Here is a 452,627-nt window from a genome sequence, read left to right on the forward strand (position 1 = left end):
GTGGAGGAGGTGCCGCGCCGGGTCTCCGGCTACAACCTCGACGAACTCCTGCCCGAGCGCGGCTTCAACGTGGCCCGCGCCCTCGTCGGCACCGAGAGCACCAGCGCCACCGCCCTCCAGGCCGTCCTCATGCTCACCCCGGCCCTGCTGCAGCGCACGACGGTCGTCGTCGAGTACGACGACCTCGCCGAGGCCTCCACCCACTGCACCGAGATCATCGAACGGTTCCGGCCGATCGGCCTGGAGGGCCTGGACGACCAGCTCATCCGCGACCAGCAGCTGCAGAACTTGAACGCCGAGGACATCCAGGAACTCCCGCACCCCGAGGGCGGCGCCTGGCTCGTGGTCCAGTTCGGCGCCGACACCACCGAGGAGTCCGTCGCCCAGGCCGACCGCTTCCGCGCCTGGCTGACCAGCGAACGGGGCTACGACCCCGACCGCATCCGCCTCGCCAAGAGCACGCAGGAGGGCGGCACCAGCGAACACCTGTGGGCCATCCGCGAGAGCGGCCTCGGCTCCACCGCGTTCCCGCCCGGCGGCAAGGACCACTGGCCCGGCTGGGAGGACTCCGCCGTACCGCCCGACCGGATCGGCGAGTACGTCCGGGAACTGCGCAAGGTGATGGAGCGGCACGGCATCGACGGCGCCATGTACGGGCACTTCGGGCAGGGCTGCGTCCACTGCCGGCTCAGCTTCGACTGCGCACCGCCGACGGGCTCGCCACCTACCGGGCGTTCATGGAGGAGGCCGGCGACCTCGTCACCTCCATGGGCGGCTCGGTCTCCGGCGAGCACGGCGACGGACAGCAGCGCGCCGAACTGCTGGAGAAGCAGTACGGCCCCGAACTCCTCCAGGCCATGCGCGAGTTCAAGGCCGTCTGGGACCCGCAGTGGAAGATGAACCCCGGCAAGGTCGTCGACCCGTACCGCATGGACGAGAACCTGAAGCTGGGTACCGACTACAACCCGCCCCGGGAACCGCTGAAGTTCGCCTACCCCGACGACGGCGGCGACTTCGCGCACGCCACGCTGCGCTGCGTCGGCATCGGCAAGTGCCGCGTCCCGCAGGCCGAGAACACCATGTGCCCCAGCTTCCAGGTGACCCGCGAGGAGAAGCACACCACGCGCGGCCGGGCCCGGCTGCTGTACGAGATGCTGTAGGGCGACGTCATCACCGACGGCTGGCAGTCCGAGGAGGTCAAGGACGCCCTCGACCTGTGCCTCGCCTGCAAGGGCTGCACCAGCGACTGCCCGGTCAACGTCGACATGCCGACGTACAAGGCCGAGTTCCTGTACCACCACTTCCAGTCGCCGAGCCGCACGCGCCCCCGGCACGCCTACGCGTCCGGCTTCATCGACCAGGACGCCCGGCTCGCCTCGCGCGTGCCCGCGCTGGCCAACCTCGCCACCCACACACCCGGCCTGGCGCGCCTGGCCAAGCTGGCCGCCGGCATCGACCGCCGCCGCCCGCTGCCCCGCTTCGCGCCCATGACCCTCCAGGAGTGGTTCGCCCGGCGCGGCGGCACCACGAACCCCACCGGCCGGCCGGTCGTCCTCTTCCCCGACACCTTCGACAACTACTTCCACACCCAGGTCGGCGTGGCCTGCGTCGAGGCGATCGAGGCGGCCGGCTGGCGGGTGATCATGCCCGAGCAGCACGTCTGCTGCGGCCGGCCGCTGTACGACTACGGCTTCCTGGACCAGGCCGAGCAGTACCTGCACCGGGTGATCGACACCCTGCGCCCCCACCTGCGGGCCGGCACCCCGGTCGTCGGGATGGAACCGAGCTGCCTCGCCGTCTTCAAGGACGAGCTGACCAAGCTGCTGCCGCACGACGACGACGCCCTGCGGCTGAGCGGGAACTCCTACCACTTCGCCGAGTTCTTCCAGACCTTCGGCATCGAGCCGCCCGCCCTGCGGGGCAAGGCCCTGCTGTGGGGCCACTGCCACCAGCGGGCCACCGGCGGCATGGACGCCGACCAGGACCTGCTGGAGAAGATGGGCCTGGAGGTGGACAACCTCAAGGGCGGCTGCTGCGGACTCGCCGGCTCCTGGGGCTTCGAGTCCGGCAAGTACGACATCTCCCTGGACTGCGGCGAACAGGCGCTGCTGCCCGCCGTCCGGGACGCCGGCCAGGACTGTGTGGTCGTCGCCGACGGGTTCTCCTGCAAGACCCAGACCGAGGACGCGGGCACCGGACGCCGGGCCCTGCACCTCGCCGAGGTGATGAAGCTGGCCCGCGAGGAGGGACGCGAGGCCGTCTCCCGTCGCCCGGAACGCGCGACGGCGGCCCGCCCGAAGCCGCTCCTGGGCCGGCGGGTCCTGCGTACCTCGGCCGCCGTCGCCGTCGCCGTCGGCACGGCCGTCGCGGCGTCCGCCGTACGCGCGGCGCGCCGCTGATCACACGGGCCGGTCCGGCCGCCACGCGCACCTGCTTCGGGCGGGCCTTTCCTGGGAACTCGGTCGCCGGGACAAGCGAAGGGCCGGCGACCGGCCGGAGGAGGTGCCGTTTCCGTGGATCACATGCACAACTGGGAGCCCCCCGAAGACGTACGACTCTCCGCGCGCGAGCGGCTCGCCCTGCTGGAGATCGAGGCGGACCTCAAGCGGGACCGGCGGCTCGCGCACCGGATGGGCGAGGAGAGCAGGGGCGCCTCGCTGCCGCTGGCCGTCCTGCTGCTCGCGGCCGCGTCGGTCTTCGTGGCCGTGGCGGGCGTCCGCACCTCGGACGCCGCCCTGCTCTGGTGCTTCGTCCTGCTGTGGCCGCTGACCCTGCTCCAGGCCTTCCGGCTGCTCTGCCGTACCGTCCGGCACCACCGGGGCGGCGACCGCGCGGCCCGGCCGTGGCACGGAGGATGACCGGGATGACGACTGACTGGTTGAGGGCCTCCCGGCGGCACCTGCCGCCGGGAGGCCCTCAACCAGTCAGCGCCGGCTCAGCGCCGTCCGCCGCTCAGGCGCCCTTGCCCCGTCCCGAGAACATGTCGCGCATCCGGTCGACGAGCCCGGCCCCGGGGGCCAGCAGCTTGTTGGCCGGCGGCTCGTCCGGCGCCGACGGGTGCGGCCGGGTCGGCGCCGTCTTCTTCGCCCGGCGCACCTTGTCGCCCAGGTCCATCAGCGCGTCCGGGGGACAGGTCGCCGCCAGCTTCGGGAAGAGGTTCTGCTCCTCGTCGTCCACATGCATACGGATCTCGCGCATCAGCTGACCCATGAGCGTGTCGAACTGGGGATCGTCCGCCTCCAGACTCTCCAGGTCCTTCATCATCTGCTCGGCCTTGGCGTGGTCCTCGATCTCCTTGTCGGCCAGCGCGTCGCCGCCCGTCAGGTGCTCGCGCACCGCCGGGTACAGGTAGGACTCCTCCGCCACCGAGTGGCGGATCAGCTCCATCGTGGCCTGGTCGGCCAGGATCTTGCGCTCCTTGGCGCCGGGCGGCAGCGCCTCGATGCGGCCGAACAGCTCCTCGACCTCGCGGTGGTCGGTCGTCAGCTCCTGGATGACGTTTCCGCCGTGACCCATGTCGTTACCTCCTGGCAGAACGCGGTGGCCGTGGGCAGGCCCACCGTCGTCGACCACGAGTGCCCTCCCGGCCGCGCGCTACACGGCCCGCCGCGTGCCGTGAGCGCATCGGGTGGCGGGCCGCCGCCGTCCGGGCCCGTTCGGAAGGCGCCCGCCTGGCCGGGGGCGGAGAATGCCCTGCTCCCGGCCCCTCCGCCGGCCCCCGCGAGGCTCTCGGGGCGACTGTCCGTGATGACCTGAGTCGCGCGAGTACCCGGGACTTCGGAGAATGAGAATCAACGTGTGAATCCAACTGGCCCGGGAACTTAGGGGCCAGTGCCGTCCAGCCAGAGGCGGCCGACACGGGGCGGTCCTCCGGATCAGCGGGACCCCGGCCCCGTCGCCTTCTGCCTTCAGCGGGCCGACACCTCGGCCCGGCGGCACGGCACGCGCCGGACGCCCCCAGGACAGCGACGTCCCGGGCGGACCCGCACGACGCGGACGACGTGGTGTACGCGGACGAAGGAAATCCCCCATGACTGGTGACACCCTGCCCTGTCCCTGGCAGCGGGCCGTCGTGACCGGCGGCGCCGGCTTCCTCGGCTCCCACCTGTGCGAACGGCTGCTGGATTCAGGCGTCGAAGTCGATTGCGCGGACAACCTGGTCTGCGGGCGGCGCGAGAACGTCGCCCACCTCGACGGCAGGCCGGGCTTCCGCTACCTGCCCTGCGACGTGTCCGCGCCCGCCTGCCCCGAACAGCTGACGGGACCGTACGACCTGGTCCTGCACTTCGCCTGCCCCGCGTCCCCCGCCGACTATCTGCGCCTGCCCCTGCAGACCCTGGACGCCGGCAGCCTCGGCACCCGCAACGCCCTGCGGATCGCCGAACGGGACGGCGCCCGGTTCCTGCTGGCCTCCACCTCCGAGGTGTACGGCGACCCGCTCGTGCATCCGCGGCACGAGGGCTACCGGGGCAACGTCAACCCGGTCGGCCCGCGCAGCGTCTACGACGAGTCGAAGCGGTTCGCCGAGGCCCTGGTCACCGCGCACGCCGGCACCCGGGGCACCGACGCCGGGATCGTCCGGCTGTTCAACACCTACGGGCCCCGGATGCGCGCCCACGACGGCCGGGCCGTGCCCACCTTCATCAGCCAGGCCCTCGCCGGGGAGCCGCTCACCGTGACCGGCGACGGCCGGCAGACGCGCTCCCTGTGCTACGTCGACGACACCGTCGACGGCGTGCTCCGGGTCGCCGCGAGCCGGTCCGTGCGGCCCGTCAACATCGGCGGCAGCGACGAGATCACCATGGCCGACCTGGCCCGCCGCGTCGTCGACCTGACCGGCTCCATCTCCCCGATCGCGTTCATCGACCGGCCCGTCGACGACCCCGGCCGGCGCCGCCCCGACACCACCCTCGCCCACGAACTGCTCGGCTGGTCGCCCCAGGTGCCGTGGGAGGAGGGCCTGAAGCAGACCATCGCCTACTTCGCCGCCCTCCCGACGGACGGCGGGCCGGACCCGCAGCCGACCGATGGAGGACCGGGCCTGCCGCCGGCGGACGGAGGACCGGACCCGCAGAGCTGACCACCCGCCCGTCCGCCCCCGCCGCCCCTGGAGACACGCGCATGCACGTCCTTGGAATCAACGCACTCTTCCACGACCCCGCCGCCGCCCTCCTCACCGACGGCACGGTCGTGGCGGCGGCCGAGGAGGAGCGGTTCTCCCGCCGCAAGCACGGCAAGCGGCCCCTGCCGTTCTCCGCCTGGGAACTGCCCGAGCGGTCGGCCCGCTGGTGCCTGGAACAGGCCGGCCTCACCCCGGCCGACCTGGACGCCGTCGCCTACTCCTACGACCCCGCGCTCGCCTGCCCCGCCGACCGGATGGGCCTGAACGACCCCTGGGACCACCTGCGCCAGGAGTACGCCCGCCGGGCCCCCGAGTTCCTCGCCGAGGCCCTGCCCGGCCTGGACCCCGCGAAGGTGCGGTTCGTCCCCCACCACGTGGCGCACGCCGCCTCCGCCGGACCCGTCTCCCCCTACCCGGACTGCGCCGTCCTCGTCCTCGACGGCCGCGGCGAGTGCGGCTCCCACCTGGCCGGCCACTGCACCGGCCGCGAGCTGACCGTCCTCGCCACCCAGGAACTGCCCGACTCCCTCGGCCTGTTCTACGAGGACCTCACCCAGCACCTCGGATTCCTGCGCAGCAGCGACGAGTTCAAGGTCATGGCCCTCGCCTCCTACGGCACCCCGCGCTTCGCCGACCGGCTGCGCGAGTACGTCCACGCCGGCGACGAGGGCGGCTTCCGTGCCCGCCCGGTCCCGTGGCCCGAACTGGTGCCGGCCCGGCCGCCCGGCGGATCCTGGCACCAGGACCACGCCGACCTCGCCGCCAGTGCCCAACTGGTGCTGGAGGAGGCCATGCTCGGCCTCGCCCGCTGGCTGCGCGAACGCACCGGCGAGGACGCCCTCACCCTGGCCGGCGGCGTCGCCCTCAACTGCGTCGCCAACACCCGGCTGTGGCGGGAGAGCGGCTTTGAGCACGTGTGGGTGCAGCCCGCCGCCGGAGACGCCGGCACCGCGCTCGGCGCCGCCGCGCACGTCGCCGGCCGGAAGGACACCCTGGAGCCGATGCCCACCGCCGCGCTCGGCCGCGGCTGGAGCGACGGTGAACCGCGCGCCTGGCTGGAGCGGGCGGCCGTGCCCTACGAGGAGCCCGCCGACATCGCCGAGACGGCCGCCGAGACCCTGGCCGGTGACGGCATCGTCGCCTGGTTCCAGGGGCGCAGCGAATACGGGCCGCGCGCCCTCGGTCACCGCTCCCTGCTGGCGCACCCCGGCCGCCCGGAGAACCTGGAACGGCTCAACGCGGTCAAGGGACGCGAGGAGTTCCGGCCCGTCGCGCCCATGGTCCTGGCCGAGCGGGCCGCCGAACTCTTCGACGGGCCGCTGCCCAGCCCGCACATGCTGTTCGTGCACGACGTCGCCGCCGGCTGGCGCGACCGCATTCCGGCCGTCGTCCACGTCGACGGCACCGCCCGCATCCAGACCGTGGACCGCGCCGACGAACCCCTCGTGGCCCGCATGATCGACGGTTTCGAACGGCGCACCGGGCTGCCCGTGGTCGTCAACACCAGCCTCAACACCGCCGGCCGGCCCATGGTCGACGACCCCCGCGACGCCCTGGAGTGCTTCGGCTCGGCCCCCGTCGACCTGCTCGCCCTCGGCCCGTTCGCGATCCGCCGCGCGAAGGCGTTCGCATGAGCCCCGCGCCCGCCTACAGCGTCGTCGTCCCGACGATCGGCCGCCCCTGCCTCGCCGAGTGCCTGCGCGCGCTCGCCGCGGCCGAGGGGCACCCGCCGCACGAGGTGATCGTCGTCGACGACCGGCCCGCCCCCGACGGCGACCTGCCGCTGGAGCCCGCCGGGCTCCTCCTCGACCGGGTCCGCACCCTGCGCACCGGTGGCCGGGGCCCGGCCGCCGCCCGCAACGCCGGCTGGCGGACCGTGCGCACCCCCTGGACCGTCTTCCTCGACGACGACGTCCAGGTGCTGTCCCACTGGTCCCGGCTGCTCGCCGAGGACCTGCGGGCGGCCGGGGAGGACGTCGGCGGCATCCAGGGGCGGTTGCGTGTCCCCCTGCCCCTGGACCGCCGGCCCACCGACTGGGAACGCAACACCGCCGGCCTGGAGAACGCCGCCTGGGCCACGGCCGACATGGCCTACCGGACGGCCGCCCTCACCCGCGTCGACGGCTTCGACGAGCGGTTCCCGCGCGCCTTCCGGGAGGACGCCGACCTCGCGCTGCGCGTCCAGCGGGCCGGCTGGACCCTGTGCCGGGGCAGCCGGATCACCTGCCACCCGGTCCGCCCGGCCCACTGGTGGGCCTCGCTGCCCGTGCAGCGCGGCAACGCCGACGACGTGCTGATGAACCGGCTGCACGGGCGCGACTGGTGGACCCGCGCCCAGGCATCCCGGGGACGACTGCCCCGGCACCTGGCCGTGACCGGTGCCGCGCTCGCCGCCGCCTCCTGCGCCCTGGCCGGCCGCCGCCGGACCGCCGTCGCGCTCGCCGCCCTGTGGACCCTGGGCACGGCCGAGTTCGCGCTCACCCGCATCCTGCCCGGCCCGCGCATCGCCCGCGAGATCGCCGGGATGCTCGGCACCAGCGTCCTCATCCCGCCGCTCGCCACCCGGCACTGGCTGCGCGGAGTGGTCCGCCACCGGCACGCCGTACCCCTCGGAGGCGACCGGTGAGCACCGGGCACTTCCGTGAACTTCCGCTCGCAGCTGTCCTGTTCGACCGGGACGGCACCCTCGTCCACGACGTGCCGTACAACGGCGACCCGGACCGGGTACGGCTGCTGCCCGGCGCCGCGGAGGCCGTCGCCCTGGCCCGCTCGGCGGGCCTGGCCACCGGCGTGGTCAGCAACCAGTCCGGCGTCGGCCGCGGCCTGCTCACCGAGGACGAGGTCCGCCGCGTCGACGAGCGCGTGGACGCCCTCCTCGGCGGCCTGGACACCTGGCTCCACTGCCCCCACCTCCCGGACGCCGGCTGCCCCTGCCGCAAGCCCAGGCCCGGACTGATCCTCGCGGCGGCGGCCCGCCTCGGCGTCTCCCCGCACGCCTGCCTGGTCATCGGGGACATCGCCGCCGACGTGGAAGCCGCCCACGCGGCGGGCGCCCGCGCCGCACTCGTCCCCAACGCGGCCACCGCCCCGGCGGAAACGGAACGCTACGCCGCCGAGCACGCCCCCGACGCCCTCACGGCCCTCCGCCGGGCCCTGGCCCAAACCCCGGCACCAGCGGGGACCCAGGCCCCCCGCACGCCACCGAAACGCCCCGAAGCCGGAGCAGCCGTGCACGCGTCGGACGCGCCGGCCACCGTGCACGGGTCCGGGGCAGTCGTCAACGGGGCCACGTCTGCCATGCCCGCGACCGGGCGCACCCCGGTTGCGCCGGCCACCGTGCGCACGCTGGAGGCGCGTGCCACCGGGGCCACGTCTGACGCGCGCGTGACCGGGCGCACCCCGGTTGCGCCGGCCACCGTGCGCACGCTGGAGGCGCGTGCCACCGGGGCCACGTCTGACGCGCGCGCGACCGGGCGCACCCCGGAGGAGCCGGCCACCGTGCACACGCCGGACGCGCGAGCGGCGGGGGACACGTCCGGCGCGCCCGCCCTCGGGCACCCGGGGGTCCCGTCAAGCCCCCGTGCACAGGACGGGACACGGCCCCGCTCCGTGCCCCGGCCGAACGGTGAGACGCGCCGAGCGGTGGGGCGGTGGTCGCCGTGAAGGCGCTCGTCGTCCGGCTCGACAGTTTCGGTGACGTCCTGCTCGCCGGGCCCGCCGTGCGGGCCGTCGCCGCCGGCTGCTCCCACGTGAGCATGCTGTGCGGGCCGCGCGGCGCCGACGCCGCCCGGATGCTGCCCGGGGTCGACGAGGTCCTGGTGTGGGAGGCCCCCTGGGAGGGCTTCGACCCGCCCCCGGTGATCCCGGCGGACGTCGACGCACTGCTGACCCGGCTGCGCGCGGCCGCCCTCGACACCGCCCTGATCCTGACCTCCTTCCATCAGAGCCCGCTGCCCACCGCGCTGCTGCTGCGGCTCGCCGGGGTCGGCCGGATCGGCGCCGACAGCGTCGGCCACCCCGGTCGGCTGCTGGACGTACGGCGCCGGCGGCTGCCGGAGCGCCACGAGGCCGAGGCCGCCCTCGACACCGCCACCGCCCTGGGCTTCCCGCGGCCGGCCGGTGACGACGGCCGGCTGCGCGTCGTACCGCCCCCGGACACCAGCGCCCTGACCGGGCACGGCCCGTACGTCGTCCTGCACCCCGGCGCCAGCGCCCCCGCCCGCGCCTGGAGCCCCGACCGGTGCGTGGAGGCCGTCGCCCTGCTCGCCGACGCCGGGCACCGCGTGGTCGTCACCGGCGGCCCCGGCGAGCGGCCCCTGACCCGCCGGGTGGCCGGCGACCTCGCCGTGGACCTCGGCGGCCGCACCACCGCGCGCACCCTCGCCGGTGTGCTGCGCATGGCCGACGCCGTCGTCAGCGCCAACACCGGCCCCGCCCACCTGGCCGCGGCCGTCGGCACCCCCGTGGTGTCGCTGTTCGCGCCGGTGGTCCCGGCCGGCCGCTGGGCGCCGTACGGCGTCCCCGTGATCCTTCTCGGCGACCCGTCGGCGCCGTGCGCGGACACCAGGGCCCTGGTCTGCCCGGTGCCCGGACACCCCTGCCTGGACGAGGTCACCGGGCAGGACGTGGTGCGCGCGGTCCACAAGCTCATGCAGGAGGGCCCCTCATGAACATCCTCGTCTGGCACGTGCACGGTTCATGGCTCACGGCCTTCGTGCAGGGCCCGTACACCTACCTCGTCCCGGTCACCGAGGACCGCGGGCCCGACGGCCTGGGCCGGGCGGTCACCTGGGACTGGCCCGCCACCGTGCAGGAGCGCACGCCGAAGGAACTCTGGGACAGCGACATCGACCTGATGGTGCTCCAGCGCCCCCACGAACTCGACCTGGCCCTGCGCTGGACCGGCCGGCGCCCCGGCGTGGACGTCCCCGCCGTGTACGTCGAGCACAACTGCCCCGGCGAGTCCGCCGAGCGGACCCAGCACCCGCTGGCCGCGCAGAGCCGGATACCCGTCGTCCACGTCACCCACTTCAACCGGCTGATGTGGGACAACGGCACGGCACCCACCGAGGTCGTCGAGCACGGCGTCATCGACCCCGGCCCGCTGTGGACCGGCGCCGAGCAGCGGGCGGCGGTCGTCGTCAACGAGCCGGTGCGCAGGGGCCGTACGACCGGGACGGACCTGCTGCCCCGCTTCGCCTGCTCGGCCCCGCTCGACGTCTTCGGCATGGGCACCGACGGGCTCGCCGAGCGCCTCGGCCTGCCGCCCGAGCGGTGCCGCAGCCGGGACCTGCCGCAGGCCGCCCTGCACGCGGCGATGGCCCGCTGCCGGCTGTACCTGCACCCGGTGCGCTGGACCTCCCTCGGACTGTCCCTGCTGGAGGCCATGTTCCTCGGCATGCCCGTCGTCGCCCTCGACACCACCGAGGTCAGGGAGGCGATACCCGAGGGCGCCGGGGTGGTCTCCAACCGCCTCGACGTCCTCGACGAGGCCATCAGGACGTTCCTCGCCGACCCGGAGTACGCGCGCCTGACCGGGGACGCCGCCAGGACCGCGGCGCAGGCCCGCTACGGAGAGCGGCGCTTCCTGGACGACTGGGAGCGCCTGATCAAGGAGGTCACCCGATGAGCCGCAGTCTGCCCTCGGCCGGGCGCGTCGCCATGGTCTCCGAGCACGCCAGCCCCCTGGCCGCCCTCGGCGGACCGGACGCGGGCGGCCAGAACGTCTACGTGGCGCAGGTCGCCCGGCAGCTCGCCCGCAGGGGGTACCGGGTCACCGTCTACACCCGCCGGGACTCCACCGGGCTGCCGGACCGGGTGACCCTCATCGACGGCGTGCAGGTCGTGCACGTGCCCGCCGGGCCGCCGGCCCCCGTCCCCAAGGACGAACTCCTGCCGCACATGGCCGAGTTCGGCGCCTTCCTGGCCCGGCAGTGGTCGGCGGCCCCGCCCGACGTGGCGCACTCCCACTTCTGGATGTCCGGCCTCGCCGCCCTCGCCGGCGCCCGCGGGCTCGGCATCCCCGTCGTGCAGACCTACCACGCGCTCGGCACCGTCAAGCGGCGCTACCAGGGCGCCGACGACACCAGCCCGGCCGAACGCCTCGCGATCGAGGAGGCCATCGGGCACGACTGCGCCCGCATCATCGCCACCTGCAGCGACGAGGTCGCCGAACTCAAGGCCATGGGCCTGCCCGAGGACCGGATCAGCGTCGTGCCCTGCGGCGTCGACCCCGACCAGTTCGCCCCCGTCGGCCCGCCCCGTGCCGCGCTCGGCTGGCGCAGGCGGCTCCTCGCCGTCGGCCGGCTCGTCCCGCGCAAGGGCTACGACCGCGCGATCCGCGCCCTCGCCGGTGTCCCGGACGCCGAACTCCTCGTCGCCGGCGGTCCCGAGGCCGACATGCTCGGCGCCGACCCGGAGGCCGAGCGGCTGAACAACATCGCCGACGACCACGGCGTCACCGACCGCGTCACCCTGCTCGGCGGGGTCAGCCGCACCCGCATGCCCCGGCTGATGTCCAGCGCCGACCTCGTGCTGTCGCTGCCCCGCTACGAGCCCTTCGGCATCGTCCCGCTGGAGGCGATGGCGTGCGCCACCCCGGTCGTCGCCACCGCGGTCGGCGGCCAGCTCGACACGGTCGTCGACGGCACCACCGGCGTCCTCGTCCCGGCCGACGACGGGCACGACCTCGGCGCAGTCGTCCGTGACCTCCTCGCCGACCCCGACCTGCTCGCCCGCTACGGCGCCGCCGGCCGCCGCCGGGTCCTGGCCCACTACACCTGGGACCGGGTGGCCGCCGGTGTGGCCGGGGTGTACGGCGCCGTGTCCTCGATCCCCTCGCTCTCGGGAGTCGTCCGATGAAGACCGTGACCGACACCGCGCACTGCGACGACCTGATGAAGGCGCTGGAGACGTTCCGCGAGTGCGGGCCACTGGTCGAGCGCATGGGCACCGAACTCGCCCGCAGGCTCGGCGCCGGCGCCCGGCTGCTCGTCGCCGGCAACGGGGGGCAGCGCGGCGCAGGCGCAGCACCTGACCGCCGAACTCGTGGGCCGCTACCGCGCCGACCGTTCGCCGTTCTCCGCGCTCGCCCTGCACGCCGACACCTCCTCCACCACCGCCATCGCCAACGACTACGGCGTCCAGGAGGTGTTCGCCCGCCAGACCGCCGCCCACGGCCGCCCCGGGGACATCCTGCTGCTGTCCACGAGCGGTGCCAGCGCCAACCTGCTCACCGCGGCCGAGCGGGCCCACGGCCTCGGCATGACGGTATGGGCCCTGACCGGCCGCGCCCCCAACCCGCTGCACCTCGCGAGCGACGAGGCGCTGTGCGTGGACGCCCCCGTCTCCGCCACCGTGCAGGAACTCCACCTGGTCGCCGTCCACATGCTCTGCGAGTCCTTCGACGAGGCAGTCGAACACGGCGAGGCCGACGGCATCCCGCCGACCGGTTCCGCGAACAGTCCCGCGAACGGTTCCACGACGGGTCCCGCTACCGGCTCCGCCGTCGGTCCCGAGAACGGCAGGCCCGGCATGGTAGGCGGCCTCATCGGCCGCGCCCGCTCCGTGGGCCGCACCCCGGAGCCCCCGCCGGACGGTACTCGCCCACGGACCGCCGCAGGACCGGCGAACCGCCCGTCGGGCTCTCCGCCGGGGCCGGCCCGACCAGCTGTTCGCTCGGGTGAGAGCCGGCCGGACGCCGTCGGCAGCGGGCAGGTCTCCTCGCGGGGCGGTGCGGCTGTGGTGGACGGTTCTGCGGGGCCGGTGAACGGCCCTTCGGGTTCTCCGCCGGGGGCGGTCCGACCGGACGCGGGCGCCGGTGCCGCGCAGCCGTCGTGGGACGGTTCGGGGGCTGGGGGCGGTGCCCCAGGCGTGTACCCGGGTGAGGGCTGGCGGCCGGACGCCGTTGGTGGCACCCCGGTTTCCTCGCGGGAGGGTACGGGCGCGGTGGACGGTGGTGCGGGACCGCCCCCCGGCCGGGCCCGGTCCGGCGCCCGCGGTGGCGTTTCGGTGCCGCGCGACGGTTCCCGGGCGCCCGGCCAGGAGTCCCGCCGGGCCGCAGGTGACGGAGACCGCGCGTCGGGCCCCCCGTCGGGGCAAAGCGGCGGTGCCGGGGCTGCTGCTCCGGGTGTCGCCAGGGAAGGGGACGTATGAACGCCTCCCGGGCCCCCTTGTGGTCGTCGGTGACGCGCTGCTCGATCACGATCTGTGCGGGCGTGCCGAGCGGCTCGCGCCCGACGCGCCGGTGCCGGTGGTGCACGGTACGCGGCGCAGCTCGCGTCCGGGTGGGGCGGCGCTCGCCGCGTGTCTTGCCGCCGCCGACGGGCGGCCCGTCACCCTGGTCACCGCCCTGGGTGACGACGCCGCCAGCCACATCCTGCGGGGCCTGCTGGCCGGGCGCGTCGACCTGGTCGAGGTGCCGCTGGACGGCGCGCTGAGCAGCAAGACCCGTGTCCTCGCCGGGGACCGGCCGCTGTTGCGCCTCGACGACGGCGAGGGCCGCGCCCGTGCGGCCACCGAGGCCGCGGTCGGCGCGGTCACCGGGGCCGGCGCGGTGCTGGTCGCCGACTACGGCCGGGGCACCGCCGGTGTCCTGCGGGACGCGCTGGCCGGTGCCGCCAGCCGCCTACCGGTCGTCTGGGACCCGCATCTGCGCGGCGCCACCCCGGTGCCGGGCGTGCGCCTGGCCACGCCCTCCGCGCAGGAGGCCCGCGCCCTCGCCCGCCGGCTCGGCGCGGACACCGAACCCGGTGACGAGGCCGGCCTGCGCACGGCGGCCCGGGACGCCCGTACCCTGATCGGCGCCTGGCAGGCCCGGGCCGTGGCGATCACCCTCGGCGAGCGCGGCGCACTGCTCTCCCACGGCGAGACCCCGCTGCTGGTACCGACCCCGGCCGCCGCGGCCGGCGACCCCTGCGGCGCCGGGGACCGGTTCGCCGCGGCCGCCGCCGGACTGCTCTTCGACGGGGCCCTCACCGAGGCCGCCGTCCAGGGAGCCGTCCACGCCGCCACCCGCTACGTCGCCGAGGGCGGCGCCCACGCGCTCGCCACCGAGGACGCCCCGCCGACGGAGCCGCCACCCGACGGGGAGGCGACGGCCGACGCCGTGCGCACGGCGGCCCGGGTGCGGTCCGCCGGAGGCACGGTCGTCGCCGGCGGCTGCTTCGACCTGCTGCACGCCGGACACGTCGCCCTGCTCCAGGCCGCGCGCCGCGCCGGCGACTGCCTGATCGTCTGCGTCAACTCCGACGACTCGGTGCGCCGCCGCAAGGGCGCGAGCCGCCCCCTGGTGCCGGCTGCCGACCGGGTCCGGGTGCTGCGCGCCCTGGAGTGCGTCGACGCGGTCGCCGTCTTCGACGAGGACACCCCCGAACGCATCCTCGGCGAACTGCGCCCGCACATCTGGGCCAAGGGCGGCGACTACGCCCGCACCCGGCTGCCCAAACAGGCGCTCGTGGAGAGCTGGGGCGGACAGGTCCTGCTGCTCCCGTACCTGGAAGGCCGCTCCACCACCACGCTCGCCGACCGCGCCGCCCTGGCTCCCGCACCCACCGGAGGTCCCCCTCGGTGACCAAGCCCCCGCGCCCCCCGCGCGTCCTGGTGCTGCGCGCTCTCGGCCTCGGCGACCTGCTGGCCGGCGTGCCCGCCCTGCGAGGCATCCGCCGGGCCTTCCCCGGTCACCACGTCGTCCTCGCCCTGCCGCCCGGCCTCACCGAACCCGCGCTCGCATCCGGCGCGATCGACACCGTCCTCCCGGCCGAGGCGCCCGGCCGAGGGGTCCCGTCTCTCACCCACTGGCCCGGCCCGCCCCCGGACGTCGCCGTCGACCTGCACGGCAACGGCCCCGAGAGCCGCGACGCCCTGCACCCCGGCCGGCTCCTCGCGCACGCCCTGCCGGACGGCCCGCCCTGGCCCACCCGGCCCAACGAACGCGACCGCTGGTGCGCGTTCCTGCGCGCCTACGGCATCCCGGCCGACCCCCGCGACCTGCGCCTGCCCCCGTCCGGCGGCACGCCCTCCCCGGCCCCCGGGGCGGTCGTGGTCCACCCCGGCGCCGCGTCCGGCGCGCGCCGCTGGCCCGTCGAGCGGTACGCCGCCGTCGTACGGTGCCTGCGCGCCGCCGGACACCATGTGGTGCTCACCGGCGGGCCCGGCGAGGACGCCCTGGTACGGTCGGTCGCCGAGCGCGGCGGCCACCCCGCGAGCGGCATGCTGACCGGCGGACTGCCCTTCGGCGAGCTGTCCGCGCTGGTGGCGCACGCCTCCCTCGTGCTCAGCGGGGACACCGGCCTCGCCCATCTCGCCGTCGCCCACGGCACCCGCTCGGTCACCCTGTTCGGGCCGGTCTCCCCACGCCTGTGGGGGCCACCGCCCGGCACCCGGCACCTCGCCCTGTGGAAGCCCGGCCCACCCGGCGACCCGCACGGCCGCACCCCCGACACCCCGCTGCTGCGCATCACCGCCCGCGAGGTCACCGCCGCAGCCCTGACCCTGCTCGGCCACGACGCCCGCCCCCGACCCGCGCCGGAAGCGGCGGCGGCCCACGCCCACTGAACCCGCACTCGATGCCGCGCGCGGCCGGCACCCCAGCAGGCTTCACCTGGTTGCGCCGCCCGGCCGCGGCCGGCCGTGATGCGCACGGGGCACCTGATGCGTACCGTGCCCCGCGCCCCGGAGCCCGCCGCGCACCGTCGGCCGCGCGCTCGCCGTGCTGACGTGGGCGCGCTGCGGGCGCGACCCCTTCCCGCGCGCGCCGGAGGGCCGGCTCGCCGCACTGGAGCCGGCCCGTGGAAGGCCACCCGCACGGCGGTATGTCGGACGAGGAAATCCGGCCCCGACACGCCCGGGGAGAGTCATTGCGTCGGGCAACCGGCGGAGGCAGAGTGAACCCCCCGGTCAAGACGCGGCTGGCTGACTACCTCCCCACAGGAAGTTCGGTCCCCATGGAAAACGGTCAGCTGTCCCACCCCCGCACCGCCGCCCTGTGCCTGAAGGCCGTACGGGAACGGCGCCCCGAGGTGGGCCTGATCAGCGTGCTCAAGGCGCGCGGCACGGTCGACGCCTCCAACGCCCCGGAGTTCTCCGCCGCCCTGGCCGAGCACGTCGAGCGTGCCGACATCGCCGGGGAACACGCCGTCCTGGACATGACCGAGGTGTACCTCGCCAGCGCCGTCGCCGTGCGGTCCCTGGACCGGGCCACGGGGAACCTCGCCTTCTCCGGCCGGTCCCTGCCCGTCGTGCAACCGCGGCCGCACGTACGCGAGATGCTGCGGCTCGCCGGCCTGCAGGGCGTACGCGTCCACGCCACCATGGCCTCCGCGCTGCACGCCCTGGAAGACCGAAGACCGGTACGGCCCGAGCCCGGCGTCCGACGCTGACGGGCCGTGCGCCGGGCGCACGCCCGGCGCGGTTGTCGGCCGGCCGTCAGCCGTGCAAGGTGGTGTGGAAGGTCAGGAAGGGGCCGTGCAAGTTCCGTGTGACGTCCTGTCTGGGTGATGCCATGAAATCCGCTTCCGACCGGCCCGGCGCCCCGGCTCCCCTGGTCATCGAGTCGTCCGTCGTCGAGGGCCTGCCGGCCGAGGGCGCGCTGCTGCTGCGCATGTCCGGCAGCCTCGACGCCGACGGCGCGCACGCCTGGTCGGAGGAACTGCGCGGACACCTCGACCAGGCGGACCGCGCCGGACTGCGCCCCGTCCTCGACATGGCCCACGTACTCCTCGGCGGCGCCGCCGTGCTGCGGACGCTGAGCGAGGCCACCCTGGCCCGCACCGGACGCCCCGACCTGATCATCGTCCGCGCGCGCCCCGGCGTACGGGAAGCGGTGCACCTCGCCTGCTTGGCCGGCGTACGGCTCTACACCACCCTCGAAGAGGCCCTGCGGGAGATGGCCCGGACGGTGACCCGGGTGGAGGACCTGCCGGCCTGGCGCTCCCAGATGGCCGATCCGCTGCGCCCGTCCTACGAGGACCTGCACAAGGAGGTCCGGGCCCTGCGCGCCCGCGTGCGCACCGCCCCGGTCATCGGCATGGCCCAGGGGACGCTGATGGTCCGCTACGGCCTGGCCGACTCCGGGAGCGCGTTCCGGGTGCTGCGCGAGGCCTCGCAGCGGTTCAACGTCCCGCTGCGCGTCCTGGTGTCCGCCGTGGTGGTGGCCCGGCCCCCGGACGGCGAGGTGTGGTTCCCCGGCCGCCGCCCGCTGCCCCTGCCGGCGCTGCGGATCCTCGCCCGGAGCGGCCGCGACCCGCGCTACCGGCGGCAGATGATCGACGCGGTGCTGCACGAGGCGCTGGCCATCGGCCGGGCACCCGCCGGATACGTTCAGTTCGTCGACCCGGCCGTGAACGCCCTGATGCTGGAGACCCACCACGGCTGCGACGAGACCTTCCTCGACGTGCTCGTGCGCGGCCGGGACGAGGGCACCGCCGACGCGGCCGCCCGCACCCGCGGACAGGCCGTGAGCGTCCCGGACGTGGTGACGGACCCCCTGCTCTCCGACGACAGTCGGCGCGCCCTCCTGACCAACGGCACCCGCGCGCTGCGCAGCACCCCGGTCGTCTCCGGAGCCGGCTCCTGCGTCGGCGTGATCAGCCTGCACTGGGAGGAGGCCGGCCGTCGGCCCACCGCCGGCCAGAGCGAGGCGCTGGACGTGCTGGCGGCCGACACGGCGGCCTGGCTGAGCTGGTACCACCGCTCGGTCCTGCTGGACGCACTCGAACACGTGCACAAAGCCCTGAGCCGGCGCACCCCCTGAGCCGGCCGGCGGGCGGTCCGGTCGCGGGGGCGGGTGTGCGTCACCCGCGTCCCCCTGGGAACCCGGACCCCGCACGCAGCACAGCACGCACCATCCGGAGGGAGCGCGGCGCATGTCCAATCCGCAGCAGCCCGAACAGCGGCGCAGTGTCAAGGGAGGCGCCACCCCGCAGGACATCGGCGAACTCAAGGCCCGACAGAAGGCCGGCCGCACGGGACCCCGCCCGCACGGCTCGGACAAGGGCGAGAAGGGCGGGGGCCAGGGCGGCGGAGTACCCCCGGCGCAGCGCCCCGACCATCCCTGACCCGCTGTCCACCGCACCGACGGCCCCGACGACGTCACCGGACGTCCTCGGGGCCGTCGCCCGTCCGCTTCGCCGTGGCTCGTGCCCCCGGCCACCGAGCTCGGACCGCGACCCCGGCCGCTAGGCTCGGAGCATGCGGATCTCCGTCTCCTCCGACATGGACGAACCCGTCGCCCGCCTCCTCGTCGAGGAACTGCGGGACCGGGGACACGCGGTACGGGCGTACGGCGCGCTGCGCGCCGGGGACGACGCCCGGTGGGCGGTCTGCTCCGCGGCCGCCGCGCGTGACGTCGGCGAAGGGGCGGCGGACCAGGCCGTCGTCTGCTGCTGGACCGGCACCGGCGCCTCGATCGCCGCCAACAAGGTGCCCGGCGTCCGGGCGGCCCTGTGCACGGACGCCGGGACGGCGCGGGGGGCGCGGCAGTGGAACGACGCCAACGTCCTGGCGCTCGGCCTGCGGCTGACGTCGGCGCCCGTGCTGAAGGAGATCCTGGACGCGTGGTTCGCGGCCGAGGCGAGCCAGGACGCCGAGGACCGGCAGAACCTGGCCCACCTCGACCGCATCGACTCCGGGCCGAACCGCGGCTGAGCGGAGATCAGTGGGCGCCGAGCCCGCCCCCGCCGAACGAGCCGCTCGACCCCTTGCTCCAGCGGGGGCGGCCCTGGCTCTGCCCGCTGTCGCTCGGCCTGGACTTCATGTTGCTCAGTTCGTACGGAGTGAGGGGGCGGCCGCCCTTCTCCATGTGCGGGACCTCCTGCGACTCCATGCTCTGCCGGACCTCGTGCACCGCGCCCTCGGGGGGCAGGTGCGGCTGCTCGTCCGGACGCGGCCGCGGGGGTTCGCGGTACTTGATCCGCGAGTTCATCCAGAAGCCGCCCGCGAGCAGGGCCAGAACGACCACCGCGGCGCCGAAGAGTGCCAGACTCATCAGGCCGCTGGCCGCGGCCATCTGCATCGTTGCGGTATTCATAGATGAGGAATACCCCGCCCAGAACAGGACGAACCAGGGCACTTCCCGTGAGGTTTGCCCGCCCTCGGCCCGGCTACCCGGCCGGAGTGACACCGCCTACTTCCCAGCAGCAGCTCTACCGGTTCCTGGAGGACCGCTTCACGTGCGCCCAGGCGTGCACCGAGTGCGCCAGGGCCTGTGCGGTGCGCGCGAGCCTCCTCGACCCGGACGGCACCGAGCGGCAGGAGCGCGTCCGCCGCCTCGGCATCATGTGCGCGGAGGTGTGCGACGCGACCTGCCGCATGCTGTCCGAGCAGAACCGCCAGGACGAGGCCGGCATCCGGGTCCAGCTGGAATGGTGCCGCTCGGTCTGCCTCGACTCCGCGCACGCCCTCGACGAGCAGCCCGGCGCCGAGGGGACCGCGGAGTCCTGCCGGGACTGCGCCCGCGCCTGCACGGACTTCATGGCGACCCTGAACTGAGGTTCCCAATTTCTGGAACACGTTCTACGGTGTGCGCCGTCAGGACCGCCCTTGGGGAGCCTGGAGGCGCCGTGCATCTCGACCACACGCCCGAACAGCAGCGGCTGCGCAGCGAACTGCGCGCCTACTTCGCGCGACTGGTACCCGACCACGCCTACGAGCGCTACGCCGAACCGGCCGCGCAGAAGCGGTTCTACCGCGAGACCATCCGCCGCCTCGGCGCCGACGGCTGGCTCGGTGTGGGCTGGCCCACCGAGTACGGCGGGCGCGGCATGACCGCGACGGACCAGTTCATCTTCTTCGACGAGGCCGCGCAGGCCGGCGTACCGCTGCCCCTCATGGCCCTCAACACGGTCGGCCCGACCCTCATGCGGTACGGCACCGACGAGCAGAAGGCGTACTTCCTGCCGCGCATCCTCTCCGGCGAGATCGACTTCGCGATCGGCTACAGCGAGCCTGAGGCCGGCACCGACCTGGCCGCGCTGAAGACCCGGGCCGTACGGGACGGCGACACCTACGTCGTCAACGGGCAGAAGATCTGGACCACCAACGGAGACACCGCGGACTGGGTGTGGCTGGCCACGCGCACCGACCCCGCGGCCCCGCCGCACAAGGGCATCACCATGCTCCTGGTGCCGACCTCCGACCCCGGCTACTCCTGCACCGTCATCCGGACGCTCGCCTCCCACGACACCACGGCCAGCTACTACGAGGACATCCGCGTCCCCGTCTCCCGCCGGGTCGGCGAGGAGAACCAGGGCTGGCGGCTGATCACGAACCAGCTCAACCACGAGCGCGTCACTCTCGCCGCGCACGGCACCATGGCGATCCGAGCCCTGCACGACGTGCAGCACTGGGCGATGGAGACCAAGCTGGCCGACGGACGCCGGGTCGTCGACCTGCCCTGGGTCCGCCGGCGCCTCGCCCAGACGCACACCAGACTGGACGCGCTCAGGCTGATGAACTGGCGGATGGTGACCGCCGTCGAGGACGGCACGCTCACCCCCCAGGACGCCTCCGCCGTCAAGGTCTACGGCTCAGAGGCCCGCCGGGACGCCTACGCCTGGCTCATGGAGATCGCCGGCGCCGCCGGACTGCTGAAGGAGACCTCGGCGGGCGCCGTCCTGCACGGCGAACTCGAACGCGGCTACCGCTCGGCGGTCATCTTCACCTTCGGCGGCGGCAACAACGAGATCCAGCGCGAGATCATCTCCTGGATCGGCCTGGGCATGCCCCGCGTACGACGCTGACCCGCGAGCCGGTTAGGGTGAGCCCTCGCGCGACCCGAAGCACTCAGCCAGAGCACTCACCGAAGCACTCGTCGAGGACCGCAGCCACCAGGGAGCCCGCGGCATGACCGGCACCACGGAGGCCCTCGGCGGGTCGGCTGCGGTCGAGCAAGCCGTACGGAGCGTCACGCGCCCGTTCTACGGGTACGCCGTGCTCGCCAACTCGCTGTTCCAGCGCGGGGTGTTCGTCCTCTTCCTCCAGCAGCGGGGCTTCTCCGCCGCGCAGATTGCCCTCCTGCAGACACTGCTCTACCTGGTCAGCGGGGTCGCCGAGTTGCCGACGGGAGTCATCGCCGACCGGATCGGCAGGCGTGCGAGCATCGTGATCGGCCAAGTGCTGATCGCCGTATGCCTGCTCGGCCAGGTGACGTCCTCCACCTACTGGGTGTTCCTGACGCTGTTCGTCGGCCAGGGCGTGGGCATGGCCTGTGTGTCCGGCTCGGACACCGCCCTGCTGTACGACCTGCTGGTGCGCCGCGGAGCGACGGCCGGCTACGTGAAGATCAGGTCCCGGTTCACCATGCTCGGGACGGTCACCTCGGGAGTCGCCATCGTCCTCGGCGGCCAACTGCAGCGGATCTCCTGGGGAGTCGTCTACGCCGGCTCGGCCGCATCCCTCGCCCTGGCCGTGGTGGTGCTGCTGTCCCGGGTGCCCGAGATCCGCGGCGCGGACGCGGTGGACGAGCCGGACGGAGCCGGGAAGGAGCACACCGACGCCACGGCGTGGCGGGCGATGCTGCGCGTCGCCACGCCGGCGCTCGTGACCCTCGTCGTGGTGTCCGGACTGATGCACGCGACGTTGACGCCGTACATCATCTTCACGCAGAAGACCCTCTCCGATCAGGGCGCCGGTACCGCCTTGGTCAGTGTGGTCATAGCGGCGGGATTCCTCGTCGGCGGGCTCGTTCCGCTGCTGTCGGACCGCGCGAACCGGCGCATCGGGTACCGGGTCGTCGTCCCGGTGTCTCTGCTGACGCTCGCCGCGGCGCTCGGCCTGAGCGGCCTCGGCCGGGTCTGGGTCACCATCGCCGCGTTCCTGGCCCTGGTCGGGGCTCCCGAGATCACCGCCGTACTCGTGGACAACGTGTTCAACGAGGCCGTGCCGTCGCGTCATCGGGCGAGCCTACTGTCGATGATCGCGTTCGTGGAGTCGGCGCTCATCGGCGCCGGCTACCTCGTCCTCGGCGCCCTCATGGACGGGCTGGGCTCCGGTGCGGGCATGGCCGCCTACGCCGCCGTACCCCTGCTGGCATGTCTCCTGTGGCTTCCGGTGCTCTTCCGAAGGGCACGGGTGACCACCGGGAGCGAGGAGCAGGTAGACCGGACGTAAGCTGGGTCGCTGAATCCCGTCGGCTTCACCGCGCTCCGGGGAGGGATCACGTGCCAGTTCCAGTGCCTGGTGACACCGCCGGCCGGGGCGATCCAGGGCTGTTCACGCCGGGCTCCGTGACCTGGCAGATGCACGGCGACCCCATGATGTGGGTCGCCGGTGTCCGCGCACTCTACCTCCAGGCCCTGCACCCGCGCGCGGTCCGCGGCGTCATGCAGAACTCCGACTTCCGCGGCGACGCCTGGGGCCGGCTCATGCGCACCGCGAACTTCGTCGGCACGATCACGTACGGCACCACCGAGGCCGCCGAGCGCGCCGGCGCCCGGGTCCGCAGGATCCACCGCCTGCTGACGGCGACGGACCCCGCCACCGGCGAGCGGTACGGCATCGACGACCCCGCGCTGCTGCTGTGGGTGCACTGCGCCGAGATCGACTCCTACCTGCACGTCCTGCGCCGCTCCGGCTACCCGCTCACCGACGCCGCCGCCGACCGGTACGTCCGTGAACAACGGGCCGGCGCCCGCCTGGTGGGTCTCGACCCCGGCGCCGTACCGGCGAACCGGGCCGCACTGGCCGCCTACTTCGAGAAGGTGCGGCCGGAACTCGCCGCCGGGCCGGAAGCGCGCGAGGTCGACGACTTCCTGCGCCGCCCGCCGGTCCACCCGCTCCTCGTACCGGCCCGCGAGGTGCTGTGGCGGCACGTGGCGCACCTGGCGTACGCCTCGCTGCCGCCGTACGCCCACGCGCTGTACGGCAGACCGGCCCCGGCACCCGCCGCCGTGACCCGTGACCTGCGGACCACCGGGGCCGGGCTGCGCCTGGTCCCCGCCCACCTGCGGTGGCAGCTCCCGCCCAAGCACATCCTGCGGGCCATGGCGAGGCTCGGCCCGGCCGCGCGGCCGGCACCCCACAAGATCCCCGGAACCCAGAAATCTGACTGAGCGTCAGAAAAGCTCTTCCCTCGTCCCGGCTCCTGCGGCATCCTGCGCCCATGCAGACGGAGCTGAGCGAGCAACTGGGGATCGAGCACGCCGTCTTCGGCTTCACGCCGTTCCCGGCCGTCGCCGCGGCCATCAGCCGGGCCGGCGGCTTCGGCGTCCTCGGCGCGGTCCGCTACACCGCCCCCGACGACCTGAAACGCGACCTCGACTGGATGGACGCGCACACCGGGGGCCGGCCCTACGGCCTGGACGTGGTCATGCCCGCCAAGAAGGTCGACGGCGTCACCGAGGCCGACGTGGAGGCGATGATCCCCGAGGGGCACCGCCGGTTCGTGCGCGACACCCTCGCCCGGTACGGGGTGCCCGAACTGCCCGAGGGCGAGGTGTCCGGGTGGCGGATCACCGGCTGGATGGAACAGGTCGCCCGCAGCCAGCTCGACGTCGCCTTCGACCACCCGATCAAGCTGCTGGCCAACGCCCTCGGCTCGCCGCCCGCCGACGTCGTCGCCCGCGCCCACGACCAGGGCGTCCTGGTCGCCGCGCTCGCGGGCAGCGCCCGGCACGCCCGCAAGCACCAGCAGGCGGGCATCGACATCGTCGTCGCCCAGGGCTACGAGGCCGGCGGCCACACCGGGGAGATCGCCACCATGGTGCTCACTCCCGAGGTCGTCGACGCCGTCGACCCGCTGCCCGTCCTGGCGGCCGGCGGGATCGGCAGCGGACGGCAGGTCGCCGCCGCGCTCGCCCTCGGTGCCCAGGGCGTCTGGCTGGGCTCCCTGTGGCTCACCGTCACGGAGGCCGACCTGCACTCGCCCGCCGTCACCCGCAAGCTCCTCGCGGCCGGCTCCGGCGACACCGTCCGCTCCCGCGCCCTGACCGGCAAGCCCGCCCGGCAGCTGCGCACCGAGTGGACGGACGCCTGGGACGACCCGGACGGCCCCGGCACCCTGCCCATGCCACTGCAGGGCCTGCTGGTCGCCGAGGCGCTCTCCCGTATCCAGAAGTACGAGGTCGACCCGCTGCTCGGGACGCCGGTGGGCCAGATCGTCGGCCGGATGACGAGCGAACGCTCCGTCCAGGCCGTCTTCGACGACCTCACGCGCGGCTTCGAGCGAGCAGTCGACCGCGTCCACCGCATCGCCGGAAGGAGCGGCCAGCCGTGAGCACCCCCGCGCACACACCCCCCGCAGGATTCTGGGCGCAGGCCACCGCCGACCCGGGCCGCCCGGTCCTCGTCGCCCCCGACGGCGAGGAGTGGGCCGCCGGACGGCTGCACACCGCCGCCAACCAACTCGTCCACGGCCTGCGGTCCGCCGGGCTGGAGCGCGGCGACGCCTTCGCCGTCGTCCTGCCCAACGGCGTCGAGTTCCTCACCGCCTATCTCGCCGCCAGCCAGGCCGGGTTCTACCTCGTCCCGGTCAACCACCACCTCGTCGGCCCCGAGATCGCCTGGATCGTCGCCGACTCCGGCGCCAAGGCGCTCATCGCCCACGAACGGTTCGCGGACGCCGCCCGGCACGCCGCCGACGAGGCAGGACTGCCCGCCACGCGCCGGTACGCGGTCGGCACCGCCGAGGGCTTCCGGCCGTACGGCGCACTCCTCGACGGCCGGTCCGGCTCGGCACCGGCCGACCGCACGCTCGGCTGGGTCATGAACTACACCTCCGGTACGACGGGCCGCCCCCGCGGCATCCGCCGCCCGCTGCCCGGCAAGGCCCCCGAGGAGGCCTACCTGGGCGGATTCCTCGGCATCTTCGGCATCCGCCCCTTCGACGGCAACGTCCACCTGGTCTGCTCGCCGCTCTACCACACGGCCGTCCTGCAGTTCGCGGGCGCGTCCCTGCACATCGGGCACCGCCTGGTGCTCATGGACAAGTGGACGCCCGAGGACATGCTCCGCCGCATCGACGCCCACCGGTGCACGCACACGCACATGGTCCCCACCCAGTTCCACCGCCTCCTCGCCCTCCCCGACGACGTGAAGCGCCGCTACGACGTCACGTCCATGCGGCACGCCATCCACGGCGCCGCACCCTGCCCCGACCACGTCAAGCGGGCCATGATCGACTGGTGGGGGACGTGCGTCGAGGAGTACTACGCGGCCAGCGAGGGCGGGGGCGCCTTCGCCACCGCCGAGGACTGGCTGAAGAAACCCGGCACGGTCGGCAAGGCCTGGCCCATCAGCGAACTCGCCGTCTTCGACGACGACGGCAACGCGCTGCCACCGGGCCGACTCGGCACGGTCTACATGAAGATGAGCACCGGCGGCTTCTCGTACCACAAGGACGAGGCCAAGACCCGCAAGAACCGCATCGGCGACTACTTCACCGTCGGCGACCTCGGCTACCTCGACGAGGACGGCTACCTCTTCCTCCGCGACCGCAAGATCGACATGATCATCTCCGGCGGGGTCAACATCTACCCGGCCGAGATAGAGTCCGCGCTGCTCGCCCACCCCGCCGTCGCCGACGCCGCGGCCTTCGGCATCCCGCACGACGACTGGGGCGAGGAGGTCAAGGCCGTCGTCGAACCCGCCCCCGGACACGAGCCGGGACCCGACCTCGCCGCCGCCCTCCTCGGTCACTGCGCCGAGCGCCTCGCCGGCTACAAGCGGCCCAGGAGCGTCGACTTCGTGGCCGAGATGCCCCGCGATCCCAACGGCAAGCTCTACAAACGGCGGCTCAGGGATCCGTACTGGGAGGGACGCGTCCGGCAGGTGTGAGCCGGTTCTTGACCTGATCGTCCGGCGGGCCGAGGATCGGCTGTCATGACGCTGACGCAGGGACACGGCAGCACGGTCGACGGGGTGCTGCGGCGCAGCGCCCGCCGCACCCCGGCACGGGTCGCGCTGGAGTACCGCGAGCGCACCTGGACGTACGAGGAACTCGACGACGCCGTCTCCCGCGCGGCCGGGCTGCTCCGCGCCGAGAGCCTCGCGCCAGGCGACCGGGTCGGCGCCTACGGCCACAACTCCGACGCCTATCTCATCGCCTTCCTCGCCTGCGCCCGCGCGGGCCTGGTCCACGTGCCGGTCAACCAGAACCTGACCGGCGAGGACCTGGCGTACATCGTGGGCCAGTCCGGCAGCGCGCTGGTGCTCGCCGACCCGGACATCGCCGGCCGACTGCCGGACGGCGTACGGGTGATGCCGCTGCGGGACGCCGAGGACTCGCTGCTGGCCCGGCTGGCCGACACGGCGCCGTACGACGGGCCCGAGCCGCGCGCCGAGGACCTGGTGCAGCTGCTCTACACCTCCGGGACCACCGCCCTGCCCAAGGGCGCGATGATGACCCACCGGGCCCTCGTGCACGAGTACCTGAGCGCCATCACCGCCCTCGACCTGAGCGCGGGGGACCGGCCGGTGCACGCGCTGCCGCTCTACCATTCGGCGCAGACCCATGTGTTCCTGCTGCCGTACCTCGCCGTCGGCGCGACCAACATCATCCTGGACGCACCCGACGGGGACCGGCTGTTCGAGCTGATCGAGGCGGGCCGGTCGGACAGCCTGTTCGCGCCGCCCACCGTGTGGATCGCCCTGGCCGGCCGGCCCGACTTCGCCACCCGGAACCTGGACGGCCTGCGCAAGGCCTACTACGGCGCGTCGATCATGCCCGTGCCGGTACTGCGCCGGCTGCGCGAGCGACTGCCGAAGCTCGCCTTCTACAACTGCTTCGGCCAGAGCGAGATCGGCCCGCTGGCCACCGTCCTCGGACCCGACGAGCACGAGGGCCGCCTGGACTCCTGCGGCCGCACCGTGCTGTTCGTGGACGCCCGCGTGGTCGACGAGAACGGGGCGGAGGTGCCGGCCGGCACACCCGGTGAGATCGTCTACCGCTCACCGCAGCTCTGCGAGGGCTACTGGGACAAGCCCGAGGAGACCGAGGAGGCCTTCCGCGACGGCTGGTTCCACTCCGGCGACCTCGCGGTACGGGACGCCGACGGCTACTTCACCGTCGTCGACCGCGTCAAGGACGTCATCAACTCCGGCGGCGTGCTGGTCGCCTCCCGGCAGGTCGAGGACGCCCTCTACACACACGAGGCCGTCGCCGAGGCCGCCGTGATCGGCCTGCCCGACGAACGGTGGATCGAGGCGGTCACGGCGATCGTCGTCCCCCGCGGTGAGGTGACGGAGGAGCAGCTCATCGCCCATGTCCGGGACAAGCTGGCCGCGTTCAAGGCCCCCAAGAGGGTCCTGCTCGTCGACGAGCTGCCCCGCAATGCCAGCGGCAAGATCCTGAAGCGAGAGCTTCGAGACCGGTTCCGTGGCGGAACCGCCCTCTGAGCCGGGAGTGTCGTCTGCGGGCCGGTGGGGGCCGGTCGCGCCCACGCGGCGGAGCCGCACGGTGTCGAGGCCCCGCGCCCCTTTGGACGCGACCAGGCACCGGACCCCAAAAGTGCGCTTAGCCGCGGCGCAGGTCCACGATGCGCCGAATCTTCCCCACCGACCGCTCCAGCGTCTCCGGCTCGACGATCTCCACCGTCACGGACACTCCGACCCCGTCCTTCACGCCGGAGGCGATGGCCCGCGCGGCGGCCTCCCGGTCCTCGGGGCTCGCGCCGGGGCGGGCCTCCGCGCGGACGGTGAGCGCGTCGAGGCGGCCCTCCCGGGTGAGGCGGAGCTGGAAGTGCGGCGCGACGGCGGGCGTGCGCAGCACGATCTCCTCGATCTGGGTCGGGAACAGGTTGACCCCGCGCAGGATCACCATGTCGTCGCTGCGGCCGGTGACCTTCTCCATCCGCCGGAACATCCGCGCCGTGCCGGGCAGCAGCCGGGTCAGGTCCCGGGTGCGGTACCGGATCACCGGCATGGCCTCCTTGGTGAGCGAGGTGAACACCAGCTCGCCCTGCTCGCCCTCCGGCAGCACCTCGCCGGTGATCGGGTCGACGATCTCCGGAAAGAAGTGGTCCTCCCACACGTGAAGGCCGTCCTTGGTCTCCACGCACTCCTGGGCGACGCCCGGGCCCATCACCTCGGACAGGCCGTAGATGTCGACGGCGTCGATGCCGAACCGCTCCTCGATCTCCCGGCGCATCTGCTCGGTCCACGGCTCGGCCCCGAAGACGCCCACCTTCAGCGAGGTGCTGCGCGGGTCCACGCCCTGCCGTTCGAACTCGTCGAGGAGGGTCAGCATGTAGGAGGGCGTGACCATGATGACCTGCGGGCCGAGGTCCTGGATCAGCTGGACCTGCCGTGCGGTCATGCCGCCGGACGCGGGGACGACCGTACAGCCGAGGCGTTCGGCGCCGTAGTGGGCGCCCAGGCCGCCGGTGAAGAGTCCGTAGCCGTACGCCACGTGCACCGTGTCGCCGGGGCGCGCGCCGGCCGCCCGCAGGGACCGCGCCACCATGTCGGACCACACGGACAGGTCGTTGTCGGTGTAGCCGACCACCGTGGGACGGCCCGTGGTGCCGCTGGAGGCGTGGAGGCGGCGGATCCGGTCGCGGGGGACGGCGAACATGCCGTACGGGTAGTTCTCCCGCAGATCGGCCTTGGTGGTGAAGGGGAACAGGCTCAGGTCGGTCAGGGAACGGCAGTCCTCGGGGCGCACGCCCGCCTTGTCGAAGGCCTCCCGGTAGAACGGCACGTTCGTGTACGCGTGCCGCAGCGAGCCCCGCAGCCGCTCCAGCTGCAGCGCCCGCAGCTCCTCCGCACCGAGCCGCTCACCCGCATCGAGCAGATCCGCCGCATCCGCCATGGGGACGTCTCCCTCACCAATCGCGCATTCCGGACGACCGATCATTCGGTCGTGCCTCTCGGGGCCAGTAATTCAGGCCGGACGGTGTTCAGGCAAGAGGCAGGCCGGATTTTCCCCGGCCGGCCCGCACGGTCAGGAGCGGCAAACGCGTTGCGGCCGGTCCGTGCCGGCCTGCAGGATCGGCGGCATGACCAGCTTCCTCGCGCCTGACGGCACCCGGCTCACCTGTCACCTGAGAGGGATGGGGGAGCCACTGCTCGTGCTGCCCGGCGGACCCATGCGGGCCTCGGAGTACCTCGGTGACCTGGGCGGGACGACCGTGCACCGACGGCTGGCCCTGCTCGATCTGCGCGGTACCGGTGATTCCGAGGTGCCCTCGGACCCGGGCACGTACCGGTGCGACCGGATGGTCGAGGACGTCGAGGCGTGGCGGGTCCACCTGGGGCTGGAACGGATCGATCTGCTGGCCCACTCGGCGGGCGCGTGCCTGGCGACGCTGTACGCGGCGCGGTATCCGGAGCGGATCCGGCGGCTGGTCCTGGTCACCCCCAATGCCTCGGCCCTGGGCATCCGCACGACGCCCGAGGACCGGCTCGCCGCCGCCCGGCTGCGCAAGGGCGAGCCGTGGTTCGCGGACGCGTTTCCCGCCTTCGAGGCCTGGCTGCGCGGCGCGGGTGACTTCGACGACGTGTTCCTGCCGTTCTTCTACGGCCGCTGGGACGAGACCGCCCGCGCGCACACGGACGCCGAGGTCGCGCAGACCAACGAGGAGGCCGGCGGCCGGTACTCGGGTGAGGGCGCGTTCACCCCGGACGCGACCCGGGCCGCCCTGGCCGCCCTGACCGCGCCGGTCCTCGTGTACGCCGGTGAACTGGACGGGGGCCCCACGCCGGACCTCGCCCGCCGCGCCGCCGAGGCGTTCCCGGACGCCGCGTGTGTCGTGCAGTCGGGCGCCGGACACTATCCCTGGCTGGACGACCCGCAGTGGTTCGTCAGCACAGTCGTCGGTTTCCTCGACCGGGGTTCCGGAGAGCCCCGGTGATCTCAGCCCTGGGCCCGCACCGCCACCTCGCGGGCCCAGCGGTAGTCCGCCTTGCCGCTCGGGGAACGCTGGATGGCGTCCGTGATGACCAGCTGGCGCGGGATCTTGTAGCCGGCGAGCCGGGTGCGGCAGTGGTCCTGGATGTCGGTCAGCGAGGGCAGTCCCGCGCCGGTGCGGAGCTGCACGACCGCCGCCACATGGTTGCCCCACTTCGTGTCCGGCACCCCGGCGACCAGCGCGTCGTACACGTCCGGGTGGGCCTTGAGGGCCTGCTCGACCTCCTCCGGGTACACTTTCTCGCCGCCGGTGTTGATGCACTGCGAGCCGCGCCCGAGGACCGTGACCACGCCGTCCTCGTCCACCGTCGCCATGTCACCCAGCAGCACCCAGCGCTGCCCGCCCCGCTCGAAGAACGTCTCGGCGGTCTTCCGCGGGTCGTTGTAGTAGCCGAGCGGGACGTGCCCGCACTGGGCGACCCGGCCGATCTCGCCCACGGCGACCGGCGCGTGCGTCGCCGGATCGACCACCTGGGTCCGGGAGTTGACCCGGATGCGGAAGCCCCGCTCGGGCCCGGAGTCGTCGGTCGCCGTGCCGTTGAACCCGGATTCGGAGGAGCCGAAGTTGTTCAGCAGCATGGCGTTCGGGACCAGTTCCCGGAACTGCCGGCGCACCGTCTCCGACATGATCGCGCCTGAGGAGGACACGCTGAACAGCGCGGAGCAGTCCGTGCCCTTCAGGGGGCCGGCCAGCGCGTCGATCAGCGGGCGGAGCATCGCGTCGCCGACCAGGGACATGCTGGTCACCCGTTCCCGCTCGACGGTCCGCAGCACCTCCTCGGGCACGAACTTGCGGTGCAGCACGACCCGTTGCCCGAAGTTGAAGCCGATGAACGCGGTGAGCGTCGATGTGCCGTGCATCAGCGGGGGCACGGGGAAGAAGGTGATCCCGGACCCGCCCGCCGCGACCCGCTCGGCCAGCTCCCCGGGTGTCTTCACCGGCTCGCCCGTCGGCGCCCCGCCGCCCAGGCCCGCGAAGAACAGGTCCTCCTGCCGCCACATCACGCCCTTCGGCATGCCCGTCGTGCCGCCGGTGTAGATGATGAACTGGTCGTTGCCCGACCGGGGAGCGAAGCCCCGCCCCGCCGAACCGGACGCCTCCGCCTCGGTGAACGCGACCGCGCCGGGCACCTCCACGGGCTCCGCGCCGTGCCCCGCCACCGGCCGCCCCGCCCCCACCCGCACCAGGTGCCGCAGCTTCGGCGCCCGGGGCAGCGCCGCGGCCACGCGGTCGGAGAACTCCGCGTCGAAGACCAGCGCGACCAGATCGGCGTCCCGGTAGAGGTACACCAACTCCTCTTCGACATACCGGTAGTTTACGTTCACCGGCACGACCCGCGCCTTCAGGCAGGCCAGCACCGTCTGCAGGTACTCGACGCCGTTGTACAGGTGCAGTCCCAGATGCTCACCCGGCCGGATGCCGCTGTCGATCAGGTGGTGCGCGATCCGGTCGGCGGCCGCGTCCAGCTCCGCGTAGGTCAGCCGGCGTTCCGCGCCGGTGCCGGGATGGTCGAGGTACACGAGCGCCTCGCGGTCCGGCACCACGTCGGCCACCGACTCGAACAGGTCGGCAAGGTTGTACTCCACCGTTCCTCCTGGACCCCGGGCGTACGTACCGGACAGCTGTCGTCTCACCGTCGTCAGAGCGTCATCAGAGCAAAGTGCACGGCAACTGTGAAGGGTCCGCGCCAAGAAATCTGACTGACTGTCAGAAAACCCTTGAAGTGCCCACCCGCCTACTGCAACCTGTTCTCGTTCTCGTTCTTGTCGTCGAGGGGAGATGGCCCATGGGCGGGACGGAACACCTCGCCGTGCGGCGCGAGGGCGCCACCCTGGTGCTGACGCTCAACCGGCCCGAGGCCAGGAACGCGCTGTCGCTGCCGATGCTCGTCGGCCTCCACGACGGCTGGATCGAGGCCGACGCCGACGACACGGTCCGCTCGATCGTCCTCACCGGCGCCGGCGGTGCCTTCTGCGCCGGAATGGACCTCAAGGCCCTGGCCGGCGGCTCCATGGCCAGACAGCGGTACCGGGACCGGCTCAAGGCCGATCCCGACCTGCACTGGAAGGCCATGCTCCGCCACCACCGCCCCCGCAAACCGGTCATCGCCGCCGTCGAGGGCCACTGCGTCGCCGGCGGCACCGAGATCCTCCAGGGCACCGACATCCGCGTCGCGGGCGAGTCGGCGACCTTCGGCCTGTACGAGGTCAGGCGCGGCCTCTTCCCGATCGGCGGCTCCACCGTCCGGCTGCCACGCCAGATCCCGCGCACCCACGCCCTGGAGATGCTGCTCACCGGCCGCCCCTACACCGCCCGCGAGGCCGCCGCCATCGGGCTGATCGGGCACGTGGTCCCCGACGGCACCGCCCTCGACGGGGCCCTGGAGATCGCCGAACGGATCAACACCTGCGGGCCGCTCGCCGTCGAGGCCGTCAAGGCGTCCGTGTACGAGACCGCCGAGCTGACCGAGACCGAGGGCCTCGCCGCCGAACTCGCCCGCGGCTGGCCCGTCTTCGACACCGCCGACGCCAAGGAAGGCGCCCGCGCCTTCGCCGAGAAGCGGCCCCCCGTCTACAAGCGCGCCTGACCCCGAGGAGCAACCGTGCCCGAAGTCCTCAAAGCGCCGCTCGTCCTGGAATTCCCCTTCACCCGCTCCCTCGGCCCCGTCCAGAGCGCCTTCCTCACCGGCCTGCGCGAACGCGTCGTCCTCGGGGTGCGCGCCACCGACGGCCGCGTCCTCGTCCCGCCCGTCGAGTACGACCCGGTCACCGCCGACGAGATCCGCGACCTCGTCGAGGTCGCCCCCACCGGCACCGTCACCACCTGGGCCTGGAATCCCGCCCCGCGCGGCGGCCAGCCCCTCACCGCCCCGTTCGCCTGGGTCCTGGTCCGGCTCGACGGCGCCGACACCGCCCTGCTGCACGCCCTCGCCGCCCCCGGCCCCGACGCCGTGCACACCGGCATGCGGGTCCGCGTCCGCTGGGCGGGGGAGCGCACCGGCGCCATCACGGACATCGCCTGCTTCGAACCGTACGACGGCGAACCCGCCCGAGCCGGCGATCACAGCGGTGCGTTCGACGACCTGGTCACCGGGATCGTCGCCCCCGCCCGGCTCGACTACACCTACTCGCCCGGCCGCGCCCAGTCCGCCTACCTCCACTCCCTCGCCGAACGCCGCACCGTCGGCGAGCGCTGCCCGGTCTGCCGCAAGGTGTACGTGCCGCCCCGCGGCGCCTGTCCCACCTGCGGGGTCGCCACCGCCGAACAGGTCGAGGTCGGCCCCCGGGGCACCGTCACCACCTTCTGCATCGTCAACATCAAGGCGAAGAACCTCGACATCGAGGTTCCTTACGTCTACGCGCACATCGCCCTCGACGGCGCCGGCCTCGCCCTGCACGGACGCATCGGCGGGATCCCCTACGACCAGGTCCGCATGGGCCTGCGCGTCGAACCCGTGTGGACCGACGGCGCCCGATACCCCGACCACTACCGGCCCACCGGAGAACCCGACGCGGACTACGACACCTACAAGGAGCTGCTGTGACCCGGGACATCGCCGTCGTGGCCTTCGCCCGGACCGATCACCGCGCCACCTGCGAGGACACCTCCGAGGTGGAGATGCTCATGCCGGTGCTGCACGAGGTCCTGGCCCGCACCGGCCTGCGCACCGCCGACATCGGCTTCACCTGCTCCGGGTCCAGCGACTACCTGGCCGGCCGCGCCTTCTCCTTCACCATGGCCCTCGACGGCGTCGGCGCCTGGCCGCCCATCTCCGAGTCCCACGTCGAGATGGACGGCGCCTGGGCGCTGTACGAGGCGTGGACCAAGCTGCTCTCCGGGGATGCCGACACCGCCCTCGTCTACTCCTACGGCAAGTCCACGCCCGGCTCCGTGCGGGACGTGCTGACCCGGCAGCTCGACCCGTACTACGTCGCCCCCCTGTGGCCCGACTCCGTCGCCCTGGCCGCGCTCCAGGCGCAGGCCCTCATCGACGCCGGGGACACCGACGAGGCCGCGCTCGCCGCCGTCGGCGCCCGCAGCCGCGCCGACGCCGACTCGCGTGTGCCGCAGGGGAGTTCGCCGGGTGACTACGTCGTACGGCCGCTGCGCACGGGCGACTGCCCGCCCGTCGGCGACGGCGCCGCCGCCGTGATCCTCGCGGCCGGGGACCGCGCCCGCGCCCTGTGCGAGCGGCCCGCCTGGATCCGGGGCATCGACCACCGCATCGAGGCCCACGCGCTCGGCGTCCGCGACCTCACCGACTCGCCGTCCACCCGCCTGGCCGCCGAGAAGGCCGGCGCCTTCGAACGGCCCGTCGACACCGCCGAGCTGCACGCCCCCTTCAGCGCGCAGGAGGTCGTGCTCCGCAAGGCGCTCCGGCTCGGCGACGGCGTGCGGGTGAACCCCTCCGGCGGCGCGCTCGCCGCCAACCCCGTCATGGCCGCCGGCCTCGCCCGGATCGGCGAGGCCGCCGCCCGCATCCACCGCGGCGAGTCCGGCCGGGCGCTCGCCCACGCGACCTCCGGCCCCTGCCTCCAGCAGAACCTGGTCGCCGTACTCGAAGGGGATCCGCGATGAGCAAGGAGCCCGTGGCCGTCACTGGGATCGGCCAGACCAAGCACGTCGCCGCCCGCCGCGACGTCTCCATCGCCGGACTCGTCCGCGAGGCAGCCCTGCGCGCCCTGGACGACGCCGAGTTGACGTGGGCCGACATCGACGCCGTCGTCATCGGCAAGGCCCCCGACTTCTTCGAGGGCGTCATGATGCCCGAGCTGTACCTCGCCGACGCGCTCGGCGCCGTCGGCAAGCCGATGCTCCGCGTGCACACCGCCGGCTCGGTCGGCGGCTCCACCTCCCTCGTCGCCGCCAACCTGATCGCCGCCCGCGTCCACCGCACCGTGCTCACCCTCGCCTTCGAGAAACAGTCCGAGTCCAACGCCATGTGGGGACTGTCCCTGCCCATCCCCTTCCAGCAGCCCCTGCTGGCCGGGGCGGGCGGCTTCTTCGCCCCGCACGTGCGCGCCTACATGCGGCGCAGCGGCGCCCCCGACACCGTCGGCTCCCTCGTCGCCTACAAGGACCGGCGCAACGCCCTGAAGAACCCCTACGCCCACCTCCACGAGCACGACCTCACCCTGGAACAGGTCCAGGCATCGCCCATGCTGTGGGATCCCATCCGCTACTCCGAGACCTGCCCGTCCTCCGACGGCGCCTGCGCCATGGTCCTCACCGACCGAGCCGGGGCCGCCCGCGCGCCCCGGCCGCCCGCCTGGATGCTCGGCGGCGCCATGCGCAGCGAACCCACCCTGTTCGCGGGGAAGGACTTCGTCTCCCCGCAGGCCGGCAAGGACTGCGCCGCCGACGTCTACCGGCAGGCCGGCGTCGCCGACCCGCGCCGGGACATCGACGCCGTCGAGATGTACGTGCCGTTCTCCTGGTACGAGCCCATGTGGCTGGAGAACCTGGGCTTCGCCGAGGAGGGCGAGGGCTGGAAGCTCACCGAGTCCGGCGTCACCGCACTCGACGGCGACCTCCCCGTCAACATGTCCGGCGGCGTGCTGTCCACCAACCCCATCGGCGCCTCCGGCATGATCCGCTTCGCCGAGGCCGCCCTCCAGGTGCGCGGGCTGGCCGGGGAACACCAGGTCGACGGCGCCCGGAGGGTGCTCGGACACGCCTACGGCGGCGGATCGCAGTTCTTCTCCATGTGGCTGGTGGGGTCCGAACCCCCCGACTCCTGACGGCCCGGCAGAGTGTGCCTCCCAGGTGGCCTGTCGGCGGTCGTGACCGGTCGCTAGGCTGACCGCGGACGACGAACCGGGAGGAGCACGGACGTGGCCGAGAGCATCACCCAGCGGCAGCCGCTCGCGGGCTGGGACAAGCCGGAGCTGGACCTCAGCGGGGCCGAGTGGCAGTCCAGCAGCCGAGGTCTGGGCGATGTCCAGATCGCCTTCGTCGAGGGATTCATCGCGATGCGCAACAGCGGCAGCCCGGACAGCCCCTCCATCGTCTTCACGCCCGCCGAGTGGGGCGCCTTCGTCTCCGGCGCGCGGGAGGGCGAGTTCGATCTGACCTGACCTGACCTGACCTGACCTGACCTGACTCGCCGCGGCCCGCCCCCGCCCGCACCGGAAACGGAACGGGAGCCGAACCGGGGGTGTTCCGCGCCGATTTCCGGACACGCGACCAGCACAGCCCCGCCGGGGCCGACGCCTGAGCCAGGCTGGCCCCGCAGGGGGTAGGTCGTATCCCGGAGGTGAGGAACATGAACGCCGCACCGGTCGTCGCCGCGGTCGACGGTTCGGACGACAGTCTGCGCGCCCTGGAGTGGGCCCTGGACGCGGCGGGCCGGCGCGCGGCACCGCTGCGCGTGGTGCACGTACGGCAGTACGCCGCCTGGGGGCAGACCGACGTCCTGGTCGCCGGGCCTCCCGACGCGGGCGGGGACGACGTGCTCGACGAGGTGCGCGACCTGCTGCGCGACCGTGCGGACCCGGCCGCCGTGGAGTACGTCGCCCAGGAAGGCGTGCCCGGCGCGGTGCTGCCCGAACTCGGGGCGGAGGCGCAGCTGCTGGTCCTCGGCTCACGCGGGCGCGGCGGCTTCGCCAGCCTGCTCCTCGGCTCCAACTCGCTGGCCGCCGCACGGGACGCCGAGTGCCCGGTGGTCGTCGTGCCCCGGCCCGGCCGCGAGGTCCACGGGACCGGACCCGACGAGCCCGGGCCCCGGGTGGTCGTCGGCCTGCACGCCGACAGCCCCGACGAGGCGATGCTCGCCTTCGCGTTCGCCGAGGCGGCCCTGCGCGGCGCCCGGGTCCAGGTGATCGCCGCCTACCCGTGGCCGGTGCAGACCTGGAGCGCGCCCGGCCAGCTGGTGGCGCCCCTCGCCGACCAGGAGACCATCGAGCACGAGACCCTGGCCCTCGCCGCCGGCTTCCTCACCCCGCACCGCGAACGGCACCCGGACCTCCGCGCCGACGTCCAGGCCCTGCCCGGCGACGCCGCCGGCCACCTCGTCGCCGCCTCCCGCGACGCCGACCTGGTCGTCGTCGGCCGCCACCGCCGCCGGATGCTCGCCCCGGCCCGCATGATGGGCTCCGTCACCCAGGCGGTCCTGCTGCACGCCGCGAGCCCGGTCGCGGTCGTACCACCGGCGCCGCCGGAGGAGTGAGCGCGCGGGAACGGAGCCCGCGCGGGGCGGCCGGCCGGGGCCGCCGGGCCGCGGCGGGCCAGGACGCCGGGCGGTGCCCGTGGGCCGCCTCGCGCGGGCGGGACACGTACCATGGCCGCATGTCGTTCCTCCGCCGCCGTAGCGCCACCCCCGCCGGACCCGAGTTCGATGTGCTGGCCATGGACCCGGGCGACTGGCCGGGCAACCTCGGCGCGGGCCTGCTGCCCGCCCCCGACGGCTCCTGCCAGGGCGTCTTCCTGCGCTACGACCTCTTCGGCGGCCGCGGCCCCGCCATGATCATCGGCAATCTCCCCGAGGGCTCCCCGGCCCGCGACACCGACGAGGGAGAGATCCCCTTCGAGGTCGGCCAGCTGCTGCTGGCCCTGGAGAACGACGAGGAGGTCACCGTCGTCGGCGTCGAGGACACCCCCGTGCTGCAGGGCGACAACCTTTTGATCGTCCGCCGCCTGAAGCTCTCCGAGAGCCGCGTCTCCTGCGTGCAGTTCGACCGCAGCGACGGCGTCCTCGTGACCATCGCCGCCTGGGACCGCCCCATCACCGACGACCTGTACGCCCTGCTGAAGCCGCTCCCGGCGGAGCTGTTCCAGCAGGGCTGAGGCCCCTTGGCCACTAGTGACCCGACGTCTCCAGCCGGACGTCGGCGGCGCGGACGAACTCCACCCGGTGGCCGTACTGGATCTCGTAGTACAGGTCCTTGCCGATCACGACCCGGTGCGAGTCGGTGGTGAAGGTGACCGCGTAGTAGTACTCGCCGGGCACCTCGTCACCGACCGCGTACCGCTGACCGGCCGGGATCGTGTACGGCAGCGGGACCACCGACTGCGCGGGCACCCCGGCCGGGTAGGCCTCCTTCTCCGGGTACGCACGCCCGTACACCGGCACACTGGCCAGCCCGTCCCTCGGGGTGACGATGAGACCGGACGCCGGCACGGCGGTCCGCTGCCCGCGCGGGTTCTCGAACCAGGCCTTCTGTCCCAGGTACCAGATCGCCGTCCAGTCGCCCCAGCGGTCGGCCACCGCGTACTGCTGGCCGGTGGAGACCCGCGAGGACAGGTCGTTGACCCCGTCGGTCGGCGCCGTGCCCAGACCGATGTCCTTGATCAGCGGCGCGTTCACGTCGTGGTCGGAGTACAGCCGGACCTCGCTCGACCCGTGCGCCGGGCAGGTGTCGCCCTTGGTCTTGCAGCTCGTGTAGACCGGCTGGTTGCTCGCGTAGTCCGGCAGGATCGTCACCATGCCGGAGCGCGGACCGGCCGTGGGGTGGAAGGGCCGGCCCAGCAGCCGGAAGTAGTGCGCCCAGTCCCAGTACGGCCCCGGGTCCGTGTGCATGCCCGGGATGGTCGAGGTGGTCGGGCCGGGCACGTTGTCGTGGCCCAGGATGTGCTGCCGGTCCAGCGGGATGTCGTACCGGTGGGCCAGGTAGCGCACCAGCCGCGCCGACGAGCGGTACATCGCCTCCGTGTACCAGGCGTCCGGGTCGACGAGGAAGCCCTCGTGTTCGATGCCGACGGAGCGGGCGTTGATGTCCCAGTTGCCCGCGTGCCAGGCCACGTCCTTCGCCTTGACGTGCTGGGCGATCAGCCCGTCGGTGGAGCGGATCGTGTAGTTCCACGACACGTACGTCGGGTCCTGGACCAGGTTCAGCACCCCGTCCCAGGTGCCCTCCGTGTCATGGATGACGATGTACTTGATCGCCTGTGATCCCGGCCGGTCGCCGAGGTCGTGGTTGCCGTAGTCGTCGTTGCCGAACTGCGAGTACGGCGCCGGGATCCACTCGCAGGACACCGACCGCGGGCACTCGGTGTCCCCGGCCGGCGGGGTGCGCAGCCCGGTCCGCTTCAGCAGCGAGGTGTCCGCCTTCAGACCGGGCTGCGCGGCGAGCGCGACCAGCTGGCCGTCGTCCGTGGTGCGTTCCTCACCCGTGTGGAGCACGTCGTACACGTCGTTCGCGTACGCCGCCGCGGTCGCCGTGTCGTCGGCGCCGGAGAAGCGGGCCACCGCCCCGTACCAGTCCGCCGGGTCGGCGCTGAGTGGCTCCCCGAGCTGCTGCTGGGCGGCGGCGAGCAGCGCGGCGCCGCCGGCCACGTTCTTCGCGGGGTCGGTGCGCAGCTCCTCGGCGGGGATGCCGGTCAGCTCCGCGGCCTTGGTGAGCGTCTTCAGTCGGGCCGGGAGCGCGGATTCCTTCGGTGCCGTGGCCCGCGGGTGCAGGGCCGGGCGGGAGCTGTCGCCGCGGGCGTCCTCGCTGCCCGTGGACAGGTGCTCGGTCGCGGCGAGCGCGGCACGGGCGTCGGTGAGGTGCATCGGGCCGTAGCCGCCGATGACACTGGGCGCGCCGTGGTGCGAGTTCCAGCGGGACTGCAGGTAGGAGACGGCCAGCAGGACGCTCTGCGGCACGTGGTACTCGGCGGCGGCACCGGCGAACGCGTGCTGGAGCCGGCCGGTGGAGGAGTCCGTGGCGGACTCGGGGGCGCCCTGGGACGGTGCCGCGCCCAGCAGCGGGAACAGCAGCGCGGCCGACGCGACGGCCACCGCCGTCCTGCGGGTGCGTCTGCTGCCGGGGGCGGGCCTGGGGTCGGTGGCGGATCCTCGCAATGCGGCCTCCTGAGGCGGGTGGGCGTGGCGGTGCGTACGGAGCCGAGCGTGGGTCAGTGGTACCGGCTTGCCGACGTTCCGTCAATCATGCCTTCGGGCAGGCGATTTCCCTTGTCACACACCCGGCGCGGGAGTTTCGCGGCGGCGCTGTCCGGGCCTGCGAGGCGGCAGTGGCGTAGACCAATAAGCAGGGTGGGACGTCGTACGTACAGAGATCCGCGGTGCGCCCGAAAGAGCGCACCGCGGATCTCTGTACGGGCCGAGCCGGCCGGCCGTCAGCGTGTGCCGACCGCCGCGCGGACCGCCCGGCGGGCCAGCTGGCAGTCGTCGTGCAGCCGCCGCAGCAGCAGCCGCTGCTCCTCACCGGAGGACAGGGCGTTCGGCTGGGCCGGGGCCGGTGCCGGATCCTGCATGGAGCGCTGCACCGCCGTCTCGTACGTGCGGATCTCGCGGGTCAGCAGCAGCATCAGGTTCACCAGGAAGGCGTCCCGCGAGGCCGGGCCCGCCGACTGGGCGATCTGGCTGATCTGGCGCCGGGCCATCGGCGCGTCCCCGAGGACCAGCCACAGCGTCGCGAGGTCGTACCCCGGCAGATACCAGCCCGCGTGCTCCCAGTCCACCAGCACTGGACCGGCCGGTGAGAGCAGGATGTTCGAGAGCAGGGCGTCGCCGTGGCAGAACTGGCCCATCCCCTGGCGGCCCGCCGCGTGCGCGATCCCGTGCAGCAGCTTCTGCAGATCGCCCAGGTCGCGGTCGGTCAGCAGACCCAGTTCGTGATACCGGGAGATCCTGGCCGCGTAGTCCAGCGGGGCGTCGAACGTGCCGGCCGGGGGCCGCCAGGCGTTGAGCCGGCAGATCGCGCCGAGCGCGGCCCGGATGTCCGCCCGCGGCGGCGCCTCCATCGGGTGCCGCTGCGCCGCCGCCACCCGGCCCGGCATCCGCTCGATGACCAGCGTGCCGTTGTCCGGGTCCGCCGCGATCAGCCGCGGCGCCCGCACCGGCGGGCGATGCCGGACGAACGAGCGGTATGCGGCTATTTCGTGCCTGATCCGGTCCGCCCACGCCGGCGACTGGTCCAGGAGACACTTGGCCACGGCTGTGGTCCGGCCGGTGGTCCCGACGAGGAGCACGGACCGCCCGCTGCGGCGCAGCACCTGCACCGGAGCGAACTCCGGGCAGATGCGGTGCACCGACGCGATGGCGGTGCGCAGCTGCGCCCCCTGGGGGCCGGACAAGTCGAGTCTCCCGCTGAGCGGTTGACTGCCGAGCTGCCCCGGAACGCGCCGCGGCCGGCCCGCGCCCAGCAGGGGCGCTCCCGGCCGCGCCGCCGGGTCCAGATACGGCCCGCTGCCCGCCGGGCGGGGACGCAGGGGCCGGGGCGGTGCGGACACGGAGGATGATGCTGCGTACATGGGAGATACAGATCCCTTCGTGTGCCTGCGGTGCCTGCCTGTAAGTCCTCGCGCCCCCCGGCCCGGCCGCCCGGGCACATCCTGGGGAATGTGCCCGGCGACTCCGGGGAATCGGCCGGACGGGCCCGCCCGAAGGATCCGTCGGGCGGATCCTTCGGTGGAGCGGCGACCGGGTCGGGGTGGCGCGTTCCTACTCGACACCCGATGCCCAGTGGCACACCATCTGGCGCACCCTGGCGAACCCTGGCGAATAGTCGCCCGGCAACCTCCACGGGGCTACTGTCAACTCAGCCGAGAACCTGGGGGCTTGACGTGAGCGGACAACCCAACACCCGCCTGGCGGACCTGTTCGGCCTGGCCGGCTGGTCCAAGGGCGAACTCGCGAGGCTGGTCAACCGGCAGGCGGCGGCCATGGGCCACCCCCAGCTGTCGACCGACACCTCCCGGGTGCGGCGCTGGATCGACATGGGAGAGATCCCGCGCGATCCCGTACCGCGGGTGCTGGCGGCCCTGTTCACCGAGCGTCTCGGCCGTGTCGTGACCATCGAGGACCTCGGTCTGGTACGGCACGGGCGTGCGGGGAAACGGCAGGACGACGGGAATGCGGAACATCCCGACGGAGTGCCGTGGGCGCCCGAGCGGACCGCCGCGGTCCTCACCGAATTCACGGGAATGGACCTCATGCTCAACCGACGCGGCTTGGTGGGCGCGGGTGCCGCGCTCGCCGCGGGATCCGCACTCAGCGGCGCCATGCACGACTGGCTGCACACCGACCCGACCCTGAAGGCCGACGCCCCTGTTCTCCACGACCCCCTGCACGCCGACCCCGCTGGGCTCGACCGTTACGAGGCCGCACCCATCGGGTCGCAGGAGATCGAGGAGCTGGAGTGCTCGGTGGAGGTGTTCCGCGCCTGGGACGCGGCCCGCGGCGGCGGGCTGCAGCGCAAGGCGGTCGTGGGACAGCTCAACGAGGTGGGCGGCATGCTCGCCTACCACCATCCACCCCATCTCCAGCGGCGCCTGTGGGGCGTCGCCGCCAACCTCGCCGTCCTCGCAGGCTGGATGTCGCACGACGTCGGCCTGGAGCCCACGGCCCAGAAGTACTTCGTCATCGCGGCCCATGCCGCCCGGGAGGGCGGGGACCGGCCGCGCGCGGGCGAGGCGCTGTCCCGCGCGGCCCGGCAGATGGTGCACCTCGGCCGGCCCGACGACGCGCTGGACCTGATGAAGCTCGCGCAGTCCGGCTCGGGCGAGGACCTGCAGCCGCGCACCAAGGCGATGTTCCACACCATCGAGGCCTGGGCGCAGGCGTCGATGGGCAAGGGCCAGGCGATGCGCCGCACCCTCGGCCTCGCGGAGGACCTGTTCGTCTCCGACCGGGCCGACGTCGCACCGCCGGACTGGATGCAGACCTTCAAGGACGAGGATCTGTACGGCATGCAGGCCCTGGCCTACCGCACGCTGGCCGAGTACGACTCGGGCGCGGCCGCGCACGCCCAGCACTACGCGGAGAAGGCCCTGGCGCTGCGGGTCGACGGGCGGGAGCGTTCGAAGATCTTCGACCATCTCTCCATGGCGTCGGCCTGCTTCATCGCCGACGACCCCGAACAGGCCGACCGGTACGCGCGGCTGGCCCTGATGTCGATGGGCTCCAACTCCTCGCGGCGCACCTGGGACCGGCTGCGCCAGATGTACCGGCTCACCGCGGAGTACGCCGAGTACCCGAAGATCAACGAGCTGCGGGAGGAGATCAGGGTCGCCCTGCCGAAGCCGCGGGGCAAGGGCACGAGCGCCCAGGCGTAGCAGGCAAGTGCGCCCGTGGGCGCTCCGCTCAGTCCGTCACCCTGGCGACCAGCACGCAGGCGTCGTCCGCGCGTTCGGCTCCGCCGAACTCCTCGACGACCGCGCGTACGCAGTCCTGCGCGGTGCGCGCCCCCGCGAAACGCGGGGCGAGGCCGAGCAGCCGTTCGCCGGCGTCCGTGCCGGTCCGGTCCGGGACGAGCCCGTCGGTGTGCAGCAGCAGGAGGTCGCCGGGCTCCAGGGTCACCTCGGCCTGCCCGTAGACGGCGCCCGAGGTGGCGCCGAGCAGGACGCCGTCCGGTGCGTTCAGCGCGCGCCCCGTCCCGCAGCGGTAGAGCAGCGGGGCGGGGTGTCCTGCCTGCGCCCACACCAGGGTGCGGGTCGCGGGCCGGTAGCGGCAGCAGACGGCGCTGCCGAGGGCGGGGTGCACGGTCGAGTCGAGTAACTGGTTGAGCAGGGCGAGCAGGGGGCCCGGCTCGGTGCCGGCCATGGCCATGCCGCGCACGGCGCCGAGCAGGGTCGCCATGCCCGAGGTGACGGTCACGCCGTGCCCGGTGAGGTCGCCGACGCTGAGCAGCGTCTCACCGTCGGAGAGCGCCAGGGCGTCGTACCAGTCGCCGCCGATCAGCGCGCTCGTCGCGGAGGGGAGGTAGTGGGCGGCGAGTTCGAGGGTGCCGGGTCCCTGGTGCGGCAGCCGCAGCGGGCCGCGCCACGGGGGCAGTACGGCCTCCTGGAGTTCGAGCGCGATCCGGTGCTCGGTCCGCGCCCGCCGGCGGTGCCGGTGCAGCGAGTCGCCGGTCTCCCGCACGGTGCGCCGGCGGCGCCGCAGCTCGCTCACGTCCCGCACCACCGCCCACATGGAGGCGGTGCTGCCGTCGGCGTCGAGCACGGGTTCGCCCATCATGTGCACGGTCCGCACGGAGGCGTCGGGCCGTACGACGCGGAACTCGCCGTCGATCGGCCTGGCGTCGACCAGGCAGTCCGTCACCATCCCGGTCAGCAGGGGCCGGTCCTCGTCGACGACCAGCGTGGGCAGTTCGTCCAGGGTGAGCGCGGGGGAGGCGGGGTCGAGGCCCAGGATGCGGTACAGCTCCCCGGACCAGCTCGCCTCGTCGCTGAGCAGGTTCCACTCCGCGCTGCCGACCCGGCTGAGCAGCGATCCGCACGCCGTCGGCGCCGGACGAGGGGCGGGGGCGTCGGCCGGCTCGGACGGCTCGGGCGGCACCGGCTCCGGACCGTCCCGCAGCTGCGCCAAATGGGCGTCCACATCGTCGAGTTGACGCACGGCGAGGTCGTAGAGCGCCCGCTGCCAGCGGTCCTCCGGGTCCATGCCGTCGTCCGGCGTGTCCCGTCGTACGGCGTCCACCTCGACCTTGAGCCGCCGCGTCTGCGAGATCAGTGCCTCGACCGAGCCGCGCCCGGGTGGCTGGGCTGCTGGGCGGTCCGCGGAGACCGGTGACGGCATGACGCACTCCGATGGGGGGACGGTACGGCCAAGGAGAACAGGCGGGGAACGGGAGGCAATCGGGTGGGGCGCGGGTGGGGACCGCTACGACTCTCGCACAGCTCACGACGCGCTGTAAGGGATTCGGCGACACACGATACGGTGGTGCAGCTGGCATATGCCAGAGTCTTCCCGGAGTGACTCTCGGGTGCCGGTGGTGTAGGCGGGCACGGGGTCAAGTCGTAGGGAAACTAAGGGATTTGCAGGACATCGAGCGGCTCGGTCGTCGCGCTCGTTCGCAGGTTCGACGATCCTGTGTTCCATCGTGGCGCCATTCGTTCGGTGCCGCCCCAACTCTGACCGGAATTAGCGTCATGGAAAGGGGGCCGGACGACTCCTTATAAGCATGGACGCCATCATCGAACAGCCCATCCACGCCCGCCTCGTCACCGCCGACGACGAGGAGGTGCCCGTCCGCGCCACGCTGCGCTACACGGCGGACGATCCACTGGCCGTCTTCCTGGACTTCCCGCCCGAGGCCACCCTCGTCGGCGAAGACGTCACCTGGGTCTTCGCGCGCGCCCTGCTGGACCAGGGGTTACGCGCCCCCGCCGGCCACGGTGACGTGCGGATCCGGCCCTACGGCCCGGCGCGCACCCTGCTGGAGTTCCACTCCCCGCACGGCCTCGCCCTCCTGACCTTCCCCGCCGCCGCACTGCGCCGCTTCCTGCGCGGAACGTACGGCGTGGTGGCGGCCGGGGCGGAGGACGTGGGCGCGGTGGTCGAGAGGGGGCTGAGCGCCTTGTTCGACGGGGTCTGACCGCGGGTCCGGCGCGACCGGGCCTGGGTGAGGCAGGGAGGCCGGGCCGGTGAGGCTCCGTCAGGCGTCCGCTTCGGCGTACAGGGCCGGGCGCTCGGCCAGGGCGACGGTGGTGCGGGCGCCGGTCCGCAGGGACCGGACCCCCGCCTCGGCCACCACCGAGGCCGCGTAGCCGTCCCACACGCTCGGCCCGGTGACCCGGCCCCGCCGGGTGGCGTCGACCCAGGCCTGCACCTCGCGGTCGTAGGCGTCGGCGAAGCGCACCAGGTAGTCCTGCGGCACCTCCTCGGCGGCGCTGCCCCGGGTGGTGACCAGCATGGAGTGCCCGTCGCCGATCCGGGCGCTGCCCGCCTCGCACACGGCCTCGCAGCGCACCTGGTAACCGAAGCCGCAGTTGACGAAGACCTCGACGTCGACCAGGACGCCCCGCTCGGTCTCGAACAGCACGAACTGCGGATCGGCCAGCCCCTCGGGCGCGCCCGCCGAGGAGGCCGGACGCAGCACGGTCACCGCCGTCAGCTCCTGCCCGAGCAGCCAGCGCGCGGCGTCGATCTCGTGCGAGACGGAACTGTTGATCAGCATCTCGCTGGTGAAGTGGGCGGGGGAGGACACGTTCCGGTGGGTGCAGTGCAGCATCAGCGGCCGGCCCAGACCGCCCCCGTCCAGCAGGGACTTCAGCCGCCGGTACTCGGCGTCGTAGCGGCGCATGAAGCCGATCTGCGCCAGCCGCCTGCCGAGCCGTGCCTCGGCCTCGACCACCCGGAGCGCCCCCTGGGAGTCCGGCACCATCGGCTTCTCGCACAGCACGGGCAGGCCACGCTCGAAGGCCGCGAGCAGCGCCTCCTCGTGGGCGGGGCCGGGGGAGGCGACCAGGACGGCCTCGACCCCGGGCGCGTCCAGAGCGGCCACCGCGTCGGCGTGCACGGTGACCCCGTCCAGACCGCCCGCCGCCCGCCCGGCACGGCCGGTGTCCGGGTCGGCGACCGCGGCCACCCGGGCCCCGCTGACGACCCGGTCCAGCCGCCGTACGTGGTCCGCGCCCATGTGCCCGGCACCGAGTACGGCCACCCCCAGCAGGTCACCCATGCGCGCGCTCCCTCTCGCCGACGATCACGCCGTCAGCGTACGCCGGGCTCAGGGGGCGTCCCGCGGATGGGAGCGGGGCCGGTCACTACCGCAGTACGGCGGTGTCAGTACCGCAGTACGGCCGCCATGCCGTCCGCGTCGTCGAGGGTGCCGTCGGGGACGAAGCGGACGTCGGCGCCGGTCTCCAGGCACTGCTCGACGATCTCGTCCACGATGTCCTCGCGGCCGTCCAGGTCACCGGGCTCGGCCGGGACCAGGTGGTCGCCCTGGTCGCGGACGGTCGCCTTGTAGTTCTCCTCGACCGCGAGCAGCCGGACGCGGCCCTCCTGGGCGCTCTGCCACAGCTCGTCCAGCCCGGCCGCGAAGGTCCGCCGCCCCCGTGCGGAGGTCAGGTCCGACATCACGGACGTGGTGTCCTTGCGGGCCTCCGCCTCCAGCACCGGCCGCAGCGCCTGCCACACGGCCTCGGGACCGGCGTGCGCCAGCCCGCCGTGCCGCACGAGGACCGCCGAACCGGCGACGGTGCCCGCCTCGCCCAGCAGGGACAGCGCCGCGTCCTCACCGGTGACGTACAGCGGGCGCGGCTCCTCGCGCAGCACCGCGCTCATCGCCGTGTCGGCCTCCCGCAGGAACTGCCGCGTGCCCTCGTCGCGGAAGGTGCTCGGCAGATCCCCGATGCGCTGCTGGCGCTCCGCGTCGAAGTTCGGCTGCGAGCGGGTGAGCGGGAAGCCCCCCGAGCGCTGCTCCACGACCCGGTCGACGCCGCCGCTCCACAGCGTCACGCGGTCCGCGGAGACCGACAGCACCCAGAAGGGCTTCTCGGCGGCCTGCGCGGAGACCAGGTTGCGGGTGAGGAACGTGTCGGAGAGGACGACGCGCGCGGGCACCGTACGGGCCAGGGACCACACCTGGTGCTCGCCCGGTGCGGCGAAGATCACAAGACCGTCCTCGGCGTGGACCAGATCCACCTCCGCCAGCGCCCGGTCGAGCTGCTCGGCCACCTCGGTACGACGCTCCCGGGTGACCGCGGGATCGGATTCCAGCCGCTTCTTGGCCTCGGCCACCATGTTGCGCAGCCGGACCGGATCCTGGCCGCTGTCCGGCTCGCGGCGGTGGGTCGGGGTCAGCACGGACACCGCCGGGTAGGGACGCGGGCGCCGCAGCTCGGCGAGGGTCGCGGGACTCAGTGCGTGCTCCATGACAGCACGATAGAGCGGATCGGCGGGTCCGGCATTCGGGGCGAAAGCCCCCGCTCCGGTGGCTTCCGTTCACCGCGATGTCACACACCGTCAGCTTCGTCAAGTCCGTTGGACACGAAGCGTTTACACCCGTTCGGCATGTCGATCAAACAGACTTGCTATGGTGCTACGCGTCGGTAGCAAACCGCAGCGGGGGGATCACGGGGAGTTGTCCGAGCGACGGCTCCCGGGGGCAGGGGACCGAGTCCGACAGCCTGGCAACGGGGCCGGGTGGGGCTGTCTCCACGCGTCCTGCGACGCGTTCTCGCACCACGTCCTCCTCGTCCTCCTCGCCCACCTACGCAGACAGGTGAGAGTCTTCACATGGCACGTTCCCTGGTCGATTTACTGACCGCGCACGCCTCGAACCATCCTGACCGGACCGCCTACCGCCACCTCGTCACCGGCGACTGCGACGGAGAGATCCGGGAACTCACCTACGGCCGGCTGGCCACCCGTTCCCGGGCCGTCGCCGCCTGGCTGCAGGAACGAGGACTGGCCGGCGCGCGCGCCATGCTGCTCTACCCACCCGGCCTCGACTTCATCTGCGGCTACCTCGGCTGCCTCTCGGCCGGCGTCGTCGCCGTACCGGGCGTGCCCCCGCAGGGCCGCGCCCAGAACCACCGCGCGCTGACCCGGATGCGGCGCCTCCTGGCCGACTCGGACGCCAAGGTCGTCCTCGGCGGCCGCGAGGTGATCGCCGCGCTGGACGGCATGGCCGAGCACCTGCCCGAACTCGACGGGATCGCCCGCGTCGCCACCGAGGACATACCCGACGCGGCGGCCACCGGCTGGCGCGAACCGGAACTCGCCCCCGACGCCCCCGCGTTCCTCCAGTACACCTCCGGGTCCACCGCGGCCCCGCGCGGTGTCGTGGTCACCCACCAGAACCTCCTGGACAACGAGCGCGTCATCACCGAGCGCATGGGCCACACACCCGAGGCGATCGCCGCGCACGGCAACGAGATGTTCGTCAGCTGGCTCCCCGTCTACCACGACATGGGGCTCATCGGACCGGTCCTGAACACCGTCCACCTGGGCGTCACCGCGACCCTCTTCTCCCCGCTGCACTTCCTCCAGCAGCCCGCCCGCTGGCTGAAGGCCGTCAGCCGCTACCGCCCGCACACCAGCGGCGGACCCAACTTCGCCTACGAACTGTGCCTCAGGCACGCCACCCCGGACCTCCTCGACGGCCTCGACCTCGGCTCGTGGAAGGTCGCCTTCAACGGCGCCGAGCCGGTCCGCGCCGCCACCCTGCGCCGCTTCGCCGACACCTTCGCCCCGGCCGGCTTCCGGCGCGAGGCCCTCTACCCCTGCTACGGCCTGGCCGAGGCCACCCTCATGGTCACCGGCGGGTCCGTCGACAGCCCGCCGACGCTGCTCGCCGCCGCCGACGGAGCACCGAACGCCGGCGAGGCGGACGCCGCCGCCGTCGGCTGCGGCCGGCCCGGCCCCGGCGTGACCGTGGCGATCGCGCACCCCGAACGGCAGGAGGAACTGCCCGAGGGCGAGGTCGGCGAGATCTGGGTCGGCGGAGCGAGCGTCGCCAAGGGCTACTGGCGCAACGCCCTCGCCACCCGCGAGACGTTCCGCGCCCGACTCCCTGGATACGAGGGGAGGTTCCTGCGCACCGGAGACCTCGGATTCCTGCGCGACGGCGAGCTGTACGTCACCGGCCGGCTGAAGGACCTCATCGTCATCGACGGCCGCAACCACTACCCGCAGGACCTCGAACTGACCGCGGAACTCTCCCACCCGGCGCTGCGCCCCGGCTGCACCGCAGCCTTCTCCGTGGACGCCGGAGCCGACGGCGAACAACCGGTCGTCGTCGCCGAGATCGCCCCGGACACGGCCGGTGAGGCGGAGAAGATCACCGACATGATCCGCGGCACCGTCGGCGAGTCCCACGGCCTGTCCGTCCGCGACGTCGTCCTGGTCCAGCCGGGCACGATCCCCAAGACGTCCAGCGGCAAGATCCAGCGCGGGGCCACCCGCACGGCGTACCTGGACGGCAGCCTGGCCAGGGTGAGCGAGCCCGCCGTGGGGTGACGGCGTCGGCGTTGGGCGGTGCCGGCGCCGGGGGGGGGGGGGCGGCCGGGCGGCCACGGCACAGGAGGCCGTGCCGCCCCGCCGACCGGCCCGGGCCCTGTCACGTACCGGGTGCGTCGTCCGTTGGCGCCGAAGGCCGGACCAGGCCGCCCGCCCGCCCGACCGCCCCGCGCCCGCGTCCCGTCGTACGGCCGTCAACTCCGCCGTACACCCTTCTCCTCCCCGTACGGCGCCGCTGCCGCCGCCGCTACGGCCGCCCGTCCGAGCCCGAGTTCACGAGGACACCTGACCCATGCCCGAGAACGAGTCCCCGAAGCATGTCTCCGAGCCGTCCCTGACGACCTCCGAGGGCGTCCGGGACTGGCTGGCGTCGGCCGTCGCCGAGGCGGCCGGAATCGCCCCGGACACCGTCGACCCCGACCGCCCGCTCGCCGAATTCGGGCTGGGCTCCCGGCATCTGGTCACCCTGGCCGCCGAACTCGCCGCCCGGACCGGCCTGCCGCTGGAACCGTCGCTCGTCTTCAACCACCCGACGATCGCCGAGGTGGCCGGGGCCGTCTTCGCGCGGTCCGCGGCCCCGGTGCCGTCCGGCGCGGGCCGGCCGGCACCCGCCCGGCCCGACGACGACGTGGCGGTCATCTCCATGGCCTGCCGCTTCCCCGGCGGCGCCGACGAGCCCGAGGCGCTGTGGCGCCTGCTGACGGCCGGCCGGGACGCCATCACCGAGGTACCCCCCGGCCGCTGGAACACCAGCGGACTCCTCGATCCCGATCCCGAGGCCGCCGGCAAGGCGTACACCCTGCGCGGTGGCTTCCTCGACGGCGGCATCGACCGCTTCGACGCGGCCTTCTTCGGGATATCCCCGCGCGAGGCCGCCGCCATGGACCCCCAGCAGCGACTCCTGCTGGAGACAGGCTGGGAGACGATCGAACGCGCCGGGATCGTCCCGGAGTCCCTGAACGGCAGTTCCACCGGCGTCTACGTCGGCCTGTACGACAGCGGATACCTCGCGTCCGCTCCGCTGGAGCAGCTCGACGGGCACGTCGGCACCGGCTCGGCGGCCGCGGTGGCCTCCGGACGCCTCTCCTACGCCCTCGGCCTGCGGGGCCCCGCGGTGACCGTCGACACCGCCTGCTCGTCCTCCCTGGTCGCCCTGCACCTCGCGGCGCGCGCACTGGCGGGCGGGGAGTGCGACCTGGCGCTGGCCGGCGGCGCCACCCTCATGGTCACCCCGCGCGGGCACGTCGAGTTCAGCAGGCTGCGCGGGCTGTCCCCGTCGGGCCGGTGCAGCCCCTTCTCGGCGGACGCGGACGGCGTCGTCTGGGCCGAGGGCTGCGGCCTGGTCCTGCTCAAGCGGCTCGCCGACGCCCGCCGGGACGGCGACCGGATCCTGGCCGTCGTCAAGGGCTCCGCGATCAACCAGGACGGCCGCAGCCAGGGTCTTTCCGCCCCCAACGGGCCCGCCCAGGAACGGGTGCTGCGCGCGGCCCTGGACACCGCCGGCCTCTCGCCGCACGACCTGGACCACGTCGAGGCACACGGCACGGGTACCCGGCTCGGTGACCCCATCGAACTCCGCGCCCTCGCGGACGTGTTCGGGCCCGGCCGGGCCGCCGACAGTCCCCTCGGCATCGCCTCCCTCAAGTCCGCCATCGGCCACGCCCAGGCGGCGGCGGGCATCGCCGGTGTCATCAAGACCGTCCTCGCCCTCGGCCACGAACACCTGCCGCCCTCCCTGCACGCCGAACGCCTCACCGACCACATCGACTGGACCGGCAGCGGCCTGCACGTCCTCACCACCGGCCGCCCCTGGCCCCGCGACCCCGGCCGCGTACGCCGGGCCGGCGTCAGCGCCTTCGGCATCAGCGGCACGAACGCCCACGTGATCCTGGAGGAGGCCCCACCGGAAGACACTCCGGGCCCCCGGGCGGGCGACTCCTCGGAGGCCCCGGCCGGCGATGCCCCGCACGCCGGGGGAGAAGACGCTCTGGACGCCCGGGCCGAGGGCGCCCTGGAGGCCCTGGCCGAAGACTCCTCGCACACCTCCGCCGGTGATGCTCCGCACGCGTCCGCCGGCGACGCTGCGCACGCCAGTGCCGAACACACCCCGGTCGCCCCGGCCGAAGACTCCCCGCGCGCCCGCGCTGGCGACACCGCGCACGCAAGCGCCTCCGCCGCCGCCCCCGCCCCCACCCTCTTCCCCCTCTCCGCCCGCAGCCTCTCCTCCCTCCGTGCCCAGGCGGCACGGCTGGCCGGTGCCCTCGAAGGGCGGCCCGAGTTGCCGCCGGCCGCCGTCTCGGCGACCCTCGCCCACCACCGCACCCACTTCGACCACCGGGCCGTCGTCCAAGCGGCCGACCGGGACGGGCTCCTCGGTGCTCTGCGTGCCCTCGCCGACGGCCGGCCGGAGCCGGAGACGACGGTCGGGCCCGAGCGGGCCGCGCCCGGCGGCAAGCTGGCGTTCGTCTTCCCCGGGCAGGGCGCCCAGTGGAGCGGCATGGCCCGTGACCTGCTCGACCGGGACCCCGTCTTCGCCGACGAACTCGACCGTTGCGACGCCGCCCTGCGCCCCTTCACCGAATGGTCGGTGGCGGCGGTGCTGCGGGGCGACGCCGGCGCGCCCTCCCTGGACCGGGTGGACGTCGTCCAGCCCGTGCTGTTCGCCGTGATGGTGTCGCTGGCCGCGGTCTGGCGCGCCCGCGGCGTCCGCCCGGAAGCGGTGCTCGGGCACAGTCAGGGCGAGGTCGCCGCGGCCTGCGTCGCGGGCGCGCTCAGCCTCAACGACGCCGCCGCCGTGGTCGCCCTGCGCAGCCAGGCACTGACCGGCCTGTCCGGGAGCGGGACCATGGCCCTGATCGCGCTCCCCGAGACCGAGCTGCGGGCAGCGCTCGCCGAGCACGGCGACACGATCTCCGTCGCGGCCGTCAACAGCGGCCGCGCCACGGTCGTCGCCGGCGCCGTACAACCGCTCCAGGCTCTGCTGGACGGCCTCGAAGCGCGCGGGGTCTTCGTCCGCCGCCTCGACGTCGACTACGCCTCCCACAGCGCCCAGGTGGAACCGGTCCGGGCCGGCCTCCTCGACGACCTCGACGGCGTCCTCACCTGCCCCACCGACATCACCTGGTACTCCACGGTCACCACCGAACCCGTCACCGGCGAACTGGCTGCCGACTACTGGTACACCAACCTCCGCGAAACCGTCCGCTTCGCGCCCACCGTCGAACGCATGCTCGCCGACGGCTACCGCCACTTCGTCGAACTGAGCCCGCACCCCTCGCTGCTGACCGCCCTGGGCACGGTCGGCGAGGACACTGGGCACGACCTGACCGCCGTAGGCTCACTGCGCCGTGCCGAGGACGGTCCCGCCTGCCTGGACCGGGGCGCTGCCGAACTCCACGTCCACGGACGCCGGATCGACTGGCGCCGCACGGTCCCCGCCGGCGAGCGGGCCGACCTGCCCACCTACGCGTGGGACCCCGAGCGGCACTGGACCGAACCCGAGACCACCGGCGGCGGCACCGCCCTGTTCGACCGCGCCGGCCACCCGCTCCTCGGCATCCAGCTCCAGTCCGCCGACGAGACCCGCTGGACCTTCCGCGGCGAGTGGTCCCCGGCCACCGCGGACTGGCTGCCCGACCACACCGTCTTCGGCCGCACCGTCGTCTCCGGCACCACACTGCTGGAGCTGTGCCGCGCCGCCCTCGACGTGGCCCGCCCCGACCACCCGGCCGACGTCACCGGCCTGCTCCTGCTCAGCCCCCTCGTGCTGCCCGCCTCCGGCACGGTCGAGGTGTCCGTCGAGGTCGTCACGGCCGGCGCCGCGCCCGAGATCACCGTGCACAGCCGCCCGCGCGGCCACGACACCACCGGCTGGACCCTGCACGCCACCGCCTCCGCCGCCGACTCCCTGCCGCTCCCCGCCGACCCGCCCCCTGCCTGGCCCGAGACCGCCGAAGAGGCCTGGGCGGCCCGGACGTACGACCGCCTCGCCGACCTCGGACTCGGCTACGGCCCCGCCTTCCAGGGCGTCCGGTCGGCGGTCAGGACCGGCGACGGCGAACTCCTCGCCCGCCTCGCCCTGCCGGCCGCCGCACGGGACTCCGCCGACCCCTACCCGCTGCACCCGGCCCTCCTGGACGCCGCCCTCCATGTGACCGCCGCCCTCGGAGAGGGCGACGGGCGCGTGCTGCTGCCCGTCGCCGTGGGCCGCTGCGCCCTCCCGCCCGGCGCCACCGGCGAGCTGACCGCCCGGGTGCGCCGCACCGGCGGCACCGCCACCGACGTGACGCTCGACGTGACCCTGTGGGACACCGACGGCCTCCCCGCCGGACACCTCGCGGACGTACGCCTGCGCGCCGCCGACCCGGCCGACCTGGACACCGGCACGGAGAACGCCCGGCACCTGTACGAGATCGCCTGGACCGCCGTGACCGGGACGCCCCCGCCCGCGAGCCGGGTGCGGTGGACCGTCACGGGCGACCCGGGGACGGAGGCCGCACTGCGCGGCCCGCACGAGGAACCGGGCGACAGCGCCTCCGGCGCCGACATCGCCGTACGCTTCTGGCCGCGGCCCGAGCCGGACGCGGCGCCGGCGGCCGCGGCCCACGCGCTGGCCGCCACCGCCCTGGCCGAACTGCAGGATCTGATCGCCCTCCCCGCCGAGCAGGCTCCCGACCGGACGGTCTGGGTGACGCGCGGCGCGGTCGCCGCGGCCGACGGGGACCCCGTGGCCGGGTACGCCCAGTCGGTGCTGTGGGGACTGGCCCGCAGCGCCCGCGCCGAACACCCCGGCCTCGGCCTGACGCTGCTCGACCTCGACGACAGTGACCCGGCACCCGCCCTCACCGCCGCCCTCGGGCTCCCCGACGAACCCGAACTCGCCGTACGCGAAGCCGGCTTGCTCGCGCCCCGGCTCGTCCGCGCCCGCCCCGCCGGCAGCAGCCCCGACCCCGTTCCGGCCGAGGGGACCGTACTGATCACGGGCGGCCTGGGGGCCGTCGGCCGGCACATCGCGCGTCTCCTCGCCCAACACGGCGTGCCGAGGCTTCTGTTGACCGCGCGCCGGGGACCGGAGGACCCCCGCGCCGGGGACACCCTCGCCCAACTGGCCGTGCTCGGCGCGGCGGCCGAGGTCGTCGCCTGTGACGTCACCGACGCCCACGCCGTCGCAGGCGTGCTGGCCCGGGCCGGCGACAGCCTGCGCGGTGTGGTGCACTGCGCCGGAATCCTGGACGACGGGGTCGTCGCCGAGCTGACCCCCGAGCGGCTGGCCCGGGTCCTGGCGCCCAAGGTCGACGGCGCCGCCCACCTCCACCGGCTCACCGCCGGCACCCCGCTGGACCTGTTCCTGCTGGTGTCCTCGGCCGCCGGGGTCGTCGGCAACGCCGGCCAGGGCAACTACGCGGCCGCCAACGTCTTCCTCGACCAACTCGCCCAGCACCGGCGAGCCCTGGGCCTGCCCGGCAGCTCCGTCTCCTACGGCGCCTGGGCCGGTGAGGGCCTCGCCGCGGCCCACGCCGACCTCGACCGGATGGCCCGCCTCGGCCACCGCGCCCTCACGCCCGAGCAGGGCCGCGACCTCACCCTGCTGAGCCTGCGCCGCGACGCCCCGCACCTCGTCGCCTGGTCCCTCGACCTGCCCCGGCTGCGCCGAACCGACGCCGCCGGAACCGCCCTGTGGCGCTCCCTGCTGCCCCCGCCCCGCACCGGCCGGAACGCCGGGGACGCCCTCGCGGACCGCCTCGCCCGGCTGCCCGAGCCGGAACGCGCCGCCCGCGTCCTCGCCCTCGTCCGCGACGAGGTCGCCCGCGCCCTCGGCCTGCGCTCCGCCGAGTCGGTGCGCCCCGACCAGCCGCTGCGCGACCTCGGCATGGACTCCGTCACCGCCGTCGAACTCCGCAACCGCATCGGCACCCGCCTGGGCACCCGGCTCCCCGCCACCCTCCTCTTCGACCACCCCACCGCCGACCGGCTGGCCACTCACCTCCTCACCCACGTGTTCGACACACCCGCACCCCGGCAGGAGCCCCGAACGGCCACCCCGGCGCCCGGCGCCGACGAGCCCGTCGCCGTCGTCGGCATGGCCTGCCGGCTGCCCGGCGGCGTCACCGACCCCGACGGCCTGTGGCGGCTCCTCGACGAGGGCCGCGACGCCGTCGGCCCCTTCCCCGCCGCCCGCTGGGACGTGGCCGCGCTCTACGACCCCGACCCCGACGCCCCCGGCAAGTCCTACGCCCGCGAAGGCGGCTTCCTGGACGACATCGACTCCTTCGACGCGGGCTTCTTCGGCATCACCCCGAAGGAGGCCGCCGCGATGGACCCGCAGCAGCGGCTGCTGCTGGAGACGGCCTGGGAGGCGCTGGAACGCGCCGGAACCGTCCCCGCCGACCTCGCGGGCAGCACCACCGGCGTCTACGTCGGCATGTTCGGCAGCGACTACCTGGCCGGCTCCCGCCTGGACCAGCTCGACGGCTACGTCGGCACCGGCTCCGCGCTCAGCGTCGCCTCGGGCCGCCTGGCGTACACCCTCGGACTGCACGGACCGGCCATGACCGTCGACACGGCCTGCTCCTCCTCACTCGTCGCCACCCACCTGGCCGCCCAGGCGCTGCGCACCGGCGAGTGCGACCTCGCCCTGGCCGGCGGGGTGACGCTGATGGTGACCCCGCAGACCTTCGTCGAGTTCAGCCGGCTGCGCGGCCTGTCACCGACGGGCCGCTGCCGCTCCTTCTCCGACGACGCCGACGGCGCGATCTGGGCCGAGGGCGCGGGCATGCTCGTGCTCAAGCGGCTCGCCGACGCCGAGCGCGACGGCGACGAGGTGCTGGCCGTGCTGCGCGGCACCGCCGTCAACCAGGACGGCCGCAGCCAGGGTCTGTCCGCCCCCAACGGTCCCGCCCAGGAACAGGTGATACGGCGCGCGCTGGAGCGGTCCGGGCTGGCACCCGCCGACCTCGACCACGTCGAGGCGCACGGCACCGGCACCACCCTCGGCGACCCCATCGAGGCGGGCGCGCTGACCCGCGTCTTCGCCCCCGGCCGGCCCCCGGAGCGGCCCCTGCACCTCGGCTCGCTGAAGTCCAACGTCGGCCACACGCAGGCCGCTTCGGGCGTGGCCGGCCTCATCAAGGTCGTCCAGTCGCTGCGCCACGAACGGCTGCCGCGCACCCTGTACGCCGGCACACCCAGCCGGCACGTCGACTGGGCGGACAGCGGGCTACGGCTGCTGCACGAACCGGTCGCCTGGCCGGCCATCCCGGGACGGCCCCGCCGGGCCGGAGTCAGCGCGTTCGGCATCAGCGGGACCAACGCCCACGTCATCGTGGAGGAGGCCCCGGCCCGTCCGGCGGCACAGGTGGGCAGCCCCGGCGAGGTGCCGCCCAAGAACCCCGAAGTACCCCACGGCAAGCGGCTGTTCGTACTGTCCGCGCGCGCCGAGAACGCGCTGCGCGACCAGGCAGCCCGGCTCGCCCGGCACCTCGCCGACGACACCCCGCTCACGGACGTGGCCCACACCCTGGCCCGGCACCGCAGCCACTTCGCCTGGCGTACGGCGGTCGTCGCGGGCGACCGGGACGAACTGCTGTCCTCCCTCAAGGCGGTGGCCGCCGGACGCCGGCCCGTGCCCCCGCCCCGCGTCGAACAGAGCGGCAAGGTCGCCTTCGTGTTCTCCGGGCACGGCGGCCAGTGGACCGGCATGGGCCTGGAACTGCTCGGCCGGTCCGAGGCCTTCCGCGCCGAACTGACCCGGATCGACGAGGCCGTACAGCGGCACGTCGGCTGGTCGGTGCTCAACGTGCTGCGCGCGCCCGAGGAGTTCTCCCCGCTGGAGCGCACCGAGTACCTCCAGCCGGTCCTCTTCGCCGTCAACGCGGCCCTGGCCGCCGTCTGGCGGGAACTCGGCGTCACCCCGGACGGGGTCGTCGGCCACAGCCTCGGCGAGATCGCCGCCGCCTACACCGCCGGCGCCCTCACCCTGGACGAGGCGGTGACCGCCGTCACCGGACGCGCCGAAGCGGTCGTCCCGCTCGTCGGGCACGGCGGAATGCTCGCCGTGGAACTCCCGGCCGCCGAGGTCGAGGACCTGCTCGCCCCGTACGCGGACCGGCTGTTCGTCGGCGCCGTCAACGGCCCCCGCGCCACGGCGGTGTCGGGCGACAGCGACGCGCTCGCCGAACTGCGCCGCCTGCTGGACGAACGCGAGGTGCCCGCCCGCGTCCTGTCGACGCCGTTCGCCTCGCACACCCCGCTCATGGACCCCCTGCGCGACCGGCTCCTCGACCGGTTCTCCGGCATCCGCGGCACCCGCGCACCGACCCCGCTGTACTCGTCCGTCCTGGCCGAACCGGTCGCCGGGGACAGCCTGGACGCCGCGTACTGGTTCGCCAACCTCAGCCGCCCGGTCCGCTTCGCGGACACCGTCCGCCGCATGCTGGACGACGGCTACCGGTACTTCGTGGAACTCAGCCCGCACCCCTCGCTCCTGCCGTCGATCGAGGCGGTCGCGGCGGAGGCCGGCATCGACGCGGCCGGCGTGGGCTCGCTGCGCCGCGGCCGCGACGGCCACGACGTACTCCTCGGCCGGCTCGGCGAGCTGTACGCAGCCGGACACACCCCCGACTGGACGGCGCGGTTCCCGCACGGCCGCCGCGCCGACCTGCCCACCTACGCGTTCGCCCGCGAACGCCACTGGCTCGCTCCGTCCGCCTCCGGCAGCACCGGCGGCTCCCCGCTGCTCGGCACCCACGTCCAGGCCAGCGACGAGCCCGGCCGCGACCTCTTCCAGACCGAGATCGACCTCGACGACAGCCGCTTCGCCTACCTGACCGACCACCGGGTCACCGGCGAGGTGTGGCTGCCCGGCGCCGCCTTCCTCGACCTGGCCCTGGAAGCCGCCGCCCAGGTGCACGGCGACGCGGCCACCGAACTGGCCGATGTGCGCTTCGTCCAGCCCCTGCGCCTGGACGCCGGCCGGCCCGTACGGCTCCAGCTCGTGCTGCGGCCGGCGGCGGACGGCTCCCGCGACTTCACGATCTCCTCCACGCCGGCCGGCACCCCGCGGTGGCAACTACACGTCACCGGACGGCTCGTCACCTCCCCCGGACAGCGGCCGGACGACGGCCCGGCGCTCGCCGCGCTGCGCGAACGGTGCGCCGAGCCGGTGGACCTGCCCGCCGTCTACGCCGGGCTCGCCGCCCTCGGCATCGACTACGGCCCCGCCTTCCGGGGGCTGGAGGAGGGCCACCGCGACGGCACCTCGGCGGTCGCCCGGCTCGCCGCCCGCCCGGCCGCCGGCCACCTCCTGCACCCCGCCACCCTCGACGCCTCCTTCCACTCCGCCGCGCTGCCCGCCGACGCTCCCCGGGGCCGGGCGTTCGTGCCCGCGGGCGCCGGACGGCTCCGGTACACCGGCCGGCGTACCGCACCCGCCTGGGTCAGCTGCGACCTGCGCTCGGCGGCCGGCGACGCCGCCACCCTGGACCTGCGCCTGTGGGACGAGGACGGCCAACTCCTCCTCGCTGCGGACGAGTTCCGGCTGGCCGCGCTCTCCCCGCTGGACGGCGCCCTCTTCGAGACCCGCTGGCAGCCACGCCCCGAGGCCCAGGAGCCGCCCGCCGAGGGCGGCTGGCTGCTCCTCGCCGACGACACCGGAGTCGCCGACGGACTGGCCGACGAACTGGCCGGCCGCATGGCCGGCCCGGCACCGGTGGTCGTCGCGCGCAGGGGAGCGGCGTACGGCGTCGAGGGCCCCGGCCGGTACGTCCTCGACCCGGCCGACCCCGCCCAGCTCACCCGGCTCCTCGACGAGGCGTTCGCCGACGCCCCGCCCGCACGCGTCGTCCAGCTCTCCGCGCTCGACGCACCGGCCATCCACGACGACCGCAGCGCGGACGCGGCGGCCCGGCTGTGCTGCCTGACCACCCTGCACCTGGTCCGGGCCCTCACCGACCGGCCGCACGGGCACGGCAAGGCACCGCGTCTCTTCGTCGTCGTCCGCGGCAGCCAGGCCGCCGGGGACGGCACCGGCGGCGCCGACGCGGACAGCACCAGCGGCGAGAACACCACCGGGGACAGCACCACCGCGGACAGCGCCGCCGTCGCGCATCCCGAGCAGGCCCTGGCCTGGGGTTTCGCGCTCGCCGTGGCCCAGGAGCACCCGGAACTGGCGACCACCCTCGTCGACCTGCCCGCCGAGGGCGGCACCGACGCGCTGTGGACGCAGCTGTGGCACGCCGACGACGAGCGCCTCGTCGCCCTGCGCGACACCGGACGGCTCGTGCCACGCCTCGCCCGCTTCCGCCCCGACGACGCCGGACACCCCGACCGGACCGACGGCGTGCACCTGATCACCGGTGGCCTCGGCGGCCTCGGCCGGGTCGTCGCCGAACGGCTCGCCCGCCGTGGCGTGCGACGGCTCGCGCTGCTGAGCCGCGGCACCCCCGACGCCGACACGCGCGCGTGGATCGGGGACCTGGAACAGCGCGGGGTCACCGTGCACCTGGCCCGCGCCGACGTCGCCGACCGGACCGCGCTCACCGCCGCCCTGGACGCCCTACGCCGTGAAGCGGGCCCCATCACCGCCGTCGTACACGCCGCCGGTGTCCTCGACGACGCCACCCTCGCGGGACTCACCGAGGACCGCGTCCGGCGCGTCCTCGCTCCCAAGGTGCTCGGCACCGCCCTGCTCACCGAACTCGTCCCCGAGGCCGACAACCTGGTGCTGTTCGCGTCGGCCGCCGGCCTGCTGGGCTCGGCCGGACAGAGCCCGTACTCGGCGGCCAACGCCTTCCTCGACGCCTGGGCCCACCACCTGTCCCGCAGCGGACGGCGGGCGCTCAGCCTGGACTGGGGCGCCTGGGCCGGCGTCGGCATGGTCGCCGAGTCCGGCACCCGCGCCGCCGAGACGAGCCGCTCCGGCCTGATCGCCTTCTCCGCCGAGGACGGCGGCGAACTGTTCGAGCGCGTGCTGAGCACCGGCCGCCGCCAGCTCGCCCCGATCTTCCTCGATGGGGACCTCCTCGCCCTCGACCCGGACGCCGCGCGCGACCGGCCGATCCTGGCCGATCTGGTGACCGCGCCGGCCGGCGGCGGGGACACCGACGACCTGGTGCGGAAGGTGTTCGCGGCCGCCCCCGGGCCGGACCGCGCCGAGTGGCTCGAAAGCTACGTACGGGCCCGCGTCGGCGAGGTGTCCGGCGGCGCCGTCGACGTGTACGCCACCACGGCGCTGAAGGAACTCGGCCTGGACTCGCTGATGCTGGTCCGGCTGCGCAACGCCTTCGCCCGCGAACTGGGCGTGGACCTGCCGGCCGCCGAGGTGTTCTCCGCCGCCGACATCCGCGGCCTCGCCCGCACCCTGGCGGCGGCCCTGCCCGAACACGCCACGCCGGCCGCCGCCGACGAGCGTCCGCACGAAGACGTGCCGGAGACCGACCTGCGGCCCGCGACCCGGGACGTCGTACGGCTCCTGCGCAGCGCCCGGCCGGACATGCCCGACGCGGCCCACGGCGTCGGCCTCGCCGTACGACTCACCACACCCACCGACCGCGCGATCCTCACGGGCATCCTCGACCGGCTCGCCGCCCGGCACGCCGCCCTGCGCACCGCCGTCGTCACCGGCCCGGACGGCGGACGCCTGCTCCGGGTGGACCGCGAGCCGCCGGCCCCGCTGCTGCGCTGGACGGAGGACCGGAGCGAACCGGACCCGGCCGAGCGGCTCCGGCTGCTGCTGGAACCCGCGTTCGACCTGGCCCGCGCGCCGCTCTGGCGGTTCGAACTCGTCGACGGCGACCCGCGCGGCCAACTCCTTCTCTACGGCGCCCACCACGCGGTCAGCGACCTCCAGTCGCTCCTGCTCGTCGCCGCCGAGATCGACGCCGAACTCTCCGGCACCCCGCTGGACGGCACCGTCACCAACCGGGACATCGACCTCCTCGTCGAGGCCCAGCAGGGCGGCGGCGACCGGCCCGGCGACGACTGGCGCGCCGCCTTCGAAGGCAGCGAACGGCTCGACCTCACGCTCGCCCGGCCCCGCCCGGACATCCGGTCCTACCGGTCCGGCAGCGTCACCGTGGCCGTCCCCGACGGACTCGTGGAACAGGTCGCGGCCGCCGCGAGCCGCCTCGGCGTCACCCCCGCGGCGTTCTGCCTCGGCACCCTCACCGTGCTGCTCGCCAGGAAGCGGGAGCGGGAACGGTTCGTGCTCGCGGTGCCCGTGGACACCCGCATCCACGCGGACGCGTTCGGCGCGGTCGGCTTCTTCGGCGTCCCCGTGCCGTTCCCCGCCGAGGCGGCGGCGCGGGAGCGGGTCGCCGACGTGCTGCGCCGCACCGACGGCCGGCTGGAGCGGATCCTCGCCAAGGGCGCGATGTTCTCCGACGTCCTCGCCACGCTCGCCCGGCAGGGCCTGCACCGGCCCGACGCACCGCTCGTCGAGGTGTACTTCAACTACGTCCGGTTCTCGGGCCGGCTGACCCACCTGGACGTCCTCCCGGCGGGCCCCGGCCACACCGACCTCGACCTGATGATCACCATGACCCCGGACGCGGGCACCGTCCGGCTCGACCACAACCTCGACATCCTCGACGCCGGCACCGCGACCGCGCTCGGCGAGGAGTTCCTGCGGCTGCTCGCCCGGACGGCCGAGGACGCGGACGACGTCGTACGCCCGACCGCCCCGGCCGCGCGGCCCGTCGTCGCCCTCGCCGCCACCTTCGCCCTCGGGAACCTGCCCCTGATGTGCGAGGCGGCGCTGGAGGAGGACGCCGGACGGGCGGCGGAGGCGCCGTACCACCAGGTGCTCGCCGCCCTCCAGGACCCGGCCGGCGTCCTCGCCGACCCGGCGGCCTCACTGTCCGCCGTCCTGCTGCGCGCCGCCGACCTGGAGCGCTTCGGCCCCGTGGACGACACGCTGCTCGCCGAACTGCGCACCGCCTACCCGGCCGCGCTGAAGGCCCTGGCCGAGCGCACGCGCAAGCCCCTGGTCGTCGGGGTGCTGCCCACCGCGCGTCCGGAGGACCGCTTCCGCGACTGGGAGGACGGCGTCCTCGCCGACCTGGCGGACGTGCCCGGCGTCGCCGTGCTCGGCCCGGACGACTGGACCCGGGACCACGGCGTCGAGGACCCCTTCGACGCGCGCACCGAGCGGCTGGCCCACCTGCCCTTCACCCCGGCCTTCCAGGCGGCCGTGGCCCTGCGGCTGGCCGAGGTGGCCCGCGCGGTACGGCGGCCCGCACCCAAGGTCATCGCCGTCGACGGTGACGAGACCCTGTGGGGCGGTGTGGCCGGGGAGACCGGCCCCGAGGCGGTGGACCTCACCGGCCCCCGCGCCCGGCTGGCCCGCAGGCTGCTGCAATGGCGCGACGCCGGCGCGCTGCTGGCGCTCGTCAGCAACAACGACGAGGCCACCGTCCGCGCCGTGCTCGACCGGCCCGACAGCCTCCTCAAGGCCGAGCACTTCAGCGTGCTCTCCGCCGCCTGGGGACCCAAACCGGACCGCCTCGCCGACGCCGCACGCACCCTCGGGCTCGGCCTGGACAGCTTCCTGTTCCTGGACGACAACCCCGCCGAGATCGCCAAGATGCGCGCGGCCCTCCCGCAGGTTCTCTCCGTGACCTGCCCGGCCGCCGGTGAACTCGACGCGTTCCTCGGCCGGTTGTGGCCCGTCGTCCCGGCCGCGGCCACCGCGGAGGACGCCCTCCGGGCCCGGTTCTACGCACAGGAACAGGAACGGGACGCCGCGCGGGAGGGAGCCGGATTCGCCGAGTTCCTCGCCCAGCTGGACCTTGAGGTCGACATCCGCGAGCTGACCGAGGCGGACACGGAACGCGGCGAACAACTCGTGCGCCGCACCAACCAGTTCACCCTGCGCGCCCGCTCCGCCGACGGCGGCGATCTCACCCGCTGGCGCGAGCAGGGCGAGGTGTGGACGGCCGCCGCCCGGGACAGGTTCGGCGACTACGGCCAGATCGCGCTGCTCGCGCTGCGCGCCGACGGCGACCGACTCGACGTCCTCGCCTGGCTCATGAGCTGCCGCGCGCTCGGCCGGGGCGTCGAGGAACGGCTGCTCACCCGGATCGCCGACCGGGCCGAGGAACTGGGCTGCGCCAAGGTGCGGCTGACGGCCGAGCGCACCCCGCGCAACACCCCCGCCCGCCGGCTGCTGGCCGCGCTCGGCGGCGGCGACCCCGAGGACGAGCGGCTGGAGGTCGTGGCCACCCCCGGCCATCTGCGGGCCTTCCGCTCCTGGGAGCAGCAGCAGTGAAGAACAGGACCGCGCACAACGTGAAGGGCTCTCATGCGTGACGTGAACGAGGATCCGGCGCACGCCGCTCAGCGCTCGATCGCCGAGTCGATCGAACGGGGCGGCGGCCCCGGCATCACCGACCTCCTGGCCAAGGTACGCACGGCGAGCGCGCCCGAGCCGCCGGCCCCACCGGCCGCACCGGCGCGCGGCGAGACACCGGCCCGTGCCGAGACACCGGCCCGTGCCGAGACACCGGCCCGTGCCGAGACACCGGCCCGTGCCGAGCGGACCGCTGTCGCCGGGTCGCCCGGCGCACGCGTCCCGGTCGCCGCGCCGGACGCCGACGGCCTGGTGGCCGTCATCGTCGCTGCCGCCGGGCGGCATCTGCCCTCCGGGCGGATCGCGGCCGACGCCGACTTCTTCGACGCGGGCGGGACCTCCGTCGACGCCGTGGAACTGGTCGCCGAACTGGAGGCCGAGCTGGGCATCGAGGTCGACCTGGACGAGGTGTTCGCGGACGCGCGCCCGATGAGTCTGGCGCGCCGCTGGCTGCCCCTCCTCGGCGGACCGATACCCGTGGCGGCGCCCCGGCCCGCCGCCGTCACGGAAGGCACCGTTGCCGTACCCGGCCCGGCCGCTACAGCCGGCCCCTCCGCGTCCGCGTCCGCACCGGGCACGGCCGGTACGGCCGGCCCGGCGGCCGGCGTGGCCTCCGGAAGCTTCCCGGCGACCGCTTCGGCGACCTCCAGCCCGGCCGAGGTCAGGCATGCTCCCCACACCCGGGCCCGGCAGGAAGACCTCGACCGCGTCCTCGCCGACCTGGCGCTCGCCGACCGGCTGCCGTTCACCGACGTGCCCGAGCCGCTGCCGCCCCGCCGCGTTCTGCTGACCGGGGCGACCGGGTTCCTCGGCAGCCACATGCTGCTCGACCTGCTGCGGCACAGCGACGCCCACGTGTACTGCCTGGTCCGCGCGGACGACGAGGCGGCGGCGACCACCCGGCTCGGCGAGCAGCTGCGCAGCTACCGGCTGCCCTGGTCCGGCGAGGTGCGTCGCCGGATCACCGTGCTGCCCGGCGACATCCGCCGGCCCCGCCTCGGCCTGGACGAGGAGCGGTGGCTCACCCTCGCGCACGAACTCGACAGCGTCGTCGGCGTGGCGGCGGCCGTGGACTTCCTGCGCGGCTACCACTCGCTGCGCGGCAGCAACGTCCTCGGCGCCCTCACCCTCGCCGAACTCGCCGCGACCGGACGGCCCAAGCCGCTGCACCACATCTCGTCGATCGCCGTCTTCAACGAGGTCGGCATCACGGCGATGGGCGAGGACGACCCCCTCGCCCATGTCGACCGGCTCGTCTCGGGCTACGACCAGTCCAAGTGGGCCGCCGAGGTCGCGCTGCGCCGGGCCCGCGACCACGGGCTCGTCGTCACCGCGCTGCGCCCCGGCGGCATCGGCGGCCACACCCGCACCGGCGCCTACAACCCGCAGGACCTCAGCAGCGGCCTGATCTCGGCGTTCGGCCGCTTCCGCACCGTACCGGCGTTCCGCAGCCTGAACGCCGCCCCGGTGGACTGGGTGAGCCGGGTCGCGGTCGCGGCGGTCCTCGAACCTGACGCGTGGGGCTTCGACTACAACCTCACCGGCGTGCCCAACACCCTCGACGACGTGGTCCGGGACATGGCGTTCGGCGGCATGCACGTACGTGTCCAGGACTGGGACGAGTGGCGTACCGACACCCTCGCCCGGCTGGAAGCCGATCCCGTCCCCCAACTCGCCTTCCTGTCCCGGGTGTTGCAGAGCCCCACCGCGCTCAAGCTGTGCGAGGCCACCCTCACCGGCCCCGCCGCCGGAACCGAACGCACCGACGCCCTGGTCGCGGCCCTCGGCCTCGAACCCGCCGCCCGCTACGACGCCCGCGCCCAGCTGAAGACCTTCGAGAAGCTCGCCGACGACGGGCTGGCCCGGCTGCCGCACAAGGACGACCAGCCCTACCTGTGGTTCGCCGAGACCACCGAGGGAACGGTCGGCGCGGTCGGCGCGAGCGCCGACGTGCCCTGCTCGATGGCGCTGACCCTGTCCATCGCGAGCATGTACCAGCTGGTCACGGACCGCCGGGTCGACGTCACCGGCACGGTGACCTGCTCCGCCGTCCATCCCGAGCCGCTCACCGTGGAGCGCGGCGACGTGTGGGTCCGGCCCGAGGAGGGCATCCCCCAGAAGCACGGCATGCGCCACCAACTCCTGTGCTACCGCCTCGCCTTGCGCGATGCCGACGGCGGCCGGTGGTGGCTGGAGGGCCGCAAGTACGCCCGGGCCCGCCGCGACCTGTGGCGGCAGACCCGCGCGCTCACCGTGGAGATCGGCCGCGAGGGCGAGGCCGCGGGTCTGCTCGGCGAGGTCGTCGTACCCGCCGAATCCTACGTCCGCGACCAGATCGACGGCATCCAGGTGGACCCGCGCCTGACCGCCCGGGAGAAGCGTGCCGCCAAACTGACCTGGCTCGCCTGGTTCGGCCTGGAGATGGGCCGCGGACTCGCCGCCCCGTTCGCCCGGGCCGCCGCGGACCTGCTCGACCTGCGCCGCACCCCGACCCTCACGGAGCACCAGCGATGATCTTCAAGGCCACCCCCGCCCGGACGGCCCGCCCCGCGCTCCGCAAGGTCCGCACCGGCGCCGCCCTCCGTCCTCTGCGCCACCGCCTCGACCCGGCCCGCGTCGAGGACGTCCCGTTCCGCGCGAGCGACGGCGTCCGGCTCGGCCTGACCCGCGTCGACGGCGGCACGCCGGACCGGCCCGCCGTCCTGCTGCTGCACGGGCACACCGCCTCCGCCGACATGTTCACGCTGCCCGAGACCCGCAACCTCGTCGACGTCCTCCTCGACGACGGCTACGAGCCCTGGCTGCTGGACTGGCGGGGCAGTTGCCGGCTGCCGTACAACGAGTCGGGCGGCCGCTACACCTACGACGACGTCGCCCTGTACGACATCCCCGAGGCCGTCGCCCGCGTCCGGGAGCGCATCGGGGACCGGCCGCTGTTCGTGGTCGCCCACTGCATCGGCGCGCTGTCCCTCTCGCTGAGCATGACGGCCGGGCTGGTGCCGGGTCTCGCCGGTGTCGTCACGCAGGGCGTGTTCCTGACGCCCAAGCTGGCGGGCCGGACCTCGCTCCGGATGTCCGTGGCGGGGGAGCTGCTCAAGACGCGGATCGACCACATCCCGGTCGACTTCCGCAAGGTCGGCCTGTGGTCGAAGTACACCGCGCTGTTCGCGCTCGCCTCGCGCGGGGCGGGCTGCCCGGACCCCACCTGCCAGATCCTGCACAACTCGGCCTGGGGGAGCGGCGCCTCGCTGTTCCGGCACGAGAACCTCGCCGAGGCCACCCACGACCGGCTCGCCGAACTCCTCGGCCCCGCCCCGCTGTGGATCCTGCCCCACCTGCGCCGCATCGAGCTGGCCCGCAGCGTGGTCCGCTGGCACGACACCGACCACCGCTACCGGGCCCTGCCGCCCAACGCGCTCGACGCCGCCGGCCGCATCGACACCCCGGTGCTGCTGCTCTCGGGCAGCGACAACGGGCTGTGGCTGGACTCGCAGAAGCTCTGCCACGACGTGCTGGCCCGCCGGCAGCCCCAACTGGACGTCTCGTACACGGAGATCCCCGGCTACGGCCACTTGGACACCTTCCTGGGCCGGGGCGCCGCCCTCGACGTGTTCGGGCACATCCTCGAATTCCTCGGCGCACACCGGTGACGGCCACCGCACCGGCCGTCTAGCCTACCCGTCAGTAACCCATGTGAACCCAGGAGGCGCCCCATGCCGCAGCTCGACGTCGACGGCGCGAGACTCACCTACGACGACGAAGGGCCCCGCGACGGCGTCGGCGCGCCCCTGGTGTTCGTGCACGGCTGGACCGCCGACCGGCACCGCTGGGACCACCAGACCGAGCACTTCTCCACCGGGCGCCGGGTGATCCGCCTCGACCTGCGCGGGCACGGCGAGAGCGGCGGCGCCGGCTCGCCCACCGTCGAGGCCCTGGCGGCCGACGTACGGGCCCTGCTGGACCACCTCGGCGTGGACCGCTGTGTCCTGATCGGGCACTCCATGGGCGGGATGATCGCCCAGACCATCGCCCTGTCCCACCCCGAGCGGGTCGAGCGCCTGGTGCTGGTCAACTCCATCAGCCGCATGACCTACAGCCGGGGCCGGGGCCTGCTGATGGCGGTCTCCACGCTGGTGCCGTTCAAGCTGTTCGTCGCCGCCAACATCCAGCGCGCCTTCGCCCCCGGCCACCCCCGCGAGGAGATCCGGGCCTGCGTCGAGGCGTCCGCCGCCACCCCGCGCGAGGTCGTCATGACCTGCTACGGGGCGATGCGCGCCTTCGACGTCCTCGACCGCGTCGGCGAGATCCGCGTCCCCACCCTCCTGGTGCACGGCTACCACGACATCCAGCTGCCGGTCGCGCAGATGCTGCGCATGGCGAAGGCCTACCCCGACGCGCTCGTCCGTATCGTCGACGCCGGCCACGAACTGCCCCTGGAGAAGCCTGCCGAGCTGACCGCCGTCCTGGACGCGTTCCTCGCCCCGAAGGAGTGACGATCCGGGCCTTGGCGAAGTTTTTGCCCGTGGCCGGTTCCGGACGGGACCGGCCCGGTACGACCGCCGACGCTCGCCCTCGCGCGGGCAAAACGCGGCCGAAACCGGGTGGGAGCCGCAGCCGGCCGTGCCATGACCGCGTTGACCGCCACGGGCGCCTGACGGAGGCTCGCCACATAGGTGCTTGATACAACTGGTTTGGCGGCCCTCCCCGTCCCCCCTGCGCGTCATGGAGAGGGCCGCCCGCCCGAGGCAGGAGGAAGCGCGTATGTGCGGCATCACCGGCTGGGTCTCCTTCGACCGCGACCTGACCACCGAGGCCACGACCCTGCAGGCGATGACCGAGACGATGGCCTGCCGCGGCCCGGACGACCGCGGCACCTGGGCCGAGGGACCCGCCGCCCTCGGCCACCGCCGGCTCGCCATCATCGACCTCCCCGGCGGCCGCCAGCCCATGACGGCGCGGACGCCCGAGGGAACCGTCGCCCTCGTCTACTCCGGCGAGACCTACAACTACACCGAACTGCGCCGTCAACTCACCGACCGCGGACACCGGTTCACCACCGACTCCGACACCGAGGTCGTGCTGCGCGGCTACCTCGAATGGGGCGACGCCGTCGCCGAACGGCTCAACGGCATGTACGCGTTCGCCATCTGGGACGGCCGCCACGACAAGCTCGTGATGATCCGCGACCGCATGGGCATCAAGCCGTTCTACTGCCACCCCACCCCCGACGGCGTCCTGTTCGGCTCCGAACCCAAGGCGATCCTCGCCAACCCGCTGGCCCGCCCGCGCGTTGGCCTCGACGGGCTGCGCGAGCTGTTCGTCCTCGTGAAGACACCCGGCCACGCCGTCTGGGACGGCATGCGCGAGGTCGAACCCGGCACCGTCGTCACCGTCGACCGCTCCGGCCTGACCACCCGGGTCTACTGGAGCCTGGAGACCCGCCCGCACACCGACGACCGCGACACCACCATCGCCGCCGTCCGCGAGCTCCTCGACGACATCGTCCGCCGTCAGCTCGTCGCCGACGTCCCGCGCTGCACCCTGCTCTCCGGCGGCCTCGACTCCTCCGCCATGACCGCGCTCGCCGCCGGACAGCTCGGCGAACACGGCGAGCGGGTCCGCAGCTTCGCCGTCGACTTCGTCGGCCAGGCCGACAACTTCATCGCCGACGAACTGCGCGGCACCCCCGACACACCCTTCGTGCACGACGTGGCCCGCCTCGCCCGCACCGACCACCAGGACATCGTCCTCGACGCCGACTCCCTCGCCGACCCCGCCGTACGCGCGCAGGTGATCCGGGCCCGCGACCTGCCGGCCGGCTTCGGCGACATGGACGCCTCCCTGCTGCTCCTCTTCCGGGCCATCCGCGACCAGTCCACGGTCGCCCTGTCCGGCGAGTCCGCCGACGAGGTCTTCGGCGGCTACCTGCAGTTCTTCGACGAGGAGGCCCGCCGCGTTGACACCTTCCCCTGGCTGGCCAGCTTCGGCCGCCACTTCGGCGAGGACGCCGGCATCCTGCGCGGCGACGTCACCAAGGCCCTGGACCTGCCGGCGTACGTCGCCGACGGGTACCGCACCGCCGTCGCCGGCATCCAGCGCCTCGACGGCGAGAGCGACTTCGAGTACCGCATGCGGCAGATCTGCCACCTGCACCTGACCCGGTTCGTCCGCGCCCTGCTCGACCGCAAGGACCGCATGAGCATGGCCGTCGGCCTGGAGGTCCGCGTCCCCTTCTGCGACCACCGGCTCGTCGAGTACGTCTACAACACGCCCTGGTCCCTGAAGTCCTTCGACGGCCGCGAGAAGAGCCTGCTCCGGGAGGCCACCGCCGACGTCCTGCCACGCTCGGTCTACGACCGCGTCAAGAGCCCCTACCCGTCCACCCAGGACCCGCGCTACGCCCGCGCCCTCCAGGACCAGGCCAAGGACCTGCTCTCCCGGCCCTCCCACCGCGTCTTCGACCTCGTCGACCGGGAGAAGGTCCAGCGGGCCGCCGACCGCGACACCCCCGTCAGCGCCCAGGCGGACCGGCGCGGCCTGGAACGCACCCTCGACCTCGCGGGCTGGCTGGAGCAGTACTCCCCGGAACTGGCCCTGAGCTGAGTGCTCGCGCGGCGCCCCGGATCAGTCGCCGGTGTCCGGCACGGTGCTCCAGGGCGTCGCGTCGGCCGGGCAGGAGCTGCCCGACGGCGGCAGAGTGCCGTACAGCAGGAAGTCGTCGATCTTGCGGTGCACGCACTTCGACGAGGCGTAACCGGTGTGTCCCTCGCTGCGGTTGTCCAGGACCACCGCGGACGAGCCGAGCCGCCGGGCCGTCTCCACGGTCCAGCGGTACGGCGTCGCCGGGTCCCCGCGGGTGCCGACGAGCAGCATGCGCGGCGTGTGGACGTTCTTCACCCGGTCGCGGATGAAGTCCGTGCCCTTGGGCCGGCCGTAGCACATCAGCAACTGGGTCAGCCGGTACTCGCCGAACACCGGCGACGCCTGCTCGTAGGCGGCGCGCAAGTCCTTGAGGTCCTTGGTGATCCGGGCCGCCGTCGGCCGGTCCGGATCGTCCGCGCAGTTGATCGCCATCAGCGCGGCCGGCAGATTGTCCGCGGGCACGTTTTGCGGGGCCACCAGGCCGCCGTCCTTGCGGCGCGGCAGCGCGAAGGCACCGGAGGAGAAGCTCTCGATACGGCGGGTGTCGCCGTCCTCGACCAGCGAGCCGAGCGCCCGCTCCAGCGCCGGCCACAGCTCCTTGCTGTACAGGGCCTGCCCGATCGCGCCCACCAGGTCCTGACCGGAGAACGAACCCCCGAAGTCCCCGGGCACCGGGTTCTCGTCGAGGGAGCGGACGAGCCGTTCGACCTCCTCGCCGGCCGCGCGCCGGTCCTGGCCGAACGGGCAGGCGACGTCCGTCACGCACCAGTCGAGGAAGTCGTCCAGCGCCGTCTGCTGTCCCTCGGCACCCGCGATGCCCTGCTCGGACAGCGGCTCGGTCAGCGTGTCCACGCCGTCCAGCGCCACCCTGCCGACCTTGCCCGGGAACTCGGCCGCGTACACCGCGCCGAGCCGGGTGCCGTACGAGAACCCGAGGTAGTTCAGCTTCTTGTCGCCGAGGGCCTGGCGGATGACGTCCAGGTCCCGGGCGGCGTCCACGGTGCCGATGTGCCGCAGCACCGGGCCGGAGTGCCGCACGCACTGCGCGGCCATCTTCCGCAGCTGCTTCAGCAGGGCCTGCGGGTGATCGAGGTCGGTGCTCGGCCGGCCGGTGTCGGAGGACTCGTCGTCCTCGCTCTCGCCGCAGCTGACGGGGGAGGAGCGGCCGACACCGCGCGGATCGAAGGTGACCACGTCGTAGCCGTCGGTCAGGTCCATGAACTGCTTGCCCGCGGCGGCGAGTTCACTGACGCCGGGACCGCCCGGACCGCCGAAGTTCAGCACCACCGAACCCCGCGACGCCCCCGTGGCCCGGTACCGGGCCAGCGCCAGGTCGAGCGTGCCCGCGCCGGGCCGGGTGTAGTCCAGGGGGACCGTCACCTTCCCGCACCGCAGGTCCTTGGGCATCTCCGGGCCCTTGCAGACAGCCCATACGATCTTCTGCCGGTAGAACCGGGACAGGTCCGGCCCGGGATGCCCGGCCGCGCCCACGGGCGGACCGGCCGCGAGCAGCAGGGCCAGCGCGACGACCGAGGAACCCGCGCAGCGCCGCACGGCGGACCGTGGGGACAGCTTGGCCAGCATCGATCGCCTCCCGGGGCGCCCGCAGCGGACCTGGGACGGCGCCCTCGGCTCACCATAAGCGGGCCCCGGAGGACCCGCCTCCGGGCGAGCGGGGCTGTCCGTGATGCCGTAGTGTGCGCGGTTTTCCGTAGACGCCGTCCCGTTCTCCGTCCCGTCTCCGCACCGACGATCATTCGAGTGCTTTACGCGCGGTTCGAAGAACCGTGTCCTCCGATGGAGTGAACGGCGGACAAGCCATAACCCGGATGGTGCAGTCACGGTTTTAGGGGGTGCGGGTGACAACCCGTGACCATCACTGGAAGGCAGGGAACCTATGAATCGGGCCACCCGAAACGGTGTGATCGCAGCCGTGGCGGCCTCCGGCGCGATGGCTGTGGCGCTGCCGGTGTCCTCCGCGTTCGCGGCCGACGGCGCCTTGGCCGACGGCTCCGCGATCGGCTCGCCCGGGGTGATCTCCGGCAACACGATCCAGCTTCCGTTGCACGTGCCGGTGAACGTGTGCGGCAACACCGTGAACGTGGCGGGGCTGCTCAACCCGGCCGCTGGCAACACCTGCGCGAACACCGGTTCCGCCGTGAGTGACAAGGCCGGTCATCACCGGGCGGCCGGCGCGCACGGCGTGACGACCCGGAACGGCGGATCGGCCGGCCACGGCGGTGCGACCGCCGAGGGCGTCACGGAGGGGTCGCCGGGTGTGCTCTCCGGCAACGGCGTGCAGCTCCCCGTCCACCTCCCGGTGAACGTCAGCGGCAACTCGGTGAACGTGGTCGGCATCGGCAACCCGGCCGACGGCAACGTGTCGGTGAACACCTCGCAGCCGCCCACGCGCGAGACCCCGGCCCCCGTCAAGTTCCACCACCCGGCCCCCCGTGCGCTGCACCCGGCGGAGTCCGGCCCCATGCTGGCGCACACCGGCGCGGACGCGACGGCCCCCGCGCTCGCGGGCGGCGCCGCCCTCTTCCTCACGGGCGTGGCCCTGTACCGCCGCTTCCGCCCCTCCCGGAACGGCTGACCCGCCCCGGAAAAGACCCCATCGGCACGGCCGGTGGGGTCTTCCGCTGCGCGCACACCCGAGGGCCAACCGACCAACCCTGCCTCAGGGCCCGCCGGTTGAGGGCACCAGGGCCTGCCGGCCGAGACACGGAACCGTCCGGACCCGGCATGGCGCGGACACCCGGTGATCGGGAAGGATGCGGTGCGGGAGCGGTCGTACGGCCGCCCCCGACCCGACGCCCGAGCACCACGCGACACCTCGCGACCACCACGCCACACTTCGCGATCAGCACGTGCCCCTCTCGCGACCGCCACGGAAACGGAGCGCAACCGATGACCTCCCCCGCCCCCCAGGACCCAGTGCCCCGGCAGGCGACGTTCGCCCCGTCGCGACGCCCGGCACGCCCTCTCGCCGCACCGGCCGAAAGCCCGAGTACACCCAGTACGAGGACTTCCGGCCGGCACACCGAGAGCACGCACCGGACGCCGCTCCTTCACGGGCAAACGTCGCGTGCCGGGGCACTCGTCGTCACGCAGGCCACCCTCGCCGACTGGCCGGTGATCAGCGGATGGGCGGCGGAGGAGGGGTGGAACCCCGGAGTGTCCGACGGGCCCGCCTTCTTCGCCCAGGACCCCGACGGCTTCTTCCTCGGCCGGATCGACGGGGAGCCGGTCTCGGCGATCTCCGTCGTCACCTACGGCACCGACTACGCCTTCCTCGGCTGCTACCTGGTCCGCCCCGACCTGCGCGGCCACGGCCACGGCCTCACCACCTGGAAGACGGCCCTCGCCCACGCCGGCAACCGCACCGTCGGCCTGGACGGCGTCGTCGCCCAGCAGGACAACTACCGTCAGTCCGGCTTCGAACTCGCCTACCGCACCGTCCGCTTCACCGGCACCGCCGCCGAGACCGCCGTCCCGGCCGGTGTCCGCCCCGCCGGCCCCGCCGACCTGGCCGCCCTCACCGCCTACGACAGCGCCTGCCACCCCGCCGACCGCCCCCGCTTCCTCGCCGAGTGGCTGACCGGGCCCGGCCACCGTGCCGTCCTCCGGCACGACGGCGACCGCCTCACCGGCTACGGCGTGATCCGCCCCGGCCACGACACCCTCCGCATCGGCCCGCTCCTCGCGGACACCGCCGACGACGCCCGCGCCCTGTTCGCCGCCCTCACCGCCGACGCGGCCGGCCGCGAGGTCGCCATCGACGTCCCCGAGCCCAACTCCGCGGGAGCCGCCCTGGCCGAGGAGTCGGGCCTCACCGCCTCGTTCGAGACGGCCCGCATGTACACCGGCCCGGTCCGCGCGCACGCGCAGGAGCGCGTCTTCGGCGTCACCACCCTCGAACTCGGCTGACGCCCCGGCCCCGAAATCGTGTTGCCCCCCGCCGTCGTGCCTGGTGGAGTGGCCCACGATGAACCCCACCGAGACACTCGCGCGCTACGACCGTGAGATGCGCCGGGGCGCCCGGCCCGACGGCCCCGGCGCCCGCGTCGAGCGCGCCGGAGCGGTCGTACGCCAGATCGCCGACCCACAGGGCTGGAACGGGGTCCTCTGGTCCGGCCTGGACGAGACGACCGCGGACCGGGCGATCCGCGAACAGATCGCCCGGTTCACCGCGCTGGGCCGGACGGACTTCGAATGGAAGGTCTACGGCCACGACCGGCCCGCCGACCTCGGCCGGCGCCTCACCGCCGCCGGCTTCCGCGCCGAGCCCGAGGAGACGCTGCTGGTCGGCGAGATCGCGGAGGTGGCCCTGGACACCGAGCCGCCGGCCGGCATCCGTCTGGCCGAGGCCACCGACGCGGCCGGCGTCGACCGGGTCGTCGAGGTGCACGAGAAGGCCTTCGGCACGGACGGCACGCGGCTGCGCCACCGGCTGCTCGCCGGGCTCGCCGCCGACCCCGGCACGGTCGTCGCGGTCGTCGCCCTCGCCGGGGACGAACCCGTCAGCGCCGCCCGCATGGAACTGGTGCCCGGCACCCACTTCGCCGGACTGTGGGGCGGCGGCACCATCGAGGCGTGGCGGGGCCGGGGCCTGTACCGCGCCCTCGTCACCCACCGCGCCCGCGTCGCCGCCGCCCGCGGCTACGAGTACCTCCAGGTCGACGCCTCACCTATGAGCCGCCCCATCCTGGAACGCCTCGGCTTCCACGCGCTGACCACCACCACGCCGTACGTCCACGGCCCCTGAGCACCGGTCAGCGCCATACGTCTACGGCCGCCGCCCCTGCCCCACCGGTCAGCGCCGCGCCCCCCGGGACCGGTCCAGCGCGGCCACGCCCACCGCCGCCAGGGCGATCTGGATGAGCCACTCGATCCAGTCGGGCCCCTTGGTGTCGGCGACCCCGAGCGCGGCGGCGATCGCCGAGCCGATGAAGGCCGCCACGATGCCGACCACGATCGTCCACAGAATGCCGATGTGCTGCCGTCCGGGAACGACCAGGCGGCCCAGCACACCGATGATGATGCCGATGACGACGGCACTGATGATGCCTGATATCTCCATGTCCACCCCTCTGCGCGGTCTGCTCCGTCCCTGAGCCATGTGCCCGCTGAGTCCGCGGGCACGCCGCCGCGCATATTGCCGGGACTTTCTGTTCACCCCCCAGTCATGCCATGTACCTTTCAATCAATCGACGCGTGTAGAACCCTCGAACGAGTTCTACGCGCGCAGATACGGGCGTCCCCACCGCCCCTCCCCACCCCCTCATGGAGGTTCGCCGGATGCTTGGATCCAGGAGATCCCCCCGCACACTCACCACCGCCCTGGCCGGTCTCGGACTGTTCCTCACGTCCGCGGCCCTCCAGTTCGGCGCCGGTACCACCGAGGCCCACGCGGCCACCACCCACCGGATCCTGTTCGACAACGCCCACGCCGAGACGGCCGGCAACGCGGACTGGATCATCTCCACCAGCCAGCCCGACCCGCTCGGCCAGGACTCCTCCCCGTCGGCCGAGACGGACTGGACCGGCGCCCTGTCGTCCTGGGGCGTCGCCCTGCAGAAGACGGGCGACTACAGCCTGAAGACCCTCCCGTCCGGATCGAGCCTCTCCTACGGCGGCTCCTCCTCGACCGACCTGTCGAACTTCGACACCCTCGTCCTCCCGGAGCCGAACACCCTGTTCACCGGCGCCGAGAAGACCGCGATCATGAACTTCGTCAAGAACGGCGGCGGACTGTTCATGATCTCCGACCACACCGGAGCCGACCGCAACAACGACGGCGAGGACGCCGTCGAGGTGCTCAACGACCTGATGACGAACAACAGCGTCGACTCCACCGACCCGTTCGGCTTCTCGATCGACTCGCTCGACATCAACTCCGGTTACCCGGCCGCGATCAACGACAGCTCCGACCCGGTCCTGCACGGCTCCTTCGGCACCGTCACCAAGAGCCTCATCGCGGACGGCACCACCGCCACCCTCAAGCCGTCCGACGACTCCGGGGTGAAGGGCCTGGTGTACGGCTCGGGCTACTCCGGCAACACCGGAGCCTTCTTCCTCACCAGCACCTACGGCAGCGGCCGCGTCGCCTTCTGGGGCGACAGCTCACCGATCGACGACGGCACCGGCCAGTCCGGCAACACGCTGTACGACGGCTGGAACGACTCCGGCGCCACCAACGCGGCCCTCGCCCTCAACGCCACGGCGTGGCTGGCCGGTTCGGGCACCACCGGCGGCGGAGGCGGGGGCGGCGGCACGGGCAGCTGCACCGCCGGCCAGCTCCTCGGCAACAGCGGCTTCGAGTCGGGCAACACCACCTGGAGCGCCTCCAGCGGCGTCATCACCAGCTCCGGCGGAGAATCGCCCCGTTCCGGCTCGTACTACGCCTGGCTCGACGGCTACGGCACCGCCACCACCGACACGCTCTCCCAGCCGGTGACGATCCCGTCCGGCTGCTCGACGGCCTCGTTCGGCTTCTACCTCCACATCGACACCGCCGAGACCTCCACGAGCACGGCCTACGACACCCTGAAGGTCCAGGTGCTGAACAGCTCCGGCACGGTCCTGAAGACCCTGGCGACCTACTCCAACCTGAACGCCGCCTCGGGGTACACCCGGCACGCCTTCGACCTGAGCGGCTACGCCGGGCAGAACGTCACCCTGAAGTTCACCGGCACCGAGGGCTCCAAGCTCCAGACGTCGTTCGTGCTCGACGACACCGCGCTCGACGTCGGCTGAGCGAGGAGGAGGGTGGGCCGCCCCCGGCCCACCCTCCCTGCTCCCGGTGGGCGAGGGGTCAGCCCGCCGGGAGGGTGTGCTCCGGCGTGTTCCAGCCGGAGATCCTGACGCGCGGCACCGATCCGTGCAGATCGGCCGTGCGGTAGGTGGCGGTCAGCGTCACCGCGTCGCCCGGCCACAGGCTGATCTCGTTGTCCGACCAGCGCACCGGCAGCACGGGCCTGCCCTGCCCGTCGACGAGGTGGACGTCCATCAGCAGTGACGGCGTCTTCCCGTCGGCGGGGCCGTGCAGGGTCACCGTCGTGGTGGACGTGCCCCCCTTCGACTCGGTGGCGGCCGTCGCCGACACCGGGGCCCCGGCCATCGAGGACAGTCCCGACAGGTCGGCGTAGTGCGTCGTCGGCGTGTGGTACCAGTCGGTGTCGTCCCAGTCGAGGGTGTCGGGCTCGGTGGAGAGCCAGTACACGTTCCGGCTCACCTCCGTGCCGTCGGCGTCCGTCAGCACCAGGCGCAGCAGATACGTCGGCGACAGGCCACCCACCGACGCGGGCAGGGTGAGCGCGGTGGTGTGCGCTCCGTCCCCGTCCACCGCGACACCGGCGACGGTCTTGTCGTACTTCTGGGTGCCGTCGCTGTCGAACAGCGTGGCCCGCGCGGTGAGTTCGCCGGCGCGGGCGTGGCGCTGGTTCACCACGGCGACGGTGCGGTCGTCGTAGGAGTACTGGATGTGCAGCGGCTCGTTCGCCTTCTTGGCGCCGAAGTAGGCGCCGCCCTGGTCCAGGTAGCGGTCCAGCAGCTGCCAGTGCAGCGAGGTCCAGCCGCTGTCGAACATCCAGTAGACGACCCCGGTCGCCGGCTTCGAGGCGTCCGTGGCGTTGCGGTCGTAGGCCTCGAACTGGGCGCGGACGTTCTCGTACTGGGCGAGCTGGGCCTTGCGCACGTAGTCGGAGAGGCCGGTCGGGGCGCCGTAGCGGCCGGTGAGGGCGTCGTCGTAGATCTTCAGGGTGTCGAAGACGGGCGAGGGCGAGCGGTGGTACTGCCGGGCGTCCGGCTGCTGCCAGAGGCTGTCGAGTTCGGCGGGGGACAGCATCCGGCGCAGGGTGTCGAGCGTGGGGATGTCGGGGCCCGCGCTCGTCTCCGAGTTGAAGCCGGTGGCGCCGCCCTCGCGTTTGGCGTACCAGTAGCCGGGCGGCACCCAGTCGTAGGGCCCGGTCATCTTCATGCCCGAACTGCCCAGCTGCGGAGAGGAGTTGTCGGAGGCTGCGGCGACGACCGGGACCGGCCAGTCGGCGGCCCTCAGTGCGTCCAGGTACGTCTTCTCGATCTTCTCGTCGGGGGCGAAGTCGCTGCCGACGAGGAAGGAGATCACGCTGGGGTGGTCGCGCAGCCGGGCGGCCTCGGCGGCCATGGAGGCGGCGGCCACGGGATAGTCGGCGGCGGTCCACTTCTCTCCGTTCTCGCCGCCGTTGACCTCGCCCTCCCATTTGTCGCAGCACTCCCAGCCGGGCAGGGTGAGGATGCCGTACCGGTCGGCCAGGTCGAAGAACTCGTCGGGTTCGATGTGGCCTTCCAGCCGGATGGTGTTCAGGCCCAGGTCGAGCGCGTACTTCAGGCGGTTCTCGACGTAGGCGCGGTCCCAGCGCAGGAACTCGTCCGGCGACCAGCCGCCGCCCTTGATCAGCAGCGGGCGGCCGTTGATCCGGTACTGGCGGTCGCCCGCCGCGTTCAGGGGCGCCCGGACGTCCCGGATGCCGAAGGTCTCGTGCGCGGTGTCCGACGGTGTGCCGGAGACGGACGCGGTCAGGTCGAGGTCGTACAGCGGCTGTCCGCCCATTCCGGCCGGCCACCACACCCTCGGCGAGGTCAGACGCAGGGCGGGCACGTCGGCGGGGGAGAAGGTGACGGTCCGCGTCTCGTGGGCGGCGAGCCGTACCGTCCGGGAGAAGCGGATCGCGCCGATGCCGCCGGTGACCTCGGCCGTGACCGTCGCCGCGGAGTCGTTGCGGGCCCGCGCCTTCACGGTCAGATCGGCGGTGGCCAGGGACGGCACCGCCAGCTCGGTCACGACGTGCGCGTCCCGCAGCGCGACCGGGCCGCCGCGGCGGACCAGGACGTCACGGACGATGCCCATGTTCTGGTCGGGCGGCGGCTGCAGCCAGTCGATCCAGCCCATGGTGAGGTCCGTGTCCGGGTCGTTGGGCCGGATCCGGAAGGCGACCGTGTTCGTGCCGGACCGCACCAGCGAGGTGATGTCCAGCTCGTGGTGGGTGTACGCGCCGGTCACGTCCTCGGCGGTGGCCACCCGCCGGCCGTCGACGTACACGTCGGCCGCCGAGACGACCCCGCTGAAGTCCAGGTAGGTACGGCGGCCGGTGTCCTCGACGGTGAAGTCGGAGCGGTACCACCAGGGCACCTGGAACCGGGACTTGGGGATCTTCTGCAGGTTCGTCGAGTAGAACGGGTCGGCGTACACCCCGTCGGTGAGCAGGGCGGCCAGCACCGTCGAGCGGGGACCCGCCGGGTACCAGCCCTTCGCCGGGTAGCCGGGGGAGGACACCGCCGACGCCGGGTCGGCCACCTCGGCCGTCGACTGGATGGCGTACCCGGTGAGGGGGGTGCTGGACCCGGCGGCCGAGGGGACCGCGGTGGCGGCCGGCACGGCCGGGGTCTCCGGTCCGGCCCAGGCGCCGGGGGCGAGCGCGCCGAGCAGGGCCAGGACCACGGCGACGGTGGCGAACCGGCGTCCGGGAGGGGGCATGGCAGGAGCCTCCACTTGTAAAGTTAGGAAACTTTACTAACCGCGCCTCAAGCTAGAGCCGAAGTCACGCCGTGTCAATCACCTGATCGGTGGGGCGGGTTGGGGGCGGCGCGGTCGTGGCTGTGGCCGGCGGGCGTTGGCCCACCGCCGTTGGTCTGCGGCGGTTGGTCTACGGCGGTTGGCCTGCCGGTGTTGGCCCCCTGCTCGCGATCGCCGGCGTTGGCCCACGGCCGTTGGCCTACGGGTGTTGACTCCGTACCAGCGACCGCCAGCTGTTGGCCCACAGCCGTTGGCGAACCGTCGTGGGCACCTGCCCCTGATCGCCGCCTGTTGGCCCACGGCTGTGGGCCTACGGGCGTGGCCCCTCGCCGCTGACCCACGGCTGTTGACCCACGGCTGTTGGGCCACAGCCGTTGGCCTACATCTGTTGGCGGCCGATCGTTTTGCCCACGGCTGTTTGCCCACGGCTGTTTGCCTACGGCTGTAGGTCCCCGGCCGCAGGCCCGCAACCCCCCGCCTTCCGGTCGAACACCAGATCGCGGGCGGCACCCAGCGCCGTCGCCACCGCTCCCAGCAGTACGGCGTCCTCGCCCAGCCGGCTCGGCGCGATCCGCGGCCGCAGTGGCGTGAGTGCGCGCAGGCGTTCGCGGACCGGCTCCAGCAGCAGGTCCACGCTGTGGCCGACGCCGCCGCCGAGCACCACGAGGTCGGGGTCGAGCACGGCCGCGGCCGCCGCCACGGTGTGCGCGATCCGCTCTGACTCCAGCTCCACGGCCCGCACCGCGGCCCGGTTGCCCTGCCGGGCCGCGTCGAAGACGGCCTTCGCGGTGAGCTGCCCGCTCATCCCGAACTCACGGGCGGCCTCCACCACGGCCACCCCCGACACCGCGTCCTCCAGCCGCTCCGGTTTGCGCCGGCCCGGCCATGGCAGGAACCCGATCTCCCCGGCCAGCCCGCGTGCCCCGGTGAACAGCCGCCCCTCACGGACGATCCCCATCCCGAGCCCGGTGCCGATCAGGATGTAGGCGAAGAGCCGGCTACCGGCGCCGACGCCGTACGTGTACTCGCCCAGCGCGGCCAGGTTGGCGTCGTTGTGCACCTCCAGGGGGACGCCCAGCTCCTCGCGGATGTGGTCGATCAGTCCCGTGCGGCCCCAGCCGGGCAGATGCATCGCGTAGCGGACTCGCCGCTGCTTCTCGTCGTACACGCCGGGCGTGCCCACCACGCCGTGGACCACCTCGGCCGGGTCGACGCCCGCGTTGGCGACGACCTGGCGCGCGCTGTCCACGACCAGTTCGGCCAGGGCGGTGGAGGCGCGGGCCCGGTTGCGGACGTCGGCCCGGGCGACCACCGTGCCGTCCAGGTCGGCGACGGCCGCCCGCACCCAGCCGCGCCCGATGTCCACGCCCAGCACGTGCCCGGCGGCCGGATCGGGGGAGTACAGCACGGCGGTGCGGCCGCGTTCGGGCGCGTGTGTGCCCACCTCGTGGACCAGTCCGGCCGTCTCCAGTGAGGCCAGCGCGCTGGAGACGGTCGGCTTCGACAGGCCCGTCTCCCGTGCCAGCTGGGCGCGCGAGGCGGCACCGAGCGCGCGCAGCCGGTCCAGCAGCAGCCGCTCGTTCGTCCTGCGCAGAAGCCGGCGGTTCCACGGCTGGTCCGGCTGGTCTGCGGCGTCACTGGCGGGCATCGCACCATTCTCATGCATTCCCGGCGCCTACTTGACGCATATAGTAAGTCTCCTTAACTTTATCCGCCAGTCAGCCCGGCCGGGTCGTCGCCGCGAGTCACCGAGCATCGCCGCGAGCCGGACGGCTGTGCGCCGCCCGTCCTGTGCGCCGCCCGTCCCGTCAGGAGTGCCCATGTCCGGTAGCCCGCCACCCCCGGGTGGCTTCGTCCGACGAGTCGGCCTGTTCCAGGCCACGGCCATCAACATGAGCCAGATGTGCGGCATCGGCCCGTTCGTGACGATCCCGCTGATGGTCGCCGCGTTCGGCGGCCCGCAGGCGGTCATCGGCTTCGTCGCGGGCGCGGTGCTGGCGCTCTGCGACGGACTGGTCTGGGCCGAACTGGGCGCCGCCATGCCCGGATCCGGCGGCAGCTACGTCTATCTGCGCCAGGCCTTCCAGTACCGCACCGGCCGACTGATGCCGTTCCTGTTCGTATGGACGGCGATGCTGTTCATCCCGCTGATCATGTCCACGGGCGTCGTCGGCTTCGTCCAGTACCTGGGCTATCTCGCCCCGGGCCTGGGGCAGACCGCAGGGGACCTGACCGGCCTCGGCGTCATCGCCCTGGTGGTGCTCCTGCTCTGGCGCGGCATCGAGCACATCGCCCGGATCACCGCCGTGATGTGGACGGTGATGATCGCCTCAGTCCTGCTGGTGATCGTCGCCGCCGCCACCGACTTCAGCCCGCATCTGGCCTTCACCTACCCGGCCCACGCGTTCGACCTGATCGGCGGCCACTTCTGGCTCGGCTTCGCCGCGGGCCTGACCATCGGCATCTACGACTACCTCGGCTACAACACCACTGCCTACATGGGCGCCGAGATCAAGGACCCGGGCCGCACCCTGCCGCGCTCGATCATCTTCTCGATCCTCGGCATCATGACGATCTACCTGCTGCTCCAGATCGGCACCCTCGGCGTCGTCGACTGGCACCGGATGACCGACCCGCACGACATCGCCTCCACCTCCGTGGCCTCCGCCGTGCTGGAGAAGACGTGGGGCAAGGGCGCCGCCGACACGGTCACCGTGCTCATCCTGGTCACGGCGTTCGCCTCGGTCTTCGCGGGCCTGCTGGGCGGCTCCCGGGTGCCGTACGACGCCGCCCGCGACCGGGTGTTCTTCCGCCCGTACGGCAAGCTGCACCCGCGGCACCGCTTCCCCGTGCTGGGTCTGGCCACCATGGGCGTGATCACCGCGGTCGGCTTCCTGATCGGCCGCCACACCGACCTGGCGACCCTGATCCAGCTGCTCACCACGGTGATGGTGATCGTGCAGGCGCTGGCGCAGATCGTCGCACTGTCGGTCCTGCGGCGCCGGCAGCCGGGGCTGCGCCGCCCCTACCGCATGTGGCTCTACCCGGTGCCGAGCATCCTCGCCTTCGTCGGCTGGTGCGTGATCTACGGCTACGCCGACCGCAACTCGCCAGGCCGCCGTCCCATCGAGTGGTCCCTGGGCTGGCTCGCCCTCGGCTGTGTGGCGTTCCTGATCTGGGCGCGGACGGAGAAGGTGTGGCCGTTCGGCGAGCGGGAGATCAGCGAGGAGTACCTCGCGGGGCACGATCCCGACACGCAGCCCCAAAGGACCTGAGCGGCACAACCGCCCCCCGAGGGGGTAGAGTTACGGCAGTCGTCGTCAGCCTCCCCGGTCTGGACCAGTGTCCGCCGGGGAGGCTTTCGTTCATGACCGAAACCCATCATCCTGACGTCCGTGTCCGCCCCGCGACCGCCGCGGACCGGCCCACCGTGGAGCGGCTGTGGCCGCTGTTCCGCCACGACCTGTCCGAGTTCCGCGGCGTGCTCCCCGCCGCCGACGGCACCTTCCGCAGCGACCGCGTCGGGCACGCCTTCACCGGGCCGGGATGGGCGCCGTACCTGTTCACCTGCGGCGACAGCCCCGCCGGATTCGCCTTCGTGCGTGCGCTGGACGCCCCGGTCCGCGTGCTGAACAGCTTCTTCGTCGTCCGTGGAGCCCGCCGGTCGGGCCTCGGACTGCGGGCCGCCCGCGCGGTGCTGACCCGGCACCCGGGTCCCTGGACGATCGCCTTCCAGCACGACAACCCGGCCGCCGTCCGGTTCTGGCCCCGGGTCGCCCAGGACCTGGCCGGGGACGCCTGGACCCGCGAGGCCCGCCCGGTACCGGACCGCCCGGAGCTGCCCCCGGACCTGTGGATCTCGTTCACGGTGCGGGCGCCGCGTCCCGCACCGGCCGGCGGCGACGGCGGTGCGGTGGGGGCGAGGCGCACGCATCGTGGAACTGTCCCGCGTTCCATCGTGCGAACACCGGACGACCTGGAGTGAGCGAGCCGAGGCGGGCCATGACCGACGAACCGAGCTTTGTGTACGTCACCTACATCGCGAGCGGCGCCGAGCGGGTCTGGGCCGCGCTCACCGACGCCGATCTGACCGCCGCCTACTGGGGGCACCGCAACGTCTCCGACTGGCGGCCGGGCTCGCGCTGGGAACACGTCCGGGCGGACGGCTCGCGCGTCGCCGACGTGGTCGGCAGCGTCGCCGAGAGCTCACCGCCGGTCCGGCTGGTGACCACGTGGGCGGCGCCCGGCCGGGCGGAGGGCGAGGACCGGCATGCGCGGGTGACCTTCGAGATCCGGCCGTACGAGGACATCGTCCGGCTGACCGTCACCCACGCGGAGCTGAGCGGTGAGGACGAGTACGAGGGCGCCGCGTCCGGGTGGCCCGCCGTCCTGTCCAACCTCAAGACGCTGCTGGAGACCGGCCGCACCCTCCCGCAGGCGCCCTGGCGGATGCCCCGGAACTGAGTGCGCGGGCGGTGGCGGGGACCGGCCCAGGCCGGCGGGCCCCGGGGACGCGCCGGAGGCCGGCCCGCACAGGCGGGCCGGCCTCTCGTTTCCTCGTGCCCTTTCCTTCCTCGTGCCGCCGTTCCTGCAGCTCTCCTCGTGCCGCCGTCCCTACGGCCGCGCGGCGCTCCTCGCGGACGCACCGGCGCACAGCGCCCCGAGGACGATGGCCAGCGCGCCGATGACGATGTTGTTGACGATCACGCCGGTGTCCGGGCTGCTGCCCACGATCCAGGGTGCGATGATCATCCAGACGCCCAGGGCGCACATCGCCCAGCTGAGGCCGTACATCCGGGCGGGTGCCGTGGTGAACCCCAGCGCCAGCAGCCCGATCGCGATGCCCATGATCAGGTTGTGGACCACGAGGGGCGGCTGGCTCGCCGTGTAGTGCACGATCCACGGTGAGGCCGCGCAGTACAGGCCGAGCAGGAACACCGGCCCGTCCACGAGTGCCACATCACGGCCGCCGAGCATGCGGGCGTAGCGCTCCCGCATCTCGGAGACATCGGGGTGGCTGCTGATATCGCCCCTGTGCGAGACGTTGGCCATGACTCGTCTCCTTTGACTGGCAGGCCTGACCGCGTGTTTGGTGCGGTATGCGGTAAGCGCCGCTTACCATCCATTCTGCTCTTATTTCTTCTTTATGTGTAGAGCTCACGGGCGAACCCGACGGGCACCCGTGGCAGCCCTCCCGAAGATTTCCCGGGCGCGGTGTCGATCCGGCGTCGCGCCGTTCGTGTAGGAGGTGAACCCCAGCCCCGGAGCACACAGCCCCGGCGCACACGGCCCGGAGCACACCGCCCCGGCACACTGAAAGCATCAGGAGGACGTCATGAAGCACTACCTGCTCAGCGTGGTCCAGCCGGCCGGCGCGCAGCCCCCCGCCCCCGACGAGCTGGAAGCGATCATGCGCGACGTCAGGGCCTTCAACGACGAACTGCGCGACGCCGGGGCCTGGGTTTTCGCCGGCGGCCTGCACGGGCCGGACACCGCCACCCTGCTGCGGACCAAGGACGGCGACGTGCTCATCACCGACGGACCGTACGCCGAGGGCAAGGAGTACCTGGGCGGGCTCTGCCTGATCCGGGCCGCCGACCTCGACGAGGCGCTGGCGTGGGCCCGCAAGGCCGCCCTCGCCACGACCCTCCCGATCGAGGTGCGGGCCTTCGTGGACGAACACTGATGGACCCGGCCCCCGGCGTCGAGGCCGTCTTCCGCGCCGAGTACGGGCGCGCGGTCTCCGTCCTCGTCCGCTTCCTCGGCGACATCGACCTCGCCGAGGAAGCGGTCCAGGACGCCTTCACCACCGCCGTGCGCACCTGGCCGGACACCGGCGTGCCGCCGAGCCCGGCCGGCTGGATCATCACCACCGCCCGCAACCGGGCCATCGACCGGCTGCGCCGCGAGGCCACCCGCGATGCCCGGCACGCCGAGGCGGCCCTGCTGTACACCCCCGGCGCCCCGTCCGAGGAGGGCCCCGTGCGTGACGACCGGCTCCGCCTGATCTTCACCTGCTGCCACCCCGCGCTCGCCCCGCAGGCCCGGGTGGCCCTCACCCTGCGCCTGCTCGGCGGGCTGAGCACCGAACGGATCGCCCGCGCCTTCCTGGTCCCCGAACCCACCCTCGCGCAGCGCCTGGTCCGCGCCAAAGCCAAGATCCGCGACGCGGGCATCCCCTACCGGGTGCCGCGCGACGCCGACCTGCCCGACCGGCTCGCCGGCGTCCTGACCGTCGTCTACCTCGTCTTCAACGAGGGCTACGCCGGCGATCCCGCCCTGTGCGAGGAGGCCCTGCGTCTCGGCCGGCTGCTCGCGGAACTGATGCCGGACGAACCGGAGGTCACCGGCCTGCTCGCGCTGATGCTGCTGACCGAGGCCCGGCGGCCGGCCCGGCACGGCGCCGACGGAGTCCTCGTGCCGCTGCCCGAGCAGGACCGCGGCCGGTGGGACCGCGAGCGGATCGCCGAGGGCCAGGAACTGGTCCGCCGCTGCCTGCGCCGCGACCGGCCGGGGCCGTACCAGATCCAGGCCGCGATCAACGCCGTGCACAGCGACGCGCCGACCGCCGCAGCCACCGACTGGGGGCAGATCCTGCGGCTGTACGACCAGTTGACGGCCGTCGCCCCGTCCCCGGTCGTCGCGCTGAACCGGGCGGTCGCCGTCGCCGAGGTGGCGGGACCCGGCCCTGCGCTGGACCTCGTCGACGCCCTCGACCTCGACGGCTACCACGTGCTGCACGCCGTCCGCGCCGACCTGCTGCGGCGCCTGGAGCGGCGCACGGAGTCGGCGAAGGAGTACGCGCGGGCCGTCGAACTCGCCGACAGCGACGCCGAACGCGGCTACCTCGAACGACGCCTCGGGGAACTCAGCCCCCCGTGGATACGTGACCCTCGCCACGCCCGGAATTACTTGGGAACCTGAAAGGTTGGCATTTACATCCGTCATCGCCGGCCCTTCGAGATCCGCCGCCCTTCGAGAACCCTGCGCCCGGGCCGACCCGGCCCGGCAACCCCAGCGAGGCACCCGTGAACCAGCAGCACACCCCCGAGCAGCCCGCCGAAATCGTGGCCCGGCTGCGCGCCACCTTCCGCACCGGGCGCACCAAGCCCGTCGAGTGGCGCACCGGCCGGCTGCGACGCCTGCGCGCGATGCTCACCGAGAACGGCGCCGACCTCGCCGCCGCCCTCCACGAGGACCTGGCAGCTACCACGGCCGCTATCGGGATTCATTCGCAGTGTCCCGGCGTTCACGCCGGGGGTGAAGCGAATCTGATGGTGGCGACGCGGAGCGTCGCCGCATCTGCTCCGGCGGAGCCGGAGATGGCACAGGCGTCACTCATGGCGCGAAGCGTCATGACGGCCCGCCCAGGCGGAGCCGGGGAACGCTGATACCGGCCGGTTCTGCTGTTCGATGTACTGCCTGACCGCGGGAGCGGGGCGCCGCCGACGGTGCCGGCGAAGTAGGACCCGGACCAGAGCTTGTTGGCCCGCCAGTAGTGGCGTGCCAGGCCGGGGAACTCCTGGCGCAGGCGGCGCGAGGAGACACCCTTGAGGGAGTTGACCAGTTTGGTCACGGCGACCTTGGGCGGGAAGTTCACCAGGAGGTGGACGTGGTCGTCCTCGCCGTTGAACTCCACCAGCTCGCACTCGAAGTCCGTGCACACGGATCGCATGATCTCCTCCATGCCCCTCAAGTGGGCATCGGCGAACACTTTGTGCCGGAACTTGGTCACGAAGACCAAGTGCACATGCATCACGAATGTACAGTGCCTACCAGTTCTGATCTTCCGTGTCTCACCCATGATCCAGGTATGCAGCGTGGCCGTCATGCAGCTCCGGTACAGCTTTCGCCTGTACCCGGATTCCAGCCAGCAGAGGGCGTTGGCGAAGGCGTTCGGGTGCGCCCGGGTCGTGTTCAACGACGCGGTGCGTGCCCGCGAGGACGCCCGCAAGACCGGGCAGCCGTTCCCGAAGATCGGCGAGCTGTCCGCCCGCCTGATCACCCAGGCGAAGCGGACAGCCGCACGCTGCTGGCTGGGCGAGGTCTCCGCGGTCGTCCTGCAGCAGTCCCTGCGGGACGCCGAGACCGCGTACCGCAACTTTTTCGCCTCTCTCAAGGGCACCCGCAAGGGAGCGCGGCTGGGCGCGCCCCACTTCAGGTCACGTAAGGACAAGCGGCAGTCGATCCGGTTCACCGCCAACGCCCGCTGGTCCGTCACCGAAGCCGGCCGGCTGAGCCTGCCGAAGATCGGTGCGGTGAAGGTGAAGTGGTCCCGCACCCTGCCCGCCACCCCCACCTCCGTCACCGTGATCAAGGACGCGGCCGGCAGGTACTTCGCCTCCTTCGTCGTCGACACCGACCCCGCCGCCGACCGGGCACGCATGCCCGCAACCGACCGCACCACCGGCATCGACCTCGGCCTCACCCACTTCGCGGTCCTGTCCGACGGCACGAAAATCGACTCACCGCGTTTCCTGCGGCGCGCGGAGAAGAAGCTGAAGAAGGCCCAGCGCGAGCTGTCCCGCAAACAGAAGGGAAGCAAGAACCGTGACAAGGCCCGCCTGAACGTCGCCCGCGCCCACACCAAGGTCGCCGACGCACGCCGCGAGTTCCACCACCAGCTCTCCACCAGGCTGATCTCCGAGAACCAAGGGATCGCCGTGGAGGATCTGTCGGTGGCTGGACTGGCCCGCACGCGGCTCGCCAAGTCCGTGCACGACGCCGGATGGTCCTCGTTCATCGGCATGCTGACATACAAGGCAAAACGGTACGGCCGCACCCTGGTCACGATCGGCCGGTTCGAACCGACCTCCCAGACCTGCTCCACCTGCGGCACCGTGGACGGACCCAAGCCCCTCGATGTCCGGGAGTGGACGTGTGCCGCCTGCGGCGCGGTCCACGACCGGGACCACAACGCCGCGATCAACGTCAAACAGGCCGCCGGACTGGCGGTATCAGCCTGCGGAGCGCCGGTAAGACCAGGAGCGATCCCGGCACAGCGCGAAGAAACAGGAAGCCACGGATTCCCGACCGGAAACTGTGCCGCGTAGCGGCACAGCAACAGGTCGAGAAGGCCAGAATCCCCGGGCTTCAGCCCGAGGAGCAAGTCAATCCCTCGACACCTTCAGCCGCCGCCACCGCAAGGCGGTCCTGGCCAAGCCGCTCAACTGACCGTCCACGGCGAAGGCTTGTGCGATACTCCGCCGATGCCCACTGAAACGATCACCGCGGAAGCCTCCGGGACCGTCACGCTCGGCGATCTCCCCGTCCACCGCCTCGGCCTCGGCGCGATGCGGCTGACGGGCAGCGCCGCGTTCCACCTGGGCACCCCGAGCGACCGCGAGCGCTCCCTCGCCGTGCTGCGCCGGGCCGTGGAAGTCGGCGTGAACCACATCGACACCGCCGCCTTCTACTTCTCCGCCCTGCGCTCCGCCAACGAACTGATCAACACCGCCCTCGCCCCGTACGCCGACGACCTGGTCATCGCCACCAAGGTCGGCCCCTTCCGTGACTGGTCCGGTGAGTGGGCCACCGCCGCCCGGCCGGATCAGCTCCGCGGCCACGTCGAGGAGAACCTGCGCCAACTCGGCCGCGACCACCTCGACCTCGTCTATCTGCGCCGCATGAACCAGGTGTCCATCGCCGAACACTTCGGCGCACTCGCCGAGTTGCGCGAGGCCGGGCTGATCCGCCACCTGGGGATCTCCGCGGTGCACCCGCAGCACCTCACCGAGGCTCTGCGGATCGCCCCGGTGGTGTCCGTGCAGAACCGCTACGGACTGGACGCCCCCTACCCCGAGGGCCAGGAACTGCTGCGGATGTGCGGCGAGCGAGGCATCGCCTTCGTGCCTTACTACACCGTGGCCGGCGAGGGCGGGGAGCGCGGCGCGGCCGAGGCCCGCCAGGACGAGGAGGTGCTGTCCGTCGCCCGCGCCCACGGAGTGAGCCCAGCCCAGGTCCGCATCGCGTGGATCCTGCACCAGGGCCCCACGTCCTCGCCATCCCCGGCACCGGCGACCCGGGCCACCTCGCGGAGAACGTCGCCGCGGGCGCCCTGCGTCTCGCGGCGGACGACCTGAACCGCCTGAACGCACTCCGCGCCGGCAACGCCTGACCCCGCGCCGCTGCGCGCCGGGCCGGCCCGGCGCGCAGCGGCGCGGGGAGGGGGCCCCATCGCACCCGATCTTTCGGCCCCGACGGCAGCCCCTCCCATAATGGGCAGGCGGGCGCACAGCCGTGCGACCGTGGGCTGACTACCATCGCGTAGACGGTCTTCCGGACCGCGGACGAACACGGGGTGAGGAACCTTCCCATGACCGACGCCAAGGACGAACGCCGGCCGGCCGGTGAACTCGAAGCGAGCGTCATGGCCGCGCTCTGGGCCGCCGGTGCGCCCCAGACGCCCGGCCAGGTCCAGCTGACCCTCGGCGCCGGCCTCGCCCGTACGACGGTGACGACCATCCTGACCCGGCTGCACGACAAGGGCGTCGTCCGCCGGCAGCGCCAGGGCCGCGGCTACGCCTACGTCCCCGTCCAGGACGCGCACGGCCTCACCGCCCGCCGCATGCACAGCGAACTGGACCGCGACACCGACCGCGAGACCGTCCTCGCCCGCTTCGTCGCCCAGCTCAGCCCCGACGACGAGCGCATCCTGCGCGACCTCCTCGAAGCCGACGAGTGATGACCGCCCTGCTCCTGCTGCCGCTCCTGCTGCCCTGTGCGCTGCCGGGGCTCGCCCGCCGTGCCCTGGACCGGCTCGCGCCCGCCGTCGCCCTGTGGGTGATCACCTGCTCCGCCGTCGTCCTCGCCGGCTGCTCGCTGGCCGCGCTCGGCGCCTTCGTCCTCAACGGGCTGCTCAAGCTGCCGCTGTTCGCCGCGTTCGGAGAGCTGGTCCACCCGCTGCGCACCGCCTCCGACGTCTTCGTCGTCCCGGCCGCCGCGACCTCCGTCGGCGCGCTCGCCGTGTGCGGCTGGACCCTGGTCCGCTCCGTCCTGCACCAGACCCGCGCCTTCCGCGCGGCCCGCAGCCAGGCCGGGCGCGGGCCCGCCGCGGGCGACCTCTGTGTGGTGGACTCGCCGCGCCCGGACGCGTACGCCCTGCCCGGACGCCCGCACCGCATCGTCGTCACCACCGCCATGCTGCGCAGCCTGGACGGTCCGGAACGGGAGGTGCTGTTCGCCCACGAACGGGCGCACAACGCGGGCGGCCACCACTACTTCCTCGCCGCCGCCGAACTCGCCGCCCACTGCCACCCCGCGCTGCGCCCGGTGCGCGAGACCATCCGGCTGGCCGCCGAGCGGGCCGCCGACGAGGCCGCCGCCGGGGCCGTCGGCGACCGCCGCCTCACCGCCCGCGCCATCGCCCGCGCCGCCCTCGCCGGACAGTCCGCCGGCCAGGCAGCCGGCTCGGACCGCCCCGGCTTCGCCGCCGCCGCGACCTCCGGGCCCGTCCCGCGCCGCGTCCAGGCACTCCTGGCCGCACCCCGGGTCCCGCGCCGCACGGGCAGGACCGTCGCCGCGCTCCTCCTGGCCTGCACCGCCGTCTCCTGCGTGGCCTCCGTGGCGGGCATGGCCGAATTCCACCACCGGGTGGAGGTCGCCCAGGGAGAAGAACACCCCTGACGACGCCGGTGCCGGCGACGCCGCCCGCCGCACTGCCGGCACGTCCCGGGCTCCGCACCGCACCAAGGACTGGCGCGCTCCGGGTTTTACGTATAACCTCTCCCGCTAACCACCTCCCCGGAAGGCCCCGATGAGACGTATCGCCCTGGTCACCCTCGTCGTCGACGACTACGACGCGGCGATCCGTCATTACACCGAGGCCCTGGGGTTCCGGCTGGCCGAGGACACCCCGCGCCCCGACGGCTCCCGCTGGGTCGTCGTGGAACCGGGCACCGGCGCGCACGGAGGCGGCACCGGGCTCCTGCTCGCCCGCGCCAAGGGCGAGGAGCAGCGGGCCCGGGTCGGGGACCAGACCGGCGGCCGGGTCGGGTTCTTCCTGCACACCGACGACTTCGCCCGTGACCACGCCCGGATGACCGCCGCCGGCGTCACCTTCCTGGAAGAACCGCGCCACGAGCCGTACGGCACGGTCGCCGTCTTCCAGGACCTGTACGGCAACCGCTGGGACCTGCTCCAGCCCGCCGGCTGAGCCCGCCCCGCCGTACTGGACCACTCCGTCGCCCCGGAACACCCTGCTCCGAGCCGCACCGCTCCGAGCCGCACCGCTCCGAACACCCGCTCCACGAAAGCCCGACGAAAGACAGACACGCCATGACTGCTACGCGCGTAGACGCCGATGTGATCCGCCGGCTCCCCAAGGCCGTCCTGCACGACCACCTCGACGGCGGCCTGCGCCCCGCCACCGTCGTCGAGCTGGCGGCCGAGGTCGGCCACACGCTGCCCACCACCGACCCCGGGGAACTCGCCGCCTGGTACGTCGAGGCCGCGAACTCCGGCGACCTCGTCCGCTACATAGCCACCTTCGAGCACACCCTCGCCGTCATGCAGTCCCGTGCGGGCCTGCTGCGCGTCGCCGAGGAGTACGTCCTCGACCTCGCCGCCGACGGCGTCGTCTACGCCGAGGTGCGTTACGCGCCCGAGCTGAACACCCGCGGCGGGCTGTCGCTGGGCGAGGTCGTGGAGGCCGTGCAGGAGGGCCTGGCCGCCGGCATGGCCAAGGCCGCCGCCGCGGGCACCCCGGTGCGGGTCGGCACCCTGCTCTGCGGGATGCGGATGTTCGACCGGGTCGGCGAGGCCGCCGAGTTGGCCGTCGCCTACCGGGACGCGGGCGTCGTCGGCTTCGACATCGCCGGCGCCGAGGACGGCTTCCCGCCCGCCGACCACCTCGCCACCTTCGAGCACCTGCGCCGCGAGAGCGTGCCGTTCACCATCCACGCCGGCGAGGCGCACGGCCTGCCCAGCATCCACCAGGCCCTCCAGGTGTGCGGCGCCCAGCGCATCGGGCACGGCGTGCGGCTCACCGAGGACATCGTCGACGGCAAGCTCGGCCGGCTCGCCGCCTGGGTCCGCGACCGCCGGATCGCGCTGGAGATGTGCCCCACCTCCAACCTGCAGACCGGCTGCGCCACCTCCATCGCCGAGCACCCGATCACGGCGCTGAAGGACCTCGGCTTCCGGGTCACCCTGAACACCGACAACCGCCTGGTGTCGGGGACGACGATGACCCGGGAGATGTCCCTGCTGGTCGAGGAGGCCGGCTGGAGCGTCGAGGACCTGCGCACGGTCACGGTGAACGCCGTCAAGAGCGCGTTCCTCCCGTTCGACGAGCGCAAGGCCCTCATCGAGGACGTCGTGCTGCCGGGCTACGCGGCCGCGCTCTGAACCAGCCCCTTGAGGTAGGCGGCCTGTCCGACGTGCTGGAGGTCGTCGGACAGGACGCTCACCAGGCGCACCCCCAGCGTGACCGGCGGGTCCCAGCGCTCGTCGACGACCCGCTCCAGGTCCTTGGCGGCTAGGGAGCGCAGCACCCCGAGGGTCTGCTCGTGGACGGCGTCGTAGTACCCGGACAGCAGGCCGGCCGAGTCCACCCGCACCTTCGCGACCTTCGCCGAGCTGTGCCCGTACCCCGTGTCCTGCCGGGGCAGGTCGAGGCCGAAGCGCTTCTCCCAGCCCTGGGAGAGCCACACCTGGTCGAGGTCGAAGGCGCCGGCGATGTGGTCGTCCTGCACCCGGGTGAGGTGCCAGACGAGCCAGGCGACCGAGTTGGCGTCGGGGGCCGGGCGGTGGTGCAGCTCGTCCGGTCCGAGGCCGTCGAGGACGGCGTGGACGTCTTCCCGGATGCGGTCGTAGCCGTCGATGAGGATGTCCTTGGCATGCATGGGTCCACGATCGCGCATCGCCCGCGCTCACGCGTCCTGAATCAGCCCCGTCTCCAGCAGCCTGATCAGCGCGCGGGCCGCCGGGCTGGTGGCCCCCTCCGGGGGCAGCAGGGCGACCGTCTCGTACGCCGCCTCGGCCGCCGGCTTCAGCGGGAGCGCGGTGAGGGAGGGCCGCTTGTGCCGGAAGTGCCGGGGTACGACGGCGATCCCGAGGTTCTCGTCGACCAGGTCCAGCAGGCTGTGCACGTCGTTGACCTCCAGCGCGACCGTCCGCCGCACCCCGGCCCGGCCGAACGCGGCGTCGGTGGTGCGGCGAGGGCCCCAGTCGGGGTGGAAGTCGACGAACACCTCCCCGGCCAGATCGTCCGGCGCGAGCACCGCCTCGGCGGACGCCAGCCGGTGACTCGGGTGGCACAGCAGCGTCATCGGCTCACTCGTCAGCGCCACCGACCGCAACTGGTCGGTGTCCGCCTGGGTGCGGTAGGCGAACGCCAGGTCCAGCCGCCCGGCCGCGACCTCCTCGGCCAGCGCCCCGGACCCCGCCTGCCGCAGCCGGATCTCCACGTCGGGGTGCCGGCCCCGGAACGCCGCCAGCAGCCGGGCCACGTGCACCCCGGCGATGCACTGCTCGGTGCCCAGCGCCAGCGTGCCGCGCAGCACCCCCTGCACGGCGGCGACCGCCTCGTGCGCGGAGCGCACCTGGGCCAGGATCCGCTCGGCCTCCCCCAGCAGCGCGCGGCCCGCCTCGGTGAGCGTCACCCTGCGCGTCGTCCGCACGAACAGCGGCGCCCGCAGCTCGCGCTCCAGCGCCCGGATGGAGGCGGACAAGCCGGACTGGGACACCATCAGGCGTTCGGCGGCCCGGGTGAAGTGCTGGTCCTCGGCGACCGCGACGAAGTGGTGGAGATGGCGCAGTTCCATGATTGAGAAGCCTAGCCGCACAATTCCATCGGATTCTTCCGTTGGACCACTGCCCGCCGGGAGGGGAAGAGTGGGAGCGGTTCCCGGGACGGACTGATCCCCGGGAGCGGGAAGACCGTGTGCCGACCCCTCTGGAGACGCGTTGTACACCGCACACCCCGACCGCTACGCCGCGATGCCCTACCGGCGCACCGGACGCAGTGGACTGAAGCTCCCCGCGCTGTCGCTCGGCCTGTGGCACAACTTCGGCCCGGACCGGCCCGTCCAGACCCAGCGCGCCATCCTGCGCCGCGCCTTCGACCTGGGCGTCACCCACTTCGACCTGGCCAACAACTACGGTCCGCCGCCCGGCGCCGCCGAGACCGCCCTCGGCGCCGCCCTGCGGACGGACTTCGCGCACCACCGCGACGAACTGGTGATCTCCACCAAGGCCGGCTATCTGATGTGGTCCGGCCCGTACGGCGAATGGGGCTCGCGCAAGCACGTCCTGTCCTCGCTCGACCAGAGCCTCACCCGTATGGGCCTGGAGTACGTGGACGTCTTCTACTCCCACCGCCCCGATCCGCGGACACCGCTGGAGGAGACGATGGGCGCCCTGCACACGGCGGTCCAGCAGGGCAAGGCGCTCTACGTCGGCCTCTCCAACTACTCGGCCCAGCAGACCCGCGACGCCGCCCGCATCCTCGGCGAGCTGGGCACCCCGCTGCTCATCCACCAGCCGCGGTACTCGATGCTGGACCGCCGGCCCGAGAGCGAGGGCCTGCTGGACACCCTGGACGACCTCCAGGTCGGCTCCATCGTCTACTCCCCGCTGGAGCAGGGGCTGCTCACCGGCCGCTACCTCGACGGCATCCCCGAGGACTCGCGGGCCGCGAGCGACAGCCCCTTCCTGGACTCGGACGCGGTGACCGAGGACCTGGTCGGCCGGCTGCGCGCCCTGCACGAGATCGCCGGCTCCCGCGGACAGACCCTCGCCCAGCTCGCCCTGGCGTGGGTGCTGCGCGGCGGCCGGGTCACCTCCGCGCTGGTCGGCGCGAGCAGCGCGCGGCAGCTGGAGGACAGCGTGGGCGCGATCCGCAACCTGGACTTCGAGAAGGAGGAACTGGAGCGGATCGACGCGGCGCTGGGCGGCTGAAGACGCCGCTCCCGGCGGGCCGCGTCCCCCGCGGACCGCCGGGGAGCGTCCCGGCTCCGCACCATCCGGCCCTCGGACCCGCATCCGGCCCTCGGACCCGCATCCGGCCCTCAGCCGGCGCGCATCCGCCCCTCAGGCCCCGGCCGGCACCCGGTCCAGGAAGCCGAGGACCTGCCGGATGCGGCCCTCCCCGTCCAGTGTGATCACGTCGAAGCCGGCCACCGGCGCCGTACCGCCCGCCTCGTTCACCAGCTCCCAGGCGAAGCGGGCGGTGTCGTGGTGCCCGTCCACGGCGCCGAGCGGACGGAAGGAGAAGCCGGGGAACCGCGCGTGCGCCGCCGCGATCGCCGCGGCGATCTGCTCGTGTCCGCGCACCTCGGCGAGAGGGTCGGTGTAGCCGCCGTCGGTGGCCCAGGCCGCGGCGACCGCCTTCGTCAGGGCCTCCGGCCCGGTGGCGTTCCAGGCCTCGAAGTAACGGGCCGCGGCGCTCTCGTAACGGTCGGTGTTCACGGACATGGCGAATCAGCCTCCATCGAGGTCGTCACTGCTGGTCGGGAGCCGGATCCGGGGCTGTGCCGATCCGGTGTGACCACCATGCCGGACGGCCGTGGGGCGGGTCGATTACCTCCCAGGTCATGCCGGGACGGCCGCGCGCCCCGGGCATTACGGCCGAAAGCGGCGGTGAATATGCCAAGAGACTGGCCGGAAAGTCATGGTGACACTGTTTCAGCAGTGGCGATACTCGAACGCCAGAGGCACTTCACCGCACAGCAGCCGCACGGAGAGCGAGGGTCGGCCGGCACACCAGCGAGGCGACGGGGGAGTGAAGGGTGCACGACGAATTCCTGTGCCACGTCACCGGATACGGCACGTGCGAGGGGCGGCGCATCGGCGTCCCGCTCGGCACCTACCGCGCGCCGACCCTGGCCCTCGCCCTGTGGTGGCTGCGGGACCGCGCCTCCTGGATCGCCGAGCGGCTCGACCCCAGCCCCGAGGACCCCGCCTTCCCGCCCGGCGCCCTCGTCCCCGTCGCGGACACCGTGGCGGACGTCCCCGCGCTGCTGCGCTCCTGGTGCGCCGACGACGGCCAACAGGACCTGGTCGCCGAACAGTTGGCCGAAGGGCGGCTGGTGCGGATCGCGGCCGGTGACGACACCACCGAGTACGAACTGCTCGCCGAGTCCGTCGACGCCCTGCGCATGCAGCGCACCGTCCCGCCGCTCGTCGTGCCGGTGGCCTGACACCCGCCGGGCACCCCGGACGGCTCCCGGTCGCCGCCCCGAGAGGGGGCGCATACCCGGTCGTATCGGTAAAATTCTGGCCATGGTGGAGCGGCCGGTCGCCGCGACGGCGGCCGAACTCGTGCTGGAGACCGACACGGCCTCCACGGTGATCACCCCGGGCCACGACTACCACGTGGGCCGGGACCCGCTGAGCGACATCGTCCTCGACGACGACCGGGTCTCCTGGCACCACGCGGTGCTCCGCTGGGACCACGACCACTGGCTGCTGGCCGACGCGTCCAGCACCAACGGCACCTACGCCGACGGCCGCCGCGTCCAGGAGTGGGGCGTCGGCCCCGGCACCGTCCTCCACTTCGGCAGCCCCGCCGACGGCCCCCGCGGCGTCCTGGTCAGTCCCGCCCCGCCCGCCCCGGACCGCCCGGCCACCGTCTCGATGCCCGCCCTGACCGGGACCTTCCGGCAGCCGACCACCGTACGGCCGCTGCCCGCCCGCGGCGTCCGCATCGGCCGGGCCGCCGACAACGACCTGGTGGTCGATGACCTGACCGTCTCCCGCCGGCACGCCGAACTGCGCGCCCACCCGGACGGCACGTACGAGATCGTCGACCTCGGCAGCGACAACGGCACGTACCTCAACGGCAGCCCCGTCACCCGCGCGCCCGTGGGCCCCGGCGACATCGTCGGCGTCGGCCACTTCGCGTTCTCCCTGTCCGGCGACGTGCTCCAGGAGTACGTCGACACCGGCGAGGTCTCCCTCGACGTGCAGGACCTCACCGTCGCCGTGGACGGCGGCCGCAAGATCCTGCTCGACCACGTCTCCTTCCCGGTGGGCGAGAAGTGCCTGCTCGCCGTCGTCGGACCGAGCGGCGCCGGTAAGTCCACGCTGCTGCGCGCCCTCACCGCCCAGCGCCCCGCCGACCGCGGCACGGTCCTCTACGACGGCCGCGACCTCTACCACGACTTCGCCGAGCTGCGTCAGCGCATCGGCCTGGTCCCGCAGGACGACATCCTGCACCCGCAGCTCACCGTCCGCGCCGCGCTGTCCTACGCGGCCGAACTGCGCTTCCCGCAGGACACCGCGAAGACCGAGCGGCGGGCCCGCGTGGACGAGGTGATCCGGGAACTGGGCCTGGAACAGCGGGCCGGCCAGCCCGTGCACAGCCTCTCCGGCGGGCAGCGCAAGCGGGTCAGCGTGGCCCTGGAACTGCTCACCAAGCCCTCCCTGCTCTTCCTCGACGAGCCGACCTCCGGGCTCGACCCCGGTATGGACCGCTCGGTGATGCACATGCTGCGCGGCCTCGCCGACGACGGCCGCACCGTCATCGTCGTCACCCACAGCGTGCTCAGCCTCGACGTCTGCGACCGGCTCCTCGTGCTCGCGCCCGGCGGCCGGACCGCCTACTACGGCCCGCCCGACGACGCCCTCGCCTTCTTCGGCTTCACCCAGTGGCCGGAGGCGTTCGAGGCGTTCGACCGCGACCGGGACCGCGACTGGGCGGGGGAGTACCGCGACTCACCGCACTGCCGCCGGTACGTCACCGAGTCCACCACCCAGCCCCGGCACCCCGGCGAGAGCCCGGTCGCCCCCGTGCCGCCGCCCCGGCCGCGGAGCTGGGGCGCCCAGCTCTCCACGCTGACCCGCCGCTACGCCGCCGTCCTCGCCGCCGACCGCACCTTCCTCGCCGTCATGATCGCCCTGCCCTTCGTGATGGGTGCCATGGCCAGGGCCCTCGCCGGCAGCGGGCTCACCCAGCAGACCGCGATGAACGCGCTGCTCATCCTGTGTGTCGGCGGAGTCCTCACCGGCGCGGCCAACGCGGTCCGCGAACTCGTCAAGGAACGCGCCGTCTACCGGCGCGAACGCGCAGTCGGCCTGTCCAGATCGGCCTACCTGATGTCCAAGGTGGTCGTCCTCGGCACGATCACGGTGGCCCAGGCCGTCGTCCTCACCCTCGTCGCCCTGCTCGGCGTCGACCTGGGTGCCCCCGGTGGCCGCGGAGTGCTGCTGCCGGCCCTGGCCGAGATCATCCTCGCCGTCGCCCTGCTGGCCTTCACGGCGATGATGCTCGGCCTGCTGGTCTCCGCCCTGGTGCGCAAGGAGGAGGTGACGATGCCGCTGCTGGTGCTGCTGGCCATCGTCCAGGTCGTCTTCTGCGGGGCGCTGCTGAGACTGCACGGGGTGCCCGGCCTCGAACAGCTCTCCTGGCTGGTGCCCTCCCGCTGGGCGCTCGGCGCCATGGCCGGCACCGTCGGACTCGCCCGGCTCGTCCCCGGCAGGCTGACCGCCGACCCCCTCTTCCGGCACTCGGCCGGGATCTGGCTGCTCGACCTGGCGATGCTCCTGGTGCTGTCGGCCGTCTTCGCCTTGCTGGTCGCCCGGCTGCTGCGCCGCGCCGAACCCGCCGTGATGCGGAAGTAGGCGCCGCCATGTCGACGCCGAGCCCCGGCTTCCGGCCCACCCATGTCGTCCCCCCGAACGGCATGCCCGCCTGGGAGGAGCCCGATCCGGCACGGGCCACCGTGTCCCTCGACGCCCTGCTGCCCGTGCTGCTGGAGGAGTGGCTCGGCGACTGGGCCCGCATCCGCTGCGCGAACGGCTGGGGCGCCTGGGTCGACGGCCGCCTGCTCGTCGCCGTACCCCGGGACCCGCCCGCCACGCCGGACCCGGACGGCACCACCGCCGACCCGCAGCCCCTCCTCGACCGCGTGACCCAGGCGCTGGACGCCTACCGCGCCGCGGTGGCCGAGCGGGCCGCCGGCGGCCTGGACGGGGAGTCCTTCCGGGACCGCACCAGCGGACTGCGCATCGGGATCGTCGTCGACGGCGAGTCCATGTGGCTCTACGACCCGGACGAGGAGCGCTGGCTCTACGGCGACGGACACCGCCTCGGCACCTACGCCACCGACCGGCCCGAACCGAGCGCCGAACCCCGCGAACACACCCCGACCCGGGTGGTCGCCCCGGACGGCGAACGCTGACGTCCCGGCCTCGCGACGCGTCCTGTGCCGCCACCTGGCCCCGCTACCGGGGCGCCCGGTCCGCCGTACCGGGGTGTGCCCGGTCCGCGGACCTCCGGTGCAGCGGCCGGGCCAGCACAGCGCCCAGGAAACCCATGACCAGTCCCCACAGCGCGCCCAGCCCGACGGCCGGCCCCAGGCGGGGCTTGAGGAACAGCTCACCGGAGAGACCGCCGCCCAGGTCGCCGATGCCGAACAGGGACAGGCCGTAGTGGGCGGAGATCCGGCCGAGCAGGCAGATCATGAGCACCGTCAGGGCGAGGGCGACGGCCATGCGCACGGCGTGCTGCCAGGCCCGGACGTCGGCCGGGGACCGGGCCGCCATCCGGAAGGCCACCGCCAGCAGGAGCACCGCCGCCACCGGCACCAGCCACCACGACCGGCTGTCGTAGTCGGCGAGCGTGCCCACGTTCACCGTGGATACCTCGGGCGTGCGCAGCACCTGGTCCAGCACGTGCGGCATCGGCAGGCCGAACGGCCCGTCCACCCTGCCGTTCCAGCTGGCGCCGAGCCCGATGGTGAACGCGGGCCAGACCACGTTGGGCAGGCCCAGGAGGATCACCGCGAACCGCTCGGCCACATGCCCGTGCGTCGCCGCCGTCACCAGGGCGATGACGATGCCGATGACGACGTAGACGAGGAGCAGGACGACCATGGCCTGCGCCGCCGGGCGCACCGAGCGCTGGTGGCGCGCGAACCGGCCCGGCACCGCCGCGCCGCTCGCGACGAGCAGGGCCAGCACCATCACCCCGGCCAGCCAGAGCAGGCCGAACAGCACGGTCAGCGGCACGTCCGTGGTGAAGCCGACCCGCGGTTCGGCGCCGAACAGGCCGGAGATGTCGTTGAGGATGCCCTCGCCGAGGTTCACCGCGAAGGTCTGCCGGGCGGCGAACGCCAGTCCGATCAGTGCGAGCAGCCACAGCAGCGCGATCCGGCCCGCCCACCCGGCCAGCTCCCCGGCCGGGGCGACCGCCCGCCTCCGCAGCGGTCGCAGGAACCCCGCCCCGAGCACCAGCGCGCCGGTCAGCGTCACCGACAGCGGCAGCACGTTCAGGCCTGCCCGGCTCTCGGCGAGCGCGCCCGCGTTCCCGGCGAGTTCGACGCTGCCGCCGACGGACGTCACCACGGTCGCCGCCGCCACCCGGCCGAACGCGCCGTCCGGCAGGTCCGCCGCGCCCGCCGCCCACAACCCCAGCGCGGCGACCACGAACATGGCGACCAGCGTCGTGACGACCAGGGCGAGGGCCCGCGCCCAGCCGTGGCGGGACATCGGCCGGCCGGGCGGCCGGCCCGAAACGGTTGGAGGGCTCACGCTGCCACGCTAAGCAGCGGCCCGGCACCCCGCCCGCCGGGTGGGCCGTCCGCGTCGGCTTGCGAGCGCACCGGAACCGGAGCACACAATGGGCTGATTGTGCATCAGTGCGGCATAAGGGATTTTTCGTAACTTTCCTGAGAGAAGCCGCGTACAGCGACGGGAAGAAGTACTCGTGAGCGTCGAACCTCCGTCTTCCGGCCGCCCCACCGGCCCACCCTCCGGTCCCCTGTCGGGCGGCAACCGGCCACCCCCGCCCCCTGACTCGCCCGGCGGCAGCTCCATGGCCGGCGGCCCCGGGCCGCACCGGCCGTGGTGGAGGTCCGTGCCGCGGATCGCCGCCGTCACCGCTGCCGTGGTCGCGGCCGTCGTCCTCGCGGTCGTCTTCACCCGTCCGGACGGCGGGTCCTCGGCCAAGGGCGGCGAGGTGTTCCTGCAGTCCGCCGCCAAGACCGGCCCCGACCCCTACACGGAGTCGACCGCGAAGGACAGCTCCGTCCCGCCGCCGCCCACGTCCGGGGAGTCCACGTCCGCCCCGGCCAACGCGGTACGCGGCGTGGACGGCGGCGCCCCAGGCCTCTACGGCGGCACCCAGAACAGCTCCAGCTGCGACGTCGAGAAAATGATCAAGGACTTCCAGGCCGACCCGGCCAAGAACAAGTCGTTCGCCTCGGTGGCCGGCGTCCAGCCCTCCGGTGTCCCCGCCTACCTCCGCTCGCTCACCCCGGTACAGCTGCGCGTGGACACCCGCGTCACCAACCACGGCTACCGCAACGGCGCCGCCACCAGCTACCAGGCCGTCCTCCAGGCGGGCACCGCCGTCCTCGTCGACGGACACGGCGTCCCCCGGGTCCGCTGCGCCTGCGGCAACCCGCTGACCCCGCCCGTCGCCCTGAAGACCACGCCCAAGCCGACCGGGGACCACTGGGCCTCGTTCCGGCCCTCGAACGTCGTCGTGGTCACCCCCGCGCCGCAGATCGTCAAGGTCTTCGTGATCTACGACCCCGGTCACCACTCCTGGTTCCACCGGCACCGGGGCGACCACGGACGCCACGACCAGCACGTCAAGCCGCCGAAGGTCCCGCTCTACCCCTGGAACCCGGCGGGCCACCCCGGCTGCGCCAGCCCGGGGACGACCGGGACGCCGGGCTCCTCGCCGACGCCGTGCCCGCTGTCCAGCAGCCCGTCGGCGTCCTCCTCCTCGTCGACCTCGTCCTCGTCGTCCTCGTCGTCCTCTTCCTCGTCCTCTTCCTCCTCGTCACAGTCGTCGGAGTCGTCCGGGGCGAGCACGCCGCCCTCCGAGTCGTCGAAGTCCCAGGCGCCCACGTCCGAGACCCCGACCTCGCCGCCGGCGTCGTCCAGTTCCCCGCCGGCCTCCGGGCCGCCCTCGTCCGCCCCGGCTCCCGGGACGAGCAGCCAGACGACGACGTCCGGGTCCTCGGCGTCGTAGGGACCGGCGCCCACGGCGGTGTGAGCCGTCGCACGCCGTGGGCGAACACGCGTGGGGACTGCGCGGCCCGGCTCGGGGTACGAGGACTGGTGCAACAGCCACCGGCCGGACCGGGCTTCCGAGAGAGAAACGCATGACCGACGACGTGAGCGGGGCAGTGATACCGACTGGCTTCGACATGCCCGTGGAACCCCTGCGCCGCGCGACGCACTACACCGGCGACCCCGGCTGCATCGCCGAGGCGCGGGCCTTCGCCGCACAGTTCCTGGAGCAGCTGAGGACCGAGTGGTGCGCGGCCGTCGACGGCCGCACCGACGGGGAAGTGCAACTGGTGGTCAGCGAGCTGGTCACCAACGCGGACCGGCACAGCAACGGCCCGTACGTCCTGGAGCTGGAGGGCACGGACAGCGCGGTCGTCGTCGGCGTCTACGACAGCAGCGCCGCCCTGCCGCACCCGTACCCGAAGGACCCCGAGCGCATCGGCCGGCACGGTCTGGAGATCGTGCACGCGATCGCCGCGGAGGTCACGGTCGAACGCGTGCCGGTCGGCAAGCGCGTCCGGGCCCGCGTCCGCCTGAGGCCGGACGCGGGCCCGGACGCGACGGGCTGAACCGGACGCGAGCCTCGCCCGGCGTCGACGCCCGGCCTCAGGCGCAGCCGAGTTCGCCCAGCATCCCCTGCCGCAGCCGGGTGATGATCCGCTTGATCAGCCGGGAGACGTGCATCTGGGAGCAGCCGAGCTGTTCCCCGATCTCCGCCTGCGTGGCCTCCTCGACGAAGCGCATGTGGATGATCTGCCGGTCGCGTTCGCTGAGCCCGGCCATCAGCGGGGCCAGCGCGTGGAAGTCCTCCACGAGCCGCAGGCCCTCCTCCTCCACACCGATGAAGTCCGCGAGGACCGCCTCGCCGTCCTCGGACCCGTCGGCGGTGAGCGCCGCGTCCAGCGAGGCGGAGTTGTACCCGTTCGAGGCGAGCTGGGCCTCGACCACCTCGTCCACCGAGATGTTCATCAGCGTGGCCAGCTCCTCGACCGTCGGGTTCCGGTCCAGCCTGCTGGACAGCTCCTCGCGGGCCCGGGCCAGCTCCACCCGCAGTTCCTGCAGCCGCCGGGGGACGTGCACGGCCCACGTGGTGTCGCGGAAGAACCGCTTGATCTCACCGACGATGTACGGCACGGCGAAGGAGGTGAACTCCACCTCCCGCGACAGCTCGAACCGGTCGATGGCCTTGATCAGGCCGATCATGCCGGTCTGGACGATGTCCTCCATGTCGTCGCCGCGACCCCGGAACCGTCCGGCCGCGAACCGGACCAGGGACATGTTCATCTCAATGAGGGTGTTGCGCGCGTACTGGTACTCGTGCGTGCCCTCCTCCACCTCGGTCAGCCGGCGGAAGAACTGGCGGGACAGCTCCCGTGCGTCACGCGGGGCGACGGAGGCGGGGTCGGCGATGCCGGGCAGGGTCGCGCCGCCCGTCGCGTCCTCCGCGGTCTTGCCGACGACATCTGCTTCCGACCGGATCCCGGCGGTGTTCATTACCTCTCCCACGAAAGTCACGGTTCGACAGCGGGCCTCGCGGCCCCTTCGTCCGACCCTCCTGACCGGATTGCACGTGTTGCCGCGTGTACCCGGAATCCAGCGGTTCATGCGTGTGCGCTGAGTCGTACACGGGGCGGGTACCCCCGGTGACCCCACGCATGCGCCCGCCGTCCGCGCCTGGCCGGAATACGCCGCTCCACGGTGATTCCACCGAGAGCGGAACGCCGTACGGCGCCCGCGCCGTCCGGGCGCCCCTAGGGTGAGGGCGTGAGCGACGAAGCGCGAGTGATCCCCCTGCGGCCGGTGACCGCTCCCGAGAGGGAGCCCGGAGCGCGGGGCGAGCCCCTGTGGCGCGATCTGGTCGGTGAGGTCCTGCGCCGCGAACGCCGGGCCCAGGAGCGGACCCTCAAGGAGGTCGCCGACGAGGCCCGGATCTCCCTGCCCTACCTGTCCGAGATCGAGCGCGGCCGCAAGGAGGCCTCCTCCGAGGTTCTGGGCGCCGCGGCGCACGCCCTCGGCCTCGGGCTCGGCGACCTGCTGTCCCGCGCCCAGGGCGAGCTGGCGCGGCGGGCACGCCGGAACGCCGCACCGCACCGGCCGTACGACGGGCTGTGCATGGCCGCCTGACCGACGGCCCGGAACGCGGGGCCGTTTGGATTGTTTTCCGGGCGCCGATGAGTTCCGCGGCGCGGACCGGTCGATACAGGTGACCAGGTTCCACGCCCAGGAGGTACTCATGACCACCGACGGATTCACCACGTGTCTCTGGTTCGACGGCAAGGCGGAGGAGGCCGCGCATTTCTACGTGTCGGTCTTCAAGAACTCCAGCGTCGGCCACGTCACCCACTACACCGACGCCGGCCCCGGCACGAAGGGTGACGTGCTCACCGTCGAGTTCACCGCGAACGGCCAGAAGTTTGTCGCGCTGAACGGTGGCCCGCAGTTCACCTTCAGCGAGGCGGTCTCCTTCCAGATCATCTGCGAGGACCAGGAGGAGGTCGACCACTACTGGGCCAAGCTCACCGAGAACGGCGGCGAGGGCGGCCCGTGCGGCTGGCTCAAGGACCGCTACGGGCTGTCCTGGCAGGTCGTGCCCCGGCGGCTGATGGAGATGGTGGCCGACGCGGACCAGGAGAAGGCGTCCCGCACCATGAGCGTCATGATGGGCATGGGCAAGCTCGACATCGCCGCGCTGGAGAAGGCCTACCGGGGCGAGTAGTCCGGCACGGGCGGCGGCCGCGCCGGGCATCGGATCCGGTCCGGCACCCGGCGCGGCCGCACGGCCAGGGGGGCGTCAGACCCGGTCGGCCGCGATCAGCAGGTACTGGAAGCTGCCGTTGCGGTAGGCGTCGAGGAAGGTGTCCTCGATGCCGGTGACCAGATGGTCGGCCTCCTTGCGCAGCTCCCAGTACGGGATCGTCGCGGCGGTCAGATCCTCGACGTGGACCGGGACGAGACGGTTGCGGGCCATCGCCCGGAAGTACTCCGAGCGCGGGTGGATGTCGCAGATGTAGTGGGCGTTGATCAGCGAGACCTCGCGGGACGCCCGGCCGTAGGTGTCGTTGTAGCAGCCGGTGATCACCACGTACCGGCCGCCCCGGCGCAGCAGCCGGGCGTGCTCGGCGAAGAGCAGGTCCAGCTCGACGTACATGGTGGACTCGTTGTTCCAGGAGGCCGCGTACGCGCCCGTCTCGAACCCGGTGTCGAGCATGTTGCGGTGGTGGTAGCGCACCCGGTCGTCGATGCCCCGCACGCGGGCCTGCTCGTTGGCGAACCCGGCCTGCTTCGCGGAGATCGTGACCCCGTCGGCGTGGCAGCCGTACCGCAGGTGGGCCACGACGCTGCCGCCGCCGCGCCCGCACCCGGCGTCGAAGACCCGGTCGGTGGGGGAGAGCGGTCCGAGCCGGCCGGCGAGCAGTTCGGCCTGGGCCTGCTCCAGACGGTGCAGTTCGGCGGTGACGAGCTGTCGGCGCCGCTCCGGGTCGGCCTCCTCCAGCACCGACCGGTCGGCGTCACCGATGCCGTAGTGATGGTGGTACAGGTCGTCGATCCTGCCGAGCTCGAGGTTGACCGGGTTCTCCTCGGCGTTCCAGTAGTCCGCGACGCGGGTCTGGTACGTGGACTGGGCCGGGATCGGGGCCGGCGCCGTCCGGGTGGGGGCGGTGGTCAACGGTGGTTCCTCCTGGCGTGTATGACGGCATTTCATGGGCGTGACGGCTTCACCAGTAGTCGGGCAGGTGGTAGCGGTGGGTGTTGGTGGCGTGCCACTCGTGGTTGCCGGAGACCCAGGCGGCGAGCCCCTGGGCGTAGCGCTCCACCAGGGGCGAGGTGGCGGACAGCAGCGCCGCCTCCTCCTCGAAGGCCTCCATGATCCGGTTGTGGATCTCGACGGATCTCAGATAGGCGGCCTTCAGCCCGCAGCGGTCGTTCGCGGCGACGACCTGCGGGAGATTGAGGTGGGTGGGGTCGTTGGCCAGCTCCTTGGTGAAGGAGTACAGGTCGTTGACGATGGTCGTGGCGTTGCAGGCCAGCGCGGTGATCCGCTGGATCTCGGGGCGGGCGTAGACCTGCTCGGGCAGTTCGTAGCCGTCCACCGCGTCGACGATCGACAGACAGGGCCGGAAGTTGTTGAACTGCCGCATCACCAGGTACTCCCACACCTGGGGCCGGTGCCGGGTCTCTGACCAGGCGGCCTCGGCCAGGTAGCCGAGGTGCAGCCGTGCCACGTCGTGCACGAACCGGTCGGTCTGGCTGGGCGTGGCGAGGACGGCGAAGTCCTTCAGCGCGAAGTGGTAGGAGCGCAGCGGACCGTCGGCCCGCATGCCGTGCCGCCACTCCTCCTCCAGCTCCGGGATGCCGTGGTACGGGTCGAGGGCCGACTGGGCGAGGATCAGCCGCCCGCCGAGGCCCCTCGCGGAGCCGCCGCGGTCCTCGCAGTAGCAGTCGTCGACGATGTTCTCGGCGAGCAGCAGCTTGCCGGCGACCGTGAGGCGTTCCAGGTCGGCGGCCCCCGGGTGCTGGAGCACCACGGCCCGGCCGAACTGGAAGCCGGTGAAGTCGCCCAGCCAGGCCGCCGGGAACAGGTCGAGCCGGCGGGCCCAGTCCTCCACCCGGCGGTCGACCTCGGCGACCTTCTCGGGATCGGCGGGCACGGCCGGCCGGTACAGCAGGCCGGGGATCGCCCCGGTGCGCCGGGCCCGAAGGCTGTGCGCCAGGTTCGGGGGGCCGGGCAGACGGTAGGCGGCGGTGGATGCGTTCATGACGTGCTCCGGGCCCTCACTCGGCCGTCCGGCCGATCTGGACGTTCTCCAGGATCCCCGCCGCGTCCGGCACGAGGATCGCCAGCGAGTAGTAGGCCGTGACGAGGTAGTTGATGATCGCGGCGGAGTCGATGCCCATGAAGCGGACGTTCAGTCCGGGCTGGTGCTCCTCCGGGATGCCGGTCTGGTAGAGGCCGACGACACCCTGGTCGGCCTCGCCGGTGCGCAGCGCGATGATGCTGCTGGTGTGGTCGCCGGCGACCGGGATCTTGCTGCACGGGAAGATCGGCACCCCGCGCCAGGCGGGCACCTCGTGCCCGTCGACGCTGGTGGTGCCGGGTACCAGTCCGCGCCGGTTGCACTGCCGGAAGAAGGCGGCGATCGCCTTCGGGTGGGCGAGGAACACCCGGGTCTTGCGGCGCATCGACAGCAGTTCGTCCATGTCGTCCGGGGTGGGCGGGCCGGTGAAGGTGCTGATCCGCTGCCCGTAGTCCACGTTGTGCAGCAGCCCGAACTCCCGGTTGTTGACCAGCTCCCACTCCTGGCGCTCGCGGATCTCCTCGATGGTCAGCCGCAGCTGCTGGGCGGTCTGGTCCATCGGGTCGTTGTAGAGGTCGGCGACCCGGGTGTGGACGCGCAGCACGGTCTGGGTCAGGGACAACTCGTACTCGCGCGGCGCGAGTTCGTAGTCGACGAAGCCGCCGGGCAGGGTCTGTTCGCCGACGTGCCCGGCCTGCACCGGGACGTCGGCCTCGCCCTTGCGGTTCATCGGCCGGTGCTGCCGCTCGACGTACGCCTCCAGATGGGCCGCGAGCGAGGGCACCCGGTCGGTGAACTCCTCGACCACGGCCCAGGGCAGCGCGAGCACCACGCAGGCGGTCTCGGCGCGGACCGAGGTCAGCCACAGCGGGTCGGTCTGGCCGACCGCCTCGTCGCCCATCTGGTCGCCGTCGGAGACGACCCCGATGATCTCCTCGTCGCCGTACTTGCCGCTGGTGAACCGGGTGAACCGGCCGTGCACGACCAGATAGGCCTCCGTGACGGGCTGCCCGGCCTCGAACAGCACCTGCCCGGCGCGGATCTCCCGGGACCGGAACCGGCCGGCGATCTCCCGCAGCACGTCCAGGTCGTCGTAGCCGCGCAGGATCGTCAGCTCGGTCAGCGTCTCGGGGATGACCCGGATGTCGTCGGCCCCGTTCTGCTCGAAGTGCACTCGGCCGCGCCCGGTACGCAGCTGGAGGCGCCGGTTGACCCGGTAGGCGCCGCCCTTGACGTCCACCCACGGCAGCGACTTCAGCAGCCATCGCGAGGTGATGGCCTGCATCTGGGGTTCGGACTTGGTCGTGGTGGTGAGCTGACGTGCCGCCCGGGTGCTGAGACTGGTGAGCGAGCCGTCGGCGGCCGGGTCGGGGGCGGGTTCGTCGAGGGCGGAACCGGTGGCACTGTCCGGTGTGGACACATTCCCTCCTTCTGAGCGGTGAACGAACAGGGGGGACCGGATCGATCGGTGGTGAGCGTGGTGGGGATGCGCTCGGACCCAAGCCAAACAGTCACGGGAGGCGCCTGGTACGGCGCGAAGGGGGCGGATCCGCCCCCCGGAGTCGTAAACAGGTCGGACGAGGCGCGGCGCACGCGGCCGCACGCCCGGGCGCCGGTGCGGTGCTCCCGCGAGCCGGGACGATCAAGGGCGGCGAGGGATTGGATCACCGGGCGCGAGGGGACACGGCACGCCCGCCGCCCGCGGGACCCCGGCTCGGCGCGCGGGCCGGCGGCCGGGTGGCTAGCGTGAGGTCCGGGGACACATCCGGACCGAGCGAGAGGGCCCGACCATGGCCGTGCAACCCGAGGGAACGCCCTGCTGGGCCGATGCGATGTTCAGCGACGTCGAGGGAGCCAAGAGGTTCTACGGCGACGTCCTCGGCTGGACCTTCGGCGACTCGTCGTCGGAGTACGGCAACTACACGCAGGCGTACGCGAACGGCAAGGCGGTGGCCGCCGTGGTGCCGCCCATGCCCGGCCAGGAGGGCCAGTCGCAGTGGTGCCTGTACTTCGCCTCGCCGGACGCGGCGGCGACCGCCGACAAGGTCCGCGCCAACGGCGGCGAGGTGCTGATGGAGCCGATGCGGGTCGGTGACTTCGGCACCATGTGCCTGGCGCGCGAGCCCAGTGGCGCGGTGTTCGGCGTGTGGCAGGCGGGCGTGCACGAGGGCTTCGAGGCGACAGCGACCCCCGGCGCCTACTGCTGGGCGGAGGTGTTCACCCGCGAGCCCGAGAAGGCCGACGGCTTCCTGGCCGCCGTCTTCCCGTACCGGATGAAGGAGATCGAGGACGAGGCGGTCGACTTCCGGATGTTCGACATCGGCGAGGACACCGTCCTCGGCCGGATGCGGATGACCGACGACTTCCCGCCCGAGGTGCCCTCCTACATCAACGTCTACTTCACCGTGGACGACTGCGACGCCGCCGTCGCCCGCGCCGGCGAGCTGGGCGGCGTGCTCCGCTTCGGCCCGATGAGCAGCCCCTTCGGGCGGTTCGCGGCGCTCAGCGACCCGCAGGGAGCCAACTTCTCGGTGATCGACATCACGACCACCGAGGGCGAGATGCCGAAGATCAAGGACGCCTGAGCCCGCTGGACGCCTGAGCCCGTCCGGACGGAGGGTCCGCCCGGACGGAGGGTCCGCGCGGTCATGGCATGATCGGGCGCATGCGTGAACGTGTGGTGGCCGCGTGCGACGGGGCTTCGAAGGGAAACCCCGGACCGGCCGGATGGGCATGGGTGGTCTCCGGCGACGACGAGCGGACCCCGGCCCGCTGGGAGGCCGGCCCGCTCGGCCGGGCCACGAACAACGTCGCCGAACTGACGGCGCTGGAGCAGTTGCTCACCGCCGTCGACGCGGACGTGCCGCTGGAGATCCGGATGGACTCCCAGTACGCGATGAAGGCCGTCACCGCGTGGCTGCCCGGCTGGAAGCGCAACGGCTGGAAGACCTCCGCCGGGAAGCCGGTCGCCAACCAGGACCTGGTGGTCCGCATCGACGCCCTGCTGGACGGCCGGTCCGTCGAGTTCCGCTACGTCCCCGCCCACCAGGTCGACGGCGACCCGCTGAACGACTTCGCCGACCGCGCCGCCAGCCGGGCCGCCACCGTGCAGGAGGCGGCCGGCAGCGCGCTGGGCTCCCCGGAGCCGCCGGCCTCGCCCGACATCCCGGCCCGGGCGCCGCGCGCGAAGTCGCCCCGCCGCGGTGGGACGTCCGGCGGGTCGGGCGGGTCGTCCCGCACCATCAAGGCCAAGTTCCCCGGCCGCTGCCTGTGCGGCCGGGGGTACGCGGCCGGCGAGTCCATCGCCAAGAACGCGCAGGGCTGGGGCCACCCGGAGTGCCGCGGCGCCGACGCCTGATCAGTCGTCGGCGACATCAGCCGTCGGCGAAGACACCCGAGGTCGGCATCACTCGTCGTCGAAGGTGTAGAACGCGGTGTGGTCCAGCAGGTCCGCCGGGCGCACGTCGTTCCACGGCTTCATCGTCTCGTCCAGGTCGACGACGTCCGGCGTGCCCCCGGTCGGCACGTAGCCCGCGTCGGGGTGGCGGCGCCGCCACTCGGCCCACAGCTTGTCGACGAAGGCGTGGTGCAGCCAGAACACCGGGTCGTTGGGGGAGACCCCGGTGGCCATCTGGCCGCCCACCCACACATGGACGCGGTTGTGCAGATTGACCCCGCGCCAGCCCTCCAGATGGTTGCGGAAGCCGTCCGAGGCACTGTTGTACGGCGGCATGTCGTACGTCCGTATCGACAGCACCGACTCCACCTCCGCCCGCGTCGGCAGCTCGCGCACGCCCGCGCCGAGCGAACGGCGCAGGAACGTACGGCCGTCCACGCGCACGCTGACCGGCCACTCGCCGGCGGCCGCGGCGAACGGGCCGTCCATCACCCGGCCGTCCGAGGCGCGCCCGGTCCCGCCGAGGAAGTCCGGCGCCCACAGCGCGGCGCGCACCGTGCGGTCCGTGCTCCAGTCCCAGTAGGGCAGCGCCACGGAGGGGTCCACCGACTGCAGCGCCCGCTCGAAGTCGAGCAGGAATCTGCGGTGCCAGGGCAGGAAGGACGGCGAGCGGTGGCCGGTGCGTGCACCGGTGTCGGTGTCGGCCATGATGAAGGCGTTGTGGGTGCGGACGAACGCGTCATAGCGTCCGCTGCGCTTGAGTTCGAGGACGGCGCCGGTGAAGCGCCGCTTCTCGTCGGCGGTCAGGGCGGCCTGGTTCTTGCGTACGGTCATGGGTGCGGTGCTCCGGATCGGCCGTGCGATCGTCCGTGCGATCGGCTGCGCGACGGCGGTCGGTGGTGGTCAGTTGGCGGGGAACGGCAGCAGGGCGGCGCCCCGCAGTTCGTCGACCGCGGCGCGCGCGGCGGCGAGCGGGGTCGGCACCGGGTCGTAGTGGGTGACGACGCTGATCCAGGTGCCGTCGGCGTTCCGCATCAGATGCAGCGGCACCCCGTCGACGAACACGGCGTAGCCGCCCCCGTGTTCGTGGTGGTGGCCGCTCCCGGTCGCCGGGCGGCCCTGTATCCGGCGGCCGTGGTAGACCTCGTCGAACGACTCCGGTGCGCCGTGCCGGTGTTCGGGTTCGTGGGGACGCGTGGCCGCGCGGGCGCCGGGTGCGAGCAGGGTGCCGGCTCCGGCCGCCGCGGCGAGGGCGGCGGCGCTGGAGAGGGCGCGGCGACGGGTGGGTCCGGGCATACGGGTCCTCCTGAGGGGGGTGTGGGAGTGGTGACTCCGCATGCCTACCGGGACGCTTCGTGGGGAGGAAATCGCCCGGACCCGGTTGGCCGTGATCCGGACAATTAGCCACATGTCGTACAGATTTGAACGAAGATGATCTTGCCTGCGCCGTGAGTCGGCGCCCACCGGAACGGGTAATTCCTTGCCGTGGCGCCCCGCTTTCCGGTGGTCCTTCGCGCCTGGCGCCCGCCCGGGTGACGCGGCTCACCGACCCGAATTGACGCGATCCGGAAGCCCGGCACCCCACCCCCGCTCCTGCTACTCTGCGAGGCCGATCGACCACATCAGGTGACTGTCAGGGGTGTGCTGCGTGAAGGTCGTCTGTGCCGGAGGAGGGCCCGCGGGCCTGTACCTCGCGATCCTGCTCAAGCTGCAGGACCCGTCCCACGACATCACCGTCCACGAACGCAACCCCGAGGGGTCGACCTACGGCTGGGGGGTGACGTACTGGCGCGGACTCCTCGACCGGCTCCAGGCCCGCGACCCCGAGTCCGCGGCCGTGATCGGGGAGCACTCGGTGTGCTGGAGCGACGGCGTCGCCCACGTCCGGGAGCTGACCACCCGTCACCACGGCGACGAGGGCTTCGGCATCGGCCGGCACCGCCTGCTGGACCTGCTCGCCACCCGCGCCCGCGCACTGGGCGTACGGCTGGAGTACGAGAGCGAACTGACCGAACCGCCCGCCGCCGACCTCGTGGTCGCCGCCGACGGTGTGCACAGCCTGCTGCGCGGCCGGCACGCCGCCCACTTCGGCACCGACCTCGTCCCCGGCCGCAACCGCTACATCTGGCTCGGCACCACCAAGGTCTTCGACGCCTTCACCTTCGCCTTCGTCGAGACCCCGCACGGCTGGATCTGGGCCTACGGCTACGGCTACAGCGCCGAGCACAGCACCTGCGTCATCGAATGCGCCCCCGAGACCTTCACCGGGCTCGGCCTGGACCGCGCGGACGAGGGCGAGCAACTCGCGCTGCTGGAGAAGCTCTTCGCCGGCGTCCTCGACGGCCACCGGCTGATCGGGCGCCCCTCGGCCGGCGGCACCGCGCCCTGGACGACCTTCCGCACCCTGACCAACCGCACCTGGCACCGCGGCAACCTGGTCCTGCTCGGCGACGCCGCCCACACCACCCACTACTCCATCGGCGCCGGCACCACCCTCGCCGTGGAGGACGCCATGTGCCTCGCCGACGCCCTGCGCGAACACAGCGCCCTGCCGGACGCCCTCGCCGCCTATGAGCGGCGGCGCCGGTCCGACCTGCTCTCCGTGCAGAGCGCGGCCCGCTACAGCGCCCAGTGGTACGAGAACCTGCCCCGCTACATCCACCTGCCCCCGCACCGGATGTTCGCCCTCCTCGGCCAGCGCCACTCGCCGCTGCTGCCGTACGTGCCGCCCCAGCTGTACTACGGCCTCGACAAGGCGGTGGGGCGGCTGGAGGTACTGCGCCGGCTCAAGCGCTGGGCCGGACCCAGGGCCGCGCGGGCCCTGCACGCGCGGTCGACGTCCGCGAAGTGACCCGGCCGTCGGCCGTGGGCCGCGCCGGGGAACGTTGGTGAAAGGCCATTCACCCGATAAGGTGAATTGTTATTCACCCCGTACCCCGTGCCGTCCGCAGGAGCGCCGATGGACCACCCCGCCCCGATACCCCAGTCCCCGGCCGGCCCGTCCCGGCTGCGGGACCGGCTCACCATCCCGGTACTGGCATCGGGCGGCATCCTCATGGCCGTCATGCAGACCGTCGTCGTACCGCTCCTGCCGGACCTGCCCCGGCTCACCGGTTCGTCGGCCGCCGCCGTCTCCTGGACCGTGACCGCGACCCTGCTGTCCGGCGCCGTCCTCACCCCCGTCCTCGGCCGGGCCGGCGACATGTACGGCAAGCGGCGGGTGCTCACCGCGGCGCTCGCCCTGATGACTGTCGGCTCGGTCATGTGCGCGCTGTCCTCCGACATCGCCGTGATCATCACCGCCCGCGCGCTCCAGGGCGCGGCCGCCTCCGTCGTCCCGCTCGCCATCAGCATCCTGCGCGACGAACTGCCGCCCGAGCGCCGGGGCTCGGCGGTCGCCCTGATGAGCTCCACCGTCGGCATCGGCGCCGCCCTCGGCCTCCCCCTCGCCGCGCTGGTCGTGCAGTACGCCGACTGGCACACCATGTTCTGGCTCACCAGCGCCCTCGGCGCACTGGGCGTCGCGGCCACCTGGTGGGCGGTCAAGGAGTCCCCGGTACGCGAACCCGGCCGCTTCGACGTCCTCGGCGCCCTCGGCCTCACCGTCGCCCTCGTCAGCCTGCTGCTCGGCGTCTCCCAGGGCGGCCAGTGGGGCTGGACCAGCGCCCGCGTGCTCGGGCTGTTCGCCACCACCGTGATCGTCATGGCCCTGTGGTGGTGGCAGCAGCTGCGGACCGAACGGCCTCTCGTCGACCTGCACCTCGTCACCCGCCCCCGGGTGGGCCTCTCCCACGTGGCCGCCCTGCTCACCGGCTTCGCGTTCTACGCCAACTCCCTCGTCACCGCGCAGCTCGTCCAGGCACCGAAGGCCACCGGATACGGCCTGGGCCTCTCCATCGTCGCCACCGGCCTGTGCCTGCTGCCCGGCGGCGTCACCATGCTCCTCTTCTCCCCCCTGTCCGCCCGCATCTCGGCCGCCCGCGGACCCAGGATCACCCTCGCCCTCGGCGCCGCCGTCATCGCCTGCGGCTACGTCGTCCGGATCGCCGACAGCCGCGACCTGTGGATGATCATCCTCGGCGCCACCGTGGTGTCCACCGGCACCACACTCTGCTACTCGGCGCTCCCCACCCTGATCCTGCGCGCCGTCCCGGCCGCGCAGACCGCCTCCGCCAACGGCGTCAACGTGCTCATGCGCACCATCGGCCAGGCCGTCTCCAGCGCCGCCGTCGCCGCCGTCCTCGTCCACCACAGCAGCCTCGTCGGGCGGATCCCGGTACCCACCCTGCACGGCTACCTCATGGCGTTCGCCATGGCCGGCGCCGTCGCCCTCGCCGCCTGCGCGGCGGCCCTGACCATCCCCGGCGACGGCCCGGCCGGCGGCGTCCGCCGCGCCCGCGGCGCCACCCGGGGCGCGCGCGACGGGGCGATGGAGGGAGCATGAGTGCCGTGAGCACTCCACCCGGCTCCGAGGCCACCGCCCCCGCCCGGCGCGACGCCGAGGCCACCAAGGCGGCGATCCTCAAGGCGGCCCGCTACCTGCTGGCCCGGCACGCCCACGCCGACATCACCCTCAAGGCCGTCGCCGAGCGGGCCGGCGTCAGCCCGCCGCTGATCCTGAAGTACTTCGGCAACAAGGACGCCCTGTTCGCCTGCGTCATGTCCTTCGACACCGACGCCGACGACCTGCTCGACGCGCCGCTCGACGACCTCGGCCGGCACATGGTCCGGCACGTCCTGGCCAGCCAGCGCGACCGGGGTGCCGACCCGCTGCTGCGCATCGCCTTCGCCCCGCTGCACGGCGAGCACGGCGACGTGCTGCGCGCCAACTTCCGCGCCCAGGTCACCGAACGCCTCGCCGCCCGCCTCACCGGCCCCGACGCGGGCCTGCGCGCCGAACTCGCCGTCGCCGGCCTCATCGGCCTGGGCGTGATGTACGGCATCGCCCGCGGCCCGCACCTGCACGGCACCGACGCGGACGCCGTCGCCGACCGCTACGGGTCGGCCATCCAGGCGCAGTTGACACCCGAGGCCAGGGCGTAGGGCCTCCCGTCGGTCTCAGCCCCGCTCGCCCGGACCGGTGAGCAGGCTCTGCGCCGACGCGCGGAACGCCGCCACCAGCCGGCTGGTGGCGTCCGCGCGGGTGGCCGGCGCGACATGGCTCGGCCCGACACCGTGCAGCGGGACCGCCACCAGGTCGGGGCGGATCGCGATGCCGCACACACCGGGCGCGATGGCCAGGTCTCCCCGGACGCGACGAGTTCGAACTTCTCCTCGAAGGCGCCGACGTACGGGCCGTCGGGCGCCGGACTGCCGTCGGGACGCGGGTCGACGCGCCAGAACGCGTCCCAGAGCGGATCCGTGACCCGGGGCAGGGGCTCGCCGGCGATGTCGTCCCGGCTCCCGCGCGGCGTCCGGTCCAGCAGCCGCGCGCCGAGCTGCTGCTCCAGCCGCCGTCCCTGACGGCTCAGCGACGGCTGGGTGACGTGCAGCGCGGCGGCGGCACGGCCGAAGTGCCGGTGCCCGGCGACGACTGCCCGTCGCCGGCCTCACCCCGCGGGAGGCCGGCGGCCACTTCGGCTGGCTCGCCCGGTTCGTGGCGGCCGACAACCCCACCTCCAGCGCGCTGACGCGCGAGCTGCTCGGCTGGGAACCGCGCGAACCAGGACTCCTCGCGGACCTCGACGAGGGCCACTACTTCGAGGACCGGGACGCCGCCTAGAGCACCGGAGCACCGCCTGGAGGACCGGAGCACCGCCTGGAGGACCGGAGCACCGCCCGGCCGAGACCCGGGCGGCCGACATTCCGGGGCGGCTCGTGCCACGCGGGCCGCCCGACGGATGTCAGACTGGCGCCATGGACGAACGCGGCATCGGCAGGTCGGGCCAGTGGGCCTCCGTCATCGGACTCGGCACCTGGCAGCTCGGCGCCGACTGGGGCGCCGTCGCCGACAAGGAGGCCGTCCTGGAGGCGGCGGCCGAGTCGGGCGTCACCTTCTTCGACACGGCCGACGTCTACGGCGACGGACGCAGCGAGGACACCATCGCCACTTTCCTGGCCACCCGGCCCGACCTGCACGTCCTGGTGGCCACCAAGATGGGCCGCCGAGTCGAGCAGATCCCGCAGAACTACGTCCTGGACAACTTCCGCGCCTGGAACGACCGGTCCCGCCGCAACCTCGGGGTGGACCGCCTCGACCTGGTGCAACTGCACTGCCCGCCCACCCCGGTGTACTCCTCCGACGAGGTGTTCGACGCCCTGGACACCCTGGTCGAGGAGGAGCGCGTCGCCGCGTACGGGGTGAGCGTGGAGACCTGTGCCGAGGCACTCGCCGCCATCGCTCGGCCGCACGTGGCGAGCGTGCAGATCATCCTGAACCCGTTCCGGATGAAGCCCTTGTACGAGGTGGTGCCCGCCGCCCGGGAGGCCGGCGTCGGCATCATCGCGCGGGTCCCGCTCGCCTCCGGTCTGCTGTCCGGCAAGTACCGCAAGGACACGGTGTTCGCGCCCGACGACCACCGCACCTTCAACCGGCACGGCGAGGCCTTCGACCAGGGCGAGACCTTCTCCGGCGTCGACTACGAGACCGGGGTGGAGGCCGCCGCCGAGTTCGCCGCGCTCGCCCCCGAGGGCTACACCCCGGCCCAGCTGGCGCTGCGCTGGATCATCGAGCAGCCCGGTGTCACCACGGTCATCCCCGGCGCCCGCGACCCGGAACAGGCCCGGGCCAACGCGCGGGCGGCCAAGCTGCCGCCGCTGCCCGGGGAGACGTTCACCGCTATCCGCGAGCTGTACGACCGCCGGATCCGGGAGCAGGTCGAACACCGCTGGTAGCGCCGGCGCGGCCGTTTGAACGAACGGCCGCGCGGTTACACGCACCGCATGAGCCAGGAGGGCCGGCGCACGGGGCGTGACGAGACCGACGACGAACGGGCCGACCGGATGTGGGTCGAACTCATCCAGGAGGTCCGGGTGGCGCAGACGGGCGTGCAGATCCTGTTCGGCTTCCTGCTGACCGTCGCGTTCCAGCCCAAGTACGCCGACCTGGCCCCCACCGACCAGGTCATCTACATCGTCACCGTCGTCCTCGGCGCCTGCGCGACCGGCGCCCTGATCGGGCCGGTGTCCCTGCACCGCCTGGTCTCCGGCAGACGGGTCAAGCCGCAGGCGGTGCGGCTGGCGTCCCGGATGACGCTCGTCGGCCTGGCCCTGCTGTTCGCGACGATGACCTCGTCCCTGCTGCTCATCCTGCGCGTGGCCACCCACGGCTATCTGCCCTGGCTGGTCGTGGCCGTCGCCGCCTGGTACCTGACGTGCTGGTACATCCTGCCCCTGTGGGCCCGCCGCGCCTACTCCGGCCGGTCCGGCGACTGAGCGTCCCGGCCGCGGGCGCTCAGCCCGTGGAGAGGATCTCCGCGAGGATGTCGTCGGCGCGGAACTCCTCCTGCCCGGGCGGCACCACCTCATGGATGTCGCGCAGGAACGCGGCGACCGCCGGCGCCCACGCGGACACCACGGCCCGCTGCCGGCCGCCGTCCGGCCGGACGTCCCCGAGGAACTCCATGCGCAGCTCCCGCCACATCCCCACGGAGACGGGGCGCAGCCGTACGTCCCCGACCCCGACCGCCCGGTGCAGGCCGTCGGAGAGCATCTCCCGGTCGAGCCGCCAGCGGGCCAGCGCCTGGCCGTCGTAGGCGAACACGGCGGTGACGGCGAACGGGTCGTCGGCGTCGTAGCTGAGGTGGGCGAGCACCGAACACCGGTCGGTGCCGCCCGCCCGCAGCTGCACCACCAAAGTCTTGTGCACGAACGCGTTCACACGAGGGCCTTTCGAGAAGCGGCGTAGGTCTCCCGAGTACCCCCGCCGGGCGAATGATGCTCCGCCGTCCGGGTCAGCCGAAGGCCTCGCGGAGCGCGGGCAGCAGGGTCTTCGCCGACCAGTCCAGGTACTCCGGCTGGCTGTCGCCGCCGATCTGCACCAGGGCGATCTCCCCGAACCCCGCCTCGGCATAGGGCCGTACGGCCTCGACGAAGGCGTCCGGGTCGTCGCCGCACGGGATCGAGGAGGCGACGTCGTCGGTGGTGACGAACTGGGCGGCGGCCTCGAAGGAGTCCGGGTGGGGCAGTTCGGCGTTGACCTTCCAGCCGAGCCCGAACCAGCGGAACTGGGCGTGGGCCCGCTTGACGGCGGTGTCCCGGTCCGGGTCGTAGCACACCGGCAGCTGTCCCACCCGCGGCTTGCCCGTGCCACCGTGCCGGTCGAACGCCTCCAGCAGTCCCGCCTTGGGCTCCGTGGCGATGACCAGGTCCGCCAGCCGCCCGGCGAGGGTGCAGGACTGCTCGCCGGCGACGGCGACGCCGATCGGCGGGGGCACGTCCGGCAGGTCCCACAGCCGGGCCGAGTCCACGTCGAAGTGGGCGCCGTGGTGCGTCACATGACCGCCCTCGAACAGCGCGCGGATGATCCGCACCGCCTCCTCCAGCATCTCGTGGCGCACGTCCACCGGTGGCCAGCCGCCGCCCACCACGTGCTCGTTCAGGTTCTCCCCGGCGCCCAGCCCGAGCCGGAACCTGCCCTCGGAGAGCAGTTGCAGGGTCGCCGCCTTCTGCGCCACCACCGCCGGGTGGTAGCGGCCCGTCGGGCAGGTCACGTACGTCATCAGCGGAATCCGCGAGGTGGCCTGCGCGGCGGCGCCCAGCACCGACCAGGCGTACGGCGAGTGGCCCTGCGCGCGCAGCCACGGAAAGTAGTGGTCCGAGGTGACGGAGAAGTCGAAGCCCGCCTCCTCGGCCCGCACCAGATGGTCCACCAGGTCCCGGGGGCCGGCCTGCTCGGTCATCATCGTGTATCCGATTCTCACCATGGGGCCCGAGTCCCCGTGGCGCGGGGCGGAAAACGGCCGGGCGCCGGGCTCACTCGTCCGGCACCCGGAACGTGCCCAGGAATGTCCGCAGCGCCAGCCGGCTGGCGGAGTCCTCCCAGGTGCCGGCCGTGGTGGTGAAGCGCAGGGAGAAGCCCTGGTGCCCGCCCACCAGGAAACCCCGCCCGAAGGTGTGCACCCGGCGGCCCCCGGTTCCGGCGAGCCACTCCAGGTCGGCCGCCTTGTGGCCCTGGTAGGTGGTGGCGCGGACGTCACCGATCCGGTGGTAGCCGTCGAGCCGCTCCAGGCCCGGCTCGACGTCGTCCCGCCAGACGGCGACCGGGTCCGGGCCGAGCCCCTCGCTGTGGGTGACGGCCAGCGCCGGGGCGTCGCCGCCCGGGCCGAAGGTGATCCGGTAGGCGTGGCCGGTCCCGCGGACGGTGGACAGCCGCTTCCACCCAGGCGGCAGGGCCACCGAGAAGCCCTCCGGCGCGGTCAGCCGGCGGTAGCCGTCCGGCAGGGCGGAGGCCGAACCGGCGCCCGCGCCGGGCCGGGCGCTCGCGGTGCCCCCGCCGGTGCCGTCCGTGCGGGTGGCCGAGGGGGACGGCGCGGCGCTCGCCCCGGATGAGGCGCTCGCCCCGGATGAGGCGCTCGTCGTGGAGCCGCCGGGCAGATGGTGGGTCGCGGCCAGCGCGGCGACGGTGACGGCGAGGACGGCCAGCGCGCACCCTGCGGCCAGGGCCCGCCGGCCCCGGCCCGGCCCCCGGTGCCCGAGGGCCGCCCGGACACCGCCGTGCCGTACGACGCCCGCGGCAGCGTCCCGCCCGCGGCCGTCGGCCGGCTCCGGGCCGGCCTCCTCTTCCTCGTCGAGGGCCCGGAGCAGGGCTTCGCGGACCACCGGCCGGGCGAGCCGCTCGCGGGAGTTCTTGCGCAGCAGGCCCTGCACGGTCTGGGTGAGGGGACCCGTGCGCAGCGGCGCGCGCAACGGCAGCCGGTCCACCGCCTTCAGCGTGGCGTCCGGCCGGCCGCGGTCCCGGAACGGGGGACGGCCCTCGACCATCGTGTAGAGGATCGCGCCGAGCGCCCACAGGTCGGCGGCCGGTCCGAGGCGTTCGTCGCGGGCCTGTTCCGGCGAGGCGTACGACGGTGCGGTGACCCGGGGCACCAGGGTCGCCCCGGCCAGGCCGAAGCCCGCGACCAGGGCCGGACCCCGCGCCCGCACGAAGACCTGGTCGGGGCTCAGCTCGCCGTGCGTGATGCCCGCGTCGTGCGCGGCCCGCAGGACGTCGAGCACGTCCAGGCCGATCCGGGCCGCCTGGCCGGCCGGGAACGGTCCCTCCTGGTCGAGGAGTTGACCGAGCGGTGTGCCGTCGATCCACTCGGTGACCGTCCACAGGGTGCCCGCCTCGACGACGGCGTCGACGACCCTGGCCACCCGCCCGGGGCACAGCAGGCGCATGGTCTCCGAGGTCTGGACGATCCGGGCCGTGGCCCGGGGCGCCGAGTCCGCCGGGCCGGGGTCGGGCAGGGCGGTCTGCGCGACCATGCGGGGCCGGTCCACCGCCACGTCCTCGGCGTACCACCACAGGCGGTTGGTCTCTCGGGCGAAGACCTCCAGGAGCCGGTACCGTCCTGCGACCAACTCGTGTGCGGACACCTGCGCCTTGCCCATGACCATCCCTCGCTGACACACCGGTTGCCGTTGTGCACAGAGGTACGCGGGCCGTGCGGGGGTGTGTTCAACGAGTCGCGGCTCCCGGGACAACGCTGTCTTTCGTTCAACTCCCCGGCGCGGTCCACGGGATGGGAGCGGGCGTCTCCGGCCGGCGGAAGGCGCCGGTCAGCGCAGTCCGAACCCGTCCGCCCAGCCGAGGACGTCAGCGGGCGACGCGTTGCCCCCGCAGACCACCAGCCCCAGCCGGACGCCGTCGCCGACGCGCGCCGCGACCTCCCGGGCGGCGGGCAGCAGACAGCCCGCGGCCGGCTCGGCCCACAGCTTGGCGTGCTCGGCGAGGTCCAGGCAGCCGCGCACGGCCTCCCGGTCCGGGACCACCAGGACCTCCTCGACCAGCTCCGACACATGGTCGTAGGTCAGCCGGGACACGCTCGGCGCGCTGAGCGTGGTGACGAGGGAGGACACCGGCACGGGCACCGGCCCGCCCGCCTTCAGCGCGGCCGACATGGCCTCGGCGCCCTCCGTCTCCACGCCCCACACCCGCACGCCCGGGCGGCGGGCGCGCAGCGCGGCGGCCACCCCGGCGATCAGACCGCCGCCGCCCACGCTGACGAGCACGTCCGTCAGCTCACCCGCGTCCGCGGCGAACTCCAGTCCCACCGTGCCCTGCGCGGCGATCACCACCGGGTCGTCGAACGGGTGGACCAGGGTCAGCCCCTCGTCGCGCAGCCGGGTCACCAGTTCGAAGGCGCTGTCCATGCCGTCGGTGAGCCGCAGGGACGCCCCGGCTCGCTCGGCGGCGGCGAGGGACCGGGCGGGCGCGGTACGCGGCATCACCACGGTGGCCTTGACGTCCAGGGCCGCCGCCATCACCGCGAGGGCGATCCCGTGGTTGCCGCCGCTGACCGCCACCACGCCCGCGGCCCGCTCGGCCTCGCTCAGCGACAGCAGCTTCGCCACCGCGCCGCGCGCCTTGAACGAGCCGGTGCGCTGGAGCAGTTCGAGCTTCGCGGTGACGGGGACGCCGAGCAGTTCGGACAGGCCGGGGCTGTCCGTGGTCGGCGTCCGTACGACGTGCCCGGCGATCCGCCCGGCGGCGGCCTCGATGTCCTGGAGGCCGATCAGCGTGCTCACGGTGGTTCACCTTCCCGGCGCGGGCCTGGGAAACCGCGCCGTTCGCACCCTGACCCGTGGCGCCGCTCCAGGTCAACACCGATTCCCTTGGACCGGGCGGTCACATTCCCCCGGCCCGGGCGGTCACCTCTCCCGGCCGGCCAGGAACTCCAGCAGCAGGCCCAGTTCCCGGTCCGGCCCCGGGGAGAGGGGGAGCCCGGAGAGCAGCGCGCGGGCCGCCGCCATGCGGTCGTGTGCCTCGGCGAGAGCCGCCGTGCGGCCGCCCGCCGCCTCGATCAGGGCGGCCGCCTCCCCGGCCCGGCCGGGGGAGCGGAGCAGCTCGGGCAGGTGCCGGGCGGCGGGGGAGCCGAGCGCGGCCAGCACCGGGAAGGTCTTCTTGCGCTCCCGCAGGTCGCCGTGCACGGGCTTGCCCGTGACCGCCGGATCCCCCCAGATCCCCAGCACGTCGTCCACCAGCTGGAAGGCGACCCCGAGGTGCCGTCCGGCCCGGTCCAGCCCGGCGACCACCGGTTCCGGGGCCCCGCCCAGCGCGGCCCCCAGCGCGGCGGCACAGCCCAGCAGCGCGCCCGTCTTGCCCTCCGCCATCGCCCGGTACTCACCGGTCGTGACCCGGTCCGGCCCGGTCCACGGCCGGGCCGTGAACAGCAGGTCGTCGGCCTGCCCGCGCACCAGGCCGGCCAGCGCGCCGGACAGCAGCCGTACGGCGCCCGGGCCGCCCGGCGCCGCGGCGAGGGTCTCCACGGCCAGCGCGAACAGGGCGTCCCCGGCGAGCACGGCCGGGCCGGTGCCGTACGCCTTCCACACCGCCGGGCGGCGGCGCCGGGTCGCGTCACCGTCCATGACGTCGTCGTGCAGCAGCGAGAACGCGTGCACCAGCTCCACCGCGACCGCGGCCGGCACCCCGGCCCGGCCGTCGGCGCCCGCCGCCTCGGCGCCGAGCACCGCCAGCGTCTGTCGCACGCCCTTGCCGCCCGGTGCGGCGGCGGGCGCCCCGCCGACCTCGCACCAGCCGAAGGAGTACGCGGCCATCTCCGCCACCCAGGGATGCAGCCGGCCCACCGCCTCCGTGAGCGCGGGCCGCACCAGGTCCCGGCAGCGGGCGAGGACGTCGGGCGCGGCCGGCGGCGCCTGCGCCGCGGGGGAGGGCGCGGTCACCGTACGACCGCCGCGCCGGCGCCGAACTCCTCCTGCGCCCGGGCCACCAGCGCGCGCACATGGCCGGGCCCGCCGCGCTCCAGAGCGGCGGCCAGGTCGGCGAGTTCGGCCGCCGTCTCCTCGGGGTCGCGGCCGAGCCGGGCCCGGGACTTCGCCAGGCCCAGGCGGGACAGCGCCTCCCCGCGCGGCTCGCTCATGGCCCGGAACTCCTCCAGGGCCCGTGCGTACAGCTCCCGGGCCTCGGTGTAACGGCCGGCGCGGTAGAGGACGTTGCCGCGCATCTTGTGGTTGTAGGCGAGCGCGCTGGACAGCTTCATCGCCCGGCAGGTCGCCTCGGCCTCGGACAGCAGCTCCAGCGCCCGTCCGGTGTTCCCGTCGCGCGCCGAGAGGATGTCGGCGAGCCCGCGCAGCGCCCAGGCGTGGCCGCGCCGGTCCTCGGCCCGCCCGGCTATCTCCGCGGCCTCCTCGAACAGGGCGTACGCCCGGTCCAGGTCACCGGTGTTGCGGTGGATCTGCGCGATGCCCTCCAGCGCCCACACCGTGTGCCGGGCCTCCCCGCGCCGCCGGGCCTCGGCCAGCAGCTGTTCGTGGAGCCGGCCGACGGCCTCGTAGTCGCCCTGGATGCGGCCCGTCTCGGCGAGACCCGCGAGGGAGTAGCCGCGTACGACGACGTCCCCGCCGCGCTCGCCGAGGTCGGCCGCGAGCCCCAGCAGCCGCCACGCCAGCGGGAACGCGCCGCGCTGGCGGGCCAGGGTGCCCCCGCTCCACAGCGCCCACGCCATCGCCGCCGTGTCCCCGGCCTCCCGCGCCGCGCGGTAACTCGCCTTCCAGGAGCGGTCGGCGTCCCCGATGCGGCCGAGCCGCCGCTGCGCCTCGGCCACGGCGAGCCCGCAGCGCGCCACCTCGCCGGGGCGCCCGGACCGCTCGGCCTCGCGCAGCCGCTCGGTGCCCTCGGCCAGCACGTCGGCCAGCGAGGAGTTCACGGACAGGGTGGTCAGGGCGCCCTGGTACTCCGGGGCGAAAGCCTTGCCGTACATGCGTACCCTTCTATACACCATGTGTATACATGATGTGTATAGCATCGTCGAAACGCGCCCCGGCCCCCGGAGGGGCCAGGGCGTGGTCTGTCGCCGGTCAAGACGCGGGTACGGCGGGGCGGGTTGCCCGCACCGCGTGGATCACCTCGTGAAGATTCAGTGCTGCTGCGCCTTCTGCGGTGTCACCTCGCTCGGCCGCACCACGACGTAGCCGTCGCCCTGGAGCATCAGCTGCACCGCTTCCCCCGAACCGCCGCGCAGCATCGAGCCGATGGACTGCGAGCGGTGCAGCGAGGTCTGCAGGTGCGCGGTCCAGCCGACCACCGCGTCCGTGTCGACGTACACCGGATACTGCGCCGAGACCGGGATGACCAGCGGGTTGCCCTCGCAGACCAGGCCCAGCCGGCCGTGTCCGCTGAACACGCTGTTGAACAGGCCGCCACCGGCGATGCCGGAGCCCTTCACCGTCTTGATCTCGTACGACAGCGACGCGTCGAAACACAGCACGTTCCGCCCGTTCACCGTGAACAGGTCGCCCGGCTCCACCTCGACGACGAAGCAGTTCTGCGCCTCGTGCGCGAACCAGGCCTCGCCCTGACCGCGCACCGCCATCAGGGGCAGGCCCTCACCGGTGACGGCACGCTTGAGCATGCCGCCGACCCCCTGCCCCTTGCGCTCGAAGCTCAGGTCGCCGCGGTAGGCGATCATCGCGCCCTGCCGGGCGTGCATCTCGCCGTTCACGGCGTACTTCAGGCACTTGGCGTTCTCGACGCTCATCCCCGGCTCGACGGCCGGCTGCACCACATGCTGACTGGAGAACAGATCACCCTTCATGCGGGCATGGTGTCCCGGACGCGGTGGTTCCGCCAAGATCACGGAAAGTGCCCGTTCAGACACCGGGGGGCGAAGCCCGGCGCGCCTTGGCCGTCCTGCCGCAGAACGCCGACTCCAGGGCGCCGCCGAGGGCGCTCAGGACACGGCCGTTGTTGGAGGTGTCGGCCAGCGCGGAGAGGGCGCGTTTCCCGTCCTTGGAGGCGAAGGCGTAGGTGTAGTAGCCCTGGACGGCGCCCGTGTGGCCGTACACGGAGACACCGCAGGACAGGGTGCGCCGGCGCAGCCCGAGCCCGTAGGCCGTGGTGGCGTTCACCCGCTGGAAACGCTCCATCTCCGCGAGCCGCGCCGGGGACAGCAGCCTGCCGCCGAGCAGGGCGGAGTAGAAGGCGTTCAGGTCCCGGGCGCTGGAGATGAGGGCGCCCGCGCTCTGCGCCCACGACACGGTCTGGTCGGTGGCGTCGACCAGCGGGGCGCCCGCCGTGTCCGGCGTGAGGTAGCCGCGGGCGTGCCGGCCGGGGATGGCGGTGTCCGGGTGGACGTAGAAGGTGTCGCTCAGCTTCAGCGGACCGATGATCCGGTTCTGGTACTCGGTCCTCACCGGGTGCCCGGTGAGTTTCTCGATGAGCAGGCCCGCGACGACGAAGTTGGTGTTCGAGTACGAGTAGGCGGCGCCGGGCGCGTTGGTGCGGGGCTTCTTCAACGACAGGGCGACCAGCTGCCGGTAGCTGAAGACCTTGTTCCGCACGGCTTCGAATCCGGACACCGTATGGGCGAACATGTCGTTGGTGTAGTCGTACAGGCCGCTGCGGTGGCCGAGGACGTGCCGGACCGTGATGCGGTCGTCGGGGAGCAGTCCCGGCAGATAGTGGTTGACGGAGGCGTCCAGGTCGAGCTTGTGCTCGTCGGCCAGTTGGAGCAGGACGACGGCCGAGAAGGACTTGGTGACGCTGCCGATGCGGAAGCGGTCGCCGACGGCGATGGCCCGCCGGGTGCTCCGGTCGGCGACCCCGCGGGTCAGCCCGTAGGTGTGGCCGCCCTCGTCGATCCGGGCGAGGACCCCGGGCGCGCCGTCGGCCACCACCGAACGCAGCACCGCTGCCAGGCCGGTGGTGTCAGGCGCCGGCAGCGCCCGGGCACGGGGGAGCGGCGGGGCCGCCGGCCGGGCCTGCGCCCGAGCGGTGGCGGGGACCGCGAGCAGCGAGAGGACGACCGCGCCAAGGACCGCGCCCCTGCTCACAGTTGCTGAGACCATCGGGTTCCCACTTTCCTTCCTGTCCGGATCTCGTTCGTCCCGACGCGAGGTCGACGCGAGGTCGACGCGAGATCGGTCACATTCGGCCCTGGGAACCTAAGGGACTTGACCGGCATCTCCACAGCTGACACACAGTTCGTCAACTTGTGATCACTCTATGGCGCTGTTTTGCAAAGGATTGCCATAGAAGGTCGCGAAATGAATCATTCCGCCTTTACGTGCACATGACTGATCGGCAAGGGTGGCGCCTCGGGGCCCGACCAGCCCCCGTGACGGCCGAAAGGCGTCATGTGTCAAGGCGGTTGGTGATCCCGGCTGCCTTCGAACGAAGGAACCCTGATCAGTGCGTAGACCGCACATACGCAGCGTGGCGGTCGCCGTCGCGGTGACGACGGCTGCCACGGGCCTGGCCGGCACGGCCTTCGCGAGCCCCTCCAAGGTAGTGGGCCGGACCTCCGCGTCCGCCGCCATGGCCACCTCGGCGGTGGTGAGGGCGGCGCACACCGCGGCCTTCGCCCACGCCTCGGCCACCGGGGTCTCGAAGGGCGACGAACTCCACGCCCAGGACGTGATGATCGACCCCGAGGGCGCACGGCACGTCCGTTTCGTCCGTACGCACGACGGGATGCCGGTGCTCGGCGGCGACCTCGTCGTCCACCTGAACCGGCAGCTGGCCTACACGGGTGTCACCCGCGCGGCCGACCACAGCGTCAAGCCCACCGCCGCCAAGGCCAAGGTGACCGCGGCCCAGGCCGTGGCCAAGGCCGCCAAGGCCGCCAAGGGCCACGCGGCCCACGCCGAACTCGTCGTGGACGCCCGTGAGGGCGCCTCCGCCCTCGCCTACCAGGTGACGGTCACCGGCGCCGACGGCACCTCCAGCACCGTCGTCGTCGACGCCCTGTCCGGCACGGTGCGCAGCAACACGCCCGACAGCGACCAGTTCCTGTCGCCGAAGCTGCTCGCCGAGCTCCAGAAGAACGGCGAGAGCGCCGACCCGGCCACCGGCACCGTCGCCGCCGCGCCCTCCGGACTGCTCACCGGCCGTCCGTACTCCGCGGCGCACTACCCGGCGACCGCGCACGGCACCGGCAAGACGCTCTTCGTCGGCAACGTCGGCCTGACCACCACGGCGACCTCGCGCGGCCACTACCAGCTCAAGGACCCGACCCGGTACGGCACCGAGGTCCGGGACGCCAAGGGCTCGTACACCGAGAAGTTCAGCAGCGGCACCAAGTTCACCAGCACCTCGAACGTCTGGGGCAACGGCAAGACGACCAGCCGCACCAGCGCCGCCGCGGATGCCCAGTACGGCATCACCAAGACGCTGGACTTCTACAAGAACACGTTCAAACGCAAGGGCATCGCCAACAACAGCAAGGCCGCCCAGGGCATGGTGCACTGGGGCAAGAAGGTCGCCAACGCCTTCTGGGACCCGACCTGCAACTGCATGCTGTACGGCGACGGCGACGGCCAGACGTTCAAGAAGCCGCTCGTCGTCATCGACGTCACCGGCCACGAACTGACCCACGGCGTGGTGGAGGCGACGGCCAAGCTGGAGCCGACCTACGTCGACTCCGACGGCAACCAGTACGGCGAGCCCGGCGCGCTGAACGAGTCCCTCGCGGACATCTTCGGCTCCAACGTGGAGTTCTACGCCAAGAACTCCCACGACAACCCGGACTACCTGATCGGCGAGAAGCTGGGCCTCGCCCAGAAGTTCCTGCGCCGCCTGGACCACCCGTCGCTGGACAAGCTCGAGGGCACCATCGACTACTGGTCGCCGGACACCTACTACACCGAGGTGCACGCCGGTTCGGGTGTCTCCTCGCACGCCTACTACCTCCTCGCGGAGGGCAGCGGCAAGAAGACGATCAACAAGGTCAAGTACGACTCGCCGACCTACCACCACATCGCGGTCAAGGGCATCGGCCGCACCAAGGCCACGGCGATCTTCTACCGTGCGCTGACCCGCTACATGGTCTCCACCACCGACTTCCACGGCGCGCGCGTCGCGACGCTGAAGGCGGCCAAGGACCTGTACGGCGTCCACAGCACCGCCTACAAGACGGTGGACAAGGCGTGGGCCGCGGTCAACGTCACCGCCGCCAACACGCCGAAGGCCCACCACTGAAAGACCGGCCAAGGCCGACGGCCCCCCGCCTCTGACGGGCCGCCGTACCGCACGGCACCACCGGATGCCCCGCCCCGCGTGGGGCATCCGCGTGTCCGGCGCCGGCCGCCCGGCGTGCGGGCCGGCGGCGTCGGCGGGACCATGACCAGCGTGGGACACGGCGGCTCGTCACCCAGGGTCGGCCCGACGCCCGGAGGGTCCGCGACACGCAGGGACCCCGCCCGGTGACCGGCGGGATCACCCGCGCCTGCCGGGCCGCCGCAGCCCTGCTCGCCGTCGCCGCCGCCACGGTCCTGCCCGCCCACGCCGGCGGCATCCGCCCCGGCGACGGCCCCCCGCCGCCACCCGGAGTGGTCACCTGGGCCGCCGCGGCCGACCCCGTGGGCGTCTCCCTGCCCGACACCGGCTACCGGCTGATCGTCCGCACCAGCGTCGCCGGCCGCGACCTGCGCATACGGCTGTCCAACGCCTTCGGGGACCGCCCCCTCACCCTGGACGGCGTGTACGCCGGGCTGCGCGCCCGGGGTGCCGCGCTCGTCCCGGGCAGCAACCGGCCGCTGACCTTCGGCGGCGCCCGCACGGTCACCGTGCCGGCCGGCCGTTGTGTGTGGAGCGATCCGCTGCCCGGCACGGTCCCCGCCGGGACCGACCTCGCCGTCAGCCTCCACACCCGGGACGCGACGGGCCCGGCCACCGGCCACCTGCTCGCGCTGCAGACGTCGTACACCGCGCACGGCGACCACACCGCCGAGGAGAGCGGCGCCAACTGGACGCGGGCGACCGGCTCCTGGTGGTACCTGGACGCCGTCTCCGTACGGCCCGCCGACCCGGCCACCGGTTCCGTCGTCGCCCTCGGGGACTCCCTCACCGACGGACAGCGGTCCACCCCCGACCTCGACCACCGCTGGCCCGACTACCTCGCCCGGCGCCTCGCCACCGCCGGCACACCGGTCCGGGGCGTGGCCAACGAGGGGATCTCCGGCAACAAGGTCCTCGCCGACGGCACCGGCCAGAGCGCCCTGCACCGCCTCGACCGGGACGTGCTCTCCCTGCCCGGCGTCCGGACCGTGTTCCTCTTCGAGGGGGTGAACGACCTCAAGGCCCACACCGGCGTCACCGCCGGCGACCTCATCGCCGGCTACCGGGCCGTCGTCCGGCGGGCGCACGCGGCCGGCCGCTGCGTCGCCGCCGCGACCATCGCCCCGTTCAAGGGAACACCCGAGTGGGACCCGGCCGCCGAGTCCGCCCGCCGGGCCGTCAACCGGTACATCCGCACCAGCGGCGCGTTCGACGCGGTCACCGACTTCGACCGCGTCCTGCGCGACCCCCACGACCCCGAGCGGATCCGCGCCGCCTTCGACAGCGGCGACCACCTCCACCCCGACGACCGGGCCATGCGGGCCTTGGCCGACGCCGTACACCTCCCCGACCTCGACTGCCCCCCGCTGGAGCGCGCCCGCTGAAGCGCCTCCGCTGAACGTGCCCCCGCCGTCAGCCCGCGGCGGGCGGTTCCGGCGGGACCAGGCCGCGGCGGTGGGCGATCGCCACCGCCTCCGTGCGGCTCGCGGCGCCCAGTTTGGCGAGGATGTTGGACACGTGGACGCTCGCCGTCTTGCCCGTGATGAACAGTTCCTCGCCGATCTGCCGGTTGCTGCGGCCCCGGGCGAGCAGGCGCAGCACGTCCTGCTCGCGGGCGGTCAGCGGGGAGTCGCCGCCCGCGTCGGCGGCGGTGTCCGTGAGACGGCCGCGCCGGAGCAGCGCGTCGGTCCGCCGCAGCAGCGGAACGGCGCCGAGCGCGGCCGCCGTCCGACGGGCCGCGCGCGCCGGCCCGGCCGCCTCCGTACGGCGCCCGACGGCCAGCAGCGCCTCCGCGTGCCGCAGCCGGCAGCGCGCCTGCTCGTAGGGATCGCCGTAGCCGAAGGCGGCGACCGCCTTCTCCCAGGCCGCCGGATCCGGCCCCGACACCGCCGTGGCGTACTCCGCCTCGGCCCGGGCCAGCCAGGCCTGCCCCTCGGGGCCCTGCGGGCGGCCCTCCTCGTCCTGCGCGGCCGTGGCTCGCGCCGCCTCGATCAGCTCGTCCGCGAGCCCGGCCCGGCGGGGCTCGTCCGCGAATCCGGCCCGGCGGGCCTGCTCCCGCGAGTCGCCGGCGGCCCGGTCGGCGACCGCCGCCAGGGCCAGGGCCGCGAGGCGGACCGTGACGCCGGGCCGGCGGCCGGAGTCGTCGACGAGCGCCGCGACCGTGGCCCGCATCCGCTCCACCGCCGCCTCCGCGTCACCGCGCAGGGCGGCGGCGTCCGTCAGCACGATGCCCGCGATCAGCGTGCCCATCCAGGTGAACGGCCCCGCCAGCAGCGCCTCGGCCCGCACGGCCGTGTTCCCGTCGCCGCGCGCCACCGCCACGTAGAGCGCGGGCCCCACGATGTGCCCGGGCAGACCGGCGGCCGCGTCCAGGCACTCGTCCCAGCGCCCCAGCGTGTACAGCACCAGCAGCTGGAGATAGCGCATCTCCAGCGGATACGGCGACGACAGCAGCCCGGCCCGGCGGGCCCGCTCCAGACCCTCGGTCAGCAGCGGCAGGCACTCACCGAGATCGCCGGCCTCGAACGCGCCCATGGCCAGGCTGAACAGGGCCCGCATCTCCACGGGACCGTGCCCGGCGGACCGGGCCAGCTCCCGGGCCTGACGCAGCCGCGCCCGCCCCTCCGGGGAGCGCCGGCCGCCGCCTTCGAGACCGGCCAGGGAGATCAGCAGATCGGCCCGGGCATCGGTGACACCCAGCTCCTCGGCCGCCCGCAGCGCCTGGTGGGCGATGCGCAGCGCGGCGGCGTCCTCACCGACCTGGCGGGCCGCCATCGCGTGGGTGGCCGCCGCCCACACCCACGTCCGGGACGGCGGCTCGGCCGGGATCATCGCCAGCGCCTCGCTGCTGTAGCGGAACGCCGCCGTCAGCCGGTCCACCGTGAGCAGGTTCCCGGCCAGCGTGTACCGGATCCGGGCGGCCAGCGCGGAGTCGGCGTCCTGGCCGACCTCGGCGAGCGCGGCCCGGGTCAGGGACACCGCCCGGTGCGCGTCCCCGCCGTGCGCCGCGGCGGCCGACGCCCGCAGGGTGAGCGTGGCCCGGTCGACCCCGGTGAGGGCGGGACGCGCGGACGGCGGGACGGACGCCCACAGGTCCAGCGCGGCCTCCAGGTGCCGCAGTTCCTCGGCCGGGGCGCCCACCCGGCGCGCGTGATCGGCCGCCTCCAGGGAGGCGGCCAGCGCCTCGGGCAGGTCGTGGCTCTCCCGGTAGTGGTGGGCGCGCTCGGCGGCCGTCTCCTCGCCGCCGCGGGCGGTGAGCAGCCTGGCGTACGCGCCGTGCAGCCGGGACCGCTCACCGGGCAGCAGGTCGGCGTAGACGGCCTCCCGGATGAGGGCGTGCCGGAAGGAGTACGTGTCCCCGGCGCCGGGGACCAGCAGCTGCCGTCCGACGGCCTCGCGCAGCGCCGACTCCAGCGCGTCCTCGGGCAGCCCGGCCGCGTCCCGCAGCAGGTCGTGCCCGACGCGGCGGCCGGCCACCGCGGCGGTCCGCAGCACGCGCTGTGCCGTGTCCGGCAGCTGTTCGACCCGGATCAGCAGCACGTCCGCCAGCCCGCTGGGCAGCCCGCCGGAGTCCGCGCCGGCCGCCGCGACCAGTTCCTCCGCGTAGAAGGCGTTGCCCTCCGCGCGCTCGACGATGCCGCGCACCGTGGACTCGGGCAGCGGACTCTCCCGCAGCGCCCGGACCAGCCGGTCGACCTCGGCGTCGGGCAGCGGCCGCAGTTCCAGGCGCTCCACGGCGGGCAGCCGGACCAGCTCGGCGAGCAGGGGGCGCAGGGGGTGGCGGCGGTGCAGGTCGTCGGAGCGGTAGGAGGCGAACACCGCGAGCCGGCGGTCGGCGGTGCCCGGTCCCGGGCGGTGCGGCACGCCCCGGCTGAGCAGGAAGCGCAGCAGGTCCCGGGAGGACTGGTCGGCCCAGTGCAGGTCCTCCAGGACGAGCAGCAGCGGGGCCCGCGCGGCGAGGTCGGCGAGCAGGCCCGCGACGCCCTCGAAGAGCCGCAGCCGGGCGTCGGGGTCCCGGGCCGTGTCCGTTCCGGCGCCGAGCAGCCGGTCCACCACCGGATGCCCGGCCAGCACCCCGGAGAACCGCTCGTCGTCGGCGAGCACGCCCAGGATCTCGGTGAACGGCAGATACGGCAGACCGACGTCCCCGAGGTCGACGCAGTGTCCGGTGACCACGCTCACCCCGGCCCGTCCGGCCCGTCCGGCGGCCTCGTCCAGCAGCCGTGTCTTGCCCACCCCGGCGTCCCCGGCGATCAGCACGGCCCGCGCCTCACCGCCCCGGGCGCGCTCCAGCACGCCGGACAGCCGGGCCAGTTCCTCGTCCCGGCCGACCAGCGGCGATGTGCTGAACGTGGTCTGCGACACGGCCCCATCCTGACACGCACCACCGACAACCCGCCCGTGACCTGCGCCGGTTCGGCCACGGGCCGCGCGGGCCGACCACTCGCCGGCCGCCCTCACCGTCGGCGCGTCAGCGCAGCGTCTCCGCCCAGTTCGCCGGCACCCGGCCCGCCGGGCCCGGCGCCGGCTGGCCGGCGGGGCGGCTCGCCGGGGGAGCGAGGTCGGGTCCGGTGCCGTACAGCTCCTCCGTGGCGAAGTTCCAGAACCAGTGCTCGCCCGGTTCGAAGCTGCGGATCACCGGGTGCCCGGTCTCCCGGTAGTGCGCGGTGGCGTGCTTGGCCGGGGAGTCGTCGCAGCAGCCGATGTGCCCGCACGTCGCACACCGGCGCAGGTGGAACCACCAGCCCCCGGCGGCCTCGCACTCCACGCACCCGGTGCCGCTCGGCGGCACGCCCGGGTCGATCCCGCTCACCTCGCTCATACGGCCTCCTCAGCCGGTGAGTCCGCGGCCCGGTCGCCGGCCGTCTCGGCGGTCAGGGGCAGCAGCACCTGGAAGCGGGTGTCGCCCGGCACCGACTCGACCCGCAGGCTGCCGTGGTGCTTGTCGACCACGATCCGCCAGGAGATGTCCAGACCGAGCCCCGTGCCCTCACCGACCGGCTTGGTCGTGAAGAACGGGTCGAAGATCCGGCCCTTGATCTCCGGCGGGATGCCGGGTCCGGTGTCCCGGAACTCCACCAGAAGCCGCTCGTGGTCCCGCGCGGTCCGCACGGTGAGGGTGCCGGCCCCGCCCGCGCCGGCGATCGCGGAGACCGCGTTGTCGATCAGGTTCGTCCACACCTGGTTCAGCTCCGCCGGGTAGGCCGGCACCGGCGGGAGCGTACGGTCGTACTCCTTGACGACCTCGACGCGCGAGCCGATCTTGCCCGACAGCATCAGCAAGGTGCTGTCGAGGAGTTCGTGCACGTCGACCACCCGGAAGGGCGCCCGGTCCAGCTGCGCGTACTGCTTGGCGGCGTCCACGAGGTGCGAGATCCGGGTCGTGGAGTCCTCGATCTCGTTCATCAGCAGCTCGGTCTCGATGGTGTAGTTGAGCCAGGCGACCGCCCCGGCCAGCACCTCCTCGTCGACCGCGGCCGCGACCTGCTCCAGCCAGTCGGTGTCCAGACCGGCCTGCACGAACGTCGGCGCCACCTGCCAGCCGAAGTCGATGCCGCGGTCCTCCAGCCACTCCGTCAGCGCGTCCTCCCGGTCGGACGCCTCCAGCGGGCTGAGCGCCGGGGCCTTGGCGACCCGCTCGGCGGTCCGCTCCTGGATCTCGATCAGATCCGCCAGCGCGTCCCGGGAGAACGGGCCCTCGGCGATCACATGGAGCTTGTGCCGCATCTTCGCGACCCGCTCCCGCAGGGTCGAGGTGGCCCGGACGGCCGCAGCCGCGGGATTGTTCAGCTCGTGGGTGAGCCCGGCCGACAACGAGCCGAGCGCCAGCAGCCGTTCCCGCTGCCCGATCGCGGCCTGGGTGTTCTTCGACCCGAAGAACAGGCCCTCCAGCAGGTGGACCGCCATCGGGAACCACTCGGCCATGATCTGCGCGAAGGTGTCCGCCGGCAGCACGAAGAACCGCGTCGGCTCCGTCACCCGCATCGAGTTCCGGTAGACCTGCCCGGCCGCGTCCCCGAGATAGGCCTGCGTGGCGCCCGCGTACACCCCGCGCTGCGCGGTCCGCGAGACCTCCACGTCGTCCTGGCCGACGCGCCGCGAGAGTACGACCGTGCCCTCGATCATCACGAAGAAGCAGGTCGCCGGGTCACCCTCGGCGTACACCGGGCCGGGCTGGAACAGCTCCACCCGGCCCTCGCTGCACAGCCGCCCCAACTGCTCGGGGGCCAGCTTCTCGAACAGGAACAGGGAGCCGATCTCCTTCGGGCTGCACGGCATCACCTGCCCGCTCATGACTGCTCCAGATACCGGTGGACGAGCATCACGGCCATGGCTCCCTCTCCGACGGCGGACGCGACCCGCTTGGCGGACTCGGCGCGCGCGTCACCCGCCACGAACACCCCGGGCACGCTGGTCTCCAGGTGGTACGGCGCCCGGTCCAGCTCCCAGCCCGCCGGCGGCCGCCCCTCGACGGCCAGGTCCGGGCCGGCCAGGATGAACCCGCGCTCGTCCCGCAGCACCGTCTCGCCCAGCCAGTCGGTCAGCGGGGCGGCACCGATGAACACGAACATCCACTGCGCGTCCACCCGTTCGCTCTCCCCTGTGCCGGTGTGGCGCAGCGTCAGCTGTTCCAGGTGGTCCGTGCCGTGCGCGGCGTCCACCGCCGTGTGGCAGCGCACCGAGATGTTCGGCGCCTCGTCGAGCTGCTGGATCAGGTAGTGCGACATCGACGCCGACAGGTCCGGGCCGCGCACCAGCAGCGTCACCGACTTGGCGAACCGCGACAGGTACATCGCCGCCTGGCCCGCCGAGTTGGCGCCGCCGACGATGTACACGTCGTGCCCCTGGCAGGCGGCCGCCTCCGTCAGCGCGGAGCCGTAGAACACCCCGCACCCGGTCAGGTCGGTGCAGCCGGCCGCGTCCAGCTGCCGGTACTGCACGCCGGTCGCCAGGATCACGCTGTGCGCGGCGACCGCCGAGCCGTCCGAGAACCGTACGACCCGTGCCGCACCGCACGCCTCGAGACCGGTCACCTCGCGCGCGGTGAGGATCTCGGCGCCGAACCGGGCCGCCTGCCGCCGCGCCCGCTCGGTGAGCTGCGCGCCGGAGACGCCGTCGGGGAATCCCAGGTAGTTCTCGATGCGGGAGCTCTGCCCGGCCTGCCCGCCCGTGGCCGAGCGTTCCACGAGCACGGTCCGCAGGCCCTCGGAGGCGCCGTAGACGGCCGCGCCGAGTCCCGCGGGGCCGCCGCCGATGACCACGAGGTCGTAGAAGTCGGAGGTGGGTGTGGTCGCGAGGCCGACGCGCGCGGCCAGTTCGGGTGCCTCGGGCTCCACCAGTGCCGTGCCGTCCGGGGTGATCACCACCGGCAGCCGTTCACCGTCCTGCCCGGCCGCAGTCAGCAGCCGCCGCCCCTCCGGCTCCTGCACCGAGTACCAGCGGTACGGCACCTGGTTGCGGGCCAGGAACTCGCGGACGTCCGAGGAGCGGGCCGACCAGCGGTGCCCGACGACCTTGGTGCTCGGCACCGGCCGGTGGTCGCCGGCCCGCCACGCCTGCAGGAGGTCGTCCAGCACCGGGTAGAGCTTCTCCTCCGGCGGGTCCCAGGGCTTGAGCAGATAGTGGTCCAGGTCGACGACGTTGATCGCGTCGATCGCCGCGTTCGTGTCCGCGTACGCGGTCAGCAGCACCCGGCGCGCGCCCGGGTACACGTCCAGGGCCTGCTCCAGGAACTCGATGCCGTTCATCTGCGGCATGCGGTAGTCCGCGAGGATCACGGCCACCAGGTCGCCGCGCAGCTTCAGCTCGCGCAGCGCCTCCAGCGCCGACTCGCCGGACTCCGCGCGCACGATCCGGTACGACTCGCCGTAGCGCCGCCGCAGGTCACGGGCGACGGCGCGGGAGACCCCCGGATCGTCGTCCACGGTCAGAATGACGGTCCGCGCTGTCTCGGCGGCCTGTGCCATGCGTCTCCCACCCCGAGTGGTCGGTTCCCGCCCATCGTATGTTCGATCGCCCTGGCGCGCTCTGGTATTCCGCCGCCCCCACGGGGCATGGGTGAAGACTGATCACCCGTCCCCGGACAACGAGGAGGCCATGGAATGACACGCCCGGTCACGGCAGGGGTGGACGGTACGGAGGAGAGCCTCGCCGCGCTCCGGTGGGCGGGCCGGGAGGCCGTACGCCGGGGTCTGCCGCTGCGCGTGGTGCACGCCTGGCGGTACACGGCGGACCTGGCGGTCGCGGACCGCGACACCCAGCACGGCTGGGTGGCCGAGGGCACGGCCGAGGCGGTCCGCGCCGTCGCGGAGCGGCACCCCGGGCTGGAGGCGAGCGTGGACGTGGTCGAGGGCCGGGCCGCCACGGCGCTGGCGGAGGCGTCGGCCGGGGCCGAGCTCCTGGTCCTCGGCTCGCGCGGGCACGGCACGGTCGTCGGGTTCCTGCTCGGTTCGGTCGGGCAGCAGGTGATCGCGGAAGCCGCCCGGCCGGTGGTGCTGGTGCGGGCCGGCGACGACGCGGCGGCGGAGGCCGCCGGGCGGGGTGTCGTCGTGGGCCAGCACGGCACCCCCGAGGACAGCGCGGGCGCGCTGCGGTTCGCGTTCGAGACGGCGGCGGCCCGGGGTGCCACCGTCCACGCGGTCCGCGCCTGGGCCCTCCCGCCCGTCTTCGCCTACAGCCCGGGCTCGATGAAGCTCCTGGACGACGCCGGGGGCCTCGAACCGTACGAGAAGCAGGCCCTCGCGGAGGCCCTGGGGCCGTGGCGGGAGCGGTTCCCGGAGGTGCCCGTGGCCGAGCACGTGGAGATGGGCAGCGCCGGCCAGGTGCTGCTGTCGATGGCCGAGGGCGCCCAGCTGGTGGTCGTCGGGCGCCGGGAACGCCGTACGGCGGTCGGCGCCCGCATCGGCTCGGTGGCGCACGGCGTGCTGCACCACGCGCGGTGCCCGGTGGCGGTGGTCCCGCAGGAGTGACGCGGGCCGGGGGGACACGGGTGTCGCGGGCCGGGGGTGACGAGGGGACCGGGGGGTGGGGCTATTCGGGGGTCGTGGGCTCCAGGGTGGCGCGGGCCTTCGGCAGGACGTGGTCGACGTAGTCGCGTACGGCCGCGTCCAGGCCGACGTCACCCTCCGCCTGCTCGGACAGGAACCAGCGGTGTTCCAGCAGTTCGTGGTAGATCTCGGCCGGATCCATGGAGCCGCGCGACGGCGCCGGCACGGCGCGCACGGTCGGCCGGAACACGTCCCGCACCCAGCGGTGGGCCAGCACCTCGGGCCGGGCGGCGAGGGGGTCGCCCGGGGCGTAGTCCTCCTGGGTGGCCATCCAGCTCTCCAGGTCGTTCAGCAGCCGCCGCGCCTGGTTCTCCTCGGTGTCCAGGCCGGTCAGCCGCAGCAACTGCCGCTGGTGGTGGCCGGCGTCCACGACCTTGGGCACGAAGGTGACGGTGTCGCCGCCGGAGGAGTGCTCGATCTGCATCTCGGCGACGTCGAAGCCGAGGTCGTTCAGCCGACGTATCCGGCGTTCGATGTAGTGGTACTTGCCCGCCGGGTACACCGAGGTGCGGGTCAGCTCCTGCCAGAGCCCGCCGTAACGCGTGCAGATCTCGTGGCCGAACTCGACCGGGTCCACGGAGGGGTGCAGCGCGCCCGACGCCTCCAGGTCCAGCAGCTCGCCGCTGATGTTCACGCGGGCCAGATCGAGGTCGTACTCCCGCTGCCCGGGGCTGAGCCGGGGGTGCAGGTCGCCGGTCTCGGCGTCCACCAGGTACGCGGCGTAGGCGCCCGCGTCGCGCCGGAACAGGGTGTTGGACAGCGAGCAGTCGCCCCAGGCGAACCCGGCCAGGTGCAGCCGCACCAGCAGCACCGCGAGGGCGTCCATCAGGCGGTGCATGGTCGCCGGGCGCATGGTCGTCTCGAACATCGAGCGGTACGGCAGCGAACCGCGCAGATGGCGGGTGATCAGCACCGGCTCCAGCGGGCCGCCCGTGCGGTCGGTGCGGCCGGTCACCACCGCCAGGGGGTCCACGGCTGGGATGCCCAACCGGTCCAGGTCGCGCAGCAGTTCGTACTCGCGCCGGGCGGGCCGCTCGGCCAGCTCCTTGACGGCGATCACCTCGTCGCCGGCGTGCGCGTACCGCACGACGTGCCGGGAGATGCCGCGGGGGAGTGGCACGAGGTACTCCTCGGGCCACTCCGCCAGGGGCACGTCCCAGGGCAGCGCGAGCAGAAGCGCGGGGTGCTCCGGGTTGGTGGCGTTGATCTGCAGGGCCATGGGACGAACCCTACGGCCCCGTGGCCGGCTCCGGACCGCCCGTTCCCGCGCCCCGGCAGAACCTAGGCCGCCCGCTCCCGGGCCAGTTCGGCGGCCGCGCGGACGGCGCCCCGGTGGACCGGGCCGTGTCCGGGCAGCAGGGTGTCGCCGTCCAGGGCGGCGATCAGGTCCAGGGAGCCGATCACGCGGGCCCGGTCGTGGTGGAAGAAGTCGTGCAGGAGCTGCGGACCCTCGACCCGGGAGGTGGCGTGGCCGCTGATCAGGGCGTCACCGGAGATCACGATCCCGGAGTCGGGCAGGTGGTAGACGCAGTGGCCGTCCGTGTGGCCGGGGGTGTGCACCGGTACCGGCCGGCCGGGCAGGTCGAGCGGGCCCTCGGCCGGGAACGGCTCGGGCGCGCTGACCGGGTTGTGCTCGGTGCCGCCCACGCGGATCACGTGCACCGCCCACGGCACGACACCGGGCCGCCAGGCGTTGCGCACCACGTCACCGATGGTGGCCTGCTGGAGGAACTCCCGCCGCGCGTGCGGGACTTCGAGCGGGTGCAGATACACCGGCGTGCCGTACGTGGCGCGCAGGTGCTCGGCCGAGCCCACGTGGTCGTTGTGCGCGTGGGTGATCAGCACGGCGGCCACCGCCTCCGGTGAACTGCCCACCTGGGCGAGGGAGTCCAGCACGCCCTGCCGGTCCCCGGGATAGCCGGTGTCCACCAGGGTGACGGCGTCCCCGTCCTTGAGGATCACCCAGTTGGTGTTGTGCCCGTGCACCAGGTAGGTGGTGTCGGTGACTTGCTGTACGTCCGGCCGCATGATCTCCCCGAGCCCCTGAGTGTCGATCGTCGTCGCACAGCCAACCAGAGTCCGCGCGGGACCGCGCCGGGAGGGTGGCAGCAGGGTCAGCGCACCCCGCGCGGCCTGAACTGCACGCTGACCCGCGGTCCGGCCGGGCGGGCCGTCTTGGGCACGCAGTGCTCCCAGGTGCGCTGGCAGGAGCCGCCCATCACGATGAGGTCGCCGTGCCCGAGCGGGCGGCGCAGCGTGGCCGCGCCGCCGCCGGCGGGGCGCAGCAGCAGGTCGCGGGGCTCGCCCACGGAGAGGATCGCGACCATCGTGTCCTGGCGGGAGCCGCGCCCGGTCCGGTCGCCGTGCCAGGCCACGCTGTCCCGGCCGTCGCGGTAGAAGCACAGCCCGGCCGTGGTGAACGGCTCGCCCAGCTCCTCGGCGTAGTGCGCGGACAGGGCCGCGCGGGCCTCGTCCAGCACCGGGTGGGGGAGGGCGTCGTCCTCGCCGTAGAAGGCGAGCAGCCGGGGTACGGCCACCACGTTGTCGTACATCTTCCGGTGCTCCGCCCGCCAGGGCACCTCGGCGGCCAGCCGCTCGAACAGGGCGTCGGCGCCGCTGAGCCAGCCGGGCAGGACGTCGATCCAGGCGCCGGAGCCCAGTCCGGTCCGGGCGAGCCCGTCGAGGGGGCCGAGCCGCAGCTCGTCGGTCTGGTCGAACAGGGAGCCCTGGAGGTGCGTGGACATGGGGCCAGCGTACTCCTTAATCGAAAATGTGTTCCAAATGATCATGGAGGAGTCGCGGGCCGGAGTCGTGGCCCGGAGCCGGGCGGGGCCGACGTCGCGAGCCCTTTCGATACACCGATGTATTCGATACATTCATGTATCGAACGAGGGAGGGTCATGGAACAGACGGCCGGGCGAGTCACCCGGCGCCGGGTCCGTACCCGGGCCAACCTGCTCGACGCCGCCTTCGCGGTCTTCGCTGCCAAGGGATTCGGCCGCGTCTCCATCGAGGAGGTCTGCGAGGCCGCCGGCTACAGCCGGGGCGCCTTCTACTCCAACTTCGCCACCCTGGACGAGCTGTTCTTCGCGCTCTACCAGCAGCGCGCCGACCTCATCGCCGCCCAGGTCGCCGACGCCCTCGCCCAGGACGGCCCCGGCCTCGACGTGCCCGCTTCCGTGGACCGGGTCACCGAGGTGCTCCTCCTCGACGTGGACTGGCTGCTGGTGAAGACCGACTTCCTGGTCCACGCCGCCCGCGACCCCGCCGTCGCCGAGACGCTCCTCGACCACCGGGCCCGGCTCCGGCAGGCCGTCGCCGACCGGCTCTCCCGGACCCGGGTCCCCACCGAACTGCCGGCCGTGCTCGGCGGCGCCGACGGCGCCGCGCACGCCGTGGTCGCCGCGTACGACGGCGTCACCACCCGGCTGCTGCTGGACAAGGACGTCGACGGCGCCCGCGCCTGGCTGAAGCAGCTGCTCACCGCCGTGCTGACCGACGGCAGCGGCACCCCGGACGAGTCGTAGAGGGAAGGGAACGAAACGCCATGGACGCGGACGTCATCGTCGTCGGAGCGGGCCTCGCCGGCCTGGTCGCGGCGCACGAACTCACCAGCAGGGGCCGACGGGTCGCCCTGGTCGACCAGGAGAACGCCGCCAACCTCGGCGGTCAGGCGTTCTGGTCCTTCGGCGGGCTGTTCCTCGTCGACTCGCCCGAACAGCGCCGCCTCAATATCAAGGACTCCTTCGACCTCGCCTGGAGCGACTGGCAGGGCAGCGCGCAGTTCGACCGCACCGCCGACGAGGACTCCTGGGCGGTGCGCTGGGCCCGCGCCTACGTCGAGTTCTCGGCCGGCGAGAAGCGGTCCTGGCTGCAGGGGCACGGCATCACCCTGCTGCCCACCGTGGGCTGGGCCGAGCGCGGCGACCTCAGGGCCGACGGGCACGGCAACTCCGTGCCCCGCTTTCACATCGCCTGGGGAACCGGCACCGGCGTCGTCGAACCCTTCGTCCGGTACGCCCGGCAGGCCGCCCGGGACGGACTGCTCACCTTCCACCACCGCCACCGGGTCGACGAACTCGTCGTCGAGGACGGCGCCGCGCGGGGCGTGCGCGGCACGGTGCTCGCCGCCGACGACTCACCGCGCGGCGTGGCCTCCAACCGCGACCGGGCCGGCGACTTCGAACTCACCGCCCAGGCCGTCGTCGTCACCTCCGGCGGCATCGGCGCCGACCACGACATCGTCCGCCGCTACTGGCCCGAGCGCCTCGGCACCCCGCCCGCGCACCTGGTCACCGGTGTGCCCGCCTACGTCGACGGCCGTATGCTCGACATCAGCGCCGAGGCCGGTGTACGGCTGGTCAACCGCGACCGCATGTGGCACTACACCGAGGGGATTCAGAACTGGGACCCCGTCTGGCCCGGCCACGGCATCCGCATCCTGCCCGGCCCCTCCTCGGTCTGGCTCGACGCCCTCGGCCGCCGCCTGCCCGACCCCTGCCTGCCCGGCTACGACACCCTGAGCACGCTCAGGCACCTGCGCACCACCGAGGACATCGCCGGGTACGACCACTCCTGGTTCGTCCTCACCCGGAAGATCATCGAGAAGGAGTTCGCGCTCTCCGGCTCCGAGCAGAACCCGGACATCACGGCCAAGGACCGCAAGGCCGTGCTCCGCGACCGGCTGCTCGGCAAGGGCGCACCCGCCCCGGTGCAGGCCTTCCTCGACCGGGGCGCCGACTTCGTCACCGCAGGCAGCCTGGAGCACCTGGTCGAGAAGATGAACGGTCTCACCGACAAGCCCCTGCTGGACGCGGCCGAGGTCCGCCGCCAGATCGAGGCCCGCGACCTGCAACTGGCCAACCCCTACAGCAAGGACTCGCAGATCCAGGGCATCCGCAACGCCCGCCGCTACATCGGCGACCGCCTCGGCCGCGTCGCCACCCCGCACCGCCTCCTGGATCCGGCCGCCGGCCCGCTGATCGGCGTCCGTATGCACGTGCTGACCCGCAAGACCCTCGGCGGCATCCAGACCGACCTCGACTCCCGCGCGCTGGGCGCCGACGGCACGCCCGTCGAGGGCCTGTACGCGGCGGGCGAGGTGGCCGGCTTCGGGGGCGGCGGCGTCCACGGCTACAACGCCCTGGAGGGCACCTTCCTCGGCGGGTGCCTGTTCTCGGGTCGCGCGGCCGGCCGGGCGGCGGCACGGCAGACGGCCTGACCCCGGCTCAGGCCGCGGCGGTGCCGGCCGGCCTCAGCCCGTGCCCTTGAGCAGCTCCGCCAGCACCGAGGCCTGGCTCTCCTCCGGCGTCCTGGACGCCGTGAGGAGGGTCACCGGGCCCTCGCGGACCGCCGTCCGCAGCCCGTCGAGGAGTCCGGCGGCCTCGGGGGTCTTCAGCTCCTCCTCGTACCGGCGACGGAACTCCTCGTAGGAGCCCCCGCCGCCGTGGTACCACTTGCGCAGCTCCGTCGACGGGGTGAGCCCTTTCGGCCACTCGTCGACGTGGGCCTCGCCCTTGGACACCCCGCGCGGCCACAGCCGGTCCACCAGGACCCGCAGGCCGTCGTCGGGGTCGGGTGATGCGTAGATCCGGCGCACGCGCACGCTCACGGCGAAGTACCTCCCGGGTCGCGGACGGTACTCCGAGCCTACTGCCGCCCCCGCGGCCGTACGGGCGGCGACGCGACGCGACATGACCGGAATCAGGGGCGGTCGGAGCCCCCCGCGCCGTTACTCTGTGGGCCGGCCGACCCCGAGGAGTGCACGTGACGCCACCTGGCAGGCAGCCCGTGAGACGCCGTACCGCCGCCCTGCGCCGCCGGGCGGTCCTCGCCACCGTCCCGCTCACCGTCGCCGCGCTGCTCGGTGCCGCCGGGCCCACCGCGGCAGGATCCGCCGGGCCGGGCACGATCGGTGCCGCCGGCACGGGCGACCCCTACTTCCCGCTCAGCGGCAACGGCGGCTACCACGTCCGCCACTACGGCCTGACGCTCCGCTACGACACCGCCACCCGCCGGCTCGACGGCACGGCCGTCCTCACCGCCCGAGCCACCCAGCGGCTCAGCCGTTTCGACCTGGACCTCAAGGGCCTGCACGTCACCCGCGTCGCCGTCGGCCGCGCAACCGCCCGCTTCCGGCGCGACGGGCAGGAACTCGTCGTCACCCCGGCCCGCACCCTGCGCCGGGGCCAGGAGTTCCGGGTCACCGTCGCCTACCACGGCACCCCTGGACCGGTCAGCGACCCGGACGGCTCCGCCGACGGCTGGATCCCCACCGACGACGGGGCGTTCGTCGCGGGCGAGCCCCAGGGCGCCATGACCTGGTTCCCGGCGAACAGCCACCCGAGCGACAAGTCGTCGTACGACATCACGATCACCGTCCCCCAGGGCCGGACCGCCGTCTCCAACGGCACCCTGGTGGGGCGGCGCACCGCGCACGGCCGCACCACGTTCCACTGGCGCGAGACCCGGCCCATGGCCGCCTACCTGGCGACCGCCACTGTCGGGAAGTTCACGGTCCAGCGCTACACCACCTCCGACGGCATCCGGGTCTACAACGCGGTCGACGCCCGGGAGGCGGCCGCCGCCGCGCCCGTGCTGAAGAAGCTGCCGTCCGTACTGCGGTGGGAGAGCACGCTGTTCGGCCCCTACCCGTTCCGGTCCGCCGGGGCGATCGTCGACCACGCCCACGACGTCGGCTACGCCCTGGAGACCCAGACCCGGCCCCTGTACGACCGGGCACCCGACCTGAGCACCCTCGTCCACGAGAACGCCCACCAGTGGTTCGGCGACTCCGTCTCGCTGACCACCTGGAAGGACATCTGGCTCAACGAGGGCTTCGCGACCTACGCCGAATGGCTCTACAGCGAACAGCACGGCGGCGAGAGCGCCCAGCAGACGTTCGACGCCCTCTACGCCACCCCCGCGAGCGACGACCTGTGGGCCTACCCTGCCGGGAACCCCGGCAGCGGGGCGAACATCTTCGGCACCCCCGTGTACGCCCGCGGCGCCATGACCCTGCACGCCCTGCGGCGCGCCGTCGGCGACCGCACCTTCTTCCGGATCCTGCGCGCCTGGGCGGGCGAGCACCGGTACGGCCACGGAACGACGGCCGCCTTCGAGAGGCTCGCCGAGCGCGCCTCCGGCAAGGACCTGACCGGCCTGTTCCACACCTGGCTTGAGACCGCCGGCAAGCCCGGTCACGCCTGAACTCACAGCTTCCACACATCTGTCGGCCAGTCTCGACGCATGATCACGCGCAGAACCGCCGTCGCCCTCCTCGCCTCCCCGCCGCTGCTCACCGGCTGCGGCGCCGGAGCGGGGGCGACCGGGCGCCGCAGTGCCGCCGGCCCGGCACCGGAGACGACACGCACCGGCCGGGCGCCACGGACGACAGCGCCAGGGGCCACACGCACCGGCCCGGCGCCCGCGGCCACCCCCCTCAGCCGGACCGCGGCGGAGCCCGCGCGCCCCCGCATACCCGGGCTCGGGCCCCGGCGCGGCGCCGCGATACCGGACCACTGCAGGCAGGCGGTCCTCGTCACCGGGCGCCGTCAGAACTCCCCGGTCTCCACGGTCGTCCTGCACGAACGCACCCCCGCCGGCTGGCGGCCCGGCCCCGCCTGGCCGGCCCACAACGCCCTGCACGGCTGGAGCACCCACCACATGGCCGGGGACCTGCACAGCCCCGTCGGCGTCTACACCCTCAGCGACGCCGGCGGCCTGCTCCCCGATCCCGGCAGCAGGCTGCCGTACCACCACTCCTGGGGATTTGGCTCGCCCGGCACCGGCTTCGAGGGCGAATCCCTCGCCGGGTGCTTCGACTACGTCGTCGCCATCGACTACAACCGCGAGCCGGGCACCTCGCCCCTGGACTGGACCCGTCCGCTCGGCGCCCGCCGCGGCGGCGGCATCTGGTTCCACGTCGACCACGGCGGCCCCACCCACGGCTGCGTCAGCATCGCCAAGGCCCACGTGAAACAGCTCCTGCGCACCCTCGACCCGCACGCCCACCCGGTCGCCCTCATGGGACACGCCGACTGGCTCGCCGGCTGAACGGCCTAGGATCCGAACTCGTGTGCGCACATGTACTGGTCGCCGAGGACGACGAGAAGCAGGCCGAACTGATCCGGCTGTCCCTGCTGGCCGAGGGACACACCGCCACCGTGGTGCACGACGGCGGGGCCGCGCTCGACGCGGCCCGCCGGCTCGGACCCGACCTCGTCGTGCTCGACCTGATGCTCCCGGTCGTCGACGGATTCGGCGTCTGCCGGGTGCTGCGCGCCGGCGCCGACCCGGACATCCCCGTCGTGATGCTCACCGCCCGCGCCGAGGAGGACGACGTCCTGCTCGGCCTGGAACTGGGCGCCGACGACTACCTCACCAAGCCCTACAGCCCGCGCGAGCTGATGGCCCGCATCCGCACGGTGCTCAGGCGCAGCGGCCGCGGCACCGGCCGCGACCACGACCCGGTCGTCCGGGCCGGCGGGATCGCCGTCGACCCCGTACGGCACGAGGTGTGCTGCGACGGCGTGCCGGTGGAGTGCACGCCGGCCGAGTTCCAGCTCCTGCTGACCATGGCGGGCGAGCCGGAACGGGTCTTCACCCGGCGGCAGTTGCTGCAGTGCACGCGCGGAGTCGACCGGGCCTCCACCGAACGGGCCGTCGACGTGCACATCATGAACCTGCGCCGCAAGATCGAGGCCGACCCCCGCCGCCCGGCCCGGCTGCTCACCGTCTTCGGCGTCGGCTACAAGCTCAGCGGCGGCCGGACATGAAGCGCCGCGTCCGGCGGCCATCCGTCGAGGGCACCGGCCGGCGGCCGCTCGGGAAGCGCCGCGTGCCCCTGCGTAAACGGCTCCTCGTCCGGCTGCTGTTCGTCTCCGCGCTCATCGCCGTCTGCTCGGTCGCGGCCACCGCCTGGCTCGCGGTGACGACCACCACCAGCGCGCTCAAGGAGGAACAGGGCCAGGACCTCGCCGCCGACAACCAGATCCTCGCCCGGCTCAGCGGCTACGCCGCCACGCACCCGGACTGGGCGGGCGTCCGCCACACCGTCCGGGCCCTGGCCGCCGAGACCGGCCGGCGCATCGCCCTCACCACCGCCGACCGCACCCCGGTCGCCGACTCGGCGGCACGCGGCACCCCGCTGCCGCCCCGGCCCGCCGCCTCCGTCGACCCGCTGCACACCGACACCTACACCGATTCCGGCGCGCAGCTCAGCGGCATCGACCCCCGTGTGGTCGGCCCGTACCGGATCACCGGCGCGGAACGCGCCAAGCTGGACGCCCTGGCCGGCCGGCTCAAGGCCTGCTACGAGGCGTTCGGTCTGCGGCCCACCGTGACCCGGATCCCCAGCGGCCGCCCCCTGGTCACCGGCCCCGGCCAGGGGGCCGACCTCGCCGGCTACGTCGCGGAGAAGTGCGACGACGGGGCGCTGAACATCCCCACTCCGACCGAACGCAAGGCCCTCGACCGGCTCTCTGACCTCGCCCAGCCCTGCCTGCGGGGCCTCGGCCTCGGCGGACCGGCCTTCGTCACCCTCGACCCGACCGGCCGGGACCTCCTGGCCGGCGGCTACGTCGTCGCCAGGAAGAAGACGAAGACGGGCGCCGACGACACCCGGGCCGCGCGCACCTGCGTCCTCGACGCCCGCCGCACCCAGCTGAGGCCGTACGTCGCCCCGCCGGCCCAGCTGTTCCTCGGCATCGGCGACCGCGACACCGTCCGGTTCGACATGTCCCCGGCCAACAAGGCCAAGGTCGCGGGCGCGGCCGGCCTGGTCCTGGCGGTCACCGTCGCGGTGGCCGCCGTCGTCGCCGTCCGGCTGGTGCGCCCGCTGCGCGCGCTCACCGCCGCGGCCCAGCAGCCGCCCGAGCTCCATGTCCGGGTGCCGGTGACCACGCGGGACGAGACCGGCATCCTCGCCGAGGCCTTCAACGACCTCACCGAGCGCCGCGAACGGCTGGAGGCCCAGCGCAAGGCGATGGTCAGCGACATCGCCCACGAACTGCGCAGCCCCCTCACCAACATCCGCGGCTGGCTGGAGGTCACCCGGGACGGCGTCGTCGACCCCGACCCCGCCCTGCTGGGCTCCCTGCACGACGAGGCGCTGGTCCTGCAGCGGATCATCGACGACCTCCAGGACATCGCGGCCGCCGACGCGGGCACCCTGCGCCTGCACCCCGAGCCGCTGCACGCCGCCGAACTGCTCGACCAGGTCGCCGCCGCCCACCGGGTCGCCGCCGACGGCGCCGGGGTCGTCCTCGGCACCGACGCCGACCCCGCCGCCTGGCTGGACGCCGACCCGGTGCGGATGCGGCAGGCGCTGGGCAACCTGGTCTCCAACGCGCTGCGGCACACCCCCGCCGGCGGCACCGTCACGCTGGCCGCCCACCGCGACGGCGACGACCTGCTGCTCACCGTCACCGACACCGGCACGGGCATCGCGGCCGAGGACCTTCCGCACGTCTTCGAGCGGTTCTGGCGTGCCGAGAAGTCCCGCAGCCGGCGCACCGGCGGCAGCGGGCTCGGCCTGGCGATCGTCCGCCACCTCGTCGCCGCCCACGGCGGTACGGCACGGGTGGCGAGCGAATCCGGGGAGGGAGCGGTCTTCACCCTCCGGCTGCCCGCCGCCGCGCCGCCCGACCGGGAGGAGTGACGGCCCGCGGCCCGTGATCGGGAGGTCCGCGGCGTGCGGCCCGCGATCGGGTTCCCGGACCGCACCCGGGGGTACCGCGGAAGCCCGACGGAGCAGCCGAGGGAGGTCCCCCATGAGCGCACCGGACGACCTGCCGGTCACGTCCACGCTCGCCGAACTGGCCGCACTGGTCGAGCGGCACCGGGGCCTCTACGTGCGCTGGTCGAAGGGGCCCGGGCCCGACCTCGGGGAGACGACCAGCACCGACGACCTGACCGGCGTCCCCCTGCCGGGGCTGTCCGCCAATCCGCTCGACGTCGAGGAGTGGTGGCGGGGCCGGTCCGTGGAGCTGTGGGTGGCCCGCCGGCTGTACGACCACTCCCACCTGCCGCACGACAAGGGCCCCGGCGTCCGCCCCTGGGCCCTCAGGGGCCGGGAGGCGGGCCGGGGCCCCGACAACGAGCCGCTCGTCGCCGATGTCGAGCCGATGTGCTGGATCGCCGGCCCCATGATCGAGGAGGCCAGGCCGGAGGTCGAGCGCCAGGAACGGCGGTGGGGGACACCGCGCCGCTCCGGCCGCTGACCCCCGGGGCCCGGCCGCCGGGTCAGCCCGAGCCGCGCCGGGATCCCGCGCGGCGCCGCAGCCGGCGGCGCTCCGCCTCGGTGGTCCCGCCCCAGATGCCGATGCTCTGTCCGGTGTCCAGCGCCCAGTCCAGGCACTGTTCCCGCACGGGGCACCCCTCGCAGACCGCCGTGGCCTGCTGGGCCTGCACCTGGGAGGGGCCGGTGGTACCGATGGGGAAGAACAGGTCGGGGTCCTCGTGACGGCACGCGGCATGGTCGCGCCAGTAATCCATCGAAGTCTCCTGGGATCGAAGTCGTCCGTGCCCTGCCGGATGTGTTCCGCTGGGTCGGGTGACCGGTCGGAGCCGTGTGAAACTGCTCAGCCACACGCGGTCGACGGGTCGACGGGCCGGGGAACGGACGCGGGGGCGTGCGCGCGCCGGCGACGGCGTCCGGCCCCGACCGGGCACCGGTGACGTCGAGTTCGAGGGCGAAGACGGCACGCCGTCGGCCGCGCCACCGCGCGACCACCGTACTCCGGGAGCGCCTTTCCGGCCCGGCGAGTCCTGGCCTGACCGCCCGTCACCCACCGGGCCGTCAGTCCAGCGCGGTCTCCCGGCAGCGTCTCCTGCCCGTCAGTTCAGCAGGGCCTCCGCCGCGGTCAGCGACACCGCCTCCGCCAGGGCCGCCAGCGCGGGCGAATCCAGCTTCCACTGCTGCCAGTACAGCGTGGCGTCCATCCAGCGGTCCGGAGCGAGCCGCACGAGGCGGCCCTCGCGCAGCAGCGGGCCGGCCTGCGTCTGCGGCACCAGGCCCCAGCCGAGCCCGGCGGCGACCGCGGTGACGAACCCCTCCGAGGTGGGCACATAGTGCCGCAGGGCACCGGCGGACCCGCGGCCCAGCCGCCGTACGAAGCCGTCCTGGAAGTCGTCCTTGCGGTCGAAGACCACGACGGGGGCCTCGGACAGCGCCTCCGCCAGGGGTCGCCCGGTCACGTACCGTTCGGCGAACTCCGGTTCGGCCACCGGCAGATAGCGCATGCGGCCGAGCGGACGCACCGAGCAGCCGGGCACCGGGTCGGGGGAGGAGGTGACGGCCGCCATCACCTGGCCCTCGCGCAGCAGCGCCGCCGTGTGCGCCTCGTCCTCGCGGTGCAGTTCGAAACAGAGCCCCCGCACCCGGGTCAGCGCGTCGAGGAACCAGGTCGCCAGCGAGTCCGCGTTCACCGCGACCGACACCCGCGTCGGCTCCCCGGCGCCGCTCAGCCCCAGCTCGCCGCGCGCGTCCCGCTCCAGCCGGGCCAGCTGCCGCGCGAACCGGACCAGCACCGCGCCGGACTCAGTGGGCCGCACCGGCTTGGTGCGCTGGAGCAGCACCCGGCCGGTGCGCTGCTCCAGCCCCTTGACGCGCTGGCTGACCGCCGAGGGCGTCACGTGCAGGGCCTCGGCCGCCGCGTCGAAGGTGCCCTCGTCCACCACGGCGAGCAGCGTGCGCACCTGGTCCACCGGAAGCTCGTCCATCACACCGGCTAAGAATAGCTAAGGGTACGTAAGAATCTTTAGCTGTACGTCAGGTGATCCCCCGCTTAGTTTCGACGGCATGAACGCCGCACTGACCGCCGCCGCCGCCGGATTCGGCACCGGCCTCTCCCTGATCGTCGCCATCGGCGCCCAGAACGCCTTCGTCCTGCGGCAGGGGGTGCGCCGGGACGCCGTCCTGGCCGTCGTCGGCATCTGCGCCCTGTCCGACGCGGTGCTCATCGCGCTCGGAGTGGGCGGGGTCGGCGCCGTCGTGGTGGCCTGGCCCGGCGCGCTCACGGCGGTCGCCCTGGCCGGCGGCGCCTTCCTGCTCTGCTACGGCGCCCTCGCCGCCCGCCGGGTCCTCAGGCCCGGCGCGGGACTGCGGGCCGAGGGCGAGGCGGCCGGTTCCCGCCGGCGGGCGGTGCTCACCTGCCTGGCGATGACCTGGCTCAACCCGCACGTCTACCTGGACACGGTGTTCCTGCTCGGCTCCCTCGCGGCCGGTCACGGCGGGCTGCGCTGGACCTTCGGGCTGGGGGCCGCCCTGGCCAGCCTGTGCTGGTTCGCCGGGCTCGGCTTCGGCGCCCGGCTGCTCGGCCGGTTCCTCGCCCGGCCCGGCGCCTGGCGGGTGCTGGACGGCCTGGTCGCCGTCACCATGCTGGTCCTCGGCGCGAGCCTCGTCGCCGGCGCCTGAGAATCGGGTTCGGCGACCGGGCGCGTTGCTGCGATAGTGGGCCCGCATCGAAAGATGTATCGAGCAACCTCTGTCGAGCGAGCAGGACACGGTGGACACCAGCGAGAGCAGCACGGCCGAACCCGGCACCGACGACCCCGGTGCGACGGCGGACCCGCCCCGGCGCGGCTGGCGCCGCTGGGCGATGGACACCCGTCCCCTGCGCATCCCCGCCTACCGGCGCCTGTGGTCGTCCACCATCGTGACGGCCGTCGGCAGCCAGCTCACCGCGGTCGCCGTGCCCAAGCAGATCTACGACATCACCCACTCCTCGGCGTGGGTCGGCTACGCGAGCCTCGCCGGTCTGCTGCCCATGGTCGTGTTCGCGCTGTGGGGCGGGGCCGTCGCCGACACGGTGGACCGCCGCAAACTGCTGCTGGTCACCAACACCGGCATCGCCGTCACCTCACTGCTGTTCTGGGCGCAGGCGGCGTCCGGCCTGGACTCGGTCGTCGTCCTGATGGCGCTGCTCGCCCTGCAGCAGGCGTTCTTCGGGCTCAACTCCCCGGCGCGCACCGCGTCCATCGCCCGGCTGGTGCCGGCCGAGGAACTGCCGGCGGCCAACGCGCTGGGCTCGACCGTGATGCAGACCGGCCTGGTGGCGGGTCCGCTGCTGGCCGGTGTGCTGATACCGGTCATCGGGCTGCCCGAGCTGTACCTGATCGACGCGCTCGCCCTGTGCGTCACCGTGTGGGCGGTCTTCCGGCTGCCCGCGCTGCCGCCGCTCGGCGCGTCCCCGTCCCGCCGGGCGGGCCTCAGAGAGATCGCCGCCGGGTTCCGCTACATCTCCGGGCACAAGGTGCTGCTGCTGTCCTTCCTCGCCGACATCGTCGCGATGGTGTTCGGCATGCCGCGCGCCCTGTTCCCGCAGCTCGCCGCCCAGACGTTCGCGCCGTACGGCGAAGGGCTCGCGCTGGGCGTGCTGTTCGCCGGCATCCCCGTCGGAGCCGTGCTCGGCGGACTGTTCTCCGGCGTGTTCTCCCGGGCCCGGCGGCACGGCTGGATGGTCATCGGGGCCGTGGTCGGGTGGGGCATGGCCGTCGCCGGGTTCGGGCTGAGCCGCAACCTCTGGGTGGCCATGGCCTTCCTCGCCGCCGCGGGCGTCGCCGACATGGTGTCCATGGTGTTCCGCGGCGCGATCCTGCTGACCGCCGCGACCGACGAGATGCGCGGCCGGCTGCAGGGGGTGTTCACGGTGGTCGTCGCGGGCGGCCCGCGCCTGGCCGACGTCCTGCACGGCACCGCCGGCTCCGTGTTCGGCCCCCGGGCCGCCGTGGCGGGCGGCGGCGCCCTGGTCGTCGCGCTGATGCTGGTCCTGGCAGCCGCCGTCCCGGCGCTGCGCCGCTACCGGATCTGAGGCTCCCGGGGCCCAGGGCTCAGGGGCGCCGAGGCTCGCTACGCATAGCCCCGTCGGCGCAGCGCGTACTGGTCCATCAGCTTGCCGCGGGTCGTCTCCAGACGGTGGGCGAGGACCTCGGCGACGGTCCGCACCAGGGACAGTCCGAGCAGCGGGTCCTCCACGCTCAGCGCCAGCACCGACGGCCCGTCGAACTCGTAGGCCCGCACATTGCTGAAGGCGACCGCCCCGAAGTCCCACTCGTACGGCGGGAACAGCCACGACCAGCCGAGCATGTCGCCCGCGCCGAGGGTGGCCACCGTGACCTGCTGCCGGGACGTGACCTCCTGGTCCAGGGAGACCGCGCCGGAGCGGATCACCCAGAACCGGTCGGCGGTGCCCCCCGCCTCGAAGATCCGGGTGTCCTCCGGGAAGGAGACCTCCTTGGCCAGCTCCATGAGGCGCTCGCGCTGCGCCTGCGGCAGGGCGGTCAGCAGTTTGATCGCTTTGGTCATGGGGGCTCCTCACCGGCGAGGGTTCGAGGGGTTCTCCTCCATTTGAGCCGCTGCCGCCGCTCCGGGCACCTCGAAGGACCCGGCTTTCCGCCCGGCCGGCGTCGCCGGGGCATGAAAAAGCCCTGGCTGGACGGGGGAAGCCAGCCAGGGCCGTGTGCAGTGGCGCAGAGGGGACGGTTCCGGTCGACCCCCTGACCACTTATGGATGAACGGTAAACCATCTGGCTCCCCTTCGCGGCATTGGACCCCGCTCAGGTGACCTGTTTCACCCCCGGCCCGCCGTCCGTCCCGCCCTCCATACCGGCCGGCGGGGCGGACGGAGCGGAGGGCGGCGGCGCGCCCGGGGCCGCGATCTCCTGGAGCGCGTCGAGCACCGCCTCGTACGCCGACGCCCGGACGGAGGCCTCCCGCGCCCCGTCCGGATCGGTCGCCGTCAGGCTCTGTGCCCGCTCGCGCCAGCTCCGCGCCTCCCCGGCCGCCCGGTCCCGGCCGCGCTGGATGCGCCGCAACAGCTCGTCCGCGTCCACGACATCGGTCATGCGCTCCGGGTACCCGGCCGCCGCCCGGTGATGACAGCGGCACCGAGGGTGTTTGACGGCGCTCACAGGGGTCAGCCGAACCAGTAGACCCGTATCGCCCGGGAATCCCCCGGGGCGCAGCCAGGGAGGGAAGGGATGCGCGAGCCGCACAGGACCGACTCCGCCACCGCGACCAGGGACACCCGGCCCGTGCCGTGCCGGCCGGCCGACGCCCGCAGAACCGTACGGCACGCGGTCGCCGAACGCTGCCGCGACCGGGCCCTCACCTGCGCCGGCCAGGCGCTGGACGACGCCCTGCTGGTCACCTCCGAACTCACCACCAACGCCATCCTGCACGGCGGCGGGATCACCGGGTTCGACGTCGCCGTCGACAGCGGCGGGGTCCGCGTCTCGGTGAGCGACCGCAGCGACGACGTCCCGGTGGCCACCGCCCGGCCGGACGAACCCGACCGGTGCGCGGCCGGCGGCCGGGGCTGGCCCATCGTCTGCCGGCTGGCACGCGACGTCCGGGTGGCCTGCCTGCCCTGCGGCGGCAAGTGCATCACGGCCGTCGTGCCCCTGCGCTGACGCCGGAGAAGTTTCGCCGGCGGCGTTTGCGGACGGGTCGGCCGGGCAGACGGAATCTCGTGCTTCGGACCGGAGGCGCGCGCCCAGCGGGACGTACGGCTGAGGCGGGCCCGCCTCCCGGCGGGCCCGGCGGCCATCCCGCGGCGACCCCCTGACACCCCCGTTCGGGCCGGGACCCGGAACCACGCCGTTCCGGCCGTGCCCTGAAACCACGTTCAGGAGCGATTCCGCATGCTGACCGACATGTCGACAAGCCGTTCCGGCACGACAGACCGCACCACCGCCCCGGCGCGGCGGGTCCACGACGACGCCCCCGACACCGCCGCCCTCTTCGCCCGGCTGGCCGCCCTGGACGACGGCCCCGAACGCGACGAGGTGCGCGACGAACTCGTCGCCGCCTGGCTGCCCATGGCCCACCGCATCGCCGGCCGGTTCCGGGACCGCGGGGAGGCCGTCGAGGACCTGCGGCAGGTGGCGGCCCTCGGGCTGGTCAAGGCGGTCGACCGGTTCGACCCCTCGCGCGGGGCGTTCGAAAGTTATGCCGTGCCCACCATCACCGGCGAGGTGAAGCGGCACTTCAGGGACCGGATGTGGGCCCTGCGGGTCCCGCGCCGGGTGCAGGAGCTGCGCAACCGCGTCCGCGTGGCCCGCCGCGAACTCACCCAGAACCCCGGCAGCCGTGAGCCCACGGTCGCCGACATCGCCGCCCACACCGGCCTCACCGAGGACGAGGTGAGCGCGGGCATGGAGGCGCTGGAGAGCTTCAGCACGCTGTCCCTGGACGCCGAGCTGGCCGGCGGCGACGACGGCTACAGCCTGGCCGACACCCTGGGCGCGTCCGACACCTCCTTCGACGTCGTCGTCGACCGCGAGGCCGCCAAGGAGGGGTTGCGTCGGCTGCCCGAGCGTGAACAGGCCATCCTCTACATGCGTTTCTTCGAGGACATGACGCAGAGCCGGATCGCCGACCGCCTCGGCATCTCCCAGATGCACGTCTCCCGGCTCATCAGCCGCAGCTGCGCCCGGGTCCGCGACGAGGCGATGGGCCGGCACCGGGGCGGCCGCCCCATGGCCTGAAGGCGTCCGCCTCCCTCGGGAGTCTCCCGGGCCCTGGTGCCCGCCGTCACTTCTCGGGCTGGTCCGGTGCCATCCCCAGGGGGCGGGCCAGGCCCGACACGGCCTCGTCCAGGCGCTGCAGATGCCGTAGCACCCGGTCGGTCACCCTGCCGTAGCGGGGTGTGCGCAGGGTGCCCGGCTCCAGCATCGACGCGATGCTGGGGCCGGTCTCCATGCGGGCGGCGGATCCGGGGTCCGAGACGTGCGCGGCGATCGTCTCGATGTTGTGCACGATCCGCCCGCCGGCGCCGCGCAGCCGCGGATCCGCCGCCATCGACGGATGTGTGGGCAGCAGCTCCGCCGTGGCCGCCAGCGAACGGCCGTGGTACGCGCAGGTCTCCAGCAGCGCCACGATGTACCGGGCGTTGTCCCGGCGCGAGCGCAGCGGTGTGATCGGATGGGTCAGCGGCTGGGTGGCGGCCCGCAGATCGGCCAGCGCCTGGTCCAGGGCGCGCGCCTTGTCCACCAGCTCGCCCGGCGCGTCCCCGCTCAGCTGGTCGACCGCGGCCCGCGTCACGTCGGCCAGCCGGTCCAGGACGGCGACCAGGAGTTCGTCGGTACGGCGGTCCGTGCGCACCGGGAGCACCACCGCCGCCGCGATCACCCCGCAGGTCGCCCCCAGGGCGGTCTCCTCCACCCGTAGCAGCAGCACCGAGGCGCTGTAGGAGTTCAGCAGCGTGTACAACAGTCCCAGCATCGCTGTGACGAAGAACGACATCAGTGTGTAGGACAGCGGAGCGCTGTAGAACATCGCGAAGACGAACAGCAGCACCAGCCCGAAGGCCGTCCACGTGTGGTGCCCGACCAGCCCCGCGAGCCCGATGCCGGCCACCACGCCGAGCACCGTGCCCAGCAGCCGGCGGTACCCCTTGACCAGGATCTCGCCGGTGGACGAGGTGTTGATGAACACGATCCAGCAGGTCAGCACCGCCCAGTACCAGCGCTGCGTGGACAGCAGCTCGCCGCCCAGGATGGCCAGCGAGGACCCCACGGCCACCTGCACCGCGGCCCGGGTGGTGGGCCGCCGCAGCCCGGTCCGGCCGGCCTGCTCGCCCTCCTCGTCCTCGCTGCCCTCGATGGCCGCGTCCTCGGCGTCCAGTTCCTCGCGGGAGCGGGCCGTCGCCGGGGAGTCGTCGGACTCGTCCAGCGGCCCGTCCAGGGCCATCCGCAGCCCCAGCGAGGCGCGCGCGGCCTCGCCGAGGCCCCGGAACACGTCCTGGACGGCGGGGGAGGCCCGCGGCAGGTTCTCCTCCTCGCGGTAGCCGAGCAGCCGGTTGCGCACGTGCGCCAGCGCCGTCCCGGAGGCCTCGCCGACCGGGCGCTGCACCAGCAGGCGCAGCGCCGCCAGGTCCCGGCGCAGCGCGGCACTCGCCTCGTCCCGCACCGGCAGCTCCCCACCGGAGGGCAGCGGGGCGCCCGGCAGATGCAGGGTGAGCGTCTCGGTCCGCTCGGCGCTGCGCGCGGTGAGCAGCAGCAGACCGAGCCGTTCGGCCGCGATCTCGGCGTCCGCGATCCGGCGCTGCAGCAGCCGGGCCACCGCCTCGTCGGACGTGCCGTCCGCCAGCCGGCCCTGGATCAGCAGCGCCGTGTCGTGCAGCCGGGCGGTGCCGGTGCGCAGGTCGGCGAGGACCTTGTCCACCTCGTCGGGCCCGGCGTCCAGCAGTTCGGCCTGCGTGCCGACCAACTGGCCCAGCCGGGCCCGGAAGGCCCGCCGCAGCCGGTCCAGGACACCGGCCGGGGTCTGCGGGAACAGCAGGAAACGGGCGGCCGCGCTACTCGCGAACGCCACGGCCAGCACGCCGTACAGGGCCGGCAGCATGTGCGGGGTGGCGCGCACGAACAGCGAGACGAAGTAGACCTGGAAGCCGATCAGGCCGAGCGCCGTGCCGCGGTCACCGAACCGCCGGCCGTAGACCGCGCAGAAGATGAGGACGACGAAGAACAGGTCACCCGCCACCACCCGCTGGTTCAGCACCGCGCCCAGCGACATCGACGCCAGCGCCGTCGGCAGCCCCAGCGCGAGGGTCACGGCCTGCCGCGAACGCTGCTTCTCCCGGATGGCGAACGTCGCCGCCATCGCCGAGATGGCGCCCGCGACCAGATGGGTCACCGGCGCCCCGAGCACGGCCAGCACGAGAAGCGTGACGGCGATGGCGGCGACCGTCCGCAGCCCCGCGGTCAGCCGCAGCAGCCCCGGGTCCGAGGCCGCGAGCCGGTCCCACACCCGTGCCCACCCCACCCGAACCGCTGCCCTCACGCCGTCGCGCCCACTTCCGTCCGGCCCATGATCGTGTCGCGACCCCAGCATGGCACGGCCCCCGGCGGTGCCGGCCGGTTCAGGGGCTCTCGACCGGCTTGCCCTCCACACGCTCGCGGACCTGGTCCGGCGTCAGATAGGCGTCCGTGAACTCGAAGTCCTTCAGCCGGGCCGGCTTGCGGGCCTGGAAGCCGGTGCGCACGAAATCGTCGCCGGCGACCGCGTTCAGCATCCAGTTCGTCATGACGCGGGCCTTGGCGACATTGGTGCGCAGCGCCGACCAGTGGTAGCCGCGCGCCACCGCCTGCGCGGGCACGCCCCGCAGCTCCACCCCGAGCGGCTTGGACACCGCGTCCTTCCCGCCGAGGTCGACGACCAGCCCCAGGTCCTTGTGCTCGTACGGCTTCATCGGCTGCCCGCGCAGCGTCGCGATGACGTTGTCGGCGACCGCCCCGCCCTGCCGCATGGCGTGCTGGGCCGTCGGCGGGCACACCGCGCCCTCGTCGTCCTTGGCCCGGTCGGGCACGGCGGCGGCGTCGCCGAGCGCGAAGACACCGTCGTACCCCGGCAGGCACATGTCGGCGGTCACCGCGAGCCGGCCGCGGACGGTCTCCGCGCCCAGCGTGGCCATCAGCGGGCTGGCGACCACGCCGGCCGTCCAGATCAGCGTGTGGGTCGGGACCACCCGCCCGTCGGTGAAGGTGACCTCCTCCGCGCCCGCCTTGTCGATCGAGACGCCCAGCGACACCTCGATGCCGCGCCGTCCGAGGATCTCCTGCGCGCTGCGGCCCAGCTTGTCGCCCAGCTCCGGCATCAGCTTGGGCGCGATGTCGATGAGGTGCCACTTGATCAGGCCCGGGTCGATCCGCGGGTAGCGCTGGACGGCCGCGTGCGTGAGCCGCTGCAGACAGGCCGCCGTCTCGGTGCCGGCGTAGCCGCCGCCGACGACCACGAACTGCAGCCGAGCGGCCCGCTCCGCCGGATCGTCGCTGGCGTCGGCCAGGTCGAGCTGCGTGATGACGTGGTCGCGGATGTAGGCGGCCTCGGCGAGCGTCTTCATCCCGAAGGCGTGCTCCGTCAGCCCCGGGATGTCGAAGGTGCGGGTCACGCTGCCCGGCGCCAGCACGATGTAGTCGTACCGCTCGTTGACGATCTTGTCGGTGATCGTGCGGACCACGCAGACCTTCGACCGCAGGTCCACCCCGATCGCCCCGCCCGGGAGGATCCGGGTGCGGTACTTCCTGCTGCGGCGCAGCGACAGAGCGATCGACTGCGGCGTGAGCACGCCGGAGGCGACCTGGGGCAGCAGGGGGAGATAGAGCTGGTACGAGTACGGCGTCACCAGCGTGATGTCGGCCTCGTCCGGGCCGAGCCTGCGCTCCAGACGGCGCACGCACCCCACTCCGGCGAAGCCTGCGCCCACCACCAGGATCCTGGGTCGTGTCACGGTGTCCATCCCTTTCTGCGGCTCCAGGCGGTCCGACTCGACGCCGTTCGCATGCCCCGGACCGCTGCTGCGCACCACGACCGATCCCACCGTGGCCCCAGCAGCCGCGCCAGTCGGCTGCGGCAGGCAGACGAACGCGTGGGCACCAGCATGCCCCCGCTTCCCGCCCAAGTAACCGGAAGTCGCACAGATACACGTCCGGCTCCTCCCGGACCGGCCCGGGCCGTACAGTGCCGTCATGACGGACCCGCGGCCCGGTACGGGCTTCCAGAAGAGCGGCATCGACCCCGCGAACGTGGCCCGCCTCGTGGGCGCCCTCGACGCCCAGGACGCCAACGACGGCGTACGGCGGCTGCGCGCCTGGGCCGCCGAGGCACTCGCCGTACGCCCCGGGGAACGGGCGCTGGACATCGGCTGCGGAACCGGCACCCACACCCGCGCCCTGGCCGCCGCAGTCGGCCCCGAGGGCTCCGCGCTGGGCGTCGAACCCAACCCCGGGCTGCGCGCCGCGGCCGAGGAACGCGCCGCCGGTAACCCGGCACGCTTCGTCGACGGCGACGCGCTGGCCCTGCCCGTCCCGGACGCCTCGATGGACGTCGTCTGGTGCGAACGGGTCCTGCAGCACCTGACCGAACCCGGCCGGGCCGTCGCCGAGATGGCCCGGGTGCTGCGCCCGGGCGGCCGGGTGGCACTCCTCGACACCGACTGGGCGACCGCCATCCTGTACCCCGGCGACCCCGCCGTGATGGAGGCGCTGACCTCGGCCATTCTGTCCGGCGCGGCCAACCCCCGCTCCGGGCGGCGGCTGGTCGGACAGCTCGGAGAGGCCGGGTTCGTCGTGGACGACCGGGGCTCCCAGGCCCTCCTCCAGGACCACACCTCGGTCGCCTGGCCGCTGGTGCGGATGCTCGGCGAGACGGCCGTCCGCCAGGGGGCGCTCACCGAGGCGCAGCGCGACGCGGCCTACGCCGAGCTGACCGAGGCCGCCGCACGCCACGCCCTGCACATGTCCGTGACCATGTTCGGGGTCGTCGCCCACCGCCCGGTCTGACCGGGCCGGTCACCAGGGCAGGAAGACGTGGATGTCCTTGCCCCGGTCGGTGACGACGACGCTCACCTGGTCGCACAGCGTGTGCACCAGGTGCCAGCCGATGCCTCCGCCGCCCGTGCGGGGGTGGAAGGGCCGCGGCTCCGGCCGGGTGGTGCTGGTGTCGTGCATCGTGACGTGCACCCCGTCGAAGGTGCGGCGCATGTGCAGATCGAACGGCCCGGGCGCGTACTGGACGGCGTTGGCGGCCAGTTCGGTGACGACCAGCAGGATGTCGTCCCAGTACTCGTGCGCGCCCGGCGGGGCGTCGATCGCCAGGTCGTCGAGGAACTCCTCCGCGGCGAGCCGCGCGCCCGTGACATTGCGCAGCTCACCCGCGAAGGAGAAGGTGCGGTCGTGCCTCTCCTCCGGGGGCGGTGTGTCGTTCCAACGCGGCTCCGTCGACATCTCGCATTCCCAGGCCCCGCCGGACCGGTCCCTCGTGGACCCCTTCCGACCAGGGCGGTCGTCGTCGCTGATCTCTTCAACGCTGCGGGTTCCCTCGCCCGGCCGGGTAAAGCGTCCGTCATGGGGCCGGTGTCCCGTGCGGACAGGTGCCTCCTTCCCACGGATCACCGGAACACACTGTCCGGCTCGTCCCAGTCGGCCTGCTCCTCCGGTCCCGGCCGCCGGGCGGCGCGGGAACGGGCCTCGTACATCGCCTCGATCTCGGCCGCGTAGTGCCGCGCTATGGCCTCTCGGCGCAGCTTCAGCGACGGCGTCAGCAGTCCGTTGCCCGGGGCGAACGGTTCTTGCAGGACACGGTAGACCCTGATCGACTCCGCCCGGGACACCGCGCTGTTGGCGGAGGCCACGGCCCGCGCGATCTCCTCCCGCAGCGCGTTCTCCTCACGGGTCTCCCGGCCCGCGGAGTCGCCCGGCAGCGCCAGCGCGGCCCGCCAGTGCGCCAGGAAGTCGGGGTCCAGGGTGATCAGGGCGCCCACGCACGGCCGGTCGTCGCCGACGACCACCGCCTGGTGGACGAGCGGATGCAGCCGCAGCCGCTGCTCCAGCGGGGCCGGGGCCACGCTCTTGCCGCCGCTGGTGACGATGACGTCCTTCTTGCGCCCGGTGATCGTCAGATAGCCCTCGGAGTCCAGCCGCCCGATGTCCCCGGTCCCCAGCCAGCCGCCGCGCAGCGCCGCCCGCGTCCGCGCCTCCTCGCCGATGTACCCCTGGAACACCGACGGCCCGCGCACCAGGATCTCCCCGTCGTCGGCCACCTGCACGTCCGTGCCGGGCAGCGGCCGGCCCACGGTTCCCGACTTCTCCCGGCCCAGCGGCTGCATGGTGATCCCGCCGGAGGTCTCCGTCAGCCCGTACCCGTCGTGGACGTAGAGACCGATGCCCTCGTAGAACAGCGACAGTTCCCGGCTGAGGGAGGAGCCGCCCGAGGTGCCCCGCAGCACCCGGCCGCCGAGCGCCCCGCGCAGCTTGCGGTACACCGTCCGCTCGTACAGCGCGTGCTGCAGCCGCAGCTCCAGGCCGGGGCCCGGCCCGGTGCCGAGCCGCCGGCGCTCCTCCGCGCCGGCGAAGTCCCGCGCGGTCCGGGCGGCTCGCTCGAACAGTGCGCCGTGGCCCGCCTGCTGGGCCGTACGCAGGAAATTCTTGTACAGCTTCTCGAACACCGACGGCACACCGTACAGATAGGTCGGCCGGAACGTCCGCAGCGCCGAGGCCAGGGCGGCCTCCGTCAGTTCGGGCTCGTGCGCCATCAGGACCCCGCCGCGTACACAGATCTGCTGGATCATGATGCCGTACACGTGGGAGAACGGCAGGAACGCCAGCACGGACGGCTGTTCGCCCGGCAGCGCCGTCGTATGGCGCCAGCCGGCCAGGAGCGTGTCGCAGGGGTACGCCAGGCCGCGGTGGCTGAGCGCACAGCCCAGCGGGTGGCCCGAGGTACCGGACGTGTACGCGATGACCGCCGTCGAGTCCGGCAGCACGATCCGGCGCAGCGACTCCACCGTGGTCAGCGGCACCGGCAGGCCCCGCTCGACGAGCTGGTCCAGCGCGCCCGCGTCCAGCTGCCACACGTGCCGCAGCCGGGGCAGCCCCGCGCACGCGGTGCCGACGGTCATGACGCCCTGCTCGTCCTCCACCGCCACGGCCACGCAGCCGGCGTCCCGCAGGATCCACTCGACCTGCTCTCGCGACGACGTCGGATGGATCGGGACGACCTCCGCGCCGACGGTCCACAGGGCGTGGCTCAGCACCGTCCACTCGTAGCGGGTGCGGGCCATCAGTGCCACGCGGTGGCCGGGGGAGATACCGGCGGCGATCAGCCCCTTGGCCACGTCGACGACTTCGTCCCGCAGCTCCACCGCCGTCACCTCCTCCCAGACGCCGGCGAAAGCGTCCGGCCGGCGCGCCAGCATCGGCAGGGCGGGGGTCCGCTCGGCGGTCTCGAAGAGAGCGTCGGCGAGCCCGCCGGTCAGCGGCGGGGCGGCCGTGGGAGCGAGTGCGACATCGCGCATGCGCTGCTCCTGGGGTGTGCGGAGGGTGACTCCGCCGATCGGCTCTGCTGTCGGCGGTGCTCGAATGTAGCCCAGGCGGGCGACCGCTGGTGCCGGGAACGGCGAAGTCGTGATCGGCTGATGATCTGGCCGTGTCCGGGGGACTCGGACCCCATGACCTATGTGAACCCCGATCCGGAGCCCGACCGCACGACAGGGCTGGAGCCCGGGGGAGGAGTCCCGCCCGGCGAGACCCCGCCCGCGGAGAGCAGCATGCCCGAGGCCGCGATCCGGCAGCCCGACAGCAACGCCCGGGGCTGGTCGAAGGCGCCGATGACGGTCATCGTCCTGTGCCTCGTCGTGCTCGCGGCGTTCTTCCTGGCCTACGCGCTGGCCCTGATCTTCTGAGGGGTCCTCCCCGGGGTCCGCCTCACCCCTGGGTGTGGCGGACGCACTCGGTGACGACCTCGCGCAGACTGCCGGTGCGTTCCAGCAGCTCGCGCTGCTCGCGGGCGCCGTTGCCGTGCCGCAGCAGCGCGGCGACGGCCTCCTCGGCACGCTCGGCGTCGCCGCACTCCGTGAGCGCGTCCCCGGTGTGCTCCAGCAGCGCGCGCAGCACGTCCCCGGCCGGCCGCGGCCGCAGGGTGACCGGGTCGAGGAGGTCCTGTTCCAGGCCGGTCCGGGCGGCCTGCCACGCGGCCAGCCGCAGCAGGCTCACGCTGTGGTCGGGGGCCGGCCGGCCCGCCCGCCAGTCGCGTGCGGCGGTCTCCACCAGGCCGCGGGCCAGGGTGGCGACGAGGACGGCGGTCTCCGCGCGCAGGCACACGTCGGCCACCCGGATCTCCACCGTCGGGTAGTTCGCCGACAGCCGGGCGTCGAAGTACGCCATCGCCTCGTCCAGGATGACGCCGCTCGCCACCATGTCCGCCACCCTGCGGTGGTAGCGCTCGGGCGAGCCGAACAGCTCCGTCGGACCGGCCGACGGCCAGCGGTTCCAGACTCGGCTGCGATAGCTGGCGTAGCTGGTCTCCCGGCCCTGCCAGAACGGCGAGTTGGCGCTGACGGCCGCGAGTACCGGCAGCCAGGGGCGGAGCCGGTCGAGGATCGCCACGCCCTCCTCGTCCGACTCCACGCACACATGCACATGGCAGCCGCAGACGAGCTGGTCCCGGGTGCCGACCCCGTACCGCTCGGCCAGCCACTGGTAGCGGTCGTTCACCGTGAGGGAGGGGCTGACCGGCAGCGGCGAGGTGGCGAGCGCGGCCACCGTGCAGCCGATCTGCCCCGCGTGCCGCGCCGACTCCTTGCGCCAGCGAACGATCTCCGCCCCGAGGTCCGCCATGTCCGTCTGCGGATGCGTGGCGAACTCCAGCATCTGCCCGAACAGCTCCTTCTCGAACACGTCCTGCCCGGAACCGCTGTGGGCGGCACGGGCGAGGACGGCGGCGGCCAGTGCCTTCGGATCGCCGCTGCCGGGATCCACCAGGAGGAGCTCCTCCTCCACTCCGACGGTGCGCACGGGTGCCGCCCTTCTCCTCGTGCCTCCGCACGCCGTCTCGTGCCACGAGGGGCGGCCGGAGGTCTGTACGACCCCGACTGCCCCCCGGGCGTCGGTCGACACCTGCGCGGCTCAGCGCACCGGCGCCAGCCAGACCGTGGCGAGCGGCGGCAGCGTGAGCCGGAGCGAGCCGTCTTCGGGCTTGAGCGCCCCCGGGGCGCCGACGGCGACACCGCCGCCGCCGTACCGGGCGTCGTCGGTGTTCAGCGCCTCCTGCCAGGCCGGGACCTCCTCCGGGACCCACACCCGGTAGTCGTGGCGGACGACGGGGGAGAAGTTCGACACCGCCAGCAGCGGCGTGCCCCCGGCGTCGTACCGCAGGAACGCGAAGACGTTGTCTTCCGCCGCGTCGCACAGCACCCACCGGAAGCCGCCCGGATCGGTGTCCCGCTGCCACAGCGCAGGAGTGTCCCGGTACACCGTGTTCAGGTCCCGGACGAGGTCGCGCACCCCCCGGTGGTCGCCCTGGGCGCAGTACTCCGGGTCCAGCAGCCACCACTCGGGGCCGTCCTGCTCCGACCACTCACCGCCCTGCGCGAACTCCTGCCCCATGAACAGGAGCTGCTTGCCGGGATGCGCCCACATCCAGCCGAGGTAGGCACGGTGGCCCGCCCGGCGCTGCCACCAGTCGCCGGGCATCTTCGACACCAGGGCCTGCTTGCCGTGCACCACCTCGTCGTGCGAGATGGGCAGGACGTAGTTCTCGCTGTAGGCGTACACCATCGAGAACGTCATCTCATGGTGGTGGTACTTGCGGTGCACCGGCTCCTTCTGGACGTACTGCAGCGAGTCGTGCATCCAGCCCATGTTCCACTTCAGCCCGAAGCCGAGCCCGCCGCCGTCCGTCGGCCGGGTCACCCCGTCCCAGGCGGTGGACTCCTCGGCGATGGTCACCACCCCGGGGCAGCGCCGGTACACGGTCGCGTTCATCTCCTGCAGGAACGCCACCGCGTCCAGGTCCTCCCGCCCGCCGAAGACGTTCGGCGTCCACTGGCCCGAGTCGCGCGAGTAGTCCAGGTAGAGCATCGAGGCGACGGCGTCCACCCGCAGCCCGTCGATGTGGAACTCCTGGCACCAGTACACCGCGTTGGCGACCAGGAAGTTGCGCACCTCGGTCCGCCCGAAGTCGAACTCGTACGTCCCCCAGTCCGGGTGCTCGGCCCGCCGGTCGTCCCCGGGCTCGTACAGCGGCTCCCCGTCGAACCGGGCCAGCGCCCAGTCGTCCTTGGGGAAGTGCGCCGGCACCCAGTCCATGATCACACCGAGGCCGGCCCGGTGGCAGGCGTCGACGAAGTACCGGAAGTCGTCCGGGGAGCCCAGCCGCGGGGTCGGCGCGTAGTAGGAGGTGACCTGGTACCCCCAGGAGCCGCTGAAGGGATGCGCGGCGACCGGCATCAGCTCCAGGTGCGTGAACCCCATCTCCTTGGCGTACGCGGGCAGTTCCGCCGCCAGCTCGCGGTAGCCCAGACCCGGCCGCCAGGACGGCAGATGCACCTCGTACACGGAGAACGGCGCCTCGTGCACGGGGGTGTCCCCGCGGTGCGCCATCCACTCCGCGTCGCCCCACGCGTACTCCGGGGCCGCCACGACCACCGACGCCGTGTCCGGCGGTACCTCCGCGCACCGCGCCATCGGGTCGGCCTTCAGGAACCGGTGGCCGTGCCGGGAGGTGATCTCGAACTTGTACCGGGTGCCCTCGCCGATCCCGGGCAGGAACAGCTCCCACACTCCGGACGCGCCCAGCGACCGCATCGGGTACTGCGTGCCGTCCCAGTACGTGAAGTCACCGGCGACCCGCACCCCCTGGGCGTTCGGCGCCCACACGGTGAAGCGGGTGCCGGCCACGCCCTGGTGGGTCATCGGCTCGGCCCCGAGCGCCGTCCACAGCTGCTCGTGCCGGCCCTCCCGGATCAGGTGCAGGTCCAGCTCGCCGAGCGAGGGCAGGAAGCGGTACGGGTCCTGCACCTCCTGCTCGCCGTCGTCGTACGCCACCAGCAGCGTGTACGACGGGATGTCCGGGCAGGGCAGGACGGCCGAGAACAGGCCGCCGCCCTCGGAGATCAGCCGGTTGCGCATCCCGTCGACCAGGACGCTCACCGAGCGGGCGTTCGGCCGCAGCGCCCGGAACAGCGTGCCGCCGGGCACCGGATGGGCGCCCAGCAGGGCGTGCGGATCGTGGTGCGCGCCGCCGAGCAGCCGGTCGCGGTCGCCGGGGTCGAGGGGAACGGTCGCGGCCGGGAGCGGGCCGGCGGACTCCGGGGGTGTCATGTCGCGCAGTGCCATGGCGTCAGCCTCCCCACACGGCGAGCCGCTGGATCGCGGCCATCGGAACCGGCAACCAGTCCGGACGGTGCCTCGCTTCGTACAACACCTCGTACACCGCCCTGTCCGTCTCGTGCGCGCGCAGCAGCGCGTGCTTCTTCCGGGGGTCCCAGCCGACCCGCGCGGCGTAGCCCGCGCAGAAGGCCTCGCGGCAGCGGCGCGCCCACTCGGGCCGCCAGGGCCGGCGCTGCCGGGCCGCGTAGTCGAAGGAGCGCAGCATCCCGGCGACGTCCCGCACCGGGGACTGCGCGGCCCGCCGCTCGGCGAGCGGGCGGGACGGCTCACCCTCGAAGTCGATGACGAACCAGTCCCGGCCGGCCCGCAGCACCTGCCCCAGGTGCAGGTCGCCGTGGATGCGCTGGGCCGGCGGGCCCGTGTCGCAGCCGGCCAGCGCGCCGAACGCGGTGCGCAGCCCGGGGACGAAGGGCCGCAGCGCGGGCACCGCGTGCGCGGCGGCGTCCAGCCGGGCGCACATCGCCTCCGCCGTGCGGCTGTGCTCCCCGGGCCCGGCCGCCGGGAACGCCTCGGCCAGCGCGAGGTGCACCTCGGCCATCGCCCGGCCCAGCTCCCGGGCCTCGGCGGTGAAGTCGTCGCCCGAGGCGAGCGCGCGCAGCGCCAGCGTCCAGCCGTCGGCGGCGTCGGGCAGGAAGGGCTGGAGCACGCCGAGCGTGGCCGGGCTCGGCGCGGCCGTGCTGAACCAGGCCACCGGTGCCGGTACCCGCGAGCAGCCCTGCGCGGCCAGCGCGCCCGGCACCTCCAGATCGGGGTTGACGCCCGGCTGGATGCGGCGGAAGACCTTCAGGATGTACGCGTCGCCGTAGACGATCGAGGAGTTGGACTGCTCGGCGTCCAGCAGGCGCGGCGGCAGCCCGCCGGGCAGGTCGCCGGCGGCCGGGTCGGCCTCGAAGCGCAGGGGTCCCGCCGTGCCCGGCCGGCGCAGCCGCTCCAGGAGCAGGTGCGCGGAGCGCGGGTCGTGCAGGGCGTCGTACACGGCGAGACCCGCCAGCGGACCCTCCTCGGCGCGGCCGATGTACGCCCGCGCCAGGCGCGGCGCCGGCTGCTGGCGCAGGCCGAGCAGCAGCTGGTAGCAGTCGCCGGGCGGGGGAGTGCCGCCCGGCGTGGGCACCGGGGCGTGAGAGGCGTGGACCAGCAGGTGCAGACAGCCCGGGAACAGCTCGGTCACGGACAGCACCGACAGGTCCGTGACGGGCCGGTCCTTGCCCGCGAACCAGCGCTGCTTCGGCAGCCATTCGCGCAGCATCCCGCCCAGCGAGGCCAGCGGTCCCCGCACGTCGGGCGTGGTTCTCGGTCGGAGGGTGATGGTCTTCGGCATGGTGACGCGTCCTTTCCTCGGCGCCGGGCGTCAGCGGCGGCGGCCGATGCGGGATGCGACTCGGGTGAGCCGGAACCAGTAGAAGCCGTGGCCGGCCAGGGTGAGGAGGTAGGGCAGTTCACCGATGGCGGGGAACCGCACCCCGCCGATCAGCTCGACGGGATGCCGTCCGTCGTACTCCCGCAGGTCGAGTTCCGTGGGCTGCGCGAACCGGGAGAAGTTGTTGACGCACAGCACCAGGTCGTCACCGTATTCGCGGAGGAACGCGAGCACCGCCGGGTTGGAGGACTGGAGTTCCGTGAAAGAGCCGAGTCCGAAGGCGGGGTTCTGCTTGCGGATCTCGATCATGCGGCGGGTCCAGTGCAGCAGCGACGACGGCGACGACATGGACGCCTCGACGTTGGTGACCTGGTAGCCGTAGACGGGGTCCATGATGGTCGGCAGGTAGAGCCTTCCGGGGTCGCAGGACGAGAAGCCGGCGTTGCGGTCGGGTGTCCACTGCATGGGGGTGCGTACGGCGTCGCGGTCGCCGAGCCAGATGTTGTCGCCCATGCCGATCTCGTCGCCGTAGTAGAGGATCGGTGATCCCGGGAGGGAGAGCAGCAGGGCGGTGAACAGTTCGATCTGGTTGCGGTCGTTGTCGAGGAGGGGGGCGAGGCGGCGGCGGATGCCGATGTTGGCGCGCATACGCGGGTCCTTCGCGTACTCGGCCCACATGTAGTCGCGTTCCTCGTCGGTGACCATCTCCAGGGTCAGCTCGTCGTGGTTGCGCAGGAAGATGCCCCACTGGCAGTTGGAGGGGATGGCCGGGGTCTTGGCCAGGATCTCGGAGACCGGGTAGCGCGATTCCCGGCGTACGGCCATGAAGATGCGCGGCATGACCGGGAAGTGGAAGGCCATGTGGCATTCGTCGCCGCCGGAGGCGTAGTCCCCGAAGTAGTCGACGACGTCCTCGGGCCACTGGTTGGCCTCCGCCAGCAGCACCGTGTCCGGGTACATCGCGTCGATCTCGCGGCGCACGCGCTTGAGGAACTCGTGAGTGGCGGGCAGGTTCTCGCAGTTGGTGCCCTCGGCCGAGTAGAGATAGGGGACGGCGTCCAGCCGGAACCCGTCGATGCCCAGGTCCAGCCAGAACTTCAGAGCGGCCAGGATCTCCTCCTGCACGGCCGGGTTCTCGTAGTTCAGGTCCGGCTGGTGCGAGAAGAAGCGATGGAAGAAGTACTGGCCCCGGACGGGATCGAACGTCCAGTTGGAGGCCTCGGTGTCGACGAAGATGATCCGCGCGTCCTCGTACTGCTTGTCGTCGTCGGCCCACACGTAGTAGTCCCCGTACGGCCCGTCGGGGTTGGTGCGCGACTCCTGGAACCACGGGTGCTGGTCGCTGGTGTGGTTCATGACGAAGTCGATGATGACGCGCATGCCGCGCTGGTGGGCGGCGTCCACGAACTCCACGAAGTCGGCGAGGTCACCGAACTCCGGCAGGACGGCGGTGTAGTCGGCGACGTCGTAACCCCCGTCGCGCAGGGGGGACTTGAAGAACGGCGGCAGCCACAGGCAGTCCACGCCGAGCCACTGCAGATAGTCGAGCTTGGCGGTCAGGCCCTTGAGGTCGCCCACGCCGTCGCCGTTGCTGTCGTGGAACGTGCGGACCAGGACCTCGTAGAAGACGGCGCGCTTGAACCACTCCGGATCCCGGTCCTTGACGGGAGTGTCCTCGAAGGTGTCCGGCACGGGGTCGTTGACAGTCATGACGCTGCGGGCCCTCCGTTGTGTGGCGTCGGTCGTCCGACGTGGAGCACGTGCGCCGGCGCCCCGCCGGGGGTGAGGCGCACGTAGTTGGTCCTGCCCCAGAGATAGGTCTCACCGGTGAGCAGGTCGCGCACCGGCACCGACTCGTGCCCCTCCAGGCCGAGCTGCGGCATGTCCAACGAGACCGTCGCCTCCTGGGTGTGGTGCGGGTCCAGGTTGACGACCACGACGACCGCGTCCGTCCCCGTGCGCTTGCTGTAGGCGATCACCGCGTCGTTGTCCGTGTGGTGGAAGCGCAGGTTCCGCAGGCGCTGCAGCGCGGGATGCTGGCGCCGGATGGTGTTGAGGCGGGTGATGAGGGGGGCGAGGGTGCGGCCCTCGCGGGCGGCGGCGTCCCAGTCGCGGGGCTTGAGCTGGTACTTCTCCGAGTCGAGGTAGTCCTCACCGCCTTCCCTGAGGGGGGTGTTCTCGCACAGTTCGTAGCCGCTGTAGATGCCCCAGGTGGGGGAGAGGGTCGCGGCGAGGACGGCACGGGCCTCGAAGGCGGGCCGGCCGCCGTGCTGGAGGTAGGCGTGCAGGATGTCGGGGGTGTTGGCGAAGAAGTTCGGCCGCATCCAGGAGGCGGCCTCACCCGAGAGTTCGGTCAGGTACTCCGTCAGCTCCTGCTTGCTGTTGCGCCAGGTGAAGTACGTGTACGACTGCTGGAAGCCGATCTGGGCCAGGGTGCGCATCATCGCCGGGCGGGTGAACGCCTCGGCCAGGAAGATCACGTCCGGGTCGCGGCCGTTGACCTCGGCGATGACCCGCTCCCAGAACACCACCGGCTTGGTGTGGGGGTTGTCGACGCGGAAGATCCGCACCCCGTGCCCCGTCCAGAACCGCAGCACGCGCACGGTCTCGGCGACCAGGCCGTCCATGTCCGCGTCGAACGCGATGGGGTAGATGTCCTGGTACTTCTTCGGCGGGTTCTCGGCGTAGGCGATCGTCCCGTCGGGGCGGTGGTGGAACCACTCGGGGTGCTTGTGCACCCACGGGTGGTCCGGGGAGCACTGCAGCGCGAAGTCCAGGGCCACTTCCATCCCGAGAGCCTGTGCCTCGGCGACGAAGTGGTCGAAGTCCTCCAGGGTGCCCAGCTGGGGGTGGATCGCGTCGTGGCCGCCTTCGGGGGAGCCGATCGCCCAGGGCACGCCGACGTCATGCGGTCCGGGGTCGAGGCTGTTGTTGGGGCCCTTGCGGAAGGTGGTGCCGATCGGGTGGATCGGGGGGAGGTAGACGACGTCGAAGCCCATGTCGGCGATGGGGCGCAGCCGGCGGGCGGCGGTGCGGAAGGTGCCGTGGGGCTGTTCGGGGGTGCCCTCGGAGCGGGGGAAGAACTCGTACCAGGAGCCGTACAGGGCGCGTTCGCGTTCCACCAGCAGCGGCATCGGCTCCGAGACGGTGACCAGCTCCCGCAGCGGATACCGGGCCAGGACCTCCGCCACCTCCGGCGCCAGGGCGGCCTTCACGCGCGCGTGCAGCGAGAGCGAGTCGTCGCCGAGGGCCTTGGCGGCGGCCAGGACCAGCTTGCGCTCCGGGCCCTTGGGGACACCGGCCGCCGCGCGCGCGTACAGTTCGGCGCCCTCCTCCAGCACCAGCCCGGTGTCGATCCCGGCGGGCAGCTTGACGCGGGCCGTGTGGTGCCAGGTGGCCAGCGGATGGCTCCAGGCCTCCACCTCGAAGGTCCAGCGGCCGGGCGCGTCCGGCGTGACCTCCGCGCCCCAGCGGTCGCTGCCCGGGGACAGCTCGCGCATCGGCGTCCAGGGGCCGGGACGCCCCTTGGGATCGCGCAGGACGACGTTCGCGCCGAGGGCGTCGTGTCCCTCCCGGAACACGGTGGCCGACACCTCGAACGACTCCCCGGCCACCGCCTTCGCCGGGCGCCTGCCGCCCTCCACGGCCGGCTTCACGTCACGTACCGGGACGCGGCCGATGACCGGGGCCGTACTCATCCATCTCACCTCCGCCGTGCGCGAAGCCGGGCGCGGGGCCCGGCTTCGCGGTCCTGGTGGGCGCCAGGGCCGGTGCCCTGGCGCGTGGAACGCCACTGTGCGGTGCCGGCTCAGGGCCGGCCCGCCGCGGAACGCCGTCCGGCCGGCGGAGCCCGCCGCCCGGCCCGGCGCGAGACCGGCCGCCCGTCCTGCTCCTGCAGGTAGGTGACCAGCGTGCTGCGCAGATACCGCTCGGCCGCGTCCGCGGCCTCCCGGGCGCAGCGCTTCCCCATCAGCACGCACAGGGTGTAGCCCGAGTCCTCGAATGTGGCCCGGACCGTGCGGTCGTGCGGCGAGGCGAGCATCACGCGCTCCCACGCCCGGTAACGCCGCAACTGCCGGGCCACTTCGGCCTTGGCGGGTAGCAGCATGGCCCTCTTCACCCTCCACGCTCTCGACTGGGCGCGTTCCCGACGGTCGGGTGGTGTCCGCGCACGGGTGGGCACGGCACCGTTACGGCGATCGAGGCTTTCACTTATGGTGCACGCGCGGACACGAAGCGTCTTGTTGGATCTTCAATCATCTGGTTGCCCGTGGTGCTCGTGTTGCACGAATGGCGTAGCGGTCCCACTGTGGAGGGTGACTCAGAAGCGATCAGCGCTCACGCTTCGTGTCCGGGATCGGTCCCGGGCGGGGGCGAGGGGAGCGGGAGCTTCGCCGGTGAGGAGCAAGCGACGATGAAGACCGCAGTGCCCTGCTACTACCACCTCGACGTGGAAGTCAGCCCCGAACGGGTGGGACAGGTCAGCCGCATCCTGGCCGCCCACCTCCGCTACTGGGACCTCGACAACCTCGTGGCTCCCGTCTGCCGCGGCGCCGAACTGCTGCTGCGGGCCATCGACCAGCACGCGACGGACAAGCACACGTCCATCGAGATGTGGTGGAACGGCCAGCACCTCATCACCGCGGTCGGCGAGGACGACCGCGACCTGCGCCCCGACCAGGACCTGCGCCCCTGCCTGGCGGACATCGCCGCCATGAGCGACGGCTGGGGCTGCTGCGCCTCGGACACCGGCAGCACGATCATCTGGTTCTCCCAGCGGGCCCGCGCCGGCCGGCACGCCCCGCTGGTGCCGACCGCCCCGGCGCCGTCCCTGCGCCAGGTGCTCCAGGTACCGCGCGAGCTGCCCGTGGCCGCCCTGGCCGGCCCGGCGCCGGCCGCGGACGACGCTCTGGAGGGCAGCCGGTGACCGCCCGGAAGTCCAGGAAAGGGGTGCCCGCGTGGAGCGGGCACCCCTACCCGCTGGGTGCCGCCTTCGACGGGCAGGGCACCAACTTCGCCCTCTTCAGCGAGGTCGCCGAACGCGTCGAGCTGATCCTGGTCGACGACGCCGGCACCGAGACACCCGTCCGGCTGCACGAGGTCGACGGATTCGTGTGGCACGCGTACCTGCCCGGCATCGGCCCGGGACAGCGCTACGGCTACCGGGTGCACGGTCCCTGGCAGCCCGCCCTCGGCCACCGCTGCAATCCGGCGAAGCTGCTGCTCGACCCGTACGCCCGCGCGGTGGACGGCCAGATCGACAACCACGCCTCGCTGTACGAGCGCGCCCAGGACGGGCCGGCGGGCGCCGACAGCGCCGGGCACTCCATGCTCGGCGTGGTCACCGACCCCTACTTCGACTGGGGCGACGACCGCCCGCCCCGGCGGCCGTACTCCGACTCGGTGATCTACGAGGCCCACGTCCGCGGCCTGACCCGCACCCACCCGGACGTCCCCGAACGGCTGCGCGGCAGCTACGCCGCCCTGGCCCACCCCGCCGTGATCGAGCACCTGACCTCGCTCGGCGTCACCGCGGTGGAGCTGATGCCGGTGCACCAGTTCGTGCAGGACGGCGTCCTCCAGGACCGGGGCCTCGCCAACTACTGGGGCTACAACACCATCGGCTTCTTCGCCCCGCACAACGCCTACGCCGCCTTCGGCACCCGCGGCCAGCAGGTCAACGAGTTCAAGGCCATGGTGAAGGCGCTGCACCAGGCCGGCCTCGAAGTGATCCTCGACGTGGTCTACAACCACACCGCCGAGGGCAACGAGCGCGGCCCCACGCTGTCCTTCCGGGGGATCGACAACGCCTCCTACTACCGTCTCGTCGACGGCGACTGGGGGCACTACTACGACACCACCGGCACCGGCAACAGCCTGCTGATGCGGCACCCCTACGTCCTGCAGCTGATCATGGACTCGCTGCGGTACTGGGTGACCGAGATGCACGTCGACGGCTTCCGCTTCGACCTCGCGGCCACCCTGGCCCGGCAGTTCCACGAGGTGGACCGGCTGTCGGCGTTCTTCGACCTCATCCAGCAGGACCCGGTGATCAGCCGCGTCAAGCTGATCGCCGAGCCCTGGGACGTCGGCGAGGGCGGCTACCAGGTGGGCAACTTCCCGCCGCTGTGGTCGGAGTGGAACGGCCCCTACCGCGATGCCGTACGGGACTTCTGGCGGACCGAACCCGGCTCCCTCGGCGAGTTCGCCTCCCGGCTGGCCGGCTCCTCCGACCTGTACGGGCACAGCCGGCGCCGGCCGCGGGCGAGCGTCAACTTCGTCACCGCGCACGACGGCTTCACCCTGCGCGACCTCGTGTCGTTCAACGACAAGCACAACGAGGCCAACGGTGAGGGCAACCGGGACGGCGAGAGCAGCAACCGGTCCTGGAACTGCGGGGCGGAGGGCGACACCGACGACCCGGCCGTCCTCGAACTGCGCGCCCGCCAGCAGCGCAACCTGCTGGCCACGCTGCTGCTGTCGCAGGGCATCCCGATGCTCTGCCACGGCGACGAACTCGGCCGCAGCCAGCGGGGCAACAACAACGCCTACTGCCAGGACAACGAGCTGTCCTGGATCGACTGGGACCTGAGCGACGAGCAGCACGCGCTGACCGCGTTCACCCGGCACGTCATCGCCCTGCGCGCCGCGCACCCGGTGCTGCGCCGGCGCCGCTTCTTCCACGGCGAACCCGCCACCCACGCCGACGAGCCGCTGCCCGACCTGATGTGGCTGCGGCCCGACGCACGGGAGATGACCGACCGGGACTGGCACCGGGACGACGCGCACTCGGTCGGCGTGTTCCTCAACGGCGAGGCCATCGCCGAACGCGACTTCCACGGGCGGCGCTTGATCGACGACTCGTTCCTGCTGCTCCTCAACGGCTACTGGGAACCGGTCGACTTCCGCCTCCCCGACGACACCTTCGGCGAGCGCTGGACCACCCTCGTCGACACCGCCGAGCCCGACGGCATCCCCGACGAACGCGAACGCAAGGCCGGCACGAGGCTCCGCGTGGAAGCCCGCAGCATGGTCGTGCTCTCACGTCCACCGAGAAACCCCGGGTGACCGTCAGGGGGCGCGCCACTGTCGCCGGGTGCGGGTCCGCCGTAGCCGATCGCGCAGTTCCCCGCGCCCCTCAAGGGGCGCGGGGAACTGCGCGAGTAACCACAACGTGCCCGCACCCGGCAACGGAGCTCGGCCACCCCCCGCCCGACGGCCTAGCGAGCGCGGCGTGACGTCACCGTGAACTGCGCCCCGTCCGGATCCCGGAGGATCGCCTCCGTCTCATCCTCCCGCAGCACACTCCCCCCGTGCTTCTCCGCCGCCCGCGCACACGCCGCCACGTCGGCGACCGCGAAGTGGATCTGCCAGTGCGGCCGTACGGAAGGGTCGGGGGCCGCCTCCACCGCGCCGGAGTCGATGCGCGCCATCACGTCGCCCCCGCTGCGCAGCACCACCTCGCCGCCCTCGTACTGCACCTCGCAGCAGCCCGGGTGCTCGGTCGCCCAGTCGAGGATCTCGCCGTAGAAGATCGCCGCGTCGAACGCGTTGCGGGTGTGCAGCCGGATGAACGTGGGTGCCGCCCGCCGCCAGGTCTCCCAGTTGGAGACCAGTTCGCCCTGCCAGATCCCGAACGTCGCCCCGTCGCGGTCGGCGAGCAGGGCCGCCCGCCCCGGCGGGAAGGACAGCGGGCCGACCGCGGTCGTACCGCCGCGCTCGCGCGCCCGGGCCGCGGCCTCGTCGGCGTCCCGGACCGCGAAGTACGGCGTCCACGCCACCGCCATCTGCCACATCGCGGCCACCGCCGCGATCCCCGCCACCGGCACCCCGTCCGCCAGCGCGATACGGAAGTGCTCGCCGAGCTTCGCCCCGCGCCACCGCCAGCCGAGCACGGCCGCGTAGAAGTCCTGGGTGGCCTCCAGGTCGCGGCTGGTCAGGCTCACCCAGCAGGGGGCGCCGAAGACGGCGTGCGTGGAGACGATGTCTCTCTTCGTCCCGCCGCCGCGCGGGAGATCATGGTTCATGGCAGTCGCGTCCTGGTCTCGGGGCCCCGGCGGACACCGGTCTGTCACCAGTGTCCGGCCGGGGGAGGTGCGGGCGCCTGTCGAGTACCCCGGTGGCAGGCGGCCAGGCGGGTGAGCACGATGGAGACATGGCAGAGAGCGAATCCGACCGGATCTTCGAGCTGCAGGCCGAAGTCGACCAGATGAAGGAGGCCCTGGCCTCCCACGCTGTCGTCGACCAGGCCATCGGCATGGTCGTCGCCCTCGCCCGCGTGCCGCCGGACCAGGGGTGGGAGGTGCTCAAGGACGTCTCCCAGCACACCAACATCAAGCTGCGCAACGTCGCCGAGCTGATCCTCATCTGGGGTCGCAACGGGGACATACCGCCCGACGTCCTCGCCGAGCTGGAGGACGCGCTGGACCGGTACGGGCCGACCCAGGTACCGGGCTCGCCGGGGATCCCCGACGCCCCCGAACAGTGAGCCGGCCGTGCGGGCGCCGGCTCAGCGGGCCTCGGCGAGCAGTTCCTCGCGCAGCCGGTCGAAGCAGCCGCTGAGCAGCCGGGAGACGTGCATCTGCGAGATGCCGAGCTGCTGGGCTATCCGGCTCTGCGTCATGCCACCGAAGAACCGCAGGTACAGGATGGTGCGCTCGCGTTCCGGCAGTGCCTCCAGGCAGGGGCGGACCGCCGCCCGGTCGACGACCAGGTCGTAGCCGGGGTCCGGGCCGCCGAGCGAGTCCCCGAGGGCGTACCCCTCCGTGCCGGCCACCTCGGCGTCCAGCGACAGCGCCGAGAAGCACTCCAGGGCCTCCATCCCGGTGCGCACCTCGGCCTCGGTGAGCTGCGTGTGCGCGGCGACCTCGGCGACGGTGGGGGGCCGGCCCGGTATGGTCTGCGACAGTTCCTTCAGGGCGCCGCGCACCCGGTTGCGCAGATCCTGCACCCGGCGCGGCACGTGAAGGGTCCACATGTGGTCGCGGAAGTGCCGTTTGATCTCACCCGTGATGGTGGGCACGGCATACGCCTCGAAGGCGCGCCCGCGTTCCGGGTCGTAGTGGTCCACGGCCTTGACCAGGCCCAGCGCGGCCACCTGGTACAGGTCCTCCAGGGACTCCCCGCGGCCGCGGAACCGGACGGCGATCCGCTCGGCCATGGGCAGCCAGAGCCGGACCAGCTCGTCCCGCAGCGCCTGGCGCTCGGGTCCGTCGGGCAGCCTCGCGAGCCGCTCGAAGGATTCGCCCGTCTCGGGGGCGTCGTCATGAGGATGAGGCTTGGTGCTGCCAGTGACACGCATCGCGCGCACCTCTCTCAGCAGGTGCTGGGTGGACAGACACCGTGGGAGGTGGACTCGGACCGGAGAAGGACACCGGGGCCCGGCTCTGCCGGCTCCCACGGACGTGCCTCCTGTCCGAAGCACATAGGTGCAGATTCCCGGTAGCGGACATACACAAACAAATATGTCGATAACTGGTGGGTTCCACGCATCGCTTTTGACCACCCCTTGACGGTGATTACCTCTGTAGCAGAGGTAATCTTCGAGGGTGGAGGAACCGGAGAGCTTCCCCGAGGACCTCGCCGACACCCTGGTGCGGATCCAGCGGCTGATCCGCCGGCGCCTGCGCGGCGGGTCGGCCGAGCCGCGACCGCGCGGGGCCGACGTGGAACTGCTGCGGCTGGTCGAGCACCGGCCCGGCGTCCGCGTCTCCGACGCCGCAGGGCTGCTGCACCTGGCGGACAACTCCGTGTCCACCCTCGTCAACCGGCTGGTGCGGGACGGCTATCTGGTGCGGGAGACCGATCCCGCCGACCGGCGCGCCGCCCGGCTGCTGCTGACGGCGGCCGCCGAGCGGCGACTGGAGGACTGGCGGCGCCGCCGGGCCGAGCTGCTCGGCCGGCAGGTGTCCCGGCTCGACGAGACCGACCGCGAGGCCCTGCGGGCGGCACTCCCCGCGCTGCGCAGACTGGCCCTCGCCCTGCACGAGGAGGCCGAGGACACATGAGCGCCGACACCCCCGTCACCACCACCGACGCCGTCGCCTGCACCGGGCTCACCCACTCCTTCGGCGCCACCGTGGCGGTCGACGGACTCGACCTGACCGTCCGGGAGGGCGAGGTGTTCGGGCTGCTCGGCCCCAACGGCGCCGGCAAGACCACCGCGATCCGCTGCCTCACCACCCTCCTGCCGGTCCCGGCCGGCACGGTCACGGTGTTCGGCCACGACGCCGCCCGCGACCGCATGGCCGTGCGCAGGCTCCTCGGCTACGTCCCGCAGCAGCTCTCCGCCGACAGTGGACTCACCGGCCGGGAGAACGTCACCCTGTTCGCCCGCGTCTTCGACGTGCCCCGCCGGGAACGCGCCGCACGCGTGGCGCAGGCCCTGGCCGCCGTCGGCCTCGCCGACGCCGCCGACCGGCTCGCCGGCACCTACTCCGGCGGCATGGTCCGCCGCCTCGAACTCGCCCAGGCCCTGGTCAGCGCGCCCCGCCTGCTCATCCTCGACGAACCCACCATCGGCCTCGACCCGATCGCCCGCACCGGCGTCTGGGACCACATCAACGCCGTCCGCGCCGCCACCGGCATGACCGTCCTCGTCACCACCCACTACATGGACGAGGCCGACCAGTACTGCGACCGGGTCGGCCTGATGCACCTCGGCCGCGTCCGCGCCCTCGGCACCCCCGCCGAACTCTGCCGCGGCCTCGCCGAACGGCGGGGCGGCACGGACCTGCCCACGCTGGAGGACGTCTTCCGCGACGTCGCCGGCAGCGCCCTCGACGACCGGTCAGGAGACTTCCGCGATGTCCGAAGCACCCGCCGCACCGCCCGCCGTGTCGGCTGAGGGAACCGAGCTGCTGCTCCGTCCGCCGGCGCCCCGCGCGGGCTGGCGGCTCCTGCCCGCCCGGGTCACCGCACTGTGCGCCGTCGAACTGCAGAAACTGCGCCACGACCGCACCGAGCTGTACACCCGCGCGATCCAGCCGGCCCTGTGGCTGCTGATCTTCGGCCAGACCTTCACCCGGATCCGGGCGATCCCCACCGGCGGCATCCCCTACCTCGACTTTCTGGCGCCCGGCATCATCGCCCAGTCCGCGATGTTCATCGCCATCTTCTACGGCATCCAGATCATCTGGGAGCGGGACGCGGGCATCCTCAACAAGCTCCTCGTCACGCCGACCCCGCGCTCGGCACTGATCACCGGAAAGGCGTTCGCGGCCGGCGTGAAGTCGCTGATCCAGGCGATCGTCGTGATCGTCATCGCCGCCCTGCTCGGCGTCGCCCTCACCTGGAACCCGCTGCGCCTGCTCGGCGTGGCCGCCGCCGTCGTCCTCGCCGCCGTGTTCTTCTCGTGCCTGTCGATGACCATCGCCGGCATCGTCCTCAGCCGGGACCGGCTCATGGGCATCGGTCAGGCCATCACCATGCCGCTGTTCTTCGGATCCAACGCCCTCTACCCCGTCTCGGTGATGCCCGGCTGGCTCCAGGCCGTCAGCAAGGTCAACCCGCTCAGCCACGAGGTCGACGCGCTGCGCGGGCTGCTGATCGGCGCGCCCGCGCACCTCGCCGGCGACTTCGGCGTCCTCGCGGTGGCCGCCGTCCTCGGCATCACCGCGGCCTCGTCCCTGCTCGGCCGGCTCGCCCGCTGATCTTGCCGCGGACGTGATGTGCGGCACGCGGCGCGCACCGACCCGGGCGGCCGGGGGCGGATTCTTCCTGGGCAGCGCTTGATCAGCGATCAAAGCGGGCGAACCCCCTGGCCACAGCGCATTCCGCTCATTTGACAGTGCGCTGAGCACACAGATAGACAGCAGCTCTCGAAGGTCGAGAGGGGCACTGTGTACGAGCCGAACGTGGTCGGGGACTGGCACGAGTACGACGAGCATGCCGGTCTGCGGGTCCGCGTCCATCGCCTGGAGGCCGCCGAGCCGCCGCGCGGACGTGACGACGCCGCCGCCGGCCTGACGTACTTCAGTGTCCGGATCACCGTGGAGAACCGCGGCGCGCGCCACCTCGGCATCCACCTGGAGGACGGCCAGACCGACGTCCGGGTCGGCCCCGACGGGGAGGGCGCCTTCATCGACTGGCGCAACTCCCAGTTCATCGAGGGCTTCGACGTCTACCCCCTGCGCCGGGCCACCGCCGTCCTCTACGCCGCCGCCCCGGAGGCCTCCCTCGCTCACGTCGACGTCCAGGTGCAGCTGCGGGTCGACGACGAGTGGAGCGACCGCCGGCTGTGGACGGGCGGCATCGGCGTCCTGGAGGGCACCGCGGCGACCGCGACGGCGACCGGCGGCCCGGGCAGCCTGGCCCACCAGGTCAGCGCCTTCCTCAAGGACCAGACGGAACCCGGCCCCGCCTGACGACCCGCGCGGAGCTGCCTGACGGCCCGCCCGGGCCCCGGCTGACGACCCGCCACCGCGCCCGTACCGGCGCCGTGCGCCGTCAGTGCGGGATGCCGTCGATGATCTCCCGTGCGCCCTGACGCAGCAGCGCCACGGCGACCGAGGTGCCGAGCGTGGCCGGGTCGAGGCGGCCCGCCCATTCGTGGGCGTTCAGGCGGGTCTTGCCGTCCGGGGTGAACACGCAGGCCCGCAGGGACAGTTCGCCGCCGCGGTCCACCCGGGCGTACCCGGCGATCGGGCTGTTGCAGTGGCCCTGCAGCACATGCAGGAACATGCGCTCGGCCGTCGCCTCCCGGTGCGTGCGGGGATCACCGAGCCCGCTGACCGCGTCGATCAGCGCCGTGTCGTCCTGACGGCACTGCAGCGCCAGGATGCCCGCGCCGATCGGCGGCATCATCGTCTCCGGCGACAGCACCTCGCTGATCACGTCCCGGCGGCCGATCCGCTCCAGACCGGACACCGCCAGCAGCAGCGCGTCGGCCTCCCCGGCGGCCAGCTTCGCCAGCCGGCGGTTGGCGTTGCCGCGGAACGGCACGCACTCCAGCTCCGGGTGGGTGGCGGCGAGCTGGGCGACCCGGCGGACCGAGGAGGTGCCGATCCGGGTGCCCGCGGGCAGCTCGTCCAGGGTCAGGCCGCCCGGGTGCACCAGCGCGTCCCGGATGTCGTCCCGCTTCAGGAACGCGGCGAACACCGTGCCGGCGGGCAGCGGCCGGTCGGCGGGCACGTCCTTGACGCAGTGCACCGCGAGATCCGCCTCACCGGCCAGCAGGGCGGCGTCCACCTCCTTGGTGAACGCCCCCTTGCCCTCGACCTGGGAGAGGTCCCCGAGCCACTTGTCCCCGGTGGTCCGCACCGGTACGACCTCGGTGCGCACTCCGGGGTGCAGGGCGGCCAACTCGGCGCGCACCCGCTCCACTTGGGCCAGGGCCATCGGTGAGTCACGGGAGACGATACGGATCAGTTCGGGCACGGACATGGGGCACACCATAGACCCTCGGCCACCTCGAACCGGACCGGGACCGGCCGGCCCGGCGCCGGGGAGCCGGATTCCGCCGCCGGGGACCGCGCGCCGGGCTCAGGCGTTCGGGTCGAACGGGATGCCGGCCGGCTTCGCCGAGGCCAGGTGGGAGGCGAAGTTCCCGTCCTTCAGGCCGAAGTGGGCGCTGCCGAAGTCGTACGCGCTGAGCTTGTCGCGCAGGCCGGGCGGATAGCCGTTCCAGCCGATGAGCGGCGGGTACTGCCAGGTGTGCTTGTCGTTCTCCGGCGGCTCGTCGTTTGTGTTCGCGAGCCGGAAGCAGTGGGTGCCGATGCCGTCCTTGTGGTAGACGACCTTGGCGTGCGTGCCCTCGAAGCGGACGTCGGAGGCCGGGTGCACGGTGAACGAGCCGTGGTTGGACGTCGAGACGTAGCGGACCTGCCCGTCCTGGACCCACACCACCACGTGCTCCCAGTCGTTGCGGTGCCCGAACCAGCTGACGCCGGGCAGCGCCTGGTCCTTCTCGAAGTACAGGCCGTACAGGTATCCGCACCAGCCGTTGTTGCACTTGTAGCGCGAGTAGCTGTTGGTGTTGTCCAGGTCGGAGGCGTCGTGGCAGTTGCCGTTGAGCGCGCCGGTCGGCTTCAGACCGGGGTTGATGCTGCCGTCGGAACCGATGGCGGGCGTCGGGTAGCAGCCGTCGGTGTCGTAGTCGAAGGCCGGCTGGTACGTCACCTCGGCCGGCTCGGCGTTGCCGGGCAGTGCCGGGGGCGGGGCGGCGAAGGCGACGCCGGGGAAGGCGATGACGAGAACGGCGGCACCGGCCAGGCCGGCGAGCCATCTGCGGGAGTGGACACGCGGCATGCGAGGCGGCACGAGGGGCCTCCAACAGCGGTGGGGGGCAAGGGAGTTCAGCATGCCGCCCGTGACCCGCACTGCCAAGACTCGCGCATGTCCCGCGCGCGAAGCCGCGGCAAACGTCCGGCTCCCCGGTTCAGGGAGTCCCGCCGAACTCCTCCGGCAGGTCGGCGGCCGACTCCTCCGGGGTGAGGTCCGGGCGCAGCCGCAGCCAGGACGGCTGGCGCAGCATGCCCGCCCGGGTCCGGATGCTGTAGCTGACCTCGCCGACCAGCCGCGGCCGAACCCAGCGGGCGTCCGCGATCCGCGGCACGGGATCGAAGGGGCACCGGTCGGCGGCCACCGCCCGGAGCAGCTCGGCCAGTTCGGCCCGCTCCGCCTCGCTCCACCCGGTGCCCACGCCGCCGACGTAGCGCAGCCGGCCGCCCGCGCGCTGTCCCACCAGCACCGCGCCGGGCCGGCCGGTCAGCCGGCCCTTGCCGGGCAGCCAGCCGCCGATGACGACGTCCTCGCTGCGCATGTTGCGGATCTTGATCCAGGCGCGGGAGCGGACCCCGGGCTCGTACACCGAGTCCAGCCGTTTGCACACCAGCCCCTCCAGACCGTGCTCACGGGTGGCCCGCAGCGCCTCGGCGCCGTGCCCCGTCACGGCCCCGGGCGTCGACCAGTGGGGCCCGGCCAGACCCAGCTCCGTCAGCCGGGCCCGCCGCCGGGTGTACGGCAGCCCGGTCAGCGGCTCCTGAAGGTACGGCACGTCGAACAGCACCAGGTGGACCGGCACCTGGGCGGCCCGGCGGGCGGCCCGCGCCGGGGCGTGCGCGAGGCCCATCCGGCCCTGCAGCAACTGGAAGTCCGCCCGCCCCCGTTCGTCGAGCGCCAGCACCTCGCCGTCCAGGACCGCCGGGGTGCGTCCCAGGGCGGCGCCGAGCGGCCGGAGTTCGGGATAGGCGCCGGTGATGTCCTCGCCCGAGCGGGCCCGCAGCCGCACACTGCCGTCCCCGGGCAGATAGACCATCACCCGCTGCCCGTCCTGCTTCGTCTCGTACGCCCACCGCGCGTCCTGCGCCGCGGGCGGCAGCGCGCCGGGGGTGGCGAGCATGGGCGGGATGACGGGCAGCGGCGGGGTCAGGGCGGTCACGGCTGAAGATGTCGACCGCTTCCGCCGCCGTCACGCGCGCCGGGGCGCGGGTTCCCCTGAACGGGTCCGGCCACAAGGGCCGACACCCGCCGTCTACTGTCGAGTAATATCCGGCGGCAGGTCACCCAAGGAGGAACCGTGCCACGGTCCGAACGCTCACCCCTGCTGCTCGCCGGCCTGCTGGCCGCGGCCGGGGTCGCCCACTTCGCCGCACCGCGCCAGTTCGACGCCATCGTCCCGAAGCGGCTGCCCGGCTCGCCCCGCGCCTGGACGTACGGCAGCGGCGTCGTGGAACTCGCCCTGGCGGCCGGCGTGGCCGCGCCCCGCACCCGGACGGCGGCGGCACGGGCCGCCGCCGCCTTCTTCGTCGGGGTGTTCCCGGCCAACGTGCAGATGGCCGTCGACTCGCGCCGCGGCCCCGCCCGCCGGCGCACCGCGGCGCTCGCCCGGCTGCCCCTCCAGGTGCCGCTGGTGCTCTGGGCGCGCGGCATCGCCCGGAACGGGGAGGGGCGGTCGTGACGGGACACATCGAGGTCGGCGACACGATCGAGGACTTCGCGCTGCCGGACGAGGCGGGCACCGTACGGCACCTCACCGAGCTGCTGGCCGACGGGCCGGTGGTGCTGTTCTTCTACCCCGCCGCGCTGACCCCGGGCTGCACCGCCGAGGCCTGCCACTTCCGCGACCTCGCCGCCGAGTTCGCCGCCGTCGGCGCCCGGCCGGTCGGAATCAGCGGCGACAGCGTCGAACGGCAGCAGGAGTTCGCCGGGCGCCACACCCTCGGCATGCCCCTCCTCTCCGACGCCGACGGGGCGATCCGCGAACGGTTCGGCGTCCGGCGGGGCTTCTCGCTCGCGCCCACCAAGCGGGTCACCTTCGTGATCGACCGGGACCGCACCGTGCTGGAGGTCGTCCGCAGCGAACTGCGCATGAACACCCACGCCGACCGGGCCCTGGCGGCCCTGCGGGCCCGGCAGGGCTGAGCCGCCCGGCGCCCAGGCTTGATGCGCCGCACCGATGGGATCATCCTGGGGCATATGGACCACGTCGCCGCCGTGGCGATCATCGATGCCCTGGGCAGGGTGACCGGGTGGAGCGACGGCGCCCGGCTGCTCACCGGCCACCCGGCCGAGGAGGTCGTCGGCCGGGCGGCGGCCGGCCTCCTCGCCGCGGACGTCCCCGCCGCCGCCCTCGCCGCCCGCACCGGAACCGTCGCCCTGCGTCACCGAGACGGCCACCGGATCGAGCTGACCGTGACCGCCTGCCCCGTCCTCGGCCCCGACGGCGAACCGGGCGCACATGTCGTCACCGCACACCCGGCCGGCCCACCCGGCGACGGCCTGGCCGCCGAGGCCTTCCAGCAGGCGTCCATGTCCATGTCGGTCTTCGACCTGCGCCAGCGCTACCTGCGCCTCAACGACGTCGCCTGCCGGGCGATGGGTGTCCGCGAGGACGACCTGGTCGGGCGGTTCCTCCCCGGCACCGCGGCGGGCGCCGAGCACAGCCAGGGCTTCGTGGACCACCTCCGCCGGGTCGTCGACACCGGCCGGCCCGTCCGCTACGAGAGCTTCAGCAGCGCCCCCGTCCGCAACCGGGAACACGCCTGGAGCATGGAAATGTGGCCGCTCAGGGACGGCTCGGGCGAGCTCACCGCGGTGGCACTCGCCGCCTTCGACAGCAGTGAGCAGTACTGGGCGCGCCGCCGGCTCGCCCTGCTCAACGAGGCCGCGACCGCCATCGGAACCACCCTGGACGTCGTCCGCACCGCCGAGGAACTCGTCGAACTCCTCGTGCCGCACTACGCCGACTTCGCGAGCGTCGACCTGCTCGACTGGGTCCTCGGCGCCGAGGAGCGGCCCGCGGCGCCCGACGACGCCGTGGACCTGCGCCGCGTCGCCCACGGCTCCGCCGTCGAGGGCGCTCCCGAGGCCGCCGTCCAGCTCGGCGCCGTCGACTCCTACCCCGCCGACTCGGCGCCCGCACGCGCGCTGCGCGAGGGCCGGGCCGTGGTCAGCCACGCCGGAGAGCCGGACTTCGTCCGCTGGATGAGCGAACGCGACGCCCGCTCGCCCGAGACCCGGCCGCTCCGGCACGGCACCCACTCCATGATCTCCGTCCCGCTTCGGGCCCGCGGCACCCGGCTCGGCGTCGTCGTCGGCATCCGCGACACCCACCCCGACGACTACGGCCCCGACGACACCGTCTTCGCCGAGGAGCTCGCCAGCCGCGCCGCCGTCTGCATCGACAACGCCCGCCGCTTCGCCCGCGAACGCGGCACCGCCCTCGCCCTCCAGCACAGCCTCCTGCCCCGGGGCCGGCTCCCCGGCCAGGTCGCCGTCGACGTCGCCCACCGCTACCTGCCGTGCGGGTCCGTCGCCGGGATCGGCGGCGACTGGTTCGACGTCATCCCCCTCTCCGGCAGCCGGGTCGCCCTGGTCGTCGGCGACGTCGTCGGCCACGGCATCCAGTCCTCCGCCACCATGGGCCGGCTGCGCACCGCCGTACGCACCCTCGCGGACGTGGACCTCGCCCCCGACGAACTCCTCACCCACCTCGACGACCTCGTCACCCACCTGGGCTCCGACGACACCGGCGAGGAGGTCGCCGAACTCGGTGCGACCTGCCTGTACGCCGTCTACGACCCCGTCTCGCGCCGGCTCTCCCTGGCCGCCGCCGGCCACCCGGCCCCGGCGCTCGTCCTGCCCGGCGGCACCGCCGAGTTCGTCCCCATGACCGCAGGGCCGCCCCTCGGCGTCGGCGGACTGCCCTTCGAGGCGACCGAACTGGAACTCCCCGAGGGATCCGTCGTCGCCCTCTACACCGACGGACTCCTCGCGGACCGCGAACGGGACGGCGAGGGGGACAGCGCGACCGCCGAACTCCGCCGCGCCCTCGGCGCGCCCGCCGACTCCCTGGAATCGCTCAGCGACAACGTGCTCAAGGCCGTCCTGCCCGACCAGCCGAGCGACGACGTGGCGCTGCTCCTGGTCCGCACCCGAGCGCTCGGCGAAGACCGGGTCGCCACCTGGGACGTGCCGGCCGACCCCGCCCAGGTCGCCGTGTTCCGGCAGGCCGCCACGGAGCGGCTGGCCGACTGGGGGCTCGACGAGGCCGCCTTCATCACCGAACTCGTCGTCAGCGAACTCGTCACCAACGCCATCCGCTACGGCGAGCCGCCCATCAAACTGCGCCTGATCCGCGACCGAGCCCTCACCTGCGAGGTCTCCGACGGCAGCGCCACCTCACCCCATCTGCGCCGGGCCCACGCCTACGACGAGGGCGGCCGCGGCCTCCTGCTCGTCGCCCAGCTCACCCAGCGCTGGGGCAGCCGGCAGACGGGCGGCGGCAAGACGATCTGGGCCGAACAACCGCTGCCCGGCGACTGACCCGCGGCCCCCGCCGGTGTCTCGCGGGGCCGCCGCTCACTCCTCGCCGGCGGCGACCTGCGCGAGGGTGCGCCCGGTGCGGACGGAGCGGGCCCGCCGGGGGTCGGGGGTGCCGTGGGCGCCGGACCGGGCCGGTCCCTTGCGCACCAGCAGCCATGCCTCCTCCTCGTCCTGTCCGCTGCGGAACCGGGTGAGGGCGTACTCGCCGTGCAGCTTGGTGCCGTGCAGCCGGAAGCTCGCGTGCCCACGGTCCAGGGACTCCGCGAAGTCCACCGGGCGGCCCCGGCGGTCATGGCTCAGCGGCTCGTACGTGCCGTTGTCCCACACGATGACGGTCCCGCCGCCGTACTCGCCCTTCGGGATGACCCCTTCGAAGTTCTCGTACTCCAGCGGATGGTCCTCGGTGGGGACCGCGAGCCGCTTGTCCCCGGGGTCCGAGGACGGGCCCTTGGGCACCGACCAGGACTTCAGGACGTCGTCGACCTGGAGCCGGAAGTCGAAGTGCATCCGGCGCGCCTCATGGATCTGCACCACGAACCGGGGCTGCCCGCCTTCCCCGTCGGCCGCCTTGCCGGACGGCTCCCGGGTCCGCTCGAAGTCTCGCTTGCCACGGTACGTCCGCAGCCGGTCCTCCGCCGCCACCTGCGTCTCCTTCCGTCCGGCGCACGGCCCGTCCGCCCGCCGCACGGCTCCGGGTACCCGCATGGCGCGGCAGGGTTCAGAACTCCTCGTGCGTCTCGGGGTCACCGCCCAGCCGGCGCGGGGCGTGCCGGCCGAGGCCCGCCATCTGCTCGTCGTCCAGGGTGAAGCCGAAGACGTCCAGGTTGGCGCGCTGCCGGTCGTGGTCGGCGGACTTCGGTACGGGCAGCGCGCCCAGCTGGACGTGCCAGCGCAGCAGCACCTGCGCGGGCGTCACCCCGTGCGCCCGCGCGATCCCGGCGAGCGCGGGGTCGTCCAGCAGATGGCTGCCCCGGCCCAGCGGACTCCAGCTCTCGGTGCGGATGCCCTTGGCGGCGTGGAAGGCGCGCAGCTCCTCCTGCGGGAACAGCGGATGCAGCTCGACCTGGTTCACCGACGGCAGGACACCCGTCTCCTGCTCCAGCCGGCCGATGTGCTCCGGAGTGAAGTTCGAGACGCCGATCGAGCGCACCAGACCGTCCTCCCGCAGCTTGATCATCGCCCGCCACGAGTCGGCGTACCGGCCGAGCCGGGGGAGAGGCCAGTGGATCAGATACAGGTCGACGTACTCCAGGCCGAGGCGCCGCCGCGACTCCTCGAACGAGGCGAGGGTCTCCTCGTAGCCGTGGTGCCGGCCCGGCAGCTTCGTCGTCACCGTGACGTCCTCGCGCGGCACGTCACTTCCCGCGACGCCCCGGCCGACCCCGGTCTCGTTGCCGTAGTTCGCGGCGGTGTCCACCAGCCGGTAGCCGAGGTCGAGCGCGGTGCGTACGGCCGTCTCGGCCAGCGTGTCGTCCATCGGCCAGGTGCCGAGTCCGATCGCCGGGACCGTCGTACCGTCGTTGAGCGTGTGCGCGGGAATGCTGATCACGAGGGGACCCTCCGTCGGCTGTGAGGTCTCTCCAGCGTCAGGGACGCGGGCGGCGGCGACCAACCGGACGTCCGGGCCGCGACGGCCGCGACGGTGACACGATCTCCATGGTGCGGGAATCCCGAGGACGAGCAGGGGACCGGACATGGCTGTCGGAAAACGCCGAGGGAGCCGAGGGCGTCGGGGGAGCCGAGGATGTCGGTGAAGCCGAGGGCGCCGGGGAGCCGCGGGCGTCGAGGTGCGGCCCGTGGCGGGGCACATCGGTGCCGAGATCGCCGGTGTCGACCTGGCCCGTCCGCTCGACGACGCGACCGTCTCCGTGATCAGGACGGCGGTGCTGCGCTGGAAGGTGGTGTTCTTCCGGGGCCAGGAGCTGGACCACGCCGGGCACGTCGCCTTCGCCCGCCGCTTCGGCGAGCCGGTCGTCCTCGGGCGGCGCGGCAGTGCCTCACCCGCCGGCTTCCCCGAGGTGGAGGCGACCGCCGACCGGCTGGAGCTGGGCGGGCGGTTCGGCATGGAGCACGAGGAGTGGCTGCGCCGCCGGCGGCACACCCCGCTGCGCGGCTGGCACTGCGACCACGGAGCCCGGAGCGACCCGCCGGCCGCCACCGTCCTGCGCGCCCAGACGGTCCCGCCCTACGGCGGTGACACCACCTGGGCCAACCTGGCCGCCGCCTACGCGGGCCTGTCGGCGCCGGTCCGCGCCTTCGTCGACGGGCTGCGCGCCGAACACCGGCTCGGCGTCGGCTACCAGCCCCGGCCCGGCGACGACGCCTACGTCCGCCACCTGCTCGACCACCAGGTCGCCTCGGTCCACCCGCTGGTCCGGGTGCACCCGGAGACGGGCGAACGGGTGCTGTACGTCAACGGCTACTACGTCGAGCAGATCGCCGGCGTCTCCCGCGCCGAGAGCGCGGCCCTGCTGGAGATGCTGCTGGAGCAGGCGGTCCGGCCCGAGTACACGGTCCGCTTCCGCTGGGAGCCCGGCAGCGTCGCCTTCTGGGACAACAGGGCCACCATTCACCTGGCCCCCGCCGACAACGCCCACCTGGAATTCCCCCGGATCATGCACCGGGTGATGCTGGCCGGTGACGTCCCGGCCGGCGTGGACGGCAGCCGGTCCCAGGCGCTGACGGGCACGGAGCCGGGCCGCTGGTGACGGCATAGCGCCCCGGCGGCCGGGGAACCGGGCCCGGGGGCGTTCAGCCCAGCGGGATGACGACCTCGTCCTCGACGGGCGGATCGAGTTCCTGGGCGCGGTTGCCGGTCGCGGCCAAGCAGCGCAGCCGGACCGCCTCCGGGCTGACGTCCAGGCGCAGGAAGCACTTGAAGAACGGCGGGCTGTAGGTGGCGGAGCCGGGGGAGAACAGCCGGGTGTAGATCTTGCGCACGGGCAGCCGGACCCGTGAAGTGCGGTCCGGCCGCCCGCCGGCCCCCAGCAGGGTCGCCACCAGCCGGGTGCGCCGGGTGACGCGGGCGTCCGGTCCCGGCGCCCGGCCGGGCTCGGTCCCGAGCCGCTCGGCGACGACGGCCGTCGCCTCGGCCTCGGTGAGGGTGAAGAAGCGGCGCAGCCGGAGCCGGTGACCGTACAGCCGGCTGTAGAAGGCCAGGGAGTCCCCGCGCAACGGGTAGCAGCGGAAGTCGCGTTCGGTGACGCCCCCCACCGAGACCACGGGGATCGTGTGCGTGGCGTGCATGAACGCCCCGCCGCCGCCCGCGACCACGTACTGCACGGTGCGGCCGTCCACGTCGACGGGATAGCGCTGGTAGTTGTGGATGTCCCCGCCGATCGCGGCCACGTAGTGGTGGTCCGGGTCGCGGACGATCTCGTCGACGGTGCCCCCGCCCTCGATGGCGCAGGGGTGGTGCTCGCCGTCCACGTACAGCGGGGAGCCGGTGACGAGGATCTTCGGCTTGGGGCCGCGTGACGCCTCACGCAGCCAGGCGCCCTGCTCGGCGTCGATCGTGCCCAGCAGCCCGGTGTCGATGCCGATGATCCGGACGGGTCCGGCGTCGAGGGCCCAGTACGGCCCCGGCTGCAGCGCCTGCTGGCCCGGCGCTCCCCGCAACTCCCGTGCGGCGGCGAGCAGTTCCTCGTCCGCGGGGCGCGGCCGGTGCCAGAGCAGCGTGCGCCACCACGCCCGGGACAGCGGCCGCGGCCGGGACTCGGCGTCGAGGGCGGAGGTGGCCTCGCCGCAGAAGACCCGCATGAACGCGCCCAGGTCCTCGTACCAGTCGTGGTTTCCCGGTATCGCGTATATGGGGGCGGGATAGTCCTGGTACGGCCGGAAGAACTTGGTGCCGTAGTCGTCGGTGGCCCCGACGGGATAGATCACGTCGCTGGCGATGACCGCGAACTCCGTGTCCGCACCGGCCTTCAGGAACCCGGGGACGACGGCGTACTGCGAGGCGTCGCCCTCTCCGGTGTCCCCGATCACCATGAAGGAGAACCGTTCCGGCACATCCCGCCGGACCACCTTGTCGGCGGCGGTCCCGGCCGCGACCCGCCGCGCCACCCAGCGACTGCGGGTACGACCGGTGGGGTCCCCGAACCAGGACGCCAGCACCCCGTTCCGCGCGGCCCACAAAATCCGCGGATTCAGCCACGACAGCTTCTCCACGTGGTCCGGCATCAACTGCCGGTAGACACCGGGTTCGGCGGGCCCCCAGCCGGCGCCCTGCGCGGTATCGCGTGAGGATTCAGACACACGGTGAACGGTAACAACGAGCGGATCAAGGGGCGATGGGCGGGTCCACGCGACTGCCCATCGACTGACAGCCCGTCATGCCGTGCCCGCCAGGGCGCCGGGAGAACGCGCGGTCCCGGCGGAGAGGCGGCTCGTGTGTCGCACAGTCCCTATCGCGCCATAGGGAAAACCCTCGATTGACGTCACTCTATGTGGCATGGACCGTTCAATTCTGTCATTCTCCCTTCGCTGATCCTCCACGTTGTGTTCACGGATCACGGTCCCGTACAGCTCAGCTCCGCCCGGGCAGCACACCCGTCTGCCCGGTCTGTCACCGGCCGCTGACCCGCGGCCGCAGCAGGAGGAATTCGAGTGAGACGCCTTCCCCACAGACGCCTTTCCCACAAGCCGGCCACGGTCGGAGCCGCCCTGCTCTCCACCGCGGCGTTCCTCGCCATCGGCGTGCAGGCGGTCCCGGCCGCCGCCAAGCCGGCCGCTCCCCAGGCCAGCCCCCTGCGCAGTGGCGCGGTGGAGGCCAAGCTCTCCCCGGCCCAGCACCAGGCGCTCATGAAGAGCGCCCAGGACAAGACCGCCGCGACCGCCCGCACCCTCGGGCTGGGCGCGAAGGAGAAGCTGGTCGTCAAGGACGTCGTCAAGGACAACGACGGCACCCTGCACACCCGTTACGAGCGCACCTACGACGGCCTGCCCGTCCTCGGCGGCGACCTCGTCGTGCACACCCCGCCCGCCTCCCTGGCCGCGGGCACCGTGAGCACGACGTACAACAACAAGCACCGGATCCAGGTCGCCTCGACCACCGCGACCGTCGCCAAGTCCGCCGCCGAGAGCAAGGCGCTGAAGACGGCCACGTCACTCGCGGGGTCCAAGGCGAGCGCCGACAGCGCGCGCAAGGTGATCTGGGCCGGCCACGGCACCCCGAAGCTGGCCTGGGAGACCGTGATCGGCGGCTTCCAGGACGACGGCACGCCCAGCAGGCTGCACGTCATCACCGACGCCACCACCGGCAAGGAGCTGTACCGGTACCAGGCGATCGACACCGGCGTCGGCAACACCCGCTACAGCGGGCAGGTGTCCCTGACGACGGCCCAGTCGGGCTCGACGTACACGCTGACCGACAACCAGCGCGGCGGCCACAAGACGTACAACCTCAACCACGGTACGTCCGGCACCGGTTCGCTGTTCTCGCAGTCGAACGACACCTGGGGCGACGGCACCAACAACAACGCCGCCACCGCGGGCGCGGACGCCGCCTACGGCGCGCAGGAGACGTGGGACTTCTACAAGAACACGTTCGGCCGCAGCGGCATCAAGAACGACGGTGTCGGCGCCTACTCCCGCGTGCACTACGGCAACTCGTACGTGAACGCGTTCTGGGACGACAGCTGCTTCTGCATGACCTACGGCGACGGCTCGAACAACGCCGACCCGCTGACCGCGCTCGACGTCGCCGGCCACGAGATGAGCCACGGCGTCACCTCCAACACCGCCGGCCTGGAGTACTACGGCGAGTCGGGCGGCCTGAACGAGGCCACCTCCGACATCTTCGGCACCGGCGTGGAGTTCTACGCCAACAACTCATCCGACCCCGGTGACTACCTCATCGGCGAGAAGATCGACATCAACGGCGACGGCACCCCGCTGCGCTACATGGACAAGCCCAGCAAGGACGGCGGCTCCGCCGACAGCTGGTACTCCGGCGTCGGAAACCTCGACGTGCACTACTCCTCGGGCCCGGCGAACCACATGTTCTACCTGCTGTCCGAGGGCAGCGGCACCAAGGTGATCAACGGCGTCACCTACAACAGCCCGACCTCCGACGGCGTCGCCGTCACCGGCATCGGCCGGGACAAGGCGCTGCAGGTCTGGTACAAGGCGCTCACGACGTACATGACGTCGAGCACCGACTACGCCGGGGCCCGCAACGCCGCCCTTCAGGCCGCGGCCGCGCTGTACGGGCAGAACTCCACCGAGTACGCCGGGGTGGGCAACGCCTTCGCGGGCATCAACGTGGGCAGTCACATCAACCCGCCCAGCAGCGGTGTGACGGTCACCAACCCGGGCAGCCAGACCTCGACCGTCGGCACGGCGGTGAGCCTGCAGATCAACGCCTCCAGCACCAACAGCGGTGCGCTGAGCTACAGCGCCTCGGGTCTGCCCGCCGGGCTGTCGATCAACAGCTCGACCGGTCTGATCTCCGGCACGCCCACCACCGCGGGCAGCTCCAGCACCACGGTCACGGTGACCGACTCGGCCGGCAAGACCGGCACGGCCAACTTCAGCTGGACGGTCAACCCGGTCGGTGGCGGCTGCTCCTCGGCCCAGCTGCTGAAGAACCAGGGCTTCGAGTCGGGCAGCACCGGCTGGACGGCGACGAGCGGTGTCATCACCACCGACTCCGGTGAGGCCGCGCACAGCGGCTCCTACAAGGCCTGGCTCGACGGTTACGGCCGCTCGCACACCGACAGCGTGTCCCAGTCGGTGACCATCCCGGCCGGCTGCACGGCCAAGCTCACCTTCTACCTGCACATCGACAGCTCCGAGTACACCTCCAGCACGGCGTACGACAAGCTGACGGTGACCGCGGGCTCGAAGACCCTGGCGACGTACTCGAACCTGAACGCCGCCTCGGGCTACAGCCAGAAGTCCTTCGACCTGTCCTCGCTGGCGGGCCAGACCGTCACGCTGAAGTTCAACGGCGTCGAGGACGTCTCGCTCCAGACCAGCTTCGTCGTGGACGACACCGCCCTGACGATCAGCTGACACCCGGCACACGCCGGTCCCCGGCGCACGCTGAACCCTGACACACACGAGGTCCCGCACGCGGAAGCCGTCCGCGTGCGGGACCTCGCACGTCGTCAGCTCAGCGGATCCAGCGTGAGGTACGCCTGCTGCGGGCTGCCGTCGTGGACGAGCGACTCGTGGTGGCCGACGTCGTCGAAGGCGAACGCGTAGGCGTTGCCGTCGGCCATCTGCGCGTGGACCGCGCGCGCGTACTGGTTCGTCACGGCGTCCTGGTAGAAGTTGGCCGACGAGCTGTCCGGCTGGTTCGGATTCACCAGCAGCGTCGACCGGTTGAAGCCGGCGCACAGCGTACGGGAGATGGGCCCGCGCACCGCGTCGTTCGGCGCGTCCAGCAGTTTGTGGCAGCCGAAGACACTGTCCGCGTCCGGCTTCTGGAAACTGGTCACGACCGCACCGGAGGAGTCGGTGAAGTTCATGACGTTCCCCGAGACCCGGCCGTAGTACCTGGTGCCCGGCCGGTCGGCGAACGGCGTGACGGTGAGCGTCGACGTCGCGTACTTCTGCCAGACCCGGTTGACGTAGTCGTCCATCACGGACGCCGGCAGGGCCCCGGTCTCGACGCCGTACAGCGGGGACAGTGCGCGCAGGACGGTGCCGTCGGAACGGGTCTGGATCAGACCGGCCCAGCCGCCCGGCCGGCCGCGCAGCGCGTTGAAGAACCCGGTGTAGCCACCGGACTTCAGATGCCCGGTGCTGCTCACGCCGCCGTCGGAGCGCTGCACCCCGACCGCGTACGGCGCCGAGAACATGTCCACCTGGGTGCTGTTGATGAACAGCCCGGAGTCGTTCAGCGTGTACTCCGACCAGTTGAACAGGATGTTCCGGTTGGGGTCGCTGGGGTTCTGCACCGCGGGCTGCACCAGACCGCCCGTGGTCAGCTTGAACACCAGCTTCTGGCCGTAGGAGAAGTAGATCCGGCCCGAGAACTTCGGGATGCGGATCGTCTTCGACTGCCCGGCGGCCGGCCCGGCGATCGCCGCGTCCGGCGCGGGCGTCGGCGGGTTGCCGCCCGCCGGCCAGGCGTGGAAGGCGCCGCTCGCGTCCGCCCAGCCCTGCCGGCCCGACGACAGCTGGGTGCCGAGGTCGTAGACGTACACCGGGTCGGAGCGGCCCGAGTTGTTGGTGATCTTCAGCGGAATGGTGTCCGGGACGGCGGCGCCGGCCCGGTCCGGCGTGCCCAGCGTGAGCAGCGCGCCGACCAGGGCCGCCGCCGCGGCCACCGGCAGCGCGGGACGTATCAGTCTCTTGAGCACTCTCCACCTCCGTGTGGGGTCGGGGTGGTACGGATATTGGTCCGTACCTGTTGCTGAGAGCGCTCTCAGAGTCATGGTCGGGACACGTTCATGTCAATGAGTTCGGCCGGATCCGTACGGCGTCCGCACCGGCGGACGCCCGGAAAACGGGTCAGAACGTGCGCTTCAACAGGTCGAGCAGCGCCGCCCAGTGGCGCTCGTCGCCCTCCCGCTGGTACGCGTTCGTGTCGGCCTGGGTGTAGCCGTGGGGCGCGTCCGGATAGACCTCGCAGGTGTGCCGCACGCCGGCGGCGGTCAGGGCGTCCTCCAGGCGCCGCATCTGCTCCTCGGGCAGGGAGGCGTCCCGGTCGGCGTGGCCGAAGTACAGCTCGGCGGTGATGTGTCCGGCGCCGAGGTGCGGGCTGTCCGGGTCGTCGGTCGCGAGCCGCCCGCCGTGGAAGCCCGCCGCGGCAGCCACCCGGCCGGGGTGCGTGGCCGCCGTCCGCAGGGCGAGCCGGGCGCCCATGCAGTAGCCGGTCAGCGCCACCGGCCCGTCCGCGACGAGCGGGCTGTCGGCCAGCCACCCTAGGTACGCGTCGGCGTCCCGCGCGGTCCGTTCCGGAGTCAGCGTCCGCAGCAGCGGGCTGAGCCGCTGCCAGATGGTGGGATCGGCCGACGGGTCGATGAACTCCGGCAGGTCCACGACGGGAGCCCGGCCCTTGCGGTAGAACACGTTCGGCACCAGGACGGTGTAGCCGGCGCCGGTCAGCCGGTCGGCCATCGCCCGCAGGTGCGGCCGCAGTCCGTAGGCGTCCTGGTAGAGCAGCACGCCCGGCCGCGGCGTCCCGTCGGCGGGGTGGGCCAGGTAGGCGTCGGCGGTGCCGTCCCCGGTCGGGATGTCGACGGTCGTGCCCTGTACGGCGGTCATGGGGGGGGGAGCCTCCTCGGACGGTCGGCGGCGCCGGGCGGGAACCCGCCGGTGCCACGGGTACGGCCCATGCTGCCACGCAAGATCCCGGCGGGAGGCCCTGGGCCAGGAGGCCCCGGCGCGCCTCATTCGAAGCGGGCGGTGTCTCCCGCTCCGTGCCGGACGATCTCGGCCTCGCCCCCGGAGAAGTCCACGACCGTGGTGGGCTCGGTCCCGCAGTCCCCGGAGTCGACCACCGCGTCGACCACGTGGTCGAGCAGGTCCTTGATTTCCCAGCCCTGGGTCATCGGCTCCTCCTCGTCCGGCAGCAGCAGCGTGCTCGACAGCAGTGGCTCGCCCAGTTCGGCCAGCAGCGCCTGGGTGACCACGTGGTCGGGGATCCGTACGCCCACGGTCTTCTTCTTCGGGTGCAGCAGTTTGCGCGGCACCTCGCGGGTCGCCGGGAGGATGAACGTGTAACTGCCGGGCGTCGACGCCTTCACGGCCCGGAACACGTCGTTGTCGACCCGCACGAACTGGCCGAGCTGGGCGAAGTCCCGGCACATCAGCGTGAAGTGGTGCCGGTCGTCGAGCCGGCGGATCGAGCGGATCCGGTCCATGCCGTCCTTGCTGCCCAGCTTGCAGCCCAGCGCGTAACAGGAGTCGGTCGGGTATGCGATGAGCGCCCCCTCCCGCACCGCGTCGGCGATCTGCGCGATGCTGCGGGGCTGCGGGTTCTCGGGGTGCACGTCGAAGTACTTCGCCATTCACCGAGCTTATGCCGTACCGGGTGCGACCGGCGCATCCACGCCACGGTCGGGGGGCACGCCCACGGCCCGCCCTGGAATTTCCGTGCGCGGAAATTTCTGTGCGTACTTCCCGGAATCCGGGGCATGCGACCTCTGAGCCGCCCGGAGCATCCCCCCGCCCCGGGCCTGGCACAGCCGCCGGCGGCCCACCCCCCCGGGCCGCCGGCGGAGCCGTGCCCGGCGGCCGTCGGGCGCCCGGGGCCGGTTGCCGGGGCTACGTCCGGACGCGTACGCCGAGGTCAGCGCTAGGATCTGGCATTCGGACCAGGCCTGATCCGCGGGAGAGGGCCGTGAGGACGAGGAGAGGCGGGGTGACCGGCAGAGCCCAGGAGGGGACGCACCCGCGGCAGCCCCGGGACGCGCAGCCCAGGGACGCGCAGTCCCAGGACGCGGAGCCCCAGGACGCGCAACGCCGGGACGCGCAGACCCGGGACGCCGCCTGGGCGGCACAGCTGCTCGACCTGCTGCGCCCGGCCGGCCGGGACCCGCGCCGGGTCGTCGCCTGGCTCGCGCGGACCGTCGGGGCGACCGTCCGCCTCCAGGACGCGCACGGCGGCCTCCTCGCCGGAGAAGAGCTGCCGCTGGACGAGGCCGTCGTCGCGGACGTGGTCACCGGCAGGATCTCCGCCGCCGCCCTGGACGACGGCACCCGGCACGTCCGCCTGGTCGGCCTTCGCCACCCCGAGCCGGGAGCGGTGCTCGCCGTCGGCCGGACCGCCCCCTTCGACCGGCGCGCCGCGGAGATCGTTACCCACACCGCAGGCGTCCTCGAACTCCTGCTCAGAGAAGCGGAGTTGACGGCGGCCGGACGGCAACTGCGGCGGGCCGCCGCCGATCTGCGGCTGGCGATCCTGCAACTGCTCATGGTCGAGGACACCGTCTCCGCCCGCCGGGTCGCCGCCGGTCTGTGGCCGGGCCTGCTCGACGCGAACAGCGCGCGCGTCTACGTCATCGAGGGCGCCCCCGCCGACCGCGACCGGATCGCCGACGAGTGCCAGGAGCTCACCGACGGCCAGGCCCTCGTCGTGCGGTGTCCCGCGATGGACGGCCACGTGATCGTCCTCGGTCCCGCGTCCGTGGTGGGGGAGCGGCTGGGCGGACTGGTCGACGGCCGGCCGGGCACCTACCTGGGCGGCAGCCTCCGCCAGAGCCTCGCCCGGACCGCCTCCGCCTACGGACAGGCCGTCAGCGCCCTCGCCGTCGCCCGCTTCCGCCCGGACCGCGCCGCCGTCTACGCCGAACGCACCCACCCCGAACGGCTGCTGGACCCCGCCGCCCTGCGCGCCTGGTCCGCCGACCTGCTGCGCCCACTGGACTCGCTGCCCCACCACACCCGTGCCGAACTGCTGGCCACCACCCGGCTGGGCCTGGAGTTCACCGCGGTGAACGCGGCGAAGGTCCTCGGGGTCAGCCGCAACACCGTCCGCGCCCGCATGGACCGCGTCGAGACGCTGCTCGGCACGCGCTTCTCCGACCTGGCCGCCCGCGCCGCCGCCCACCTCGCCCTCAACACCGAGGCCGCGCACGGCCCGTACGACCCCGGAGCCACCGCCCTCGACGGCCCGCACGGCCCCTCCGGGGCCCCCGCCGCTCCAGACCCGGTCCGGCTGGACGACCTCCTCGGCCAGGGCACCCTCCGCGCCTGGGCCGCGAACCTCCTCGGCTGCCTGGACGCCGACGGCCGCGACCTGCGGGGCACCCTGCGCGCCTGGATCTCCGCCGGGGCGAACGCCGAACGCGCCGCGCAGGAGCGCGGGTTGCACGCCCAGACCGTCCGCGAGCACGTACGTGCCGCCGAACCGGTCCTGGAGCGGCACCTGCTCACCGCGGGCACCGACCTGTACGAGGTCGTGCTCGCCCATCTGGCCACCGGCGCCGTCGCCGTACCGGCCCTCGGCCGGGCGAACCGGGAGCAACCGGACTCACCTGTGCACGGGTGAGCCCTGCGGGCGGCGCGGCGGGCAGCGGTGCGGTACCCCCGGCGCCGCGTCAGACGTAGGTTCGGCGTTCCGTGGGGTGCGACCGGAACGGGGGACCGGTCGCACCGCCACCGGACCGGCCGCACGTCCACCGGTCACCCGCGCGACCCGACCGATCACCTGTGCACCCTCACCGGTCGCCCGCCTGACCCGGCGGCCACCCGTGCACCCTCACCGGTCACCGGCGTACCGGACCCTCACCCGCGCAGCCGGACCGGGATCTCCTGCCAGCCGTGGGCGATGAACGACGGCACCTGCCGCAGTTCGTCCGGCTTGACGGCCAGGGACAGCTCTGGGAAGCGGTCGAACAGTGCCGGGAGCGCGGTCAGGGCTTCCATCCGGGCCAGCGGCGCCCCGACACAGCGGTGCACGCCGATGCCGAACGCCAGATGGTCGTCGGCGCCGCGGTCCGCGTCGAAGCGGTCCGCGTCCGGGCCGTAGTGCGCGGGGTCCAGGCCCGCCGCGCCGAACGTCGTGATGATCGCGTCGCCGGCCGGGATCGTGACCTCGCCGACGCGCAGGTCCTCGGCGGCGAAACGCAGCGGCAGCGCCGAGACCGACGGGTGCGCGCGCAGCGTCTCGTCGACCACCGCGTCCCAGCCGATCGCGCCGGAGCGCACCGCGGCCAGCTGCCCGGGGTGCGTCAGCAGGGCGACGACCGCGTTGCCGATGAGATTGACCGTGGTCTCGAAGCCGGCCCCGACCACCAGCAGCAGCGTGTGCAGCAGCTCCTGGTCGCCCAGCCGGCCGCCCTCCTCGTCCCGGACCCGGATCAGCTCCGTCGTCATGTCGTCGGCCGGGTTCTCCCGCCGGTACGCGATGAGCGCGCCGAGCACCGTGCCGATGCGCTCCGCCACGGACGCCGCGTGCTCGGGACTCTGGTCGGAGGTGTCCATGACGTCCGCGATCAGCCGGGCCGCGTCGGACCACAACGCGTCGGGCACGCCGAGCAGTTCGCAGATCATCCGCATCGGCAGCGGATGCGCGAGCCCGGCCCGCAGGTCGACCACACCGCCGTCGGCGCCCTCCGCCTGCACCGCGTCGAGCAGGCCGGCGGTGATGGCCGCCACCCGGGGGCGCATCGCCTCGGTGCGCCGGAGCGTGAAGCTGGGGGCCACCAGCTTGCGCAGCCGGGCGTGGTCGGGGCCGTAGGTGGAGAGCATGTTGACCACGCCCACCCAGTTCACGATCCAGCTCCAGGCGGGGTGTCGGCCCACCTCGGGCCACAGCCGCCAGTGCAGCCGCGCGTCCTTGCTGACCCTCGGGTCGAGCATCAGGTTCCTGAGGACCTCGTGGCCCGTCGGCGCCCAGGCGGGAATGCCGCCCGGCAGTTCCACGGGCACCACCGGGCCGAGGGCGCGCAACCGTGCGCTCTCGGCGGCCAGGTCGGTGCCGAACGGGTCGAGGGCGATGCGGTCGGTGACGGTCACGACGGGTCTCCTGGCTGGGTCGGCCCTCTCCTGGGGCGGTCGGCAGCCAGTAGACCCCGTCGTCGACCTCGATCGACGGGTGCGGCACTGCTCGGCGCCGAATCTGGCCGAGTCGTACCGGGTTTTGAGCGCAAACCCGAAGGTCCGCGAACGTCCGCTCGGGGTCGGCGCGTTGTCCCGCCGAGGCCCGACCCGGTTACCTGGCCGCCGGTTCCGCGGGCAGGTTGAACACGTGGTCCGGCGAGATGATCTTCGTGATGGCCTCGCCGAACAGGGTGCTCGGTTCGCTCCCGTTGTGGTTGATGTCGGTGTTGAGCACCACCACCAGGCTCGTCTGCGTGGAGGGCAGATAGACGGTGAGGGACTCGTAGCCCGGCAGCGAGCCGTTGTGCCCGATCCAGCCCTGCACGTTGAAGATGCCCAGCCCGTACCCGGAGCCGGCGATCGGCGTGGGCGGTGTGGTGAGCCGCTCCTTCTGGGTGGCGGCGCTCATCATCCGGCTGCCGTCCGGGAACACACCGGTGGCCACCGTGCGCGACCAGGTGTGCAGGTCGTCGAGCGTCGAGATCATGGCACCGGCGGCCCAGCCCCAGGAGGGGTTCCAGTCGGCGGCGTCGGCCACCTTGCCGTCGGCCGTCTGATCGGTGTAGCCCTGCGAGTGCGGGGTGGGGAACTCGTTGCCCGTCGGGAACAGCGTCTGCTTGAGGCCGGCCGGGTTCAGGATGTGCCGGTGGATGTAGTCCCCGAGCTTCTGCCCGCTCTCCTTCTCGACGACCAGGCCGAGCAGGATGAGGTTGGTGTTGCAGTAGTAGAACTTCTGCCCCGGCGGGAACAGCACCGGGTGCTTGAAGCTGTAGTCCAGCAACTGCTGCGGGGTGAACGGGCGTTGCGGATCGGAGGTCAGCGCCTTGAAGAAGCCGTCGTCCTCGGAGTAGTTGAACAGGCCGCTGCGCATCTCCGCGAGCTGCCGAAGCGTGATCTTGTTCCCGTTGGGGACGCCGTCGACGTACTTGCCGATCGTGTCGTCCAGGCCGACCTTGCCCTGGTCGACCAGTTGCAGCAGCGCCGACACCGTGAACGTCTTGGTCTCGCTGCCGATCCGCATGTACAGATCGGGCGACATCGTACGGCCGTTGCTCTTGTCGGCGACACCGAACGAGTGGACGTAGGCGCTCTGGCCCGGCGTCCAGATGCCGACGCTCACGCCGGGGACGTTCGCCTCGTGCATCACCTTGCGTACAGCGGCGCCGACTTGGCGTGCCACGGCCGGGGTGAGGTCGCGGACATCGGTGCCCGACGGGGACGGCGAGGGCGAGCCGGCGGCGGCGAACGCCGCCGGGGCCGAGGCCGGTGCCGCCCAGGCAGGAGCCGAGGCGAGCGGCAGCAGCAGGGCGCCCGCGACGACGGCCGCGGCGGCTTCCTTGCGCAGACGGGGGGAAGAACGGGACATGGGCTGACTCCAAGCACGTGATGACCGGACGTGCGGTGGCGAGACGTCGGAGCCCTGACCCGACCAGCATAGGAGCGCGCTCCCCGGGCCGCCCGTCGGCGGGCGCGGGTCGCCGGGGGCGCCGTACCGGAGGCTGCCGCCTCCTCGCGGGATGCTTGTCGGACGGGCGGAACACCCCGTTCGGGCGGTGCGCTCACCCGACCCGGTGAGCGCCAGGCGCCGGGCGTACCGGCGGGGCACCACGGCCGTTGCCCCGGCATGAACCGCATGGATCGCCCGGAGCGCACCGAGCGCCCGGAGCGCACCGAGGGCGCGGAGCGCACCGAGGGCGCGGACCGCACCGAGGGCGCGGACCGCACCGAGGGCGCGGACCGCACCGAGGGCGCGGACCGCACCGAGGGCGCGGACCGCACCGGGCGCCCGGAGCCCATGGATCACGCGGAGTGCTCGGATCACCCCGCCGCCACGGCACCCCTGGACATCGCCGGCCGCCTGGACCGCACCGGCCGCCCGGATCGCCCCGTCCCCTCCCTGTTCCCGCGTCCGCAGGAGCCGGTCGCGCCGCCCGGCACCCGCCCCGGGCCGGCTCACGCCCTGCGGACGCGTGAGCCCATCTACGCCCGGCTCGTCGCCGAATGGCGGGCCGAGGGGCGGACCGTGCCCGCCGAACCGGACGCGCTGTGCGCCTCGTTCACCGGGTCCGCGCCGCTCGGGCCGTACCGGACCGGCCGCTCCTGACGCGCGTCACCGCTCGCACAGCGGCGCGAGCACGGCCAGCGTGCCGTTGGCCCGGCGCAGGGCCTCCTCCAGCGCACCGGGCGCGTGCAGCCTGGCACTGCCGTCGGGCGGGACCAGCCACTCCAGGGCGCGCGAGGGGCGGTACGGCGGCGGTACGGCCACCCAGGCGCCCCTCGTCGCGTAGCGGAGCCCGTCCCCCACCCACGTCCCGGACGGGTCCGGCGGCAGGAAGAAGCCGACCCGGCCCGCCGAGGCGTCCACCAGGGTCGGACCGGGGACCGGCCGCGCGGGCCGCCACAGCAGGTCCAGGGTGAGCAGGCCGAGCCGGTCGGGCACGCTCAGCACGTCCCAGTAGCGGCCCGCCGCCAGCAGGGCGACCCCCGCGCCGTGGTCCCACTCCCACTTGCAGGCGCGCGGGTCGGCCGCCGCCGCGGCGAGCCACTCCACGCCCCGCATCCACATCGTGTTCGTCATGCAGTGCTCCGGGGGATCGTCGACCGACAGGGCGCGGGGAAACGGCTGCGACCGGGCATCTGGTACGGCTGCCTGCCAACCCGGGCATATGCATGCTGGTAGATATTTCTACCTGGCGGAAGGGGTGGCGAGGCCTGGCGTTTGAGCGGACCCGTTCGACCCCCGATCACCGGTTCGGCCGGCCCGGGATGCGGCCCCGGCGGGATCGTGCTGGTCCGAGATGACGGGCCGAGGGGGCGGGCGTCTAATGAGACTGTCCGGTCGTCTCCGGCGAAGTGGGTCCAGACCATGGCCGCCAACCGAGCAGTGACGAAGGAGACGGGGGTTCGCACGGAGGGCCACGGGGCGGGCCTCCTGCGAAGAACCGGCCAGTGGTGCGCCCGCCACTTCGTGCTCGTGATCGTCGCCTGGCTGGTGGCGCTGGCCGTCCTCCAGGTCCTCAACCGCTCCTTCGGCGGCAGCTATTCGGACAACTTCACCCTCCCCGGCGTGCAGTCCGAGCAGGGACTGCAGGTGCTGAAGCAGCACGACCCGGCGGCCGGCGGCTACGGCAGCCAGATAGTCCTGCGCGACAGCGCCAAACCGCTCACCTCGCTCAGCGGGCAGATGAACACGACGGTCGGCGACCTGCAGAAGCTGCCGCACGTCCTGGCCGCCCAGAACCCGCTCGCCGCCGCCGGCAAGACCCCGTCGGGACCCAACGTCGGCCCGCTGTCCTCCGACGCCAAGACCGGCTACATCACCGTCCGCTTCGACGTGCAGCCCTCCACCCTCGGCAGCGGCTACCTCGACGGCGTCAACCACGCCGTGCAGCCGCTGCGCTCGGCGGGCGCCCAGGTCGAGTACGGCGGCCCGCTCGGCGAGCTGGCCCGCCCGCACGCCAACGACCGCACCAGCGAGCTGATCGGCTTCGCGGTCGCGATCGTCGTCCTGCTGATCGGCTTCGGCAGCGTCATCGCCGCCGCCGCGCCCCTGGTCACCGCCCTCATCAGCGTCATCTGCGGCCTCGCCTGCCTCGGCCTGCTGGCCACCGCGTTCACCTTCGCGACTGTCTCCCCGACCCTGGCCACCATGATCGGGCTCGGCGTCGGCATCGACTACGCCCTGTTCCTGATCACCCGGCACCGGCAGAACCTCATGGACGGCCTCGATCCGGTGCGTGCCGCCGGGCACGCCACCACCACCAGCGGACGCGCGGTCCTCGTCTCCGGCTGCACGGTGATCATCGCGCTGGCCGGCCTGTACGCCTCCGGGGTGTCCTTCATCGGCAAACTCGGCCTGGCCGCCATGGTCACGGTCGTCACGGCCGTCCTCGGCGCGCTCACCCTGGTCCCCGCCCTGCTGGGCCTCGTCGGCCGCCGCATCGACCGCCTGAAGGTGCGCCGCCCCATCGCCGAGACCGACGCCGAGCCGGGCGCCGAACCGCACGGCACCTGGCACAACTACGCCCGCAAGGTGGAGCGCCGGCCGGCCTGGTTCCTGGCGGCGGGCATCGCGGCGATCGTCGTCCTCGCGATCCCAGTGTTCTCCATCCAGCTCGGCCACATCGGCGACGGCGCCGATCCGACGTCGTTCACCGACCGCCGGGCCTACGACCTGATGACCAACGCCTTCGGCCCCGGCTCCAACGGGCCCCTCACGGTGGTCGTCGACCAGAGCAGCGTTCCCTCCGACCAGCGCTCCGCCCTGAGCAGCCAGGCGCAGAAGACCCTGAACTCCGTGGCCGGAGCCGCCACCGTCACCCCGCTGACCCCCACCAAGGACGGCGACGTGCTGGTCGCCACCGTCTACTCCCAGCAGTCCCCGCAGAGCGCCACCACGACCGACCTCACCAACCGGCTGGTCCACACCACCCTGCCCGACGCGGTCAAGGGCACCAGTGCCCACGGGTACGTCACCGGCACCACCGCCGCACAGGTCGACTTCCGGGACATCGTCTCCAGCCGGCTGCCGCTCATCATCGGCGTCGTCGTCGCGCTGGCCTTCGTGATCATCCTGGCCGTCTTCCGCGGCCTGCTCGTCGCCGTCAAGGCCGCCGCGCTCAACGTGCTGTCCATCGCGGCCTCGTACGGCGTCGTCGTCGCCGTGTTCCAGTGGGGGTGGGGCGGCCCCGCGCTCGGCGTCCACGGCAAGGTGCCCATCGAGAGCTATGTCCCGATGATGATGTTCGCCATCATCTTCGGCCTCAGCATGGACTACGAGATCTTCCTGCTGTCCCGCGTGCACGAGGCCTGGATGCGCACCCAGGACGCCAAGGCCGCGGTGGCCCACGCCCTGGAGATCACCGCCCGGGTCATCACCTGCGCCGCCCTGATCATGGTGAGCGTGTTCGCCGCGTTCATCCTCAGCGACAACATCGTGGTGAAGATGCTGGGGCTCGGCCTCGCCGTGAGCGTCCTCATCGACGCCACCGTCGTACGCCTGCTGCTCGTCCCCGCCGTCATGACCCTGCTCGGCCGGCACGCCTGGTGGACACCCCTGTGGCTGGACCGGCTCATGCCGCGTATCGACGCGGAGGGCGAGAGCGAGGCCAGATGAGCCGTCAGGCGCCCGGCGGCGTGCCGTAGAGCCCCCCGTCAGGCGTCCGGAGGCGCGCCGTAGAGCCCCGCCGGACGACGGCCCACCGTAGGCCCGGCGCCGTCAGACGTCCGGCGGCGCGCCGTCCGGCCCCGGCTCCAGCACCAGCATGGTGGCGTCGTCGCGGACCTCGTAGTGCCGCATCAGCTCCGCCCACACCGCGGCCGGCAGGCCGGCGGCCGTCGTGCCCGACAGGGCGGCCAGCCGCTCCGGCAGCGGGTAGAAGACACCGGCCGGGTCGCGGGCCTCCCAGACGCCGTCGGAGGCCAGGAAGAGCCGGTCGCCCGGCTCCAGCGGCACGGTGACCTCCTTCGGCGGGTCCATGCCCACCAGGCCCAGCCCGAACGGCGGTCCCGGCCGGACGCCGATCTCCCGGGCGCGCCCGCCGTGCAGCAGGACCGGCGCCGGATGACCGCAGGCGACCACACGGACCGTGCGGGCGTCGGCGGAGAACTCCAGCAGCAGCCCCGTCGCGAACAGCTCACCGTGCCGCACACCGGCCGAGTCCACGGCCAGTCTGCGGTCCATCCGGTCGGCGACCGACACCAGGTCCGGCAGGTCCAGCACCGCCTCGCGGAAGGCACCCAGCAGCGACACCACCGTCGCGACCGCGGCGAGCCCGTGCCCCCGCACGTCCCCCATCACCGCCCGGACCCCGTACGGCCCCTCCCGCACGTCGAAGAAGTCCCCGCCCACCAGCGTCCCGTCCTCTGCGGCCCGGTAGAACCCCGTGCACCCGACCCGCCCGACCCGTTCGGGCAGCGGCGGCATCACGGCCCGCTGCACCGCCTCGCCGATCGCGCGCTCGGTGTTCAGCTGGGCGTCCCGGCGGCTGCGCACGTAGGACACGAACACACTCAGCACCGCGACGAACACGACGGTGAGCAGGTCCGTGTTGCCGGGCCGGTTCAGATGCGTGGCCGGCACGTTCATCACGACGACGACCAGGGCACCGAGGACCGCGGTCGCCGCCCAGCCGTACGACAGGACGGCCAGCGGCGGGATCGCGCCCAGCAGGAAGCCGACGTCGCGCGCGTCCGGGGTGAGCAGCGTGGCCACGGTGACCGCCACGAGCAGCAGAACCGGCAGCACCCGGACCCAGCGCGGTGGCGGTGCGCCCCGCAGCCAGCCGCGGTCCTCCCGGTCCTGACGCGACAAGCCACCGCGCCCCGGTCCCGAAGCCACGACACCACGCTACGCCGACCCCCGCCGCGCCGCCGGAAATGCGGTGGACGCCCACCTGCCCCGCCCCCTAGGCTCCAGCAGCACGCCCGCGACGGACGGAAGGAGGCGAGCGTCATGACCACAGCCTGCCCGCGCTCCCCCCTCCCCGTTGCCAGGGCGTGCCACGACTGAATCCGACGTCGTCACCATCCGACCGGGAGCGCCGCACACCGCACGCGATTCCGGAAGGACACCCATGACCGACCTGGTCATCCGCACGCTCGACGAGAGCAGTGCCCACCTGTTCGACACCCTGCCCGATCCGCTCGGCCTCGCCGAGAAGCACCGGCGTACCCGCTTCCGCCCCGACTGGCAGCGGGTCGCCCTGCGCGCCGGACTGGTCGTGGCCCGCGCCGCCTGGTGGGGCAGGCCCGAGGACACCGAGCCGCTCCTCGTCAACTGGTTCGACGTGGCCGACGGCGAACAGGACGCGGGAGCCGCCCTGCTGCGGACCGCGCCCTGGCGGGTCGACGAGATCGACCTCGACGTCCCCCCGGGCTGGCGCGAGTCGGCCACGCTGCGGGCCGCCGTCGACGCCCGTACGGCCGCTGCCCGCACCGCCGGCTACGAGCCGCTCGTCGAGCGGTTCCTGTACCGCTGGACCCGCGACCGCGGCCTGCCCGAGCGACCCGGCCGGCTGCGCTTCACCGCCGAACCGGACGACGCCGTGTTCGACGGCCTGCTGCGCCGCATCCACTCCGTCACCCTGGACGCGCACGCCCTCCGGGCCGTCGAGGAAGGGGGAGTGGAGCAGGCGGCGCGGGAAGAGCTGGAGGTCTTCCGCTGGTTCCCCTCGCCGCGGGAGTGGTGGCAGGTCGCGCGCACCCCCGCGGGCGAGCTCGTCGGCATTCACATCCCCGCCCACAACCCGTCCGGGCCGTGCGTCGGCTTCATCGGTGTCGTGCCCGAACAGCGGGGGCACGGGTACGCGTTCGACCTGCTCGCCGAGTGCACGCACTTCCTCGTCGAACGGGGCGCGGAGTTCGTCGCCGGTGCGACGGATCGGGGGAACGTTCCGATGGCCGCGCACTTCGCCCGTGCGGGATATCCGGTGACCCGGGAGCGGCTGAACTTCTGGGCGAAGGGGGAGGGGAGCGCCGGGTGAGCTGCTGACTGGCCGGTTTTCGCCCCCGCCGCCCCTTCCCTTCCCGTCCCTGGGGCTCCGCCCCTGGAGCCCCGTTCGCGCAGTTCCCCGCGCCCCCTTCAGGGGCGGGGGGAGCCATGAAGTTGGGCTTCGGCCGTCGCCAGGATCTCGGTGACGCGTAGGCCGAAGGTGGCGTCGCAGGGGTGGGGGCGGCCCGTGCGGGCCGAGGTCAGGAGGGCGTCCGCGGCACGTACGAGGGCCGGGACGGCGCCCTCGGAACTGCGCGGCAGCAGGGTCACGCCGGACTCCCCGCGGAGTTCGACGTCGGCGCCCGCCGCGGCCGGGGGCGCCGACAGACTCAGGGTGAGGGTGCTCGACGCGCCGCCGGCGTGGTCGAGGACCAGATACACAGTGTCCGCGGCGCCGTGGGCCGTGGTCAGAACCTGCCGGACGTCGCCGAGGACCGGCAGCAGGACGGACAGCGCGTGCGGCCCCACGTCCCACAGGGCGCCCCGCTCCCGCCGCCACGGCGACGCCGCGAACGGGCTGTCCCCGGTGAACACCGCCCCGAGCCACTGCGCCCGAGCCGTGAACCAGCCCGGAACGGCGGCCTGTTCCTCGATCCACGCCTGCGGTTCCCGCTGGAACCGCGTGGTGAAGAAGACCACGGAGGCGACCTCGGCGCGCTCCACCGCCCCGGCCACGGACCGTGCTTCGGCGACGTCGAGCGCGAGCGGCTTGTCCAGCAGCAGATGACAGCCCGCCCGCACCGCCCGCACCGTCAACCCGGCCTGCACGGAGGGAGGCAGGGCGACGGCCACCGCATCGACGTCGGCGAACAGCGCGCCGACGTCGTCGTACGCCCGGACGCCGTACCGCTCCGCGAGCGCGCGGGCCGCCTCCGGGCGGCGGCCCCACACCCCGGCGAAGTCCAGCCCGGGGTGCTCCGCGAGGGCCGGTGCGTGCGCCGCCCGGGCCCACGGGCCCGTGCCGAGCAGTCCTACGCGCATGCCGTCGTCCTTTCCGTGAACCGTCCCCACCACCTTCTCGTGAACCGTCCCCGCCACCTCACGATGCCGTGTTCCGCTCACCGTCCGCCGGGGTCCGTGACGGTTCGCCGTCTCCCGCCAGCCAGGCGGCTATGGTCGCCGCGACGGGCTGCCCGGTGTCCATCTCGACGAAGCCGAACTGGCCGGACTGGTTGCACTCCAGGAACCACCAGATGCCGTCCGCGTCCTCCGCGAAGTCGAAGGCGCCGTAGGCCAGTTCGGCGCCCCGCATGTAACGGCGCACCGACTCGGCGACCCGGTGGGGGGTCTCGGTCGGCAGCCAGGGGGAGACCGACGGGGCGAACCGCACGTCCACGTCGTCGGGATGGGCGTCGGGGTCGGCCGGCTTGCGCGCGGCCAGCAGCCGGTCGCCGACGACCGTGAGCCGGATGTCGGCCCGCTTCGCGATACGCCGCTGCAGCAGGGTCGGGCCGTAGGCGACGGCCGCGAAGTCGGTGCCGGGGGCCACCCGGCTGGTCGGCACGGCGCGCGGCGGCTCCTGCGGATGCGCGCCGGACACCGGCTTGACCACCAGGTCGGGGAAGCGCTCCGCGAACTCCCGGGCCGCCTGCGGGAACGTCGTGATGAGGGTGGCCGGCACGGCCAGCCCGCTGTCCTGCGCGAGCCGCAGCTGCCAGGGCTTGTGACGGGCCCGGCGGGCGGCGTCCGGATGGTTCATCCAGCGCGCGTCCGTGCAGCGCAGCATGCCGTACAGCGCCTGCGTGGACTCCTCCGTCAGCCACGCGGACGGCTGGGCCGCGCGGGCGGCCGCCGCGCCCGGCCTGCGCACCCAGACGGAGCGCAGGCCGCTCATGCTCACCAGGCGCCCGCCGACGGACAGGTGTCCGCGGCCGGCGCCCTGCACGTACTCGCCCGACAGCGCCACGCCGTTGGTGAGATCGGCGGGGTCGAGCCGGACGACGGGCACGCCGGCCTCGCCCAGCCGGAGGACCACCATGTCCGCCGTCACGTCCTCTTCACTGGTCAGGATGAGCACGGTCATCGTCGATGGCCCGCGGTCAGTCGTCGAAGTGCGTCTTGGACCCGGCCGTCGAGGTCGTGGTCCCCAGTGCTCTCAGAGTCGCGTGGTCGGAGGCGGCGATCCTTCCGTCCGGGAGGACGTTCAACTGCAGTCCGGAGTCGTACGCGTACGGAGTGGTGACGTCCAACTCCACTGCGGGCCGCGCGTAGTTGAGCGTGAACGGTTGCATGGTCTCTCCCTGATTCGGCTTTCACGTCCTTATACGAATCGAACGGGTGATTGGTTTCCTTACGCTGAGTGACCGGCGCCCGGAGAGGGGCCGTCGGGAGCGGTACCCCGGGAGCCGGAACAAGGAAACAACACAACGTTGTTCCGTTGCACGCCCGGGATAGCATGCCCGCATGGCACATGACGCCCAGGAAGCGGCCAGGCGCAGGCTGGCCGCGATCACGGAGGACGCCCCCGCCGACAGCGTGCCGGCCCGACTGGCCCGGGACGCGGCCCTTCTCGGGCGGCTGCTGACGGCCACCGGACACCACCGCGGCGAGGCTGACGATGTGTCGCATGTCACGCTCGATGACATCGGTGCGGCCCTCAGCCTCTTCGACGGACTGCGTCACCAACTGGACCGGCTGGAGAGCCAGGTGGTGATGGAGGCGCGCCGCCGGGGCATGGACTGGCGGCAGATCGCCGGACACCAGGGGCTGAACTCCTCCCAGGCGGCCTCGCAGCGCCACCAGCGTCTGACGACGCGGCTGGAGGAGATCCGTCAGGGCGTCAGGTGAGCCACTGACGCCGGTCCCGCCAATCCCGCCGGTCCCGCCGATCTCGCCGATCCCGCCGATCTCGCCGATCTCGCCGGTCCCGCCGATCTCGCCGATCCCGCCGATCTCGCCGATCTCGCCGATCTCGCCGATCTCGCCGATCTCGCCGATCTCGCCGATCCCGCCGGTCCCGCCGGTCCCGCCGATCCCGCCGGTCCCGCCGGGCCGCCAATCCCTCCGGCCGTGCGCCCGGTCAGCCCGTCAGTGCCTCCCGGGCCGCCGCGGCGGCCTGTTCGCCGTAGCCCCGACCGAACAGCACGGCGTGCACCAGCAGCGGGAACAACTGGTGCAGCCCGACGCGGCGGGTCCAGCCCTCGGCGAGCGGCGCCGCCTCCTGATAGCCGGCCAGGACCCGTTCCAGCTGGGGGCAGCCGAACAGCCGTAGCATCGCCAGGTCCGTCTCGCGGTGCCCGCCGTGCGCGGCCGGGTCGATGAGCCGGACCTCCCCGTCCGCGCCCCAGAGCACATTGCCGTTCCACAGGTCCCCGTGCAGCCGGGCCGGCGGCTCGGCCGGTCCCGCGAGGTCCGGCAGCCGCGCGCAGACCCGCTCGATCACCGCCGCCTCCCCGGCGCGCACGGTCCCGGCGTCGACAGCCGCCCGCAGATACGGCAGGACGCGGTGCTCGGCGTACCAGGCCGGCCAGTCGGTGCCGGGCTCGTTGCGCATCGGGGCGCGTCCGATGAACGCGTCCTCGGGGCCGCCCGGCGGCGCCGCGCCGAACTCCGGTGCGCCGGCGGCGTGCAGGTGCGCCAGCGCATGGCCGAAACGCGCCGCCGCCCCGGCGTCGGGACGCCCGGTGTCCACCCGCTCCGTCACCAGCCACCGCTCGTCGTGCCCGAGCACCGCGGGCACCCGGACCGCGCCCGCGCCGGCCAGCCAGCGCAGCCCGGCCACCTCCGCGCGCACCGCCCCCGGGGCGTCGCCGCGCTTGACCATCACCACCGGACCGCCCTCCAGGACCACTTCAGCCGGTGACCCGGAGGCCGCCCGCTCCGCCGTGACCCGGCGCCCGGTGAGCCGGGACGCCACCTGTCCCGCGCTCTCGGCACTCTCGTCTCGGTCGACCACGGCCCCAGCGTACGTCCCGCAAGTGACGTCCACCGCACGGCACTTCGACCATTGATACGACTATTTTCAGCCAAACCCAGGCGGTAACTACCCGTGTTGGTTTCGTGCGGCTAGCGTGAGGGCGCCGCATCGCCACACCAGGGGCACAGGGCCCTGCAGGGACTAGCGAGCGGTGGAGGATTCACCCCTTTGACCACAGCATCCGTGCTGATGGCCGACGTCTTCGAGGTTCAGCCCTACACCTCCCACTGCGAAGTCATCTTCGGCGAGGGCGCACACGCCGTGATCGGTGTGTCCCCGGGCAACAGCTACTTCTCGGCCCGCCGCCTGCACGACCTCGCCCGCTGGGGACTGGACCACTTCGACAGGGTCGACTTCGTCTACACCGACCTGTACGTGGCCGAGACCTACGAGGCATCCGGCTACCCGCCCGACGAGGCCCGCCGCAAGGCGGTGAAGAACCTGCGCGGTGTACGCGCGAAGGTCCGGGACGCGGTCACGGCCGCCGACCCGGACGGCGAGCGGCTGGACTGGCACCCGATGTCCTCCTTCCGGACCAATCCCGCCTACCAGGAGATCCACCGGGAGCTGAAGAACCGGCTGACCGCCGACGCCGAGTTCCGGGCCGTCTGCAACGCGCTGGTGACCCGCTTCCTCTCCGCACGCGGCGAGCCCGTGAGCGAACGGCAGCGCGCCGTGTGCCTGGAGTACGTGGTCGCCGAGGCCCCGCTGTTCCTCGACACCCCCGCCGTCCTCAAGGTGCCGTCCTCCCTCAACTGCTACCACCAACTGCTGCCCATGGCCGAGCTGCTCTACTCCCGGGGCGCCGGCCTGCGTGCCTCCCGCAACCAGGGCCACGCCGTAGTCACCCCCGCCGCCCTGGAAGGAGCCGTGGCATGACCACCGCCCCCGACGCCCCGAGCCTGCCCGGCTTCCCCTTCTCCTGGGACGGCACCCGCGTGCCCGCCGAGGTCGAGGAACTGCGCGCCACCGCCCCCGTGCGGCGGGTGCGCACCATCGCCGGTGACGAGGCCTGGCTGGTCTCCTCCTACGAGCTGTGCCACCAGGTCCTGAAGGACCCCCGCTTCTCCCTCAAGGACACCTCCGCGCCCGGCGTGCCCCGGCAGTACGCGCTCACGATCCCGCCCGAGGTCGTGAACAACATGGGCAACATCACCGGCGCCGGGCTGCGCCGGGCGGTGATGAAGGCCGTCAACCCCAAGACGCCCGGCCTGGCCGAGTGGCTGCGGGCGGACGCCGAACGGCTGGTGGACCGGCTGGTCGCCGACGGGCCCACCGCCGACCTGCGCGGCGCGTTCTGCGAGCCGTACTCCGCGGGCATGCACTGCCACCTCCTCGGCATCCCGCAGACCGAAGGCCCCGCCTTCCTGCGCAGCCTCGACATCGCCTTCATGAACTCGCCCTGCCCGATCACCGGCGCGCGGATCAACTGGGACCGCGACATCGCCCGTATGACGGCCCTGCTCGACGACCCCGCGACACACGGCCTGATGGGTGAACTCGCCGCCCTGCGCGACGACCCCGACTACGCCCACCTCACCGACGAGATGCTGGCCACCGTCGGCGTCACCCTGTTCGGCGCGGGCACCGTCTCCACCTCGGGCTTCCTCACCATGGCCCTGGTGTACCTGCTCACCCACCCCGGCACCCTGGAACTGCTCCGGGACCGGCCCGAGCTGATCGGCCCCGGGGTGGAGGAACTGCTGCGGGTGAACCTCTCCATCGGCGACGGGCTGCCCCGCCTCGCCCTGGAGGACGTCCGGCTCGGCGACGTCGACGTACGCGCCGGTGAACTGGTCCTGGTCCTGGTCGAGGGAGCCAACCTCGACCCGGAGAAGTTCCCCGACCCGCACCGCTTCGACGTCCGCCGCGACAACACCGCCGACCACCTCTCCTTCGGCGGCGGCGCTCACTACTGCCCCGCCACCGCACTGGGCCGCGCCCACGCCCGCACCGCCCTGGAGGTCCTCCTCGCCCGCCTGCCCGGCCTCGCCCTCGCCGTCCCGCCCGGCGAGCTGGTCTGGCGCACCGGCTTCATGAAACGCATCCCCGAGCGGCTGCCGGTGACCTGGTAACCCGGGACCCCGCGTACGGCCACCGCGGCGGCCCCGGCCGGGAACCCCGGCCGGGGCCGCCGCCGTTCGTGTCGCGCGTCCGTCACCGGTATGGCGCACCGAGTCGCCGCCCTGTAGCTGGGGGAGTGGGGCAGACGGGTGGCGTCCTGACACGGGTGGGCGGCCCGGATGGTGCCCCGGAACGGCCTGACTGACGGTGGTTCATGTCGGAGCCGGGTCTATTCAGCTGATGGGGTATCCGCTGCCCGGCCACGGCGGAAGGACATCGATATGCGTTCTGCCCGCATGCTTCTCGCCACGGCGGCGGCCACCGCCGCCCTCGCCTTCACCACGCCGGGGGCCGCGTTCGCCGTCACCGCGAGCGGGGACGGAGGCCACGGCGACTCCTCGTACAGCAAGGAGCACGACAAGGGGTCCGGCAAGGAACACGACAAGGACTACAGCACGGAGCACGACAACGGACACAGCCACGACGCGCCGCGCGGCGGAATGCACACGGGTGGCGGTGCCCTGGCCATGGTGAACGGCGACTGGGGCGGCCAGGGCCAGGGCGACAGCCGGTTCGACCCCGACACCTACCGGGACAAGGGCGACGGCGGCTGGAGCGGCGACCACGACAAGCCGCACGGCGGCATGCACACCGGCGGCGGCGGCCTCGCCACCACGTCCGGGGTCACCGTGGGCGGCCTGGCCGTCCTGGGGCTGGCCGGCGCCGGAGCGTTCGCGCTGCGCCGCCGCAAGGGCGCCCAGCCGGCCTGACCGCGTCCGCACCCCTGGGGGCAGCGGCCGCCGCCGGCGCACACCGTGCCGGCGGCCCGCGCCCCCACACCCCGACCCCCGTGCTGCCGTGCCCGAGTGAGGTGGTGTCCGATGGCAGCTGCTCCCTCCTCCCCGACCCCCGACGAACCGGCACCGGACGAGCCCGCTTCCCGCGGCGGCGGACGGCTGACCCTGTGGGGCGTGGCGATCGCCGTCGTCGCCCTCGGCATGTTCGGCGGCCACAAGGGCACCGACCCCACGTCGGAGGCGTCCCGCGTCGACGGCGCCAAGGCCTCCGCCCCCGCCGTCCCCACCAGCCCGTCCACGGGCCCGACGGGCAGCGCACGCGCGGCCGCCCCGCTGCCCCGGTCCGCGCCGACCCGGCTGCTCATCCCGAAGATCTCCGTGAACGCCCCGTTCACCGTCCTCGTCACCAACGCCTCGGACCAGCTCCAGCCCCCGCCGGCCGACAACACCAACCTGGTCGGCTGGTACTCCGCCGGCGTGTCCCCCGGGGAGACGGGCACCGCGGTCATCGCCGGGCACGTGGACACGAAGACCTCCGCCGCCGTCTTCGCCAACCTGTACCTGCTCAAGCCCGGCGACACCTTCTCCGTGGAGCGGGCCGACGGGCGGACGGCGACCTTCGTCGTCGACGACGCCGAGAACTTCGACAAGGACAACTTCCCCAGCAAGCGCGTCTACGCCGACGCCGACCGGCCCGAGGTGCGGCTCATCACCTGCTCCGGCGCCTACGACCACACGGCCAAGGACTACACGGAGAACCTGGTGGTCTTCGCCCACCTCGTCTGAGAGGACTCACGCGCGCGGGGACGCGGACCCGGCGCGATGCGCCGCGAAGGGGCCGTCCGCCGCGAACGCCAGCGCGGCGAACCGTTCGCCCATGCGGCGGTGCGTCGCCGCGTCGGGGTGCAGCGCGTCGGGCAGCGGCAGTTCGGCCGCGTCCTGCTCGCCGTAGAGGGCACGGCCGTCGAGGTGGTGCAGATGCGGGTCCGAAGCGGCCCGCAGCGCCACGATCCGGGCCAGCTCCTCCCGGATCACCCGGAGGGTCAGCTTCCCGGCCGCGGTCTCCGCCGGGTCGCCGGCGGCCACGAACCTCAGCCGGCCGTCGGCGAGACCGCTGAGATCCGGCAGGCTGGGGCCCGGCGTGTCCTCGTGGATCGGGCACAGGATCGGCGAGATCACCAGGAGCGGGACGTCCGGATGGCCCTCGCGCACGGTGTCGAGGAAGCCGTGCACGGCGGGTCCGAAGGCGCGCAGCCGCATCAGGTCGGTGTTGACCAGGTTGATGCCGAGCTTGACGGAGACGAGGTCGGCCGGCGTGTCGCGGATGGCCCGCGCCGTGAACGGATCGAGCAGGGCGCTGCCGCCCAGGCCGAGGTTGACCAGCTCCACCCCGCCGAGTGCGGCGGCGAGCGCCGGCCAGGTGGTGGTGGGGCTCGCCGCGTCGGAGCCGTGGCTGATCGAACTGCCGTGGTGCAGCCAGACCGCGCGGCCCGCGTCCGGGACCGGTTCCACGGGTGCGTCGGTGCGCAGGGCGACCAGTTCGGTGGTCTCCTTGTGCGGAAGCCAGATCTCCACGTCCTTGACCCGGTCGGGCAGGCCGGTGAAGCGCGCGGTGCCGACCGGACCGGGCCGGTGCTCGGCGCTGCCGGTGGACAGGTCGACGGTCACGGTGTGGCCGCCCGCCACCGAGGTGCTGCCGGCCGGGCGTCCGTCGACGAGGAGGTCGTACACCCCGTCCGGCCGGGGCGGCGCGCCGGTGTAGACCCGCTTGGTCGGCACGGTGTCCAGCTCGACGGCGGTGGCGCGGGTGCGGAACACGAGCCGCACGCCGGACGGCTGGGACTCGGCCATGGCCAGCTGCGGGTCGGTGCACTGGGCGCGGGCCGCGGCGGGCAGCCGGTGCGGCAGCAGTCCGTGCGCGGTGCGTTCGAGGTCGAGGGCGCCGCAGACGAGGGCGTCGGTGAGGGGAGTGGTGATCCAGCCGGGCTGGGTGGAGGTCATGAGTGGCGTGCCTGCGTTTCGGTCGTGTCCGCGGTTCAGCGGCCGGGGGTCGGCCAGGTACGGAGCAGGGCGTCCAGGGCGTCCAGGATCCGCGTCCAGGACTCCTCGGAGCCGGGCGCACTGTGGCTGAAACCGCCGGCGGACTCCAGGCTCACGAAGCCGTGGAAGACGCTGCCCAGCAGCCGGACCGCGTGGGTCTCGTCGGGTTCGGTCAGCTGGTAGCCCCGCAGGATGGCCCGCGTCATCTGCGCGTGCCGGCCGCCCGCGCTCGCCGCGGCGGTTTCCGGATCCAGCCGGTACCGGGCGGCCTCGTAGCGGCCGGGGTGGGCGCGGGCGTAGTCGCGGTAGACGCCGGCGAACGCGTCCAGCGCGTCCTTGCCGGCCCGTCCGGCCAGGGCCTCGGCGGCACGGTCGGCCATCTCCTGAAGGGCGAGCAGGGCGATGCGGCTCTTGAGGTCGTGGGAGTTCTTCAGGTGCGAGTACAGGCTCGCCACCTTGACGTCGAACCGGCGGGCCACCGCCGAGAGCGTGACCTGTTCGAAGCCGGCCTCGTCGGCCAGCTCCGCTGCCGCCCGGACCAGCCGCTCGGTGGTCAGCCCCGCTCGCACCATGATGAACCTTTCCTTTGCCTAAAGTAAGTATGCATCTACCTATAAGCTTTAGGCAAGAGGCTTCCCGCGGCTCCGGACCGCGGCTCGGGCCCGGACGGACACCGACCCGCAGTCCGGAACTCGAACTTGTGCCCGGGGCGGGACAATGGAACGCTGCCGCCGGAACGAGACGGGGAGTGGACCGATGGAGCTGGAGCTGCGGCATCTGCGCGTGCTGTGCGCGATCGCCGACGCCGGCAGTGTGGGCCGGGCCGCCACACAGCTGGGCTACTCGCAGCCCGCCGTCAGCACCCAGCTCCGGCGCATCGAGCGCTTCCTGGGCGAGCCGCTCTTCGAGCGCGGCACGGGCGGGGTCCGGCCGACCCGGTACGGCGCCGAGGTCGTCGCCCAGGCCCGCGACGTACTGGCCCGTGCCGACGCCATCGGCCACCGCACCGCCGCCGCCCGGCCCGGCCGCACCCTGCGGATCGCGGCGACCAACTCCCCGATGCTGTCCGGCACCGTCTCCCGGATGCGCACCCGGATGCCCGAGCTGACCGTCGCCGTGACCAGCGCCTACGCCTCCTCACGGATCGTGGAACTGCTCGAGGGCGCGGCGGCGGACGCGGCCATCGCCGCCGACTACCCCGGACGGGAGCTGCGGCACTCGGCGTCGGTCAAGCACCGCGGGATCGTCACCGAGCCCACCTTCGTGGCCCTCCCCTCCCGGCACCGGCTGCGCCAGAGCGCCCAGGTCCAGCTCGCCGACCTCGCCGAGGACGCGTGGTTCGTGACCCCGGACGACGGCGCCGGCTGGCCCGGGGTGTTCTACGACGCCTGCGCCGCGGCCGGGTTCACCCCGGTCGCCGTGCACGAATTCCTCGGGGACCAGGCCCAGTTGCAGAGCATGATCGCCGACGGCCTGGGCGTGTCCATGGTCCAGCCGACGCTGCGCCCGATCCCGCACGTCGTCGTCAAGCCGCTGGTCGGCTCGCCGCTGTGGTGCCGCTACGTGCTGGCCTGGCGGCCGGACTCCGTCACCGAGGACGAGGTGGAGACGCTCTTCCAGTCGGCCACCGCCGCCTACCGTGATCTCGTCGCCCAGGCCCCCCACTTGAGGAACTGGGCCTCCCGTACCTGGAGCATCGCCGGGGCGTAGGGGCGTAGGGGCGTAGGGGCGTAGGGGCGGGGCGCCTGACGCCCGGGCAACCGGCGTACGTCCCAAGGGTGTCCCGTGATGTTATGAGCGGCCGGTGCCATGTGCTATGTCACACGGCATTGTTGGGCGGCGTGGGGCGCTGAGACAGTCCTCACACGCCTCAACACCCCACCGAGGCGCGTCCCTTGGAGGAAACCCGATGCGCTATCGCTTCGCGCTGCCCAGACGCATGGCCGGCGCCGCCGCCGTCTGCGTCACCGTGGCCGGCCTGCTGACCACACCGGCGCTGGCCGCGCCCCAGCCGCACGCCGCGGCCCCCGCACCCCGGCAGCACACCGGTCACGCCACCCCCGCGCACCCGGACACGTCCGCGCCGTCCCCGGCCGGAGCCGCCACCCCGGCGACCCAGCACCCCGCGACCCAGGACCGGCGGATCAGTCCGGACCGACTCCCGCCCCAGGCGCCGGCGTTCGGGCGCGAGGCCCCCGCGGCCCGCCCCGCGGCCTCGTGCACCGCGGCCGACTTCGGTTCACGCACCCGCTCCGCCCTGGTGTCGTTCGTGCGGGCCTCGACGCCGGACTGCGTCAACACGCTCTTCGCGGTCACCGGCCAGGACGCGCACGACGTGTTCCGGCAGACCCAGATGGTGACGGTCGCCCGGGCCTTCACCCGGACCGCGGCCGTCTACCGCGGCGACAACTCGCGCGGCCTGCTGCAACTGGTCCTCTTCCTGCGGGCCGGCTACTACGTCCAGTTCAACCACCCGGACGACGTGGGCGCGTACACCACCCGCCTGACCACCCCCGTCACCGACGGCCTGGACACGTTCTTCGCCACCCGCCACTCCCGGGACGTCACGGCGGCCAACGGCGACATCCTCGGCGAGAGCGTCATCCTCACCGACAGCGCCGACCAGCAGGGCCGCTATCTGTACGTGTACCGCCGGCTCCTGAACGCCTACGACAGCTTCTACGACTCCGTCGACAGCATGGTCAGGGCCGTCAACGACGTCTACACGCCCCTGTGGCGCGGCAACTGGAACCCCGTGTACGTCGACGCCGTCGCCGCCGACCCGCGCGTCACCGTGTCGCTGTACGCCTTCGCGCTGGACCACACCGGCCTGCTCGGCGGCGACCTGGCCTTCCTGGACTCCAACGCGGGGATGAACCTGGCGCGTTACGTCGAGCACCCCGAACTGCGGCCGATCGTCCAGCCGTTGACGAAGGACCTGCTCGACGGCTCCGCCATCACCGGCCCCACCGCCGGTCTTTGGGTCGCGGTGGCCACGCAGGCGAGCGCCTACGACGGCGCCGACTGCGCGTACTACGACGTCTGCGACCTGCCCGCGAAGCTGACCGACGCCGCCCTGCCCGTCGTCCACCAGTGCGACGCGGACCACACCATCCGCGCCCAGTCACTGACCGCGGCCGACCTCGACGCCGCCTGCGCGAGCATCCTGCACCAGGACGCCTACTTCCGGGACCTGGTCAAGGCCGACGGTCCGATACCCGGCCAGTACGCCTCGACCATCGAGCTCGTGGTCTTCGCCAGCCGCGCCGACTACCAGACGTACGCCGGCGCGATCTACGGCGTCAGCACCGACAACGGCGGCATCACCCTGACCGGGGACCCGACCGACCCGGCGAACCGGCCGACGTCGATCATGTACCAGAAGGCCACCGACGACGGCTTCGTCGCCCGGATCTGGAACCTCAACCACGAGTACACGCACTTCCTCGACGGCCGCGACGACATGAAGGGCGACTTCACCCAGGAGATCTCGGTGCCGGACGTGTGGTGGATCGAGGGCCTGGCCGAGTACGTCTCCTACGGCTACCGGGGCATCGCCGACGACGAGGCGGTCCAGGAGGCGGCCAAGCACACCTACGCCCTGAGCACCCTCTTCCAGAGCACCTACGACAACAGCGACGAGACCCGCACCTACCCGTGGGGCTACCTCGCCGTGCGCTACATGGCCGAGCGGCACCCCGACGACATCCAGCGCATGCTCGCCCGCTTCCGCGTCGGTGACTACGCCGGCGGATACGCCGTCTACCACGACGGCATCGGCACCCGCTACGACGCCGACTTCGACCAGTGGCTCACGGCGTGTGCCGCGGGCGCGTGCGCCAGTCCCACCAAGGCCTGACGGATCGCGCCCCGCACGGCGACGGCCGCCGACCGGAACCCGGTCGGCGGCCGTACGCGTGTCGGCGCAGATGGCGGGCCGTCAGACCGCCGTCGCCGGGTAGGTGGGGTACTCCACGCCCGAGACGTGCTGGACGACCCGGACGACCTGGCAGGAGTAGCCGAACTCGTTGTCGTACCAGAGGTAGAGGATCGCGTTGTCGCCCTCCACCTTCAGCGCGCCGGCGTCGACGATCGAGGAGTGGCGCGAGCCGATGAAGTCGCTGGAGACCGCGTCGGGCGCCGTGGTGAAGTCGATCTGGCGCTTGAGCGGCGAGGTCAGCGACACGTCCCGCAGGTAGTCGTGGACGTCGTCGCGGGTGGTCTCGCGGGCCAGCTGCAGGTTGAGGATCGCGATCGACACGTCCGGCACCGGCACCCGGATCGAGCTGCCGGTGATCGGCGCCTTCAGGTCGGGCAGCGCCTTCGCCACGGCGGAGGCGGCACCGGTCTCGGTGATCACCATGTTGAGCGGCGCGGAACGGCCCCGGCGGTCCGACTTGTGGTAGTTGTCCAGCAGGTTCTGGTCGTTGGTGAACGAGTGGACGGTCTCCACGTGCCCGCGCAGCACGCCGTACTCGTCGTCCATCGCCTTCAGCGGCGGGACGATGGCGTTGGTGGTGCAGGAGGCGCAGGACAGGATCTGCTCGTCCGGCTTGATGGTGTCGTGGTTGACGCCGTGCACGATGTTGGGGACGTCGCCCTTGCCCGGAGCGGTCAGCACGACCTTCTCGATGCCGGGGCGCAGGTGCTTGGAGAGGCCCTCGCGGTCCCGCCACTTGCCGGTGTTGTCGATGAGGATGGCGTCGCGGATGCCGTACTCGGTGTAGTCCACGGCCGACGGGTCGTCGGCGTAGATCACCTTGATCTCGTTGCCGTTGGCGAGGATCGTGCTGTTCTCCTCGTCCACGGTGATGGTGCCCTGGAACTGGCCGTGGATGGAGTCGCGGCGCAGCAGCGAGGCCCGCTTCACGATGTCCTGAGCCCCGCCGCCGCGCACCACGATGGCGCGCAGCCGCAGGCCGTTGCCGGAGCCGGACTTCTCGATCAGCAGCCGGGCGACGAGGCGGCCGATGCGGCCGAAGCCGTAGAGGACGACGTCGCGGGGCTCGCGGCGCTCGATCTTGTTGGCGCCGGTGGCGCCGGCGACGGCCTCAGCGGTGAACTCGGCCACGCCCAGGCCGCGGTCGTCGGCCTTGTAGGTGGCGGCGAGCATGCCGAGGTCGATCTGGGAGGGCCCCAGGTCGAGGGCGGTCAGGGCCTGGAGGAACGGCATCGTCTCGGTGACGGACAGCTCCTCGCCGGCGATCTGCCGGGCGAAGCGGTGCGTCTTGAGGATGCTGACCACCGACTTGTTCACCAAGGAGCGGCTGTGCAGCAGGACGGTGACGTCCCGCTCACGGTGCAGCTTCCCGATGATCGGGATCATCGACTCCGCGATCTCCTCGCGGTTCTTCCAGTTGGTGAACGAGTCGTCGTTGACAGTCACAGATCAATCTTTCGAGCTAGGCAGCGCTCATATGGTAACCACACCCTACTTCGATCATTCCGCCGGTCCTCAGGCGGGGTTGCTGAATCAGGGTGAAGATCGTAAGAAAGCCGGGTCGGGCGTTGCTCGGCCGTCCGGCCGTGACCATGGTCGACCCGTGAGCACGTCCTCCGTACCCCGCCCCGAACCCCTCGCCCCAGCCGCCGTCCGCCCGCGCCCGGCGGGGGCCGGCCGGCCCGGCGTCCGCAGGGGAGCCCGCCAGGCCCTCGCGCTGTTCGCGGCCATCCGGCTCGCCGGGGTCGTCGCCGTACTGCTCGCCGACCACGCCACCCGCCACTCCCTCGGCAGGACCCTGGCGCACTCCTGGGACTCCCGCTGGTACCTGCACATCGCCCAGCACGGCTACGGCCACCTGATCTGGATCACCCCCACGGGCGCGGTGCAGAGCGACTGGGCGTTCTTCCCCCTCTACCCCGGCCTCGTCCGGGCCGTGACCGCGCTGCTGCCGCTCACCCCCGGCCAGGCCGGCGTGGCTCTGGCCTGGGCCGCCGCGGGCGCCGCCGCCTACGGCCTCTACCTCATCGGCCACCAGCTGTACGGCCGCGCCGTCGCCACCGCACTGGTCGCCCTGTGGGCGGTCCTCCCGCACGCCGTCGAACTGACCCTCGCCTACACCGAGTCCCTGTTCGCCGCCCTCGCCTTCTGGGCCCTGTACTGCGTGATGAACGGCCGCTGGCTGTGGGCCGGTTCGCTGGCCGCGCTGGCCGGGCTGTCCCGGCCGAGCGGCTTCGCCGTCGCCGCCGCCCTCGGCGTCACGGCCGTCTGCGAACTGGTGCGGCGGCGCGGCCGGATGCCGGCCGCCGTGTGGGCCGGCGCCCTCCTCGCGCCCCTGGGCTGGCTCGGCTACGTGCTCTGGGTGGGGGAGCGGACGGGCAACCTGCTCGGCGGCTACTTCATGGTGCAGAGCGCGTGGACGTCGCGGTTCGACTTCGGCGTCGGCGCGGCACGCTTCCTGCGGGCCCTGTTCCTGTACGGCGGCGGCGTCGTCTACCCGTACGCCCTGGTGATCGTCGCCGCCGGGCTGCTGCTCCTCGCCCTGCTGTGCCTGGACGGCGCCCCTATGCCGCTGCTCGTCTTCGCCGGGGTGCTGGTCCTGCTCGTCATCGGCGGCTCGGGCTCCTTCTCCTCCAAGCCACGCTTCCTGCTGCCCGCCTTCCCGCTGCTGTTCCCCCTGGCCCGCGCGCTGGCCCGGGCCTGGTGGGCACGGCCGGCCCGGGCCGTCCTGGTGGGCGCGGCCCTGACCGCCGTGTCCCTGCTCTACGGCGCCTATGTGACGGTGGTGGCGCACTCCCCGCTGTGAGCGCGGCCGGCGACGGGCTGTGCGGAGCGCGCGAATCGGGGTAGGCGATCAGACGCCCGACGAAAGGACCGTCATGACGACCTACGTCATCAGCGTGCCCGGCACCTTCACCGCGGGGATCGACGCGGACGTCCCCGGCCGGGTGAGCAGCGCGCTCCGGCCGGCCGATCCGCACGGCACCCGGATGGGGAACACGCAGGACCTCGACGTGCTCACCGTGAACGAGGACGCCACCTTCACCGTCCGGCTGACCGTCGAGGCCGACACCCGCCACGACGCCGAGGAGGAAGCGCGCAGGCTCGCCGGCTCCGCCCTGCGAGAGGCGGGACTCGACGAGCGGACCGCGGCCCTGGGTCCCGCGGTCGTCACCGGCATCGACTCGGAGGTCCGCTGACCCCGCACCGGCGCGGGCGCCACACATGGGGCGGAATACCCGAATATAGGTAAAATCTAGGCGTTTGCCCTTCATGGGGCTGTCGCCCAGCCGGAAGTGATCCATGCCCCGCAAGCGCTCCACGGACGAAGGCGACGAGCTGCTCGCCAGACTCGGGTCGCTCACCGCCCAGGCACGCGAGCGCGCGGAGCTGCAGCGCAGCCAGGTCGAACTGGCCATCGCCCTGCAGCGCGGCATGCTGCCCCGGGACCTGCCCGAGGTCCCCGGCCTGCACCTGGCCGTCCGGTACGCGCCGGCCTGCTTCGGCCTGAACGTGGGCGGCGACTGGTACGACGCCTTCACCCTGCCCGACGGCCGGATCGGGCTCTCCATCGGCGACGTCCAGGGCCACAACATCGAGGCCGCCGCCTTCATGGGTCAGGTCCGGGCCGGCCTGCGCGCCCTCGCCACCGTCACCAGCGAGCCCGGCGAACTCCTCGGCCGGACCAACGAACTCCTCCTCACCCTCGGCAGCGAACTCTTCGCCACCTGCACCTTCATGCGCCTCGACCCCGCCACCGGAGTCCTGGAGAGCGCACGGGCCGGACACATCCCCTACGTCTGGGCGACCGCCGACGGCAAGTCCGGCGTCGCCGAAGACGAGGGCGGGCCACCGCTGGGCATCTTGGAGAAGGTCGACTACGCGGTCACCCGGCACCGGCTCAGCACCGGCGGGGTGTATGTCCTGCTCACCGACGGGGTCGTCGAGGGGCCGTCCCTGAGCATCGAGGACGGCCTCGACCAGGTGGTGCGCCTCGCGGGCGTCGCCGCCGTCGCCGGCCTGGAGGCCCACGCCCTGGCCGCCGCCGTGATCAAGGGCGCCGAGAGCGTCGGCCACGAGGACGACGCCGCCGTCCTCGTTGTCGGCCTCGACGGGCCCTGCGTCCCCGGCCTCGACGGTGCCGGCGTTCAGCCATAGGGCCGCCTCCCGGCCCCTCCCGCCTGGCCGAGCGGCCGCCACCGGTGTCAGATGGCAGGTGTGGTGACTGTCCAGGACCTGCGCCGGTCGGCCGGCTACGCCCTGCGGGCGCTGGCCGTCACCGCGTGCTACTACGGGGCCGCCCGGCTCGGGCTCCTGCGGCAGCTCTCCGTCGGAGGCGCCGTCGTCACCCCGATCTACCCGCCGACCGGCGTGGCCGTCGCCGCCCTGCTCCTGCTCGGGCTGCGGTACTGGCCCGCCGTCGCGATCGGTTCCCTCCTCGTCGTCTCCTCCCTCACCACACCCCAGCCCGACGTGCTCGTCGTCATGTTCGGCAGCACCGCCGCCCCCGTGTGCTCGGCCCTGCTGCTGCGAAGGGCCCGCTTCCACACCGACCTGGGCCGGTTGCGCGACGGCCTCGCCCTGGTCTTCCTGGGCGCCCTGACCGCCATGCTGATCAGCGCGACCGTCGGCGCCGGCCAGCTCCTGCTCACGCACAAACTCGACGCCGGCAGCTTCTGGCCCGTGTGGCTCGCCTGGTGGGTCGGCGACGCCATGGGCGTCCTCATCGTCACCCCGTTCCTGCTGATGCCGAGCGGACCACGCCGAAGACCGTCGCTGCGGCGCTGGAAGGAGGCGACCGCGCTCACCGTCGTCGCCTGCTGCCTGGTACCGCTGGCCACCTACAGCCCAGTCAGCCTGCTCTTCCTCGTCTACCCGCTGATCATCTGGGCCGCCCTGCGCTTCCAGCTGGTCGGCAGCATGCTCTGCGCCCTGGTGACCTCGGTGCTCGCCACGGTCGCGGCGACGGACGGCGTGGGGGCGTTCACCGGGCTCAGCCGCGTCGAGGTCATGATGAAGCTCCAGGCCTTCAACGGCGCCATGGCCCTGACCGCCCTCCTGCTGTCCGCGCTGATCACGGAGCAGCGCAACACCCGCAGCTCCGTGGAACAGGCCTGCCAGGAACTGGTCGAGGTGCTGGAACACCTCACCGCCGGCGACCCGCCACAGCCCCGGCCGCCCAACGACGTCGCCGAGCGGCAGCGGGAGCGATGATCGAGTGGTGACGGGTCGCGGGCGGGCGTAGCGTCGAACGGTGGACGCCGCCGGACGAAGCGCCGGCCGCACCCGCCCACCTCGCCCCGCGCGATGCGTCGCCCCCGTCATGAGCAGCAGCTCCCGCCCCACCGCGGCCCCCCGCACCTCCGCCACCGGGAAATCCGGCGGCGGCGGGAACGCGATGGCGCTCCTGGTCATCGCCTCGTGCCAGCTGATGGTCGTCCTGGACATCACCATCGTCAACATCGCGCTCCCGCACATCCAGAGCGCCCTGGACTTCTCCACCACCAGCCTCTCCTGGGTCCTCAACGCCTACACCCTCACCTTCGGCGGCCTCCTGCTGCTCGGCGGCCGCGCCGGAGACATCCTCGGCAGGCGGCGCGTCTTCCTCTTCGGCGTGCTGCTGTTCGTGCTCGCCTCCCTGCTCGGCGGGCTCTCCCAGAACCCCGGCGAACTCCTCGCCGCCCGGGCCGTACAGGGAGTCGGCGGCGCCATCGCCTCACCCACCTCCCTCGCCCTGATCAGCACGACCTTCCGGGAGGGGCCCGAGCGCAATCGGGCCTTCGGCGTCTTCGCCGGAGTGTCCGCGGCCGGCGGCGCCATCGGCCTGCTCGCCGGCGGCATCCTCGTGGAGTGGCTGGACTGGCGCTGGGTGTTCTTCGTGAACGTGCCGATCGGCGTCCTCATCGCCCTGGCCACGCCCCGCTGGATCAAGGAGTCCGAACGCCACCCCGGCCACTTCGACCTCACCGGCGCGCTCACCTCCACGGCCGGCATGGTGCTGCTGGTGTACGGCTTCATCCGGGCCGCCCAGCAGGGCTGGCGGGACGCCTTCACGCTGGCCTCGTTCGGCGTGGCCGTCGTCCTCCTCGCCGCGTTCGTGCTGATCGAACGGCGCTCGCGGCAGCCGATCACGCCGCTGCACATGTTCGCCGACCGCAACCGGGCCGGCACCTACGGCATGATGCTGAGCCTCGCCGCGGCCATGTTCGGGATGTTCTTCTTCCTCACCCTGTTCGTGCAGGATGTGCTGAACTTCAGCCCGCTCGCCGCCGGCTTCGCGTTCCTGCCGGTCAGCCTGGTGATCGCGGTCGGGGCCGCGCTGGCGTCCCGGTTCCTGCCCACGTTCGGGCCCAAGCCGTTCATGGTGACGGGCGCGGTCCTGGCGGCCGGCGGACTGGCCTGGCTGACGCTCACCGACGTGCACTCCACGTACGCGGGCAGCATCCTCGGGCCGATGCTCGTCTTCGGGCTCGGCATGGGCATGGAGTTCGTCTCGCTCACCCTGACCGCCCTGTCCAACGTCCCCGTGCACGAGTCCGGCGCCGCCTCCGGGATGCTCAACGCCACCCAGCAGGTCGGCGGTTCGCTGGGCCTGTCCATCCTGGTCACCGTCTTCGGCACGGCCAGCGGCGACGAGGCGGCCCGGCAGATCCCGGCGTTCCTGTCCGGGGCGAGCCCGGCCGAACGCCTCCGCTTCCGGCGCACCGGACAGCTTCCGCCGCCCTGGTCCGACCACGTCCTCACCGCCGGCGTCTCGGCTGCCTTCGTCCTCGCGGCGGTGCTCGCCGCGATCGCCGCCATGATCGCCCTCCTCGTCATCCAGGTCCGCGCGGCCGACCTGGAACGCCTCCAGGGCAACGGTTCCGGCCACGGCACCGGCTGACGCCCCCCGCTGCGGCCCGGCGTGTCGAACGCCCGGACGGGGGCACTGGGAGACGATGGGCGGTACGGGCTCGGGGCCGGACCGGACGAACAGGGGCGGCATGGAACAGCACGTGGCACCCAGGGGAGCGGACGAGGCGGCCCTGGCGCGCGACCCGGAGCCCGGCGGAGCGGACAGGGCGGCCCGGGCGGGCGACCCCGGTCCCGGCGGAGCGGACGAGATGACCCGGTCGGGCGGTCCCGGCCCCGGCGAGCCGAAGCAAGCGGACGCCGGTGACGTGCGCCGGCGGATCCCGCGTACCGACGTGCTGCTGCGCGACCCGCGTCTGGCCGAGGCGGCCGCCCGGCTCGGCCCCGCCGCCGTCAAGGCCGCCATCCGGCAGGCACAGGAGCGGGCGCGCCAGGGCACCGTCCCGCCCGAGCGGGTTCCCGAGACCGCTGTCGCCCTGCTGCCGGACACCGCCGGCGGCCTGCGCCCGGTGATCAACGCCACCGGCGTGCTGCTGCACACCAACCTCGGCCGCGCCCCCCTCTCGGCGGCGGCCCGGCAGGCCGTCGCCGAGGCGGCCGGACCCACCGACGTCGAACTCGACCTGGCCACCGGCGTACGGGCCCGCCGCGGCCGCTCCGCCCTCGCCGCGCTCCAGGACCGCGTACCGGACGCCGGTGCCGTGCACGTCGTCAACAACGGCGCCGCCGCGCTGGTCCTGGCCGCCACCGCGCTCGCGGCCGGCCGGGAGATCGTGATCAGCCGGGGCGAGATGGTGGAGATCGGCGACGGCTTCCGGCTGCCGGACCTGCTGGTGTCCACCGGGGCGAGGCTCCGCGAGGTCGGCACCACCAACCGGACCACCGCCGCCGACTACGCCACCGCCATCGGCCCGGACACCGGCTTCGTGCTGAAGGTGCACCCCTCCAACTTCCGCGTCACCGGCTTCACCCGGGCCGCCGGCGTGAGCGAACTGGCCGCGCTGGGCGCCCCCGTGGTCGTCGACATCGGCTCCGGACTCCTAGCCCCCCACCCGGTGCTCCCCGGGGAACCCGACGCCGGCACCGCGCTGCGCGCCGGGGCCGCCCTGGTCACCGCCAGCGGCGACAAACTGCTCGGCGGCCCCCAGTGCGGGCTCCTGCTGGGCCGCCAGGACCTGGTGCGCACCCTCGCCCGGCATCCCCTGGCCCGTGCGCTGCGCGTCGACAAGCTCACGCTCGCCGCCCTGGAGGCCACCCTCACCGGACCGCCCACCCCGACCGCCACCGGACTCACCGCCGACCCCGCCCGGCTCATGACCCGCGCCCAGGCGCTCGCCGCTGCCCTCGCCGCCGAAGGCACCGACGCCCGCGCCGTCCCGAGCGCCGCCACCGTCGGCGGCGGAGGCGCCCCCGGCGTCGCCCTGCCCAGCGCCGCGCTGTCCCTGCCCGAGCCGTACGCCGGCGCCCTGCGCACCGGTCGTACCCCCGTGGTCGGCCGTCTGGAGGGCGGACGGTGTCTGCTCGACCTGCGGGCGGTCCCGGAGGAGGACGACGACCGGCTCGCCGAAGCCGTACGGTCGGCGGCCCGGCCGGCCGCCGAAGGGCGGGCGTGATGCGGGTCCTGGCCACCGCCGGACACGTCGACCACGGCAAGTCGGCCCTCGTCCGCGCCCTCACCGGCATGGAACCCGACCGCTACGCCGAGGAACGCCGCCGGGGCCTCACCCTCGACCTCGGCTTCGTGTGGACCGAACTGCCCGGCGGCGAACCCCTCGCGTTCGTCGACGTCCCCGGACACGAGCGGTTCGTCGCCACCATGCTGGCCGGCGCCGGACCGGTCCCGGCCGTGCTGTTCGTCGTCGCCGCCGACCAGGGCTGGCAGCCCCAGTCCGCCGAACACCTCGCGATCCTCGACGCGCTGGGCGTCCGGCACGCCGTCCTCGCCGTCACCCGCAGCGACCTCGCCGACCCGGGGCCCGTCCGCGCCGACGCCGTCGAACGCCTCGCCGCTACCTCCCTCGGCACGGTGCCCGCCGTCGCGGTGAGCGCCGTCACCGGCGCCGGACTCGACGACCTGCGCGCCGCACTCGCCCGGCTGGCCGGCTCGCTGCCCACGCCCGACCCCGAGGCCGACGTACGGCTCTGGCTGGACCGGGCGTTCACCGTGCGCGGCCACGGCACCGTCGTCACCGGCACGCTCGGCGCCGGCACCCTGCGCACCGGCGACCGCCTGGTCACCGGGGACGGCACGGGCGTGCTGCGGGTGCGCGGGCTGCAGAGCCTGCACGAGGACCGGGACGCCGTCGCCGGCGTGGCCCGCGTCGCCGTCAACGTCCACGGCCCGGCCGACACCGCACTGGAGCGCGGGCAGGTGCTGCTCACCCCGGACCGCTGGCTGCCGACCGAGGTGACCGACGTCCGCGTCACCGGCGAACCGGCGGCCGACCTGCCCCGCTCGGCCACCCTGCACCTCGGCACCGCCGCCGTCCCCGTCACCGTCCGCCCGCTCGGCGAGGACACCGCCCGGCTCACCCTGCGCCGCGCCCTGCCCCTGCGGGTCGGCGACCGCGCCGTGCTGCGCGAACCCGGCGGCACCCACATGCCCTGCGCCGTCACGGTCCTGGACGTCCGTCCGCCCCGGCTGACCCGGCGCGGCGCCGGCCGGGCCCGCGCCGCCGACCTCGCCACCATGACCGGACACCCCGACGGCGCCGCGGAACTCCGGCGCCGCAGACTGGTGCGCCGCGCCGACCTCCTCGCCATGGGAGTGCCCGCCCCCACCGCACCCGTCGCCGGGGACTGGCTGGCCGACGACGCCCACTGGACGGCCCTCGCCGAACGGCTCACCGCCGAGGTCGACCGCCACGCCCGCACCCACCCGCTGGACCCCGGGCTGCCCACCGAGGCCGCCCGCCACCTGCTCGGCCTGCCCGACCGCGCCCTCGTCGACGCCCTCGCCCGCACGGCACGCGATCTGCGCGGCCACGACGGCCGGCTCCACCCAGCCGGCCCGGCACGCCCCACCCTGCCGCCGCCCGTCCGGGCCGCGGTGGACGCCGTACGCCGGGACCTGGCCCGTACGCCGTTCCGCGCGCCCGAAGCCGGCCGGCTGACGCAACTGGGGCTGCACCGCAGGGAACTGGCCGCCGCCGTCGCGGCCGGCGCACTGCTGCGGATCACCGACGGCATCGTGCTCCTGCCCGGCGCCGACACCGCGGCCGCCACCGCCCTGGCCCGCCTGGCGCAGCCGTTCACGCTCAGCGAGGCCCGCCGCGCCCTGGACACCACCCGCCGCGTCGCCGTACCCCTCCTGGAGTTCCTCGACGCCCACGGCTACACGGAACGCGTCGACGACCAGCACCGACGCTGCCGGACGGACGCGGTGAACGGAGGCGGACAGGAATCGAACCTGCCTGCCCGAGATCCTCGGGCACCTCGGTTTTGAAGACCGGGAGGGCCACCAGGCACCCACACGCCTCCACCGCCGTCGTCAGGCTACTGCCCCAGGAGACCGGTATGACACCGACCCGCCAAGCGCCCGTCCGCCTCACGCAGTTCGCGCACGGCGGCGGCTGCGCCTGCAAGATCCCGCCCGGTGAACTGGAGGACGTGGTCAGCGGTCTCGCCGCACCGGGGGGCGGGGGCAACGCGCCGCTGCTGGTCGGGCTCGCCACCGGCGACGACGCGGCCGCCGTCGCCCTCCCCGGGCCCAGCCGCACCGCCGTGCTGTCCACCGCCGACTTCTTCACCCCGGTCGTGGACGATCCCTACGACTGGGGGCGCATCGCCGCCGCCAACGCCCTGTCCGACGTGTACGCGATGGGCGGCAGCCCCGTCCTCGCCGTCAACCTGCTCGCCTGGCCCCGCGACCGGCTGCCGTTCGACCTGGCCCGCGAGGTGCTGCGTGGCGGCCTGGACGTCGCCGCCGAGGCCGGCTGCCACGTCGGCGGCGGGCACAGCGTGGACGACCCGGAACCCAAGTACGGCATGGCCGTCACCGGGATCGCCGACGCCGGCCGGCTGCTGCGCAACGACGCCGGCCGGCCCGGACTGCCGCTGTCGCTGACCAAACCGCTGGGCCTCGGCGTGCTGAACAACCGTCACAAGGCCACCGGAGAACGCTTCCAGGAGGCGATCGCCACCATGACGGCCCTCAACCGGGACGCCTGCGCCGCCGCCCTCGCCGCGGGCGCCCGCTGCGCCACCGACATCACCGGCTTCGGCCTCCTCGGCCACCTGCACAAGCTGGCCCGCGCCTCCGGCGTGACCGCCGTCCTGGACACCGCCGCCGTGCCCCTCCTCGACGGCGCCCGGGAAGCCGTACGGGACGGTTACGTGCCCGGCGGCACCCGGCGCAATCTGGAGTGGGTGGCCCCGTTCACCGACTTCGCGACCACGGACGACGACACCCGGCTGCTCCTGGCCGACGCCCAGACCTCCGGCGGGCTGCTGGTGGCCGGCGAGGTGCCGGGCGCGCCGGTGGTGGGGGAACTGGTGCCGCTCGGGGAACACTCGCTCGTGCTCCGGTAGGCCCGAGAGGCCCTGCTCACATTTCCGTGCCGGTGTGTTCGTCGATGCCGGCCCGGGCCCGGTAGGCGCGGACCAGTTCCACCGACGCCGGGCCCCGGGGGCGGCGGCCGGGCCGGATGTCGACGGTGAACGCCTTGGCCTCCTGGATGTGGGTGTTGGGATCCAGGGACAGGTGCAGCAGCTCGTTGGCCGCGTCGCCGGTGGTGTAGCCGTTGGGGCCCCAGTGGTAGGGCAGGCCCACCTGGTGCAGGGTCCGCCCGTGCACCGTCAGCGGCGCCACCCGGTCGGTGACCAGGACACGCGCCTCGATGACGCCCCGGGCACTGACGATCGTCGCCCAGCCGGTGTGCTCCAGGCCCCGCTCGGCGGCCAGCTCGGGCGACACCTCGCAGAAGAACTCCGGCTGCAGCTCGGCGAGGTACGGCTGCCAGCGGGACATCCCGCCCGCCGTGTGGTGCTCGGTCAGCCGGTAGGTGGTCGCCACGTACGGGAACACCTCCGCGCCCGGCTCACCGGCGCTGGGCTGGTAGCGGTTGTCCGGCCGCGCCGGCAGCACCTGCCGCACCGGATTGCGCTGCTGGCCGTAGAGCAGGTTCCGGAACGGCGAGTCCTGTGGCTCGTAGTGCGTCGGCAGCGGCCCGTCCGCCAGCCCGGACGGCACGTACAACCAGGCCTTGCCGTCCGCCTGCATGATGAACGGGTCCCGGCCGGTCAGCGCCTCGGGGCCGGTGGCGTCCTCGGGCGGCTCGGCGTCGGGCGACTTGTCCTTCTTGAAGTCGGGCACGTCGTGCCCGGTCCACTCGCCGTGCTCGCCCTCGTCCGGGTCCCACCACACCAGCGCCTTCCGCTCGCTCCACGGCTTGCCGTCCGGGTCGGCCGAGGCGCGGTTGTACAGGATGCGCCGGTTGGCCGGCCAGGCCCACGCCCACTCGGGCGCCACCCAGCTCTGCTCCCGGCCCGGCTTGCGGCGGGCGGCCTGGTTGACGCCGTCGGCGTAGACCCCGCAGTAGATCCAGCAGCCGCACGAGGTGGAGCCGTCGGTCTCCAGCTGCTCGTACGACGACAGCGGCGCGCCGTCGGCGTCGTGGCCGTTGATCTCCGCGAGCACGGCCTCCGCGTCCGGCTCGGCGAGCGCGCCCTTCGTCGGATAGTCCCAGGTGAGATCGAGCACCGGGCGGTCCATCTCGTCGGCGGACCCGGCCAGCATTTCCCGCACGATCCGCCCCAGGTGGTAGGTGAACCACAGATCGCTACGCGCCTCACCTGGCGGCTCCACGGCCTGGTGGTGCCACTGCAGCAGCCGCTGGGTGTTGGTGAAGCTGCCGTCCTTCTCCGTGTGCGCGGCGGCCGGCAGGAAGAACACCTCGGTGCCGATGTCCTCGGTGCGCAGCTCCCCGGTCTCGATCTCCGGGCCGTCCTTCCACCAGGTCGCCGACTCGATCAGCGAGAAGTCCCGTACGACCAGCCAGTCCAGGTTGGCCATGCCGAGGCGCATCAGCTTGGAGTTGGCGTTGCCGACCGCCGGGTTCTCCCCGACGAGGAAGTAGCCCTTGCAGTCGCCGTCCAACTGCGCCATGGCGATCTCGTAGGCGGAGTGGGAGCCGGTCAGCCGGGGCAGGTAGTCGAAGCAGAAGTCGTTCCCGGCCGTCGCCGCCTCCCCCCAGTACGCCTTGAGCAGGCTCACCAGGTAGGCGCGCATGTTGCCCCAGTAGCCCTTGCGGGCCGCCTCCGCGCGCACGAAGGCGTCCAGGTCCTCCTGCTTGTGCGCGTGCGGCATCGGGATGTAGCCGGGCAGCAGGTTGAACAGGGTCGGGATGTCCGTCGACCCCTGGATGGAGGCGTGCCCGCGCAGCGCCATGATCCCGCCGCCGGGCCGGCCGATGTTGCCGAGCAGGGTCTGCAGCACGGCCGCCGCGCGGATGTACTGCACGCCCACCGTGTGCTGGGTCCAGCCCACCGCGTAGGCGAACGCCGTCGTCCGCTCGCGCCCGGAGTTCTCCGTCACCAGCTCGCACACCTGCCGGAACAGCTCCGGCGGCACCCCGCAGATCTGCTCGACCAGCTCGGGCGTGTAGCGGGCGTAGTGCCGCTTGAGGACCTGGAAGACGCAGCGCGGGTGGGTCAGCGTCTCGTCGCGTTCGAAGTCGCCCTCGCCGATGTCAGCGCCGCCGGAGCCGTGCGACTCGCCGCCCGCCGCCTCGGTGACCGACTTCCCGCCGCCGGTGCGCTTGTCGTACTCCTGGTCACGCTGGCCCGACGCCGCCTGCATCTCGGTGCCCTCGTACTGCCAGCTGCTGTTGTCGTACGAGCGGCCGTCGGGGTCCAGGCCGGAGAACACGCCGTCCAGGTCCTCGGTGTCCTGGAAGTCCTCCCGCAGGACGACCGGCGCGTTGCTGTAGGCCACCACGTAGTCGCGGAAGTACTTCTCCTCGCTCAGGACGTAGTTGATGATCCCGCCGAGGAACGCGATGTCCGAGCCCGCGCGCAGCGGCACGTGCACGTCGGCGAGCGCGCTGGTCCGGGTGAACCGCGGGTCGACGTGGATCAGCTTCGCGCCGCGCGCCTTCGCCTCCATGACCCACTGGAACCCGACCGGATGGCACTCGGCCATGTTCGAACCCTGGATGACGACACAGTCAGAGTTTTGCAGGTCCTGCTGGAAGGTGGTCGCGCCGCCGCGCCCGAACGAGGTTCCCAGACTGGGAACGGTGGAGGAGTGTCAAACACGCGCCTGGTTCTCGATCTGGATCGCACCCAGCGCGGTGAACAGCTTCTTGATCAGGTAGTTCTCTTCGTTGTCGAGCGTGGCCCCGCCGAGGCTCGCGATGCCCAGCGTGCGCCGGGTCCGGGTCTCGTCGACCTCCCACTGCCAGCCGGCCCGCCGCGCCTCGATCACCCGCTCGGCGATCATGTCCATCGCCGTGTCCAGGTCCAGCCGCTCCCACTCGGTGCCGTGCGGGCGCCGGTACAGCACCTGGTGCTCGCGGGCGTCACCCGTGGTCAGCTGCAGGCCGGCCGAGCCCTTGGGGCAGAGCCGCCCGCGCGAGACGGGGGAGTCCGGGTCGCCCTCGATCTGGGTGACCTTGCCGCCTTCGACGTAGACGTTCTGGCCGCAGCCCACCGCGCAGTACGGGCAGACGGACTTCACCACCCGGTCGGCCGTGGCGACCCGGGGTTCCAGCCGCTCGCTGCGCCCGCTCTTGGCCGCCGCGCCCCGCCCGAGCGGGTCGGTCCCGGTGAGCTGGCGGTAGACCGGCCAGGAGTCGATCCAGGTGCGCACACCCACGTCCCGCTCCCTCCGCTCGCTGTGCCCAGTCTCCCGCGGCCCCGCGCAGGCGGCATCCGCGAGCGGCGGAGTACCCGCGCGAAGCCGGACCAAACAGCGCCGGACGGCCGGACGGGACAGACCCGTGACGGCCGGACCAGACAGACGCGGGCCAGGACCGGACGCGCTCCGCGCGGGAGCCGGGGCGCACGAGGGCCGGTCAGGAGCGGACCATGCCCTGCGCTCCCGCGGTCCGGCGCGGCGCGCCCGGCGCCGGCACCCGGCCCGAGAGCGGCCCGCCGCGCGTCCCCTCGGGCGCGACATGCGCGCCGCGGGCCCCGAGGGCTCGGGCCGGCTCCGCCGCGCGGGCCCGCTCCAGCCACGTGCGGTACGCCGGGGCCTGGCGGGCCGCCTCCCAGTACGCCTCCTCCAGCTCGGCGTACCCGTCGTCCAGCTCGGCCTCTGTCCGGGCCGCGAGCAGCAGCCGTACGCCGATCGGGTCACCCCGCAGCGGGCGGACCGCGAGGTCGGAGCGGGGCCGGGTGGTCGGCTGGCTGACCGTGACGACCTCGCCGATGGCGGCCAGCGAGAACGCGGTGAGGTAGTCCCCGTGCAGCAGGTCGGGCTCGATCCCGGCCGCGCGCAGCACCCGGCACAGCCCGTCCCACTCCCCGTCGACCGTGGAGTCGATCATCCACCGGTCACCGGCGAGGTCGGCGAGTCGCACCTCGGGCCGCCGCGCCGCGGGATGGTCCGAGGCCAGGGTGACGAACTGCGGCTCACGCTCCACCAGCACCCGCAGGCACAGCCCCGCCGGGACGCGCAGCGGGCTGCCCTCCACCTCGTGCACGAACGCCATGTCGAGCCGGCCCTCGGCGACCAGCCCCAGCAGGGCGTTCGCCGACACGTCCATCTGGAGGGTCGGCTCCGTCCGGGGCGAGCGCCCGCGCAGCCGGCGCAGCCAGCCCGGCAGCGCCCGGCTCGCCGTGGCGCCGATGCGCAGCCGGGGTCCCCCCGCCGCCCGGGCCGCCGCCGCCCTCGTCTCCGTGACCAGCGCGGCGAGTTCGGCGACCAGGGGCCGGGCCCGGCTGACCACGACGTGCCCCAGCGGAGTCGGACGGCAGCCCGCGCGGTCCCGGGTGAACAGCCGGCCGCCCAGCGCCTGCTCGATGCGGCGCAACTGGGTGCTCAACGACGGCTGGGCCATGCCGAGTTCACGCGCCGCCTTGTGCAGGCTGCCCGCGTCGGCGATGGCGCACAGCACCCGCAGATGCCTCACCTCGAACTCCATGGCGGGAGCGTAGGGCGGTCGGCGGGGCCCACGCCAGATGTTCAAATCCGAACGGAACCGCACGAGTTGGCCGCCGATAGCCTCGCCCTATCCCCAGTTGCCATCATCCGCTCGCCGTTCAACTGCCCGAGACTCGGGGGCGACTCATCGTTCACCACCCCACACGAACGAGTAGGAGCCCCCCACATGACGTCGTCCCGTACGACCTCCCCGGCCGCGAAGACCTCCCGGAGACTGCTGGCGCTCGGCGTCGGCCTGGCGTTCGCCTCCCTGGGCACCGTGGTCCCCGCGAGCGCCCACACCGCGCAGCCGGCCGCCCGGGCCGCCCACTTCACAGGCGCCCACGAGAACTCCGCCGACACCAAGGCGTTCTTCCAGGCCGTCCTGAAGTCGGTCGCCAAGAAGCAGGCGGCCCACCCGGGCCTGCAGTCCGTCACCGTCTACTACGACGACTCCCAGGCCCCGAGCTTCCGCTCCCAGATATCGAGCGCCGCCTCCATCTGGAACAGCTCCGTGTCCAACGTCCGCCTCCAGGAGAGCTCCGGCGGCGCCGACTTCGCCTACTACGAGGGCAGCGACCCGCAGGGCTCGTACGCCTCCACGGACGGCCACGGCCGCGGCTACATCTTCCTCGACTACCAGCAGAACCAGGAGTACGACTCGATCCGCGTCGCCGCGCACGAGACCGGGCACGTGCTGGGCCTGCCCGACGACTACAGCGGCCCGTGCAGCGAACTGATGTCGGGCGGCGGTCCCGGCCCGTCCTGCACCAACCGCTACCCGGACGCCAACGAACGCGCCCGCGTCGACCAGCTGTGGGCCAACGGCCTCGCCAAGGCCCTGCACAAGGTGAACTCCGTGCGCTGAGCACCTCGGCCGGCGCGCGCGGACGGCCACGAGAGGGCCCGCGCCCGCCACGACACCGGTCCTCCCCGTCCGTCACCCCCCACGCGTCAGGGGCGCACCACCCCGCGAACGGTCCGGGCGCCCACGGACGGACGGGAAGGACCGGCACATGTCCCACCGGCACTCGGCCCACTGGCGTCCTGTTCGTCAGCCGGCGCCGGTCCCGCCCTCGGCCCTCGCGCGCCGCTCCCGCTGCGGTACGACCGTGTAGGCGGGGTCCTCGGCCGAGGCCACCCCGGCGTGGAACACGCCGAACCGCAGCGCCGCCGATCCGGTCAGCAGCGCGGTACCGGCCGCCACGGCGAGCCGCCGGTCGCGCCGCCGCCCGGACAGGACCGACAGCGCCGCACCGGCCACCGTCAGAGCCTCCGCCGCCCGCAGCAGCACGTGCGGCCTGCCCTGCTCGTACGGCTCCGCGGCGAGCCCGATACGCCGCTTCATCAGGTTAAACGCACCCAGCTCCAGTCCGGCGCCCAGCACCGCCGTACGCCGGGCGGGCCCCGCCTGGGCCGTCGGCGCGCACACCAGCGCCAGACCCGCCGCCGCGCTCGCCGCGGACCCCGCGAACACGAACGGCAGCTGCCGGTACCCCTCGTGCCAGGACGGCACGGCCGTGTCCGACAGCAGCACCGCGGTGTACGTCGCCACCGCCGGGCCGAGCGCGGCGGCCCCCGCGGTCGCCGCCGAGCCGACGAGCCGGTACCGGCCCGCGACGTCGGTGGCCGCGGCGGCCAGCGTCAGCGGCGCGTAGCCCGCGAGCAGCCAGGAGCCCACGCTCATCGGTGAGGTGGGCTTGAGGACCCGCAGCATGTTCATGAAGCGGGCCGGGCGCCCGAGGTCGTGCACGAGCGCGGCCAGCGACAGCGAGATGGCCCCGGCCGCGCCCAGCTTCGCCGTCCGCGCGAGCGCCGGCCGCCCCGTCACGGCAGACCCGGCGGCCAGCAGCGAGGACGCCCCGGCGAGACCGCCGAGATACAGGTATCCGGCGATGTCCAACGGCTCCCAGGTCGGCTTGTTGAGGACCGGTTTGCCGTAGTACGACGAGAACTCGGCGTCCGGCACCATCGACTGCTCGCCGCGCCCACGCCCGCGCCCGCGACGGCGCCGGTGGCGGCCCGGCTGCGCGCCGGTGACGGCCTCCCGCCCCGGCCGCGCGCCCCGCAGCCCGTCCCGGGTGACGTCCGATCCGGTCATCGCGGCCTCCTCATCGTGTCGTCGGCCGTCCCGTCAGCGTCCCCGCCCCGGCCTCTTCGCGAAGCCGGCCACCGCGAGGGCGGCGAGCGAGACGGCGGCCAGGGCGGCGTGCCGCCACATGTCGGGCAGGTCGCGGGTGGTGACCACCGGGTCCGGCGGCAGGCCGTAGACCTCGGGCTCGTCCAGCAGCAGGAAGAACGCGCCGTCGCCGCCGACCCCGTCCTCCGGGTCCTCCCCGTACAGGCGGGCGTCGGTCACCCCGGCGGCGTGCAGCTGCGCGACCCGGGCCGCCGCACGTTCCCGCAGCTCGTCCAGCGGGCCGAACTGGATGGACTCGGTCGGGCAGGCCTTGGCGCAGGCCGGCTCCATGCCGGCGCCCAGGCGGTCGTAGCACAGGGTGCACTTCCACACCCGGCCGTCGTCCTCGCGCTGGTCGATGACGCCGTAGGGACAGGCGGGCACGCAGTAGCCGCACCCGTTGCAGATGTCCTCCTGGACGACGACCGTGCCGAACTCCGTGCGGAACAGCGCGCCCGTGGGACACACGTCGAGGCAGGCCGCGTGCGTGCAGTGCTTGCACACGTCGGAGGCCATCAGCCAGCGCAGCTCGGTGCGGCCGTCGGGGGAGACGGGGGAGATCACCTCGTTCTCGGGCGCCGGCGCCGGCGCGGGCGCTGCGGTGTCTGTGCCGAGCCGGGCGGCGGCGGCGAAGACGTCGACGCTCTCGTGGCCGAGACCGGGTTCCTGGCCGCCGAGCGGCTTGCGCTGCTCGATGAAGGCCACGTGCCGCCAGGTGTCGGCGCCGAGTCCCTGCGTGTTGTCGTAGGACATGCCGGTCAGTTCGAGGCCGTCCTCCGGGACGGCGTTCCACTCCTTGCAGGCCACCTCGCACGCCTTGCAGCCGATGCACACGGAGGTGTCGGTGAAGAAGCCGACCCTGGGCGGGGCGTCCGGATAGCCGGCGGCGCCGGCCACGTCCGGCTGCGGACCGGAGAACAGGTTCTCGTGCACGGCGTGCGCGCCGGCCGACGTGTTGTCCGGGGTCATGCCGTCACCTCCTCGGAAACCGGCAGCGGCGTACGCGAGCGCGCCTGTGACGAGCCTGGCACGGGTGCCCGCCTTCCGCGCGTCCGAAACGGCCCGCGCGCCGACGGGGGCTCAGGCGGGCCCGTCGGTCAGGGCGACCGTGGCGGTGACCCGCTTCCCGCCGGGCACGGGGGTGGTCCGCAGCCCGGTGCTGAGCAGGGTCACCAGGCGCAGGCCGTGGCCGCCCACGCGCCCCGGGTCCGGGGGCCGGGGGAGCGGTGGGTCGGTCGAGGTGTCGATGACGCTGATCCGCAGCGTCGCCGCGTCGGGGGCCAGCTCCAGCCGGAGCGTCCCGGGACCGGGGGCGTGCCGGATCGCGTTCGTGACGAGTTCGCTGACGACGAGCTGGGCGTCCTGGACGGCCCGTCGCCCGGGCGCGGGTTCCGCGCGCGCGAGGAGCGCCCGTACGGCGTTCCGCGCCTCGGCGAGGCAGGGCGGACCGTAGTCCCAGTTGAGGCTTTGGCGCAGGAGCGCGGGGCGCGGCCGCACCGTCGCTCTGGCCCCGAGAGGGATGTCCATGGGCCCCTTCCTGTGCCTCTGGATCGTGGTGCCGTCCCCGTCCCGGCTACCCGTTTCGGCCGCGAACAAGGGGCCGCCGGACAGGAATCCACCGGTTGCGCGTGAACGCCTGGTCAGCGACCGCGGCAGGGGGCTTCGGCGGCCGGGGTTCGTGCACGGAGGGCATGACGGCCCGAACCCGGGGTAACCGCAGCGGAGTCGGCGGACCCGCCGCCGGCGACTTCGGGAGGGACTCGGCATGACGGCGAGCGTGACGGCGACGGAGCGGACGAGGACGGCGCGGCTGCCGGGGACCTCCGAGCCCGCACGATGCGAGCGCGCACGACCCGAGCCCGCACGATGCGAGCCCGCACGACCGGAGCCGGCGCTCGGTGCCGAGCCCGCGGGGGCCGGGCTGCCGGAGGTCGCCGATCCCTCGCAGGTCGCCCCGCAGGATGCCCGCGAGCTGACCCGCCTCTTCCTGCGCAGGCTGGCGGAGCTGGAAGAGGGCACGCACGAGCACCAGGACGCCCGCAACACGCTGATCGAGATGAACATCTCCCTGGTGCGGTTCGCCGCGGCGCGGTTCCGCAGCCGGGGCCCGGCGGAGACGGAGGACATCGTCCAGGTCGGCGTGATCGGGCTGATCAAGGCGATCGACCGGTTCGAGGTGACCCGCGAGGTGGAGTTCACCTCCTTCGCGATCCCCTACATCGTGGGCGAGATCAAGCGGTTCTTCCGGGACACCTCCTGGGCCGTCCACGTCCCCCGGCGCCTGCAGGAGGCCCGGGTGCAGCTCGCCCGCGCCACGGAGGAGCTCTCCAGCCGCCTGGACCGGACGCCCACCGTGGCGGAACTGGCGCAGCTGATGAGCCTGTCCGAGGAGGAGGTCGTCGAGGCGCAGCTCGCGCGCAACGCCTACACCTCCTCGTCCCTGGACGCCACGCTCGGCTCCGGCGAGGACGGCGAGAGCGTCCTGGCCGACTTCATCGGCGCCGAGGACACCGCCCTGGAGCTCGTCGAGGACTTCCACGCGCTGGCTCCGCTGATCGCCCGGCTGGGCGAGCGGGACCGGCACATACTGCACCTCAGGTTCGTCGAGGAGCGCACCCAGGCCGAGATCGGCGAACGCCTCGGCGTCTCCCAGATGCACGTCTCCCGGCTGTTGTCGCGCCTGCTGACCCGGCTGCGGGGCGAACTCCTGGCGGAGGGCTGAGAGCCCGGCGCCCGCGCTCGCGCACGAACCCGCGCTCACGGACGAAGCGCACGGACGAAGGGGCGGGTCCGGACCACCAGGTCCGGACCCGCCCCTTCGGCTCGGCGCCGGTTCAGTGCTTGAACGTGTCCTTGGCCTTCTCCTTGGCCTGACGGGCATCGCCCTCGGCGCCCTTCATCCGGCCCTCGGCCTCCATGCTCTCGTTGCCGACGGCGCGGCCCGCGGCCTCCTTCATCCTGCCCTTGGCCTGCTCCGCCTTGGCCTTGGCCTTCTGGTTGCCAGCCATGGGTGTCACTCCCAACCTCGTTCGGCGTGTGGTGCTGTCCGGTTGTCCACCGTGGCGGCACCCAAACGCGAGGCACCCGCCGGCCCGGACGCAGGCGTCCCGTGGATTACTCAACCTTGGTTGAACAGTCCAGACTGATAAACCTATTGTTAGTAATCATGGACCTGGAACGGAATCCCGCGAACGACGCGGCCGAGGGACGGGATGCCGAGGGGCAGGACACGGCCGCCCTCGCCGCGGCCCTGCGGCTGGCCGTCGCCCGGATCACCCGCCGGCTGCGCCGCGCGCACGCCGTGGGTGACGTGACCCTCTCCGGTGTCTCGGTGCTGGCCCGCCTGGCCGGCGCCGGACCGGACTCGCCCGGCTCGCTCGCCGACCTGGAGCGGGTCAGGCCTCAGGCCATGGCGACGACGCTCGCCGGCCTCGAACACCGCGGGCTGGTCCGCCGTAGCCCCGACGCCACCGACGGCCGCCGGGCCATCGTGTCGATCACCGACGAGGGCCGGACCATGCTGGAGGAGCGCCGCTCGGAGTCGGTCGGCCGCCTCGCCCGGGCTCTCGACGAGTTCACCCCGAGGGAACTGAGGACCCTCCAGGACGCCCTTCCCCTGCTCGACCGATTGGCGGAACAGCTGTGAACGGCCGCGCCTCCGCGCCCTCCGGCGCGTCCCCGGCCGGGGACGGCCGGCGTGCCGGGCTGTTCGCCCGCTCCGCCCGGCACCGCGAGACGCCGCCGGGACCCCACTACAAGTGGGTCGCCCTGTCCAACACCACGCTGGGCGTCCTCATCGCCACGATGGACGCCTCCATCGTGATCATCTCCCTGCCGGCGATCTTCCGCGGCATCGGCCTCGACCCGCTGGCCGCCGGCAACATCGGCTACCTGCTGTGGATGATCCTCGGCTATCTGCTGGTGTCCGCCGTGCTGGTCGTCGTGCTCGGCCGGCTCGGGGACATGTTCGGCCGGGTGCGGATCTACAACCTCGGCTTCCTGGTCTTCGCCTGCGCCTCGGTCGCGCTCTCCCTCGATCCCTTCCGGGCCGGGGCGGGCGCGCTGTGGCTGATCCTGTGGCGCATGGTGCAGGCGTTCGGCGGGTCGATGCTCACGGCCAACTCGGCCGCGATCCTCACCGACGCGTTCCCGGCCCGGCAGCGCGGCATGGCGCTCGGCGTCAACCAGATCACCGCGCTCGCCGGGCAGTTCCTCGGGCTGCTGGCGGGCGGGCTGCTCGCCGCGGTCGACTGGCGCGCGGTGTTCTGGGTGAGTGTCCCGGTCAGTGTGTCCGGCACCATCTGGTCGTACCTGAGTCTCAGGGAGACCGCCGCCGGCGGGCGCGGCCGGATCGACTGGCTCGGCAACGTCACCTTCGCCACGGGCGCCGGCGTGCTCCTCGCCGGCATCACCTACGGCATCCAGCCCTACGGCGGTCACGCCACCGGCTGGACCAACCCCTGGGTGCTGTCCGGCCTGATCGGCGGCGCCGTCCTGCTGCTGGCGTTCTGTGTGATCGAGAGCCGGGTCGCCGAGCCCATGTTCCGGCTCTCCCTGTTCCGGGTGCGGGCGTTCGCCGCGGGCAACCTGGCCGCCCTGCTGACCGCGATCGCCCGCGGCGGCCTGCAGTTCATGCTGATCATCTGGCTGCAGGGCATCTGGCTGCCGCTGCACGGCTACGACTTCGAGGACACCCCGCTGTGGGCCGGCATCTTCATGCTGCCGCTGACGGTCGGGTTCCTGGTCGCCGGGCCGGTCTCCGGCTACCTGTCGGACCGGTTCGGCGCCCGTCTGTTCTCCACGACCGGCCTGCTCCTGGTCGCCGGGTCCTTCGTCGGCCTGCTCGCGCTGCCCGTCGACTTCGACTACGGCACGTTCGCCGCGCTGCTCGTGCTGAGCGGGCTGGGCCAGGGCATGTTCTCCTCGCCGAACACCTCGTCCATCATGGGCAGCGTGCCGGCCCGGTACCGGGGTGTCGCCTCCGGGATGCGCTCCACCTTCCAGAACTCGGGCACCGCGCTGTCCATCGGCGTCTTCTTCTCCCTGATGGTCTCCGGACTCGCCAGTTCCCTGCCGTCGACGCTCAGCAGCGGGCTCCAGGCCCACGGGGTGCCCGCCGCCACCGCGCACCAGGCGGCCTCGCTGCCGCCGGTCAGCACCCTGTTCGCCACGTTCCTCGGCAACAACCCCATCGGCCACCTGCTCTCCGGCGGCGGCACGCTGGACCGGCTGACCGACGCCCAGCGGGCCACCCTGACCGGTCACACGTTCTTCCCCGAGCTGGTCTCCGGGCCGTTCCACCACGGCCTGACCATCGTCTTCGGGGTCGCCGCCGGTATGGCGCTGATCGCCGCGCTGGCCTCCGCGCTGCGCGGCGGCCACGAGCGGGCCGACGGCGACGCCCCGGACCCGTCGCCGAAGGACCGGCCCACCCGGCGCACCGCCCGCTCCTCCTGACGACCGGCCCCGGCGCCCGGCCGCCCCGGCCCAAACGAGACTCAGCGCTCGCGTCGCCGTCGTACGACGTGCCGTACGACGAGGGCCGCGACCAGGACGCCGAGGGCGACGAGGACGTAGACCTGATAGCGGGTGATCTCGTCGTAGATGGCGGTCAGGTGGCTGCCGGCGAAGTAGGCGAGGGTCGACCAGGCGCCGACCCAGAGCGCCGCGCCGAGCGCGTTGAAGGCGAGGAAGCGGCGCCAGCGCATGCCCGTGGTGCCGGCGATGATGCCGTTGGCCTGGCGCAGGCCCTCGATGAACCGGGCCGCCGTGACGACCTTGCCGCCGTGCCGGTCGAAGAACTCCTCGGTGGCCTGGAAGCGCTTCGGCGTGAGGAACACGTACTTGCCCCAGCGGTGGACGAAGGCGCGCCCGCCGTGGTGGCCGATCAGATAGCCGATGTTGTCCCCGGCGACGGCCGCGACGAAGGCGATGACCGCCACGGCCACGATGTTCAGCCGCCCCGCTCCGGCGTAGACGCCGGCGGCCAGCAGGATGGTCTCGCCCGGGGCCGGCACCCCGAAGTCCTCCACGAAGACCACGACCCCGACGGCCAGGTAGCCGTAGTGGCCGAGCAGCGGCGCCAGATGGGCCAGGAAGCCCGGCAGGGGAGGGGCGGCCATGGGTCAACGGTACGACGCCGGCCGGGCGCGGCCGGTCGCGCGACGCGCGGCACCCGGTGCCGAGCGCCCGCGGGGGGCGGTCGGGCACCGGGTGCCGTGGTGCGAAGGGGTCACGCCGCCGAGGAAGGGGCGGAGCCCGTGGTTCCCTCGTCGTTGCCGGGGTCCGGCTGGCAGATGTGGCACAGGGCGTGCTCCCCGTCGCGGGTGACGACCGTTCCCCAGCCGAGGCAGTGCTCACAGCCGCGGGCCAGGCCCAGGTCGGGGTGGGGGAGCAGGACGGGGTGGTCGGGGGCTCCGTACGGCATGCGGTGAGCGGCTCCTTGAAGTCGCGGGGCAGTCGCGGTCCGAATGAGTTCTAGTATGTCCGAATTTCCCGATACGTCAGTGTCCTGTGTCACTGAGTGCCACAGCTCACGAGGGCCGACTGCCTCAGCCGAGCGTGCCCAGCCGGGCCTCGCGCCACAGGTCGACTCCGCCGTCCGTCGCGTGGGTGTCGATCTCGGCGAGTTCCTCGTCGCTGAAGTCGAGGTTCTTCAGCGACGCGACGTTCTGCTCCAGCTGTTCGGTGCGCGAGGCGCCGATGACCAGGGAGGTGACGCGCTCGTCCCGCAGGGCCCAGGCGAGCGCCATCTGGGCCAGGGTCTGCCCGCGCCGGGCGGCGATGTCGTCGAGCGCGCGCAGCCGGCGCAGCATGTCGTCCGTCAGCCACGCGGCGTCGAACGACGTGCCCTGCGCGGCCCGCGAGTCCCGCGGCACGCCGTCGAGGTAGCGGCCCGTCAGGAGCCCCTGGGCGAGCGCCGTGAACCCGATGACGCCGAAACCCTCCTCCGCGGCCGCGTCCAGCAGACCGTCGGTCTCGATCCAGCGGTTGAGCATGCTGTATGACGGCTGGTGGATGAGCATCGGGGTGCCGAGGTCGCGCAGGATCGCGGCGGCCTGCCGGGTGCGCTCGGCGTCGTAGGAGGAGATGCCGACGTACAGGGCCTTGCCCTGGCGCACGGCCGTGTCGAGCGCGCCCATCGTCTCCTCCAGCGGCGTGGTCGCGTCCAGCCGGTGCGAGTAGAAGATGTCGACGTAGTCCACGCCCATGCGGCGCAGCGACTGGTCGAGCGAGGCGAGCACGTACTTGCGCGAGCCGCCGCCCTGCCCGTAGGGGCCGGGCCACATGTCCCAGCCGGCCTTGGTGGAGACGATCAGCTCGTCCCGGTAGGGCGCGAGGTCCTGCTTGAGCAGCCGCCCGAAGTTGATCTCGGCCGCGCCGTACGGCGGCCCGTAGTTGTTCGCCAGGTCGTGATGGGTGATCCCGAGGTCGAAGGCGCGCAGCGCGATCTCGCGCTGGGTCTCGAAGGGGCGGTCGTCGCCGAAGTTGTGCCAGTAGCCCAGGGACAGGAGCGGGAGGTCCAGTCCCGAGCGGCCGGTGCGCCGGTAGCGCATGGTGCCGTCGTAGCGAGCGGGGTCCGCGACGTGGTTCATCGGGTCGTCTCCGGGTGGTGCCGTAGGGGTGCCCCGAGGTGCGAGGGGCTCGTCCACCCTGCGTTACCAGGATTGGTAAGTCCAACCGCTGCCCCGCATGGCATTGAGCGGTGCGGCTTCTGAATCGGGCTCGTCGGATCCTACGAACCTGCGGCACGCGGGTTATCGACGCCCTGCACTTCTGATAGGAAACTTTCCTACTAGTCGATGCAGTCCACGACTCTTCGGTAACCTCCCACCCCCCACCCCCACTTGGAGTCCCTGTGGTGCAGATACGCCGCGACGCGGCCGCCCCCTCCCGCATCTCCCGCCGCAGCGCCGTCGCGCTGCTCGGGGCCGCCGCCACCGGCGCCGTGATCGGCGTCTGGCACGGCGGCGGCTCGGCGTCCGCGGCCGCGCCGGGCCTGGACGACCCGGCGAAGAAGGAGATCGCCATGAAGCTGGTGTCGAGCGCGGAGAACTCCTCGCTCGACTGGAAGGCCCAGTACAAGTACATCGAGGACATCGGCGACGGACGCGGCTACACCGCCGGCATCATCGGCTTCTGCTCCGGCACCGGCGACATGCTCGAACTCGTCCAGCGTTACACCGACCGCAAGCCCGGCAACGTCCTCGCGAAGTACCTGCCCGCCCTGCGCCGGGTCAACGGCAGCGACTCGCACGACGGCCTCGACCCGGACTTCCCCCGGGACTGGCGCAAGGCCGCCCAGGACAGCGCGTTCCAGCAGGCGCAGAACGACGAGCGCGACCGCGTCTACTTCAACCCCGCGGTCAAGCAGGGCAAGGCGGACGGGCTGCGCGCCCTCGGCCAGTTCGCCTACTACGACGCCATCGTCATGCACGGCGACGGCGACGACCCCACCAGCTTCGGCAGCATCCGCAAGCGGGCCCTGCGCCACGCCAAGCCCCCGGCCCAGGGCGGCGACGAGACGACATACCTGGGCGCCTTCCTGGACGCCCGCGTATGGGCCATGAAGCAGGAGGAGGCCCACAGCGACACCAGCAGGGTCGACACCGAGCAACGCGTCTTCCTGCGCAAGGGCAACCTCGACCTGAACACCCCCCTCGACTGGAAGGTCTACGGCGACCCGTACCACATCGGCTGAATCAGAGATGCCGCGGCCGCTCCGCGGGGCACGGCACCACCATCGGCGCCACGCCGTGCCCCCCGGCCGTCTGCCGGACCGTCAACCGCTGGACCACGACGATCGCCAGGGCCCCGGCGGCGAGTTCCAGCGCCTCCACGACAACGAGGAGCACCAGCGACGTCCCCAGGGACGCCACCGCCCCGACCAGCACGTGCCCCACCCAGGCCGCCCACCAGACGTTGACCAGGGCGACGTCGCGCCTGAGCTGCTCCGGGGTCCCGGACCCGCTCGCGCGGTGAACTTCCAGCACGAGGCGGCGCGGGGCCCAGAAGTTCGCCACGGGGACCAGCCAGGACCACACCGCCCACGCGGTGGAGCTCCGCACGGCGCCCGGGGACAGCCGCTCCGCCGTCCGCCGCAGCCGGACGAACCAGACCAGGAACAGCACGATCGCCAGCGTCATCACGTCCACGAAGACCATCGACGCCCGCCCCGACGACCGTAGGGACGCCGCGTCGGGGTGAAGCCGGTGCGCCCGCAGCGCCACCGCCCGGAACACGTCGGTCACCGCCGCGGCGGCCACGGCGGCCTGGGCGCAACGGGCCAGGGCCCAGGGGGACTTGGGAGCGGTGTCGGGCGCGGGAACCTGCTTGTCGACGGGCGGGGACGCCGGAGCGGGGGAAGGACGACGGGCGAAGCGGATCATAGGACGAGCGGTCGGCGGTGCGGCCCCAGCGGTGCGCACTCGCGCCTCAAGTCCCCGGCCAGGAAGATGGGCGGCGAGCGTTCGATCACACCGATGCGGAGGAACGGACTCATGCCGCAGGAGCGAGCGGGCCGCCCGGCCGGTCCCGAGGACCTTGTCGACGTGGCCCGGCTGGTCACCGCGTACTACGCGCTGCACCCCGACCCGGCCGACCCCGCCCAGCGGGTGGCGTTCGGCACCTCGGGACACCGCGGGTCGTCCCTGGCGAGTGCCTTCAACGAGGACCACATCGCCGCCACCAGCCAGGCCATCTGCGAGTACCGCGCCGCACAGGGCACCGACGGCCCCCTCTTCCTGGGCGCCGACACCCACGCCCTGTCGGAGCCCGCGAAGGTCACCGCACTGGAGGTGTTCGCGGCCAACGACGTCACCGTGCTCGTCGACAGCGCCGACGGCTACACGCCCACGCCCGCCGTCTCGCACGCCATCCTGACCCACAACGCGGGCCGCACCATGGGCCTCGCCGACGGCGTCGTCGTCACGCCCTCGCACAATCCGCCCGCCGACGGCGGTTTCAAGTACAACCCGCCGAGCGGTGGCCCGGCCGCCTCCGACGCCACCGCCTGGATCCAGGACCGCGCCAACCAGATCATCACCGGCGGCCTGAAGGACGTCCGGCGCGTGCCGTACGCACGCGCGCTCGCCGCGCCCACCACCGGGCGGTACGACTTCCTCGGCACCTACGTCGGCGACCTGCCGAGCGTCCTGGAGCTCGACGCCGTCCGCGCCGCGGGCCTGCGCATCGGCGCCGACCCGCTCGGCGGCGCCTCCGTCGCTTACTGGGGCCGCATCGCCGAGCAGCACTGCCTCGACCTGACCGTGGTCAACCCGTACACCGACCCCACCTGGCGGTTCATGACGCTGGACTGGGACGGCAAGATCCGCATGGACTGCTCCTCGCCGTACGCGATGGCCTCCCTCATCGAGCAGCGCGACCGCTTCCGCATCGCCACCGGCAACGACGCCGACGCCGACCGGCACGGCATCGTCACCCCGGACGCCGGCCTGATGAACCCCAACCACTACCTCGCGGTGGCCATCTCCTACCTGTACCGGCACCGCGAGCGGTGGCCGGCCGGCGCCGGCGTCGGCAAGACCCTCGTCTCCTCCTCGATGATCGACCGGGTCGCCGCCGACCTCGGCCGCCGGCTCGTCGAGGTCCCCGTCGGGTTCAAGTGGTTCGTGGACGGACTCGCCGACGGCGCCCTAGGGTTCGGCGGCGAGGAGTCGGCCGGCGCCTCCTTCCTGCGCCGGGACGGCTCGGTGTGGACCACCGACAAGGACGGCATCATCCTGGCCCTGCTCGCTTCCGAGATCACGGCCGTCACCGGCAGGACACCGTCCGAGCACTACGCCGGCCTGACCGCCCGCTTCGGCGAGCCCGCCTACGCCCGCGTCGACGCACCCGCCACCCGCGAACAGAAGGCACTGCTGGCGAAGTTGTCCCCGGCCCAGGTCACCGCCGACACCCTGGCGGGCGAGGCGGTCACCTCCGTCCTCACCGAGGCACCCGGCAACGGCGCCGCGCTCGGCGGCATCAAGGTCAGCACCGCCAACGCCTGGTTCGCGGCGCGCCCTTCGGGCACCGAGGACGTCTACAAGGTGTACGCGGAGTCCTTCCTCGGCCCGGACCACCTGGCCCGGGTGCAGGAGGAGGCCAAGGCCGTCGTCCTGGCCGCGCTGGGCGACTGACGGCGCCGCGGCGGTCCGGGCGTGCGCAGGCCGCACGGGCCGCCCTTCCGGACGGTCCGGGCCGGCGACGCCCGAGCCGGCCGCCCCGGCGCCGCCGTACCGATCAGCGGCGGTGGCCGCGGCCGTGTGCCGGCCGGTCCAGGACAGCCCGCGCCATCGCCTGCTCCCCCTTGGCGTTGGGATGCGCCGGAGCCGCCGGGGAGGCCGGCTGCAGCGGTTCGATCCAGCGGTCGGCGGGCGCCTTGCACATGTCGTGGCCGACGGTCGGACCGTAGGTGTCGACGTACTCGGCCCGGTTGAGGCCCGCGACCAGGCGCAGCATCAGGTTCAGCCGCTTCTCGGTGTCCCTGAGGTAGGGGAAGTCGCCCTGGGCGAACGGCACCGACGGGAAGCAGCCGTGACCGTCGTCCGGGAGCAGGTCCGGGTAGCCGACGACGAGGACGCGCGCGTGCGGCGCCCGGGCGCGCACCGCCCGCAGGACCGCGGCCACCTTGGGTGCCGTCTTCAGGACGGCGAGCGTCAGCGCGTCGTAGCCTGAGGCGTTGTACGACCGCTCGCACGGGTCGCCCGCCGGGTCCTGCGCGGCGAGCTTCGCGCAGGTGCCGATGATGGTGCCGAACCCGATGTCGTTGCCGCCGATCTGGAGCGTCACCAGGTCGGTGTTCCGGCGCACCGCGTCGAGCTGGGGCCCGTTGTCTCCTTGCGCCTTCCACATCTCGGCGGTCGTGGCGCCGCCGCAGCTGACGTCCTTGAACGCGCCGAACCCGGGCCCGGCCGCCAGCAGCGAGGGGTAGTTGTGGTCGGAGCGGACGCACCCGGCGTCCACCTGGCGCGGGATGCCGGGACCCGAGGTGTAGGAGTCCCCGAGCGCGACGTACGACAAGGCGCGGCCGTGGCCGTGGCCGTGTCCTTGCCCGTGTCCGGAGTGCGCGGCGGCCGGTGTCGTGGACGCGGCCACCAGGGCGCAGCCGCCCAGCGCGGCCCCCAGCGCGGCGGCCCGCCGCCGGCCTCTCGCCCCGCTCCCCGCCTGCGTGCCGTCACCCATCGCATCCTCCCCCGGAGGCCGCTCCGTCGCACGGAACCGGCCACCGAGGGGTGGTCCCGCGCGTTCGACCGGTTCTGTATACCGCCCGGTAGGTCCCGTGGGCCAGAAGCGGGAGCGAAACATCTTCACCGGCCGTGACCCCACGGCCTCCAGGTGTTCCGTCGCGGAACCCGGCCGGAAATACGGCAGTTGGCCGAGAATCCTGCCGTCGGGCAAGCGGTGGCCCGTATTCCGCCCCTCCGGGCAGGTATGGTCCTCGCCAATTGCCTTTTCGGGCACCGGAGTTCGGCCGGGCACGGAAGGCTTCCGGCCCCCTGGCCCGTGGCGTGCGCATATGCGGCCCGCAAGGGACCCTCACAGGTCCTTCGCATGGACTTCACGGTACGCGCACTTTCGGCCGACTCCGGCGCGGACCGCAACCGGCGGGGCAGACGGGGCCGTCGCGCCCTGCCTAGCCTCCCGGGCCATGCGATCACCTCTGCTGAGACGTCTCGGTCTCACCGCCGTCCTCGCCCTCGCCCTGGCCCTGTTCGGCCTGGCCCCCGCCGCCAGCGCCGACCCCGCGCCGGCCGGTCTGACCTTCACCACGAGCAGCGCCACCACCACGCCCGGTGGCTCGGTGAACCTGTCGATGACCATCACCAACAACAAGACCTACGACATCTGGTTCGTGTACCAGACCATCGACCCGACCTGGCTCACCACCCAGCGCCCGGACCTGAAGTACAGCTTCACCGGCTGCAGCCTGGCCGCGGCCGCCGGCAGCACCCCCTGCACCGGGACCGGCCCCACCAACCTGGGCGGCGACTACGGCGCCACCATCCCGCCCGGCCAGAGCCGCACCGTCACCCTGACGCTGCAGATCGCCGCCGACTCCGGCTGCAACGGCGACATCGGCTTCTACTCGTACTACTACGCCGAGTTCAGCGACAGCACGAACACCAGCGGCGGGCCCGTCTACACGCCCGAGACCCGCGTTCTGTGCGCCTGACCGGCGCCTGGGACCCCGTGCCGGCGGTGACCTGAAACACCCCTCAGGACACGTCCCCGCGTGGTCTGTACCACCGGCACTCCGCCCGGCGGGCCCCAGGGTCCGCCGGTGCGCCGTACCCGGCCCGGACCAGCGGACCAGCACTGTCCGCCCACCTGCCGCACCGGCGAGGGGACGACGGAAAAACGCCCGAACCGGTTCCCACGGGACCGATTTCGTCACCTGCACTTTTCCGTCAGGTTTCTCAACTCGCCCACGAAAGCTCCACACGGACATCACCATGTGACGCGACGGATGCGTCGACGACCGGCCTCTGAGGGGGACGCCGGCGTCACGCGAGGGGGTGCGTCCGCTCCATGCGAGCCGTACTCACCCCTGCCCGGGGAGGGGACTTCACCGCATGAAGCGGACCATTCGCACCACCGCCCTGACGGTGGGCGCGCTCATCGCCGCGCTCGGACTGCAGGCCGGACCGGCCCATGCCGAGATCACGGCACCGCGTATCGACCTCAGAGTCCTGCTGGTGAGCGACGGCGGCCCGGCCACCGACGCCATCGCCGCCGAACTCGACACGGCCGGAACGCCGTACACGAAGGTCGACCTGACACAGGCCGGCCGGCCCACCATCGACGCCGCCTTCCTCGCGGACACCGTGGACGGCCGGCCCCGCGCCAAGTACCAGGCCGTCGTCCTGCCCAACGACAACCCGTTCGCGGCCGGTTCGGCCGAGATGACCGCCCTCGCCGACTACGAGCGGTCCTACGCGGTCCCGCAGGTCGACGCCTACACCTACGCCCGCCCCGAGGCCGGACTGCAGTACCCGGTGTACGGCGGCTACTCGGGCAGCCTCGACGGCGTCCAGGCCCAGGTCACCGCCGCCGGCGAGGCGGGCCCCTTCGGCTATCTGAAGGGCGCCGTCCCGTTCGAGGACAACTCGCCGACCGTGGGGGAGAGTTACGCCTATCTGTCGACGTCCGTCGCCGGCGCCGACTTCACTCCGTACGTGCAGGCCCCCATCCCGGGCACCACCAAGCAGGGCTCCCTGGTCGGCGAGTACCGGCACGACGGGCGGCGCGAACTCGTCGTCACCTTCGTCTACAACCAGTACCAGGAGCAGTTCCGGCTGCTCTCCCGCGGCATCGTCGAGTGGATGACCGGCGGCGTGCACCTCGGCGCCGCCCGCAACTACTTCGCCGTCCACGTCGACGACGTCTTCGCCGCCGACGACCGCTGGGACACCAAGCTCAACTGCACGCCCGGCGACGTCGACTGCACCAACGACGAGGGCACGCCCAGCCCGATCCGGATGACCCCCGCCGACGTCGACCACGCCACCGCCTGGCAGAGCAGCCACCACTTCACCCTCGACCTCGTCTACAACGGCGCGGGCAGTGTCGACCAGCGCTCCGACAACAACGGCGTCGATCAGCTCGCCGACAAACTCGTCGCCGACCGCAACCAGTTCCGCTGGGTCAACCACACCTACACGCACGCGTTCCTCGGGTGCGAGCAGAACACCACCGTCGTGCCCTGGACCTGCGAGACCAATCCCGACGGCAGCACCAAGTGGGTCAGCCGTAGCGCCATCGACAACGAGATCGCCACCAACCGCGTCTGGGGCCACCTCAACGGGCTGCCGCTGGACGACGACGAACTGGTCACCGGCGAGCACTCCGGACTGAAGATCCTCCCGCAGCAGCCCCAGGACAACCCGAACCTGGCTCCCGCCCTCGCCGACAACGGCGTCAAGTGGCTCGCCTCGGACAACTCCCGCGACCCCGAACAGCGCGTCGTCGGCCCCGCCACCACCGTCTCCCGCTACCCCATGAACGTCTTCTACAACGCGGGCACGGCGAGCGAGGAGGCCGACGAGTACAACTGGATCTACACCAGCCGCGCCCAGGGCGGCAGCGGCATCTGCGAGGACAACCCGGCCACCACCACCTGCCTGCCGGCCCCGCTGGACACCAGCACCGGCTACCAGGACTACATCGTGCCGCTGGAGACCCGCATCGACCTCGGCCACGTCCTGGCCAACGACCCCAAGCCGCACTTCATCCACCAGTCCAACCTCACCGAGGGCCGCCTCGCCTACCCGGTGCTCGACGGCGTCCTCGACGGCTACGACGCCCTGTTCACCGACAGCACCCCCCTGGTCAACCTGCGGATGAAGGACATCGGCACCGAACTGCAGCGCCGCGCCACCTGGCGCACCGCCGTACAGAACGGACAGGTCACCGCCTACCGCATCGGCGCCACCGTGACCGTCCAGGCACCGTCCGGCATCGCCGCCACCGCCACCATGCCCAGCGGCACCACCCAGTCCGGGCACGCCTTCGGCACCGCCTACGCCGGCGCGACGTCCGGCTGGACCACCACCACGGGCGGCACGCTCACCCTGACCCTGCCGTCCACCGCCGCCGCCACGGCCCCGTCCGCGACCGCGCACCGCAAGGCCCCCGCGGCCACCCGGCCCGCGCCGCACGCCAAGGTCCCCGCCGGCGTGACCGAGCAGGTGCCGTACACGCCGGACAACTGACCGGCGCCCAGCCGCAGTTCCGGCCGCCCCGGCGGCGGCCGGAACCGGCATGGGCACGACCACCCCACACCTCGGCCGTGGAGCACAGCCATGCACGTTCACCACGGCGCACGCCGCCCCGGCGCGGCGCGCGTCACCCTGCTCACCGAAGGCACCTACCCGCACAGCCACGGCGGCGTCAGCGTCTGGTGCGACCAGCTCGTCCAGGGCATGCCCGACCTCGACTTCGACGTCGTCGCCGTCACCGGCACCGGACACGAACCCGTCGTCTGGGACCTGCCCGGCCACGTCCGGACCGTGAACTCCGTCCCCATGTGGGGCGCCCCGCCCGAGGGGCAGCCGGCCAGGGGCCGCGCACAGCGGCGGCTCACCACCGCCTACGAGCGCTTCCTGACCGCACTCCTCGACCCGGGCGCCGAGGACGGCTTCGCACCCGCCCTGTACGCCCTGGCGCGGGCCGCCGCCGACGGCACGCTGAGCCCGTTCCTGCGCGGCGACCGCGCCGTGGCGGTCCTCGCCGCGGTGTGGACCCGCCCCGGGCTCGCCGTCCGTGAGGCCCGGCCCACCCTGCACGACGCGGTCACCGCGACCGCCCTGCTCGAACACGCCCTGCGCCCGCTGGCCGCACCCCCGCCCCGGGACGGGGTCGCGCACGCGGTCAGCGGCGGAGTCGCCGTCCTGCCGGGGCTGGCCGCACTCGACCGCCACGGCGTCCCGCTGCTCCTCACCGAGCACGGCGTCTACCTGCGCGAGCGCTACCTCGGCTACCGCACCGCGCCCTACCGCTGGCCGGTGAAGGCCGTCGTCCTCGGCTTCTTCCGGCTGCTCGCCGAGGAGAGCTACCGCCGGGCCGCGCTGATCACCCCGGGCAACCGCTACAACCGGCTGTGGGAGGAACAGGGCGGCGCCGACCCGCTGTCCATCCGCACCGTCTACAACGGCGTCGATCCCGCCGCGTTCCCGCCCGCCGGTCCCGAACCCGACGCGCCCACCCTCAGCTGGGCCGGCCGCGTCGACCCCATCAAGGACCTGGAGACCCTGATCCGCGCCTTCTCCCTCGTCCGCGCCCGCATGCCCGCCGCCCGGCTGCGCCTCTTCGGCGGCACACCCCGGGGCGGCGAGGCCTACCGGGAACGCTGCGAGGCCCTCGCCGCCGAACTCGGCCACGCCGACGCCGTCACCTTCGAGGGCCGGGTCGACGACATCAAGGACGCCTACGCCGCCGGCAACGTCGTGATGCTCTCCAGCATCAGCGAGGGTTTCCCGTTCACGCTCATCGAGGCGATGTCCTGCGGCCGGGCGACCGTCTCGACCGACGTCGGAGGCGTCCGCGAGGCCGTCGGCGACACCGGGCTCGTCGTCCCGCCGCGCGACCCGGCCGCGATGGCCGAGGCCGCACTCGCACTCCTCGGCGACCCGGCCCGCCGCACCGCGACGGGGGAGGCGGCCCGGCTGCGCGTGATCGAGCAGTTCACCCTGCGTCAGACCATCGACACCTTCCGCTCCATCTACCTCGAACTGCCCGGCCGCACCAGGCCGTCGGCGGACGCGGAGCCGCGGCGGGCCGTCGCCGGCGCGGGGAGCATGGCCGGATGAGCGGACCCATGGCGCTCGAACCGGGCGGAACGGAACACGACACCCTGGCCCTCCGCCTCGCGACCCCACCCGTCCGCGGCCCCCGGTCCGACCAGCACACCCTCGCCCTCCGCCTGCCCGGCACCGGACCGGCCGAGGACGCCGTCAACACCCTGGCCGCCGAACTCGCCGACCGTATCGGCCCCGCCGTCCACCCCTACGAGGTCGCCGCCCTCCTGGAGGCCGACGGGCTGTCCGCCGAGGTCATCCAGGAGCGGTACGGCCACCCCGACCTCTTCTCCCTCGCCACGGCCCTGTACGAGCGCGTCCCCCGGACCTTCCCGGAACCCGCGCCCGTCGCCGACCCCTGGCGCCCCGACCACCTCCGCTGCCTGCTGCGCGGCCTGCTGTTCGCCCTGCCCGGCCTCGCCTACCCGCTCACCGCACCCCTGTGGCACCCCGGCCGCCACCTCACCGGCCTGATCACGGCCGCGATCGTCTCCTGGGCCTGGGGACAGGCCCTCGGCCACCGCGCCCACCTGCGGATGACGGCCGGCCGCCGGGCGGCCGCCCGCACCCTCCTGACCGGCGCACCCCTGGGCGCGGCCCTCGCCACGGCAGCCGCCGCCGTCACCGGCGGCCCCGGCACGGTCACCCTCGCGGCGGCCGTCCAGTCCGTCTACCTGGCGGCGGCCGGCATCCTGCTCGTCCTCGCCCGCGAACGGCCGCTGCTCGCCGCGCTCACCCCACTCGTCGCGGGCGCCGCACCGCTGCCCTGGTGGGACCCCGGCCCCGCCCTGCGCGCGGCCTCCGCCCTGCTCGCCCTCCTGGCCACCCTCGCCGTCACCGGTCACGCGCTGCGCGGCGCCCTCGCCGGCCCGGCCGAATCCGCCGCTCCCCGGCCCCCTGCGCTGCGCTCTCTGCCGTACGGGCTGTTCGGGCTGGCCGCCGCGGTCCTGGTGCTGCTGGAGGGAAGCCGGGCGCCGTACGCCGTGATCGTGCTGACCGTCAGCATGGGACCGGCCGAATGGCTGCTCTACCGCTACCGCGGCCTGTCCGTCGCCGCGCTCCGCGCCACCGCCACCCCCCGCGGATTCCTGCTCCGCTCCGCCGCCGTCCTCGGCGCGTGCCTGCTCGCCTACCTCCTACCGCTGCTGCCGGCCGCGCTCCTCACCGGCGCCGACCCGGCCACGCTGCTGCCACTCGCCGCGACCCTGTGGACCGCCCTGCTCCTGCAGGCGTTCGGCACGGCCTGGCCGCCCGCCGCGATCTGCCTGACCGCGGCGGCCGGCGCCGGCGCCGCCCAGCTGCTGCGTCTACCACCGGGACCGGCCGCCCTGCCGCTGTGCTGCGGCGCCGCGGCCCTCTGCCTGGCGGCCTGCGTACCCGCGCTCCTCGGCCGGCCCGCCCGGCACGCCTGACACCGACACCGCACCCATCCGACCAACCGACCGGAAGGACAATCGAGTTGACCTCCGCACCGCTCGCCGCCGTCACCGGAGCCGAGGGCTTCATCGGCTCCCACCTCACCGAAGCCCTCGTCGCCTCCGGACACCGGGTCCGGGCCATGGCCCAGTACAACTCCTTCTCCTCCTACGGCTGGCTGGAGACCCTCGCCCCGGACGTCCTCGACCACGTGGAGATCGTCCTCGGCGACGTCCGCGACCCCGGCTCGGTCCGCGGCCTCCTCGACGGCGCCGACGTCGCCTACCACCTGGCCGCCCTGATCGCCATCCCGTACTCCTACCGGGCCCCGCACAGTTACGTCGAGACCAACGTCACCGGCACCCTCAACGTGCTGGAGGCCGTCCGCGCCCTCGGCACGCCGCGCCTGGTGCACACCTCCACCAGCGAGACCTACGGCACCGCCCGGACCGTACCCATCACCGAGGACCACCCGATCAACACCCAGTCGCCGTACGCCGCCTCGAAGGCCGGCGGGGACCGGCTCGCCGACAGCTACCACGCCAGCTTCGACACCCCCGTGGTGACCCTCAGACCCTTCAACACCTTCGGACCACGCCAGTCGATGCGCGCGGTCATCCCCACCGTCATCGGCCAGGTCGCGGCGGGGGAGCGCACCCTCACCCTCGGCGACCTGCGCCCCACCCGCGACTTCAGCTACGTGAAGGACACCGCGCAGGCGTTCCTCGCCGTCGGCACCGCGCCCGCCGCCGACGTCGTCGGACGCACCTTCAACGCCGGCACCGGCGGCGAGATCTCCGTCGGCGACCTCGTCGCCCTGATCGGCAAGGTGATGAACACCCCGCTCGACGTCCGCGAGGACCCCGCACGCGTCCGCCCCGCCGCCTCCGAGGTGATGCGGCTCGTCGCCGACGCCACCCGCCTCACCGAGGCCACCGGCTGGCAGCCCGCCCACACCCTGGAGCAGGGCCTCGCGCACACCGTGGAGTTCTTCCGCGACCCCGCCAACCTGGCCCGCTACAAGACCGGCATCTACAACATCTGACCCGTCCGGCACGTCACCGAGTTCCCCCACACCGACCTAGGAGGAAACCGTGCACGCAGTGATCCTGGCGGGAGGCAAGGGTGTCCGGCTGCGGCCCTACACCACCGCCCTGCCCAAGCCGCTCGTCCCCATCGGCGACCAGCACGCCATCCTGGAGATCGTGCTGCGCCAGCTCTCCGCCGCGGGCTTCACCCGCTGCACCATCGCCATAGGGCACCTCGGCGAGATCATCCGCGCCTACGTCGGCGACGGCTCCCAGTGGGGCATGACCGTCGACTACGCCACCGAGGACAACCCCCTCGGCACCCTGGGCCCGCTGCTCAGCCTCCGCGAGAGACTGCCCGAGACGTTCCTGGTGATGAACGGCGACGTGCTCACCGACCTCGACTACGCCGACGTCCTGCGCCGGCACCGCGACTCCGCGGCGCCGCTCACCATCGCCACGTACGCCCGCAAGGTGCACATCGACTTCGGGGTGCTCACCACGGCCGCCAGCAAGGTCGTCGCCTTCACCGAGAAGCCCAGCATGGACTACCGCGTCTCCATGGGTGTCTACGGCCTCAGCCGTGCCACCCTCGACGGCTACACCCCGGGCCTGCCGCTCGGCTTCGACGAACTGGTCCTCGACCTGCTGCGCACCCAGAACCCGCCGCACGCCTACGAGTTCGACGGGTACTGGCTGGACATCGGCCGCCCCGACGACTACGACCGGGCGAACGCCGAGTTCACCAGCCGCAAGTCCCTCCTGCTCAAGGGAGCCTGAGAACCGCATGCGCATTCTCGTCCTCGGCGGCACCGGGTACCTGGGCCGTCATGTGACGCGGCGGCTGCGCGCCCTGCGGGGCGCGCAGATCCTCGCCGCCGGCCGCCGCGGCCACGACGGGTTCCGCGCCGACCTCGCCACGGACCCGCCCGAGCAGCTCGCCAAGGTCCTTGCGGCGGCCGCCCCCGACGCCGTGGTCAACTGCGCGGGCGCCACCGGCGGTGACCCTCTGACGCTGGCCGAGGTCAACGCCCGCGGCCCGGCCGCGCTCTGCGCCGCGCTCCGCGAGGCGGCACCGGGCGCCCGGCTGGTCCATCTCGGCTCGGCCGCCGAGTACGGCCCCGGCACCCCGGGCAGCCCGGTCACCGAGGCCGCGCCCGCCTGCCCCGTCACCCCGTACGGCGCCACGAAACTCGCCGGCACCGTCGCCGTGCGCACGTCCGCCCTGGACGGCGTGGTGCTCCGCGTCGGCAACCCGGTCGGCCCCGGCGCGCCCGCCGCGAGCCTGCCCGGCCGGATGGCCGCGCTGCTGCGCACGGCCGACCGGGACCCCGGCGCGGTCCTGCGGCTCGGCGACCTGTCCGCGCACCGCGACTTCGTCGACGTCCGGGACGTGGCCGGCGCGATCGCCCTCGCGGTCACGGCGACCGGCCCGCTGCCGTCCGTCCTCAACATCGGCGGCGGCACGGCTCTTCCGGTGCGGGAGCTGGTGCGGGGCCTGGCCCGCAGGGCCGGCTTCCGGGGCCGGCTGGAGGAGGACGGAGCGGGCTCGGCGCGCTCCGCGCAGGTGTCCTGGCAGTGCTCCGACATCACCGCCGCCGGCCGGGCGCTCGGGTGGCGGCCCGCCCACGGACTCGACGACGCCCTCGACGCGCTGTGGGCGGCGGGCGCGGACGGCGGGCGTACGCCGTGAGCCTGCTGGTCCCGCTGTACGTGCACCCGGCCGAGGACCCGGGCGCCTGGCACCGGCTGATCGGGGCGGCCGACCGCACCTACGCGGTCGTCCTCAACCCCGCGAGCGGGCCGGGCACGGCCCCGGACCCCGCCTTCACGGCGGCCGCCCGGGCCCTGAGGGCGGCCGGGGCCCGTCTGCTGGGCTACGTCGACACCGACTACGGCGTACGGGACCGGGCCGAGATCACCGAGGACGTGCGCCGGCACCAGGAGTGGTACGCGGCCGACGGCTGCTTCCTGGACCGGGTCACCGCCACCGCGGACGGACTGCCCGCCTGCCGCCGGCTGCTGCGGGAGGTGCGGCGGCTCGGCGCCGGAACCGTCGTCCTCAACCCGGGCGTCCATCCGGCACCGGGTTACGTCCGCCTCGCCGACCTGACCGTCACCTTCGAGGGCCACTGGTCGACGTACGTCGCCGCGTTCACCCGGCCGGCCTGGACGGCACGCCACCCGCCCGAGCGGTTCTGCCACCTCGTCTACGGCGTGCCCGAGGCCCTCGTCCCGCTCGCGGTCCGGACCGCCCATGAACGGGGGGCGGCGGTCAGCGGTCCGGTGACGGGGGAACCGCCCAACCCCTGGGCGCGGTTGACGCCGGCACTGGCCTGAGCGGCGCGGACGGTGTGAAAGGCTGCGAGGGCCCGTATCCCGCGCGCCACGGAGGAGCGTCACCGGCATGGCCGTCATCCACCGGACCACCGTCAGCCCGACCAAGCTCGAACTGCTCACGGCCTGGCTGCCCACCCGCCCCTGGTACCGGGGCGGCCCCACCCCGGTCCTGGCGAAGTCCGGCGGGTTCCGGCTGGACGACCCGGAGGGCGAGGTCGGCACCGAGTTCATGGTGGTCACCGACACCTCGGGCCCCGAGCCGACCGCGTACCTGGTGCCGCTCACCTACCGGGGCGCACCGCTGGAGGGCGCCGGACACGCGCTCGTCGGCACCATGGAGCACGGCGTGCTGGGCACCCGCTGGGTCTATGACGGCTGCCACGACCCGGTGCTGGTCACCGAGTCGCTCGCCCTGATCGAGGGCCGCGCCCGGGCCCAGGCGCAGAGCCTCACGGACACCCCGGACCACGACGTCACCCGCGCCTGCACCTGCGGCCCCCTGCCGGCGGCGGTCGCCCCGGCCGCCGCCGACGACGACACGGGCACGCGCGTTCCCCTCCCACAGGCTCTGACCCTCCACGTCCACCGTGTCCTCGACCCGTCCGCGCCCACTCCGCCCGAGGGCGCGCTCGGTCATGCCGCCGGTGTCTGGCAGGGTCAGGACGGCGAGCGGGCACAGGCGGTGTTCATGGTCCTGCGCGGTGCCTGAGCCTCTACTCCCGTAGAAGCGGCGCACCGGCCCCCACTTCCCGCCTCCTCCTGGCATGCCCTGGTCAAATCTGTCAGGCTTTCGGACGGCCGTGCCCCCGACCCCATGGCTCCACAGCCCCTGAGGGCCTGGCCGTACTCACCACCGTGCTCGCGCAATTCCGTTCCCCGGCCGTCCCGGCGCACCCCAGCCGGTCCCGCGGCCATCGAGCAGGCCGGAATCCGGCCGCCGCAGAAGGAGCAGCGTGTGAGACCGATCCCCCACAAGGCGCTCGCCGCGACCGCGTTCACCGTCGTCGCGCTGGCCGCCGCCTCCCTCCCCGTCACCCCGGCAGCGGCCGCGCCGCCGTCCGCCGCCGCTACGTGCACACCGACCCAGGCCGTCGCCAACGGCGGCTTCGAGAGCGGCACCTCACCCTGGAGCCAGACCTCCGGCGTGATCACCGGCGACAGCGGGCAGAGCGCCCACGGCGGCAGCTCCTACGCCTGGCTCGACGGCTACGGCAGGAGCCACACCGACACCCTCTCCCAGAGCGTCACCGTCCCCGCCGGGTGCGACACCGCCACCCTCACCTTCTGGCTGCACGTCGACACCGGCGAGACGACCTCGTCGACCGCCTACGACAAGCTGACCGCGAAGATCGGCGGCACCACGCTGGCGACCTACTCGAACCTCGACGCCGCCGCCGGCTACGTCGAGAAGTCCTTCGACGTGTCCTCCTACGCCGGCCAGACCGTGAACCTCGCCTTCACCGGTGTCGAGGACACCAGCCTGCAGACCAGCTTCGTCCTGGACGACATCGCCCTCGACACCTCCGGCGGCGGTACGACCCCGCCCCCGGCGGACTCCACCCGCACCCCCGCCGCGCCCGCCTACACCGTCAGCCTCAGCAGCGACAGCGCCGGGACCGTCTGGAACGGGCACGAGAGCGCGTCCTTCACCAACGCCTCCGCGAGCCCCCTGAACGAGGTCTACCTGCGGCTGTGGGACAACTACCACGGCAGCTGCTCGGCGATGCCCATCGAGGTCAGTAACGTCACCGGCGGCACGGCCGGCGACCTCTCCGTCGGCTGCACCGCCCTCAGGATCGACCTGCCCGCCCCGCTGGAGCAGGGCCAGAGCACCACCATCGGCTTCGACCTCGGCATCACCGTGCCCAGCGGCGCCGACCGGTTCGGGCACGACGGCGCGTTCGCCTTTATCGGCAACGCCCTGCCCGTCCTCGCCGTCCGCGACGGCGCCGGCTGGCACCTCGACCCCTACACGAACAACGGCGAGTCGTTCTACTCCCTGGCCGCCGACTTCCACGTCACCCTCGACCACCCCAGCTCCCTGCTGGTCCCGGCCACCGGCACCTCCACCGACACCCCCGGCACGAGCGGCCGTACCGTCACCACCGCCACCGCGAGCAAGGTGCGCGACTTCGCCTGGGCCGCCGGACCCTTCAGCAAGATCTCCGGCACCTCGCCCGCCGGCGTCGCGGTGAACGTGTACTCCGTCTCCGGCATCAGCTCCTCCAGCGCCCAGTCGATGCTCAGCACCGCCGAGTCCGCCGTCGACGCCCACGCCGCCCGCTTCGGCGCCTACCCCTACGGCGAACTGGACGCGGTCATCGACAACAACTACTGGTTCGGTGGCATGGAGTACCCCGGCTTCGTCCTCGACCTGGTCAGCACCACCGCGCTCACCCACGAGATCGGCCACCAGTGGTGGTACGGCATCGTCGGCGACGACGAGTACAACAGCCCCTGGCTGGACGAGGCCTTCGCCGACTACTCCACCGACCTGGCCCTGGGCAAGACCGGCGGCAACTGCTGGAACAGCGTCTCCTGGGCCTCCGGCGCCGAGAAGATCACCAACTCGATGGCCTACTGGGACGCCCACTCCTCGCGCTACTCCACCGTGGTCTACGGCTACGGCAAGTGCGCGCTGCACGACCTCAGGCGCCTGATCGGCGACACCGCCATGACCAAGCTGATGAAGGACTACGCCACCGCGCACTGGTACGGCGTCTCGACCACCGCCGAGTTCAAGGCCGCCGCCCAGGCCGCCACCGGCACCGACCTCACCTCCTTCTGGACCCAGCACCGCATCGACGGCTGACCGGTCCCGCGCGGACCGTCACGGGCGGTGCCCTCCCGGGCACCGCCCCCACCGGCGGGCGCGCGGGCGGCGGAGACACCCGCTTGGCCTAACCCTGGCCGTGGATGGCTTCGTTGGGCGGAACCCGGAGTGCGGGACCACCCGATGCCGGGTCAGATGGATGGCGTGCGAACCTCCATGACCTTCCCCAGCCGCCCGTCACGACTCGGCCTCACCGGCGTCCTGACCGGCCTCCTCCTGCTCCTGTCCAGTCCGCCCGCCACGCCGGCCCCGGGCGGCGCCATACCCATTCGCGGCAGCGCCTACATGGGCATGGGCGTCCTCGCCCACGACGGCGCCGCCGACCTGCCCGACACCGCCGCCCCCGGCTCCCGGGCCAACCTCACCGAGGGCGTCGACGTCTCCAGCTACCAGGGCGACGTCGCCTGGTCGACGCTGTGGGGCAGCGGCACCAAATGGGCCTACTCCAAGGCGACCGAGGGGACCTACTACAAGAACCCCTACTTCGCCCAGCAGTACACCGGCTCCTACAACGTCGGCATGGTCCACGGCGCCTACCACTTCGCCACCCCGGACACCACCAGCGGCACCACCCAGGCCGACTACTTCGTCGACCACGGCGGCGGCTGGTCCAAGGACGGCAAGACCCTGCCCGGCGCCCTCGACATCGAGTGGAACCCCTACGGCGACTCCTGCTACGGCAAGTCCACGAGCGCCATGGTCAGCTGGATCCGGGACTTTTTGAACCGCTACAAGTCCCGCACCGGCCGCAGCCCCGTCATCTACACCGCCACCAGCTGGTGGAGCCAGTGCACCGGGAACTACGGCGGCTTCTCGGCCAGCCCGCTCTGGATCGCCCGCTACGCCTCCTCGGCCGGGACCCTGCCGTCGGGCTGGTCCTCGTACACGATGTGGCAGTACACGTCCTCCGGCGCCACGGTCGGCGACCACGACCGCTTCAACGGCTCCCTGACCAAGCTCCGCGACTTCGCCACCGGATGACCCGCCCCCGGGCGCGCCCCGCGTGACAGCGGCGGCCCGCCCGGGCGGGCACGGGCGGAGAGGGCAGGATTCGAACCTGCGCGGGTCCTCCGGACCCGACCGTGAGGCAAGCCTCCAGGTCCCCGATAAGCCACTCCGGGCACCTCTCCCTGTGTCCGGCTCCCGGTCTCCCGTGCCGTTCACAGGAACAACAGTGCCAGGGAGCGCTGACACCGGGCTGACTCTGGGCTGACACGCGGGCGGCCGGGTCCCCGGAGCCGGTCACGACGTCATGACCGCCCACGCCCCGGCCAGCCCCGCCGCGTAGACGGCGGCGCCCACGGGCAGCCCGCACCACGCCAGGCCCCGGCGCGCCCTCGCCCCCACGGCCAGCGCCGACCCGACCGCCCAGGCCAGGCCGAGCCACGGCACGCCCCACATCGTCAGCAGGCCGCGGCCGGTGCAGCGGAACGCCGGGTGGTCCGCGGTGCAGCTGTCCAGGGCGAAGATCGAGACGTAGCAGCCGAGCGCGTTGAACAGCGCGCCGCAGCCGCCCAGCACACCGACGACGACCAGGTACGCGGTGGGCCAGGTGGCCGCTCGGGGGACCTGCCGTCCGTACACGCCTGCGCTCATCGGGCTTTGCCTCCTCGGGACCGGTGTGCCCCTCACGCTAGGAGCCGTCCCGGAGCCCTCACCTGAGCCCCCGTACTCAGCGGCGGGCCGTCCGCCTACTCACCCGGGCCGGCCCGCCCGGCCCGCAGGGCGGCGGACCGCGCGCACAGGTCCGCCCGGTTGGCCGCCCCGGTCTTGGTCATCAGGCTCGCGATGTGCTTCTCCGCCGTGCGGGGCGAGATGAACAGCCGGTCGGCGATGTCCTTGTTGCCGAGCCGCTCCGCGAGCAGCCGGAACACCTCGAACTCCCGGACGGTGACGCCCCGCGCCCGCAACTGCTCCGGGATGCCGCTGGTGCCCGTGCGGTGCTGGTGCACGGGGGCGCCGAGCCGGCGCAGCGCGGCCCGGCAGGCGCCCGAGACGGCCGGCACGTCCCGCTCGTGGAAGTGGTGCTCGGCCCGCCGCAGCCAGCCGACCGGATCGCCCCAGCCGTCCTGGTGGGCCGCGTCCGCGATCAGCCGCAGGCCCAGGTGCTGGGCGGGCGGATACGGCCGGGCCACCTCCAGCGCCGCCTCGACGGCCTCGGCGGCCGCACCGCCCCTGCCCTCGCGGCCGAGCAGCACGGCGTCGGCGAGCAGGACGAACTGGCGGTTCCAGCGCATCCGGGCCACGGCGGTCGCGGTGACCTCCTCGTGCCGGGCCCGGTCCGCGTCGCCGGCCAGCACGTCCAGCAGCAGCCCGAGCCCGTGGGTGCCACCGAGATGGTAGGTGGAGGGGTTGCCCGCCTCCAGCTCCCGCACCCGCCCCAGTTCGGCCCGCGCCCGGCCGCGGTCCTCCTCCATCAGCGCGCAGAACGCGCGGGCCAGACCGAAGCCCAGCGGCTCCTCCTGCGAACCGGCCCCGTCCCACTTGGCCATCGAGGCGAGCGTCGCCTCCATCGCCGTACGGTCGCCGTGGTGCGCCTCCAGCGTGGCCCGCGCCATCAGCACGTACCTGACCGCGGGGGCGAGCCGCAGCCGTCGTACGACGGCCAGGCACTCGGCGGCGGCCGTGCGGGCCGTGTCGTACGCGCCGCGCAGCACCGCGTCCAGGACGAGGATGCCGTCCACGGTGTGCACGATGTTCACCGAGCCCAGCCGCAGCGCCTCCTCGCGGGCGGCGAGCAGCCCGGCCGGATCGCCCTCGGCGAGCCAGGTGTTGCCGCCCATGCGGGTCGCCGCGTACATGCGCTGCAGGGGGAGGCGGTGCCGCTCGGCCGTGGCGAGGGCCTGTTCCAGCATCGCGGCGGACTCGTCCGGGTCCCGCTCCCGGGCCACCGTGGCCAGCAGCTCGCGGGCCTGGCAGGCGACGACCGGCAGCCCGTACCGCTCGGCGGTGTCGGCGGCCGACCGGGCCAGCTTCTCCGCGTGCTGCGTGCGGTCCGCGCCGGGCGTGTCCAGGGCGAGGTAGGCGGCGGTGACGTCGACGGCCGCCGCGGTGGCCTCGTCGGGGGCGCCGGCCAGCACCTCGCGGGCCCGGGCGACCTGGAGGTTGCCGTCGTTCCACCGGCCCGCGGTGTGCGCGACCTTGGCCAGCCGGGTGTGCAGGGTGGCCAGCCGGGCCGGGCTCAGCCCCGACCCGTCGAGGACGTGCAGGTCCTCGGCCAGGTCGAAGGCGCGCGCGAAGTCCCCCGATTCGGCGAGCGCCGGCAGCAGGTGTTCCAGCACTTCGGCGCGGGCCTGCGGATCGCTGCCGGAGGCGAGGAGTTCCTCGGCCCGGCCGAGCAGGGTCACCGCCGAGCCGAGCGCGCCCGCCGCCAGCGCCCGGCCGCCCGCCTCGGCGAACAGCCGCCCGGCCGCGGTCCGGTCCCCGGCCTCGCACCGCAGCCCGGCCGCCAGCGCGCACCAGTCGCCGTCGAGCCCGGCGTGCAGTTCCTCGATCGCCGTCGCGCCCCGCCGGGCCAGCTCCGCGCGCTGACCGGTCGTCATCTGCGTGAACAGCGCCTCCACGGTGAGGGAGTGGCGGAAGGAGTACCAGTCCGGGGCGGGCTCGTCGGGGAGCACCAGCCGGGCGGCCACGCCCGCGTGCAGATGACTGAGCAGGGCCCGGTCGTCGACGTCGGTCATGCGCTGCAGCACGGACAGCGGGAAGCGCCTGCCGAGGACCGCGGCCGCCGACAGCAGGGTCAGGCCCTGGGTGCCGAGCCGGTCGATACGGCGCAGGATGCCGCGGGCCACCGTGGACGAGACGTCGCTGCGCAGGTCACCGACGGCCCGCCAGCCGTCCGCCGACTGCACCAGCGTGCCGGCCCCGATCATGGACTGGAGCAGTTCCTCCACCAGATACGGGCTGCCCGCGGAGTCCTCCCACAGCCGCCGCAGCACCGGGGCGGGTATCTCACCGGGGTCGTCGGCGCCGAGCTGCGCCGCGACCATGGCGTCGGCCTCCGGCCGGGTCAGCGGCGGGAGTTCGACGAGAGCGGCGGCTCCGCGCCGGCGCGCCGACTGGGCGAGGTCCAGGGCGTCGCTGAAGTCGGTGCGCACGGTGGCCAGCAGCAGCACCGGGGTGTATTCGAGGTTGTCCACCAGGTATTCGAGGACGCCGAGCGTCTCGGGGTCCGCGTCGTGCAGGTCCTCCAGCAGCAGGAGCTGTCCCTGTCCGCGGGAGGCCGCGATCAGCAGCCTCAGTACCGCCTCGCCGAGGATGACCATGGAGCTGCTGTCGCGCTCCCCGGTGTCCCAGTCGGGTATCAGCCGCCCGAGCACCGGACGGTACGGGCCGAGGGGCAGGTCGTCGAGCGGTTCGCCGCTGCGGAACAGCGACATCAGCGCCTCGGTCAGCGGCCGGAACGGCACCGCCGGACCCGTGGTACTGCTGCGGCCGCGCAGCACCCGCATCCCGGACCCCAGGGCACTGCCCACGGCCTCGGCGGCCAGCCGTGACTTGCCGACACCGGCCTCGCCGACCAGGAAGACGACGCCGCCGCGTCCTTGCCGGGCGGCGGACAACGCACTCTCCAGCAGACCCAGTTGGGGGTCCCGACCGACCAGGGATGGCGCATGGGAACGCATGAACGCTGATGATAATCGGAATATCGGGACGTGTGTCAGGTCGCCCGGTTCTCCTACGGTGCGACATGCGAAAGGGGTGGCGCGTCTCCGCGCCGCCCCCACATCCGCTACGTCTGACCGGTCGTCACCGGGGTGCGGACACCGACGTGTCGATCGTGCTCAGCGTGATGACGATCCCGCTGGTCAGGACCATGCCGGCCAGCACGCGGGCCCGCGCGCAGGCCCGGTTGCGGCCCCGGAGCGCTATCCCGCCCGCCGCGTCCTGCCCGGCGGAGTCGAGGCCGGCGTCGGCGGTGGCCTCGGGGACGCCGGCGGTGACGTCGGCGGCGGGGGTGGTGGTGAAGTGCTGGTCCATGACGGTGATCCCCTTCTGATGTCCCGTGCGGGCGAGCACGGGGGACGGGTGGTGCGGCTGAGCTGTGGTGCCGGGCGGTGCCGTGGTGCCGAAGGTGGTGCGGCGGTGCCGTGGTGCAGGGTGGTGCGGCGGTGCCGTGGTGCCGTAGGTGGGGCGGTCAGTTGCGCGGGTGGTCCAGGAGGAGGACGGAGGGCACGGACCCGGGGTGCGCCAGGCGGAGCAGCCCGTAGCCGATGCCGGACAGTCCGGCCAGCAGGCCGGGGGAGGGCACGTGGTCGGGTGTGGCGCACCGGTGGCCGCGCGCCTCGACGAGGGCGAGTACCTGTCCGGTACGGCGGGCCAGGGCCTCGGCCGCGTCCGCCTCACCCCGTTCCGCGCGCATGGTGAGCGCCTCCAGCGTGCCGAGGGTGCCCCGCGCGAGGCTCAGGTCCGGGCCCACCTCGGCGGTCAGCAGCCGGTGCGGGGCGGCCGGAGCGGCCGCGGCCGCCGCCACGCCGGCCAGTCCCGAGGACCAGGAGAGGTCCGCCGGCGCCGTGTCCGCGTGCCGCAGAGCCGCCCGCAGCAGGGCCCGGCCGGCGTCCGCGTGCGCGTCCACCCGTCCGCTCGCCCGTCCGCCGGCCCGGTGCGCCGCGTACCGCGACAGCGCCCCTCCGATGCCGGCGGCCCCGTCCGCGAACCCGGGCGCCATGCCGTGCCGGTCCGCCGTCGTGAACAGCAGGCTCGCGGCGGTCCCCTCCGCCGCCGCGAGCAGCCGGTCCGCGACGGCGTCCGCCAGCCTCAGGGCCGCGTCCGCCCCGGTCGCCTCGTGCGCCGCGACGGCGGCGGCCAGCGCCCCCGCCGCGCCGGTGGCGAACCCGGGATCCGGGCAGTCGGCGACGGCGTGCCCGAGCGCGGTGAGGGCGTCCGGCAGACAGGCCGTCAGGTCCTCGCCGAGCAGCCGGGACAGCCGGACCAGGGCGTACACGACGCCGCCGAGCCCGTCGTAGGCTCCCGGCCCGGCCGCCGCGCTCAGTTCGGGGTCGGCGGCCAGCGCCCGCAGCAGCGCGGGCAGCGGCCGTACGGCCTCCCGGGCGAGGGTGCCGTAGCGCCCGCCCCCGGCCAGCGCGTCCGTGTGGGCCAGGAAGAGCGCGACCCCGCAGTAGCCCTGCGCCAGGCCGGCGCCCATCGGCAGCACAGCCCAGTGCGGGCCGGACACCCGTTCCAGGCCCAGCCAGTTGGTCCGGCCGCCCTCGCGCACCGCCCGGGCGGCGATCTCGTCGGCGATCCCGCACGCCGCGGCGAGGAGCCGCGAGGAGTCGGCCACGACCGCGGGCACCGCCGCCACCGCCAGTTCCGACCGCGGCCGGTCCAGCGGGGAACCGGCCCCCCGCGCCGCGAGCGTGGCGGCCACGATCCACTCCTGGTCGTGGCAGTCGACCTCGTCCATCCGGGCGATCTTCTCCCGTACGGCGCTCAGGCTCGCCACCGGCAGCAGGTCCGGCAGCCAGGTCCCGTCGGCCGCCCAGACCCCTGTACCGGACGGCCGGTGGGCGAACAGCGGCACGTCGCCGCGCCACAGGTCCGCCGTCTCGTGCTCGACGAGCCGCCGGCGCGCCGGGTCGTGGAGCGACTCGGTCCACAGCACGGCGAAGACGCCGTCCCGGGCCAGGGCGTCGCCCAGCAGGGCGGGATGGGTGGACTCCTCCAGCAGGGTGGCGTACAGCCGGGTCGAGCGCGGGATGAGCCGGGCCGGGCTGTCGGCCGCGCGGGCCAGGACCCCGTCGGCAGCCCGCAGTTCGTGTCCGTGGGCGGCGATGGCCGCGTACGCGGTGCGGAACCCCTCCAGCAGGGCGGCCCGGTGGTCCGCGCCGGCCTGCGGGTGCCCTTCGGGCAGGGGGTGGTTCTGCGCGGCCGGACTGCTGAGCGGGGCGCGGACGGCCCGCATGGTGTCCGTGCCGCTGTTCTCCCAGCGCAGCCCCTCGCTCGGGTAGGTGCCTTCGGCCGTCCGGCCCAGCGCGGAGATGTCCAGCGCGCCGTGTTCCCCGATCAGCAGGTGGGGCAGCAGGCAGGTGCGGTGCACCGAGGCGTGCAGGGCGTCCGCGGCCGGATCCGCGCCGGCCGTCATGGCCTGGGGGAGCCCGGTGTGCAGCAGGGTCTCGGCGTCCACCAGCACCGGCTGGTCGCCGCACGCGACGACGTTCTCGTAGTGCATGTCGGCGCCGTCCACCGCGTACAGCAGCGCGAGCAGTGCACCTTGCCGCCGGTAGAAGGCGTCCGTCTCGGTCACCGAGCGGCACCAGCGGTGCTCGACGAACTCCAGCCAGCCGTACTCCTCGCGCCGCAGGCTGCCCGGGGTGCGCAGCCGCAGCCCGGGCACCTTCGCGTCGAGCCACGCCGTCAGGTCGTCCAGCAGCGCGTGCTGGTCCAGCGGCCGCGGCTTGTACACCAGCCGGTCGCCGTGGGCGAAGCGCAGCACCGCCACGGCCCGGTTGCCCTGGTGGGCGTCTCCGCGGCCGAGGTCCACGCCGGTCAGGGCGCCGGGCTCGCGTCCGCCGAGGAGGCCGGCGACAAGCTCGTCCCGGTCGGCCCGGAACCGCCGGACCAGCTCGGCCGTGGCGGCGAGGCAGTCCAGCGCGGTCTGGGCGAGCATCCGGGCCAGCACCGGGTAGGCGGCGAACAGTTCACCGAGGCCGCGCCGGGTGCCCGTCGTGGCGACGAAGGAGGCGAACCGCTCGCGCGGGCCCGCCCCGGCCAGCCGCCCGGCCCGCCGGGCCGAGTCCAGCTCGCGCACCAGGGCGCGGGCGGCCTGCCGCACCAGCTGATACGTCAGCCGCTCCTCGAACTCCCGCCGCCACACCGCCTGTTCGGCCTCCGCAAGCCGCGCCAGCACCGGCTCCAGCACGGCCGTCGCGGGAGTCACGAGGGGGCGTACGACCGGGGCGAAGGCGTCGGGTCCCTCCGCGTCCGCGGGGGAGCGGCCGATACCGGGCCCGGGGAAGTCCGCGCCGTCCAGGGCCCGTTCGGTGTAACCGGCCCACCGCGGCTTGGCGGTGCGGGCGGCCAGCCGCTCGGCGGGCTCCGCCGCCAGCGCCGCCGCCGTGTCCGTGTCCACACCGAGGTGCGCCAGCCGTGCCGCGAAGCCCTCGGCGTCACCGGCCGCCCAGGGGGCGCGGCCGGCGGCTCTCGCCGCCGGCGCCGTGGGCGGTTCCGGGGCGGCGAGCCGTTCCGCGAGGGTCAGCGCCGGAGCCCACCAGACGAGCGGCAGGCCGGCGCTCCTGGGAGCCGGGAGGCTGGCGGTTTTGGTCACGCACCGAAGGTCGCAGAGGCCGTACCGCCCCCACATGGGGAAGTGGCCCCCATATTCTGCGCGGAGCCCCCGCCACCCCGGCCGCGCCCGGCGGCATGCGGGCCGCAATCGCAGGTCAACGCCGGTACGACGACGGCCCCCAGGGGGCTACCGGCCGTGCCGCACGGCATCGGGCCCCGCCCCCGGCCCTGGGGACGGGCCCGCCGGCCAGGCCGTCCCGGCGCACCGGGGGACCCCGCCCCGGTCTCCCCGGCCCGGCACGGGACGCCCGGGGCGCGCCCGGACGGAAAGGTGGGGATCGGCTACCGATGCCGGGCCACCGGCCGCGGCGGCACGGTGCTGCGCAGTACCCCAGACCGCCCGCGGCACTCACCACCGGGCGGACGACCTTCCAAGGAGCAGCAGATGGGAGCACCCCTACCCGTCGGTGTGGTCGCGCTCGACCCCGTGCTGGAGGCCGGCACCCGCAGCACCCTGCTGGCGTGCCCGGAACTGGAGGTGTGCGAGCCGGAGGACGCACGGGTCGTCGTCCTCACCGTGGACCGGCTCGGACCCGACGAACTCGACACCGTACGGCTGACCCGGGCCCACCTCCACCGCCCCGCCGTCGTCCTCGTCGCGGGCGTCCTCGCCCCCGGGGACGTCCTGCACGCGCTGGCCGCCGGCGCTCGGGGACTGCTGCTGCGCCGCGAGGCCGACGCCTCCCGCCTCGGCGAGGCGGTGCTGGCCGCCGCCCGCGACGACTGCACGCTCCCCCTCGACCTGCTCGAACAGGTCCTGGATTCCACCGGGCCGGCCCCGCCGGCGTCCGGCGGCTGGGCGGGCAACGCGCTGACGGACCGGGAGCGTTCGGTGCTGCGGCTGGTCGCCGACGGCCACGAGACGGCGGAGATCGCCCAGCGCCTCGCCTACTCGCAGCGCACCGTGACCACCGTCGTCCACGACATCACACAGCGGTTCCGGCTGCGCAACCGCGCCCACGCGGTGGCCTACGCGCTGCGGGCGGGCCTGCTGTGACCACGGACCTCACCACCCCCGTCGCGATCCGCGTCCTGCCCGCGCCCGGCGCCGACCGGGTGCGCGCCGTCGCCCGCCGCGCCGGCCTGAACTGCGCTCCAGGCCACGACCCGCGTGCCCTCACGGTGATCGTCGCCGGGGACGCCGAACACGCCCTGCGGGGCATGCGCGCCCCCGGGCCGCTGGTGCTCGTCTGCGACGGCGTCACCCGGACGGGACTGCTGCTGGCCCTGCGCTCGGGCGCGGTCGTGCTGCGGAGCGCGGACCTCAGCGAGGACACCCTCGCAGCGGCCGTCCGCCGCGCCGGCCGCCCGCACCAGAGCATCCCCTACCCGGTGCTCTCCCAGCTGCTGGCCGGGGGCCGGGAGTACGGCGACCTGTGGCCGCCCTCCGAGGTGCCGACGACCCTGACGGGCCGCCAGGTCTCCGTGCTGCGGCTGATGGCCGAGGGCCACGCGAACGCGGACATCGCCCGGCTGCTGAGCTGTTCCGAGCACACGGTCAAGAACGTCGTCCACGAGGTCATGTCCCGCCTGCAGGCCCGCAACCGGGCCCACGCCGTGGCACGGGCGGTGCGGCTGGGCCTTGTCTGAGCACGGCGAGCGGGCGTCAGAACGCGGGCGTCGGCAGCCTCCGCGGCTCGACGCGCTCCTCCACGGCGCGCCCGCCCTCCCGGGTCACCAGGTAGGCGCCCTTCCCGGGCACTTCCGTGACGGCCTCGACGAGTTCGGTGCCCCGGTACACCAGGCCCACTCCGTCGTCGGTGCAGTGGGCCGAGGGGAGCGTGCCGTCCGCGACCAGGCGGTGGATCAGCGGACGCCGGCCCGCGTCGGTGTCGTAGTGGACCCCGTTGCCGTACGGCAGCAGGCCCAGGCCGTTGGTGACCGGGCGCAGTTCGGGGCCGAAGGAGTCCGTCGCGCCGCCCCGGAACCAGCAGATCGAGCCCGCGCTCACACCGCCGAGGACGACGCCCGCCCGCCAGGCGCGGCGCAGCACGGAGTCCAGACCGTGCACCCGCCACACCGCCAGCAGGTTGGCCACCGATCCGCCCATCACCCAGACCACGTCGTGGTCGAGGACGGTGCCCTCGACGTCGGTCACGTTGGGCATGGGGAACAGGTACAGCGGGGTGAGGTCGAAGCCGGCCACCCGGGCCGCCTCCGAGATCCGCGCGGTGACGTGTTCGGCGTCCCCGGTCGCCGTGCCCACGTAGAGGATCCGCGGGCGTCTGCCGTGCACGCCGGAGAGGTCGACCGCGTGGTGCACGAGGGCATCGAACAACAGCCTTGTACGCGTGCCGGCGCGGTGCCCTCCGGAGGTGGCGAGGATGGTCGGTTCCGGAGCGGTCACAGGCGTGATCGTAGCGTGGCAACTCCCGTGCGGGCGTGGGGGAGTGGTGAAGGTGGGGCGCTGTGGGAGACGGCGATGCCGTGGGTCCCGCCACCCTGCCGGGGCCGGCGCCGGGACCCACGGGCGGCGCGGTCAGCCCTGGCTGCAGTAGTCGACCCAGCGGTGGGAGGAGACGTTGTTGTTGAGGCTCTGCCCGAAACCGCCCTGTCCGGCACCGTAGGTGAAGTGCTGCGGGTCGTTGATGAGATCGGGCCAGCGGTCGCCCTGGCTGAGGCAGGCGTGCGCGCCGGTGGCGTTGACGCCCCAGTACAGGTCGACGGCGTCGTTGCCGCCCGGGTAGCCGTTGTTCCAGATGTCGGAGACCAGGTTGCGGCAGGAGCCCCAGGTGTCGGCGTTGCCGACCCAGGAGCAGGTCCGTCCGCCGCCGTACGGCTGGGTGTAGACGTGCAGCCGCCCGTCGGCGGACAGGAGCCGGGACGACGTGGCCGGCTGCGCGCCGTGCTCCTGCGGGCCGGCGGTGGCCAGCGGGGCGGCGAACACGGTGAGGGCCGCGGCCGCGGCGGCGATGACGGAGACGTGCTTGATGGACATGGGGTCCCTCGTTTCGTGGTGATGTGGTGACGGGTGGTGTGGTGATGCGTGGTGTGGTGCTGGGTGGTCCGGAACGAGCCGGTGCGGATCACCCGGTGTGGATCAGCCGGGCGTGGCTCAGCCGGCGCGGGCGATGACGGCCCGGGCCCGCGGCAGGGCCTCGCGCGCCAGCCGGGCCCGGTCGGCCGTCTCGCGGGGCCTGCTGCGGGCCAGCCGCGAGCGGTACTCGGCGTCCAGGGTGCGGGCCACGGCGGCCAGCCCCGAGGAACGCGCGCAGGAGGCTTCGGCGGTGGCCAGCCGCACCTCCTCGCCGTGCGGCCATTCGTTCCCCGGTGCGGTGGCGGCGGCCCGGGCCTCGGCGGGGCTGCCGTACGTGTAGCGCTTGCCCCGCATACAGCGTGACCAGGCCCCGGTGGCCGACCGGTACCGCTTGTCGCCGAGGACGAGCCCGACGCGCAGGCCGGCCAGGCTGTCCGTGACCCGGGTGGCCCGGAACCAGGCGGGCAGGTCCCGGTACAAGGTCCGCTCGGCCTCGGCGGTGCAGCCCTGATCGCTGTGGGTGACCAGCTGCCCCGTCGGCAGCCGGACGGAGAGTCCGCGCGGGCGGGGCCCGTTGACCGCGCTCAGCGCACCGGTTCTGCGGTCGGCGGGCAGCGACCGGAAATACCGTTGGTTCGGGTCGTGTTCGATCTCCTTCTGCCGTTCCCGGTGCAGATCATTTCCGTATCCATGTGCTGTGGCCCAGGCCAAGTCGTCGACGACATAGGGAAATCGGTGTGAGGAATTCCCGCCGTCCTCCGTCTCGGCCCAATACCGATATCCGTGTTTCTCCATGCAGGACTTGATGAGGAGTTGTTCGGCGAGCCGGAGCGTCTGTTCCGCGGTCCCGGATGCCTGCCGGACATGGCCGGCAGGTCGCCCGGCGGCGCTGCCACCCGAGGCGGAGCACGCGGTCAGGGCCAGGGCGGCGGCGCAGACGAGCACGGCCGGCCGACGGCCGATCGGACCGGTCCCGGACATCCCCACGGTGTACCTCCTCACTCGCGTGTGCGTCACCGGGGAGACTGCTGAGGAGGCCGCGGAATATGAGTGAACTACATGTGACTCACATCACACGACACTGTCGTATTCACCCGCCCGGACGCGGGAGAACGGCGCCTCACGCCATCCACTGTGAAACTGCTGAGTAATGGAACGGATGTGCGGGGCGGTGGTGGAGCGGTGACGGGAGAGCCGAGCGGTGCGCCGCTGGAGGACTTCCTCGCCGACCCCACCCACTCCACCCTCGACCTGGCGACGGCCGTCGCCCACTGCGCCAAGGCGCTCGGGCTGCGGCACGCCGTGGCCTACCTGGCCGACCTCCAGCAGCGCCATCTCGTGCCGCTCACCGACGTGACGGCGACGCTGCCGATCGACGGTTCGCTCGCCGGCTGGACGTACCGCACCCAGTCCCTGCGGGTGGAGGAGTCCGACCAGCACGGGGTGAGCGCCTGGATCCCCCTGCTGGACGGCGCCGAACGGCTCGGCGTCCTCGGCATCCACACCGAGGCGCTCACCGCGCAGTCCCTGCGCCAGGGCCGCGCGCTCGCCGCACTCCTCGCGATGATGATCACCTCGAAGCGCACGTACAAGGACTCCTTCGTACGGCGCACCCGCACCGAGGACATGCGGCTGCCCGCCGAGATGCTGCGCGCCTTCCTGCCGCCGCGCACCATCGGCAACGCCCACGTCGTCTCCACCGCCGTCCTCGAACCCGCCTACGACATCGGCGGCGACGCCTTCGACCACTCGCTGACGGCCACCGCGCTGCACGCCGTGGTCCTCGACGCCATGGGGCACAACCTGGCCTCGGGCCTGACCAGCGCGGTGGCCCTCGCGGCCTGCCGCAACGCCCGCCGCACTGACTCCGGCCTGTCCGCCCTCATCGAGGCCGTCGACCAGGCGCTGGGCCAGTGGCTGCCGGACCAGTTCTGCACCGGGATCCTCGCCCAGCTCGACTTCACCACCGGCGTGCTGGAATGGAGCAACTGCGGCCATCCGGAACCGCTGCTGATCCGCGACAGCAGACTCGTGCCCCACGCGCTGGAACGCGAGCCCGACCCGCCGATGGGCCTCAGCTCACTGCTCGCCGGCCGGGAACGCCGGGTCCACGAGGCCCGTCTCCGGCCGGGCGACCGGGTCCTGCTCTACACCGACGGCGTCACCGAGGCCCGCACCGCCGACGGCCAGCTGCTCGGCCTCGAACGCTTCGCCGACTACGTCATCCGCGCCAGCACCTCCGGCGAACTCGCCCCGGAGACCCTCAGACGCCTCATCCACTCCCTCCTCGACTCCCAGGACAGCCGCCTCCGCGACGACGCCACGATCCTCATGTTCGAATGGCAGCCCCTCCGCTGACCCCGGCCACGGCAGCCAACCACACCGCATTCCCTCACTCCGCTGGAGCCCGCGACACCTCACTGGGCAGGTTTCTCCGCCTCAGCCGCTTGACCTTGCCCCCCGGGGCAACGTCTAGCGTCGACCGTCATGGACGGGTTGAGGATCGGTGAAGTGGCCCGGCGGGCCGGGGTCACTGTCAAGGCGGTGCGGTACTACGAGTCGCTGGGGCTGGTCGTGCCGGAGCGGCTGGCCAACGGGTACCGCAGCTATGGCGAACGTGATGTGCGGCTGGTGCGGGAGATCAGGGCGTTGCGGGCGCTCGGGATCCCCGTGGAGCGCACGCGGCCGTTCCTGGAGTGCCTCGGGGCCGGGCGGCCGCATGCCGACGACTGCCCGGCGTCGTTGGCCGGGTACCGGGAGGCCATCGACGAACTCACCGGACGCATCGAGGAGCTGAGCGCCCGTCGCAGCGCGCTGATCTCCCAGCTGAACACCGCCGCCCACCGCCACAGCAGTGCCATGGAGGAAGACGATCACCTGTCGCTGCCCCTGAACCTTCCCGCCCCGCAGGACGACGGCGCCGCCCGGCATCTGCCCGGTACGGCGATGCCGTCCCTCGCGCTGGCGGGCACCGCGGGCAGAACGGTGCGGCTGGACAGCCTGGGGCCGCGTCGTACGGTCCTCTACGTCTACCCGCTCACCGGCCGCCCCGGAACCGATCTGCCCGAGGGCTGGAACACGATCCCGGGTGCACGCGGCTGCACGGCCGAGGCGTGCGGCTTCCGGGACCACTTCCAGGAGCTGCTGGAGGCGGGTGCGAGCCGCGTCTACGGCCTGTCCGGTCAGGATCCCGCCTATCAGCGCGAGGTCGTGGAACGGCTCCGCCTCCCCTTCGACATGCTCTCCGACCCGGGTCTCGGCCTGGCCCGCGCCCTGCGCCTGCCCACGTTCGACGTCGAGGGAACGACCCTCTACCGGCGGATCACCCTGATCGTGCGCAACGGAGTGGTCGAGCACGCCTTCTACCCAATCTTCCCGCCCGATCAGCACGCCGGCCAGGTCCTCTCGTGGCTGCGGGCCCACCCGCTGAGGGCCGAGGCCGCGGGACCGGACGGACCTGAGATGATCAGCGGGGGAGAGAGGTAACCGCGCGACGCGAGGGGGAGACCGTCATGACGACCGGGACAGCCACGGATCCGGCGGCCGAGGAGTACGCGCGGATCCCGGACACCCCGTCCGCCGGCACCGTCGTGCTGCTCAACGGCACCTCCAGCTCCGGGAAGAGCAGCATCGCCCGCGAACTCCTCGGCATGCTCGAAGGAAGCTGGTTCCATCTGCCGGTGGACGCCTTCCACGCGCTGCGCGGCGGCAGCCCCCTCGCCGACGAGGACGTCCAGGCCGAGATCGACCGCACCGCGAAGGGCTTCCACCGGGCGGTGGCCGGCATGGCCGCGGGCGGCAACAACCTCGTCGTCGACTACCCCCTCAGCCGCCGCTGGCGCCTGCTGGACCTCCTGGACCTGCTCGTCCCCGAGGACACCGTCCTCGTCGCGGTGCGGTGCCCGCTGCCCGAACTGGAGCGCCGCGAGACCGAGCGAGGCGACCGGCAGCCCGGCCTCGCGGCGACCCAGTACGACCACGTCCACTCCCACGGAACGCACGACATCGACGTCGACACCTCCCGGGAGACCCCGGCCGCCTGCGCCCGCCGCATCGGCGACCACCTCCGGCGCCGTACCCGCCCCACGGCCTTCGAGCGGCTCCGACGTGATCTGCGCCCCCGGCCGGCGACGGCACCGTGACCGCCGGAAACCCCATGAGACGAGGAAGGCCGTGATGACCGACCACGGAGTCGTGATCCGCCCGGCGACCGCCTCCGACCTCGACACGGTCGCCGCCGTCTACGCCCACTACGTCCACCACACCGTGGTCACCTTCGACGAGACCCCCCGGTCCACCGCCGACTGGGCGGACCGGCTGGCCGACCTCACCGCTCGCGCCCTGCCCTTCCTGGTCGCCGAACTGTCCGGCGCCGTCGCCGGATTCGCCTACGCCGCGCCCTGGCGGGTGAAGCCGGCCTACCGGCACTCCGTGGAGGACACCGTCTACCTGGCACCCGGGGCCACCGGCCGCGGCCTGGGCACCGCCCTGCTCCAAGCCGTCGTCGAGGGCTGCGAACGGGCGGGCGTACGGCAGATGATCGCGGTCATCGCCGACACCGGCGACGAGGCCTCCCGGGCCCTGCACCGCCGTGCCGGCTTCACCGACGCCGGCCGGCTGGTCGGCGTCGGCCGCAAGCACGGCCGCTGGATCGACACCCACCTGATGCAGCGCACCCTGTCGTCCTCCGCCGGGGAGTAGCCGGCCGATGGGCGGTCAGCCCAGGGCCGGCGGTGCCCAGTCGGCATGCCGCAGGACGGCCCGGGCCGTCGCCCCGGACGGTGCCAGCCGCAGGGCGGTGTCGCGCAGCGCGACCGCCAGCGGGTGGGACAGCTGCTGGCCCATCCGGCCGGCCAGCCGGGCGGCGCGTGCCACGGCCTGGGCGCGGGGGCGGCGCTCGCTGTCGTAGCGGGCCAGCGCCGCGGCGACCGAGGGTTCCGTGGAGAGCGCGGCGGCCAGCGTGGCCGCGTCCTCCAGGGCCTGGCAGGCGCCCTGACCGAGGTTCGGGGTCATGGCATGGGCGGCGTCGCCGAGGAGGGCGATGCGGTCACTCGTGAACGAGGGCAGGGGTGTCGCCAGTTCGTGGACGTCGTGGTGCAGGACCTGCTCCGGCCGGGTGGCGTCCAGCAGCGCGGGAACGGGGTCGTGCCAGCGTCCGAACCTGCGGCGCAGCACGCCGAGCGTGTCCGCGTACCGTACGCCCGGCGGTGAGTTGAGCACCGCGTGCCACTCGGCCCGGCCGTCCGCGAACGCGATGTGCCCGAACTCGGTGCCCCGGCCCCAGGTCAGCTCGAAGTCGGAGTGCAGGGCCACCGGCCGGTACGTGACGGCCCGCAGCACGGTCGACCCGTTGTGGACCGGACCGGGATGGCCCGGGAACAGCCCGCCGCGCAGCCGGCTGCGGACCCCGTCGGCCGCCACCACCAGGTCCGCGTCGAGGACGCCGTCCCCGACGGGCACCCGGACCCGGCCCGGCGCCGAGCGGTCGACCGACGGCACGGTGACGCCGACGACCAGGCAGCGCGGCGGCAGCGCGTCGCGCAGCAGTCCGTGCAGCACGGCCCTGGGGATGCCGACGATCGGCGTGCCCAGCGCGCGGGCGAGCGCCGCGCCGTCCATCCGGGCCAGCCACCGCCCCGAGGGCGTGCGGGTGCCGCCCGTGTACTGCGGCCGCGCCGCCGCCCGCACGGCCGCCCCGACGCCGAGCACGTCCAGTGCGCGCAGCCCGTTGGCGTGCAGCGAGATGCCGGCGCCCGCGTCGGCCAGGGCGGCCGCCCGTTCGACGACCGTCACCTCCCAGCCGATCCGGCGCAGTCCGATCGCGGCGGCCAGCCCGCCTATGCCGCCCCCGACCACCACGGCAGTGCCGCCCATGTCCGCTCCACCCTCCACCCGGCCCAGTCTTCTACAGATGTAGAAGGCAGCCTACGCCCGCTCTCTACAGGTGTAGAAATGGGGGGTGTCCACCGATCGACGTACGCTCCTCGCCGACGCGGCCATCGACGTGCTCGCCGGCACCGGGATCCGCGGGCTGACGCACCGCGCCGTGGACCGGGCGGCGAACCTCCCGCCCGGCACCACCTCCGCCTACTACCGCACCCGAAGTGCCCTGCTCACCGCGCTCGTCCGCCGCCTGGTGGCACTCGACCAGGCGGAGCTGCGGGAGCTGGGGGAGCACACACCGGTGCTCCGGAACGCGGGCGAACTGACGGCCGGCCTCACGTTGCTGGTCGAGCGGCGGCTCGCGGCGGAGGGCCGCGGACGCTCCCTCGCGCGCTACGCCTGCGCCATCGAGAGCGTGCACCACACCGAGCTGCGGGAGATCCTCGTGCCGCGCCGGAACCCCGCCCGCCAGGCCGTGACCGACTTCCTGGCCGCCCAGGGCGTCCAGGACCCCGAGGGGCGCACCGTGACGCTGCTGACCTGCGTGGACGGTTTGGTCTTCGACCGGCTGGTGAACGGCGGAGGCGTCACCGAGGCGGAGATCGGCGGCCTCGTGGCGGCCGCCCTGCGCTGAACCGGGGCCCGGCGGGCGCTCACGTCGGTACGGTCCGCAGCGCGCGCCGCACCGCCCACACCACGGAGACGAACGGCACGGCCACCACCGCGCCGATCACCCCGGCGACGATGCTCCCCGCGATGACCGACACACCCACCACCACCGGATGGAGCCGCACCGCCCAGCTCATCACCACCGGATGCAGCACGTGCCCCTCCAGCTGGCCGATGACGACGATCAGGACCAGGACGGCGGCCGCCGTGAGCGGACCCCGCCCGGCCAGCGCGACCACCGTGGCCACGGCCAGCGCCACCGGCGAGCCCACGAGCGGCACGAACGCGGCGAAGAACTCCAGCAACGCCAGCGGCAGCGCGAGCGGCACCCGCAGCACGAGCAGCGCGACACCGACGAGCACGGCGTTCGTGGCGGCCACGATGATGATCCCCCGGGTGTAGCCCGCGAACGTCCGCCAGGCCGCACGCCCCGCCCGGTCCCACGCCGGACGCGCACCGCCGGGCAGCAGCTCCTCACGCGCCCACGCCCACATGCGCTCGCCGGAGTGAATGAAGAAGACCGACACGAACAGCGCGAGCGCGCCGCCGGTGACCACCTCGACGACCCGGCCCAGCTCCGTCGCGGCCCGGCTGAGCAGACTCGCCCGGTGGGCGGAGACGTAGTCCGTCACCTGCTGCTGCAGATGGGTGAGCGTGCCGGGGCCGAGCCGGAACGGAGGGCGCTGCAGCCACAGATCGATCCGGTGGATGCCGCCGCGGAACTCGGACACCAGGTTGCCCCACTCGCCCGCGACCGCGTTGCCCACCAGGGCCAGCAGCGCCGCCAGGAACAGGATGCTGCCGACGAGCGCGACCGCCACGCACAGCGCACGCGGGAGCAGCCGGTTCAGCAGGTCGACGGGCGGACGCAGGAGCGAGGTGACGACCAGCGCGAGGAACAGGGCCACGGCGACGAGCTGGAAACGGCCGAGCACGATGAAGACGCCGTAGACGACGACGCCGACCAGGATGAGGCGCCAGGCGTAGGCCGCGGCGACCCGCAGCCAGGGCATCGTGTGCTCGCCCGGCACCGCCGGCCGCGTCCGGCCGCGCGCCGCCGCGCGCACCGGAAGCCCCGGCCGCCGCCCCGCCCCGACGCCCGCCGGGCGCTCCCGGCCGCCCCGTCGCCGAGGAACCGCCACCCGTCCACCTCCTCCCCGCACCCGGTCCGTGACCACCCGTCACGTCTAGAGCACGGTAAAGGCCGGACCGGCGGCGGGCGACGGACGGCAGGCCCGTTTGGCGGAGCCGCCGGCGCGGGCGCGGCCCGGCCCACGACCCCTCGCCGGCATGGCGGCCTCGCGCCCGGACCGACAGTCACAGGACCTTCACAGCGTGGCGGCGATGCCGGACGACGCGAGGGGCACTCGGAGCGGGTCACCGGTCGGGAGGACGCCCGCCATGATCATCGTCGCGCTGCTGCTGCTCCCCGTACTGAGCCTGTTGCTGTACGGGCTGGACCGGGTCGAGGACGTGTGGTTCACCAAGCCGGACCGCCCGGCGCGGGGTCCCCGGCACGCGTCGCGTGACCGGGGCGGGGCGCCGGGGCGGTGACGCGGGCGTCCCTGACACGGGCGTCCCTGACACGGGGCTCGCCGTACGGCGCTCAGTCCACGGTCTCGGCCGCCCGGCCCACCGGCAGCAGCTCCCGGATGTCCCCGGCAGCACGCCGGCCACCTTCTCCGTCAGCTCGGGCGCGAGCGCCGCGTCCAGCACCTCCAGGACCGCTGCCGCCTCCCGCAGTGCCGTGTCCTCGTTCGTGCCCGCACGTCCGGCGATCCGCCCGGCGAAGACGGTCAGGTCGAACCGTTCGCCCGAGCCGTCCGGCGGGCCGGCCCCGGCCGGCTCCCAGGCCTCCGTCGCCTCGCGCATCGAGGCGGCCAGCTCGTGCGGCAGTTGAGCCGCGACATGCCGGGCGAGTCCGGCCGGGAGCCGCTCGGCCAGCGTGCCGAGTACCGCCCGCGTCACCCGCTCGGCCGAGCCGCGGTCCGGCAATTGGGCGAGCGCCTGCACTTTTCCGATCATCTCGTCGTGATGCATGGGCGTGTTCCTTCCGCAGGGTGCGCCGCACCTGCCGCCCGCCCTCCGGGCCTCGCCACGCCTTCTCCCGCCCGCGGGGCTCGTGCCACGGGGATCCGGGCCGCGGGGTCTGCCGCCGCTGTGAGTCGTGCCGCCGGGTCCCCGTCGCCTCCGGGCGGTAAACGTCCCGGTGGCACCGGCCCCGCCACGGGGTACGTATGGACATCGAGAACGGGGGAACCGACCTCGGGGGTCGGTGACCGGATCGCAAGGACCGGTGACCGGGCCTCAGGGACCGGCGGCCGGATCGCACGGACCGGTGACACCACGGACGGGAGGCGCGCATGACGGGCCTCGCGGCGCCCTTGTGGGACCTGCACAACGGCCAGGGCCTGCGCCAGCTCGCCGAGCTGGGCCTGGCGCTGCTGCTGTCCACCCTGATCGGCTGGGAGCGGGAGGCGCAGCAGAAGAGCGCCGGGCTGCGCACGCACACGCTCGTCGGTATCGCCAGCGCGCTGATGATGGAGATCTCCCAGCACGGCTTCACCGGCGTGCTCGGCCTCGACAACGTTTCGTTCGACCCCTCCCGGGTGGCCGCGCAGATCGTCTCCGGGATCGGCTTCATCGGCGGCGGCCTGATCTTCGTACGACGGGACGCCGTACGGGGGCTGACCACCGCGGCCACCATCTGGCTGACCTGCGCCGTCGGCATGGCCTGCGGCGGCGGCCTGCCCGTCCTGGCGCTGGCCACCACCGCCGTGCACTTCCTGGTCGTGCGCGGCTATCCGCTGCTGTCGGCGCGCCTCACGCCGGGCACCGCCGCCGGTGCCTTCGAGGCCCGTCTGACCTACCGCACGGGTACGGCGCTCCTGCCGCGCCTGATGCAGATCTGCACGGGGCGCGGTTTCCGCATCCTCCAGGTCAAGGTGGAACGCCTGCCCGGCCGCACCGACGACGCCGCACGCGTCCTGCTGGAACTGGAGGGCACCGGCGACCCCACCCAGCTGGCCTCCGAGCTGTTCCAGGACGACGGCGTCATCGACGTCGAGCTGAGCGCGGCGGCGGATGACGACTGACGCTCACGCCCCGCTCAGGAGTCGGCCTGCTGGGTCCAGGTCCAGGCGTACTGCAGCCAGTCCGCGAGGGTCAGCGCGCCGAGGCCGCCGGACACCAGGCGGGTGAGCCGCGGCGAGGCCGCGTAGGAGCACACCAGGGCGCCACCCACCCAGAACGACATGCAGAACGGGCACGCCACCAGGTCACCGACCGCGCGCCGGACCCCGCTGCCGCGCGGCTCGTCCATCACCTCGCTCGCCTCACCCTCGTCCGCGCGGTGGGTGAACGGCGCCCGCAGAAAGCTCGTCACCTTGTCCTTGGCCAGCAGCCGGGACGCCTTGTAGGCGGCGGCCCCCATCAGGGCGACGTCCCACGGCGGCACCGCTTCGGGCAACCGCACGCCCCGGCGCCGGGCCACAGCGGTGAACGCGCCGACACCCGCGCCGAACACCGAGACGAGAGCGGCGTACTCCGCGAGGGGGACATCGCCCTGGTCGTCGTACCGTACGGCGTCCGTCGTCATGGGACCTCCAGAGGTGGTGCTGCGAAGCTGCTGATCGGCTGCGCGCCGAGTTCCCCGGCACGATCACGCCCACACCCGGCCCCGCCCCCGCACCCCCTCCCTCGCTCGGCGCCGCCCCCCACTCGTCGCGCACCGTCCGGTCGTGGCCGAGACCACATATGACCGTGGCCGAGACCACATATGACGTACCTCCCAGCCGCCCCCTGCGCCGCGGGACCAGCGGCTACCGTGTCGTCGAGCCCCCCATTCCCCGTATGCGACTCGGACGGCCCGGCAGTGCTCTCAGATCTGTCCCCCCTCATAGCCGCGACGACCCGCTGGCTGACCGGCGCCTACCCGGCCGGCGGCGGCGCCCTGGCCTCCGCCCTGTGCGAGGTGCAGGCCCGGCAGGCCGTCACGGTCGCCGCCTGGCTGCGCTACCCGACCGAGATCGACGCGGCCCTGGTCACCATGGCCGGACCCGGTGGCTCCGGCCGCCTCGACTGGATCACCGGTGCCGAGCAGTCCGCCGAGACACCGGTGGCGGAGTGGGCCTGGCGCACCTGGGTCGACGAGGTCGTCGCCAGCTGGGCGGCCGCCCTGCTGAGCGACCCGGAACTGGCCGGCCTGGCCGTCGACGCGCTCGCCCACGGTGAGCACGCCGGGCACACGCCCGTGGAGTTCAGGCGCCTGCTCACCCCCGACGACAGCGACCGGACCGCCGCCGCGCTGCTGCGCCACCCCGACCTGGTCGCCCCGGTGGCCGGTCTCCACCACGCCCAGCTCCGGGACCGCCTCGACCCGGGCCGCGCCCTCGCCGCCTGACGGGCACGGCACCCCCACCGCCCCCACGTCCCCGGCCACGCGCATCGGTGCCGCGCCGGTGTCGGACGAGTCGGCCGGGGTACTGCGGAGCTGATCGGGGACGCCCGCCGCAACCGTGGCGGCACCCCGCGGCACGGCAGGCGAGGAGAAGGCCGTGCGCACCCGAGGTGAGAACGCGGCGTCGGCCGGTGGCGGCATGCAGGACGCGGCCGCCCGGCTGGCGCAGGACACCACCGAACTGGCCCGCCAGGAGATCAGGGCGGTCCAGGAGGAGGTCATGACCGCGCTCAAGCGGTTCGGCGCGGGCGATGCCCTGCTCGCCGGGGCCGGCACCTGCGGTGTGCTCGCGCTCTGGGCCGCGCACGAGACCCTGCTGCGCGGCATGGAGTCGCTCCTGCCCAGGGGCCCGGCAGCGGCCCTGCTGACCTGCACGTACGCCGCCGCGGCCGTCGGCATGGGCCTCGCCGCGCGCGGCCGGGTCCGCTCCGCCGCCCAGGCCACCGCCGGAGCCCTCGACAAGGAGGCCGGACACCTGGAGCGGCAGCAGGAACGGACGGCCACCGAGGACGGGACCCCGGACGCCCCGGAGACCTAGGGTCTCTCGACCGGATCACGCCGGGCGCAACGCGAACCCCGACCCCAGCCCCGACCCAGCCCTGCCCTGCCCGAGCCCCCCCGGCCCGCCCTGCCCGAGCCCCCCCGGCCCTGGCCACCCCGAGCCCCCGGCCCGCCCGAGCCCCCGGCCCGCCCGAGCCCCGGCCCGCCCGAGCCCCACGCCCCCGACCCGATCCCCCCACCCGCCCCCCTCCCGCCGCATGGAGCCCTCCGCGGGGTAAGCCTCGGCGCATGACGTTCAAGAACCCCGTCCACCGCGGTGGCCCGAACCGCAGCCGGTTCGACCAGTTCGCCGAATACGCGTCCAACTTCACCAGCTCGCCGCTGTTCTTCGGCTTCTGCCTGCTCCTCGTCGGCTTCTTCATCGCCACCCACGCCGCCCACCTCACCGTGGAGCTGCTGCTCCTCGCCGGCGAGTGCATGACCGCCGTGACCCTGCTGCTCCTCGCCCTGCTGAAGAACGCCGAGATGCGGGCCGAACACGCCATCCAGCGCAAGCTCGACGCCATCGCCGGCGCCCTCCTGGAAGCCCACAAGGACGATCGCGGCCAGGCCTTCGAGGACCTGCGCAATGCGATCCGGATGGAGGAAGAGACCTGACCGGGGCGGGCGAAACGCCGCACAGGTCCTTCACGGACCCCGGGGAAGGGACGACCATGCCCGGTCATGGACATTCTCCTCGTCGCGAGCGCGTTCAACAGCCTCTCCCAGCGGATCTACGCCGAACTGACCGACCAGGGCCACCGGGTGGACGTCGTCCTCGCCACCCACGGCGCCGACCCGGTCCGCGCCGCCGTCCGTGAACACCGGCCGGAACTGATCGTCGCGCCGATGCTGAAGACCGCCGTGCCCGAGGACGTCTGGCGGGAGCACACCTGCCTGATCGTGCACCCGGGACCGGCCGGCGACCGCGGCCCCTCCTCGCTCGACTGGGCCGTCGCCGAGCAGGCCACGCACTGGGGCGTGACGGTGCTCCAGGCCGAGGCGGGCATGGACGCGGGGGACATCTGGGCGTCCGAGCCGTTCGCCGTGGCGGCCGTCGGCAAGAGCGACCTGTACCGCAACGAGGCGTCCGACGCCGCCGCGAAGGCCGTCCTGGAGGCGGTACGGCGCTACGCCGACGGCTCCCACAAGCCCCGCCCGCAGACCGCGGACTCCGTGCACGTGGTGTGGCGGGACTTCTTCCGCCAGGAGCGCCGCCGCATCGACTGGGAGCGCGACACCACCGACACCGTCGTGCGCAAACTCCGCGGCGCCGACTCCCAGCCGGGGATCCGCGACGAGGTCCTCGGCCGGGAGATGTTCCTGCACGGCGGTCACCCCGAGGACGAACTGCGCGGCCGCCCCGGGGAACTCCTCGCCACCCGGAACGGGGCGGTCTGCCGGGCCACCCGCGACGGCGCAGTATGGATCCCCGAACTGCGCCCCCGCAAGAACTCCGGCGACCCGGCACCGTTCCGCCGCCCCGCCGCGTCCGTCCTCGCCTCCCTCGTCGACGACGGCGAGAACGGCGAGCACAGCGAGCACGGCGGCCTCGGCCTGCCGGAATCCCGCGTGCCCCTCGAACTGCCCCCCGGCCGCCGCACCTGGAGCGACATCCGCTACCGGCAGTCCGGCACCACCGGCTTCCTGACCTTCTCCTTCCCCGGCGGCGCCATGAGCACCGACCAGTGCCGCCGCCTGCTCGCCGCCTACGAGTACGCCCTCACCCGCCCCACCTCGGTCCTGGTCCTCGGCGCGGCCCGCGACTTCTTCTCCAACGGCATCCACCTCAACGTCATCGAGGCCGCCGCCGACCCCGCCGAGGAGTCCTGGACGAACCTCAACGCCATGGACGACCTCGTCGAGGCCGTGCTGCGCACCACCGACCGGCTGGTCGTGGCCGCGCTCGCCGGCAACGCGGCCGCCGGCGGCGCCATGCTCGCCCTCGCCGCGGACGAGGTGTGGAGCCGCACGGGCACCGTCCTCAACCCGCACTACCGGCGGATGGGCCTGTACGGCTCCGAGTTCTGGACGTACTCGCTGCCGCGTCGCGTCGGCGCGGACACGGCCCGCCGGCTCACCACCGAGGCCCTGCCGGTGAGCGCGGCCACCGCCGGACACCTGGGCCTGGCGGACCGGCTCGTGCCCGCCGCCCCGGGGGACTTCGCCGCAGAGGTCGAACACCTGGCCGACGCCCTCGCCGCCGACCCGGACCTTCCCCGCCGGATCGCCGTCAAGGCCGCGGCCCGCCGCTCCGACGAGGAGGTACGGCCGCTCGCCGAGTACCGGCGCGACGAACTCGCCCGCATGCACGCCATCTTCTTCGACCCCGAGGCGCCCTACCACGCCCTGCGCTCCGCGTTCGTCCGCAAGACGCCGGCCGGATCCGTACGGCCCCTGGCACCGGCCGGCGGAGACCCGCGTTGACCCGCTCGCAGGGGCGGCTGCTGGTCGCGGGCGTCGGCAACATCTTCCTCGGGGACGACGCGTTCGGCCCCGAGGTGATCCGCGCCCTCGACCGGCGCCCGCTCCCGCCCGAGGTGCTCGTCCGGGACTACGGCATCCGCGGCATGGACCTCGCCTACGCCCTGCTGGGCGGCTGCGCCACCGCCGTCCTGGTCGACGCCGCCCCGCGCGGACACCGTCCCGGCACCCTGTCCCTGATCGAGGCGGAACCCCCCGACGGCACGGTGGTGCCCGAGGCGCACGGCATGGACCCGGAGAAGGTCCTCGCGCTCGCCACCCACCTCGGCGACGAGCCGCTGCCCCGGGTCCTCGTCCTCGCCTGCGAACCCGAGGCGCTGCCCCGGGGCGACCAGGACATCCTCCCCGGGCTCACCGCGACCGTCCGGGAAGCCGTCGACGGGGCCGTGGAGGCGCTGCACCTGCTGGTCCCGGCGCTGCTGGCCGACCCGGCCGCGCCCGCGCCGCCGTTGGGCCGCCCGATGGAATCAGGGCCCCCGCCCACGGCAGCGCTGCGGGGCCCGGCGTCCGGCGGACCCGAAGATCGGTGAGGACCCCGGGCCGTGGACGCCACGGCCCGGGACCCGCGCCCGTTCTCGCGCCCGACCCCGAGGAGCAGCGCCCATGTGCCGGTCCGACGTCACCCGAGCCGTCCTGGCGAAGAACGACGACCTGGCCGCGCGGCTGCGCGGCGAACTGACCGGGCGGGGCGTCACCGTGGTGAACCTGCTGTCCAGCCCCGGCAGCGGCAAGACCGAGCTCCTCGGCCGGGTCCTGGCCCGGGCGGGGGAGCGCGGGGTCCCGGTGGCCGCGCTCACCGCCGACCTGGCGACCGAGAACGACGCCGTCCGGCTGGCCCGTTCGGGAGCACCGGTCCAGCAGGTCCTCACCGACGGGCTCTGCCACCTGGAGGCCCGTCAGGTCCGCGCCCGCCTGGACGGCTGGCTCCCGGACGACACCGCCGTGCTGTTCGTCGAGAACGTCGGCAACCTCGTCTGCCCCGCGTCGTACGACCTCGGCGAGACCCTGCGGATCGTCCTCATGGCCGTCACCGAGGGCGAGGACAAGCCGCTGAAGTACCCGACGGCGTTCGGCTCCGCCCACCTCGTCGTGATCACCAAGACCGACCTGGCCGGCCCGGCCGGCTTCGACGAGGCCGCCTTCCGGGCGCACGTCGAGCGGGTCAACCCGGGCGTGGAGGTCGTACGGTCCTGCGCCCGCACCGGCGACGGTGTCGACACCCTCCTCGAACACGCCCTCGCCGCCCGCACCGGCACCCCGGCCCACCACCCCCCACTCGCCCCGCACCCGCACAGCCACGACCACTCGGGCACCTCACACGATCACGGCGCCCCGCACGACCACGGCCACGACCACGCGGGCGCCCCGCAGGGCCACGGCCACCACGCCACCGTCTCGTGACGGCCCCCGTCACCGGCCGGCTCCGCCGGCGGGTCGCCGTGCGCGGCACCGTGCAGGGCGTCGGCTTCCGGCCCTACGTGCACCGGCTGGCCGTCGATCTCGCGCTCGCCGGATTCGTCGGCAACACCGCGAACGGCGTCCTCATCGAGGTGGAGGGCCCGGCCGACGACGTCGAGCGGTTCTGCGCGCTGCTGCCCGAGCAGGCACCCCCGCTGGCCTCGGTCACCGACGTGGGCTGGGAGGACCTGCCCGCCACCGGCACCGCCGACCCGTTCACCATCCGCTCCACCGACCGCTCCACGGGCCGCACCCAGCTCCCGCCCGACACCGCGACCTGCGCCGACTGCCTTCGCGAACTGGCGGACCCGGCCGACCGCCGCCACCGCCACCCCTTCCTCACCTGCACCCACTGCGGGCCCCGCTTCACCATCGCCACCGCGATGCCCTACGACCGCTCGGCCACCACCATGGCCGGCTTCCCGATGTGCCCGGCCTGCGCGAAGGAGTACGGCGATCCCGGCGACCGGCGCTTCCACGCCCAGCCCGTCGCCTGCCCCGACTGCGGCCCCCGGCTGAGCCTGATCCCGGCCGACGGCACCGGCGTACGGCCCGCCCGGGACGCCGAAGCCCTGGCCCGCGCCCGCGAACTCCTCGCCGCCGGACGGATCGTCGCCGTCAAGGGCGTCGGCGGCTACCACCTGGCCTGCGACGCCTCCGACCCGCGCGCCGTGGCCGCTCTGCGCGACCGCAAGGAACGCGGCGGCAAGGCCTTCGCCGTGATGTGCGCCGACCTCGCCACCACCGAACGGATCGCGGTCGTCTCCGCCGCCGAACGGGCCGAACTCACCAGCGCCCGGCGCCCCATCGTGCTGCTGCGCCGCCGCACCCCCGCCGACGGCCTCCACCTCGCCGACCAGGTGTGCCCGGGCAGTCCGCACGTCGGCGTGATGCTGCCGTACACCCCCGTCCACACCCTGCTGTTCGGGCTGCCCGGCGACCCGCCCGGCCCCCGGGCGCTGGTCATGACCAGCGGCAACCGCTCCGGCGAGCCCATCGTCACCGACGACGAGGAGGCCCTGACCCGGCTCGGCGGACTGGCCGACGCCTGGCTCGCCCACGACCGGCCCATCGCCTCCCCCTGCGATGACTCCCTGCTGCGGGTCCGCGCCGACGGCACCGCACAGGTGCTGCGCCGCTCGCGCGGGTACGTCCCCCGACCCCTGACCCTGCCCGTGCCGGTGCGCCCCGCGCTCGCGGTCGGCGGCGACCTGAAGAACGTGCCCTGCCTGGGGGAGGGCGAACTCGCCTGGTTCGGCCCGCACATCGGGGACATGGGCGACCTGGCCACCCTCGAAGCCGCCCGGCGCGCCGAGGACCGGCTCACCCGGCTCACCGGCGTCACACCCCGCCTGGTGGCCGGCGACCGGCACCCCGGCTACCACTCCACCGGCTGGGCGCGCCGCCGCGCCTCCGAACTGCCCGGCGGAACACCCAGGCTGGTCCAGCACCACCACGCCCACATCGCCTCCGCGATGGCCGAGCACGGCCTCGACGGCACCACACGCGTCATCGGCGTCGCCTTCGACGGCACCGGCTACGGCGACGACGGCACCGTCTGGGGCGGCGAAGTCCTGCTCGCCGACTACACCGGCTACCGGCGCTTCGCCCGGCTCAGCCCCGCCCCGCTGCCCGGCGGGGACGCGGGCGTCGCCAACCCCCGCCGGCTCGCCCTGGCCCGGCTGTGGGCGGCCGGACTGCCCTGGGACCCGCACCTGCCCAGCGTCACCGCCTGCACCGAAGCCGAACGCGCCCTACTCGCCCGCCAGTTGGAGCGGAACCTGGCCTGTGTGCCGACCTCCAGCATGGGCCGCCTCTTCGACGCCGTGTCCTCCCTCGTCGGCGTGTGCCACCGGGCCGGCTACGAGGCGCAGGCGGCGATGGAGCTGGAGGCGGCGGCCACGGGGGCCCGGGACGCGGACGCGCGGGCATACCCCTTCGACTGCGTACCCGGCCGGGGCACCCTGGCGAACGGCTGGGACATCGACCCGGCGCCCCTCCTCCAAGCGCTCCTCGCCGACCGGCGCCGGGGCACCCCCGCCCCCGTCCTCGCCGCCCGCTTCCACCGGGGCGTGGCAGGCGCCGTCGCCGAGATCTGCGGGCACGCGCGTGCGGCCACCGGCCTGACGACCGTGGCCCTCACCGGCGGAGTCTTCGCAAACAGCCTGCTGGAGGAGATGAGCGCCACCCGGCTCGCCGCGGACGGCTTCACCGTCCTGAGGCACGGCGAGGTCCCGCCGAACGACGGCGGGCTGGCGCTCGGACAGCTCATGGTCGCGGCCACCGGCGGACCAGCAACCCACCACGAGACGGAGTGACCCATGTGTCTGGCAGTGCCCGGCAAGGTCGTCGCCATCGACGAGGACGCCGACCCCCGCACCGGGCTGGTCGACTTCGGCGGCGTCAGCAAACAGGCGTGCCTGGAATACCTGCCCGATGTGCGGGTGGGGGAGTACGTCATCGTCCACGTCGGCTTCGCCCTGCAACGCCTGGACGAGGAGTCGGCCCGGGCGTCCCTGCAGCTCTTCGAGCAACTGGGGCTCCTGGAGGAGGAGTTCGGCGACGCCTGGCAGCAGGCGGCACAGCAGGCCGGGAGCGGCGCCCCGCACGCCCCCGTGGCCGCGGAGCGCGGGGAGAGCGGAGTTGAGATCCGGTGAAGTACATCGACGAGTTCAACGACCCCGGCCTGGCCCGGCGGCTGCTGGACGAGATCCGCGCCACGGTCACCCGGCCGTGGGCGCTGATGGAGGTCTGCGGCGGCCAGACGCACTCCATCATCCGGCACGGCATCGACCAGCTGCTGCCCGAGGAAGTGGAGTTGATCCACGGACCGGGCTGTCCGGTGTGCGTCACCCCGCTCGACGTCATCGACAAGGCCCTGGAGATCGCCGCACGCCCCGACGTGATCTTCTGCTCCTTCGGTGACATGCTGCGCGTGCCCGGCACCGACCGGGACCTCTTCCGCGTCAAGGGCGAGGGCGGCGACGTACGCGTCGTGTACTCCCCGCTCGACGCCCTCGACCTGGCCCGCAAGAACCCGGACCGGCAGGTCGTGTTCTTCGCGATCGGCTTCGAGACGACCGCCCCGGCCAACGCCATGGCCGTCCACCAGGCCCGCCGGCTCGGCCTGGACAACTTCAGCCTGCTGGTCTCCCACGTCCGGGTCCCCCCGGCGATCGAGGCCATCATGACCGCGCCCAGCTGCCGGGTGCAGGGCTTCCTCGCCGCCGGGCACGTGTGCAGCGTGATGGGCACCGCCGAGTACCCGGAGCTGGCCGCCGAGCACCGGGTGCCGATCGTCGTGACCGGCTTCGAGCCGCTGGACATCCTCGAAGGCATCCGGCGCGCCGTCCACCAGCTGGAGCGCGGCGAGCACCGGGTGGACAACGCCTACCCGCGCGCCGTCTGCGACCAGGGCAACCCGGCGGCGCTGCGCATGCTGGAGGAGGTGTTCGAGGTCGCCGACCGCAACTGGCGGGGCATTGGCCCGATCCCGGCCAGCGGCTGGCGGCTCAGCGACGCCTACCGCGCCTACGACGCCGAACACCGCTTCGACGTCGCCGGGATCCGCACGGAGGAACCCGCCGTGTGCCGGGCCGGTGAGGTCCTGCAGGGTCTGATCAAGCCGACCGAGTGCGAGGCGTTCGGCAAGGCCTGCACCCCGCGCACCCCGCTCGGCGCCACCATGGTCTCCAGCGAGGGCGCCTGCGCCGCCTACTACCTGTACCGCCGGATGAACAGCCCGGCCCCCCAGGGATCCCGCGTCCCGCAGGAGGAGATGAACCCCGTTGGCTGACCTCGCCACCCCCACGACCGCCACCCCCGTGACGGCCACCCCCGCGACCGCCGTGCCCGACACGGCCGTCGACCCCACGAACTGGACCTGCCCGGCCCCCCTGCGCGACCAGCCCGTCGTCGTGATGGGCCACGGCGGAGGCGGCGCCCTGTCCGCCGAACTCGTCGACCAGGTCTTCGCCCCCGCCTATGGCAACCCCACCCTCGCCGGACTCGCCGACTCCGCCGTCCTGGACCTGGCCGGCGCCCGGCTCGCCTTCTCCACCGACTCCTACGTCGTACGGCCGCTGTTCTTCCCCGGCGGCAGCCTGGGCGACCTCGCGGTCAACGGCACCGTCAACGACCTCGCGATGAGCGGGGCCCGGCCCGCCTACCTCTCCACCGCGTTCATCCTGGAGGAGGGCGTCGAGATCGCCCTCGTCGAACGCGTCGCCCGCGCCCTCGGCACGGCGGCCACCGCGGCCGGCGTCACCGTCGCCACCGGTGACACCAAGGTGGTCGAGTCCGGCCACGGCGACGGCGTGTACGTCACCACCGCCGGCGTCGGCGTCGTCCCCGACGGCGTCGACATCCGCCCGCAGCGGGCCCGGCCCGGCGACGCCGTCATCGTGAGCGGGCCCATCGGGCTGCACGGCGTGGCCATCATGAGCGTCCGCGAGGGCCTGGAGTTCGACGTGGAGATCGCCTCCGACACCGCGCCCCTGGCCGGACTGGTCGCCACCATGCTGGAGGTCACCCCGGACATCCACGTCCTGCGCGACCCCACCCGGGGCGGGCTGGCGGCCTCCCTGAACGAGATCGCCCGCGCCTCCGGCACCGGCGTCCGGCTCAACGAGCGCGCCATCCCGGTGCCCGAGGAGGTCGCCAACGCCTGCGGCTTCCTCGGCCTGGACCCGCTGTACGTCGCCAACGAGGGCCGGCTCGTCGCCTTCGTCCCGCCCGAGCAGGCCGAGGCCGTGCTGGCGGCGATGCACACCCACCCGCACGGCACCGGCGCGGTGGTTGTCGGCCGGTGCGTGGAGGACCACCCGGGCATGGTCGTCGTCGCCACCGGCCTCGGCGGCACCCGCGTGGTGGACCTGCCGCTGGGGGAGCAACTGCCCCGCATCTGCTGACCTCTGGTGCGCACGGAAGCCGGCCCCGCCCTCAGGGCGGGGCCGGCCCGTCATGCTCGGGCGGCCGCCTCGACGCCGGTGATCTCCAGCTCCCGGCCGCTGCGCAGATCCCGCGACGGCCGGTCGCACGCCGGGCACCAGAAGAACGGCGGCATGCCCACCGCGAACTCCTCGGCGCAACGGTCGCACCAGGCCAGCGCGGGCACCTGCTCGACGACCAGGCAGGCCGCCGCGAGCGCGGTGCCGTCGCGGACCACCTCGAAGGCGAACCGCAGCGCGTCGGGCACCACCCCGGACAGCTCACCGACCCGGACGGTCACCGACGACACGTCGCCGGTCCCGTCCGCGCGGGCCATCTCCCCGGCCTGCTCCACGATGGCGCTCGCGATCGACACCTCGTGCACGGCCGGCTCAGGGATAGCGGCGGGCCGCGCGCAGCCCCCCGGTCAGCCGGTAGATCTTCAGCTCCCGGGTGATACCGGGGAGTTCCTTCACGAACAGGGCCACCCCCAGGCAGCCCAGCACCACGGCCTGCGCGGCGAGCACCTGGCGTCCGGACACGCGGCGTGCCGCTCTCCCGCGTCGTCGGAGGAACTTCGTCACGATCATTTCCTGCCCTCTCATCCCGGCGAGATGTTCGGCATGGCCTTCAGCAGGGCGTCATGCCGCTTCCAGTGGATCCCCGTGGAACGGCGCGCGTCGGAGGTGCCGTCCTCGTGGTGCCCGGGCTGATCGCCGTACGGGCCCTTGTTGCCCTGGTGCAGTCCGCGCACATGGGTGGGCGTGTCGGGCCTGGCCTCGGCCTGGCCCACTCGGATGCTCCCCATGGTGCTCTCCTTCCTGGTGTCCCCGAGGCCGGTGTCACGACCGCTCGGTGAGCGCCGTGAAGAACTCCTCGACGGCCGGCCAGACCCGGCCGCCGCCGGACAGGCCCCGCCACTCCCGGCGGACGAGGGCGACCATCCGGTAGCAGTCGTCGACGGGGACGATCCAGTGCTCGTCGAGGCCCCGCACGGTGTTCACGAGCAGCGCCTCCACATCAAGTGTCACCGAGGCGAGCGGCGGACACCTCTCGGCGAGCCGCCGCCAGGCGGCCGCGTCCACCTCCCAGCGCATGGCCCCGGCCGGGCTCGGCCCCTGCGCGGTGACCGTGCCGTCGGAGCGGGGCACGAAGAACACCAGCCCGACGGGCACGCCCAGCAGACCGGTGTCGACCGGTGGCAGCCTGACCCGGCGGCGCGGGACGAGCTTGTAGCGCCCCTCGCCCGCCCCTCCGTCGGCGAACAGCACCGAGCACGGGCGGCACACGCACCTGACCTCGGCGACCGCCGTCTCCAGCAGGTGCGGATGTTCCCCGGCCACCGGTGCGGCGCACAGCTCGCACACCTCGGCCGCGGCCGCCGCCGACTGCTCGGCGGCGGAGCGGATGACCCGGGCCAGCGCCCCGCCGGACGTCACCGGGTCTCCTGCGGCTGCGGCTGCGGCGCGGCCCGGCGCTTGATCGTGGCCAGCGGCACGAACGCGGGCGCGGCCCGCCGCTCGCCGCCGTCCGGCACCGGCTCCACGCCCTCCAGCTCGGGAGCCACGGCCAGCACCGCGGCGCGGACGGCGTCGGTGACGTCGGACGAACCACCGCCGCACCCCGAACCGCAGCCGCCGCCCGACTTCACCCGCACCCGGGCCACGGTGCCGTCCACGCCGGCCCACTCCACGTCACCGCCGCGCTCGCGCACGGCGGGCCGCAGCCTCTCGACCGCGCGGGCGGCCCGGCGCTCCACCGGCTCGGGATGGACGCCGTGCAGCACCAGCAGGTGCGCCAGCAGCTCGTCGTCCGCGAGCGCCTCGCACAGTGTCTCGTCGGCGCGGTCCACGACCCGGGCGAGCGCCTCGCCGTACACCTCGGTGAGCAGCCGTACGGCCTCCAGCGCGTCCCGGGCGGCCGGGCCGGGCGCGGACTCCAGCCGCTCCAGGCCCTCGTCGAGCCGGGCGAGCCGCGCCTCCACGGCCCGGTCCGGCAGGCGTACGGCGGCCTGGACGTCGTCGTCAGCCATGGTTGGCCCCGTACGTCGGCGAGTGCACGGTCGACAGCGTCTTGCCCTTGCCCATGTACATGTGCACGCCGCACGGCAGGCAGGGGTCGAAGCTGCGCACCGTGCGCATGATGTCGACGCCCTTGAAGTCGTCGGGCCCGTTCTCCTCGAAGATGGGCTGCCCCTGCACCGCGTCCTCGTACGGGCCGGGCGTGCCGTAGATGTCGCGGGGGCTGGCGTTCCACGGGGTCGGCGGGTACGGGTGGTAGTTGGCGATCTTCTTGTCGCGGATCACCAGGTGGTGGGAGAGGACACCGCGGACCGCCTCGTGGAAGCCGCAGCCGATCGCCTCGTCGGGCACCTCGAAGTTCTCGAACACCTTGGTCTCGCCGGCCCGCAGCAGCCCCATCGCCTCCTCCAGGAACTGCAGGGCCATCGCGGCGGCGTAGGCCACGAAGTACGGCCGGGCGCGGTCCCGTTCGATGGTGTTGCTCCACTTCGGGATGTGCCACTCCAGCGTGGTCTCCGGGAGCTGGTCGCCCTTGGGCAGCGAGATCCGCACGCTGCTGCCGGTCGCCTTGATGTACGGCGTGTCGACCAGGCCGCTCAGTGCCGTCGACCAGAGCCGGGCCAGCGGGCCGCCGCCGGTGTCCAGCGCCAGGTGCTCGCCGGTCTGCTGGTGGAACCAGCGCGGACTCATCACCCAGCTGTAGTTGCCGTCGAACTCCCGCTTCTGCGGCACCGGGACCGTCGTCTGGTTCCACGGGTGGCGCATGTCGACCGGGTTGCCGAGCGGGTCGTGCGTGACGAACGGCTGCTCGTTGACCCAGTCCTCGTAGAAGGAGCTGCCCAGCATGATCCGCAGCCCCAGGTTGATGTCGATCAGGTTGTTGGTGACCAGCTTGCCGTCGACGACGATGCCCGGGGTGACGTACATCGCCTTGCCCCACTCGTTCATCGACTGGTAGCGGTAGTCGACGACGTCCGGGTTCTGCCAGGCGCCCCAGCAGCCCAGCAGGACACGGCGCTTGCCGACCTCCTCGTAGCCGGGCAGCGCCTCGTAGAAGAAGTCGAAGACGTCGTCGTTCATCGCCACCGCCTTCTTGATGAAGTCGATGACGCGCATCAGCCGGCTGAGGTAGTCGGTGAACGTGTTGGGCTGCGGCATCGTGCCGACCCCGCCCGGGTACAGCGTGGACGGGTGGACGTGCCGCCCCTCCATCAGGCAGAACATCTCCCGGGTGACCCGGCTGACCTTCAGCGCCTCCTTGTAGACCTCGCCCTCGAAGGGGTTGAAGGCCTTCATGATGTCGGCGATGGTCCGGTAGCCGTGCACGTCACCGCGGGGCGCGGCGGTCTGCTCGGCGCGGGCCAGGACACCGGGGTTGGTGGCCTTGACCATCGCCTCGCAGAAGTCCACGAACACCAGGTTGTCCTGGAAGATCGTGTGGTCGAACATGTACTCGGCGGCCTCGCCGAGGTTGGTGATGTGCTCGGCCATCCGCGGCGGCTTCACGCCGTAGGCCATCTGCTGGGCGTAGTTGGAGCAGGTGGTGTGGTTGTCGCCGCAGATGCCGCAGATGCGGGACGTGATGAATCCGGCGTCGCGCGGGTCCTTGCCCTTCATGAACACGGAGTAGCCGCGGAACAGCGAGGAGGTGCTGTGGCACTCCACCACTTCCCGGTTGGCGAAGTCGATCTTCGTGTAGATGCCCAGGTTGCCGATGATGCGGGTGATCGGGTCCCAGGACATGTCCACGATCTGGGCGGGTTTGCGATCCGTCGTCCGGGAGTCGGTGGTCGTCATCTGCGGTACTGCCCCTCGCTGTTCGGGTCGTGCGGGCTGGTGGGGGGAAGGGGACCTACGGGGTCAGGCGCGCCAGCGCGGGTCGTAACCGCTGGTCAGCTCGCGCTTGTTGTGACGCCACTTGGGCTCGTGGTTGACCATGACGTTGGTGATGCCGCGCAGCCGGCGCACGACGGCGCCGTACGGCTTGATCACCATCGACGACAGCGTTCCGCCGGGGGGTTCGTCCATGAACGGCATGAACGCGTCGGGGAAGCCGGGCATCGTGCACCCGATGCAGATGCCGCCGACGTTGGGGCAGCCGCCGATGCCGGCCATCCAGCCCCGCTTGGGCACGTTGCAGTTGACGACGGGACCCCAGCAGCCCGTCTTCACCAGGCACTTGGGGGAGGTGTAGTCCTCGGCGAAGTCGGCCTGCTCGTAGTACGCGGCCCGGTCGCAGCCTTCGTGCACGGTCTTCCCGAACAGCCACTGCGGGCGCAGCATGTGGTCCAGCGGCGGCGGGGGAGCGGCGCCGGCGGCGTGCTGGAGCACCCACACGAGCGTCTCCATGAAGTTCTCCGGCTGGATGGGGCAGCCGGGCACGTTGACGACGGGCAGCCCGGCCGTGGACTTGAAGTCCCAGCCCAGGTAGTCCGCGAGGCCCATGCAGCCGGTGGGGTTGCCGGCCATGGCGTGGATGCCGCCGTAGGTGGCGCAGGTGCCGGCGGCGACCACTGCCCACGCCTTCGGGGCGAGCTGGTCGATCCACCAGTTGAGGGTCTGCGGCTGACCGGTCTCCGGGTCGTTGCCGAACGAGGTCCAGTAGCCGTCGCCCTCGATGATGTTCTGGTTGGGGATCGAGCCCTCGATGACCAGGATGAACGGGCCCAGTTCACCGCGCGCCGCCGCCCGGTAGGGAGCGAGGAAGTCCTCGCCGCCCAGACTGGGGGAGAGCACCTTGTTGACCAGGTTGACCTTCGGCAGGCCCGGGATCAGACCGAGCACCACGTCCTCGATGGAGGGCTGGCCGGCGGCCGTCAGCGAGACGGTGTCGCCGTCGCAGCTCATGCCCTCGGAGATCCAGAGGATGTGGATCTCGTCGATGCCGTTGCGCTCCTCGGCCCGGCCGGGCTCGCCGCGGACTTCGGTGGTACCGCTCTGGGTCGTCATGTCGTCGGCCTTTGCTGCAGTCGGTCTCGGAGCCGGTCGTAGGCCGCGGCCAGCGGGGCCGCGAGGGTCAGGGCGGGCGGCGCGGTAGGGGCGTTGGGGTGCGGGCGGGTCGGCGCGGACTGCTTCGCCTTGCCGATCAGCTCGCCCAGCTCGTCCAGGTCCTGCTGCGGCACGGCCTCCCGCAGCCGGGGCATCAGGACGCCCTCCTCCTCCCGGATGTGCTCCTCGACGTCGCGGCGCAGCGAGGCGACCAGGTCGTCGGTGCGCCGGTCGCCCTCGTCCAGCTTGTCGAGGGCGAGGAGCGTCTTCTTCACCGCCATGTGCTCGTCCAGGTGCTCGTCGATCTCCTGCTCACCGTCCGGGAGCACCTTCCTGGCCAGCGGGTAGACGAGCATCTCCTCCAGTGCCGCGTGCTGGGACAGCTCGCGCACCAGCAGTTCGACCACGCCGCGCCGCTGCCGGTCGGACGCGGCGGAGTCGTAGTCGCGGAACACCTGCTCGACCATCCGGTGGTCGTGCTTGAGCACCTCAAGGGCGTCCATCGAACCGTCCCTCCTCCGGCCCGTCGGCCGGACGCAGTGGCCGCGGGGACTGCGGCCGGGATGGGTGGACGGGGTCCGCCGGGCGGGGCGCGTCCGCGCGTCCAAGCGGTTCGACCTCGTCGGGCCGGAAGTAGTGGAAACGGCCGTACCAGCCGTGCAGTTCGGCGGCCGGGTCGTCGTCGACGGTCACCGCGAGGTGCACGCTGCAGTCCACGTTGTGGAGGACGGCGGCGACGTGCGCGTTCCGTCCGGCGAGGAACATGTCCTGGGCGTCGGCGCCCCGGCCGCGCGGCCGCAGCCGCACCGGGCTGCCCTTGCCGAGGGGCACGCCGTCGACGAGGACCGTGTCGGTGGTGGGGGAGAGGCCGTCGTCGCCCCCCTCCTGCCACCAGGCGGGCCGCCCTGCGGGCGCGCCCGCCTCCGGCGCCGGAGCCTGCTGGGCCGGACCCGCCGGGGTCAGCGAGCGAATCGCGCCGTGCAGCTTGGCGAAGACCTCCTGCGGCATGGAGTCCACCCGGTCGAGGATCTGCGCGGCCCGCGGGTCGGTCGCCCGCGCCTCGGCCTTCTCCTCGTCGGTGAGCAGCATCGTGCGCAGCGTCAGGATCTCGTCGATCTCCCCCGCGTCGTGCAGGTCCCCCGGGCTCTCCGGTGCCACCCGCGGATGGTCCGGCAGGATGATCGGCGCGGAGAGCATGACGCTCCCCGTCGCGCCCGAGCCCGAGCCCGAGCCCGTGTCCGTGTCCGCGGGCGGGGCCTCGCCGCCGAGGACGGGAAACGTGAACGCGTTGCGGCAGCCCCGTACCTGCTCCCGGAGCCCGTCGGGCGGATCGATCAGCGAGACGAACTCCACGCCGTCACCGCCGAGCAGGGTGTGCGCGGCGATCAGCGCCTGCCGCAGCGCGTCGCCCCGGACCGCCCGCACGTCGAAGGCGCCTGCCGTGTTCTCGGTGCGCACCCGCAGCCGGTACAGCTCCTCGCCGAGCGGCTCGGCCTCGACGGTCGTACGCGCCCGGACCTCCGGCCGCCGCCGCACCACGCGACCGGCACCGCCCGCCAGAGCCTCCGTCTCCTCCCCGGCCGGCGCGCCGACGTCGGCGGCGCACGGGCCGCGCAGCAGGTCCGCGACCGGCCAGGCGAGGTCCACCTCGCGGGGCACCGCCTCGTCGAACGTCAGATGCGCTGTTCCCGCAGCGTCCCGCAACGACTCCACGGCCCGGTGGCCGCCGTCCGCCTCCGCCGCCTCCACCTGCTTGTGCTGCATCTGCAGGTACCGCACCCGCACCCGTACGGCCGCGTCCGCCCGCCGCACCCGCACCAGGCACTCGGTGCGCTGGTACCAGGAGTCCGCCGAGCCGGAGACACCCGGGACGACGGACCCGTCGGCCTCCACCCAGTCCCGGGGCAGCAGCACCCCGAACTGCCAGCGGACCCGGTTCTTCGCCGAGGAACGGCGGTACGGGTAGAGGAGGTAGCCCTCGTACAGCACGGCGTCGGCGACCGCGCCCAGCTGCTCCAGGCCGCCCGCGGCCGGCCCGTCCGAGGGCTCCGCCCGCTCCGCCACGGCGGCACAGACCGTGCCACGCCCGCCGGCCCTGTCCGACATCCCGCCTCCTCGCTCACCGGTGCACCCGCCATGCCTTCCACCACGGTCACACCGCCCACACGCCCACGCCCGCCGGACGGACCGGCATTGGGCCGCTCAGGCGACGGCCGGTGACGTTCGCCCAGCTCAGCGAAGGGACGTGAGGCCGCCGGGCTGCCCTACACTCGGCCGGATGGACGACGAGCGCACAGCGGAATGGGACGGCATCACCCTTCGGTCGACGCTCCTGCCGGAGGGCGTGGCCCTGCGGGACCGCCTGGCCGACGCCGCCCGCGACGGCCGCTGGCACACCGTCTTCGAGATCCTCGACGAGGCCCCGTCCCTCGCCAACTCCACGCGCCTCGGCGGCAGCAGCGGCTACACACCCCTGCACCAGGCCGCCTGGTACGGCACCAGCCCCGAGACCACCCGGCGGCTCCTGGCATACAGCGCCTTCCGCACGCTGCGCACCCGCGAAGGCGCCCGCGCCGTGGACATCGCCGCCGAACGGGGCCACGACCACCTGACCGGCCTGCTGCGGCCCGAGATCCGGCACCCCCTGCCACCGGAGGTGCGCGCGGCACTGCGACGGAACCTGCACCGCCTGATCCACCACCGCACGGGTGACGGCAACCGTCCCGACCTGGCCACCCGCGAGGAACTGCGCCTGCCCGACGCCGAGATCCTCACCGAACTCGCCCGCCCCGTCTGCTGGTTCCCCGTCCCGGGCATGTACGGCGGCTTCCGGATCGAGCTGACCGGCGGCGAACTCACCGTGGACAGCTGGGTCCGCGTCGTCGAGGGCTCCGAGCGCACGGACCGGGTCACGGCCTGCGGGGTGCACCTCCAGGAGGGCGGCCTGCTCTGACACCGGCCCCCTCCGACACCGCTTTCCCCGGCCGCTACGGACTCAGCTCCACCGGCCAGGTGTGCACCGGCGCGTTGAGGTGCATGTAGTCGATGTACAGCTGGGTCATGCGCCGCAGGGACTCGTGCCGGCCGGCCCGGTTGGACGCGTCCAGGTGCTGGAACATCTCCTTCTGCCAGACGGCACCGTTGCGGCCCACGACGCAGCGCTGCTCGATGATGCCGAGCAGCGGCTCCCGCCAGGCCGCGTCCATGCCGGACAGCTCCAGTCCCCGGTGCGCCAGCGGCAGCAGGCGCCTGAGCACGAGTTCGGGCACCGGGACCTCACCCATCCCCGGCCAGTACAGCCGCGCCTCGATGCCGTGCCGGGCCGCCGTGTGCAGATTGTCCTCGGCCGCCGAGAACGACATCCGCGACCACACCGGCCGCTCCTCCTCCACCAGGGCGCGCGTCAGGCCGTAGTAGAACGCGCCGTTGGCGAGCGTGTCCGCGACCGTCGGGCCGGCCGGCAGCACCCGGTTCTCCACCCGGACGTGCGGCCGGTCGTGGTCGACCGCGTACACCGGCCGGTTCCAGCGGTAGATCGTGCCGTTGTGCAGGGTCAGCTCGGCCAGTTCGGGCACATCGCCCCGGTCCAGGGTCTCGGCGGGGTCCTGCTCGTCGCACAGCGGCAGCAGGGCCGGGAAGAAGCGCAGGTTCTCCTCGAACAGGTCGAAGACGCTGTTGATCCAGCGCTCACCGAACCACACCCGGGGCCGTACCCCCTGCACCTTGATCTCCTCCGGGCGGGTGTCCGTGGCCTGCTCGAACAGCGGGATACGCGTCTCGTGCCACAGCTCCTTGCCGAACAGGAACGGCGAGTTGGCCGACAGCCCGACCTGCACGCCCGCGATGGCCTGCGCCGCGTTCCAGTAGTCGGCGAACTCCTCCGGGGACACCTGGAGATGGAACTGCGTACTGGTGCACGCCGCCTCCGGGGTGATCGTGTCGGCGTAGGTCCGCAGCCGGTCCACGCCGTCCACCTCGATCCGCAGGTCCTCACCCCGGGCCGCGAAGATCTGGTCGTTGAGGAGCTGGTAGCGCGGGTTCTCCGACAGCGCTCCCTCCCCGACGTCCTCCTGCCGCAGGGTGGGCAGGATCCCGACCATGATCAGATGGGTGCCGACCGACCGGGCCCGCTGCTCCGCGTGGTTCAGGGCCGCCCGGATCTCCGACTCCCAGGCGTCGGGCCCGCCCGCCGTGAGCCGGCGCGGCGGCACGTTGATCTCCAGGTTGAACCGGCCCAGCTCCGTCGACCACGCCGGATCCGCGATCGCCTCCAGGACGTCGCTGTTGCGCATCGCCGGCTCGGCCGCGTCGTTGACCAGGTTCAGCTCGATCTCCAGGCCCACCTGCGGCCGTTCGGACTCGAACCGCGCGTCGCGCAGCATCTGCGCGAACGCCTCCAGGCACTCCTGCATCTTGATCCGGTACCGGCGGCGGTCCTCGCGGGTGAAGACGAGCGCCGGGACGTCACGTCCCATCGGCCCTCCCGGGTTGCCCTCCTCGGACACCTCTGCATTCCCCAGGTTCCCACTCCCGGCCCACCCGCACCACGCGTGGCCGATCAGACCCCGGCGCCCTCGTACGATCCCTACAGCGCACGGGCGACGAGCAGTGCCACGTCGTCGTGGTCGTCCGGGTGCCGCAGCCCGTACAGGAGCAGGTCGCAGGTCTCCTCCAGGGGACGGCCCGGCTCGTCCAGGAAGCCGAGCAGGGCGTTCAGCCGGTCGTCGATCGCGTGCTGCCGCGTCTCCACCAGACCGTCGGTGTAGAGGACCAGCACGTCACCGGGGCGCAGCTCGACCGTCGTCGTCTCGAACGGGACGCCACCGACGCCGAGCGGCGCCGCCGGTGGCAGGTCCAGCAGGACGGGGTTCTGCCCGGGCCGCGCGAGGGCGGGCGGCATGTGCCCCGCGTTGGCGACGGTGCAGCACCGCGTCGCCGGGTCGAACACCGCGTACAGGCAGGTGACGATGTAGTGCTCCAGATCGCAGGTGATCTTGTCCAGGTGCTGGAGCACCGCCCCGGGGTCGAGATCGAGGTCGGCGTAGGCGCAGGTGGCGGTCCGCAGCCGGCCCATGGTGGCGGCGGCGTCGATGCCGTTGCCCATGACGTCCCCCACCACCAGGGCCGTCTTGTCCCCCTCCAGCGGGATGACGTCGTACCAGTCGCCGCCGACCTCGCTGGTGGCCTGCGCCGGCTGGTAGCGGGAGGCCAGCTCCAGGCCCGTGTGGTGCGGCGAGTGGTCGGGGAGCAGACTGCGCTGCAGGGTGAGCGCGGTGTTGCGCACGCTCTGGAACCAGCGGGCGTTGTCGATGGCCACGGCGGCCCGGCTGGCCAGCTCACCGGCCAGTACGACGTCGTCCTCGTCGAACGGCACGGGGTTCTCGGTGCGCTTGAGATCGAGGGCACCGAGCACCTCGCCGTGCGCGATCAGCGGCACCGCGAGGTACGAGTGCACGCCCGCGCGGGCCAGCAGTTCGCCGCCCTTCTCGTCGCGGGCGATGCGCGGCAGGTCGGCGGCGCCCACGTGCGGCACGAGGACCGGCCGCCCGGTGTGCACGCACAGGGTGACCAGGCGGTCGCCGTCATAGGCGGCGAGATCGCCCGGCGGGTCCGCCGCCCGCAGCGCCACGGTCGGATGGGAGGCCTTCAGGGCCAGCGCGCGGAACAGCTCCGGACCGTTGTCGGGTCTGCGCATCCGCCGGCAGGCCAGGGCGGAGTCGAGCACGTCCACGGCGACCACGTCCGCGAGCACCGGAGTGGCGATCTCGGCGAGTTCGTGGGCCGTCCGCTCCACCTCCAGGGTGGTGCCGACCCGCGTGGAGGCGTCGGCGATCAGCGCCAGCCGGCGCCGCGCCCGGTCGGCCTCGCTGGCCGCCCGGTGCCGCTCGGTGACGTCGACGACCGACGCAGCCGCGCCCAGCACGCGTCCGCTGGGATCCTCCAGCCGGTAGAACGACAGCGACCAGGCGTGCTCGTGCTCGGGGTCCGAGGGCGGGCGGCCCACGTGGTACTGGTCGAGCAGCGGCGTGCCCGTGGTGAGCACCTGCCGCAGAGCGGACTCCACGGTGTCGACGTCGAAGAACGGCAGTGTCTCCCGCAGCGGGCGGCCGATGTGGTCCCCGGCCGGGATGCCGTCGATCCGCTCCAGCGCCGGATTGACCAGGAGGTAGCGAAGCTCGGGGTCGAACAGGGCCAGCCCGATCGGGGACTGGTTGATCAGCCGCTCGCACAGCGCCAGGTCGGTCTCGACCCGCTGGAGCAGGGTGTGATCGGCCGCGATGCCCAGCGCGTAGGTGTCGCCCAGATCGTCCAGCAGCCGCATGGTGCGGAACTCCGTCAGCCGGCTGGTGCCGTCCTTGTGCCGCACGGGGAAGGCGCCGGCCCAGCCGCGGCCCGTCTGCAGCACCTCCGTGAACAGGCCCACGGCCGCCTGGAGGTGCTCGGGCCGGGTCAGCAGCCGTCCCGCGGGTGTCCCCAGCGCCTCCTCGGACGTGTAGCCGAACAGCTCCTCGGCCTGCGGGGTCCAGAAGACGATCCGGCCGTCCGCGTCCACGGCCACCGCGGCCACGCTCAGCATGTCCAGCAGGCCGGTCGGCCGCGGCTGCTCGGCGCGGTGCTCGTCGTCGCCGGCCCGGTAGGAATCCACAGCCATCCCAGTTCCACCTCCACCGGCCGGCCGGACGAGTGCCCAGGAACCGCACCTTCCATGCTGCCCCCACCACCGCACACGCGCTGCCTGCGCCGCCCCACCGCCCGCCCCGCTCATCCCCGCCGCCGGGCCCGTGCGGATCCGGCGCACTGGCAGCACCATGGGGGTGTAGAGGATGGAACCCCGATGGAATCTGCGCGACAGGGCATCGACGCCTCCCCGGCGCCGGAGCCGCGTGACCTCTTCGACGCCTCCGGCGACGCGGCGGCCGTCATCCGGGCCGACGGCACCGTGCTCGCCTGGACCCGGGCCGCCGAAACCCTCCTCGGCCACCGCGCTCCCGACACCGTCGGCCGGCCCGCCGCACGCCTGCTGGCCGGGCGCGCGGACCCGGCCCGCGCCGCCGGCATCGCCGACCGGTGCCGCGCCGGCATGGGCTGGAGCGGCCGCGTCGCCGTCCGGCACCACGACGGCCGCAGAGTCGACCTCGACCTGCGGGTCTCGGCGTCCTTCCGGGTCGGCGACGACGAGTGCTTCCTGCTGTCGGCACACGAGCAGAGGCCGCAGTGGACCGTGGACCGGTCCGTCCTCGACGGCTTCCTCACCCGCTCACCGGTCGGCATGGCCGTCATGGACCCCGACCTGCGCTACGTCTGGCTGAACGACACCCTGGAACACTTCGGCGGAGTGCCCCGCGAGCAACGCCTCGGACGGCGGCTCAGCGAACTCCTCCCCGGACTGCAGGCGGACACCCTCGAAGGCCTCATGCGCAAGGTGCTCGCGACCGGGGTGCCGGTGACCGACTACGAGTACGTGGGCTGGAGCTGGGCCGACCCGCACCGCGAGCACGCCTACTCCACGTCCTTCTTCCCGCTCGTGGACACCGGTGACACCGTCACCGGGATCTGCTACATGGTCCTCGACGTCACCGAACGCTGGACCGCCCGCCGGCTGCTGACCCTCGTCAACGAGGCCGGCGCCAGCATCGGCCGGACCCTCGACGTACTGCGCACCGCCCAGGAACTCGCCGACTTCGCCGTCCCCCGCTTCGCCGACTTCGTCATCGTGGACCTCCTCGAACCGGTCCTCAGCACCGAGGGCCACGGCGCCTGGCTGACCGACGCCGGACCCGCAAACGCCCGGCCCGTGATGCGCCGCGCCGGACTGAGCTCCGTCCGCGAGGGCTGCCCCGAATCGGTCGCCCGGATCGGCGAGAAGGTCGACTTCCTGCCGCCGCCGCACGGCATGCACCTGATCCTGAAGGGCGAGCCGATCCTCATGCCCGTCCTCGACCCCGCCGACGACCAGTGGGTCGCCGCCCACCCCGAGCGCGCCGAGCGCATCCGCCGCTACGGCCTGCACTCCCTCATCTCCGTGCCCATGCGGGCCCGCAACACCGCACTGGGCCTCACCACGTTCGCCCGCTCCGTCAATGCCGTCCCCTTCGAGCCCGACGACGTCCTCCTCGCCCGCGAACTGGTCGCCCGGGCCGCCGTCTGCGTCGACAACGCCCGCCGCTACACCCGCGAGCACACGGCGGCGGTCACCCTGCAGCGCAGCCTGCTGCCGCACGCCCTGACCGGCGGCACCGCGCTGGAGGTGGCCTCCTCCTACCGGCCGGCGGAGGCGACCGGTGGCGTCGGCGGCGACTGGTTCGACGTGATCCCCCTGTCCGGCGCCCGCGTCGGCCTCGTCGTCGGCGACGTCGTCGGCCACGGCATCACCGCCGCGGCGAGCATGGGCCGGCTGCGTACGGCGGTGCAGACCCTCGCCGACATGGAGATGCCCCCCGACGAACTCCTCGCCCACCTCGACGACCTCGTGCTGCGGCTCGGCGACGAGGAGGCCGGGCGCCGGCCCGCCGACCGGAACACGGCCGGATTCGTGGGCGCCACCTGCCTGTACGCCGTCTACGACCCGGTCGCCCGGCGCTGCGCCATGGCCCGCGCCGGACACCCGCCCCCCGTCGTCGTCGCCCCCGACGGGCGCGCCCACTTCCCGCGGATACCCGCCGGGCCCCCGCTCGGACTGGGCGGCATGGCCTTCGAGGCCACCGAGTTCGAACTCGCCGAGAACAGCCTGCTCGGCCTCTACACCAACGGCCTCATCGACGGCACCGACCGCGACATGGAACAGGGCATGACCCGGCTCGCCGAGGTCCTCGCCACCACCGGAACCGACCTGGACAGCCTGTGCGCGTCCGCCGTGCAGCAACTGGTCCCCGGGCCCCAGCCCGACGACATCGCCCTCCTCCTGGCCCGCACCCGCGCCCTCCCGGCCGACCGGGTCGCCTCCTGGGACGTGCCCGCCGATCCCGCCGCCGTCGCCCGAATCCGGGCCGCCGCGACCCGCCAGGTCACCGACTGGGGCCTGGACGAGCTGGCGATGACGACGGAACTCGTCGTGAGCGAACTGGTCACCAACGCCATCCGCTACGCCGAACCGCCCATCCGGCTACGGCTGCTCCGCGACGCCCGGCTGACCTGCGAGGTCTCCGACGCGAGCAGTACCGCCCCGCGGCTGAGGCACGCCCGCAGCACCGACGAGGGCGGCCGCGGACTGTTCCTGGTGGCCCAGCTGGCCCTCCGCTGGGGGACGCGCTACACCCCCGACGGAAAGATCATCTGGGCCGAGCAGGAACTTGCCTGACCGGCGCCCCACCGCCCGGCCGCTCACTCGTCCCCGGTCGGCTCCTCACCCCCGGCACCCGCGGGCGGCTCCCCGTCCCCCGGACCCCCGGCCGGCTCCTCCGCCGTGGTGTGCCGCTGCCCCGGCATCCAGTGGTGCTCACAGAACCAGCGGCCGAACAGCGCACCCCCGTACACGACGAACCCCACCCCGATCAGCCACGACTCCACCACCAGCACGGTCCCGACCGCGCCGTAGCTCAGCGCGTTGGTCACGATCAGCGGGGTGAACACGAGTGAGGAGAACGCCCGCAGCCCACCCAGCCCGATCATGGTCGCCACCGCGCCCGGCAGCAGCGACCGCCAGCGGACCTGACCGCCCAGCAGGAAGTGCTGGCCCCACCAGAAGAACACCAGCCCGGTCGCCGAGGACAGCGCGATGCGCGCGAAGCCGTGCAGCGCCGTCCGGGTCTGCACCTCCTGGTACAGATAGGCCATCAGGGCGATCAGCCAGGTCGCCTGCCGCCAGATCCGGTGCCAGGGACCGGGCGGCAGCGCCCAGATCCGCTCGTAGCCGTTCTGCACGCTGCCGCCGAAGGACACGCCGAACACGGCGAGCAGGACACCACTCCACACGCTTGTCGTGCCGATGACGTTGTGCGGCGGACTGATCACGATGGTCAGAGCCCGGGCCGACTTCCCCGACAGACCCATGCCGTCGGCCAGCCACGAGGCGAAACCTCCCCGCACCAGCGGGTCCGCCGCCGCCACCACGATCAGCAGCGGGGCCAGGGTCACCAGGGCCAGCGTGGCGAACCCCATGGCCCGGTGCATGAGTTCGAGCTCCCGGCCGTGCCCGAACAGGGCGTGCACGCCGAGCCACTCCCACGCACGGTGCAGGCCACGCCGCCACTGCCTCACGGGCTCTCCTCCCGTGCTCGCCGCCGCCGCCACGCCCGCCCGCCGTCGCCGCGGACGATGGCCGACAGCAGCATTCTCCCCCGGCCGCGCGGATCGCGGCGGCCGAGGGCACACAGAAGGGCAGGCGCGCCACGGCGACCGCCGTGCGCGCGCCTGCCACCGTGCGGATCAGGAGCGGTGCTCGCGGCCACGTGCCGCCATGGCCATGGTCGCCAGCCCCAGCAGTACCGCGACGGCTCCCGTGATGGTGTTGCTGACGATCGTCCCCGTCGTCGCGGACGCGTGCTGCACCGCCCACGGGCTGATGATCGTCCACGCGCCGATCGCGGCGGCGACCCAGCCCACGCCGAACGTCCGCTCGTAGACAGAGCCGAAGCCCAGGGCCAGCACGGCCAGGGCGATACCGGTGACGAGGTTGCTGACGGCCAGCGGGTTGCCGTCGAAGCCCACCACCCATGGCGAGATCGCCATGTAGAGGCCGGTCAGCAGGCTCAGCCCCTCGGTCGCCTGCAGCGACGGCCGTGCGGACACCTGGGCGTAATGCGCACGCATGGACATCAGGTCCGGGTGGTCTTCGATACGCGGTTGCGTGGCCACGAGGGACACCTCCTTCCACTCGCTTCTCTGACTGCGTTGCGCCGTACAGGTATCCGGCTGGGCCATTCGATTCATGGCACTATGCAAAGATTCGGATGTGTCGCCCGCATGTCACCCGGAAACGCCCCCACGGACGGCCCGTTTGGCGCCCTGTGCCACCGGGGAACCGGAAGCCGTGCCTACATCAGCTGAGACGTCGTCCCCGGGCCGGACTCCGGCGAGCCGCCCCCGGCGCGTGCTGATCGTCAGCGCGAGCATGGGCGCCGGACACGACACCGTGGCCGCCGAACTCGCCCGCCGCGCCGAGGCCCACGGCCACCAGCCCCACGTGGCCGACGTCCTCACCCTCCTGCCCCACGGCATCGGGACCGGTCTGCGCCGCTTCTACCAGGCGTCCGTACGCCACTTCCCCTGGGTGTACGCCGGCCTGTACGGCGCGTTCCTGCGCGCCGGCGCCGGCGCCGGCCCCCGCCCCAGCGGCGTACCGCTCGCCCGCCTGGCCGGCGACCGGCTGACGGCGCTGGTGGACCGGCTGGGCGCCGACGTGGTGGTGTCCGTCTTCCACCTCGCCGCCCAGCTCACCGGCCATCTCCGGGCCCGGGGCGAACTGCGGGTGCCGAGCGCCGTGTTCCTGCTCGACTTCGCCGTACACCGGCAGTGGCTCCACCCGGGCAACGACCAGTACCTGTGCCTCACCGACCCGGCCGCCCACCAGGTACGGCGCTCCCTGTCCGTCCCCGTGGCGACCACCGGGCCGGTGACCGCGCCCGCCTTCCTCCGCCCGGCCGCGGACGCCGCCGGGTGGCGGGCCCGCTTCACCGCCCGGGCACCCGGCCGCCCCCCGGTACTGCTCTCCGCCGGCGCCTGGGGAGCGGCGTCCCGACCGGCCGCCACCGCCGGGCTGCTGGCCGGCGCCGGGTATCTGCCCGTGGTGCTGTGCGGCCGCAACGAACGGCTCCTCGCCGAGGCGTCCCGGATGCCCGGCGCCCTCGCCCTGGACTGGGTCGACGACATGCCCGGCCTGATGGGCGCCTCGTACGCCCTCGTCGACAACGCCGCCGGGCAGACCGCCGTCCAGGCCCTCGCCGCCGGCCTGCCCGTGATCGGCTACCGCCCGCTGCCCGGCCACGGCGTGGAGGGCGTACGGCAGATGGCCGGCCTCGGGGTCTCCGAACTCGCCGCGGACGGCCCCGCGCTGCTCCGCGACCTCGGCGCACTCACCGAGTCGGGCACCACCCGCGCCACCCGAACGGCCCGCGGCCGGGCCCTCTTCAGGAGCGACCCGATGGACCACGTCACCCGCCTCGCCGAGCCGGCGGGGAGCGACACCTGAATCCGGTGAGCAGCGCTGACCGCGCCGGGCCGACGGGCTTCACACCGACCGCTTCCGGCTGACGGTCGCCACTGTTACCGGCCGACCCCGCGGTCACCGCCCGGCTGACGGGTGTCACGGTCACCGGTCACCTTCGCGGACCTCGCGCCCCGCGAACAGCGGTCACCGTGCCCAGTTCGCGAGGCTCACCGTGACCTGGCGCCCTCGTGCTCCCGGGCCGGGGGAGCCGGCCGGTGCGGGTCCGGTGCTGGCCCCCAGTCCGGGCCGTGCTCGCGCAGGGGGCCGATCGTCAGACCCGCCTCCCGGCAGCGGTCCACCAGGCCCGGAAGCGCGCCGAGCGCGGAGCGCCAGCAGCCCGGGGCCGCGAGCCGGTCGGAGTCGTGCAGCAGGACGGTCCCGCCACCGCGCAGGTCGGCCGCGACGAGCGCCCGTACGGACTCCGGGGTCGCCTCCGCCGTCCAGTCCCGGCCCCAGGCGGACCACAGCACGGTCCGCAGCCCGGCCCGCCGGGCGGCCAGCCAGCGGCCGGACGTGAGGATCCCGTACGGCGGCCGGTACCAGCACGGCCGCTGCCCGGTGACGCCGTACAGCGTGCCGGCCGTCCGGGCCACCCCGGCGATGTCACGGGCGGGGGAGGGCCACCAGGGCCGCTCGTGGGTCCAGCCGTGCACCGCGAGTTCGTGGCCCCGCCGCACCGTCTCCACCGCCAGCGCCGGATGGCGGGCCACGTTCTCGCCGAGGACGAAGAAGGTCGCCCGCACCCCGAGCGCGTCCAGCGCGTCCAGGAAACGCGGCGTCGAGGCCGGGTCCGGCCCGTCGTCGAAGGTCAGCGCGATGTGCCGGCGGTGGCCGGTGCCGGACAGCCCCGGGAACAGCAGCCGCCGTACGCTCGGCAGCCAGGTGGCCGCCGGGCCGATGTGCGCGCCCGCGACGGCCGGCGGCAGCAGCAGGGCCGCGGCCCGCCACGCCCGTCGGGAACCCGGAGCCATCGGGGACCGCCTCCTCACCGGTTCAGTGTCCGCGGGGCGTCGGCACGTGCGCCCCGCCCTCGTCCTCGTCCTGCCGGCGACCGCCCGGCTCCGTGTCCCAGCCGCCCTTGACGGACGGGGCGTTCGCCAGCCCGATGCTGCCCGCCCCGATCAGCGCGATGCCGATCAGTTCGGGCAGCACCCGCAGCCCGAGGTCGATGGCCTCCGAGAACAGCGCCCAGCCCAGCGCCACGCTGGTGATGGCGTCGCCGAGGGTGAGCGTGGGCTGCGAGGCGGCCAGCGACCCGGCGCGGAACGCGGCCTGCAGCAGCAGGAAGGCGACGAACCCGGCGCCCGCCGTCGCGTAGGGCGACCAGTGCGTCAGCATGACCGGGAGCCCGTGTTCGAGCATCCCGACGGCCTCCTTCAGCAGGGCGGCCGTGGTGGCGAAGGACACGGCGGACGCCAGGCCCAGCAGGGCCGCCCGCGAGGTGCCCCGTGTCGGACGCGCGATCAGCACCAGCAGCGCCACGACGCAGAACATGACCACGCCCACCACGAGCCAGGCCCCGGGCGAGGCCGTCGAACGGCCGGGCTGCGGGGACGCCGACAGCAGGAAGACCGCCAGCCCCACCGCGAGCGCGGCGAACGCGAGCCAGGTCCGCCGGTCAGGAGGACGGCGGAACACGAAACTGCCCACGACCAGGGTGAACAGCAACTCGGCGGCCAGCAGCGGCTGGACCAGCGACAGGCTGCCCACGGCCAGCGCCCAGGCCTGCAGCACGCTGGACAGCACCAGCAGACCCGTCCCGGCCAGCCAGTGCGGCCGCCGCAGCAGGTGTCCGAGCCGCCGCACGGCGCTCTCCACCCCGGTGTGGTCGTCCGACTCCTCCACGGCGGCCTGCCGCTGCAGCACCGAGGCCGAGGCGTTGGAGAGGGCCGCGAACAGGGCGAGCACCACCGTGAGGGCCGTCATGCCACCTCACCCGAAGTGGGCGGCGAGCCGCCGGTAGAGCCCCGGCGTCGTGCCCCGTACCCGGATGGGAAGACGCAGCCAGCCGGGGACGTACACCTCGTCCTTGCCGCGCCGTACGGCGGTCCAGACGGCGTCCGCGACCCGTTCGGCCGGCACGGGCCTGGGCCGTGACCGCTGGTAGGGGGCGCCGCGCCGGTCGAAGAACGGGGTGTCGACCACGCCGGGCACGACGAGGCTGACCCCCACACCGCTGCCGCGCAGCTCGTACCTCAGGGCGTCCGCGAACGCGGCCAGAGCGGCCTTCGCGGCCGAGTAGACGGCCTCCCCGCGCACACCCACGCTGCCCGCGAGGGATCCGATGAGCACCACGCGTCCCGATCCGGCCGCGACCATGTGCGGCAGCACGGTGCGCACGAGGTGCACCGTGGACAGCAGGTCGACGTTGACGACCTCCTCGATCGACGCGTGCGGCATCCCCACGAAGTCGCCGGCCCAGCCGACCCCGGCGCCGGCCACCAGCAGATCGACGGCCCCCACCTCGCCGAGCACGTGCTCGGTCAGCCGGCGGTCGGCGCCGGGCCGGGTCAGATCCGCCGCGAAGGCCGTCGCCGACACCTGACCCGCCACTTGCTCCAGCCGGGTGACGTCCCGCCCGTTGAGCACCAGCCGCCAGCCTCCCTCGGCCGCGAGCCGGCGGGCGACGGCGGCGCCGATGCCCGAGGAGGCGCCCGTCACCAGGGCCGTACCGCCACGCACGCCCCGCCCGCCCCGGCCGGCGGCCGGCCGACGGGCGGAGCCCACCGCCGGAGCGACGGGTCTGACCGGCGTGACACGGCTGTGGCCTGCGGGGGAAGGGGCATGGGACATGGCGACCGACCTTCACAGCGACGGCGTACGCGGACGCGGGGACCCGGCTCCGACCGTTCGTGAGATCCGGGGCCCGGCCTTCGCGGGGTATCCCGGCCGCCACGTGACGAAACACCGGCGGGCCGGGAACCCTGATCCGATCCTGCCGGGCGACGCGGGCACGGGCACCCGGGAGTCACCCGCCCCGCGCACCCCCGGCCCCCGCGAACGAGCTGCGACAGGTGTGGCAAGACGGGGTAGGAGAAGAGGTGCATCCGTTACGAGAGGAAGGCCAGGAATGTTCGAGGCCGACAACATCCGGGAGTGGCGCGGTCATGACGTGGTGGACGCGGACCGCCGCAAGATCGGCACGCTGGAGTCCGTCTACGTCGACACCCTCACCGACGTGCCCGCCTTCGCGACGGTGACCGTCGGCCTGCCCACTCGGCGCCGACTGGTGTTCGTACCGCTGGACCAGGCGCGGGTCGGGCCCGGGTACCTGAGGGTGCGCTACAGCAGGAGCGTGGTCAAGGACGCCCCGGCGATCGACCCGGACGGCGAACTCCCCGCGGAGGACGAGTCCGCGGTCTTCGCCCACTACGACCTTCCCTACGAGCAGGGCGCCCGCGGGGAACGCCGCCTCGGGCGGCGCTGACCGATCGGAGAGAGCCGTGAGCCTGTTCCTCCTGCTGCTTCTCGTCGCCGTGATCCTGGGCGCCGTCGGTCTGGCGGTCAAAGGGCTGATCTACCTGCTGATCATCGGGGTGATCGTCCTCGTCGTCGACTTCGTCCTCCTCGGGGCCCGACTGGGCCGGCGCCGGCACCCCAGGTGAGGGACTGCCCCGGGCCGGGGCCGTCCCCGGCCGCGCGTCACGGCGGCCGGACGGTCCTGCCGTGCCGGTCCGCAGCCCGCGCGGCAGCCCGGCCGGCATCAGCGGACCACCGCGCGGGCACGAGGACGTCCGGACACGCCCGGCCGTCGTCCAGGAGGCCGGTGACCTCCTCGAAGACCTCCTTCGCGCCTCTCCGCTCCGGCGGCCGCCCAGTCCGCGGCGAAGCCATGACCAGCCCGGCACGGGGTACCCGACCGGGGAACCGGTCGCCACAGACGGAACGGGGGGATCGTGATGCTCTCTCATTCATGTGAGCAGGGAGTGCTCGTCGTCACCGTCGGCGAGGACACCGACGCCAAGGACGCGGCGCCCGCGCTGTACGGGCAGATCAGCGCCCTGGTCCACGCGCACCGGCCGGGCTCCGTCGTCATCGTGCTCGACGAGGGCGCGGCGACCGACAGGGCGGTCGGCACCGTGCTGCGGGTCCACCGCATGTGCAGCGACCTCGGCCTGCTGACGTCCGTGGCGACCCACAGCGCTCCCGCACGGCGCCTGCTGGAGGCGAACGCCGACACCGCGTGCACGCGCCTGGTCATCCACGCCCGCACCGACACGGCGATCGCCACAGCGAACCGGGCGGCCCCCTGTATCACAGTGCCCGCCGCCTGAGCTGTGCCGTGCTCGCGGCGCAGCTCGGTTCAGCTCGGTTCAGCCGGAGTCACCCAGCCCGGCGTCCAGGTCCCGGCGGCGCCGGGGGCGGCCGTCGTGGCGGCCAGGTGGGCGCTGAGAGTGGTGAGAGCCGGGTGGGGGTTGTCGCGGTGCCAGAGGAGCGAGTGCGGGTAGACCGGCTCGGGGCCGGTCACCGGGATACGGCGCAGCCCGTGACCGGCGGGCCAGACGAGGCGCGTGTCCCCGCCCATGAAGGTGGCCAGGGCCGGGGTGTCGGCGATCGTGTCGAGCAGCGCGTCGGAGCCGAAGTTGGGGCCGGTCGCCTCGATGGTGAGGCCGAACTCGGCGACGAGGTCGTCGTAGTATGCGGCCCACTCGGTGCCGGGCACGATGCCGGGCATCCAGATCCGGTGCCCGACGAGCTGGAGGAGCGTCACCGACTTGGCGGCCGCCAGCGCGTGGCCGGGCCCGGTGAGGAGCTGGAGCGGCTCGTCGAGGACCCGGACGGACTCGATGTCCTCGGGAAGGGGCCGGCCGGGCACGCCGACGGCGCGGAAGGACGCGTCGATCGACCCGGACCGGATGGCGGCGACGGCCGTATCGATGTCGAACAGCATCAGCACGTCGAGGTCGATCTCGGGGTGCGCCCGGTGGAAGCCGCGCATCAGGCCCGACGCGGCGCCGCGCGAGGCGATCACGTCGACGCGCAGCGGACGGCGGCCGGTGCGCACGGACGCGACCGCGCGCTCGGCGACACGCAGCAATTCGCGGGCGTGCGGCAGGAACGCCTGCCCGTCGATGGTGAGCTCGGCTCCCCGCGAGGTACGGGTGAACAGCCGCACGCCCAGCCCGCGTTCCAGCGCGGCGATGCGCTTGGAGACGGCCTGCTGGGTCACCGCCAGCTCGGCGGCCGCGTCCTGGAACCGCCCCGCGTCGGCGGCGGCGACGAAGGTCCGCACGGTGTCGAGGTCCACGCCGACACCCTACGGCCACAACCAGGGGTTGTGGCGCGGCCTGGGGTCCTGGCGGCCACGCCCCGCCCACGTCTCCGCGCCCGGACCACGTCTCCGCGCCCCGGCCGAGACTCCCGCGCCGCCCAAGACCCCACGCCCCGCCAAGACCCCACGCGCCGCCCGAGGCTCCATGTGCCGCCCCAGTCTCCGTGCCCGGCCGAGACTCCCGCCCGTCCAAGACCCCACGTCCCGCCCGAGGCTCCATGCGCCGCCCGCGTCTCCGCGCCCGGCCGAGCCCCGCGCCCCGCCAGCGGCCCTCACGCCCCGGCCAGCGAGTCGAGCAGTGCCAGAGCCTCGTCCACGGACCCCGCCGGGTCGTCGAGCGGGTACAGCACGCCGCGCACCGTGCGGGAGGAGTCGAGGACGAGGGTGAGCCGCTTGAGCCGGTCCACTCCCGCCGCGCGGAACGTGGGAAGCCGCAGTGCCGCCGCCAGCCGCAGGTCGGCGTCGGACAGCAGAGGGAACGCGATCCGCTCGTGCTCCGCGAAGGCGGCGAGCTGGTCCGGGCGCTGCGTGCTCACGCCGTGCACCCGCGCGTCGCGCTCGGCGAAGTCGGCCATCCGGTCGCGGTACGTGCACGACTCCAGCGTGCAGCCGCGGGCGCCCGGGATCAGCCCCCAGCCCGGCGGATAGTCCTGACCGCCGGGTGCGTAAGCCCCCGGAAAGCAGTACAGGACCGTCCAGGCGCGCTCCGTGGAGACCGGGTCGACCGGCGCGCCCCCAGGGCCGGCGAGTTCCAGTGCGGGGAGCCGTCGCCCCACGAGGGCGTGCACCCGGCGGGTCTCCGCGGAGTCGGCCGCGCTGGTGGCCGACAGGGCGCCGTCGCCCATCACATGGCGTCCGCCCCAGTCCTGGAGGGCGACGAGGACCGGGAGCAGGCCTCGTCCGGCGGGCGTCAGGTGGTACTCGTAGCGGGGAGGGTGCGGGCTGTAGAGCCGCTTCTCCAGGACCCCGTCCGTGACGAGTGACTTCAGACGCTCCGTCAGGACCTTGCGGCTGATGCCGAGTCCCTCGCGGAGCACGTCGAACTGGTGCGCACCGCCCGCCACGTCGCGGATGAGCAGTAGCGTCCACGGATCACCGACCACCGTCAGGGCCTGCGCGATCGCGCAGTCCGGGTCGCCGAGCTCTGTGTATCGCATGATCCATGAGTATAGTGAGTTCCCTAAAGAGACTCACTTGACGGTCGCAGGGGGCGGGCATGACGACGACGGTGCACGGGCGGGACGCGCGGGAGGAGCGGCCGGACACCGCGGCGCGCCTGGCGGCGTTCTGGCGCTACTGGGGTGCGTCCACGGCGAGCGGGATCGGCGACGCGGTCACGGCGGTGGCCCTTCCGCTGCTCGCGGTCCTGGTCCTGCACGCCTCGGCGTTCGAGGTCAGCCTGATCACGGCCGCGGGCTTCGCCTCCTGGCTCCTGATCGGCCTCCCGGCGGGGGTCCTCGTCCACCGTCTGCCGCTGCGCGGCACGCAGGTGGCGATGGACGTCGTCCGGGCCGTAGCGGTGGCCTCGGTGCCGGCCGCCGCCGCGTTCGGCGTCCTGAGCCTGGCGCAGTTGGTCGTCGTGGCCCTGGTGGTCGGGCTGGCGTCCGTAGTCTTCGACGTCGGCAATTCGACGTTCCTGCCGTCCATCGTCAGCAAGGAGGAACTGACCGCCCGCAACAGCCTCACCTCCGGCACGCGGGCCGCGACCCAGCTGGGTGGCCCGTCCCTCGGCGGCGTCCTCGTACAGCTGCTCGGCGCGGCGGCCTCGATCGCGGTCGACGCGGTGAGCTACGTCGTCTCGGCCGCGCTCATGGGCAGCCTGCCGCGGGTCCCGCACCCGGCCCAGGAGGGCCCGCGGCGCGGCGTGGGCGAGATGATCCGCGAGGGCTGGCGGTACGTCGTCCGCCACCCCGTCATCGGCCCCTGCACGGCCGACGCGACCGCCGTCAACTTCGTCTGCGGTGGCTTGATGGCGCTCATTCCCGTCTTCCTGGTCCGCACGCTCGACGCGCCGCCCGCCCTGGTCGGCGTACTCCTCGCGACCGACGGCCTCGGGACCCTCGTCGGCGCGGCACTGACGCCCCGGATCGTCGCGCGCCTGGGCAGCGGACGCGCGCTGCGCTGGGCCGCGCTGGCCGCCCCGTGCTTCGCCGCGCTGATCCCCCTCGCCGGCCGCTCCGCGGCACTCGCCCTGTTCGCCGTCGGCAACGGCGGCTTCTGCGGGGCCGTGGTGGTGACGAGCATCGTGGCCCGCACCTACCGGCAGACGGCCACACCCCCGGAACTCCTGCCGCGCGTCATGGCCACGGTCCGCTTCATCTCCTGGGGCGCGATCCCCTTCGGCGCGCTGGCCGCGGGCGGTGCCGCCGCCCTGTGGGGGACCCGCGCCTCCCTCGCCCTCATGGCCGCGCTCTCCGCGATCAGCCCGGCCATCCTCCTCGCCGGCCCGATCCGCCGCATGCGCGACCTGGTCTGACCCCGCCGTCTCACCCGAGCAAGCTGATCAACGACCCACTGACCAGCGGGTGAAAACCGTATGGTTCTCCGGGACATCTGAACGCCCGTGCCGCGCAAGCCCGTTCGACGGCTGCGCCCGTACGGCGCTCAGCAGACGACGGACCAGCGAAGGACGATCGCCGTGCGCACCTTGACCTACTACGTCGCCACCACGCTCGACGGTTTCATAGCGGGCCCCGACGGGGGCGACCCCAGCGGTCCCGGCGGATTCTTCACCGTCACCCCCGACTACCTGGAGCACATGGTCGCGCACTATCCGGAGACGCTGCCCGCCCCAGCCCGTGCGGCGCTGGGCGTGACCGCGCCCGGTACCCGCTTCGACACCGTCGTGGAAGGCCGCCGCTCGTACCAGCTCGGACTGGACGCCGGCATCACCGACGCCTACCCGCACCTGCGGCACTACGTCTTCTCCCGCACGCTGGCGAAGAGCCCGGACGCGGCTGTCGAGGTCGTCGCCGAGGATCCGTCGGCGACGGTCCGGGAGCTCAAGGCCCAGGAGGGCAAGGGGATCTGGCTGGTCGGCGGAGCCGAGCTGGCCGGCGCACCCGGAGATCGACGAACTCGTCCTCAAGGTCAACCCGGTCGTCATCGGCGCGGGCATCCCCTTGTTCGCGGGGAAGACCGGCGCCGATCCGCGCGCGTTCACGCTGACGGACCACACCGTGCTGCCCGGCGGCGCCGCATTCCTCACCTACACGCGCACAGACGCCGGACAGGGAGCGATGACGTCGCTTGCTCACTCCGAGGGATAGATGTCCCCGCTCCGCATCGCGCTCTCCTGCTCACTCTGGCTCTGCAGCCGGCGGGCCTTCTCCTGAAGCTGCTGCCTCTTCGCGGGATCGTTCGTGTCCTCCGCGGCAGCCATCAGTTCCCGGGCCTTCTCACGCATGTGCTGGAGTCGTTCGCGAAACTCTCCGCTGTCACTCATGATCCGTCCTCGCATCGCGAATGGGGAGCTGCACTCTTCGCAGGGTAGGCGGTGAGCAGGGGACGGGCGACCGGGGCGGCGCCGCCGGGCACCCGGCATCAGCGGACGTCGCCGGCGACATCGAGAGGCCGGCCGGTGCCGGCTGCCGGAGCGCGGCCGCTCCCGCCCGGCGGCCCTCAGAACCGGCGGTCCGAGGCGGTCACGATGCCGTACGTCACCAGCCCGTACAGCAGGTGGGGCACCGCGTCGGAGGCCCAGTCCTTGGCCGACCAGTTCGTCGGGTCACTCACGCCCAGCCGGGCCATCGGCAGGTCGGTGGCGGCCATGGCCAGCGCGCCGGTGACCGCGCCGCCCAGCCACCAGGGCATACGGATGCCGACGCGCCGCAGCAGTGACACGGCCGCCCCGGTTCCGCAGCCGACGGCGATACCGGACAGGGCGCCCAGACCGGAGAGCCGGTTGTCCCGGGTGTCGCCCGAACCGGGCACCGGATGCCCCGCTTCCTGGGCGATCTGGTCGACGACCTGGGCGGGGGCCTGGCTGGAGGGCCGTCCCCGCCACGCCATGTCGGCGTAGGTCACCGCGTTCAGCACGGTCGTTCCCGCGGCACCCGCCGCGCTTCCCCGCACAACAGTCCGCATCATGCCGCCCCGGGTTCCCTCGCCGTCGGATCCGAAGCACGGGGGTGCACCTCGCCCCCTGGCCGGCGAGGAGCGCGCCCCCCTCGTGCGGAGGCGCCTAAGGGAGGGCGTCCCGGTGAGACGTGACCGCTCCCGCCGATCCCGGGGTATACCGCGACGATCAGTGCCAGCGGGCTCGCAGCCCGTCGCGTCGGCCGATCGTCCGGATCCGCTCGGACGCGGCGTCCTTGAGGCGCCGCAGGGCTTCCTCGTCATCGGCGTCGACCCGCAGCGTGAGCGCGCCCGCGGCGGCGTCCAGGGTCCACCGGCCGTCTTCGAAGCGGACGGTGCCATGGGCGTGCGTGTAGTCGACCTCCCGGACCACGGGCGTCGTCGGGCCCTCTCCGTGACCGCCGTGCGGCCCGTGGGGCGTGTGGCTCCCCGGCATGTGGCTCATCTCGTCCAGGTGGCGGCAGAGCTGGACGAGATAACGGTCGGCGCGGTCGGTCTCGACACGGGCTTCGGCGGTCGGCATGACCGCTCCCTTCTCCCTCGGAGGTACTGCGTCACATCTCGTCCGGACGAGTGCCTCCAGGGTTATCGAGACACTCTGTCTCTGTCAATGCATGCTGTCGCCACCGTGTCGCTGCGTATCATCGACGCATGCCGAAGCTGTGGGACGAGACGATGGACGCGCATCGCCGGGCCGTTCAGGACGCGGTCCTGACGGCCACCGTCGCGCTCGTCGCCGAGCACGGCCTGGCCCCGGTGACCATGTCGCAGATCGCGAAGGAGGCCGGGATCGGGCGGGCGACGCTGTACAAGTACTTCCCGGACGTCCAGTCGGTCCTCGTCGCCTGGCACGAGCGCCACGTGGCCGCCCACCTGGAACACCTCGGCCGGGCCCGGGACCACGCCGACGGGCCCGCGGAGCAACTCGAAGCCGTTCTGCACGGGTACGCACATCTGGCGCACAACCGTCGCCGGGACGGCGAGGTCGCCGCCTTCGTCCACCGGGACCAGCACGTGCTCCGGGCTCAGCGGCGACTGCACGGCCTCCTGTGCGACGTCGTCGCCGCAGCGGCCGCCGCGGGTGCCGCGCGCGACGACGTGTCCGCCGCCGAACTGGCCGACTACTGCCTGCACGCGCTGTCCGCCGCCGGGGGGATGGCCTCCGGCGAGGCCGTCCGGCGTCTCGTCGACGTCACCCTCTCAGGGCTCCGGCCGGCGCACCGGGGAGCCGAACGGCGAGCGCCGTAACGGCGCTTCGAGGGCGTACCCGCCATGCGGCGGGCGGTGGCGGATCAGTAGTCGCGACGCCGACGCGTCACTCCTCGTCCGCACCCGACAGCGCTTCGATGATCATGCGGGTGGCGAAGTCCCGGTCGTCGGTGAGCCGGTTGATGTGCTCCGCGAGCAGGAAGGCGGTGGCCTCCAGGGGGTTCATCTCGTCCTTGGTCCAGCTCCCCACCCGCTTGCGCCACAGGCTGGGGCTCAGGCCCGTCCCCGCGGCGACGACCAGACCGGCCATGGTGGGGATGGCCTCGGGGCGGACGCTCTTCGGCATCATGCGCAGCGTGGCCACCAGGCTGGGCACCACGCACTCGATGACGTCCTTGTCGTGGTCCTCGTAGGCCATCTCCAGCCACCGCATGAACATGTAGATGAGCGTGCAGGCGCCGTCCACCAGGTCATCGAGCCCGCTCGGACCCAAGGACGCGGCGAACTGCGCCGTCAGCGCCCGCTGTTCGGCGTCGGTGCCGACGTTGTCGTCGTAGACGGCCTTGAGCCGGGAGTCGATCATCATGAGGGCCGCGCCCACATCGCCGGCGGGCGCGTGCTGGGGGTCGCAGGGCGATGGCACAGTTTCCTCCTCGGCGGGGCCGTGGGCAACGCGGCGTGCTCGTACAGTAACCCGCCGCTGATGCCGGGTCCGGCGAAATCGAGCGACGCCGACGACGGCCCTCTGGCTGACGTCACGTCAGTAGTGGCGTACGGCACTTCGGTGCACCGCGGCCCCCGCGGCGGTGTGTGCCGTGTCACCACGCCAAAATGCGCCCGAGTTGCCTGTGTCACAGCGGAAATGTCCCTTTAGCGTCCATGCTCGATACGGATGCCGGCGCCCGAAGTGGAGCGCATCGGCATCGACTTGGGCGTCCCGTGCCGAAGTGACCCATGACACAGCACTCGTGGCGTTCCCCCGCGTACCCCTCAGAAAGGTGCCCCCTGATGGCCGCTTACCTCTGCCCTCCTGCCGTGATACACGGCGAGCACGCCGTGGAGACCAGCCAGATCGTGGCGGAGGTGCGCGGCCGGCACCCGGAAGCGGCGTGGGCGCCGCGGATCGACGGCATAGCGGCCAGCACGGGCATCGAGACCCGCGGCTGGATGCTGCCGCTGGAGACCGCCGTCGCACCCGGCAAGGGCCTGCCGGCCGGGGACCTGGAGGCGGCCCGGGAGGCGCTGGTCCGTGACGGCTTCGCCGGCGAGGACGTGGACCGCGCGATCGCCGCCCTGGAGGCGGTGCCCGCGCCGCAGACCGTCCAGGAACGCACCGCGCCCGCCTGGGAGGCCGTGCAGTCCTACGGGGAGCGCGCGGCGCGCGGCGCCCTGCAGATCGCCGGACTGGACGCGTCGGACGTCGACTGCGTCATCACCAGCAACTCCACCACGCCGGCCCTGCCGGGTCTGGACGTCGCCCTGGCCAACAGGCTCCCGCTGCGCGACGACGTGCTGATGCTGCCGGCCACGCAGTGGGCCTGCATCGCCGGCACCCGCTCCCTCGCGCTGGCGGCGGACCTCGTGGCCGCCGACCCGGACCGCGTGGTCCTGGTCGTGATCTCGGAGGCGCTGAGCACGACCTACCAGCCCGGGGACGACACCCTGGAGTCCCTGATCGTCCGGCTGCTGTTCGCGGACACCGCCGTCGCCACCGTGGTCACCGGCCGCCCGCGCCCCGAGTCCATGCTGCGACTGGACGCCTCCTGGAACCACACCCTGCCCGGCACCCAGGACCTGCATCGTCTGGAGACGCGGGCGGACGGCACCCACTTCGTGATGGACCGGCGCGGGCCGCGCGCCGTACAGCAGACGGTCACCGCGATGTGGGAGTGGCTCCGCGTCCGCTACCAGGAGGACCCCGGCTCCTGGCACCCCGACGTGCTGCTCGCGCACCCCGGCGGGACCAAGGTGCTGGAGTACATGGAGCAGACCATGCCCGAGGGCTGGCCGGCCGGACTCCTGGACTACAGCCGGGCCAGCTACACCACCGGGAACCGTGGCGGCGCCGCCGTGTTCGACATCATGCGCAGGGCCTACGACGCCGGGCAGAAGCCGGGCAGCCGTGCCGTCCTGTACGCCGCGGCCCCGGGCCTCACCGCGACCGCCCTGGAAGGGGAGTGGCTGTGACGCCTGCGTGACATCCGGGGCAGCGGGGACGGGCCGCCCGTGAATCGGTGCCGCCCCCCGCACCCGGCGGCGGCGCGACGGCACCAGCACGGGCACCGCCTCCTTGCCGTCGGACCACCGGCGGCGATGGGCGCCGGTCTCCTGACGCCCCGGCCCCCCTCACCTCGCGATTTCCGCCCAGACCACCTTTCCGGTGTCCGTCCACCGCACTCCCCAGCGGGTGGTGAGCCGGTGGACCACGTGCAGACCACGGCCGTGGTCGTCGAGGAGCCCGCCCCGGCCCAGGCGCGGTCTGCCGTTGCCCGTGTCGGCGACCTCGCACAGCAGTCCATGGCCGGACCGGATCAGCCGTACCGTGATGGGCCCTTCGGCGAAGCGGACCGCGTTGGTCACCAACTCGCTGACCAGCAGCAGCACGCTGTCCCGGGTGTCGTCGCGGGTGTGCCAGCGCCGAAGCAGCGCGGCGACCAGGGTGCGGGCCCGGTCCGCCGCGTCGTCGCGTGCGGGCAGCCGCCACGTCGCCGTGTCCCCCTTGCGGTAGCCGATCGTGCGCGCGAGCAGCAGCGTGACATCGTCACGCTGACGCACCGGGGCCAGCGCGGCGACCACGCGCCGCGCCGCCTGCGGCAGGGTGTCCCAGGGGTGCACCGCCGCCACGGCGTCCGCCAGCCTGTCGATGCCCTCGTCGATCGGCACGGCGGGATCCTCCACCAGCCCGTCGGTGTACAGGGCGAGCAGGGAGCCCGGGGGAGCGGCGAACGTGTGCACGCCGAACGGCTCCCGCAGCGCGAACTCGGCGCCCAGGCCGGGATGGGGCCGGACCGCGAGCGGGCCGGCGCGCCCGTCCGGATCCACCAGCACCGGCGGCAGGTGGCCGGCGCTGGACAGCGACACGCGATGGCTGACCGGGTCGTAGACGGCGATGCAGCAGGTCGATCCGAGGGCGCTGTACCCGGCCGCGAGCCCGGACTCCGCGTCGTCCAGCAGTGACACCGTCTCGTCCAGGTGCTCCAGCACCTCGTCGGGCGCCAGTCCGGCGGACAGCAGCGCACGGGCCTCCATGCTCAGCTGTCCCATGGTCGCCGCGGCCCCCAGACCGTGCCCCACGACATCCCCGACCACCAGGGCGGTACGGCCGTCCGGCAGCGGAAAGCTGTTCACCCAGTCCCCGCCGACGCCCGCGCTGTCGGGGGTGGCGGGCTGGTAGACGCTGGCGATCTGGATCGTGTCCCCGCCGGTGCGCGGCAGCAGGCGGCGCTGCAACGCCAGTACCTGCGTGTGCTCCCGCTGGTGCTGGCGCGCCAGGTCGACGTGGTGGGAGGTCCTGGCCACCAGTTCCTGGAGGTCGAACAGCTCGCTGTCGTGGAAGGGCCAGTCCGCCCGCCGCCAGACCTCGGCCACGCCCAGGACGACGGGCGGTACGCCGTCCAGGACCAGCGGAATGCACGCCACACCCGCCGACCGGTCACCGGGCACCAGGGCACGGACCAGGCGCGGACTGCCGAGCACCCGCTCGACTGCCTTCCGGTCGGGTATGACGATGGCCTGCGGGGCGTCGTCCCGCCGTACCGCCTGGGACAGCAGCCGGCTGGCGTCACCGGGAAGGTCGTCTCCCGGCGTCACGTACCCCTCGGGCCACGCGCGGTCCGGCACCAGCGCCGCGCGCCGCAGCCGAATGCGTCCCTGCGCCTGCTCGGTGACGCCCTCACCCGTCCATACGGCGAAGTCGAGGTCCACGGCGGCCACGTCCCCCCAGGCGAGCAGGGACTCCGCGAGCGACTGCGCCGTCTCGCCGATGTCCAGTGAGGTCCCGATCGCCGTCTCGGCGGCGTACAGGTGCAGCCGCCTGGCCATGGCGATCACCGAGACGGTCAGGCCGTCCTGGGGGGCCACGGCGGTCAGGATGCTCATCGAGACCACCAGCTCCGACCCGTCGGAGCGGCGCAGGCGCTGCACCCGGGCGACGTGTGCCTCACCGGTCTCCAGCACCTGGCGCAGCCGCCGGGTGACCGTCGGCACGTCCCCGGGGGGCAGGAGGTCGACGAACGGGCTCCCCGGCACGGCGTCGAGCCCCGAGAAGACGGGGGCGTCCAGATTGCAGTGGGTGATCCGCAGATCCCGGTCCACGTTGACCGCGCCGAGGATCTGCTCCTGACGATCGTCCGCCGGGTCCTCGGGAACGGGTCCGCCTCCGGTGCGGTCGCCCTCCATGGCGGCAGGGCCGACGGCCCCCGCCGCTCCGACCCGCGGGATGTAGCGCCCCAGGGCGCTGCTGACCATGTCGAACGGCGACGAGGACGAGGGGGAGGGGGTGGAGTCCATGGGCTCTCTCAGCTCGCTCGCCAACCCCGGCACAGCACCGGGGCGTACCCGAACCCGCGCGGCGGGGCCCCGAAACCCGGACCGCACACCTCATTGAATAACACCGGGCGGTGCTTCGCCCACACCAGTGGATCGTGCACCGAGCGCGAAGACCGAACGCGCACAGTGAGCATGAGATCGCTCGGAAAAGATTGACGCGTCGGAACATCCCGACGTAATCTCGCCGCATGCCCACTGACGTGTTCGGCGTTCTGGCCAACCCCGTGCGACGCAAGCTGCTCGACCACCTGCGGGCGGGCCCGCGGTCCACGGGTGAGCTGGCCGCGCTGTTCGAGCTCGGCAGGCCGGCGGTCTCCGAGCATCTGGCCGTGCTGCGCGCCGCCGGGCTGGTGCGCGAGGAGCCGCGCGGGCGGCACCGCTTCTACCACCTGGTCCCGGCCGGCCTGGCGGAGGTCGGCGAGTGGCTGCATCCGTTCGAGCACTACTGGAACCAGCGCCTGAACGCGCTGGGTGACCTTCTGGACGAGGAAGACACGCCGTGACCGCGAGCAATGAGATCAACTGCGAGAAGTTCCTGCCCCACCCCCCGTCGGCCGTCTGGGCGGCGCTGACCGACCCCGTGCTGCACGCCCGCTGGTGGGCGGCGGGAGACGTCAAGCCGCTGGTGGGCCACCGCTTCACCCTGGACATGGGGGCCTGGGGCCCGCAGCCGTGCGAGGTGACCGAGGTCGAGCCCGAGCGGCTGCTGAGCTACCGCTTCGCCGAGGGCACCCTCGACACGACGATCACCTGGCGGCTGGTCCCCGAGGGCAGAGGCACCCGCCTCTTCCTCACCCACACCGGCTTCGACCTGGACTCCCCGATGGGCCGCCAGGCCCACGACGGCATGGGCCACGGCTGGCCCCACGTCCTCGCCCACCTCGGCACAGTACTGGACGAGACGCCCGCCTGACGCCGGACCCCGCGGACCAGGCACCCGCCCGCGGCACCGCGCCACGCAACGCGACATCCGCGCACGGCCACGCCCGCTGATCCCGGCACTCAGGACGGCGTCGGCGGCCGCACCCATGGCGCGAACCGCAGTCCCTCGGCTGCGTCCGGGCGCCAGTACCGCAGAACGGTCTCGTGGACGACGTCGATCCGTTCGGCGGCGATCAGACAGGAAACGGGCTCCGGATCGCCCGCGTCCGCCTCGAAGGCGACGAGAACGGGCGGCTCCTCACCGAGTCGACGACTGACGCGCAGCCGTTCCTCGGCCGTCGGCGGGTGGAAGACCGGATGAGCGAACCGCGCCGGGCAACCGACGAACGCGGGGTCGCCGAAGGCCAGCTCCAGGCCGTGGGCGTAGGACAGGTCGGGCCCGGCCGCCAGCCGGAACTCGGCGGGGTCCCAGGCGACCACGTCCCAGTCCCACCAGGATCTTTCGGGAGCTGGATGCCGACGTTCCGGCGCTCCGTGTCGCTCGGCCGTCGCTCTACCATCCCGACTGCGCCTTTCCGAGGCGGAGCCCTGTGGCCCGGAGCCACTCCTGCGCGGCCTCGTCCCGGGTTCGTGTGCCGATGGACAGGTAGACGGCGTGCCGGCCGGGATCGGGCTCACCGCACTGCACCGTCCATCTGCTGTTGAGGCACAGTTGGACACCGCAGAGTGTGGCGCTGGGCAGGCCGCGCAGCGGCGAGAGCCAGCCGATGCCGATCGACAGGGGGCCACAAGCCGCGACCGTGTCGTCGATCTCCGTCTCGGTGCACTCGTCCGGGTCACGGACGGGAAAAGTGGCGGGTCTCCTTCCCCGCAGCAGCTGGAACGACACTCCCTCGGGCAAGGGCCACAGGGAACCCAGTCCGGGTTCCAGCTCCGTCTCCACCCAGCCGTCGGACCTGTCCTGAAGGCCCAGGCGGCCCAGGGTCCGCCAGAGCTCCTGGACACGCGAGTCCTGGAGATCCCGCGTCGAGCAGGAGAACGCCCCGCAGGTGAAGTACCGCCGGGCATGGTGGAACTGTTCCCGTGTCGCGATGTCCTCGAAGGCCAGGGACGGCAGGTCCGGCGCCCCGGCACCGAACCGGGCGAGCAGGTGACGTGCGAACCGCAGCGCCGTCCGCCTGTCCGGCAGCGGTTCCAGCACCTGGTAGAGCATTGACGCACCCATCGGCCCACCCCTCGTCCGCACCGATGATCCTGCGGCCCGTCAGACTATCCTGCGGCCGGCTGAGCAAGATCCGGTCTGTGCCCGCATGCTGGGGTTCAGTGCTGTCGAGCGGCGGTAGGGAACGAGATGGATCGCAGTGTCGCCGTAGTACGTGCTCTGGAGGCCGCGGCTGCCGACAGGCTCGTGGACGTGCTGGCCGCCTGCCTGCGTGAGCACTATGGCGCCGGCGGGGTGGAACTCCGCCTGGTGGACTACGGGATGCGCTCGCTGCAACCGGTCCAGCGGCCTCCGCTGGTGCTGCAGCCGCTCTCCGTCGACGGCACACCGCAGGGCCGGGCTTTCGACGCCCAGGGACCGCACACCGTGTCGTCCGGGCCGGAGGAACGGGAGGTCCATCTTCCGGTGACGGTCCGCGGCGACCGGCTGGGAGTTCTGTCCGTGAGCGTTCCCGGCCATTCCCACTCTCCCGCGGTACAGGCCGAACTCCACGCCATTGCCACCGCTCTCGGGCGGGAAATCGTGCTGGCCGGACGGGAGACCGACGAGTACGAAGTGCAGCGCCGGGCCGAACGCCTGACACTCGCCGCCGAATTGCAGTGGCTGCTGTTGCCGGCCCGCTCGTGCGCGAGGGACGAATTCGCCCTCGGAGCACACCTCGAACCGGCATACGCGGTCTTCGGGGACGGCTTCGACTGGTCCGTTTCGCCGGAGCACCTCAGCGTGGCCGTCATCAACGGCATGGGAAGGGGAATGGACGCCGCACTGCTGACCGGTCTCGTCGTGAATGCCGTACGCAATGCCCGCCGGGCCGGGCTGGGACTGGCCGATCAGGCGGCCCTCGCCGACGAGGCGGTCTTCGCGCAGTACCGGGGCACCGCCCACGCCGCCGTACTCCTGCTGCGGTTCGAACTGGCCACCGGACGGGTGGAGGCCGTGGACGCCGGATCCCCCCGCCTGTGGCGGATGCGGGCGGGCGAGGTCGAGCGGCTGGAGCTGGAGCCGCAGCTTCCGCTCGGCATGTTCGGGGACACGCCCTTCGAGACCGAGACGGTGGACGCGGCGCCCGGTGACCGGCTGCTGATCGCCAGCGACGGTGTCTACACCGCCGCCACGCCCGCAGGGGAGGCGTACGGGGAGCGGAAGCTGGCCCGCACCATGAAGGCGACCCGGCTGCTGCCGCCGGCCCAGGTACCGGGGGCGGTCCTCAGAGCGCTGTCAGGACACCTCGGGCACTCGCCCCTGGAGGACGACGCGGTGGTGATGTGCCTGGACTGGGCCGGACGGCCCGGTGCGGCCCGACCCGGCGCCGGATGACGTGTCCGCCGTCTCAGGCCGAGCGGGACACCGACTCGTCGGCGGCCCGGTCGGCGGCCGCGTCCAGGGCGGACAGCAGGCCACCGGCCCCTTCGACCAGCGCGTCCCGCGCGCCGGGAGTCATCGCGTCGAGCACGGCGGCCAGGGCCTGTTCCCGTGCCGCGCGCAGTTCCCGGAGACAGGCCTTCGCCTCGCCGGTCAGATGAAGCGCGATCTCCCTGCGGCTCCTGCCGCTGGGCGCCCGCCGGACCAGCCCCATCGCCTCCAGGCGGGCACACAGGCGGCTCAGGGCGGACGGCGCGGAGTCGAGTGCCTCGCCCAACTCGCGCAGGCTGACCTCGGGCGTGCGCTCCAGCGCGTAGAGGACGCGCAGTTGCGAGACGGAGACGGGCAGGGAGGCGCTGTGCCGTTCCCTTTCCCACAGGGACTCCAGGCCTTCGACAGCCGCGCACAGCGTACGGATGGCCTCCTGCGATCTGTACGGCCCGCGGGCCTTGTCACCCATGCTCAGACACTCCGAATCTGCTACAAGCGATCCGAGCGGACGGAAAAGATCACCCATGGTCCGTCGTGTGTTCCGACGGCCTTTCCCGCTGCGTGCGCCGCTTTCCCATGAGCCGGGCCGCCCCGGCGAGGACTCCGCGCGAACCCATGGCATGGACAGTCAACCACACGGCCGTCACGGAAGACGGCACGGGATTCCCGCTGGGACACCATCGACGTCCCGGAGGAGTATTCGCCTTTCCCGGATATCCCCTTATCGCGTCTCGCGGTGAGTACCTGTCACATTCGATCGCACCACCCCGCCGCACATGAATGACGTACGAGGAGATTGTGTGCCCGGGCGGACACATCCTTGAAGGAATTCGGGCCGCCGCCCAGAACCAGGTCCGTCTCCCGGCGAAAGGGCCGCCGAGGAGGCACATTCCGGCTGCGGCCGGATCAACACCCTCCACCGACGGGTACCGGCGCCCGTGATCGGCCCACTTCCCGGGATCGCCCCAGGTCGCGACCCCTGCCGGACCGGATGTGCACCGCGCGGGACAGCCGTGCCCGGCGAGACGCGACTTGCCACGCGCATACTGGGTGCCGTAGTAAATAGTTTCCCTGTGTAAAAAGTCTTCGTCGGTGGTGAAGATCCCGGCGCGGGGTGGCCACTGGGCCGGCTCCAGCGCCGCTGGACCGGCGATCGATGACGGAACGAGGTTGGTCATGACCGAGGCGTCGGGCCAGCGGCCCAGCGTGAGGTCGACGCGGGCCGCCGGCAAGGTGGGCGAGCCCGAGTTGCGCCAGTTGCTGGCCGGCCTGACGGCGGTGCGCGACGGCGACTTCGGCACCCGGCTGCCGGACGGGGCGGACGGTCTCATGGGTGAGATCGCCACCGTGTTCAACGGCATGATCGACCAGCTGTCCCTGTTCACCTCGGAGGTCACGCGCGTGGCCCGTGAGGTGGGTACCGAGGGCACCCTCGGCGGTCAGGCGAAGGTGCCGGGCGTGTCCGGCACGTGGGCGGACCTCACCGAGTCGGTCAACGCCATGGCCGGCAACCTGACCACCCAGGTCCGCGACATCGCGCAGGTGGCCACCGCCGTGGCCCGGGGTGACCTGTCGCAGAAGATCGATGTGGACGCGCGCGGGGAGATCCTGCAGCTGAAGGACACCATCAACACGATGGTCGACCAGCTGTCCGCGTTCGCCGACGAGGTCACCCGCGTCGCCCGCGAGGTCGGCACCGAGGGCATGCTCGGCGGGCAGGCCGACGTCAAGGGAGTCTCCGGGACCTGGCGCGACCTGACGGACTCCGTGAACTTCATGGCCGGCAACCTGACCGGCCAGGTCCGCTCCATCGCGCAGGTGGCCACGGCCGTGGCACGGGGTGATCTGTCGCAGAAGATCGATGTGGACGCGCGCGGGGAGATCCTGCAGCTGAAGGACACCATCAACACGATGGTCGACCAGCTCTCCGCGTTCGCCGACGAGGTCACCCGCGTCGCCCGCGAGGTCGGCACCGAGGGCAACCTCGGCGGGCAGGCGACGGTGCGCGGAGTCTCCGGCACCTGGAAGGACCTCACCGACAACGTCAACGTGATGGCCTCCAACCTGACCGGCCAGGTGCGCTCCATCGCGCAGGTGGCCACCGCCGTGGCCCGCGGCGACCTGTCGCAGAAGATCACGATCGAGGCCGAGGGCGAGGTCGCCGCCCTCGCCGACGTGATCAACACCATGGTGGACACCCTGTCCGCGTTCGCCGACGAGGTCACGAGGGTCGCCCGCGAGGTCGGCACGGAGGGCCGGCTCGGCGGCCAGGCGCGGGTGCCGAACGTCGCGGGCACCTGGAAGGACCTGACCGACAACGTCAACTCGATGGCGAACAACCTCACCGGCCAGGTCCGCAACATCGCACAGGTGACGACCGCCGTGGCGGGCGGCGACCTGTCGAAGAAGATCGACGTCGACGCGCAGGGCGAGATCCTCCAGCTGAAGACGACCATCAACACGATGGTCGACCAGCTGTCCTCGTTCGCCGCCGAGGTCACCCGGGTCGCCCGCGAGGTGGGCAGCGAGGGCCGGCTGGGCGGCCAGGCCGAGGTCGAGGGCGTCTCCGGCACCTGGAAGCGGCTGACGGAGAACGTCAACGAACTCGCCGGGAACCTCACCCGCCAGGTCCGTGCCATCGCCGAGGTGGCCAGCGCCGTCGCCGAGGGCGACCTCACCCGGTCGATCACCGTGGAGGCGTCCGGCGAGGTCGCCGAACTCAAGGACAACATCAACGCCATGGTCGGCTCCCTGCGGGAGACCACACGGGCCAACCAGGAACAGGACTGGCTCAAGACCAGCCTCGCCCACATCTCCGGCCTCATGCAGGGCCACCGTGATCTCGCCGTGGTCGCCGAACTGGTCATGGACGAGCTCACCCCCCTGGTGTCCGCGCAGTACGGCGCCTTCTACCTCGCCGAGGAGACGCCCGACGGCACCGAGCTCAGGCTCGTCGGCTCCTACGGCCGGCCCGTCGGCATCGACGGCCACGACCGGTTCAAGCCGGGCGAGTCACTTGTCGGACAGGCCGCGCGCAGCCGCCGCGTCATCACGGCCGAAGGCGTGCCCGGCGACTACATCGGCATCTCCAGCGGACTGGGGAAGGCCACTCCCGGCGCCCTGATCGTGCTCCCCGTGCTCGTGGAGGACCAGGTCCTCGGCGTCATGGAACTGGCCTCCTTCACCCCGTTCACCGCGATCCACCGCGACTTCCTCGAACAGCTCACGGACACCCTTGGCGTCAACGTCAACACCATCCTCGCCAACGCCCGCACCGACGAGCTGCTGGAGGAGTCCCAGCGACTGACCGGGGAACTCCAGGCCCGCTCCACGGAGTTGCAGGTCCAGCAGGACGAACTGCAGCGCTCCAACGCGGAACTCGAGGACAAGGCCAAGCTCCTCGCCGAACAGAACCGCGACATCGAGGGCAAGAACCTGCAGATCGAGCAGGCCCGGCAGGAACTGGAGGACCGCGCCCACCAGCTGTCGCTGGCGTCGACGTACAAGTCGGAGTTCCTGGCCAACATGAGCCACGAACTGCGCACCCCGCTCAACAGCCTGCTGATCCTGGCCCAGCTCCTTGCGCAGAACCCCTCCCGCAACCTCACCCCGAAGCAGGTGGAGTACGCGGGCATCATCCACTCGGCGGGCTCCGACCTGCTGCAGCTGATCAACGACATCCTCGACCTGTCGAAGGTCGAGGCCGGGAAGATGGACATCAACCCGGAACGGATCGCCCTGCGCCCCCTCCTGGACTACATCGAGGCGACCTTCCGCCCGGTGACCACCCAGAAGAGCCTCGACTTCGCCATCACCTCGGCCGCCGGCGTCCCCACCGACCTGCTCACCGACGACGCCCGGCTGCGGCAGGTGCTGCGGAACCTGATCTCCAACGCGATCAAGTTCACCGAGCGCGGCAGCGTCGAGCTGTGCATCGAGCCCGCCCGGGACAGCGAGATCCCCGCCACCGTGCACCGGGACGGCCCGGTGGTGGCCTTCCGGGTCAAGGACACCGGCATCGGCATCGCCGCGCACCAGCTGGAGTCCATCTTCGGCGCCTTCCAGCAGGCGGACGGCACCACCAGCCGAAAGTACGGCGGCACCGGCCTCGGCCTGTCCATCAGCCGGGAGATCGCCCACCTCCTGGGCGGTGCCATCACCGCCCGCAGCGCGCCGGGCGAAGGCAGCACCTTCACCCTGTACCTGCCGGCCGCGTCCGCCGACCTCCTCCAGGTCGCGCAGAGTGGGGCGCCCGCACCCCGAGCCGCGCAGGCAGCGGCGGCCTCCGAGCTGCCGTCCGAGAGCCGGCCGTCCCTCACCGCGGGAGACGTGCCCACCCGGACGGCACGCCGGCTCCTGGTCATCGAACACCGGCAGCGCGGCCTGCTGTCGCTGGTCGCCGAGAGCGCGCTCGGCAACCTCCACGACACCCCGGAGACCCCCGGCCGCCCCCAGCACGAGGTGAGCACGGTCATCGGCGCCACCGAAGCGGCGGCGGCCCTCGCGGCCGGCCCGTTCCACTGCGTCGTCCTCGACGTCGACATGGACGACAACCAGGCCTGGGCCTTCCTCGACGCCAGCGACGGCGACGCGGCCCTGCGCAACGTCCCCGTCCTCGCCCACAACAGCCGCCGGCTCACCGCGGAGCAGGAACACGCCCTGCAGTCCCGGGCGGCGGGCCGGCCGCTGGAGGTGCTGTCCAGCCTCGACGAACTGCGCGAGCGCATCGCCCTGCACCTGTCCGCCGAACAGCCCGGCGACGTGGTGCCGCTGGTCCGCGCGGAGAAGGCGAACCCGCCGCCGGACACGGTCGACGGCGCCCTGCACGGCCGCACGGTACTCGTCGTCGACGACGACGCCCGCAACCTGTACGCCCTCAGCGGCATCCTGGAGATGCACGGCATCCGGGTCCTGCACGCCGAGGACGGCCGCAAGGCCATCGACACCCTGGCCACGCACACGGAGATCGATCTGATCCTGATGGACGTGATGATGCCCGAGATGGACGGCTACACCGCGACCGCCCACATCCGCCGGATGCCCGGCTACGCGGACCTGCCGATCATCGCGGTCACCGCGAAGGCCATGCCCGGAGACCGCGACAAGAGCCTCGCCTCCGGCGCCAGCGACTACATCACCAAGCCCGTGGACGCCGACGACCTCATGGCGGGCATCCGCCACTGGCTGAGCGAGCGGTAGGACGACCGTGCCCACCACCCCGCACCACGACCCCGAGCCCGGCGCGACCACCCCGCACCACGACCCCGAACACGGCGACGCCGCCCCGCAGTCCACCGCCGTACCGCCGCAGGCCGCCGTGCCGCAGGCCACCGACGTACCGCAGACGAGCGCCGCCCAGGACGCCGCAGCCGTCGGCCGGCTCGCCGCCACCGTGGAACGGCTGCGCGCCGAGGTGGACGCCGCCCGCGCGGCCGCCGACGGCCGGGCACTGCTCGAAGTGGCCAAGGGCGTCATGATCGAGCGGCTGCACTGCGGGCCGGCCCAGGCCGCACGGCAGCTCGCCGAACTCGCGGCGCGCTCCGGCACGTCCGAACTGGAACTGGCCGCCGACATCATCAACCAGGCCGCCCGCGACCACGTGGCCCAGGTGGCGTCCCAGTTCATACAGCGCATCAGCGCCGACACGGACGACCGGACCCACGCCTCGCTCGCCGTACGGCTCCGTGCCGTGGAGAGCGCCGCCCTCGCCGCCGACGACACCCAGGCCGTCGCCGAATCCCTCCTCCAGCACGCCCTGACCCCCCTGGGCGCGACCTCCGTAGCCGTGTGGAGCGCGGGCCGGGACGGTTCCCTCACCCTGAGCGGACACGCCGGTTTCAGCGACGACGAGGCGGACCGCTGGCGCTACGTACCACCCGGCGTCGCCACGGTGGCCCGCCAGGCCCTCACCGACCGCTGCACCGCCTACCTCCCCTCCATGACGGCGCAGGCGCCCTCCATCGGCCAGACCCAGTGCCCGGACGGCGGCCGCGTCGCCATCTGCGCCGGCACCGGCGGCCGGATCTACGGCGTGCTGGAGATCTGCTGGCCCCAGCCGCTCACCGAGCAGCCCCCCGCCGTGCAGCGACAGCTCGAAGCCCTCGCCGAGCTGTGCGCCCACACCCTGGAGAACCGCCCCGACGGCGAGGGCGGCCCCGCCCGCTCGCTCGGCCAGGGCTCGGCCGCGGCCGAACTCGCGGACCTCTCCGACGGGCTCTACGACCCCGCCCTCGTCCTCACCCCGCACCTCGACGCCGACGGCCGGCTCACCGACTTCCGCATCTACCACACCAACACCCGCTTCCAGGACCCGGCCGGACGCCCGCGCAGCGCCCTCAACGGCACCCTGGTCCTGGAGAGTTACCCCCTGGCGGTCGGCGGCAGCGACCTCTACGGCCAGCTGGAGCGGACGTACGCCACCGGAGAACCGTTCCGCGCCAGACGCGTGGCCCTGCCCACCCAGGTCGACCAGGTACCGCTCACGGCCGTCGCCGACATCAGCATCAGCCGCCACGGCGGCGGACTGCTGATGATCTGGCGCACGGAGGACCAGGCGGTGCGTCTGGCGAGCATCCTCCAGCACGCCCAACGGCTCGGCCAGATCGGCGGCTTCGAGGAGAACCTCGCCACCGGCGAGATCACCTGGAACAACGAACTCTTCACCCTCTACGGCCGCCCGCCCGCCGCCGGCCCGCTCGCCCTGCACGACCTGGCCGGGCACGCCCACCCGGACGACGCCGTCGCCATCGGCCGCTTCCTGCGCACCGTCCTGCACCACACCCGTCCCGCCACGGCCGCGTTCCGGCTCCAGCGCTCCGACGGCGTCACCCGGCACATCCGCGTCGCCGCCGAACCCGTGACGGACTCCGACGGCCGGCTCCTCCTCATCAGGGGCGCCTACCAGGACATCTCCGCCCAGCACTGGACCGAGGTGGCCCTGGCGGCCACCCGCGACCAGCTCGCCCACACCGAGCAGGAGTCCGCCGAGCGCAACCGCCTCGCCCTGCAGCTGCAGCACGCCATCATGCCCCCGGCGCACGGCCCGCTCGAAGTCACCGGCCTGCAGGTCGCGGTGCGCTACCGGCCCGCCGAATCCGAGGCCCTCGTCGGCGGCGACTGGTACGACGCCGTCGTCCTGCCCTCCGACCAGGTACTGCTGTGCGTCGGGGACGTCGCCGGACACGGCATCGACGCCGCCACCGGCATGGTCGTCCTGCGCAACGCGCTGCGCGGTCTGGCCATGACGGGCGCCGGCCCCGGCCAGCTCATGGCCTGGCTCAACAACGTCGCCCACCACCTCACCGACCAGGTCACCGCCACCGCGGTGTGCGGACTGTACGACCCCCGGACCCGCACCCTGCGCTGGGCCCGGGCCGGCCATCTGCCCCCCGTCCTCGTCCGCTCCGGAGGCGCGACCAAACTCCCCCTGACCCGGGGCCTGCTGCTCGGCGCCCTGCCGGACGCCGAGTACGAGGAGAGCGAGACGCAGCTCCAGCCGGGCGACACCCTGCTGATGTACACCGACGGACTGATCGAGCGGCGCGACACCGGCGTGCAGGAGTCCCTGGCCCAGCTCCTCCTCACCGCCGAGCGCCCGGTCGACACCCTGGGCGAGCGGCTTGACCACCTGCTCACCTACAGCAAGTCCGACACGGACGACGACACCTGCCTCATCGGCATCAAGATCCCGGCGGCCCCGGCAGCGCCGTCCTCGTGATCCCGCGACGCCCCCCGGCCCGCGAAAAAAAATCAGGCGACCATGTCGAGAACCCGCGTCCGGCTCCGTCCCCGGGGTGAAGGCGGCCACAATGGGCCGCACCAGCACCGAGGAGAACCGTCATGGCCAAGTACCTGCTGCTGAAGCACTACCGCGGCGCCCCGGCCGCCGTCAACGACGTGCCGATGGACCAGTGGAGCCCCGAGGAGATCTCGGCACACCTCCGGTACATGAACGACTTCGCGGCCCGGCTGGAGAAGACCGGCGAGTACGTCGACAGCCAGGCACTCGCCCCCGAGGGAGCGTGGGTCCGCTACGACGGTGAGGGCCGGCCGCCGGTCACCGACGGGCCCTTCGCGGAGACCAAGGACCTCATCGCCGGCTGGATGGTGATCGACGTCGACAGCCACGAACGCGCCCTCGAACTGGCAGGGGAACTGTCGGCCGCCCCCGGCGCCGGTGGCAGGCCCATCCACGAGTGGCTCGAGGTGCGCCCGTTCATGGCCGAGCACTGCGCCGTCACGGAGTGACCTCGCCGATGGACGAGGTCCTGCTCAGGAGCCTCACCCCGAGCGTGCTCGCCGTCCTCGTCCGCCGCGGAGCAGACTTCGCGGCGGCCGAGGACGCCGTACAGGAAGCCCTGGTGGAGGCCGTCCGCGTCTGGCCTGCCGATCCGCCCCGCGACGCCAAGGGCTGGCTGGTCACCGTGGCCTGGCGCAGGTTCCTCGACGCGACCCGGGCGGACGCCGCCCGCCGCAGGCGTGAGGACCGCGTCGACGAGGAGCCGGCACCCGGGCCCGCGCCCGCGGTGGACGACACGCTCCAGCTCTACTTCCTCTGCGCCCACCCCTCGCTCACCCCGTCGTCCGCCGTCGCGCTCACGCTGCGTGCCGTGGGCGGGCTCACCACCCGGCAGATCGCCCAGGCCTACCTCGTACCCGAGGCGACCATGGCGCAGAGGATCAGCCGGGCGAAGCGGACCGTGTCCGGCTTCCGCTTCGACCGGCCCGGTGACGTCTCCACCGTGCTGCGCGTGCTCTACCTGGTCTTCAACGAGGGCTACTCCGGCGACGTCGACCTCGCCGCCGAGGCCATTCGGCTCACCCGGCAGCTCGCCGCCCGCATCGACCACCCCGAGGTGGGCGGGCTGCTCGCCCTGATGCTGCTCCACCACGCCCGGCGGGCCGCCCGGACGGCGCCCGACGGCATCCTGGTGCCGCTCGCCGAGCAGGACCGCGGCCGGTGGGACACCGCGCTGATCGCCGAGGGCGTCGCCATCCTGCAGGCGGCCCTCGCCCGCGACCGGCTGGGCGAGTTCCAGGCCCAGGCCGCCATCGCCGCCCTCCACGCCGACGCACCCGCCACCGAGGAGACCGACTGGGTGCAGATCGTCGAGTGGTACGACGAGCTCGCACGCCTCACCGACAGCCCCGTCGTCCGGCTCAACCGCGCGGTCGCCGTGGGGGAGGCCGACGGACCGCGCGCCGGCCTCGCGGCACTCGCCGAGCTGGACCCCTCACTGCCCCGCCACACCGCGGTGGCGGCCTACCTCCACGAGCGTGACGGCGACCTCGCGACGGCGGCACGGCTCTACGCCGAGGCCGCCCACCAGGCGCTCAACCTCGCCGAACGCGACCATCTCACCCGCCGGGCCGCCCGGCTCAACACCCGCCGACACCGCTGACGGGCCCTCGTCCCACGGCTCCTCACGCGGACGTGTGTCCCCGCAGGTAGTCCCGCGCGGCTCCGGGCAGGCCGGCGCCGTCGGCCTCCGCGAAGGGGACCCAGCGGATCTCCTCCGGTGCGAGAGACCCGCCCTCGGACGGGGACTCGGTCAGCAGCGGACACACCACGACCGTCAGGCCGTCGTCCGCGGGCCGCAGCGGCTGGGAGCCGTCCACGAGGTAGCCGGTCAGCTCGTAGACAGCACGCTCGGCGGTCGCCCCGGCCGTCTCGGCGGGTTCCGGCGTGCCCGAGGGCAGCCCCCATCCGCCGGCTCGCGCCACCAGCAGCACCTGACCGTCGTCGGCGACCACCGCCCACACCACGCCTTCGGCCCGTTCTCCCACTGCCACGGCCACACCGCCCCTTCCCCAGGGTCGGCCGCCGTCCCGTCCCGGTCCGGTCGGCCGAGCGCCCCGGCTCTGGTTCCCTACCCCCTGCCGAGCGTCGCAGACCGTGCGCGCCGCGTTCGCTTCACACGGTGGTCCGGGGACCCGCGGCGCGGCGCAGGCGGTTGGCGATCGCCAGTCCCAGCCCCTCCTCGGCCGGCAGGGAGGCGATGATGAGGTCACACCCGGCGTGGTCGAGTTCGCGCAGGTAGCCGTACAGCCCGCGCGCGTAGGCGGCCAGCGAGTCCGGGACGGTCACCACGGCGTGCGCCTTCACCGGCGTACCGGCGAGGGAGGCGGGCAGGAAGACACCCACCCGGTGCCCCAGTTCCTGCGCGAGTTGCGCTTCGGCGACGACCTTGCCGGGTTCGACGAGGACCACGCGCGCGCGTGGCGCGTAGTGGGACGGGTGCTGGCCCGGCACGCGGACGTGGCTCGTGGAGGGGACCGCGAGCGTGCGCCCGAGCACCGCTTCGAGGTCCTCGCGCGTCACTCCGCCGGGCCGGAGGATGGCCGGCGTCTCGCCGGTGGCGTCGACGATGGTCGACTCGACGCCCACCTCGCAGGAGCCGCCGTCGAGGACGAAGTCGACGGCGTCACCGAGTTCCGCGCGGACGTGCTGTGCCGTGGTGGGGCTGACCGAGCCGAACCGGTTGGCGGACGGGGCCGTGACACCGCCGCCGAACGCCGACAGCAGTGCGAGTGCGACGGGGTGGGCGGGCACGCGTACGGCAACGGTCTCCAGCCCGCCGGTCGCTTCGAGGGGAACGCGGGTACCGCGCCGCAGGACGAGCGTGAGCGGCCCCGGCCAGAAGCGCTCGGCCAGCAGGCGGGCCGTCTCCGGCACGTCCGCGACCCAGTCGTCCAGCTGCCCGGCGCCGCTGAGGTGGACGATCAGCGGATGGGAGGGCGGACGTCCCTTCGTGTGGAAGATGCGGGAGACTGCCGCGGGGTTCTCGGCGTCGGCGCCCAGACCGTAGACGGTCTCGGTCGGGAGGGCCACCAGCCCTCCGGCGCGCAGTACCCCGGCCGCCTTCTCGATGTCACGTGTTCCTGCCGTCACCCTCGCGATTTTAGGCGCACGGCGAACGGGCCACGACCACGTGGGGGCGGGACGCACAGCCGGCGCCCTCATTCTCATGAGGGCGCCTTCGGGCAGGGTGGTTTCAGCCGGTGTAGGCGGCGAAGACGCGGGTGTAGTCCCAGTCGGACTGGTTGACGCCGGAGCAGCTGTCGGCGCTGCCGCCGGTGCAGGGCCGGTCGCGGTTGGCGGACCAGAACGTCAGGCGGGCGAGGTGGTGCTGTTGGGCGTAGGCGAGGATGGTCCTGAAGTCGTTGACGGTGACGGTCTCGTTGTTGTCGGTGATTCCGTTCATGGACGAGATGCCCATGTCCCGGTAGGCCCGGTCGTCGGTGTAGCCGTAGGCGTTCTTGAGGGCGTTCTTCAGTCCCTCGGCAGCCCGGGTGGTGAGGTTGCCCATGTTCTGCCCGGCACCCCCGAAGTCGAACGGCATGATGGCCCAGGCGTCGACGGTCAGCCCGGAGGAGGCGGCCCGGTTGATCAGGCTGGTGTCGGGCCCGCTCTGGCCGGTGCCGATGGTGATGTAGACCTTCAGACCCGCGTTGTCCGCCTTGACGGTCTTCAGGGCGTCCACGGTCCGCTGTTGCACCGTGGGGTTGCTGTAGGCGTCCGCCTCGATGTCGATGTCGATGGCCTTCAGACCGTAGGCGTTGATCACCTTCTGGTAGGCGGACGCGAGTTCACCCGCGCTGGAGCAGGAGCTCTCCAGCTTGTTGCCGCTGTAGCCGCCGAAGGAGGGGATGACGTCGCCGCCGTTGCCACGCACGGTGTCGATGGTCCGCTGGTCCACCCCGCCGGTCAGCGGCCGGCTGCCGTCCCACTGCGGATCGCAGTAGCCGTTGCTGAGCACGAACGCGAGCGTGAACCACTTCACGCCGGTGGCCTGGGTGATGGTGCTGGGGTTCGGCGGGTCGCCCCAGCCGTTGTAGAGGTACGGCGCCACGGCCATCGGCGCGGCCGGGCTGTCGCCGCCGGAGGCGGGAGCCGTCCACTTCTGGTTGGCCCCGCCGGTGCAGCTCCAGATCTGTGCGCGGGTGCCGTTGGCGGAGGAGTCGCCGGTGACGTCCAGGCACTTGTTCGCCTGCGGGTTGACGATGTCGTGGGCGGCGGTGACCGTCCACTTCTGGTTGGCGCCGCCGGTGCAGGTCCACAACTGCACCGTGGCGCCGTCGGCGGTCGAGTTGCCGGTCACGTCCAGGCACTTGCCGAGGGCGCGGACGGTGCCGTCACCGCCGACGCTCCACTGCTGGGCGGCGGTGCCGTTGCAGTCGTAGAGCTGGACGGCCGTACCGTTCGCGGAGTTGGCGCCGGCGACGTCGAGGCACTTTCCGGCGAGGCCGGTGATGGCGCCGGTGGCGGCCTGGGCGGGCGACGCGGTGAGCAGACCCGTGGACAGGGTGAGAGCGGTGACCGCCAGGACGGCGGATGCGGGCAGGGGCCTCGGTCTGGCCATGACGGGGTGGCCTTTCGTGGGGGGTGGCGCACCCCCGGCCGTGTTCAGCGGGTGAACGGACGGGCGCACGCACGAGAGTGGGGTCGCCCGGTGAAACTAAAGGTACGGACCACTTGCGTCAAGGTGTGAAGTAAGAGGTGATGAAAGGGAGTTGCCGAGGGCGACCCGCGTCGTACCGCCCGAGATCCCGGCACGCGCCCTCAGACGTACGAGCCGGCGGGGGAGGCGGCAGATGGTGACCGGGGCCGGTCGGGGAGGTCACCCCGCGGTCGGCGATGCCGAGGGCGCGCCCACGGGCGGCCCCGTCGGGATCCCGTCCGTGGGAACCCCGGGCGGCGGGGTGAGCACCACGACCGGCTGCCCGGCCGGCGGCACCGGCGGCGTGACCTGCGGCGAGGGAAGCTTCGGGGGAGTGGTCTCCTGGAAGTTGACCTGGTCGAAGTTGACCAGCCCGGTGGCCTCCATCTGCCGGATGTGGTCCAGCACGACGTTGTTGGCCTGCTCGGCCAGCTGGCGCACGAGCGTGTTCTCCGTGGTGGCGCGGATCTTGGCGATGGAGGAGAAGATCGAACCGTGCGTGACACGCAGGATGTTGGCCAGGTCCGAGTCGAACTGCTTGCCGTTGTCCGACGTCAGCTTGTTGAGGAAGCCCTGCTGCTGGGGGGTGGGCTGGTTCGGCAGCGTGATGCCCAGCTCGGGGGCGATCTTGCGGCAGCTGGCGTCGAGGGCCGCGTGCCCGATGACCAGGTGCTGCCCGGCGGTCCGCACGGCCTTGGTCGTCCCCTTCTTCAGAGCCAGCTCCCCGGACGGGTACTCCCACAGTCCCGCGGAGCGCACGAAGACGACGAAGTTCCGGTCGGCCTCGGTGAGCGGACCGTACGGAGTGCTGGCGATCACGCGCGCTCCATTGCTGGACACGTGCTGGAGACCGAGCATGCTCGGATAGGCCAGCGCGGCGAGCGTCACACTCATCGCTCCGCCCACCAAGACGGTTCCGATCCTGGCACGCGACAACGGCATGGTGCCTCCCAGGGCTGACGACATGTCATCAGCCCGTACGGAGAGACGTGGGCGAAAAACCTTTGCTCCAGGTAAAGATTGCATGCTGCCACCTCCCGGGCCGGAACCGGACGGCTGAAGGCGGTTCTCAGCGCTGCCCGCCCTCGCTACGAGAACGGGCCGCGTCGTCGGCCGTTCCACCCGCGCCGAGCAGGCCGGTGGACCGCAGCGGCCGTCCCCCGTCCACGCGCGGCAGGTCGTGGCGCGAGACCCGCAGCAGGACAGGAGGTACGGCGGCGCGCACCGCCTGCAGCACCCGCAGCCACGCCGGAAAGTAGACGGCGGCACGACGGCGCTCGACCGCGTGTGCCAGCCGGGCGGCGACCGCGTCGGCCGAGTGGACGCGGTGAGCGACCGACGGCATCCGGGTGCGCAGTTCGTGCATCGCCGTGAACCGCTCGGCGTCACGGATCATGTCGGTACCGATCCAGCCGGGATAGGCGACGCCCACAGCGACGCCCTGGTGCGCCACTTCGGCCTGCAGGGCGTGGGCGAAGGCCTCCACCCCTGCCTTGGAGGCACAGTAGGCACTCATCATCGGGGTGGCACCCAGCGACGCGAGCGAGGCGACCTGCAGGAAGTAGCCCGCCGTCGCCGTCAGATCGGGCAGGAAGACCCGCGCGGTCTGGGCGCTGCCCGTCAGGTTCACGTCGATGACACGGCGCCATGTGGCGGGGTCCGACGTCGAGAACGGGCCGCCTTCGGCGACCCCGGCGTTGGCCACCACCACCGAGGGCCTGCCGAGCCGGCTCCGGACCGTGCGCGCGGCCTCGTGGAGCGCGGAGTCGTCGGTGACGTCGACCTCGATCGCGAGGGAGGGCGTGGGCAGGGACGCAGCCAGTGCGTCCAGCCGGGACCCCTCGTGGCCGAGCAGCGCCAGGCGTGCACCGCGCCGGGACAACTCGCGCGCCAGCGCCGCGCCGATCCCGCGTGCCGCTCCGGTGATGACGACGGTCCGGTTCTTCAGTGGGCTGTCGGTCACCGGCGGTCCCTTCACTGCCTGCCCCGGTCGGTCAGGACGCCCGTCGCGCCGCTGCCCCGCGCGGGGGGTCGAGGCGGCTGGTGGTGATGTGCACACCGTCGACCGCGCGGCCTCCCGAGGCCGCGGCGGCGGCCAGGCAGAACCGGACCCACATGTTGAACTGGATCTCCTTCGCCAGCCGCAGGTGCGAGTACAGCAGGTGCACCAAACGGTTGGCGGGGCGCGCCCAGAGCTCGATCTCGAACAGGAGCAGCCCGTCCTCGTCGCGGGCCCGGAACTGCACCTGACCGGCCTCCATATGGCCGCACAGAGTCGCCAGGTGCAGGCACCCGGAATCCCGGCCGACATCCCGGCCGACGACCCTGACCGGCCCGTTCCAGGGCCCCGGCATTTCGACCAGCACCTCGTCGGCGACGTCCAGACCACGCTCGCCCAGCTCCCGGGTGTGGATGTCGACCACCTCGGTCGGGACGAAGTGCTTGAAGTCGTCGCTGACCCAGTCGATCAGCCGCCCGGCACCGAGCCGGGCGTCGGCGACACGCACCCGGAAATGCCGGTGGTACAGGGGGCCGTAACCCTCCTCCGCCCGCTGCACCCGGCCGTCGACCGTGCCGGCGGGCAACCGCGGTGGCCGGTCCGTCTCGTCGCCCCGCCGCTCGGCACCGCGGTGCAGGGGCGTCGTCTCCCAGAGGTAGCGCCAGCTGACCAGGGCGGTGCCCAGCAACCACCGGGCGAGCACGCTGACAACCCGCGGACGGTTCGGTTGCGACATGGGTGCCCCTTCGGACCGGTCATGCATCGCAGATGGAATAAATATGTGTATATCTTGATGCATCGGTGCGGGCAAAGCGTCGACGGAACAAGCAAACGACCCCGGAGGCCCCTCATGACGGTGGTCCGGCTACTGCACCGCGCGGGTGCGCGCAGCGATCACCTGCATCTCGCCTCGTTCGCGGCCATCGGACTCTGCCTGACTCTGTGGGTACGCGCCAAGACCATCGACCAGGAGCAACGCGGAAACGCGGAGCGACGCGCACTCTTCGTCGGCCTGTGGCCACCGACGCTGTGGCTGATGGGGGAAGCGCTGCGAAACCCGAGTGATCCCGTTGGGTGATGTGGCCTTCGGCCGGCTGGACGCCGTACGGGCGTGGAGAGCGCTCGCGGACGCACACGTCAACTACTCGGCCGACGAGGTCCGCCGGCCCTCCTGGAACATCGACACCCACCGCATCCCCCTGCCGCCGGAACGCCCGGGCCCTCCGGAGCCCGGCGGCCCCTGGGAACACGCCTGCGCCCTGGTGCGCGACTACGAGTTCTCCCCACCGGAGATCATCCGGGCCCTCTACGACCCCGCGGGCCCCCTCCTGGGCCGCGACATGCTGCTGGAGGCCCGCTTCCACGGCCTGCACTTCTACTGCGGAGTCCGGGTCACCGAAGTGGTCGACGAGACCCGCGACGACACCGAGCGCGTCTGGGGGTGGGCCTACGAGACCCTGGAAGGCCACCTGGAACGCGGCAAGGTCACCTACGAGGTGGTCAAACAGCAGGACACGGGCCAGGTGCGGTTCATGGTCTCCAGCTACTCGCAGGGCGCGCCCACCCTGGGCCGCGTCACCGCCCTCGGGTGGCGGCTGTTCGGCCGCCGCACCCAACTGCGCTTCTACCGCCGGTGCGGTGAACGCCTGCGCGCCGGCGTGGAGGCGGCCGTGCACGATGACCGCGTACGCCCCGTCCCTCCCACCCGCGTGGGGCGCCTCGTGTGCGCACCGTCGGACGCGACCCTGCGCCGCTCGGACCTGCTGGCGATCCACCGGATCGCCCCGGGCTGACCGACCGCCTCCGGCGACCACCACCGCTCACCGGTCACCGCTCAGGCCGACGGCCGCTCACCGCTCAGGCCGACGGCCGTTGACCGTCACCGCGGTCCTGTGCCTCAGTGGTCTGCGCCGCGCCACCCGGGAAGGTACCCGTACCTGTGCCCGCGCGGGGCTGCCCGGCGGCGTGCGCGCACCCGGTGGTCCGCTTGCAGGCGGCCCAGGCCAGGGCGAGGGCCACGAGGTCCTCCGCCACGGGGGCGAGAGCCCGGGCGCGAGGCCCGGCCGCCTGGCGCCAGCGGGTACCGGCGAACGAGGACGCCACAGCGGCCGAAGCGCCGGTGACGGCGGTCGCGATCAGCGGCGGCCCGGGTCGCCCCCGCCGGGCGAGCAGTACGGCGGCCAGGACGCTCATGACCAGGCGGGGGCCGAGACCCGCGGCAGAGAGGCGGCTGGGCACGCGCGACGACTTGTCCGCGACGAACTCCCCGGCCGCGGCCGCGAGAGTGGCACCCCGCACCCACGGCCGGGCCGGCAAGGGGGTCTGACCCGCTCCACCTGTGCCACGGGATCCTCCCGGGACATCAGCGGGAGGGGCGGTCGTCCAGGACACCGCCGCCAGCCCGCACTGGCTCCGCAGCCCGGTGGCCGCACCGATCAGACAGGTTCTGCCCAGCGCCGCTACGACCGCTTTCACGGCCTGCGCTCCTGGGCCGTGCCCATGTGCGTCATGCGAGGCCGAGTTCCCTCGCCGCCCCACCCGAAAGCATGGCGGGCCGGCCGACACCGTCAACTCCGCGCAGGGCCCTGACCACCGGAGGAGGAAATGATCACCCGTTGAGGGTGTACCGGCCCTGATCGCACCCCTTTCATGATCGCCCGGACGGCACGATGTCGCCGTGGGTGAGACGCAGGAGCCGGGCGACCGGGATCGTGAGGGCAGGGGCGTGACGAGGGCTTTCCCGGCACGGAAGCAGGGCCGGTCGCTGTCACGCCGGGGGATGCGAGCCGCAGCACGGTCGACCGGAACGTTCCTCGTGGCCGCCGCGATGCTGTCCGGCTGCGGCTCGGCGCCCGCACGTCCGAGCCAGGAGGAGATCATCACCGCGGCGACCGTGAAGCTGACCGACTCCTGTCTACGGCACCAGGGCCTCACCGCGCCCCGCCCGGGGCAGGCCGTGCCGGCCGCCGAAAGGCAGCGGGTCACCGACGCCCTGTTCGGCACCGGGCCGGCCCAGCTCTCCCTCACCCTGCCCACCGGCTACGTCGTACGGGCCCACACCGACGGCTGTCTCGCCGCCGCGCAGAGGCGGCTGTACGGCGACCAGGCCGCCTGGTTCCGCACCTCGGTGGTCGTCGACAACCTCAAGCCCGAAGCCGACTACACGCACCGCAGCCTGACGCAGGTCCGAGCCCGGCACCGGGCCGAACTCGCCGCGTGGCAGCGGCTTCGCGCCCACGCCCTGACCGAAGCAACCGCCCTGCTCAGCAACAGCGCCACCCCAGGAAGGTCATCATGATGAAGCGCTTCACGGTTCTCCTCACCGCCACCCTGCTGTCCCTCGGCTCGGTCCTCGCCGGCACCGCCAGCCCGGCTCTGGCCGTCCCGTGCGGGACCGGGAACTTCTGCGTTTGGACGGACGCCAACTTCACCGGACTGAAGATCGAGCACAGCGGTGACGACCACTGGTGGGAGGGCGACATGTTCAAGCAGGACTCCTCGTGGGCCAACCACGGCATCTCGGGCCCCGGCGTCAAGGACCACGTGAAGGTGTACCAGGGACGTGAGCTGACCGGCCGCGTCACCATCTGCCTCGCCCCCGGGCAGGAGGTCGGCTACAACGCGGGCGCGAACGACCAGGGCGGCTCACACACCTGGACCATGAGCTGCTGAACCCGGTCACGGCCGGCCCCGCCGCGCGGCGGGGCCGGCCGCGGGGTCCGTGCCCTGGTCGTCACGGCGGTCTCATCAGCCGCCGGGGAAGCCGGCCGGGGGTCCCGGGGAGCCGAAGAGGACGGTGGAGAGGCCCCAGACGACGAAGGCGGCGATCGCGGCGATCAGAACCCAGGCGAGGACCAGCAGGGGCTTCGGGATGCCCTTGGCAACCACCGAGGTGCCGGTGGTGAGGTTCTCCACCCGGGTGACACGCAGAATTCCGGACTTCATCCGGCCGCCGGCGCGCACCCGGTCGCCGTCGGCGAGGGAGCCCTCGATGGACAGCCCGCGCAGCTCGACGGGCACGAGCAGGATCCGGTTGCCGACGGCGTCGTACCGCTCCACGCGGAAGCTCAAGATCACCTCCGGCTGGTTCTGGCCGCGGTACTCGGATCTGACCTGCGTCCCGCGCACCTGACCTTCCAGGAAGGCGGCGCCGCCGCGGCCACCACCGGTGTCCGGGCCGGTCTGCGGGGCGGCGGGGGACCCGGCGGCGCAACCGCTCGGTTCGGAGGACCGGGGAGCGAAGGGGGGCGGCACAGTCATGGGATTTCTCCTTGTGGATCTGCTGGGGAGGGGGTGCTTCCAGTAGGCCCGGTGCCGCCGGTCCGCGTCACCTCACTGCATGTCGGGGCTTGACAGCCCGGCGCCGGGCGTGTGCCGATTCGTCTCTTCGCCCCCGCCCCGCCGTTTGTACGACTGAATGCCGCCGTGGGCCGGGGGTAGACGGTTCCGCGGGCCGGGCGAAGAGCCCCCGCCGGGCACGACAGCAGCGTCGGTGCACGAGGAAGGGGACGCCAACGTGACATCCGTACGTCGTCAAGACTCAGGCAGACTGTTCCCTCCCTGGTTACGGGCGGTGGTGATGCCGGTCGCCCTGGCCGGGATGGTGCTCTTCGCGGTAGTGCTGGCCAAGCTGACCCTGGAGCCGAAAGCGGCGTCGGCGGCGCTGACGCACAACAATCTGCGGCCGGGTGACTCGATCCGGGCGTACCTGGACCGGCCGGGTTTTCAGGACACGGCCAGGCAATTCGGTGGCAACATCGTGCTCGGCATGCCGTTCGGCCTGCTCCTGCCCGTCCTGGTACCGAAGGCCCGGGGCCTCGTCCGGGTCGGGATCGTCGCGGCCCTGGTGATGCTCATGGTCGAGCTGATCCAGGGCACTGTGATCACCGGGCGTGCCTTCGACATCGACGACGTACTCCTCAACACGGCGGGCGCCCTGCTGGCCTACCTGCTGCTCGGCCGCCGCCTCGGCCGCGCCGTCCACCCACGGCGGCGCCACTGGTGGCACCGCGTCGCACCCGTGCTGACCCTGCGACGCAGGCCCCGCCGCAACGGGACCGCCGACGAACGCGGCCCGGCGCGCAAGGCTCTCCGGCCCTGACGCCACCGGGCCCGTTCGGCCGCTCGGCGTTCTCCTCGGGTCACAGTGCCGCGAGGTTGTCCACCAGGTCGTCGAGCCCCAACGAGCCCTGGGAGAGCGCCTTCATGTGCCAGGTCTTGAGGTCGAAGGCGGCACCACGACGGCGCTTCGCCGCCGCGCGGCCCTGGAGCCAGGCGCGTTCGCCGAGCTCGTAGCCGATGGCCTGGCCGGGCCAGCCGAGGTAGCGGTCGATCTCGCTGGTGCGACGGGCTTCGGGGCTGCCGTTGTAGGTGGCCATGAACTCCGTGGCGAGCGCCGGCGTCCAGCGTTCGCCGGGGTGAAAGCCCGAATCGGCGGGGATGGCGAGTCCGAGGTGCATGCCGATGTCGACGATCACGCGGATCGTACGCAGCATCTGCCCGTCCAGGAAGCCGAGGCGGCGCGCGGGCTCGGAGAAGAAGCCCAGTTCGTCCATGAGGCGCTCGGCGTACAGGGCCCAGCCCTCGATGTTGGCGCTGACCACGCCCCCGGTGAGCTGGTAGCGGCTGAGCCGGTCGGCGACCGCGACCCACTGCCCGAGCTGGAGGTGGTGGCCCGGAACGCCCTCGTGGTACCAGATGCTGACGAGCTGCCAGGTGGGGAAGGTGTCCTGGCCGAGCGTGGGCATGAACGTACGGCCGGGGCGGCTGAAGTCGAGACTGGGGCCCTGGTAATAGGGCCCGGAGGCGCTGCCCGCGGGCGCTATGCGGGACTCGACCCCGCGGATCGGGCCCGAGAGGTCGAAGTGGCTGCCGTCGAGGGCGGTGATCGCCTCGTCCATGAGCTGCTGCAGCCAGTCCCGGACGGCCTCCTCTCCCTTGACGGCATGGACCGTGCTCCTGCAGGTGGCGCATGGCCTCCAGGAAGGGGGAGCCGGGCAGCACGTTGTCGGCTTCGGCGCTCATCTCGGCGAGTGTCCGGTGGAACTCGCTCCAGCCCCACGCGTAGGCCTCGTCCAGATCGAGCTCGGCACCGGTGTTGTGGCGGGCGGCGGGCAGGTAGCGTTCGCGTCCCACGGCGTCCGGGGTGTCCGCCGCGGCGGGCACGTACGTGTCGCGCAGCCAGTCGCGGAACTCGGCGACGGCGACGGTGGCCTGGCGGGCCGCGGCATCCAGCTCGGGCCGCATCCGGTCGGGGCCGCCCGCGACGAACGCGGAGAACCAGCCCGCGTCCCCGCCCGCCTGCCGCCCGGCACCCTCGCCCGTCCATTCGGTGAGCTGCCCGATGATCCCGGTGGCCTGCCGGGGAGCGGCGAGCAGGCCACGCGAGATCCCCTCGGTGAGGGTGGCCCGGTAACCGTCCAGCGCGCCGGGGACGTTGCGCAGCCGTCCGGCCACGGCCGCCCAGTCCTCGTCGGTGGCGGTCGGCATCAAGGAGAAGATCGTCCGCACCTGGTCGACGTGCGCGCCCACGGTGCGCAGCCGCCGGTAGTTCTCGCCGGCCTCGTGCATCGCGAGTTCGGCGGTGAGGCGCTCCCGCAGCAGCCGGGCGCAGGCCTGTTGGGCGGGGTCGTCCGAGGCGGGCGCGGCGTCGAGCGCGGCGAGTGTGCGCCGCGCGAACTCGGCGTGCGCCTAAGCACGTACAAGATGCCCTGCAGACACAGCCGGTCCGGCACGGGCCTGGGGCCAGGAGCTCTCTGCGGCCAGGGCGGCAGCAACGGCTCAATCAGCGCCCACAGGTCGTCGTCCACGATCCACGGCCGGTTCCCCACACCTCACGAACGGCGGAATCGTCGTAGTGGTCACGCCAGACCAGCACACCTCACCAAGATCGTGTTACGAGCTCTTCGGGACCAAAGGGTGCGTCCTCGGGCGACGGATTATTCGCCACAGCTCCCGTCATACGGCATTGTCGTGCTCATCATATATATGCGGACGTAATTCGCGACAACACTCCCGATGCATAACCGATGAGGAGAAGGTATGGCCCGGAACGCCATAAGAGCTCTTACTGTCCTGTTATCGCTGCTGGCGATGCCTCTGAGCGGGGCCGCACCCGCGACAGCGGCTGGGGTCCATGCATCGTCTGCAGCGCCCCCCACACTGGGGACGGATTCCCGCCGGGCGAGTCCGGGGGCCGTCGTGGCGGATTCGGCGTACGACTATGCGCCGACCGTCATGCTGGACGGCGTTTACAAGATGTGGTGGTGCGGCCAGGATCCCGCGGGCAAGGTTCCAGGCGACGACATCCTGTACGCGGAGTCGTCCAGCCCGGACGGCCCATTCCACGCACGGGGCAGTACTGCCCCCCACCAGATCGTGTTCGAGGGAACCGGCAACGGCAGCTTCGACAACGAGCACACCTGCGACCCCTCCGTCGTGCGCGTCAACGGAACATACTACATGTACTACGGTGCCTTGCGGCACGACACCGACCCGCTCGGGACAACGATCGGCGTGGCATCCAGTCCCGACGGAATCCATTGGACCCGGCTGAACAGCGGCCAGGCGATCATCAACCCGGCGAAACAGCAGAACACGGGGAACAACTACGGTGCGGGCCAGCCCAGCGCCATCTACCTCGACGGCAAGTTCTACCTGATGTTCACCGACACCACCGGTGCCGGGGCGTTGGGCAACGGAGCCGGCCAGTTCGTGTGGCGCTCGTCCGATCCGACCTTCCAAAGCGGTGTGGAGGTCTTCACGGCCTCCGGCTGGCGAGCGAAGACCGACGCCAACTCCCGCAGCTTCCTCGTGGTCAATGGCTTCTCGGTCGATTGGCAGTACTCCGACGCGCTGGGCGCGTTTATCGTCGCAAACGACGGGCCTAGCGCGGCCGGCACCGTTCTGCATTTCCTCGACCGAAACGACCTGCGGGTGCACCCCTACGCCGACGGCCTCGTGCCTGGCACATGGACCGAAGGACCGGGCATCGTCTCCCGCCCGGACAAACACTCCCTTGCATCGACGACCAATGACTGCGGGCGGATCCCCGTGGACGTGATGCGGTCCACCACGACCTTCCCACCACGGCAGTTGGCCCACATCGGTCTCGACCTGCTCAGCGGCACAAGCTGCGCATCGATGCCGGCCAGCCAGATCGCCGCGCTCTACGAGGGATACGGGTTGCAGGCCCCCGGGCTGCCTGCCGCCGTTGTGGTGGATGGCCGGCGCCTGCAGATCGAGAACATCGCCGCCTACGGCGACCTCACCCACAATGCGATCGCGGTGCCGCCATCGGTCTACAACGCCGTCCCTTACGGTGCGTCCTTGCACGACGGACAGGCGGTCCTCGGGTCACCAGGCCTGCCAGCGGCGTTCAACCTAGACAAAGACACCCTCTGGCCCATCAGCTGCCTGAAACTGATCACCGACAACCACTCGGCCATCGGCACGGTAGACCGTGAAACCTGGCTGTCCCACCCGACCGAGTCCAGCCTGTACTGCCTCAGCTAGAAACGTGCCTCGCAGTGCCCCAGACCGGGCTCGCACCGGTCAACGCCTTCACGGCAGGCCGAAAGGTCGCGCAGTGGCCGCCGGGACTGCTCCCCGGCGGCCACTGCCCGTTCGTACGGTGGCCGTATGGGCTGGGCGGGACGCCCCGGCTGCGGCTGGTCGGAGTGACGTCCAGCCGTCCGGAGTGCGGAACGTCCTGGACGGTCGGGGTCGAACGCCCGCTCTCGGGCAGGCATCTGAGAACAGCGCCCCTGGCAGATGTGGCCAGTGCGGACCAGCGGCGTGCTGTGCACCGGAGCCGGGAGGCGGAGAAGCGCCGCCTGACCCAACGGGCTGTCTGGTGCCTCGCTTCGATGTCGGGTCTCAGTTGATGGTTGACGGGTTGGCGTCGGGTGATGCTTGACGTCTGCCCTAGACGATCTTCCGGCGGTTGTGTTCGCCGGACTTGCGGATCACCACCTCCTTCGTGGTGACATGGGGGACGGTGGTGATCAGCTCGCCGCTGTGGAAGACCCGAATCACGTCCTCGCTGAGGTGGGCGGTGACGACCTGGTGGGCATGGCCGCGGCCGAGCTGGACGCGTTGTCCGGCGACCATGAAGCCGCCGACGCTGCTGACCGTCCGCTCGGCGATCAGCGGCATCGTCTGGGCCACAATGATGGCCTTGATCCCGCTCGCGCTCGCCCACCTGGGACGCAAACGCGCCCGATACGCCGCCCAGTTGCGGGCCGCCGGCTTCACACCGGCCACCGACATGCTCGGACGACAACGATATGTGCCACCGGGCGGCTCGCTGCCCGGACCGGGCAACCCGTCCGCCGGAAAAGCCTAGGAACAGGCGGGACGTGGGATCGTTCTGGAACCGCGGACCGGCGTGGACGGCAGCGCCCTCAGGACGGGCTCACCAACGCGGTCGGCTGGGAGGTCCTGCTGCGACGCTCAGGCCATGGCGTCCACTGAGGGCGGTCCAGCAGTGAGAGCGGTCTGACTTCCCGGCTCTCGGAGCCGACCCCACCGGCTCTCACCGTACTGCCGAGTCGACGGCGGCGACTCCGTCGATCTCGACGCGCACGCCCTCGCGCACGAGGTGCGTGACGACGGTCGTCCGGGCCGGCAGCGCCGAACGGTCCGCGAAGAACTCCTGGTACACCCGGTTGAACGTCGCGAAGTCCCGCCGGTCGGCGAGATAGCAGGTGCACTTGACGATCAGGTCCTTCCTGCTGCCGGCAGCGACGACGACCGCGACGAGGTTGTCCAGAACCTGCCGCACCTGAGCGGCGAAGTCGTCCGGTATCTCTCGCGTGACGGGGTCCAGGGGTCCCTGTCCGGAGGTGAAGACCAGGCCACCCACCCGGATGGCCTGGGACAGGGGCGGCTCGGTGCCGTCGGCGAAGCGCACGAAGGGGGCGTTCTCGGTGTGGATGCCTTCGATCATGCCGGGCATTCTCCCGCGCCCCCGCCCGGTACACACGCGCTAGACGGACGTACCGCCCGTGTCCAGCCGCTCCCGCAGGAAATGCGTCATCGACGCCCAGGTCTGGGCCTGTGCCAGGGCGTTGGCCTGCGGAGTGCCTCCGGAGACGAGGTCGGCGTTACGGTCGACGGTCGTGGGGACGACGGGCGGTCGCATGAAGTGCCCGGCGCCCGGATGAACCAGCAGAACGTCCCGCACGGGCAGGGTGCGCCGGCGTTCGATGAGCGCGCGGGCCATGTCCTCGCCCGGCCACATGGCGTCCTCCGTCCCGGCGACGGCCATCAGGTCCGCGGTGATGTCCTCCAGACGGCACCCTGGGCGTCGGCGCGGTAGCGGTTGACCGACCGCCAGGCAAGGCCGGCGGCGTCGGTGACGTCGATACGCACCGTGACCTCCGGGTGCGGACCGAGTCCCCGTACGTCGATACGCGGCACGTCGTCGACCAGACCGTCCCGCGGGTCGATGCTGAGTTCCACTCTTCGCAGCGTAGGCCGCGAACAGAGCCCAAGCGACGGGAGCCGGACCCCCGCACGAGCCGGCTTCACCCACCCCACGACGGCGCCACGACGCCTTCGCTCGGAGTGCGGCGAGCGAAGGGTGGCGCCGGAGTTCGCGGAGCAGCCGCGTGAGCTTCCCGCGCCCGCGAGTGCGCAGTTTGGTCGCCCCCCGGCAACGAGCAGTCACTCAATGAAACCGAATGACTGCCTTAAGTGACGTCAGCAAAGATCGGCGTACCGCGGCGGTCACCCGTCCCTGCTGCACCAGCGTGGAGGAGTACTTGATGGCCCTGCGCCATTCGACCCGCAAGCGGAAACTGCTCACCGCCCTGACCGCCGCCGGAATCATCGCCGGCACCCTGGCCGCGGCCACCCCGGCGAGCGCGGACTCACGACTCGCCGTCACCAACCCCTCGTTCATCCAGCCCTACGTCGATCCGAACGGGCTCAGCTCCTACCAGAACTACGGCGTCGACAACAACGGCATCCCCGGCTGGCGCGTCACCCAGGGCAGCGTCGACGTCTACGGCCGGGCCGCTTCGAAGACAGGCGGTTCGTCCGTCGTCGAAAGCGGCTCGCAGGCCGTGGACCTCAACGGCGGGGGGCCCGGCGGCATCGAGCAGACCCTGAGCACCGTTCCGGGGTCACTGGTCACCCTCACCTTCGCCACCAAGATCAACGACCACCCCTGGTGCGCGGCGAACGCCCCCTCCGTCAACGAGAGCCTGTACGTGCAGTTCGCCGGCGACCCCGACAACGCCCGCCTCCGCAGCCTGGGCAGCGTCAACACCCCCGGCCGCTACGCCACTTGGCAGCTGGTCCGGATCGCCCTGCCCGCCACCGGCCGGCACAGCCGACTGCAGTTCATCTCCGCCACGTCCGGCGCGTGCGGCCCGATCATCACCGACGTCGACGCCACCGACAACACCGCCTGACCGAGGGGCGGCCGCCCGGACCGCCCCGGCGGACGCGGCAGGCCGCCCCCTCACCGGCCCCGCGCCACGGTGGACTCTCTGACCACGAGCTCGAAGGCGGGGAGGATCCGGCGCGGTACCGGCGCCGTCCTGGCGGCGATGCGCTCCACCACGCAGTCGACGGCGATCTGCGCGATGGCCTGCTTGTCGGGGGCGACCGTCGTCAGCGCCACCGCCGCGTAGCGGGCCTCCTCGATGTCGTCGAACCCGGCCACCGCGATGTCCTGCGGGACTCGGAGCCCCCGTTCGGCGAGCACCCGCATCGCGCCCAGCGCGACCATGTCGTTGAAGGCGAACACCGCGTCGGGCCGCTCCCCGCTGTCCAGCAGGGCCGCCATGCCCACCGCCCCGTCCTGGCGGTCGTAGCCCTCGGTGGCGACGACCAGCGGCTCCGGGGGCTTCAGGCCGGCCGCCGTGTGTGCCTCCCGCCATCCGCGCAGCCGCAGATGGGCCGGTTCCCGCGCGCTCTCCCGGCGGGCGCCGAGGAACGCGATACTGCGGCGGCCGGTGTCGATCAGGTGCTGCACCGCGGCGCGCGCCGCCGCCACGTTGTCGATGGCGATGTGGTCGAACGGGGCGTCGTACTCGCGCTCTCCGAGGAGCACCAAGGGGGAGGTGCCCGTCCGGGCCAGCAGGTCCTCGGTCTCCATCCGGATCGGGCTGAGGATGAGGCCGTCGATGATCTGGGTCCTGAACCCCTGGCAGACGAGGACCTCCTTCTCCCGCAGCCCGGCCGTGTGGTCCAGCAGCACCGTGTAGTCGTGCCGCGCGGCCGCGTCGATGACGGCGCCGGCCACCTCCGAGAAGTACGGGTTCCCCAACTCGGGCACGGCCAGGGCGATGATGCCGGTACGGCCGTTGCGGAGGTGGCGGGCGACCAGGTTGGGCCGGTAACCGAGTTCGTCGATGGCCCGCTGCACACGCGCGCGTGTCCGGGGGGAGACATGGACATAGTTGTTCACGACGTTCGACACAGTCTTGACGGACACTCCGGCCCGCTGCGCGACGTCCTTCAGGCTGACGCCCACTGAACTCCTTCTGTCGGGCGGCGGCGTCCCCGGCCGACGCGGATCGCGGTCCCGGTGGAGACGGGTCAGTCCGCCTGCCGGGCGCGGCTGAGCAGGGTCTGGGCCAGCACCACGACAGCCAGGAAGGCGCCGTTGACCGTGTCCGTGAACGCGGAGCCGTACTGCGAGAAGTAGTGGTCGATCAGGTTGTGGATGACGGCCAGCACCAGGACGCCGCTCACCGTCCCGCCGACCGAGCCGCTGCCGCCGGTCAGGAGGGTTCCGCCGATGACCACGGACGCGATAGCCGTCAGCTCGTACCCGACGCCGATCGTGGTGACGCCGGAGCCCAGCCGCGCGCTGCCGAGCGCGCCGGCGGCCGCGGCGGTGGTGGCGGACAGGACGTAGACGAGGACCTTGGTGCGGGCCACCGGAAGTCCCATCAGCGACGCCGCGTTCTCGTTGCCCCCGATCGCGGTGACCGTGGCGCCGAACCGGGTCCGGGTGAGCAGGAGGGCGCCGAGCGCGAACAGTACGGCGACGATCAGCACCGGCACCCAGGTGCCCTCGCCCAGGTGCCGGAACGCGGAGCCGGCGGGGACGAGGTAGGTGGTGGCCCCCTCGTTCGTCAGCGCCTGCAGCAGCCCGCGCGCGCCCAGCAGGCCGGCGAGGGTGACGATGAAGGGGGCCATGCGGGCCCGCGCCACGAGGAGCCCCTGCACCGCACCCCACACCGCGCCGGTTACCAGGGGGAGGGCGACGGCCGACCACGTGCCGCCGGTGTGCGCGCCGTAGGCGGCCACGACACCGCCCAGCGCGTACATCGATCCGACGGACAGGTCGATGCCACCGGTGAGGATGACGAAGGTCATGCCCAGGGCGAGCAGCCACACGAAGGCGTTGCTGCCGAGGATGCCGGAGATGTTGGACCAGGTCGGAAAGGTGGGCGAGGTCGCGGAGGCGACGGCGACCATCAGGACCAGTACGGCCAGGGCGCCCCGGCGCTGGACCTGGGACGCCAGGCGTTCGCGCAGGGCGGCCGGCTGTGCCGCGCCGGACGTGGGCCGGGGCGGCAGCGTGGCGGGTCGCAGGGCGGAGGGGCTCATCGTGTACGACGCTCCTGTGAGGCGTAGACCGCGAAGCAGATGATGGCCGCTTCCACGAGTTGGGTGTACGACGTGTGCACGTCGTGCTGGGTGAGCACGGCGGTGATGAGCTGCATGAACAGGGCGCCCGCCACCGTGCCGAGGACGCGGATCCGGCCGCCGGTCAGCGGGGTTCCCCCGACCACGACCGCGGTGATGGCGTTGAGCTCCATGTTCAGGCCCTGGTTGGCGGGGTCGGCCTCGGCTCCGTGACCGACGATCATCGCGCCGGCGAAGGCGGCGAGGACACCCGACAGCACGTACACGGTGACGAGAACGCGCCGGACCGGAAGACCGGCCAGCTTGCTCGCCTGCCGGTTGTCCCCGATGGCGACCAGTTGCCGCCCGAACGTGGTCCGGCGCACGAGGAGCGCGGTCAGGACGGCGCACACCGCGGTGATCCACGCCATCACGGGGACGCCCGCGACCTGGTCCGCGCCGAGGCTCAGCAGCCCGGAGTCGGTCACCGGTTTCGCCGAGTTGCCGTTGATCAGCTCGGCGACACCCCGCAGGCCGATCATGAGGGAGAGGGTGGCGACGATCGGCTGGATGCGGGCGAAGGCGACCATCGTGCCGCCGACCGCTCCGCAGACGGCACCGGCCAGCAGGGCGAGCAGCACCGCGAGCGGCGCGCCGTAGCCGAGGTAGAGCGGGACGACCGAGGCCGCCAGGGCGATGACGGCGCCGACCGACAGGTCCACGCCCTCCGTGCCGATCACCAGCGCCATGCCGAGCGCGACCATGAGGGTCGGCGCGACCTGGAAGAGCTGGATGCGGACGTTGCCCGCGGACAGGAACGATGAGTCCAGGGCCGCGGCCACGGCGAACAGGACGACCAGCGCGGCGTAGACGCCGTACGCCTGCAGCAGACGGGTCACCCGGCCGCGGTCCAGCAGGTCCGCGGCGGCCCAGGTCGTGGGGGTCATCCGCGCTCCTCCTCCGCCAGGGCGGGTCCGGTCGGCTGCTCCTGGCGCGGCCCGTGCCGCCGGTCGTCGAATGCGGCCTCGTCGTCCGGTACTGCGCCGTCGCCGCCCGCGCCCGCGCCTGCGCCCTCGTCCTCGTCTACGGCCGTGACCTCGCCCGCGCCTGCGCCCGTGCCGATGCTCGCGGTCCCGACCTCGCCCCCGTCCCCCTCCTCGCCGGAGCCGGTCGCGGAGGCGAGCGTGTCGAGCACGGCCTGCTCGGTCACGTCCTCGCCCCGCAGATGGCCGACGGCCCGGCCCTCCTTGAGGACGACGATGCGGTCCGAGCCCTCGACGAGTTCCTCCAGGTCGGAGGAGATCAGCAGGACGGCGAGGCCCTGGCCGGCGAGTTCGTCGACGAGCGCCTGCACCTCCGCCTTGGCGCCCACGTCGATACCGCGGGTGGGCTCGTCCAGCAGCAGCACCTTGGGGTCCAGGCACAGCCAGCGGGCCAGGAGCACCTTCTGCTGGTTGCCGCCGGAGAGGTCGCTGACCTTCTGGTCGGGGCCGGACGCCTTGATGCGCAGACGGTCCATGAAGAAGCGGACGACGTCGTCCTGCTTGGCCTGCGAGACCACCCTGGCACGGGCCAGCCGCGGCAGCAGGGCCAGTGAGATGTTCTCCCTGACGGACAGGTTGGGAAGTATGCCCTCCGTCTTCCTGTCCTCCGCGAGCATGACGACGCCCGCCCGGATGGCGTTCGCCGGACTGCGCTGGGCCAGGACGGTCCCGTCCACCTCGACGGTGCCGCCGGCCGTGGCGAGAGCGCCGGTGATCGCCTTGGCGGTCTCGCTGCGTCCGGCTCCGAGCAGACCGCCGAGACCCACGACTTCGCCGCGGTGGATGTCCAGGTCGACGCCGTGCACCCGGTGCCGGACGGTGAGGCCGGTGGCGCTGAGGGCCGGCCGGCCCTCGTGCGGGTCGTGGTGGCCGGGGCCGAACGCCGTGGCGCCCTTGGTCCGCACGGTGGTCATCTCACGGCCGAGCATGAGCGAGATGAGCTTCAGCCGTTCCAGGCCCGCCATGTCGCCGCTGTGTACGACCGCGCCGTCGCGCATGACGGTGACCCGGTCGCAGATCGCGTACAGCTCGTCGAGGCGGTGACTGACGTAGACGACGGCGATCCCCTGCCGCTGGAGGTCGCGGATCACCGAGAAGAGGGTCTCGACCTCGCGGGGTTCCAGCGACGAGGTCGGCTCGTCCATCACGACCACACGGGCGTCGAGTTGGACGGCGCGGGCCAGCGCCACCATCTGCTGGGCGCCCAGGCCGAGGCTGCCCAGCGGGCGCGTGACGTCCACCTCCACGCCGTAGCGCCCCAGTGTCTCGCGGGCGAAGCGGTTCATGGCCCGTACGTCGACGAGGCCGAAGCGGCGCGGTTCGCGGCCCAGACACAGGTTGCGGGCCACCGACATCAGCGGGACGAGGTTGACCTCCTGGTAGATGGTGGAGATGCCGGCCGCCTGCGCCTCCAGGGGGTTGCGGAACGCCCTGTCCTCGCCCGCGAAGCGGATCCGGCCCGCGTCGGCCCGGTACACGCCGGTCATCACCTTGATCAGGGTCGACTTCCCGGCGCCGTTCTCGCCGATGAGCGCGTGCACCTCACCGGGACGCAGGCGGAAGTCCACCCCGCGCAGGGCCTGGACACCCGCGAAGCTCTTGTCCACCCCGGCGACTTCCACGATCCAGTCGCTGCGGGGTGCCGGGTCCTGCTGGACCAACGTCTTCCTCCTCATGCGCACGGCCGGCGGCAGCCCGCCGCTGTGCCGGGCCGGAGCCACGCGTCATGACTCCGGCCCGCCTGCCGCGGTCCGGTCTCAGTACACGAGGCCCTGGTCGAGGGCCTGCTGGGCGTTGCCGGTGGTGAAGTGGCCGTCCTTGATGATCACCTTGGACTGCACCCCGGTGGTGCCGTAGAAGTCCCGCAGCGCCTGGAAGGCCAGGGGACCGAAGCGGGGGTTGGTCTCGATGTCGGAAACCATCAGGCCGCCGGCGACGTTCTTCACGGCCTGCTCGATGCCGTCGATGGAGACGACCTTGATGCCCTTGCCGGGTGTCTTGCCGGCGGACCTGATGGCCTGGATCGCCCCGAGCGCCATCTCGTCGTTCTCCGCGTAGACGGCGTTGATGTCGGAGTGGGACTGCAGCAGCTGCTCCATGACCTTCTGACCGTCGGTCTGGGCGAAGTTGCCGGTCTGCGAGGCCACGATCCTCATCTTCGGGTACTTCGCCCCGGCCCGGTCCTTGAAGCCCTTGGTCCGGTCGGTGGTGACGTTGTTGCCCGGAGTTCCCGTCAGGATGGCGACGTGGGCGTCGCCGCCGTTCGTGGCGGCGGCGAGGTCGTCGGCCGCGACCTGCGCCTGGTGGTAGAAGTCGGACCCGATGAAGGCCATGAAGTCCGCGCAGGCGCTGCCGCCGACCGTGCGGTCGATGGTCAGCACCGGGATCTTGGCCGACTTGGCCTTGGCCAGCGCCGGGCCGAGGCCGTCGGAGTTCTCCGGCGCGACGATCAGGACCTTGGCACCCTGCGCGATCATGTCCTCGATCTGCGAATTCTGGGCGTTGACATCGGCGTTGGCGTTGCGCTGGATGAGCTTGACGCCCAGTTTCTTCGCCTCCTGCTCGATGCTCCTGGTCTCGGTCGCCCGGAAGGGATTGCTGGTCGACTCCGACTGTGAGAACCCGACGACCGTCTTTCCGTCGGTGATGTCCAGCTTCGGCACACCGCCGCCGTAGGTCTTGTACGTGCAGCCGGGGCCGGCCGCGGAGGGCGAGGCGACCTGCTGCGAGGCGGCCGCGTTGTCCTTCGAGGCCGTCGAGGACCCGGAGCCGCCCCCGGAGCCGGACGACTCCGACTTGGTGCATCCGGTGACGGCCAGACAGAGCCCGGCGGCCAGCACTGCCGCGGTGAGGGACTTGACCCGGAGGGAGGCATTCACGCGCCGATCACATCCTCAACGATGGGTGCAGATGAAAGGGCGGAGCGGAAGAAGGTGTGGGGCCACCTGGGCCCTCGGCTGATGAGGGCGATACGGGCAGGCGTGCTTTCCAACGTTGTAGACATTGAGGCAACGTCAAACCGGATGTCAACCCGCGGCACCGACTCTTCTCGCGGGACGACTCCCGGCCCCGGCCGTGACCGGATCCGGGCCGCCGGGGGCCGCGTCGCCCCTCCGCTTGACATGACTTTCGGCCGTCAAATGCCGTGTGAACAGCGGCATTACGCGGACGCACCACGTCCCGTGCAGACCGCGTGAGGCGAATCCCGCACGGGGGTGGACACCCCCTTCAGGCCTGTGCTGTCATGTGGCTGCCTCGCTTTACAACGTTGTCAGGCGCCTGCAGCGCGCCGACCCGCAACGCACGCACACCGGCCGACACCCGCCGATGCTCCGCACAGTGGCCGCCGGGGCCCGCAGGGGAGCGCCGGCGACCTGGCACGCCGTCAGGACAAGGCCCGCCAGCGCCTTCCCCGCGCCTGCCCGCCTCACGTCAGCCGGCCCCAACGGCCCCCGCACCCAGGCTCATCCGTCCGACACGGTCCTCGAACAGGAAGGGCAGCACATGGAACGCCGTACGTTCCTCTTCGGCTCCACTTCGGTCGCCGGCACCGTCGCCCTGGCCGGCGCCACCACGCCCGCCCTCGCCTCCACCCCGCCCGACCCGGCCACCGCTGCCCGCCCCCACCGCACCACCAACGGCCCCCATCGCACCCTCAACGGCCCTCACTACACCGCCAACCGCGCCCCGCTGCGGCAACAGCCGTTCCTGCGGCTGCCGCCCGGCAGCATCACCCCGAAGGGCTGGCTGCGCACCCAACTGGACCTGCAACTCGACGGCCTGAACGGACGCATGCCCGAGGTGTCCGGCTACCTGGACGAGACGACCAGCGGCTGGGCCGTCCCGGACAAGGACGGCTGGGAGGAACTGCCCTACTGGCTGCGCGGATTCGGCGACCTCGGCTACGTCACCCAGGACAGCCGCGTCCTCGAACTGACCAGCACCTGGATCGACCTGATCCTCGCCACCCGGCAGAGCGACGGGTTCTTCGGCCCCTCCCGCCTGCGCACCGCCCTGAACGGCGGCCCGGACTTCTGGCCGTACATGCCGGTCCTGGACGCGCTGCGCACCTGGCACGAGTTCAGCGGCGACGACCGCGTGGTGCCCGCGCTGACCGGCTGGCTCACGTACCTGCACGGGCAGCCCGGCACGCTCTTCGGGCAGGGCTGGGGCTCTGCCAGGGTCGGCGACACCATCGACACCGCCTACTGGCTGTACAACCGTACCGGCGACGACTGGCTGCTCGACCTGGTCCGCACGATGCACGCCCACAGCGCCGACTACACCCACTCGATCCCCACCTGGCACAACGTCAACCTCGCCCAGGGCTTCCGCGAACCCGCCCAGTACGGCGTCCTCGACGGCGACCCCGCCTTCCTCGCCGCCACGCACCGCGTCTACGACACCGTCATGAGCGGCTACGGCCAGTTCCCCGGCGGCGGCTTCGCCGCGGACGAGAACGCGCGCCCCGGATACCACGATCCACGCCAGGGCTTCGAGACCTGCGGCATCGTCGAGTTCATGCACAGCCACCAGATGCTCACCCGCATCACCGGCGACACCGTGTGGACCGACCGCTGCGAGGACCTCGCCCTCAACCTGCTGCCCGCCGCCCTCGACCCCCGCCAGAAGGGCACCCACTACGTCACGGCCGCCAACAGCGTCCAGCTCGACAACGTTGCCAAGTCGCACGGCCAGTTCGACAACGCCTTCGCCATGCAGGCGTACATGCCCGGCATCCACCAGTACCGCTGCTGCCCTCACAACTACGGCATGGGATGGCCGTACTACGCCGAGGAGATGTGGCTCGCGAGCACCGACGGCGGCCTGTGCGCCTCGCTGTACGGCGAGTCCTCCGTCCGGGCGAAGGTGGGAGACGGCACCTGGATCACGGTGACGGAGCAGACCGAGTACCCCTTCGGTGACACCGTCACCCTGACCGTACGCACCCCACGGACGGTCGCCTTCCCGCTGTACCTGCGGGTTCCGGGATGGTGCCGGGAACCCTCCGTACGGATCTCCGGCCGTCCCGCCGCACCCCGCCGCAGCGGCGGCCACCTCGTCCTCGACCGGGACTGGCACGACGGCGACCAGGTGGTGCTCCGGCTGCCGATGCGCACCACCGCGCGCACCTGGAGCGGCAACGACGACTCCGTCTCCGTCTCCCACGGCCCCCTCACGTATTCGCTGCGCATCGAGGAGGAGTGGAAGCAGTCCGGAGGCAGTGACGCGTGGCCGGAGTACGAGGTGCTCCCCGCCTCCCCCTGGAACTACGCCCTGGAGCTGGACCCGCGCGATCCGGCGCGGTCCTTCACCGTCGAGCACACGCGCGCCCGTACCCGCACCCGCACCGGCCCCCGGGAGGACAACCCCTTCACCCCCACCGGCACCCCGGTGCTCATGCGGGCGAAGGGCCGGCGCCTGGGCAGCTGGGCGACCGACGACCAGAACGTCGTGGCCCCCCTCCAGCAGAGCCCGGCGCACAGCACGGAACCCGTCGAGATCCTCACCCTGATCCCGGCCGCCGCCGGGCGCCTGCGCATCACCTCCTTCCCGGTCGCCTCCCCGTCGGCCAAGGCGCACGCATGGGCGGCGGTCACCGCCTCCTTCAGCGGCGTCGACAGCCCCCAGGCACTGCTCATGAACGCCACCGTCGAACCGTCCGGCTCCTACGATCAGACGGTGCCGCGCTTCACCTGGTGGGACCGCACCGGCACCGAGGAGTGGATCCAGTACGGCTACGCCGAGCCCGTGAGCGTCGGCGGGGTGTCGGTGTACTGGTACGACGACACCGGCCACGGAGCCTGCCGGGTACCGGAGTTGTGGCGACTGGAGTACCGCTCCGCCGACGGCCAGTGGCAGCCGGTCGACGGGACCTCCGACTACGGCACCTCAACCGACCGCTTCAACCAGGTCTCCTTCCCGGCCGTCACCATCACGGCCCTGCGCATCACCGCGCAGCTCAGAACCGGGTATTCCGGCGGCTTGCTGGCCTGGCGCACCGAACCGGCCACCCCGCGCCCCTGACGACCGGAGGAACCACCCCCGACCTGCCACCGACGACGAAAGGCGAACTCCCTTTGAGTCCCGGAAAGAACCGCACCCCCGTCCTGCGCAGACTCGCCGCCCTCGCCCCGCTCCTCCTCGGCGCGGCCCTCCTCGCCCCGGCCTCCCCGGCGCACGCCCAGCCGGCGGTCCAGCCGACGGCCGATCCGGCCGCCGACGCGACCGCGCAGGGGCTGCGCAGCGACTGCTACCTCAGCTCCGACGGCACCTCGCTGGACTTCGCCACCTACACCAGCACCGGAATCCAGCCCTCCCTGAACGTCAAGGATCTGCTCCCGACCCTGCGCTCCTGCGCCGGCTCCACCCTGAACGTCGCCGTGCACTGGACGGGCATGCTGGACGTCCCCACCGGCGGCTCCTACACGTTCTACATCAAGGGCGACAACGGCTTCCGCATGTCGCTCGACGGCACGAGCGTCATCGACCACTGGACGACCGACTGGGACGTGCCGACCCAGTCCCAGCCGGTCACCCTGACCGCCGGTGAGCACCGCCTCTCCTTCGACTACAACCAGGGCTACGGCGGCGCCTACATCCAGACCGAATGGTCGGGCCCGGGCTTCGACCGCCGGCCCGTCCCCGACTCCGCGCTGCACCTGCCGGACGGCTACGACCCCCTCGACCTGCACAGCACCGTGGACTCCTCCGGCCGCCACGCCGTCGTGCGGTTGCCGGGTGCGGCCAACCCGCTGCCCGGGGACGTGACCAAGCACCTCTCGGTGATCGCCGGCGGCCACCGCTGGACCCCCACCGCGACGACGGACCCCTCCGACCCGTCCAAGCTGGTGCTGACCGCCGCGGACTCGGACACCCCGGCGGCCATGAAGTCCGAGGTCCGGATCAGCTACGACGGCCAGGGCGGCCTGACCACCAGGGACGGCCCGCTGGGAGTGTTCACCAGCGTCGCGCAGAACAACTCCACCTGGTACTTCGCCACCAAGTGGGCCAAGGACGTCTCCCCGTCCAACGCCCTGCCCGACTACCCGCGTCCGCAGCAGACCCGCACACGCTGGGCCAACCTCAACGGCACCTGGCAGTTCCAGGCGACCACCCAGGACGCCCCGCTGCCCACGGGCCGGCTCGACAGCAAGATCCTCGTCCCCTACCCGATGGAGGCGCCCCTGTCCGGCGTCGCCGAACACCACGACTGGTCGCTGTACCAGCGGACGTTCAAGGTCCCCAAGAGCTGGCGGGTCGGCTCCGGCAACCGTCTGCACCTGAACTTCGGCGCGGTGGACTACGAGGCCTGGGTCTACGTCAACGGCAAGCAGGTCGCCCACCACACCGGCGGCTACCAGGCGTTCACGGCGGACATCACCGACGCCGTCACCCGCCACGGCGACCAGACCGTGCTGCTGAAGGTCAAGGACACCACCGACTCCTCCGAGCAGGCCACCGGCAAGCAGTCGCCCGACCCGAGCGGCATCTGGTACACCTCCACCTCGGGCATCTGGCAGACCGTGTGGATGGAGCCGGTCCCCGAGGAGAGCATCGACTCGCTCGTCCTCACCCCCGACCTGAAGGACGACTCGCTGTCGGTCACGGTGCGCCCCGGCGCCGGCACGAAGCCCACGGCACGGGTGACCGCCACGGCGTACGACGGTCACCGGCGCGTCGGCTCGGTCACCGGAGCCGCCGGCACCGCCCTCCGGCTGCCCGTCCCGCACCCGAAACTGTGGAGCCCCGACCACCCGTTCCTCTACGACCTGAAGGTCACCCTCGCTGACGGCCGCTCGCACGACAGCGTGGGCTCCTACTTCGGCATGCGATCGATCTCCGTCGCCAAGGCCGGCGGGGTGAACAAGATAGAACTCAACGGCAGGCCGACGTTCCTGCTGGCCACCCTCGACCAGGGCTTCTGGCCCGACGGCGTCTACACCGCGCCCACGGACGCCGCCCTGAAGTCCGACCTCCAGCTGCACAAGCGGCTGGGCTTCAACACCGTCCGCAAGCACATCAAGGTGGAACCGGCCCGCTGGTACTACTGGGCCGACCGGCTCGGCCTGATGGTCTGGCAGGACATGCCCAGCCGCAACGGCGGCACCCCCGGCGCCGCGAGCGACGCGGAGTTCGGCAAGGAGGTCCACGAGATCGTGGACCAGCACATCAGCAGCCCCTCCGTCGTCATGTGGACCATGATGAACGAGGGATGGGGCGAGCGGAGCAAGCAGGCCACCGGTGAGCTCGCCGACTCCGTCAAGGCGCAGGACCCCTCACGCCTGGTCGACGCGCACTCCGGCGTCAACTGCTGTGCCTCCAAGGGCGATTCCGGCCGGGGCGACGTCATCGACCACCACCTCTACCACGGGCCGGCCAACCCCGCGCCGGACGCCACCCGCGCGGCCGTCGACGGCGAGCACGGCGGGTACTCCCTGACCATCCCCGGGCACATCGCCGGAGTCGCGGGCGGCCAGGACTACGGTGACGGGCCCACCGACATCGCTGAGATGACCAAGACGTACGTGGACAACACCCGCCTGCTGATCCCGAACGCCGCCGCCGGACTCTCCGGCTCGGTCTACACGCAGATCAGCGACGTCGAGGGTGAACTCAACGGCCTGGTGACCTACGACCGTGCGGTGCTGAAGGTGTACCCCGACCAGGTCAGGGACATCAACCGCCAACTCATCGCGGCAGGCGCGTCCGCGGGCCAGGCGGCCCACTGACACCCTCCGCCCCGTAGGGCCCCGGCCGAGGCGCCGCGGCGGCGTGACCCGCACGCCGCCGCGGCAGGCCGGGGGCCATTCCCTTCTTCTCCCTTCTTCCCTTTCTTGCCAGAACGCGTACAGCCCCGTATAACGTTGGAAAACCGGGTGCCGGCCCTTCGGCGTGCCGGGCCCGGCCGCGGGGCGTGGAACAGGCGCGCCGGCCCGGGGTCCCTGCCCGGACGGGGAGGAACGTCGTGCGGGTCAGCCTCAAGGACGTCGCGTTGCACGCGGGTGTCTCCATCAAGACCGTCTCCAACGTGGTCAATGGCCACCCGCACGTCACCCCGGCGATGCGGGCTCGGGTGCAGAAGTCCATCGACGAACTCGGCTACCGCCCCAACCTCACCGCCCGGCACCTGCGCAAGGGCCGGACCGGGATCATGGCCCTCGCCCTGCCCGAACTGGGCAACCCCTACTTCGCCGAACTCGCCGCGGAGGTCGTCGACGCGGCGGCCGAGCACGACTACACCGTCCTGCTCGACCACACGGGCGGCCGCCGGGACCAGGAGGCCCTGGTCAGCCAGGGATTCCGCACCAGGGTGATCGACGGTCTGATCCTGAGCCCCATCGAACTGGAGGCGGAGGACCTGCGCGAGCGGGCCGAACCCGTCCCGCTCGTCCTGCTCGGCGAGCGGGAGTACGACCTGCCCTACGACCACATCGCCATCGACAACGTCGCCGCCGCCCGCGACGCGGTGCGCCACCTGATCTCGCTCGGCCGGCGCGACATCGCCTTCCTGGGCGCCCGCCGCGGCCGCAGCCAGCCCGCTCACCTGCGGCTGCACGGCTGGCGGGAGGCGCTGGACGCCGCCGGGCTCGTCGCCGACCACCGACTGGTGGCGGCCACCGACGGCTGGGGCCACGCCGACGGAGCGGCGGCCATGGCCCGCCTCCTGGACGCCGGGCACCGGCCGGACGGGGTGTTCGCCTACAACGACCTCATCGCCATCGGCGCCATGCGCGTCCTGTCCGAGCGGGGGCTGCGCATGCCCGAGGACGTCGCCGTGGTCGGGTTCGACGACGTGGTGGAGGGCCGGTTCGGCGCCGTCACCCTCACCTCGGTCTCACCCGACAAGGCGTCCATCGCCAGGATGGCGGTGGAGTCCGTCCTCGCCCAGGTGAACGGCGCGCCGCACCACCGACCCCGCCGCATCCACGCCGGCTACTCCCTGATCCACCGGGAGAGCACGCTCGGGCGCGCCTGAACGGCAGTCCGGTCATTCGCCACCCGCCACTTGCCCGGGAGACACGCCACGTCCGGTGCTCGTTCCCCGGTGGCACGCGGGGGAGCGGTCAGGCGTGGGCGGCCGCCTTCGGGGCCGCCGACCGTGCAGGGGCTTTGGCGGTGAGGTACCTCTTCCAGCCACCGGGAGGCTCCTCGCCGACCTCCAGGGCCCGCAACTGGCGCAGGAGCGCGGGGTCCTGGGCGTCCAGCCAGTCCACGAACTGCCGGAAGGACACCATCCGTACGTCCTTGGGGTCCGACATCTGCTTCAGCGCTTCCTCGACGGCGTCCATGTAGATGCCCCCGTTCCACTCCTCGAAGTGGTTGCCGACGAAGAAGGGCGCGCGGTTGGTCTCGTAGGCGCGGCGGAATCCCGCGAGGTAGGACGCGGTGGCCTGCTTGCGCCAGCCCGGGTAGTTGTACGACGGCGCCCGCGTGGAGTTCTTGGACTGGTTGGCGAGGATGTTGTAGTCCATGGACAGCACTTCGAAGCTGTGGCCCGGGAACGGGATGCCCTGGAGCGGGAGGTCCCACACGCCCTGCCGTTTGCTGGGCCAGCGCTGCACGCCTCCGGGCGAGGAGGCGTCGTAGCGCCAGCCCAACTCCCGTGCCACGGGCAGCAGGTTGTCCTGCCCCAGCAAGCAGGGTGTGCGGCCGCCGATGAGTTCGCGGCTGTAGTCGAAGGGCAGCGGATCGTGCGCGTGCCAGCCGGTGTTGGTGCGCCAGGACGTGACGAACGACTTCGCCTGTTCGATCTCGCTGCGCCACTGGTCGGGCGTCCACTTGGCCACCGAACCGGAGCCGGCGCAGAAGTGCCCGTTGAAGTGGGTGCCGATCTCGTGTCCGTCGAGCCACGCCTGACGGACGTAGCCGAGCGTGGACTTGAGGTGTTCGTCGGTGAGGTAGCCGATGTCCGAGGCGCCGACGGGGTTGTTCGGCGGCTTGTACAGGTCGCGCTTGGACTCCGGCAGCAGGTACAGCCCGGAGAGGAAGAAGGTCATGTGGACGCCGTGGTCCTGGGCGGTCTTGAGGAAGCGGGGGAAGAGCCCGGTGCCGACCTCGCCCGCGCCGTCCCAGGAGATGATCACGAACTGCGGTGGTTTCCGCCCGGGTTCGAGCCGTTCCGGCGTCGGGGGCTGGTTGGGCTGACGGCCGGTGTAGGCGGTGGAGCCGTCACCGATCAGGTGCGGCGCGATGCGGGGAACGTCTTTCGGGCCTCCCGGCGCCCCGGTGTGTCTCCCGGCCGGGGGAGAGCTGCGTTCGTCGGTCGAACCGCAGCCGGCGAGACCGATCGCCGCCGCTCCCAGTCCGAGTCCCATGCCCAGTGCGTTTCTCCGGCTCAGCTCGCCCATGGATGCCCCAACCCGCGCCCGGAGACGCGTTGTCGTGAAGTCCTGTCCGGCAAGCACCGTAAGTACTATTAATATGTTTATCCGTCTTTGGGTCGGTGTGTCTCGAAGGATCCGCGCGAAGTTGCCCCGGACGGAGCAACGGGCGGCCGCGGTGCGGCGGGGTGAAGTGAAGGCAGGGCGCGCCGGGGCTCAGACCGCGCGCCAGCGCGCGCCGCACCAGGAGAAGACACCGAACGCGGCGAGCCCCAGGGCCACCACGGCGAGCAGCCAGGGCCCGGCCGGCAGCTCCCGGAACGACCGCAGCGTGTCGTCCATGCCCTTGGCCTTCCCAGGCTGATGCCGGACCGCGGCGACGACGGCGAACACACCGGCCGCCGCGAAGACGATCCCGCGCGCCGCGCCCCCGACCACGCCGAAGCAGTCCGTGAACCGCCGCACCCTCCCCGACATCTCGCCGGTCCGCAGGGTGTCCCGGAACTTCCTCCGCACGGCCCGGACCGCCATCCACACCCCGGCCACCACCACGGCCGCACCGGCCGGCCCCACCAGCCACGGGCCGCCGGGCAGGCCGAGTGCCACGGCCGTCACGTCCTCGGTGCTCCGATCGGAGGTGCCGCTCCCGCTGCCCTTGTGCCCGGCCGCGTAGGAGAGGACCGAGTAGGACACGAAGACGTAGAAGAGGCAGCGCCCGAGCGCCGCCGCCCGCTTCGACGGCTTGTGCCCGTTCGGGCCCGCGCCGCCGAACACCGCCTCCGACAGCCGCCACAGTGCCATACCGGCGAGCGCCGCCCCCACGACCCAGAGCAGCGCCGCCCCGAACGGCTTGCCGGCGAGCTCCTCCAGGGCGCCGCCGCGGTCGGCCTGCCGCCGGTCTCCGTCGCCGCCGAAGGCGATCTGCAGCGCTATCACCCCCACCAGGCAGTAGATCAGCCCGCGCGCGACGAACCCGGCCCGGGCCGCCACCGCCATCACCGCACCATCAGCCGCACGGCGCGCCCGGCCGCGCCCCCGCAACGCCCATGCTTGTGCATCCATATCCAGCCGGTGCCCCCGCCACGGTGTCCGACACCTGCACGCCGCCAGACGCGCGACAGCCCCTCGGGGCATCAAGGGGCTGTCGCAGCGGACCTATGAAGCGGGTGCGGCCGCTACGGCCTCGTCCATGGCGGGTGTTCTCCCGCCCTTGAGGAGGGTCCCCAGCGAGTACGCGCCGGGGCCGAGGCAGGCGATCAGCAGGAACGCCCAGCAGAACATGACGGCCGGCTCGCCGCCGTTGTCGATCGGGAGCAGTGCGCTGGACTGGTGGACGCTGAAGTAGGCGTACGCCATGGACCCCGAGCAGATGAGGGCCGCGGTCCGTGTGAACAGGCCGAGCGCCACGAGGCCGCCGCCCACCAGTTCGATGACCGCGGCCCACCATCCGGGCCACTGGAGCACGGGGACCGTGCCGCCGCCGTAGGCGCCACCCAGGACACCGAACAGGGACGCGGCGCCGTGGCAGGCGAAGAGGAACCCGGTCAGGAGGCGGAAGGCGGCCTGCACGAGGGGACGCGGGCTGCGTAACCGCAGTGCCGGTGAGAAGTTCATGGGGGTACTCCTCGGTCTCGGAAACCTGGCGGCGGCGTCAGATTTCAGACATGAACATGTCATTTCAGGTCTAGCGCACGACACGGGCCCGCACCAGGAGTCCCATGCTCTGCGTTTCCTCTGAAGTCGCCGGCCCGCGACGGGGACCGCACGCGCTCACGGAGTGATCAGAAGGACGATGCCGGCGCCCAGGATCGTCCACACCAGGCCGGCGAACACCATCACGGCGCAGCCGCCCCCACGGTTGAGAAGCAGCACCACGATCGGCGGCAGACCGAACAGCACCCAGCCCAGCACCAGCCACCGCACCACAGGCCCGCTGGACGGGACCGTCTCGGTGGACCGGTGGCCGTGCAACTCCAGGGCGACCACGTGCCCGTGCCAGGTGGTGAGGGCGATGCGGGCGTCATGTCGCCCGATCGAGGTGTAGAGGGACTTGCTGACGTGGTGCTTCTCAGTGTGCGAGGCTTCGCCCTCACCACGGCGGATCGTCACCGTGTAGTCCGTGCCGTCATCGGAGGACACGGCATACCAACTGTCGATCGCCGCCGTCTCCCGGCCGAGACAGGCCGCCCCATCGGTCTGGCCGCCGCGGCCGACGGAACACGGACGGGCGTGGCGATAGGCGGCCAAGTCGCGGTACGGGCCCACCGCCTGCACCACGCAGAGCGCGATCCCCACCACCCAACTGGCCGCAAGAACCGTCACCACCACGGCAATCCGCAACGTCTCCCGCTCGAACCGCCCCCGCAACGCCTCCCAGACCCCCTTCGAGCGGTTCCCCCTCCACAACGCGCCCCCGGCCCAGCCCACCGCGAGAGCGTGGACCCGCCCGCGAAGTCTACTGCCGTTCCCATCCACGGTAGTTGCGGACATCGTGCCCACGAGCGCCAGGCTGCGGCGGCCCGGCGGCATTCCGGCTTCAGTCCTCGGTGACGCGGATGATCGTCTTACCGCGGCGCCGCTTGCCCGGCGTGAAAGCGCCGACCGCTTCGGCGAGCGGCCGCACGTCACCGATGATCGGCTTGAGGCGTCCGTCCCGCACACGTTCGGCGAGATCGCTCAGGCGCACGCGGTCGGGTTCGACGACGAAGAAGACAGCGCGTCCGTCGCGCGGGCGGACGGTGACGGGCTCGGCGATGGTGACCAACGTGCCGCCAGGGCGGACCAGAACGCTGGAACGCTCAAGGATCTCGCCGCCGATCACGTCGAACACCACGTCGACCTCGCCGACGTCCTCCAGCTTCTCGCCTTGGAGGTCCACGAAGGCATGGGCGCCCAGAGCGAGTGCGGTGTCGCGGTCGTCGTGGCGTCCCGTCCCGATCACCCGGGCGCCCGCCGTGCGGGCCAGCTGCACGGCGATCGAGCCGACGCCGCCCGCGGCGCCGTGGATGAGGACGCTCTGCCCGGCTCGGAGGTGGGCATGGTCGAACAGCGCCTGCCAGGCGGTGAGCCCGGAGACGGGCAGCGCGGCAGCCGTGACGTGGTCGACGTCGGCGGGGAGCGGGGCGAGATTGCGGGCCTCGACCGCGGTGTACTGGGCCAGAGTGCCGTTGCGGGCCCAGTCGGTCAGGCCGTACACGCGCTGCCCGACGGTCAGGCCGGTCGTGCCGTAGCCGAGTTCGGTGACGACGCCGGACAGCTCGTGGCCGGGCACGCTCGGGGTCCGGTCGCGTCCGGCCCGGTCGGTCCAGGTGCCGGGCCAGTCCAGCTCACCCGGTGTGAAGCCGGCGGCATGGACCTCGACGATCACGTCGTTCTCAGCGGCATGCGGGTGGGGCAGCTCGGCGAGAGCCAGCCCGCCGGCCCCGGCCTCGCGGTTCTGGACGGTGATGGCTTGCATGAGGGGGTTCCTCCGTGGGACGGGAGGTGGCGCTGGGATGCGCCGCGTCGGTCACCTTCGACCTTAGGATCCGGGCAGCCCGAGCATGTGGGCCATTCCTGCCCGCTTCGAGTAGGCCATTTCGCCCAAGACGACACTCGGCGACGGGGGAGAGCCGGCCGCAGAGCAGGGGAGGGGCTCGGGTGATTCATCTGCGGCCGGCGGGAGACCCGACTCCTGTACGACGAAGGAGGAAGGGACATGCTGCTGCTCGGTCTCCTGCTCATGGCGGCCACCGCCGCCTTCACCGGCCTGCTCATCGCCTTCAACCTCGAAGGAGGACCCACCTACGCCGTCTCCCTCTTCGGCGGTCACCCCTTCACGATCAGTGTATTGGGCGCCTTCCTGGGCGGCCTCGCCCTGGCGATCTTGTTCGGTCTGGGCCTGTGGATGTTCCTCGGCGGAACCGCCCTCGCCGCCTACCGCGGCCGCAAGCGACGCGCCCGACGCGACGAGATACGCCAGACCAGGGCGGAACGCGACGCCATGGCCGAGCGCCTGGAAGGCAGCGGCGCCCCCGCCGACTCCCGCTCGCCGGCCCCGGCCCCGCGCCGCCCCCACCGCCTCCACCTGCCCGGACACTGACTCCAGTGCCGCCTGAGAGCGGCGGAGGCAATGCACCGCTCGCAAGGCGCACACGAAGGTGAACGTGTCATGAACGATGCCAGGCCCCTCGCCCTGGTCACCGGCGCTTCCAGCGGCATAGGTCGTGAGCTGGCCGGGCAGCTTGCCGAGCGCGGCTACGACCTCGTCATCAACGCCGAGGACGACGCTCGCCTGCTGCATGCAGCCGAGCCGATCCGGGCCGCGGGCGCGCACGTCGACGTGATCCAGGCCGATCTGCGTGACTACGACCAGACCGAGCACCTCGTCGACACCGTCCGGGCCGTCGGACGGCCGCTGGACATCGCCGTGCTGAACGCCGGCGTCGGCAGGGGCGGCGCGTTCGTCGACATCGATCTGGCGGACGACCTGGAGATCATCGACCTGAACGTCAGGTCGACCGTGCACCTCGCCAAGCGCGTCGTCCGCGACATGGCGGCCCGCGACGAAGGCCGCATCCTCGTGACCTCGTCCATCGCATCGACCATGCCCGGCTCGTTCCAGGCCGTCTACAACGCCACCAAGTCGTTCCTGCAGTCCTTCGTGCAGGCGCTGCAGAACGAGCTCAAGGACACCGGCGTCACCCTGACCTCGCTGATGCCGGGCCCGACGGAGACCGACTTCTTCCACCGGGCGGACATGGACGACACCAAGGTCGGCCGGCAGGACAAGGACGCCCCCGCGCAGGTCGCCCGGCAAGGACTCGACGCGCTCCTTGCCGGCAAGGAGAAAGTCGTCGCCGGCTCGGCCAAGACGAAGGCTCAGGGCATGGCGAACAAGATCCTCCCCGACAAGGCCAAGGCCGAGGCGCACCGCAAGATGGCCGAACCCGGGTCGGGACAGAACGAAAAGCCCCATTGAGAGGGCCGACTCGCTCAACCCCGACTCGCCACCGCCCTGCTTCAGCCAGGAACACCGACAGAACACCGAACAGCGCACCCTCGACGTGGCGAGTGAACGCCACCAGCCGCTGCCCGGCAGCCCTTCGCGGTGCGACGCACCGGTTTCGCACCGGCAGGTACCACCGCGTGTCCGCCTGCATGCGGAGCATGACCAAGACCGTGTCGAATTCAAAATTTTACTTGTATTTGGCAAGCGGTCCATGTGTGGTCTGCCGCGATGCTGGTAAGCGAGTGATCACAACGTACTGCGCCCCGGGAGGCACCAGGGCCTGGAGGACCGGTAGGAGGCCCTCAGTACAACGTGCGTCACACGGAACCAGGGAACGGGTGGTGGCATGAGTTCGTTGTCCGAGACCGAGACCGGAGAGCCGGTCGAACAGCCAAGACTCCGGCGGGACCTGGGCCGTGTGGGCCTGCTGTTCGCCGGGGTCGGGTCCATCATCGGCTCCGGTTGGCTCTTCGGGGCCCTCAAGGCGTCCCGGGAGGCCGGGCCGGCATCGATCTTCTCCTGGGCGATCGCCGCCGTGATGATCATTCTCATCGGGCTGTGCTTCGCGGAGCTGGGCACGATGTTCCCGGTCTCCGGCGGCGTGGTCCGCTTCCCCCATCTGTCCTTCGGGTCGTTCGCCAGCTACACCATGGGCTGGATCACCTGGATCGCGGCCGCCACCGTCGCCCCCATCGAGGTCGAGGGCGCCCTGCAGTACGCCACGAAGTGGGCGGACTTCACCGTCCTGCACAAAGCCTCCGGCGCGTACACCCTCACCGGCCTCGGATACGCGGTCGCGGCGGCCGCCATGGCCTTCTTCGTGGTGGTGAACTACTTCGGCATCCGATGGTTCGCCCGGGTGAACAACGTGCTGGTGTGGTGGAAGCTCGCCATCATCCTGCTGGTGATCGTGGCCTTCTTCGTCACGGCCTTCCACGCCCACAACTTCAGCGCCCAGGAGTACGGCGGCTTCGCCCCCGGCGGCGCCAAGGGAATCTTCACGGCCATCTCCACCGCCGGCATCACCTTCTCGTTCCTCGGCTTCCGCCAGGGCGTCGAGCTGGCCGGCGAGACGGACAACCCCAAGCGCAACGTGCCGTTCGCCATCCTGGGATCCGTGCTGATCACGGCCGTGATCTACATCCTGCTGGAGGTCGCCTTCATCGGCGCGGTCCCCACCCACGACCTGACGTCCTCCCACGGCTGGCTCAACCTGAGCTTCGCCAACGACTACGGTCCGCTGGCCGCCATCTCCAGCGCCATCGGCCTCAGCTGGCTGGCATACACCCTCTACGTCGACGCCGTGATCTCCCCCGGTGACACCGGCCTGATCTACACCACCGTCACCGCCCGCATCTCGTACGCCATGGGGCGCAACCGCAACGCGCCCGAGGCCCTGACGAAGACCACCCGGCGCGGCGCCCCGCTGGTCAGCCTGATCGTCACCTTCATCGTCGGCCTGATCATCTTCCTGCCGTTCCCCAGCTGGCAGCAGCTGGTCGGGTTCATCACCTCGGCCACCGTGCTGTCGTTCGGCTCCGGGCCCCTGGTGCTCGCCGCCATGCGACGCCAGATCCCCGACCACGCCCGCCCCTTCAAGGTGCCCGGCGGCGACGTCATCCCGTTCCTCGCGCTGTACGCGGCGAACCTCATCGTCTACTGGGCGGGCTGGAACACCAACTGGAAGCTCTTCGCCACCATCGGGATCGGCTTCGTCTTCCTGGCGATCTTCGAGGCGACGAGCAAGGGCCGCTCCCCGGCCCTGGACTGGAAGGCCGGCGCCGGCTGGGTCATGCCCTGGCTGATCGGGCTCACCGTGATCAGCTGGGCCGGCGACTACGACGGCGGCCGTGGCTATATCGGCTTCGGCTGGGGCTTCCTGGTCAACCTGGCACTCGCCGCGATCGTCTACTTCCTGGCCCTGCGCGTCAGGCTCCCCAAGGCCCGCGTGGACGAGCACATCGAGCAGGCCCGTGAAGAGGCCCGCATCGAGCAGGAGGAACTGGGCCCCGGCCCCGAAGCCGCCTGACCCCCCCGCCTCCCCCCGCCTCGCCCCCTCCCAGCCCGATGGGAGGGGGCGTCGTGGTGGCGGCTCATGCGCATGGTGATTCGACGCCGTAGCCGCCTCCACACTGCCGAGGATCAGCCACAGCGAAATGTGGCGACCTCGCCGCCAGTTGCGGTACCGGAACTCGATCCGCCCGCGCGTCAGGTCGTACGGCGGGAGCTTCAAGAGCCCCCGGTCATCTGGCGTGATCTTGAAGTAGTTCTTGTGGATCTTCCGCCGCTGTGCGCGAGCACCTGGTGGCCGTTCTCCAACTCCACGGTGAAACACGGCGCTGCGCAGGCATTCGACGACCCTGCCCTCGATGTCGATAACCTCCCTGTTCCTCGTCATCGCGCCAGCTACAGGCTGCTGCTCACCAGCCGGGCGCCGATGCCCTCGAACAGCACCGAGGCCGCTCGACCGGACTCCTGGACCCCGGTCCGGCCGGCGCCGGCACCAGCGTGGTCAGTGGGGTACGCCAAGGCGCCGCGCTGGAAGTGGCCCTCGACGTCGCGGAACGTGCCGTCAACTGGCGGAACATCGCCGACGAACTCACGGCGGCCCGCGATCAGAACCCCTCCCCGCGTACCTGGCGGCCGTACTCCGCGGCAACAGGTGACGTCGGCCTGGCCGTGCCCTGCTCGTATCTGGACCGATGCTTCCCCCCGAGCCGGGTGGGACGCGATGGGTGACAACTTCTTCCGTGCGGCCCGGCGCGCGGCCGGCCGCTCAGCGCACCTGTCAGCCGGACTCTTCGCCGGGATCAGCGGACTGAATTCGACGGCAACGCTGGTGCACCGGCAAGACACACATCACCAGCACCCAGATGGCATCCCTGCACACGGAAATGGCGTCGCGTATCTCCGTCATGACATCCCGCCTGCGCTCTGGCCAAGGGCTCGCCGCAGTGGAAGGCCACGACGTCGTCTCCGGGTGAGCGGTGTGACCGCCGGCCTGCTGGCCTATGACCCGCACAACAGTCTGCCGGAGGTACGGGGTGCCCTGGTGTGGCTGACCGCCCGCGTACCTGGCCTACCGCGCTGGGCGACCCCGCCCGAACGATTGGTGAGCGCGCCGGCGCGCCGGTTTTACCCCTACGGCAAGGTCGATTGCGGGCTGGGGCACGGCGTCCCAGGCCCATTGAGCGCGCTGGCCCTGGCGCTGCTGGAGGGCCATGAGCTACCGGGCCAGTCGGCAGCGGTACGGGACATGCCGACTGGTTGCTGGAGCATCGCGGCGACGATGACTGGGGCGTCAACTGGCCGTCCGCCACCCGCCGTCGGACGACAGGCACACGCCTGTGCCGGGACGGGGTAGCCCGGCTCGTAGCGCTTGGTGCTATGGGGCACCAGGCGTGGCACACGCGCTGTGGCTCGCGGGTACGGCCCTGGGTGACCACGACCTGCACGATGTCGCGACCGAGGCCATGGCCGCTGTACTGAGGCGCCCTGCTCACATGCGCTTCATCGACTCGCCGACATTCTGCCACGGCGTGGCAGGACTGCTGCAGATCGTCCTGCGCTTCGCCCACGCCACGCGTCTGCCCTTCCTGCATGACGCGGCGGACCACTTGTGGAGCAGCTGCCCGCTGCCTACGAGCCTGAGCGCCCGTGGGGCTACGCCGCGTTGGATTCCGGGAACCACCCGGTGGACAACGTGGGACTCGTCGACGGTGCGGCTGGCGTGGCGCTTGCGCTTCTGGCCGCGGCCACAGATGCCGTGCCCACGTGGGACAGACTACTTCTACTCTCCTGAAGCTCCTCGACGGCATCGACGACGCCCGCAGGCCACGGACATCCGTACAGGCCGGGCCCCAAGGTGTGGACTCGCAGGCTCTACCCGCACATTCGGGTTCGCTCCAAGGTCTTGGCGTACTCCATGCCACGATGTGTGACACCACTCGCTACGGCGCGGCCGAAGCCCTCGCCGGGATGGGATGCAATTGATTGCAGGCCCGTGGCCTCTGGCTTTACGACTGCGGTCAACTTCCTTTGCCCCACGGCAGGTTGATCTCGCTGAAGATCGAGTACCTGCCCGGTGACCGTGACCCCAAGCCGGTGTGGCTGTGGTCCTCACGCACCGGCATGACCGGCCAGGCCGTCGATGTCCGCCGGCAGGCGTTGCTCCTAGATGCAGTCCCGCGGGAGCGGAACTCGGTTTGACCACCGACGGAGGGTGCGATGGGGGACACTGTTCAGGCCAGCGACGTGATGGCGCGCCGTTACACGTTCGTGCGCATTTTCGGGACCGGCTGCTCCAGCCCCACCATGTCGGGGTGCACGGAAGCGGCCGGCGCGTTACTGCTCTTCGCCGTTAAGCTGCCCGGTCTCGGTCTCGGCCTGGTCTGTGCCACTGTGGTCGAAGACGTCCAAAACCAGACGGTGGCGGTGCCGGATAACGGGGCGGGCAACTGAGCGAGCGGATACGGTTCCCCCATGACGAAAACTGCCCGGACCATGAAACGTACGGGAGCCCTCGTCGCGGCAGCCGCCGCGGCCGCGCTCGCCTTCCCGGCCCAGGCCCACGCCGCTGCCGTCGCCTGCGGCGGCGGGGTCTCGACGCAGAACATCGGCGCCCGGGGCTGCATTTCCGCCGAACGCTGGAAGGACGGGAAGATCTTCTGGCGTGACATCACCGCCCACGCCCTCATCACCAACTCCCGCTCCCACGCCTCATGGGTCGAGTACGAGGCGTACCTCCACGTGCAGGGGGACGGCGACGACTGGATGAAAATGGGCAGCGGCCGGACCATCGTGCAGCGGCGTTCCACGGTCGGCCCGATCGCTGTCGCCACCTCCACCCGCATCTGTGGCCCAGTCAAGATCACGATCCGCGTCCACGTGAGGCCGGCCGGAGGCGCCTGGTCGAACTGGTCCAGCGCGGCGACCTCGCAGTGCCAGACCTGACCCTGCCACACTCCGCACACCGCAGCGCCCCCGCCTCCGCGACCAGGAGGACGGGGGCTCTCGTGTTTTCTGCGGGGGAATGATGCCGGCCACGGACCCCCTGCGCAGCTCCTTCGCCGCCTTCGCGGTCTCCCGATTCAGACGCGCCTCGAACTCCTCGCGCGTCTCTACCCGCAGCCGGTCCGCGCTGCGATGGTGTCACTCTTGAGCATCTTGATCCGATTGACGCTTGCCTTCCACGACTCCGGAGTTCCAGGGAAGCGTGAGGCCCGGCGATGACGGCGCCGAGGTCGCGTTCAAAGCGCTGGGCGAAGGGCAAGTACGCGCCGGTCTTGGTCCGCGCGCCTTGCTGACCGTCTGGCCCGGCTGACCCCGGACGTCGGCTGGCCGAGGATGCCGGTGCGTCCGGAGACCAGGCCGCGGGCGACGGGGTCGGGGCGGTAGCCCAGTTCCTCCGCGGCGCGGCGTACCCGGTCGCGGGTGGCCGGGGCGATCTGGCCCTTGCCGCGCAGGGCGTGGGAGACGGTGGTGACGGACAGGCCGGTCGCCTCCGCCACGTCGCGGATGCCGACGCGCCGGCCGCTTGTTCCCTTGGCCTGCGCGCCCGAGGTATCCCGAGCGCCCTTGGCCTGCGCAGCCGATGTATCCCGCGCACCCGAGGTATCCCGCGCGCCCTTGGCCTGCGCAGCCGATGTATCCCGCGCACCCGAGGTATCCCGCGCGCCCTTGGCCTGCGCAGCCGATGTATCCCGCGCACCCGAGGTATCCCGCGCGCCCTTGGCCTGCGCAGCCGATGTATCCCGCGCGCCCGACCAGGTGGTGACCCTGATCGGCGCCTCCGGCAGCGGCAAGTCCACGCTGCTGCGCTGCGTCAATGGCCTGGAGGACATCAGCGGCGGCGAGATACGGGTCGCCGGCGAGGTCGCCTCCGGGCGAGGCACCGACGTCAACCGGCTGCGCCGCGACGTCGGCATGGTCTTCCAGCACTTCAACCTGTTCCCGCACATGAACGTCCTGCGCAACGTCGTCCTCGCGCCGATGCGGTTCGCGGGCGTGCCGCGCGCCGAGGCCGAGGAACGTGCCCGCACCCTCCTCGCCCGCGTCGGCCTCGCCGACAAGGCGAACAGCATGCCCGACCAGCTCTCCGGCGGACAGCAGCAGCGCGTCGCCATCGTCCGCGCGCTCGCCACCCAGCCGCGCGCCCTGCTCCTCGACGAGATCACCTCCGCCCTCGACCCCGAACTCGTCTCCGAAGTCCTCAACATCGTCCGTGAACTCGCCGACGACGGCATGACCATGCTGCTCGCCACCCACGAAATGGGCTTCGCCCGGGAGGTGTCCCACAAAGTGTGCTTCCTGCACCAAGGCGTCCTGCTGGAGGAGGGCCCGCCCGAGCAGATCTTCGGCGACCCGCAGCAGGAACGCACCCGCGCCTTCCTGCGCCGCATCGTCGAAGCGGGGTGCCTGTGAACGCGCCCCGGGTGCTCGTCGTCGAGCACGAGAACGGCACCGGCCCCGCGCAGGTCGGCGAACGCCTCACCGCACAGGGCCTCGACCTCGACCTGTGCCGCGCCTGGAACGGCGACCTGATCCCCCAGGACCCCGGCCGCTACGACGGCCTGCTGGTCCTCGGCGGCTCCATGGGCCCCTACGACGAGGACCGCGCGCCCTGGCTCCCGGCGGTCCGCCACCTCCTGCGCGAGGCCGTCGACCGCGACCTGCCCACCCTCGGCATCTGCCTCGGCATGGAACTGCTCACCGTGGCCTGCGGCGGCACGGTCCGCCACGCCCCGCTGCCCGAAGTCGGCCTGTGCGAACCGGCCCCGCTGCTGCCCGCCTCACGCGACGAACTCTTCGCCCCGCTCACCGAGTTGGACACGCCCCCGCGCGCCGTGCAGTGGCACTGGGAGGAGACGTCCGTCCTGCCCGAGGGCGCCGTCCCCCTCCTCACCAGCGCCCGCTGCGCCCACCAGGCCTACCGCCTGGGCACGTCCGTGTGGGGCGTCCAGTTCCACCCCGAGGTCCTGGCCGCCGACATCGCCACCTGGGGCACCTCCGACCTCGGCCCCCTCCGCGACCTCGGCCCCGACCCGGCGTCGGTCGTCGCAGGCGTGGCCGCCGAGGAGGACCGGTTGCGCGCCTTGTGGGGCGGCCTGGCCGAACGCTGGGCTTCGGTCGTCACGGCGGGCCGGTCCTGGTTGGCCAGGTGACAGCGGGCGGTCAGGCGTCAGGGGCGACTTCGGGGTGCGTGACAGGGTCGACTTCGGGGTGTGTGAACCGCACGGGCTTGCCCAGCGACCGAGCGTAGGCGATTTCGGCTCGGGTGCTGTCTCCGACGTAGTCGCCGACGACGAGCACCTCATCAGCGAGCCGGATCTTCGCCCGGTGCAGATCGCCGAGCCGAACCTTCAGGACCTCGGCCTCGGCAGGATCGGACCCAAGGTCGTGCGGAGACTTCGTGTCACAGCTCGGTTTGACGACGATCCTTCCGGCCTTGGTCTCCCGCAGGTCGGCCTCGTTCATCTCGGTCATGAAGCGGGTGGAGCCGCAGATCACGACGATACGCGGGAGGTTCAACAGGGCCGGATTTGGCGACAGGGGCAGGCACTCGGCGAGCAGGTCGAGGACGTCGCGCCAGGCTCGCCGCGCGTGCCGGGGGTGGTAGCCGACTCCGGGGACCGTGGGGTGATCGACCGGCGGATGGTGGAAGGCGTGCAGGGCGCCGCCGTAGACCGTGAAGCGCCAGTCGACGCCCGCGGCCTGCATCTCGGCGGTGAACGCGTTCCGTTGCGCGGGAGACATGATGGGGTCCTCCGACCTGACCCCGGCCCACACGGGGCAGCGAATGCGCGCCGCTTCGCCCGGTCGGCCTGTGGTCAGTGCGTTGACGGTCCCGATCGCGTGCAGGCTGACGCCGCCGCGCCCGAGTTCGAGCGCGACGGCGCCCCCTGTGCCGTAGCCGACGGCGGCCACCAGGTCGGGGTCGGCCCGCGGCTCGGCGCGCAGCACGTCGAGCGCCGCATGGCCGATGTCCCGCATCCGGTCGGGATCGGTGAGCAGCGGCAGGCAACGGGCCCGCATCTCCTCGGGGTCGGCCAGATAGCGCCCGCCGTGAAGGTCGAAGGCCAGCGCCACGTATCCCAGTTCGGCGAGAGCGTCGGCCCGGCGGCGCTCCACGTCGCTGAGCCCCATGCCCTCCGGTCCGAGCAGCACCGCGGGCCGACGGCCGGCACCGGTCGGGAGCGCGAGATGCCCGAGCATCGTCAAACCGTCGGCCGCATACTCGACCGTACGCGTTGTCATCGTCGCCATGTGACGGGACTGTAGTGACCTCGGGGCCCGGTCCGGCCGGTGTTCTGCCGCCGGCAGAGCAGCCTGTGCGGACGGCGTTCAAGCAGCGTGAGGTGGGCGGCTGAAGCGGACCGTGACACCGGGGGAGTACAGGACGCTCACCGGTTTCTCCGCCGGGGTGGGCAGGCCCGCCGCCGCCAGGAGGTTCTCGTCCAGCCGCAGCAGTTCGGCGCGGAAGAGGGGCCAGCGGGGGTGGGAGTTCGGCAGATACACGGGGCGCCCGAACATCGTGCTGTGCATGCCCCAGCGGGCCGTCACGAAGTGCTCCAGCTCGGACGGCTCCGCCACCGGTTCGCCGGCCCGGACCGTGATGCTGCTGTACGCGCCCCGGGGGCCGGGCAGGCGCCGCCGGCTGGTGTAGGTGAGCGTGTCTCCGTCGCGCCGGACGTTCATCTTCGACCAGATGTAGGGGAGGCGGAACGCGGTCCGCCCGACGGCCACGGGCAGCAGGCGTGAGGCGTCGAGCGAGCGGAAGACGACACCGCGCCGGCCCAGGGCGTCCACCGAGTACAGCCGGACGTTGGTCTCCGGGAACGATCCGAGATAGGGGATCCCGGGGAGCCGGAACCATCCCACCCGGTGCATCCGGAACGCGACCAGCCCGACGTACGTGACCCCGTCCAGCGAGTCCGGGCGCGTACCCGGCGGCAACAGCGGCGCCACCACGGCGGGTTCGGCCGGCCAGTGCAGGAAGGCCAGGTCGAGCCAGGACTGGGTGAGCAGCGGCCGGCCCGCCACATGCGGCGGATCGACCGTCACGGGCACGGGGTCCGGGTACGGCGGCGACGGCATCGTACGAGTGTGGCAGAACGGGGGCAATGGCGGCCCCAGGGGCCCGCCATTGCTCCGGTTCGACAGGGCGGCCCCGGGGACCTGTCAGCGCGCCGGTTCGACAGGGCGCCCCCCCCCGGGCCTCCGGACCCCGTCAGCGTGCCGGTTCCGTCGTGCCGTCGGGCCCGTACAGCGGTACGTCGAAGCGTGTGGAGGCCGCTTCGAAGGCGCGGCTCTCGGTGGCGAGGCGTTCGGCGTCCTCGACGATCAGGGCGGTGATGGTGTCCTTGCGCAGGGCGGTCGTCATGGTGGTGGTGATCGGCTTGTCGGTGGTGACGCGGACGTTGCCGCCGGGTAGGCGGGGCCGGAGGCGTTGGTGGCCATCATCCGGTAGGTCTCGCCGGCCTGGAGACCGGTGGGGGAGTCGGGGAGCTGCGGCGCGCGAAGAGGAGTGCACCCGGCACCGTCCCGTCGGGGGAGGTCAGCAGGTGAGCCTCGACCGCGAACCCGGCATCACGCAGCCACGCCGCCACTTGGTCGGGCTGACGCCGGTGGACGTAGACGTTCATCGGGTGACCGCCGTAGCCCTGCGTCTTCAGCCGGGACTCGGCGCCGACGTGAAACCCGAGCAGCAGCGGTCCACCGGGCCGCAAGACCCGCCGGAAGTGGGCGAAGACCCCGGGGACCACTTCGTCGGGGATGTGGATCAGCGACCAGAAGGCGAGCAGGCCGGCGACCGACTCGTCCGCGAGTTCCAGGTCCGTCATCGAACCCACCTCGAACCGCAGACCGGGATGGTCCCGCCGGGCCACGTCGATCATCACCGGCGAAAGATCGACACCGAAGGCGTCGAGCCCCAACTCGTGCAGGTACGCGGTGACATGGCCCGGCCCGCAGCCCACGTCCGCCACTGGACCACCACCGTCGCCCTGCACCAGCTCGGCGAACAGCCCCAGAGCCGCCCGAAGATACGGCGCCCCCGCCAGAGCCTCGCGAATGTAGTCGGCATAGCTGACTGCGACGGTGTCGTACGAGGTCCGGGTGTCCGTCAACCAGCCGCCGGCATGCATGCCCGACACAGTAGCCCGGCGATGAAGTTCATCCGGTCCGGCGACCACGTCCGGTGGTCGGACTCTGTGCACAGGGGTCGAGTCAGGCCGACAGGGCCCGGCCGGCGACCGTCGGGCTGTGTCCGTCAGCCCAGTGATGCGGTTGCCGCGCGCAGGTCTTCCAGGGCTGCCAGGGCGTGGGGCGCGAGGCCTTCCGCGTCGGCGCGATGGCTTTCGGACCACTGGGCGTAGCCTCGCTTGAACGCGAGGACGCCCAGCTCGCCCGCGAGGTGCGCGGTCGGTTCGGGGACGCCGCGGGCGATGAGCGCGGTTGTCATGGCGGCCGCGAGACCGATGGTCTTGAGGGCGTCGCGCTCCTGGAGTTCCGTGCTGGCCGCCACCGCCGCCTTGAGGCGGGGGCCGAGTTCGCGGTTCGCCGGGCCCATGGCGCTCGACGCGCGCTCGAGGCCGGCTGCCACCGCCTGGAGCGGGCTGGCGCCCGCCGGCGCCTCGGTGATGCCCTCGGCGAGCAGCCTGCTGAGCGTCTCCTGACCGGCGACCAGCACCTCGCGCTTGTCGGAGAAGTGCCGGAAGAAGGTGCTCTTGGTGACGCCGGCGCGCTCGGCGATCTGCGCCACCGTCGTCGCGTCGTACCCCTGCTCGGTGAACAGGTCGACGGCCGCGACGACGAGTCGCTGGGCCGCCCCTGGTTCCCATCTGGCCATGGGACCAGGATAGGTGATGGGACCGTTGTCCCGTCACGGTGTATCGTCAGTGATGGGACAACAGTCCCATCACTTTGGAGGAGGACCCATGCGCGTCTTCGTCACCGGCGGTACCGGCACCATCGGCTCCGCTGTCGTCACCGAACTGCTAGGCAACGGCCACACCGTTCTCGCGCTGGCCCGCTCGGACGCCTCCACGCAGATCCTTGAGAGTGCTGGTGCCAAGGTGTTGCGGGGAGATCTGGCGGACCTCGACGTCCTGCGGTCCGGCGCCGCCCAGTCCGACGGTGTGATCAGCCTGGCGTTCGGACGCGACTACGGCAGTCCGGATGCGCTCGCGCGGGCCATCGCCGAGGAGAGCGCCGCTCTCACCGCCCTGGGGCAGGAACTCATCGGCAGCGACCGCCCGATCGTCACGGTCTCGGGTACGCCCTGGGTGCCGGGACGCGCCTCGACCGAGGCCGATCCGCTGCCGACCGACGGACCGGTGGGCGGCCGGGGCCGTTCCGTCACAGCGCTGCTGGATCTCGCCTCGCGCGGTCTGCGCGCCATGGCTGTCCGCATGCCGCGCACGGTCCACAACGAGGGCCGGGGCGGATTCGCCGGCCTGTTGGCCGAAGCGGCGCGCCGCACCGGCGTGGCCGGCTACCCGGGCGACGGCACCCAGCGCTGGCCGGCCGTGCACGCGCTCGACGCGGCGGTCCTGTTCCGCCTGGTCCTGGAGTCGGCGCCGGCCGGGACCGCCTGGCATGCCGTCGCCGACGAGGGCGACACGGTGCGGGACATCGCCACCGTCGTCGGCCGGCGACTGGGCCTGCCGGTCGAGCAGGTTCCGCAGGAGAGCTTCGGCCCGTTCGGCCCGATCTTCGCCATGGACCAGCCGGCGTCCAGCGCCCACACCCGCGACACCCTCGGGTGGCAGCCGGCTCACCCCGGCCTCCTCCAGGACCTGGAGAACATCCAGCCCTGACGGTGCACACGCACTACGTCCCATCCCAGCGCTCCCCACGTTCAGCCCCCGGAATCGACCCCTCTAGGCTGGCACGGTGACTGATGAGCAGGAGCAGGTGCGGCCGTCGGGCGTGTGGGCCACCGGGGTGGGGGTGGCCCGGGTGCGGGCGCTGGAGAGCGAGCGGGAGAACGCGCTGTTCCGTGACCCGCTGGCACGGGCCTTCGCCGCCGCCGGCGGACTGTGGTCCTCCCCGCCGCGGCTGCCCGACGACGAGGCCGCGCGACGCCGCTGGCTGGGGGTGGCGTTCTCCATCGTCATCAGGACCAAGTTCCTCGACGACCTGCTGGAGCAGGCCTCAGCCGCCGGGGTCCGGCAGGTCGTGCTGCTCGGCGCCGGCATGGACAGCCGGGCCTTCCGGATGGACTGGCCCGAGGGCACGCGGCTGTTCGAGGTGGACACCGCCGCGCCACTGGACTTCAAGGCTTCGGTACTGCGCCAGGAACGGGCCGTCGCACGCTGCGAGCGGATCACTGTCCCGGTGGATCTGCGGGACGACTGGCCGGGCGCGCTCGCCGCCGCGGGGCACGACGCGGCGGCGCCGACCGTGTGGATCGCCGAAGGACTGCTGATCTACCTGCCCGAGGACGCCGTCGAGTTGCTGCTGGCCCGGATCGGCGCGCGGTCTGCGATCGGCAGCCGGATGGGGCTGACGCTGGGCTCGCGCGGCGTGATCGAGCGCTTCGGCGCGGACGCCGTACCGGGGTCGCCGGCGTCCATGTGGGTCTCGGAGATGCCCGACGACCCGGTGGGCTGGCTGGCCGGCCACGGCTGGGAGGCCGACTGCCACACCCTGCGCGAACGCGCCGCCGCCTACGGCCGCCCGGTCAGCACCCCGCCGCAGCACGCGGAGGGACCGGGCGGACTGGTTTCGGCGGTCCGCCGGTAGAAGCGCCCGGGGTTCGGCAAGCCCCTATGGGTGCTGCGAAATACACCGAGCTGGGGGCCACCGAGCTGGGGGCCTGCGAGCGGTCCTAGGCATCAGGAAGATGTCTCAGTCGCCGAGGACGCGCTCCCAGAGCAGCGTGTCCCGCCAACTCCCGTCGAGGAAGATCGAGGAGTGCGCGACGCCGTACGGGCTGAACCCGTTGCGACGCAGCACCCGTTGCGACGGCGGGTTCTACAGGTTGGTGGAGGCCTCGGCACGGTGGAGTTCGAGTTCGTCCGTCATCACCCGGAGTGCGAGGCCGACGGCGGCCCCGGCGTGCCCTTGGTTCTGGGCGACGGTGGCGATCCAGTAGCCGACGGAGCCTCGGCGCAGGTGTGGCTGCGGCAGGATGCCGCCGATGGTGACCTGCCCGATCACCTGGTCGTCGGCCAGCACCACACCGGGCCAGACCGTGCCCGCCCGGTATCCGGCCAGCAGGCGGTCGATCCGCTCCGCCTGGCCCTCCGGAGTGAAGAACTCGGGCGGCTGGGCCGGTTCCCACGGCCGGAACGCCTCGAAGTCCCGCGCCCGGTGAGCGGCGATCGGGGCGGCGTCGGTGGGCTCGATCAGGCGGATCCTGGTGCTGTCGCGCATGGGTGCTCCTCGGTGCGGTGCGTGGCATGAGACGGCCGGTTCAGCGGCGGCGGGCGTCGTCCCACCCCTGGCACCGGGCGCCACCGCCGCCGGCCCCCAGCCTGCGCCTGGATTCCTGTACAGGCGTTGCAATGTAGTGGGTGAATGGTCAAGCACCCGCTGGCGGAACCAGCATGCTCAGAGGGAGCGTCTAAGTGTCTATGTGAGGTCGTGAACAGGGCTGGTGTCGCCTGATGCAGCGGAGGCCGCAGCTCGTCGGAACAACCCGGTCCACAGGAACGTCACGCCGAAGAGCGGTGAATCGGGCAACTCCTGCCGCATGCGGCGCAGTTCCACCTCGACCAGGTCCGAGAAGATCCAGCGCAGCGATTCGGGCGTGTAAGCGAGTCCGCCCTGCAGTCCGCGCTCACGGTAGAGGTCCGCGTCGGCGAGTTCAGAACCCATTCCCCCCTTGCCGGCGGCGAAGCTGGTGAGTGCGAGATGGCCGCCAGGGGCCAGGACGCGGTTGAGGAGGGCCAGGTAGGTGACGCGACGGTGTGGTGGCAGGTGGTGGAAGCATCCTGAGTCGACGACCAGGTCGTACGGGCCGCTCGACCCGATGGCAGGGAGGGTGAAGGCGTCACCGCACAGGAACCGGACGTCGACTCCGACGTCGCGAGCACGGTCCTCGGCCCAGGCAATGGCCACCGGAGAGAGGTCGACGGCGTCCACCTCGAAGCCGTGCGAGGCGAGGAACAGGGAGTTGCGGCCCGCCCCGCATCCCAGGTCCAGGGCCCGGCCGGGAGCGATCAGGCCTTGGTCGAGGTAGGCGGCGAGATTCTCGTCCGGCTTCGCCGTGAAGAACGGGACCGGCCTTGACCGGTCGGCGTAGAAGCGATCCCAGAAGTCCCTGCCGTCACCGGTCGCCAACAGGCCGGCCTCGGATTCAGATGTGAACAGCCCGTCCAAGAGCGCGAGAACGTCCTCGACGGTGCGTACGGTCCGGTCCACCCGGCCCCCCTTTCAACCGAGCGCGATCATAGGAGCGGTGGGATGAGAAAGGCCAGGTCAGTCGGTGTTTCGCGACGCGTGGAGCGGGCCGCTGCGGGTAGTTGGGGACGTCGTGAGCAATCCACTTCAGGACCCGGCTCCGCGTCCGCCCAAGCGTCGCTCCACGGCCAGGGAAGGCCCATCCTCGGCCACGCCCAGCAGACTTTTTCGACGACTTTTCCAGTGGCGTCACAGGGCGAAGCGTGGTGACGGTGGCTGTCCAGGACGGCCACCCAAGCGGTGATGACGCTGCTCACGGGGTGATCGTCCCAGGACTGCCTGGCTCAGGGAGCCAGTGCCGTGGTCACCCGGGCGAGGCGGTCCGCCGACAGGGCGAAGCCGTTGGTGGGGTTGCGGAACGAGTAGCTGCCGTCGTTGGTCCGTCGACCGTCCCGGTTCGTGGTCCAGTACGCGGGGCCACAAGGGCCTTGGCCTTCCAGTAGAGCGGCCGCGAGTTGTTCGGCGTCCTCGACAGCGGTTCGGGCGCGTAGCGCTGCCGCCAAGCGTCCGTTGGCGCCTGCGGGCAGGGCCGCGTCTCCGAATGCGGGCAGAAGGAGCAGCAGACGACTGTGCGGGTCGGTGGTGGAGCCGCCAGTCAGGCCGTTGTCCGCGGCGGCTGTCAGCTCGGGCCAGGACAGGCCGGGGCCCATGGCATGGCCGTCGTCTCGGGCGAGCAACTCGGCACGGTCCCAGTCCGGATGGTGCAGGAGGTAGTCGGTACCCGCGTCCTCATCGAGGTTGCGATAGACGATGTGTAGGCGGCCGGCGGTGACCGGGACGGTGAAGGTGGGCCAATCCGCGCGTCCGGAGACGTGACGGTGGAAGTCCTCCGCGGCGTCGTAATCCGCACCGAACAAAAGCTCCTCGGCCTCCTCGCTCTGCACGCAGGAGTAGAGGTGTCCCAGCCAGAACAGAGGCTCGTTGAGAAGCTCCGGAAGATGGGCGAGGATACCGCTGTCGTAACCCGGGATCCGGTCCGGGTGCGTCGCTCCGCTTCTCGTCATGGGGCACATCATGCCGCTGGCCTCCGGCACCGCCGCATGCGGGCGGGCCGCGGGAGGCCGCCGCCGGGCTTGCCGGAGCCCCACGGCGGCTGAACCTGATCTTTACCGGACAAGCCTTGACCGTGACGCCGGGCTCGACCGGATCGAGGAGGTGCAGGAGCGCTTCCTTGACCGGGTGTTCGCGGTCGACGAGTTCGGACTGCTCGGCGTCCGCCACGCCGCCGGGTCCTGCTGGGCAGAGCAGGGCCATTCCGAGCGGCACCCCGCGACCTACGACCGCGCCCGGTCACATGAACCCTTCTGTGAGCCCGTGAGCCCGTGAGCCCGTTACGCCGGTTGGTTGTTGCCGAACCAGCGGTCCGCTGCTTGTTCGAACTCGGAGTGGTCGAAGGCGGGTTCGCCTGCCCAGGCGATGATGCCGTCGGGGCGGATCAGTACGGCGTCGAGGCCGAGGGAGTCGCGGGCCGGACCGGTGGCGTACCGGAGCCGGTGGGCACGGGACCCGGTCGCGTCCCGTAGGCGGTGGTCGGGGGTGAAGTCGAGGACGGCGCCGTGTCCTTCCCGCATCAGGTCGGCGAGGCGGGTGCCGTCGGTGAGGCGGAACTCGGGGGCGAGGCGGCCGGTCAGCGGGTGGTCGCCGCCGAGGTCGTGGCGGACCGAGAGGCCGGACAGCTTCTTGTACACGTACGTCGTTCCGGCAGGGGTCGCGAGCAGGTCGCGGACGAGTGCCTGGACCGCCCGGCCGTGCGGGTCCGGCTGCATGGTGGCCACCTGGGCGCGGGTCCAGTCCAGCACCCAGGCACCCACCGGATGACGCTCGCCGGTGTAGGTGTCGAGCAGCCCCTCCGGGGCGTCGCCGCGCACGGTCGCCGCGAGCTTCCAGCCCAGGTTGAGGGCGTCGCCAATACCGGTGTTGAGTCCCTGCCCGCCCATCGGGGAGTGGATGTGGGCGGCGTCGCCCGCCAGCAGGACACGGCCCTGCCGGTAGGTCGTCGCCTGCTTCGCCCGGTCGGTGTACGTGGAGGCGTGGTGGACCTCGTTCAGGGTCACGTCGGTGCCGGAAACGCGCCGCAGGACCGTCTGGAGGTGTTCCCGGCTCGGCGCCTGCGAGCGGTCGAACGTACCACCGTCCAGCTCCATCACCCCGATGTGCCCCGGGGTGCGCATGCACAGGTACAGGCCCCTCGGCGTGGGGTTGAACCCGGGGCGCAGCTTCTCGGGATCGGCGATGTCGGCGAGCATGGTGTAGCCCGTGAACCGCGGCTCGGTACCGGCGAAGCCGAAGCCCGCCTGCCGGCGCACCGTACTGCGTCCGCCGTCACAACCGACGAGCCAGCGCCCCGTGTACGTGTCCTCGCCGGCGCGGGTGACCACACTCTCGTCGGTCTGCGTGACGGCCGAGACGGTGACGCCGCGCCTTATCTCCACACCGAGTTCGGCGGCCCGCTCGGCCAGCACGCCCTCGATCGCGTCGAGACTGGTCATCATCGCTTCCGCCGCCGGGCTGGGGAGCCGGTACGGCAGGGCGGCGAGGTCGATCTTCGCCGGGTCCAGCATCAGTCCGGCGAAGTGCCCGGCCAGGGCGGGGCGCTCCGCTCCGTCCGCTTCGGGGTCCACGCCGGAGGAGCTGGGGAGGCCGGGGAAGTCGTCGACGTCGGAGGCCTTCAGCAGGTCCGGCAGCATCCCCCGGCGGTGGAACGCCCCGACGGACGCGGGGGACAGGCCCCTCAGGCCGAGCGGAGCCGTCCGCCAGGGCGAACCCGGCCGCGGCTCCTGCTCCAGCACCAGGACGGAGCAGTCGGCGAGTCCGAGCTCGCACGCGAGGAACAGGCCGACCGGGCCGGCGCCGACGATCACTACGTCGTACATGGAGATCACCTTCCGTAGCGGAGATGGACGCGAGGCCGAGCCGCGGTTGCCCGGCGGGTCCACTTGAAAGGTGTCAACTCCCACCGACAGGCGACCGACAGCTCATCTACATCGCGCCGACAACGCATCTACATCGCGTCGCTACCGCCATCGACACCGCCATCGGCTGCGCGTCGGCGTCGCGCGAGCACGTGGGCCAGCGCCTGCTGGAGGCGTAGCCCGAGTCAGGGTCCTCGTCCGCGTCCGTGTCAGCGGGCGAACTTCTCCCTGGCCGCCGCCGTGACCGGTGTGAAGAAGTTGACCAGGTTGCCGTCGGGGTCGCGGAACAGCAGGGACCGGTTGCCCCAGGGCATCGTGGTGGGCTCGTTGACGAAGGCGGAGGCGGGGACGCGGCCGACCAGCCTCTCGTACGCGCGGTCCACGTCGTCGACCAGGAACTCCAGGATCACGCTGTGGTTGTCGGCCGGGCGCGAGGAGCCCGGCGCGAACAGGGGGACGGTACGGGTGCCGGCGATCGCGAGGGTCGCGTGGGGCGTTCTCAGCTCGGCGAAGTCCTCGGTGGACCAGACCGCGGGCACGCCGGTGGCCTTCTCGTAGAAGGCGACGAGGCGTGCCACGTCGGCGGTGATGACGCGGATCGAGACGAAGTCCATGGTGCTCTCCCTGCAGGGGCTGGCTGCTGCTTGCAGGTCGACGTTAGGATCAATAGAGGACAGAATCGGTCCACTATTCGCGCTAGATTCAGCGGCATGTCCCGACCCACCGGCCGCGTCCTCACCCTTCTCGAACTCCTCCAGTCCGGCGGCACCCGCACGATCGCCGAACTCGCCGGCCGACTGGGCGTGGACGGCCGTACCGTGCGGCGCTACGTGGACCACCTGATCGACCTCGACGTGCCCGTCGAGGCCGTGCGCGGCCGCTACGGCGGCTACCGCCTCGCCCCCGGCTACCGTCTGCCCCCGCTCATGCTCAACGACGACGAGGCACTCGCCGTACTGCTCGGACTGGTCGCGGGCCGCCGAGCGGGGCCCGCGCCGGTCACGGGCACCGCGAGCGAGACGGCCGCCGCCAAGATCCGCCGGGTGCTGCCGGCCCACCTCGCCCGTCGGCTCGACGCGGTCCTGGAATCCCTCGACTTCACCGAGCCGCACGGCGCGCTCGCCGCCCCCGACGCCGCCGTCCTCCTCACCCTCGCCGACGCGGTACGCCACCACCGGCCGGTCACGATCAAGTACACCGGCCGCGACGGCCGACGCAGCGAGCGCGCACTCCACCCCTACGGGATCGTCGCCCACTCGGGCCGCTGGTACGTCACCGGTTCCGACCCCGGGATCGAGGAGGACCGAACCTTCCGGCTCGACCGCATCGCGGACGCCAGGACCCTGCCCGGCACGTTCGATCCGCCGACCGGCCCCGACCCGGCGCAGCGTCTCGTGACCGGGTTCGCCACCGCGGCCTACCGGCACGAGGTGACCCTGCGGATCCACGGCACTCCCGACCAGATCCGTGCCCACCTGCCCGCTGCCGTCGCCACGCTCGAGAAACCAGAGCCCGAGCCCGACTCGGAATCGGAGCCGGAACAGTTGCCGGGGCCGGGGTCGCGATCCCCGGACGCCGTCGAACGGTGGCTGCTGGTCGAGTTGCGGGCCGAGCGGCTCGACTGGCTGCCACCGGTGCTCGCCGCCCTCGACCGGCCGTTCGTCATCGAGCGCCCCGGCGAACTGCGTGAGCTGGTAGCGCAGTTCGCCGACCGCCTGGCGCGCCGCGCCCGCGGCGACGTGACGGGAACCGGAGATCAACGGCCGTCGGACGGCCGGTAGTCGGCCCCGATGACGTCGACGACCGGCGCGCGCGCCGCTTCCCGGCCCCCTCCGACCCGCCGTACAGCATCAGCGTGCCGTGTCAGCGGTTCCCTCGCTCGCTGCCGGGTGGGGGAGGCTCGCTCCCGTGCAGGCCGGGATCAGGTCGAGCAGGGTTCGGCGGAGTTGGTCGGGGGTGAGCCGGTGCGGGGCCGCCGCCGTCAACTGGTTGAAGAGCAGGCCGTCCAGCAGGGCCACGAACGCGATCGCGTGCGCCGTGGGGTCGGTCGACCCCGCGGCGGTGAGCAGCTTCTCGGCGGCGGCCCGGTGGCGGCTGCCCGCGAGGTGCAGGGCGGCACGCAGTTCGGGGCGGCGAGGTGCTTCGAGGGCCAACTCGTAGCGGGCGAGCATGCGTTCGCGTCCCGTGGTGGTCCAGTGCTCGATGAGACCCGCCACGGCCTCGGCGATCTCGGCGGTTTCGGCGGTGCTCGCGGGCCCCGTGAGGGCGGGGCGCTCGTCGATCTCGGCGATGTCCAGTTCGGCCAGACGTTCGACGGCGGCCTGTAGGAGCTCCCGGCGTGTGCGGAAGTAGTACGAGCACGAGCCGGCCGGGACTTCGGCGGTCCTGTCGACCGCGCGGTGGGTGAGTCCGCGCATACCGGAACTGGCCAGGGTGCTGATCGCAGCGTCGGCCAGCTGTTGCCGCCGGAGCATGGTGCCGGTCACGTGTTTCCCCTCGTCGCCTCGGCTTGCGTTTCCTCTACAAGTGTAGAGTGAGTGACGTCCACTACAGATGTAGAGGGAGTGCTGATGGGTAGCGGGTCAGGACGTGCCGACGGAGCGGGGACGTGCTCGGCGATCGTGGTCGGCGGCGGGATCGGCGGGCTGGCGGCCGGCCTCGCGCTGTCCCGCGGCGGCCGGAAGGTGAAGGTGCTGGAGCGCGCCGCCGCCTTCGGTGAGGTGGGAGCGGGACTGTCGCTGTGGCCCAACGGACTGCGCGCGCTGGACGCGCTGGGCGTGGGGGACCAGGTGCGCGAGCAGGCCCTGGCCGAGACCCAGGCGGGCATCCGCAACAGCTCCGGTCGCTGGCTGTCGCGCACCGACACCGAGGAACTGGCCAGGCGGTTCGGCCATGTGGTGATGATCCACCGCGCCCGGTTGTCCGAAATTCTGCGTGCGGCCCTTCCGCCGGGCGTGCTGTGCGCGGACACCGAGGTCACCCGGGTCGCACTCCGCGGCCGCGGGGTCGAGGTCGGGCACCGCGCGGGTGTCTCGCGGGCCGGTCTGCTGGTGGCCGCCGACGGGATCGGCTCCACCGTGCGGCGTTCGCTGTGGCCGCAGGCTCCGCAGTCGCGGTACGCCGGATACACCGCCTGGCGTCTCGTCGTCGACACGGGACAGCGGCTGCCGGCCGGAGGGGAGAGCTGGGGACGCGGTGAGCGCGTGGGTATCGCTCCGCTCGCGGACGGCAGCACCTACCTCTTCTGCGTCGCCGACACCCCCGCGGGACAGCGGAACCCCGGCGGCGAACTGACCGAGATACGACGGCGCTTCGGACACTGGCACGATCCGATTCCCCGGCTGCTGGCGGCCGCCGACGAGGAAGCGGTGCTGCGCCACGACATCCGCGCCCTGCCGCCGCTGGCCAGTTTCGTCACCGGGCGCGCCGTGCTGCTCGGGGACGCCGCGCACGCCATGACCCCCAATCTTGGACAGGGCGCCAACCAGGCGCTGGAGGACGCGGTCACCCTGGCGGCATGCCTGGACGCACACCCCGGCGACACCGAGGCGGCCCTCACCGCCTACGACCGGCACCGGCGCCCGCGCACCCAGTGGATCGCCCGTCGTTCCCACCGGATCGGCAGCGTCGCGCAGTGGAACTCGGCGCCCGCCACCGCCCTGCGCGATCTGCTGCTCCGCCGCACTCCCGGCTCGGCCGTCCTCAACTCCCTTGCCCCGGTACTCGACTGGCAGCCGCCCGGCCGCGAGGAGCTGACCACGCGCTGAAGCTCCACCAATCGGCCGCCACCTGCGCCACCTGCGTCACCGGCGGAAGAACTCGACGAAGCCGTGCGGGGCGCTGTCGCCGAAGCACAGGTCCAGGATGGCGTGCGCGTCGGCGTAGGAGGTCTTGGTGCGGGCGAAGAGGTCCTCCTCGTAGGCGGTGAGGGCCGCCTCGGTGTCGTCGGGGTGTGCGGCGATCGCCTTCGCGAGTTCGGCGCCGTCGAACATGGCCAGGTTCGCGCCGTCACCGGCCGGCGGCACCAGGTGCGCGGCGTCGCCGAGGAGCGTCACGCCGGGCACGCGGTCCCACCGGTGGCCGTCCGGGAGCGTGTGGATCATGCGGGCGACCGGCGGGGTCTCGCCGTCCGTGATCAGCGCGGTGAGGTACGGCGCCCAGCCCCCGAACTCGGCGGCGATCCGGGCCCGCGCGGCACCGGCGTCGCCGAAGTCGATGCCGGCCGCCCACTCGGCGGAGCGGAACACATTGACATAGGCGTGCAGGACGTTCCCCGCCTCGCGGTGCGCGACGATGCCCTTCTCCGGGGCGAGCGCGAACATGGCACCGGCGCCGACCGCCGCGGCCGTCGCCGGGTGCCGCTCGTCGACGTCGTACAGGTACGTCTCGACCGACAGCGTGCCGGCGTACTCGGGCCGGGCGTCGGAGAGCAGCGGCCTGACCCGCGACCAGGCGCCGTCGGCGCCGACCAGGAGGCCGCCGGTCGCGGTCGAGCCGTCGGCGAAGGCGAGTTCGTGGCGGCCGTCGCCCAGGGTGCGGGCGCCGGTGACCTTGTGTCCCCAGCGGACCGTTCCCTCGGGCAGGGAGTCGAGCAGGATGCGGCGCAGGTCGCCGCGGAGCACCTCGGGGCGCCCGCCACCGCCGTCGTCCGGGACGTCGAGCAGCAGCGTGCCGTCGTGGCCGAGTATGCGTGCCGCCTCGGCGCCCTGGTGGATGATCGCGCGGAACTCGTCCATCAGCCCCGCGTCCGCGAGCGCGCGCTGCCCGTCGTGTTCGTGGATGTCCAGCTGGCCGCCCTGGGCGCGGGCCTCGGGTGAGGGGTCGGCCTCGTAGACCGTCGCCCGGATGCCGTGGACGTGCAGGACGCGCGCCAGAGTGAGGCCGCCGGGGCCCGCGCCGACGATCGTGACCGGGTTCGTCATCGTGATCCTCGATTTCCGTGAGTCAGTGCACGCGCGGCCGCGATGAGGGTGGGCACGCGTGATCGGTGGACCCTGTTGTGGAACGGCGTTCCAGGAGCAGGTGTGTCCATGTTGGAACGGTGTTCCAGTCGTGTCAAACTGATATGCATGGCGAGCAAGACGCAGCGGGGCGAACGGCGCACGGACGCGCTCTCGAAACAGCGCATCGTGCGCGCCGCGATCGAGATGCTCGACGCCGGCGGCGAGGGCGCCCTGACCTTCCGCGCGCTCGCGGCGCGCCTGTCCACCGGCAGCGGCGCCCTGTACTGGCACGTCGCCAACAAGGACGAACTGCTGGCGGCCGCCACCAACGACGTCATCGCCCGGGTCATGGCCGGCGTGACCGGCGGCGACGATCCGAGGGAGGCGATCCGGGCCGTCGCCCTCGGCGTGTACGAGGCGATCGACGCGCACCCCTGGGTGGGCGCCCAGCTCTCCAGTTCGCCGTCACTGGCCGCGATCCCGGAGATCTTCGAGGCCTTCGGCAGCCGCATCCAGGCCCTCGGTGTCCCCGAGCGGGCCTGGTTCAACTCCGCGACCGCCCTCGTGCTCTACGTCCTCGGCGCCGCCGCACAGAACGCCGCCAACGCCCGGCAGCACGTGGACGGGCTCGACCGCGACGACGTCCTCGGCTCGGTCGCCGAGCACTGGGCCGGCCTCGACCCCGCCCGCTACCCCTTCGTGCGCCGGCTGGCGGCGGAACTGCCCGGCCACGACGACCAGGAGCAGTTCCTCGCCGGGGTCGACCTCGTCCTGGCCGGTATCGAAGCGGGCATCGAGGCCGGTGGCGCTGACGGTGACTGAGGCAGCCTGAGCGCTGAGCTGTTCCCCCTCGCAAGGCGCCTCTCGCGCAGTTCCCCGCGCCCCTTTGGGGCGGGGTGCGATGGGGTTCGGCGCGTGCGTACTCGGCTGCGGGCCGGTGGGGGCCGGTCGCGCAGTTCCCCGCGCCCCTTTGGGGCGGGTGGTGCCGGGCGTCTTTGACGTAGTACGGGTGGCCCCGCGCTGCCCCGCGCCGCCCCCGCCCCACTGGGCATCCGGCCCGCCCCGGCCGCCGCCCACTCACTCCCCACTGGGCCAATGGCTCAACTTTTCCGGGCATTGTTGTCAGCTGGTCCCCGGCGACCCCATACTCCTGGCCCAACAGTCCAGTAGCCCACAATCCAGTAGCCACAGGCCGGCTCGCGGTCCGGATGTCCTGCCGCGGCGAACGAGGCGTGCCCGCAGACGAGACGGGGACGTGCCGGCGCCGCCGCCGGGGCGCGCGACCGGCGGCGCGGCCGGTCCGCTGCTGCGGGACATGGATGACAGACGACCTGCGTGCCACCGAGTTCAGGGAGAGGGCGATGACGCCACCCGTCACCGAGACCGAGCAGCACGCGGACGGGAGCCCGCGCCCGCGCCCGCACCTGCGGCTGGACGACCGCTACCGCCTCGCCGAAGGCACGGTTCACCTCTCCGGCATCCACGCACTCGTCCGCATCCTCCTGGACCGTGCCGCGCGCGACCGCCAACAGGGGCTGCGCACCGGGACCTTCGTGTCCGGCTACGAGGGATCGCCCCTGGCCGGCTACGACATCGAGCTGGCCCGGCGCGAGGCGCTGCTGCGCGAGCACGACATCGTCCTCAAGCCCGGCCTGAACGAGGAACTCGCCGCGACCGCCGTCATGGGCAGCCAACTCGCGGGCCAGGTGGGCACCTCGCGCTACGACGGCGTCACCGGCATCTGGTACGCCAAGTCGCCCGGCCTCGACCGGGCCTCCGACGCGCTGCGTCACGCCAACCTGGTCGGCACCGGCCCGACCGGCGGCGCCGTGGCACTCGTCGGCGACGACCCGGGCGCGAAGTCGTCCAGCGTGCCGTGCGCCAGCGAGGCGACCCTCGCGGACCTCGCGATGCCGACGCTGTACCCGGCCGACGCGCAGGACGTCCTCGACTACGGCCTGCACGCGCAGTACCTGTCCCGGTTCAGCGGCCTGTGGGCCGGCTTGAAGATCACCACGGCGGTCGCCGACGGCACCTCCACCGCCCTCGTCGGACCCGGCCGGAACCCGGTCACCGACGGGGACGCCGGACCGAACCCGCACACGCCGAGCGCGATGCTCCTGGGCGCCAACCTCATGGCGCTGGAACGCAGCCTGCACGACGTCCGGCTGCCCCGCGCGATCGAGTACGCCCGGCTGCACGGCCTCAACCAGGTGGTCCAGCGCGGCCCTTCGGACCGTATCGGCATCCTCACCTCCGGCAAGACCTACCTCGACGTCCGCGAGGCCCTCCGCCTCATCGGGCTCACCGACGACGATCTCGCCCGGCACGGCATCAGGATCCTCAAGCTCGGCATGGTCTTCCCCCTGGAGCGCGACGCCGTCGTCGAGTTCGCGGACGGGCTCGACCAGCTGCTGGTCGTGGAGGAGAAGCGGCCGTTCCTCGAAGCCGCCGTCAAGGAGATCCTCTACGGCCGGACCGGCGCCCCCGCGGTCCACGGCAAGGAAGGCCCCGACGGTCGGACCCTGTTCAGCCGTTCCGGGGAACTCGACGCGGACGCCGTGGCCACCGGCCTGACCAGGGTGCTGGCCCCGCTCGGCGTCGAGGCCGCCGAGGCATGGCGCCGCCGGCCCCGCCCCCGCGCCTCGCTCTCCCTGCCGCTGCTGAACCGCAGCCCCTACTACTGCTCGGGCTGCCCGCACAACACCTCCACCACCGCGGGCGGCGACTCGCTCGTCGGCGCCGGCATCGGCTGCCACGCGATGGTCGTGTTCATGGACGCCGAACAGGTCGGCACAGTCGTCGGCATGACCCAGATGGGCGGCGAGGGCGCCCAGTGGATCGGCATGGAACCCTTCGTCGACGACGACCACTTCGTGCAGAACATCGGCGACGGCACCTACATGCACTCGGGCAGTCTCGCCGTACGGGCGGCCGTCGCCGCCGGGGTCAACGTCACCTACAAGGTGCTCTACAACGGCACGGTCGCCATGACCGGCGGCCAGGACGCCGTCGGCGCGCTTCCGGTCGATCGGCTCGCCTCCACCCTCCTGGACGAGGGCGTCGCCAAGGTGATCATCACCAGCGAGGACACCTCGCGCGTCCCGAGGGCCCGGCTGCCCAGGGCCGTACGGGTGCTGGACCGGTCCCGCATCGAGGACGCCCTCGCCGAACTGAAGGCCACCCCCGGGGTCACCGTCCTCATCCACGACCAGGAGTGCGCCGCCGAGAAGCGGCGGGCCCGCAGGCGCGGCAAGGCCGAGACCCCGGCCAAGCGCGTCTTCATCAACGAACGCGTCTGCGAGGGCTGCGGCGACTGCGGCCGCAAGTCCAACTGCCTCTCCGTGCACCCCGCTTCCACCGAGTTCGGCCGCAAGACCCGCATCGACCAGACCTCCTGCAACCTGGACTACTCCTGCGTCGACGGCGACTGCCCGGCGTTCATGACCGTCGTCCCGGCCGACGGCCCCCGGCGCACCGCCCGCGCCGCGCTCCCCGACCTGGCCGCCACGGACCTCCCGGCCCCCGCCCGCAGCACCGCCCCCACGGGATCCTTCCGTATGCGGATCACCGGCATCGGCGGCACCGGCATCGTCACCGTCTCGCAGGTGCTGGCGACCGCCGCGGTCATCGACGGCCACCACGTGCGCACCCTCGACCAGACCGGCCTCGCCCAGAAGGGCGGCGCCGTCGTCTCCGACATCAAGATCACGCCGGACGCCGTCGAACAGGGCGCGAAGATCACCGAGCAGAGCTGCGACCTCTACCTCGCCTGCGACCCGCTCGTCGCCACCGACCCCAAGTACCTCCGCGTCGCCGCCCCGGACCGCACGGTCGCCGTCATGAGCACCACCGAGATACCGACCGGGCAGATGGTCGTCGACACCGAGGTCGGCTTCCCCGCGCCCGGTGCCGTGCGCAACGCCGTCGACGGCGCCGTACGCCAGCTCATCGCCCTGGACACCGGCGCCCTGGCCACCGAACTCTTCGACGACGAGCAGTACGCCAACATGCTGCTGGTCGGCGCCGCCTACCAGACCGGGCTGCTGCCGATGCCCGCCGAGGCAGTCGAGGAGGCCATCACCCTCAACGGTGTCGCCGTCGACCGCAACATCCAGGCCTTCCGGCGCGGCCGCCAGGCCGTGGCCGACCCGGACGCCCTGCGCGCCGCGACCGCCGCTCCCGAGCCCCGGCTGCCGGAACCGCCCGCGGGCACCGCCGAACTCGTCGCCCGGGTCACCGATGCCACCGACTCCGAACTGCACCGTCTCCTCACCGTCCGCGTGGCCGACCTCATCGGCTACCAGGACGCCCGCTACGCCCGCGTCTACGCCGACTTCGTGCGGGCCGTCGCGGACGCCGAGGACGCCGCCGTCGCCGGCTCCACCGAGCTGACCGAGGCGGTCGCCCGCCATCTGTACAAGCTTATGGCGTACAAGGACGAGTACGAAGTGGCCCGCCTCGCCCTCGACCCGGCCGTCGACGCGGAGATCGACGCCACGTTCGGCAGCGGCAGCCGGCGCACCCACCTGCTGCACCCGCCGGCGCTGCGCGCCCTCGGCATGAAGCGGAAGATCGCCCTCGGCCGCACCGCCGGCCCCGCCTTCAAGGCGCTGCGCGCCATGCGGCGCCTGCGCGGCACCCGCCTCGACCTGTTCGGCATGCACCCCGTACGCCGCCTCGAACGCGCACTCGTCGACGACTACCGAACCTCACTCACCGACGCCCTCACGATCCTCACCAAGGAGAACCTCCCCGCCGTACGCCGCCTCGCCGAACTCCCCGACATCATCCGCGGCTACGAGGACGTCAAACTGGCCGCCGTCGCCCGCTACCGGACGGAGAAGGCGAGCCTCGTCGCCGAACTCCACGAGACCGCCACCGCTCTCGTTCCCGCGGGGGCCTGACAGGGCCGACCGGGTGGGGGCGCGCCGTCCGCCACCCGGCCTGGCTGTCTTCTCACGGTGTGCAGGGCGACCGTCGCGGAAAATGGGCGGCCCGCGACGCGTGGCCCCGGCATGCTGGGCGTTCCGGTCGACCGAGAGGACCTCATGCCGACATCGCCCGAATCACCGACGCCCTCCGGCCGCGTCGGCGTACCCGTCGTCCGGCTCTGGTACGGCGTCAACGAACTGCTCGCGTTTCTGCTGGAGTTGGCCGCGCTGGCGTGTCTGGGCTGGTGGGGGTTCGCCGCCGGGGACGGGGTGGGCCGGCACGTCCTCCTGGGAGTGGGGATACCGCTGCTGGCCGTGGTGGTGTGGGGGTTGTTCGCCGCGCCGAGGGCGCGGTGGCGTCCGCCGCTGCCCGGGGTGCTCGCCGTCAAGGCGGCGGTTCTGGGTGGCGGGGCGGCCGCGCTGTACGGGGTCGGGCATCCGGTGGCCGCCGTGGCCATGGCGGTCGTCGTCGTGGTGAACACGGCGGTGGCGGAGTTGTTCCGGCGGCCGCCGGCCACGTCGGGCGAGGGGCGGGCGGCCGGCGGCTGAGGCGGGGCGATGGGTACCCCTTGACCGGGCAACGGGTCATGGCCGGTCGGGGGGCGGCTCCGTGCCGTTCAGCATCGCCGCCGTCAGGACGTGGCCGGCGACGCCCCAGCCGCCGTCGGTGACCTCGTCGACGAGGACGACGGTGGTGGGGCGGGCCCGCTCGCCGTAGATCTCGGCGTACAGGTCGGTGGTGCGCTCGACGATCTTCCTCTTGTCGTCGGCCGTGAGGGTGCCCGCGGGGACCTTGAAGTTGGCGAAAGGCATGGTTGTTCTCCTGTCAGAGGGCGGCGTTCGCGGTGAGCAGTTCGCCGATGCCGACGCGGTGGAAGAACTCGGCGCGGACGCGGTCGTACACCGCGGAGACGACCTCGCTGCCGTCGCGGCTGGGGTCGACGTGGGTGCGCAACGGGCGCTCGCCGTGGGGGAGCGACACGACGCGGACGATCTCGTCGGCCACCTCGCCGACCTCGCGGCCGGGCGGGAAGATCCCGCTCAGCGTCTCGGCCATCGCGTCCCTGAGACTGCCGTACGGCTCGTCGTACTCGGCGGCACGCGACGTGTCGCCGGGCGCGCCCGCGTGGGCGAAGTGGTTGGTGCCGCTCGGGTAGGCGCCGGGGATGACGAGGCTGGTCTCGATGCCGAACTTGACCAGCTCGGCGGCGTAGCTCTCGGCGAGGGCGTCCATCGCGGCCTTGGCGGCGAAGTAGGGCCCCAGGAACGGCGGATGACCGCCGCGCGTCGACGAGGAGCCGACCCACAGCAGCAGCCCGCGCCCCTGGCGGCGCATGACCGGCACCACGGCGCGGTTCACACGCTGCGTCGACAGCACGTTGATGTCGTAGACGTCGGCGAGCTGATCGACGGTGAACGCCTCGGCGGGTCCGAGAACCATGTGACCGGCGTAGTGCACCACGACGTCGACCCGCCCCTGCTCGGTCAGGACGTGGTCGATCGCCTGGTCGACCGAGGCCTGGTCCTGGACGTCCATCTCGACGGCCGACAGCCGCACACCGTGCAACTCGGCGGCCTCGGCCAGCGCGGCCACGGCGGGTGCGTTGCGGCCCGCCGTCGCGCGCATCCCGGCGTACACGGTGTGACCGGCCCGCGCGAGGGCGCGCGCCGTGAGGTTCCCGAAGCCGCTGGAGGCGCCGGTGACGACCACGACGTACGGCTGCGAGGTCATGCGATGCCCCCGTTGGCGCGCAGTACCTGGCCGTTCACCCAGTGTCCCTCCGGGCCGGCGAGGAAGGCCACGACCCGGGCGATGTCCTCGGGCGTGCCCAGCCGCTCCAGCGGCGGAATCTTGGCGAGCCGGTCGATCTCGTCGTCGGACTTGCCCCGCAGGAACAGGTCCGTGGCCGTCGGCCCGGGCGCGACGGCGTTCACGGTGATGTCCCGGCCGCGCAGCTCGCGGGCGAGGATCAGCGTCATCGCCTCCACGGCGCCCTTGCTCGCCGCGTACGCGCCGTAGGTGGGGAACTGCAGGCCGACGACGGACGTCGAGAACGCCACGTACGAGCCGCCCGCGCGCAGCCGCCGCGCGGCCTGCTGGGCGGTGACGAAGGTGCCCCGGATGTTGGTGCGGTGCATGGCGTCCAGCTCCGCCAGGTCGAGGTCGGCGACGGTGGACAGCGCCATCCGGCCCGCCGCGTTGACGACGACGTCGACCCCGCCGAACTCCTCCTCGGCCCGGTCGAACAGCGCGGCGACGGCGTGCTCGTCCGCGACGTCGGCCTGGACCGCGATCGCCCGGCCGCCCCCGGCGGTGATCGTCTTCACGGTCTCCTCGGCGGCCGCCGTGCCGTGCGCGTAGTTCACGACGACGGCCAGGCCGTCCTGCGCGAGCCTCAGGCTGACGGCGCGGCCGATGCCGCGTGACCCGCCGGTGACGACGGCGACCCGCCGGCCCGGCTCCTGATTCGTGGATGATGTTGCGTTCATGTCCTCCACGATGAACCGTGCCCACCGGCGGAACCAGGGGATGTCATCCCCTGGGTCGGCGGCCCGGCCGAGCCCACAATGAGAACCATGGGTGCTGCGAAATACACCGAGCTGGGGGCCTTCCTGCGTTCACGGCGTGAACGCGTCAGGCCCGCCGACGTCGGCCTCCCCACCGGCCCGCGCCGCCGCGTCCCCGGGCTGCGCCGGGAGGAGGTCGCCCAGCTCGCCGGGGCGTCGGTGGACTACTACAACGAGCTGGAGCGCGGCGCCGGATCCCAGCCGTCCGAACAGATGATCGCCGCTCTGGCCCGGGCGCTGCGCCTGTCCGGCGACGAACGCGACCACCTCTTCCACCTGGCCGGCCGGCCGGTGCCCGTACAGGGCGGAGCCGCCTCGCACGTGCACCCCGGCATGCTGGACCTGCTCCACCGGCTCACCTCGACACCGGCGCAGGTCATCACCGACCTGCACGTCACCCTCGTACAGAATCCCCTGGCCGTGGCGCTGCTCGGCGACCAGTGCGGGTTCCGCGGGCCCCGGGCCAGCTTCGTGCACCGCTGGTTCACCGAGCCCGAGGCCCGGCAGCTGTACCCGGAGGCGGAGCACGAGACCCAGTCGCGGGCCTTCGTCGCCGATCTGCGCGCGGCCGTGGCCCGGCGGGACGCGACGGACACCGAGGCCCGGCCGATGATCCGCTCCCTGCTGGCGCTGTCCCCTGAGTTCGCGGCCCTGTGGGCCGACCACGAGGTGGCGTTCCGCCGGGACGACCGCAAGCGCATCGACCATCCCACGCTGGGCGTGATCGAGGTCAACTGCCTCAACCTGTTCAGCGAGGACGGCCGGCAGCGCCTGCTGTGGTTCACCCCGGCGGTCGGCACGGACAGCGCGGCCCTGCTGGAGCTGCTCGCGGTCGTGGGCACGCAGGAGATCGCCGGCCCGGCACCGCACTGAGCGGGCAGGGGCCGTCGTGCTTCAGCGCAGGCGCAGCGCCTCGCGGATCGTGGTGAACAGGTCGGTCTGGTCGGTGACGCCGAGGACGCGGTACGCCAGCGGGCCCTGCGCGGCGATGCGCACCTCTGTGCCGGTGTGCTCCTGGGACTGGCCCGGGGTGTTGGTCGAGTAGTTGACCTTCAGCTGCTGTCCCTCGTCGGTGACGAGCGTGGAGGACAGGCCGGGCGGGGTCGCTTCCAGCGGGACGATCTGGCTGGTGTGACCGTGGTCGGCGGTGGTGACGACGAGGGTGTCGGGGTGCTTGGCCGCGTAGGCGCGGGCCACCTTCACCGCGCGGTCGAAGGCCGCCGTCTCGCCGATCTGGCCGCACGGGTCGGCGGCGTGGTCCTGCTTGTCGATCGACGCGCCCTCGATCTGCAGGAAGAAGCCCTGCCGGGAGTGGTGCCGCCGCTGCTTGGCCTCCAGCAGCTGGATGGCCTTGGCCGCGGAGTCCGCGAGGCTCGGTGTCGTCGAGGGACGGTTCGGGTTGGAGGTGACGCAGCGCTGCGGGGCGGTGCCGCCGGTCGCGGCCGGCTTGCCGGTCCACTCGACGGGCACGTTGCCCGGGGCGAACAGGCCCAGTACGGGCTTGCCCGGCTCGGCGGCCTTCATCCCGGCGTCGTCGGTGACGACCTGGTAGCCGAGCGAGCGGGCCTGCTCGGTGACGGTACGGCCCTTGAACCGGCCGTCGGTGACCCGCTGGTCGAAGCGCTGCTTGCCGCCGCCGAACAGGACGTCGACCTTGTGGTTGACGGACTGCTCGGCGACGGAGCCGGGGCCGCCGCTCGCGAGCGTGTCGGAGGGGCACTTGGCCATGTCGGCCGGGCCCTGGCAGGAACGGTCGGTGACGTGCGAGGCGAGCACCGCCGGGGTGGCGTCGGTCAGTTCGGCGGTGGTGACGCTGCCGGTGGCGTACCCGTTCCGCTGGGCCAGCTCCAGCAGGGTGCGCACGGGCTTGTCGCTGCCGGGGGTCTTGGAGATGCGGCCGTTGACCGTCTTCACGCCGGTGGCCCAACCAGTGCCGCTGGCGGCGGAGTCGGTGACGTAGTCCGGGGTGCCGTCGGCGTGGACCGCGTAGGTCGTGTACTCGCCGGTGAGCGGGAAACGGTCCATGTCCAGACGGCCGTTGGCGCCGACCGTGTAGTCCCGGGCGAGCGTGATCTCCGAGTCGCCCATGCCGTCCCCGATGAGCAGGATGACGTTCTTGGCCTTCCCGCCCCGGATCGCACCGGCCGCCTGCTGACGGCCGTCGAAGGCACCGGCCGCGCTGGTGACGGCCACGACGGCAGCGGTGGCGGCGACCACGGCGACGGCCGGCGTGAGACGACGACGGGCGGACCGGGGCACAGAGCGAGGCCGGGGCACAGACCGGTTCCGGGACGTGGATCGGGGCATGACTACGACTCCTTGTGACGCGACGAGCGAACTGCGGTTCCAACGGCAGCCACGTCACCAGCCGCACACGAAGCCGAGGTGAACCGACGACCGCCCAGCGGCATCCAGCACGTGACACACCGGACGCGGGTCGGTCAACTCGTGTCCGAGACAGGGAACTTCGTCGTCAGAACCACCCTCGCGCTGTGGATCGGCACCCGTGGTGCTGGCCGGGCCACCCGCCTGGGTGTTCGTCGACCGCTGGGACCGGCGGCGCACCGTGATGGGTGCCGACCTGGTGCTCCGTGTTGACGGCGCACTCACCGCTGCGGCCTTCCTGTCGTCCGGGGACCCTGCCCGGCGGCGTGGTGCTCGGCACGGTGTACACCACGGGGATTTCGGCCACCGGCGCCGCGCAGTTCTTCAATCCGGCCCGGTTCTCCCTGATCGACGAGCTGGTCGAACCCGCGGAGCGCGCGCACGGGATGGGCCAAGCCACGTAGGCCATCGCCACCATCGCGGTCCGCCGCTGGCCGCGCCGCTGCTGCTCGCGGTCGTGGGTCCGCTGGGCGCTGCTGCTCAACGCGCTCTCGTTCCTAGTTTCGTTCGCAGCCGATCCAGGAATTGGCCGCGCCGACGGAAAATGGGCGGAGTTTTGTGGCGAGCGCGTTGGCAGGGCGGGGCGTGGCGGGCGAGTTCAACGCCGGGCTGCTGCTCGGGACGCGCAGCCGGATGGTCGTCGCGCTGCTGGTGAGCGTCGGGCTGGCCACTGTCGGCGCGGATGCGCTGAACTCGCTCAACGTCTTCTTCGTGACGCAGAACCTCGACGCCGCGTCCTGCAAGTACGGCACGCTGGAGATGGCCCTGGGCAACGGCTTGGTCGGCCGGCACGGTGCTGCACGGGCAGTCCACCGAGGTGGCCGGAGTGCACGTTCGGCCCGATCGACTCCAGTTTCACGGTGGTCGGCCTGCTGATGACGGCGGGCGGCGGGCAGGCGGCCCTCGCGCTACGGTGAGCCCGGGCAGCCGTGGCCCTGACGGTGGACGAGGCGAACCGGGCAGAAGACGAGACGGGTACGACGGCGTCGTGACGGCCGAGGCACGTCGAGTCAGGGGGCGGAGAGGCCTCTGCCGGGACGACGCTGGCGTCGAGCACTTACGTTGCGGCGGCGGGCCGGGCGGCTCCGTTGAGTCAAGCGCCACGGCATCGCGCTTTTGAAGACTGTCCGATGGCGGTGACCTGCTGCCCATTGCCTCGAAGTACAGGACAACGCTTGGCCGGGGTCACATTTCAGGCGTTGGGTCACACTTCAGGATGCACTCGCCATGCCACCATCCACAGCAATCGGTGGCGCTGCGCGTGGGGTCCCGGTCGACGTACGCTGTGACGATGCGGCCGTCTTCGACGCGGGAGACGCCTTCCTGCTTCCTGAAGTCGATCTTCAGAATGTCGAGTTCCATGGTCATGCACTTGATCGCGTACTTGTCGGCTGCTTCGGGGTACAGCTCGAAGAGCTTGTTCAGTGCGTCGAAGAACTCGGGGTCGCTTTGCGGCCCACAGGCGGGTTCGTTGATCATGGCCAGCTCCACAGTGATGAGTGCGCCAAGTCCCCCAGTGAGTGCGTTGCAGTGCTCGAATGTCATCGTCTCGCGAGGGCCGGGCCGATGCCACTCGGGCCAGGCCCGCGGCCGGCCGGCTCTCGTCGGAGATACATGCACCGGTCCAGCACATCAGCAGGTCCTGAAGAGCGTCGAGGACCCGGTGTCGGCGTACACGTTAACGTGGCCCGGAAGATTTCCGTGAAGCGGCGAATCAGCCCAGATCGAGTCCTATAGGGCTACCTGCCCGCCAACTTGAGTGCACAGCACCACAGATCCAGTACCCGCGGGGCCGATCCAGCGCTCGGTCACATCCGTGCCACACCCCGGACCGCACTCCAACTTCTGCTTATGATTCGACGCGTGTTCGATTCACGGCACATCAAGACGTTTCACGCGGTGGTCACCGCCGGCACCTACTCCGGGGCCGCCACCGCGCTCGGCTACACGCAGCCGGCCGTGACGCAGCAGATGAAGGCGCTGGAACGGATGGTGGGCAGCCCGCTGTTCGTCCGGGTCGGGCGGCGGATGCGGCTGACGGAGGCCGGCGAGACACTGGCCCGGCACGCCGAGGCCATCCTCGGCAGTCTGTCCGTCGCCGAGGAACAGGTCACCGCGATCACCAGACTGCGCGCCGGCCGGGTCAGGGTGTGCGGCTTCCCCAGTGCCAACGCCACCCTCGTCCCCGAGACCCTCGCCCAACTCGCCGCCGAACACCCCGGGATAGCGGTGAGCCTGCTCGACGACGAACCGCCCGACTCCCTACGGCGCCTGGCGCGCGGCGAGTGCGACGTCACCCTCGCCTTCACCTACCCCGGCCCGCCCGAACCCGTGCCGGACGACGTGGTCGAGATCCCCCTCCTGGAGGACCAGCTCACCGTCCTGATGCCGGTCGGCCACCCCCAGGCCCGGCGGCGCGCCGTACGCCTCGCCGACTTCACCGAGGAACGCTGGATCGCCGGCTGCGCCCGCTGCCGTACCCACTTCCTGCACGAGTGCGCCGAGTTGGGCTTCGCGCCCGACATCGCCTACGCCACCGACGACGGCCTGGTCATGCAGTCCCTGGTCGCCGAAGGGCTGGGCGTCGCCATGGTGCCCGGGCTCGTGCTGTCCTTCCTCCGGCTCGACCGCGTCGCCGGCCGCGCCCTGCAGCCGGCCGCGCGCCGCCGCGTCTCGGCGTACGTGCTGCGTGAGCACCTGCGGGTCCCGGCCACCGCACTGGTCGTCGACACCATCAAGGCCGTCGCCGAACGCCGCGTCGGCTGCTGACGCACCCCGCCCACCAGCCCATATATAAGCGGAGGTTGGGGCACTGCGAAGCAACTGTCGTTGGACGTACGGCCGTTGCCCGCCGGACGCTGCCGTCATGACCACTTCCACGCCCACCGAGCGCGCCGAGGTCACCGCCCGTCTCGGCCGTTTCGTCGACGAGATGAAGCGGATCGTCCGGCGCGGTCTGCCACCCGAGCGCACGGCCCGCACGGTCGCCGAGTGTCTCGCACCGCACCTGGGCGCCGACGACCTGCTCACGGCCCGGCAGTGCGAAAGCGACCCCACGCACTACCGCCAGCACGTCCTGCACGCCGAGGACGACGGCAGCTTCTCGATCGTCGCCCTGGTGTGGCTGCCGGGCCAGCGCACCTCGATCCACGACCACGTCTCCTGGTGCGTCACCGGCGTCCACACCGGCCGCGAGCACGAACGCCGCTACGAACTGCTCCCCGGCGCCGACTCCTCCCGCCTCATCGCCACCCGGGAAGTCGTCAACGAACAGGGCAGCGTCTGCGGCTTCGCCCCTCCCGGCGACATCCACCGCGTATGGAACGGGGGCGACAGCAAGGCGATCTCCCTGCACGTCTACGGCGCCGACATCACCCGCCTGGGCTCCAGCGTCCGGCGGATCTACGACCCCCCGGCCGGGGAGCGCTGAACGAGGCGTCCGCCCCCGCCCGTGGCACCTGGGGCATGCGGGGCGGTTATCCGGGTAATCGGGCCTCGGCCGGCCAGGGACGAGTGGCCGCCCGGAAGGAGTGCTCCAGATGTTGATGGCCCACCCCGCGGTGCTGCGGGATCTGATCGACCAGTACGAAGCCCTCGCGGCCCTGCAGGCCTCGGAGGCGGGCAGCGCGCAGGTACGGCAGCGGATGCAGGACGTCGCCTACACCCTGTGCGTGTCGACGGGGACCGGTGACATCGACGCGGCGCTGATAGCGGCCCGCCACCGGTTGCCCGGCGCCCGTCCCCAGGACGACTCGGTCCTCACCGGCAGCTGACCCCTCCGCCGGCCACGGTCGCCTTCCACCGCACCCCGGCACTGCCGCGCGGCGGAAGGCGACTCGCGGTTCAGCGGACCGTCACGTCGAACACCGGAGAGTCAGTACGGCCGTTGACCATGCGCAGCTCGTTCTTGCCCTTCAGCCCGAGCTTGACGCGCAGCGAGTACGAACCCGTGCGCGAGACGGGCGTGGACGCGGGCAGGCTGACCCACTTGCCGTGCTGCTTCTGCTGAAGGGTCACCTTGCTGCCCGCCTTGATGCCGGTGGTCTTGCCCGTGACCCGGAACTCCTGCCAGGCACGCACCGAGGTCACCGACGGCTTGGCCGTGATGCCGGCCTTCACCGCCTGCGCGTGCTGCGCGACGGCGACGGGAGCCGCGCTCTGCGTCGCCGGGGCGTCGGCCATGGCCGTACCCGCCAGGGCGAGGGAGGCGGTACCGAGAACACCGACGACGGCCACGCGCAGGGAACGCCGCTTCGAGATCATCATTGATATGACCCTTTCCGTGATGTAGAGGCATTGGTGCCGAAAAAGCGCTACATGCCGGTTGATGCAGCCACCAGAAATGACGACACCCCAGCACCAGGCGTTCACCGACGCTCTGTCCGGGTCTTGTAACAACGAGCCACAGACGAGCCGTTGGCGGCACGGCAGCACGGCCGGCCGCCCCCCTCAGGCCGTCCGACGGCGGCCCGCCCGCTCAGCCTGGTACAACCTCACCCTGGCGAGGGGCCCCTCCGCGGGGGACCGTGGGGGCATGAACGATCACACTGCTCTGGTGACCGGTGCCAACAAGGGCATCGGCAAGCACATCGCACGGTTGCTCGTCGCCGAGGGCTTCACCGTGTACGTCGGCTCGCGTGACGCCGGGCGGGGGCGGCGGGCCGCCGAGGAGATCGGGGACGGGGCCCGGCCGCTGGTCCTTGAAGTGACGGATCCCGAGGGGATCGCGCGGGCCGCGGCCGGGGTGGACCGTCTGGATGTGCTGGTCAACAACGCCGGCATCTCCCCGTCGCTCGCGCTGCCCGAAAACACCGGGGTCGAGGAGTTCCGGCGGACGTACGAGACCAACGTGTTCGGGGTGGCGGCGGTGACCAACGCCTTCCTGCCCGCCCTGCGCCGCTCCCCGCGCCCGCCCATCGTGAACGTCTCCAGCGGCACGGCGTCGCTGACCTGGAGCACGCACCCCAACCCGCAGTTCGCCCCGGGGAGCGGGGGCGCGGCCGCCTACCGGTCGTCCAAGGCCGCCCTGAACGCCCTCACCGTCCTCTACGGGCAGACGCTCGCCGCCGACGGCTTCAAGGTCAACGCGCTCGCCCCCGGGCTGCGGGCCACCGACCTCAACGACCGGGCGGCCACCCAGGGCGGCGATCCGGCCGAGGCCGCGCGGGGTGCCGTACGGCTGGCCCTGCTGCCGGACGACGGTGCCACGGGGGGCTTCTTCTCCTGGGACGGCACCCCCGTGCCCTGGTGACCACGTGCCCCGGGGGCTCGCGCTCTCAGATCCGCCAGGCGCGCAGGGCCTCGGCCACGGCGTAGACGCTCAGGCGGGTGTCCCGGACCTTGCGGACCAGGTCGGACAGGCCGCCGTAGGGCGGGTCGACGCCCTCGCCGGACTGGTCCATGTACTGGGCGGCGACGAACGCGGCGAACAGGCTGTTGCGGTGCGGCAGCGGCTCCAGCCGCACGATCGTGTGCAGCAGCGCGGCCGCGCGCCATGCGGCGTCCGGGTCGGACGCCTCCAGGGTCGGCATCCGGGTCCGGTGCCGTGCCACGGCCGCCACCAGTGCGGAGTAGTCGGTCACCGTGACGTCTTTGTGCCCGAGGGCGGCCTCCTGGACGTCGAGCAGCCAGGAGACGTCGATGTGCAGGACCATCAGGCGGCCGCGGCCCCGTGGCCGCGCCCGGCGGGCGGCACCTCGTCGGGGAACGCTTCGTCGAACTCGCCCCGGAGCCGGTCGGCCCAGGCGGTGGCACCCGCGACGAAGCGCTTGCGGTGCATCTCGCGCACGCCGAGATCATGGAGGTAGGCCTTCAGGCTCTTGCCCTCCGCGGCGGCGGCGGCCCGGACACCCTCCATCTCCTCCTCGGAGAAGGACACGTTCAGTGATGGCATACGGCGATGGTACCTAGTTGGTGCCAAGCGGGGAAGCCCTGCCTGGACAAGGGTCCCGTCAGTCGATGCCGTACCGCGCCGCGATCCCCGCCAGCACGAGCGCCAGCCCCTCCTCGAACTGGCGGTCGTAGTCGTCGAAGAGGAGCTCGCCGACCGCCGCGGCGAGCGGGAACTCGGCCAGCAGGCGGGCGCGTTCGCCGATGTCGAGGTCCTGGCGTGCCTCCCCCCGGAAGGGCCGCATGCCCTGCTCCTCGATGACGAACCCGAGGGTGAAGGCGTTCGCCGTGCGGCCCGCGTCGGTGGCCTGGGCGAGGGTGAATCCGGCGCCCGTCAGCAGCCGCAGGTTGGCCTCCAGGGCGGGGGCGTGGGCGGTGCCGGTGAAGCGGGTGCCGCTGAAGACCCTGGCGCCGTCGCGGTAGCCGAGCAGGGCGGTGCGCAGGCCCCGGTTGGTCTTCAGCAGCCGTTCCTGCCAGGTGTCGGCGGGGTCGAATGCGACGCCGGCGGCCATCCGCCGGTACATCTGCGTCGCCATCTCGTCCAGCAGTGCCTGCTTGTCCTTGAAGTGCCAGTACAGCGCGGGTGCCTTGACGTCCAGCTCGCGGGCGATGACGCGCAGCGACAGCCCGTCCAGACCGACCTCGTTCAGCAGCCGCAGCGCGGTGTCCGCCACCCGCTCGCGGTCGAGGGGGGCGCGTCGTTCCGTACTCACGCTTGACAGCTTAACAGTGATAAGGGCAGGCTCGGAGGCGGCAGAACTTAACTGCGTTAAGGAGAGAAGTGATGGATGTCCTGATCGTGGGCGCGGGCCCGACGGGCCTGGCGCTGGGGATCGACCTCGCGCGGCGCGGAGTGGAGGCGCTGGTCGTCGAGCGGGCCGACCGGCTGTTCCCCGGCTCGCGCGGCAAGGGCCTCCAGCCGCGCACCCAGGAGGTCTTCCACGACCTCGGCGTACTGGAGGCGATCCGCGCGGCGGGCGGCCCCTATCCGGCACAGATGATCTGGAAGGAGGGCGAACGGGTCGGCGAACAGCAGATGTTCGAGAAGTTCGAGCCGGACGAGGGCACGCCCTGGACCGAGCCGTGGATGGTCGCGCAGTGGCGCACCCAGGAGGTGCTGCACGCGCGTCTCACCGAGCTGGGCGGGCAGGTCGCCTTCGGTTGCGAGGTGGTGGCCGTCGACCAGGACGCATCCGGAGTCACCGCGCGCCTCGGCGACGGTACGACCCTCCGTGCGCGCTGTCTCGTCGCGGCCGACGGGGGACGCTCGGTGATCCGCGAAGCGCTCGGCGTCGCCATGAGCGGGGACACCGTCGACCCCGCCCCGAACCTGGTCGCGGACATCCGGCTGCGGGGCCTGGACCGGGACCACTGGCACATGTTCCCCCGCGACGACGGCAGCGGCGTCGCCCTGTGCCCGCTGGCCGGCACCGACGACTTCCAGCTGCAGGCCCGGCACGCCGGCGGCACCACACCCGACCTGTCCCTGGAGGGCATCCGCGCACTGGTCGCCACGTACACCCACCTGGGCGCCGAGGCCGTCACGGGACTGCGCTGGGCCTCCGACTTCCGTCCGCGCACCGGCCTGGCCGACCGGTTCCGGGCGGGCCGCGTCTTCCTCGCGGGCGACGCCGCGCACATCCACTCACCGGCCGGCGGACAGGGCCTGAACACCAGCGTCCAGGACGCCTACAACCTGGGCTGGAAGCTGGGCGCGGTCCTGCGGGGCGCGGCGCCCGAGTCCCTGCTCGACACGTACGAGGAGGAACGGCGGGCGGTCGCCGCGGAGATGCTGGACCTGTCGACGGCCGTGCACCGCGGCGAGGTCCGGCGCGGCAGAGCCACGGTCCAACTGGGCCTGGAGTACCGCGCGTCGTCCCTGAGCCAGGAGACCCGCGCCCACCCGGGCGAGGTACGGGCGGGGGACCGGGCACCCGACGGCACGGTGGACGGCGTACGCCTCTTCGATGCCTTCCGCGGCCCGCACTGGACCCTGCTGGGCGCCACCGCACCGCGCGCCGCCTCCGGCCTCCGTTCCCTGCCGGCCGCCCCCGCGTCGTACGGTCCCGGCCTCTTCCTGATCCGTCCCGACGGCTACGTCGGCTGGGCGGGCGACACGACCGAGGGTCTCGCGGAGTACGCCACCCGCAGGGGCGCCTTCGCGCCGACGGCCTGAGCAGTCAGTCCCGGAAGCCGGCTCGGAGTTCCGGTTCCCCAGCCTGGCGGCCCGTCGGCCCGTCGCCCCGTCAGCCCGGCTCCCCCTCAGCCTGTCAGCCCTTCGCCGGCCGTACGGTCAGGTCGCCGTTCGTCGTCGACAGATCCAGGCGGTAGCGGCCCGACGGATCGTCCTTGACCGACACCTTCTTGTCGCCGTGGGTGCTGTGCGCCGAGACCCGGTAGGCGGCGGGCGGGACGGTGACCTTGAGGTTCCCGCTGGACGTACGGGCCGTGACGTTCTGCGGGGTGGCCGTCCGGATCGTCACCTCGCCGTTCGACGTCTGCGCGTCGACTCCGCCGCCCCTGGCGCCCTCGACGTGGACGCCCCCGTTGGACGTGCGCAGCCGCACCGGCCCGGCCGCGCCGGTCACCCTGATCTCGCCGTTGCTCGTGTGCACGTCGACCTTGCCGACGCCGCTCAGCGCCAGCTCCCCGTTGGACGTGCCTCCCGTCACCGCCAGGCCGGCGGGCGCCTTGACGACGTAGTCGACGCCGCAGTTCCTGCCGCACCCGGAGAGGACCAGGACACCGTCCTCGACGTGGAACGACGTGCCGTCCGGCTTGTCGCCGTGATAATTGACCTTGCGGTGCACGGAGACGGCCGGGGTGTCCGCCGAGGCGTCCACTTCCACCCCGCCGTTCCGGCTGTCGAGCCGGATCGAGGTGATCTTCTGGGACAGCTTGGCGTCGTCCTCCAGCGTCTTCTGGTCGAGGACCGAGCACGCCGTCGTCCCGGCGAGGGTGAGGGCGGCCAGAGCCACTGCCTCGACGACGCGTGCCTGCGCGCGCTGCATGAGATTCCCCCTGTGAAGGTGAAGCGAGCCGAACCGCCGACGACGGCATCGGTGACGGTTCGGGTGATCGGTCCGTCGATCAGTGCGCCGATCGGTCACCCATGACCCTACGCAGTCACCGGCGCCGTCCACGATGGGGATAACCCCCGATCATGAACGCCTGTTGGTTGGATGGCGGGGCGCCCCGCACTACGGTGACGTCATGAGCGATCATCCGGAAGCGCCTGTCGCGTCCGTCGTGCCTGCCGCGCCCGTCGAGGCCTTCGAACCCCCCTACTACGTCGCCGTCTTCACGTCGGTGCGAACCGAGGAGCAGGGCGGATACGGCGAAACCAGCGCGCGTATGGAGGAGTTGGTGAAGGACGTCCCCGGGTACCTGGGGATGGATCACGCGCGGACTCCCGGCGGGCTGTCCATCACCGTCGGGTACTTCCGCGACGCCGAGGCGCTCACCCGGTGGCGCGGCAACGCCGAGCACCGTGCGGCACAGAAGCGCGGGCGCGCCGAGTGGTACGAGAGGTACACCCTGCACATCGCGAAGGTGGAGCGGAGTCACGGATTCACGCGCGGGGAGGGCGACCCGCAGGGGACGACAGCGGGCTGAGACCGCCGACATCCGACAGCCGGTTGCGGGCCGTGCCCCGCCGCGCCCTCGCCGCGTGCTGGTGTGAGCCCTGTACGCGCCCCCGCGCCGGCGAGAAGACTCCCCTGACTGACGACCTTGTCCGTGTCCGTGGAGGGGAAGGTGGGGCGCCGTGCTGGTGCGTCTGCCCACGTCGGTGTCCGAGGCGCGGGAGTGCCTGGCCGAGGGAGCGGTGCCGGTCGGCGGGGCGACCCTCGTCTGGGCGACCTGGCAGCACGAGGGGTTCCCCGAACTGGCCGTATCCCTCCGCGAGTTGCCGGAAGCCAACGTGCTGGGGCGGGAGACCGTCGGCGGTGCGGTCGTCCTGCGGCGGATCGACGGACGGGTGCCGGACGTGCTGCGCCTGGCCGCCGCCTCCGTCGGCACCGGAGCCGTACGGCGCACCGCCACCGTCGGCGGCAACCTCGTCGGCAGCACCCTGCGCTGCCTCCTGCCCGCGGCGCTCGTGCTGGACGCGCGGGCGACGGTGCTGGAACCCGACGGCGTCCGGGAGACGGACCTGGCCGAACTGGTGGCCAAACGGCCCGTGTTGCTCAGCCTGCGCTGGCGCACGCCGCTCACCTGCGCGTACCGCAAACTGCCCGGCGCGGTCGGCGGGCCCCCACCGCTCGTGGTCGCGTCCGCCCTGCATGCCGAAGGCGACGGCAACGGGCCGCTCCTGCGGATCGCCGTCCGCCACGGCTACGACGTCCTCGGCGCCGCCGTCTCGTACGGCACCGGCACCGGCACAGTCACCGGCACTGACGAGACGCTGCACGCCCTGCGCTCGACCGACCTCGCCGGACTTCCGGCCGCCGCATGGGCCGTGGTCGACTCACAGATCGCGGCGCTGACTCCTGAGGCGATGGACTGACACGACGAGCTGACGCAGCATCAGGCCAGCGCGCCCGGTCCGTCACGGGGAGGCCAATCCCGTCCCACGGAGAGGCAAAGAACTCTGCCTGAGTCTGGCGCGGGCCAGGGCGGCGGGGAGTACGTTCACACTGCATCCTGTCATGTCACGTTCACGCTACGTGTCAGGGCCGGGTGATGCTGTGCTCATGACGTGCGCGGTTCCACCGCCGCTACGCGCTTGTCACGGGCTGCCCTTCCAGTTGAGGATCCCCACTTCCATGGAGGCAGTACCCCATGCGTGAGTCACGCTCGAGCGGGCGCAGACCGAGTCTGCGCAGACTCGTCGCCGTCGCTGTCCCGGCCCTCGGCCTCACCGTCGCCGGCCTCGCCGCGGCACCGATAGCCGGCGCCATACCGGCCGCGGCACACACCGCCGCACAGAACGCAGCACACACCTCCGCGCACCACGCCACACCCGCGACGCAGAACGCCAAGGCCCTGACCGACCCGCAGCGCCAGGTGTTCCGCTCCACCGGCAAGGCCGGCCAGAAGGTGCCCACCCAGCACCTGTGCGCCACCGCCGGGCCGGGCCAGGCCTCCTGCTTCGCGCAGCGCCGCACGGACATCAAGCAGCGCCTGGCCTCGGCGCTCGCCGCCGCCGCTCCCTCCGGTCTGTCCCCGGCGAACCTGCACGACGCCTACAAGCTGCCCTCCACCGGCGGTTCGGGCATGACGGTGGGCATCGTCGACGCCTACAACGACCCCAACGCCGAGTCGGACCTGGCCACATACCGCTCCCAGTTCGGCCTGTCCGCCTGCACCAAGGCCAACGGCTGCTTCAAGCAGGTCAGCGAGACCGGCTCCACCACCAACCTGCCGACGAACGACTCGGGTTGGGCGGGGGAGGAGGCGCTCGACATCGACATGGTCAGCGCCGTGTGCCCGAACTGCCACATCATCCTGGTCGAGGCCGACCAGCCCAGCATGGAAGACCTGGGCGCCGCCGAGAACGAGGCCGTCGCGCTCGGCGCCAAGTTCGTCTCCAACAGCTGGGGCGGCGGCGAGGACTCCACCCAGACCTCCAGCGACGCCTCCTACTTCGACCACCCGGGCGTCGCGATCACCGTGTCCTCCGGTGACTCCGCCTACGGCGCCGAGTACCCGGCCACCTCCCAGTACGTGACCGCCGTCGGCGGCACCGCGCTGAACCAGTCCTCCAACTCGCGCGGCTGGTCGGAGTCGGTGTGGAAGACCAACTCCTCCGAGGGCACCGGCTCCGGCTGCTCCGCGTACGACCCGAAGCCGAGCTGGCAGACGGACACGGGCTGCTCCAAGCGCATGGAGGCCGACGTCTCCGCGGTCGCCGACCCGGCCACCGGTGTGGCGGTCTACGACACCTACGGCGGCTCCGGCTGGGCGGTCTACGGCGGGACGAGTGCCTCTTCCCCCATCATGGCCGGTGTCTACGCCCTCGCGGGCACCCCGGGCAGCAGCGACTACCCGGCGAAGTACCCCTACGCCCACACCAGCAACCTGTTCGACGTGACGAGCGGCAACAACGGCTCCTGCTCCCCGTCGTACTTCTGCACCGCCGGTACCGGCTACGACGGCCCGACCGGCTGGGGCACCCCGAACGGCACCGCCGCCTTCACCGCCGGCACCAGCAGCGGCAACACGGTGAGCGTCACCAACCCCGGCAACCAGTCCACGACCACCGGTGACTCGGTCAGCCTGCAGATCCACGCGAGCGACAGCGCGGGCGCGGCCCTGACCTACAGCGCCAGCGGTCTGCCGACCGGCCTGTCCATCAACAGCTCCACCGGCCTGATCTCCGGCACCGCCTCCACCGCCGGCACCTACCAGGTCACCGTCACCGCGAAGGACTCCACCGGCGCGACCGGCGCGACCTCCTTCACCTGGACCGTCGGCACCTCCGGTGGCGGCTGCTCCTCGGCCCAGCTGCTGAAGAACCAGGGCTTCGAGTCGGGCAGCACCGGCTGGACGGCGACGAGCGGTGTCATCACCACCGACTCCGGTGAGGCCGCGCACAGCGGGTCGTACAAGGCCTGGCTCGACGGTTACGGCCGCTCGCACACCGACAGCGTGTCCCAGTCGGTGACCATCCCGGCCGGCTGCACGGCCAAGCTCACCTTCTACCTGCACATCGACAGCTCCGAGTACACCTCCAGCACGGCGTACGACAAGCTGACGGTGACCGCGGGCTCGAAGACCCTGGCGACGTACTCGAACCTGAACGCCGCCTCGGGCTACAGCCAGAAGTCCTTCGACCTGTCCTCGCTGGCGGGCCAGACCGTCACGCTGAAGTTCAACGGCGTCGAGGACGTCTCGCTCCAGACCAGCTTCGTCGTGGACGACACCGCCCTGACGATCAGCTGACACCCGGCACACGCCGGTCCCCGGCGCACGCTGAACCCTGACACACACGAGGTCCCGCACGCGGAAGCCGTCCGCGTGCGGGATCCGTGCGCTGCGGTGCGAGGGGCCGTCAGACGGCCGGCCAGACCGACGGCTCGCGCGCGGTGATCGGCCCGGCGGCGAGCAGGGAGCTGATCTCGCGGGCGAGTTCCGGGCCGAGTTCGCCCCAGCCGTCCTTGTAGCCGTAGACGGCGGCCAGGGTGCGGGCGTCGTAGTCGCCGTTCATGATCTCGATGTCGTCGGCCGTGATGAGCGCCGGGTGGGCGACGCCGACGGCCGACGAGAGCCGGACCAGTTCCTTGCGCAGGGTGCGCAGGTAGACGGCGGCCCGGGCGGACTTCGAGGCCGGGTCGACGCCGCGGGCCAGCCAGGCGTTCTGGGTGGCGATGCCGGTCGGGCACTTGTCGGTGTGGCACTTCTGCGCCTGGATGCAGCCGATGGACAGCATCGCCTCACGGGCCACGTTGATCATGTCGACGCCGAGGGCGAAGGCGACCGCGGCGTTCTCGGGCAGCCCGAGCTTGCCGGAGCCGATGAAGGTCAGGTTGTCGGTCAGACCCCGCTCGGCGAAGGTGCCGTAGACCCGGGAGAAGCCCATCCGGAACGGCAGCGACACGGAGTCCGCGAAGGTCAGCGGTGCCGCGCCGGTGCCGCCCTCGCCGCCGTCGATCGTCACGAAGTCGACGCCGCGGTCACCCCGCGCCATCAGCGTGGCGAGCTCCTGCCAGAAGTCCGTCTCGCCGACCGCGCTCTTGACGCCGACCGGCAACCCGGTCTCGGTGGCGATGAGTTCGACGAAGTCGAGCATCGAGTCGACGTCGCTGAACGCGGTGTGCCGCGACGGAGAGGCGCAGTCCTTGCCGACCGGGATGCCCCGGATCTCGGCGATCTCCGGAGTCACCTTCGCGCCCGGCAGCATCCCGCCCAAGCCCGGCTTGGCGCCCTGGGAGAGCTTGATCTCGATCGCCTTGACGGGCGCGCCGGCGACCACGGCCTTGAGCTTGTCGAGGTTGAAACTGCCGTCCTCGTTGCGGCAGCCGAAGTACGCCGTGCCGATCTGCAGGACGAGGTCGCCGCCGTTGCGGTGGTACGGCGAGAGGCCGCCCTCGCCCGTGTTGTGCATGGCGCCGGCCAGCGCCGCGCCCTTGTTGAGTGCCGTGATCGCGGCACCGGACAGCGAACCGAAGCTCATCGCCGAGATGTTGACGACGCTCGCGGGCCGGAACGCCTTGGCCCGCCCGCGCGGCCCGCCCAGCACCTTCGCGGAGGGCAGCGGCGCCTGCGGGTCGTGCGCGCTCCGCACCTCGGACAGCGCCTTGGCGAACGTGCGCTGCTTCAGATACGCGTGCCCCTGCATGTGCTCGACGTCGTTGTCCGTGCCGAACCCGAAGTAGTTGTTCTCCTCCTTCGCCGACGCGTAGATCCAGGAGCGCTGGTCGCGGCTGAAGGGGCGCTCCTCGTCGTTGGAGGTCACGATGTACTGCCGCAGTTCCGGCCCGATCGTCTCCAGCAGGTACCGCGCGTGCCCGACCAGGGGGAAGTTCCGGAGCAGCGCGTGCTTCTTCTGGACGAGATCGCGGGCGGCCACCAGTGCCAATGCCGTAGCGGTGGCCGCACCTATGCTCCGGGCGCGCATGTACGTTCCTCTCGTAGAAGCCGTCGAAGAATGCGGAACGATAGTAGGAGGCCGGGCGGACAGACGGGCGCCTGGGGTCGAACGCATCCCCTCCGTGTCAGACCCGTCTTGCATCGTCCCGTCATGGAGATGACGCTGCAGTTGTGATCGACTGCCTGCCCCCAGGAGGCTGGTGAGCCTCTGGGATGAGGCTCCGGCATAGGTTATGGAGCCTGTGCCGGACGGGAACGCGCCTGGTCGGAGCACTGGGCGGACATGGACGGGCCCGAGGGGGAGTTGCCCGCTGGGCTGGGAAACGCGGGGGAGTCGATCGTCGATCCCGCGGCGTCGGTGGCCCGGGGGTGGGGTTCCGATTCCGGCAGGGCCCTGAGTCGAAGGCCGCCAAGAAGCGGCTGCACCTCGATCTGAAAGCGCGGAGACTCCGGACGTGCGGCCGCGCGCACCTCGGCGCTCCACATCTGGCCCGACGGCCGCCGCGCAGGTCCGGTTCACCGGGAGCACCCGGGCAACCCGGGGATCTGCACTGTCCGGGACAGCGCCTTGGGTATCAGGCAAACGGCCCCTCGACGGTGAAGCGGCGCAACTGGCGCGCGAACGCCTCGGCCTCCTCCGGTGTCCACGAGGCAAGGCTGCGCACGATGTGCCCGGCCAGTCGCTCGCGCAGTTCACCCACCACCCGTTCCCCCTGCTCGGTGAGGACCAGGAGCGAGGCACGTCGGTCGGCGGGGTCGGGCTGCCGTCGGATCAGACCGGCAGCCTCCAGCCGGGTGGCGCGCCGGGTGACACCGGAGCGGTCCAACCCGACCTCGGGGGCGAGTTCGGCGGCGCTGCACGGCCCGGTCCGGGCCAGCGCGCTGAGGACGGGGTACGTCACCTCGTCCAGCGCCCCGCCCATGCCCTCCGTCAGGCGCCCGTGCAGCTTCGTGCGCGTCGAGCGCCGGAGCAGGACGCCGAGGGCGTCGGCGATGTCGTGCCCCACCTGGTTCCCCTGGTTCTCGTTCTCCACCCCACCAACAATAGCGTGCGCCGCGCACGCTATGCATGGTACGGTCGCCCTATAAGAGCGTGCGCCACGCACGCAACTTGACGGAAGCCCTGAAAGGACAACCACCATGACCACGACGACCGGAATCCACGCCGCCCTCACCGACCTCCTCTTCACCCCCGGCCTCTCCCTGCACGAGGCGGCGGACCGCCACTTCGCCCCCGAGTACCGCCAGCGCACCGACGGCGACTGAAGCGACCGCGCCGGATTCCTCGACCACATCGCCCACCTGCGCGACGTCATTGGCACCGGCTGCATCGAGGTGAACGAAGAACTGGTCGAGGGGACGAAGTACGCCGACCGCCACACCGTCCACGTCACCAAGAAGGACGGCTCAGCCGTGTCCATGGAGGTCTACCTGTTCGGCGAGTTCGCATCCGACGGCCGCTTCAGTCGCATCGAGGAGACCACCCTGCTGCTGCAGGGCGCCGACGCCGACCGGACGATGGGCAGCGCCCGCTGACTCCGGGCAGGGCTCCCGAGCGGCCGAAGCGAAGCAGCCCCCGAGGAGGGACCCGTCCCGCCCACACATGCCATACGCATGGCTCATTCGCTCTATGCGGTGGTATCGGCGTTAGGGGTATGAACCTGGAGGAGCGGTGCGGTCGGCGGTGGCGCGCCCGGCGACCGTCGGTGGAGGCGCACGATAAGGACTTCGGCGCGATCGACGCACTGCTCGCTGGGGCCGACAGGAAGAAAGCTCCGCTGGTAGCGGCCGACGAATGGCGCGGCCTGCGCGAGGACATGAACGTCTCGCGCACCCAACTCGCCCAGGCCTCGGCGTCAGGCCGTCCATGGTCGGCGGCTGGGAGCCGGGACGCGATCCGAGCGGCGAAGAAGGGAAAAGTGCGCCTGATTCCTCAACGGCACCCGCCGAGCTGGCCGCGGAAGCATGAGAAGAAGACGCGCACCAAACTCACCCGACAGCGGAAGCCGAATTGGAACCTCGAACCGGAGCCGAAGCGGAACCCGAGACACCAGCCGAATCCGGCTCCAACTCCGGCTCCGACCCCGACGTAGCCGCCCTCCCCAGCCCCCAGCCCTGCGTACTGTGCGGACAGCCGGCCCACCACCAGGTCGCTGGATTCCCCAGCAGCTGAATCCCGCCGAGCGCTAAACCCCCTGCCCGCGCAGAACCCTCGGAGCCCCATAGCCCTCGCGCCCTCGGGGGGGGGGGGTGTCTCGTTCGGCCGCTCAATCGGTCGCGGTGCCGACCCGCTTCGTCAAGTGACCTGGGGCTTCGATGCCTTCGGGCAGGAGCGGATCCGGCTCCAGGTCACCCCAGGAGGAGCGCAGCGGCATGACTCCTGCCCAAAGACCCAGCCGGGCGTCCTCGCTTCCTCCATCGTCCGGTGCGCCCGTGCGGATCTTGACGGACGCCTCGGCCAGCGGGAGGGCGAGTAGAGCCGTGGCGGCAAGTTCCCCGAGGGGGTGACGTGCTCCTGGGGTGCAGCCGGCGGAGCAAGGCTCCGTCCTGCGGATGTCCCATGGGTCGACGTGATGGGACCGTGCCGGTACTCCATGAGCGAGTACGACTCCGTCCAGTGCTGCCGACTCCGAGCTTGAGCGTGGCCTCGTTACCGAGACGCGGTACGACTACACTCGCCGGCTTTTCGACGCCGTACCCGCCGCCATCTCTCTCCCCCTCCCGCGAACGCCGCATCGGGGCGGCCACGATCCTGAAACCTCGACCCTGAACCCAGACCGCGATACTCCCCCCTCTCAGTCTTCTTGACTTGCGAGTCAGTCAACTTCCAAGGTGTGTGTCATGTCTGAAGCATCCAAGGTCACCCAGGACGTCTACGACGTCGTCATCGTCGGCGGTGGCCACAACGGACTCGTCGCCGCCGCCTATCTCGCCCGCGCCGGGCGCTCCGTGCTCGTGCTGGAACGCCTCGGCGTCACCGGCGGGGCAGCGGTCTCCACGCGCGCCTTCGCGGGGTTCGACGCCCGGCTGTCCCGCTACTCCTACCTCGTCTCTCTGCTCCCCTCGAAGATCGTCGACGACCTCGGACTGCGCTTCGCGGTCCGCAAGCGCTCCGTGTCCTCCTACACGCCCACCACGCGCGACGGACGGGACACCGGCCTGTTCGTCGGCGGCGGTGAGGAGCGCACCCGCGCCTCCTTCCAGCAGCTCACCGGCTCCGACGCCGAGTACGAGGCGTGGCGGGAGTTCTACGACATGACCGCGCGCGTGGGACGCAGCGTCTTCCCCACGCTCACCGAGCCCCTGCCCAGCCGCGCCGGGCTGCGGGACCGGATCGGCGACGACACCGCCTGGCACACGCTCTTCGAGCAGCCGCTCGGCGTCACCATCGAGGAGCGGTTCCTCGACGACCTCGTCCGCGGCATCGTGCTCACCGACGGCCTCATCGGCACGTTCGCCGACGCGCACGACACCTCCCTCGCGCAGAACATCTGCTTCCTCTACCACGTCATCGGCGGCGGCACCGGCGACTGGGACGTCCCGGTCGGCGGCATGGGAGCCTTCACCGACGCCCTCGCCGGCGCGGCCCGCGCGGCGGGAGCCGAGATCGTCACCGGCCACGAGGTCCTGCGCATCGACCCCGACCAGCCGCACGCCGTCGTCACCTACCGCGACGGCGACCGCGAGACGACCGTGGCGGCAAGCGATGTTCTTGTCAACGCCTCCCCCGAGACGCTGGCCGGCCTCCTCGGCGAACCCCCGGCCGAGCGGGCCGAGGGCGCCCAGATCAAGGTCAACATGCTGCTGCGCCGCCTGCCCCGGCTGCGGGACACCTCCGTCGACCCCCGCGAGGCGTTCGCCGGCACCTTCCACATCGCTGAGGGCTACGGCCAGCTCGCCACCGCCTACCGGGAGGCCGCGGCCGGCGCGCTGCCCATGTCGCCGCCCTCCGAGATCTACTGCCACTCCCTGACCGACCCGACGATCCTCGGTCCCGAACTGGCCGGCAGCGGCTACCAGACGCTGACGATGTTCGGACTGCACGCGCCCGCCCGGCTGTTCGCCGAGGACAACGACGGGGCGCGCGACACCCTGCTCAAGGGCGCCCTGGAGCAGCTCGACGCGGTCCTCGCCGAGCCGATCGCCGACTGCCTGGCCGTCGACGAGGACGGCAGGCCCTGCATCGAGGCCAAGACGCCGCTGGACCTGGAGAAGGAACTGCGCCTGCCGCAGGGGAACATCTTCCACCGGGCGCTGGCCTTCCCCTTCGCCGACGAGGCGGGCGAGACCGGCGGGGCACCGGGCGTGGGTCGCTGGGGCGTGGAGACCTCCCACGCGAACGTGTTCCTGTGCGGCGCCGGAGCGGTGCGCGGCGGCGGCGTCAGCGGCATCCCCGGGCACAACGCGGCCATGGCCCTGCTCGAACGGTGACGGACGCCCCCGCTGACCGCTGACCCGCCCCCGGTACACCCGGGTACAAACGAGGACCCGTGGCTCTCGCGTTGCGCTGTGCGCGGCTCGTCGACGTCGAGGCGGGCGCGTTCCTGCCCGACCGGACCGTCGTGGTGGAGGGGGAGCGGATCCGTTCCGTGCACCCCGGAACGGATACCGTCCCCGACGGGGTCGAGGTCCTCGACCTGGGCGACGCCATGCTCTGCCCCGGCCTGATCGACCTGCACACGCACCTGGTCGGCATCGCCGCGTGCGGGGACCCGGTGCAGGAGATCAAGCAGAGCGCCGCCCAGCAGGCGTTCGAGTCGATCGTGCACGCCCGTGACACCCTGCACGCCGGTTTCACGACGGTCCGGGACGTCGGAACCTACCGGGCGTTCGTGGACACCGCCCTGCGGGACGCCACCGGCCAGGGCATCGTCCCCGGCCCCCGGATGGCTGTCGCGGGCGCGTACGTCACGGTCTCCACCGGCGGCGGGATGATCACCGGGCTCGCCCCCGACATCGTCCTGCCCAGGGAGTTCCGCTTCGGTTCGGTGCGGGACGTGGACGACGTACGGGAGCGGGTCCGGGAGAGACGGCGGTCGCGCCCGTCAGCGCGATGACGGCGACGCGCCGCCCCCGTGCCCGGTGCGCGGTGGCGGGATACGTTCCGGAGTCGACGGCGCTCACGGCACCCCCCTGCGATGTGGGGCGCTGACGCCCGGAACGGACGCGCTGACACGCGTTCACGGGAAGCCTAATTACTGACTGGCCCGTCAGTCAACAAGAAACCCGCGGCCCGCGGGCGACAGGACCCGGCTCGGCAGGCCTCAGGGCCCGGCCCTGCGGGAGCCAGGCCCCGCCGTGCAGCCGTCAGGGCCCGGCCCCGCAGCCCTCACGCCCCCGCCGTGCTCCGCGCCCGCCGTACTCCCAGCAGGTCCGCGGGGATGCCGAGCTGCCCGGCCACGTGCTCGCGCACCCAGCGCTGGGCCTCCGCCTTCTCCAGCGCGCCGCGCCGGGCCACGAGCTGTACGGCCAGGCCGTCGAGGAAGAGCGTGATGCGCCAGGCCGCCGCCCGCGGGTCCTCGCAGTGGAACTCGCCGCTCGCGGCCCCCTCCTCGACCAGGGCCGTCATACGGGCCTTCCACTCGGCGTCCATCTGCTGCATGACATCCTGGAGTCCCTGCTCGCGCATGCCCGCTGACCAGCCGTCGACCCACAGTCGCCAGGACGGCGTCTGCCCGACCGGGGAGTAGAGCCGCAGCAGCGCCTTCATCCGGGCGACCGCGGTCGTCCGCCTGCCGACGGTCGTGCGCAGCGCCTCCATCTCGCGGCGGGCCGCGTGCGCGAACGCCTCCTCGACCAACTGCTCCTTGGTCGCGAAGTGGTAGTGGACCAGTCCGCTGCTCACGTTCAGCGCTCCAGCGACGTCGGCGACCCGGGTCGTCGCGATGCCCCGTTGCTTGATCTGCTCCACCGTCGCGTCGAGGATCTCCTCGCGCCTGAGAATGACCTGTTTGCGTGCCACGCCGACCACCTTAGCGCTCCTCCTGACTCGTGTGTCAGGAAGGGCTGTGCGCGCTCAGCCGGAACTGCTCAGGAGGCCGGAACTGCTCAGGAGGCCGGGCGGCGCCCGTCACCAGGTCCGCCGTCAGTTCACCGATGAGCGGCCCGAACTTCGCCCCGTGCCCCGAACAGAGGGAACAGACGACGAACGGGCCGACGCGGTCGAGGAGGAAGTCCTCGCTCGGCGTGAAGGTGAACAGACAGCTCGACTCCGGCCGCGGCAGCGGATCCAGGCCGCCGTCGTCCGGCGGCCCCCGTAGTGCTCGCCGATCTTGCGGTCGTCGCCCGGCCCGCCGTCCCCGGCCGCCCGCCACCCGACCCTCCTGCCCCGGTGACCGACCTGACGTCGGCCCCCCGGGAGCCCACCGTCGCCCTGGGGGAGCTTCGCCCACGCACTCGCCCGGGCCGCGGTGCCCGCCCTGTCCGCGACCGGCGGCTCCCTCGCGTTCGTCTCCTCCATCCAGGCGTCGTTCGGGTTCCCCGCCATGTCGGCCTACCCGACGGCCAAGGCGGGCGTCCTCGGCCTCACGCGCCAACTGGCCGTCGAGTACGGCCCCTCCGGCGTCCGGGTGAACGCCGTCCTGCCGGCCCTCGTCCTCAACGACCGCAACCGGGCCTCCTGGACGGCCGAACCGGGTCTGCTGGACCGCCAGGCCAGACTGTTCCGGCTGCGCAGGGTCGGCGAACCGGACGACGTCGCCCGGGTGGTGGCCTTCCTCGCCTCCGACGACGCCCGCTTCGTCACCGGCGTCGCCCTCCCCGTCGACGGCGGCATGTCCGCCCTCTCACCGGCGGCCGCCCACTTCGAGGAGGCACTGGAACACCGCACCACGTCCTGACACCTCGCCTCGCGCCGTCACGCCGGCGAGGACAGCCCCGCGAGCAGGCTGCGGCGGGCCGAGTCGACGTGCTCCTCGGCGCGCCGGGCGAGCGTCTCGCGGTCGTCGGAGCGCAGGAGCGCCGCCAGTTCGCGGTGCTCGTCCACGACGCGGGCACGGTAGTGCTCGTGGCCGAGGGCGATACGGCGCAGCTGGAACAGGTGGACCTGTGAGCGCACGGCGTGCCAGGCGCCGGTGAGTCTGCGGTTGCCCGCGGCGTCGTAGATCCGGTCGTGGAAGGCGAGGTCCAGGGCGAGCAGCCGGGCCCCGGAAGCGTCGTCGGCCGCGGCGCTGCCGATCTCGTCCGCCATCGCGCCGACGAGGGAGTCGAGTTCGTCCAACTGGCTCTCGGCCGCGCTTCGTTGGGCGCTGGTCGCGGCGAGACGGTCCAGTGCGGCGCGCAGGGTGTAGACCTCCTCGATGTCCTCGACGGTGACGTCGATGACGGTGGTGCCGCGGTGCCAGACGCTGTGGACGAGCCCCTCGCGCTGGAGGAGCGCGAGTCCTTCCCGCACCGATCCGCGGCTGACCCCCAGCGAGCCGGCGAGTTCCACCTCCCGCAGCTGCGAACCGGGCGGGAAATGACTGCTGAGGATCGCCTCGCGCAGGAGATCGGCGGCCTCCTGCGCCAGCCCACGGCGACTGGCCTTCGGGAGCGGGAGCGGGTGCGGGACTGGATCGGCACTCATGTCCCAATGTTGACATTCGACATCGCAGGCGGCAAGGTCGGAAACGCCCCAGCCGAAGGAGCGCCCCATGTCCGTGCGTCCCGCCGTGCACCTGGCCGTACCGGTCGACGACCTCGCCACCGCACGCCACTTCTACGGAACCGTCCTCGGACTGAGCGAGGGACGCTCCACCGACCACTGGGTCGACTGGGACCTGCACGGCCACCAACTGGTCACCCACGTGGTCCCCGGCGGCCCCGTACCCGCCGGAACCAGCGAGGTCGACGGACACGCGGTACCCGTCCCGCACTTCGGCCTGCTGCTGTCGACCGAGGACTTCCACACCCTCGCCGGCCGACTCCGCGCGGCGGGCGCCGAGTTCGTCGTAGAGCCCTACCGCCGTTTCCCCGGCGAGCCGGCGGAGCAGTGGACGATGTTCCTCCACGACCCGGCCGGCAACGCACTGGAGTTCAAGGCGTTCCGCGACGAGTCCCAGGTGTTCGCGCGATGAGGCGCGTGCTGGTCACCGGGGCGTCGCGCGGCATCGGCCGGGCCGTGGCCCTGGCGTTCGCCGAGCGCGGCGACCGCGTGGGAGTGCACTACGCCGCCGGCCGCGCCGACGCCGAGGACACACTGCGGCGCCTGCCCGGCTCCGGCCACGCCCTGCTCGCCGCCGACCTCGCCGACCCGCAGGCGGCACGAGACCTCGTCGAAGGCGCCGTAGAGCAGCTCGGCGGGATCGACGTCCTGGTCAACAACGCGGCCACCGCACCGTCCGAGGACACCCGGCACCGCGTGACCGACGTGTCCTACGCGGACTGGCAGCGCCACTGGCACCGCATGGTCGACGTCAACCTGCTCGGCGCGGCGAACGTGACGTACTGCGTCGCCCGGCACATCGTCGAGCGCGGCGGCACCGGCAGCATCGTCAACATCGGCTCCCGCGGCGCCTTCCGGGGCGAGCCCGACTTCCCGGCCTACGGCGCGACCAAGGCCGCCCTGCACGCCTTCGGGCAGTCGATGGCCGTCGCGCTGGCACCGCACGGCATCGCGGTGACCTCCGTGGCACCGGGCTTCATCGCGACCGAACGACAGGCACCCAAGCTGGCCGGCCGGGACGGCGGGACACTGCGCGAACAGAGCCCCTTCGGCCGCGTCGGCACCCCCGAGGAAGTCGCCGCCGCCGTCCTCTACCTGGCCTCACCGGAAGCCGCCTGGTCCTCCGGAACGGTCCTCGACCTCAACGGCGCCTCCCACCTGCGCACCTGACGGACGACGCACACAACTCCGGCACACCGCTCACCGGCCGCGATCACTTGCCCGGCCCCTCTCGCTCCTGCCCGGGCCGGTATCTAGGCTGCCGGAAACGACGATGACGAGGCCCACGTCGTACGACCGTGGGCCTCTTCCGCGCGCGGGTGCCCCAGCACCGTCGGCCACGTCGTCGTCCCTTCCCGGGAGTTCCCTCCCGAACCGATCGTCCCCGTCACCATCCCCGCATCCCTGGAGCACCACCATGTCCCGTCACGCCGAAGCGCCGTACGGATTCGACCCGCAGGGCCGCCCGTACTCCGACAAGTCGATGATCGTGGCAGGGGTCCTGCAGATCCTGCTCGGATTCCTCGGCGCGGGCCGCTTCTACGTCGGCTCCGTGGGCGTCGGCATCGCCCAGCTCCTCACCTTCGGCGGCCTGGGTGTGTGGGCCCTGATCGACGGCATCCTCTTCCTGGTCAGCAAGCGGGTGTAGCTGTCGTAGTTGTCGAGTTCGATGGCGCCGAACCCCTTGGTCGCGCACTGGTCGATGTGCTTCTCGATCCTGGTGGCGATCGCGGTGCGGTTCGCCGCGGTGCTGATGTCCAGGAACGCCTCGTTCCAGTCGGGGTCCATCAGCACGGAGCCGCCGTCATGGACCAGGAGGTTCCGCGGCCAGCTGCTCGGGGTGTCCTCGACGGCGCTGGGGTCCTGCGTCTGGAACGCGTTGATGCAGATGTTGTACGCGCCGTCCGCCGGCGGGTCGTTGTGGTCACGGCTGAGACGGTGACACCGGCCGGCAGCGTGTAGCCGCCGCCGATCTGGTATTCGAACCCCGCTGCCGCCGGCGGCGGAACGGCGGAGACGGCGGCCTGTGCGGTGGGACCCAGGAGGGAGAGAGGGAGGGCCGCGGCCGCGGCGGCCACTAGGCGAGACCGGTACGGAACCGGCCTCGGGGCAGACAGCTCATGGATGAGCTCCTTGCTACGGGGGCACGTATCCGCCTCGGCTCCTTCAGGGCCTGGCGACTTGGTCCGGGCTGGGACAACAGCGGTCTGATACCGGCTGAGCGTGCCTCTCACGCGGGTGCACCGATCTCGCGTGCCACCGGAGTAAACCGGCGAGATCAAGCCACGTCAAGGTGATGGTTCTTCCTCGTTCCTTCCCGCCCTTTCCCGCCCCTTCCTGCGAAGCGCTGAAGTCGTCTGGTCCAACCAGTTGACCAGTCGCTCGCCGCGGTCCACCCTGATCGCCATGACCGGGCGACCACAACTGCGGCGTGCGGCGGTCTCCGACCAGCTCTTCGCGCTGCTGCGGGACCGCATCCTCGGCGGCGAACTGCCGCCGGGCTCCGCGCTCACCGCCGAACGGGACCTGTCCACCGAGTTCGGAGTGAACCGTCACGCCGTCAGGGAGGCGGTGAAGCGGCTCCAGCAGGCCCGGCTGGTCGACGTCAGCCACGGCGGCCGCACGCTCGTCCTGGACTGGCGGCGCACCGCCGGTCTCGATCTGGCCGTGGGCATCGCAACCGCGGACACCGGACCCTCGCCGAAGGACCTCGGCCGGGACGCTCTGGAGATGCGGGCCTGCGTCGGCGCGGACGCGGCCCGCCTGTGCGCGGTGCGCTGCTCCGAGCAGGACGCCGGGGAGATCGTCAGGGCCGCGGACCGGTACGCGGACAGCGGGCCCGACCTGACCAGTCTCGACGCCGCGGACGTCGCCTGGTGGCGGCTGATCGTGGAGGGCTCGGGGAACCTGGCCTATCTGCTCGCGTTCAACAGCCTGGTGGGCGGCGCCCTCCCCGTCGCCGACGTGCCGGACGACCTGCGGGCCGCCGAACTCCTCGACGTCGAGGCCCATGTGCGGCTCGCGGCGCACATCGCGGCCCGCGAGGCCCGCGCCGCCGAGGACCTGGCACGCGAGCTGCTGTCACGCAGCGTACCGGCGACGCCGGCGGGGACAGCGAAGCCGACTTCGACGGCGACTTCGACTGCGACGACGACCGAGAGGACGGTGCGCTGACATGCTCCCCGCCGTGTTCTACGCGATACCCGCGTTCGTGCTCCTGGTCGTCGTCGAGGCGCTGTCGTACCGCTTCCTGCCGGACGACGACGAGCGCGGCTACGAACTGCGCGACACCGCGACCAGCATGTCCATGGGCGCCGGCAGCCAGGTCATCGCCCTCCCGTGGAAGGCGGTGACGGTCGTGCTGTACGCGGCCCTGTTCGCCGTCGCCCCCTGGCAGCTGTCGCCGTCCTCACCGTGGACGTGGGTACTGCTGTTCTTCGCCGACGACCTGGCGTACTACGCCTTCCACCGCGCCCACCACCGGGTACGGGTGCTGTGGGCGAGCCATGTCGTGCACCACTCCAGCATCCGCTTCAACCTCTCCACCGCGCTGCGGCAGAGCTGGACACCCATGACGGGCCTGCCGTTCTGGCTGCCGCTGGCCCTGCTCGGCGTCCCCCCGTGGATGATCCTGCTGGAGCAGTCCGTCAGCCTGGTCTACCAGTTCTTCCTGCACACCGAACGGGTCGACAAGCTGTGGCGGCCGGTGGAGTGGGTCTTCAACACCCCCTCCCACCACCGTGTCCACCACGGCTCCAACAACGTGTACCTGGACCGCAACTACGGCGGCATCCTCATCGTCTGGGACCGGCTGTTCGGCACGTTCCAGCCCGAGGGGGAGCGGGTGGTCTTCGGGCTGACGAAGAACATCGGCACCTACAACCCGCTGCGGGTCGCCTTCCACGAGTACGCGGCAGCCTGGCGCGACGTCCGCGCGGCCCGCCGCTGGCGCGACCGCGCCGGGTACGTGTTCGGACCGCCGGGCTGGTCGCCGGGCACGGAGGGCTGACCCGCTCACACCGGGGGTGGCCGAACCGTACCGTCGCCGTAGACCGTGCGGCCGCCGGACCTAACGAGCCGGCGGCCGGCCCGTGCTCTCGCGTTCGACGAGCACCGTCGCCAGTTCGATGCGGCGCATTCCGCCGGTCAGGACGTTGTCCACGCCCTGCATCACGATGCGGGCGGCCATGGCGGCCATGTCGCTGAGCGGCTGGCGGACGGTGGTCAGGGGCGGCGACGCCCAGGAGGCGATGGGCAGGTCGTCGAAACCGACGATGCTGAGGTCGCGCCCGACCTGCAACTCCGCGCTGCGTGCGGCGTCGTAGGCGCCCAGTGCCTGCAGGTCGCTGCTGGCGAAGACGGCGGTGGGCGGCTCGGGCAGCGCGAGCAGGTGCCGGGCGCCGTCGAAACCGGTCCCGTGGTGGAAGTCGCCGCGGACCTCCAGCGCCGGGTCGACGTCGATCCCGGCGCTCTCCAGCGCCGCGCGGTAGCCGTCGAGGCGGGCGCGGGCGCTGAGCACGTCGTCGGGGCCGGTGATGATCCCGATCCTGCGGTGGCCGAGTCCGATCAGGTGCTGGGTCGCGGCCAGCCCGCCGTGCCAGTTGGTCGCGCCGACGGAGGGGATCGTGGGGTCGGGGTTGCCCACGGGATCGACGACGACCAGCGGGACGCCGAGGTCCTGGACCTTGCGCCGCTGGCCCTTGGTCAGCGCGGTCACGGCGAGGATCACTCCGTCGCTGCCGCGTCTGGTGAGGTTGTCCAGCCAGCGCAGGATGTCCGCGGGCCGGCCGTGCACGGCGGAGACGACCAGGCCGCTGCCGTGCTGGGCGGCGGTCTCCTCCGCGCCGCGGATCACCTCCACCGCCCAGGGACTGTCGAGTTCGTTGAGGACGAGGTCGACCAGCCCGACGGTGTGGGTGGGGCGGCTGCGCCGGCGCAGGTAGTTGTGGCTCTCCAGCAGCGCCTCGACCTTCTGGCGCGTGGCGTCGGCGACATGGGCGTGGCCGTTGAGGACCTTGGAGACCGTGGCCACGGACACTCCCGCCTCGCGGGCGATCTCCGCGATCGTCACGCGGCCACGGGCGTCGGCCCGGTCGGACACTGTGGGGCGGTCGCTGTCGACCACGGTCACCTCGCTGCTGTCGGACGGTCGCGGACAGCGTAAAGGACGCCGCCGGAGCGCTTTCTGTTTCCGGTCCCTTTCGCCCGGGTCTCACGGCCCCTCTCGCCCGGTTTCCAAGGGCCCCTCTCGCCCCGGTTTCCAGGGCTTCGCCAGGCCGGCCCCCGGGGCCCCGCCCGGTCCAGCGCCCGTGACCGCACCGTTACCTGTCGCCGCGTTGACGTCGATGAGGTTAAACCTTACGTTCCTCAACCAGAAACTATCGAAACTTTCGGTCAATCGGAGCCGTGATTTTCGGCTCCCGGAGGAGCGTGTTCCACGATGAACCGTGCCCTGACCCTCAGATTCACCACCGCCCTGGCGACCGCGACCGCCCTGGCTGCCACCGCGACCGCCTGCGGCAGCAGCGGCCCCGGCGCCAGCGGCGGCGGCTCCGGCAAGGTGACGGTGTGGGCCTTGCAGGACACCGCGCTGAACCCGGTGCAGCGGAAGACCGTCAGCACCTTCAACGCCTCCTCCGGGGACACCAAGGCGGCGATCCAGTTCTTCGTCAACGACCCCTACAAGCAGAAACTGCAGACCGCGCTCGGCTCGCCCAACGCCCCGGACGTCTTCCTCAACTGGGGCGGCGGCAACCTGACGACCTACGTCAAGTCCGGCAACGTCGCCGATCTCGGCACCGACCTCGACGCGTCCTTCAAGAACGAGTTCCTGCCCAGCGTCATGGCCGGGGGCACCATCGACGGCAAGACCTACGGCGTGCCGATGGAGGGCGTCCAGCCGGTCGCCCTCTTCTACAACAAGGACGTCTTCGCCAAGGCCGGCATCACCCAGCCCCCCGCCACCTGGCCGGACCTGCTCCACGACATCGACAGGATGAAGGCCCGGCACATCACGCCGATCGCGCTCGCCGGCTCGCAGGCGTGGACCGAGCTGATGTGGCTCGAATACCTGCTGGACCGGGTGGGCGGCCCGCAGGTCTTCGTCGGCATCCAGGCCGGCAAGCCCGGCGCCTGGCAGGACCCGGCGGTGACCACCGCCCTCACCATGATCCGCGACCTGGTCGACCGCGGCGCCTTCGGCACCAACTACGGCTCCGTCGGCCAGGACTCGGGCGGCGCGGACGCCCTGCTGTCGAAGGGCAGGGCCGGCATGGAGCTGATGGGCTCGTGGGAGTACGCCGGCCAGCTCGCCACCGCCCCCGACTTCGTCAAGAAGGGCAAGCTCGGCTGGACCACGTTCCCCACCGTCCCGAACGGCAAGGGCGACGCGAAGAACATCGTCGGCAACCCCTGCAACTTCTTCTCCGTCACCGCCAAGTCGAAGAACAGGGCCGCGGCCGTCGACTTCATCACCAAGACCGTCACCGAGCCGTCGTACGTCAAGAACCTGATCGACATCGGCCAGGTCCCGGCCATCGCCGGCATCGAGGACCAGCTGAAGTCCGGACCGAACGCCGACTACACCACCTTCGTCTACGGTCTGGTCGAGCACGCCCCGAACTTCACCCAGTCCTGGGACCAGGCACTGGCCCCCGCCACCGCGCAGAAGCTGCTCACCGAACTGCAGAAGGTCTTCAACAAGCAGGCTTCCCCCCAGCAGTTCGTCTCCGCCATGGACGCCGAGTGAACACCGCGCTCCGGCGGAGCGACGGACGGCCCGGAGCCCTCTGGGCCGTCCCCGCCCTCCTCTACTTCGCCCTGTTCGCCGTTGTCCCCATGGCCCTCGTCGTCGTGCTCAGCTTCTGCCGGTGGAACGGCCTGGGCAGCCCGCACTGGGCCGGTACGGCCAACTGGACACGCCTGCTGCACGATCCGGACCTCGGCCAGTCCCTGCGCCTGTCCCTGCTCCTGACGGTGGTGAACTGGGCCGTGCAGACCCTGATCTGCCTGCCGCTGGGCGTCTGGTGCGCCGGCCACCAGCGCGCCCGGGCCGTCCTGAGCACTCTCTTCTTCGTCCCCCTGCTGATGTCCAGCGCCGCGGTCGCGCTGCTGTTCGCCGCGCTGCTGGACCCCAACTTCGGTCTCGCCCACGCCATCGGCCCCTGGCTCGGCGTCGACGACGGCAACTTCATCGGCGACCCCCACCTGGCGCTGTGGACCGTCACCGCCGTCGTCACCTGGCAGTTCGTGCCGTTCCACACCCTGCTCTACCAGGCCGCCGCCCGCCAGGTGCCCGCCCAGCTCTACGAGGCCGCCACCATCGACGGCGCCGGACGGTGGAGGCAGTTCCTCTCCGTCACCCTGCCCCAGCTGCGCCACACCGTCGTCACCTCCTCGGTGCTCATGCTGGTCGGCTCCCTCACCTACTTCGACATCGTGCTGATCCTCACCAACGGCGGCCCCGGAACCTCCACCCGCATCCTGCCCCTGCACATGTACCTGACCGGCTTCAGCAGTTTCGACATGGGCTACGCCGGCGTCCTCGCCGTACTCCTGCTCGTCGCCGGCACCACCCTGTCCCTGCTGGTCGTCCGCGTCACCGGCTTCCGGCGCATGACCAGCCGGCGGGAAGGACTGTGATGAGCGCCAAGACCCTCGCCACCACCGGCCGGACCGCCGGGACCGGCTCCCGAGGCGGCCCACGCGCGGCGGCACCCCGGCCGCGCCCCGGCCTCGTCCGCCGCCCCGGCCGCCCGCACCGGCGCCCCTGCCGCCGCCCCGACTGGCTGGGCGGCCTCGGAGCCGCCGCCTGGCTGGTGATCGTGGCAGTGCCCCTGTACTACGTGCTGGCGTCCAGCCTGCGCGAGAAGAGCGACTACCTGGACGCGGGGCCCCTGTCCGTCCCGCACCACGTGGTGCTGTCCAACTACCGCACGGTCCTGGACTCCGGCTTCGCCGACTACCTGTGGAACAGCGTCCTGGTCACGGCGGCCACCGTCGCGTTGGTGCTCGCCCTGGCGCTGCCGGCGGCGTACGCCATCGTCCGCAGCCGCAGCCGGTTCGTCACGGCCGGCTTCTCGGTGATGCTGATGGGCCTGGCGATCCCCGCGCAGGCCACGATCGTGCCGGTCTACCTGCTGATCACCCGGCTGCACGCCTACGACACGCTCACCGCGATCGTCCTGCCGACGGCCGCGTTCTCGCTGCCGATGGCGATCCTCGTGCTCACCTCCACCATGCGGGACATCCCCGGCGAGCTGTACGAGGCGATGACCGTGGACGGCGCGAACGCCACCCAGGTCCTGCGCTCCCTGGTGCTGCCCCTGACCCGGCCCGGCCTGGTCACCGTCGGCATCTACACCGCCCTCGGCGCCTGGAACGGCTTCATCTTCCCGCTGGTCCTCACCCAGAGCGAGGCCCACCGCACCGTGACCCTGGGCCTGTGGAACTACCAGGGCCAGCAGGGTGGCATCGACGTCCCCGCCACCATGGCCGCCGTCGTCCTGTCCCTGCTGCCGCTGCTCGCCGCCTACCTCGTCGGCCGCCGCCACCTGCTCAGCGGACTGACCGCCGGCTTCGGCAAGTAACCCCCGCACCCGGAAAGTCGGAAGGGCACCCATGACCACCGAAGCCACCACGGCCGCCACCGCCTCCTCAGTACCCCCGGCAAACCGGTCCGGGACGATCACCAACCCCGTCCTGCCCGGCTTCCACCCCGACCCGTCGATCCTGCGCGTCGGCGACGACTACTACCTCGCCACCTCCACCTTCGAATGGCACCCCGGTGTGCGCGTCCACCACTCACGCGACCTGGTCCACTGGCGCCCGCTGCCCGGAGCACTGGACGAGCGCCGGCTGCTGGACCTGTCCGGCGTCCCGGACTCCGGCGGCGTGTGGGCGCCCTGCCTGTCGTACGCGCACGGCCTGTTCCACCTGGTCTTCACCCGCGTGGACAACCACCACGGCGGCTGGTGGGACGCCCAGAACTACGTCACCACCGCCCCCACCGCCTCCGGCCCCTGGTCCGACCCGGTGCCCGTGCACGCCCGCGGCTTCGACCCCTCCCTCTTCCACGACGAGGACGGCGTCTGCTGGATGCTGTCGCTGACCGGGGACTGGCGCCCGCGCCGCGACCCCTTCGCCGGCATCCAGGCCCAGCGCTGGGACTGCGCCGCCGGCCGGCTCACCGGCGAGGTCCACATGCTGTTCCACGGCACCGGCGCGGGCGTCACCGAGGGCCCCCACCTGTACCGCCGCCACGGCTTCTACTACCTGATGACCGCGGAGGGCGGCACCTCCTGGGACCACCAAGTCACCGTCGCCCGCTCGCCCACCCTGCTCGGCCCCTACGAATCCGACCCCCACGGGCCCACCCTCACCTCGCGCCACCGCCCCGAACTCACCCTGCAGAAGGCGGGACACGGCAGCCTGGTCCGCACCCGGACCGGCGAGTGGTACCTGGCCCACCTCACCGGCCGCCCCGACACCCCGCGCGGCCGGTGCGTCCTCGGCAGGGAGACCGCCCTCCAGCGCGTGGAGTGGTCCGAGGACGGCTGGCCCCGGGTGGCGGGCGGCATCCCCGCCGACCGGACACCCGCGCCCCGGCTGCCCGCGCACCCGTTTCCCGAGGAGCCCGCCCGCGACGACTTCGACGGCGACCGGCTCGGCCCGCACTGGGCCACCCTGCGCCGCCCGGCCACACCGGACTGGGCCGACCTCACCGCCCGCCCCTCCCACCTGCGCGTCCACGGCGGCCAGTCACCGCGCGGCCTGCGCACCCCCAGCCTGGTCGCCCGCCGCGCCGGCTCCTTCCACTGCTCCCTGGAAGCACCGGTCGACTTCGACGCCGCCGGCACCCAGCAACTCGCCGGTCTCACCGCGTACTACGACACCCGCAACTGGCACTACGCCTACATCAGCCGCGACGACGGCGGCAGAAGAGTGCTGTCGGTCCTCACGTGCGACGACGGCAACCGGGTGGAGGGCGCCACGGTCCCACTGCCGGACACCGGGCCCGTCGAACTGCGGGTGACCCTCGGCCTGCCGTACGTCGTCTTCCACCACCGCCCGCCAGGAGGGCAGTGGGCGGCGCTCGGGGCGCCGCTGGACGCGACGATCCTGTCCGACGAGTACGCCGGCGAGAAGCAGCCCCCCGAAGGCCGCGCCGCCAGCCCCGCCTTCACCGGCACCTTCCTCGGCCTCTGGGTCCAGGACATCGCCGCCGACGGCGCCTACGCCGACTTCGACCACGCCACCTACCGCGAGCACTGACCCGCCCCGAACGCCCGGCCGCCGCCGGGCCCTACCCGCGGCGGCCGGACCCGCTCCAGTTGATCAACCGTAGTTCTGGACCCACACCTCGGTAGTGTGCTTCTTGCCGAAGACACCCACATCCGCGGTGTACGTGCCGCCTACCTTGGCATTGTTCATTCGGGTGTGAATCGTCTTTCCATTGCAGAGCCATTTCCTGGACCCATGGACCTCCTGGTAATGCCCATTGATGCGTTGCAAGATCGCGATCCGGACCTTGGTTCCGTCACCGCCGTTCCAGCAACGGAAGGCGACCTGCAAGACCTTGGACCGGGACTTGACGCTGGGTGTGTTCCAGTCTCCCTTTTTGGAACCGTGGTACAGGGTGAACCACCTGGCGGACGCCGACGCGGTGGGCGAGGTGATGGCCGTACCGGTGACGGCCATGGTCGAGGCGGGAGCCGCTGTGGCGGGCGTTCCAAGAACGCCGCCGACGCCGAGCGCCGCCGTGGAGAGGACGACGACGGCTCGCTTGTGCACGTTCATGCTGGTGATTCCTCCGTTGGCGGATGGGGCAGGCCGATTGCGGCGCGGACCGCGCTGTTCGCGTCATCGCCGACCCTTTGTGCCCCCAGAACATACGATCCGCCCACACGAGCTGCGTCCCACAAAGGGTTGATCTTCCGTACAGACCAGCGCGGTAGCCGCGGGGCTCCTGCGACTTCCGCGGTACGGCCGCGCGGTCGCCGGGTACGAGTTCGGGCCGCCGGGCTGATCGCCCGGCAAGGAGGGCTGACAACCGGCCATCACTCAGTGCGGGGCGCGACGGTGTCCCGGGAGGCCGTGCCACCGGCGGAATCGCTGCCCACCGCCTGCCGGTAGTAGTCGGCGAGGCGGTGCCGCCCGGTGGCCGGGGAGACCACGTCGTGGGTGAGCACGGTGAGCGGGAACTCGACGACCGCGTGGACGCGGGAGGGTGTCAGCAGACGCAACAGGGCCAGCCCCGCCGTGAGGAGCCCAGCCGGAACGTGGGTGATACGCGGGGCCGTGCCCAGGGCCCGGAAGGCCTCCTGGGCGATCTGCTCGTGCGTGAGCACATCAGGGCCGCCGACCTCGACCTCACCGCTGTCGCCGGTGAGGGCGTCGGCCGCCGCCGCGGCGACATCCGCGCCGTCGACGGGATTGATACGGAAGCCGCCGTCACCGAACACGAAGACGCGGCCCTTGCGCGCCATGTCGAGGTACTCGTCGAAGTCGGAGAAGAACCCGTTCGGGAACAGGATCGTGTGCGCCACACCGGAATTACGCAGCTCCTGCTCGAACGCCCGCTTGGCACGCACGAGTTGCAGCTTCTCCAGAGCGGGCGCGTGCACGACGGAGGAGTAGACGAACGCGCCGACCCCGGCCCGCTCGGCCTCCTCCAAAAGATTCCGGTTGGCGCCGTAGTCCACGTCCCAGCAGCTCTGCCCGCTCTTCTTCCCCACCAGCCCGATGGTGCTCACGACCGCGTCCATGCCGTCGCAGCAGCCCGAGAGCGCGGCCCGGTCGGTCGCATCGGCGGTGAACACGTCGTCCACGGCGTCGCGGACCGGCCCCAGCCGGCCGGGGTCGCGGACCAGCGCCCGCACGTGGTGTCCGCGGTCCTTCAGTTCCCGGACGACGTGTCGTCCCAGATAGCCGGTCGAACCGGCGACGAGAACCCTCATTGTCCCGTGCCCTTCGTGTCGTCGGACGATGGATGCCGTAGCCGCCACGGGCCAGGACTCGTGCTCACGTACGGCCGCCGAGCAGCTCGCCGACCGCGGCCAACGCCTCGTCGACGGGCAGCGACGCGTCCAGCACCTGGTGCAGCACGATCCCGTCCAGCAGCGCGGTGACGACGACGGCCGCGCCGGTGCGCCTCGCCTCGGACCACGACGGGTAGAGCTCCGCGAGTCGCTCACCGATCCGCGCCCGCGCCTGACGGAGCCCGTCTCGCAGGACGTCGCCCAGCACGGGGTCGCGCAGGGCGCCCGCCATCAGTTCCACCGCCAGGCGCAGCGTGCGGCCCTCGCCCGTCGTGGCCGGTACCAGCTCGCGGAGCGTCTCCAGGGCGGCGTGCGGCTCCGGTGCCTCCAGCAGGGCGTCGAGGACCGGCGTGATGACCTCGTCCCCGGCCTTCCGCGCGATGGCCTGGTGCAGGCCGGCCAGGCCGCCGAAGTGGTAGTGGATCAGCCCGACCTGGGCCCCGGCCCGCTCGGCCACCGCCCGCGTGGTCACCGCGGGCCAGCCGCCCTCGGCCAGCAACGCGACGCCCGCATCCGTCAACTGCTCACGGCGGCGCAGCCCACGCCCCGAAGTTGCACGACCGACCAAATTAGTCACACGACCAAAGTAGCGCCCGTTCCTCGGAAGCTCAAGGGAGCGGGGTGTGCTCTCGTATTCGCGGACGGATGCGGCGGGAGCGGCCGAGCCGGCCCAGAGTTCGTTCGGTCGTCCAGCGCTGACGAAAGGGCTGGAAGCCCTTCACGCCGAGGCCCTTGGTGGTGGTCTTTAAGCCGATGTCCCTGACGGAGGCATGACCGGCGGCTCCGCGGTAGGCGGTATCGCCCCACATCTTGCTGACGGCGGGGCGGCGGTGAGCCACCATCTCGTTCACCTGGTGGCCGGGGTGGACGTCGTGGATGATGGCGGCGGTGCCTAGGACCACCAGGAGCAGGCCGAGCGTGTCGGCGACGATGTTCCTCTTGCGCCCCCTGACCTTCTTGTCGCCGTCGAGTCCCACCGTGCCGGCATCCGCGCTGAACACGCTCTTCGCGGACTGCGAGTCGATCATCGCCGCGGTGGGCTCCGGCTCCTCTCCCGCCGCACGGCGGACCATGCCGCGCAGGAGATCGTGAACCCGACCTTGTGCGTGAACCGGACCCGTGTGGCTACGTCGGGCACGGCCGCATTCCCGCTCCATCCGGAGCTGCACGGTCAGAGAACCCGGCCCGCCCGCCAGGTCCTCTGATCGGGCTCCGCCGCCCTGGGACACGCCTTCGAGCGATCAGTAAGGTGCGCGTACTTGTTGCCACTTCTGGTTGGCAGTGCCTCTCCAGGAGTACTGGACGGCTCTTGGGCCGGCGGTGATGGTCAGGCTCTTGCCGCTGTGCCGGGCGGTGATGCGCCAGGAACCGCCGCCGATGCTGGTGAATTGCCACTGCTGGTTCCAGTCGACGCCGCAGGTCTGCTGGGTCAGCCACGCCCCGTCGTTGGTGACCGAATTCGGCACCGTGAGGCATTTGTGATTGTGCCGGTCGATGATCCGGTAATAGCCGTCGTCCAGGGGGAGGAGCTGCCAGTGCTGGTTGGTGTTCTGGGCGTTGCCGCAGGGGCGTTGCGTCACACCGGCCCCGTCGTTCCAGGACCACAGCGCGGTCAGGCACTGGCCGCTGTGCTGGGCCCGCAGCTCCTGGTAGGGGTTTCCCCAGCCGACCCCGCTCACCACGCCGGTGTCGGTGTTGATGAAGACCCGCGGGTGATAGGGCATCCACAGCGACCTGTTGGTGGGAAACCGCAGCGGCAGCCAGACGTACTCCGAGTCGTTGTGCACACCGTGCCAGGGCTGCGCCCACCGGTCGCCCATGTAGAGGTACGAGGTCGTGCGGCTGCCCTGGACAGGGACGATGGAGGTGACCTGCGAGCCGTAGCCGATGCTGTCGCCAAGATTGGTCTGGCCGCTCCAGGGACCGGCCATGCTGGTCGCGGTGGTGTATTTCTGCTGGTTCGGATTCCAGCCGGTGGTGCCCGATGACACCATGAAGTAGACACCGTTGCGCTTGAACACCGACTGCGCTTCCCGCGCCACGCCGTGCAGGGTGGTGACCCGGGCGGCAACACTCAGATAGTCGGGGGCCAGGCGGAAGATGGTCTGGTCCTTCTGGCCATTGGTCGTCGAGATCAGGTACGCACGGCCGTCGGTGTCCCGGAAGACAGTCATGTCGAAGGACTTGTACCCCATGGGGCGGAAGCTGCCCCGGTAGGTATAGGTGCCGTCCACCGTGGGCGATGTGGCGACTGCGACCTTGTTCTCGGTCATGGGCGATGGATAGTTCTCTTTGCGAACGAAGAGTACATACTGATGCGTGCTGGCGTTGTAAATGACCCTGGGCCGATAGACCCCGGCTCTCTGCAGCTCGGGGGCCGAGGACTGGACCAGCGCACTGTTACGGAATTCCCATGTACGCAGATCGCTGGAGCGGTAGATCGGGACGGATGCGAACGGGCCGTTGGGAAAAGTGTTTTCGCCGAACCAGTAATAGTACCCGTCCACTTTGATCATGCTGCCGCCATGTCCATGTACCGCATCTCCGGCGGTATTGATGAACTGGGTCCCGTTGGTGAACGTCCCCGCGGCGGCTGCGGCGTCATCAGCGGCCTGCAATGGTAAGAGGAAGCCGAGGAAAAATGCGACGGCTAATCGCAGAACGATATGCAATGCCCTGGACATAGGTGCACATCCTTGTACGAGTTCCTGAGCGAGCGTGGTTGACGGATACACCGGCAACACGTCGCCTCACCGGAACAACGTCGCATACCCGTCGGTGATTTGCCACTTGTCGCTCAGGGGAGAGGCAGCGCGAAGGGCGCTGCCATCCCTGTAGGAGCCCGCAGACCTGCGCTCTCGCCTCGCGGCGGTGCGGGTCCCATGCAGCCTTAGACCACATCCCGGCCATCGCGAGCCACGCTCAAAGTCGCAGCGTTCGCCGTGCCTAACGCGGGCAGATGCCCCGTGCGTAGTCGACCGTGGCGGTCTGCCGGGAGTAGGTCCATTCCGGGTCGAGCAGCTTCGCCTTCAGCTGCCGTGCGGCGGCCGGGCTCTCCACGATGTAGCCGAAGTCCTGCAGCCAGGCCGGATAGAGATTCTTCGAGCCGATGTAGAACGCGGAGTCGTCGACCGAGACGAGTTTGTGGTGGAGCGCGTACGGGTGGCCGTCCCGCCACTTGTCCGACGCGGCGCTGCGGAACTCAGCGAGTTGCAGGTTGGCGCACAGGGCGCTGTTCGCGGAGGCCCGGTCACCAGTGAGCCGTGTGAGCCGGTCACGGAGAATGTCGCTGATCTCGGACAGTGACCTGATCTGCGAGTAACCGCCACTGCCGATCAGACCGCGGTTCGCCGGATCACTCACCACGATGCGGACCTTGACCCCGGCCGCGAGCTTGGCGGCCAGAGTGTCGTACAGCCGGATGTCGTAGCGCGGCAGCGGCGGACACGTGCCGTTCAGGTCCTGCTGGGAGATCTCAATGTGCTCGCGGGCGCTGCCGATCAGCGAGCGCAGCGCGCTCTCCTCGGGGTTGACGCTGTCGTAGCCGCGGTCCGCGTTGGTGTTGTCGTGTGCGTGGATGCCGCAGGCGGAGCCGGGAGCGGCGGGCAGGGCGGGCGGGGACGAGGGCGACGGGTCAGAGTCCCGGATGCCGACGCCGAGTCCGCCGACGGCGATGACGGGGATGTCGCCGGGGTGGTCGGGAGCGGACATGTCCTGCCCCGTTGCCTGCTCCCTGTCCTGCTCCATGGTGGACATGCAGGGTGCGCCGGAGGAGGCGGCGAGCCAGACTTTGGCGGGGTGGCCCGCGTTCCGGCAGGTCCAGCTCCACAGCGTGTCCAGGTAGTGGCCAGCCGTGCGGGCGGCGGGTCCGGTGAGCGCCAGATCGACGTCCCACACCGGGTGAGAGGTGTCGATGTAGTCGTCCTTCCAGTCGTTGATGCCGCCGGTGATCACGCTTCGCCCGTCGACCACCAGGAGCTTGGTGTGGTTCCAGGAGAAAGAGGTCTTGGAGGTCGTCATGGATGCGACGTTGAGGGTGATGCCGTGGGCGGCGTCGCCGAGCTTGGCCAAGAGGGCGTCACGGTAGGTCGCCGGTATCACATTGATGTGGTAGATGGGAGCGGCACCGACGAGGATCCGTACCCGCAGCCTGTGTCCGGCCGCCACCGAGGCCTTGAGTCCGGCGATGATGGCGTCCTCGAAGGCGCCGTTGGGCAAGGGAGCCAGCGAGGAGATGTCCACCGTGTCGCGGGCGGCGGAGATGTTCTGAGTCATTTTGTCCAGAAGTCGCTGGGTGCCGGGACGGCTGGCGCACCCCGGGTCGTCCCAGCAGCCGGGAGTCTGCAACAGCCAGCCGCTCGGGTCGTCGCCCGGCGCGTCCAGGGCGTTGCCTTCCGTACGCTGCCATACGCGCCCTTCGGTGGCGGGCGAGACGGTACGTAACGTCTGCTCGATAGCGTCAAGATGCGGGCTAGCTGGGTCGGCGTGCGCGGGGGCGGCGGGGAGCACGGCGAGGAGGGCCGTGAGCGCGAGGGCACAGGGCGTCGGACGACCGAATCGGGGCAGTCGTTGGCGGGCCAAGGGTGGTTCCTTGTCTTCAGTCGGATCCGCAGGGGATCTTCCATGGATCTAGGTGAGCTGACGGTGAAGGTGATCTTCCGTCGACAAGAAGTTACCGGCCGGTTCACTCCGATGCCTGACAACAGTCGATCATCAGCCACATCGTCAGTAGGCCAGTAGACCCGGCGGTTGTGGACACCCCGATGAGCACCGCCCCTGAGCCGCCGGCCAAAACTCGTGCGCACTGCCCACCGCGGGAATGCGCACCGCCGGACGGTTGTGGGCATCGGACGACCCGGTGCGCATCCGCGTCACCGAGCCATGAGGTCTCCGCGAGAACAGTCCAATATTTCACGAATGCACAATCCTGTGCTATCTGACCTGTCCTGCACGTGCCGATCCCCTCCACAGCATGGCTTCTGCCTGATGCGCTGTGAGAACCGGAGCGCAGCGCCCGCCGCCTTCGATTCAGAGTGGCGAGTGGAGCGAGTTCGCCGTCAGCCGTGGGGAGGCCCACATGAATGATCAGGCCGTGGTGGTGCGTCCCGACGCGGCCGGCCTTGGCCGGGCGTCGAATCTGCCGCGTGCTGGCGGGGCGTGCGCCTTTCCGACGGAAACCTATACGGCTTGGGTGCCCACGCGTTCACGCCCAGCGCGATCGCGGAGATCTACCGGCTGAAGAACCGCCCAGTTTGGAATCCGCTCATCGTGCACGTCATCGACGCGGAATCGGCGCATTCGCTGGCTCGTGTCTGGCCGGATGCAGCAGTGGCGCTGGCAGACCGGTTCTGGCCCGGACCCTTGTCGCTGGTAGTGGAACGCGTTGACCGCGTAGCGGACGCGGTCAACGCGGGCACCGGCACCGTTGCGCTGCGCGTGCCGGCCCATCCGGTAGCTCAGGCGCTGCTGAGGGAGTGCGGGCTACCACTGGCGGCTCCGAGCGCCAATCGGTCCGAGCAGCTTTCGCCGACGCGCGCCCAGCATGTGCTGCGCAGCCTGCGGATGTGCCGTTGGTCGTGGACGGCGGACCGCAAGGAGGTCGTCGGCGCGATCGACTGTCGGGCGAACCGTCCCAGGGCGGCGCCGTCCGCTCGCCCGGCTCTGCGCGGCGCCACTACGCACCGACGGCCAAGATCGTGATCATCGATGACTTCGGCACAACACGCGTTAGCGGGTACCGTCCATGATCTCCTCGCGCCTCGCACCCCCAGGAGGTCCACGGTCCCGGCACCCGCACGCCTCCTCGTACCCGCGGCCCACACCAAGACCTGGCGGCTCCCCAGCGTGCCCGGTTCCAAGAGCCGGCACGACTACGTACGTGACGATGTGTACTGCCCCTGCACCGGCTGCCTGAATCATCACGCCGCCATGAGGCAATCGTCACAGTGCCACTGAGCCGGTCCAAGCCGCCTGACGGGAAGCAAAGGTGCGTTGTCCAGGACTTGGGGGCAACCCGCCGCTCGATGCTGTGAGAAGATCACATCCCGGACGCGCCCTGTCCATCGTGCGGGACTGAAGGCATCAAGAACCTCACTTCACGACACGTCGCAGGGCACTTCCTCCATTCCGGTCTCCGCCCGCTGTTCCAGCCAACGGGCTGGTCCGAGCTGGCGAGAGCCGGTTCGTCTCTTGGTTTCAATCTCACGGAGTTATCGTGTCGCACCGCTCATTACGCCTTGGCCTGACGACCCTGACTGTCACCGGCCTCATCGGGCTCGCCGCCACCGTCGCGCCCGTCGCCTCCGCTGCTGACGCTCCCGCGGCGACGAACACCTGCCACCAGGGCGAGTTCTGTCTCTTCAGCGGGCCCCGTCAGACCGGCCAGATCATCTACAGGCTCGACGCCAAGGTCACCAGGACCGGCTTCACCTTCCCGGAGGTCGACTCGCTCGACCCGGTGATCACGCCGCTTTCGGCACACAACCCGATCCCGGACTCCTTCGGCTGCATCGTGCGTCTCAACGACAAGCCACACTTCGCCGGTTCTGAACAGGAGATCGACGGCGTCGGCGACCACGAGTTGACCGGCGGACCCGTCGGGTCGATCACGCCTGACTGCGGCTGACCCACTTCGGTTCCAGCGTCGCTCTGAGCCAGGTAGCGGGCATCGGCCATCGTCCACCACCCACTCGACGCCCAGCAAGGCCCTGAGGGCCAGGTGCGGTTGGTGGCCCAGCCCGCTGGCAGACCCCGCTACCTGGCAGATCGCCCTCCAAGCGCACTGACACAGAAGGCTCTTCGCATCGCTGATCGAAAGGTTGGTAGCACCGAGTGCGATGATCAACAGCACACGCTACCGGTGTCAGGTGTTGCCGGTGGGGAGTCTCCATCGGTGGATGTCCCGTCGTTGCCGGCGGCTGTCAGGAGGCTTCCGTCGAGGGAGAAGGCCCGTGTGCGGAGTACCCCCCCAGGACTGGTGGCCATCCGTGTGCACCGCCGTGCTGGTGCTGCCCAGGAGTTGGTTGAGGAGGTGTGGGCTTTCCGTCTCGAGCGAGCAGTCCAGGTCCCGGTTGATCTGTTGGATGCGGGTGATGGCGGTGTGGAGTCCGGAGCGGTTTCCGCGGGCGGCCTCAAGTCGCCTCCAGTCCCGGAGGAGCAGTCAGACCGCGCTGGGCGCCGGAGAGGCACTGGTCGCCGGGTGCGGCACGGGCCCTGCCCCCGGTGGTCGATTCCTGCAGGAACGGGCGCCAGGCTGCCGGGTCCAGCCTCCTGTATCTGTGAAGACGGGGCCGACGGTGGAGCGGGTGGAGGCGTGTTCCTTGCCCCCACCCGTCACCGAGTGCCTAGTGGCGCTCATCGACATAAGCCGCGAACGGCATATTCAGGCCGCTTACTGGTTCAGCTGCGGTTTGGCGGCGAGGAGTTGGGGGACGACCGCTGTCAGTTCCTTGCTGGCAAGCTGCAATATCTGGTCCATGACGGCGTTGCCGAAGACCGAGCTGATCTGCGTGCCCTGCGGATTCTGCTGGACGGCCTGAGTCGGCTGCTGTGCCTGCGTCGCAGGGCAAGCGGCGAATGCTCCCGTCGCGGCGGCTAAGACGAAACCGGCGGAGACGGGGGCCATAGCGCCGACTTTCAGCGCTCGCTTCTGCATCGCTGTCAGCTCTTTCTGCTTCCTGTGACGCGCCATTATTTTTCCTCCTATTTGGCTGAACGTATAACTATCGCAGCTGCTGCGGGTGTTTCTGACCGTCTGTGCAGTTCTCCCGACACCAGCCTCTGGCTGAGTACCGACTCGGAGTGAGGAAAGGGCGCATGCGGGATCCGCATCCGCCGAGAGCCTGGGGTCTGGGCCCTCTCGATCCCCGTAGATACTGCAATCAATCGCCGCACAGGCCGCAGTGTGAGACAGTCCCCTCGCCTTTTGAGCGCAACGACCTGCCACTCAGCAGCAGCATCACCGCCACCAGAGCGAACCCGGGGCGGAGGGCCACAGGCTATACGAACATCACCCATTACGAAAAGGTAACTTCCTCGCGTGACCCACCGATCATCGAAGTCCGCTCCACCGGCGATACTGACGGCCGCTCAATTGCCGAAAGACGCCGACTAGTTGATGGAAACCCCTTGCGGTCGCCACCGCCAGGACCGGGCGAAGCCCTGGCCTGCGCCTCACACCTCGATGCCATGGCCGACGGAGCCGACGCCTCTCGGGCGGCCACCCGCGCGAGTTCGAGATGGCCTTGCCGTCTCCTCCACCGGGTTGCACCCGGAAGGGCAACTGGCTCAGCTCTCGTCGATGGCGGTCAGATCGACGCTCTCGACGGTCTCGGCGAAGGCCGAGTAGTTCGGCTCTGTCCCGAGGTTGTTGGAGTGAGCCACGTCGACCAGGCCGAGGCAGTCGATCCAGCTAGGGGCCGCTGGTTCCCCGGCCGGGAGATCGGATCGGCCTGGGGGAGGGAGTGACGGTTGGGGCAATGGATCCGCGGAAGCTCTCCGACGCCGTACCGCACGGCGGAGTCCGCTCTGTGAATCTTCCCGTTCTCGTCGCCGGCTCAAGCAAAACCCCGCCACACCGGACGCCAGTCCATCGACGACGCCAACGTCGCCTCCAACAAGTCACCCACACGCCGGCAGCCTGCTGCGGACCTGGCTCACCGACATCCAACCCCGAACCTTCACGGACCGCGATGGGCTGCCCCCAGCACCTACAGCACGGCAGCCCCGGATTCTGCCAGCGCCCAGTGCCCGGTACAGCAAGACTCAGGTCGTAAGCGCTGACATTTACAGAGCGACGCCGAGTCGTTGAATTGTTCATAACAGCGGTCGACCATCTCGCAGCAGCCATCCCGTGGGCCGGAGCTAGCTTGCGGCTTCAATCAATCAAGTGGCGGTCATAAGGCCTCCGGGTTCCGGCTGGCCGAATTGAAACCCTGCTAAACCGTGTGATGCGGTTATTTTCAGCCGTATCGTAGCAAGTCCTGTTGCAGGCATCACTGGTGGAGTAGAACAGCGGGTGAATCATCCGCCCATAGAAAGGCATGGAGCGCATGAGGAAGAAGCTCGCCGTAGCAGCAGTCCTCGGACTGTTCGCGATTCCGCTGACAGGCATGAGTTCCGCTTTGGCGGCTACTGCCGCAGCACCGCAAGGCAACGTTCGCGTTGCTTGCGATGGATCGACCTGCTCTGGTCTGGACCCCGCGCGAACCGTCAGCAGCCTGGACGGACACTCTTGCCTGGCGGGCGCCTACACGCCCCGGGGCACCGCCGGTACGGCTCGGTTCGCAACAATTCGCGGTACCGTGGAACTGCAGTACAGCCCACACTGTCACGCGAACTGGGCTCGCATCACCAACGCCAAATCGGGCACCTGGGTATGGGTCCAGAACTGGAACAACAGCATCGCTCAACGATACGTCCCGCAGGGGCGAACGAGCACGCACACGAGAATGGTCAACGGCTACACGACAAGCCGGGCTGGCGACAGCGACGGTTACACGGCCTGGTATTA

396 protein-coding genes, 2 tRNA genes and 20 pseudogenes (1 of these 418 running past the window's edge) are annotated in these 452,627 nt (G+C 72.8%); 225 read left to right on the plus strand and 193 right to left on the minus strand.

The window, feature by feature from the left end:
* The 5 genes and pseudogenes from DBP14_RS37070 to DBP14_RS32475 form a co-directional block, all read left to right on the plus strand.
* Positions 1–642: pseudogene (locus DBP14_RS37070) on the plus strand (FAD-binding oxidoreductase) (its annotated part extends 504 nt beyond the left edge of the window); the annotation flags it as partial.
* 125 nt (positions 643–767) lie between these two features.
* Positions 768–854: pseudogene (locus tag DBP14_RS37360) on the plus strand (FAD-linked oxidase C-terminal domain-containing protein); the annotation flags it as partial.
* Positions 855–857: 3 nt separating this feature from the next.
* Positions 858–1,160, plus strand: coding sequence for a hypothetical protein (locus DBP14_RS37075; RefSeq protein WP_241741310.1), 303 nt, complete (start codon positions 858–860; stop codon positions 1,158–1,160).
* A 105-nt stretch (positions 1,161–1,265) separates the two neighbouring features.
* Complete coding sequence (locus DBP14_RS37080) at positions 1,266–2,399, plus strand: heterodisulfide reductase-related iron-sulfur binding cluster (protein ID WP_241741095.1); 1,134 nt, start codon at positions 1,266–1,268, stop codon at positions 2,397–2,399.
* A gap of 123 nt (positions 2,400–2,522) precedes the next feature.
* Entirely contained in the window at positions 2,523–2,858 is a 336-nt protein-coding gene (locus tag DBP14_RS32475; protein ID WP_129312196.1) for a DUF3040 domain-containing protein, read from the plus strand.
* 94 nt (positions 2,859–2,952) lie between these two features.
* Here the strand turns inward: DBP14_RS32475 and DBP14_RS32480 are convergent, their stop codons facing one another.
* Entirely contained in the window at positions 2,953–3,516 is a 564-nt protein-coding gene (locus DBP14_RS32480) for a hemerythrin domain-containing protein (protein WP_129311208.1), read from the minus strand.
* Positions 3,517–4,030: 514 nt separating this feature from the next.
* Here DBP14_RS32480 and DBP14_RS32485 point away from each other — a divergent pair.
* The 14 genes and pseudogenes from DBP14_RS32485 to DBP14_RS32550 all read left to right on the plus strand — a co-directional run bounded on the left by DBP14_RS32485 (position 4,031) and on the right by DBP14_RS32550 (position 18,766).
* On the plus strand, positions 4,031–5,080 hold the full coding sequence (locus tag DBP14_RS32485) for an NAD-dependent epimerase/dehydratase family protein (protein WP_129311209.1): 1,050 nt from the start codon (positions 4,031–4,033) through the stop codon (positions 5,078–5,080).
* 41 nt (positions 5,081–5,121) lie between these two features.
* The gene (locus DBP14_RS32490) at positions 5,122–6,756 is read left to right on the plus strand and encodes a carbamoyltransferase C-terminal domain-containing protein (RefSeq protein ID WP_129311210.1); all 1,635 of its coding nucleotides are present in this window, start codon (positions 5,122–5,124) and stop codon (positions 6,754–6,756) included.
* Positions 6,753–7,748, plus strand: coding sequence for a glycosyltransferase (locus DBP14_RS32495; protein WP_129311211.1), 996 nt, complete (start codon positions 6,753–6,755; stop codon positions 7,746–7,748). The genes DBP14_RS32490 and DBP14_RS32495 overlap by 4 nt, the downstream gene beginning before the upstream one ends.
* Positions 7,745–8,785, plus strand: a complete 1,041-nt coding sequence (locus DBP14_RS37495; RefSeq protein ID WP_129311212.1) for an HAD family hydrolase — start codon at positions 7,745–7,747, stop codon at positions 8,783–8,785. Before DBP14_RS32495 ends, DBP14_RS37495 begins: the two co-directional genes overlap by 4 nt.
* Positions 8,782–9,792, plus strand: coding sequence for a glycosyltransferase family 9 protein (locus tag DBP14_RS32505; RefSeq protein ID WP_129312197.1), 1,011 nt, complete (start codon positions 8,782–8,784; stop codon positions 9,790–9,792). Before DBP14_RS37495 ends, DBP14_RS32505 begins: the two co-directional genes overlap by 4 nt.
* Positions 9,789–10,751 (plus strand): glycosyltransferase, encoded by a 963-nt coding sequence (locus tag DBP14_RS32510; protein ID WP_129311213.1) that lies wholly within the window; start codon positions 9,789–9,791, stop codon positions 10,749–10,751. Before DBP14_RS32505 ends, DBP14_RS32510 begins: the two co-directional genes overlap by 4 nt.
* The gene (locus DBP14_RS32515) at positions 10,748–11,983 is read left to right on the plus strand and encodes a glycosyltransferase (RefSeq protein ID WP_129311214.1); all 1,236 of its coding nucleotides are present in this window, start codon (positions 10,748–10,750) and stop codon (positions 11,981–11,983) included. Before DBP14_RS32510 ends, DBP14_RS32515 begins: the two co-directional genes overlap by 4 nt.
* Positions 11,980–12,538, plus strand: a pseudogene (locus tag DBP14_RS37090) (SIS domain-containing protein); the annotation flags it as partial. The gene DBP14_RS32515 and the pseudogene DBP14_RS37090, both read left to right, overlap by 4 nt.
* 757 nt (positions 12,539–13,295) lie before the next feature.
* Positions 13,296–14,693, plus strand: coding sequence for a PfkB family carbohydrate kinase (locus DBP14_RS32525; RefSeq protein WP_241741096.1), 1,398 nt, complete (start codon positions 13,296–13,298; stop codon positions 14,691–14,693).
* Positions 14,690–15,676, plus strand: a complete 987-nt coding sequence (locus tag DBP14_RS32530; RefSeq protein ID WP_129311216.1) for a glycosyltransferase family 9 protein — start codon at positions 14,690–14,692, stop codon at positions 15,674–15,676. The genes DBP14_RS32525 and DBP14_RS32530 overlap by 4 nt, the downstream gene beginning before the upstream one ends.
* 389 nt (positions 15,677–16,065) lie before the next feature.
* Positions 16,066–16,500, plus strand: coding sequence for an STAS domain-containing protein (locus DBP14_RS32535; protein ID WP_129311217.1), 435 nt, complete (start codon positions 16,066–16,068; stop codon positions 16,498–16,500).
* 122 nt (positions 16,501–16,622) lie between these two features.
* A complete protein-coding gene (locus tag DBP14_RS32540; RefSeq protein WP_129311218.1) occupies positions 16,623–17,873 on the plus strand; it encodes an ANTAR domain-containing protein in 1,251 nt (416 codons plus the stop codon).
* 112 nt (positions 17,874–17,985) lie between these two features.
* A complete protein-coding gene (locus DBP14_RS32545) occupies positions 17,986–18,177 on the plus strand; it encodes a hypothetical protein (protein ID WP_129311219.1) in 192 nt (63 codons plus the stop codon).
* Positions 18,178–18,310: 133 nt separating this feature from the next.
* The gene (locus DBP14_RS32550; protein WP_129311220.1) at positions 18,311–18,766 is read left to right on the plus strand and encodes an RpiB/LacA/LacB family sugar-phosphate isomerase; all 456 of its coding nucleotides are present in this window, start codon (positions 18,311–18,313) and stop codon (positions 18,764–18,766) included.
* 7 nt (positions 18,767–18,773) lie between these two features.
* Here the strand turns inward: DBP14_RS32550 and DBP14_RS32555 are convergent, their stop codons facing one another.
* Positions 18,774–19,148: a DUF6479 family protein gene (locus DBP14_RS32555; RefSeq protein WP_241741097.1), complete on the minus strand. Its 375-nt coding sequence runs from the start codon at positions 19,146–19,148 to the stop codon at positions 18,774–18,776.
* Positions 19,149–19,234: 86 nt separating this feature from the next.
* Here DBP14_RS32555 and DBP14_RS32560 point away from each other — a divergent pair, with 86 nt between their 5' ends.
* The 7 genes from DBP14_RS32560 (at position 19,235) to DBP14_RS32590 (ending at position 27,451) form a co-directional block, all read left to right on the plus strand.
* Positions 19,235–19,609 (plus strand): ferredoxin, encoded by a 375-nt coding sequence (locus DBP14_RS32560; RefSeq protein WP_129311221.1) that lies wholly within the window; start codon positions 19,235–19,237, stop codon positions 19,607–19,609.
* Between the two features lie 71 nt (positions 19,610–19,680).
* Positions 19,681–20,859, plus strand: a complete 1,179-nt coding sequence (locus tag DBP14_RS32565; RefSeq protein WP_129311222.1) for an acyl-CoA dehydrogenase family protein — start codon at positions 19,681–19,683, stop codon at positions 20,857–20,859.
* A gap of 103 nt (positions 20,860–20,962) precedes the next feature.
* Positions 20,963–22,228 carry an MFS transporter gene (locus DBP14_RS32570; protein ID WP_206739392.1) on the plus strand — a complete coding sequence of 422 codons (1,266 nt, stop codon included), beginning with the start codon at positions 20,963–20,965 and terminating at the stop codon, positions 22,226–22,228.
* 128 nt (positions 22,229–22,356) lie between these two features.
* Positions 22,357–23,169 (plus strand): oxygenase MpaB family protein, encoded by an 813-nt coding sequence (locus DBP14_RS32575; protein ID WP_129312200.1) that lies wholly within the window; start codon positions 22,357–22,359, stop codon positions 23,167–23,169.
* A gap of 50 nt (positions 23,170–23,219) precedes the next feature.
* Positions 23,220–24,332 (plus strand): nitronate monooxygenase family protein, encoded by a 1,113-nt coding sequence (locus DBP14_RS32580; RefSeq protein ID WP_129311223.1) that lies wholly within the window; start codon positions 23,220–23,222, stop codon positions 24,330–24,332.
* Complete coding sequence (locus DBP14_RS32585) at positions 24,329–25,891, plus strand: acyl-CoA synthetase (RefSeq protein ID WP_129311224.1); 1,563 nt, start codon at positions 24,329–24,331, stop codon at positions 25,889–25,891. Before DBP14_RS32580 ends, DBP14_RS32585 begins: the two co-directional genes overlap by 4 nt.
* Before the next feature lie 45 nt (positions 25,892–25,936).
* Entirely contained in the window at positions 25,937–27,451 is a 1,515-nt protein-coding gene (locus DBP14_RS32590; RefSeq protein WP_241741098.1) for an acyl-CoA synthetase, read from the plus strand.
* Positions 27,452–27,569: 118 nt separating this feature from the next.
* Here the strand turns inward: DBP14_RS32590 and paaK are convergent, their stop codons facing one another.
* The gene (paaK, locus tag DBP14_RS32595) at positions 27,570–28,865 is read right to left on the minus strand and encodes a phenylacetate--CoA ligase PaaK (RefSeq protein WP_129311225.1); all 1,296 of its coding nucleotides are present in this window, start codon (positions 28,863–28,865) and stop codon (positions 27,570–27,572) included.
* A 187-nt stretch (positions 28,866–29,052) separates the two neighbouring features.
* On the opposite strand from paaK, the gene DBP14_RS32600 reads away from it, so the two are divergent.
* Positions 29,053–29,907 carry an alpha/beta hydrolase gene (locus DBP14_RS32600; protein ID WP_129311226.1) on the plus strand — a complete coding sequence of 285 codons (855 nt, stop codon included), beginning with the start codon at positions 29,053–29,055 and terminating at the stop codon, positions 29,905–29,907.
* Between the two features lie 2 nt (positions 29,908–29,909).
* On the opposite strand, the gene DBP14_RS32605 is transcribed toward DBP14_RS32600, so the two are convergent.
* Complete coding sequence (locus tag DBP14_RS32605) at positions 29,910–31,550, minus strand: acyl-CoA synthetase (protein WP_129311227.1); 1,641 nt, start codon at positions 31,548–31,550, stop codon at positions 29,910–29,912.
* A 200-nt stretch (positions 31,551–31,750) separates the two neighbouring features.
* Between DBP14_RS32605 and DBP14_RS32610 the strand changes: the two genes are divergently transcribed.
* The 7 genes from DBP14_RS32610 to DBP14_RS32640 all read left to right on the plus strand — a co-directional run bounded on the left by DBP14_RS32610 (position 31,751) and on the right by DBP14_RS32640 (position 37,749).
* Positions 31,751–32,551, plus strand: a complete 801-nt coding sequence (locus DBP14_RS32610) for a crotonase/enoyl-CoA hydratase family protein (RefSeq protein ID WP_129311228.1) — start codon at positions 31,751–31,753, stop codon at positions 32,549–32,551.
* A gap of 15 nt (positions 32,552–32,566) precedes the next feature.
* Positions 32,567–33,508, plus strand: coding sequence for an OB-fold nucleic acid binding domain-containing protein (locus DBP14_RS32615; RefSeq protein ID WP_129311229.1), 942 nt, complete (start codon positions 32,567–32,569; stop codon positions 33,506–33,508).
* The gene (locus DBP14_RS32620; protein WP_129311230.1) at positions 33,505–34,542 is read left to right on the plus strand and encodes a thiolase domain-containing protein; all 1,038 of its coding nucleotides are present in this window, start codon (positions 33,505–33,507) and stop codon (positions 34,540–34,542) included. Before DBP14_RS32615 ends, DBP14_RS32620 begins: the two co-directional genes overlap by 4 nt.
* Entirely contained in the window at positions 34,539–35,705 is a 1,167-nt protein-coding gene (locus tag DBP14_RS32625) for a thiolase domain-containing protein (RefSeq protein WP_129311231.1), read from the plus strand. Before DBP14_RS32620 ends, DBP14_RS32625 begins: the two co-directional genes overlap by 4 nt.
* Before the next feature lie 93 nt (positions 35,706–35,798).
* Positions 35,799–36,041, plus strand: coding sequence for a DUF397 domain-containing protein (locus DBP14_RS32630; protein WP_129311232.1), 243 nt, complete (start codon positions 35,799–35,801; stop codon positions 36,039–36,041).
* Between the two features lie 188 nt (positions 36,042–36,229).
* On the plus strand, positions 36,230–37,132 hold the full coding sequence (locus DBP14_RS32635; RefSeq protein ID WP_129311233.1) for a universal stress protein: 903 nt from the start codon (positions 36,230–36,232) through the stop codon (positions 37,130–37,132).
* 119 nt (positions 37,133–37,251) lie between these two features.
* Positions 37,252–37,749 (plus strand): hypothetical protein, encoded by a 498-nt coding sequence (locus DBP14_RS32640; protein ID WP_129311234.1) that lies wholly within the window; start codon positions 37,252–37,254, stop codon positions 37,747–37,749.
* 13 nt (positions 37,750–37,762) lie between these two features.
* Here the strand turns inward: DBP14_RS32640 and DBP14_RS32645 are convergent, their stop codons facing one another.
* The gene (locus tag DBP14_RS32645) at positions 37,763–39,745 is read right to left on the minus strand and encodes a peptidoglycan recognition family protein (protein ID WP_129311235.1); all 1,983 of its coding nucleotides are present in this window, start codon (positions 39,743–39,745) and stop codon (positions 37,763–37,765) included.
* A 275-nt stretch (positions 39,746–40,020) separates the two neighbouring features.
* Positions 40,021–41,157 carry an aminoglycoside phosphotransferase family protein gene (locus tag DBP14_RS32650; protein WP_129311236.1) on the minus strand — a complete coding sequence of 379 codons (1,137 nt, stop codon included), beginning with the start codon at positions 41,155–41,157 and terminating at the stop codon, positions 40,021–40,023.
* Positions 41,158–41,469: 312 nt separating this feature from the next.
* Here DBP14_RS32650 and DBP14_RS32655 point away from each other — a divergent pair, with 312 nt between their 5' ends.
* Positions 41,470–42,960: a hypothetical protein gene (locus DBP14_RS32655; protein WP_129311237.1), complete on the plus strand. Its 1,491-nt coding sequence runs from the start codon at positions 41,470–41,472 to the stop codon at positions 42,958–42,960.
* Between the two features lie 28 nt (positions 42,961–42,988).
* Here the strand turns inward: DBP14_RS32655 and DBP14_RS32660 are convergent, their stop codons facing one another.
* Positions 42,989–44,422 (minus strand): SpoIIE family protein phosphatase, encoded by a 1,434-nt coding sequence (locus tag DBP14_RS32660; RefSeq protein WP_129311238.1) that lies wholly within the window; start codon positions 44,420–44,422, stop codon positions 42,989–42,991.
* Positions 44,423–44,807: 385 nt separating this feature from the next.
* Between DBP14_RS32660 and DBP14_RS32665 the strand changes: the two genes are divergently transcribed.
* Positions 44,808–45,221 carry an SsgA family sporulation/cell division regulator gene (locus DBP14_RS32665; RefSeq protein ID WP_129311239.1) on the plus strand — a complete coding sequence of 138 codons (414 nt, stop codon included), beginning with the start codon at positions 44,808–44,810 and terminating at the stop codon, positions 45,219–45,221.
* Between the two features lie 60 nt (positions 45,222–45,281).
* Here DBP14_RS32665 and DBP14_RS32670 read toward each other — a convergent pair whose 3' ends face one another.
* Together DBP14_RS32670 and DBP14_RS32675 are read right to left on the minus strand one after the other, a co-directional pair.
* Positions 45,282–46,307 (minus strand): Gfo/Idh/MocA family oxidoreductase, encoded by a 1,026-nt coding sequence (locus DBP14_RS32670; protein WP_129311240.1) that lies wholly within the window; start codon positions 46,305–46,307, stop codon positions 45,282–45,284.
* Between the two features lie 104 nt (positions 46,308–46,411).
* The gene (locus tag DBP14_RS32675; protein ID WP_129311241.1) at positions 46,412–47,506 is read right to left on the minus strand and encodes a chemotaxis protein; all 1,095 of its coding nucleotides are present in this window, start codon (positions 47,504–47,506) and stop codon (positions 46,412–46,414) included.
* A gap of 363 nt (positions 47,507–47,869) precedes the next feature.
* Between DBP14_RS32675 and DBP14_RS32680 the strand changes: the two genes are divergently transcribed.
* The 6 genes from DBP14_RS32680 to asnB all read left to right on the plus strand — a co-directional run bounded on the left by DBP14_RS32680 (position 47,870) and on the right by asnB (position 70,541).
* Positions 47,870–49,594, plus strand: coding sequence for a fatty acyl-AMP ligase (locus DBP14_RS32680; RefSeq protein WP_129311242.1), 1,725 nt, complete (start codon positions 47,870–47,872; stop codon positions 49,592–49,594).
* Positions 49,595–49,886: 292 nt separating this feature from the next.
* Positions 49,887–63,857 (plus strand): type I polyketide synthase, encoded by a 13,971-nt coding sequence (locus DBP14_RS32685; protein ID WP_241741100.1) that lies wholly within the window; start codon positions 49,887–49,889, stop codon positions 63,855–63,857.
* Between the two features lie 33 nt (positions 63,858–63,890).
* A complete protein-coding gene (locus tag DBP14_RS32690) occupies positions 63,891–66,452 on the plus strand; it encodes a thioester reductase domain-containing protein (RefSeq protein WP_129311243.1) in 2,562 nt (853 codons plus the stop codon).
* Positions 66,449–67,588 carry an alpha/beta fold hydrolase gene (locus DBP14_RS32695; protein WP_129311244.1) on the plus strand — a complete coding sequence of 380 codons (1,140 nt, stop codon included), beginning with the start codon at positions 66,449–66,451 and terminating at the stop codon, positions 67,586–67,588. The genes DBP14_RS32690 and DBP14_RS32695 overlap by 4 nt, the downstream gene beginning before the upstream one ends.
* Positions 67,589–67,651: 63 nt before the next feature.
* Positions 67,652–68,431, plus strand: a complete 780-nt coding sequence (locus DBP14_RS32700) for an alpha/beta fold hydrolase (protein ID WP_129311245.1) — start codon at positions 67,652–67,654, stop codon at positions 68,429–68,431.
* A 268-nt stretch (positions 68,432–68,699) separates the two neighbouring features.
* A complete protein-coding gene (gene asnB, locus DBP14_RS32705; RefSeq protein ID WP_129311246.1) occupies positions 68,700–70,541 on the plus strand; it encodes an asparagine synthase (glutamine-hydrolyzing) in 1,842 nt (613 codons plus the stop codon).
* A gap of 21 nt (positions 70,542–70,562) precedes the next feature.
* Here asnB and DBP14_RS32710 read toward each other — a convergent pair whose 3' ends face one another.
* Positions 70,563–72,164, minus strand: coding sequence for an alpha/beta hydrolase (locus tag DBP14_RS32710; protein ID WP_129311247.1), 1,602 nt, complete (start codon positions 72,162–72,164; stop codon positions 70,563–70,565).
* 340 nt (positions 72,165–72,504) lie between these two features.
* On the opposite strand from DBP14_RS32710, the gene DBP14_RS32715 reads away from it, so the two are divergent.
* The 3 genes from DBP14_RS32715 (at position 72,505) to DBP14_RS32730 (ending at position 75,348) form a co-directional block, all read left to right on the plus strand.
* Positions 72,505–73,176: a chaplin gene (locus tag DBP14_RS32715; protein ID WP_277752758.1), complete on the plus strand. Its 672-nt coding sequence runs from the start codon at positions 72,505–72,507 to the stop codon at positions 73,174–73,176.
* Positions 73,177–73,715: 539 nt separating this feature from the next.
* Positions 73,716–74,510, plus strand: a complete 795-nt coding sequence (locus tag DBP14_RS32725) for a GNAT family N-acetyltransferase (protein ID WP_129311249.1) — start codon at positions 73,716–73,718, stop codon at positions 74,508–74,510.
* 58 nt (positions 74,511–74,568) lie between these two features.
* Complete coding sequence (locus DBP14_RS32730; protein WP_129311250.1) at positions 74,569–75,348, plus strand: GNAT family N-acetyltransferase; 780 nt, start codon at positions 74,569–74,571, stop codon at positions 75,346–75,348.
* A 48-nt stretch (positions 75,349–75,396) separates the two neighbouring features.
* On the opposite strand, the gene DBP14_RS32735 is transcribed toward DBP14_RS32730, so the two are convergent.
* Positions 75,397–75,663 carry a GlsB/YeaQ/YmgE family stress response membrane protein gene (locus tag DBP14_RS32735; protein WP_129311251.1) on the minus strand — a complete coding sequence of 89 codons (267 nt, stop codon included), beginning with the start codon at positions 75,661–75,663 and terminating at the stop codon, positions 75,397–75,399.
* Positions 75,664–75,881: 218 nt separating this feature from the next.
* On the opposite strand from DBP14_RS32735, the gene DBP14_RS32740 reads away from it, so the two are divergent.
* A complete protein-coding gene (locus tag DBP14_RS32740; protein WP_129311252.1) occupies positions 75,882–77,339 on the plus strand; it encodes a hydrolase in 1,458 nt (485 codons plus the stop codon).
* Between the two features lie 58 nt (positions 77,340–77,397).
* Here the strand turns inward: DBP14_RS32740 and DBP14_RS32745 are convergent, their stop codons facing one another.
* On the minus strand, positions 77,398–80,097 hold the full coding sequence (locus tag DBP14_RS32745; RefSeq protein WP_129311253.1) for an exo-beta-D-glucosaminidase: 2,700 nt from the start codon (positions 80,095–80,097) through the stop codon (positions 77,398–77,400).
* A 475-nt stretch (positions 80,098–80,572) separates the two neighbouring features.
* Positions 80,573–81,784: an ROK family transcriptional regulator gene (locus DBP14_RS32750; protein ID WP_129311254.1), complete on the minus strand. Its 1,212-nt coding sequence runs from the start codon at positions 81,782–81,784 to the stop codon at positions 80,573–80,575.
* Between the two features lie 172 nt (positions 81,785–81,956).
* Here DBP14_RS32750 and DBP14_RS32755 point away from each other — a divergent pair, with 172 nt between their 5' ends.
* From DBP14_RS32755 to DBP14_RS32765, 3 genes and pseudogenes are all read left to right on the plus strand, one after another.
* Positions 81,957–83,411, plus strand: a complete 1,455-nt coding sequence (locus DBP14_RS32755) for an APC family permease (protein WP_129311255.1) — start codon at positions 81,957–81,959, stop codon at positions 83,409–83,411.
* Between the two features lie 92 nt (positions 83,412–83,503).
* Positions 83,504–84,004, plus strand: a pseudogene (locus tag DBP14_RS32760) (GNAT family N-acetyltransferase); the annotation flags it as partial.
* Positions 84,005–84,138: 134 nt separating this feature from the next.
* Positions 84,139–84,600, plus strand: a complete 462-nt coding sequence (locus tag DBP14_RS32765; RefSeq protein WP_129311256.1) for an SRPBCC family protein — start codon at positions 84,139–84,141, stop codon at positions 84,598–84,600.
* A gap of 150 nt (positions 84,601–84,750) precedes the next feature.
* On the opposite strand, the gene DBP14_RS32770 is transcribed toward DBP14_RS32765, so the two are convergent.
* Positions 84,751–85,188 carry an SPW repeat protein gene (locus DBP14_RS32770; protein ID WP_129311257.1) on the minus strand — a complete coding sequence of 146 codons (438 nt, stop codon included), beginning with the start codon at positions 85,186–85,188 and terminating at the stop codon, positions 84,751–84,753.
* A gap of 283 nt (positions 85,189–85,471) precedes the next feature.
* On the opposite strand from DBP14_RS32770, the gene DBP14_RS32775 reads away from it, so the two are divergent.
* The 3 genes and pseudogenes from DBP14_RS32775 to DBP14_RS37095 all read left to right on the plus strand — a co-directional run.
* Entirely contained in the window at positions 85,472–85,822 is a 351-nt protein-coding gene (locus DBP14_RS32775) for a YciI family protein (RefSeq protein WP_129311258.1), read from the plus strand.
* Positions 85,822–87,060 carry an RNA polymerase sigma factor gene (locus tag DBP14_RS32780; RefSeq protein WP_129311259.1) on the plus strand — a complete coding sequence of 413 codons (1,239 nt, stop codon included), beginning with the start codon at positions 85,822–85,824 and terminating at the stop codon, positions 87,058–87,060. The genes DBP14_RS32775 and DBP14_RS32780 overlap by 1 nt, the downstream gene beginning before the upstream one ends.
* 104 nt (positions 87,061–87,164) lie before the next feature.
* A pseudogene (locus DBP14_RS37095) lies at positions 87,165–87,338 on the plus strand (aldehyde dehydrogenase family protein); the annotation flags it as partial.
* 132 nt (positions 87,339–87,470) lie between these two features.
* Here the strand turns inward: DBP14_RS37095 and tnpA are convergent.
* Positions 87,471–87,940 (minus strand): annotated as a pseudogene (gene tnpA, locus DBP14_RS32790) (IS200/IS605 family transposase).
* A 25-nt stretch (positions 87,941–87,965) separates the two neighbouring features.
* Between tnpA and DBP14_RS32795 the strand changes: the two are divergent.
* The 6 genes and pseudogenes from DBP14_RS32795 (at position 87,966) to DBP14_RS32820 (ending at position 93,483) form a co-directional block, all read left to right on the plus strand.
* On the plus strand, positions 87,966–89,189 hold the full coding sequence (locus tag DBP14_RS32795; protein WP_129311260.1) for an RNA-guided endonuclease TnpB family protein: 1,224 nt from the start codon (positions 87,966–87,968) through the stop codon (positions 89,187–89,189).
* A gap of 156 nt (positions 89,190–89,345) precedes the next feature.
* Positions 89,346–90,253 (plus strand): annotated as a pseudogene (locus DBP14_RS32800) (aldo/keto reductase).
* Between the two features lie 198 nt (positions 90,254–90,451).
* Positions 90,452–90,820, plus strand: a complete 369-nt coding sequence (locus DBP14_RS32805; protein WP_129311261.1) for a BlaI/MecI/CopY family transcriptional regulator — start codon at positions 90,452–90,454, stop codon at positions 90,818–90,820.
* On the plus strand, positions 90,820–91,761 hold the full coding sequence (locus tag DBP14_RS32810; RefSeq protein WP_129311262.1) for a M48 family metalloprotease: 942 nt from the start codon (positions 90,820–90,822) through the stop codon (positions 91,759–91,761). The genes DBP14_RS32805 and DBP14_RS32810 overlap by 1 nt, the downstream gene beginning before the upstream one ends.
* A gap of 130 nt (positions 91,762–91,891) precedes the next feature.
* On the plus strand, positions 91,892–92,290 hold the full coding sequence (locus tag DBP14_RS32815) for a VOC family protein (RefSeq protein WP_129311263.1): 399 nt from the start codon (positions 91,892–91,894) through the stop codon (positions 92,288–92,290).
* Between the two features lie 122 nt (positions 92,291–92,412).
* Positions 92,413–93,483, plus strand: coding sequence for an adenosine deaminase (locus tag DBP14_RS32820; RefSeq protein ID WP_129311264.1), 1,071 nt, complete (start codon positions 92,413–92,415; stop codon positions 93,481–93,483).
* Here the strand turns inward: DBP14_RS32820 and DBP14_RS32825 are convergent.
* Both DBP14_RS32825 and DBP14_RS32830 read right to left on the minus strand, forming a co-directional pair.
* Entirely contained in the window at positions 93,465–93,980 is a 516-nt protein-coding gene (locus DBP14_RS32825) for a DUF664 domain-containing protein (RefSeq protein ID WP_129311265.1), read from the minus strand. The genes DBP14_RS32820 and DBP14_RS32825 overlap by 19 nt on opposite strands.
* A 27-nt stretch (positions 93,981–94,007) precedes the next feature.
* Positions 94,008–94,901, minus strand: coding sequence for a LysR family transcriptional regulator (locus tag DBP14_RS32830; protein WP_129311266.1), 894 nt, complete (start codon positions 94,899–94,901; stop codon positions 94,008–94,010).
* A gap of 142 nt (positions 94,902–95,043) precedes the next feature.
* On the opposite strand from DBP14_RS32830, the gene DBP14_RS32835 reads away from it, so the two are divergent.
* Entirely contained in the window at positions 95,044–96,036 is a 993-nt protein-coding gene (locus tag DBP14_RS32835) for an aldo/keto reductase (RefSeq protein ID WP_129311267.1), read from the plus strand.
* A gap of 132 nt (positions 96,037–96,168) precedes the next feature.
* Here DBP14_RS32835 and DBP14_RS32840 read toward each other — a convergent pair whose 3' ends face one another.
* On the minus strand, positions 96,169–96,552 hold the full coding sequence (locus tag DBP14_RS32840) for a nuclear transport factor 2 family protein (protein ID WP_129311268.1): 384 nt from the start codon (positions 96,550–96,552) through the stop codon (positions 96,169–96,171).
* Positions 96,553–96,866: 314 nt separating this feature from the next.
* On the opposite strand from DBP14_RS32840, the gene DBP14_RS32845 reads away from it, so the two are divergent.
* The 3 genes from DBP14_RS32845 (at position 96,867) to DBP14_RS32855 (ending at position 100,259) form a co-directional block, all read left to right on the plus strand.
* On the plus strand, positions 96,867–97,277 hold the full coding sequence (locus DBP14_RS32845; RefSeq protein WP_129311269.1) for a hypothetical protein: 411 nt from the start codon (positions 96,867–96,869) through the stop codon (positions 97,275–97,277).
* A gap of 82 nt (positions 97,278–97,359) precedes the next feature.
* The gene (locus tag DBP14_RS32850; protein WP_129311270.1) at positions 97,360–99,699 is read left to right on the plus strand and encodes an FHA domain-containing protein; all 2,340 of its coding nucleotides are present in this window, start codon (positions 97,360–97,362) and stop codon (positions 99,697–99,699) included.
* Between the two features lie 8 nt (positions 99,700–99,707).
* Complete coding sequence (locus DBP14_RS32855; protein ID WP_129311271.1) at positions 99,708–100,259, plus strand: hypothetical protein; 552 nt, start codon at positions 99,708–99,710, stop codon at positions 100,257–100,259.
* Positions 100,260–100,302: 43 nt separating this feature from the next.
* Here the strand turns inward: DBP14_RS32855 and DBP14_RS32860 are convergent, their stop codons facing one another.
* Positions 100,303–101,568 (minus strand): streptophobe family protein, encoded by a 1,266-nt coding sequence (locus DBP14_RS32860; protein WP_129312203.1) that lies wholly within the window; start codon positions 101,566–101,568, stop codon positions 100,303–100,305.
* Positions 101,569–101,785: 217 nt separating this feature from the next.
* Between DBP14_RS32860 and DBP14_RS32865 the strand changes: the two genes are divergently transcribed.
* A complete protein-coding gene (locus tag DBP14_RS32865; RefSeq protein ID WP_129311272.1) occupies positions 101,786–103,060 on the plus strand; it encodes a DUF6777 domain-containing protein in 1,275 nt (424 codons plus the stop codon).
* A 133-nt stretch (positions 103,061–103,193) separates the two neighbouring features.
* Entirely contained in the window at positions 103,194–103,670 is a 477-nt protein-coding gene (locus DBP14_RS32870; RefSeq protein ID WP_129311273.1) for an ATP-binding protein, read from the plus strand.
* Positions 103,671–103,707: 37 nt separating this feature from the next.
* Here the strand turns inward: DBP14_RS32870 and DBP14_RS32875 are convergent, their stop codons facing one another.
* On the minus strand, positions 103,708–104,595 hold the full coding sequence (locus DBP14_RS32875; protein WP_129312204.1) for an RNA polymerase sigma factor SigF: 888 nt from the start codon (positions 104,593–104,595) through the stop codon (positions 103,708–103,710).
* 288 nt (positions 104,596–104,883) lie between these two features.
* Between DBP14_RS32875 and DBP14_RS32880 the strand changes: the two genes are divergently transcribed.
* Entirely contained in the window at positions 104,884–105,225 is a 342-nt protein-coding gene (locus DBP14_RS32880; protein WP_129312205.1) for a helix-turn-helix transcriptional regulator, read from the plus strand.
* A 109-nt stretch (positions 105,226–105,334) separates the two neighbouring features.
* Complete coding sequence (locus tag DBP14_RS32885) at positions 105,335–105,817, plus strand: VOC family protein (RefSeq protein ID WP_129311274.1); 483 nt, start codon at positions 105,335–105,337, stop codon at positions 105,815–105,817.
* Between the two features lie 75 nt (positions 105,818–105,892).
* Here DBP14_RS32885 and DBP14_RS32890 read toward each other — a convergent pair whose 3' ends face one another.
* Genes DBP14_RS32890 through DBP14_RS32900 form a run of 3 tightly spaced genes read right to left on the minus strand, consistent with a single transcriptional unit; the run spans position 105,893 to position 109,317 of the window.
* On the minus strand, positions 105,893–106,768 hold the full coding sequence (locus DBP14_RS32890; protein ID WP_129311275.1) for a geranyl diphosphate 2-C-methyltransferase: 876 nt from the start codon (positions 106,766–106,768) through the stop codon (positions 105,893–105,895).
* 49 nt (positions 106,769–106,817) lie between these two features.
* Positions 106,818–107,858: a family 2 encapsulin nanocompartment cargo protein terpene cyclase gene (locus DBP14_RS32895; protein WP_129311276.1), complete on the minus strand. Its 1,041-nt coding sequence runs from the start codon at positions 107,856–107,858 to the stop codon at positions 106,818–106,820.
* A gap of 16 nt (positions 107,859–107,874) precedes the next feature.
* Positions 107,875–109,317, minus strand: a complete 1,443-nt coding sequence (locus DBP14_RS32900; RefSeq protein WP_129311277.1) for a family 2B encapsulin nanocompartment shell protein — start codon at positions 109,315–109,317, stop codon at positions 107,875–107,877.
* A 370-nt stretch (positions 109,318–109,687) separates the two neighbouring features.
* Here DBP14_RS32900 and DBP14_RS32905 point away from each other — a divergent pair, with 370 nt between their 5' ends.
* Positions 109,688–110,482: a VOC family protein gene (locus DBP14_RS32905; RefSeq protein ID WP_129311278.1), complete on the plus strand. Its 795-nt coding sequence runs from the start codon at positions 109,688–109,690 to the stop codon at positions 110,480–110,482.
* Between the two features lie 68 nt (positions 110,483–110,550).
* A complete protein-coding gene (locus DBP14_RS32910; protein WP_129311279.1) occupies positions 110,551–111,255 on the plus strand; it encodes a ribonuclease H in 705 nt (234 codons plus the stop codon).
* Positions 111,256–111,303: 48 nt separating this feature from the next.
* Here DBP14_RS32910 and DBP14_RS32915 read toward each other — a convergent pair whose 3' ends face one another.
* Together DBP14_RS32915 and DBP14_RS32920 are read right to left on the minus strand one after the other, a co-directional pair.
* Entirely contained in the window at positions 111,304–112,128 is an 825-nt protein-coding gene (locus tag DBP14_RS32915) for a tyrosinase family protein (RefSeq protein ID WP_129311280.1), read from the minus strand.
* A 69-nt stretch (positions 112,129–112,197) separates the two neighbouring features.
* Positions 112,198–112,590 carry a tyrosinase cofactor gene (locus DBP14_RS32920; RefSeq protein ID WP_129311281.1) on the minus strand — a complete coding sequence of 131 codons (393 nt, stop codon included), beginning with the start codon at positions 112,588–112,590 and terminating at the stop codon, positions 112,198–112,200.
* 352 nt (positions 112,591–112,942) lie between these two features.
* Between DBP14_RS32920 and DBP14_RS32925 the strand changes: the two genes are divergently transcribed.
* The 3 genes from DBP14_RS32925 (at position 112,943) to DBP14_RS32935 (ending at position 116,337) form a co-directional block, all read left to right on the plus strand.
* On the plus strand, positions 112,943–114,145 hold the full coding sequence (locus DBP14_RS32925; protein WP_129311282.1) for an FAD-dependent monooxygenase: 1,203 nt from the start codon (positions 112,943–112,945) through the stop codon (positions 114,143–114,145).
* Positions 114,146–114,253: 108 nt separating this feature from the next.
* A complete protein-coding gene (locus DBP14_RS32930) occupies positions 114,254–115,738 on the plus strand; it encodes an MFS transporter (RefSeq protein WP_129311283.1) in 1,485 nt (494 codons plus the stop codon).
* The gene (locus DBP14_RS32935; protein ID WP_129311284.1) at positions 115,735–116,337 is read left to right on the plus strand and encodes a TetR family transcriptional regulator; all 603 of its coding nucleotides are present in this window, start codon (positions 115,735–115,737) and stop codon (positions 116,335–116,337) included. The genes DBP14_RS32930 and DBP14_RS32935 overlap by 4 nt, the downstream gene beginning before the upstream one ends.
* A gap of 15 nt (positions 116,338–116,352) precedes the next feature.
* Here DBP14_RS32935 and DBP14_RS32940 read toward each other — a convergent pair.
* Positions 116,353–116,786 (minus strand): annotated as a pseudogene (locus tag DBP14_RS32940) (LysR family transcriptional regulator).
* Positions 116,787–116,890: 104 nt separating this feature from the next.
* On the opposite strand from DBP14_RS32940, the gene DBP14_RS37100 reads away from it, so the two are divergent.
* The 3 genes from DBP14_RS37100 to DBP14_RS32955 all read left to right on the plus strand — a co-directional run bounded on the left by DBP14_RS37100 (position 116,891) and on the right by DBP14_RS32955 (position 118,668).
* Positions 116,891–117,016, plus strand: coding sequence for a hypothetical protein (locus tag DBP14_RS37100; protein WP_347239678.1), 126 nt, complete (start codon positions 116,891–116,893; stop codon positions 117,014–117,016).
* A gap of 134 nt (positions 117,017–117,150) precedes the next feature.
* Positions 117,151–118,128, plus strand: coding sequence for an aldo/keto reductase (locus tag DBP14_RS32950; protein WP_129311285.1), 978 nt, complete (start codon positions 117,151–117,153; stop codon positions 118,126–118,128).
* A gap of 48 nt (positions 118,129–118,176) precedes the next feature.
* Complete coding sequence (locus tag DBP14_RS32955) at positions 118,177–118,668, plus strand: DUF6328 family protein (RefSeq protein ID WP_129311286.1); 492 nt, start codon at positions 118,177–118,179, stop codon at positions 118,666–118,668.
* A gap of 19 nt (positions 118,669–118,687) precedes the next feature.
* Here the strand turns inward: DBP14_RS32955 and DBP14_RS32960 are convergent, their stop codons facing one another.
* From DBP14_RS32960 to DBP14_RS32995, 8 genes are all read right to left on the minus strand, one after another.
* Positions 118,688–119,113, minus strand: a complete 426-nt coding sequence (locus DBP14_RS32960; RefSeq protein ID WP_129311287.1) for an SsgA family sporulation/cell division regulator — start codon at positions 119,111–119,113, stop codon at positions 118,688–118,690.
* A 73-nt stretch (positions 119,114–119,186) separates the two neighbouring features.
* Entirely contained in the window at positions 119,187–120,158 is a 972-nt protein-coding gene (locus tag DBP14_RS32965) for an LLM class F420-dependent oxidoreductase (protein WP_129311288.1), read from the minus strand.
* A 49-nt stretch (positions 120,159–120,207) separates the two neighbouring features.
* The gene (locus DBP14_RS32970; RefSeq protein WP_129312206.1) at positions 120,208–121,833 is read right to left on the minus strand and encodes a protein kinase; all 1,626 of its coding nucleotides are present in this window, start codon (positions 121,831–121,833) and stop codon (positions 120,208–120,210) included.
* A gap of 162 nt (positions 121,834–121,995) precedes the next feature.
* Entirely contained in the window at positions 121,996–122,955 is a 960-nt protein-coding gene (locus tag DBP14_RS32975; RefSeq protein WP_129312207.1) for a threonine/serine dehydratase, read from the minus strand.
* A gap of 132 nt (positions 122,956–123,087) precedes the next feature.
* A complete protein-coding gene (locus tag DBP14_RS32980) occupies positions 123,088–124,119 on the minus strand; it encodes a polyprenyl synthetase family protein (RefSeq protein WP_129311289.1) in 1,032 nt (343 codons plus the stop codon).
* Positions 124,116–125,156 carry a tetratricopeptide repeat protein gene (locus DBP14_RS32985; RefSeq protein WP_129311290.1) on the minus strand — a complete coding sequence of 347 codons (1,041 nt, stop codon included), beginning with the start codon at positions 125,154–125,156 and terminating at the stop codon, positions 124,116–124,118. Before DBP14_RS32985 ends, DBP14_RS32980 begins: the two co-directional genes overlap by 4 nt.
* Before the next feature lie 156 nt (positions 125,157–125,312).
* Positions 125,313–125,990, minus strand: a complete 678-nt coding sequence (locus DBP14_RS32990; protein WP_129311291.1) for an AIM24 family protein — start codon at positions 125,988–125,990, stop codon at positions 125,313–125,315.
* A 55-nt stretch (positions 125,991–126,045) separates the two neighbouring features.
* Complete coding sequence (locus DBP14_RS32995; protein ID WP_129311292.1) at positions 126,046–127,242, minus strand: serine hydrolase domain-containing protein; 1,197 nt, start codon at positions 127,240–127,242, stop codon at positions 126,046–126,048.
* A 343-nt stretch (positions 127,243–127,585) separates the two neighbouring features.
* Between DBP14_RS32995 and DBP14_RS33000 the strand changes: the two genes are divergently transcribed.
* Together DBP14_RS33000 and DBP14_RS33005 are read left to right on the plus strand one after the other, a co-directional pair.
* On the plus strand, positions 127,586–129,373 hold the full coding sequence (locus DBP14_RS33000; protein ID WP_164992457.1) for a M4 family metallopeptidase: 1,788 nt from the start codon (positions 127,586–127,588) through the stop codon (positions 129,371–129,373).
* Positions 129,374–129,666: 293 nt separating this feature from the next.
* Entirely contained in the window at positions 129,667–130,836 is a 1,170-nt protein-coding gene (locus DBP14_RS33005; protein WP_241741303.1) for an SGNH/GDSL hydrolase family protein, read from the plus strand.
* Between the two features lie 28 nt (positions 130,837–130,864).
* Here DBP14_RS33005 and DBP14_RS33010 read toward each other — a convergent pair whose 3' ends face one another.
* The 4 genes from DBP14_RS33010 to DBP14_RS33025 form a co-directional block, all read right to left on the minus strand.
* A complete protein-coding gene (locus DBP14_RS33010; protein ID WP_129311294.1) occupies positions 130,865–133,816 on the minus strand; it encodes a helix-turn-helix transcriptional regulator in 2,952 nt (983 codons plus the stop codon).
* Between the two features lie 106 nt (positions 133,817–133,922).
* A complete protein-coding gene (locus DBP14_RS33015) occupies positions 133,923–134,273 on the minus strand; it encodes a UBP-type zinc finger domain-containing protein (RefSeq protein ID WP_129311295.1) in 351 nt (116 codons plus the stop codon).
* Positions 134,270–135,745: an ATP-binding protein gene (locus tag DBP14_RS33020; protein WP_129311296.1), complete on the minus strand. Its 1,476-nt coding sequence runs from the start codon at positions 135,743–135,745 to the stop codon at positions 134,270–134,272. The genes DBP14_RS33015 and DBP14_RS33020 overlap by 4 nt, the downstream gene beginning before the upstream one ends.
* On the minus strand, positions 135,742–137,418 hold the full coding sequence (locus tag DBP14_RS33025) for an FAD-dependent oxidoreductase (protein ID WP_129311297.1): 1,677 nt from the start codon (positions 137,416–137,418) through the stop codon (positions 135,742–135,744). The genes DBP14_RS33020 and DBP14_RS33025 overlap by 4 nt, the downstream gene beginning before the upstream one ends.
* A 135-nt stretch (positions 137,419–137,553) precedes the next feature.
* Between DBP14_RS33025 and DBP14_RS33030 the strand changes: the two genes are divergently transcribed.
* On the plus strand, positions 137,554–138,420 hold the full coding sequence (locus tag DBP14_RS33030) for a universal stress protein (RefSeq protein WP_129311298.1): 867 nt from the start codon (positions 137,554–137,556) through the stop codon (positions 138,418–138,420).
* A gap of 61 nt (positions 138,421–138,481) precedes the next feature.
* Here the strand turns inward: DBP14_RS33030 and DBP14_RS33035 are convergent, their stop codons facing one another.
* The 3 genes from DBP14_RS33035 to DBP14_RS33045 form a co-directional block, all read right to left on the minus strand.
* Positions 138,482–139,717 (minus strand): DUF4032 domain-containing protein, encoded by a 1,236-nt coding sequence (locus DBP14_RS33035; RefSeq protein ID WP_129311299.1) that lies wholly within the window; start codon positions 139,715–139,717, stop codon positions 138,482–138,484.
* A gap of 62 nt (positions 139,718–139,779) precedes the next feature.
* Complete coding sequence (locus tag DBP14_RS33040; RefSeq protein ID WP_129311300.1) at positions 139,780–140,526, minus strand: MBL fold metallo-hydrolase; 747 nt, start codon at positions 140,524–140,526, stop codon at positions 139,780–139,782.
* An 86-nt stretch (positions 140,527–140,612) separates the two neighbouring features.
* Positions 140,613–141,242: an alpha-ketoglutarate-dependent dioxygenase AlkB gene (locus tag DBP14_RS33045; protein ID WP_129311301.1), complete on the minus strand. Its 630-nt coding sequence runs from the start codon at positions 141,240–141,242 to the stop codon at positions 140,613–140,615.
* 156 nt (positions 141,243–141,398) lie between these two features.
* On the opposite strand from DBP14_RS33045, the gene DBP14_RS33050 reads away from it, so the two are divergent.
* Both DBP14_RS33050 and DBP14_RS33055 read left to right on the plus strand, forming a co-directional pair.
* Positions 141,399–142,025: a TetR/AcrR family transcriptional regulator gene (locus DBP14_RS33050; RefSeq protein WP_129311302.1), complete on the plus strand. Its 627-nt coding sequence runs from the start codon at positions 141,399–141,401 to the stop codon at positions 142,023–142,025.
* 20 nt (positions 142,026–142,045) lie between these two features.
* On the plus strand, positions 142,046–143,719 hold the full coding sequence (locus DBP14_RS33055; RefSeq protein WP_129311303.1) for an FAD-binding dehydrogenase: 1,674 nt from the start codon (positions 142,046–142,048) through the stop codon (positions 143,717–143,719).
* Between the two features lie 33 nt (positions 143,720–143,752).
* Here the strand turns inward: DBP14_RS33055 and DBP14_RS33060 are convergent, their stop codons facing one another.
* Positions 143,753–144,109, minus strand: coding sequence for a DUF488 family protein (locus DBP14_RS33060; protein WP_206739395.1), 357 nt, complete (start codon positions 144,107–144,109; stop codon positions 143,753–143,755).
* 155 nt (positions 144,110–144,264) lie between these two features.
* On the opposite strand from DBP14_RS33060, the gene DBP14_RS33065 reads away from it, so the two are divergent.
* From DBP14_RS33065 to DBP14_RS33085, 5 genes are all read left to right on the plus strand, one after another.
* A complete protein-coding gene (locus DBP14_RS33065) occupies positions 144,265–145,707 on the plus strand; it encodes a M1 family metallopeptidase (protein ID WP_129311304.1) in 1,443 nt (480 codons plus the stop codon).
* Positions 145,708–145,746: 39 nt separating this feature from the next.
* A complete protein-coding gene (locus tag DBP14_RS33070; protein ID WP_129311305.1) occupies positions 145,747–146,553 on the plus strand; it encodes a L,D-transpeptidase family protein in 807 nt (268 codons plus the stop codon).
* 20 nt (positions 146,554–146,573) lie between these two features.
* Positions 146,574–147,275, plus strand: a complete 702-nt coding sequence (locus DBP14_RS33075; RefSeq protein WP_129311306.1) for a response regulator transcription factor — start codon at positions 146,574–146,576, stop codon at positions 147,273–147,275.
* On the plus strand, positions 147,272–149,158 hold the full coding sequence (locus tag DBP14_RS33080) for a HAMP domain-containing sensor histidine kinase (RefSeq protein WP_129311307.1): 1,887 nt from the start codon (positions 147,272–147,274) through the stop codon (positions 149,156–149,158). Before DBP14_RS33075 ends, DBP14_RS33080 begins: the two co-directional genes overlap by 4 nt.
* Before the next feature lie 112 nt (positions 149,159–149,270).
* Complete coding sequence (locus tag DBP14_RS33085) at positions 149,271–149,720, plus strand: DUF6098 family protein (protein WP_129311308.1); 450 nt, start codon at positions 149,271–149,273, stop codon at positions 149,718–149,720.
* 22 nt (positions 149,721–149,742) lie between these two features.
* Here the strand turns inward: DBP14_RS33085 and DBP14_RS33090 are convergent, their stop codons facing one another.
* Both DBP14_RS33090 and DBP14_RS33095 read right to left on the minus strand, forming a co-directional pair.
* A complete protein-coding gene (locus DBP14_RS33090) occupies positions 149,743–149,994 on the minus strand; it encodes a WhiB family transcriptional regulator (protein ID WP_129311309.1) in 252 nt (83 codons plus the stop codon).
* A 342-nt stretch (positions 149,995–150,336) separates the two neighbouring features.
* Positions 150,337–151,224 (minus strand): LysR family transcriptional regulator ArgP, encoded by an 888-nt coding sequence (locus DBP14_RS33095; protein ID WP_164992458.1) that lies wholly within the window; start codon positions 151,222–151,224, stop codon positions 150,337–150,339.
* Between the two features lie 76 nt (positions 151,225–151,300).
* On the opposite strand from DBP14_RS33095, the gene DBP14_RS33100 reads away from it, so the two are divergent.
* Positions 151,301–151,915, plus strand: a complete 615-nt coding sequence (locus DBP14_RS33100; protein WP_129311310.1) for a LysE/ArgO family amino acid transporter — start codon at positions 151,301–151,303, stop codon at positions 151,913–151,915.
* 91 nt (positions 151,916–152,006) lie between these two features.
* Entirely contained in the window at positions 152,007–153,311 is a 1,305-nt protein-coding gene (locus tag DBP14_RS33105; protein WP_129311311.1) for an MFS transporter, read from the plus strand.
* 38 nt (positions 153,312–153,349) lie between these two features.
* On the opposite strand, the gene DBP14_RS33110 is transcribed toward DBP14_RS33105, so the two are convergent.
* Together DBP14_RS33110 and DBP14_RS33115 are read right to left on the minus strand one after the other, a co-directional pair.
* Positions 153,350–153,805, minus strand: a complete 456-nt coding sequence (locus DBP14_RS33110) for a cyclic nucleotide-binding domain-containing protein (RefSeq protein WP_129311312.1) — start codon at positions 153,803–153,805, stop codon at positions 153,350–153,352.
* Between the two features lie 251 nt (positions 153,806–154,056).
* On the minus strand, positions 154,057–154,344 hold the full coding sequence (locus DBP14_RS33115) for a hypothetical protein (RefSeq protein ID WP_241741102.1): 288 nt from the start codon (positions 154,342–154,344) through the stop codon (positions 154,057–154,059).
* A 135-nt stretch (positions 154,345–154,479) separates the two neighbouring features.
* Between DBP14_RS33115 and DBP14_RS33120 the strand changes: the two genes are divergently transcribed.
* Together DBP14_RS33120 and DBP14_RS33125 are read left to right on the plus strand one after the other, a co-directional pair.
* The gene (locus DBP14_RS33120) at positions 154,480–154,911 is read left to right on the plus strand and encodes an ATP-binding protein (protein ID WP_129311313.1); all 432 of its coding nucleotides are present in this window, start codon (positions 154,480–154,482) and stop codon (positions 154,909–154,911) included.
* A gap of 231 nt (positions 154,912–155,142) precedes the next feature.
* Entirely contained in the window at positions 155,143–155,988 is an 846-nt protein-coding gene (locus DBP14_RS33125) for a SigB/SigF/SigG family RNA polymerase sigma factor (RefSeq protein WP_129311314.1), read from the plus strand.
* Positions 155,989–156,034: 46 nt separating this feature from the next.
* Here the strand turns inward: DBP14_RS33125 and DBP14_RS33130 are convergent, their stop codons facing one another.
* Entirely contained in the window at positions 156,035–158,284 is a 2,250-nt protein-coding gene (locus tag DBP14_RS33130) for an FUSC family protein (RefSeq protein ID WP_241741104.1), read from the minus strand.
* Between the two features lie 79 nt (positions 158,285–158,363).
* Positions 158,364–159,740, minus strand: a complete 1,377-nt coding sequence (locus DBP14_RS33135) for an NAD(P)/FAD-dependent oxidoreductase (RefSeq protein ID WP_164992556.1) — start codon at positions 159,738–159,740, stop codon at positions 158,364–158,366.
* A 229-nt stretch (positions 159,741–159,969) separates the two neighbouring features.
* Between DBP14_RS33135 and DBP14_RS33140 the strand changes: the two genes are divergently transcribed.
* On the plus strand, positions 159,970–160,782 hold the full coding sequence (locus DBP14_RS33140; protein ID WP_129311316.1) for a methyltransferase domain-containing protein: 813 nt from the start codon (positions 159,970–159,972) through the stop codon (positions 160,780–160,782).
* A gap of 9 nt (positions 160,783–160,791) precedes the next feature.
* Here DBP14_RS33140 and DBP14_RS33145 read toward each other — a convergent pair whose 3' ends face one another.
* Together DBP14_RS33145 and DBP14_RS33150 are read right to left on the minus strand one after the other, a co-directional pair.
* Entirely contained in the window at positions 160,792–161,226 is a 435-nt protein-coding gene (locus tag DBP14_RS33145; protein WP_129311317.1) for an ATP-binding protein, read from the minus strand.
* A gap of 164 nt (positions 161,227–161,390) precedes the next feature.
* Entirely contained in the window at positions 161,391–163,295 is a 1,905-nt protein-coding gene (locus DBP14_RS33150; protein ID WP_129311318.1) for an AMP-dependent synthetase/ligase, read from the minus strand.
* A 153-nt stretch (positions 163,296–163,448) separates the two neighbouring features.
* Here DBP14_RS33150 and DBP14_RS33155 point away from each other — a divergent pair, with 153 nt between their 5' ends.
* On the plus strand, positions 163,449–163,682 hold the full coding sequence (locus DBP14_RS33155; RefSeq protein WP_129311319.1) for a DUF6480 family protein: 234 nt from the start codon (positions 163,449–163,451) through the stop codon (positions 163,680–163,682).
* Positions 163,683–163,704: 22 nt separating this feature from the next.
* Here DBP14_RS33155 and DBP14_RS33160 read toward each other — a convergent pair whose 3' ends face one another.
* From DBP14_RS33160 to DBP14_RS33185, 6 genes are all read right to left on the minus strand, one after another.
* Complete coding sequence (locus tag DBP14_RS33160; RefSeq protein ID WP_129311320.1) at positions 163,705–164,793, minus strand: glutamate--cysteine ligase; 1,089 nt, start codon at positions 164,791–164,793, stop codon at positions 163,705–163,707.
* A gap of 111 nt (positions 164,794–164,904) precedes the next feature.
* The gene (glgB, locus tag DBP14_RS33165; RefSeq protein ID WP_129311321.1) at positions 164,905–167,115 is read right to left on the minus strand and encodes a 1,4-alpha-glucan branching enzyme; all 2,211 of its coding nucleotides are present in this window, start codon (positions 167,113–167,115) and stop codon (positions 164,905–164,907) included.
* Between the two features lie 4 nt (positions 167,116–167,119).
* Positions 167,120–168,487 carry a maltokinase gene (locus tag DBP14_RS33170; protein ID WP_129311322.1) on the minus strand — a complete coding sequence of 456 codons (1,368 nt, stop codon included), beginning with the start codon at positions 168,485–168,487 and terminating at the stop codon, positions 167,120–167,122.
* A gap of 30 nt (positions 168,488–168,517) precedes the next feature.
* Positions 168,518–170,236, minus strand: coding sequence for a maltose alpha-D-glucosyltransferase (treS, locus tag DBP14_RS33175; RefSeq protein ID WP_129311323.1), 1,719 nt, complete (start codon positions 170,234–170,236; stop codon positions 168,518–168,520).
* Positions 170,233–172,224, minus strand: a complete 1,992-nt coding sequence (locus DBP14_RS33180; RefSeq protein ID WP_129311324.1) for an alpha-1,4-glucan--maltose-1-phosphate maltosyltransferase — start codon at positions 172,222–172,224, stop codon at positions 170,233–170,235. The genes treS and DBP14_RS33180 overlap by 4 nt, the downstream gene beginning before the upstream one ends.
* Positions 172,225–172,334: 110 nt before the next feature.
* Positions 172,335–172,634, minus strand: coding sequence for a DUF5133 domain-containing protein (locus DBP14_RS33185; RefSeq protein ID WP_129311325.1), 300 nt, complete (start codon positions 172,632–172,634; stop codon positions 172,335–172,337).
* A 306-nt stretch (positions 172,635–172,940) separates the two neighbouring features.
* Between DBP14_RS33185 and DBP14_RS33190 the strand changes: the two genes are divergently transcribed.
* Together DBP14_RS33190 and glgX are read left to right on the plus strand one after the other, a co-directional pair.
* Positions 172,941–173,453: a pep a2 gene (locus tag DBP14_RS33190; RefSeq protein WP_129311326.1), complete on the plus strand. Its 513-nt coding sequence runs from the start codon at positions 172,941–172,943 to the stop codon at positions 173,451–173,453.
* Positions 173,454–173,476: 23 nt separating this feature from the next.
* Positions 173,477–175,594, plus strand: coding sequence for a glycogen debranching protein GlgX (gene glgX / locus DBP14_RS33195; RefSeq protein WP_164992459.1), 2,118 nt, complete (start codon positions 173,477–173,479; stop codon positions 175,592–175,594).
* Positions 175,595–175,746: 152 nt separating this feature from the next.
* Here the strand turns inward: glgX and DBP14_RS33200 are convergent, their stop codons facing one another.
* On the minus strand, positions 175,747–176,553 hold the full coding sequence (locus DBP14_RS33200; protein ID WP_129311328.1) for a VOC family protein: 807 nt from the start codon (positions 176,551–176,553) through the stop codon (positions 175,747–175,749).
* 128 nt (positions 176,554–176,681) lie between these two features.
* Here DBP14_RS33200 and DBP14_RS33205 point away from each other — a divergent pair, with 128 nt between their 5' ends.
* Positions 176,682–177,014, plus strand: coding sequence for an ANTAR domain-containing protein (locus DBP14_RS33205; protein ID WP_129311329.1), 333 nt, complete (start codon positions 176,682–176,684; stop codon positions 177,012–177,014).
* A 21-nt stretch (positions 177,015–177,035) separates the two neighbouring features.
* Here DBP14_RS33205 and DBP14_RS33210 read toward each other — a convergent pair whose 3' ends face one another.
* Positions 177,036–177,827, minus strand: a complete 792-nt coding sequence (locus DBP14_RS33210) for an RNA polymerase sigma factor SigF (protein ID WP_129311330.1) — start codon at positions 177,825–177,827, stop codon at positions 177,036–177,038.
* A 247-nt stretch (positions 177,828–178,074) separates the two neighbouring features.
* On the opposite strand from DBP14_RS33210, the gene DBP14_RS33215 reads away from it, so the two are divergent.
* From DBP14_RS33215 to DBP14_RS33230, 4 genes are all read left to right on the plus strand, one after another.
* Positions 178,075–178,533: a helix-turn-helix domain-containing protein gene (locus DBP14_RS33215; protein WP_129311331.1), complete on the plus strand. Its 459-nt coding sequence runs from the start codon at positions 178,075–178,077 to the stop codon at positions 178,531–178,533.
* Positions 178,530–179,372 (plus strand): ATP-binding cassette domain-containing protein, encoded by an 843-nt coding sequence (locus DBP14_RS33220; RefSeq protein WP_129311332.1) that lies wholly within the window; start codon positions 178,530–178,532, stop codon positions 179,370–179,372. The genes DBP14_RS33215 and DBP14_RS33220 overlap by 4 nt, the downstream gene beginning before the upstream one ends.
* Entirely contained in the window at positions 179,332–180,177 is an 846-nt protein-coding gene (locus tag DBP14_RS33225; RefSeq protein ID WP_129311333.1) for an ABC transporter permease, read from the plus strand. Before DBP14_RS33220 ends, DBP14_RS33225 begins: the two co-directional genes overlap by 41 nt.
* 189 nt (positions 180,178–180,366) lie before the next feature.
* A complete protein-coding gene (locus DBP14_RS33230; protein ID WP_129311334.1) occupies positions 180,367–180,891 on the plus strand; it encodes a hypothetical protein in 525 nt (174 codons plus the stop codon).
* A gap of 82 nt (positions 180,892–180,973) precedes the next feature.
* On the opposite strand, the gene hemC is transcribed toward DBP14_RS33230, so the two are convergent.
* The 3 genes from hemC to ligD all read right to left on the minus strand — a co-directional run bounded on the left by hemC (position 180,974) and on the right by ligD (position 183,866).
* Positions 180,974–181,909: a hydroxymethylbilane synthase gene (hemC, locus tag DBP14_RS33235; protein ID WP_129311335.1), complete on the minus strand. Its 936-nt coding sequence runs from the start codon at positions 181,907–181,909 to the stop codon at positions 180,974–180,976.
* 99 nt (positions 181,910–182,008) lie between these two features.
* Positions 182,009–182,773, minus strand: a complete 765-nt coding sequence (locus tag DBP14_RS33240) for an NPP1 family protein (protein WP_129312212.1) — start codon at positions 182,771–182,773, stop codon at positions 182,009–182,011.
* 130 nt (positions 182,774–182,903) lie between these two features.
* A complete protein-coding gene (ligD, locus tag DBP14_RS33245) occupies positions 182,904–183,866 on the minus strand; it encodes a non-homologous end-joining DNA ligase (protein WP_129312213.1) in 963 nt (320 codons plus the stop codon).
* Between the two features lie 177 nt (positions 183,867–184,043).
* On the opposite strand from ligD, the gene DBP14_RS33250 reads away from it, so the two are divergent.
* From DBP14_RS33250 to DBP14_RS33260, 3 genes are read left to right on the plus strand one after another with little or no spacing between them, the layout of a single operon-like run.
* Positions 184,044–184,424, plus strand: a complete 381-nt coding sequence (locus tag DBP14_RS33250) for a hypothetical protein (RefSeq protein ID WP_129311336.1) — start codon at positions 184,044–184,046, stop codon at positions 184,422–184,424.
* Entirely contained in the window at positions 184,421–184,888 is a 468-nt protein-coding gene (locus DBP14_RS33255; RefSeq protein ID WP_129311337.1) for a peroxiredoxin, read from the plus strand. Before DBP14_RS33250 ends, DBP14_RS33255 begins: the two co-directional genes overlap by 4 nt.
* Before the next feature lie 54 nt (positions 184,889–184,942).
* Positions 184,943–187,291, plus strand: a complete 2,349-nt coding sequence (locus DBP14_RS33260; RefSeq protein ID WP_129311338.1) for a SpoIIE family protein phosphatase — start codon at positions 184,943–184,945, stop codon at positions 187,289–187,291.
* A gap of 36 nt (positions 187,292–187,327) precedes the next feature.
* On the opposite strand, the gene DBP14_RS33265 is transcribed toward DBP14_RS33260, so the two are convergent.
* Both DBP14_RS33265 and DBP14_RS33270 read right to left on the minus strand, forming a co-directional pair.
* Positions 187,328–187,933: a DNA polymerase ligase N-terminal domain-containing protein gene (locus DBP14_RS33265; protein ID WP_164992557.1), complete on the minus strand. Its 606-nt coding sequence runs from the start codon at positions 187,931–187,933 to the stop codon at positions 187,328–187,330.
* 76 nt (positions 187,934–188,009) lie between these two features.
* Positions 188,010–188,840 carry an aldo/keto reductase gene (locus tag DBP14_RS33270; RefSeq protein WP_129311340.1) on the minus strand — a complete coding sequence of 277 codons (831 nt, stop codon included), beginning with the start codon at positions 188,838–188,840 and terminating at the stop codon, positions 188,010–188,012.
* 238 nt (positions 188,841–189,078) lie between these two features.
* On the opposite strand from DBP14_RS33270, the gene DBP14_RS33275 reads away from it, so the two are divergent.
* On the plus strand, positions 189,079–189,999 hold the full coding sequence (locus tag DBP14_RS33275) for a TauD/TfdA family dioxygenase (RefSeq protein WP_129311341.1): 921 nt from the start codon (positions 189,079–189,081) through the stop codon (positions 189,997–189,999).
* 43 nt (positions 190,000–190,042) lie between these two features.
* Here the strand turns inward: DBP14_RS33275 and DBP14_RS33280 are convergent, their stop codons facing one another.
* Positions 190,043–191,548 (minus strand): metallophosphoesterase, encoded by a 1,506-nt coding sequence (locus DBP14_RS33280; RefSeq protein WP_129311342.1) that lies wholly within the window; start codon positions 191,546–191,548, stop codon positions 190,043–190,045.
* Between the two features lie 351 nt (positions 191,549–191,899).
* Between DBP14_RS33280 and DBP14_RS33285 the strand changes: the two genes are divergently transcribed.
* Positions 191,900–194,308, plus strand: a complete 2,409-nt coding sequence (locus tag DBP14_RS33285; protein ID WP_129311343.1) for a M4 family metallopeptidase — start codon at positions 191,900–191,902, stop codon at positions 194,306–194,308.
* Positions 194,309–194,403: 95 nt separating this feature from the next.
* Here the strand turns inward: DBP14_RS33285 and DBP14_RS33290 are convergent, their stop codons facing one another.
* The 3 genes from DBP14_RS33290 to DBP14_RS33300 all read right to left on the minus strand — a co-directional run bounded on the left by DBP14_RS33290 (position 194,404) and on the right by DBP14_RS33300 (position 197,256).
* Positions 194,404–195,603 (minus strand): glycoside hydrolase family 64 protein, encoded by a 1,200-nt coding sequence (locus tag DBP14_RS33290; protein WP_241741105.1) that lies wholly within the window; start codon positions 195,601–195,603, stop codon positions 194,404–194,406.
* Positions 195,604–195,754: 151 nt separating this feature from the next.
* Positions 195,755–196,510 (minus strand): dienelactone hydrolase family protein, encoded by a 756-nt coding sequence (locus tag DBP14_RS33295; protein WP_129311345.1) that lies wholly within the window; start codon positions 196,508–196,510, stop codon positions 195,755–195,757.
* A gap of 125 nt (positions 196,511–196,635) precedes the next feature.
* On the minus strand, positions 196,636–197,256 hold the full coding sequence (locus DBP14_RS33300) for an L-threonylcarbamoyladenylate synthase (RefSeq protein ID WP_164992460.1): 621 nt from the start codon (positions 197,254–197,256) through the stop codon (positions 196,636–196,638).
* A gap of 494 nt (positions 197,257–197,750) precedes the next feature.
* Between DBP14_RS33300 and DBP14_RS33305 the strand changes: the two genes are divergently transcribed.
* On the plus strand, positions 197,751–199,238 hold the full coding sequence (locus DBP14_RS33305) for a helix-turn-helix domain-containing protein (protein ID WP_241741304.1): 1,488 nt from the start codon (positions 197,751–197,753) through the stop codon (positions 199,236–199,238).
* Between the two features lie 236 nt (positions 199,239–199,474).
* On the opposite strand, the gene DBP14_RS33310 is transcribed toward DBP14_RS33305, so the two are convergent.
* Together DBP14_RS33310 and DBP14_RS33315 are read right to left on the minus strand one after the other, a co-directional pair.
* Positions 199,475–200,707, minus strand: a complete 1,233-nt coding sequence (locus DBP14_RS33310) for a cytochrome P450 (RefSeq protein ID WP_129311347.1) — start codon at positions 200,705–200,707, stop codon at positions 199,475–199,477.
* Positions 200,708–200,903: 196 nt separating this feature from the next.
* On the minus strand, positions 200,904–202,157 hold the full coding sequence (locus tag DBP14_RS33315) for a serine hydrolase domain-containing protein (protein WP_129311348.1): 1,254 nt from the start codon (positions 202,155–202,157) through the stop codon (positions 200,904–200,906).
* Positions 202,158–202,424: 267 nt separating this feature from the next.
* Between DBP14_RS33315 and DBP14_RS36265 the strand changes: the two genes are divergently transcribed.
* Positions 202,425–202,895 (plus strand): hypothetical protein, encoded by a 471-nt coding sequence (locus DBP14_RS36265; RefSeq protein ID WP_164992216.1) that lies wholly within the window; start codon positions 202,425–202,427, stop codon positions 202,893–202,895.
* Positions 202,896–202,901: 6 nt separating this feature from the next.
* Here the strand turns inward: DBP14_RS36265 and DBP14_RS33325 are convergent, their stop codons facing one another.
* Positions 202,902–203,369, minus strand: a complete 468-nt coding sequence (locus tag DBP14_RS33325; RefSeq protein WP_129311349.1) for a hypothetical protein — start codon at positions 203,367–203,369, stop codon at positions 202,902–202,904.
* Positions 203,370–203,657: 288 nt separating this feature from the next.
* On the opposite strand from DBP14_RS33325, the gene DBP14_RS33330 reads away from it, so the two are divergent.
* On the plus strand, positions 203,658–205,907 hold the full coding sequence (locus tag DBP14_RS33330; RefSeq protein ID WP_129311350.1) for an MMPL family transporter: 2,250 nt from the start codon (positions 203,658–203,660) through the stop codon (positions 205,905–205,907).
* A 102-nt stretch (positions 205,908–206,009) separates the two neighbouring features.
* Here the strand turns inward: DBP14_RS33330 and DBP14_RS33335 are convergent, their stop codons facing one another.
* Positions 206,010–207,131 (minus strand): PP2C family protein-serine/threonine phosphatase, encoded by a 1,122-nt coding sequence (locus tag DBP14_RS33335; RefSeq protein WP_241741107.1) that lies wholly within the window; start codon positions 207,129–207,131, stop codon positions 206,010–206,012.
* A 235-nt stretch (positions 207,132–207,366) separates the two neighbouring features.
* Between DBP14_RS33335 and DBP14_RS33340 the strand changes: the two genes are divergently transcribed.
* Entirely contained in the window at positions 207,367–208,275 is a 909-nt protein-coding gene (locus DBP14_RS33340; protein WP_129311351.1) for a GNAT family N-acetyltransferase, read from the plus strand.
* Between the two features lie 98 nt (positions 208,276–208,373).
* On the opposite strand, the gene DBP14_RS33345 is transcribed toward DBP14_RS33340, so the two are convergent.
* The 3 genes from DBP14_RS33345 to tgmA are packed head-to-tail and all read right to left on the minus strand — an operon-like array spanning position 208,374 to position 210,514.
* Complete coding sequence (locus DBP14_RS33345) at positions 208,374–209,264, minus strand: Gfo/Idh/MocA family oxidoreductase (RefSeq protein WP_129311352.1); 891 nt, start codon at positions 209,262–209,264, stop codon at positions 208,374–208,376.
* Between the two features lie 58 nt (positions 209,265–209,322).
* Complete coding sequence (gene tgmB / locus DBP14_RS33350) at positions 209,323–210,306, minus strand: ATP-grasp ribosomal peptide maturase (protein ID WP_129311353.1); 984 nt, start codon at positions 210,304–210,306, stop codon at positions 209,323–209,325.
* Between the two features lie 16 nt (positions 210,307–210,322).
* Positions 210,323–210,514, minus strand: coding sequence for a putative ATP-grasp-modified RiPP (gene tgmA / locus DBP14_RS33355; RefSeq protein WP_129311354.1), 192 nt, complete (start codon positions 210,512–210,514; stop codon positions 210,323–210,325).
* 172 nt (positions 210,515–210,686) lie between these two features.
* Here tgmA and DBP14_RS33360 point away from each other — a divergent pair, with 172 nt between their 5' ends.
* The gene (locus tag DBP14_RS33360) at positions 210,687–211,070 is read left to right on the plus strand and encodes a hypothetical protein (RefSeq protein ID WP_129311355.1); all 384 of its coding nucleotides are present in this window, start codon (positions 210,687–210,689) and stop codon (positions 211,068–211,070) included.
* 232 nt (positions 211,071–211,302) lie between these two features.
* Here the strand turns inward: DBP14_RS33360 and DBP14_RS33370 are convergent, their stop codons facing one another.
* Positions 211,303–212,139, minus strand: coding sequence for a fructosamine kinase family protein (locus DBP14_RS33370; RefSeq protein ID WP_129312216.1), 837 nt, complete (start codon positions 212,137–212,139; stop codon positions 211,303–211,305).
* 228 nt (positions 212,140–212,367) lie between these two features.
* Here DBP14_RS33370 and DBP14_RS33375 point away from each other — a divergent pair, with 228 nt between their 5' ends.
* The 4 genes from DBP14_RS33375 (at position 212,368) to DBP14_RS33390 (ending at position 215,846) form a co-directional block, all read left to right on the plus strand.
* Positions 212,368–213,078: a tRNA-dependent cyclodipeptide synthase gene (locus tag DBP14_RS33375; RefSeq protein WP_241741108.1), complete on the plus strand. Its 711-nt coding sequence runs from the start codon at positions 212,368–212,370 to the stop codon at positions 213,076–213,078.
* Positions 213,075–214,274, plus strand: a complete 1,200-nt coding sequence (locus tag DBP14_RS33380) for a cytochrome P450 (RefSeq protein WP_129311356.1) — start codon at positions 213,075–213,077, stop codon at positions 214,272–214,274. Before DBP14_RS33375 ends, DBP14_RS33380 begins: the two co-directional genes overlap by 4 nt.
* A gap of 270 nt (positions 214,275–214,544) precedes the next feature.
* Complete coding sequence (locus DBP14_RS33385; RefSeq protein WP_129311357.1) at positions 214,545–215,033, plus strand: hypothetical protein; 489 nt, start codon at positions 214,545–214,547, stop codon at positions 215,031–215,033.
* Positions 215,034–215,144: 111 nt separating this feature from the next.
* Positions 215,145–215,846, plus strand: coding sequence for a class F sortase (locus DBP14_RS33390; protein WP_129311358.1), 702 nt, complete (start codon positions 215,145–215,147; stop codon positions 215,844–215,846).
* Between the two features lie 6 nt (positions 215,847–215,852).
* Here the strand turns inward: DBP14_RS33390 and DBP14_RS33395 are convergent, their stop codons facing one another.
* Entirely contained in the window at positions 215,853–217,061 is a 1,209-nt protein-coding gene (locus DBP14_RS33395) for a GDSL-type esterase/lipase family protein (protein ID WP_129311359.1), read from the minus strand.
* Positions 217,062–217,096: 35 nt separating this feature from the next.
* Complete coding sequence (locus DBP14_RS33400; protein ID WP_129311360.1) at positions 217,097–217,672, minus strand: TetR/AcrR family transcriptional regulator; 576 nt, start codon at positions 217,670–217,672, stop codon at positions 217,097–217,099.
* Positions 217,673–217,856: 184 nt separating this feature from the next.
* Between DBP14_RS33400 and DBP14_RS33405 the strand changes: the two genes are divergently transcribed.
* Together DBP14_RS33405 and DBP14_RS33410 are read left to right on the plus strand one after the other, a co-directional pair.
* Entirely contained in the window at positions 217,857–218,810 is a 954-nt protein-coding gene (locus tag DBP14_RS33405) for a LysR family transcriptional regulator (protein ID WP_129311361.1), read from the plus strand.
* Positions 218,811–219,009: 199 nt separating this feature from the next.
* On the plus strand, positions 219,010–220,959 hold the full coding sequence (locus tag DBP14_RS33410) for a collagenase (protein WP_129311362.1): 1,950 nt from the start codon (positions 219,010–219,012) through the stop codon (positions 220,957–220,959).
* Between the two features lie 81 nt (positions 220,960–221,040).
* Here the strand turns inward: DBP14_RS33410 and DBP14_RS33415 are convergent, their stop codons facing one another.
* Positions 221,041–222,486, minus strand: a complete 1,446-nt coding sequence (locus tag DBP14_RS33415) for a glyceraldehyde-3-phosphate dehydrogenase (RefSeq protein WP_129311363.1) — start codon at positions 222,484–222,486, stop codon at positions 221,041–221,043.
* A gap of 157 nt (positions 222,487–222,643) precedes the next feature.
* Here DBP14_RS33415 and DBP14_RS33420 point away from each other — a divergent pair, with 157 nt between their 5' ends.
* From DBP14_RS33420 to DBP14_RS33450, 7 genes and pseudogenes are all read left to right on the plus strand, one after another.
* Positions 222,644–223,846, plus strand: coding sequence for a hypothetical protein (locus DBP14_RS33420; protein ID WP_129311364.1), 1,203 nt, complete (start codon positions 222,644–222,646; stop codon positions 223,844–223,846).
* 73 nt (positions 223,847–223,919) lie between these two features.
* The gene (locus tag DBP14_RS33425) at positions 223,920–224,240 is read left to right on the plus strand and encodes a hypothetical protein (RefSeq protein WP_129311365.1); all 321 of its coding nucleotides are present in this window, start codon (positions 223,920–223,922) and stop codon (positions 224,238–224,240) included.
* Between the two features lie 103 nt (positions 224,241–224,343).
* Positions 224,344–225,198 carry a PP2C family protein-serine/threonine phosphatase gene (locus DBP14_RS33430; RefSeq protein ID WP_129311366.1) on the plus strand — a complete coding sequence of 285 codons (855 nt, stop codon included), beginning with the start codon at positions 224,344–224,346 and terminating at the stop codon, positions 225,196–225,198.
* A gap of 51 nt (positions 225,199–225,249) precedes the next feature.
* Positions 225,250–226,254 carry an MASE1 domain-containing protein gene (locus DBP14_RS33435; protein ID WP_206739397.1) on the plus strand — a complete coding sequence of 335 codons (1,005 nt, stop codon included), beginning with the start codon at positions 225,250–225,252 and terminating at the stop codon, positions 226,252–226,254.
* Between the two features lie 109 nt (positions 226,255–226,363).
* Positions 226,364–227,923: an MFS transporter gene (locus tag DBP14_RS33440; RefSeq protein ID WP_206739398.1), complete on the plus strand. Its 1,560-nt coding sequence runs from the start codon at positions 226,364–226,366 to the stop codon at positions 227,921–227,923.
* A gap of 220 nt (positions 227,924–228,143) precedes the next feature.
* On the plus strand, positions 228,144–229,505 hold the full coding sequence (gene selA, locus DBP14_RS33445; protein WP_129312219.1) for an L-seryl-tRNA(Sec) selenium transferase: 1,362 nt from the start codon (positions 228,144–228,146) through the stop codon (positions 229,503–229,505).
* Positions 229,505–231,244 (plus strand): annotated as a pseudogene (locus tag DBP14_RS33450) (SelB C-terminal domain-containing protein); the annotation flags it as partial. The gene selA and the pseudogene DBP14_RS33450, both read left to right, overlap by 1 nt.
* A gap of 35 nt (positions 231,245–231,279) precedes the next feature.
* Here DBP14_RS33450 and DBP14_RS36270 read toward each other — a convergent pair.
* Positions 231,280–231,372: transfer RNA gene (locus DBP14_RS36270), tRNA-Sec, on the minus strand.
* 36 nt (positions 231,373–231,408) lie between these two features.
* Here DBP14_RS36270 and selD point away from each other — a divergent pair.
* A complete protein-coding gene (gene selD / locus DBP14_RS33455) occupies positions 231,409–232,422 on the plus strand; it encodes a selenide, water dikinase SelD (protein WP_129311369.1) in 1,014 nt (337 codons plus the stop codon).
* 16 nt (positions 232,423–232,438) lie between these two features.
* Here the strand turns inward: selD and fdh are convergent, their stop codons facing one another.
* Together fdh and DBP14_RS33470 are read right to left on the minus strand one after the other, a co-directional pair.
* Positions 232,439–235,708, minus strand: a complete 3,270-nt coding sequence (fdh, locus tag DBP14_RS33460; RefSeq protein ID WP_164992461.1) for a formate dehydrogenase — start codon at positions 235,706–235,708, stop codon at positions 232,439–232,441.
* 199 nt (positions 235,709–235,907) lie between these two features.
* Entirely contained in the window at positions 235,908–236,978 is a 1,071-nt protein-coding gene (locus DBP14_RS33470; protein WP_129311372.1) for a LysR family transcriptional regulator, read from the minus strand.
* A 186-nt stretch (positions 236,979–237,164) separates the two neighbouring features.
* Between DBP14_RS33470 and snpA the strand changes: the two genes are divergently transcribed.
* Complete coding sequence (snpA, locus tag DBP14_RS33475) at positions 237,165–237,845, plus strand: snapalysin (protein WP_129311373.1); 681 nt, start codon at positions 237,165–237,167, stop codon at positions 237,843–237,845.
* Positions 237,846–238,031: 186 nt separating this feature from the next.
* On the opposite strand, the gene nrfD is transcribed toward snpA, so the two are convergent.
* The 3 genes from nrfD to DBP14_RS33490 all read right to left on the minus strand — a co-directional run bounded on the left by nrfD (position 238,032) and on the right by DBP14_RS33490 (position 240,683).
* On the minus strand, positions 238,032–239,078 hold the full coding sequence (gene nrfD / locus DBP14_RS33480) for an NrfD/PsrC family molybdoenzyme membrane anchor subunit (protein WP_206739399.1): 1,047 nt from the start codon (positions 239,076–239,078) through the stop codon (positions 238,032–238,034).
* Positions 239,079–239,111: 33 nt separating this feature from the next.
* Complete coding sequence (locus DBP14_RS33485; protein ID WP_129311374.1) at positions 239,112–240,125, minus strand: 4Fe-4S dicluster domain-containing protein; 1,014 nt, start codon at positions 240,123–240,125, stop codon at positions 239,112–239,114.
* A gap of 111 nt (positions 240,126–240,236) precedes the next feature.
* Positions 240,237–240,683 (minus strand): ATP-binding protein, encoded by a 447-nt coding sequence (locus DBP14_RS33490; protein ID WP_129311375.1) that lies wholly within the window; start codon positions 240,681–240,683, stop codon positions 240,237–240,239.
* A 238-nt stretch (positions 240,684–240,921) separates the two neighbouring features.
* On the opposite strand from DBP14_RS33490, the gene DBP14_RS33495 reads away from it, so the two are divergent.
* On the plus strand, positions 240,922–241,878 hold the full coding sequence (locus DBP14_RS33495) for a SigB/SigF/SigG family RNA polymerase sigma factor (RefSeq protein WP_129311376.1): 957 nt from the start codon (positions 240,922–240,924) through the stop codon (positions 241,876–241,878).
* Between the two features lie 112 nt (positions 241,879–241,990).
* Here the strand turns inward: DBP14_RS33495 and DBP14_RS33500 are convergent, their stop codons facing one another.
* Entirely contained in the window at positions 241,991–242,164 is a 174-nt protein-coding gene (locus tag DBP14_RS33500) for a CsbD family protein (RefSeq protein WP_129311377.1), read from the minus strand.
* Positions 242,165–242,322: 158 nt separating this feature from the next.
* Here DBP14_RS33500 and DBP14_RS33505 point away from each other — a divergent pair, with 158 nt between their 5' ends.
* Positions 242,323–242,802 carry a MarR family transcriptional regulator gene (locus tag DBP14_RS33505; protein ID WP_129311378.1) on the plus strand — a complete coding sequence of 160 codons (480 nt, stop codon included), beginning with the start codon at positions 242,323–242,325 and terminating at the stop codon, positions 242,800–242,802.
* Between the two features lie 59 nt (positions 242,803–242,861).
* Positions 242,862–244,613 carry an MFS transporter gene (locus DBP14_RS33510; protein WP_129312221.1) on the plus strand — a complete coding sequence of 584 codons (1,752 nt, stop codon included), beginning with the start codon at positions 242,862–242,864 and terminating at the stop codon, positions 244,611–244,613.
* 41 nt (positions 244,614–244,654) lie between these two features.
* On the opposite strand, the gene DBP14_RS33515 is transcribed toward DBP14_RS33510, so the two are convergent.
* The 3 genes from DBP14_RS33515 to mgrA all read right to left on the minus strand — a co-directional run bounded on the left by DBP14_RS33515 (position 244,655) and on the right by mgrA (position 246,751).
* Complete coding sequence (locus DBP14_RS33515) at positions 244,655–245,278, minus strand: DedA family protein (protein WP_129311379.1); 624 nt, start codon at positions 245,276–245,278, stop codon at positions 244,655–244,657.
* Positions 245,279–245,388: 110 nt separating this feature from the next.
* On the minus strand, positions 245,389–245,583 hold the full coding sequence (locus DBP14_RS33520; RefSeq protein ID WP_129311380.1) for a hypothetical protein: 195 nt from the start codon (positions 245,581–245,583) through the stop codon (positions 245,389–245,391).
* Between the two features lie 124 nt (positions 245,584–245,707).
* The gene (gene mgrA / locus DBP14_RS33525; RefSeq protein WP_129311381.1) at positions 245,708–246,751 is read right to left on the minus strand and encodes an L-glyceraldehyde 3-phosphate reductase; all 1,044 of its coding nucleotides are present in this window, start codon (positions 246,749–246,751) and stop codon (positions 245,708–245,710) included.
* Between the two features lie 263 nt (positions 246,752–247,014).
* Here mgrA and DBP14_RS33530 point away from each other — a divergent pair, with 263 nt between their 5' ends.
* Positions 247,015–247,857 carry a chitosanase gene (locus DBP14_RS33530; RefSeq protein WP_129311382.1) on the plus strand — a complete coding sequence of 281 codons (843 nt, stop codon included), beginning with the start codon at positions 247,015–247,017 and terminating at the stop codon, positions 247,855–247,857.
* Position 247,858: 1 nt separating this feature from the next.
* Here DBP14_RS33530 and DBP14_RS33535 read toward each other — a convergent pair whose 3' ends face one another.
* Positions 247,859–248,545 (minus strand): DUF4328 domain-containing protein, encoded by a 687-nt coding sequence (locus DBP14_RS33535; protein WP_129311383.1) that lies wholly within the window; start codon positions 248,543–248,545, stop codon positions 247,859–247,861.
* Between the two features lie 111 nt (positions 248,546–248,656).
* On the opposite strand from DBP14_RS33535, the gene pgm reads away from it, so the two are divergent.
* Positions 248,657–250,297, plus strand: coding sequence for a phosphoglucomutase (alpha-D-glucose-1,6-bisphosphate-dependent) (gene pgm / locus DBP14_RS33540; RefSeq protein ID WP_129311384.1), 1,641 nt, complete (start codon positions 248,657–248,659; stop codon positions 250,295–250,297).
* A 103-nt stretch (positions 250,298–250,400) separates the two neighbouring features.
* On the opposite strand, the gene DBP14_RS33545 is transcribed toward pgm, so the two are convergent.
* On the minus strand, positions 250,401–251,342 hold the full coding sequence (locus DBP14_RS33545; RefSeq protein ID WP_129311385.1) for an SGNH/GDSL hydrolase family protein: 942 nt from the start codon (positions 251,340–251,342) through the stop codon (positions 250,401–250,403).
* A gap of 466 nt (positions 251,343–251,808) precedes the next feature.
* Here DBP14_RS33545 and DBP14_RS33550 point away from each other — a divergent pair, with 466 nt between their 5' ends.
* The 11 genes from DBP14_RS33550 (at position 251,809) to DBP14_RS33600 (ending at position 265,054) form a co-directional block, all read left to right on the plus strand.
* Complete coding sequence (locus tag DBP14_RS33550) at positions 251,809–252,333, plus strand: hypothetical protein (RefSeq protein ID WP_129311386.1); 525 nt, start codon at positions 251,809–251,811, stop codon at positions 252,331–252,333.
* A 400-nt stretch (positions 252,334–252,733) separates the two neighbouring features.
* Positions 252,734–254,872 carry a hypothetical protein gene (locus DBP14_RS33555; RefSeq protein ID WP_129311387.1) on the plus strand — a complete coding sequence of 713 codons (2,139 nt, stop codon included), beginning with the start codon at positions 252,734–252,736 and terminating at the stop codon, positions 254,870–254,872.
* A 90-nt stretch (positions 254,873–254,962) separates the two neighbouring features.
* Positions 254,963–256,468, plus strand: a complete 1,506-nt coding sequence (gene pelF, locus DBP14_RS33560; RefSeq protein WP_129311388.1) for a GT4 family glycosyltransferase PelF — start codon at positions 254,963–254,965, stop codon at positions 256,466–256,468.
* A complete protein-coding gene (locus tag DBP14_RS33565) occupies positions 256,465–257,868 on the plus strand; it encodes a hypothetical protein (protein WP_129311389.1) in 1,404 nt (467 codons plus the stop codon). Before pelF ends, DBP14_RS33565 begins: the two co-directional genes overlap by 4 nt.
* A gap of 47 nt (positions 257,869–257,915) precedes the next feature.
* Positions 257,916–258,917 carry a GDP-mannose 4,6-dehydratase gene (locus DBP14_RS33570; protein ID WP_129311390.1) on the plus strand — a complete coding sequence of 334 codons (1,002 nt, stop codon included), beginning with the start codon at positions 257,916–257,918 and terminating at the stop codon, positions 258,915–258,917.
* A 49-nt stretch (positions 258,918–258,966) separates the two neighbouring features.
* Positions 258,967–259,680 carry a sugar phosphate nucleotidyltransferase gene (locus DBP14_RS33575; RefSeq protein WP_129311391.1) on the plus strand — a complete coding sequence of 238 codons (714 nt, stop codon included), beginning with the start codon at positions 258,967–258,969 and terminating at the stop codon, positions 259,678–259,680.
* A 7-nt stretch (positions 259,681–259,687) separates the two neighbouring features.
* On the plus strand, positions 259,688–260,593 hold the full coding sequence (locus tag DBP14_RS33580) for an NAD(P)-dependent oxidoreductase (RefSeq protein WP_129311392.1): 906 nt from the start codon (positions 259,688–259,690) through the stop codon (positions 260,591–260,593).
* The gene (locus tag DBP14_RS33585; RefSeq protein WP_129311393.1) at positions 260,590–261,240 is read left to right on the plus strand and encodes a spherulation-specific family 4 protein; all 651 of its coding nucleotides are present in this window, start codon (positions 260,590–260,592) and stop codon (positions 261,238–261,240) included. Before DBP14_RS33580 ends, DBP14_RS33585 begins: the two co-directional genes overlap by 4 nt.
* A 67-nt stretch (positions 261,241–261,307) precedes the next feature.
* Positions 261,308–261,949, plus strand: a complete 642-nt coding sequence (locus DBP14_RS33590; protein WP_129311394.1) for a 1,4-alpha-glucan branching protein — start codon at positions 261,308–261,310, stop codon at positions 261,947–261,949.
* A gap of 246 nt (positions 261,950–262,195) precedes the next feature.
* Positions 262,196–264,052, plus strand: a complete 1,857-nt coding sequence (locus DBP14_RS33595) for a M1 family aminopeptidase (RefSeq protein ID WP_129311395.1) — start codon at positions 262,196–262,198, stop codon at positions 264,050–264,052.
* Between the two features lie 156 nt (positions 264,053–264,208).
* Positions 264,209–265,054: a lysozyme gene (locus DBP14_RS33600; RefSeq protein ID WP_164992462.1), complete on the plus strand. Its 846-nt coding sequence runs from the start codon at positions 264,209–264,211 to the stop codon at positions 265,052–265,054.
* Positions 265,055–265,109: 55 nt separating this feature from the next.
* On the opposite strand, the gene DBP14_RS36275 is transcribed toward DBP14_RS33600, so the two are convergent.
* The 5 genes from DBP14_RS36275 to DBP14_RS33620 all read right to left on the minus strand — a co-directional run bounded on the left by DBP14_RS36275 (position 265,110) and on the right by DBP14_RS33620 (position 272,339).
* A tRNA-OTHER gene (locus tag DBP14_RS36275) sits at positions 265,110–265,203 on the minus strand.
* Positions 265,204–265,315: 112 nt separating this feature from the next.
* Entirely contained in the window at positions 265,316–265,669 is a 354-nt protein-coding gene (locus tag DBP14_RS33605) for a hypothetical protein (protein WP_129311396.1), read from the minus strand.
* Positions 265,670–265,764: 95 nt separating this feature from the next.
* Positions 265,765–268,698, minus strand: coding sequence for a LuxR family transcriptional regulator (locus DBP14_RS33610; protein ID WP_129311397.1), 2,934 nt, complete (start codon positions 268,696–268,698; stop codon positions 265,765–265,767).
* A gap of 124 nt (positions 268,699–268,822) precedes the next feature.
* Positions 268,823–269,053, minus strand: coding sequence for a hypothetical protein (locus DBP14_RS33615; protein WP_129311398.1), 231 nt, complete (start codon positions 269,051–269,053; stop codon positions 268,823–268,825).
* A 157-nt stretch (positions 269,054–269,210) separates the two neighbouring features.
* Positions 269,211–272,339 carry a type 2 lanthipeptide synthetase LanM family protein gene (locus DBP14_RS33620; RefSeq protein WP_277752741.1) on the minus strand — a complete coding sequence of 1,043 codons (3,129 nt, stop codon included), beginning with the start codon at positions 272,337–272,339 and terminating at the stop codon, positions 269,211–269,213.
* A 405-nt stretch (positions 272,340–272,744) separates the two neighbouring features.
* Here DBP14_RS33620 and DBP14_RS33625 point away from each other — a divergent pair, with 405 nt between their 5' ends.
* Together DBP14_RS33625 and DBP14_RS33630 are read left to right on the plus strand one after the other, a co-directional pair.
* On the plus strand, positions 272,745–273,356 hold the full coding sequence (locus DBP14_RS33625; RefSeq protein WP_129311400.1) for a response regulator transcription factor: 612 nt from the start codon (positions 272,745–272,747) through the stop codon (positions 273,354–273,356).
* The gene (locus DBP14_RS33630) at positions 273,353–273,949 is read left to right on the plus strand and encodes a LuxR C-terminal-related transcriptional regulator (protein ID WP_129311401.1); all 597 of its coding nucleotides are present in this window, start codon (positions 273,353–273,355) and stop codon (positions 273,947–273,949) included. The genes DBP14_RS33625 and DBP14_RS33630 overlap by 4 nt, the downstream gene beginning before the upstream one ends.
* Before the next feature lie 16 nt (positions 273,950–273,965).
* On the opposite strand, the gene DBP14_RS33635 is transcribed toward DBP14_RS33630, so the two are convergent.
* The 3 genes from DBP14_RS33635 to DBP14_RS33645 form a co-directional block, all read right to left on the minus strand.
* Positions 273,966–274,706, minus strand: a complete 741-nt coding sequence (locus tag DBP14_RS33635; RefSeq protein WP_129311402.1) for a peptidase E — start codon at positions 274,704–274,706, stop codon at positions 273,966–273,968.
* Between the two features lie 132 nt (positions 274,707–274,838).
* The gene (locus DBP14_RS33640) at positions 274,839–275,297 is read right to left on the minus strand and encodes a hypothetical protein (RefSeq protein ID WP_129311403.1); all 459 of its coding nucleotides are present in this window, start codon (positions 275,295–275,297) and stop codon (positions 274,839–274,841) included.
* 117 nt (positions 275,298–275,414) lie between these two features.
* The gene (locus DBP14_RS33645) at positions 275,415–276,317 is read right to left on the minus strand and encodes a hypothetical protein (RefSeq protein WP_129311404.1); all 903 of its coding nucleotides are present in this window, start codon (positions 276,315–276,317) and stop codon (positions 275,415–275,417) included.
* Positions 276,318–276,518: 201 nt separating this feature from the next.
* Here DBP14_RS33645 and DBP14_RS33650 point away from each other — a divergent pair, with 201 nt between their 5' ends.
* The 4 genes from DBP14_RS33650 (at position 276,519) to DBP14_RS33665 (ending at position 280,037) form a co-directional block, all read left to right on the plus strand.
* The gene (locus DBP14_RS33650) at positions 276,519–277,694 is read left to right on the plus strand and encodes a PP2C family protein-serine/threonine phosphatase (RefSeq protein ID WP_129311405.1); all 1,176 of its coding nucleotides are present in this window, start codon (positions 276,519–276,521) and stop codon (positions 277,692–277,694) included.
* A 129-nt stretch (positions 277,695–277,823) separates the two neighbouring features.
* Positions 277,824–278,822, plus strand: a complete 999-nt coding sequence (locus tag DBP14_RS33655; RefSeq protein ID WP_347239679.1) for a MerR family transcriptional regulator — start codon at positions 277,824–277,826, stop codon at positions 278,820–278,822.
* A gap of 26 nt (positions 278,823–278,848) precedes the next feature.
* On the plus strand, positions 278,849–279,478 hold the full coding sequence (locus DBP14_RS33660; protein WP_129311406.1) for an AAA family ATPase: 630 nt from the start codon (positions 278,849–278,851) through the stop codon (positions 279,476–279,478).
* 34 nt (positions 279,479–279,512) lie between these two features.
* Complete coding sequence (locus DBP14_RS33665) at positions 279,513–280,037, plus strand: GNAT family N-acetyltransferase (protein WP_129311407.1); 525 nt, start codon at positions 279,513–279,515, stop codon at positions 280,035–280,037.
* A gap of 15 nt (positions 280,038–280,052) precedes the next feature.
* Here the strand turns inward: DBP14_RS33665 and DBP14_RS33670 are convergent, their stop codons facing one another.
* Positions 280,053–281,210 carry an FAD-dependent monooxygenase gene (locus DBP14_RS33670; protein ID WP_129311408.1) on the minus strand — a complete coding sequence of 386 codons (1,158 nt, stop codon included), beginning with the start codon at positions 281,208–281,210 and terminating at the stop codon, positions 280,053–280,055.
* An 85-nt stretch (positions 281,211–281,295) separates the two neighbouring features.
* Between DBP14_RS33670 and DBP14_RS33675 the strand changes: the two genes are divergently transcribed.
* Positions 281,296–281,853, plus strand: a complete 558-nt coding sequence (locus DBP14_RS33675; RefSeq protein ID WP_129311409.1) for an ABC-F family ATP-binding cassette domain-containing protein — start codon at positions 281,296–281,298, stop codon at positions 281,851–281,853.
* A 19-nt stretch (positions 281,854–281,872) separates the two neighbouring features.
* Here DBP14_RS33675 and DBP14_RS33680 read toward each other — a convergent pair whose 3' ends face one another.
* Positions 281,873–282,901, minus strand: a complete 1,029-nt coding sequence (locus tag DBP14_RS33680) for an AI-2E family transporter (RefSeq protein ID WP_129312224.1) — start codon at positions 282,899–282,901, stop codon at positions 281,873–281,875.
* Between the two features lie 364 nt (positions 282,902–283,265).
* Complete coding sequence (locus DBP14_RS33685) at positions 283,266–283,928, minus strand: DUF2267 domain-containing protein (RefSeq protein ID WP_347239680.1); 663 nt, start codon at positions 283,926–283,928, stop codon at positions 283,266–283,268.
* Positions 283,929–284,251: 323 nt separating this feature from the next.
* Here DBP14_RS33685 and DBP14_RS33690 point away from each other — a divergent pair, with 323 nt between their 5' ends.
* Positions 284,252–284,983, plus strand: a complete 732-nt coding sequence (locus tag DBP14_RS33690; RefSeq protein WP_129311410.1) for an MgtC/SapB family protein — start codon at positions 284,252–284,254, stop codon at positions 284,981–284,983.
* A gap of 14 nt (positions 284,984–284,997) precedes the next feature.
* On the opposite strand, the gene DBP14_RS33695 is transcribed toward DBP14_RS33690, so the two are convergent.
* Positions 284,998–285,486: a DUF1360 domain-containing protein gene (locus tag DBP14_RS33695; protein WP_129311411.1), complete on the minus strand. Its 489-nt coding sequence runs from the start codon at positions 285,484–285,486 to the stop codon at positions 284,998–285,000.
* Between the two features lie 276 nt (positions 285,487–285,762).
* Between DBP14_RS33695 and DBP14_RS33700 the strand changes: the two genes are divergently transcribed.
* From DBP14_RS33700 to hypE, 10 genes are all read left to right on the plus strand, one after another.
* Complete coding sequence (locus tag DBP14_RS33700; protein WP_129311412.1) at positions 285,763–286,290, plus strand: hypothetical protein; 528 nt, start codon at positions 285,763–285,765, stop codon at positions 286,288–286,290.
* Between the two features lie 154 nt (positions 286,291–286,444).
* Positions 286,445–286,885 carry a phage holin family protein gene (locus DBP14_RS33705; protein ID WP_129311413.1) on the plus strand — a complete coding sequence of 147 codons (441 nt, stop codon included), beginning with the start codon at positions 286,445–286,447 and terminating at the stop codon, positions 286,883–286,885.
* Between the two features lie 251 nt (positions 286,886–287,136).
* A complete protein-coding gene (locus tag DBP14_RS33715) occupies positions 287,137–287,505 on the plus strand; it encodes a hypothetical protein (RefSeq protein ID WP_129311415.1) in 369 nt (122 codons plus the stop codon).
* Between the two features lie 66 nt (positions 287,506–287,571).
* The gene (locus tag DBP14_RS33720) at positions 287,572–289,314 is read left to right on the plus strand and encodes an enoyl-CoA hydratase-related protein (RefSeq protein ID WP_129311416.1); all 1,743 of its coding nucleotides are present in this window, start codon (positions 287,572–287,574) and stop codon (positions 289,312–289,314) included.
* Entirely contained in the window at positions 289,311–289,901 is a 591-nt protein-coding gene (locus DBP14_RS33725; RefSeq protein ID WP_129311417.1) for a hydrogenase maturation protease, read from the plus strand. Before DBP14_RS33720 ends, DBP14_RS33725 begins: the two co-directional genes overlap by 4 nt.
* Positions 289,902–289,974: 73 nt before the next feature.
* Positions 289,975–290,772 carry a hydrogenase nickel incorporation protein HypB gene (gene hypB, locus DBP14_RS33730; RefSeq protein ID WP_129311418.1) on the plus strand — a complete coding sequence of 266 codons (798 nt, stop codon included), beginning with the start codon at positions 289,975–289,977 and terminating at the stop codon, positions 290,770–290,772.
* Positions 290,769–293,147 (plus strand): carbamoyltransferase HypF, encoded by a 2,379-nt coding sequence (gene hypF / locus DBP14_RS33735; RefSeq protein ID WP_129311419.1) that lies wholly within the window; start codon positions 290,769–290,771, stop codon positions 293,145–293,147. Before hypB ends, hypF begins: the two co-directional genes overlap by 4 nt.
* Before the next feature lie 3 nt (positions 293,148–293,150).
* Entirely contained in the window at positions 293,151–293,486 is a 336-nt protein-coding gene (locus DBP14_RS33740) for a HypC/HybG/HupF family hydrogenase formation chaperone (protein ID WP_129311420.1), read from the plus strand.
* A complete protein-coding gene (gene hypD, locus DBP14_RS33745; protein ID WP_129311421.1) occupies positions 293,483–294,625 on the plus strand; it encodes a hydrogenase formation protein HypD in 1,143 nt (380 codons plus the stop codon). Before DBP14_RS33740 ends, hypD begins: the two co-directional genes overlap by 4 nt.
* 124 nt (positions 294,626–294,749) lie before the next feature.
* Positions 294,750–295,739, plus strand: coding sequence for a hydrogenase expression/formation protein HypE (gene hypE, locus DBP14_RS33750; protein ID WP_129312225.1), 990 nt, complete (start codon positions 294,750–294,752; stop codon positions 295,737–295,739).
* Between the two features lie 50 nt (positions 295,740–295,789).
* On the opposite strand, the gene hypA is transcribed toward hypE, so the two are convergent.
* The 9 genes from hypA to DBP14_RS33795 form a co-directional block, all read right to left on the minus strand.
* Positions 295,790–296,143, minus strand: coding sequence for a hydrogenase maturation nickel metallochaperone HypA (hypA, locus tag DBP14_RS33755; protein ID WP_129311422.1), 354 nt, complete (start codon positions 296,141–296,143; stop codon positions 295,790–295,792).
* Positions 296,144–296,150: 7 nt separating this feature from the next.
* Positions 296,151–296,342, minus strand: coding sequence for a hypothetical protein (locus tag DBP14_RS33760; protein WP_129311423.1), 192 nt, complete (start codon positions 296,340–296,342; stop codon positions 296,151–296,153).
* Positions 296,343–296,359: 17 nt separating this feature from the next.
* Positions 296,360–296,566: a hypothetical protein gene (locus DBP14_RS33765; RefSeq protein WP_129311424.1), complete on the minus strand. Its 207-nt coding sequence runs from the start codon at positions 296,564–296,566 to the stop codon at positions 296,360–296,362.
* Between the two features lie 34 nt (positions 296,567–296,600).
* On the minus strand, positions 296,601–297,197 hold the full coding sequence (locus DBP14_RS33770; protein WP_129311425.1) for a DUF5947 family protein: 597 nt from the start codon (positions 297,195–297,197) through the stop codon (positions 296,601–296,603).
* Complete coding sequence (locus tag DBP14_RS33775; RefSeq protein ID WP_129311426.1) at positions 297,194–297,790, minus strand: NifU family protein; 597 nt, start codon at positions 297,788–297,790, stop codon at positions 297,194–297,196. The genes DBP14_RS33770 and DBP14_RS33775 overlap by 4 nt, the downstream gene beginning before the upstream one ends.
* Positions 297,783–299,576, minus strand: coding sequence for a nickel-dependent hydrogenase large subunit (locus DBP14_RS33780; protein ID WP_129311427.1), 1,794 nt, complete (start codon positions 299,574–299,576; stop codon positions 297,783–297,785). Before DBP14_RS33780 ends, DBP14_RS33775 begins: the two co-directional genes overlap by 8 nt.
* Before the next feature lie 63 nt (positions 299,577–299,639).
* Positions 299,640–300,728, minus strand: a complete 1,089-nt coding sequence (locus DBP14_RS33785) for a hydrogenase expression protein HypE (RefSeq protein WP_129311428.1) — start codon at positions 300,726–300,728, stop codon at positions 299,640–299,642.
* Entirely contained in the window at positions 300,725–301,270 is a 546-nt protein-coding gene (locus DBP14_RS33790) for a hemerythrin domain-containing protein (protein ID WP_129311429.1), read from the minus strand. The genes DBP14_RS33785 and DBP14_RS33790 overlap by 4 nt, the downstream gene beginning before the upstream one ends.
* Entirely contained in the window at positions 301,257–302,873 is a 1,617-nt protein-coding gene (locus tag DBP14_RS33795; RefSeq protein ID WP_241741110.1) for a hypothetical protein, read from the minus strand. Before DBP14_RS33795 ends, DBP14_RS33790 begins: the two co-directional genes overlap by 14 nt.
* A gap of 172 nt (positions 302,874–303,045) precedes the next feature.
* Here DBP14_RS33795 and DBP14_RS33800 point away from each other — a divergent pair, with 172 nt between their 5' ends.
* Positions 303,046–303,720: an ankyrin repeat domain-containing protein gene (locus DBP14_RS33800; RefSeq protein WP_129311430.1), complete on the plus strand. Its 675-nt coding sequence runs from the start codon at positions 303,046–303,048 to the stop codon at positions 303,718–303,720.
* Positions 303,721–303,754: 34 nt separating this feature from the next.
* Here DBP14_RS33800 and DBP14_RS33805 read toward each other — a convergent pair whose 3' ends face one another.
* A complete protein-coding gene (locus DBP14_RS33805) occupies positions 303,755–305,242 on the minus strand; it encodes a glutamate-cysteine ligase family protein (protein WP_129311431.1) in 1,488 nt (495 codons plus the stop codon).
* Between the two features lie 110 nt (positions 305,243–305,352).
* The gene (locus tag DBP14_RS33810; RefSeq protein WP_129311432.1) at positions 305,353–307,419 is read right to left on the minus strand and encodes a SpoIIE family protein phosphatase; all 2,067 of its coding nucleotides are present in this window, start codon (positions 307,417–307,419) and stop codon (positions 305,353–305,355) included.
* A 183-nt stretch (positions 307,420–307,602) separates the two neighbouring features.
* On the opposite strand from DBP14_RS33810, the gene DBP14_RS33815 reads away from it, so the two are divergent.
* Positions 307,603–310,065 (plus strand): SpoIIE family protein phosphatase, encoded by a 2,463-nt coding sequence (locus DBP14_RS33815; protein ID WP_129311433.1) that lies wholly within the window; start codon positions 307,603–307,605, stop codon positions 310,063–310,065.
* A 23-nt stretch (positions 310,066–310,088) separates the two neighbouring features.
* Here DBP14_RS33815 and DBP14_RS33820 read toward each other — a convergent pair whose 3' ends face one another.
* Positions 310,089–310,964 carry a ribonuclease BN gene (locus tag DBP14_RS33820; RefSeq protein WP_241741111.1) on the minus strand — a complete coding sequence of 292 codons (876 nt, stop codon included), beginning with the start codon at positions 310,962–310,964 and terminating at the stop codon, positions 310,089–310,091.
* 168 nt (positions 310,965–311,132) lie between these two features.
* On the minus strand, positions 311,133–311,561 hold the full coding sequence (locus DBP14_RS33825) for an SPW repeat protein (protein ID WP_241741112.1): 429 nt from the start codon (positions 311,559–311,561) through the stop codon (positions 311,133–311,135).
* 256 nt (positions 311,562–311,817) lie between these two features.
* Here DBP14_RS33825 and DBP14_RS33830 point away from each other — a divergent pair, with 256 nt between their 5' ends.
* Positions 311,818–312,894: a galactosyldiacylglycerol synthase gene (locus DBP14_RS33830; RefSeq protein WP_129312227.1), complete on the plus strand. Its 1,077-nt coding sequence runs from the start codon at positions 311,818–311,820 to the stop codon at positions 312,892–312,894.
* A gap of 185 nt (positions 312,895–313,079) precedes the next feature.
* On the opposite strand, the gene DBP14_RS33835 is transcribed toward DBP14_RS33830, so the two are convergent.
* The 3 genes from DBP14_RS33835 to DBP14_RS33845 are packed head-to-tail and all read right to left on the minus strand — an operon-like array spanning position 313,080 to position 315,705.
* A complete protein-coding gene (locus DBP14_RS33835) occupies positions 313,080–313,883 on the minus strand; it encodes a polysaccharide deacetylase family protein (RefSeq protein WP_129311435.1) in 804 nt (267 codons plus the stop codon).
* A 22-nt stretch (positions 313,884–313,905) separates the two neighbouring features.
* The gene (locus DBP14_RS33840) at positions 313,906–314,838 is read right to left on the minus strand and encodes a DMT family transporter (RefSeq protein ID WP_129311436.1); all 933 of its coding nucleotides are present in this window, start codon (positions 314,836–314,838) and stop codon (positions 313,906–313,908) included.
* A gap of 6 nt (positions 314,839–314,844) precedes the next feature.
* The gene (locus DBP14_RS33845; RefSeq protein ID WP_129311437.1) at positions 314,845–315,705 is read right to left on the minus strand and encodes an SDR family NAD(P)-dependent oxidoreductase; all 861 of its coding nucleotides are present in this window, start codon (positions 315,703–315,705) and stop codon (positions 314,845–314,847) included.
* A gap of 277 nt (positions 315,706–315,982) precedes the next feature.
* Here DBP14_RS33845 and DBP14_RS33850 point away from each other — a divergent pair, with 277 nt between their 5' ends.
* From DBP14_RS33850 to DBP14_RS33855, 3 genes are all read left to right on the plus strand, one after another.
* Positions 315,983–316,339 (plus strand): PRC-barrel domain-containing protein, encoded by a 357-nt coding sequence (locus DBP14_RS33850; protein WP_129311438.1) that lies wholly within the window; start codon positions 315,983–315,985, stop codon positions 316,337–316,339.
* A 16-nt stretch (positions 316,340–316,355) separates the two neighbouring features.
* Positions 316,356–316,517 carry a hypothetical protein gene (locus DBP14_RS36280; RefSeq protein WP_164992463.1) on the plus strand — a complete coding sequence of 54 codons (162 nt, stop codon included), beginning with the start codon at positions 316,356–316,358 and terminating at the stop codon, positions 316,515–316,517.
* Between the two features lie 294 nt (positions 316,518–316,811).
* Positions 316,812–317,186, plus strand: coding sequence for a hypothetical protein (locus tag DBP14_RS33855; RefSeq protein WP_129312228.1), 375 nt, complete (start codon positions 316,812–316,814; stop codon positions 317,184–317,186).
* A 29-nt stretch (positions 317,187–317,215) separates the two neighbouring features.
* Here the strand turns inward: DBP14_RS33855 and DBP14_RS33860 are convergent, their stop codons facing one another.
* The gene (locus DBP14_RS33860; RefSeq protein WP_129311439.1) at positions 317,216–318,160 is read right to left on the minus strand and encodes a LysR family transcriptional regulator; all 945 of its coding nucleotides are present in this window, start codon (positions 318,158–318,160) and stop codon (positions 317,216–317,218) included.
* 296 nt (positions 318,161–318,456) lie between these two features.
* Positions 318,457–319,341: a winged helix-turn-helix transcriptional regulator gene (locus tag DBP14_RS33865; RefSeq protein WP_129311440.1), complete on the minus strand. Its 885-nt coding sequence runs from the start codon at positions 319,339–319,341 to the stop codon at positions 318,457–318,459.
* Positions 319,342–319,400: 59 nt separating this feature from the next.
* Between DBP14_RS33865 and DBP14_RS33870 the strand changes: the two genes are divergently transcribed.
* Positions 319,401–320,660: an MFS transporter gene (locus DBP14_RS33870; RefSeq protein ID WP_129311441.1), complete on the plus strand. Its 1,260-nt coding sequence runs from the start codon at positions 319,401–319,403 to the stop codon at positions 320,658–320,660.
* Between the two features lie 162 nt (positions 320,661–320,822).
* Positions 320,823–321,453 (plus strand): annotated as a pseudogene (locus tag DBP14_RS33875) (dihydrofolate reductase family protein).
* Here the strand turns inward: DBP14_RS33875 and DBP14_RS33880 are convergent.
* The 3 genes from DBP14_RS33880 to DBP14_RS33890 form a co-directional block, all read right to left on the minus strand.
* Positions 321,438–321,629 (minus strand): DUF6381 family protein, encoded by a 192-nt coding sequence (locus DBP14_RS33880; RefSeq protein ID WP_129311442.1) that lies wholly within the window; start codon positions 321,627–321,629, stop codon positions 321,438–321,440. The pseudogene DBP14_RS33875 and the gene DBP14_RS33880 sit on opposite strands and share 16 nt — an antisense overlap.
* Before the next feature lie 176 nt (positions 321,630–321,805).
* Positions 321,806–322,273 (minus strand): hypothetical protein, encoded by a 468-nt coding sequence (locus tag DBP14_RS33885; RefSeq protein WP_129311443.1) that lies wholly within the window; start codon positions 322,271–322,273, stop codon positions 321,806–321,808.
* Between the two features lie 157 nt (positions 322,274–322,430).
* Complete coding sequence (locus tag DBP14_RS33890; protein ID WP_129311444.1) at positions 322,431–322,784, minus strand: DUF2218 domain-containing protein; 354 nt, start codon at positions 322,782–322,784, stop codon at positions 322,431–322,433.
* A gap of 128 nt (positions 322,785–322,912) precedes the next feature.
* Here DBP14_RS33890 and DBP14_RS33895 point away from each other — a divergent pair, with 128 nt between their 5' ends.
* Positions 322,913–323,509, plus strand: coding sequence for a TetR/AcrR family transcriptional regulator (locus DBP14_RS33895; protein WP_129311445.1), 597 nt, complete (start codon positions 322,913–322,915; stop codon positions 323,507–323,509).
* Positions 323,510–323,576: 67 nt separating this feature from the next.
* On the opposite strand, the gene DBP14_RS33900 is transcribed toward DBP14_RS33895, so the two are convergent.
* Positions 323,577–324,113: a hypothetical protein gene (locus DBP14_RS33900; RefSeq protein WP_129311446.1), complete on the minus strand. Its 537-nt coding sequence runs from the start codon at positions 324,111–324,113 to the stop codon at positions 323,577–323,579.
* 365 nt (positions 324,114–324,478) lie between these two features.
* Between DBP14_RS33900 and DBP14_RS33905 the strand changes: the two genes are divergently transcribed.
* Entirely contained in the window at positions 324,479–325,657 is a 1,179-nt protein-coding gene (locus DBP14_RS33905) for a type III polyketide synthase (RefSeq protein ID WP_129311447.1), read from the plus strand.
* A 159-nt stretch (positions 325,658–325,816) separates the two neighbouring features.
* Here DBP14_RS33905 and DBP14_RS33910 read toward each other — a convergent pair whose 3' ends face one another.
* Positions 325,817–327,979 (minus strand): SpoIIE family protein phosphatase, encoded by a 2,163-nt coding sequence (locus tag DBP14_RS33910; protein WP_129311448.1) that lies wholly within the window; start codon positions 327,977–327,979, stop codon positions 325,817–325,819.
* A 227-nt stretch (positions 327,980–328,206) separates the two neighbouring features.
* Here DBP14_RS33910 and DBP14_RS33915 point away from each other — a divergent pair, with 227 nt between their 5' ends.
* Positions 328,207–328,521: a metalloregulator ArsR/SmtB family transcription factor gene (locus DBP14_RS33915; RefSeq protein WP_129311449.1), complete on the plus strand. Its 315-nt coding sequence runs from the start codon at positions 328,207–328,209 to the stop codon at positions 328,519–328,521.
* Positions 328,518–328,931 carry an SRPBCC domain-containing protein gene (locus DBP14_RS33920; RefSeq protein ID WP_129311450.1) on the plus strand — a complete coding sequence of 138 codons (414 nt, stop codon included), beginning with the start codon at positions 328,518–328,520 and terminating at the stop codon, positions 328,929–328,931. Before DBP14_RS33915 ends, DBP14_RS33920 begins: the two co-directional genes overlap by 4 nt.
* 89 nt (positions 328,932–329,020) lie before the next feature.
* On the opposite strand, the gene DBP14_RS33925 is transcribed toward DBP14_RS33920, so the two are convergent.
* Together DBP14_RS33925 and DBP14_RS33930 are read right to left on the minus strand one after the other, a co-directional pair.
* Positions 329,021–329,380, minus strand: a complete 360-nt coding sequence (locus tag DBP14_RS33925) for a hypothetical protein (protein WP_129311451.1) — start codon at positions 329,378–329,380, stop codon at positions 329,021–329,023.
* A 73-nt stretch (positions 329,381–329,453) separates the two neighbouring features.
* Entirely contained in the window at positions 329,454–330,125 is a 672-nt protein-coding gene (locus DBP14_RS33930) for a hypothetical protein (RefSeq protein ID WP_129311452.1), read from the minus strand.
* Between the two features lie 126 nt (positions 330,126–330,251).
* On the opposite strand from DBP14_RS33930, the gene DBP14_RS33935 reads away from it, so the two are divergent.
* Entirely contained in the window at positions 330,252–331,439 is a 1,188-nt protein-coding gene (locus tag DBP14_RS33935; RefSeq protein ID WP_129311453.1) for a PP2C family protein-serine/threonine phosphatase, read from the plus strand.
* Between the two features lie 13 nt (positions 331,440–331,452).
* Here the strand turns inward: DBP14_RS33935 and DBP14_RS33940 are convergent, their stop codons facing one another.
* Entirely contained in the window at positions 331,453–331,944 is a 492-nt protein-coding gene (locus tag DBP14_RS33940) for a MarR family transcriptional regulator (RefSeq protein WP_164992464.1), read from the minus strand.
* Between the two features lie 707 nt (positions 331,945–332,651).
* On the opposite strand from DBP14_RS33940, the gene DBP14_RS33945 reads away from it, so the two are divergent.
* The 4 genes from DBP14_RS33945 (at position 332,652) to DBP14_RS33960 (ending at position 340,876) form a co-directional block, all read left to right on the plus strand.
* Positions 332,652–336,674 carry a HAMP domain-containing protein gene (locus tag DBP14_RS33945; RefSeq protein ID WP_129311455.1) on the plus strand — a complete coding sequence of 1,341 codons (4,023 nt, stop codon included), beginning with the start codon at positions 332,652–332,654 and terminating at the stop codon, positions 336,672–336,674.
* A 118-nt stretch (positions 336,675–336,792) separates the two neighbouring features.
* Positions 336,793–339,192: a SpoIIE family protein phosphatase gene (locus tag DBP14_RS33950; RefSeq protein WP_129312229.1), complete on the plus strand. Its 2,400-nt coding sequence runs from the start codon at positions 336,793–336,795 to the stop codon at positions 339,190–339,192.
* 122 nt (positions 339,193–339,314) lie between these two features.
* Complete coding sequence (locus DBP14_RS33955) at positions 339,315–339,722, plus strand: YciI family protein (RefSeq protein ID WP_129311456.1); 408 nt, start codon at positions 339,315–339,317, stop codon at positions 339,720–339,722.
* Positions 339,723–339,730: 8 nt separating this feature from the next.
* The gene (locus tag DBP14_RS33960; protein WP_129311457.1) at positions 339,731–340,876 is read left to right on the plus strand and encodes a DUF6596 domain-containing protein; all 1,146 of its coding nucleotides are present in this window, start codon (positions 339,731–339,733) and stop codon (positions 340,874–340,876) included.
* A 22-nt stretch (positions 340,877–340,898) separates the two neighbouring features.
* Here DBP14_RS33960 and DBP14_RS33965 read toward each other — a convergent pair whose 3' ends face one another.
* From DBP14_RS33965 to DBP14_RS33990, 6 genes are all read right to left on the minus strand, one after another.
* The gene (locus tag DBP14_RS33965) at positions 340,899–341,267 is read right to left on the minus strand and encodes an NUDIX domain-containing protein (RefSeq protein WP_129311458.1); all 369 of its coding nucleotides are present in this window, start codon (positions 341,265–341,267) and stop codon (positions 340,899–340,901) included.
* Positions 341,268–341,388: 121 nt separating this feature from the next.
* Positions 341,389–342,366, minus strand: coding sequence for an L-threonylcarbamoyladenylate synthase (locus DBP14_RS33970; RefSeq protein WP_241741114.1), 978 nt, complete (start codon positions 342,364–342,366; stop codon positions 341,389–341,391).
* Between the two features lie 103 nt (positions 342,367–342,469).
* Positions 342,470–343,837, minus strand: a complete 1,368-nt coding sequence (locus DBP14_RS33975; RefSeq protein WP_129311460.1) for a chitinase — start codon at positions 343,835–343,837, stop codon at positions 342,470–342,472.
* 258 nt (positions 343,838–344,095) lie between these two features.
* Entirely contained in the window at positions 344,096–344,857 is a 762-nt protein-coding gene (locus tag DBP14_RS33980) for a DUF4142 domain-containing protein (RefSeq protein WP_206739401.1), read from the minus strand.
* 127 nt (positions 344,858–344,984) lie between these two features.
* Positions 344,985–345,878: an SDR family oxidoreductase gene (locus DBP14_RS33985; RefSeq protein ID WP_129311461.1), complete on the minus strand. Its 894-nt coding sequence runs from the start codon at positions 345,876–345,878 to the stop codon at positions 344,985–344,987.
* 31 nt (positions 345,879–345,909) lie between these two features.
* Complete coding sequence (locus DBP14_RS33990) at positions 345,910–346,650, minus strand: DUF1990 family protein (RefSeq protein ID WP_241741115.1); 741 nt, start codon at positions 346,648–346,650, stop codon at positions 345,910–345,912.
* Between the two features lie 114 nt (positions 346,651–346,764).
* Here DBP14_RS33990 and DBP14_RS33995 point away from each other — a divergent pair, with 114 nt between their 5' ends.
* Complete coding sequence (locus tag DBP14_RS33995; RefSeq protein WP_129311462.1) at positions 346,765–346,992, plus strand: hypothetical protein; 228 nt, start codon at positions 346,765–346,767, stop codon at positions 346,990–346,992.
* Between the two features lies 1 nt (position 346,993).
* Complete coding sequence (locus DBP14_RS34000; protein WP_241741306.1) at positions 346,994–347,707, plus strand: DUF1990 family protein; 714 nt, start codon at positions 346,994–346,996, stop codon at positions 347,705–347,707.
* A gap of 64 nt (positions 347,708–347,771) precedes the next feature.
* On the opposite strand, the gene DBP14_RS34005 is transcribed toward DBP14_RS34000, so the two are convergent.
* Positions 347,772–348,230 carry a hypothetical protein gene (locus DBP14_RS34005; protein ID WP_241741116.1) on the minus strand — a complete coding sequence of 153 codons (459 nt, stop codon included), beginning with the start codon at positions 348,228–348,230 and terminating at the stop codon, positions 347,772–347,774.
* A 463-nt stretch (positions 348,231–348,693) separates the two neighbouring features.
* Between DBP14_RS34005 and DBP14_RS34010 the strand changes: the two genes are divergently transcribed.
* On the plus strand, positions 348,694–349,212 hold the full coding sequence (locus DBP14_RS34010; RefSeq protein WP_129311465.1) for a hypothetical protein: 519 nt from the start codon (positions 348,694–348,696) through the stop codon (positions 349,210–349,212).
* A complete protein-coding gene (locus DBP14_RS34015) occupies positions 349,212–349,586 on the plus strand; it encodes a peptidase inhibitor family I36 protein (protein ID WP_129312232.1) in 375 nt (124 codons plus the stop codon). The genes DBP14_RS34010 and DBP14_RS34015 overlap by 1 nt, the downstream gene beginning before the upstream one ends.
* Before the next feature lie 75 nt (positions 349,587–349,661).
* On the opposite strand, the gene DBP14_RS34020 is transcribed toward DBP14_RS34015, so the two are convergent.
* Positions 349,662–350,174 (minus strand): hypothetical protein, encoded by a 513-nt coding sequence (locus DBP14_RS34020; RefSeq protein WP_129311466.1) that lies wholly within the window; start codon positions 350,172–350,174, stop codon positions 349,662–349,664.
* A gap of 289 nt (positions 350,175–350,463) precedes the next feature.
* On the opposite strand from DBP14_RS34020, the gene DBP14_RS34025 reads away from it, so the two are divergent.
* Positions 350,464–351,015 (plus strand): VanZ family protein, encoded by a 552-nt coding sequence (locus tag DBP14_RS34025; RefSeq protein ID WP_241741307.1) that lies wholly within the window; start codon positions 350,464–350,466, stop codon positions 351,013–351,015.
* Between the two features lie 40 nt (positions 351,016–351,055).
* Here DBP14_RS34025 and DBP14_RS34030 read toward each other — a convergent pair.
* Positions 351,056–352,604, minus strand: a pseudogene (locus DBP14_RS34030) (DUF885 domain-containing protein); the annotation flags it as partial.
* Positions 352,604–352,744: pseudogene (locus DBP14_RS37105) on the minus strand (transposase); the annotation flags it as partial. The pseudogenes DBP14_RS37105 and DBP14_RS34030, both read right to left, overlap by 1 nt.
* Before the next feature lie 370 nt (positions 352,745–353,114).
* Between DBP14_RS37105 and DBP14_RS34040 the strand changes: the two are divergent.
* Positions 353,115–354,428, plus strand: coding sequence for a beta-xylosidase (locus tag DBP14_RS34040; RefSeq protein WP_164992467.1), 1,314 nt, complete (start codon positions 353,115–353,117; stop codon positions 354,426–354,428).
* A 411-nt stretch (positions 354,429–354,839) separates the two neighbouring features.
* On the opposite strand, the pseudogene DBP14_RS34045 reads toward DBP14_RS34040, so the two are convergent.
* The 4 genes and pseudogenes from DBP14_RS34045 to DBP14_RS36285 form a co-directional block, all read right to left on the minus strand.
* Positions 354,840–355,061 (minus strand): annotated as a pseudogene (locus DBP14_RS34045) (IS481 family transposase); the annotation flags it as partial.
* A gap of 388 nt (positions 355,062–355,449) precedes the next feature.
* The gene (locus tag DBP14_RS34050) at positions 355,450–355,863 is read right to left on the minus strand and encodes a RidA family protein (RefSeq protein WP_129311470.1); all 414 of its coding nucleotides are present in this window, start codon (positions 355,861–355,863) and stop codon (positions 355,450–355,452) included.
* A 39-nt stretch (positions 355,864–355,902) separates the two neighbouring features.
* Positions 355,903–356,184: an acyl-CoA thioester hydrolase/BAAT C-terminal domain-containing protein gene (locus tag DBP14_RS34055; RefSeq protein WP_129311471.1), complete on the minus strand. Its 282-nt coding sequence runs from the start codon at positions 356,182–356,184 to the stop codon at positions 355,903–355,905.
* Complete coding sequence (locus DBP14_RS36285; protein ID WP_164992468.1) at positions 356,184–356,378, minus strand: acyl-CoA thioesterase/BAAT N-terminal domain-containing protein; 195 nt, start codon at positions 356,376–356,378, stop codon at positions 356,184–356,186. The genes DBP14_RS34055 and DBP14_RS36285 overlap by 1 nt, the downstream gene beginning before the upstream one ends.
* A gap of 305 nt (positions 356,379–356,683) precedes the next feature.
* Here DBP14_RS36285 and DBP14_RS34065 point away from each other — a divergent pair, with 305 nt between their 5' ends.
* Positions 356,684–357,334: a DUF642 domain-containing protein gene (locus DBP14_RS34065; protein ID WP_164992469.1), complete on the plus strand. Its 651-nt coding sequence runs from the start codon at positions 356,684–356,686 to the stop codon at positions 357,332–357,334.
* A 50-nt stretch (positions 357,335–357,384) separates the two neighbouring features.
* Here DBP14_RS34065 and DBP14_RS34070 read toward each other — a convergent pair whose 3' ends face one another.
* The 5 genes from DBP14_RS34070 to DBP14_RS34090 form a co-directional block, all read right to left on the minus strand.
* Positions 357,385–358,401: a LacI family DNA-binding transcriptional regulator gene (locus DBP14_RS34070; RefSeq protein ID WP_129311474.1), complete on the minus strand. Its 1,017-nt coding sequence runs from the start codon at positions 358,399–358,401 to the stop codon at positions 357,385–357,387.
* Positions 358,402–358,466: 65 nt separating this feature from the next.
* Complete coding sequence (locus DBP14_RS34075) at positions 358,467–359,486, minus strand: ABC transporter permease (RefSeq protein ID WP_129311475.1); 1,020 nt, start codon at positions 359,484–359,486, stop codon at positions 358,467–358,469.
* Positions 359,483–360,451 carry an ABC transporter permease gene (locus DBP14_RS34080; protein WP_129311476.1) on the minus strand — a complete coding sequence of 323 codons (969 nt, stop codon included), beginning with the start codon at positions 360,449–360,451 and terminating at the stop codon, positions 359,483–359,485. Before DBP14_RS34080 ends, DBP14_RS34075 begins: the two co-directional genes overlap by 4 nt.
* On the minus strand, positions 360,448–362,208 hold the full coding sequence (locus tag DBP14_RS34085) for a sugar ABC transporter ATP-binding protein (protein ID WP_241741117.1): 1,761 nt from the start codon (positions 362,206–362,208) through the stop codon (positions 360,448–360,450). The genes DBP14_RS34080 and DBP14_RS34085 overlap by 4 nt, the downstream gene beginning before the upstream one ends.
* A gap of 96 nt (positions 362,209–362,304) precedes the next feature.
* Positions 362,305–363,426 carry an ABC transporter substrate-binding protein gene (locus tag DBP14_RS34090; protein WP_164992470.1) on the minus strand — a complete coding sequence of 374 codons (1,122 nt, stop codon included), beginning with the start codon at positions 363,424–363,426 and terminating at the stop codon, positions 362,305–362,307.
* 625 nt (positions 363,427–364,051) lie between these two features.
* Between DBP14_RS34090 and DBP14_RS34095 the strand changes: the two genes are divergently transcribed.
* The 3 genes from DBP14_RS34095 (at position 364,052) to DBP14_RS34105 (ending at position 370,526) form a co-directional block, all read left to right on the plus strand.
* Positions 364,052–366,574: a beta-L-arabinofuranosidase domain-containing protein gene (locus tag DBP14_RS34095; RefSeq protein ID WP_129311477.1), complete on the plus strand. Its 2,523-nt coding sequence runs from the start codon at positions 364,052–364,054 to the stop codon at positions 366,572–366,574.
* A 53-nt stretch (positions 366,575–366,627) separates the two neighbouring features.
* The gene (locus tag DBP14_RS34100; RefSeq protein ID WP_129311478.1) at positions 366,628–369,279 is read left to right on the plus strand and encodes a PA14 domain-containing protein; all 2,652 of its coding nucleotides are present in this window, start codon (positions 366,628–366,630) and stop codon (positions 369,277–369,279) included.
* A gap of 236 nt (positions 369,280–369,515) precedes the next feature.
* Complete coding sequence (locus DBP14_RS34105) at positions 369,516–370,526, plus strand: LacI family DNA-binding transcriptional regulator (protein WP_129311479.1); 1,011 nt, start codon at positions 369,516–369,518, stop codon at positions 370,524–370,526.
* Positions 370,527–370,614: 88 nt separating this feature from the next.
* Here DBP14_RS34105 and DBP14_RS34110 read toward each other — a convergent pair whose 3' ends face one another.
* From DBP14_RS34110 to DBP14_RS34130, 5 genes are all read right to left on the minus strand, one after another.
* On the minus strand, positions 370,615–371,898 hold the full coding sequence (locus tag DBP14_RS34110) for a hypothetical protein (protein ID WP_129311480.1): 1,284 nt from the start codon (positions 371,896–371,898) through the stop codon (positions 370,615–370,617).
* Between the two features lie 189 nt (positions 371,899–372,087).
* Positions 372,088–372,933, minus strand: coding sequence for a DUF1206 domain-containing protein (locus DBP14_RS34115; RefSeq protein ID WP_206739403.1), 846 nt, complete (start codon positions 372,931–372,933; stop codon positions 372,088–372,090).
* 93 nt (positions 372,934–373,026) lie between these two features.
* Positions 373,027–373,485 (minus strand): DoxX family protein, encoded by a 459-nt coding sequence (locus DBP14_RS34120; RefSeq protein WP_129311482.1) that lies wholly within the window; start codon positions 373,483–373,485, stop codon positions 373,027–373,029.
* 156 nt (positions 373,486–373,641) lie between these two features.
* Complete coding sequence (locus tag DBP14_RS34125) at positions 373,642–374,370, minus strand: hypothetical protein (RefSeq protein WP_164992471.1); 729 nt, start codon at positions 374,368–374,370, stop codon at positions 373,642–373,644.
* A gap of 37 nt (positions 374,371–374,407) precedes the next feature.
* A complete protein-coding gene (locus DBP14_RS34130; protein ID WP_129311484.1) occupies positions 374,408–375,328 on the minus strand; it encodes an NADP-dependent oxidoreductase in 921 nt (306 codons plus the stop codon).
* 240 nt (positions 375,329–375,568) lie between these two features.
* On the opposite strand from DBP14_RS34130, the gene DBP14_RS34135 reads away from it, so the two are divergent.
* From DBP14_RS34135 to DBP14_RS34145, 3 genes are all read left to right on the plus strand, one after another.
* The gene (locus DBP14_RS34135) at positions 375,569–375,952 is read left to right on the plus strand and encodes a hypothetical protein (RefSeq protein ID WP_129311485.1); all 384 of its coding nucleotides are present in this window, start codon (positions 375,569–375,571) and stop codon (positions 375,950–375,952) included.
* Between the two features lie 69 nt (positions 375,953–376,021).
* Positions 376,022–376,831, plus strand: a complete 810-nt coding sequence (locus DBP14_RS34140; RefSeq protein WP_129311486.1) for an SDR family NAD(P)-dependent oxidoreductase — start codon at positions 376,022–376,024, stop codon at positions 376,829–376,831.
* A 376-nt stretch (positions 376,832–377,207) separates the two neighbouring features.
* A complete protein-coding gene (locus DBP14_RS34145; RefSeq protein WP_129311487.1) occupies positions 377,208–378,890 on the plus strand; it encodes an APC family permease in 1,683 nt (560 codons plus the stop codon).
* 147 nt (positions 378,891–379,037) lie between these two features.
* Here DBP14_RS34145 and infA read toward each other — a convergent pair.
* Positions 379,038–379,259: pseudogene (infA, locus tag DBP14_RS37110) on the minus strand (translation initiation factor IF-1); the annotation flags it as partial.
* An 8-nt stretch (positions 379,260–379,267) separates the two neighbouring features.
* Positions 379,268–379,390, minus strand: coding sequence for a hypothetical protein (locus DBP14_RS37365; RefSeq protein ID WP_277752742.1), 123 nt, complete (start codon positions 379,388–379,390; stop codon positions 379,268–379,270).
* Positions 379,391–380,208: 818 nt separating this feature from the next.
* Between DBP14_RS37365 and DBP14_RS34160 the strand changes: the two genes are divergently transcribed.
* The 3 genes from DBP14_RS34160 to DBP14_RS34170 all read left to right on the plus strand — a co-directional run bounded on the left by DBP14_RS34160 (position 380,209) and on the right by DBP14_RS34170 (position 381,814).
* On the plus strand, positions 380,209–380,802 hold the full coding sequence (locus DBP14_RS34160; protein WP_277752743.1) for a lanthionine synthetase LanC family protein: 594 nt from the start codon (positions 380,209–380,211) through the stop codon (positions 380,800–380,802).
* Between the two features lie 286 nt (positions 380,803–381,088).
* Positions 381,089–381,322, plus strand: a complete 234-nt coding sequence (locus tag DBP14_RS34165; protein WP_129311488.1) for a hypothetical protein — start codon at positions 381,089–381,091, stop codon at positions 381,320–381,322.
* A 21-nt stretch (positions 381,323–381,343) separates the two neighbouring features.
* Complete coding sequence (locus DBP14_RS34170) at positions 381,344–381,814, plus strand: hypothetical protein (protein WP_241741119.1); 471 nt, start codon at positions 381,344–381,346, stop codon at positions 381,812–381,814.
* A gap of 296 nt (positions 381,815–382,110) precedes the next feature.
* Here the strand turns inward: DBP14_RS34170 and DBP14_RS37115 are convergent, their stop codons facing one another.
* The gene (locus DBP14_RS37115; RefSeq protein WP_241741120.1) at positions 382,111–382,371 is read right to left on the minus strand and encodes a LacI family DNA-binding transcriptional regulator; all 261 of its coding nucleotides are present in this window, start codon (positions 382,369–382,371) and stop codon (positions 382,111–382,113) included.
* A 220-nt stretch (positions 382,372–382,591) separates the two neighbouring features.
* Here DBP14_RS37115 and DBP14_RS34180 point away from each other — a divergent pair, with 220 nt between their 5' ends.
* Both DBP14_RS34180 and DBP14_RS34185 read left to right on the plus strand, forming a co-directional pair.
* Positions 382,592–383,284 (plus strand): amino acid ABC transporter ATP-binding protein, encoded by a 693-nt coding sequence (locus DBP14_RS34180; protein WP_206739493.1) that lies wholly within the window; start codon positions 382,592–382,594, stop codon positions 383,282–383,284.
* On the plus strand, positions 383,275–384,024 hold the full coding sequence (locus DBP14_RS34185; RefSeq protein ID WP_129311489.1) for a type 1 glutamine amidotransferase: 750 nt from the start codon (positions 383,275–383,277) through the stop codon (positions 384,022–384,024). Before DBP14_RS34180 ends, DBP14_RS34185 begins: the two co-directional genes overlap by 10 nt.
* Positions 384,025–384,034: 10 nt before the next feature.
* On the opposite strand, the gene DBP14_RS36475 is transcribed toward DBP14_RS34185, so the two are convergent.
* From DBP14_RS36475 to DBP14_RS34205, 6 genes and pseudogenes are all read right to left on the minus strand, one after another.
* Positions 384,035–384,433 (minus strand): hypothetical protein, encoded by a 399-nt coding sequence (locus tag DBP14_RS36475; protein ID WP_206739488.1) that lies wholly within the window; start codon positions 384,431–384,433, stop codon positions 384,035–384,037.
* Positions 384,407–385,126, minus strand: a pseudogene (locus DBP14_RS34190) (dienelactone hydrolase family protein); the annotation flags it as partial. The gene DBP14_RS36475 and the pseudogene DBP14_RS34190, both read right to left, overlap by 27 nt.
* Before the next feature lie 78 nt (positions 385,127–385,204).
* On the minus strand, positions 385,205–385,957 hold the full coding sequence (locus DBP14_RS34195; RefSeq protein ID WP_129311490.1) for a DUF2071 domain-containing protein: 753 nt from the start codon (positions 385,955–385,957) through the stop codon (positions 385,205–385,207).
* A gap of 133 nt (positions 385,958–386,090) precedes the next feature.
* Positions 386,091–386,243, minus strand: coding sequence for a hypothetical protein (locus tag DBP14_RS36290; RefSeq protein ID WP_164992473.1), 153 nt, complete (start codon positions 386,241–386,243; stop codon positions 386,091–386,093).
* 76 nt (positions 386,244–386,319) lie between these two features.
* Complete coding sequence (locus tag DBP14_RS34200; RefSeq protein ID WP_129311491.1) at positions 386,320–387,006, minus strand: class I SAM-dependent methyltransferase; 687 nt, start codon at positions 387,004–387,006, stop codon at positions 386,320–386,322.
* A 125-nt stretch (positions 387,007–387,131) separates the two neighbouring features.
* Positions 387,132–387,710, minus strand: coding sequence for a TetR/AcrR family transcriptional regulator (locus DBP14_RS34205; RefSeq protein ID WP_129311492.1), 579 nt, complete (start codon positions 387,708–387,710; stop codon positions 387,132–387,134).
* 88 nt (positions 387,711–387,798) lie between these two features.
* Between DBP14_RS34205 and DBP14_RS34210 the strand changes: the two genes are divergently transcribed.
* Positions 387,799–388,680 carry an SDR family oxidoreductase gene (locus tag DBP14_RS34210; protein WP_129311493.1) on the plus strand — a complete coding sequence of 294 codons (882 nt, stop codon included), beginning with the start codon at positions 387,799–387,801 and terminating at the stop codon, positions 388,678–388,680.
* 112 nt (positions 388,681–388,792) lie between these two features.
* Complete coding sequence (locus DBP14_RS34215) at positions 388,793–389,608, plus strand: SAM-dependent methyltransferase (RefSeq protein ID WP_164992560.1); 816 nt, start codon at positions 388,793–388,795, stop codon at positions 389,606–389,608.
* A 105-nt stretch (positions 389,609–389,713) separates the two neighbouring features.
* Here DBP14_RS34215 and DBP14_RS34220 read toward each other — a convergent pair.
* The 3 genes and pseudogenes from DBP14_RS34220 to DBP14_RS34230 form a co-directional block, all read right to left on the minus strand.
* A pseudogene (locus tag DBP14_RS34220) lies at positions 389,714–390,241 on the minus strand (GNAT family protein).
* A gap of 198 nt (positions 390,242–390,439) precedes the next feature.
* On the minus strand, positions 390,440–391,231 hold the full coding sequence (locus DBP14_RS34225; RefSeq protein ID WP_129311495.1) for a class I SAM-dependent methyltransferase: 792 nt from the start codon (positions 391,229–391,231) through the stop codon (positions 390,440–390,442).
* A 323-nt stretch (positions 391,232–391,554) separates the two neighbouring features.
* A complete protein-coding gene (locus DBP14_RS34230) occupies positions 391,555–392,274 on the minus strand; it encodes a hypothetical protein (protein WP_241741123.1) in 720 nt (239 codons plus the stop codon).
* A gap of 103 nt (positions 392,275–392,377) precedes the next feature.
* On the opposite strand from DBP14_RS34230, the pseudogene DBP14_RS34235 reads away from it, so the two are divergent.
* Positions 392,378–392,554: pseudogene (locus DBP14_RS34235) on the plus strand (IS630 family transposase); the annotation flags it as partial.
* A 47-nt stretch (positions 392,555–392,601) separates the two neighbouring features.
* Here the strand turns inward: DBP14_RS34235 and DBP14_RS34240 are convergent.
* Together DBP14_RS34240 and DBP14_RS34245 are read right to left on the minus strand one after the other, a co-directional pair.
* Positions 392,602–394,143, minus strand: a complete 1,542-nt coding sequence (locus DBP14_RS34240) for an FAD-dependent oxidoreductase (protein WP_129311496.1) — start codon at positions 394,141–394,143, stop codon at positions 392,602–392,604.
* Positions 394,144–394,391: 248 nt separating this feature from the next.
* Positions 394,392–394,796 (minus strand): VOC family protein, encoded by a 405-nt coding sequence (locus tag DBP14_RS34245; protein WP_129311497.1) that lies wholly within the window; start codon positions 394,794–394,796, stop codon positions 394,392–394,394.
* Positions 394,797–394,892: 96 nt separating this feature from the next.
* Here DBP14_RS34245 and DBP14_RS34250 point away from each other — a divergent pair, with 96 nt between their 5' ends.
* Positions 394,893–395,963 carry a YafY family protein gene (locus tag DBP14_RS34250; RefSeq protein WP_129311498.1) on the plus strand — a complete coding sequence of 357 codons (1,071 nt, stop codon included), beginning with the start codon at positions 394,893–394,895 and terminating at the stop codon, positions 395,961–395,963.
* A gap of 69 nt (positions 395,964–396,032) precedes the next feature.
* Here the strand turns inward: DBP14_RS34250 and DBP14_RS34255 are convergent, their stop codons facing one another.
* On the minus strand, positions 396,033–396,668 hold the full coding sequence (locus DBP14_RS34255) for a TetR/AcrR family transcriptional regulator (protein ID WP_129311499.1): 636 nt from the start codon (positions 396,666–396,668) through the stop codon (positions 396,033–396,035).
* An 84-nt stretch (positions 396,669–396,752) separates the two neighbouring features.
* On the opposite strand from DBP14_RS34255, the gene DBP14_RS34260 reads away from it, so the two are divergent.
* Positions 396,753–397,949 (plus strand): FAD-dependent monooxygenase, encoded by a 1,197-nt coding sequence (locus tag DBP14_RS34260; RefSeq protein WP_129311500.1) that lies wholly within the window; start codon positions 396,753–396,755, stop codon positions 397,947–397,949.
* 36 nt (positions 397,950–397,985) lie between these two features.
* Here the strand turns inward: DBP14_RS34260 and DBP14_RS34265 are convergent, their stop codons facing one another.
* Positions 397,986–399,104, minus strand: coding sequence for an NAD(P)/FAD-dependent oxidoreductase (locus DBP14_RS34265; protein WP_129311501.1), 1,119 nt, complete (start codon positions 399,102–399,104; stop codon positions 397,986–397,988).
* A 147-nt stretch (positions 399,105–399,251) separates the two neighbouring features.
* Between DBP14_RS34265 and DBP14_RS34270 the strand changes: the two genes are divergently transcribed.
* From DBP14_RS34270 to DBP14_RS34280, 3 genes are all read left to right on the plus strand, one after another.
* The gene (locus DBP14_RS34270) at positions 399,252–399,947 is read left to right on the plus strand and encodes a TetR/AcrR family transcriptional regulator (protein WP_129311502.1); all 696 of its coding nucleotides are present in this window, start codon (positions 399,252–399,254) and stop codon (positions 399,945–399,947) included.
* Between the two features lie 539 nt (positions 399,948–400,486).
* On the plus strand, positions 400,487–404,032 hold the full coding sequence (locus tag DBP14_RS34275) for an indolepyruvate ferredoxin oxidoreductase family protein (protein ID WP_129311503.1): 3,546 nt from the start codon (positions 400,487–400,489) through the stop codon (positions 404,030–404,032).
* Between the two features lie 144 nt (positions 404,033–404,176).
* Positions 404,177–404,608, plus strand: a complete 432-nt coding sequence (locus tag DBP14_RS34280) for a YrdB family protein (RefSeq protein ID WP_129311504.1) — start codon at positions 404,177–404,179, stop codon at positions 404,606–404,608.
* A 36-nt stretch (positions 404,609–404,644) separates the two neighbouring features.
* On the opposite strand, the gene DBP14_RS34285 is transcribed toward DBP14_RS34280, so the two are convergent.
* The 3 genes from DBP14_RS34285 to DBP14_RS34295 are packed head-to-tail and all read right to left on the minus strand — an operon-like array spanning position 404,645 to position 406,549.
* Positions 404,645–404,872, minus strand: coding sequence for a 4-oxalocrotonate tautomerase family protein (locus DBP14_RS34285; RefSeq protein ID WP_129311505.1), 228 nt, complete (start codon positions 404,870–404,872; stop codon positions 404,645–404,647).
* A gap of 13 nt (positions 404,873–404,885) precedes the next feature.
* Positions 404,886–405,791: an SDR family NAD(P)-dependent oxidoreductase gene (locus DBP14_RS34290; protein ID WP_129311506.1), complete on the minus strand. Its 906-nt coding sequence runs from the start codon at positions 405,789–405,791 to the stop codon at positions 404,886–404,888.
* Entirely contained in the window at positions 405,788–406,549 is a 762-nt protein-coding gene (locus tag DBP14_RS34295; protein ID WP_129311507.1) for an SDR family oxidoreductase, read from the minus strand. The genes DBP14_RS34290 and DBP14_RS34295 overlap by 4 nt, the downstream gene beginning before the upstream one ends.
* 87 nt (positions 406,550–406,636) lie before the next feature.
* Here DBP14_RS34295 and DBP14_RS34300 point away from each other — a divergent pair, with 87 nt between their 5' ends.
* The gene (locus tag DBP14_RS34300) at positions 406,637–407,500 is read left to right on the plus strand and encodes a helix-turn-helix transcriptional regulator (protein ID WP_129311508.1); all 864 of its coding nucleotides are present in this window, start codon (positions 406,637–406,639) and stop codon (positions 407,498–407,500) included.
* 21 nt (positions 407,501–407,521) lie between these two features.
* On the opposite strand, the gene DBP14_RS34305 is transcribed toward DBP14_RS34300, so the two are convergent.
* The gene (locus tag DBP14_RS34305) at positions 407,522–408,886 is read right to left on the minus strand and encodes an alkaline phosphatase (protein ID WP_129311509.1); all 1,365 of its coding nucleotides are present in this window, start codon (positions 408,884–408,886) and stop codon (positions 407,522–407,524) included.
* A gap of 392 nt (positions 408,887–409,278) precedes the next feature.
* Between DBP14_RS34305 and DBP14_RS36295 the strand changes: the two genes are divergently transcribed.
* Together DBP14_RS36295 and DBP14_RS34310 are read left to right on the plus strand one after the other, a co-directional pair.
* Positions 409,279–409,416, plus strand: coding sequence for a hypothetical protein (locus DBP14_RS36295; RefSeq protein WP_164992475.1), 138 nt, complete (start codon positions 409,279–409,281; stop codon positions 409,414–409,416).
* A 181-nt stretch (positions 409,417–409,597) separates the two neighbouring features.
* Complete coding sequence (locus DBP14_RS34310; protein ID WP_129311510.1) at positions 409,598–409,888, plus strand: hypothetical protein; 291 nt, start codon at positions 409,598–409,600, stop codon at positions 409,886–409,888.
* A gap of 309 nt (positions 409,889–410,197) precedes the next feature.
* Here DBP14_RS34310 and DBP14_RS34315 read toward each other — a convergent pair whose 3' ends face one another.
* Complete coding sequence (locus DBP14_RS34315; protein ID WP_129311511.1) at positions 410,198–410,491, minus strand: hypothetical protein; 294 nt, start codon at positions 410,489–410,491, stop codon at positions 410,198–410,200.
* Positions 410,492–410,875: 384 nt separating this feature from the next.
* On the opposite strand from DBP14_RS34315, the gene DBP14_RS34320 reads away from it, so the two are divergent.
* The 3 genes from DBP14_RS34320 to DBP14_RS34330 all read left to right on the plus strand — a co-directional run bounded on the left by DBP14_RS34320 (position 410,876) and on the right by DBP14_RS34330 (position 412,785).
* Positions 410,876–411,781 (plus strand): LysR family transcriptional regulator, encoded by a 906-nt coding sequence (locus tag DBP14_RS34320; RefSeq protein ID WP_129311512.1) that lies wholly within the window; start codon positions 410,876–410,878, stop codon positions 411,779–411,781.
* Positions 411,782–411,878: 97 nt separating this feature from the next.
* Complete coding sequence (locus DBP14_RS34325; RefSeq protein WP_129311513.1) at positions 411,879–412,442, plus strand: cysteine dioxygenase family protein; 564 nt, start codon at positions 411,879–411,881, stop codon at positions 412,440–412,442.
* A gap of 109 nt (positions 412,443–412,551) precedes the next feature.
* A complete protein-coding gene (locus DBP14_RS34330) occupies positions 412,552–412,785 on the plus strand; it encodes a DUF5133 domain-containing protein (protein WP_129311514.1) in 234 nt (77 codons plus the stop codon).
* A 70-nt stretch (positions 412,786–412,855) separates the two neighbouring features.
* Here DBP14_RS34330 and DBP14_RS34335 read toward each other — a convergent pair whose 3' ends face one another.
* Positions 412,856–413,278, minus strand: coding sequence for a hypothetical protein (locus DBP14_RS34335; RefSeq protein ID WP_129311515.1), 423 nt, complete (start codon positions 413,276–413,278; stop codon positions 412,856–412,858).
* 268 nt (positions 413,279–413,546) lie between these two features.
* Here DBP14_RS34335 and DBP14_RS34340 point away from each other — a divergent pair, with 268 nt between their 5' ends.
* Positions 413,547–414,263 carry an SDR family oxidoreductase gene (locus tag DBP14_RS34340; protein ID WP_129311516.1) on the plus strand — a complete coding sequence of 239 codons (717 nt, stop codon included), beginning with the start codon at positions 413,547–413,549 and terminating at the stop codon, positions 414,261–414,263.
* Positions 414,264–414,288: 25 nt separating this feature from the next.
* Here the strand turns inward: DBP14_RS34340 and DBP14_RS34345 are convergent, their stop codons facing one another.
* Genes DBP14_RS34345 through DBP14_RS34355 form a run of 3 tightly spaced genes read right to left on the minus strand, consistent with a single transcriptional unit; the run spans position 414,289 to position 415,614 of the window.
* Positions 414,289–414,666 (minus strand): toxin Doc, encoded by a 378-nt coding sequence (locus DBP14_RS34345; RefSeq protein ID WP_129311517.1) that lies wholly within the window; start codon positions 414,664–414,666, stop codon positions 414,289–414,291.
* Positions 414,666–414,905, minus strand: coding sequence for a hypothetical protein (locus tag DBP14_RS34350; RefSeq protein ID WP_164992476.1), 240 nt, complete (start codon positions 414,903–414,905; stop codon positions 414,666–414,668). The genes DBP14_RS34345 and DBP14_RS34350 overlap by 1 nt, the downstream gene beginning before the upstream one ends.
* 58 nt (positions 414,906–414,963) lie before the next feature.
* A complete protein-coding gene (locus DBP14_RS34355; RefSeq protein WP_129311518.1) occupies positions 414,964–415,614 on the minus strand; it encodes a TetR/AcrR family transcriptional regulator C-terminal domain-containing protein in 651 nt (216 codons plus the stop codon).
* A gap of 71 nt (positions 415,615–415,685) precedes the next feature.
* Here DBP14_RS34355 and DBP14_RS34360 point away from each other — a divergent pair, with 71 nt between their 5' ends.
* Positions 415,686–417,077: an FAD-dependent monooxygenase gene (locus DBP14_RS34360; protein ID WP_129311519.1), complete on the plus strand. Its 1,392-nt coding sequence runs from the start codon at positions 415,686–415,688 to the stop codon at positions 417,075–417,077.
* Between the two features lie 94 nt (positions 417,078–417,171).
* Here the strand turns inward: DBP14_RS34360 and DBP14_RS34365 are convergent, their stop codons facing one another.
* Positions 417,172–417,912, minus strand: coding sequence for a DUF4097 family beta strand repeat-containing protein (locus DBP14_RS34365; RefSeq protein WP_129311520.1), 741 nt, complete (start codon positions 417,910–417,912; stop codon positions 417,172–417,174).
* Between the two features lie 202 nt (positions 417,913–418,114).
* Between DBP14_RS34365 and DBP14_RS34370 the strand changes: the two genes are divergently transcribed.
* The 3 genes from DBP14_RS34370 (at position 418,115) to DBP14_RS34380 (ending at position 421,786) form a co-directional block, all read left to right on the plus strand.
* Entirely contained in the window at positions 418,115–418,516 is a 402-nt protein-coding gene (locus tag DBP14_RS34370; RefSeq protein WP_129311521.1) for an antibiotic biosynthesis monooxygenase, read from the plus strand.
* Between the two features lie 151 nt (positions 418,517–418,667).
* Positions 418,668–419,408, plus strand: coding sequence for an FAD binding domain-containing protein (locus tag DBP14_RS34375; protein ID WP_129311522.1), 741 nt, complete (start codon positions 418,668–418,670; stop codon positions 419,406–419,408).
* A gap of 275 nt (positions 419,409–419,683) precedes the next feature.
* Entirely contained in the window at positions 419,684–421,786 is a 2,103-nt protein-coding gene (locus DBP14_RS34380; RefSeq protein WP_129311523.1) for a putative Ig domain-containing protein, read from the plus strand.
* Between the two features lie 109 nt (positions 421,787–421,895).
* On the opposite strand, the gene DBP14_RS34385 is transcribed toward DBP14_RS34380, so the two are convergent.
* Both DBP14_RS34385 and DBP14_RS34390 read right to left on the minus strand, forming a co-directional pair.
* Positions 421,896–423,461 (minus strand): FMN-binding glutamate synthase family protein, encoded by a 1,566-nt coding sequence (locus tag DBP14_RS34385; RefSeq protein ID WP_129311524.1) that lies wholly within the window; start codon positions 423,459–423,461, stop codon positions 421,896–421,898.
* Between the two features lie 547 nt (positions 423,462–424,008).
* A complete protein-coding gene (locus DBP14_RS34390) occupies positions 424,009–424,467 on the minus strand; it encodes a MarR family transcriptional regulator (protein WP_241741125.1) in 459 nt (152 codons plus the stop codon).
* A 106-nt stretch (positions 424,468–424,573) separates the two neighbouring features.
* On the opposite strand from DBP14_RS34390, the pseudogene DBP14_RS34395 reads away from it, so the two are divergent.
* A pseudogene (locus DBP14_RS34395) lies at positions 424,574–424,969 on the plus strand (nuclear transport factor 2 family protein).
* Between the two features lie 731 nt (positions 424,970–425,700).
* Here the strand turns inward: DBP14_RS34395 and DBP14_RS37120 are convergent.
* Positions 425,701–425,928, minus strand: a pseudogene (locus DBP14_RS37120) (pyridoxamine 5'-phosphate oxidase family protein); the annotation flags it as partial.
* A gap of 346 nt (positions 425,929–426,274) precedes the next feature.
* Between DBP14_RS37120 and DBP14_RS34405 the strand changes: the two are divergent.
* The gene (locus DBP14_RS34405) at positions 426,275–427,864 is read left to right on the plus strand and encodes an NAD(P)/FAD-dependent oxidoreductase (RefSeq protein WP_129311525.1); all 1,590 of its coding nucleotides are present in this window, start codon (positions 426,275–426,277) and stop codon (positions 427,862–427,864) included.
* A gap of 59 nt (positions 427,865–427,923) precedes the next feature.
* Entirely contained in the window at positions 427,924–428,490 is a 567-nt protein-coding gene (locus DBP14_RS34410; RefSeq protein WP_129311526.1) for an amidohydrolase family protein, read from the plus strand.
* Between the two features lie 272 nt (positions 428,491–428,762).
* Here DBP14_RS34410 and DBP14_RS34415 read toward each other — a convergent pair whose 3' ends face one another.
* Both DBP14_RS34415 and DBP14_RS36480 read right to left on the minus strand, forming a co-directional pair.
* Positions 428,763–429,395: a TetR/AcrR family transcriptional regulator gene (locus tag DBP14_RS34415; RefSeq protein WP_129311527.1), complete on the minus strand. Its 633-nt coding sequence runs from the start codon at positions 429,393–429,395 to the stop codon at positions 428,763–428,765.
* A 34-nt stretch (positions 429,396–429,429) separates the two neighbouring features.
* Positions 429,430–429,747 carry a hypothetical protein gene (locus DBP14_RS36480; protein ID WP_206739404.1) on the minus strand — a complete coding sequence of 106 codons (318 nt, stop codon included), beginning with the start codon at positions 429,745–429,747 and terminating at the stop codon, positions 429,430–429,432.
* Between the two features lie 87 nt (positions 429,748–429,834).
* Between DBP14_RS36480 and DBP14_RS34425 the strand changes: the two are divergent.
* Positions 429,835–430,272: pseudogene (locus tag DBP14_RS34425) on the plus strand (SDR family oxidoreductase); the annotation flags it as partial.
* 17 nt (positions 430,273–430,289) lie between these two features.
* Here the strand turns inward: DBP14_RS34425 and DBP14_RS34430 are convergent.
* Positions 430,290–431,000: a GntR family transcriptional regulator gene (locus tag DBP14_RS34430; protein WP_129311529.1), complete on the minus strand. Its 711-nt coding sequence runs from the start codon at positions 430,998–431,000 to the stop codon at positions 430,290–430,292.
* Between the two features lie 67 nt (positions 431,001–431,067).
* On the opposite strand from DBP14_RS34430, the gene DBP14_RS34435 reads away from it, so the two are divergent.
* From DBP14_RS34435 to DBP14_RS34445, 3 genes are all read left to right on the plus strand, one after another.
* The gene (locus tag DBP14_RS34435; RefSeq protein WP_129311530.1) at positions 431,068–431,490 is read left to right on the plus strand and encodes a VOC family protein; all 423 of its coding nucleotides are present in this window, start codon (positions 431,068–431,070) and stop codon (positions 431,488–431,490) included.
* Positions 431,487–432,248: an SDR family oxidoreductase gene (locus DBP14_RS34440; RefSeq protein WP_129311531.1), complete on the plus strand. Its 762-nt coding sequence runs from the start codon at positions 431,487–431,489 to the stop codon at positions 432,246–432,248. The genes DBP14_RS34435 and DBP14_RS34440 overlap by 4 nt, the downstream gene beginning before the upstream one ends.
* A 247-nt stretch (positions 432,249–432,495) precedes the next feature.
* A complete protein-coding gene (locus DBP14_RS34445; RefSeq protein ID WP_129311532.1) occupies positions 432,496–432,726 on the plus strand; it encodes a TM2 domain-containing protein in 231 nt (76 codons plus the stop codon).
* On the opposite strand, the gene DBP14_RS37125 is transcribed toward DBP14_RS34445, so the two are convergent.
* The gene (locus DBP14_RS37125) at positions 432,618–433,058 is read right to left on the minus strand and encodes an endo alpha-1,4 polygalactosaminidase (protein WP_347239685.1); all 441 of its coding nucleotides are present in this window, start codon (positions 433,056–433,058) and stop codon (positions 432,618–432,620) included. The two genes, DBP14_RS34445 and DBP14_RS37125, sit on opposite strands and share 109 nt — an antisense overlap.
* 426 nt (positions 433,059–433,484) lie before the next feature.
* On the opposite strand from DBP14_RS37125, the gene DBP14_RS34455 reads away from it, so the two are divergent.
* The gene (locus DBP14_RS34455) at positions 433,485–434,252 is read left to right on the plus strand and encodes a GntR family transcriptional regulator (protein ID WP_129311533.1); all 768 of its coding nucleotides are present in this window, start codon (positions 433,485–433,487) and stop codon (positions 434,250–434,252) included.
* A 1-nt stretch (position 434,253) separates the two neighbouring features.
* Positions 434,254–435,087, plus strand: a complete 834-nt coding sequence (locus DBP14_RS34460) for a sterol desaturase family protein (protein ID WP_129311534.1) — start codon at positions 434,254–434,256, stop codon at positions 435,085–435,087.
* 60 nt (positions 435,088–435,147) lie between these two features.
* On the opposite strand, the gene DBP14_RS34465 is transcribed toward DBP14_RS34460, so the two are convergent.
* Complete coding sequence (locus DBP14_RS34465) at positions 435,148–436,203, minus strand: LacI family DNA-binding transcriptional regulator (protein ID WP_129312241.1); 1,056 nt, start codon at positions 436,201–436,203, stop codon at positions 435,148–435,150.
* Between the two features lie 315 nt (positions 436,204–436,518).
* Here DBP14_RS34465 and DBP14_RS34470 point away from each other — a divergent pair, with 315 nt between their 5' ends.
* Genes DBP14_RS34470 through DBP14_RS34485 form a run of 4 tightly spaced genes read left to right on the plus strand, consistent with a single transcriptional unit; the run spans position 436,519 to position 441,350 of the window.
* The gene (locus tag DBP14_RS34470) at positions 436,519–437,826 is read left to right on the plus strand and encodes an extracellular solute-binding protein (RefSeq protein WP_129311535.1); all 1,308 of its coding nucleotides are present in this window, start codon (positions 436,519–436,521) and stop codon (positions 437,824–437,826) included.
* Positions 437,823–438,719, plus strand: a complete 897-nt coding sequence (locus DBP14_RS34475) for a sugar ABC transporter permease (protein WP_241741126.1) — start codon at positions 437,823–437,825, stop codon at positions 438,717–438,719. Before DBP14_RS34470 ends, DBP14_RS34475 begins: the two co-directional genes overlap by 4 nt.
* Positions 438,719–439,666: a carbohydrate ABC transporter permease gene (locus DBP14_RS34480; protein WP_129311536.1), complete on the plus strand. Its 948-nt coding sequence runs from the start codon at positions 438,719–438,721 to the stop codon at positions 439,664–439,666. Before DBP14_RS34475 ends, DBP14_RS34480 begins: the two co-directional genes overlap by 1 nt.
* A gap of 31 nt (positions 439,667–439,697) precedes the next feature.
* On the plus strand, positions 439,698–441,350 hold the full coding sequence (locus DBP14_RS34485) for a glycoside hydrolase family 43 protein (RefSeq protein ID WP_129311537.1): 1,653 nt from the start codon (positions 439,698–439,700) through the stop codon (positions 441,348–441,350).
* A 63-nt stretch (positions 441,351–441,413) separates the two neighbouring features.
* On the opposite strand, the gene DBP14_RS34490 is transcribed toward DBP14_RS34485, so the two are convergent.
* The 6 genes from DBP14_RS34490 to DBP14_RS34515 form a co-directional block, all read right to left on the minus strand.
* Complete coding sequence (locus tag DBP14_RS34490; RefSeq protein ID WP_129311538.1) at positions 441,414–441,875, minus strand: hypothetical protein; 462 nt, start codon at positions 441,873–441,875, stop codon at positions 441,414–441,416.
* A 260-nt stretch (positions 441,876–442,135) separates the two neighbouring features.
* Positions 442,136–443,035 (minus strand): SDR family oxidoreductase, encoded by a 900-nt coding sequence (locus DBP14_RS34495; RefSeq protein WP_129311539.1) that lies wholly within the window; start codon positions 443,033–443,035, stop codon positions 442,136–442,138.
* 64 nt (positions 443,036–443,099) lie between these two features.
* Positions 443,100–443,636 (minus strand): TetR/AcrR family transcriptional regulator, encoded by a 537-nt coding sequence (locus DBP14_RS34500; RefSeq protein ID WP_241741128.1) that lies wholly within the window; start codon positions 443,634–443,636, stop codon positions 443,100–443,102.
* A gap of 88 nt (positions 443,637–443,724) precedes the next feature.
* Positions 443,725–444,189 carry a transposase gene (locus tag DBP14_RS34505; RefSeq protein ID WP_129311541.1) on the minus strand — a complete coding sequence of 155 codons (465 nt, stop codon included), beginning with the start codon at positions 444,187–444,189 and terminating at the stop codon, positions 443,725–443,727.
* Between the two features lie 168 nt (positions 444,190–444,357).
* A complete protein-coding gene (locus tag DBP14_RS34510) occupies positions 444,358–445,800 on the minus strand; it encodes a family 43 glycosylhydrolase (RefSeq protein WP_129311542.1) in 1,443 nt (480 codons plus the stop codon).
* Between the two features lie 262 nt (positions 445,801–446,062).
* Positions 446,063–447,391: a phospholipase D-like domain-containing protein gene (locus DBP14_RS34515; RefSeq protein WP_241741130.1), complete on the minus strand. Its 1,329-nt coding sequence runs from the start codon at positions 447,389–447,391 to the stop codon at positions 446,063–446,065.
* A gap of 912 nt (positions 447,392–448,303) precedes the next feature.
* Between DBP14_RS34515 and DBP14_RS34520 the strand changes: the two genes are divergently transcribed.
* Both DBP14_RS34520 and DBP14_RS34525 read left to right on the plus strand, forming a co-directional pair.
* A complete protein-coding gene (locus tag DBP14_RS34520) occupies positions 448,304–448,816 on the plus strand; it encodes an L-threonylcarbamoyladenylate synthase (protein WP_206739405.1) in 513 nt (170 codons plus the stop codon).
* A 514-nt stretch (positions 448,817–449,330) separates the two neighbouring features.
* The gene (locus tag DBP14_RS34525) at positions 449,331–449,741 is read left to right on the plus strand and encodes a peptidase inhibitor family I36 protein (protein WP_129311543.1); all 411 of its coding nucleotides are present in this window, start codon (positions 449,331–449,333) and stop codon (positions 449,739–449,741) included.
* Positions 449,742–450,506: 765 nt separating this feature from the next.
* On the opposite strand, the gene DBP14_RS34530 is transcribed toward DBP14_RS34525, so the two are convergent.
* A complete protein-coding gene (locus tag DBP14_RS34530; RefSeq protein WP_129311544.1) occupies positions 450,507–450,806 on the minus strand; it encodes a hypothetical protein in 300 nt (99 codons plus the stop codon).
* Positions 450,807–452,627 lie beyond the last annotated feature (1,821 nt).

The organism is Streptomyces sp. L2, assembly GCF_004124325.1.
Lineage (GTDB): Bacteria > Actinomycetota > Actinomycetes > Streptomycetales > Streptomycetaceae > Streptomyces.

What these genes read in the sequence shown, in the direction of transcription:
- DBP14_RS37075 (WP_241741310.1), top strand. Translation starts at nt 858, where the DNA reads ATGCGCGAGTTCAAGGCCGTCTGGGACCCGCAGTGGAAGATGAACCCC.
- DBP14_RS37080 (WP_241741095.1), top strand. Translation starts at nt 1,266, where the DNA reads ATGCCGACGTACAAGGCCGAGTTCCTGTACCACCACTTCCAGTCGCCG.
- DBP14_RS32475 (WP_129312196.1), top strand. Translation starts at nt 2,523, where the DNA reads ATGCACAACTGGGAGCCCCCCGAAGACGTACGACTCTCCGCGCGCGAG.
- DBP14_RS32480 (WP_129311208.1), bottom strand. Translation starts at nt 3,516, where the DNA reads ATGGGTCACGGCGGAAACGTCATCCAGGAGCTGACGACCGACCACCGC.
- DBP14_RS32485 (WP_129311209.1), top strand. Translation starts at nt 4,031, where the DNA reads ATGACTGGTGACACCCTGCCCTGTCCCTGGCAGCGGGCCGTCGTGACC.
- DBP14_RS32490 (WP_129311210.1), top strand. Translation starts at nt 5,122, where the DNA reads ATGCACGTCCTTGGAATCAACGCACTCTTCCACGACCCCGCCGCCGCC.
- DBP14_RS32495 (WP_129311211.1), top strand. Translation starts at nt 6,753, where the DNA reads ATGAGCCCCGCGCCCGCCTACAGCGTCGTCGTCCCGACGATCGGCCGC.
- DBP14_RS32510 (WP_129311213.1), top strand. Translation starts at nt 9,789, where the DNA reads ATGAACATCCTCGTCTGGCACGTGCACGGTTCATGGCTCACGGCCTTC.
- DBP14_RS32515 (WP_129311214.1), top strand. Translation starts at nt 10,748, where the DNA reads ATGAGCCGCAGTCTGCCCTCGGCCGGGCGCGTCGCCATGGTCTCCGAG.
- DBP14_RS32535 (WP_129311217.1), top strand. Translation starts at nt 16,066, where the DNA reads ATGGAAAACGGTCAGCTGTCCCACCCCCGCACCGCCGCCCTGTGCCTG.
- DBP14_RS32540 (WP_129311218.1), top strand. Translation starts at nt 16,623, where the DNA reads ATGAAATCCGCTTCCGACCGGCCCGGCGCCCCGGCTCCCCTGGTCATC.
- DBP14_RS32545 (WP_129311219.1), top strand. Translation starts at nt 17,986, where the DNA reads ATGTCCAATCCGCAGCAGCCCGAACAGCGGCGCAGTGTCAAGGGAGGC.
- DBP14_RS32550 (WP_129311220.1), top strand. Translation starts at nt 18,311, where the DNA reads ATGCGGATCTCCGTCTCCTCCGACATGGACGAACCCGTCGCCCGCCTC.
- DBP14_RS32555 (WP_241741097.1), bottom strand. Translation starts at nt 19,148, where the DNA reads ATGAATACCGCAACGATGCAGATGGCCGCGGCCAGCGGCCTGATGAGT.
- DBP14_RS32570 (WP_206739392.1), top strand. Translation starts at nt 20,963, where the DNA reads ATGACCGGCACCACGGAGGCCCTCGGCGGGTCGGCTGCGGTCGAGCAA.
- DBP14_RS32575 (WP_129312200.1), top strand. Translation starts at nt 22,357, where the DNA reads ATGCACGGCGACCCCATGATGTGGGTCGCCGGTGTCCGCGCACTCTAC.
- DBP14_RS32580 (WP_129311223.1), top strand. Translation starts at nt 23,220, where the DNA reads ATGCAGACGGAGCTGAGCGAGCAACTGGGGATCGAGCACGCCGTCTTC.
- DBP14_RS32590 (WP_241741098.1), top strand. Translation starts at nt 25,937, where the DNA reads ATGACGCTGACGCAGGGACACGGCAGCACGGTCGACGGGGTGCTGCGG.
- paaK (WP_129311225.1), bottom strand. Translation starts at nt 28,865, where the DNA reads ATGGCGGATGCGGCGGATCTGCTCGATGCGGGTGAGCGGCTCGGTGCG.
- DBP14_RS32600 (WP_129311226.1), top strand. Translation starts at nt 29,053, where the DNA reads ATGACCAGCTTCCTCGCGCCTGACGGCACCCGGCTCACCTGTCACCTG.
- DBP14_RS32610 (WP_129311228.1), top strand. Translation starts at nt 31,751, where the DNA reads ATGGGCGGGACGGAACACCTCGCCGTGCGGCGCGAGGGCGCCACCCTG.
- DBP14_RS32625 (WP_129311231.1), top strand. Translation starts at nt 34,539, where the DNA reads ATGAGCAAGGAGCCCGTGGCCGTCACTGGGATCGGCCAGACCAAGCAC.
- DBP14_RS32635 (WP_129311233.1), top strand. Translation starts at nt 36,230, where the DNA reads ATGAACGCCGCACCGGTCGTCGCCGCGGTCGACGGTTCGGACGACAGT.
- DBP14_RS32640 (WP_129311234.1), top strand. Translation starts at nt 37,252, where the DNA reads ATGTCGTTCCTCCGCCGCCGTAGCGCCACCCCCGCCGGACCCGAGTTC.
- DBP14_RS32650 (WP_129311236.1), bottom strand. Translation starts at nt 41,157, where the DNA reads ATGTACGCAGCATCATCCTCCGTGTCCGCACCGCCCCGGCCCCTGCGT.
- DBP14_RS32660 (WP_129311238.1), bottom strand. Translation starts at nt 44,422, where the DNA reads ATGCCGTCACCGGTCTCCGCGGACCGCCCAGCAGCCCAGCCACCCGGG.
- DBP14_RS32665 (WP_129311239.1), top strand. Translation starts at nt 44,808, where the DNA reads ATGGACGCCATCATCGAACAGCCCATCCACGCCCGCCTCGTCACCGCC.
- DBP14_RS32670 (WP_129311240.1), bottom strand. Translation starts at nt 46,307, where the DNA reads ATGGGTGACCTGCTGGGGGTGGCCGTACTCGGTGCCGGGCACATGGGC.
- DBP14_RS32675 (WP_129311241.1), bottom strand. Translation starts at nt 47,506, where the DNA reads ATGGAGCACGCACTGAGTCCCGCGACCCTCGCCGAGCTGCGGCGCCCG.
- DBP14_RS32680 (WP_129311242.1), top strand. Translation starts at nt 47,870, where the DNA reads ATGGCACGTTCCCTGGTCGATTTACTGACCGCGCACGCCTCGAACCAT.
- DBP14_RS32685 (WP_241741100.1), top strand. Translation starts at nt 49,887, where the DNA reads ATGCCCGAGAACGAGTCCCCGAAGCATGTCTCCGAGCCGTCCCTGACG.
- DBP14_RS32690 (WP_129311243.1), top strand. Translation starts at nt 63,891, where the DNA reads ATGCGTGACGTGAACGAGGATCCGGCGCACGCCGCTCAGCGCTCGATC.
- DBP14_RS32695 (WP_129311244.1), top strand. Translation starts at nt 66,449, where the DNA reads ATGATCTTCAAGGCCACCCCCGCCCGGACGGCCCGCCCCGCGCTCCGC.
- DBP14_RS32700 (WP_129311245.1), top strand. Translation starts at nt 67,652, where the DNA reads ATGCCGCAGCTCGACGTCGACGGCGCGAGACTCACCTACGACGACGAA.
- asnB (WP_129311246.1), top strand. Translation starts at nt 68,700, where the DNA reads ATGTGCGGCATCACCGGCTGGGTCTCCTTCGACCGCGACCTGACCACC.
- DBP14_RS32710 (WP_129311247.1), bottom strand. Translation starts at nt 72,164, where the DNA reads ATGCTGGCCAAGCTGTCCCCACGGTCCGCCGTGCGGCGCTGCGCGGGT.
- DBP14_RS32730 (WP_129311250.1), top strand. Translation starts at nt 74,569, where the DNA reads ATGAACCCCACCGAGACACTCGCGCGCTACGACCGTGAGATGCGCCGG.
- DBP14_RS32735 (WP_129311251.1), bottom strand. Translation starts at nt 75,663, where the DNA reads ATGGAGATATCAGGCATCATCAGTGCCGTCGTCATCGGCATCATCATC.
- DBP14_RS32740 (WP_129311252.1), top strand. Translation starts at nt 75,882, where the DNA reads ATGCTTGGATCCAGGAGATCCCCCCGCACACTCACCACCGCCCTGGCC.
- DBP14_RS32745 (WP_129311253.1), bottom strand. Translation starts at nt 80,097, where the DNA reads ATGCCCCCTCCCGGACGCCGGTTCGCCACCGTCGCCGTGGTCCTGGCC.
- DBP14_RS32750 (WP_129311254.1), bottom strand. Translation starts at nt 81,784, where the DNA reads ATGCCCGCCAGTGACGCCGCAGACCAGCCGGACCAGCCGTGGAACCGC.
- DBP14_RS32755 (WP_129311255.1), top strand. Translation starts at nt 81,957, where the DNA reads ATGTCCGGTAGCCCGCCACCCCCGGGTGGCTTCGTCCGACGAGTCGGC.
- DBP14_RS32765 (WP_129311256.1), top strand. Translation starts at nt 84,139, where the DNA reads ATGACCGACGAACCGAGCTTTGTGTACGTCACCTACATCGCGAGCGGC.
- DBP14_RS32770 (WP_129311257.1), bottom strand. Translation starts at nt 85,188, where the DNA reads ATGGCCAACGTCTCGCACAGGGGCGATATCAGCAGCCACCCCGATGTC.
- DBP14_RS32775 (WP_129311258.1), top strand. Translation starts at nt 85,472, where the DNA reads ATGAAGCACTACCTGCTCAGCGTGGTCCAGCCGGCCGGCGCGCAGCCC.
- DBP14_RS32780 (WP_129311259.1), top strand. Translation starts at nt 85,822, where the DNA reads ATGGACCCGGCCCCCGGCGTCGAGGCCGTCTTCCGCGCCGAGTACGGG.
- DBP14_RS32795 (WP_129311260.1), top strand. Translation starts at nt 87,966, where the DNA reads ATGCAGCTCCGGTACAGCTTTCGCCTGTACCCGGATTCCAGCCAGCAG.
- DBP14_RS32805 (WP_129311261.1), top strand. Translation starts at nt 90,452, where the DNA reads ATGACCGACGCCAAGGACGAACGCCGGCCGGCCGGTGAACTCGAAGCG.
- DBP14_RS32810 (WP_129311262.1), top strand. Translation starts at nt 90,820, where the DNA reads ATGACCGCCCTGCTCCTGCTGCCGCTCCTGCTGCCCTGTGCGCTGCCG.
- DBP14_RS32815 (WP_129311263.1), top strand. Translation starts at nt 91,892, where the DNA reads ATGAGACGTATCGCCCTGGTCACCCTCGTCGTCGACGACTACGACGCG.
- DBP14_RS32820 (WP_129311264.1), top strand. Translation starts at nt 92,413, where the DNA reads ATGACTGCTACGCGCGTAGACGCCGATGTGATCCGCCGGCTCCCCAAG.
- DBP14_RS32825 (WP_129311265.1), bottom strand. Translation starts at nt 93,980, where the DNA reads ATGCATGCCAAGGACATCCTCATCGACGGCTACGACCGCATCCGGGAA.
- DBP14_RS32830 (WP_129311266.1), bottom strand. Translation starts at nt 94,901, where the DNA reads ATGGAACTGCGCCATCTCCACCACTTCGTCGCGGTCGCCGAGGACCAG.
- DBP14_RS32840 (WP_129311268.1), bottom strand. Translation starts at nt 96,552, where the DNA reads ATGTCCGTGAACACCGACCGTTACGAGAGCGCCGCGGCCCGTTACTTC.
- DBP14_RS32850 (WP_129311270.1), top strand. Translation starts at nt 97,360, where the DNA reads ATGGTGGAGCGGCCGGTCGCCGCGACGGCGGCCGAACTCGTGCTGGAG.
- DBP14_RS32855 (WP_129311271.1), top strand. Translation starts at nt 99,708, where the DNA reads ATGTCGACGCCGAGCCCCGGCTTCCGGCCCACCCATGTCGTCCCCCCG.
- DBP14_RS32860 (WP_129312203.1), bottom strand. Translation starts at nt 101,568, where the DNA reads ATGTCCCGCCACGGCTGGGCGCGGGCCCTCGCCCTGGTCGTCACGACG.
- DBP14_RS32870 (WP_129311273.1), top strand. Translation starts at nt 103,194, where the DNA reads ATGACCGACGACGTGAGCGGGGCAGTGATACCGACTGGCTTCGACATG.
- DBP14_RS32875 (WP_129312204.1), bottom strand. Translation starts at nt 104,595, where the DNA reads ATGAACACCGCCGGGATCCGGTCGGAAGCAGATGTCGTCGGCAAGACC.
- DBP14_RS32885 (WP_129311274.1), top strand. Translation starts at nt 105,335, where the DNA reads ATGACCACCGACGGATTCACCACGTGTCTCTGGTTCGACGGCAAGGCG.
- DBP14_RS32895 (WP_129311276.1), bottom strand. Translation starts at nt 107,858, where the DNA reads ATGAACGCATCCACCGCCGCCTACCGTCTGCCCGGCCCCCCGAACCTG.
- DBP14_RS32905 (WP_129311278.1), top strand. Translation starts at nt 109,688, where the DNA reads ATGGCCGTGCAACCCGAGGGAACGCCCTGCTGGGCCGATGCGATGTTC.
- DBP14_RS32910 (WP_129311279.1), top strand. Translation starts at nt 110,551, where the DNA reads ATGATCGGGCGCATGCGTGAACGTGTGGTGGCCGCGTGCGACGGGGCT.
- DBP14_RS32915 (WP_129311280.1), bottom strand. Translation starts at nt 112,128, where the DNA reads ATGACCGTACGCAAGAACCAGGCCGCCCTGACCGCCGACGAGAAGCGG.
- DBP14_RS32920 (WP_129311281.1), bottom strand. Translation starts at nt 112,590, where the DNA reads ATGCCCGGACCCACCCGTCGCCGCGCCCTCTCCAGCGCCGCCGCCCTC.
- DBP14_RS32930 (WP_129311283.1), top strand. Translation starts at nt 114,254, where the DNA reads ATGGACCACCCCGCCCCGATACCCCAGTCCCCGGCCGGCCCGTCCCGG.
- DBP14_RS32935 (WP_129311284.1), top strand. Translation starts at nt 115,735, where the DNA reads ATGAGTGCCGTGAGCACTCCACCCGGCTCCGAGGCCACCGCCCCCGCC.
- DBP14_RS32950 (WP_129311285.1), top strand. Translation starts at nt 117,151, where the DNA reads ATGGACGAACGCGGCATCGGCAGGTCGGGCCAGTGGGCCTCCGTCATC.
- DBP14_RS32955 (WP_129311286.1), top strand. Translation starts at nt 118,177, where the DNA reads ATGAGCCAGGAGGGCCGGCGCACGGGGCGTGACGAGACCGACGACGAA.
- DBP14_RS32965 (WP_129311288.1), bottom strand. Translation starts at nt 120,158, where the DNA reads ATGGTGAGAATCGGATACACGATGATGACCGAGCAGGCCGGCCCCCGG.
- DBP14_RS32970 (WP_129312206.1), bottom strand. Translation starts at nt 121,833, where the DNA reads ATGGTCATGGGCAAGGCGCAGGTGTCCGCACACGAGTTGGTCGCAGGA.
- DBP14_RS32985 (WP_129311290.1), bottom strand. Translation starts at nt 125,156, where the DNA reads ATGTACGGCAAGGCTTTCGCCCCGGAGTACCAGGGCGCCCTGACCACC.
- DBP14_RS32990 (WP_129311291.1), bottom strand. Translation starts at nt 125,990, where the DNA reads ATGAAGGGTGATCTGTTCTCCAGTCAGCATGTGGTGCAGCCGGCCGTC.
- DBP14_RS32995 (WP_129311292.1), bottom strand. Translation starts at nt 127,242, where the DNA reads ATGGTCTCAGCAACTGTGAGCAGGGGCGCGGTCCTTGGCGCGGTCGTC.
- DBP14_RS33015 (WP_129311295.1), bottom strand. Translation starts at nt 134,273, where the DNA reads ATGAGCGAGGTGAGCGGGATCGACCCGGGCGTGCCGCCGAGCGGCACC.
- DBP14_RS33020 (WP_129311296.1), bottom strand. Translation starts at nt 135,745, where the DNA reads ATGAGCGGGCAGGTGATGCCGTGCAGCCCGAAGGAGATCGGCTCCCTG.
- DBP14_RS33025 (WP_129311297.1), bottom strand. Translation starts at nt 137,418, where the DNA reads ATGGCACAGGCCGCCGAGACAGCGCGGACCGTCATTCTGACCGTGGAC.
- DBP14_RS33030 (WP_129311298.1), top strand. Translation starts at nt 137,554, where the DNA reads ATGACACGCCCGGTCACGGCAGGGGTGGACGGTACGGAGGAGAGCCTC.
- DBP14_RS33035 (WP_129311299.1), bottom strand. Translation starts at nt 139,717, where the DNA reads ATGGCCCTGCAGATCAACGCCACCAACCCGGAGCACCCCGCGCTTCTG.
- DBP14_RS33040 (WP_129311300.1), bottom strand. Translation starts at nt 140,526, where the DNA reads ATGCGGCCGGACGTACAGCAAGTCACCGACACCACCTACCTGGTGCAC.
- DBP14_RS33045 (WP_129311301.1), bottom strand. Translation starts at nt 141,242, where the DNA reads ATGTCCACGCACCTCCAGGGCTCCCTGTTCGACCAGACCGACGAGCTG.
- DBP14_RS33050 (WP_129311302.1), top strand. Translation starts at nt 141,399, where the DNA reads ATGGAACAGACGGCCGGGCGAGTCACCCGGCGCCGGGTCCGTACCCGG.
- DBP14_RS33055 (WP_129311303.1), top strand. Translation starts at nt 142,046, where the DNA reads ATGGACGCGGACGTCATCGTCGTCGGAGCGGGCCTCGCCGGCCTGGTC.
- DBP14_RS33070 (WP_129311305.1), top strand. Translation starts at nt 145,747, where the DNA reads ATGATCACGCGCAGAACCGCCGTCGCCCTCCTCGCCTCCCCGCCGCTG.
- DBP14_RS33080 (WP_129311307.1), top strand. Translation starts at nt 147,272, where the DNA reads ATGAAGCGCCGCGTCCGGCGGCCATCCGTCGAGGGCACCGGCCGGCGG.
- DBP14_RS33085 (WP_129311308.1), top strand. Translation starts at nt 149,271, where the DNA reads ATGAGCGCACCGGACGACCTGCCGGTCACGTCCACGCTCGCCGAACTG.
- DBP14_RS33090 (WP_129311309.1), bottom strand. Translation starts at nt 149,994, where the DNA reads ATGGATTACTGGCGCGACCATGCCGCGTGCCGTCACGAGGACCCCGAC.
- DBP14_RS33100 (WP_129311310.1), top strand. Translation starts at nt 151,301, where the DNA reads ATGAACGCCGCACTGACCGCCGCCGCCGCCGGATTCGGCACCGGCCTC.
- DBP14_RS33110 (WP_129311312.1), bottom strand. Translation starts at nt 153,805, where the DNA reads ATGACCAAAGCGATCAAACTGCTGACCGCCCTGCCGCAGGCGCAGCGC.
- DBP14_RS33115 (WP_241741102.1), bottom strand. Translation starts at nt 154,344, where the DNA reads ATGACCGATGTCGTGGACGCGGACGAGCTGTTGCGGCGCATCCAGCGC.
- DBP14_RS33120 (WP_129311313.1), top strand. Translation starts at nt 154,480, where the DNA reads ATGCGCGAGCCGCACAGGACCGACTCCGCCACCGCGACCAGGGACACC.
- DBP14_RS33125 (WP_129311314.1), top strand. Translation starts at nt 155,143, where the DNA reads ATGCTGACCGACATGTCGACAAGCCGTTCCGGCACGACAGACCGCACC.
- DBP14_RS33135 (WP_164992556.1), bottom strand. Translation starts at nt 159,740, where the DNA reads ATGGACACCGTGACACGACCCAGGATCCTGGTGGTGGGCGCAGGCTTC.
- DBP14_RS33140 (WP_129311316.1), top strand. Translation starts at nt 159,970, where the DNA reads ATGACGGACCCGCGGCCCGGTACGGGCTTCCAGAAGAGCGGCATCGAC.
- DBP14_RS33145 (WP_129311317.1), bottom strand. Translation starts at nt 161,226, where the DNA reads ATGTCGACGGAGCCGCGTTGGAACGACACACCGCCCCCGGAGGAGAGG.
- DBP14_RS33150 (WP_129311318.1), bottom strand. Translation starts at nt 163,295, where the DNA reads ATGCGCGATGTCGCACTCGCTCCCACGGCCGCCCCGCCGCTGACCGGC.
- DBP14_RS33155 (WP_129311319.1), top strand. Translation starts at nt 163,449, where the DNA reads ATGACCTATGTGAACCCCGATCCGGAGCCCGACCGCACGACAGGGCTG.
- glgB (WP_129311321.1), bottom strand. Translation starts at nt 167,115, where the DNA reads ATGGCACTGCGCGACATGACACCCCCGGAGTCCGCCGGCCCGCTCCCG.
- DBP14_RS33170 (WP_129311322.1), bottom strand. Translation starts at nt 168,487, where the DNA reads ATGCCGAAGACCATCACCCTCCGACCGAGAACCACGCCCGACGTGCGG.
- treS (WP_129311323.1), bottom strand. Translation starts at nt 170,236, where the DNA reads ATGACTGTCAACGACCCCGTGCCGGACACCTTCGAGGACACTCCCGTC.
- DBP14_RS33180 (WP_129311324.1), bottom strand. Translation starts at nt 172,224, where the DNA reads ATGAGTACGGCCCCGGTCATCGGCCGCGTCCCGGTACGTGACGTGAAG.
- DBP14_RS33185 (WP_129311325.1), bottom strand. Translation starts at nt 172,634, where the DNA reads ATGCTGCTACCCGCCAAGGCCGAAGTGGCCCGGCAGTTGCGGCGTTAC.
- DBP14_RS33190 (WP_129311326.1), top strand. Translation starts at nt 172,941, where the DNA reads ATGAAGACCGCAGTGCCCTGCTACTACCACCTCGACGTGGAAGTCAGC.
- DBP14_RS33200 (WP_129311328.1), bottom strand. Translation starts at nt 176,553, where the DNA reads ATGAACCATGATCTCCCGCGCGGCGGCGGGACGAAGAGAGACATCGTC.
- DBP14_RS33205 (WP_129311329.1), top strand. Translation starts at nt 176,682, where the DNA reads ATGGCAGAGAGCGAATCCGACCGGATCTTCGAGCTGCAGGCCGAAGTC.
- DBP14_RS33210 (WP_129311330.1), bottom strand. Translation starts at nt 177,827, where the DNA reads ATGCGTGTCACTGGCAGCACCAAGCCTCATCCTCATGACGACGCCCCC.
- DBP14_RS33220 (WP_129311332.1), top strand. Translation starts at nt 178,530, where the DNA reads ATGAGCGCCGACACCCCCGTCACCACCACCGACGCCGTCGCCTGCACC.
- DBP14_RS33225 (WP_129311333.1), top strand. Translation starts at nt 179,332, where the DNA reads ATGTCCGAAGCACCCGCCGCACCGCCCGCCGTGTCGGCTGAGGGAACC.
- hemC (WP_129311335.1), bottom strand. Translation starts at nt 181,909, where the DNA reads ATGTCCGTGCCCGAACTGATCCGTATCGTCTCCCGTGACTCACCGATG.
- DBP14_RS33240 (WP_129312212.1), bottom strand. Translation starts at nt 182,773, where the DNA reads ATGCCGCGTGTCCACTCCCGCAGATGGCTCGCCGGCCTGGCCGGTGCC.
- ligD (WP_129312213.1), bottom strand. Translation starts at nt 183,866, where the DNA reads ATGCTCGCCACCCCCGGCGCGCTGCCGCCCGCGGCGCAGGACGCGCGG.
- DBP14_RS33260 (WP_129311338.1), top strand. Translation starts at nt 184,943, where the DNA reads ATGGACCACGTCGCCGCCGTGGCGATCATCGATGCCCTGGGCAGGGTG.
- DBP14_RS33295 (WP_129311345.1), bottom strand. Translation starts at nt 196,510, where the DNA reads ATGACCGCCGTACAGGGCACGACCGTCGACATCCCGACCGGGGACGGC.
- DBP14_RS33300 (WP_164992460.1), bottom strand. Translation starts at nt 197,256, where the DNA reads ATGGCGAAGTACTTCGACGTGCACCCCGAGAACCCGCAGCCCCGCAGC.
- DBP14_RS33315 (WP_129311348.1), bottom strand. Translation starts at nt 202,157, where the DNA reads ATGTCCCGTTCTTCCCCCCGTCTGCGCAAGGAAGCCGCCGCGGCCGTC.
- DBP14_RS36265 (WP_164992216.1), top strand. Translation starts at nt 202,425, where the DNA reads ATGGATCGCCCGGAGCGCACCGAGCGCCCGGAGCGCACCGAGGGCGCG.
- DBP14_RS33325 (WP_129311349.1), bottom strand. Translation starts at nt 203,369, where the DNA reads ATGACGAACACGATGTGGATGCGGGGCGTGGAGTGGCTCGCCGCGGCG.
- DBP14_RS33330 (WP_129311350.1), top strand. Translation starts at nt 203,658, where the DNA reads ATGGCCGCCAACCGAGCAGTGACGAAGGAGACGGGGGTTCGCACGGAG.
- DBP14_RS33340 (WP_129311351.1), top strand. Translation starts at nt 207,367, where the DNA reads ATGACCGACCTGGTCATCCGCACGCTCGACGAGAGCAGTGCCCACCTG.
- DBP14_RS33345 (WP_129311352.1), bottom strand. Translation starts at nt 209,264, where the DNA reads ATGCGCGTAGGACTGCTCGGCACGGGCCCGTGGGCCCGGGCGGCGCAC.
- tgmB (WP_129311353.1), bottom strand. Translation starts at nt 210,306, where the DNA reads ATGACCGTGCTCATCCTGACCAGTGAAGAGGACGTGACGGCGGACATG.
- tgmA (WP_129311354.1), bottom strand. Translation starts at nt 210,514, where the DNA reads ATGCAACCGTTCACGCTCAACTACGCGCGGCCCGCAGTGGAGTTGGAC.
- DBP14_RS33360 (WP_129311355.1), top strand. Translation starts at nt 210,687, where the DNA reads ATGGCACATGACGCCCAGGAAGCGGCCAGGCGCAGGCTGGCCGCGATC.
- DBP14_RS33380 (WP_129311356.1), top strand. Translation starts at nt 213,075, where the DNA reads ATGACCACCGCCCCCGACGCCCCGAGCCTGCCCGGCTTCCCCTTCTCC.
- DBP14_RS33385 (WP_129311357.1), top strand. Translation starts at nt 214,545, where the DNA reads ATGCGTTCTGCCCGCATGCTTCTCGCCACGGCGGCGGCCACCGCCGCC.
- DBP14_RS33390 (WP_129311358.1), top strand. Translation starts at nt 215,145, where the DNA reads ATGGCAGCTGCTCCCTCCTCCCCGACCCCCGACGAACCGGCACCGGAC.
- DBP14_RS33395 (WP_129311359.1), bottom strand. Translation starts at nt 217,061, where the DNA reads ATGACCTCCACCCAGCCCGGCTGGATCACCACTCCCCTCACCGACGCC.
- DBP14_RS33400 (WP_129311360.1), bottom strand. Translation starts at nt 217,672, where the DNA reads ATGGTGCGAGCGGGGCTGACCACCGAGCGGCTGGTCCGGGCGGCAGCG.
- DBP14_RS33405 (WP_129311361.1), top strand. Translation starts at nt 217,857, where the DNA reads ATGGAGCTGGAGCTGCGGCATCTGCGCGTGCTGTGCGCGATCGCCGAC.
- DBP14_RS33410 (WP_129311362.1), top strand. Translation starts at nt 219,010, where the DNA reads ATGCGCTATCGCTTCGCGCTGCCCAGACGCATGGCCGGCGCCGCCGCC.
- DBP14_RS33425 (WP_129311365.1), top strand. Translation starts at nt 223,920, where the DNA reads ATGACGACCTACGTCATCAGCGTGCCCGGCACCTTCACCGCGGGGATC.
- DBP14_RS33430 (WP_129311366.1), top strand. Translation starts at nt 224,344, where the DNA reads ATGCCCCGCAAGCGCTCCACGGACGAAGGCGACGAGCTGCTCGCCAGA.
- DBP14_RS33435 (WP_206739397.1), top strand. Translation starts at nt 225,250, where the DNA reads ATGGCAGGTGTGGTGACTGTCCAGGACCTGCGCCGGTCGGCCGGCTAC.
- DBP14_RS33440 (WP_206739398.1), top strand. Translation starts at nt 226,364, where the DNA reads ATGAGCAGCAGCTCCCGCCCCACCGCGGCCCCCCGCACCTCCGCCACC.
- selA (WP_129312219.1), top strand. Translation starts at nt 228,144, where the DNA reads ATGACCCGGTCGGGCGGTCCCGGCCCCGGCGAGCCGAAGCAAGCGGAC.
- selD (WP_129311369.1), top strand. Translation starts at nt 231,409, where the DNA reads ATGACACCGACCCGCCAAGCGCCCGTCCGCCTCACGCAGTTCGCGCAC.
- DBP14_RS33470 (WP_129311372.1), bottom strand. Translation starts at nt 236,978, where the DNA reads ATGGAGTTCGAGGTGAGGCATCTGCGGGTGCTGTGCGCCATCGCCGAC.
- snpA (WP_129311373.1), top strand. Translation starts at nt 237,165, where the DNA reads ATGACGTCGTCCCGTACGACCTCCCCGGCCGCGAAGACCTCCCGGAGA.
- nrfD (WP_206739399.1), bottom strand. Translation starts at nt 239,078, where the DNA reads ATGACCGGATCGGACGTCACCCGGGACGGGCTGCGGGGCGCGCGGCCG.
- DBP14_RS33485 (WP_129311374.1), bottom strand. Translation starts at nt 240,125, where the DNA reads ATGACCCCGGACAACACGTCGGCCGGCGCGCACGCCGTGCACGAGAAC.
- DBP14_RS33490 (WP_129311375.1), bottom strand. Translation starts at nt 240,683, where the DNA reads ATGGACATCCCTCTCGGGGCCAGAGCGACGGTGCGGCCGCGCCCCGCG.
- DBP14_RS33495 (WP_129311376.1), top strand. Translation starts at nt 240,922, where the DNA reads ATGACGGCGAGCGTGACGGCGACGGAGCGGACGAGGACGGCGCGGCTG.
- DBP14_RS33500 (WP_129311377.1), bottom strand. Translation starts at nt 242,164, where the DNA reads ATGGCTGGCAACCAGAAGGCCAAGGCCAAGGCGGAGCAGGCCAAGGGC.
- DBP14_RS33505 (WP_129311378.1), top strand. Translation starts at nt 242,323, where the DNA reads ATGGACCTGGAACGGAATCCCGCGAACGACGCGGCCGAGGGACGGGAT.
- DBP14_RS33515 (WP_129311379.1), bottom strand. Translation starts at nt 245,278, where the DNA reads ATGGCCGCCCCTCCCCTGCCGGGCTTCCTGGCCCATCTGGCGCCGCTG.
- DBP14_RS33520 (WP_129311380.1), bottom strand. Translation starts at nt 245,583, where the DNA reads ATGCCGTACGGAGCCCCCGACCACCCCGTCCTGCTCCCCCACCCCGAC.
- mgrA (WP_129311381.1), bottom strand. Translation starts at nt 246,751, where the DNA reads ATGAACCACGTCGCGGACCCCGCTCGCTACGACGGCACCATGCGCTAC.
- DBP14_RS33535 (WP_129311383.1), bottom strand. Translation starts at nt 248,545, where the DNA reads ATGATCCGCTTCGCCCGTCGTCCTTCCCCCGCTCCGGCGTCCCCGCCC.
- pgm (WP_129311384.1), top strand. Translation starts at nt 248,657, where the DNA reads ATGCCGCAGGAGCGAGCGGGCCGCCCGGCCGGTCCCGAGGACCTTGTC.
- DBP14_RS33545 (WP_129311385.1), bottom strand. Translation starts at nt 251,342, where the DNA reads ATGGGTGACGGCACGCAGGCGGGGAGCGGGGCGAGAGGCCGGCGGCGG.
- DBP14_RS33550 (WP_129311386.1), top strand. Translation starts at nt 251,809, where the DNA reads ATGCGATCACCTCTGCTGAGACGTCTCGGTCTCACCGCCGTCCTCGCC.
- DBP14_RS33555 (WP_129311387.1), top strand. Translation starts at nt 252,734, where the DNA reads ATGAAGCGGACCATTCGCACCACCGCCCTGACGGTGGGCGCGCTCATC.
- pelF (WP_129311388.1), top strand. Translation starts at nt 254,963, where the DNA reads ATGCACGTTCACCACGGCGCACGCCGCCCCGGCGCGGCGCGCGTCACC.
- DBP14_RS33565 (WP_129311389.1), top strand. Translation starts at nt 256,465, where the DNA reads ATGAGCGGACCCATGGCGCTCGAACCGGGCGGAACGGAACACGACACC.
- DBP14_RS33580 (WP_129311392.1), top strand. Translation starts at nt 259,688, where the DNA reads ATGCGCATTCTCGTCCTCGGCGGCACCGGGTACCTGGGCCGTCATGTG.
- DBP14_RS33590 (WP_129311394.1), top strand. Translation starts at nt 261,308, where the DNA reads ATGGCCGTCATCCACCGGACCACCGTCAGCCCGACCAAGCTCGAACTG.
- DBP14_RS33600 (WP_164992462.1), top strand. Translation starts at nt 264,209, where the DNA reads ATGGATGGCGTGCGAACCTCCATGACCTTCCCCAGCCGCCCGTCACGA.
- DBP14_RS33605 (WP_129311396.1), bottom strand. Translation starts at nt 265,669, where the DNA reads ATGAGCGCAGGCGTGTACGGACGGCAGGTCCCCCGAGCGGCCACCTGG.
- DBP14_RS33610 (WP_129311397.1), bottom strand. Translation starts at nt 268,698, where the DNA reads ATGCGTTCCCATGCGCCATCCCTGGTCGGTCGGGACCCCCAACTGGGT.
- DBP14_RS33615 (WP_129311398.1), bottom strand. Translation starts at nt 269,053, where the DNA reads ATGGACCAGCACTTCACCACCACCCCCGCCGCCGACGTCACCGCCGGC.
- DBP14_RS33625 (WP_129311400.1), top strand. Translation starts at nt 272,745, where the DNA reads ATGGGAGCACCCCTACCCGTCGGTGTGGTCGCGCTCGACCCCGTGCTG.
- DBP14_RS33640 (WP_129311403.1), bottom strand. Translation starts at nt 275,297, where the DNA reads ATGTCCATCAAGCACGTCTCCGTCATCGCCGCCGCGGCCGCGGCCCTC.
- DBP14_RS33645 (WP_129311404.1), bottom strand. Translation starts at nt 276,317, where the DNA reads ATGTCCGGGACCGGTCCGATCGGCCGTCGGCCGGCCGTGCTCGTCTGC.
- DBP14_RS33655 (WP_347239679.1), top strand. Translation starts at nt 277,824, where the DNA reads ATGGACGGGTTGAGGATCGGTGAAGTGGCCCGGCGGGCCGGGGTCACT.
- DBP14_RS33660 (WP_129311406.1), top strand. Translation starts at nt 278,849, where the DNA reads ATGACGACCGGGACAGCCACGGATCCGGCGGCCGAGGAGTACGCGCGG.
- DBP14_RS33665 (WP_129311407.1), top strand. Translation starts at nt 279,513, where the DNA reads ATGACCGACCACGGAGTCGTGATCCGCCCGGCGACCGCCTCCGACCTC.
- DBP14_RS33670 (WP_129311408.1), bottom strand. Translation starts at nt 281,210, where the DNA reads ATGGGCGGCACTGCCGTGGTGGTCGGGGGCGGCATAGGCGGGCTGGCC.
- DBP14_RS33680 (WP_129312224.1), bottom strand. Translation starts at nt 282,901, where the DNA reads ATGCCCTGGCTGCGGGTCGCCGCGGCCTACGCCTGGCGCCTCATCCTG.
- DBP14_RS33685 (WP_347239680.1), bottom strand. Translation starts at nt 283,928, where the DNA reads ATGCATCACGACGAGATGATCGGAAAAGTGCAGGCGCTCGCCCAATTG.
- DBP14_RS33690 (WP_129311410.1), top strand. Translation starts at nt 284,252, where the DNA reads ATGACGGGCCTCGCGGCGCCCTTGTGGGACCTGCACAACGGCCAGGGC.
- DBP14_RS33695 (WP_129311411.1), bottom strand. Translation starts at nt 285,486, where the DNA reads ATGACGACGGACGCCGTACGGTACGACGACCAGGGCGATGTCCCCCTC.
- DBP14_RS33715 (WP_129311415.1), top strand. Translation starts at nt 287,137, where the DNA reads ATGACGTTCAAGAACCCCGTCCACCGCGGTGGCCCGAACCGCAGCCGG.
- DBP14_RS33720 (WP_129311416.1), top strand. Translation starts at nt 287,572, where the DNA reads ATGGACATTCTCCTCGTCGCGAGCGCGTTCAACAGCCTCTCCCAGCGG.
- hypB (WP_129311418.1), top strand. Translation starts at nt 289,975, where the DNA reads ATGTGCCGGTCCGACGTCACCCGAGCCGTCCTGGCGAAGAACGACGAC.
- DBP14_RS33740 (WP_129311420.1), top strand. Translation starts at nt 293,151, where the DNA reads ATGTGTCTGGCAGTGCCCGGCAAGGTCGTCGCCATCGACGAGGACGCC.
- hypE (WP_129312225.1), top strand. Translation starts at nt 294,750, where the DNA reads ATGGGCCACGGCGGAGGCGGCGCCCTGTCCGCCGAACTCGTCGACCAG.
- DBP14_RS33765 (WP_129311424.1), bottom strand. Translation starts at nt 296,566, where the DNA reads ATGGGGAGCATCCGAGTGGGCCAGGCCGAGGCCAGGCCCGACACGCCC.
- DBP14_RS33775 (WP_129311426.1), bottom strand. Translation starts at nt 297,790, where the DNA reads ATGGCTGACGACGACGTCCAGGCCGCCGTACGCCTGCCGGACCGGGCC.
- DBP14_RS33780 (WP_129311427.1), bottom strand. Translation starts at nt 299,576, where the DNA reads ATGACGACCACCGACTCCCGGACGACGGATCGCAAACCCGCCCAGATC.
- DBP14_RS33785 (WP_129311428.1), bottom strand. Translation starts at nt 300,728, where the DNA reads ATGACGACCCAGAGCGGTACCACCGAAGTCCGCGGCGAGCCCGGCCGG.
- DBP14_RS33790 (WP_129311429.1), bottom strand. Translation starts at nt 301,270, where the DNA reads ATGGACGCCCTTGAGGTGCTCAAGCACGACCACCGGATGGTCGAGCAG.
- DBP14_RS33795 (WP_241741110.1), bottom strand. Translation starts at nt 302,873, where the DNA reads ATGTCGGACAGGGCCGGCGGGCGTGGCACGGTCTGTGCCGCCGTGGCG.
- DBP14_RS33800 (WP_129311430.1), top strand. Translation starts at nt 303,046, where the DNA reads ATGGACGACGAGCGCACAGCGGAATGGGACGGCATCACCCTTCGGTCG.
- DBP14_RS33805 (WP_129311431.1), bottom strand. Translation starts at nt 305,242, where the DNA reads ATGGGACGTGACGTCCCGGCGCTCGTCTTCACCCGCGAGGACCGCCGC.
- DBP14_RS33810 (WP_129311432.1), bottom strand. Translation starts at nt 307,419, where the DNA reads ATGGCTGTGGATTCCTACCGGGCCGGCGACGACGAGCACCGCGCCGAG.
- DBP14_RS33815 (WP_129311433.1), top strand. Translation starts at nt 307,603, where the DNA reads ATGGAATCTGCGCGACAGGGCATCGACGCCTCCCCGGCGCCGGAGCCG.
- DBP14_RS33830 (WP_129312227.1), top strand. Translation starts at nt 311,818, where the DNA reads ATGGGCGCCGGACACGACACCGTGGCCGCCGAACTCGCCCGCCGCGCC.
- DBP14_RS33835 (WP_129311435.1), bottom strand. Translation starts at nt 313,883, where the DNA reads ATGGCTCCGGGTTCCCGACGGGCGTGGCGGGCCGCGGCCCTGCTGCTG.
- DBP14_RS33840 (WP_129311436.1), bottom strand. Translation starts at nt 314,838, where the DNA reads ATGACGGCCCTCACGGTGGTGCTCGCCCTGTTCGCGGCCCTCTCCAAC.
- DBP14_RS33845 (WP_129311437.1), bottom strand. Translation starts at nt 315,705, where the DNA reads ATGTCCCATGCCCCTTCCCCCGCAGGCCACAGCCGTGTCACGCCGGTC.
- DBP14_RS33850 (WP_129311438.1), top strand. Translation starts at nt 315,983, where the DNA reads ATGTTCGAGGCCGACAACATCCGGGAGTGGCGCGGTCATGACGTGGTG.
- DBP14_RS33855 (WP_129312228.1), top strand. Translation starts at nt 316,812, where the DNA reads ATGCTCTCTCATTCATGTGAGCAGGGAGTGCTCGTCGTCACCGTCGGC.
- DBP14_RS33865 (WP_129311440.1), bottom strand. Translation starts at nt 319,341, where the DNA reads ATGCGATACACAGAGCTCGGCGACCCGGACTGCGCGATCGCGCAGGCC.
- DBP14_RS33870 (WP_129311441.1), top strand. Translation starts at nt 319,401, where the DNA reads ATGACGACGACGGTGCACGGGCGGGACGCGCGGGAGGAGCGGCCGGAC.
- DBP14_RS33880 (WP_129311442.1), bottom strand. Translation starts at nt 321,629, where the DNA reads ATGAGTGACAGCGGAGAGTTTCGCGAACGACTCCAGCACATGCGTGAG.
- DBP14_RS33885 (WP_129311443.1), bottom strand. Translation starts at nt 322,273, where the DNA reads ATGATGCGGACTGTTGTGCGGGGAAGCGCGGCGGGTGCCGCGGGAACG.
- DBP14_RS33890 (WP_129311444.1), bottom strand. Translation starts at nt 322,784, where the DNA reads ATGCCGACCGCCGAAGCCCGTGTCGAGACCGACCGCGCCGACCGTTAT.
- DBP14_RS33895 (WP_129311445.1), top strand. Translation starts at nt 322,913, where the DNA reads ATGCCGAAGCTGTGGGACGAGACGATGGACGCGCATCGCCGGGCCGTT.
- DBP14_RS33905 (WP_129311447.1), top strand. Translation starts at nt 324,479, where the DNA reads ATGGCCGCTTACCTCTGCCCTCCTGCCGTGATACACGGCGAGCACGCC.
- DBP14_RS33910 (WP_129311448.1), bottom strand. Translation starts at nt 327,979, where the DNA reads ATGGACTCCACCCCCTCCCCCTCGTCCTCGTCGCCGTTCGACATGGTC.
- DBP14_RS33915 (WP_129311449.1), top strand. Translation starts at nt 328,207, where the DNA reads ATGCCCACTGACGTGTTCGGCGTTCTGGCCAACCCCGTGCGACGCAAG.
- DBP14_RS33930 (WP_129311452.1), bottom strand. Translation starts at nt 330,125, where the DNA reads ATGGGTGCGTCAATGCTCTACCAGGTGCTGGAACCGCTGCCGGACAGG.
- DBP14_RS33935 (WP_129311453.1), top strand. Translation starts at nt 330,252, where the DNA reads ATGGATCGCAGTGTCGCCGTAGTACGTGCTCTGGAGGCCGCGGCTGCC.
- DBP14_RS33940 (WP_164992464.1), bottom strand. Translation starts at nt 331,944, where the DNA reads ATGGGTGACAAGGCCCGCGGGCCGTACAGATCGCAGGAGGCCATCCGT.
- DBP14_RS33945 (WP_129311455.1), top strand. Translation starts at nt 332,652, where the DNA reads ATGACCGAGGCGTCGGGCCAGCGGCCCAGCGTGAGGTCGACGCGGGCC.
- DBP14_RS33955 (WP_129311456.1), top strand. Translation starts at nt 339,315, where the DNA reads ATGGCCAAGTACCTGCTGCTGAAGCACTACCGCGGCGCCCCGGCCGCC.
- DBP14_RS33960 (WP_129311457.1), top strand. Translation starts at nt 339,731, where the DNA reads ATGGACGAGGTCCTGCTCAGGAGCCTCACCCCGAGCGTGCTCGCCGTC.
- DBP14_RS33975 (WP_129311460.1), bottom strand. Translation starts at nt 343,837, where the DNA reads ATGGCCAGACCGAGGCCCCTGCCCGCATCCGCCGTCCTGGCGGTCACC.
- DBP14_RS33980 (WP_206739401.1), bottom strand. Translation starts at nt 344,857, where the DNA reads ATGCCGTTGTCGCGTGCCAGGATCGGAACCGTCTTGGTGGGCGGAGCG.
- DBP14_RS33990 (WP_241741115.1), bottom strand. Translation starts at nt 346,650, where the DNA reads ATGTCGCAACCGAACCGTCCGCGGGTTGTCAGCGTGCTCGCCCGGTGG.
- DBP14_RS33995 (WP_129311462.1), top strand. Translation starts at nt 346,765, where the DNA reads ATGACGGTGGTCCGGCTACTGCACCGCGCGGGTGCGCGCAGCGATCAC.
- DBP14_RS34010 (WP_129311465.1), top strand. Translation starts at nt 348,694, where the DNA reads ATGCGAGCCGCAGCACGGTCGACCGGAACGTTCCTCGTGGCCGCCGCG.
- DBP14_RS34015 (WP_129312232.1), top strand. Translation starts at nt 349,212, where the DNA reads ATGAAGCGCTTCACGGTTCTCCTCACCGCCACCCTGCTGTCCCTCGGC.
- DBP14_RS34020 (WP_129311466.1), bottom strand. Translation starts at nt 350,174, where the DNA reads ATGACTGTGCCGCCCCCCTTCGCTCCCCGGTCCTCCGAACCGAGCGGT.
- DBP14_RS34050 (WP_129311470.1), bottom strand. Translation starts at nt 355,863, where the DNA reads ATGATCGAAGGCATCCACACCGAGAACGCCCCCTTCGTGCGCTTCGCC.
- DBP14_RS34055 (WP_129311471.1), bottom strand. Translation starts at nt 356,184, where the DNA reads ATGGCCGTCGCCGGGACGGAGGACGCCATGTGGCCGGGCGAGGACATG.
- DBP14_RS34065 (WP_164992469.1), top strand. Translation starts at nt 356,684, where the DNA reads ATGGCCCTGCGCCATTCGACCCGCAAGCGGAAACTGCTCACCGCCCTG.
- DBP14_RS34075 (WP_129311475.1), bottom strand. Translation starts at nt 359,486, where the DNA reads ATGAGCCCCTCCGCCCTGCGACCCGCCACGCTGCCGCCCCGGCCCACG.
- DBP14_RS34080 (WP_129311476.1), bottom strand. Translation starts at nt 360,451, where the DNA reads ATGACCCCCACGACCTGGGCCGCCGCGGACCTGCTGGACCGCGGCCGG.
- DBP14_RS34095 (WP_129311477.1), top strand. Translation starts at nt 364,052, where the DNA reads ATGGAACGCCGTACGTTCCTCTTCGGCTCCACTTCGGTCGCCGGCACC.
- DBP14_RS34110 (WP_129311480.1), bottom strand. Translation starts at nt 371,898, where the DNA reads ATGGGCGAGCTGAGCCGGAGAAACGCACTGGGCATGGGACTCGGACTG.
- DBP14_RS34115 (WP_206739403.1), bottom strand. Translation starts at nt 372,933, where the DNA reads ATGGATGCACAAGCATGGGCGTTGCGGGGGCGCGGCCGGGCGCGCCGT.
- DBP14_RS34120 (WP_129311482.1), bottom strand. Translation starts at nt 373,485, where the DNA reads ATGAACTTCTCACCGGCACTGCGGTTACGCAGCCCGCGTCCCCTCGTG.
- DBP14_RS34130 (WP_129311484.1), bottom strand. Translation starts at nt 375,328, where the DNA reads ATGCAAGCCATCACCGTCCAGAACCGCGAGGCCGGGGCCGGCGGGCTG.
- DBP14_RS34135 (WP_129311485.1), top strand. Translation starts at nt 375,569, where the DNA reads ATGCTGCTGCTCGGTCTCCTGCTCATGGCGGCCACCGCCGCCTTCACC.
- DBP14_RS34140 (WP_129311486.1), top strand. Translation starts at nt 376,022, where the DNA reads ATGAACGATGCCAGGCCCCTCGCCCTGGTCACCGGCGCTTCCAGCGGC.
- DBP14_RS34145 (WP_129311487.1), top strand. Translation starts at nt 377,208, where the DNA reads ATGAGTTCGTTGTCCGAGACCGAGACCGGAGAGCCGGTCGAACAGCCA.
- DBP14_RS34165 (WP_129311488.1), top strand. Translation starts at nt 381,089, where the DNA reads ATGGGGGACACTGTTCAGGCCAGCGACGTGATGGCGCGCCGTTACACG.
- DBP14_RS34170 (WP_241741119.1), top strand. Translation starts at nt 381,344, where the DNA reads ATGACGAAAACTGCCCGGACCATGAAACGTACGGGAGCCCTCGTCGCG.
- DBP14_RS34195 (WP_129311490.1), bottom strand. Translation starts at nt 385,957, where the DNA reads ATGCCGTCGCCGCCGTACCCGGACCCCGTGCCCGTGACGGTCGATCCG.
- DBP14_RS36290 (WP_164992473.1), bottom strand. Translation starts at nt 386,243, where the DNA reads ATGACGACCGCCCTGCGCAAGGACACCATCACCGCCCTGATCGTCGAG.
- DBP14_RS34200 (WP_129311491.1), bottom strand. Translation starts at nt 387,006, where the DNA reads ATGCATGCCGGCGGCTGGTTGACGGACACCCGGACCTCGTACGACACC.
- DBP14_RS34205 (WP_129311492.1), bottom strand. Translation starts at nt 387,710, where the DNA reads ATGGCCAGATGGGAACCAGGGGCGGCCCAGCGACTCGTCGTCGCGGCC.
- DBP14_RS34210 (WP_129311493.1), top strand. Translation starts at nt 387,799, where the DNA reads ATGCGCGTCTTCGTCACCGGCGGTACCGGCACCATCGGCTCCGCTGTC.
- DBP14_RS34230 (WP_241741123.1), bottom strand. Translation starts at nt 392,274, where the DNA reads ATGACGAGAAGCGGAGCGACGCACCCGGACCGGATCCCGGGTTACGAC.
- DBP14_RS34240 (WP_129311496.1), bottom strand. Translation starts at nt 394,143, where the DNA reads ATGTACGACGTAGTGATCGTCGGCGCCGGCCCGGTCGGCCTGTTCCTC.
- DBP14_RS34245 (WP_129311497.1), bottom strand. Translation starts at nt 394,796, where the DNA reads ATGGACTTCGTCTCGATCCGCGTCATCACCGCCGACGTGGCACGCCTC.
- DBP14_RS34250 (WP_129311498.1), top strand. Translation starts at nt 394,893, where the DNA reads ATGTCCCGACCCACCGGCCGCGTCCTCACCCTTCTCGAACTCCTCCAG.
- DBP14_RS34260 (WP_129311500.1), top strand. Translation starts at nt 396,753, where the DNA reads ATGGGTAGCGGGTCAGGACGTGCCGACGGAGCGGGGACGTGCTCGGCG.
- DBP14_RS34265 (WP_129311501.1), bottom strand. Translation starts at nt 399,104, where the DNA reads ATGACGAACCCGGTCACGATCGTCGGCGCGGGCCCCGGCGGCCTCACT.
- DBP14_RS34270 (WP_129311502.1), top strand. Translation starts at nt 399,252, where the DNA reads ATGGCGAGCAAGACGCAGCGGGGCGAACGGCGCACGGACGCGCTCTCG.
- DBP14_RS34275 (WP_129311503.1), top strand. Translation starts at nt 400,487, where the DNA reads ATGACGCCACCCGTCACCGAGACCGAGCAGCACGCGGACGGGAGCCCG.
- DBP14_RS34280 (WP_129311504.1), top strand. Translation starts at nt 404,177, where the DNA reads ATGCCGACATCGCCCGAATCACCGACGCCCTCCGGCCGCGTCGGCGTA.
- DBP14_RS34285 (WP_129311505.1), bottom strand. Translation starts at nt 404,872, where the DNA reads ATGCCTTTCGCCAACTTCAAGGTCCCCGCGGGCACCCTCACGGCCGAC.
- DBP14_RS34290 (WP_129311506.1), bottom strand. Translation starts at nt 405,791, where the DNA reads ATGACCTCGCAGCCGTACGTCGTGGTCGTCACCGGCGCCTCCAGCGGC.
- DBP14_RS34295 (WP_129311507.1), bottom strand. Translation starts at nt 406,549, where the DNA reads ATGAACGCAACATCATCCACGAATCAGGAGCCGGGCCGGCGGGTCGCC.
- DBP14_RS34300 (WP_129311508.1), top strand. Translation starts at nt 406,637, where the DNA reads ATGGGTGCTGCGAAATACACCGAGCTGGGGGCCTTCCTGCGTTCACGG.
- DBP14_RS34315 (WP_129311511.1), bottom strand. Translation starts at nt 410,491, where the DNA reads ATGATCAACGAACCCGCCTGTGGGCCGCAAAGCGACCCCGAGTTCTTC.
- DBP14_RS34325 (WP_129311513.1), top strand. Translation starts at nt 411,879, where the DNA reads ATGACCACTTCCACGCCCACCGAGCGCGCCGAGGTCACCGCCCGTCTC.
- DBP14_RS34330 (WP_129311514.1), top strand. Translation starts at nt 412,552, where the DNA reads ATGTTGATGGCCCACCCCGCGGTGCTGCGGGATCTGATCGACCAGTAC.
- DBP14_RS34335 (WP_129311515.1), bottom strand. Translation starts at nt 413,278, where the DNA reads ATGATGATCTCGAAGCGGCGTTCCCTGCGCGTGGCCGTCGTCGGTGTT.
- DBP14_RS34340 (WP_129311516.1), top strand. Translation starts at nt 413,547, where the DNA reads ATGAACGATCACACTGCTCTGGTGACCGGTGCCAACAAGGGCATCGGC.
- DBP14_RS34345 (WP_129311517.1), bottom strand. Translation starts at nt 414,666, where the DNA reads ATGGTCCTGCACATCGACGTCTCCTGGCTGCTCGACGTCCAGGAGGCC.
- DBP14_RS34350 (WP_164992476.1), bottom strand. Translation starts at nt 414,905, where the DNA reads ATGCCATCACTGAACGTGTCCTTCTCCGAGGAGGAGATGGAGGGTGTC.
- DBP14_RS34360 (WP_129311519.1), top strand. Translation starts at nt 415,686, where the DNA reads ATGGATGTCCTGATCGTGGGCGCGGGCCCGACGGGCCTGGCGCTGGGG.
- DBP14_RS34365 (WP_129311520.1), bottom strand. Translation starts at nt 417,912, where the DNA reads ATGCAGCGCGCGCAGGCACGCGTCGTCGAGGCAGTGGCTCTGGCCGCC.
- DBP14_RS34370 (WP_129311521.1), top strand. Translation starts at nt 418,115, where the DNA reads ATGAGCGATCATCCGGAAGCGCCTGTCGCGTCCGTCGTGCCTGCCGCG.
- DBP14_RS34380 (WP_129311523.1), top strand. Translation starts at nt 419,684, where the DNA reads ATGCGTGAGTCACGCTCGAGCGGGCGCAGACCGAGTCTGCGCAGACTC.
- DBP14_RS34385 (WP_129311524.1), bottom strand. Translation starts at nt 423,461, where the DNA reads ATGCGCGCCCGGAGCATAGGTGCGGCCACCGCTACGGCATTGGCACTG.
- DBP14_RS34405 (WP_129311525.1), top strand. Translation starts at nt 426,275, where the DNA reads ATGTCTGAAGCATCCAAGGTCACCCAGGACGTCTACGACGTCGTCATC.
- DBP14_RS34430 (WP_129311529.1), bottom strand. Translation starts at nt 431,000, where the DNA reads ATGAGTGCCGATCCAGTCCCGCACCCGCTCCCGCTCCCGAAGGCCAGT.
- DBP14_RS34435 (WP_129311530.1), top strand. Translation starts at nt 431,068, where the DNA reads ATGTCCGTGCGTCCCGCCGTGCACCTGGCCGTACCGGTCGACGACCTC.
- DBP14_RS34440 (WP_129311531.1), top strand. Translation starts at nt 431,487, where the DNA reads ATGAGGCGCGTGCTGGTCACCGGGGCGTCGCGCGGCATCGGCCGGGCC.
- DBP14_RS34445 (WP_129311532.1), top strand. Translation starts at nt 432,496, where the DNA reads ATGTCCCGTCACGCCGAAGCGCCGTACGGATTCGACCCGCAGGGCCGC.
- DBP14_RS34455 (WP_129311533.1), top strand. Translation starts at nt 433,485, where the DNA reads ATGACCGGGCGACCACAACTGCGGCGTGCGGCGGTCTCCGACCAGCTC.
- DBP14_RS34460 (WP_129311534.1), top strand. Translation starts at nt 434,254, where the DNA reads ATGCTCCCCGCCGTGTTCTACGCGATACCCGCGTTCGTGCTCCTGGTC.
- DBP14_RS34470 (WP_129311535.1), top strand. Translation starts at nt 436,519, where the DNA reads ATGAACCGTGCCCTGACCCTCAGATTCACCACCGCCCTGGCGACCGCG.
- DBP14_RS34480 (WP_129311536.1), top strand. Translation starts at nt 438,719, where the DNA reads ATGAGCGCCAAGACCCTCGCCACCACCGGCCGGACCGCCGGGACCGGC.
- DBP14_RS34485 (WP_129311537.1), top strand. Translation starts at nt 439,698, where the DNA reads ATGACCACCGAAGCCACCACGGCCGCCACCGCCTCCTCAGTACCCCCG.
- DBP14_RS34490 (WP_129311538.1), bottom strand. Translation starts at nt 441,875, where the DNA reads ATGAACGTGCACAAGCGAGCCGTCGTCGTCCTCTCCACGGCGGCGCTC.
- DBP14_RS34495 (WP_129311539.1), bottom strand. Translation starts at nt 443,035, where the DNA reads ATGAGGGTTCTCGTCGCCGGTTCGACCGGCTATCTGGGACGACACGTC.
- DBP14_RS34505 (WP_129311541.1), bottom strand. Translation starts at nt 444,189, where the DNA reads ATGGTCCGCCGTGCGGCGGGAGAGGAGCCGGAGCCCACCGCGGCGATG.
- DBP14_RS34510 (WP_129311542.1), bottom strand. Translation starts at nt 445,800, where the DNA reads ATGTCCAGGGCATTGCATATCGTTCTGCGATTAGCCGTCGCATTTTTC.
- DBP14_RS34515 (WP_241741130.1), bottom strand. Translation starts at nt 447,391, where the DNA reads ATGACTCAGAACATCTCCGCCGCCCGCGACACGGTGGACATCTCCTCG.
- DBP14_RS34530 (WP_129311544.1), bottom strand. Translation starts at nt 450,806, where the DNA reads ATGGCGCGTCACAGGAAGCAGAAAGAGCTGACAGCGATGCAGAAGCGA.